The organism is Vibrio algarum (genome assembly GCF_028204155.1).
Taxonomy (GTDB): Bacteria; Pseudomonadota; Gammaproteobacteria; order Enterobacterales; family Vibrionaceae; genus Vibrio; species Vibrio algarum.
The window spans coordinates 1,153,430-1,614,802 of the sequence record NZ_JAQLOI010000003.1 but is presented as its reverse complement, the minus strand read 5'-3'; the positions used below and the strand labels follow the sequence as shown (position 1 = coordinate 1,614,802).

Here is a 461,373-nt window from a genome sequence, read left to right as displayed (position 1 = left end):
AAACTCTGTTTGAGAACCGTTTAGAAATTTCAATTAACATGAGGTGAAGAAGCCAATCCTTGAACCGTATCTAATAAGTGGGGAATCTTAACTATTGTTAATAGTATATCTTCATCAACATATATACAAAGAATGATAGTTATTTTCATAAAGACAAAAAAAAGACGCTTACTGATAAGCGTCTAATATACGGCAATAAAGTCAATTTAATGTATGTTGACAAGCAGTAGTATGAATTCTATTTAAAAGTGAAAGCGAGTATGTATCATCATTTGACTACCATACACACCATTATCAAGGATAGAGGCACCCAGTGCTAATTGTTGCGTCGAATGGAAACGAGCACCAGCTTCATAGATTAGATGGTTTTCATCGTCGTCAACTAACCAACCTAGTTTTCCATGTAGTTCAACATTGTCCAAAAACCAAATTCTCGTACCAACATTAAACTCTGGAAGCCACTCATTACCAATAAGATTTGATGTGTCATCTTTAATGTTGTGTATTAACATTTGACCTGTAATATCCACAAATTGATTCATTGGACCGTTAAAACCGACACCAGCAGCTACATCGTAGTCATTCGAAAATTCACTATCACCGCGTACAATAAAGTGGGCATTTTCCATAAATTGCATGCTGTAAGCTGCGCCAAAGGTGGCTGGGCTAGCTCCAATACGAAAGTCTAGCGCGTTATAGGGGAAGTTATTTGCAGAAACAGACCCTATTGAAAGTAATAAAAGGCTAATTATTGAAAATGCGCGAGCCGTGCTTAACATGGAAACTCCATTTACTGTTTAATTTAGTTATGTTTTTCAAAGCAAATAATATGCCAAATTACTATTTTGGGTTTGAAAGCCCGATTTTATAACGCTTCTCAATTTTATAGGAGGGAATCGAGAGACGTTATTTTAATGACGTATATTTTGCCATGACAACTATTTGACACATGAATGACTAAAAGTTGAACGCTTTGATGAAACGGTAACGAAAATTCCACCTAAATCTTTCTTTTATTGAAATATTTCGATAAGTGAGTGAGATTGATCGCATTCTAAATTATCATCTGCATGGTATTTTGACGCTTCTTTGCAAATTTCAATGTTAGCGTATCAATTAAAAAACTCAGCTTTGGTAAATTTGACGGAAAAGTAAAATAAATGAGTAGTATCAAAAAGGAAATGTCTATGGAACGGCTGGTTATTTTGTTCGCTTTATGCTTTTTATTGCCGCCTAGAGCGGCAATAGCTGCGGATAGCATTAAAGTGTATGCCGCTGCATCGATGACAAATGTTATCTCGGAATTGGCTGCACGCTATAGTGATAAAAGTGGCGTAAAAATTGTCACCATTTATGCTGGGTCATCTTCTTTAGCGCGGCAGATAGAAGTGGGTGCGCCTGCTGATCTGTATATTTCAGCAAATACAAGGTGGGTAGACTATTTGATTTCGAAACAAGTCATTCACGAAGAAGGTGTCACTGTAGTCGCTGAAAATGAACTTGTACTTATACAGCCCAAATCTAGGTCGATTGATAAATTTGATTTGACGGATAAAGCCGGTTGGAATCAGGTACTACTCAATGAAAGAATCGCATTAGGTCAGCCAGATTCTGTTCCTGCGGGAATTTACGCCAAACAATCACTCATTAATTTAACCGTTTGGGATACAGTTAAAAAGAAGATCGCGTCAACAAATTCTGTTCGCGTAGCGCTAGCATTAGTAGAAAGAGGTGAAGCAGGTCTGGGTATAGTGTATAAAACAGATGCCTTAACAAATGATAAGGTTTCTATTCTAGATACATTTTCAAACGAATTGCATGACCGTATCGAGTACCCTATGGCTATAGTAAAAGAATCAGAACAAGTAAGATCTTTTGCAGACTATTTAACCAGTGATGATGCAAAACAGGTGTTCACCGAGTACGGATTTAAATAGGGTCACGATGTTGGGTGCCACTAGTTTAACTGGGTGTCATGTGATTCAATTGGTAACACCTATTTCAACGGAGTGCGGAAAAGTTGTCAGAATTTGAGTTAGAAGCTCTATTTTTAAGCTTAAAAATTGCTTCAATTGCCGTTGCCGGATTGATACCGGTTGGAATAGCTCTAGCTTGGTTGCTGGCTAAGAAAGAATTTTATGGTAAGCAGATATTAGACAGCCTTATCCACCTACCTTTGGTTTTACCGCCGGTTGTTATTGGCTACTTGTTGCTGGTTGTGATGGGGAGGCAAGGCGTTATCGGCTCTTTTCTATTGGATACGTTTGGTCTCTCTTTTAGCTTTAGTTGGCGTGGAGCAGCATTAGCTTCTGCCATCGTAGCGCTCCCTTTGATGGTGAGAGCTATTCGGCTAAGTTTAGAAAATGTGGATCCCAGATTAGAACAAGCAGCTAGAACCCTTGGAGCAACGCCTTTCAAGGTTTTTTATACCATTACATTGCCACTTACTTTGCCAGGTATCGTGACAGGTACGATGCTCTCTTTTGCTCGAAGTTTAGGTGAGTTTGGTGCAACTATCACCTTTGTTTCAAATATTCCAGGTGAGACCCAAACCTTACCTTTGGCAATGTACAGCTTTATCGAAACACCTGGGGCAGAGGTGGCTGCGGCAAGGCTTTGTATTATTTCAATCGCCGTTGCTCTGGTTTCATTATTAGTTTCTGAGTGGCTTACACGTCGGACTCAAAAACGTTTAGGTTATTCAAAGTTACGATGATAGAAATTAAACTAAATCACAAGCTCGGTAATGTGTTGCTAAATGTAGAGCAGCGTATTCCATCATCTGGCATAACGGCAATTTTTGGTCGTTCAGGTTCAGGAAAAACCTCTCTGATTAATGCTATTGCGGGACTAATCACGCCTGAACAAGGAAAGATTAAGGTAAAAGAAAAAGTTATCTTTGACCACAAAAACAAAATCAATTTGGCCATTGAAAAGCGCAACATTGGTTACGTTTTTCAAGATGCGAGACTTTTTCCTCACTACAGTGTTAAAGCAAATTTGCTGTATGGTGTTAAATGCAGTGCAGAGCCTGAAGGGTTCGATCATATTGTCGACCTTCTTAATTTGTCTCATCTTCTGAATCGTTTCCCGATAGATCTCTCCGGCGGAGAGAAGCAACGTGTGGCTATAGCCAGAGCGCTGCTATCAAATCCAGATATGTTGCTGATGGATGAGCCGTTAGCGTCGTTAGATCTACCTCGTAAAAAAGAAGTCATGCCCTTTTTGGAAAAAATGGCTCAAGAAATCAACATCCCCATTTTGTACGTAACCCACAGCTTAAGTGAGATTTTAAGGCTAGCAGATCATATTCTACTCATGGATGAAGGGCACATTGTAACGAGTGGTAGCTTAGAAACGGTATGGGGTTCAGATGCTATGAAACCATGGCAATCATTTTCCGAACAAAGCTCACTTTTCGAAGCGACGATCTGTCAGCATCATGACAAGTACGCTCTGTCTAAAGTACGTTTAAATACAGAAACATCCATGTGGGTTCAACACATCGATGAACCAATACATTCGTCCATTCGATTGCAGATCCGAGCAAACGATGTTTCTATCACTTTGCAAAAAGCGGTTGGTACCTCTATTCGAAATATTTTACCCGCTACAATAAAACAGATAGATCTTATAGAGACCAAACAAGGCAACCAAAATGTATCTGTCACTTTAGATTTAGGTCAAATATGTATGTTAAAAGCGAATGTCACTAAGTGGGCATTTGATGATCTTAAGCTTCAACCAGGTCAGAAAGTATACGCGCAGATTAAGGGGGTCAGCGTGACTCAAAAAGATATGGCGATGAAACATGTCATCGCCAGTGAGTAATCCAAATCGTTAGGTAAAGATTATTGGTCTACTTATTCTATAGTGTGTTTATCTAGATCGGCGTAGCCTTTAGGTGGTGGAGTCCATCCTCGTTCTGTTCGAGAGTGCTTGTCTGCGCGATCGTCATTCATTGCCGAACTTATTGCCTCTTCCAGTTCTATAAATAGTTTCTGATAGGCAACATCATATCGATCCTCTTCGGAAGCTTCTTTCCAAGTGTCGAACATTTTATCAGCCCCTTTATTTTCAATGGCTATAAAGGCATTTTTCTGTTGTTCAACCTGAAAAGGATGAAAGCCAACGTCTTTAAGTGCTTGCTTTCCCGCCTCTAATGCTGAGAAGTAGGTTTCAGAAATAATAGTGTCGGCACCTGCTAGTCGGAGTGCATATGAGTGCCCTCGATCAAATGCTCGAGCAATAATTTTCACATTTGGATAGGTGTGTTTTACATATTCGACTAACTCTTTCACAGCCTCTTTATTGTCGATGCTAATCACAATAACGGACGCTTTTTCAATGCCGGCGGTATGAAGTAAATCGGGTTTTGTTGCGTCTCCGAAATAGCTCTTAATATTGATTTTTCTCAGGTTATCAATCTGAGTAGGTTCTACATCGAGAACGGTAGTTTTAACGTTATTTGCACTCAGTAAGCGAGTGACGATCTGACCAAAACGTCCTGCACCTGCAATAATAACATTACCCGTTTCTTCAATTGTATCGGGTTCGCGATCGTTTTCGGTTTTTTGATACTTAGGTAATATTACTTTGTCGAAAAGTATGAATAGACCCGGTGTAAGGAACATTGAAAGTGCTACAACCAAAGAAAGGGTTTGAGCTATTTCTTGAGGTAAAACGTGATTCTGTACGCTGAAACTAAGCAAAACGAAGCCAAACTCGCCCGCCTGAGCGAGGCTCAACGCAAACAACCAACGATTACTCTTCTTAATCCGAAAAATAAAAGCAAGAACAAAAAGGACCGTTCCTTTCAGTAGCATAAGACCTATCGTGAGAGAAATAACTAGTGCGAAACTGTTGAATAAAACATCAAAGTTTATCCCTGCGCCAACAGTGATAAAAAAGAGACCGAGTAATAGACCTTTAAAAGGTTCTATATTGGATTCAAGTTCATGCCTAAACTCACTGTTAGCCAATACAACACCGGCTAAAAAAGTACCCAGTGCTGGAGACAATCCTACTAGGCTCATAAGGGCGGCAATACCAATTACTAACATTAACGACGTCGCGGTGAAAATTTCACGTAAGCCAGATTTAGCGACGTATTTGAACAATGGACGGGAAAGAAAATGACCACCAACGACCACTATACCTATGGAGAGAATAATGACTAATCCGTAAGCCCAGCTCGGTAAACCAGCAACCAAGCTCAGTTCTTCGTGGTGTTCAGCGGCCTGCGATGCCATAGATTTTGCCGCTTCCACTAGGTCTGGTAATGCCAGTAAAGGAACAAAGGCTAACATAGGAATAACGGCAATATCTTGAAACAAAAGGACCGAGAATGCATTTCTTGCGCCTTCAGCTTTTTCTAAGTTCTTTTCACTGAACGTTTGTAAAACAATCGCTGTGGAAGACAAAGAAAACACCAAACCAATGGTTAAAGAGACAGTCCAAGTAATTCCGAAGGCCAGGGCTATACCGGTAACGCCTGCCGTTGTCAACCCAACTTGAAGCCCGCCAAGTCCTATAAGTTTGTTTCTCATTGCCCAGAGCATTTTAGGTTCTAATTCTAGGCCAACGAGAAAGAGCATCATCACTACACCAAATTCAGCGACGTGTTGGATTGATGTCGTCTCATCACCGACAAGGCCAATAACGGGCCCTATGACGACCCCCGCGACTAAATAACCAAGTACAGAGCCTAAACCGAACCGCTTAGCCAGTGGCACTGCTATCACGGCGGCACTAAGGTAAATAAATGCTTGTAGAAAATAGCCGGTCATAGGACCACCTCGTTATGATCTTTAACAGTAGAAGAATCAATATAAGAAAGAGCTACAAGTGATTTTAACTTGGCTTTCCAATCGGATAAGTGCTCCACTAACTTGCCTTCTTCCTTTGCCGTTCTTGAGCTGAACAAAGTGAAGGGGGTAGGTAGGTCATGTGTGTTAAATTGGCCATTTGTTCTAGCGGACGCAAAAGTTCGGCGATAGTGAAGTGGTTATAGCCATCTTTCCGATACGCCTCCTCTGGTCCACCAGCTGTTAATGCACACATGAATCGTTTATTTCTCAAAGCAGTAGCCCCTTCACCGTAAGCAAAACCATGTTCTAATACGAGATCTTGCCACTCTTTTAGTAAAGATGGCGTTGAATACCAATAAAGAGGGAACTGAAAAATGATGGTATCGTGTGACAGCAATAGCTGCTGTTCTGCGTCTATATCTATTTGAAAGGTTGGATACTTCGCATAAAGATCGATAGCAGTAACGCCCTCTGTTTCTACAGCAGCTTCAAACATCGGTTTATTGATTTCTGAACGGCGTAGTGAAGGGTGGGCAAAAAGCAGCAACACCTTATTGTTTATAGACGGTGCATCTTTCATTTTCAGTCCCTTTAAGCTAACTAATTGGATGATTTGTTGAGTGCGGCATCAAGCCATGAATTGAACTGGCCTTTCGCTAAGGCACCGCTGAGCATGTCGATTTTCTTGCCGTTCTTAAATATCATGATAGTCGGGATACTTCTTATCTGATATTGGGCAGCTAATGCTTGATTCGCTTCGGTATCAATTTTAACAAATCTCATTTGGCCTAATCTCTCTTGAGCTACATCTGAAAATACTGGAGCGAAGCCTACACAAGGGTTACACCAAGGCGCCCAGAAATCGATAACAACAGGTGTGTTGGCAGATAGCAGCGCATTAATGTTGTCAGAGGTACCTTCAATTGGTGCTCCGTCAAATAAATGAGATTTGCACTTACCACAGCTTGCCATTTCAGAAACGCGTTCAACGGGTACTCTATTTATGCCTTTGCAGGAAGGGCATCGAGTGTTAAATGTAGACATAATTTTCCCTATTTAAATTGTCGCTTATCAGTGAGCCTGTATAAGCGTATACTTGAATACAATATAACGTAACATATTAAAACAATAGAAATACAGAGGAACAGATGACGAAGTACTACGCTGAAATAACTGGGTGGGGAAAATGTCTGCCACCGGCCGTTTTATCTAATGATGATTTAAGCACATTTATGGAAACTTCTGATGAGTGGATTCGTTCTCGAACGGGAATTGAGAGCCGTCGTATAAGCCATGTAAATACATCAGAATTAGCCACTGTTGCTGCAAAGCATGCACTCGCATGTGCCGGTATTGAAGCGAATGATCTCGATGTTATTATTGTTGCTACCTGTTCAGCTGATTCTTTAATTCCTAATATTGCGTCGAAGGTCCAACAAAATCTTGGCGTCGTTGGTGCGGCTGCTTTCGATTTAAATGCCGCCTGTACTGGCTTTGTTTACGGTTTAGAGACAGCGACACGACTAATTCAAGCCGGTAACTATAAACACGCTCTTGTGATTGGTGCAGAACGCCTTTCATTTTTTATTGATTGGAGTAAACGAGATACAGCGGTTTTGTTTGGTGATGGTGCTGGCGCAGCGATTCTTAGTAGAACGGAAGAAAAAGTCGGCTTACAAGAGGCACTAATCGGCTGTGATTCCGCAGGACGCGATATACTCTCGGTGCCTAAATTTGGTACTAGTATGGATCGTTTTGCTGCTGATAATGGCTATTTCGATTTCAATTTTGTTGGCCGCGATATCTTTAAACGAGCAGTAAAAGGAATGGGTGTTGCAGCACAGACCGTTTTACAACGTGCAGGGATGAGTACTCAAGATATTGACGTTCTCATCCCCCATCAAGCCAATATTAGAATTATTCAGACATTAGCTGATTTGGCAGGGATTTCTCAAGATAAGGCCTTTGTAAATATACAAAAGTACGGTAATACATCTGCGGCGACTGTGCCTATTGCTTTGTGTGAAGCTCTAGAGCAAGGGCGCGTTAAACCTGGTGATAATATTCTCGTGGCTGCCTTTGGTGCTGGATTAACATGGGGTTCGGGTTTATTAAAATGGGGGAGTCGAGTTACGCCAATTGATAGCAGCGACTCTTCATTACCTGATTGTGATAAGACAGCTCTTGAATTGATTGCAGAGCACAAAAAGCATTGCCTAAAGCCTAAAGCCTAAAAATTATCAAAACCATTTTATTAAACAGGAGCCAAATAGCTCCTGTTTTTTTTCGTTGAGCCTACTTGCCCATTAATTTTCGCTTCCTCGCTCTTATTTAATTTGAAGCGTTGGTGAGTAGAGTTGGTATTAAACGTTTTTCCAATAGTGGTGAGTATTTATAACCACAGTTTTGATATAGGGGTGTCCGGGCTGAAATGGTAGTTAATTTGTGCCTGAAGTAATTCAGCTGTGGCAATGGCGTCGGTAAGTGCGTCGTGTGGAGGGTAGGTTGGGAGATTGTAACGAGTACGACTATTTGCAAGACGGATAGAAACAGGCCGACTCTTTTTAAACCAATCGATCATTTTTTTAGGTCGAGATTGTTGGATATACGCCTCTATTTGCATGGTATCGATCACGGGGAAAATAATTCCCTCATTGATTAAATTGCGCAATGCTGAATCAAAAAATCCCTTTCGATCCTTCGATAATGCACTACAACCACTTTACCTGCTAATTCATCTAATATCTTTTCTAAAATTCGCAATAAATTAGGTGCACCTTTCAAATCTGAATGGGTAATACCATGGATAACAATTGAGTCTTCTTTTAGTTTATCTTCGGGTGTGACAAACCAATGTTTTGCTTTTCGGCAAGATATTCTATTTAACGTAAAAGGTACGAGTCCAATACTTATAATGCTATTTTTATTGGCATCTAACCCAGTGGTTTCAAAATCCAATGCTACAAATTCGATGTCTTTGAGTTGGGCCTCATTAGAATAGGTGCTTGAATTATAGAAATTAGTTAGGCGACTATCTTTACACTCTAACGCTTTAATTTGGAAAAAGGCTTTCCAGTTTAAGATCTCTTGATCATTAAAATAGCGCATCATTTACCTTTTCATGCTGTTGGCAGTGTAGCGAAACTTGAGGAAGTTTTGTGCATTGCTTAAAACTAAAAAAGCATCTTTAAGGTTACGTCTTTCAAAATCGGACATGTTTTCGGGTTCAATATTATTGTCAGGTTCCTGTTCCGACTCGATGTCTAAAGCTTGGTGACGAATACGAACCAAGGAGATGAACTCCATGGCGTGTTGAAGATCTTTTCCCTTTGATGGGGGAGTATTCCTGCTTCGATAATGTCTTCTAACCGGTCAAATGAGCTGTGAGATTGTGACCCGATAGCAAGCGCATGAACACGGATTAGATCCGCTAACGGTGCAGTGCCACGTCTTTTTAGATTAATAGAGTTGTTATGACGTCCATCTTTTTCCATCACAAAATCTTTAAAAAAGCCAAGTGGTGGTGTTCGGTTTAATGCATTCCTTGCAAGGCAGGCTAAAAAGCGATTGTTCTTTTTGGCTTTTCTGAGGATAAATCCGTTTAAATGCTCAGCCCATTTTAGCCTACCATACACACCGTATAGGTCGAAAAATATAGAACAATTCAGAAGCGTTTTAGGGACTGGGTTGTCTATCCAATCTGAGAAACACGCTTCCCATTCAGATTGAGTTTTTCGGTATTCAGGATTAGTTGCCATTATTTCTCCTGTACAGTAGGAGTAACCACAGGCATCTAAACCATCACATACATAAGTAGCAAGATCTTTAAAGTAGGCGCCATGAAGTGCTTCTTGATATTGATTATCAAGTATTATGGCATTGTCTTGGTCTGTCACTATAAGCTGTTCATCTCGAGCCATAGACCCTAGTGCTAGGAAACAATAAGGTACAGGAGGTGGCCCTAATTTTTCTTCTGCAAGTTCGAGTAAGCGTTGTTTAAAGCTTCGTCCAATTTCCGACATTGCTCTGCCAATCATATGTGAGTTAGCGTCTTCATTGATCATTCGAACAAAACAATCTTTGAGTTGATGCGAAAGTATAATCAAATCTTCAATACTGTTTTGTTGAAAAATACTACTGACAATTAACAAGCTATTCTGCGACTCATAGCGAATGATGTCAGTAACTTCGACAATACCAATCGGTTGTTTATTTTTTAAAATGGGTAAATGATGGACGTTATAACGAAGCATTAAAAGCATTGCTTCGAAAATATAAGCGTTGTGGTCTAATGAGATAAGCTCTGTTGACATGACTTCTAGAACTTCAGTATCGACATCTAATCCATGTGCAATCACTTTAGCACATAGGTCACGCTCGGTTATTATTCCAACAAAGCTATTGCCTCCTTCGTCGGCGAGGTTTGGATCGTTAATCAGTGCTGCAGAGACATTTTCTTCAGTCATGATTTTTGCGACATTTTGAATTGTGGTGGTAGTTGGTACCATTACTGGCAAGCCACTAAGTAGCGTTTTTACTTTTGAAGTGGTGAGTGTATTCGAGTTATCACTATTATCTTCGACGGCTTGCTGTAATCGGATGGTGCTCTCGACTTGAACAAAGTCTGCAAAAACGTCATAGCGTTCGCATAAGGTGTCAAAAAGGCTCTCTGGAATGCAGTATAAAAGCGTATCTTTCAGAGATTTAGCTGGGAAACGAACTTTATTATTGGTGAGTAGCCCCATCTGACCAAATACTCCACCTTGGTCTAAACGATTATAAAGTTCACCGGTACGTCGATATATTTCGACCACTCCACTGCGGATCATGAAGAGGTCATGGATACGGTCGCCGAACTCTATGATTGTTGTATCAGCCCGGTAATACGATATTTCGATACTCTGTGACACTTCGATCAATGCTTCTTCGGGAAGTTGGTCAAAAGGAGGGTATTGGCTGATGAAGTTGCGAATTTCTAATAGTTCGACTTCCATTGTTCGCTCAGTATGAATAAATATATTGATAACAGTATATTGCATCTACTGCTTATGTGCAGCTAACTCTCTGCTCTCAAGCAAATTATTCATGATAAAAAATCTATTTTCGTACTAGCATAGTACTATGCACTTTAGGTATTTACTGTATTTAGTAATTGGTTGATTTTTTTGGTGAGGAGTGTAGACGAGATTTTGACGTGTAATTACAGCACTTCTCGTTATGATTAGTTTAGCGATAAGGGAGCCGAATGGCTCCCTTTAGATTATATTAAGCTTTTGAAAACATGAGTGTTCTGTAACCACCAATCAAATTACGAGCTTTATAACCATTGTTCACTAGTTGACGGTAAGCAACGTTACCACGTAACCCAACAGCGCAAAGAATGATGATTTCTTTATCTTTTGGAAGTTCGCTCATGCGAGGACGAAGTTCATCCACAGGAATATTGATAGCGCCGTCTAATGTACCGAAGTTTTGGATTTCCATTGGTGTACGAACATCCAAAATCAACTGGTCATCTGTCAAGGTATCAAGCTCGTCGAAATGAATGGCTCTTGAATCACCGTTTTCAATATTGTTGGCAACGAAAGCGGCTTGGTTTATGACGTCTTTTGCACTACCAAATGGTGGCGCGTACGTCAGTTCTAAATGTTGTAGTTGGTCGATAGTCATACCTGCGCGTTGTGCAACGGCCATAATATCGATACGCTTGTCTACACCATCTTTACCTGCGGCTTGTGCACCAAGAATTTTCTTAGTATCTGGGCAGTACAGCATTTTAAACGATACAATTTCTGCACCAGGGTAGTAGCTTGCATGGCTTGCGGTGTGAACATAAATTTTCTTGAATGGAATACCTTCACGCTTAAGTGTTTTCTCATTTTTACCCGTAGAAGCAACGGCTAAATCAAAGATTTTACAGATAGCGGTTCCTTGAGTTCCCTGATACGTTTGTTCACGACCGAACATGTTATCTGCCGCCATTCTACCTTGACGGTTTGCTGGGCCTGCGAGCGGAACGATAGTAGGGTTACCCGTTATAAAGTCGGCTTCTTCTATTGCATCACCTACTGCATAGATAGAAGGGTTGCTTGTTTGCATTGTTGGCGCAGTCCAAATACCACCAAGATCACCAATTTTTAAACCTGCTTGACGAGCGAGTTGAATTTCAGGGCGAACACCGATAGCCATAACTAATATTTCAGTCTTGATTGTGTCGCCGTTGCTTAGGCTAAGATTTAGATGGCCTTGTATATGAGGATGTTCGTCTGTTTCACCGCTTTCAATATTTGCTAGGTGCGGTTCTTCAACATATTCGACGGCTTCTAAGGCCACACCTAAACGAAGATCTACGCCTTTCTCTTTGATTTCAGCGTGAGCAAAGCCCGCCATTTCACGGTCGACAGGAGTCATAACCTGATCAGCTAGTTCAACAAGCGTTGTTTTAATGCCAAGTTGGTGGAACGCTTCCATCATTTCTAAGCCGATAAAACCGCCACCAACAACCGTTGCGTGTTCTGGGCGATTCATACGGATAGTATTCAGGATCTTGTCCATATCAGGGATATTGCGCAGCGAATGGGTAATTGGGTTTTGAATACCAGGGATAGGTGGGACTATTGGGCCAGCGCCAGGGCTTAATACTAAGAAATCGTAGCTTTCTGTATACTCTGAATTATCCAATACATTTTTAATGGTCACAGATTTATTGTCTTTATCAATGCTGATAACTTCACTCATGGTGCGCACATCAACATTGAATCTAGCGAGAAAGCTTTCTGGTGTCTGCAGAAGTAGGTTGCTTCTTTCAGTGATATCGCCACCAATGTGATATGGTAAACCGCAATTAGCAAAAGACACGAATTCACCGCGCTCGAACATGATAATTTCTGCTTCTTCGCTTAAACGTCTTGCTCGTGCTGCCGCAGATGCTCCACCTGCCACACCACCAATTATTACTATTTTAGTCATAGTGTTCTCCTAAAAATTAACCTGAATCCTAGCTTTATCGATGCTAAGTAAAATATAAAATGCTAAGAAACAACAATAACAATCCACTAACCGAAAAAGGTTAGTGGACTATGAATTGTGTTTTCTTAGCTTCTTACTACCGGATTTATTCTAAACCTATTCTGGAAGGCTATTTGAGTGACCCGTCCCAATGCTATTTACATCCTAATTTTTTTAGAAAGAACACTGCTGGGCAAAATCCAGTGAAGGCACTTTGTAATAGATTAAGGCCTGCGAATACCGTTAACCAAACAAATCCTGGATGAACAAAATAAGTTAAAGCCACCGATAATAGAACCATGCTACCAGCCAACACTTTAATACCATTATCTACTGTCATTTTTCTATCCTCTGAGTTGTTTACAATCAAACTATAATATTCTAATTTAGAAATGTCTAATGTTATTTTTATTTAATTCGGTTTTGCTAATAAAGAGTTGACTAACTTTACTATATTAGTAAAATCTAAATAAGAAAATTAACTTATAGGGGTTGTCATGGAATTATTAAAAATGCAAAGCAATGCTGCTGAAGTGTCTGAGTTGCTTAAAACAATGGCACACCCCGAAAGACTCATGGTTCTTTGTCAGCTTATGCAGGGTGAAGTGGGGGCGGGTAAACTTCAAGAGAACTCTACCTTAAGTCAATCTGCTTTTTCTCAACATTTGACTGTATTACGAAAGCATGGGCTGGTTAATGTGAGGAAAGAGTCACAACAAGTTTTTTATTCGTTGTCAGATGAGCGGGTTAGTTCATTGATAACGAATCTACATCAAATTTATTGTATTTAAATTTAGACTAAAAATTAGAGGTAAAAAAATGAGCTTCACCATTCCTTGGGATTCGTTGTTTGGTGGTGTGCTATTAGGGATATCGGCCACCTTGTTGTTACTAATGAATGGAAGGATCGCTGGGATAAGCGGTATTCTAACTGGGCTATTAACCCCAAAATCAAAAGATTATTTGTGGAGAATGCTGTTTTTTGTCGGCATGATTTCTGGTGGGATGTTAGGTGTTACGTTTTTTGGCGCAAGCATACCAACAGAATTTGCAGCGAGTACTGGAATGCTCGCTTTAGCAGGACTGTTAGTAGGATTAGGCACCAAACTTGGTAATGGCTGTACTAGTGGCCATGGTATTTGTGGAATGGGACGACTGTCAATTCGTTCTTTTGTAGCGACCGCTATTTTTATGTCGGTTGCCGCATTGACGGTATTTATCCGTCTTCACCTATTATAGTTTGGAGTGAGTATGTTTCGTTTAGTATCCCTTATCGCGGGTCTTTTGTTCGGTCTAGGAATGGCGATATCCGGCATGGTTGACCCTATCAATGTGGTCGGTTTTTTAGATGTGGCCGGAGAGTGGTCTCCGGATCTTATGTTTGTTATGGGTGGTGCGTTAGCTGTCTTCCTACCAGCTTATTTACTGATAATTAAACCTCGTAGCAAACCGGTTTTAGCTGAAGAGTTTTGCATGACTAAGAAAAGCGGAATAGATACGCGTTTAGTGGTTGGTGCAACGACATTTGGCATTGGCTGGGGATTAGTTGGATTGTGCCCAGGTCCGGTTGTTTCGTCACTCGCAGCAGGTAATGCTGGAGTCGTGATATTTTTCTCTACTATGATGGTCGGTCTTGGTTTAGCTAATATTTTGATTTGTATCAATAAAAAGAAGCATTCCGAACCACAAACGGTTTCAAGTAACTAGTATTAACAAAGACAGATGTTAGTTAACATCTAAATGAATGGATTGGTTTAGGAGGAAAGATGAAAAAGGATTTTAACGGTGGCTTTGTTCATAAAGTAATGAACAGCTTTTTTCCTCCGATATTAATTCTACTTGCGCTGGCAATTGGATTAGTGTCACTTGTTATGACACCAAAAGAAGAAGATCCTCAGATCATCGTTCCTATGGCGGATGTCATAATTCAGGCACCTGGTTTAAGTGCCAAACAAGTGGAAAAGCAGGTAACAGAACCTTTAGAAAAATTATTGAGCCAAATAGATGGTGTTGAATACGTTTATTCAACATCTATGCGAGGAGCCGCTCAAGTCATCGTGCGTTATTTCGTTGGTGAAGGACGGGAAGACGCACTTGTTAAGCTCTATAACAAGTTATACGCAAATCAAGATAAGGTTCCGTCTTCTGTTACTAACTGGATTGTAAAACCTGTCGAAATTGATGATGTGCCAATTGTTGTTGCCGCGCTCTATTCTACTAACCCCGAGCAAATAGGTAACTATGAATTACGCCGAATCGCACAGCAAGCGACTCAGCGGTTAAAAGCCTTAGACAGTACCAATGTTGTCGAAGTAATAGGTGGACAGTCGCGCATTGTCGAAGTCAAGCTCAATAGTGCAGCGATGGCTAGTCGAAAAACGACTATCGATGACTTAAAAAATGCATTTTCTATTAGTCACAACAAACAAGATTCTGGTCTTATTCATCAATCAGGGTTGGTCTATCAGCTCGAATCAGGGCAATTCTTCACTAAAGCAGAAGAACTGGGTGAACTGGTTGTTAATGTCGTAGATGGAAAACCTGTTTTTTTGCGCGACGTGGCGGCGATTTCTGACGGTCCTGAGGAAGCGACTGACGACACTTGGTTTCAATTTGGCTCTGCAAATGGAGAAATCAGTCAGACTTATCCAGCAGTATACATTTCGGTTGCTAAGCAAAAAGGGTCTAACGCCGTAACTGTTGCACAAAATGTACTAAAAGAACTCGATAGTTTATCGGTTGAACAGTTTCCTAAAGATGTTGAGTTAAGCATTATCAGAAACTATGGTCAAACGGCGGACGACAAAGTTTCAAACTTAGTATCGAGTTTAGGTATCTCTATCCTTACGGTGGTGGTTTTCGTCGGTTTATTTCTAAACTGGCGGAGTGCACTGGTAGTCGGTATAGCAATTCCAATCAGTTATGGCGCAGCATTAGGTATGGACTTGGCGTTTGGTTACTCCATTAACCGTGTCACTTTATTTGCTTTAATCTTGGCTCTTGGTCTTATCGTTGATGATCCAATTGCGAGTATTGACAACATCGAACGCTACCTAAAAAGAAAAGACCTTACCCGTACAAAAGCGATTGTTTTGGCTATGGCAGAGATTCGTAGTGCATTGCTGATGTCGACTGTCGCTATCGTGATCGTATTTACACCAATGTTCTTCATTACAGGTATGATGGGGCCTTACATGGCACCACTTGCTTTTAACGTACCAATAAGCGTAATTTTCAGTACGATTGTTGCCTTTATGATCACGCCTTGGCTTGCACGTAAAATATTACGAAGAGCAAGTGATGAAGGCACGTACGACGTTAAGACGACATTATTATACAACTGGTATAAGAAACTACTTCTTCCTATGCTTGATAATAATCGAAAGAGCTGGTTATTTTTAGGTGCAGTTGCCGTTCTATTTGTTGGTGCAGCATTATTACCAGCTTTAAGGTTGGTCCCATTGAAACTGCTACCGTACGACAACAAAAATGAGTTTCAACTTGTTGTTAATATGACGGAACAGTCGAGTTTTGCTCACACGTCAAATGTATTAAGAGATTTTTCAGAATACCTTGTAACTGTTCCTGAAGTTGTTTCTGTCTCGGCTTTCTCGGGTGTTGCGTCTCCAATGGACTTTAACGGTATGGTTCGGCATTACTTTATGCGTAGCCAACCGAATCAAGGTGAGTTACGAATAGTATTGGCGGAAAAGAACAGGCGATACCAACAGTCTCATGAAATTGTTACGCGGCTAAGAAGTGATTTAGAAACGATAGCTGCCAAGCACTTCGCGGATGTTCAATTGGTTGAGGTTCCGCCCGGTCCTCCAGTGATAGCAACAATAACTGCAGAAGTTTATGGCGAAGAAACGACGAGTTATGAATCATTGCAAAAACAAGCATTGAAGGTAGCCCAAAGACTGAAACGAGAAGAATTTGTTTCAGAGGTCGATACATCAATTCAAGGTAATTTCGATACTTGGCAGTTTGTTGTTGATCGAGAAAAAGCCGCTTTGTCGGGTATATCTGTTTATGACATAAATGAGGCGATTAGAACCGCTAATCAAGGTTTTGTTTTAGCCAATTTACAAGATGAACGAGAAATTAATCCGTTACAGGTAAAAGTTCGTCTCGCTAAAAGTAATCGAGATGATTTAAACAAACTGACGTCGCTTTATGTAAGAGGCAGAGCGGGTATCGCTAAGAATGAAATACATGGCGCTTTGGTGGATGCACCTCAACCTCTTGTACAAATTTCTGAACTTGGTCGATTTGTTAAAAAGCCAGTTGAACAACCCATAAATCATAAAAATTTAAAGCCCGTGGTGTACGTTTACGCAGAATCTGTAGGACGAGTACCCGGTGAAATTGTGGCTGATGTGATGTCGGATAGAGATGAAGAAACTCTAAGCGAACGCATACCTGTTAGCGATAGAAGTTACTTAAATAATGGTGCGGGAGATGGTTGGTCAGTTGACGACGGAACCACGATTGTTTGGAGTGGCGAAGGTGAATGGAAGATTACAATAGATGTATTCATTGATCTTGGTATCGCCTATGGAGCCGCCTTATTAGGTGTATTTGTAGTGATGTTAATACAAACAGGCCTACCAGCGGTTTCTGGCATCATTATGCTAGCGATCCCGCTTACTGTCATTGGTATCATGCCAGGATTTTGGATACTTAATGTATTTAGTCAAGATATTAATGGTTATCCTAACCCGGCACTGTTTACCGCAACAGCAATGATCGGAATGATCGCATTAGCTGGTATCGTTGTACGAAACTCTCTTGTTCTTATTGAGTTTATTCAACAATCCTTGGCAGAGGGTAAAGCGTTAAAAGATGCGCTTATAGAATCTGGTGCGGTTCGTATGAGGCCCATTTTACTTACGGCTGGTACTACTCTGCTAGGTAATATAGTTATAACCCTTGATCCTATTTTTAATGGTTTAGCGTGGGCGATTATATTCGGTATCACAGCCTCAACCGTATTCACTTTATTGGTCATCCCTGTGGTGTACAACCTCGCATATCGTAATGTGAAAGGACATGGTTTAGCCACTCAAGAAGAGGAAGAAGTATGAAACATTCAAAGGCCGTCTTAGGGCTAGCCCTATTTTCTATATTAGGACTAATGTTCCTGTATATGGCGGGTTACTTCACCGAGAAGTTACCAGAGCAGGGACTTAAACAAGCTACTGACTTTCCACAATTAGAAACTGTGTCGGTTTCTCAGCAAACAATCCCCGTTAGCTACGAATTTACAGGGACAGTAGCGGCTGAACAAAAAGCGATCATATCTGCAAGGCTGACAGCAAAAGTCGCTGAGGTGTTGGTTAATGTTGGTTCGGTCGTTAAGCAAGGTGATGTGCTGATGCGTCTAGAAAGCACAGATTTAGACGCAAGAGTTCAACAAACTGAGCAGGCTTTATCTTCCTCTCAAGCTCGACTGAACGCAGCACGTAAAGAATATCGCCGTATAAAAGAGTTGGTAACGAAAAAAGTGTTATCACAATCTCAATTTGACCAAGCTGAAAGTGAGTTGAAAACAGCGCAAGCCTCATTCAAACAGGCACAAGCTGCCGTAGTGGAAGCAGAAACCACGTTTGGATTTAGCTTAATTACCGCTCCATTCGATGGATTAATTACTCAAAAGAACGCAAATATGGGCGATACTGCCTCACCGGGTATGCAATTATTAAGTATGTACAACCCAGAAAAACTACAGTTACAAGTTAACATTTCAGAAGCACAAATTAGAGATGTAAAACTTGGTTCACACTTAGTTTATCAATTACCGACTTATGATATTGAAGGTTTAGGAGAAGTTGTTGAGATAACGCCAGCTGCGGACAATAGTTCACGAAGTTTCGTGGTTAAGTTAAACATGGATACTCAGTCTCTTGTTTTTCCGGGGGTATATGCCAAGGTTGTTGTGCAGAGCGATGAGCAACAGGTACTTATTTTACCAGAGAATACGGTTTACCATGTTGGACAGTTAGATTACGTTAAAGTAGTTAAAGATGGCGCGATTCATAATCGTCTCGTACAGCTAGCTGACAACTATCAAGTTAGAAAAGGAGTTTCGAGTGGTGACGAGTTAGTACTAAATCCGCTTGAATATAAATAAAACCTATTTAGTTTCGACAGACGTTAAGAAAGGTCCGATATCCGGGCCTTTCTTTTTTTAATATGTGTTCTGAACAATATGTAGACGGTTTTAGAAGCAAAGGTATAGAAGTTATTATCGCGTAATCTTCTGCTGTATCGGTTAGTTGCGAATTAGCAATGAAACAGGACAATGATCGCTAAGATGATAGTTTAACACGTCACTTTTCGAGTATACGTGCTGTGTCACTTGGTTATCCGTTAAATCTGAACTAATGATCATATGATCGATAAGGCTCTTAAACTGATGAGTTTTTTCTGGGTTTCTATTTGACTTCACTACACAGTTAGCGGTGGTTTTCCTGCTAGCTAAGGTAGTCTTGGTTTGTACGGCTTGCGTAATCTCACTGTAAAACCAGTCGTTAGGGTAGGAGAGGTTATGATTGAAATCACCAGCGACGATAAAACTTTCTTTGTTTTGCACTCTTTCTTTTATCCAAAGGTTTAATTCACGCCCTTGCTGTTTTAGTGTTACACACGATTTTGATGGCTTAAATTTGCCACTACATCCTGCTTTTAAATGTAGAGAAAGTAGATGAATTTTGTTGTAATCGTTAGACGTGTAAGGCGCTCTACGGTCAGTAGAGGTTTTCTCTTTATCAATTATCAAGTAAGTCGCAAATCTTAATTTACTGTTTGAGCTACGATCTAGTCGGATATCAGTGGGATCAAGAACTACAATGCCTTTCTTAACCGCGATACCAGTATATTGATTGATATCGTCGAACTGATGGCGTCGATGCTGTTCCTTAGCGCGATCAGAAAGATAAACGGTGTAACTGTTACCGATAATATTCTGAATAGCTTTACTAGAGTCAACTTCTTGGAAAAATAAAACGGAAGGTGATATGTGTTTGAAATGAGACGCTAACACATCAATATCTTTTTGTGTTCGAGGTGTAGACAGTCGACTGGTTTTATCTGCAGTCGATAACCACTCGATATTCCAACTTGTTACTAGAATTGAATTTGCAAAAGCAAACTCTGTGGATAAAGTGCACAATACAAAAAGTGATACACATAGCCGTTTTTTAATTAGCAAATTTATCATTGCTCCCCTCAATACTTCTGTAGCTCTTATTGTATCAGGGTATCAAAAATTTCAACCCCCAAAGGCTCATATTTGCATTAATATTTTGTTTCTTTAAGCAATGGGATCTTATGCAAAAAGATCGCTTCGATCTTAGCCTTCAGTTAGTTTTTATTGATCTAAATCAAGACTCTTGGGTGGTGGTTTTCGTTAAATACGTCCACAATATGTAGTGTGAATTTCTAATGTTAATACCCTATATGGTGTTTTGTTGATAATCTGTGGATATCTAGGGTAAGGAGAAAAAGTGAAAACAGTCGTCATTAAAAGAGATGGTTCTCGAGCCCCGTTTACAAGGGATCGCATCATTACAGCCGTCGAAAGTGCCTCAACCTTTATCGACAGTGATGTTACCGCTTATGCAGAGAAAGTCGCAGAGGCTGTTGAACATAAACTCCTTGACCATGACGAAGTTGATATCATAGAGATTCAGACGTTAGTTGAAAATGAAATGATGCAAGGCCCATACAAAGGTATGGCACGTTCTTACATTGAATATCGACATGATCGCGATATGTCCCGTGATAAAAAAAGTGCACTTACTAAAGAAATTCAAGGTCTGATTGAGCAGAGTAATGCTGATCTATTGAATGAAAACGCGAATAAGGACGGAAAAGTAATCCCTACTCAGCGTGATCTATTAGCTGGTATCGTCGCAAAACATTATGCTAAAACCCACATTTTACCGCGCGATATAGTGAAAGCTCACGATGATGGTGATATCCATTATCATGATCTCGATTATGCACCGTTTTTTCCTATGTTTAATTGCATGTTGATTGATCTTAAAGGCATGCTTACTCATGGTTTTAAAATGGGCAATGCAGAGATTGATACACCAAAGTCAATCTCCACAGCTACAGCAGTTACTGCACAAATTATCGCGCAAGTTGCGTCTCATATTTATGGTGGCACAACCATAAACGCAATAGATGAAATTTTAGAACCTTACGTTCTGACAAGCTATGATAAGCATATGGAGATCGCGAAAGAATGGGATATTCACAATCCTGAAGAATTTGCTATTTCACGTACAGAAAAAGAGTGTTACGACGCATTTCAATCTTTAGAATATGAAGTAAATACATTACATACAGCTAATGGACAGACACCATTCGTTACTTTTGGTTTCGGGCTCGGAACAAGTTGGGCAGCTAAGCTTATTCAAGCCTCAATCTTAAAAAATCGTATCGCTGGTTTAGGTAAGAACAGGAAAACAGCCGTCTTTCCAAAACTTGTTTTTGCAATTAAAGACGGTTTGAACCATACGTCTTCAGATCCGAATTATGATATCAAACAACTTGCGTTAGTGTGCGCGACTAAACGTATGTACCCAGATATTTTGAACTACGATAAAGTGGTCGAAATAACAGGTTCGTTCAAAACACCTATGGGATGTCGTAGCTTCCTTAACCCTTATGAGCAAAATGGTGAGTTAGTTCATGATGGTCGTAATAACCTCGGTGTAGTAAGCCTAAACTTGCCAAGAATTGCTATCCAAGCGGGTGGGGACGAATCAAAGTTTTACGCTCTTTTAGATGACAAACTCAAGTTAGCGCGTAGAGCACTAGAAACTCGTATTAACCGCTTAGAAAAAGTAAAAGCCAAGGTAGCCCCAATTCTTTATATGGAAGGTGCTTGTGGCGTTAGGCTTAACCCTGAGGATGCTGTTGCTGAAATCTTTAAGAACGGTCGCGCTTCGATTTCATTAGGCTACATCGGTATTCATGAAACTATCAATGCTTTGTATAAGAGCAAAGAACACGTCTACGATAATCCGACACTAAATGCTAAAGCTATTCAACTGGTGCGCAGAATGAAAGCGGCTGTTGATACCTGGAGAGAAGAAACAGGTTACGCGTTTAGTTTGTATGGCACACCAAGTGAAAACTTGTGTAATCGCTTCTGTGCGATAGACGCTAAAGAGTTTGGTGTCATCGAAGGCGTTACAGACAAAGGCTACTACACAAACAGCTTTCACCTAGATGTTGAAAAGAAGGTCAATCCGTACGACAAGATTGATTTTGAAATGCCTTATCCTGAACTCTCTACAGGTGGATTCATCTGTTACGGTGAATTCCCGAACATGCAGCAAAATGTTGAAGCGCTAGAAAACGTATGGGATTACAGTTATAGCCGCGTACCATATTATGGCACTAACACCCCTATCGATGAATGTTATGAATGCGGATACAACGGTGAGTTTGACTGTACTAGTAAAGGGTTTACTTGTCCTAAGTGTGGCAATCATGATTCAACAAAAGTGTCTGTAACACGACGCGTTTGTGGATACTTAGGTAGCCCAGATGCCCGTCCATTTAATTTAGGTAAGCAAGAAGAAGTTAAACGCCGAATTAAACACCTATAAAATAATGTAAATTACCTCCTCTTAACAGAGGAGGTATGTGGTCGCTATGAACTATTCTCAGTACTATCCTATTGATGTCGTTAACGGTCCGGGTACGCGCGCAACTTTGTTTGTGTCTGGCTGTTCACACCAGTGTAAAGGTTGCTATAACCAAGCAACATGGTCACCAAACTCCGGTCATCCATTTACCGACTTAATGGAAGACCAATTGATTAACGACCTGAATGATACGCGTATAAAAAAACGCGGTTTGTCATTAAGTGGCGGAGATCCTTTACACCCAGAAAACCTTGATGCGGTGCTTCATTTGGTAGAACGCGTTAAAGCGGAATGCGATGGTAAGGATATCTGGCTGTGGTCTGGGTATTTGCTATCAGAACTTAACGATAAACAGCGTCAGGTTGTGGATCTTGTGGACGTGCTTATTGACGGGAAGTATGAGCAGGACCAAGCCGATCCATCTCTAGAATGGCGCGGCAGTGCTAATCAAATAGTTCACTACCTTAAATAATCTTAACTAAGCCAAATAGTCCTTTCACTCACCTTCATCTATCTGTATTATTTTTTATACGGTTTCTCGATATAAATCAAAGCGATTCCGATGTGCGTTGCAATTACGTTAGTTTTAGTTTTTAACTGACGTAGATATGAGCTATCTCATATGGTTACTGAATTGTTCTTAACGTAATGCATTATTGCCAGGGAAGACGCGTTTGAATAAACAAAACATAGCAAAGGAATGTGATTTCATGTTTGCACATCTACCAACCCCGCAACAAGACCCGATACTGTCGTTATCTGTCGCTTATCGTAACGACCCTCGCACTGAAAAGGTCGATCTCGGTATTGGAGTGTATAAAAATAATTTAGGTGAAACTCCTATAATGCTAGCAATTCAGCAAGCACAACAGTTGCTGCTAGAAACCCAAACAACAAAATCTTATGTCGGGCTAGCAGGTTGTGAAGAATTTAATACCAGCATAACGAACCTTCTGTTATCTGGAACATCGGCAATGGGACGAGTTTCAGCTATTCAGACACCAGGAGCAAGCGGTGCGCTTCGTATGTTAGGTGACCTGATGAAAGTAGCCAAGCCAGACACTACAGTGTGGTTAAGTAATCCTAGCTACGTAAATCATCAACCAGTAATGGAAGCCGCTGGTCTCAAAGTAAAGCACTATCGTTATTTTAGTACTGAAACCAAGCAGGTTGATATAGGGGCAATGCTTGAAGATATAAGCACCGCTGGCCCTAATGACGTGGTGTTGTTACATGGTTGCTGTCACAATCCGACCGGCGCTGACATTGATTTTGAAGCCTGGAAAACCATAACAGCGCTGTCGCAAAAAAATGGATTCATCCCCTTTGTTGATATCGCATATCAAGGCTTTGGTGATGGATTAGATGAAGACGCCCAAGGTCTACGTTTTATGGCAGACAACCTTGAAGAAATGATGATCACGACTTCTTGTTCAAAGAATTTTGGCTTATATCGTGAACGTACTGGCGCCGCTATTGTTGTTGGAAAAAACCAAACCGATGTAAATAACGCGAAAGGTAAGTTATTACAGCTTGCGCGAGCGACTTACACCATGCCACCAGATCACGGTGCTGCTTTGGTTAAAACGGTATTAAATAGTGATCCTTTAACCGACATTTGGAAACAAGAACTCGTATCTATGCGGCTGAGATTAGTGAATTTAAGAAAGCAATTATGTAATGAGTTACGAACAGTTCACAATTCTCAACAGTTTGATTTTATTGAGTCTCACAAAGGTATGTTTACTGTGCTAGGCTTTTCTCAAACTCAGATGACTCAACTTCGCGAGCAGTACGGAATATATGGGGTAGGAGATGGCAGAATCAATATTGCGGGCCTAACAGAAAAAGATATTCCATATGTAGCAAATGCTATCGCGACCATTTCATAACTAACTGTATTTTTAAAAAGTTTTCGGCTAGGAGAAGTAAATTGAATAAATCACTGTTATCCACTCTGTTGTGTTTAGGCTTAGTCGCTTGTTCTTCTACAGGTGACAAATCCACGTCTATGGATAAGCCACAAATTGAAGAACCACCTAAAACAGTGGTTGATGAACCAAGTGTCGATACAGAAGAGCCAAAAGTTATCGTAGAGCAAGAAAAGCCGCAGATAGAAGTGATCCCAGAACCGGAAGTAAAACCAGAACCTAAACCTGTCCCTAAACCTGCACCAATCGAAACAGCAGAAGGTAAATTAATTTTAGGTTCGGAAGAGTGGGTATATATTCCCGGTTTAGATCAGAGCTTCAAATCAAAGATTGATTCTGGCGCGACAACATCGTCTATCAGTGCGGTAGATGTAGTTCCTTTTGAGAGAGAAGGTAAAGACTGGGTCAAGTTTAGAGTGCAACATACTAAGATTAGCTCTAAAGAGATTAGCCTTCCAATTTTACGCTGGGCAAAAATTAAGCAAGCAAATAGTGATGAGGCACAAAAACGTCCTGTGGTATCCGCATGGGTTCAGGTCGGAGAAGTGAAAGAGAAAGCCGATTTTACTCTGACCGATAGGACTCACTTAGAATATCCAGTCTTGTTAGGGCAGAGTTTTTTTCGTGATATTGCGGTTGTTGACGTAAGTAGAAAGCTCGTTCAACCGAAAGTTAAATAACACTTTTTCATTTAGCTATAACGTCAGAAATGAACGTTATAGCTAAATAGTTCGATCACTTTCTAATAACAAAATTTCTCAAAAAAAACAGCAAGAGATGCGGGCTCTCTTGCTGTTGTAAGAAATCGAGTTTAATTAAAGATAGTCGGCTGATAGGGACGCGTTATCTTGGTTGGAAGTTCGCCTTGCGTAACCTGTTGAGTGTCGCACTAATTTCTAAAGTTCTCGGTTTAGCAAGATCACCATAGTTAGGCATAGATTGATACCAATGGTCTTGAAGAACGTTTTCTATTTCTTGAATAGGCATATTTGTCCAACCTGGTTTTTGGGCAAGTTGAAACCAAACCCAGCCAATTGTATTTATTTGGCTTGCACTTTCGATCTGTTCTAGTGCCGAAATATCCACAAACTCCTTGCCGAATCGCAATGCGTCTTTACCTTTAGCTGATACCCTGAATTTACCATCGCTCAATATTTTTTGTAGCGTAGTTAAACTTAATGAACGAGAAGGGAACTGACCAAGTTTTTGATTTGTTTCTTGAATTCTTTGGCTTGGATGTAATTTAACCACTTGTTTTGCTTTTGCTGTCACGTCTACGGCTTGATAGTCGTGCATCTGAATGACCGTATCGGCATGGTCGAGATAATCGCCAGATCCGCCCATGACAATCATAGTAGAAATACCAAGCGTTTCTTTTAATTGGCGGATCCGGTCTACTAATGGCGTTATAGGCTCATCCCCTTTATTAACTAACGCTTGCATGCGTTCATCTCGAATCATGAAGTTGGTAGCAGAAGTATCTTCATCGATCAAAATAGATGTGGCACCTGCTTCAATGGATTCTTGTAACCATGCTGCTTGAGAAGTCGAACCCGAAGCGTCTTGTGTCGAAAAATCGGTGGTGTCTTTGCCCATTGGCAAATGGTTTATATAGTTAGAAAGGTTCAGAGAATGAACACAACGGCCATCTTCTGCTTTGATTTTCATTGAGTTGCTATCGCTAACAATACCTTCACGCCCATCACCTGGAATATGGTTATAAATAGAGCGTTCTATAGCATTAAGCAGTGTGGATTTTCCATGAAAGCCACCACCTACTATCAAGGTTATTCCCTTTGGAATCCCCATTCCATACACCGTACCTCTGTTTACCGTTTCTAACTGAACTTGAAGTGAGGATGGCGAAGTAAATTTGACCGCATCTTTCATCGGTAGATCACTATTACCAGCTTGTCGTGGCAATAAACTGTCGTTTTCAATAAAAGCAAGCAAGTTGTTAGCTTCGAGTTGGGCTCGAAGATGGTCTTGATCCTCATTGCATTGGCAATGTCTGATCAAAGCCTCTTTATCAAGCTCTCTTTCAATAGTCGATTTTCGTATGTACTTTGGCAGATGGAAGGTAATAATATTAAGCGCTTTTTTGGCCAGAATACTTCGTCCTTCCGCTGGAAGGTTGATTCTAAACCTTAACTCGATGCCTTCATCGGTAAAAAGAACCGCAGTACTATCGAGCACGGTTTGCCCTGTTAAGGATATAGCAATCGCGTTTTCTTGAGCTGCAAAATAAGAGAAGCTTCGAGCAATAAAATCTCGTGCTGCGGTTTGAAAAGAGACAGATTGCTCTTTTAACCAGAGTAATCCAGTCATAGACCATGGTCTCACCGCCCTAAAACGAGAAGATGAGGCATATGGATCACCCTGAACATGGTCAATATATAGGGTATAGTCATCGAAAGAATATTGGCCTTTAATTGACTGATAGGCACGGTAATTCTGTTTTTCGAGTTTTTTAAGTTTTGCTACTAGTTGATCCATAAAACCATATGCTTGATAAGTTAGCCTTGCCGTTGATTGGGTAGGCTAAAAATTGTAATGGCTGAGAATTATAGGTAACGAGACACGAGATAGCTAGTGTAAATATCACTTAGCGATGCATTGTTTGAATTCATCACCTGTCATTGCTTTGCCATATAAATAGCCTTGGGCATAATCACAGCCTTCATTTAGTACGAAGCGTTCTTGGTCAAGGTTTTCTATTCCTTCAATCGTCACATCAAGATTCAGTTTTTTCGCTATTTGAACTATAGACCGAACAATCTCTTTATCATTAGAATTTCTTGTCAGGTTTTGTACAAAACTCTTATCGATTTTTAGGCTATTGAAAGGGTAATTTTTAAGATAACTGAAAGAAGCACAGCCTGTTCCAAAATCATCTAGTGACAGCGTAACACCTAGTTTGCTTAGCTGATGAAGTGTCTTTCTAGCTAGGTATTCATCTGATATTAAAGAACTTTCAGTAATTTCCAATTCAAGCTTGTTGGCAGGTAGTTCATAAATTTTTAGCAAGTGAGCCACATGCTTAGCAAAATCTACATTCTTTAACTGTATAGCCGAAACGTTAACTGCGATTTTGAAGTTGTCATTATATTTTATCCAATCACTGGCACTTTCAATTGCAGAGCGCAACACGAAATTACCAACCTCAAAGATTAAGCCATTTTGCTCAGCAAGCTGAATCAGATTTTCGTTTGAAACATTCCCCAAAACGGGATGATTCCAACGAATAAGAGCTTCTGCCCCCATCCAGTTTCCTGATTTTAATTCAACTTTAGGTTGATAATAGAGCTTTAGGTCGTTGTTTCGAACCGCGTCTAACAAGTAGCTCTCGATTTCATTAATTTGTAGCTGTTTTTCGGTATGCGACTCAGAGTAATAACTGTATTTCTGGCCGGTTTCTTTGCTCGTAAACGCTGCTTCGTTTGCAAAATAGATTAAATCTTCTGCTTTCGATGAGTCAACGTTAGTTGAAACACCAATAAACCCTTGTAGATGAACACGATCATTATCGATTGAAAAGTCAGAATGACATATCTCAAGACATCGATAACAAAAATTGTCGATGAAGGGAGTTAACGATTTGGTTCGAATTGCAATGATAAAATTTGAAATGCTAGTTCTGGCTGTGACGGACTCGATACAATCTATTAAACCAATACGCTCTCGAAATGCGACCAATAAGCTGTTCAGAGCGTATTCGCCATAGCGTTCTTGTAACTTGCGACCATTTGAAAAGGCTATATGGACAACAGCAATACTTTCACGGTTTGATTTAGCTTGGATTAATAAGTTCTTAGTATGCTGTAGCAAAGAGTATTGATTGAGAAACCCGGTACCTCTGTCATGATTTTTATGGTACACCACTTCTTGTTCTGCTGCTTTTCGTTTGTCAATTTCTTGACTAAGTGTGTAATTTAAACTCGCGATATCTTTAGTTTTGCTATCACCTCTGCGTTTAAGACGTGTAGTTAACATTAACAATTTTTCATTTTGATATATTGTTTCAAGTCGAGCACTGATAGATTCTTTGAAACTTGATAATAGTTTAAGGCTGTTTGAATTAAGTTTTTCAATGGCGTGATCAACGATCACAATCGCACCAAACAATGAACCATCTGGCCAAGATAAAGAGTAGCCTGAATAAAATTGAACCCCATGGTTAGTATTGATTCTTCCCGATATCTTTTTATGGATATCATCAACGGGTTCTACTGAAATAGTGTCAAACACACTTGAGTGAAGAGAGGTGATTGTTTGTTCGGCTGTTTGATTTTGTACAGGTAAAGAACGATGGTAACAAAGTTCTTTTTTCGAGCCTTTGTACATGAGTACCCCTGCATATTCTACAGAGGTAAAATCACCAATAAGGTCCACGAAAATCTGAAATTTTTTTAATATGGCATTAGATAGCGTTAATGTTTCTGTTTTAATTTTAATCATACTGCACCTTTCCATGTGCTTTTTACTATGTAGACGACGTTTAAATCCTTTAAGCGTCAATGTTCAAAGTATATGCCAGATTTGAATTATTGATATAGGAAACCCTCCTTATAGGAGGGCTTGTGTTAAAAGTGAGGCAATTTGGTTAATTAATGTACAGGAATTTAAGGTTTCAATTTTTTAAGTTGCTCGATATCAAAAAACTCACTGTAATCTACCTCGTTAAATCCAAAACCATTAAGGTTTAAAAACTCTTCTTTATAACCCTGATAATCTCCAACTTGTTTAAAGTTTTGGCTATTCATCGTGCTCATGATAGCTTCTACTTGGTTTTGAACGTTCGTATCTAATTCAAATTCGTCTAATCGTAGTAATCTCTGACCATCAACAGGCACAGTGTCTGCGTAAAGTTTCTCACTAAAGAGTCGATGCATTTGATGTATGCAGGACTCGTGGGTACCATTTAGCTTCATTACTTTATACAGAGCAAGGATATAAGGCGTAAAAGCAGGTATAAAGACACTTGCTTTTGTAACTAGCGCTTTACATACCGTTGCGTACGCTCCGCCTCCAATTTTGGCCAGTTTAAGGTTTAACGCATGACTGGTTTGATGAAGATCGACTTTCGCTCTACCTAGTGTGCCTTCATGGTAAATCGGGTAAGTAAGTTCGGGGCCAATATAAGAAAACGCAATAGTTTTACCACCTTGCGCGATAGAATCGGAATTAATTAAGGTATCTATCCAAGACTCCCAATCTTCGCCACCCATCACTTTAATTGTAGAGTCGATTTCTTCTTCTGTTGCTGGTTCTACGGTTGTTTCTTGCCAACTATCGTTCTCTAGAACGATTGTCGCTCCTGTAACACTCTCTCCAATGGTTTTTATTGCTGAGCGCCACATCCCATCACCAGACGGTTTTGGTCTTACACCAGTAGCGAGGCTATATACGACAAGATCGACTTCACCTTCAAAATAGGTTTCAATGGCTTCAATAACTTGATCCCGTACTTCTTTTGAAAAAGCATCGCCTACGATGTTTATTGCGATTCGACCTTCTGCTTCAGCCTGCTGCGTGAAATAGATGTTGTTATACCAACCAGCCGTTCCTATGCCCTTTTCTGAAGGGCCTCGTTCAAACGAAACACCGATCGTATCTGCATTACTCCCTCCAAAGGTTGCAGCGATGCGAGCAGATAGTCCAAAACCAGACGAAGCGCCAAGAATAAGCACCCGTTTTGGGCCTTTAGTTGTTGATTTATTAGATTTAACGTAGTCAATTTGTTGCTGAACGGCATGTTGGCATCCAGTTGGATGTGATGATTTTGCAACAACGCCCTTAATTATTGGCTCTATTATCATTTGTTACGGTCTCAATTTGATAATTTAGTGTTTCAATATATAAGCACGCCATTCACTAAGTTTTGCGCTAGGGCAATTTTTGGTGACTAATCGAGATATAGTGCAAAGTTGTCTGCAACAAAATTAGAAATCCATGGCTGAGCGACTTCCTTAGGGTGAAGTCCATCCTCTTTCATCCATTCTTCTTTCATAATTATCTGTTCTAAAAAGAAAGGAAGCAGTGGTATTTGGTTCTCATCAGCTAAATTTGGATAGATATCAGCGAATGCTTGGCTATACCTTTGACCATAATTAGGTGGGACCTGGATTTGCATTAACGCGACATGCGCTGCAGCCTGCTGACTAAGGGAAATAATTTGTTGCAAATTTTTTGTGACAATTCTTGGATGGAATCCACGGAGTCCGTCGTTCGCTCCGAGCTCTATCAAGACCCAACTCGGTTTATGTTGTTCCAGCAGTGTTGGTAGCCTATCTAGGCCGTTACCAGTCGTGTCACCGGAGATACTTGCGTTGACTACGGTGTAATCGAAGCCTCTTTCTTTCAAGTCGGAAGAGAGTAGGGATGGCCAACTGCGCTCAATTGCCATTTGATACCCAGCACTTAAACTATCACCTAATACTAAAATTGTGGTACTACTTGCAGTACAGGAAAAAGAAGAAAAACAAAGGATATAAATCTAGTCATGCCAAATTCCATTATTAAAGCTGAATCGCTAACAAAATTAGTCTCTACTAAACGAGAACATTTAACAATCCTTGAAGACGTAAATTTAGAAATTAGTCAGGGTGAATGTGTCGCTATTGTCGGTACATCTGGAGCAGGAAAGTCTACGTTAATGACATTGCTCGCAGGTTTAGACGTGCCGACCAGCGGTGATGTACATTTAATGGGACAGGCTTTGTCAGGGCTAGATGAAGAAAAAGAGCAGCGATTCGAAGCGATTCCGTGGGATTTGTATTCCAAAGTTTTTTACTTATACCCAGTTTAACTGCCTTAGAAAACGTGACATTGCCTTGTTTACTTAGAGGTGAGAGTGAAGATCAAGTAAGAGCAAAAGCGCTTCTAGATTCAGTAGGGTTGGGTAATCGAATTGACCACCTTCCTTCACAACTTTCTGGTGGAGAGCAGCAGAGAGTCGCGATAGCGCGCGCATTTATGATTAAGCCAAAAGTTCTTTTTGCTGATGAACCAACAGGAAACTTAGACCAACATACCGCAGAAAAAGTAATTGAGCTGTTATTTGACCTCAATCAAAAACACGGCACAACACTTGTTTTAGTCACACACGACCCAATTTTAGCGGAGCGTTGTGATAGAACTTTCCATATGCAGGCTGGTAAACTGGAGAAATAGGCATGGATAACCAAGCAGTTTTCTCTCTAAATAGACGTTTATTTAAGTGGAGCTTAGAAGAGATACGCCATGGGCAATTGTGGCCGATTTCAATCGCACTTACGTTGATTATTGCCTGTGTTTTTGCTTTGTCTGCGCTAGCAGAACGAATGGAACAGGTTATTGTTAAGCAGGGTAAAGATGCATTAACCGCAGATTTGGTTTATTCATCTTCGAATCCTGTCCCACCTATGTTGTTGGACACGATTCAAGCTAAGCCAAGTGTTACTGAGTCCGAATTAACACGTTTTTCTACGATGGCGTTTAGCGAAGAACAGATGCAACTTGTCACCGTAAAGGCTGTTGATTCGAATTACCCTTTGCGCGGCGATTTACGCCTAGATGACGGTAAAACAACGTTTTCAAAAGTTGAATCAGGACAGTTATGGCTTGATGAGCGCGTATTTTCATTGTTAGAAGTAAGCTCTGGTGACACTGTCACCCTGGGCGACGCTGACTTCGTTATTAGTGGTAAAATAGTTCAAGAGCCTGGGTTGTCATTTAATCCGTTTCAACAAATGCCCACCGTATATATCCATGATTCGGATATAGAAAAAACAGGCGCACTTAGATTAGGCAGTCGAGTCCGATTTAACCTTTATCTCTTGGGCGATGATAAGGATCTTGAGGTAATAAAAAATTCGGTCACGTTGACACCGAGTGACCGATGGAGAGACCAAGATAGTAGTTCTAGAAACAATGAAATGTTCAGTCGTACAACTCAATATTTATCTCTGACTGTTGCTATTGTTATCATTATGGCTGCAACGACCTTAGTACTAACTTGCCAAAACTACGTAGCAGGTAGAAGAAAAACTGTTGCAATGCTAAAAAGTCTAGGGGCAAGCAAAGCCTGGTTGAGACGTTGGCTATTCACTCAAATTGTCATCCTGTTTGCAATTGGTGCGGTCTTCGGTATTTTTTCAGGTTACCTTTTAGAAATCTTCCTACGTATACCGTTGACCGATCTATTACCTAGTCCACTTCCGAGTTATGGCCTAACACCCATTTTTATCTCATTTGTTACCTGTATTCTTATAGGCATTCCAGCATTAGGTATACCTTTATTGGGATTAATAAATACGTCTGCAGTTAACGTGATGCAGGTAAGTCAGAATAAAACATCATGGCACACATATTTATTGGTGCTCGTTCCTATACTTCCTATGATCATTGCTTATCAAAGCAATACCTTAGTTTGGATTGTATTAGGAGGCATAGTGCTGTTGTTTGTCTTGCTTGGTGTTATAAGTATCGCGATCGTTAAAGTTATAAACAAATTGCCTATTTCGGCGTCTATGAAATTAGCAGTAAGTCGCATTAACCGCTCTTCAATCGCCAGTGCATTACAATTCGGAGCTTTGGGTCTATCCCTTATGTTATTGGCGGTAATTTGGCTAGTACGAACTGATCTTTTGCAAGACTGGCAACAAACTATTCCAGACAATGCGCCAAATGTCTTTTCAATTAACATTGCACCTTACGAAATAGAGGGATACTTAGAAACCCTTGATGGAAAAAGTATTGAACGTTCCATCGCTTACCCGATAATACGGGGCCGAGTAGATGGTATAAATGGCGTAGAAGCGAAAAATTATCAAAAGGTAAAGGAAGGGGCCGAATCGCTAAGTCGTGAACTGAACTTTACTTGGGTTGAAGCTTTAGCAGACGCTAACTCTATAATCGAAGGAGAATGGACATCTACAGCAGGAGTTTCTGTTGAATCTGAAGTTGCAGCTGATTTGAATCTAAAAATTGGTGATGAATTGAGCTTCACTATTAATAGTCAAAAAGTGAATGCGACAGTTAATAGTATTCGGAATGTTGAATGGCGAGAAATGAAGCCCAACTTTTATTTTATTTTTACCCCGGACGTACTTGAATCGTTGCCTGCCACTTGGATGGTTAGCTTTAGAATTGAAGAAAATCAAAGTCCAATCTTAAAGTCACTATCTCGCGAATTTCCCACGGTTAGTTTGCTGGATATACGAGTCATGGGGAACAAAATTAGAGGCCTGCTAACTCAGTTGGTCTGGTCAGTTACGGTGTTGGCGTCACTCGGCGTTGTAGCTGGCTTGTTACTGATATTCACTCTTCTAAGGCTGAGTCTTTCTCAGAGACAAGATGAAATTCGATTATATCGAACTTTAGGCGCATCAAAGAAGCGTGTGACCAATACGTTATGGAGCGAATATGGCTTGATGGCAGTTACCGCGGGGTTGGTTGCTAGTTTAGGTGCCGAAGCGAGTGTGGCAAGTATTATGCGTTTTGGGTTCGAGCTCGATGGTCAATTACACCCAACACTTTGGGTAGCATTGCCACTTATTTCATTTACCGTGCTTGCCATGGTGATTAACTCTCTGATCAAAAAATTATTGAAGCCAATAAAGGGTAATGAATGAGGAGTACTACGGATGTTATGAGTGGGGTTATCCACAAAACCGTTTTGTAAACGTAAAGTTTGTATTATTGCCACAATTCAAGACTATCCGTTGCGCAAGGTTAACATATTGTAAATATTGTCGTTTGCGCAACGGTATGTGTACAAATTAAAATAAAAAAGGGGCGGTATTTCCAGTTATCCACAGATTCGGTGGATAAAGTTTTGGATAACTTTAGCGGAAATAGAGCAAATGTTTCTGCATCCCCCAACAGGCTTCTTTTCGCGCAGAATGTTATGCACAAAATTGTGACGAAAATTTTTCAGCGAAATTAAGTCAAGCATTTTTTGGAAAATATTCTATTTTTATTACATAAAATAACAGTATGAAATGCCAGATTTTTTTCATTAGAATTATTGGTATAATCTCACAAGGTTTAACGAGCATAAGCGCGTAAATGAGTAAGTTAACGATAGATCCAAATAAGAAAAGAGTCGGTATAATAGGTGGTGGGATTGCGGGTGCTACGGTCGCGATAAAGCTTTCTGAACTGGGCATAGAGACTTGCCTGTTTGAACGAAAGCCAAGTTTAGTTTATGGTCCTCCGATATGCCACCTTCATGCTGGTGGTAACTTATATCGAGAAATAGATGAACAACAATGCATAGATTTACTAAGACAATCTATTCAATCGGTAAAACTTTTCCCTCACACCATTAATATACGTCCTACTGTGATAGCAATACCGAAAACGGACAAGGGTACACCTGAAGCATTGTTGCCTCGATTAGTCTCTATTCAAAACCATTATCAACAATTAATTGATGAAGATTCATCAAATAAGGTTTTAGGTGATGCGCAAGATTACTATAGAATTTATACCCGAGAAGCACTAGAACAGTTAAAAGGCAAAGCGCAGCAAGGGCAACCCTGTGAGCTTGACGATTGGATGCTGCCGTTTGTAAATAATGTTGATCTTGATGGCTTAAAATATCCTGTCGTGTTAGTACAGGAATATGGATGGAGTTTATTTAGACTTGCCTCTTCTGCGACGATGTTACTAGACAATTATGACAGTGCACATGTCTTTCTTTCCTCTGAAGTATCAGATATTAAAGAAAACCAAAATAACTGGTCAATTTGTTATCAACAAGGTGAAGAGAGCAATCAAATAGACGTTGATTACCTTATAAATGCTTGTGGGTACGAAACGGGGACTGTTGATGATTTTATTAAGGTCCAAAGAAGTCGACTAGTTGAGTTTAAAGCCGCTTACGTTACACAATGGAGCGCAAACACCGACGTATGGCCAGAAGTCATATTCCACGGTGAGCGAGGGACGGTAGATGGTATGGCTCAACTTACTCCCTATGCTGATGGTCTTTTCCAATTACATGGTATGACAGACGATATAACCTTGTTTAGAGATGGGCTTGTATACAGTAATGAAGATTGTGCGCAACCTCAATTGCCTGAGTATTTAGTAAACAAAATCAAAAAAGGCTGGAATGAAGTACAAAAAAGAGAAAGAACAGAGCTTGCGATTAAACATATGAGTCGATTTATACCCTCGTTTTCAAATGCTTCCGTGGCAGGTAAGCCACTTTATGGTGCTCAACAAATTCCTGGGTTAGACGCTTCTTTACGTGCATCTGACGTTTCATTTCACGGTTCAAACTATGCGAGAATTGAAATAGTTAAAGGGTCTTCTGCAATAGAAGCGGCATTAAAAATAATAGAAGACATTAAATACAATAGCAATATTATTGAAAATCAAACACTTAAGAAAAATAAAGATACAGTGTCACTTAATGGAGATGAAGTAGAGCACCTCGCAATAAAGTTGGCCCACGAACGAGGATATCCTGATGGATTGGCAAAGGTAAGCGGGTTGGACCCGCTAGATTAATAGCCAAACCTAAGGGCCCATGCACACCAAATATCTTGTAAGTGTCGACGATTGCCCCGGATGAATTTAACTTCTTGGCCGGGTTTTGCTTGTGCAATTCTTGCATGGTCGATTCTAGCAAGTACTCCTAATTTTGGGTAACCACCTAGTGTTTGCCTATCATTAAGTAGAATTATAGGTTTTCCATCTGGTGGTATTTGCACTGAACCAAGGGCTATACCTTCAGAAATAACGCCTGTTACAGGTGGTATAATTGGTACGCCTTCTAATCTATACCCCATACGATCACTGTTCGGACTTACTTTATACGTCTGGTTGTAAAAGGCTCGCTTAGCTTGCTTGGAAAATTGATTAGACTGATAGGATTCAATTAATCTTAAACGTAATGGTAGGTTATAATCCGGTGTAAATCGGAACGTGAGTTGCTTAGACTTTAATTTAGTGCTTGATTTAGTGTATTTGATTTTGTCGTTCTGGATCAGTGCCGTTCCATCTTGGTTTAAGCCACCAAGTTGTTCTCGTATAACAGTACTAGTACTGCCTAAATGCGTTTCAATGTCGAAGCCGCCTTCGACAGCCAGATAGGCTCTTAGCCCATTGATCGGTAATCCGAATTTTAGTACCTGGCCCCTACGAACATAAAATGACGTCCAATTTCTAATGGGTGTGTCGTCCAATTTTGCTTGAAGATCGCCTCCGCATATAGCTAGCATGCAATTTTGCGTAAACTGAAATTCGGCTTGACCTAAGGTGATCTCAATCGTTGAACAATTGGGGCGGTTTCCTAAAAGATGATTTGCCCAACAATAGGCATATTCATCCAAAGGTCCACCCTGTGTGACACCTAATGGTGCAATACCGTAACGACCAAAGTCCTGAATGAGGCTAAGTTGACCCGGTTTAATGACCTTTAAATAGCCCATAATTGGCCTCCGAGCTTTAAATATTCCTGTTTTGAAATTGATTCAAACTTTACTTTATCGCCGATCCTGAAAGGTGAAAGTTGTTCACTTGAAGGATCAAAAAGTCTAGTAGGGCAATTACCTATTATGTTCCATCCTCCCGGTGTAGCGGAGGGATATACGGCAGTCTGGTTATCTGCAATACCGACACTACCTGAAGCGACCTTTAATCTTGGCGTTGCATGCCTTGGCGTTGCGAGAGAACTATCTAAACCCGATAGAAATGCGAACCCTGGAGCAAAGCCTATGGCACAAATGCTGTAGAGAGGAGCGGTATGTTTGGCAACAAGTTGCTCTAGCTCTATAGATTTGTCTTGGATCAGACGTTGTAAATCTGGCGCGACATCAAAACCATAATAGACCGGTAGAATTACCGTATTGGTAACGGTGTTCGTATCGTTAGAATCGACCTGATGAACGATTTGAGCAAGGCTTTTAAGCATGACATGTTCAGGAGTACGATAGGGTAAGTAGTCGACTAAAAGTGTCGTATAAGAAGGTGTGATGTTCATTATACTGCCATTATGATTGGCATATACTAGCTCAGCCACTTGATTTATAAATAACGGTAGCTCTGGACTTATTTCTTCTGCGAAATTAATCAATATAGATGATTCACAAACCGCTTCGATCGAAATTTCTCTACTTAACATGACAGTCTCATAAATTGGCTATGGATTCTTTAATTTTTCGAATAGACACAATCGAGTGTGGATTGTCCCCGTGAATACAAATGGTATCAGCTTGGATTGGTAACTGTTGTCCTGAGACTGTAGTAACGCTACCATATTTAGCGATCTGCATTACCTGATAATAGATATCATCGCTATTGTGTAAAACGGCTTTCGGGTGATCTCTAGGTGTTAGTTGACCATTATCTAAATAGCTTCTGTCTGCAAATGCTTCGAATAATAACGGCACATTAAAGTCATCAGCCATTTCTAAATATTGTTCGTTTTCAGAGGTTGATAAAATCATTAATGGTAATGCGTATATCTGAGCCGCTCTAGCGATTGCTTTAAAAATAACGGGGGAGCGCATCATATCGTTGTAAAGAGCTCCGTGAGGCTTTACATATTCGACTGTCGCCTCATGAAGAGCGGCTATGGCTTTGATCGCGCCTATTTGATAAAGCATAAGGTGCGTTATCTCGCTTTCGGTATGAGCAATAGAGCGTCGCCCAAAACCTTGAGTATCATTATAACTAGGATGTGCGCCTATTTTTACGTTGTACTTTAACGCAAGTTGAATTGTTTGTGACATGATATTTGGATCGGATGCATGAAATCCACAAGCAATATTCGCCATGTCGACCCATGGCATTACTTCTTCATCTTCGCCCATTTTCCAGATACCAAAACTTTCACCCATGTCACAGTTAATGGATAACTGCTCTATACTCATCTGAACCTCTTTAATCTTCCTTGACCGTATCTCAGCTATATAGCCAAAAAATAGTATTTTTACTTATTTATCGCTCGATTTAATTATTTTATTTATTTATCAATAAAATACCTAGACAAACTTAACGGAACAGTAATGTTTTATTCGTAAAATTATATATTTATAGGACAAGCTTTTCTGATGTACATCGCTAATTAAACATAAAGTTCTAGTCTGCGTGTTATTTGCACCATGCAACTGCTATTATGACTGTAGTTCTTACCAACACTTTTATTTTACACACTTTTAGGGGGATTTATGGAACTAGCTTTAATTGTCACTTTTATTATAGCAGCGGCACTTATGGTATGCAGGGAAATGAAATCTAAATAGTTTTTCACCCACTTCAATTTAAAAAAGACCGATAACCGGTCTTTTTTATTGTTTAAAATAAATTTCAATTCAGAATCAATAACATATCAGCAGTACCGTCTTCAAATTGTACATCCAGTTCAAAACCAAGTTTTTGTGCCAAGGTTAACATGCCTCTATTGGTAGGCATTGTCATTCCTGACATCTGCTTCGTTCCCTTGTTTTTACAAAAATCAATAATACGGGTCATTAGTATTCGACCAAGTCCACAGCCTTTAAGATCAGAACGGATCAATATAGCGAACTCTGCATCTGTGTTGTCTGGGTTAATCAAGGCTCTTGAAACACCTAATATTTCACCAGCAGAAGTAACCGCAACAAAAGCAATTTCTCTGTTGAAATCTATCTGAGTTAGATTTGCCAACGCCTCGTGATTGAACTCACCTACATCTGTAAAGAAACGTTTGTATAAATCTTCTTTAGAAACATTATTTATAAAAGAGGCATGAGCGGATTCATCTTCTGGCAGGATGGGTCTAAGCTTAACTTCTTCTCCGCTTTTCAGTGTTATAAGTTCCTCTAATTCAACTGGATATGGCCGGATGGCTAATCTGCGGTGAGGGTCACCACTAAATGGCTTAAGAGTAAGGTCTGCATCTAGTATTGTTAGGGAATGGTAGCCGACTAACAGAGGATGAATATCAAGCTCATGGATTTGAGGGTTGTCGATAACCATCTGGGACAGGCGCACTAAAAAATCGCACAGAAGGTCGATATCTAGATTACTTGTTTTTTGGGGTCGTATCGTGTGACCTTTAATCGCTCGAATAATCAAATATCGTGCTAATGCCATATTTAGTGGCAGGATCCCTACAGCAGCGTCTATGCTTTCGTCCCATTCAGAACCACCTTCACCCAACATGATTACAGGGCCAAAAGTAGTGTCTGTTTTTACTTTGACTCTTAATTCATAAGCACCAATGCGACTTGCCATTGCTTGAACCAACAGGCCGTGAATATTTGCCGACGGGTAGTTTAATTGCACGCCGTCTAAAATAGATTGGGCAGCATTTTGGACTTCAGAAGGATTACGCAAATTAAGAACAACACCATGTACATCAGATTTATGGGCAATATCTGGAGATCGGAGTTTGACTGCGACAGGGTAGCCGATTTTATCGGCGATATGCACGGCTTCTGATGGCTCTTGAGCTATCCACGTGTCTAATACCGTAAACTTATAATTAGACAATAGCGGTGTTATTTCATGAGTGTCTAATAATAATGAATTGGGGCCGACGTCGACCGGGTCTAAATTGGTCTCCGGTTTTGGTACTAGGTTCTCTGACAGGGTTACTAATTTCGCTTCTATCCAGTCGTGAGCTTGTTGCTTATTTTTAATGTTTATTTGCTCGGAGTTAGTTGGTGTTTCTATCAATTGTTTTTGATTTCTGCGATATTCCACTAGATGCATGTAGGCAACGACTGCGCTTTCAGGGGTTCTGTAAGTGGGGATCCCTGCTTGGGTAAATAAAAGCCGCGCTTCTCTTGCGGTTTTCTCTCCGCTCCAATTGGTTAATATATTGAAACGCTTGTGACGTGGGTGTGCCTTAACGCAGTCAATAATCGCTTGCGCTGTTTCCACAGAGTGTGCGATAGCTGAAGGGCTATGCATAATGAGTAGGGCGTCTACATCATCACTGTCTAATAGTGCATTAACCGACCTAACATAACGATTTTTATCAGCATCACCAATCATATCTATTGGATTATGCTTTGACCATGCAGACGGTAATACTTTGTCCAACGTGGCGATAGTTTTATCACTGAGCTCTGCAAGTTTTCCTCCCTGTTCTAGAAGAGTATCTACGGCCATGATAGAAGGCCCGCCACCATTGGTTATAATTCCAAGTCGTTCGCCTCTGAGTGGCACTGCGTGGGTTAGTGTTTCTACAGCTGCAAATAATTCATGAGTATTTTTGACTCGTAACATGCCCGTACGTCGAATTGCAGAATCATAAATGATATCTAAAGTGTCACTTCCACCAGTGTGGTGTTTAGCAGCTCGCCTTCCTGCGTGAGTGCGACCACCTTTGAGTACTAATATACGTCTATTTCGGGAAGCAGCACGAGCCGCAGACATAAACTGCCGCGCATCTTTGATTGAATCAATATACAACAAAATTGCAGCTGTTTTGCTATCTGTGCATAGATGGTCTAATAACTCAGCGACGTCAATATCGCTTCCATTACCAATAGAAATAAAAGCTGAGAAGCCTATGTCTTTATCATTCGCCCAGTCTAGTATTGTCGTACAAACTGCAGCTGACTGTGATACAAATGCAATATTGCCCTTAGCCGCAGAAACTGGCGAGAAAGAGGCATTTAGATTTAACCAAGGAAGTATTATCCCCAAGCTGTTCGCTCCCAACACGCGAATACCGCTCTCTTTTGCAATTGCGAGGCATTGTTGTTCAATTGTCTCTTTGTTATCGTCGATAACGTGCATGTCGGATGAAAGAATGATCGCGGCGGACACTTTTTTCTGCGCTAATTGTTTGAAAATTTCGACATTTCTTGAAGCATTAGTACATAGAACGGCGATATCAGGAGTAATCGGGAGCTGCTCTATTGTTGGGTAGGCAAGTACTCCACAGACCGCTTTGTACTTAGGCGTGACAGGCATAATTGCACCTTGAAATCCTCCTTTTAGCAGGTTATTCATGACCACTTCGCCGGCCCTAAAAGGTTTGTTCGATGCACCAATAACCGCAATAGAAGTTGGTTTAAGTAATTTAGAAATCGTATTCATAGAAACCTCTCGTTCTAACCTGTACATGAATAATAATAGATTTCTTAATGAATGAATTGTCTATACTTTATCTATGTGACCGCGGATACCGTATTGTTCTACAAGAACGTGTTGTGGCTCACAACCTTATTGACTTTAGGCGCATTATCTACTTGATTATATTGCGTTCAGTAGGCATGATTTGGATAGTTTATTAAAGGATTTACTAATTGTTTATGAGAAATATTTCTATTATTGCTTTGTCTGTTTTACTTACTGCTTGTTCATCAGGTGAGTTGATAACTGATGTAACAACTGAAAGTTATAAAGAAGAGTACAAAACCGAGCCTATGGTCGAGCCAATGAAGGAAACGACTGTAATGGAAGCTGATGTCGCCGTTGCTGCAAGCACAACCTCTGTGGTGGAGCAGCAACAAGTGATTAAAACCCAAAATTCACAACCTCAGCGAACGTCTGCTACGCACTCTAGCAACAAAATGATTAAAATTTTGCCACCAACCCAAAAACAAGAAGCGGAACACATGCGTTTCGGCTATACAATTCAAGTAATGGCAGTTGGTAGCTCGCAGCAAGCCTATAGTTACGCTAAGCAGTTACCAGAAGGCCATTCTGTTTGGGAGCATCATAAACAAGTAAAAGGTACGGATTGGTATGCCGTGTTATATGGCGATTATGCAACTAAGTCTGACGCTAAAGCTGCGATTCAAACACTACCTAAATACTTTAGAGATTTGAAACCGTTTGTAAAAAGCCTTGATGAGATTAAGAAGTCTGCTTATCCAAAATTGGTTAAGTTAAAGTAACTGAAAATGGCACTTGTATAGAAAAGGAACCTTCGGGTTCCTTTTTTGATGGAATTCTGAACGAATAAATGACCAGATTGAGATGCATGTTATTTTTTACTGTACCTATTGTATCAATTGGTTATGATGAGAATTCAGTATTGTATTCGTCGTTTCACGGAATGATCTTAAAATGAATAAAACATCTATTCTGCTTCTATGTGGTGGTTGCTCATCAGAGCACGAAGTCTCTCTTGTTTCTGCTGCTTATTTATCGGATCAACTCCGTCAAAAACCAGAGTTTGAAGTACACTTAGTGGAGATTGGCAAGGATGGCTGGATGCTTAACGGTGTGCATGTCAATCTGGATATTAATAAAAAAGCGTTGATATCTGACACTGAAGAGATCAGCATAGATTACATCGTACCATGTGTTCATGGCTTTCCCGGCGAAACTGGCGATCTACAATCAATGTTTAAGCTAGCGGACATACCGTATTTTGGCTGTGGTGCAGAGGCAAGTACAAATAGTTTTAATAAAATCACTTCTAAATTATGGTATGACGCGATCGGAATACCAAATACGCCTTATCTTTTTTTAGTCGATAGTAATAAAGAATCATTAGACAATGCATTTCAAGCATTTGATAAATGGGGTAAAGTCTTTGTGAAAGCTGCGTGCCAAGGGTCATCAGTAGGCTGTTACAGTGTAACTAAAAAGAATGATCTAGTAGAAGCTATCTTATCAGCTTTTCAATATTCAGATCAGGTACTCATAGAAAAGTCAGTAAAACCCCGAGAACTAGAGGTGGCTGCGTATGAATATCAAGGAGAACTGTTTATTAGTAAGCCTGGCGAAGTTATTGCACCAGATAATGCTTTCTACACGTATGAAGAGAAATACAGTTCAGATAGCCATTCTATAACTGAAGTTGAAGCAAAAAACCTGACGGAAAATCAGCTATCAAATATAGAGCGATATAGCCGAGTTGTATTTAATCAAATGAAACTAAAAGATTTGTCTCGTATTGATTTCTTCCTTACAGAAGACAATGAGTTATACCTAAATGAAGTTAATACGTTTCCAGGAATGACACCAATATCAATGTTTCCTAAAATGGTTGAGCATAATGGCCATAAGTTTAGTGAATTTCTTGCTAGTGCGATAGAAAGCGCCCTTAAACCCAAGGTTTGATGACTTTAAACTTAGTCATTTCATCATCAGCAACTGTTTTCATTTGCAAATATTGTGCTGGCATCGCGGGGCTCAGCCAGCGTCCAAAATCTTGAATATCCTTGATGTTATAACCTTGCTTTTTTAATTCTTGTGTCGCGCCTACTCGAGCTGATTGACCAGTAAATCGATGAGCATTAGCTAATCCTAATAGGTCGCTTGCACGACGGAGAATACGATAGATAGAAGAGTCATCAAGTTGGTGCATTCCAATATTATTGTGCTTGTCTATTCTGCGAAAAAGATAACCTTGAGACCCGTTAAGATATTGAATCCAAAGGCTAAGCGCAGAACAAGCGTTAGGGCTAAGCTTATAGGTTCGTTCCTCAAGATTGACACACCATTGGTTATCAATGTTAACCACATCTTTCAATAATAGATTTTTGAGGTGGGACCTTTTTAATACGCACTCAAACATAATATAGTAAATCGCCATGTCTCTGTGACCACGTAACGTCGCGTCTTTGGTTAATATTTCGTCAAGTTTGATGAGGTGCTGTAACGTAAGCGCGTTTGCCTGCCTCGCATCCCCCTTTTTTCAATCTTCAATTGAGATAACGTGAACTGGATTTGACGGTGAGCTGTTGGGGAAGGGTAGCTATGCAATTTATGTATGGTACCGATTGTGATGCTGTAACGTCTAATAGAAGCGAACTTTCGTTTCCGAGCTTCATTTTCAAGAAACATACGTATAGCAGTTATCGATGCCGGCAATGGTGTCACATGTTTAGCTTCACAAAATGAAATAAATCTATTCCAGTCTGTGGTCATTGCGAGGATAGAACTGCGCGAATACGCACCATTAGTTAACTGAGACATTTCGTCAGTAGATACTTGATTTTTAAATCTTTTAATACTTTTAACTCGTATTAGAGTATCCGTGATAGGTTGTATATCTTTCTTAATCATAATGCATTATAACATCAATTCCAGGGATGACGAATGTACTTGAATATGTGCTAATTACAATTATTATATAAGAATCATAAAAACAAAAAGAAAATTCAATATGGCAACAACATTTCATAGAGGCTATTGCATTCAATCTGGTGCTGATAAGGATATTTGGCATGTCAGGATTAAAAAACAAGTGTTCTCTGGTAATCTTCCTGCAGTCAAAAAATCCATCGATTGGTGGTGCGACACCGCGACCATTATAGACCCTAAGGAATTTGCCTCCCTTGCTCCCAAACAAGAGGAAGAAGTAAATGAGCAGTCAGAAGAATACAACGGCCAATTATTGAAGAGTGATAGCGGTGCAAAAATTCTTGGTACTGTTTTTTTAACGGTAAGCTAATTAAAGGTTCTAAAAACGCTATAATGAAGCATATTGATAAACATGCTGCAGTGGCAGCAACGAGAAAAAATAACATGTCTTTAGTATACTCAACAGAGACTGGCAGAATTAAGCCAGAAGAAACAAAGGTTACGCGTCCAACTGGTGATGGTATCGTCCGCATACAGAAGCAAACCAAAGGCCGAAAAGGTAAAGGGGTCTGTATTATCACAGGTCTCGATTTAGACGATGCTCCGCTCAAGTTAGTTGCCGCTGAACTTAAAAAAGTCTGCGGATGCGGTGGTTCTGTCAAAGAAGGCACTATTGAGATACAGGGCGACAATCGTGAAAAGATCAAAGCTTACCTTGAGAAGAAAGGCCATAGGGTCAAATTAGCGGGTGGCTAGAAACAATTTAAAGAATTAAAAGAGCTAACATATGTTGGCTCTTTTAATTCTCGTACCAACAAGGCTGGAGATTCTTAGAGGGCACCTTTAAAAGTGTGTTTAAGCCCGAGTCGTTTTAAATTAGGAACTCAATACTGTTAAATCACACCAAGATAGGGTTAGTTTGTGTCTATGCAATCTTATATTTAACATAACATACATAATGCGTACTTTAATGTGATGTAAGTGGCGTGGTGCTACGTGAATTATGGATAACCTTCTATCAATTCATAAGCTACATCTTCGCCTATAAAATCTTTGATCGCAGGAATAACATCAAATTCTCCTTTACAGGTGTAATATTCTCCTAAGCTTGGGAATGCTAAATGAATCGATTCTTCATTTACTCTGTCGATATAAACCTTAATCATACATCTAGCTCCAATGGTTCAATTGTCATCCCAAAACGTTTTAACTCTAGACCACCGTAGTTATTCACAATAAAACTATTGCTATGGACGGTGTAAATACCAGCGGTATAAGCTGACTGTCCTTCATCGAGCGATAACTTCATCTGGACAGGAAACTTACCGCCTAAGTATGCGTAAGCTGTTTGCTCATAAATAGTTCTCGGTGCTTTTCCTTCTTTACCTTGAATGGTTCGTGTTTGGATAGTTGTATCTTCTGGAAAGATTTCAATTTTTAACATGGAATGATCCTTTTTTACGTAGCTTATGCGCAAGCTCTAAATGGTAAGATATTAGATTCAGCAACAACTGGAAGTTGATACCAATCAGGGATAGCTAAGGGTTTTACCTCAATAACTTCTGATCGCCTTAATGTTGGGCACATACGGCTAACATCGAAGCGACTAGAGATATCAATTCCTATTTGCCTTAAGCGTGCTTTATGCTGATAGAATTGACGTTCTTTTAATACGAGTCTTAAATCAGTGCCGTTTTGCCATATTGTGAAGTAATTCATGGTTGTATTTGCCTGTCTCAATGTTTCTACAGCGCCTGCTCTAAGTAGCTGATGCGCTATGCTTTCGTGTTCGTCATGGCTAGCTTGTAATGTGTTCATGGCGTTCTCAATACTCTTTAAGTGTGCGTAAAAATCTTGCTCCGAGACTAAACCGTAGAATTGCAAATTGTGACGTTTTAAAAGCGATTGTCGTAAGCTATGTTCTTCACGAACTACTCCATGCTCTTCGCAATAATCGATAAGTTTTTCTATGTAGATAAGTTGATGTTCTGTAACGTTATTTTTTCTTCGTTTGTCTTTTTTTAAATGTTCTTTAAGCTCGTATTGCTTGCAGTAGAGTTTTGTCATGTTCCAAGTTGAAGCTTCACCCCAGTTACAAGTCATTCCATTTGGATAAAGTTTAGGAGTCCGGCCTCGTCCAATATGCATTGAAGACATACCACGAATAAACGAAGGCTCTCTCCCCTTGCCTACTTTATGGTTTCGAGTCCAATCTATCGAAGTTATTTCAGCACCATCTCCGACTAAAGAAGATGATTTTCCGTCTGGTGTTTGTCTATGCGACAAGCGCGTATTTTTGGTGAATGGCGGTAAATCGTAATGTGCTAAAACATGGTTATAGATATCTACACATTCATCAATTGTCTTGAGGCCAAAAAGGTTGTCCATTCTCTGCCAACGAGAAGGATTACCTTCAATACGAACCCGATTACCATTACAACGAATTGTTAGTTTTGTACTGTATGAGCCCTCCAGGCGTTTTTGGTTTACTGATGGAGGAAGTTGTTCGCCTGTTTCCATATCTAGCCTTTCAATAACATGAGTACCCACAAGAGGAAGCCCCCTTCAGGATAATCTTGTTGAATGAAAAGTTGATCAATAAAGAACAAATGAAAACCCTGTCAAGAAAATTAAATGATACTAAAGTGTATTTCCACTTAACCTAAAGTATGTTCAAATAAAAATCAACACAAAAGTGGGTGTAAACTTAAACAAAGGTGGTTATTTAAGATGGAAAACACAAACATGAGTATTAGTGAAGTCCTAAAAGAGCGACGTATAGAGCTAAACATCAAACAGGATGATTTGGCTGAAAGATTAGGTGTAACCGTTCAGACAATTAGTAAATGGGAGCGAGGAATTAACGAACCCAAGGCTGGTAGAGTTCCTCAAATCGCAAAAATTCTTAAATTATCTGAAAGAGAAATTTGTTTAGGTGAAAAAGCAGCGATGTCGAAATTAGAAACAGGAGAGTTTCTAAGATTAGCGAGTTATTATATAAAACACCTTCCTGAAACAGAGTTGGTATTAACAATATTTAATCACGTTGATAATGCAGAACAATTTATTGAAGATCTTGCAAATTCCACAGGGCTTCCCTACCAAAATGGAAAAGAAAGAGAAATAGCACACGCTAAAGAAATGATGGAACTGTATGAAAATGGAAATATCAACTTTGAAGAAGAATCTCATAAAGACCTATTTCTTAAAAAATACCAAGAGCTAGCGAGAGCTTAGAAAGTAATGTGTTGTTGTGGATACTGCGGAATTCCGCAGTTAGTTGGGGTGTAACAGGAACCCCAACTGTAATTGATAACATCTGATTAACATAGGGGGGTAAATCGAAGACCACCCAAGGCGCTATCGCTTGCCTCTTTGGTCGCCCTTCTCTCTCGCTATTTATTGATGGTTCCTCCCCGACGAAACGGGGCCCCTCCATCAAAAATAGACTCGCAAAGAAAAGCCCAACGGTGAAGTTAGGCTTAGAGTCTGTGAACGTAGCTGACGCGCTACGCTTGTCTGCTCATTTTCTCTCTACATGCAGGCATATAGCAGATAAAATCAAGCTAATATTATGCAATTTAAGGCAATACAATGGATAACAAAAACAAAGCAGAGGCCATCGCTAAATCTGTAGAAAAAATATCTGATAGTAAAGGATTGGCTGCTATTGGAAACAGCCTGCCGCTTGTGGCCATGTTCATGTTCTTTCCGCTGGTATTTTTTGCTATGAAGTGGGACGGTAAGCTACATGAAGAGAAGCAGTGCTATGAATTTAGAGAAATCGAAAAAAAACTTTATAAACTTAATAATTGCACTGGTGAAATGAAACTTGTTAACCCAGAAGAACTATCGAAGTAACGCATTATGCACGTTATGTTACGGGCTCTCGCTTGAAAAGAGATTCTCTATCCTAGGCATCACAGACGGGCGTCTGGATTGTCCAAGTCGCTCGCCCACTCTTTTCGGCACTTAGGCTTTCAGCAAACCACTCAACATAACATCACACATAATGCGTACTTTAATGTGATGTAAGTGGCGTGGTGCTACGTGAATTATGGATAACCTTCTATCAATTCATAAGCTACATCTTCGCCTATAAAATCTTTGATCGCAGGAATAACATCAAATTCTCCTTTACAGGTGTAATATTCTCCTAAGCTTGGGAATGCTAAATGAATCGATTCTTCATTTACTCTGTCGATATAAACCTTAATCATACATCTAGCTCCAATGGTTCAATTGTCATCCCAAAACGTTTTAACTCTAGACCACCGTAGTTATTCACAATAAAACTATTGCTATGGACGGTGTAAATACCAGCGGTATAAGCTGACTGTCCTTCATCGAGCGATAACTTCATCTGGACAGGAAACTTACCGCCTAAGTATGCGTAAGCTGTTTGCTCATAAATAGTTCTCGGTGCTTTTCCTTCTTTACCTTGAATGGTTCGTGTTTGGATAGTTGTATCTTCTGGAAAGATTTCAATTTTTAACATGGAATGATCCTTTTTTACGTAGCTTATGCGCAAGCTCTAAATGGTAAGATATTAGATTCAGCAACAACTGGAAGTTGATACCAATCAGGGATAGCTAAGGGTTTTACCTCAATAACTTCTGATCGCCTTAATGTTGGGCACATACGGCTAACATCGAAGCGACTAGAGATATCAATTCCTATTTGCCTTAAGCGTGCTTTATGCTGATAGAATTGACGTTCTTTTAATACGAGTCTTAAATCAGTGCCGTTTTGCCATATTGTGAAGTAATTCATGGTTGTATTTGCCTGTCTCAATGTTTCTACAGCGCCTGCTCTAAGTAGCTGATGCGCTATGCTTTCGTGTTCGTCATGGCTAGCTTGTAATGTGTTCATGGCGTTCTCAATACTCTTTAAGTGTGCGTAAAAATCTTGCTCCGAGACTAAACCGTAGAATTGCAAATTGTGACGTTTTAAAAGCGATTGTCGTAAGCTATGTTCTTCACGAACTACTCCATGCTCTTCGCAATAATCGATAAGTTTTTCTATGTAGATAAGTTGATGTTCTGTAACGTTATTTTTTCTTCGTTTGTCTTTTTTTAAATGTTCTTTAAGCTCGTATTGCTTGCAGTAGAGTTTTGTCATGTTCCAAGTTGAAGCTTCACCCCAGTTACAAGTCATTCCATTTGGATAAAGTTTAGGAGTCCGGCCTCGTCCAATATGCATTGAAGACATACCACGAATAAACGAAGGCTCTCTCCCTTGCCTACTTTATGGTTTCGAGTCCAATCTATCGAAGTTATTTCAGCACCATCTCCGACTAAAGAAGATGATTTTCCGTCTGGTGTTTGTCTATGCGACAAGCGCGTATTTTTGGTGAATGGCGGTAAATCGTAATGTGCTAAAACATGGTTATAGATATCTACACATTCATCAATTGTCTTGAGGCCAAAAAGGTTGTCCATTCTCTGCCAACGAGAAGGATTACCTTCAATACGAACCCGATTACCATTACAACGAATTGTTAGTTTTGTACTGTATGAGCCCTCCAGGCGTTTTTGGTTTACTGATGGAGGAAGTTGTTCGCCTGTTTCCATATCTAGCCTTTCAATAACATGAGTACCCACAAGAGGAAGCCCCCTTCAGGATAATCTTGTTGAATGAAAAGTTGATCAATAAAGAACAAATGAAAACCCTGTCAAGAAAATTAAATGATACTAAAGTGTATTTCCACTTAACCTAAAGTATGTTCAAATAAAAATCAACACAAAAGTGGGTGTAAACTTAAACAAAGGTGGTTATTTAAGATGGAAAACACAAACATGAGTATTAGTGAAGTCCTAAAAGAGCGACGTATAGAGCTAAACATCAAACAGGATGATTTGGCTGAAAGATTAGGTGTAACCGTTCAGACAATTAGTAAATGGGAGCGAGGAATTAACGAACCCAAGGCTGGTAGAGTTCCTCAAATCGCAAAAATTCTTAAATTATCTGAAAGAGAAATTTGTTTAGGTGAAAAAGCAGCGATGTCGAAATTAGAAACAGGAGAGTTTCTAAGATTAGCGAGTTATTATATAAAACACCTTCCTGAAACAGAGTTGGTATTAACAATATTTAATCACGTTGATAATGCAGAACAATTTATTGAAGATCTTGCAAATTCCACAGGGCTTCCCTACCAAAATGGAAAAGAAAGAGAAATAGCACACGCTAAAGAAATGATGGAACTGTATGAAAATGGAAATATCAACTTTGAAGAAGAATCTCATAAAGACCTATTTCTTAAAAAATACCAAGAGCTAGCGAGAGCTTAGAAAGTAATGTGTTGTTGTGGATACTGCGGAATTCCGCAGTTAGTTGGGGTGTAACAGGAACCCCAACTCCAAATAGACTATATACCAAGATAACTATAAGCCTATTTTTAGAAATGGTTCCTCCCCGACGAAACGGGGCCCCTCCATGTTAAAAATAGGCTTTTGAGTATCCAACGGTAGACTACGAATAAAACCACGCTATAGATAATAGAAGTTATTACGAAACTGACGCGCTACGCTTATCTACTCATTTTCACTCTACATGCGAGCATATAGCAGTGAAAATCGAGTGTGCACAACCCTTCAGTAGGTACAAACTCACCATTCAATCCCCATATATCGGAAAAGTTGAGACTATCAAAATCCACCGTATACTAGCTAAGATGAAAGACGCTTCCTTCTTTTAAAGCCTAATTATTTAATTTCAGCCACTCCTTAGAGAAACATTAAAAATCAATACTTATTAAAATAATCTTTTTTGGGGATTACAAACAAAGTCAGGAAGGTAAACTAAGGGGGTGATACCTAAATAATTGAAAAACTTATGTGCTTAAGTGATGGGTAATAATCACATCGACATAAACAAAGAAGTGTTAAATGAGACAGAGGAGAGCACAATATTGAGACTAACAAACTTGTTAATATCATTAAAAACCCTCAGTAATCGAGACGGAAAACTGAGGGTGAATTTTCTAATCTTATCAAATAATAAGGAGGTAATATGGTTGAATTATTAACAGCATTTATAAACGTAATATCAGCAATCATAAACCTAATATCAACATGTAGTTGATAATTGTGGTCCCCTTTAAGCATGGTAGGACATGTTATAAGGGGGCTACAACAATCGTTAATATACCATACAGATTATATAATGAAATGTCATGACCATATCGAAGTGACGAATTATGCATGTTATGTTACGGGCTTTCACTTGAAAAGCGATTCTCTTTCCTAGCCATCACAGACAAAAGTCTGGATTGTCCAAGTCCCTCGCCCACTCTTTTCTACGCTTAGGCTTTCAGCAAACCACTCAACATAACATCACACATAATACGCACATCGTGAGCGTGTATAGAATAGAGACAAATACCGAACTACGTATTTACTAGCGCTGATAACCTTTCTCTGTAGATTCTACATGTATCGAAATCACCAACTGCTAACTTTTCCTTCCTTTTCACTTTTTTCATCGTCATCAAATCAAACAATTAAATATCTATAGCAAACACCAATTACGTCTTCAAGTTAGCTAAATAAACTCGCTGAGTTTTATACAAGAGTTATTCAATTTAAGCACACTAAAGGACTACCTGCAGTAATAAACATTTCGTCATATCTCATCACATCGTTCTCTACGTAAAATCTGAAGTATTGTTCGTGCAATTATGCGCGAATATTAACGTGATGATTGCACAATCTGCGCAATGGTATTCCCTACGCTCATAGCAAGTGCTTACACACTAAATCGCCCAAAACCCACCACAGTTATTTATCTTGGTCTTGATTTGCGCTGTGTAATGTTATTACACGTATTTGCAAGATCACTTTCCCACGGCGACATAGCAAGTAAACCTGAATAGATATTCAGCTCTAACTGATTGTTTTTATAGGTTATTATGTTTTTTATTTCTTAAACTTGCGTAAATAGCTCATGACGGCATTAGTTTATGTTTGAATTAGAGGTGTAGACAGTCAAGTTTTGTAGTCTATTTGTGGAGTTATACTTAGTTATAGTGCGTAATGTTGACTGAAGTTTAAAATGATTTAATCTTGTAATTAATATCCTACTCGGCTTTTTCTTTTCTGATTTGCTGTGCAACTATTTTGATTGCTTCAGCGGTACTGATGCCCTGTTGCATAAGTTCTTGTATTTTTTCAACTGCTTCTTGTTGCTCTTGGTGCGTTAGTGTTGGTATATCGTCAAACATAAAAAACCCCTTAATGCTAAGGGGCGTGACTATAGTTTTTTTTAGTAAGTCGCAAGGAAGTTCGCGTATGCACCCATAGAATCTTCGTTAGTATAGCTAACGGCTAAGTCGATTTCGAATAAACCTAAAGGTGACAATCCAATACCGCCAGTTATCGTCCCATCGTTATCTTCGTAAGCGAGATTTAATTTGTAACCCGCTCGTAATTGGAGTTGTCTCATTATATCAATTTCCATACCCACTCGTAGCCATTGGGTATTGTCATCAAATTGATCAAATCGCTTATCTTCAGTCACATCATAATCAGCACTTAATGAGAAATAGTCAGCAACAAAGCCTGCTCCAATCGTATACTGTGGGCGTAATTGATAAGTATATGTCGATGAAGAACCGGACGATGTTGTGATGACTTGTGTCTCAATATCACGTGAAATTAAATTCGTACCAGCGACGCCTACTCTAAATGGGCCGTAAAACCACAATGCGCCTATGTCAAAGTTAAACGTACTTTCGGATGTACTGTTTTCAAATACGTCTTTTATATCGTAGTTGTCCACTGAAGCAGAATAGATATAAGTATTAATTCTTTGGATTTTGGGCGTTACACCAAATGACATATGCTGACCAAATACTGTTTGATATTTAGCAAGTGATGCGCCGGCTTCTAAGAAAGCAATAGATACCGCATTGACTTTGCTTTCAGTCGCTTTATCCAATGTATCGTCTGATGCGGAGATATCTGCAGCAACAAACGATTCTGCATATGCTTTGCCAAAAATGGTCGTAGATATATATGGGTTAGGTATTCCAAATGCAGCAACTGCACCTAACTCTACTCGAGCATTATCCCCTTCCATATCGTTCATTACAGCGTCTAGTTCATCTATGTTTTCTTGCGTATAGCTTGAAGAGTCGTTTACATCTATCCCTTCTAAAAGGTCAGCCATTTTATCTATATTGTCCACTAACTTATTTTGATCGTTATACGCGATACCTATACCTGGTAAAAGCATGCCAGCGTCGTCATTTCTTCTATAGATGGCTCCCATAGCTGGGTTGTAAAACGGTGCAGTCAAATAACTTGCTGAAACCACACCTACTCCGCCCATAGCATCACCACGAGCATCAACAGAATAGCTTGCCGCAGTTGAATAAGAAGAAGTTAAGGTGAATACAATTGCTATAGATAATCGTAATTTTGTCATTTTCGTCGCCCAGAATTAATCCATTAATCCAATATCGGCCATTTGATTATGTACTTTAGTATTATTCGGAGGAAATATCGTAAGTTTTGCTAATAACCTGTTGATCTTCAATAATTACTGGCCCTTGCCAGCGATGGTGCGTCAAACCAACGGCAATGACATATCGATCTGGTTTTAATTCATTAATAGGAAGTTGTGTTGGGTAATTACCTTCATAATCTTGATTCCATACCCGAACATACTCATCTTTAACGTAATCGTATACAGAAACAGTCAACATTGGTAATGTGCAGTACGGATTTAGGGCAGCAACTCTATCAACCGCCCAGCTATCTGTCGCTTCCCACCTAACAACTTCTTTATTCGGAGACTCACCCATTACGACCCATTGTTGCCATGGTTGATTATTTGCGTTGTTTACTTCTAATCTATACAACCCACTCGGTAGGCGTTGGTTGAGTTCGTAACTTATTCGATAAGTATTTCGAGCATCACTCTCAACTATTTCAAAACTAGATTCTTTTGATATTACGCTGTCAGGCCAGCGCGTTAAACGGATGTTCTTTATCTCGCTTTTTGATGAAACCTCTACGATTGCTCTTGAAACAGTTCTTCCTGGACTCTGAACCGATTGGCGTTTCACTATAATACTATGTATCCAAGGTGCGACTGGTTCAGTAGCGATGCTTTTACCACAATCGTTTTCTAACGTTTTTCGTAATAGCTCGTTTAGATGAGTTTCCACATACTGTGTCGGCTCAGATTGCCACACTTGAATTATTGAATCAAAACTTCCTTTTAAATCATTATCTAGTAGCTTTTCGTGGGCTTGATTTAAAGGAGAGCTTTCTTCAAACCAAGTGCCAGCAAAACTACAAAAACTAGATAATAATAATGTGGTCGTTAAAATTCTCATTGTGTTTACACTTTCATCTTGTAACCGACACCACGAAGGGTTTCGATTTCTAACCCTGGTATTTTTTGACGAAGTTGCAGAACATGGGTATCGACTGTCCGTGTAGTTGGAAAATGATTATAGCCCCACACATGATCAAGTAATTCGTCTCTGGTAAAAACTCGTCCTAAGTTACTTGCCAAGAAAAGTAATAAATCAAACTCTGTTCGAGTCAATGTTATCGACTGTTCGTCACAGAATACTTCCCTCGTTGCTTTATCTATAACCAGATTAGCCGTGATTACTTTACTTTGGTCATCATCTTCATCACCTTCAGAACCAGGTTTACGTAGTTGAGCTCTAATACGTGCAAATAACTCGGCTTCAGCAAATGGCTTGGTAAGGTAATCGTTCGCACCAGCATCTAACCCAGAAACTTTATCTTTAATCGTGACTAATGCAGTAAGTAATATCACTGGCACTTTTTTTATGTTTATCCATGAAGCTAAATGATCAACAGTGTCACCATCGGGTAACTGCCTATCTAATATAACAAGATCGGCTTTTTCCCAAAGTGGTGTAACTTCCACTATAGTTTCAGCATGTAAACATTCGTAGCCTGCTTGCTCTAAACTTACCAATAATCCATCCGCCAAATTTTTATCATCTTCAACGAGTAGCAGTGTCTGTTTCACAGGGTATCTCCAATTTAAATGTGGTAGGTGGACCAACGAGTGTCATAGTTCCGCCCATTCTGCCAACCATCGATTCAACAATCGTTAAGCCAAGGCCTAATCCAGCCTTGCTAACAAAAGGTTTCTTAACGTTTTTCCAATCTTTTCTCGTCAAGCCGCCTTGGTCTATTACCAAAAATACAATCGAATTTAGGTTTACGTCGACTTTCAGTTGTATCGGCTCTGCGCCATATTTTATCGCATTGTTCACTAAATTATCTAAACATGTGCCAAGCCAGTATACATTAACCTTTGCTGCGGTATCTTTAGAAATAATGATGTTAACTGGTTTAGTACTTTCTTCATATCTATAGTGTAGCCATTCTTCAACCGAAGGAATCCATTCTGATGCCAGAGTTTGGTGTTCCGATTGAAGATAATCCTTACTTGCTTCTGCTAATTGCCTTAATCGTCTAGTGTCTTCGCAAAGTCTCCTGAACTCTTCATATACTGTTTCTGGTAGCTGCTCAAATTCTCGCCTAAATCCTTCAACGGTAAGCGACAAACTCGCGATTGGTGTCCTTAGTTCATGAGTTAATATTTGCAGCACTAACATACGACTCTTCATTTCCTCACGTCGCATGTTCCAACGATATACCGCCCAACCAATGACCAGTGCAATATTTACAATGACTAAAATTATCATGCTTTTAAGTAGAAGATCAGAATGATCCTCTAATTCCCAGCATAGGTTCCCTCGCCTTACGAAACAGTATACATCTTTAACTACGTACGAGAACTTTAACTCAGAGTCGAGCGCGTTTTGTTGCCAAACATCCCTAGGGAAAATATAGTAGCTGTTCCCTTTTTTTAGCCACATCTCTTCGTTTTCAACAAACATCCTTTCGCCAGAAATCAAGGCAGAAATCGCATCATTTTTCATTCGCTGCAAGCGGCCTAACAACTCCGTTTCGCCAGCTAACGGCCTTTCTTTAATATGCATATATGACTGCAATAATGCGAAATTTTCTGGTAATTCTGCAGCATATCTTTGCGCATATGTACCGCCACCTGGATGTATTAAACCTGAGCGAGCAAACCATTTCGTTGTTAGTGGTGTTCCACGACATAAAGCTCTCACAAAGACAAGGGGCTCGGTAACCAACGGGCTTAATGGAAGCTTTCCTGTGCAACTTTTCGACAGTTTATAAACTTGCTGTATGTCTTTTAAGGGGTAATTGGCTGTTTGAGGCAACATGTATTCGGGCGACAATAACTTAGTAGGGAAATCGGTTTGTAGCACCCTGACATCATAGCTATTGATAGCTTTTGAATAATCGAACATTTCTGTGAAATGAGAAATTCTTTCTGGCAACGTCGTCGCAACTACCTTAAATGGCATAAGTATTATCAAGATGAAATAGGTAATATTGCGAAAATACAATTCGTTTAGCCGTAATTAGTTAGGAAGGTAAATAATATATATTATTATTGGCTAAAATTACATTCTTCTCAAGAAGATAGCCAAGTTTAGTTAATTTTTGACTACAGACGTAAAAAAGCCAATCCGATTGGATTGGCTTTAGATCTACGCCTAGAATTAACAGGCTGTATTACAGTGCTTTTGAAATAGCATCGACACTTTCTTTTGCATCACCAAATAGCATCTGAGTATTTTCTTTAAAGAAAAGTGGGTTCTGTACGCCTGCGTACCCAGTATTCATCGAACGCTTAAATACAATAACATTTTGAGCATGCCAAACTTCTAAAACTGGCATTCCTGCGATAGGGCTGTTCGGATCTTCCAAAGCAGCAGGGTTAACTGTATCGTTCGCACCAATTACTAATACGGTGTCAGTTTGAGCAAAATCATCGTTTAGCTCATCCATCTCTAAAACAATATCGTAAGGAACTTTAGCTTCAGCCAGTAATACGTTCATGTGACCCGGTAACCTTCCAGCAACTGGGTGGATACCAAACCTAACTTCAACGCCTTGTGCACGTAATTTTTCTGTAATTTCGTGAACTGGATACTGTGCTTGAGCTACAGCCATACCATATCCCGGAGTGATAATGACAGACTTAGAGTTTTTAAGCATTTCGGCTACATCTTCAGCGTTTGTTTCTCTATGCTCGCCGTAATCAGTATCACTAGAAATAACCACTTCTTGACCGAAACCACCTGCTATTACCGATATAAACGAACGGTTCATCGCCTTACACATAATGTAAGAAAGAATAGCACCGGAAGAACCAACTAATGCACCCGTTACGATCAATAAGTCATTCGCTAACATGAATCCAGCCGCTGCTGCTGCCCAACCTGAATACGAGTTAAGCATTGATACAACCACTGGCATATCGGCACCACCAATTGAAGCAACTAGGTGATATCCAAATGCAAAAGCAATCAATGTCATAACCATCAAGGCAAACATGCTACCTTCAGCGTTTACAAAGATCATCATTAAGAACAAAGAAGCAATAATCGCGGCAAGGTTCCATTTATGCTTATGTGGAATGCTTAACGGTGAAGACGAAATAATCCCGCGAAGCTTACAAAACGCAACGATAGAGCCCGTAAATGTTACTCCCCCAATGAACACACCCAAGAAAACTTCCACTAAATGTATATTTAGCAGTGCTTGATCAAGAATAATCCCATGATCTAAATAGCTGTTATAACCAACCAAAACAGCGGCTAGACCAACAAAGCTGTGCAGTATCGCTACCAGCTCTGGCATCTCTGTCATTTCCACTTTTTTAGCGTAATGGATACCAATACCGCCACCAATAACCATGGCAACAATAATCCACGCTAAACCAGAGGAATCCGGTGAAAAAATAGTGGCGATCAGTGCGATCGTCATACCAGTAATGCCGTAATAGTTACCAGCGCGTGCGGTCTCTTGCTTAGAAAGACCCGCCAAACTCATAATAAAGAGAACCGCGGCAACAATGTAAGCGGCCTGTACTAATCCTGCAGACATTTGTTACTCCTTAGTCTTTACGAAACATTTCAAGCATGCGTCTGGTCACGGTAAAGCCACCAAATATATTTATGCTTGCTATCAATACGGCAATAAAGGAAAGCACAGATACGACCGTATTTCCTTGTCCAATTTGTAGTAGCGCTCCTACTACGATAATCCCTGAAATTGCATTCGTTACCGACATTAAAGGAGTATGTAGTGCATGGGATACATTCCAGACTACATAATAACCAACAACACAAGCCAAAACGAAAACGGTAAAATGAGCTAAAAATTCAGCAGGTGCAACGCTAGCTACCCATGCGAATGCACCAACAGCTACAGCAATACCAGCGATCTTCTTAACTGGCGACGCAGGTTCTTCGACTTTGGGTTCAGGTTTTGCAACTTCTTCCACTTTGGCCTGTGGTTGAGCAGAAACTTGAATTGGTGGTGCTGGCCACGTAACTTCACCTTCTTTAACAACAGTAACACCTCGAAGTACAACATCTTCAAAGTCAATATCGATGTTACCGTCTTTCTCTTTACATAAAAGCTTAATTAAGTTAACTAAGTTTGTGCCATAAAGCTGAGAAGATTGAGTTGGCAAACGTCCAACCATGTCGGTATAACCAACGATTTTTACGCCGTTAGCCGTAGTCACAACTTTATCCGCGACAGTGTATTCGCAGTTTCCGCCATTAGCCGCAGCAAGGTCAACAATAACACTGCCCGCTTTCATGCTATCCACCATCTCTTTGGTGATAAGCTTTGGAGCTGGGCGTCCAGGTATCAACGCGGTTGTAACAATGATATCGACATCTTTAGCTTGAGCGGCATAAAGTTCTTCCGCTTTCTTGTTAAACTCTTCCGACATCTCTTTAGCGTAGCCATCTCCAGCGCCTGTATCTTCCTCGAAATCGACTTCTAGGAATTCAGCACCCATAGACTGTACTTGCTCTTTTACTTCTGGGCGAACATCGAACGCTCTTACAATCGCGCCTAAGCTACCTGCTGCACCGATAGCTGCTAATCCAGCAACACCAGCACCAGCGACAAGAACTTTCGCTGGTGGTACTTTACCAGCAGCCGTAATTTGACCCGTGAAGAAACGGCCAAATTCATGAGCAGCTTCTACAACCGCTCTGTATCCCGCAATGTTCGCCATTGAGCTAAGTGCATCTAACGCTTGTGCACGAGAAATACGCGGTACCGCATCCATGGCCATAACGTTGATATTTTTACTTGATAGCTTTTCCATTAACTCAGCGTTCTGCGCTGGCCAAATAAAGCTAATAAGGCTTGCGCCTTCTTTGAGCATTTCAATTTCGTTATCTGAAGGAGCATTCACCTTTAGGATTAGATCTGCGTTCCAAATCTCTTCACTAGTAGTGACCGTCGCTCCTGCTAATTCAAATGCTGCATTATCAAAGCTAGCCAAAACGCCGGCTTCTGATTCAACTGAGACGTCAAACCCCAGTTTGATAAGCTGCTCTACCGTTTTAGGTGTTGCTGCAACGCGAGTTTCACCCGCGAGTATTTCTCTAGGTACACCAATTTGCATAGTTATTCCCTACTATTGGCACAATTAATAAAGTGTTTTTTTAACGATGTCTGAAACTTAATGTATTTTTTAACAAAAATACATTTCTTAATGACTACTCCGACCTCATTTGTAGAAAAAACACCCAAAACAGGGTGTATTGTCGGCTAAAAATGAACGATGGGTCATTTTATAAACTAAATTGAGCAATTAACAAAAAGAGCCATCAGCATATACGCTAACGACTCTTTCAAAAATGATAGAAATCAAGTTGTTTATCTATATCAATCAGGTAAAACCTGTATCGATTAAGTAAAACATTAAACCTATCACTAAATCGCGGATCAGAAAATTTCACCACGCATCTGATCTATAAACATCTTAGCCTTATTTAGCATTAGATCGTTTGCATCTTGCTCGGATCCAACGACATCTGAGCGTATAAAAGTATGCTCTTTAATCTCTCCGCCTGCCTCTTTAGTGATGCGCCCTGCGACTCTATATTGGCCCGATTCAGCTTTGGCCTCTTGGTAAATTAAAAAACCTTCATATTCTACTGGTTCAACTTGCTTGGTCACAGCACCTTTGCTATTCGAACCAAACAACTTAGAAAAAATCCCACACCTACTCCTACATAAATTTAGCTCTAGCGTTTTGTTTTTATTTTTTCGTTAAGATTGGTTTTTCAAACCATTCTAACTCTCGGTTATCGTTTTCTTCTTCAGTCATATCGAGAGAATATTCTGATATGTCTTCATCTTCTCGAACAGCACGACGATCATCTTTAATAAGACTTTCAGCAGCTTCAATAGCCACTTCTGTTTGTTGTCTAAATACGAGTAGTCGCTCTTCCGCAAGACGCGATAAAAAGTCGATATCATGGCGAATATAAACCGGCCTCAGTTGATTTAAAGCCAGGCAAGCCAAATCCGCTAACTGTTCGTTATCATACTTACTTGTATACTCGTCGCTTGCAAGGATTGCTCCTACTAACGTCTCCATATAGTTATGCACATCAACACTTATTTGCATGTTTTTACTCCAAGCCTCTAATTTAAGAGAATACTTATTTAAATTAGCACTATAGTTTACGAACCTCAAGGTAACGGCATAGAGGCTGGTACTAAAACGTCATTCCGTGCTGATATCATTCAGTATAGCTTGCAATATTTAGATAAAACACTTTGAATTTTTCAAATAAACAGTATGCTATCGCCTTTAAGAACACACTTTCTGATTGTAGCAACCTTAAATAGCATGTCGTTTATTCATTCCAACTTATTTAGACTCATACTCCCGCTGATTTTAACCGTTATTATCTTCATTGGGTTGAATAATATAACGTTATTGGTGCAGGCAAACATTACATTAGCCAGTCAAATGCCATACTTCTTATTTGCCATATGTATATTACTGTGCCAAAGCTTCAATCAAGGTCGCATGGGTATGGTTGCTGTCGCAATGGCTGTTGCCTATTGGGTTATTCAAACTCGACTTCAAAGTTCTTTGTCGACTGGTACAACAAAAATCGAGTTTCTGTTATTAGCCTTCACATTTCCTACTGCTTGCATTAGCGTTTACCTTTTCCCAGAAAAGCGTTTTTTTACAATGTCGAGTGTGCTTTACGTTAGTATTGTCGCCATATTGTTTGGTTGGGGAGCTATAACGGTTGAATATGTTAATAACAACGGAATCAATGACACTTGGCAAAATATCCTGTTTATCATTCCAGAGGTTTCACTACTACCCTTTATCATTATTCTTTATAGCCTCCTTTTAGTTTTTCTTTTTGCCATATTGATACTAAGAAATAATCGTCCTATTGATGTGGCGGTATATTCTAGCCTTTGTATATCAACGTTTACATTTGTCTTCTTTCAATACCCCTTTATATCAAGCATTTTGTTTTCTCTAGGTGGCATATTGCTAGCTGTTGGCGTAATTACTACTAGCCACGAACTGGCTTATGTTGATCAACTTACCAACATTCCAGGTCGTAGAGCCTTGGATACAGAGCTAAAACATCTTGGTAAAAAATATACGTTAGCCATGCTAGATGTAGACCATTTCAAGAAGTTTAATGACACTTATGGACACGATACTGGTGATGACGTACTTAAACTCGTAGCCTCATTGTTAAACGAAACGAATGGCAACGCTAAGGTATATAGGTACGGCGGGGAAGAATTCACCATTTTATTCAAGAATAAATATCAAGACCAAGCAATAGATTATCTAGAAGAACTTAGAGAAAAGATTGCCGAATACGACATTATTTTGCGTAACCGCAGTGATAGACCAAAAAATGATAAGACAGGCGAGAAAAAACGCGGTCACTCGGAGCGTTCTAATAGCGTTAGGGTTACTATCAGTATAGGTGTAGCAGATAGTTCTGAAAGTAGAAATACTCAGCATGTATTAAAAGCCGCCGACGAAGCCTTGTATCGGGCCAAGAAAAGTGGCCGAAATAAGGTGTCAGTTTAAGACTTTTAATCTTGGTTAAAGTACAAAACGATGCTACCGCCTTTAAGTGCACTACCGTAATTTAAGCTTAGACCTATACCTACGTTGTCAATAAGTGTTGTTGCAAATGGAGGTGTAATTAACCAACCTCCTGTTAGTTCATAGTAATAGCTTGTACCTAAAGGTTCTGTTGAGTCACCATGTAAATCAACACGTTTAAAACTAGCAAAAACCGATTGAATCATACCTTCCCATTCAATCACGTCGTAGTATGCCTCTACTTGATTTATCCAACGCGTATTTTCAGGCTCACCAATATCACCATTATTCGCTTGCCCCCAACCAGTGCCAGTAAAATAGTTTAATCGCGAGGTGATTTGCCAGTTTCCCCAATCGACGTCTTTTTTGTAGCCAACCTTAATAGAAGGTTCGACTAAAAACGCCCATGCACTCGTGTTATACGCAACACCGTCCAAGCTAGTTCTGTATGCTCTAGACAGCTCATCGTTATAATCAAATGAGTTTGTATAATAAAGTAGATGACTACCAATCCCGTATTTTACAAACCAGTTTTCAGTCAATTGTTCATGATATTTATAACCGACATAACCGCCATAGACATTTTCTTCGAATGTGTGTGAATTAGCGGTCGGTTCAATCACCGAGAAATCGATATCTTGCTCTACTTTCAGCATCGACACCTTAAAATCAACACTATGAAAAGTGTCTTCTTTATTCGACCAATCCTGACTAAACGGAACCGTCAAAACGCTAAGCCTTTGACGTAAATCTATAGACCGAGCATCTCCTAGATCATCATTCTCGAAATTAAAAACATTATTAGGATTAAAATCGCTGATACCGAACGTAAATGCATCGCTATCAGTCAATACTACAGAAGCTGCAAATGTATGTTCCAAATTACGCTGCAATGCATTTGACCAGCCGTTACTCACAAAGCCAAAGCATAGAAAGGATAAAAATATAATCGATTTTAATGCTTTCATCTGTTAAAACTAAACTCCTCAAGGCTCATATAAATCTGAGATTACCCATAATCTAAAGGTCCATTTAATGATATATAAAATAGCTCTCGTTTTGATCGTCGTTTTAGTCGCATTTATGTTTTATAAAAACAACGTAACGCCATCTTACATAGGTGTAGCAGATGGGCAACTATCCCCTATGCCATCTTCACCGAATGCCGTATCGAGCCAAACAGATGTTGAAGATAAAAAAGTGGCCCCATTTACATTTAACAGTATTGATGACGCGAAGAAAAATGTAAAACGCGTTTTTGCTCAGTTACCTAGTAACAGTGTTGAGTTGGAACGAGAAGATTATCTGCACGTTATTTTTACAACTGAAACGATGAAGTTTCATGATGACGTTGAACTTTATTTTGACGAAAAAAACAAACTTATCCACTATCGTTCACAATCTCGCGTAGGGTACAGCGATCGAGGACTAAACAAGGCGCGTTACGAACAATTTTCAGAACTGTATAATGGCTTGAAATAGTTACGTTTTACAACAGTCAAACGATTAAAAAGAATACAGATCACAACTTACATATATTCATCATACTTTAACTGGAACACTAAAAAGGGTTAATGTACGGTTAAATTTCTGATGTGCTTTTACATCAGACAGTTAACAACTAGTCGAATGGATAACTCACTAGTGTTAATCGCCAAAAACGGTTAACAGCAATCCCAAAGGATCGCATTTAACTGATTGTTTGCATCAAACCGATATCTACGTAGAGTTTAATTATGAGTGAAAAAGTCAACGGCATAGTAAAATGGTTCAACCAAGATAAGGGATTTGGATTCATCACACCAGAAAATGGTGGCAAAGATGTATTCGTTCATTTTTCAGCTATCAGTGGTACTGGTCGAAGAAACCTTGAAGATGGCCAACATGTGTCGTTTGTCGTAACAGATGGGCAGAAGGGCCCACAAGCAGAAGACGTAAGCGTTATTTAATTCGCTGCAACAACGTTCTATTTGTTTGTACAAAAATATGAGCCACCACTTAGGTGGCTTTTTTTGATTAATAAGCGAACAAATAAGGTGACAGTGTGACTAATTACCTTCCTATTCCCCACTTTATTGGTGTGTTTTGACGGTAATGGTTGACTTTCATGGTGTTCTTTTTAGCATGTGTTAATAATCCCTTAATACTGAATCCATTATGTCTACAGAAACTAATATTTCTACCGAAGAACAAAGCTCAGATGAAACTCTTATCGATCTTAGTACCGTATCCGCAGAACTTAGAAAAGTGATCGAGTTTGATCAGGTTCCTGAAGAAATGCTAAATATGGTCGTTTCCATACATGAAGTATCGGAAGAAGCCGTTAGAGAAGCTTGGAACAGCATGCCAGCAAGCGCACAAAATGTATTAGACAACTTTGAACAGTTTCATGCATTAATTTCGGTAAGCCAAGCATTTGCTGGTATTAACTTTATGGAAGAATTCAAAACGCTTGACTTACCAAAAGATATGAACGAGCAAGAACAAGAAGACTATCGGACTCAACTACTCGATCAGGTCCTTTATAACTGCGTTAAAGATATGGTTAAGCAGACAAAAAAGGCACGACGTGATCCGATACTAAAACGTGATTTTATCGAAGTATTTGAGAAATAGCCTAGTTCTAAGGTTCAAGAATATTGGTGCTTCAAAAAAGCACCAATATAAAAATAGTGTAACCGACTATTTTATTGCGGTTCCTAATGCTTAAAAAGTTGCTAGGTATTACTGCCCAAAATGCCTAGTTTGTAATCATTTATTCAATATAAATAGCATATATTAGCTAAAACCATTGACTAAAGTCGTTGTAAGCCAGTAAAGTCCTATGCGTTGTATATACAGATTTAAGGTAACATTGTGACTTCAAAAAATAAAAAAGAGTCCAATAAGAAAGATAGCCAATTAATTATACGAATTAACGGTGAGCAACGAGACAAATTCGTCTCAATGTGTGAGGATATGGATACTTCCGCCGCAAGAGAAATTAGACGATTTATTAAAGAGTTTCTTGCAGAAAACAAAGACAAAGACTGAATATATTTTTTAAGCCAGTAACGATTACTGGCTTTTTAACGCGTGTTTTTGGGCTTTACCCATACCCCGCTAAAATCGAACCAACCAAGCGCATTGCAAGTCGCGTTCTGAAGTGTTCCGCAGTGTTCTTTGTTTACGCCTAACCAACAATGAAATAGCGGGATTATCTGCTTAGACTCTACGAGGGCCTTACCAAGTTTTCTCGCAGGAAATTGAGTATTTTTATCGCGTCTCCATCCTTCGACAAGTCCACACCACTGAACAAAATCCGAACTATTACTCATCTCATTAACGTTGCTATAATTCATAAGCCAACCTGCTAACGCATCATCTCTATCTGTTCCTATTCCCATCGGTTTAAGCCAAATATCAACATCCGTTAAGTCTTCTAGATAATGTTGATATTTTTTAAATTCAACGATAAGTTTATCTTTTGCCAGTAATTTAGCTATTGTTTTGGCTAGCGCTGGAAAAACAGGATGCTGAGCATGATAAGCGACGGTCACTCGTTCTATCGATGGAGGTGTGCACTTATCCGTTCCCAATCTAGAATGCTGCCATCCCGGTTTTAAACCGTAGGCAGGTAGTAAGCCAAGGTCAATTATTGTCTCTTCAGGCAGCAATCGATACAAATTAAATGAGCTTAAGGTTGAACAAAAATAATTCGCCCAGTGCTCATCTTTCGCCAAACCATTTTTTCGATTCAAAAGCAAAAAAGTGCAACCAGGATCAAGCTTAACTCCGTCAACGTCCGATGATTTTCCTTTTATAGGGTTACTTAAGCTAGGAAAGACCATACTTGAATAGGCTTGATCTATAACCCATACTTCCACAACATCCACTAACGGTCGGTAACCAAAATAATTATCGAACGCTTCCAAGACCAAGCGCTTTTCATTGTTCAATTTCACTTTATAGGGACCAGTACCTATCGGGATTAAGTCAAATTTACTAGAGATCCACTCAGTTGGAGGCATTATTTTTGCGTTAGACTCTGCGAGTAGTAAGGGTAAATGCCAATCTGTAACAGATAAGGCTATATCGATAACCCAAGCTTCAGGTGAACTGACTGCAAATATATGGCCGAACAGTGTATGTGGGCCACTATTACTTGTTGAGAACTTCTTATCGAAGGAGCAATTGCCAGACAGAATGGTAATAGAGTCAACTATATGATTTACCTGCAACAAATCACCGTTGTGGAAACGTACTCCTGGCCTTAAATAGAACCGCCAATTCTTACCATCATTTGATTCCCAAGTATGAGCAAGATCCGGCTGAAGTTGATCATTTTCATCTAATTTAGTTAAGCCACTAAAAATTTGACGAATAATATTTTGCTCGGAGCGTCTGTGAGGCTTAGTCGGGTTAAGCATTGATAATTGACGGTAGTATGGCAGCCTTACGTACTGCAAACCTTCATCATGGGTTACCCCTAAATAATCTTCGATTACCTTTGTTAATTTTCCTGCATCTTTTTTTAAAACAGAAAATGCTTGTTCTATTCGCCCCTCATCCAGATATTTCTTAGCTAAACTTTCGCTGACATCTTGCTGATTTCTTTTGAAAATAATTGTAGATAAATTGCCACGTCCCGCTGCGGGGTGCCATTCTATCCATCCTTGGTCAGCCATTTTATTCAAAACAATTCGAGCATTTCGCCGAGTACAAAATAGAATAGAGATGATTTCATCTAGTTGAATGTCACTATCTTGACCTTTGAAATGTTCAAATAGAGATTCAAACTGTGTTCTTAGTCTTGGGCTACTCATAAAGAGGAAATCTCACTTACTGAAGATGCTGTTTGTTAACATAGTTAATTTCCTCATTTTATCATAGAGAACAAGTATCGTTAATCTATTCCACCGCAATACCAACAACTTGCGACAACGCTAACAGTTGTGATTCACTATCTAGTTTAATAGACCATTTGCACTCCCCCGCATTAGCAAGCACAACATTTGCCCCTTTCCCAATGAGCTGTATTGCATCAATCTGTGCCTGCATTGTAACCATCTGATCACCCACTAACCTGACCACAACCTCATGTTGGTTCGCGATTATTTTTCCGGCTGTGAACTCAATTAACATTGTTGGCTCGCTTATGTTTCATAACAGCTATAGTCAACCTGCTAGTACAAACCAAACGCTCTCTTTCATCAACGATATTGATTTGCCAAACCTGTGTTGTCGCTCCTATGTGTATAGGCTGAGCTTTACCGGTTACCACGCCATGACGCATCGCTCTTATATGATTTGCGTTTATATCTAGTCCAACACAATAATACTCATTGCTCACACTAAAATTAGCAGCAACAGAGCCGAGTGTTTCTGCAAGTACGACAGATGCACCGCCATGTAGCATACCCAGTGGTTGATGAGTAAAGTGGGCAACAGGCATTACTGCAGAGATAGAATCGCCCCCTATTTCTGAATATTCTATTTTTAGGTGTTCGATTAATGTGTTTTTTGAACTATCGTTAAGAATATCTAGTGAGATCGCTTTTTTCCAAATAGACATTTAAGATCCTTATAGGTAATTGAACAGCAGTAACTAGACCTGCTATTATTCCAATAAATTAGTCGTTGTATTAGGACGTTATACGTGAATGGACTACAAAAAGCATTACTTTCGACCCTAACATTATCGCTTATCGCCTGTAGCTCATCCCCTACTGGTCGACATCAAATTATCATGTTTTCAGACCAACAGATGAATAGTCTAGGGGCTGAGTCATTTGAATCTATGAAAAAAGAACAAAAAATCAGCACTGATCATAAAACGATAGATTACGTTCAGTGTGTGACCAATGCTCTATTGCCTTACGTAGAAAAACAAGAAGGATTTACCACTTGGGAGGTGGTTGTTTTTGATAGCGAGCAGGTCAATGCCTTTGCTTTACCCGGAGGAAAAATTGGCGTGTATACAGGTTTATTAAAGGTAGCAGAGAACCAGGATCAACTTGCTACGGTTATTGGCCATGAAATCGCGCATGTATTGGCCGACCATAGCAACGAAAGAATGTCTCAAGCCCAGCTAGCTAACGTCGGACTTCAAGTTACTAACGCCACATTAAATGATAGCGAATATCAGGGAGTGGCCATGGCAGCACTCGGATTAGGAGTACAGTATGGTGTCTTATTGCCATACGGACGAACACAAGAATCAGAAGCCGATATTGTAGGTTTAGAGATCATGGCGAAGGCAGGATTCAATCCATACCAAAGTATAGATTTATGGAAAAATATGGCAAAAGCATCCGGAGGTAATCAACCTCCAGAGTTACTTTCCACCCACCCGTCGCATAACACTAGAATTGCAGATTTAAGCCAAAAAGCGGATACACTGTCTAACAGTAATGCTAAAAAACCGATGTGTAGGCTATGACGTTGTCAATAGATCCCGAGATTTATATTTGATAATTATAAACCTAAAAATAATTACTTTTATAAAAATTGAGAACGTGGATAATACAGCTAAAATTTAACTATTACGGTAATTTAAAAATGTCTACAGAAGCTACAATGCTCGAACGTTGCGAATCTAAATGTGAACTTTGTGGAGCAGAGTCTGCACTTAGTCCATTCATCGTTTCTCCGCATTCTCAAGTCACAGTTGATCACGCAATCATGATTTGTGAAACCTGTAATGGACAGATAGAAAATCCTGAAACCGTTGATGTTAATCATTGGCGTTGTTTAAACGACAGCATGTGGAGTCCTGTGCCCCCCGTTCAAGTAACGGCCTGGCGTCAACTTAAAAAACTTTCTGAATCGGAAGCTTGGGCTACTGACCTGCTTGATATGATGTATCTAGAAGAAGATGTTGCTAAGTGGGCGGAAATCGGTATGGACGATGACGATGAAAAACCACGTGACATTAACGGTGTTGAACTAAAAAAAGGTGACGACGTAACGGTAACTAAAGACCTTCCTGTTAAAGGAACCAATCAAGTCATTAAACAAGGCACCGTTATACGTGGTATAAGCCTTGGCGATGACCCTAGACTGGTTTCAGGTAGAGCAAACGGCCAATCTATGTATGTTATTGCAGAGTTCTGTCGTAAGAAATAGCATTACCGTACATGAGCATATAAGGCGTATACACTGCGCTTTATATGCTTATTACCTTTAAACTTATTCCTGCCACTTTTTTCTCATTCGATTTATCGTTTCTAACGGTATGTTATGTATGCTTCCATAGTTTTTACGGCAAACCACCACGTCTAACGTAACCTCTAGTTGTTTGGCCATTTGTATGTATGGTTTCATTTCCCAGCGCTGCACAAACGTATTGGAGACAACAACTGAAGACCCAAGTAGCAGTGCCTCTTTTGTTTTAGATTGACACCACCGGTGAGCATTAGAAAGTTGTTTCGCTTCGAAGCGATAAACACCCTGTTTATCTAAAAAATACATGTCTGTTTCTAAATGTATTAAAGGGTTGATTTTATTATCAACATAATTTCTTGCTAATGTACTTTTTCCTGAACCTGGCAAACCACGTATCAAGATTAGTTTATTGTCCATGGCTATGTACCGAGTTCTCGGTGTTAGGTAACGTTTACCATAAGTTTAGCTGTTTAAACAACTAATAAAAAACCCCAAGCACATAACAAACGTACTTGAGGTTTTTAAGAACTATTGAGATATTAGGCTTAACGAATCATACCTACATCTTTTTGCATGTGACTTGAAAGGTCGCTTGAATAATACGTTTTATCCACTTCACTGCTAACAAAAAGAATATCTAAAATGTGTGCAATCAATCCTTTGATACTTACCGCGTAAGGTTTCTTTTCCGTAGAGGTTGGAACAATAACTGTGTCCGCATGCATTACTTGAGTCATAATAGCCTCTCTAAATTTATTGTGATTGCTGTTTCTATATAAAAGATTTTAGGCTGTTTTTAGGTTAAATATAAATGACATTATTTGCATTTTTGGATTAGAAAATCTAATGCAACAAACCACTAACATTGGAGTGGGATTATATTCACTATTATTGAATATCGTCTGCATAATGGCTTTAATTCGTGAATACAGCTACTCACATACTCGAAACGCCATCGCGCCGTAACATAATACTTACATAAATAAACTTTATAACTGACAACAAAAACGATTTATAATAAATTTAACTGATGCAAATCCCATTCGATTTTATCAATCGCACACATCAGTTCAACCCCAGGTTTGGTTTACCAGTAATTTTAAGCCGTCGGATAGAAATAGCGATCGTAAAAAAGGAGCTAAACGCTCCTTTTTTTACATTCCAGTAAGAGGGACAAAGTAGACGAGTGTTGACCACGCTCCTACCCACCCTAGAATGACTACGGTATCAATTAAGTCGGTATTCCACATATACGGCTCTCCACTTACTAATGATAAAACTGAACTATAACCTTCTGAAAGTTATAATTAACCATTAGAAATGCAAAACCAGTGCCACAGGTTATTAATTGATCAATTTTTCAGTTCGGGTGTAAGTTTCTCTAACGCATCTAGTTGAGAATTAAGTAATTCTATAAAGCAATCAGCCATAGATGCTTGGGTCACAACTCCTACACCTTCCATATTTAATATTGCGCTATACCCTTCTTTACCCTTCATCGTATAGGCAGATGAAGTACCACAATAGATTTGCTCGCATTCGATTTTCTTCCAAATTCCTTCGGAAGACTTGATCTGTAAATCAGTAATGCGATTTCCTTTATTATTTGAATATTCATATTTAAAATCAAGATTATAACAGTATGGGTAACTCCCACTTCCTGTTCCTGTTACACCGTTATTCAACGCGTTGTTTATCGCCCCTTCCAATATCTGGGTTAAGTATTTACCTTTGATATAGTAAACACCAATTGGAACGGCAAAAGGCAATAGTTTTCCGGCAATATCTGCCACAGAGATATCGCCTGGATTTAGGGATGTTCTTACCCCTCCTGCATTATGTATTGCAAATTGAACATCATGTCCCGCGTTACACATCGAGTAATAAAACGATTTTGCGACCAATGGAACAATATCGCTTCCACCGAACTCGTCCGGCACACGAATGTGCCGAAGTGGCATAGACACATTCCCTATGATGGTTTGTTGAAGTACCCTTACCTTAGGAATATATTTATCTTGCAATATACTTTGAACATAAGGATCTTTCTTGCAGATAACAACGTCAGAACGATCTTTTAAAAAAGCCTGTGCTTTTTCGTGCAGATAATCTGTATTTACTTCTGATAAACTTGCATCTATACATAACCTGCGTCCTAAAAGAAGCTCATTGCGACCGACGAAACGACTGACTGTTCCATCGGCATCAAAGTCTATTTCACAGTGACCTATCGCCTGTGCATGCAGTCCAGATTGAACGATTCTAGTTTGATTAATTACAACACCATAGTCTCCATTATCAGCCAAGCCTAACGAGGTAAAATCACCTTGAAGTGTATGTGAATGTCCACCAATAATTAATGCAAGCCCTTCGACTTCTCTCGCCAATTCTATATCTACATCGAAGCCAAGATGACTCAATAAAATTATTTTGTTAATACCTCGGCTTTTGATGGCTTTAATTGTATGTTTCACGGTTTCAAACGTGTTGACGAATCGTGTATCAGAGTCAGGATTTGCGATTTCTTCCATCTGATCCATTGATACTCCAAAAATAGCGATTTTTTCGCCTTGGACATCCTTAGTGATCCAACGTGCGGTTTTGGATTCTAGGTTATAATGATATAAATTTGATTTTGTACTTAGCCTATTTGACTTATCATTCGACTCATTCGATAGATCCCAATTACCAGCGAGAATCGGGAAATTTATTCTGTCTAAAAACTCCGCTACAGGTTGGTTTCCCATATCCAATTCATGGTTACCAAGAGCCATTGCATCTATCTGCAACGCGTTTAAGAGATCCGCATTTGCTTTTCCTTTAAACAAAGAAAAATAGAGCGTTCCTTGGAAGCAGTCTCCAGCATGAAAAAACATGAATTCTCGATTTAATACACTCGCTTCATTTCTTAACTGATTTACGCGCGTAGCTATTCTTGCAAAACCACCGTTACTCACGTATGGAGAAATCACCTGATTATCTATACTGAGATTGAGCTGAAGTGAATGTGGTTCGAAGTAAGAGTGCGTATCGTTAATATGCGCCAACATCATTCGAATTGGTTTGTTGTTTTTAGTCATAATTTTTTATTCTGTTTTTATTCTTGTACATGGTAAACCTTCTTTTATGACAATGTAATGAATTCTTAAAAAGTCACCTGTTAGACATTGGTACACAGCGAAATCAAAATCAACTAGGTTTAACCAATTTCTTTAAGATCAATTTCTTACGTACATAAATGTTTGTTACTATTATGCAAATATTACTAATCTCGTATAAGCTTATACTTAAAAGAGGGACAAGCTTATGCAAATTGAACGTATAGAGATCTCCGGTTTTAGAGGTATTCGACGGCTTTCACTCACTTTCGATGAGCTAACAACGCTTATCGGTGAAAACACGTGGGGAAAGTCTTCCCTACTCGATGCACTCTCAGTAGCTCTTCCACCTCGTTCAGAATTATATCAGTTTGAAATGCAAGACTTTCATGTTGACTACGCCATAGCGCACCCACAAACACAGCATTTACAAATCATCATCACCTTTGTCCCATCGTTCTCTGGAGAAGATCGTTCCGGGCGTTATAGAAAGCTTAAGCCTGTCTGGATAGAAGATGAATTTAGCAACAAAAAAATCATTTATCGAGTAAGCGCAACACGAGACATTTACAAAATCACAAGTAACTATTGCTTTCTTGACAACGAAGGCAATATTAAGCCTTTGCATCATTCAAAAAAACTGGCGGAAGAACTCACCAGCTTACATCCTGTCATCCGCATCCAAGATTCACGTTACTTTGACAACAACAAGGCTAATTCTTCCAATGATGATGCAACAAACTCACGTATAGAGAAGCGAATAGAAAACACCTGTCGAAGACTACTCGCCATGCCTGGTCACGTAAACAAGGGGGAAATGCGAAGCAGTTTAAAATCGATGGAAAATCTTGTTGAGCATTACTTTTCATTTACGAGTAAAAAAAACCAAAACCCTAGAAAACCCCGTGAAAGTCTTCTTTTCGCAACATCTTCAGTCGGTAGTAACAACCTAATGCAGGTAATAGAAGAAACAAACGACTCTCAAACCCGCCTGCTTATCCTTATTTTATTAAACACTTATTTACAAGCGAAAGGACCAAATAACTTACGGCGTTGTGCACGTCCTATACTCGTTATAGAGGATCCGGAAGGTAGACTTCATCCCACACACCTGAGCCGAGCATGGAATCTTTTACAACTGGTGCCAACTCAAAAAGTATTAACCACAAACAGTGCATCTCTGCTGGCAGCAATCCCTCTCCATTCGATTCGACGCCTAATTAGAAAGTCCGACAAAACTATCTCGAAATCTATGTCACCAAACTTGCTAAGTAAAGATGAGTTGAGACGAGTTGGGTTTCATATCAGGTTTCATCGTTCCAATGCGTTATTTGCACGGTGCTGGTTACTTGTGGAAGGAGAAACAGAAGTTTGGCTGTTCAATGAACTCGCAAAACTTTGTGGTTATAACTTAGCAGCAGAAGGTGTACAAATAATTGAGTTTGCTCAATCTGGATTAAAATCACTTATAAAAGTGGCAAAGGCGTACGAGATAGACTGGCATGTAGTAACGGACGGTGACGCTGCAGGGAAAAAATATGCGACTGCCGTACGTTCATTATTAGGCAATGATTTAGAAAAACATAGACTGACAGAGTTACCAGACAAGGATATTGAGCATTACTTATACGCTAACGGATTCGAACTTTTTTTAAGGACATGCTAAAAATACCACATGATCATCCTATCCCTGCCAAGAAGGTCATTTCACGTGTTCTTAAAAAACACGCCAAGCCTGATGTGGCTTTGGCTATTGTTTCTCAGTGTGAGCATAAGGGTTCAGAATGCATACCTCTTTTGATTAGGTGGACATTAAAACGCGTAATTATAATGGCTAACGGTAATACGTAAAAAGCATGCAAAGTTTTGCTGCATGCTTTAATCAAAATAACTGATAGCGCAATTATGAGCGACTAACGTGCGGATTCTGCACCCTCGATTGAATGGAACCCAGGCTCTTTTTTATCAAGCCTTTCTTTCAGCATAATACCTGATGCTTTCATTAGGTAACCAAAAATAGCGCCTACGATAATAGAAGGAATAACTAGTTTCCAATTTCCATCAGCGGCAAATGTTGCGCAAGACCCAATGAATGTACCAGGAATATAACTCAACCAGGCTTTTTTTGCTTGTATACACATCATGAAAGCAACGAGACCAGTGACAACGTAACCTATGATTTCCATTGCAACTAAATTGGACGCTTGTATAATGACCATCGCCCAAAATACACCCGTCATATTGGTTAAGAGGCTTGTTCCCAATCCACTGATTCCGTCTTTTGGTGATGCGAAGTAACTAGTACAACCTAAAAATCCAGCCCAAGTGATTAAACCTAAGCTAATTGATAACCACCCCCAAACGCCAGAAAGAATACCAGTTGTAATCGCTATCGCCAGTAATACACTCATTACCCAACTCCACTAAGATAGTTATTTATCAATGAGAGCTGGATAATAGTGAATTGCTACACTCATTATGTTGATGCGCATCACATAAAAACTCATGTAAATAATTACATTACATAAAAAATGTGACGCAAACGATTCTTCAACACAAGGAGTTACTTTGTTTGGTTGTTTTGACTCTATTAGAAAACGCTCGGTTTTCCTTTCATCATTCTTAGCCCTTCTCTTTTAATACAGGTTGCCAATGGATTATCGGCCATATCAGCTCTCCAGATAAAAGAGAGTGTTCTTTCCATTTTTAGTTCTGGAACGTTTAGGGCAACCAAACTTCCACTCTCAATATGTTTTTCAACATCCAAATAAGGTAAGCACGTTAGATAAGGGCCATTAGCGACCATACTCCGAAGAACCGGTACGTGCTCGTACTCACGCCAAACATCAAGATCAGCGATCAAACGATGAATCGAGCTATCAAAAATTTTGCGGGTACCTGAACCTAGTTCGCGCAAGACCCATTTCGCTTGCTCTAGCTGGGCTAGACTTACGGTATCTCTTCTAGCAAATGGATGATGTGCAGATACAACGACTGTCAAATGGTCTCTACACCAAGTTTCCTGATGAATTCTGGTGTCGTCGCAACGTCCTTCTATTATGCCTAAATCATTTTTGTAATTTAAAACACTTTCTATAACACCGTCAGTACTTTTGACTTCAAGATTAATTCTAATTTCAGGAAAGTCGTTATCAATAGTACTGATAAGCTCTGGGACAAGGTGCTCCGCTGGAGTTTGGCTTGCGCATAGACCGATCTCACCGCTAATTAAATGCTGCTCGACAAAACCAAGTTCTATCTGTTGAGCATCCTGCAATAGCTTTTTGGCTTTTGGACGAAGCCACATCCCCCAGTGTGTCAGTGCCATACGTTTCCCCTGCCTTTCGAACAAGGGCCTGCCAAGCATCTTTTCAAGCTGTGCTAATGACATGCTTGTAGCCGATTGAGTCAAGGAAAGTTTGTCTGCGGCCAGGCTGACACTACCGGTATGAGCAACGGCTTCAAATACAGCAAGTTGTTTTAAGGAGTAACGCATTAAATCGACCTCTTTTGGGGCTTTGTCGTAAGGGGCTTTTCGTTTGCAATTATTGTATATCAATTTGTTTGATTATCTTAATGAAAATTATCAATTTTACCTCTACATAAATTCAGCCTTATTCTAGACCCATCAGAACGTCATCCTGCAACCGACGTAACAAATTTTACAAACAAAATGGGAGCCACATGAAAAACTACTTAAGGAGGAATAAATGATTTCATCAAATGAATCATCCGAACTCAAACAACTTTTCTCACCAAAAGAGATGATGACTCAAGCAGAAAAATTCGCGGTAAGCAAAACCACGAAAACAACAAGCATGACAATAAGCTTAGCTATTATGGCTGGCATGTTTATCGGCTTAGCTTTTTTGTTTTATATCACTGTAACGACTGGTAGTCATTCTACAGGTTGGGGACTTAGTCGTTTCGCTGGTGGTCTTGCGTTTAGTATGGGGCTGATTCTTATCGTGTTGATGGGGGGCGAGCTATTTACTAGTTCGGTTTTGTCCAGTATTGCTTGGGCTAATCGCCAAATTAGTTTCAAACGTATGGTTCTTATCTGGGGCAAAGTTTATGTGGGTAACTTTATTGGCGCAATATTGCTATTAATGCTTGTTGTCGCAGCCGGTCTATACCAGATGGACAGCGGTCAATGGGGACTAAATGCGCTTAATATCGCACAGCATAAATTGCACCATTCACCAGTAGAAGCTTTTGCACTTGGTGTCTTGTGTAACCTATTAGTCTGTCTCGCTATTTGGCTTACTTTTAGTACTCAAAGCGCTGTAGGTAAAGCATTCATGGTCATGCTACCTGTTGCGATGTTTGTTAGTAGTGGCTTTGAACACTGTGTTGCCAATATGTTTATGGTACCTCTCGGTATTTTGATTCAAACGATCGCTCCACAGTCATTTTGGATACAAGTTGGAGCTGAAGCGAGTCAATATTCAGACCTCACTTTCGTTAACTTTATTACCGCAAACCTAATACCTGTCACCCTCGGAAACATTGTGGGAGGCGCAGTACTAGTTGGACTTTCAAACTGGTCTATCTATGTACGTCCAGAACTACAATCCGCACAATCTTTATCAATTAAAACAACAGAACTAACACCGTCACTTAAGGAACTTGCTATGAAAACTAATCTAACTGCTATCGATATCATGAATAAAGACTTTTATGCCGTACAAGCAGACATGCCAACTGAGCTAGCTATAGATGCACTTACAGACAGAAAACTTCAAGGTGCGCCTGTCGTCAATGTTCAAGGTAAATTAGTTGGGTTTTTCTCTGTTCATGACGCAATGGTAGACTTATGGTGTCAAGATTACTTACCTTCAAAGGGTCAGAAAGTCGTAGACCTAATGTCTAGAGATGTTGTAGCCGTAAACGAAGATGAATCTTTAGTTAACTTAGTTGAGTTCTTGTGTATCGACAAAGAGCAGCTTTATCCAACAACAGGAATGGGAATCGCTACTCAGTTTGCATCTCTTTCATTAGAAGAAAGAGCAAAAAGCATGAAGATAAATAAACCACAGACTCTACCAGTACTTCAAGATGGAGCACTTGTCGGTGTAGTATCTCGACTAGAAGTCATGACTGAATTGCGCACCATATACGGCGAGAAAATGAATATTGTTAATGATACTCAAGTATTAGAAACAGCATAATTGTAAAAGGCCAAGCGACTACCGCTTGGCCTAACTTTATCTATTTTTTAATACCTTCAACAATGAGCTCCATATCTACTGTCTGCGCCATACCCATCGCTTTTATCCCGAAGTCACTAAGCTGTAACGTTGTTGTTCCTACAAAACCTGCGCGATAGCCCCCCCAAGGGTCTGAACCCTCCCCGATAAACTCGGCAGAAATAACTATCGGACTTGTTTTTCCATGTAAGGTTAAGTCACCGTTCACTGACAACTTACCATTCCCTTCATCGGTCACTGAAGAGCTGACAAATTTAGCGTCCGAAAACTTACCAGCATTAATGAAATCGGCACTACGTAGGTGCTTATCTCGTTCTGCATGATTTGAATCCAGGCTTGTGGTATCTACATTAACCATTATTTTTGATGCCGTTACATTATTAGGATCATAAGAAAAGTCACCATCAAATGTATTAAATCGTCCCTTAATAAAGCTGTAACCTAAGTGACTAACTTTAAAGTTAATCGATGCGTGAGCACCTTTTGTGTCGATGGTGTAGTCGGCAGCGTTAGCTGTAAAAGGCATTGCTACTGCTAATGCTAGTCCCGTTTTAATCAGTATGTTCTTCATTTTGATGCTCCTATCATTTTTCGTAGCGTATTGTCTTTATCAACAATGTGATGTTTAATTGCGGCTGCCGCATGTAAAACGGCAAAACCAATAAGTATGATTGCACTGTAGTAATGTACTATTCCCGAGATATCAGATTGATTAGGAAACCATTCCCCCAAGCCGACAACCGTAAACCAATCAAATACTTCTACCCCTCTACCATCTGAAGTAGAAATTAAGTATCCCGATATAAACAAGACAAACATAAGTACATATAGCAACCGGTGAACAGCGTGTGCGCTCATTTTTTCAAGGGCAGACCCTTCTATTTTGGGAGCAGCAGAAACAAGCTTCCAAATGATGCGAATAATCGTTATCAACGCGAGTAAAACGCCAATTGATTTATGCCAATGAGGAGCAGTCTGATACCAACTGCTGTAGTAATTCAGATCAACCATCCATAACCCAACGGCAAACATACCAAATATAATCAAAGCTGAGCCCCAATGGAGCAATCTAGCTAACAGGTTATAGTTTTTAACTTCAGAAGACATGCCTTATTTCTCACCAGTAAATTGTAAATACGAATAATTCTCGTAAACACATTATTTACTGAAAAGGATCAAGAAAATAGCAACGAAATTTGATGAGTAAGTTCAGTTTATTTGAACAAATAGATTGCGATAAAAATTAAATAGAAATTAGATAGTTAACAATTAAACCATGTCATCTTTCTCAATTTGGTAAAGCTCGTCATTGATATCCGCGAGTTTTAGGTCTAAGACTTGTTGTGCATCCCTTATACCCTGATTATAAAAGGCAGGGCCTATTTTTTTTGTGATGAAATCAAGTAAAAAATCCGCATCAAACTGACCTAAATCGAATTCTAGTTCATCTTCAAAATAGCGCTGTAGTGCGTCGATGATCTCTTGTCTCTGTTTCTGGGTAAAGGATATTTCGCTCATAAGCTCACATTTTTATGTTAAAAATCAAGTTACTTTGATTAAGTTGTTCTGTTGAATAGTATTAGTCTACGTATTATATTGTAATGTGGTTCTAATTTATTACTCAATGTAAATCTAGGGGAAAACAATTGCAACGAGATCTCGTCATTCGGGCTATCCATGATTTTCAAAAAGACTGCCTGAAACTATGTGAAAGCCACTACCCAACGGTACACAACCGAGGTATGAGCGAGCACCATTTAGGCAGAGCATTTGCGAGACGGCTGGCAAGTACATTGGATTCATTTAACCTCGTCAATCAATTTGAACCAATGGATACAACAAGATCCCCTGATCATCCTCATCACTTCAGAATAGCCTCAAGCGAAGGTACGGTTTGGGTTATTACTCATCACTTAACAAGTGCTAGTACAACCTGCAAAGAGAAGTTGCTTACTGACATAACAGAATGGCAAGCAGAATATGGCTTTGCTATACAGCCAAGCGATCTGCTCGTATTGTTAGGTGATCATTGGATTTCTCGTAGTCAAAAAAGCCGAGAGCTACTTGATTGGTGGATGGGGGAATTGCCTGACGACTTTACTGCTTACGCCGAACAAGGGATATCTCTATATAAAAGTGATTCAAAGCTGATTCATGAGCTAGACACTCGATTCCATATTCGGCCGTGTTATCTTCGATTTGGGCACCCGTTATTGCGCTCAGTAGACCAACAACTAGTCAGAAAATATATTCAGCTCTATGCGATTTTAGAGTGGCAGCAGTAAATCATTGTTAGAGCTTTAATGTAGAGTACAAATCTCTAAATCCGAATACTTAGATGTTGTAATCAACATCTCACTCCGAAAAATATTAAACGCTTACAGAATTCATTGTTCTGTCTCTCAATACGCTGATAGGAACAGGTTTGGAAAAATAATAACCTTGTCCAAAATGGCAACCGTAACAAGCTAACAAATCTAATTGTTGTTTAGTCTCTATCCCTTCCGCGACAACTTTGATACCGAGTTCATTTGCCATATGTATAATAGCTTTACACAACGCCTGACTGTTCATGTCTTCTGTTAGGTTTTGTACAAATGAGCGATCGATTTTTATAATATCAATTTCAATCTGTTGCAGATACGAAAGTGATGAATACCCAACACCAAAGTCGTCTATTGCGATATCAATACCGACATTTTTAAGCTGCTTAAGTCTATTTTTTACTATGTCATCACTAGTCATTAGTAGGTTTTCAGTAATTTCAAACGAGATTAAACTTACTTGCAATTGATGCCGTTTACATTCTTGTAGCCAAGTATCCATCCATTTAAAGTCACCTTTAAACTGCGCCGGAGATACATTAACGCTTATTTGTATATCCTGCTCATAAATTGTTCTTAATATAGGTATATGAAAAGAGGCGTTTCTTAGCACCCACTCTCCTATCTCATTTATGATTCCAAACTCCTCTGCAATAGTTATAAAATCATTTGGAAATACAAGCCCTTTGGTTGGGTGATTCCATCGGATCAATACTTCTACCTTAGCAATGTTTCTTGTCGCGAGATCGATAATAGGTTGAAAATAGAGTTCGAACTGGTTTTCTCTCAATGCGACTTTAAGATCGCTCACTATTTTCCTTTTTTCAACAAGTCGATGCATCATCATATTGTTAAAGTATTGGTAGCAGTTGCGCCCTTCACTTTTCGCTTCATACATTGCTAAATCAGCACACTTAAGAATGGTTTCTACATTGCTGCCGTTATCGGGAAATATTGCAATACCGATACTAACCGTAACTAATACTTCTTCACCATTGATTAAGAATGGATCACTTAGTTCTTTGTGTATGTTTTTAGCAACACCCGTTGTTAAACCTTTATCAATGACATCACCAAGCAGAATAGTAAATTCATCGCCTCCTAAACGAGCAACGAGATCCGTAGCCCTAACCGCAGATCTTAGTCTTTTTGAGACCGCAATTAATAACTCGTCGCCATGATCGTGTCCCATCGTATCATTGACTTCTTTAAAGCCGTCTAAATCTAAAAATAGTATTGAGAAGCCTACTATTTGTCCTTCCTCATAGAATGAAACGTATCTTTTAAGCTCTTCATTTAAGAAACGTCTATTCGGCAAATCAGATAAACTATCTGTATAAGCATGTCGTTTAAGCTTATTGTTTACAACTTCTAATTCTACCGTGCGCTGCCTAACCTTTGACTCAAGGTTGCCATCTCTTAACTCTATGTTTTCTAACATTAAATTAAAGCAATCAGTCAATTGGCCAATTTCATCATGGGTAGTAGATTTAGCACGGAGAGCATAGTTATTCGTTTCCGTAACGCTTGTCGCAATTTGCCCTAGGTTTAAAATTGGTTTAGTGATATACCGGCTAAAAATAATCGCCAGTACTAAACTCGTGGCTAATGTGATAACTGCTATAAACGCGATAAAGAGTGAATAAACTTCTATATGTTTCTCTATTGATAGATCATTCACCCTAATAACGAGCTTGCCAAAATAAGTATTATCGTGAACGAGTATCTTATCGACAGTTAAAAAAGCACTGATAGGCTGAGTATAATCTAGATGAGATGACTCGATACTGACAAATAGCTCTCCTTTGCTGGTATATACGCTAGCATCGATGATCGTATTATCTGACATTAATGGTAACAGCAACTCGTTCGCGTTAACTTCATCTCGAAACACAACAGTAGCCGTAATTGTAGGGGCTAAAATTTGAGCTATAGAATCTATTCTATGTAATTCTTTTTCTTTAGCGTTATTTTTTTCATAGTTTATGATAGTAATTGCAGTACTAAGAACGGCGAATAATGCAACAAGCATAAACAATGCAACGACTTTAACTTGGATAGAACTAAATTGAGGGATTAACTTTTTCATTGTTCACTGCCCCCTCTACCACTCGACCAAGCCTAAGCACTTTAGAGCTCATTTTTATTCCCGAAGACGCCAATGCGTTTGCATCAACTTCAAAGCGCACTTTTCCGCCGGTTATAAATAGATTTATATGCCCACCTGATTGAATAAATTTCTTGTTTTCACCAATAAGCATGGTATTCGAGAGTTTAGGATTATCGACCACCTTGCCGATAAGACTGTCGTTTATACTGGTCAAATAGAAACTGTTACATATCTCATTTGGTATACCTTTGACTGATACCAAGTGCACTTCCACTGGACGGTTTTTGACCTTTTGATTCTTGAGTGTCTTAGATGCCGTTAAAACAAATTGAGGATTAAAACTACAAATGGTGTATCGGTCAGAGCGGTTTGGATTAAACCAACTGCCCTCACTGTAACGCGCAAAATTAAAGATAAAACCGGCTTTTACAGCAAATTCTCTTTCATTCGCATACGACAAACCTGGCGACATGATAGTCACGCAGAGAAGAGCTATATACAAACGCTTAAATGAGATAAAAATTCACCTTTATTAAAAATTTGCGGTCACACGTGCGACGATAGAAGATTCAATATATGTTGGTACGGTATATACCTCATCGGTATTCTTATATTCTATATGGTCATTTTCTAGCAAATTATTCCCAGTGAGCGTGAACGCAACTGAAGGGTGTATTATCCACGACCAACTTAAATCCAGCACGCCAAAATCATCTGTATTGTAAGCTTCTCCATCTTCTAACCGGTACAAAGCAAACAAAAAGTGGTCATCGTTAAGGGATACGCTAGATTTTAAAAACAGTTGTGATAAATCGGATGTTTGCCCTACGACTGTTCTCGTAGCGTCTTCGAGTTGATACTCATAAGAGGTAAAATTATAACCAATTTCTGCCTTGAAATCTTGATTTGGTTGCCAAGCAAGAACCAGTTCTGAACCGTAGCTCTCTAACTCTGCATTAGACACAAAAGTATAATCTATTCGCGTACTTTGTAACGTGGCTGCTATAGCTAAAGGATTGTTTAGCGCCGCTATTTCTTCAATACTTAGTGGGCTAACGTCGGTTTCTAACGCTAAAGCATTTTTTGACTGTGATTTGAAAACGGTAAAATCGAGATTCCATTTTCTTCTTAAATACCGGTATCCAAACTCTACAGAGATGGTTTTCTCTGCTTCAATATCACTGTTACCATTTAGATAAAGTGGGAGGTATAAATCGTCAATATAAGAATTACCAGTGGTAATTTCATCTCCAACCCTCTTTCCTGATAGAACGGTTTGACCATTTAACTCAATTAGCGAAGGAATTCTTATCCCTTGAGACAACGAAGACCAAAAAACGTGTTTTTGAGCCGGTTTCCACATCAACCGTGCAATAGGTTGATGTTCCCAACCGGTGAAGTCGTTGTGCTCAGAACGATTTCCAAGTGAAAAGTTCAATTCACTTGGAATCAAATCAAACTGAACTTGGGCAAAGGCGCCATACTGAGTTATAGAGTCGATATCTTCGGTCATCATTACGTAACCAGTATCATCACTATTTATTTGAGTATTACGGTAATTCAGGCCCCAGTCGACTTTTACATCGTTAAATATCGTATTCATCTGATAATCGACATCTAAAACAGCAAATTCTTCATTGTGGTAAGCAGTATCTGCAGATAAACGAAGATAAGAAGCTTGCAACATTTGCGTAGAATAATCACCCAATCGGTGCTCCAGACGAGTCATTACTTTAAGATCGTCTCTGGTGGATGCACTCTCTAATTTATATGTCTCGAACGTCGTTAAGTCGGATAATGATACCGTTTGGCCATTATCAACTTGAGTGTAGTCGGCTTGTAGAATAAGAGATAAGTCATTGTTAAAGATCAAATCGGACCGCATACCTAGTGATGTTGTTTCTCCACTGTCGCTCGGTAATCCCTTATATGAATTACTCGATTGATCCGAATCTCGGTTAGAGGCATATACTCGATAAGCACCATATTCTCCTAGATCAGAACCAAACCGACCGGTAACTTGATGGTTCAGTTGCGAACCTGCTGAAACTTCGAGTTTTGTTGTACGAGTGTCCTCTGAGTGTTTTGTAATGATATTAATAACACCGTTTGTCGCATTACTACCCCACAATAGTCCTGATTGACCACGTATTACTTCGATACGATCTATATCAAACAATGGGACATTGATCCCTTCCCAATCTACACCAGCAAAGCTTGGGTTATGGATACTTTGTCCGTCTATCATGACCAACAACTTACTAGAATATCTTCCAGCGGGCGCTCTTGCCGTTATAGCCCAAACATTATTGTCTATTTTTCTAACTTGAAGGCCTGGAACCAGTGTTAGAGCTTGAGGTATTGAATTTACTCCAGATTTAATGATCTCGTCATTAGACAAGACATAGATTGATGCGGCTGTTTCAGCTGTTGATTGTAATCGTTTCATAGCCGCGTTCGCTTGAACGTCTGCAGCCATCAACGATTCCAAGTCTAAACTCGGTAGTGAGGAAGTGTCTTCATTTGCAAAAACAGAGCAAGTCATAGCGAAAGACGCTAGGCAAAATATTCTCATAAGCGTTCCTGATATCTTGTTGGTTTTAATTCTCTAGCGTTGACAACATACCAGTTAGATTAAAACCTTATAGTAATCATTAAAGCTAATATATAAGTGCCATGAATAAAGTGATCGATACCACGTAAACAGGTGTTACCAGACAGATACATGCATTTATATTTTGTATGTTTGTGATTTTTATTTTGCATATTTGTTATGCTTTTGTTTTTAATTTACTCCAAATAAACTTTGTCTCAAAAATGAGCAATTGATTATATTGACAATATAATTTCTGTAGTTGAGAATCAATAATCACTAAATTTAGATTGTTATATTATTATGTGTTTTGAACGCAGAGAATTGGAATCACGTATAAAAATAGATAGAAACGGTCATTATTACGCCATATACAATGGAATGTTGTTGCATAGTGTATTTCAACCGATACTCAAAAATAATTCGGAAATTATTGGGTACGAAGCATTGCTCCGTATTAATTGTTCAGATGGACGACAACTTCGAGCCGATATGTTTTTTAAAAGCTCTCATTATAGTTTCGACTGTAAGATATTTGTAGAAAGATTAAGCAGGGCAATTCATATTAGAAATTTTGCTATTTCCTCTAAAAGGCACACTAATCTATTTTTGAACACTATCCCTCGCTCTAATGAATACTTTTTGAATAACGATCGTAACACCAAGTTGCTTATGCAACGCCTTGATGAATTGGATTTACACTCTAGCCAAATAGTTATAGAAATAGTTGAATTAAGTGGGTACAACGAATCCCGACTTTTACGGTCTATTGAGCATTTAAAACATCTTGGTTTTGCTATCGCTATAGACGACTACGGTGTAGATTCCTCAAACATTGATCGTGTTAACCTTGTAAAACCAAGCATACTAAAATTAGATAAAAGTTTACTTGTAGATTTCACGCAAGGAAAACAAAGAGGGTTATGCGAAGCATTGGATTTAGGTGCGAGGATCAATGCACAAACCTTGGTAGAAGGGATAGAAACTGAAGAGCAGTTTCGCAGCATAGCGGACTTAAATGTTGGTATGTACCAAGGCTTTCACTTCTCAACACCACGTCGATTGGATGTAGACGCTTGTAGCAAAGCAGCTTATACTCTCACACATTAAAACTCATTCATCGTTTTAATGTATATTAATTAAACGGGAGTTATTATGAATAGAAAAAAGAAAATTAATCAAACTTTTATAAAAAAGCAGAAAAAGAAAAATGCAAAACTGCATACGAGTAATAAAGAGAAATATATATCTAAAGCGGACAGAGCAGCTTTAGAAGCGAATAAGGATCAACAACAAGATCAAGAGGAAGATCATTAAATGATCTTCCTTTTTTATTAAATCAATAAATTAAAAGATTGTGATCGATTTCTATAAATCTATCTACAGATTCTATTAAAGATTGTGCCGTTAGATCTTTAACTCCGTATACTTCAATTTCTTTTTTGTACTTATTTCTAATACGCTGAGCAAGTAAATCAAAATCACCATCTCCCGAAAGAAGAATAATCACATCGGCCTGCATCGCAAGTTCGATTGCATCTAGCGTAATACCAACATCCCAATCTCCTTTCGCTGAACCGTCCATTCTTTGTATAAAGGGCTTAAGTTTCACATTAAAACCAATCCCTCTAAGTATGTGATGAAACTGGCGTTGTTTGGGATTATTACTGGCTATTGCATAGGCGTTAGCTTCCAAAACCTCCCTGTTTGCAGTTGCTTTTCTCCAGAACGCATTATAGTCAAAATGACTCTTGTACCGATCTCTTGTTGTGTAGTAGATATTTTGTACATCTACAAGTATTGCAACTGACTCCATTATGACTCTCTTTGTTGAATAATTGTCTTACGGTAATCTCTTGGGGAGCAACCATAAAATGCTTTGAATCGGTGGGTAAAATTATACGGGTCTTTATACCCAAGACGCTGCGCGATCATCGTAATTGACCATTCTTTATTATGCAGAAGATCCGCTGCTTTTTGCATCCTTAATGCTATAAGTTTTTTCTGAGGAGAGCTAGCGTAAAGTGTTTTGCATACTCGATTTAACTGCTCTTCACTTAAAAATGCCTTTTCAGCTATCTGTTTAACCGTCCATCGAAGGTGGAGTTGTGCTCCTACTTCGTTAAAAAGGGCTTGTACTCTTGCTGAAGATGTTAATGGTGTTGCCTCAACACCAGTTAGTAAGCTAGACATTTCGCTGCATAATAATTTACGGTAGGCAGGCCTTCCATCTATTTCACTATGTAGTAAGGTCATTAAAGCCCAAATTACCTCCGAGTCAGAAAAAGGAACAACCGATTGCCCCAAGGTTGCTATTTGCTTCCATTTAACCGTATCAGATAATAATACCCAAGCCATTTTCCAGTTACCATCAGGTCTATTGAGTTCAAACCTAAAAGGCGTTTTTGCAGGCAGCACACAAAGTGAGTTTTGTTTCAAAATAACCTCACTCGTTGCTGTGGTTAGTTTACCCTCCCCTTCTACTGTAAATAACAAAGTGTGAACATCAACGCTGTCTCTTTCAACCAAATAGCCACCTTGTAATTCTGCTAGTCCAGCCATAAAGAACTGTTGAGTTATCAACTCTGGAATATCCGAAACCGTTAGAAACCTTTCTCTGCACTCTGAAGAGAGGTACACAAAGTCTCGCCATACCGAAGGAGGTATAAAATCACTAATGACGGATTTGAACAGGTTTTTACTTTCTTTGTACATGTTATTTATCATCTTAGGTGGCTATATTTCCCTCAATTAATGAGGAGTAAAAATGACATACTTAATGCCTGCACAATCAGGTCAACCACACCTATTTAAAAGGATTATTAAGCTCGCTTTACCCGTTGCGATACAAAGTGCACTAGTGTCAATTCTTGCACTTGCCGATGTTCTCATGGTTAGTGATTTTGGTAAAGAAGCAACTGCATCTGTGGGAATTGCCTCAAAATGGCATTTTGTTGCCATTATGATAATGGTAGGTTTAAGCGTGTCTAATGGGGTCTTAGTTTCACAATACTGGGGAAAGGGAGATCGCAACTCAGCTAAGTCAGTTACCTTATATGCGATGCGTGTAGGTTCTGTGATTATTATTCCGGTTACTGTGCTTATTACCTTATTTTCTGGGTTAATAATGCAAGCTCAGACCGCTGATGTCGCTGTTATCGAGCTAGGTTCTCAATATCTTTGGTACAGTTTCCCCGTACTCATTCTGACCCATTTTGTGATCGTTCTCGAATCAAGTATGCGTTCCAGTGGAGACGCTGTCACCCCTTTGTATGTTGGCGCATTAACGGTGTTGATCAACATTGCGCTCAATTTTTGGCTTATCAAAGGCGGCTTCGGCATTTCACCTATGGGAGTTGCTGGTGCGGCATTGGCGACAACGATTTCGCGCCTACTTCAAGTAGTATTAATGTATTCATACATGAGAATTAAGCGTCACTGGTTGTTCACCGCTAAGCAAGTAGCGTGTCCAAAAAAGTTACATAAATCATATCGAAAACTCGCATTTCCAAACGCTTCGAATGGTTTACTTTGGGCTGTTGGTACTTTGACTTATCAGATGATATTTGGCCATATGGGAACAACAGAGCTCGCTGTGTTTAGTATGTTAGGTCCATTCGAATCCTTGTGTTACGCAACGTTCTTCGGTATTTCAGTTGCTTGTTCAGTTCTTATTGGTCAGTCGTTAGGTAAAGATCAGTTTGAAGAAGCGGTACAGCTAACCAGAATACTACTGAAATTTGTTTTGGTATTTGGTTTGTTTCTTGGCGCCGCTCTACTTATGAACCGAGAGTGGATATTAGTTTTACTCAATTTAGACGCGAGTCAATTTTATCATTTATCTTTGCCCGCTATATCCATACTGTGCTGCGGTATTTGGTTACGAATGCTAAACCTTATAATCATAAATGGAATACTACGGGCAGGTGGTGATAACTTGTTTTGTCTACGAATGGACTTTATCGCTATGTGGTTGGTAGGCATTCCATTAGCAACATATGGTGCTTTCATCGGAGAATGGGGGTTTGCATGGGTATATGCGATGTTAATATGCGAAGAAGTTGTAAAGTTCTCGCTCTGTTTCCATCGTTATCTAAAACTTAAATGGGTCAATAACCTCACGATTTCTCACGCATAGCTTTCATTCGATTGTGGCGGTTAGATGCTTGCTTCTTAGGTTGATTTGGCACCTCTCGTTTCTCGTGACGAAGGTGTCTAATAGCCAAAATCGGATGTTTAAAGAGCATTCTTGGCCCTGAATAGCGCATGATCAAACGCATATCTTCTTTTGGTTCGGGTTTATAACAATGAATAGGACAGTTATTGCAAGTTGGTTTTTCTTGGCCGTAGGGACAACGGTCTAATTTTGTTTCTGCATATATCAATAGCTCACTACAACTATCACACAAGCCCCCTTTTATACCATGATTTTTCTGGCAATAGATTTCCATCATTGCAGATACCGTTTTATATTCAGTTGCTAACTCACCTTGCAATATCTTACTTACTCGCATTTAATCTCCACTTTCGTTGCAATTGCCTATAATTATATCAATATCAGATTACAAGAGGTAACACTGAAAGCACTTCTTGCATAACCCTACTATAACAAGGTTTAAAAATGATTAATCTAATAGTATGTTATCCTTCTTCACAACCCATTCATAAGTTACTTGAACTGTTTAGTGACTAAACTGTAGTATCAACGTTTGCTTTTTATAGCATCATATTATCAATATAAATCAGCAATAATACTGGTTTCACTTCGAGAGTAAATTCATGCTATCCATTTTTGATATCTATAAAATCGGTGTCGGCCCTTCTAGTTCTCACACCAACGGCCCTATGATTGCAGGTTACGATTTTAGACAGCAGATTATGTCTCTATTTCACCAAGTCGAGTCAATTAAGATAGACCTATACGGATCACTTTCATTAACCGGCAAAGGTCACCATACCGATCGTGCATCACTTATTGGCTTAATGGGCAATAAGCCCGACAATATAAATATTGAACAGGCCAACCAACGCCTTCAATCAGACATAACAAACCATGAACTGTCACTTTCTAGTGACTGTGTCGTTGCATTCGATTTCGAAAGTGACATCGTGTTTCATTCTGAATACCTCCCACTTCATGAAAATGGAATGTCTATTTCTGCATTCAATGTGGACAACGAGTTGATTGCGAAAGAAACCTACTATTCTGTTGGCGGTGGCTTTATTGCAACCGAGTCTGAATTAACTAATGGCAAGTCTGCCGATCAAATAGAAATTGAGTTTCCGTTTCAGTCAGCTGAAGAGCTTTTGCAACAAGCCGAAAACACTGGCCATTGCCTTGGCGGATTGATGCTCAAAAACGAATTGGCCTATAGAAGCCAAAAGGAAATAGATAATAAAGCAGAGCAGATATGGCAAGTTATGACCAACTGTGTTGATCGTGGTTTAGAAACAGAAGGCATACTAGACGGAGGATTGAATGTAACTCGTAGAGCACCCGCTTTATTAAAGAATCTTGAAGCAAATTCTTCTTTACACAGTGATCCGATGGAAATAATGGACTGGATAAATGTTTATGCTTTTGCTGTTAGCGAGGAAAATGCAGCTGGTGGACAGGTTGTTACATCGCCAACCAATGGAGCTGCAGGCGTTATTCCAGCAGTTCTCATGTATTATCACACTTTTATTAAAGAATTAGATCTAAAACAGATCAAAGATTTTCTCGCGGTATCTGGCGCTATCGGTATGTTATATAAAATGAACGCTTCAATATCTGGTGCAGAAGTGGGATGTCAGGGAGAAATAGGTGTTTCCTCTTCTATGGCTGCTGCCGGTTTGACTGCCCTTCGTGGTGGAACCAACGAGCAAATCTGTATTGCCGCAGAAATTGCGATGGAACACTCTTTAGGCATGACATGTGACCCCATTGGTGGTTTAGTTCAGGTTCCTTGTATAGAAAGAAACGCAATGGGTGCAGTTAAGGCAATAAATGCGTCTAGAATGGCACTAAAAAGAAATAGTAAATGTTTAATTTCATTAGATAAAGTTATTGACACTATGTACCAAACTGGCAAGGACATGAATAAAAAGTATCGGGAAACTTCGCTTGGTGGCTTGGCAATCATACACATGGCACCACCATGTGAATGATATTGATACCAACATCAGTAAGTTTATTTGCAATGTGAAATTAACTGTACAGACGGATTAAGACTTGCCTGCGCACTAACAATAAAAAACCGAGCCATTGCTCGGTTTTTTATTAGGGAATGTCTAAAAATTGGGCGTTAAGTTTTTTAACATCAAGACAAGTTCGTCTTCGGTTTGGGGTTCTCTTTCTAACATAACTTCCGGAGATGCTCCCCCTCGCAATACATAAGCTTTCGTACCACAGTGATCATAGTGATACCAAAGTCCATTCACACATACATCGGTATAGCATCTTGGGTCTTTCTTTAATTCCATAATTCAACCCTCTTATAGTGTTTCACTATTAATCTTAGTAAATGTAGGGTTATTTGTAACCTAGAATTAACAAATAAAACATACCACTTTAGTCTAGTCAAACATGTATTAAGGTCACAATCCCATTATTAAGCTTAGATTAAAGTCAAAAATACTGAAGAATATGCGCGATAAACGACCAGTTAGAATGTTTGCACTATTGTTTAAAAAGCGAATAAGTTACCCTATAGAAGTAATTATCGTTAGAAGAAAAAAACAATGTGCGTAGAACAAAAAGTATGGCTTAACAGCTATCCCAATGACGTGCCAGCGTCTATTAATGCCGATAAATATCAGAATATTACAGAAATGTTCCAAGAAACTTTTTCAAAGTATGCGGATAAAGCCGCCTTTGTTAATATGGGGCATTCTCTTAGCTACAAAGAACTAGATGAGAAAGCAACGGCCTTTGCCGCTTATTTGCAAGTAACATTAAAAATGAAAAAAGGTGATCGCATTGCACTGATGATGCCAAACCTTTTACAGTACCCGATTGCTATCCTTGGTGCTCTTAAAGCAGGTTTAGTCGTAGTAAATGTAAATCCACTCTACACTCCTAGAGAGCTACAGCACCAATTACGAGACTCAGGCGCTAAAGCTATTGTTGCCGTTACGAACTTCGGCAACAACTTACAAAAAGTAATCAGTAAAACTAGCTTAGAGCACGTAATTTTAACTCGAATCGGTGACGAGCTTACACCCTACAAACGTACGTTGGTTAACTTTGCTGTTAAGTACGTTAAAAAAATGGTGCCTAAATATAATCTACCCGGAGCTATTTCATTTAAAAGAGCATTAACTCAAGGTAAAACTCTTACTCTAACCCCACCAGTGATAGAGAATAGTGACCTAGCTTATCTGCAATATACTGGCGGTACGACTGGCCTTGCTAAAGGAGCTATGCTTACTCATCGCAATATCATCGCCAATGTATTGCAGGTTAACGCTCATTTTTCACCGCGCACGCTGGTCGAAAATGAACACGCTGTTACCCCATTGCCTCTTTATCATATTTTCGCAAATTCCGTTAGTATGATGTTAATAATGTATTTCGGCGGTACGAACTTACTGATTACTAACCCCAGAGATATTGACGGATTTGTTAATGATCTGAAAAAGTATCCGTTTACCATGATGTTCGGTCTTAACACTCTTTTTAATGGGCTAAACAATCATGCTGGCTTTCGAGCATTAGATTTCAGTCACGCTAACTTTACGATAGCTGGAGGAATGGCGACCCAAAAGCATGTAGCTGATGAATGGCAACGAATAACAGGGATGCCAGTAGTTGAAGGCTATGGATTAACAGAATGTTCCCCTGTTGTTGCCGGCGGTATTCATACTCAACAGGCCTTTGTTCCGTCAATAGGCGTACCTTTACCAAGTACGGAGCTGAGAATTGTCGATGAACAAGGTCATTCACTCCCTGCTGGACAGATCGGTGAAATTGAAATTCGAGGCGATCAGGTTATGAAGGGTTATTGGCAACAAGAACTTGAATCTAAAGAAGCCCTTAGGGAAGGTGGATGGATAAAATCTGGCGATATCGGCCGTATGGATGATCAAGGGTTCTTTTATATAGAAGATAGAAAAAAAGATATGATTCTTGTTTCTGGCTTTAATGTTTTCCCAACTGAAATTGAAGAAGTTGCAACATTGCATCCTAAAATTATTGAAGCCGCCGCGATTGGCATAGCTGATGAGATCACAGGTGAAAGAGTCAAACTTGTTGTTGTCACCCATGGCTCTGTAACAACTGATGACATAAAGAAACATTGCCGCCAACACCTGACTGGTTACAAAATACCTAAGGTCATAGAGTATAGGGATGAATTGCCTAAAACAAACGTAGGAAAAATATTGAGGAGAGAATTAAGAGATTAATTTCACTCAATGACATATGTGATACTGAAAATGCACTCTAATGAGTGCATTTTTTATTCTAACAAGTTGGTAGCAACATTCGTTTGATGTGGAATGACCTCTGAGGGAGAAATACCAAATTTTTTTGAAGGCTTTACTTAGATGAAACGCATCGGTGAAAGCGAGCTCATAGGCAAGTTGAGTAATATTGTGCGTCCCTTTTTTTAGTAAGGTATGTGCAATCTCAAGCTTAATTGTCATGTAATACTCTTTTGGTGACTTGCCTGTTTGTTTAGTAAAAAGTTTGCGCATATGCTGTTCACTACAACCGACAAAAGTAGCCATTTCCTTCACAGTCCAGTTTTCAGAAATACGGTGATACATCTCATCCACCACAGTATCAATCACCTTTTGTTGTGGAGTCTTATCTTTGAAATTTGCATTAACTAACCACTCATAGAAAACCTTAGTGAATATCGCCGCAGCGTAAGCATTGTGGTAAGTTTCATTATAATTTAATTGTTTTTTTAATTCTTCTAACTGCAATTCGTAATGCACTCTATTTTCAATATTAATAATACTATTAAAAGGAATATGCTTTCTTGCTTCTTCTTCAATAAATATCTCAATCCAATATAACTTCCATGCTAAACCAGTACAGCCATAGCTTGATATTGACTGTGGGTCGAGAAAAATTAAGCTATTACCTCGTATGTGAATGCTGTCTGCGTTTTTTACATTTATGACACCTTGCCCACTTTCTGTGTAGACCACAACCAACGTATTGTCCGCATAGGGAAGTTTACGATCTCTTGGCCAAACATTCTGATAGGCTTTGTCAGCATTGACATCCCAATATGAACGTATCGTAATACCTGTACAGCTCACACTTTTTCGAATTACTAAAGGATTATTCTTCATAGTTTCGTTTTATACATGAATCAGTTCGTTAACTACATCTACATATTGATTGTTCTGGCCAATACTAGACGCACAGTGATTGAAAGCCATTATTAAAATGCCAATAACGTGATGTATCTCATTATTATCAATGAATAATGATAAGAGGTAACAAGTTTAAATTTAATCACTAGAACATCAACCCTACCTTAATTACCCTAACAAAAGCACCTATAACAGGATAAAAAAGTGCTTAATAAATGGAGAATAATATTATGATTGCCATCGGCTCATTTATTATATTTACACTGTTAGTAGCCTTGATATCATACAAAGTTACTAAAGAAGAAAATTTAAACGAAACAACTGGTTACTTTTTAGCGGGTCGAAGTCTACCTTGGTTTGTTATTGCAGGTTCGCTTTTTCTTACCAATATTTCTGCAGAACAATTAACAGGACTTAACGGTAACGCCTTTGCAAAAGGTGCGAGCGTTATGGCATGGGAAACCGTTGCTGCTGTAACGATGATTGTACTTGCTGTTGTTTTCCTTCCAAGGTTTTTGCGAGGTGGTATTGCTACCGTCCCACAATTTTTAGAAGCTAGATATGGCAAACGCATGAGAAGTGTCGCTTCGTTTATATTTATTTATGCCATAGTTATCGGTTTCCTACCTTTCGTGCTTTATGCTGGTGCTATAACACTCGGTAAGCTTTTCAATGTTTCTGAAGTACTTGGTGTTTCTGAGAATTCCGCTATGTGGATCATGGTGATTAGCCTTGGCATTATGGGTGGTCTATACGCCGTGTTTGGTGGACTTAAAGCGGTAGCGGTTTCTGATACTGTAAACGGCGTTGGCTTGTTGTTTGGTGGTTTCTTGGTTCCAATCCTTGCGCTTACTCAACTCGGTGATGGCAGCATGGTAGAAGGCTTCAATATCGTTGTTTCCGAAGCCCCAGAGAGAATGCAAGCAGCAGGTGTATCAGAAGGTGCCGCTATCCCATGGCATACATTATTCTCCGGTATCTTACTCATTAACCTTTTTTATTGGTGTACAAACCAAGCTATCGTTCAGCGCGCATTAGGTGCAAAAAACCTAGCAGAAGGTCAAAAAGGTGTCCTTGCTGCTGCGATAATGAAAGTATTTGGCGTCATGATGCTTGTATTGCCGGGCATAATTGCATGGCACATGCACCAACGTGGCATGATTTCTGTTCCAGTAAAAGGTATTTCACCAGAAGGGTTAGAAATATTAGCTAAAGACATGGCTTATCCTACTTTGGTTCGTGAGGTTCTTCCTACCTGGTTAACCGGATTCTTTGGTGCTGTTTTGTTTGGTGCTGTTATGAGTTCTTTTAATAGTGGTGTAAACAGCTTATCTACCCTTGTCAGTCTTGATATCTATAAAGGCATAATTAATAAAACTGCTTCGGACATGCAAACGGTTCGTGTCGGTAAGATATTTGGGGCAATTACCATCGCAATCTGTGTTTGTATCGCTCCACTTATCGCTCAAGCTGATGGTTTGTATACATTAATGCGTACTATCATGGCAGTTATTAATGTACCAATTCTTACCGTAATCCTTGTGGGTATCGTTTCCAAACGTACACCACCGCTGGCAGCGTATATAGCACTTCCTATTGGAATGGCGAGTTTCTACATCGCTCACTTCGTGCTTAAGGATGATCTAGGATTTGTTAAGCTTCATTGGCTTCACGTAGTCGGACTTAACTTCTTATGGATGGTTTCTATCATGATGGTTGTTCGTTATTTAAAACCAATGGAAAGTGCATTCGAACAGACATACACCGAGCAGGTAGAAGTAAAAGAATGGAAGTATGTACAGCACGCCAGCTGGACCGTGATTGGCTTATTGGCACTGCTTTATACCGTCTTTTCTAACATCGGTATTTTAGGTGACACTGGGAGCTTTACTAAAGTTCTCATGGTATTAGCTCTATTTGCTGTTTTCTGCTTCGCTGCACGCAAAATCTGGTTGACGAAAACAGCTCCACAGATTTCTTCTTTGGCAGAAAATCAATAAATAATACAAGCCTGTCTCTACTTTTTTAGCCGTACGATTTTCGGCTTAGATTCAGGCTTCAATTAGCAACTATCCAGTGAGGACACTCTTATGACTGGGGATAATAAATTCCTAAATAGGAAAACACGTCAAGGCGCTTATCAGACCTTTGATGTCGCGACTAAGCCCAACATCTTCTTAATCACTGTAGACATGATCTCCCCCGATTGTTATAGCGCAGCGCGAGAACTCTCAACGGTGATTCGTACACCAAATCTAGACCAGATAGCTAACGAAGGGACTAAATTTAACCGTGCATTCACTACAAGCCCTTTGTGTGGTCCAGCCCGAGCCGCATTATTTACCGGGCAGCACCCTCCTTATTTAACCAATGGAGAGCGTGCACCTTGTGGCTCACAAGTTGACCTTGAAACAAACGACATTATTTTCCAAGATTATCTTAAATCTGAAGGTTACCTTCTTAAACATGCAGGTAAATGCCATGTAGGCGTAGCAAAGTTCATCGAAACTTTTGGTGAAAATGTACATGCATGGGATCGTTGGGGGCCACCAGTTCTAGATGACGACAGATACCTCGACTATATAGATTCCATGGGGGTTTTACCGCCTGTTTATAAGCGGGAGTTGCACGGATTGCAATCGGATATGATAAATGTTGGTAATTCGTTTGGTGGATGGCTCGAACAAGAAGATGGTCAGCCATTCCCTGTAGAAGCCCATTATTCTACATTTTTAGCCGATCTGACTATTCGACAGTTAAAAGCTGCAAAACGACAAAATCCGACTAAACCAATTTTCAGTCAGCTGGATTTTTTCGACCCACATCAACCCTACTCGATCCCTGCGGGTTTTGAAAAACGTTATCAAGAGATTAAACAAGCGGTAACCATTCCTGACAGCTTTGAACGCTTGATGGAATGCGAAGATCTACCTAACAACCCTATATATAAACTATATAGAAAATATTGGGGCATATACGATCAAATTACATTAGTTGATTATATCGCAGGACACTTGCTACAAGTTGAAGTCGTTGATTATGGCATAGGAAAGCTTATCGATTACTTGAAATCATCTGGTCTTTGGCAAGAGAGTTTAATTATATTTTCAGCAGACCATGGAGACATGAATGGTCGAATGGGAATGGCCGATAAAGGCGTTTATTTTCAACCTGATATATTCTCAATCCCCTTATATGTAAAACCACCGCAGTCCCAGCAATCGTCCTTTAATCAAAGTGATGAGTTGGTATCGGCGTTAGACATTGCTCCTACCATACTAAATACTGCCGGGATAGCAACGCCAGCACAGATGGAAGGATGTAACCTGCTACCTATAACACAAGGCGAAGAGCGAAAACCACTTACACAAGTATACCAAATAGGCATGCATGTAGGTATGAACCTTGGTGCCGGTTTTCAGTTAGAAATTGAAGGACGTCGTTGGTTCTATGGGTATAATACTTCCACCGGATATCAAGAGCTTTATGATCTCGACATCGACAATCAAATCAACCTTTTCGACTGTGATGACTACCGCGATGTGCGACAAATTGTAATTGAAAAAGGCGCTGAAATTTTCAGTACTGACCCTCGTTGGGCAGGTTACTGGGCATCATATAGATTACACAATATGGAAAAATTGCCGCTGCAGCATAATCAAGATATGCAAATGCTAAAGCCCACAAATCTATAGTTCTTTAAGTCAGTTTGATTAAAGCTGGTTAAAAAATACTGGCTTTATCTTACTTAATTGAAGTATACATATACTGGCTCTTTTATTTATCCATCGACACTCTTCTCCTATCTATTCGTTTAAAGGATTCTAATAGAAAAAAATGAGCAATCAAAACCTACCGACTGGCTGTCACGTGATGGCAAAACCTTCTGGTTTTGTATGTAATCTAGATTGTAAATACTGTTTCTATTTAGAAAAGGAGAAACTCTACCCCGAAAGAAATGAAAACTGGAAGATGAACGATGAAACCTTAGAGCTATTCGTAAAACAGCAGATTGATGCACAGCAAGGTCCCGATGTTGATATCGCATGGCAAGGCGGCGAACCAACGTTACTGGGTATTTCATTTTACCAAAAAGCGGTTAAGTTCGCGCAAAAGCATAAAGGCAATAAGAATGTTCATCACGCCTTTCAAACCAATGGTATTCTTATCAATGACGAATGGTGTGAGTTTTTTAAACAGAATAACTTCTTAGTCGGCTTATCTATCGACGGGCCTGCGGATCTTCATGATGCCTATCGTGTTACTCGCTCCGGTAAGGCTACACATGATAAAGTGATGCTAGCTGTTAGGTTATTTATAAAACACGATGTGGCCTTTAACACACTCACGGTTGTGAACAACATAAATGCAAAACATCCATTAAAGGTCTATCATTTTCTAAAAGAAATCGGTTCTAAATATATACAGTTCATCCCTTTAGTTGAACAACAATCTAACCAATCAGAACCTGGTGAGTTGACCCTCGTTCATCCAGATTCTACCTTAACGTCTAGCGTGACAAATTGGTCTGTTCCTGCTTGGCAATATGGTGAGTTTCTCAACCAAATTTTTGACGAATGGGTAAGAAAAGACGTAAGCAATATATTTGTCCAAACATTCGACACAACGCTTGCGAACTGGTGTAAACAACCCGGTGGGGTTTGTATATTTTCTCCGACTTGCGGAAGTGCCTTAGCACTAGAAGCTAATGGAGATCTGTATAGTTGCGATCACTATGTTTACCCAGAATATAAACTTGGTAATATTCATGAAATTACTATCAAAGAGATGAATCAAAGTGAACAAGCGATCGCATTCGGCCAAGCTAAAATTACGCGTTTAACACCAGAATGTAAAACCTGTAAATTTCGATTTGCCTGCCATGGTGGTTGTCCAAAGCAGAGGTTTATTTCCTCAGAGAGTGGCGAACCTAACCATAATTATCTGTGCGATGGATACCTACATTTCTTTAAACATACCGCTCCTTATATGGCAACAATGCGTGATTTAATAGAAACGGGGCGACAAGCAAATGAAATTATGTGGCTAGTACATCAACATGTACTGAAAACCAACCAATCGGCTACCGCAAATATAAACGTAGGTCGGAATCAACCGTGCCCATGCGGTTCAAATAAAAAATTTAAACAATGTTGTGCTAAATAGAAAAATTCACCTATTCACCAGTTCGGTTCGAAATAGCGTTAAGTCGTGTAGATTTATTGGCGCTATTCCTCGGATTTTAGGGTCTAAAAGACCATTATCTTTTAGTAACCTACAAAAACGAATAACTGTTTGTGTTTCGGTACCTGAATGTTCAGCAATCTCTCTAGCGGTCCACGGATAATCGGCAAAGCGGCCAAATAGATCAACGATAGAATCTAATACACGTACCTTTGCTCCAAACCCCGCTATATTAGAAAGTCGACTTTCCGCCTCACCTAACTCCCTACAAACTGATTTAACTAAAAAATTTAGTAACTCAGGGGTATTCAAGTAAAGCTCTTCGATGCGACACACATGAAAATGGCTAACATTGCTTGGAGTCAAAGACCGCGTAGTAAGGTGGTACGGTTCTTGGCTGAATAAAGAGCGATACCCAAAAAATTCGCCTTTACCATACACTCTGATCAAGTGCTCTTTACCTGCTTCAGTATTTTTATACAGTCCAACCATACCACTACGCAATAAATAAAAACCGCTCGCACCTTCATTTGCACGATAAATAAGTTGGTTTTTTTCATAGCTGTCTTGGTGAACCTTAGTATTAATACTGAGCTGCTTAACAACTGTTTCTAATTCAATAGTCATGTGTCACTTTCACAGTTACTTAAAATTACTATTTGATTATGTCGCAGGACATAATCGATAAACTTACGCGTAGATAAAATAACGTTAGATTAACTATCTAACATAAGTACCTATTTATTATGGATCAATAAACAACCACTAAATAGCTTGTTCTTACTAATAATAGACGGAGATCAAATGGAACAGATATTAGTTTTACTTACCATCGAAAGTTTTATGAAGATAGCATTAGGAGCATTGATCGGATTATGCCTTGGATTAACTGGGGTCGGTGGTGGTGTATTAATTATTCCAATACTCCAGGTTATATTTGGTATGCAAACTATTATGGCCGTTGGGACTGCAAGCATTATATCTTCAATAGTAAAAGCGAATGCTGGCATTTCACATATTGCAGCAGGAAATGTAGATTGGAAGGCCCTTCGATGGATGTTAATAGGTGCAATACCAGCAACGCTTCTAACCACAGAATTCATCATCCATCTCTATAGTATTCCGTCTTTATCAACGGCTATCAATCAAACTGTTGAAGTCGTCATTGTTGGCATTATGCTTCTATCAATGTATTCCATTTATAACAAATACAGACGATGTACTCAGCAAAATGCTAGTCGTGACCATTCAAATAAAGTGGCATTGTCTGCAGGGGTAACTTGTGGCACCGTGATTGGTTCTACTGGTGTTGGGGGTGGCATTATGCTGTTACCTGCTTTTAACACACTACTTGGCGTTGGAATAAAAAAATCCATAGGCTCATCTTTAGTAATGGCACTGATTTTATCAACTTTAACCGCCTTAAATTATAGTCTCGGAGGTCAGAGTGATATAACAACAGCCATTTTAATGTCTGCCGGAGCGTTTATAGGTGTACCCATAGCGATGAAGTTAATAAAAGGTGCAAAAGATCAACATATATACATTTTAACTTTAGCGATATTATTTCTATCTCTAGGCATGCTTTTATTTCGATGAGGTCATATATTATTTTAAAAAATGAGTTTTTATTTTATTCATCTCACTCCTATCTAATAATAACCAAGCACAAGAACTACGAATTGGGGCTGGCCCAGCGAGGGAAATGCCTATTAACGTGATGACTACATAATTCTTTCTTAAATACTCTAAAGCACCTAAGTAGCCAAAATTTCACGCAAGCAATGTACGCCTCTTTCACGATTGCCGCACAAGGTTTTAAAAGTTTGAGATTTAAGCCATAAGTTTGCGTTTTAAACCACATTTCTTTCTGAAAATTACTTTTATACTAAAGGTGAATTTGACTGAAGAGAGATTGCCTATGCTAAACGAAAATCATGCCTTTATCTTAGATTTCCCTGATCTTAAATTGGACATTGTTCAACTAAACCACGATGACCCGACATTCAAAGCCGACCTTCAGAAATACCACGAACTGGATTACGATATCCGCCAACTCGAGATTTCAGGCAGCCCCATTGATGATGACAATATGCACGCTTTGAAGGTTCAACGAATGGAATTAAAAGACATTCTCTATGTTCAATTAACCAAACATCACACGCAGGAAAGCAATAACGCTGACTAAATAAATTAAGCTTTTGCTATTTAGTTAGTAAAAATCTGCAAAAAATGATTTTGATAGGTTGGATAGAACCATTAAATATATGAGTCGAACATCACGATCGACAAGTCCAATATCCCCAATTCATTGATCTGACGCTATTTCTACTTCTAAATTCGTCATTCATCACCCATTTGGGTGATGAATGACGAATTTTACTATTACATACTCATGATTCTATACCTTATGAAATGTCTAAACATGGAATCGAAACTTATGAAAACCTCATTTTTAGCGCTTACATTAGCGAGTATATTAATTGGTTGTGGCGGCAGTGATAGTAGCGGTGATAGTAGTGACAACAATGATTCAGAAAGCAGCGCAACTTTAACTGGGGTGTTTGTCGACAGCCCTGTAGGTGGAATTTCATATCGAACCGAAACAAAAGAAGGTACAACCAACGAGCTTGGTGAGTACGATTATGTTGATGGCGAAACGGTCACCTTCTTTATTAACGGTTTAGCGTTTCCGCCAGTCTTAGCTAGCGGAATAGTTACGCCTATGGATATGAGTGATGAATCAACTACGCAGACCAATATATTGCAAATATTACAAACATTAGATAGTGATGGTAACCCAGAAAATGGCATCACTATCGACGCAGAAACCACTGCTGCATTTGCTAACGTTAGTGGTTTAGATCTCACGTCTGATAGTTTTGATACAGATGTCGCCGGTACACTATCAAATTTAGGCTTAACCATTATTAGCGAAGCGGATGCACAAGCTCACTTCCAGAGTACTTTACTTGGTTCTTGGATATTATCTGAAGGAGAAAACAAGCGAAACATCCTGACCTTCATCGATGAAAGCCACTATATTATAATTCATGAACACAGTGATGATGGCGATCAAGAATCTGGCTCCGTAGAGTATGGTACCTATACGTGGGATCTCAATGATGGTAGCTTTCTTGTAAATATAATTGGTCAGTCTGATTCTACAGGCGGTCTATCTGATCTATCTGCCGATGCGAATATCTCAGTTAACCAAGACAATCTTACCTTTACGGTGCCGCAGGAAGGAGAATTCACTTTTACACGTGTTACTAATGATGATAATTCATTAATCGGTGGCTGGAGCATGTATGAACAAGGCGATGATAATTGGAATATTCTTTCGTTCATCTCAGGTACTGAATATGTAATAGCACATACCAATAACCAGGAGTACTACTCCGATGAATCACCACAAGCTTATTCTGGAGAATTTGGAACCTACAATCTAGACGACACAGGACAGTTTGCTGTGCTAAGTGCAAGTGTTGATTCTGATGGTCAAGGTGGGCTTTACAATGATGATGAGAGTTCTGATCAAGACGGGGAAACAATAACTGTTCACCCATGGGGAGACTTAAACTTTTTCGATCAAGACGAAGGTTCCTTTAGCTTCGCTCGGATTGGACGCTTCTCTACCACTACAGAAGTGAATGTGCTTGACGGTTCAGATTCCACCCTCTTACTGGGTGATTTAGCTAACATATCAGTCACGCGTTCCGATGACTTTTATAATTTCAGAGACGATTATGACAGTTGTGCGTTTGTGGTAACAACAACCAATGATGGTGAAAACATACCATACAATAATTTTTCTCTACAATTGGCATCTAATGGAGCAGGTACAGTCGTTTATACTAATCCAGAGAGTACGAGCAGCGTCACATGGAACATTGATTCATCAGGAACTTTAATATGGCAAGTGAGTGAATCAGTAAAAGAAAGCCATTTCGTAAGAATTAAAGGACAAGATAATGCTATTTTAGCTTCCATGGTAACGGATGCAGATGGGAATACAGAGGATACCTTAGTAGAGGCAACGTTCACCTGTATTGAATAAGATAGTTTACGGAAGGTAACATTAAGGTTCTCGCTACCCTATTCGACTTTAACTTTCGACATTGTTGAACACAAAAAGCCTCAATAATTCATTGTTTAATTATTGAGGCTTTTTGTCAGTAACGGCCAGACCAGTTACTAATCGGCCTTGTGTTAAATATGGTGATATATACTCAAATGAAAATACTGCCATAGCTTTGGTTAACTTGACAGTACCTTAATAGGACGAGGACTATTTTACAGCCTACATATGACATCAGGTCTGTGAAGATAAACTTATAAAGGGCTTAGTATGTCATTACTAAGCCCTATTTTGTATTCAGCAACATTCTTTACTATTTCAAGCTTAAGCCACTCTAAATATCTTCCTCTCGTTTGATCGTCGCATGATACGCATGCCATGTGCCGTATCCCAATATTGGCATGGTAACTAACATCCCCACCCCGTAGGTGGCAAAACCAATTAAGATACCGCCGCTTATAATCGCCGCCCAAACTATCATCGCGGGAATATTGGATTTAACCGCGTTAAAGCTGGTGAACACAGCGCTCATCATATCCACATTTTTTTCCATCATTAGCGGAATAGAAAAGGCAGAGATAGAGAATATAATCGCCGCGATAACGGCACCAACAATGGTGCCTATAACTAAGAATGGAAGAAAATCACCTAACGGGGCACCCTGAACAGAAGGGTAAAAAACGTGCAATAGCGCTGCGATACGCATCCAAAATATCATGGCAACAGTGAGTAACACCACAAACGCCCACTGCGATGTAGAGTTTCTACCTATGGCTTTCATTGAGTGCCATAGACTGGCATCTTTACCTTGTTCTCTCTCCCAACTTGCATCATATAGACCGAGCGCAAGAAACGGTCCAATAAGCATATAAACCACCAGTGCTGGCATCACCACCAAATGGGTGCCTTGCCACTGAATAAGCAGCACGATACTAATTGCCGCCGCCATAAAACAGAGACCATAAAACGCACTGATTATTGGCATTCGTATTAAGTCGTGTAAGCCTAAAGATAGCCAATGAAAAGGAGCAGAGACACTTAGTTGGTTACATGGAATGGTGCGAGCATATTGGCTGTTCGGCACCTCTTTCTTTTTGTCATGCATGTCCGAGGGATTCATTGTACGCGGCATACATCCTCCTTGATCGATTCTCGTTAATCGCACCCATTACCGATGCGCTTGAAATTCGATGCCTAGCCTAAACTACACTTTCATAAAGCGATGCATCACATTTAGTCAAACACATGTACACAGCCTACCCTATTGCTACTGTTTGTCTCACAGCTTAGCTTCTCGCGGCCACATATCAAGCTTTAACATATCGTTAACTATTGATCAGTTACATAACATTTGCAAACCCACTATTTCTTATGCAAAACGTCATTAAGCTTTTTTATTGGGTGTAATTCATACAAAACAATATCTTATACCAAAGTCTTATTTACAAAACTTATTCAACAAAAGCACTTTTTACTTAATAAAACTGTTAATTCTTGAACATCTATAGATCAGCGTCTAGCCTTTTGTTAACAAATGGATAACAATTAACTGTAATGTGTGACTACGTCAAAGTCACTAATCAGGCTAACTTGGTCAACGTAACTCAGTTTGCTTTATGTAGTAGAACTTAAGGATGCAAGAGAACTTAAAGTGGATACCTCACTTAAGGTAGAAACGCACTTAGGTTTATATTGCAACATATCAGGGAGAGATCGTGTGCATCGTTTTTCGATTCTACGAACACTGGTCAGCTGCGCTATATTTTTACAATTGAGCTCTGTTGCGAATGCGGCAACGGAGTACAACTTAACGCAGGGTGTCACTCGAATTAGTGAAGAGGTTTATGAGCTCCACATGCTCATTTTCTACATCTGCTGCGCCATCGCGGCAGTGGTCTTTGGCATTATGTTCTACTCCATCATTCATCACCGAAAATCCAAAGGGGCAGTCGCCGCCAAATTTCATGAAAGCACCAAGGTAGAAATAATTTGGACAGTCATCCCCGTCATCATTCTTATCGCAATGGCGATCCCCGCCACCAAAACCTTAGTGGCGATGGAAGACACAAGCAAATCCGATATCACGATAAAAGTGACCGGATCACAATGGAAATGGCACTACCACTATTTTGGTGAAGAGATAGAATTTTTAAGCTTGCTCAGCACCGCCGTTGAGCAGATAGAAGGAGACGAAGAGAAAGGTGAAAACTACCTGCTTGAAGTTGATAACCCTTTGGTACTCCCCATCAACAAAAAAATCCGATTTTTACTCACCTCTGATGATGTGATCCACTCTTGGTGGGTGCCTGATTTTGCTGTGAAGAAAGATACTATTCCCGGCTTTATTAACGAAGCGTGGACAAAAATCGACAAACCCGGAATTTACCGCGGCCAATGCGCTGAACTGTGCGGACGCGCCCACGGCTTTATGCCGATAGTGGTTCACGCCATGACAGAAGAGAACTACCAACAGTGGTTAGTGGACAAAAAACAACAGATAGCAGAAGAGAAAGCCAAGGCAGAACTGGCGCTCACCAGCAGCATGTCCCTGGATGAACTAATGACCATAGGTGAGCAAGCTTACCTAGATCGTTGTGCAGTATGTCACCAAGCTACCGGATTAGGGATTCCTAGCGTCTTCCCAGCGATTAAGGGAAACAAAGTGGCAACGGGAGAGGTCTCCCTTCATATGGACACAGTGGTCAATGGCCGACCGGGAACCGCCATGCAGGCGTTTGTTAACCAAATGACGCAACAAGAGCTTGCAGCAGTCATCACCTACCAGCGTAATGCTTGGGGCAACGATACCGGTGACGTGATTCAAGCATCAGACATAAACAACTTTATAAACGCATCCGTGGAGTCAGGTGAAGAAGCGGTAAGCAGCTCGGAGGACAAACTATGAGACCTTCAACCGAGGACCACAAGAAGATGTCACCTGTAGAGTCCCAATCCGCCGTGACAGGAAGCATCAACGACACCACAAACAGTACAGAAAACGAGTCTCATGATCATAATGCACCTACCGGTTGGGTGCGCTGGGTATACTCCACCAACCACAAAGATATAGGCACCCTTTACTTGCTGTTTAGTCTCGCCATGTTCTTTATTGGTGGCGCAATGGCGATGATCATTCGCGCAGAGCTGTTTCAACCGGGGTTGCAACTTGTTGATCCTGAGTTCTTTAACCAGATGACCACGGTGCATGGTTTAATCATGGTGTTTGGTGCCGTTATGCCAGCCTTTACTGGCCTAGCAAACTGGATGATTCCTATGATGATTGGCGCGCCAGATATGGCTCTCCCACGCATGAACAACTTAAGTTTCTGGATACTGCCTTTCGCCTTTCTTATTTTGCTTGCCTCTCTCTTCACCGAAGGTGGCGGACCAAATTTTGGTTGGACCTTTTACGCACCACTCTCGACAACTTACGGACCTGACAGTACCGCGCTGTTTGTTTTTTCCGTTCATATTATGGGCATTAGCTCCATCATGGGGGCGATCAACGTCATCGTCACCATATTTAATATGCGTGCACCAGGTATGACACTAATGAAAATGCCCATGTTTGTTTGGACATGGCTTATCACCGCATTTTTACTTATCGCCGTAATGCCCGTTTTAGCAGGCGCGGTCACCATGGTGCTGACAGATAAATACTTTGGCACCAGCTTTTTTGACGCTGCTGGCGGAGGCGACCCTGTTATGTTCCAGCATATATTCTGGTTCTTTGGTCACCCAGAAGTGTACATCATGATATTGCCCTCCTTTGGCATTATGTCGGCCATTATTCCGGCCTTCTCGGGCAAAAAATTGTTTGGTTATCACTCAATGGTGTACGCCACCGTCAGCATTGCGCTGCTCTCCTTTTTAGTATGGGCTCACCACATGTTTACCACCGGTATGCCCGTGTTTGCCGAACTGTTCTTTATGTACTGCACCATGCTTATATCCGTTCCTACCGGTGTAAAAGTGTTTAACTGGGTTGCGACCATGTGGCGAGGTGCTCTCACCTTCGAGACGCCCATGCTGTTTGCTATCGCCTTTATTGTACTGTTTACCATTGGTGGTTTATCTGGGTTAATGCTCGCCATTGTTCCCGCCGATTTTCAGTATCACGACACCTATTTTGTTGTTGCCCACTTCCATTATGTTCTGGTCTCTGGTGCAGTATTTTCCATTATGGCCGCCGCCTATTACTGGCTGCCGAAATGGACGGGTAACATGTACAGCCAAACCTTAAGTTTATGGCACTTCTGGACCTCGGTTATCTCGGTCAACATTCTATTTTTCCCAATGCACTTTCTTGGTCTGGCAGGGATGCCAAGGCGAATTCCTGACTACGCCATCCAATTTGCCGATGTAAATCAGGTGGTCTCTATTGGTGGTTTCGCCTTTGGTATTTCTCAACTGCTGTTTTTATGGGTAGTGATAAAGTGCATTCGAGGGGGTGAAAAAGCGCCAGCCAAACCGTGGGATAGAGCCGAAGGACTTGAGTGGACAGTGCCAAGCCCAGCGCCTCACCACACTTTTGAACAACCACCTAAAGTAGATTAGGTTGCAGCTATGACGACTTCAAATAATACGTCTCCAAATAGCAAGCCAAGCAGCAAGCAAAGCAAAGGCGAACAAAAGAACAGAACACTAACCATAAAATTGGTGATGGCAACCGTCGCAATGTTTGGTTTTGGCTACGCCCTTGTGCCTCTTTACGATGTGATGTGTGAAGCTCTGGGCATTAACGGTAAAACCAGCGATGTTGCAGCGGTGCAGCCCGTAGGGATGCAAGTAGATATATCTCGCACTATCAGCGTAGAACTGATGGCACACATTCCTCCCAACATGCCTTGGCAACTAAAGCCAGCCAACAGCGTGATGACTGTTCACCCCGGCGAGGTAATACAGACGGTTTATTACGCCACTAACCTTTCGCGACAAGACTTGGTGGGCCAAGCTGTACCTTCAGTCTCTCCCGGTATGGCGGCCAGTTACTTCAATAAAATGGAGTGTTTCTGCTTTAGTAAACAGCCACTAAAAGCGGGAGAAAGTACCGAGTTAGCATTGATGTTTTATATAGAGCCAAATATTCCCGACTCTATTCACACCTTAACGCTTTCTTACACCCTTTTTGATATTAGCGAAAAGCAAACATCAACATCGAGTTCCCCCATTACATTAACCAATGCGACGTTAAGGAGCATAGAATGAGCGTGAATACAGAGCATTCAAATCTCCCCTCTTATTACGTACCAGCCCAAAGCAACTGGCCTATTGTTGGTGCTGTTGCACTATTCTTAATTGCCGTAGGCGCAGGCGTTACAGTGCAGAATATGGGGAGCAGTGGCGCAAGTAGTGTTGTTGGCAAATGGATACTCTCTATCGGTGTGATCGTCTTGCTGTATATGTTGGTAGGCTGGTTTCGAAATGTGATTACTGAGTCTCTATCTGGCCTGTATTCAGAGCAGATAAATCGCTCATTTAAGCAGGGGATGAGTTGGTTTATCTTCTCTGAGATCATGTTCTTTGCCGCGTTTTTTGGCGCTCTATTCTACGCTCGTATGATAGCGGTGCCTTGGCTAGCTGGTGCAGACAACAACGCCATGACACACGAAGTATTGTGGCCCGCTTTTGAAGCAATTTGGCCGCTTACGTTGACGCCTTCAGGGGTAACTACGGAGGCGATGCCGTGGCAAGGTTTACCGTTAACCAATACCATTATTTTACTTACTTCCTCTATCACCTTGCACTTTGCCCACATCAGCTTAGAGAAGAACCACCGAACCGCATTAGTATTTTGGTTGGAGATCACCATCATCCTAGCGGGTCTGTTTCTCTTTTATCAGGTAGAAGAGTATGTACACGCCTACCAAGAGATGGGATTAACGTTGCAATCGGGTATTTACGGTAACACCTTCTTTATGTTAACCGGATTTCACGGTTTGCATGTACTGCTTGGCACTATATTCCTTACGGTTTTACTGGCGCGAATAGCCTACAACCACTTTACTCCAGATAACCACTTTGCTTTTCAGGCCGGCAGTTGGTACTGGCATTTTGTCGATGTAGTTTGGCTATGCCTATTTGTGTTTGTTTATGTTTTATAACGAGCGAGAGCCAAAAAAGAGAAGGAAAACCAAAACTGAGAGCGATGTTTTGGCATCTGATTTAGGGGGAACCGCTAGTACGGACGAGAGTTAGGCTCAATTAATCCAGACGATAAGGCGACAATTAGCAGTACCACCACTAAAGCCGAAAAGAGCAGTCGGCGTCCTAAATAATGACTCATCGGACGCTTGTTTTTACCCTCTGCCGAAGAGGGCTCTCTCACCATATTGAAAAGGGCGCGTGCAAGGTTAAATATGATGAAAAACAGCATCACCACTAGAGTAAGTTTAAGTAACAAAGTCATAAGCTCTCCTTTGCGCTCATCAGCGTCATTGCTATTTGGTGCTCTGTTAACTTTGGTTGTATTTGCGCTATTGGTCAACCTTGGTTTTTGGCAACTTGGGCGAGGCGAAGAGAAACAGAAAATAGAGAACGATTTAAAAGCTAGAGAGCAATTACCCCTAATCCCCTTGGTGGAACTGAGCCAGATAAACCACTTATCGGTTAGCGAAAATGTTGTCGGTATAAAAATTTCGGCTTCACTCTCCACCACCTCACTGCCACTAATCTATTTAGACAACCAAACTTTTGAGGGCAAAGCGGGATATTTGGTCTATCAAGCACTTAATCACGCCAACCGCGATACACTGTTACTGGTGGAGTTAGGGTTTGTTCCAACTGGCAACAACCGCGAGATATTGCCAGAAGTATCTAAACAACTACCAGCAGGCGTTCAACGAGGTCGCTTATACCACCGCTCACTAAATCCGCTGAGCTCTGACTTAATGCTCGAAACTCTAGATACCGTTCATTCAAAAATACGCATTCAAAACTTAAACCTTGACCAGCTTAGTCAATCTTTAGAACAGTTTTTTTATCCCTTTGCTTTGCAACCATTTCGTCCGGAACCCCCAACACTAGCCGCAAAGGCAACAGAGTTGCAACCTCAAAGTGGTGACCATTTTACCATTGGTTCACTTCCTCAACCGTGGAAACCTCTGCCTATGTCTTCTTCCAAACACTTCGGGTATGCCTTCCAGTGGTTTGTCATGGCTGGAGTTTGGTTACTGCTTATGCTCACCCTATTATTTAAAACGAACCGAGTACTTAAAACGGATCGACAGCTTAAAACGGATCGACAGCTTAAAACAAGAAAACGCCAAAAAAGGAGCACGTTATGAAACCGTCAGCCTCTCCACTTGGTGGTGATCTCTCTGCCGTAAAGGCAGATACTGAATCCCTAAAACAGCGACAGTCTAGAGGGCGATGGATGCTTATTGGTCTGTTTTTTATCTTCGCCCTACCCGCCATTGTGGCAAAAGCCATTCTGTCTCAGCACTGGTATCAATCGGGCGTGACCAATAAAGGGGTACTTATAGCGCCAAGACTTACCTATGCTGACCTAAATATACAACTTCCTGCGGACATCAATAACGCCGGTCCAAATTGGCACTTGGGTTATGTACTTCCCTCTCAATGTTTAACTCTGTGTCAGCAACAGCTTCATCTTCTTAAGCAGTCTCATACGGCGTTAGGAAAATACCAACCTAGAGTCACCGCGACAGTGTTTGTCTCCTCTAGCAGTGACGCAAGTGTTGCCCTTGATGGCTTTATCCAGATCCCAATCAACAACGCCTTTTTACAGCAAGCTTCGGCGGCGGAATACGTGATAACAGACCCACTAGGACAACTGGTCATGAAGTACCCCGTAGCGAATTCAGAAACGGATCTAGTGGTGCAAAACAAAGGGTTATTATCCGATCTACGTAAGCTGCTTAAGCTTTCTCGAGTCGGTTAGGAGAGTCACTAATGAATGCTAAGGAACAGCAAGAGACAGGTTCAGTTAAGCTAGATACTTTTAGATTTTGGCTAGTAAGAGGGGCCATTTTGCTCACCATCGGCGTCATTGCGCTAGGTGCATACACCCGACTCTCCGATGCTGGCCTAGGTTGCCCCGATTGGCCCGGATGTTACGGCCAATTGACTGTACCGGTAAGTAAACAAGAGTTACAAAAAGCAAACGAGTTATACCCAAATCAAGGAGTAGAAACCAGTAAAGCGTGGGCAGAGATGATTCACCGCTACTTTGCCGGTTCGCTAGGCTTAGTGGTATTTGCTATTACTGTGCTGTTTTTGAAAAAGAGCACAAGCAAAGAGCAAGATGACGCCGCGCAAGCGGTAGGAAAGCTGCTTCCCGTGGCACTCACCATCTTGGTGATTGCTCAAGCGCTACTGGGCATGTGGACGGTTACCTTAAAGTTAATGCCCGTGATCGTACTCGCTCATCTTTTGGGAGGCTTTACTTTGCTCAGTCTGTTAGTGCTGCTGCATACGCAGCTCTGCTCTATACCAAAGCACTCTCAACAACCTTGTTTACAAATTCAATTGCAGCATCAGTCACAGCAGCCGAATACTGGCTCCACCTTCTTTATAAAGTTCTTATCCCTGTTTGCGCTAATTGTTATCGTGTTACAAATTAGCTTAGGAGGCTGGACCTCATCTAACTACGCTGCCCTAATGTGTACAAGCTTGCCGGTATGTCAGGGAGAATGGATAAATCATCTCGATTTCAAAACCGCATTTTCCCTTTATCAGCCGGGATTCGACAATTACGAATTTGGTGTGCTCGACTTTGCCGGACGAACAACCATTCACGTTAGCCACCGAATAGGCGCGATAATTACCTCCCTTGTGGTGATGTTGTTCTGCTGGCAATTGGCAAAATCAACCACAAAATTTCACAAACAAGCAGCAAAGCAGCTGTTTGCGCTACTAGTGATTCAAGTAGGGTTAGGCATAAGCAATGTGGTGTTCACTTTGCCGCTCACTATCGCGGTTCTGCACAATGTATGCGGTGCGCTACTATTAGCCAATACCGTACGTATTAGCTATTCGCTGTGTTCCAATAAACCGTTCGCCTACAAGCGACGCACCAGCCAATTGGCACCGTCATCAATAAAACCTTCATTACAAAACACCTTTTTTGCCCCAAAAGAGACAGGAGATAGTCATGAGTAAAACCTTATTGGCCGCAGGCTCATCAGAGTTAACTCAATCCAGATTTAAAGTCTACTTAGCACTGACCAAGCCCAAGGTGGTTGCACTAATGCTCCTGACTGCCCTAGTGGGGATGTGCTTAGCGATTCCCGGCCGCTTACCATTACAGCAAAGCCTATTAGGAATGGTTGGTATCGCGCTTATGGCTGGCTCAGCTGCCGCCTTTAATCACCTAATTGATCGCAGAATAGACGCCATAATGGCTCGTACCCATAAGCGCCCTTTGCCCTCTGGCGCGGTGAAGTCTTCGGAAGTATTTTTGTTTGCCGCGTCCATTGGGGCTGTTGGCTTCGTTATTCTGTTCTGGGGAGTAAACGCTCTTACCGCTTGGCTTACATTTGCTAGCCTACTCGGTTATGCCGTGGTGTACACCATGTTCCTTAAACGCTCCACGCCACAAAACATTGTAATTGCAGGGATTGCAGGGGCAATGCCGCCTCTTTTGGGCTGGACAGCAGTGAGCGGAGAGTTGCACGGTAATGCGTGGCTATTGGTGATGATTATTTTTACTTGGACACCACCGCATTTTTGGGCCTTAGCCATCCATCGTAAAGACGATTACGCCAAAGCCGATATTCCAATGCTACCGGTTACCCATGGCGTTGATTACACCAAAACCAGTATTTTTCTGTACACCATTTTGCTGTTTATTGTCTGTATGTTGCCTGCACTGGTTGGCATGAGCGGCATGATCTACCTAAGCTCAGCGGTGATATTAAATGCTGGGTTTATTTACCACGCATGGAAACTGAAGCACCAAAGCAACGACAAAACCGCCATGGAGACATTTAAGTTCTCTATTTATCACTTAATGCTGCTGTTTGTTGCTCTGTTAGTTGATCATTATTGGGGCTGGTAACTTGCTTCTAAACCGTGCAACGGTTGAATCAGATCTTCAACTAACGTCGCAAAATAGAAAGCAACCGACGTGACGCTCTGTTGAAGTTAACCATTCAACTTACCATTACATATGTTGAATCAATTCAAATACAAATTGACCAATGCGTCACTACCCTTCTTTTTATACTCAAATCGGGCACTGGCAAAATCCAGTGTCGGGTTTGGTCCCCCGTTTGAGCTTCACTCATAGTCTTAGTGAATGTTTAAAGCGCAGCTCATTTATATCTAAATGATTATTAAAACTTCGTTAACTACCCCCGCCCCCCCATTTGAACACTGCATATCAAGTTGGATACAGTTGAGTCTCAAATATAAATAAGAAAAGGCGAGCTACTATGCTCGATTTTTAGGTTTTACAGTACGACAGAATCGCTCGGTGATCACAAACACTATTTGCTCCGTTCTGACTCATTTCTGGACAAAACCTTCTTAGAATAATTACTTAAATTAGAAAAATACGGATAACTGTTGGTATCACAAAATGCAATTAGACAAGACTGAGCATTGGATAGAAAAACTGAACTCAAGCGTCTTACCCATCTAACTCAATTTAGGTTTAATGAGACATTTTGAGAGCTTCATTGAGCTTTTTCGCCATGATGGGGCTTTTTAAAATACTAGTATGACTTTCATTTAAACCATAAACCGATATTGCGTCATCTTGCGCTTCAGTCATGAGCTGGCTCTCTATTGAAACGACACCATCTGTATTTTTAGACGAAATAAGGCTCGGGTTATCGCGATAGCTGAAAAATAAATGAAATGAAAGATGTTCTCTTAGAGGAACGGCTTTAAGATTACGCAGAAACTTACTATTCGGAGCCATGTTGAACCAGGATGGAACGGCAACAGGCATGTATTTAATTCCTATTTGCGCAGCATCATGCCCAGCCCATGGTGTAGATATAGTTATAAAGGAAGATATATTAGGTTGTTGCGGTTTCGAAGAAAATACATGATTTATAAAGCTCTTTGATACTAACCCACCCATACTGTGAGCTACCACTTTTATTTCACTTACATCGAAGCGAATCGCTAGCTCCGTGACAGATTGATGTAGCATTTGGGAAGACAACTCTAAATCTATACCTGATGGGTACTGCACTATCCATGGCTGGTAGATATTTCTATCCAGTTCATTTGCAAGATTCAACCAATCGTAACCTGACCCACTCATTCCATGAACAAAAAGCACAGGGATTTTATGAGGTTCGTATTCTTCCAGGAAAAAAATTCCACTATTTCCCATTTCATGAAACTTCACCGGTTCCCACATACCTAAACGACCAACTGTTGGTTGGAAGTACGATGGTATAACTACTTTGCCTAAAGAGTTACTTTGGTGACTTACTGGTTTATATGGGCTTTCGGGACTATATATGCGTGGTAAGACTCTTTTTGCACTGTCAGTAGATAGAAGTTGAAGGTTTAAGTTACCTACGTTCTCATGTGGCTCCAGCCTCAATAAACTGGGTGAGCCGTAGAATGCGATCCTTTCATTCTCATCTAAAGTGAAGTTCTTATTCGGATCTTCAAATGCAAATAGGTAATAGCTCCCTTCTTCAACTGTGAATCTGAATAAGTCATTTGGAAAAGTGGTAACGAATTCCTCTAGTTTTACATTTTCGCCAGTAACCTTATTCAGAGTAACGACAATGGGTGTATCGCTTTCTTCTGATCCAACAACACCAGAAATACTTGACGAATGGTTTAATAGCGCCACATTTTGAGTTAAACCAATATAGGAGCAACCTGACCCTAAAATTAACACCAGCCCCCAAGAAATGACATTAAGTATTTGTTCCATCTTACGCATCACCAATACCGAACCATACTCGCTGCAATTAATTAGCCGCACAAGAATCAACTCACTCTTATGCGGCTAATTATCATTTATTTACAATAATTACTTTGTGCTTTCTTTTAGTTTTATATTGAAGAAAATGGCATAAAGCACAGGTATGACTACCAGTGTTAATAGCGTCGCAAAAGCCAGACCAAAGACGAGCACTACTGACATTGATTTAAAGAAGGCATCAAAAAACAAAGGAATAACACCTAAAACCGTCGTCAGAGCTCCCATCATTACTGGTCGTAGTCTACTTGCCGCAGCATCAATCACCGCATCATGCCTTGCTTTGCCTTCACTTATTTCTAAGTCGGTTTGATCAACTAGCACAATTGCGTTCTTGATAAGTAAACCCGAAAGAGACAACAAACCGAGAATGGCCATAAACTCCATTGGTGTCCCGGTCGCTAGCAGACCAACAGAAACACCAATCAGAGCAAGGGGTACTACTAACCATATAACTACCGGCTGTCTTACTGTACCAAACAGCACAAACACAGTGATAACCATGGCTGCAAAACCTAGTGGAATCGTAGAAGCTAAGTTACTGTTAGATTCAGCCGAGTCACCATACTCACCCCCCATTCTAGCTCATAACCTTCAGGTAATGGTATAGCCTCTATTTTTGGTCTCACTCGGCTGAATAAATCAGTAGTTAGTTCTCCAGGCACCGGATCTGACTGAGCTCTGATTTCCCACTGGCGATCAACACGTCTAACTGCACCATCGCGCCAAACTGTTCTAAAACCATCCGTTACTTGCCCGATAGGTACAGCTTGCCCAGTAATAGAGCTGATCACCTGAACGCTGTTAATGTCCTCGACACCTGAACGTTCATTTATAGGAGCTATGGCAATGATTGGGATCAGTTCATCACGCTCCCGATAGGCGCCAATGTTCTTACCGGAATAGTTCGTTTCTAGTGCGGATGCTAAATCCTCACGAGAAATCCCTGCTCTTTGAGCTGCTTTCTCAACATATATCGGTTCGATAACGCTGATTGGTTGGCGCCAGTCATCTTTAATGGATAAAGCTCGACCATCTTCAGCCATAATTGCTTTCGCCTGAGTTGCCAAGTCACGCAAAACCTTGGTATCAGACCCGCTGAATTTGGCTTCTATCCTGGAACCACCGCCAGGTCCCAACACAAACTTCCACACTTTTCCTTGAGCATCAGAGAAAGACTCATCAATATAACCTTGAATCTGAGTTAAAAGACCATCAATAACTTTATCGTCGCTTGTGCGTATCAGGAGCTGAGCGTACGCTGAGTTCTGAGACTCAGGCGCATAAACTAGCATGAATCTTGGTACACCACCTCCAATTGAGGTCTGAACATCGTCAACACCGTCAAGTGACCGTACAAATCGTCCCAACTCTTCAGCGTCACGTTTTGTCGTGGTTATATCTGTGCCTTGAGGTAACCAATAGTCAACAACAAACATTGGGGTTGTCGATGCTGGGAAGAACCCCGGCTTGACGAACTGGAACCCCCATACCGAAGCAAAAAACATAGCAACAACACCGATCATCACAACATATCGCTGTTTCAACATCGTGTAGAGGAAGTTTTTATAGAGTCTGGTAAAGCTGCTTTCCTTTTCTTCAGATACCAAGTCTTGAGTCGCTTCTTTAAATAGCCAAAAACAAAATAATGGCGTTAGCGTTATTGCAAATAGCCAGCTGTACAACAATGAAATCAGGATTACCCAGAACAGATGTCCTGTATATTCTGCCGTTGAACCGGGTGCAAATCCAATCGGGGCGAACGCAATGATACCAACCAGAGTACCTCCTAAAAGAGGCCAAACTGAACGCTGGACAATTTGTTTTGCTATATCCAGCTTGCGGATTCCATTTTTAACACCAACGAGGATGCCTTCTGTTACAACAATGGCATTATCTACCATCATACCTAACGCAATAATCAGCGCCCCCAATGAAATACGATGCATTGGAATATCAACCATATTCATTGTTGCTAGTGTCGCGAAAATGGTTAATAGCAAAATGGAACCAATCACTAACGCTGATTTTAACCCCATAAAAATCAACAATGTCACGATAACAATGACAAGGGCAGCAATCACATTGACAACAAAGTTTTCTACCGAAGAATCGACGATTTTCCCCTGATGGTAAAACTCATGCAACTCAATTCCTAGAGGTCGCAAATCTTCAGTTTCTGTTATTTTTGCATCAATATCCTGGCCTATTTTTACAATATTGCTTCCGAGCTGCCCCGACACACCAATAGCGATAGCAGGTTCACCATTGTACAAATAGAGCTTTTCGTCCGGTTCTTTATAGCCTCGCCACACCTTCGCAATGTCTTTTAGATAAACTAATCTTCCATCTGAATCGGCGGAGATTAAGAGGTTTTTGATCGAGTCTACAGAATCAATAGCATTGGTGGGGTCAATAACAAGGCGCTTGTTTCCAACCTTGACGCTCCCTGATGAAACGACCGCATTTTGCTGTGACAGCATATTAACGATATTAGAAATAGACAAACCAAGACGTTTTGCATCGTGTTGAGATATCTCTACATAAATCGCTTCACTTTTCTCCCCAGCAATAGATATACGAGCTACTCCATCGACCTGAAGTAGAGAACTTTGCAATGATTTCGCATATTTTTTTAGTTCAACATTAGTGAAACCCTGCCCGGTAACAAAATAGAGCAAACCAAAAACATCACCGAAATCATCCGCAACATAAGGCGTTCCGGTGCCAGGTGGTAACGAACTTACTGTGTCATTAATCTTGTTTCTAAGTTTATTCCAAACAAGTTGCAAATCACCTCGTGTCTTTGAGAATTCATATCTTACTTCTACGTTGATTTCTGACTTCCCGTAGGTAGATACCGACTCAATAGTTTTGACTTCAGGAAGCTGTTGAATCGCTTTCTCCAAAGGCTCAGTTACCTCAAGAGCGACTTCGTGTGAGCTTGCTCCCGGATATCCGGTAACAATAACTGCTTGTCTGATAGTAAACTCAGGATCTTCAAAGCGCGCCATTCCCTGATACGCATGCCACCCACCCACTATCGTTAGCAAGATAACAATAACACTTAGCACCGTATTCTTTATTGTAAACTCAGCAATATTCATGTGTACCTGCCTCTTCACAATTCACTTTTATAAAGTAATTCAATAAGTTCATTTCCATTTCCTTACTTTCATTCCTTCATATAAGTACGAAGCACCAGCACTCACAACCCACTCTTTCAGCTCAAGTCCTTTTGTAATAACCTGTATGTCACCAACGCCTTTAGCAATCGTTACCTCGCGCTTAGCTACTGTCATATCTTGTTTGTTTACTACCCATACATAGTTCTTATCGCCATCACTCGTAATCGCACTTAAAGGTACGCCTATAGAATTTATAGTTGAATCATTGGTGGTGCGTATTTCAATCGTCGCGCTCATACCAGGTAACACAAGTACCCCTTCAGGTGCAGTAAATTCAAAAGTAACGTTGTAAGTTTGCGTGGTAGCATCAGCAAGAAGCAGAGCTTCTTTATATCTAATTTCCAACGGTAGCTCAGGAGCGACGTCTAGGGTGATATAAGACTCTATTTTTATGTTTTCATTGTCACTTTTATACAGGCTAGCTAAATACGATGCAGATATGTCGATGGAAGCTTCTAATATGTCGCCGCCAATAAGAACAATGACACCTTGACCACCGGAAAGTGACTGCCCATTTTCAACAAGAGTCTGAGCAACTACACCATCAAATGGCGCTCGTAAAATCGCGTCATTCACGGCTTTTTTCGCACTTTTCAGCTGCGACAGGCTAACGTCTCTTTCGGTCTTTCTCTGTAGAAGGGTGCTTTGAGATATTGCTTTGCTTTTTGATAACTTTACGGCCCGCTTGTATTCTTGTTCCGCGTTGTCGTACTGAACTCTAGCCTTACTCAGGTTGTTGTTCAGATCTTGTTGATCTAGACGGGCAATTATGTCGCCTGTTTTAACTTGTTGGGCACCTTTAACAGGAAACTCGACTAGCCTTCCCCTGATGAGAAACTCAGCTCAACTAGGCGATTGTCATCAACCACTGCCGGAAACTTAGTAATATCCTGTCGGGATTCGATGCCAGCAGAAATAATTTTGACGGGGCGAACCAGATCCTTCTGTATGACCGTTTCGTTTTCTGCGTTGCAAGCTGTTAGCCCTGTAGCAGATACAATTAAAAGAAGTAGACTCATCTTACTTTTGTGGAACATACTTTTTCTCCATAATGGAAAACAAAACTTAAATAATTTGATTAATACTCTGACATTTCATCAACTACGCCTTTGTCCTTATCCATTTAGAGGATGAAATCCTCTAAATATGCGCTAAAATCCATTTCCGCAAGGTCGTGTTGTTGAGTGACATTCTATAGATTTAAACGAAGATAGGCTGCTCTTAGCACTGAAATAACCGTAAATACAACCAATGCAAATGCTACATTAATTTAACAAATTATACACGTAGATTATACCTGGCTTCTACTGATTTTCACCATGAATATCACTCAATTAAGATTGACGACTGCATACCCTATACACATATATATAGTTTTAATCACTTCTGCTTCACTGCCTTTGATAAGCCGTTTTAAATTCCGGATCCCTTTATCCGTAGGAATAATCGGTCCTGCTGCCAATAACGCGCTACGAAACTCAGAGTTGCTAGCTAAACCATCTACCCAGGATTTATAAAACGCTGAAGGAGATGAAAAGTCCATCTGCGCTTTTAATAGCTTTTCCAGCTTTGGCTCCAGCACTTTTACGATGTCATTTTTCTTAGGAAAGTGCCTATTTATACCTGAACGGGATACACCACAATGGTTGGACAGTTTCGTAAAAGTTAATGCTTCAAAACCTTCATTCAACGTGAGAGCAAAAGCAGATTCTATAATTTTTTGCTTTGTAAGCTCTGCCTTTGCAGCACTAGATCGTCCCATTTAACACCCCAAAATTGGCAATTTGCTTAGTAATTTTTAGAATAACGAATTAATAGTTACGCTTAATAGACCTGTCAATTGAAATACTATTGCCAGGGTTTAGATTTTTGTAATTTCTCCAACTTTTCGTAACATGTAAAATGCACATAAAGCTCTTCAGCAGGCAATGAACTTAACCTCCTGGTCGCATCATTTTCAGCAGACTTGATACCCCACATTATTTTCTTAGGATCCGTCCACTGAGTGGATTTGGCAGGAGCGCCTCGTCTTGCATCAAAGTAACTTTGTTTCAAAGATTCCCACTTGGATAGCTCATTAGGCTCAAATTGACTAGCGACTATTCTACAAAACTCTATATTTCGAAGTGTCTCCACCTGTTCTTGCTTGTCCTTATCAGAGGCGTATATTAGGGTTGAGCTAAACATAAAAGCCAATGCAAAAATTCTTAACAACATATTTGTTACCTTATAACAGTCTGATGCCTAAGAAGGCTCTTATCCCTATTATTATAGTCCCTTCATAAAGATTACTGCAAAAGCCCGGGGGCTAATACCTACTTTAATACTCTGTAGTTACTATAGGTACACAGGACCACACTACTCGTAATTAACGAGTGTTTATAGAATAGGTCTACCAATATAAGTGTTTGCGGAAACGTTAAACCCAGAAAAAACCTTACTGAAACCGGGTAGTAAGGGGGTATTAGTTAACTTGGCGGAGCTAGAATATTTGGTTTCTATTCATCCGAATTATCCCAGCGCTTTAACAACAGTTGGGTTAGTGAGCTCTATAAGGTTAGGCTCGCCAAATACGGTCTATCTCTACCAACGAGTAGCCAAGGCACTTGTAGACCGTATTCCTCTTTTGTTGATGTTCTCCGTTTTCGATTTTTTTAACCAAACGTTCAAAACCAACGGAAGAAGGAATAACAGGCCCCATAGAGGCTATACAAGCTCTAAATTTAGGATTAGATTCAGTTGCACTCATCCAAGAGTCTTCAAAAGACTGGCATGAACTGAAGTCGATACTCGCATACAAAATAGCGCTTAATTCAGGTTCAATTGCCTCTGAAATATCTGTTTTATATCTAAAATGGCAAGTAATTCCAGAACGAGACATCCCTATATATTTAGCCAAATTACCAAGAGTAGCCTCTTCAAACCCTTGCTCTAAAGTTATTGATACTGCTGCATCAATAATTTTTTGTTTAGTAAGCGCTGCCTCTTCAGCAGTAGCTTTTGCCATAATCTACAACCTATTTTTCCGGAACCAGGGGCTCATATGTTATAACCAAGCACTTGTTTGTAAACGCATATCTGATTTTTCTCTTATTTAAACGCACAAATAGTCTACAAATTCAGGATTAGTTAAAGTGCGGCGCACTTTATTAATCCGCCACTATAACCAAATTCCACCATGGAGCAAAGTAAATATTTACGTGCATTATACAAATATTAACGACAAGCGTTCTCTAGGAGCCACTTCCGAAGTTAAGTTACACAACAACATAAACCCCTTGCTCATTTTATTGGCCACCATCGCGCCATTTATACGCTTCACTACTTGACCACCTTCATTCTTGACTAGCAGTTTAGGTATTCCACTTTGGCTATCCAGAGTAACTTTTAATCCTTGTCCGTACCGGCCTACCTTTGTATTCATATATCCTACAGCAGTTTTAAGTTTCTGCATGGCCAATGGGTTATGTTGATTTATTTTTCACTATTCACACTCTACCAGGCTTAGCTGGTAGAGCTCTCAAGCATTTTGCAGTTGTTTGTACTCTATATAGCATTCATTTTTTATCAAATTACCGGAGTTATCAAAGTTCTCATTTAATGAAAACATAGTGCTATCCTATCCAGTTCTCGCGATTATGTCTTCTTCTCTTAAGCGCATATCGCCTACACCAGATAGAAACTTCGACCATTGCCCTAGAAGATTATGTACAGGATAACCATGAACGAAGTAAGACAATTCGCACCAATCTTCGTAAAGCCTTTAGAACTCGCCATAAGTATCTTTCCCCTAAGTTCTATTATGTTGTTTAGATACACAGATATTGATTGCATGCTGCCCCGGTGAGCCTGCGAACCAAGTAACAAGCGGTTTTAAAAAACCACATAACGTTCAGTGTTCTTTATTTGGCTGCTTTTGAATTGGATTGCTTTCAAGTGGTACAAACAACATTTAAAGTTCATCGTACCTTAACAGTGCTTAAGCCTAAGTACAACCACAATAAACAAGCATGACCTTAGGAAATATTTATTGCATTTATAACAATAAGTTATAGGTAAATTTCAGATTTATAACCAAAAAACACTTGAAAAGTATCATTTAAAGCTATTATCATTCGCCCAAATAAAGTGCAATGCACTTTATGGTAGTGTTAATAATAATCACTAAATGAATCAACTAGTTTTTATAGAAATTGATGTGCTAAAACCAAATGAGTTTAAATTACGCCAGTATGAAATGGCTCGAGTAGTACTTACATCAGAACAACTCAGTCACGCAAGAGCTTTAGTTGAGCAAGGGTTTAGCAAAAAGGCGGTTATTCGAGTGTTCGGGTGTAGTTATAAAGATCTGAAGCTTAACTAACGATACTCAAAGTCTGGGGAAGATCATGATTTGGCAAACCTTCTGGTTTCTATGCATAAGAACTTACCAATGCAAATTATAGATGAAAGCCACACTTTAGCTCTCGTTCGTGGATTCAAACGAAAATACACCAATTGTTTATTGCGCAAACCAAAACCTCTGAAGAATAAACGCTCTGACTTTAAGTTAACCAGTAAAAAATCTTATAAGCGCATATTTGAATATATTGAATATATTGAATACTATCAACGTGTTCTGGGTAACAAAATAACAAATCCAGGTGTACGTGGCGGCTTACTATGCGCCCACAATGTGATAGTTGAAAACAATCGTATCAAAATAGCGCTTGTCAGTCTTAAAGGCTTTAGCCTTGCTTGCAGTCAAACAGGTATTGTTATAACAGATCATGCAGTTGCTCGATACCTTCAAAGAGAAGGGATAACCGACGTAGAGAACGCAGTAAGGACACTCGGACTCCAACTGCTGCTTATTTGCCAGGAAATGGATGATCACTCTAGAAAAGTCGGATTACCGCTTAAAGAGAATCAGGAAATTGAGGCCGTCACGATAAACAGAGGGTATCTATTTATTGAAGTAGGAAAGGTAGACCCTCAACAACCTTTAGCGATGGCTGAACTCTACCTTAAAACTTATATCAGTAACCGCTATATCGATGGGCGAAATGGTGTTCGTCCTGCGATATTTGAAGAAAGATATGCGGACTAATTGCACCAACAATAACAACACTGTTTCGAGGACTAAATAAAAAAACTACAACTTATTACGGCACTTTCTATTCCTTTTACCTCCCAAACAGGTGAACCAGATAAAGCAGGTAAACTGTTCGCACAAATCACTGCTTGTCATTTAGCGGGCAAAATTAATAAAGGTGAGAAAGCTGAGGCTAACTGCTCTGTTATCGGTAAGTACAAAGTCGCCCAAAAAGGTGACTGGTGGAAAGGCCAAATGAAAAAAGCACAGAAAAAAGAGTTTCGTCGACTAGACAACACAAATAATTTAGAGCTCAGCATTATGTTCGGCATCATCAAAGACAAGTACACCAGCTAGCAGTAGTAACCAAAGCCACTGATAAACATATAACCCGTTGGTGGATAACAGAACACTTATATAGCCGAGATGAGATAACTCATTATCGAATATATCAATATACCACCCAAATAAAGTACAACGCACTTTATTTGGGTTGCAAAAACTCAAAAAGGTAACAAGATGAAAAAATTTAATTTAGCTGTTCTAGCAGCGACAATTTCGACAGGTGTGGGCGCTGGAGAACTAGCAAAACCTGGGTTTAGTGGAGAGCTAATGGCAATGGCCGGTTTCTCCTCTACAGAATCCAACTTCAACACAGAAACTGAAAGCAAAGTTGGTCTACTTAATACTGAAGCGGAATCACAGACTGAAGCAATCCTAGCGCCACTTGGCCAGGTACGTTACACATTTGGTCGCAGCAGCCATCATCAGGTATTCCTTGGTACATCAAGAGAGGATATCGCCGTTGGTGATTTCGTATTAGAAGCTGGCTACAAATTTGGGCTAGGAACAAACTCCTCCATTGCGGCGTCTTACCTACCTAGCGTAGCTGGCGAAACCTGGAAAGACCCCTTTGTAACAGGAAAAAGAGAAGTAGCGGATATATCAAGCAGCGCAGTACGTTTAAAGTATGAAAATATTTTGGACTCGGCGTTCTCCGTTGACCTTGGTTATTACACATCAGAAGTTAATGGCGAGAATTCTGGCGCCAGCCTTAACAGTGGTTCAGCTATCAATCAGTTGGATAGAGATGGTAATGGCTTATACGCAAAATTTTCTTACACCCACTCCCTAAACCAGACTTCTATTATCGAGCCATCATTTACTTACAAGTCTTTCTCAGCAGATGGTGAGGCTATGTCTAATAACGTGTATGGAACAGAGCTATCGTACAAGAAGTTTACCAAACGCCACCTTTTTGCTTTATCTGCAAGCTACTCAAAAACAAATTATGACAGTGAGAACGTAGTTTTTGGTAAGACACAAAATAACAATACTTACGACGTATTCGCAGCCTATGAGTATGACAAGTTCATGGGATGGGAAAACTGGGCACTTAACGGTATTGCTGGGTACGAAGTTACGTCTTCTAACATCAATTTCTACAACGAAAAAGAACTAATGCTCGGTGTTGGCATGTCTTACAAATTCTAATTTATTGATAGCACAGCCAATTGGCTGTGCTTTATTATAGGGACTCATAACGATGAAAAAACGACTACTTACAAGTATTGTTGCTACTCTACTCACATCAAATGTATTGGCTAATACAGAGAATATGACAGCACATAGCGCATTCAAGGCAGAACTTGCATCTATGCAGGAGAACTACTACCGTTCTCTGAGATTAGACGACTGGATTGCTATGGGAATGACCGAAAAAGACATATCCACAACCATGGCAAGATTGAAAGCAAACAAAGAGGGGTTGCTTATCGACTTGAATAACCCAAACACCAGAGGTCATTGGACGTACGAGTTTACCAAAACGGCACAAAACCTTGAAGATCAGGCAAATACACTTAACACACCAACCGCATATGGACGCGCATCTACTGTCTACCTTGTTGCCTCATATCCAAACCTGCATCAGCCAAATGAAATAGCGGCCTTGGACAAAGCTGTCGATTTGTACTTGAAAGCAGCTAAGTTAAACGGCGAAAGTGTAGAAAAAGTTGATCTAAAGCGCTTTGATAACAGAAGTATACCCGGATTGTTGCACCTACCAACAAATACAAAGACGAACCTTCCTGCAATTATCTGGACAGGAGGTGTAGACAAGACATTAATAGAACATAAAACGGATTTTAAAAGCTTACTTGAAAGTGGGTATGCAGTTTTAACCATAGATATGCCAGGCGCGGGCCTGGATTATAGGAACCACTTAAAACTTGGTGAAGAGACAGCTTCACACGATGCAGCATTTGCGTTTTTACAAAACCACCCACAAATAGACAGGAACCGGATTGGTGTTCTAGGCTCTTCAGGCTCTGGCGTTGCGTTAATTCCTTTCGCAGTTCAACAAACAGACCTTAGAGCAGTTGTAGCACGTTGTGCGTTAGTCGATGGTCCTATAGGTAAACAAGCAACTCTCAAATTCATACCAGATATGTCAGCTCATTCCTTTATTGCTCGTATCGGTGGTGATGCTGGCGATATGAGGTATTTCAAGAATATGGCAACAAAATTCTCTATTGCAAATAAGGGGATGTTTAATGGCCAACTGCGAATAGACACCCCTATCCTTGTGATAAATACCAAGAAAGATCCAGTGGCGCCAATCGAAGATATGAAAAGAACAGCCGAGCTTTCTACGGAGGGGGAGATGTTTATTTCTGATGAAGTAGGTCATTGCCCTGACTCACTTGAAGCTCAAAATAAAATAATAGCGTTTATTAAGTCCAACGTTTAACGCTAAATCCATTGCCCTTCTTTAATGCCAGTTAGTTCAACTGACTGGCATTAAAGAAGGGCAATGGTGAGAGCCGAACAAATTATGCAGCCATAAGCCAACTATATAAGCCAGTGACGACTTTTAATAGTCCACTACCGATTAATATCTAAAAGTGATATATTTAATCGCACAGCTACGCATGAATATGGGAATTGAAATGCATTCTTTGCTTGTTCGCTCGTTATCTATTTTTACCTTTTGTTGGATTGTTTCAGGTTGTTCGACGCCCGAACGGCTAATTTCAAATGAAAAGCTAAATAGCGAGTTTGGCAACTACATAAATAGCTACGAGAATGATCTAACGAAAGCAGCTAGCAAAAGTACAGCTCGTATCTATGACGAATATGTATCAAACGACAAACAAACATACGACATTTTAGTTCTTTCAGGCGGAGGGGAGTTCGGTGCGTTCGGTGCTGGTTTTCTGCAAGGTTGGGGAAACGTAAACAGCGACGGTATGGAGCGACCTATTTTTGATAGCGTTAGTGGTGTAAGTACAGGAGCTCTGATTGCGCCTTTTGCATTTGTTGGAACTGAAGAATCCTACTCTGAGATTGTTAGCCTGTATAGTAACCCAGAAAAAGATTTTATAGTGCCCAATTCAGTGTTTAGTGTTCTTGGAGGTACTGAAGCATTTTATGATGCATCCGTGTTACATCGCCGCATAGCAAACAGCATAACGCCTACACTTGTATCCGGTCTAGCTACTGGAGATCAGGATAATAGAGTTCTTTTAGTTGGAGCAACAAATATTGATTATGGCTTGATGCGAGTTTGGGACTTAACAGATATAGCGAACAATAACTCGTTTGACACAGCCAAAGAAAGCATCGTAGATAAATTAACCGCATCTTCTGCGCTTCCTGGTGCATTTCCTCCCGTTGAAATTAATGATTTTTTATATGTTGATGGTGGAGTATCGATGCAGGTAGTAAGCGGTGTAAGTGACAGGCAGTGGCTGTATAACTCTGACGCTAGAGGGTTGGAGTTTGTTGAAGAGCACAAACCCATCACGCTAAGAATTTGGGTCATTATCAACAATAAGTTGATGCTTGAGCCTGAAGTAACCCAAAGAATTTGGTCAGATATAGCTTCCAGAAGCTTATTTGCTATTATGAGAAATTCAACCTTACAAACTATACTAGATATAGAAACATTCTCTCAAATGATTAATCAAAACAAGTTGTTTGACGTTGAAATGCGCTACGTAGCAATTCCACAGTCCTTTCAAATTCCAGAGACAGAAAACATGTTCGATAAAGAGAAAATGTTAGATCTGGTCGAGCTCGGCCGTAAGATGGGTGAAGCTCCTGGTAGTTGGAAAACTAGAGCGTTATTACCTGGTGCTCCCTTTGAAAACTAAATCATAGATTGATCTAACATCAAGAAGGTACTGTCAAATTAACTAAATTATGCCTCACTTTCTCGGCTGAATACTTATTAACTAGCGGAGACTCCAGACCATGTAGAAAAAGCATCCGATCTTCGACTTTTGTAAAATTCGGCACTACACAAGTGTCTTTGTAAATTGAAGATATTATACATTGAAGAGAAGTTACTAAGATAACGCTGCGCATGTGCCCTGCTTTTGAATTTTCTCATTTTCCGCTCTCTCACCCTTGTTGGTTCCTCAGAACTTTCACACCGATTATTATGATACTTGCTATTGTCGTGAATGGATTCTGGAACAAGCTCACTGTGAGCAACATTATAACTGCAAAGTTTATCTGTTACTATTTTCCAAAGGCTAACCCCTTGATTTATAGTTAATAAACGTTTAAAGAAACGCACTGCCGCTTTTCTATCTCTTCTTTGCTGTACAAGAATAGCGATAACATCACCATCCTGATCTACCGCTCGCCAAAGGTAGTGACGCTCACCACGAATGTTGATATACACCTCGTCCATGAACCACGTATCACCAAATCGACCGGCGTTTTTCTTGAGACGCTTGCTATAAATACGTCCGAATTTGTTGCACCAATACCGGATAGTTTCGTAACTTTCGCTAATGCCTCGCTCTGCTAGTAGGTCTTAACCATCCCTAAAACTCAAGCTAAAACGCTAGTACAACCAGACGGTGTGTCGGATAATTTCAGGAGAGAATCGATGTCTTTTATATATGCTCATACGGAAATACTGCTTTAGCATCGGTTAATTTGACAGTATCCGTTCGCTAGCTATTTTATGATGAACGGCGGTAACATTCTTGTGTTAAGAGACATTCTTGGTCACGCCGATATTAGTATGACAATGCGTTACGCCCACTTCGCTCCCGACCACCTAGCCGATGCTATTACCAAAAATCCACTCGCCACTTAATAACTGAAAGCAAATTTTTAAAGTTGTGTCGCCACTTTGTCGCCACTTGCCCTTTTTTAGACAAAAAAAGAGCCGCTAAAAGCGACCCTGTTTTGTGCAAAATTTTACGATTACCGTGAGTTTTATTCTTTACCGTAAACGTTGTTCTCTTGCTCTTGCACGCGGATAAATGTTGTACGTTTAGTTAGCTCTTTAAGCCTTGCTGCGCCTACATAGGTGCACGTTGAACGTACGCCGCCGAGGATGTCTGAAATGGTTTCATGAACGCTTCCACGAAACGGAATAAGTACGGTTTTACCTTCTGCTGCGCGATACTTCGCGACACCACCAGAATGCTTCGCCATCGCGCTCTCGGAACTCATGCCGTAGAATTTCATGAAGGTCTTACCTTCTTTTTCTACCGTCTCACCACCGGACTCTTCATGTCCTGCTAGCATTCCACCAAGCATAACAAAATCAGCACCGCCACCGAACGCCTTAGAGACATCCCCTGCACAGGCACAACCACCATCACCGATAATACGACCACCTAATCCGTGAGCAGCATCAGCACACTCAATAATAGCCGACAGCTGAGGATATCCAACACCTGTTTTAACTCGGGTTGTACATACAGAACCAGGGCCAATTCCGACCTTAACAATATCCGCACCGGCTAAGATAAGCTCCTCAACCATGTCTCCGGTTACTACGTTACCAGCCGATATTACTTTGTCCGGAAAAGCGGCTCGAACTTTAGTTACATACTCAACCAAATGCTCAGAGTAACCGTTCGCTATATCTACGCAAATGAAAATAATTTCATCTGTCATCGCCATAATATCTTGAGTTTTCTTAAAATCCGATTCTGAAGTACCTGTCGATACCATGACGTTATTCAGTGTCTTCGAGTCAGCACCGTCGATAAACGTTTTCCAATCATCAACACTGTAATGTTTATGAACGGCTGTCATAACATTGTGTTCCGCCAAGGCCGCAGCCATGTCGAAAGTGGCAACTGAATCCATATTCGCTGCAATTACTGGGACACCTGACCATTGACGACCGCTATGCTTAAATGTAAAGTCGCGGGTTAAGTTTACTTGAGAACGACTTTTTAACGTTGATCGCTTAGGGCGAAACAATACATCTTTGAAGCCGAGCTTAAGTTCTTGTTCGATACGCATTGTGCAATTCCTTGTTTCAGTGACTATGTGCCTTAAACCAAGCGTTAATACTTGTACGATTTTGGTTACCTTTGGCAGAAGGTTTCCAACTTTCAGGCACAAAAAAACCGGAGCGTTGGCAGACGCTCCGGTTTTCAGTATTATAGGCCTCGAAATCGGCCTGACAAGTCTGATAATTGAAAAATTTTTATGATATCCTTACAAAGATTCCAAATTCACAACTCTGTTTACTTCACGTTAGCCACGCAAATAATTCAAATTAAGTTATATTTTTCAATGAATTATATGCAAGGAAACACTTTTACCTGATCAAACCGACTCTATCAACATGGGCTGTTTTTACGTCGCGCAACTAGTCAACTTTAAGTGATAGTTTAAGTAATCAAACTGACCTTCATTGTTTTATATCAAAAATTAATTTTCAGTAAGTAAGACAATACGGTTTATCACGCATGTTTTTTGTCAAATAGGATGTTTGTTATGGCAGATCCACATATTAAATCGGAAATGGATTGGCTCGATCATTTAACCGTTATCATCTACCGATTAGGTTTTACGTTCTGTTTTCCTGTTATCGCATTATTGCCGTGGGCGATAGATTACCGCATAGAAAACCTAGTCTTTATATGTGCAATAATGTGTGCTTCGTCTCTCCATATATACATGAAACCATTCAGACTTCTTTTGCAAATGGCCACATGGATTGGATTGATCTTCGTATTGTTAGGCTTTCCCGAAATAGGAATGGGGGGCATTTATTACCCTTGGAGGCCTCTGCTTTAAAGAGTATTTCTGTTTCAAAGTCCCTGGCTTACCCTTCCAGCCTTTATTACTCGCAGCATTATGGTTTTGTTTACAGATCGACGCAGACTTAGCGAGTAAAATACTAGCCACCCTATCCTCACTACTATTCCTAGTTGTAAGTATTGCAAAATGGCGCATGCCGAGACACTTTGATATTGGTGACAAAACTAAATATGATGTCTGAAAACCAAAAAAGCGGTTATCTTTTGATCAACCGCTCTTTCTAAAAATTGACGTATCTTTAGGCTACAAACCGTTCGCCAAACACCTTAAAGGAACAAATAAGTCAGCCGCTAGCAATCCTCGCTCACCATCAGCTTCTGCACATATATCTGCAGCGGTCGCATGAATCCAAACGCCGACTCGGGCTGCTACAGCGAGAGATAAGCCTTGTGCTATTAAGCCCGCTATAATTCCGGTCAATACATCGCCCATACCACCTGTTGCCATTCCAGGATTACCATTTTTACATACCCAATATGCATCGCCATCGTAAACAACCGTCCCAGCCCCTTTTAAAACCACAACGCCACCATATTTCAGCTGTAATTTTTTAGCACTTGCAAAACGGTCTCGCTCTATCTCTAATGTGGTTGAGTTTAACAGCTTAGCGGCCTCTCCAGGATGTGGTGTTATCACTCTACGACTATTAAAGTCTGGTGTTTTAGCTAACAAATTAAGACCATCAGCATCAACAACAATCGGCTTTTCCACTGTTCTAGAATAACCAACAAGTGAACGCCCCCAACTTGAGTTACCAAGCCCGGGTCCTAATGCGATAACGTCCGTCCACCAGAGATGGTCGTTAATTTCATTGCTATTTCCACGCCAATCGAAGACCATTATTTCAGGCCGTGCGCTAACCAATGCCGATACATTTTCTGGTTGCGTGACAACTCTTGTGATACCCGCACCAACGCGAGCACAGGCTTCGGATGTTAGACGTATCGCACCAAACATGCCTCTGTCTCCACCTAAACAGAGTACACGTCCAAAGTTTCCTTTATGGGAGGCTTTAGGACGCTTAGTGAGATGTTGATTAACTTCAGCTTTAGAGATTAAACTGATGTTAGTCGGGTTTTCTTTATTAAATGCATCAGAAACTCCTAAGCCAGAAAACACAATTTCACCGGTATAGTTTGCTGATAACCCAGTAAAAAGACCTCTTTTCAGGCCAATAAGAGACACCGTATGTGTCGCCTCGACACATTCCCCAGAGACAAAACCAGTATCGGAACAAAGCCCAGATGGTACGTCGATAGAAACCGCATCAGCGTCGCTAAGATTAATATGGCTGATCACTTGAGCATACTCTATGCTCAGTTCACCTTCGAAACCGGTACCGAGTAAAGCGTCTACGATTAGATCGCATTGTTTAGATGTAACTTCTTCCAACGTTTCTATCTTGCCACCAGCACGAGACCATTTTTCTTGTGCTATTTTTGCATCGCCTTTTACACGATTAAGATCACCTATATGCACCAAGGTGACGTTGTAACCTGAAGCTTTGGCGAGTCGAGCGCTAATGTATCCATCACCACCGTTATTACCTGAACCGCAAAAAATATGGATATTGTGATTATTTGGATAGCAACGTTTAATATGTTCAAATACTGCCTTACCGGCTCTTTCCATCAATTCGAACATTTCGATACCAAGCTCAGTACTTAACTTTTGCTCGCCTTCTTTTACCTGCTGCGCGGTGTATAAAGCTTTTGCTTGCATTACCACAATGACTACTCCCTACTTCATCTTATTTGATGTCCATCATCGCTTCTGCTGTTGCGTCTTGAATCGACAGAAACAGTGATTTAATCTCTCCTGTTGGAGTTCTCATTGGATTTAAAGTCACATTCTGATACATATAATCAGCTTGTTGGGTTATGGGTCTTACGTTCCTACATTTAAACAAGTAGGGTCTTTGTCTCCAGGTAATAAAGCTACGGCAACCTAGGTCAAAAACTGGCTTTGCCTTGATTAAAAACCACTCTTGAGGAATTTCAGGGAATACATCGAATATAGACTGACCTATAACATCATGTGCCTGTTTTCCGCTGTGGTGTATCATAAAGCCATTCCACACTTGAATATTAAAATCTTTATCCAAAACAACAAGACCCAAGTCTACGTTTTGGACCATATCTACCATCCAATGAAATTGCTCAAATTCAGCGGGTAACCCTATCATTAAAAATCCTCCATAAGATAAGAAAGTTTGTTATCTAAAATTGGTAAGGATTCATCAACAAACATAAACAACAAGTCACACCTAATACTAGTATTATCGATGTTGTAACTCACTTCAAATGTCATGGTTTTTTGGAACGATCCAGATGTAGATTCTATTACTGATTGAATAGGTATGTGCTGACCAAGAAGTACAGGCTGTCCTTGGAAAAAGCGTACTTCAGCTTGCTGACCCAAACCATTTAAAAAGGAACCAACCAATATATTGGAGACATCCATAAGTAGTTCAAGTTCTTCAAGCTCTACGCTATCTGCTGGGACTTTCATCAAACGTTTCAAATCAGAAATGCTAGAGTCACTCAATAGAACCAATGCTTCACCCGCGATACCTTCTCCACTAAAGCCCTGACAGACACCGGAAACTTGGTCATTATCAGCGAGATCGATTAGTGCCATATGTAACTCTGTTACCTCGAAAATATTTACATTCGGCAAAGGTAGATGGACAAATACATCAAAGTGCCTAGCTAGCGCATCTGCTGCTCGACCTATAGATACGTTAGCCACTTCCATATAAACATCTCTCCTCTTCAAAATTGGGAGTTCAGTTGGTTTATTGGAAGCAACGAGAGGTATTTCCTCTGTCTTAACAAGAGCGCGCAATACAGCTTTTAAATGCTCTTTATCCATCGGTTTTTGAATAAAGTCTCTCGCGCCTAATTGTTCAACTTTTTGTTTTGCTTTTGGTTGTATATCGCCAGACACGACGACAACATCGATATCAATTTTACGCTTTTGTATCTGCTCTAACGTACCAAAACCATCCAACTCAGGCATGGTTAAGTCTAAAAACATAAGTTTAAATTCTTGCTGTTCAAGCTTTTCTAATGCGTCTAATCCATTAATGGCAAAAGTAATCTCGGCATTCAAGGAAGCAGGTAGCGAGCGAGCCATCTGTTTTCGGGCTAAAGCAGAATCATCACAGATAAGAACTGGATAGGACATATACCACCATTATTTTTGCACTGATTTATATAACAATATCTTACCAGATATATAACAAAGCATTGCAGTAATTAGCGATTAATGCAAAAAAGTCAGCCTCAATTTGGCTGACTTAATTAAAATATTTAGCTTGGTTATTCAGTTACGAGTTTATTGTGGCCAAAGGGTAAGGACCAGCACCCGAAGTATAACGGCGAAAACAACCAAAGATATGCCAAGGCGATACCATTTATACTCTGCAATTGATAAAGGAACACGCTTATAAAACATAGTTACAACCCCTTTCCAATCACTACTTCTTTTTCCGTATAAAAGGATACTTGTCATCACGAAAACAATACCAAATACCAGAAAACCTTTTTCAATCCAAAATAGACTGCCTTCCATGACTTATCCTTAACTTATCCGACTTACACATCACTATTTTATCTTTGAATGGTAAATAAAGCAGTTGGACCATAGTCTAATAATCATTCTCTTGTCGACATTTAGACACAAAAAAAGCCAGCATTTTGCTGACTTTTAGCTGTTAGGTAAACGCTAACGTTAGGCTGTAGTTACTTTCACTTTATTAGCGGGTACTTTCGTTATGCTGTCTCGGTAGCTGAACCACAAAAAGGTAACCACCAAAGAGAAAAACAGGTAAGACAATGCAAAAACTAATGGGGAAGTGATTATTGATGTGTGCACACCAATAGCAATACCAATGGTGGTGATTATCAGCTTTGAAAAAATGCCACACAACAACAGCAATAAGGCCAACTCAGGAAAACGTGTCGTCCTAAATGCAAACCAATAACAACTACCGACGGCTAACGATGCGACAGTCAAACCCAACATAAAAGAATGCAAGTGATCCGCTGATACTACACCGGCAGAAATTGAAGCCATCAAAACCAGAAAAAGTTTCATAATTTACCTCTCATACGACTACTTAGGGCATCCTTTCATAAATGGAATCTTATTTTCCAGAGCATTTTGCCTGTTTTCGTTCAAAAAACAACCCCTGTTATGCAAATATCTCTGAACCTTTTATTTACTCACGTTATTAATTACATTTAATTAACATAAATCATCTGTAACAATCTGTTATTACGACTTATTTATCCACCAATAGAAATAAGTTAAGTAATTGTAACAGCATATTTTTTACACTTAATTTGTAATTATTTATGTCATTCGTTACAAAACCCTTACACTTTTGGTTGTCTTAAGTATAAAAACAAAAAAACCAGCACAATGCTGGTTTTTGAAATAACGATGACTAAATACGACCGCGGAAACTAAGCGTAATTCGTGGTCGTTTTTTCATATCAAACGACAATGTCAGCCTCAACCCTTCTTTTAACTAATTAAATCGTCAAGCTCAGTCATACTTTCAATTTCTATGGTGTCACCGTCAATTAACGGGCTATATATACTCGATTTAAAGTGAATAGTTTGAATACCTGCGTTGAGACCGGCAATGACGCCTTTTTCTGTGTCATCAATGTACACACATTCGCTTGGGGAATACCCCATGCTCATTGCAGCATAAAGTAATAAATCAGGATCTGGCTTCCAACTGTTCGCTTCAAAAGCAGAATAAACCTTACCTTCAAACCGCTGGAGCAATCCGGTCATTTCAAGTGAAGACTCAATTTTATTCTTTGGACTGTTTGAAACAACGCAATATTGAATATCCTTCTCGGTTAAGCGATCAAGTAATGGGTTAATCCCACTGACTGGCTGTAATTCGTTACTAAATAGATGCCGTACTTGCTCTCGATATATAGGTTCTACAACATCTAAAGAGACATTAATGTTAAGACGCTCCATTGTTGCTGTTAAAATATCGGCTACTTTGCCACCTTCGAAGTGTTTCATGCAGTCTTCAAAATCAAACTTTTCTGCATAGGTGGAGAACACATTTACTAAGGCCTTACAGCATAACTTTTCGCTATCGACTAGAACGCCGTCACAGTCAAAAATAACACACTTAGTGTTGCTTATAATCTGCCCCATTGAGCCCCCTGCATGCGTTGTTTAACAAAGATTATGACGTATCTATGGCCACTATCGAAACAGCTTTTTATCTGTTTCGCAGTAGAATCGTCTGATTTACTATCTTCTAATAATGAGTTGAGAAAAAGAAAGAACAAGAAGTAACAAGGAAGAATGGCGGTCAGGCACGTTATTATCGTAGGAAGTTTAGGACCGATCACTTTAATAGAGAAATAACGACTAAAAAACAAACGAAAAAATTTAAGCGATAGGTACTATTACTTTGCTAATAGATTCTTGTTTAACGTACCTTTTTACAATCGAGTTGATAAAATGATCGATGGCAATAGGATTAGCATCTTCAGAAATTAAATCTGATATCAACAATTCTTGGTTAGACCGTGTTGCAATACCACAAATAATTGCATGAGTCGATTTGAACCCTACATATAAATCGTGGCTTTCTGAAAGAACAATCTGAGCAAAAAACTCCAACACATGATTTTGTTCTTTTGTCTCTAGCCAGAATTTGGATTGTAATTGAGCAAACATTATCGTTAATCTATGGAAATCTACTAAATAAACCTCATCTAACACTGACTCGATTTGATGCTCGGTGTTTAGTGATGCTAATTCTCTATATTGTGTTGATTTCTCTCGTTCAATATATAAATCCCTGCCCAAAATGCTCTCTGGGGTTGGAAAATCAACGTCAACTTGGGCTAATAACCAGCGGTGTTTTTTTTCAACTAATTCTATTTTTGAAATCATATTAATTTAATTCAAATCTAATGAGCGGTATTGTTCTCAAATCTCGTATAAATCGCGACTACACATTCTTGAGCCTGAGTTAGAAGAACACAGCATACAGAGCATGAATGTCATCAACAAGTACCCGACCGTTTATCTGTCTTAATTGGAGCTTCATTTTTATCTATTTACTCCAATTACGGTAAACACCAATCGAATCGCAAGTTAGCCTACACTTTTAGTGTTTGTCTACTCTTTGTTTTTTAGAGATTAATAATGAGGCTCTGTATGTTAGACTTATTCATTATGTTCAGATCTAGGATTGATGATGAAAAAACGAATTTTAGTCGCCAGTATGGTTGCATTGTTAGCTGTAGGCTGCTCAGACAACGAAGTAGGTGATGTAGGGCTTGGCTGGTTTACCTTGAAAGACATTAAAATATCCAACTTGGACGATGATAAAATTTCTGGTGTGACTTGCCATATCGCTTCTATCGAAGCAAATCTTAGCTTCTCTGACCCTAGCGATAGTTCTATTTCCTGTCGTCAAACTGGCGAAATTACGCCTGAGATGATCGCAACTATAGATAAAAGTAAATCCGGAGAGGTTGTCTTCAAACAATCTAAAAGTATCTTCTTCAAAACGATGAAAGTTAGACGCATCTACGATGCAGAAAACCAGACCCTACTCTACTTGTCTTATACAACCAAAGAGACCGAAGGAAGTTTCAAACATAGTCTTTCTACTGTGCCACTTTGGGGAACAAAAGCATATATTGAACCAACACAAACGACAGTGGCTCAATAAAGGCTTTACCTTTTTCTAAAAAAATAAGGGATTGGCCATAACCAATCCCTTAATAACATTCTATTGTCTAACCTAACTATTAACTGAAAAAATCCACTTGATGTTTTAAGTCGCTTGATTGGCGTTTTAGGGTCTCGGAGCTTTGCGATGTTTGTGACGAAACGTCTCGAGTTTGCTCATTCAATTCACTAATATCGGATACATTTTCGGCTATTTCCTGCGAAACTTGCGCTTGCTCTTCTGAGGTTGCAGCGATGGTTTCTGATTGAGACGATATAGAACCTACTTGCTCAACTATCGATTCCAATGCCATTCCTGCTTCACCCGCCTGTTCAATAACTAAGTTCGCGTTTTCCTGACTTGTCTTCATCAATTCAACAGCCCCTGATGTTGACGTTTTTAAATGGCCAATAATAGATACTACTTCTTGTACAGAATTTTGCGTTCTATGGGCAAGTGTTCTTACTTCATCAGCGACTACCGCAAAGCCCCTACCGTGTTCTCCGGCTCTAGCAGCTTCAATGGCTGCATTCAATGCTAAGAGATTAGTTTGGTCTGCAATTTCATCGATCATTTTCGTTACTGCTTGTATACTTTCGCTCTCTTTAGCAACGGATTCTATCGCTTCGGCGGAGCTATCTAACAAGTCATTAAGATCTGAAATATCAATACACATTTTTTCGACTAAAGACATACCCGACTGGCTAGACTCATCGGCCTCTTTTGCGTTAAGAGCAATACTTTCCACTTGCTCTGCAACCGACTGAGCTGATGTTGCCATTTCTTCAATCGCGGTGACGACTTGTTCAACGCGCATCTGTTGTGCTTCCGATTGTTGCAATGATTGATTCGCATCATTTGACACACTCTGTGCTTGGGAAGATACCAAATCACTTGTCTGTCTAATTTCAGAGACCAAGCTGTCCAACTGGGATGCCATCGTAGATACACCATTAGTTAAACGGAAAATTTCATTCTTTGTGTTACTGTCTTCGCTTTTGATTTTAAGACTTACTTCACCTTTCCCAAGCCTTTCTACACTTCCTGTCAATTGAACTAACGGTTTGACAATTCTTCGATTTAGAAAGTAAGTAACTATCAAGAAAGTAAATACGCCGACTAAAGCAGAAACGACTACGATGATTTTAAGTAACTCAGCGCTTTCTTTGGTTACTTCATCAACATAGGTACCACCAAGAATCTTCCAATTCCAACCCGCAACGTCCGTATACACAACGTATTTGTCACCGGTTTGCCCACTCACTGTATGCGGGTATATAGCGACGCCCGTTGATTCATTGAAAATGTCTTTTAAAGGTTGATTTCCATCTGCATCAACAAACCTTTGTATCACTGGATCCGATTTTTTCCATTTCGGGTGGAATAAAAACTCCCCTCGATGATCATCTTCGTTATCAACAATAAAGGTATAACCGGTATCGCCCCAAGTGATCCTGCCAAGTTTAGAAAAAGCCTCTTGAGTCACTTGATCAACTGGCAAGCCAATAAACGACAGGCCTAACAGAGTGCTGTCACTAGAAATAATTGGTGCATAGTAGGTTAGATAAAGATTACCAAATAACTCTACTTCAGAATAAAACGGTTTCCCATTTACAAGGTTATTATAACCAGGGTGGTTTTTGCCTAACAATGTCCCCGTCGCGCGCTCACCGGCCTGGTTTTTTAACGATGTAGATACTCTAATAAAGTCATCGCCAGAAGGGGCAAAAAGTGTTGCGATGGCACCAGTATCACGAGTAAACGCATCCACAAGCTTGGTGTCGCCTATCAATGACTCTCCAAAATGGGTTATGTCACGGAACATATGCCCTTTAAATTCTACTTCTGAAGTTTCTAGGTAGATGCCAGACAAATAGCCATTTCTAAACGCAGATTCAAGCTTTTCTGCACTGGACAAAAGTGTATTAAATTCACCTTCTAAAACTTGTGAAAGTGATTCAATACGATTTTGATGTTCGGTTAATGTTTTATCGAATAGTACTTTAGATGCATTCTTGTATGCCACGACACCAATTATCACGAATGCAATAATAAGACAAACAGATATGATCAACCTAAGTTGAAAGCCAACACCTGTATTTTTATAGTTCACCATCTGAGTTCTCTTTGAATATTGTATTTTGAATCGAAGGTTTTTCTTTGTTGTTGCATCCTATTATTATATTTGTAACCACCCAATGATGCATTTGGGATGCATATATATTACGACATAAACATTGAAACTATCAATAAGTCAGTAATCTAAAGTCGCATTTCTAGTAATCAGCCAAGATTAATGTCAATTCCGCTCTGCGATTACAAGCTTTGCCCGAGTTGGTCCCGTTTGTACACTCCGGCATATATTCACCATAACCTCGGGTAAAGACATTATTGGGATGGATCGAGTTGTTAAGTAACTGCAACTTAACTTCAGAAGCTCGTTTTTGGGATAAAAGCTCATTATTTGAAAGGTTGCCAGTATTATCAGTGTGCCCATCTATTACGATGTCCACATTAGAGTAACCTGACAAAAATAGGCCTAATTTTGATAACCAATCTTGAGAAGCAGGAGATACGGAGGCGGACCCAGTATTAAAGTTGATTTTTTGTCGCAGTTTTATCATCGTATGCCCACCAGAAAGTACTTCATAGGCAATACCTTGCTGAGATAGAAAGTTCACCAGTGAGTCCATATTGTCACTTCGTCTTTGACCATAAGGACCTTCAACTGCATTTTGATTTGCAGTGGAAGTGCTATTTTCTGCCCACTCAGGATGGCGTAATTGGTCGTCACTTAGAGGAGCAACATCGAGTGTTGAATACTCTTCCATTGCCCCACAGCCAACTAACGCTACGATAAACACACTGACTATCAATCTCATACCATCATCCAAGAAAAAACGTTCTTATCAAAAATATATCGGCTTAAATCTCTATTTCTTTATAGCATATACAATTATTTCTTAAAGTTAGTCCAATTTTATTATCGGGTTCTTTTCTAAGCTGCGTCCAGACTGTAGAATTGGCCGTATATTCCACTCATCGGCCTTTTGCATGTTAATTAATATTACTAAATCTTTTCTTTTGGTGGTTTTCACTTTGTTCACTGTAGCCTGTAGTGACAACAATACCCCTGAGCTTGGCAAACAATACAGTGTGTTACCAAACGACTTATCTTCACTAAAGCTAGCCCCTATTACTGAAGTTTTTTCTTTAACCTGTGGTCATTGTCGTAATATGGAGGCTTCGTTACCTGAAATTGAATCCCTTACCAATCAAAAAATCGGCAAAGTACACGTCACATTTAATCAAAGTGCACAAGTTAGTGCCATGCTTTATTATGCTGCCGTGATGCAATTAGATAAACAGCCAGACCACGACTTGATGGCAGCCTTATTTGAAGTTGTACAGCAGCAAGAAGGCACAATGGAGCAAAAACAAGCTCGAATTGAAGAGGTTTTTGTATCTCGAGGTCTGATCAGCCCGTATAATTTTGATAATTCACACGTAAGTGACATGGAGCAGCATTTGACATTTGCCGACGAAGTATCAAGAAAAGCAGATATCAACTCTGTACCTAGTTTTATTATCAACGGTAAATATTTACTTATCTCTGAAGGTCACAAAGATATACCAGATCTTGCGGCCACCATTAACTACCTACTATCTAAATCTGAATCATAAGGAACTCTTGTGTCTAAAATTATCTTTCCTATCGTTATTTTTGTACTTGCCGCGTTTTTTATCTATCGCACATGGAACAATCACAAGGCTGCCGACGAAAACTTTACTACCGGACAAACATTTTTAGAGAGTAACGCTAAAGAAGAAGGTGTAATAACGACAGAAAGCGGTCTTCAGTACAAAATATTGCAAGAAGGCACCGGAACCGAGCACCCGACAGCAACGAGCAAAGTCAAAGTCCATTACCATGGCACATTAATCGATGGTACCGTTTTTGATAGTTCAGTAGAACGAAATGAGCCTATATCTTTCGGCCTAAATCAGGTAATTAAAGGTTGGCAAGAAGGTGTCCAAACAATGGTTGTTGGGCAAAAAATACGTCTGTTTGTACCGAGCACTCTCGGCTATGGGAAAAACGGGACGGGACCTATTCCTCCTTCTTCTACTCTAATTTTTGATGTTGAATTGCTCGAAATACAATAACGATACAATATAAATTAGTATCTCAAAACAATAAGCCTTTAAAATGGCTTATTGTTTTTTGTATTGCTTTTTTCTTATCCAGTAAATGGACGTAGTTCAAATCCATCAGCAAGAACTAAAATGCAATCCATCTTCGCTGCATGTGCAGCTTGTTTTCCTAACTCTGTATCTTCAAATACAACACAAGATGCTGGTTCTAATCCCATGTTTTGCGCAGCTTGTACGAAGGTATCTGGGCACGGTTTAAAATTAACAACATCCGATGCAGTGACAATAGAGTCAAAATAAGCCATTAAATCACGCTCCTCTAACAGCCTTATCGCATTGTGTCTTTGACTTCCGGTACCAAGCGCCAGTTTTTTGTTTCCATGAACCTTCTTAAGTACATCAAACGTATGACGAATAACATTGCCCTGCTCTTCCAAAGACGAAAACGTAGTCATTTTAAAGTTTGCGACCGCCTGATAATCTAATTCGACACCGTAGCGAATACTAATTTCTCTTGCTATTGCAGGGCTTGGTTTGCCCCCTAAACCGTGAATCCAATCTCTGTCATACGGAAAGCCAAACTCCGTGGCAGTTGTCTCCCATGCATCAAGATGTGCTGGCATAGTGTCAATTAACGTACCGTCCATATCAAAAATCACACCTTCATATTGGGAAAGATCAATATTCATCCTACTTTTCCTGTAAAATTGTTAACTATCACAAAACTCTACCATATTTCAAACAACAGAGAATCTATTAAATCTACGGAAACATGAATGCTAAAAATCTCAAACACTGTCGAAATTTCCGACTGGGAAATTCAACTAACCGCTATACGCTCACAGGGTGCAGGTGGTCAAAACGTAAATAAAGTTGCAAGTGCGATACACCTGCGATTTGACGTTATACATTCGACACTTCCCGATTTCTATAAACAGCGTTTATTAAATATGAAAGACAGCCGAATTACCAAAGAAGGGGTGATCATCATTAAAGCCCAACAATTTCGGACTCAAGAGAAAAACCGAGAAGATGCTCTTAATAGACTGAAAGAACTTATCATATCCGTTTCTCATATAGATAAAGCACGCAGAGCTACTCGACCAACACGTTCATCTCAACGAAAAAGAGTAGACAAAAAAGTACTTAAAGGAAAAACCAAAGCGCTGCGTGGCAGACCATCAGCATATGATTAAACGCCGTTAACTTTTTAATTTTAACCATTGCTGTCTTTGCTGGTGAGTTTTAAACGTCCACGCAACAATTCGACTTACTTTTTGTCCTTGACTCATTTCTAGAATCTGTACATCGATAGCATTTACTTTTTCTAAGTTTTTCTTCATCCATCGGACATTTTCTTTTTTGGAAATAAGTGTAGAAAACCAAAGTACTTGGTCAGCGAACTCTCGACTTTCTAACACCATATTCTTAACAAACTCCGCCTCGCCACCAGTACACCATAACTCAGCTTTTTGCCCACCAAAATTAAGTGCTGGTTGCGTTTTTTCGGCTACTATATTTGCTGATTTCCCTCGCTTTTGACGGTTTAATGCTAAGTTTTTTATTTTCCTATCCGTACCTTGCTGAGCATCTGAAAGTGATTTATGAAAAGGTGGATTGCAAGTTGTGATGTCGTAATATTCACCTGGTAATATGATATTTTGGAAGAAATTCTTGCTGTCAGTTTGAAGTCGACATTCAATCTTGCCTTTAAGTGGTAAATTATTTGTCACTATCTCCTTTGCAGAGTGAATCGAAACAGGATCAATGTCGCTTGCAACCACACTCCACTTATAATCAACCACACCGATAATAGGATAAATACAATTAGCACCGACGCCGATATCCAAGACGCGAACAAGATGATGCTTCAGCCCTTTACTTTCATTACGAAGCAAATCCGCGACGCGATGAATATAGTCAGCACGACCCGGGATTGGAGGGCATAAATACCCTTCCGGAATATCCCAGGTTTTGACATCATAATATCGACAAAGCAACGCTTTATTGAGTAGTTTAACGGCCAAAGGGTTTGAAAAATCAATACTGTGCTCACCTCTAGGATTATTAGTTATAACCCTTTCCAATTCGGGCAGTGCCTTCACCAGATGTTCAAAATTGTAGCGCCCATGATGTTTGTTTTTTGGGTGTAGTCCAGCCGGACTGCTTACGATTTTAACCTGGATGGCGGTTTTCGTATCAATCGAGCGCTTTTTAAAAGAGGTGTTTTTTATTTTGTTCATGAAAGGCTACAAGGTTCGAATTCAGAAAGGAGAATAAAGAGCTTTACTACCTATTGTCAACTCTATCGATTCTGAAAAAATCTATACGCCTATACACTTAAACTACTTGCCTTTCTCGTATTGCCTTTATCGCGTCGTCAAAAGAGTCAAAGTAATAATAGTCACCGATGAGTTCAAGAACACCTGCCTTTTCCAGTTTTTTCTCAACTCTTGAGTTAGCTCCTGAAACCATAACGCGGATTCCTCGGCGCTGTAATTCTCTTATAACTTTGTCTAAAGCTTCTATCCCCGTTATGTCGATAAAAGGAACCCACTTTAATCGAATAACTAAATATTCTGGTTCAGTTTTGGTCTCTGACAATGTTCGCTCTAAACTATCAACCGCACCAAAAAAGAAAGGGCCATCAACGTTATAAACAATAGTGTCTTTAGGAAGTGATGAAATGCCTGTTAATACTCTTTCACTATTGATTAGTTCTGATGACTGCATAGACACTTCGACACTTGATGCCATACGACGTAAAAAATGAAGCGTCGCGAGAATGACACCGATATTAACGGCAACAACTAGATCGGCGAAAATAGTTAATGTGAATGTGATAAGCAGGACAACTATATCGGCTTGAGGTGCCGTTCGCATCATCTTAACAAAGTGTTTTGCTTCGCTCATATTCCATGCAACGACAAATAGAATTGCAGCTAAAGTTGCTAAAGGTATGTTGTCAGCTAAAGGAGCAAGAACCAAAACCACAATACCAAGAGTTATGGCATGTACAATCCCTGCAAGAGGGCTATTACCACCATTACGAATATTTGTCGCTGTGCGTGCTATTGCCCCCGTTGCAGCAAAGCCACCAAACAAAGGCGATACCATATTTGCGATTCCCTGCCCTACTAATTCTTGGTTGGAGTTATGTTTGGTTCCAACCATACCATCAGCTACAACAGCAGAGAGCAACGATTCTATTGCACCAAGCATCGCAATAGCAAATGCAGGACCAATAAGAGTAATCACCTGACTCCACTCAAAACTTAAAGGTTCAAATGAAGGCAAACCTAGTGGAATACCACCAAACGCTGTTCCTATTGTTTTAATACCATCAAATTGGAATATTGCTTGAGAAGCTGTTGCAAGGACTAAAGCAATCAAAGGAGCAGGGATTTTATTAACCCTGGGAAGCTTTGGGCACACTATTAGAAGCAATAACGATGTAACACCAAATAATGTTGTTGTTAAATGAAACTGCGGAAGCAACTGAATGAGCATAACTATCTTTTGGTGAAAATGTTCTCCTGTTACCGCTGGTAATCCAAAAAAATCACGCCATTGGCCTACCCATATAATGACCCCGATACCTGCAGTAAATCCGACAATAACAGGGGCAGGAATAAACTTTATAATAGAACCAAGTTTTGTCAGACCAAAGATGAACAATATTATTCCGGCCATAAAAGTGGCAATTTGCAACCCTATAATACCGTGTTCAGCCGTAATACCCGACAATATAACGATGAAGGCACCAGTAGGTCCTGCTATCTGTAGTCGACTACCACCAAATATAGACACACAAAAACCGGCTATAATAGCCGTGTAAATACCCTGCTCAGGTTTCGCGCCAGATGCGATAGCAAATGCCATTGCCAAAGGCAAAGCGACAACACCAACGATGACACCAGACAAAATATTATTCATCCAGTATTTTTTCTGTAGCAAGCCAGCTTTATACGCTTCTTTTAACGCTATCATTTTTCGACCTTACAGCTCTGTTTGCCTATTCGTATACTAAGTGAAAACTAACGGCAGAGACTATAACAATTAAAATGCTATAAAATGTTGATCAAAGATAACTAATTATATACAAAAACAGTGGTAATAAGACTCATGCAGGTGATCTAGGTCATATCTATGATTTAACCATTGAAATCGACTTTTCTAGGGTCAAAACTATCAAATCACGTTGCTCCAAATACTTATCAATAGGAGATTGGTCAGCTTCTACTTCAAGACATTGAATATGAAGTGCGTTCATTCCCATCGAACCCGCTGAACCCTTTAATTTATGCGCTAACTGCTTTACCAAGTCGGGTTTTAATTCCGTTACCGCTTCATCAATTTGGTTGATAATGGTGCTGCTACTGTTTTCAAATAGTGAAATTAACTCACTTACTTTTTCATTCCCCAATACTTCTCTATCTGCTTCTAATACTCGAGAATCAACCAATGTCTTCGAGTCTACTGGATTACATAATTGCTGTGGCAATTGCATTATTCTTCCTTCTAGAGTTGATTGGACGAGATTAAGCAATTTATTTTTGTCGATTGGTTTTGACAAATAAGCGTCAAAGCCCGCATTTAAGTAACCTTGAACTTCTTCATTAAATACATGCGCAGAAATTGCGACCATCGGTATACGTTGGCTTTCATCAATAAGTCCAGTCATTTCGATTGCCTTTAAGTCAGCTAATAGCTCGACACCATTACAATCTGGAAGGTTTATATCTAACAAAGCAATATCAAATTTTTGCTGTTTGAAAATAGACTTCGCTTGCTCTCCATTTTCAGCAATAACGACTTTGTGCCCATGATTTGTTAAAAAGCCTTCGGCTACAAGACGATTAACAGGATTGTCTTCTACCATGATTATATTGGCAATGAGGTTGTTTTCTGACCTTGCTGATGATTGCTCTGTCGTGATTTCCTTTGCAGGTTCTAAGGGGATAGAAAAGCTAAAAACACTTCCTTGGTTTAGTTGTGAACCTACCTCTAGATAACCATGTAATGCCGTCACTATCTTGTTACTAATCGCTAATCCTAACCCTGTGCCCCCCAATTTCGCTTTTGCACTACCAACTTGGGTAAAGGCATCAAACAGTTTATCCTTATCCTGTTCTGAAATACCGACACCGGTGTCTATTACTCGAAACAACACGTAACCTTCGTTGCGTTCATCCATTGAGACATTTACACTCACGCCACCGTATGACGTAAATTTAATAGCGTTACTAATTAAATTATTTAGAACCTGCGTTATTCGCGTCGCGTCGCCAAACCAGTAACCCCTAGCTTCCTTATCAACATGCATGGAAAAATCGAGTTTTTTTCCAAGGCATTACTTCTTTGAAGTTGATAAGCATCAGTAACAAGTTCAAAAAGGTTAAAGGCTTCTTTCCGTATTTCTAAGAAACCAGCTTCAATTTTTGAATAATCGAGCACATCATTTAATATGCCGAGCAATGCTGTCCCACTTCTATTAATAACATCGACATATTGCTCTTGTTTACTATTAAGTGGGGTTTCACCTAAAAGCGTTGCTGTACCAAGTACACCATTCATTGGTGTCCTAATTTCGTGGCTCATCGTTGAAAGAAAAGCCGTTTTAGCTCGGTTAGCTTGCTCGGCTTCCAATCTAGCTAGGTTATGTTTTGACACCTCTTGGTTTAACTTATCATTGGTTGTTCTAAGCTGCTTTGTCCGCTCAGTTATGGTTTGCTCAAGGTGCGCTTTATGATCTTCCAGCTCAGTTTTAGCTAATGCTTCACTTGCGGCTACAGTTTGAAGTTTCTCTGCCGTATCTCGTGCAGTAACGATAGCTTTGCCCATCTGGGCAAGCTCATCGCTACCTTTTACGTCAATATCAAAGTCGAGTTCTCCCTTCGCGACCGAACGAATAGCGTCAGAATAAATGTGTAGCTTTTTAACAACCGACAAATAAACCACATTCCAAAGTATAAAGCTCACCGCCACCAACCCAAATAGAGACAGAACAATCAACGACCATTTTGCGTAATTCAGTGTTTCACTTAAATCTTCTATCGCTAATGCAGTATCACTGTTTGATTCATCGACCAGTAGGCTGACTGTTTTATTCAATTCAGATAATTGAGTAAGGTTAAGAGCTTTTAAACTTTCCGCGTTTTCACTGTTGTCGTATCGTTGTTCTAAATAATCAAACACTTCTTTTTTTAATTCCAATTCATTGACAAGGGCTTGCATTTGTCGAGAACGAGTCGGGTCCTCTACAGACTGGATACGACGTTTGATAATTTCTACATTGTGATCAAACTCAACTCTGAGCTGCTGTATTCGAGTTGAATTTGTTAGTGTTTTTGCCTCTTCAATATGAGCAAGCATTTGAAAAGCTAGGAGATGTAATTCGTGTAAACGCTCAGATAGATCAAGGTCTACCTCTATCAAATTATCTAACGCTTGATAGACCGATTCTTTATCTTGTTCTTTTATTAAATTATAAATATTAGTCACGTTGGCGACGGCTATCGTACTTGTGTTTAATACTTGGGTTCGTGTTAGTGTTTCTAACTCTGCAGCAAGTTGACGCATCTCTTCAACTTGTAAAATAATTGCATGCTCTAAAAATATTTTTTCTTCTACAACAACACCAAGTTCAACAATGGTGTCTATCACATCCTGAACTCTATTTTCCAACCTTTCTAAAATAGCCACATCGAATGGCTTATCCCCAAGTTGTTTAATTTTTTCCAATAGCTTCTCTAACTGAGCAAAAAGCAGTAAACCAGCCTGTTGCCTTTCTTTTTCGGTTTTGGCGTTTGATAGAACCCCTAAAGAAGAGAGAATTCGGGAACTCTGTTCAGAAACTTCTCTTGCCTGAATCATTGCAGGTACAGACGAATCTATTACCTGTTTTTCTGTTTCTGCGACAAAAGAAAAACCAGAAGTTCCAATGACGACAGCCAAAATGAGCAAGCCCGCCATAGAGGCAAAGGACAAGAGTAGTTTTCTACCAATACTTGCTGACGCTAACAACATGTTTTGAGCCTTAAAAATGAATACTTCCTAACTTATACACAATAGGATATATTTTGTTAGGTGAATATCAATAACCTGTCTCTCTATCTATGACCTCGTGCTTTAGAAACTTAGCTGTAGGAAACGCCTGCGTAATTTTAGGGTTGCTGAGTACACCAATCGTTACTCAAGCTGCTGAAAAAATTTGCGCTATCTACCCCCACCTAAAAGACTCATATTGGCTATCTGTTAATTACGGTATGGTTAGCGAAAGTAAGCTTTATGGTATCGATTTAAAAGTATTCGAGTCCGGCGGTTACCCAAATCTAAACAAGCAACGCCAGCAACTCGCCAATTGTCGCGATTGGGGTGCAGATGCCATTATATTAGGGACGGTATCCCCTCAAGCCTATATGGATCAAATACCTAAATTGATAGGCGATATCCCACTGTTTTCGACGGTCAATAAACTTTATTTAGGCGAGCAAGACAAACCACAGTTCAAAGGTTCCGTTGGCGTTGACTGGTATTGGATGGGCTATAACGCCGGACAATACTTAGCGCAACAACACCCTAAAGGCTCGGGAAACGTTAAAATTGCTTGGTTACCCGGCCCTAAAATGAGTGGTGGAACTAAACCAAGTAATAACGGTTTCTATGACGCTATTCAAGATTCTGATGTCACTATTGTCAGTACACTTTGGGCAGACAACGACAAAGAGCTTCAACGTAACCTAGTACAGCAAGTACTAGAAGAAACGACCGTAGATTACATTGTAGGCAGTGCCGTTGCGATAGAAGCCGCTATAAGTGAAGTTAGGGCTGCTGGAAAAGAGAAAGACATTCGGCTTGTTTCATTTTACTTTAGCCACGGTATATATAGAGCGTTATTGCGTGACAAGGTTCTTTTCACATCAACAGATAAAATGGTCCTGCAAGGCCGACTTTCTATAAGACAAGCCCACGCCTTTTTGAACAAAATACCTTACAGTACAAATGAATCGCCGACCATTGAGACTTTAACGCCGAACTCATTGAAGAATACAATTACTCGAGATTCACTGTCTCCTTCTGAATTCAGGCCAACATTTTCAGTGACTCATGAGCAATAGCATATATAACAAACAACTCATTAGCCGTTACTAATTGCTAGTTAACCAAATAACTTATAAATCGATTGTAATAATATGGAATAACAAATGAAAACAACAACCAGAACCATTCCAGCACACAAACACATCGCGCTGGTCGCTCACGATCATTACAAACCCGAGCTACTTCGTTGGGTAGAAGAAAATAAAGATAAACTACAAAGTCACTTTTTATATGCAACTGGCACCACTGGCAACATGTTAAGCAAAGAAACCGGCTTGGCTATTAAAAGTATGATATCTGGCCCTATGGGAGGCGACCAACAAATTGGTGCGCTAATCTCTGAAGGCAAAATCGACATGCTGATTTTTTTCTGGGATCCACTAAACTCGGTTCCACATGACCCTGATGTAAAAGCACTACTGAGAATAGCCAGTGTTTGGAATATCCCGGTTGCAACTAACCGTGCATCGGCTAAATTTTTGTTTGAATCTAAGCTATTAGAACAAGAAGTCGTTATTGAGATCCCAGACTACCAATCTTATTTAGCCGACAGAACCTAACAAAGAGGGGCATATTAATGCCCCTCACTTCATTTCAATTTCTTGTTGATTTTGTGTCTATTTGTCACTCCAAACGGCCATTTCATTGCCACTTGGTTCTATAAAATGAAAACGCCTACCGCCAGGAAACTCAAATATATCTCTGTTAATTATGCCACCAGCCTCTTTAACCTCAGTAACACTTTTGCTTAGGTTATCACTGTAAAAAACAAGTAGAGCTCCACCTTTTTCTTGAACAGATACACCTTGAGAATAGTAGAAACCACCCGTTAAACCGATGCCAGTAAAGGCCATATACTCTTCACCATAATCTTCAAAGGTCCAGTCAAATACACGGCTAAAAAACGCTTTCGTTTTTACAAATTCAGTTGCTGCAAACTCGATATAGTTGATGGAATTGTGGCTAGGTTTAATATCATTTGACATAAAACTCTCCTAATTAACTACTCATTAAAATTGGATAATCATCGTTTAATAATTCACTTACAAAACAAGAAGGGTGTGAACCATGTGTAATCCATACGTGCTCTTTTGCTCTCGTCATAGCAACGTAAAATAGACGCCTTTCCTCGGCATGTGCATAATTATCATTACCTTCACATAACACCATATTTAAGTGTTTATGTCTCTGACTTGGCGGAAACTGACCATCATCCACAGAAAGTACAAACACATAATCAGCTTCTTTACCTTTACTAGCGTGGCAAGTCATAAAGTCTAATTTTAAGTTATAAAAACTTTTTTCCATTCACTTAGTAGCTCTGGTTTATGGTAATGGTTTCTACCTAACAAGAGGACTGTTTTATTCTTTTTGGCTTTCCGATGAAGTTGGTCTAATACTTTTTCTAAACGTTTGTTGCTACAGATAGTGATCGACTTTTGTTTTTGAATAAAATGGCTATTCAGTTCTTTTTCTAATTGATTCGGATTTTTTTGTATGAACTTATTTGCCACCTCTGCGATCATAGAATTAAAGCGATATGTGGTATCTAAATGGTGGACAGACGAGCTTTCAAAGCGTTCTGCAAAACCCGTAGTAAGATCAACGTCAGCACCTGCAAATTGGTAGATGGATTGCCAATCATCACCAACAGCAAAAAGGCTCGATTGCAACTCTCCCTTTTTGTTCGTGCATAGCGCGTCAATAAGCGCGATACGATCTGGGGATGTATCTTGGTATTCGTCAACCATAATATAGCGCCAAGGTGAAGAGAACTTCCCTTTTACTACGTATTCAGTCGCTCGAGTGATCATCGTATAAAAATCGAGTTTATCTTCTTCTTTTAGCATTTGTTGCCATGCTAGATAGCAAGGCCATACTAAAGCGAGTTCGCTATTTAACCTTGGGTACTCAACTTGGTCTATCAACCTTTGTTGCAATTGCTTCTTAGATTGATGTGTACTGCACAGTTGGTCTAACTGGCATTCTAACCAGCTAATCAGTTTTGGATTTTCTGATTGACCAGATAGTTCGTCATCACCCTTTAAATACGCTATCGGCCATACCGAAAGGTGTTTACGCCAACGTTTTAAATTTGTGTCTGTCTGCCAATGAACCTTTAACCAGTCACTACACCATTTAAGTTTACGTTTAGAATCCGTACAAAAAGGGCTTATTTCTACTGAACGTTGTTCTACGCTATTTATAATATTGAGCCCAAGTTGATGGAAAGTGTTCACGGTGACATCAAGAGCACCAGAACCAATCTTGATTTTTAAACGTTGCTCCATCTCTTTAACGGCATCTCGACCAAAAGCCAACATAAGAAGTTGATCTGGTTGAGCAAGATGGCTTTGAAGTAAATACGCTATACGAGCAGTGAGTACACTCGTTTTACCTGCACCCGCACCTGCGAGAACTAAGTTATTATCATTGTTAAGTAAAACGGCATGCTGTTGTGAAATATTAAGTGGCGAGGTTTCAATTTGTGAGAAAAGCACTTCCCAATTGAGTCTTTCTGTTTCTAACCAACGTTCGTTTCTATCGTCTACTAAATGCTCAACATCATTAACCCACGATAATATATCGCTCATGGTATTTGGCATTCTTTGAACAGCTTCGTCTAACGATATATTTATAGCCCTTAGCTGTTCAAACACTTCTTCTCGCCATGCATAAACATCTGAATCGCGTAAGTAAGCAGGCTGTTTCTGTAGCAATTTAAGCTCTTCTTGCCATTTGGGAATATAGATCTTTAGATTTCTGCACTGCTCTGCGTGCCATTCTTTATAGGCTTTTACAGCGTAGTTTGAGAAGCTCTTACATTCACTCCATGGTAACCCCTGCACTAACCAAGCCGTTGCACTCTCTTCAACAGGGTGTGCGTAAAACGTTAACGTCCCCCAAAAAAGGCCCCGTTCAATCGTTATTTCACCATTCCATATAGAAAAAGGAATTCTTTCTTCTTTGCTACCAGAAGATATTATTAGGTGTTCACCTTCAATCAATACATGGCTGTATTCTTTTTGGACAAAAAACTGAGCGTTGTCACTCGCCTTTAATTCCATATCCTATACACTCTTTGCAAAATCAAATACTTTCAGCTTGAAATAGTACAACTATTTTATGCTCAATAGTTAACTTATAAGAAAATAGATTAACCTAACCTTGAAAATAATATTCATTTTTCCGTTGATTTATTGCTCTAATCAAGCAAGATCTTAAATCTAATTAAGCAACTACTAAGAAGTCTTATTTCTGTGCAATTTCTAACTAATATTCGTCAGTTGTGGGTAAATCCAGCCATTAATCATGGCCTACTTATACTCATCACTTTACTCGGTGTCACTATACCTTGTTGGTACTTTGAGCTACAAGAAACTGCCACGCCTTTGATTTTAGGTGTTATTGCTGCAGCTTTAGCAGAATCAGATGACAATTTTAAAGGTAGAATAAAAGCGCAAGTCTTGACCGTACTTTGCTTCGTTATCGCTACATTTTCTATCGAGATTTTATTTGACCATCCTGTTTTATTTGCTATTGGACTTTTTTCATCTTCTATAGGCTTTATAATGGTAGGGGCTATAGGTCCTCGATACGCAAAAATTGCCTTTGGCTCTTTGCTTATCGCTATTTATACAATGTTAGGAGCACATAGCAGTACAAACCTTTGGCTACAACCATTACTTCTTCTCACTGGCGCTATATGGTATTTTTTTAGTTCTACAGTTTGGTATAGCATTGCCCCCTTAAGGCCCGTACAACAAAGTTTAGCTACCGTATTTGAACAGCTTTCCTATTATTTTGACGCTAAGAAAACCCTTTTCCACCCGATTTCTAACCTCACTCCACAACCCTATCGTATTCACGAAGCTAAATTAAACGTGGAAATAGTGGTCGCACTAAACAATTTTAAGCAAATTATACTCTCGCGATCTAACCGAGGAATCGTCGACGGTCCAAGTGATCGCTTCCTTAAGATTTATTTTTTAGCACAAGATATTCACGAAAGAATAAGCTCTAGCCATTATCGATACCAGGACTTAGGGAGCACTTTTATTCATTCAGATATTATGTTCCGATTCAAACATTTAATCGACCTTCAAGCTCGCGCTTGTTCAAAAATTGCGTTTTGTATTAACTCCGGTGTTGTCTACGAACATGGGGAAGATTCAAACCAAGCACTTGAAGAAATTCAGCGTTCAATTAAATACCTAGAAGATCAGAATAATACGAGTTGGAAACCTTTATTAGAACAACTTAACTATCTTTTTAGCAACCTATCCACTATCGAAAAGCTGCTATCTAATATAAGTAACCCTGATGCGATAAATAGAGAAAATGACGATATTCTAGATGATACTGATGCCCATAGCCTTAAGGAGATGTGGCTAAGAGTTAGATCCAACCTTAACCCTTCATCTCTGCTTTTCAGGCACGCTATTCGATTATCAATCGCATTAACACTTGGCTATGGCATCATACAAATGTTCGATATAGAAAGGGGTTATTGGATCTTACTAACCACTCTTTTTGTATGCCAACCAAACTATAGCGCTACGCGCCAAAAGTTAGTCTCCAGAGTGATAGGCACCCTTATTGGGTTATTTGTCGGCGTAATTCTATTGTCGCTCTTTCCTTCCATGCTAAGCCAATTAATTATTATTGTACTTTCTTGCGTTGCTTTTTTCGTCTTTCGTGTCAACAACTACAGCTACGCGACTGCTTTTATTACGATCTTAGTTTTATTCTGTTTTAACCAATTAGGTGAAGGATTCGCGGTCATCATGCCTAGATTAACGGACACTCTAATTGGCTGCCTATTAGCAGTAGGCGCTGTGACGTATATTCTACCCGATTGGCAATCTAGGCGATTACATAACGTGATGGCTGAATCTATTTCAGCTAACAAATTGTATTTAGCACAGATTATTGGGCAATACAGATTAGGCAAACAAAATGATTTAACTTATCGAATAGCGCGCCGACGTGCCCATAATCAGACATCCTTACTTAGTTCCGCAATAACAAATATGTTGGTCGAACCAGGCAAGCATCGCTCTTCTGTTGATGATAGTTTCAGATTTCTTACTTTGAACCACGCCCTTCTCAGCTATATATCCGCCTTAGGAGCTCATAGACAAAGAATTTCCGAACAATCAACACACTTACTCATTCTTGAAGCTCATCGAGAGATCCATGGCCTACTAGAGGCATTGTATGTGCAATTACACAATGATACTCAATCGCAAATCAACGAACAGATTTATAGTGATATAGAGACAAAACTGTCAGCATGGCGTCAAGATGAGGAAGGTTCCGCCAGAATGGTTTTACAACAGCTGCATTTAATCTATCGAATGTTGCCAGAGTTACAATCTTTGGCTAACAAACTTGCTAAGCGTAATCGTAAAGACGCGGTATTAACGTAATACGCGTTTAAGATTTAACATTGAGCTGATGTCTCCTGACATTATTCTTACAAATGGTTTAATTGTTCGTACTATATTATCAGAGGAGTCCTGTAGGGTATTCCGTACAAAAGTTAAATGAAATCTAAAGTGTGTTGAGAGAATAAAATGGGTCAGAAACAATTCGAAGAATTTCAGACAAATGTTGCATTACTGTCTCACGAGCAACTAAAAAAGTTGCACGATGAAATAGAAACCAAACTCGATAACAAACCTGAACCTTTGATCAATGAAGAGGAGCTTGAACTCATCTCTAGCTTGTTCTGCTAAAAATACACTATCCTGTTGCAAGTCTGACTCAATAAACTACCTATTTACATTCAAAAATTTGAAACTAACAACAAACACTATTATTCTTTATCTAGATGCTAAGGATATTGTGATGTCTGTTTCTTCGATCAATTCAGGTTACCAGTTAATACAGCGTTCTAAATTGCTTTCCGAAGAAGCGGCGAGCGAAATAGCTGACGCAAAAAAAATGAATAATCTAGAATTTAACAAAATTGATAACGATGACTTAAGTATCAACAAGGAGAAGCCATCGCCATCTACCCAAGAGTCTCTTAACAAACTCCAACAAGCTAAAACCTATAATCAAGCTGGAGCAAGCTTAATCCAGAGATCTAACGACATTATAGGTACGATTTTAGATACACACATTTAGCAAAACTTAACACTAACCGCACCCACAACACTAACCAATCATTCAGAATTTGAAAATAACCCTACAAAACTCAATCGAATACGTCTAATCTAGAATATGTAAGGACATATACTATTCAAGGAACGTATGAGTACAGCAAATCAAAAAAAGAACAACATTAAGCAATATTTAGAGTTTGGTATGCGTCTTACGGTTACCATAAAATTTGGCCCTAAAGATGAATATAACCTGCAATGTAATTTAATCGGTATAAAAGAAAACCAATTTATGTTGTTGGATATGAGCCAAAAGGCTGTCGAAGACTTAATCACACGTAAGACAAGTAATGTAAGTGCTGTTGTCAGGGGGATTACGGATACTGATCTCGGTCATATCATCGCTTTCAAAACTAAGATAATCACCGTAATATCGCGACCAACTTGGTTAATGTTTGTCCGTCTACCTTATAATTTTGAAAGTAAACCTATTAGAGAGCACAAACGATTTAAGCTTGATATACCAATCACACTTGAGCATAAAGAAACAAAATCTACTGGTACGCTGCGCGATCTTTCTGCTTCAGGTTGCGGTATCTATTTACAAGAAGCTCTCCCTTTGGAAAAAAATTCGATTGTAACCATTAGCCCTAAACTCGAACACTTTCCTAAAGATATCCCTCAGTGCAGCGTAGTTAACTGCCGACGCCAGAATGGTGGGTTATTGATTGGTATTAAGTTTGAAGAAGCTATAGAGATTCAAAATGACCTTAAGTACGAAATACTCGACCTCTCCTTCGAAAGTTGATTCATCGTCTAAAGATCATTAGACAAATCATTTTTTAGTATAATAAACGCCTCACGTAAAGGTTGTTCTTTTATAGGCTTTACTAATACACAGTTCGCACCAGCCTCTAAAAATGCATTTTTGGTGTCTTCATAACCGTCAGCTGTACATGCAATTATTGGTGTTTTCATGTGTAGTTCATTTCTAATAATTTGAGTGGCTTCAATACCATCCATATTAGGCATTTGATTGTCCATCATGATCAGGTCATATTCATTTGTCTTAAGGCATTCGATTGCCGTAACACCATCCTGTACCCATTCGACTATCATTCCATATTTTTTACAAAATGCTTGCGCAATATACGCGTTGGTTTTGTTGTCTTCGACCAAAAGCATAGATAATTGACGGTGGAAAAGCTCTAACGAATTAGTTTTGTCTATTTTAAGGCTTACACGAGGTAATTTACGTCGTTCTTCTACGGGTATATGCAGCGACAGTTTAGTCCCCACATGCTCTTCACTGGTGATTTTTATTGTGCCTTCAAGCATTTCTACTAACAATTTAACTATGGATAGCCCTAAACCACTTCCACCGTACTCTCTTATTGATGTTTTTTCCGATTGTGTAAATGGGTCAAAAATCGTTTCTAAATTTTCTGAGGATATCCCAATACCTGTATCTCTGACTTCAATACACAATACCATGTTACTTATTTTGTTTTGAACAACCGAAAAAGTAACGTCAATCTGTCCATAATGGGTAAATTTTACTGAATTACTCAATAGATTAAATAATATCTGATTAAGGCGAACCTGATCCGACAGTAACGTCGTATTGGTTGGAACTAAATTGTGCACATTAAACGTAATCTTTTTCTCCTCACATAAAGGAGCGTATATGTTTTTTATTGAATTAACTAAGCTAGCCAAAACAAAACTTTTTTCTCAATCTTAAGTTTTCCTTGTTCAATTTTAGAAAAATCAAGTATGTCATTTAATACCGCTAGTAAATGTTCACCACTTTGACGTAAAACGTCGATTTTTTCCGCTTGATCTTGACTGTGTTCACTCTTTTTCAATAACTGCGATATACCCAATATACCGTTCAACGGCGTTCTTATCTCATGACTAATTCGAGCCATAAACTCCGCCCTAGCCGTAGCCGACTTCTCTGCTTCAATTCTCGCTAGATTACTTTGCTCTTCTGCTTCAACAAGAGAAGTAATATCAAGCCCTTGCCCAATAATGGTATGGATTCCGTCATCTAAAGAGATTGGGGAAAGGTTCCAGAGATAAACTGTTTTACTGATCGGTATTTTTATTCCTGTTAACACCGCTCCAGTACTAACCATTTTTATATGAGATAACATGAGATGTTTAAACGTTCTGTAATCTCTTTCAATATGAACACCTTCCACTTGAAATGCTTTTTCTGCAGCTGGATTCATACGTAAAATTTTCCCTTCACCACTCCAAACAATAATTGGTGACAATGCAAAGTTAAATAAATCTTGGAATAGCTTCTCTTTTTCTAAAAGATCGGCAAATGTAAGCTCCAAGGTATGACCAATATGATCAAACTCAGACACTATTGAACCTTCAAACTTCGAGACTTTTCTTTCATCTCCTGCTAGTTGTGTATACGCCATTAACGAAGTCAGTTCACTAGTGATTCGCTTTTGAATTAAAAATCGAGCTAACCCAGCAGTTACCAAAATAGAAAACAATGAAAAAATAAGACTAATTTTAAAGTTATTTTCTAATGACAGAAAATTTTTATTATCTTGCAAGGAATAAACGCTTATTGGACTTTTAACCCCATTAATTTTTAAATCCACAATATTCGCCATCAATTCGCTATTATGAGTAAACGACGGTCGCTTAGAATCCTGAATTCGTATTAACAGTTCTCTATCAAGTTTGACGGTAGAGGCAACCGCCCTATCATTTACCAAGAGCACGATTTCAGTAGTATTACTTGCTATCTTAAGGTTCTCTACCAATGTGAAGTTGTTATTAAGTACTATTGCAATAAATAGTTTTCCTACTACTTCACCTCTTGTATTTTCTATCACTGGTACTCGTCTTATGAGCAGGTATTGGTTTCTAGAATCAGTATCTAAAGCTACGAAATGCCAACTATCGTTATACGCAACACCTTTTACTAGCACTTCTAGATGGCTTCGACCAATGCCAAAGAAAGGCGCATTGCCGTCGTCCCAAAAAAGACCTTCTGGCTTAGAGATAAAACGAAAATCGGGGGTACTTCTTAGGTTCGTCTGATCGATAGATGAAAAGTAATCTTCAATCTCTGACTTAGCTTCAGATTCAATAAAACCTGTCAACGTTACACTTCGAGTATGGCCATTTTGCGTTGACTGCATTGTCCCTAATCGGTAGTCAACTAAATTTTGCAATAGAGATGCGGTTTGGGTGACATTTCTTTCTATTTCTTGGGTGACTGCCGTGGAGCTAAACTGGTAACTGAAACCTAATAACAAAGCAATTAAAAGTGTAAAGACGATAAAAATAAGTCGAGCCGTTAGATTCGCCATTGATCTTGGTTTAGACGGATTCAGTTTGAAAATCATTTATCTGAATACCTAAATGCACGTTTTTTTAAACGATTGATTTTTTCAAGATCATCATGCTTAGTAACGAGTTCAAAACCGCCGGAATATACTGTAGGTACGTCTTTGCCTTCGACATCCCACTTTATCGCTTCAGCCATTGCGATACCTGTATCATCATTCATTCTCATCACTGTCACGTCCATCGCTCCGCTTGAAATAGCATCAAGTTCTGCCGAACCACCACCCCAACCATTAACCTTGATTTGAAGGTTTCCAGTTCTTTGAATAGCGTCAACAGCACCCAAAGCCACATCAGTAGAACAGGCATACAAAAAATCCAAATCTGGTGTCTTTTCTATTGCTGATATTGCGGCGTCATAGCTGCTTTCTTTGCTCGCTTTAGTGTAATACGATGATTGGAGTCTAAAATTTTTCTCAGATGCCATTGCATCAATAAAAGTGTCTCCTCTAGCATCACTAACATAACCTTGGGAGAAATACAGAACTGAATAGTTTGCACCGTTATGAAATGTCTTTTTAAAATAATCTGCCAACATTTGACTTCCTAGCAAGTGGTCGAACCCAGCATAGAGAAACGGTTGTTTTTCTCCCCAGTCTTTTACTGGAGTGGTAATGTTCTGCAAAATTATTTTAACGTCTGAGTTATAGAGAACGTGCTCTATAAACTTTTTATGTCGGCCTGTATCTAAAGTAAAGATTAAATAATCGGTATTTTTTTTAAGGGCGCTATTTAAAAATAGATTCTGATCTCTTGCCTCTGCATTCGGCTTCGTAAATATTTGCTCTAGTGAATACTTAATACCAAGTTCATTTAGACGTCTCTCGAAAGCCAGAATATTTCGTCGCCAATAATCTGATTCTTGTTCTCCCGGATAAAGCACGGATATACGAACAGGTTCTTGTTGTACAAGTTCAAGGGGGACAGGCGGCTTACCGACCGAAACCGTTAAATGCTTGGTCAGTATTTTCTGTTCTGGATAAGCATCAAGAAAATCTGAATAACTCCAATACGGGCTAAGTATTTCAACGGAAAAACCAAAAGAAGAGTAGAGGCATGCCAGTAACGCTAGCTGAGTAAAACTTAACTTCATTTAATCCCCTAGGTTATGATCAATACACAAATCATAATAGAGAATAAGCACTTATACCAATAGATTGAGTCCATATATAAAAAGAAACCACCAACTTTTTCTAGTGATTTCTTTTCATCTACTAAACTTAAGGAAAAATTAGAACGTTAGTGCTAGATTTGCCGATGCCCCAAATTCGTTATCGCCCGCATACGAACCAGCCAAATCTATGTTCACAATATCAAATGGAGATATACCCAGACCCGCTGTAACCATATTATCTAATGTACTTTCCATATCAACCTGATAGCCCGCTCGCAATTGTAACCAGTCCCATGCATTTCCCTCAATTCCGAACCTGATGAACTGTGTGTCATCATCTACATCTGTATAGCGAGTTTGAGTCGTAAGATCAGCGTCTAGAGCTGCAGTAAAAAATCTCGACGTATAAGCTAATCCCAACGTTGCTTGCGGGGTAAGTTCATATCTGTAGTTTAAGCTGGCAGTTTCTATATCCTGCTTAAACAAGTCTTTAACCGCTAGCGCTACTCTCCACTGATTCTGATACCAAACCGCACCTATATCAAGATTAAAGGCCTTTTTATTAATTTCACTTTGATCATAATCGTCTATATCAAAGTCATCGACATTTACAATATCAGAGTAAGTTCTTAGCTCCTGATATTTTGGTGATATACCGAAAGAAAATTGTTGTCCTCCAAGGAATAAGTTTTTAGCAAAAGATACACCATATTCGCTATACCCGAATGCTGCCATGTTTACATTTGAGTTCTGATACCTTGTTGTGGTGTCTTCTGCAGAATCTGATGTATAGGAAGCAACGTCTGTTTCAGCGATTATTTCTACATAACCTCGACCAAAAAAGTTCACAGCAACCACAGAGTTAGGAATTGCGACCGCGACACCAGCTGCTGCTGTAACGGTTAAAGGCTTATTACCTTCCAAATTATCTAAATGAGTATTTAGCTGTTCGATATTTGATTGATTCGGTGACGTTTCAAATTGGTTGATAGTCGCTTGAAGGTCATCTATCTCTTGCATTGTGTCATCACTATCCCTAGCTGTCATACCAATAGCCGGAATCAGCAGCCCAAAGCTATCACCTTCTCGATACATCGCCGTCAATGCAGGGTTATAAAATGGAGCAACTAGATAGTCTGCGCTAGCAACTCCAGTATTACCCATACCATTCCCTCGACTATCAGCAACATGAGTAGCGGCAGATACGGCTCCTGAAATAGTTGCAAAACCAATAGCCAACGCGATTCTGTTTAACTTAATCATAGACATCTCAACTGTATTATTAATTATATTAAAAGCTCATACCATAGGTATCTAATATATATTAACAGTACGAATAGATATTTAAGTGATATTGGTCTAAAAACTTAATTTCAAAAAACCTTCATTTGGGTACGAAGAGACGAGTATCAACAATCAAGGCTTCTTTATCAGCCTTTTTTAATCGTTTTATTTTATACTCTATCTGCATAGCTTCAATTTTATTATTAAGCTCTTGAGACCACTCTAACACCAGAGGTCCTTTTCCTCTTAGCGCTTTTGCACCCTTACCCGTTTGGTGCATTTTGAATCTGCGCTCAAGGTTATTGGTGACTCCGCAATAAAGAGCATTATTGTTATTGCGGATTAAATATACCCACCAACTCGTATTTTTAGGCTTGTCATCTTTATCAGACATTTTTATAAAAATTGCTCTATCATTTCGCGCAGTTCGGCAACTTCCTTTTTAAGCGAATCCAGTTCTTCTTCAAGAAGTTGTATTTTTTCACTATCGCGTTTATCTGTGCCAATGTGATGATTCGCCGTTACCGATGTAAACGCAGTAACATCAACTTTTCCACAAAACTGATGCATGTAGCGCGACTCTCGTTTACCTGGTTCTCTAGGTAATTTAACGACAATAGCCGATTCTGCTTCACCAGCAGACAGCGTATCTAATACTGATTCAGTCTCTTTGACATCTGTGAACTGGCACAATCTGTTAGTACGAGTTCGCAATTCACCGGGTGTTTGCGCTCCTCTTAAAAGAAAGCAACACACAACACCTTTTTCTTGTTGCGTAAATTGCAGGTCGCCAAACTCTGTATTACAAAAACGGTGTCGATATTTTGAAACTCTACTATTAAAAGCACTCTCATCACTTACCATGCGTTTTGATATTAAGTTATCAACAGCGTCTAGTACTTCGCTTTCACTAAGTGCCATCACTGGTTCACGATTACTTTTTTGGTTACATGCGTTTGTTAAACTATTAAGTGTAAGCGGGTATAGATCTGGCGTCGTTGCTTCTTTCTCCAATAGACATCCAATGACTCTCGCTTCGATAGCTGACAATTCGATTTTCATACTCTTTCCTTATTATTCTTTATTTTGAGTAAACTCTATGACAGATTAGCTTCATGTTCTAAAAAATACTGCCTTTAATGTTCGTTTTTAATTAGTTCTTTGATTAAGTTTCCCTTTTGATCGACTAAAATAATGCGAGCTCTATTCAGATCAACATCAATAAGATCCTGTTCTTGTCGTGCTTTCAAGTAAGCACTTTGCAACCGAATTACCTCGTTAGGTTCTGGTGCGCTGTTTGTTTTCTGCATATAGGTTACCGTAAATGTCACAAACTCTCAGTTGATACTTTATTCATTTTATAGTGCCATATTAACCAAATTCAATCCTTACCTCAGTTTACTTTCACCGTGCTAAAAAAACTCTATATTAATGATATGACTGATGTTGAATCCTCTGATATGCTTTAGCAAGTTAACATCATTACTTAAAGGTAGGAAGATACTGCTATGAACAACGTTTTTGAGATTGTGAACCAGGCTCGTCGTAAAAATAAGCTAAAGCGTGAACTTCAAGATAATGAAAAGAAGGTGCGCGACAACACGAAACGTGTAGAACTTCTAGACAACCTTCTAGATTATATCAAGCCTCAAATGTCACCCGATGAAATCGTTCTAATAATTAAAAATATGAAAGCAGATTATGAAGATCGCGTTGACGACCACATTATTAATAGTGCTGAGATTTCTAAAGCTAGACGTGATATTAGTCGACGTATAAGAACGCTGACTGAAGAAGACAAGCAATCTCAGGGTAAAAAATAGCATCGTTCAGATACCCAAAAACCTGCTTCGGCAGGTTTTTTTATTATATTTTTCAATAGATTTAGTAACAAGATCAAAATTTTTTATTGTTAAACGTTTGCGTAATCGCTAACTATCAACAAACCTCTTTTTACGGCTTTTCTCACAATACTCTTACTGATATATTCTGCGCCCAGTTACAAGTAAAACCATTCGAGGCACGGAGCTCCCTCACTTATCTCACGACGAGAAGAATTGGTACCGAATTATCGGCATTCAAATGAGGATTAATAATGGAATTTAATATGATTGAGATTATGGGTTACGTCGCATCCATCATGGTAGCAATATCACTAACAATGAAGGACATCGTTAAACTACGTATCTTAAACTTTGTCGGTTGTACATTTTTCGTAATTTATGGTGTGATGATTAGTGCAATGCCCGTTGTTGCAACCAATGCATTCATAGCTTGTGTAAACGTCTATTTCCTAATCAAGATGTACCAAGAAAAAAATCAAACGACATCGAAGCAATCAAAGCATAGTTCCCCAATAAATTTCACAATGAATCATCTCCAATAAGTTAATTACTGGGATGATTCATTGTGAGTTATTATGCTTTAAAGTTTATTTCAATCAATGACTTACCTATAAGCCACTCTAACTCTTTTTTACTTTCCACACCGTATTTGTTATTTAACGTCTGGTAGAGCTTATCTATACCTGTTGAAACCGGCTTCTCACTGTTTTCTATCGCAACAATATGATGGAAAAGGGTTCTTAAAATAGATATAAATTCAGGCTGGCGTAAAGAATCAATCCAACTTTCAGAAAAATTTTCTAACTTTCCATCTAGTTCTAGGTGCGATTCAAGCATATGATACATTCGGCCATCAAGCTCCGTCATAAAGTCAATTTTTTTGGAAAGTGGTGACTAATACCCGTTCTTGAAATACCTGTTTGTTTACTTAATGTTGTGTATGACATTTTATCGTATCCCAGTTTAAGTAACTGATCAGCGACTGCATCTGAAATTTTTTGAATCGTAATTTTGGTTTCTGCTTTTGTTTTCTTAGGCATATCTAACTCCTATCGCTACATTTTTTGCGCTCATTCATCGGATAAGCGAGACTTAAGGTGATATGGACACTCATACCATTAGATATACATTAAATGCTTTTAATCCGTAGGTGATTGGCATTACACAACTATTGCTATCCAACTTTGCTAACTCTAGCTAACTTGAAAACCATCAAATAAAGTCACTATATTTTTCTGGTTATCTATCAAGTAGCTAATGTAAACTAGAGCGACTTAAAGTAAGAGGAATCGTTATGACTGAATATACAAATGGTATTGATCCAGAAAATGAACTTTGTGAAGCCTGTGGTGTTACTGCTGAAGTAGGTTTTATAATCGGTGAAGGTGATGAAGTCGCTGATGTTTCTATCTTTGGTCAATCCAAACAGCTTTTACAATTAGAGCTCGACAAGTATGTGACACTAGCGAAAGAAATTTGCGCTAATGTACAATATGATACGACCCCAATTCCAGACGGAATCACAGAATTACACGTTAAATTTAAATTTGAAGTCAGCGCAGAAAAACTGATTTTTGAGCTAAAATCTCGCTCAATAAGTCGTTAATCATAAATTATTTACGAGCTAAATTGTTTTGCTTAGCGGGATGCATTAGCTCGTTGTACAACATATCTTCAGTTTTCTAACTTCATGCCGATATCAAGATACACACCTAAAGAACTAATTTATGCAGATTTTAAAAACAACGTTGCTTCTATGTGGCTTGATTTCAACATCCATCTCTTTCGCTCAACCGTTAGATGAATACGAAATACTTAACCATCTGGATAACTACGGTAATCTTTACCTCAGAAATAAGCCGTATACTTCCCTGCCAACTGGCCTCGTTGTTAAAGGTAATTTAAACATATCCAATACAAGCATCGAAAAATTACCACAAGGCTTATCTGTAAATGGTAATTTAGACGCTTCAAATAGTACATTAAAGCAAATTAGACGAGGGACTCAGATTAAGGGGTTCGTTAACCTTCTTGGCTCAGATCTAGAGCGGTGGCCTTCTGGTATCAAAGTCGGTGGCTATATTAATTTTACAGATACAAAACTAAACTCTTTACCACCAAGATTTACCGTCAAAGGGGATCTAAGTGTGATTCGTACGCCTTTGTCGAAATTACCCGATAACATTGTAGTAGAAGGTGACTTATACATAGGGGGTTCTAAAATAACCACGTTTCCTGAAGCAATGACGGTTGGCGGCAATATTTTTTTAGGTGGCAATGTCATTACTTCCTGGCCTAAGAGTCTTAATCTAGGTGGAGCGGTAGCTCGATAATAAAAGCCATTTAGACGCTCAGTGAAAAAGGGAAGTAAAAAGGAGCGTCACGCTCCTTTTTTTAGGCTTTATTACGAACCGGATTTGCATACATATCGATTAGTATTTCTTTAGCACCGTCGGATAACTGACTGAGCTTTTCATCGAAGTCACGTTTAACTTTGTCTGATACTGAATCATCTTCAATGCCTGCGGCATAAAGATTGACTGGATAAAGCTTGTACAACTCATGAATTTGCTTATCGATTTCTATTGCTAGTTCTTCCGGTTTATCAACGTTGTGATCAATGACACGGCCAAAACGAACCGATATTTTTCCTTTGTACCCTACTATTCCTTTAACGATACTTTCAATATCTTCGAATTCGGTTTTTTGATAACTACCATTGTTGAGTTTCTCATCGAGTTCGCGAGCTTTGTCCAAATCACAGGGATCATTTTCGTAAGAAATGGCTACAGGAACGATGTTCAGCGAGTGAATGTATTCATTAAACGCTACTTTTCTCTTTCGACCTTCGACATGAAACATTTTGAGAATGGCTGGTTCAGTCACATCATTACCATCCTTAGCTCGACCTTCTCGTTGTGCAATCCAGATTGAATTCCCTGTTTCTAATGAATGTTTAATATAAGATGAAAGTTGACCAAGTGCTTTCATCAATTCTCTAGGCGCTTTAATTGAACGTTTTACAATAAAGCTTTTATTAAGCTTCATTAATTCAGTTGCACAAGGTTTCTTAAGCAAGTTGTCGCCAATCGCAATCCGGACGGTTTTATGCTTACTATGATGTAAACCATAATTTATAACCGCAGGATCCATAGCTATGTCTCTATGGTTAGAGATGAATAAGTACGGTACATTAGAATCTAAGCTTTCAAGTCCTTCAAAACTAACCCCGTCCGTTGTCTTACGAAGTGTATTAGCTAGGTACTTCTCTATTTCTAGTTGAACATCCTTTACTGTTTTAAGCTTGCCCCATTTAGTTTTAAGCATCACCTTAATAAACGGAGAAAGAAGTGTTTTGAGCCACACAGGCTTAGAGGCAAAACGATGGTTGATAATGGCATTGACAAATTCTTGGTCACAAATCAAACGATCAATCGCGCCACTAATCTCCGAATCATTATATGGTCGGATTTCTTGATAAACATCTTGTTCGGAATTCATATTCTTCTTCATAAATTTAAAATCGCGTTAATTCTACGCACTCTTGGCTTCATATTCAGCAATAGTATTGTCAATTAATCAAGGTCAGACCAGAGTATGTATCTAACGACCTCCTATTTGTTGTGATAGAGCTAACTATATTGGCTTTATCTGAAATAACAGGTAACCTAGCGGCGAATTATTTGAGGTTGCCATGAATTACTCTATTCAATTTGAAAACACTAATCATCATCACATTGCCGTCACTCCAAGAAAGAAAGCATTGAAGCATTCTCTTTTGACCGTAACGCAAGGAGTGGTGCTAATAAAGATCGGTAAAAATGAATTCGCAGTAGAATCTGGTCAATATTTTTGGATACCCGCTGACTGCTTAGTGTCAATCACGTTTCTCGCTCAATCTATAGTTTCCACCGTAACGTTTTCACAAAGGTTATCCGACCCTTTCACTCACTCGGTTGGTTACGTTGAAACGAACGATATAGCGGTAAACGCATTTCATCTGTTAAGTGAAGTACCAAGTAATGACGAATACCATAAAGTATTGCTTGAAGTAGTACGCCACGAGGTTAGAAATATTAAGCCGAAATTAACAACGAACTCGTTAAGTCAGCAATTTAATAGTTGGTTACCCGATAATAACGCAGGATTAAATGCCGAGGTCCATTTATCACTAAAACTTCGCGAAGCAAGAAAGCGACTACTTTCTGGGCAAAAAACAGAACAGGTTGCATCGGAAGTGTTTAATCTATCGACTGAAGAATTTAGGACTTTATACGAATTTGGCTTCGGAGTAACACCACAATAGACAACTCGCTTATTCACTTTATTAGTAAAGTTATTCAGTATAGGTTTTGGGCAAGAAGGTACTTTTCGACGGAGTTTGTAGTCAGATCTTTTATCGGTTTATTGTCTTTGAGGTTTTCCCTTATATAAGTGCTTCTTATATTGACTTTTTCAGGGTAAACAGCAACAGACCAACGAGTCAATATCTTCTCATAATTGCTAAACTTGCTGAAATTAAGAAAATTGTCTGGCCCAACAATAAAAGTCAATTCCGTATCTGGGTACTGTTTTTCAAACTCAGAAAGAACATCAAATGTGGTCACACTTCGGCCGGGCTTGTGGAGTTTTTTTCAACCTTAGAAGATTCTACTTTGTTAGAACCTAGGTCTTTTATAAAAAGATCCACCATCTTACAGCGCAATTCAAAATCCAACATTTTTTTCCCCAAGCATGCGAAATACTTGGAACCAAAATGACTTTATCAAAATGATCGAGTGAGTCGATAATACTCTTATGCCCTAAGCTCGGGGGATTAAAAGCACTCCCAAATATAGCAAATTTAGTTTTGTTCTCTATTTTTAACGTCATAAGACAAATTTTCACTGTTTTTAATTGCACGTTATTAGGTATGATATTACCTGTTGATACATTTTGTAGGAAAAGGAACCCAAATGGAACATCAAATTCGTGAAGAGATGCGCGTATTACCCTCTATCGATCCACAATTCGAAATTAATCGCCGTGTAGAATTTATCAAAACTAAATTGACTGAATCCGGATGTAAGTCATTGGTATTGGGCATAAGTGGTGGAGTCGACTCAACTACCTGTGGGCGATTAGCCCAGCTAGCCGTTGACAGTTTAAACGAAGGTTCTACTCAAGCGGAGTACAAATTTATTGCCGTACGCCTACCTTATGGCGAGCAAAAAGATGAAGATGAAGCCCAACTAGCGCTTTCGTTCATCAAGCCAACACACTCAGTATCTGTGAATATTAAAGCGGGTGTTGATGGTATACATGCCGTTACCGGCGCTGCGCTTATCGACACAGGTATCCTCCCTGTTGATGATGCTAAACATGATTTTGTAAAGGGTAATGTTAAAGCACGTGCACGTATGGTCGTGCAATATGAAATTGCCGGGTATGCTTCAGGGCTCGTAATAGGGACTGACCATTCAGCAGAAAATATTACCGGTTTTTATACGAAATTTGGTGATGGCGCTTGTGATTTAGCACCGTTATTTGGTCTAAGCAAACGTCAAGTTAGAGAGCTGGCAGATACGCTTGGTGCTCCTCAATTGTTGGTTGGAAAAACACCTACAGCCGATTTAGAAGAGCTTTCCCCTCAGAAAGCCGATGAAGATGCCCTACATCTAACCTATGATGAAATTGATGACTTTTTAGAAGGTAAAGAAGTTTCTAAAGATGTAAAAGATAAGATTGTGGCGATATATACAGCCACACAGCATAAACGTGAGCCAATTCCAACAATTTACGATTAAGTTTTACTTAGCCAATTACAGAATATATCGCTCAACGGATTGTGCATTCAGATAGTAAAGCACCTAAATAAAAGTGTTTTTACTATCTGATGACCCTTAAGCAAAAAAATGCTTTAATATCCATCTTAATCAATTGACTCACCAGAATATTCGCCAATAAACATGCAAACTCAAACACCTCAACAACTTAATTCTTTATCTCAACTTAAACCAGGTACTCAAGTAGAGAGCATGGTCACTGGTGATAGGTTTGTCATACTCGCAAACTACGGTTCTCGAGTCATTGCAATAGAAAGCATAACGTTAGTAACAGTGAATGACCACGCCTACAAAGAATGGTTTTGTGCTTCTAGTGATAAACCACTAAACCAACTGAAAGTTGGGGATATCATAACAAATAAACAAACCTACGTTATTACTCACGTATCCGATTACATTCTCCACGCTAATCGTAGCGTAGAGATAACCCACCCCAAAGAATACTTGCTTCTAACCTAACTTGATAATTCAATATCTGATTTCGGGATACTACAACACGCGAGTATCTTACCATTAGCAAGGTCTTCTTTCGTTAGCACGGGTACATTTTCTTGATCAACTACGCCAGATTTAAGGTTCAACATACAAGCTCCACACAAGCCAGCGCGGCAACTATTCGCGATAAATAGACCTTTTTTTCAGCTTGTTGTAAGATTGAAGATTGATTATCGCCATCGAACTCCGTGCCATTTAATTTTAATGTCACCTTTTTAAACTCATTCGCTTCCATATCGAGATTCAATCCAAATGACTCTTCATGATAACTCGATTCAGGGAGTCCCATCTTTAATAGCAGGTTTTTTGCCTTTGTCATAAATGGTTTAGGCCCGCAAACGAACGTTTGCCGAGAGGAGATATTAGGTATGTTTTTAAGATGAGATAGGGTCAATCTCCCTTTCACACCTTCCCATTCTTCATGAGCCTGACTCAATGAAATGATCATTTGAAAACCAGGATATCGATTGTGGAATGCATCGAGTTCATCTCTAAAGGGAATGTCATCTAAAGTACTGCATTGATGGAAGAACACAGTATCGTTTAATTGATTGTTATCCGCTAAATATCTGAGCATAGATATCATTGGTGTCACTCCACTTCCTGCTGATAAGAGCAACAGAGGCTTATCCACTTCATCCTGTAAATGAAAACTACCCGTTGGACACTCTGCTGTAAGCACATCCCCTATCTGTACGTTATCAGATAAATAATTGGAAACCTTCCCACCATCAACACGCTTAACAGATATCGCATAGCGACCCAGCCGAGTTGGACTAGACGAAAGCGTATAATATCGAGCGTACGAAATACCGTTTAGCGTTACATCTATTGGCAAATATTGGCCTGGAAAATAATTCGGTAAAATTCCGTTTGTTGGTTCTAGCCAATAGGTTACAAAATCTTTAGCGACTTCCTCTATTTCAACACAGGTTAATTTCAAGTTTCCAGAAACTGGCACCTCGGACACCCCCTTGTCTTGATATTGATCTTTCTCTTTATATTCTAATACTTCGATAGGGTCGCCAACCTCAATTGTTCCTTCATTTAACGCCACTAAATTTTGCCCAAAATAGACTTCACCATTCTCACAAGACCTGAAGTTTATCAGCGTCTTTAACGGCTCTTTGTTTGCTTTATATTGGCCAGTTTCGGCATCGACAGTAGTAAGAATACAGCGCTGACATGGTTTACGTATTTCAAACACTACCTTACCAATTCTAATCCGCTTCCAACTATCTTCCACGAAGGCTTCATTCCCCGAAACAACGATATTAGGACGAAACTGAGCCATATCATGTTTTTCTGAGCTTCGCTTATTGAGCGCAGCTAGTGACGCCTCACTAATGATTAACAACGGGTAACCATCAGCGAAACTTACGTTATGACCTAATTTATCTCTTACTCGATTTGACTGTTCTCCGGTATATAGTAATTGTACAGGTTTTCCTAAAATCGAGCTAAACCAACGATTTGCAAAGTCAGTTGTAGAAAAAGAAGTAAACTCGTCATCCCAAACTTTAGTTGTTACTTTATCCATGCCAAATTCATTCATAGACAATTTAAACGGCAGTTGTTCATCAAAACTTAGCCACATACCATCTGGCGTTAGATTGGCCTTAACCCTGACAAGCTGTGGATGCGATCGGGCGGTAATCATGACACCATTGTGGTCTGCGATCATAAATCGGCGATCAAACATGATCCCCTGCTTTTCAACCCATGAAGACGATAAACTAATACCTCTAATTGACTTAATCGGATAGACATTAATTTGGGACAAAAGGGATAAAGACGAGTCAGACATCGGGTTTCCTTGCATATTATTTGTCTACATCATTAAAAAATGCGCAAACGTTTACTTTTAATCCATTTACTCATAAAAATTTAATGAAATACAATACTTTTTCTAATATTATCCTGACGCCTAAACTGTTCCTACCTATTATTTCAGGTCAGCATAGGCATTCATAATCACCTGTTATAAAAGTGGAGCAAATTAAGCATGACAAATCTAACCATTACTCGTCCAGACGACTGGCATGTCCACTTACGTGATGGGGTGGTATTAGCTGATACTGTCCGCGATATAAGCCGCTACAATGGCCGCGCAATCATAATGCCAAACACTATTCCACCTATAACAAATACAGATTTAGCATTAGCGTATTATGACCGAATTAAGCAACACACCACATGCGATCATTTCGAACCATTAATGACGTTATATTTAACGGATAAAACAACGCCGAGCGACATTAAAGAAGCAAAGAACTCTGGCAAAATTGTGGCGGCAAAGCTATATCCAGCAGGTGCGACAACAAATTCAGATTCAGGTGTAACTTCTATACCAAACCTTTATCCCGTGTTAGAAGCCATGGAAGAAGTAGGAATGCTATTACTTATTCACGGTGAGGTCACTACAAATGAAGTAGACATTTTTGATAGAGAAAAGGTCTTTTTAGACACCGTGCTTGCGCCTATTGTGGCCAGATTCAATAAACTTAAAATTGTGTGTGAACATATTACAACAGCTGACGCCGTTGAGTTTGTAAAAAACGCTGGCGACAATGTAGCCGCTACAATAACAGCACATCACCTACTGTATAATCGTAATCATATGTTGGTTGGTGGTATACGCCCACACTTATTTTGCTTACCTATCCTGAAACGCAACATCCACCAGCAAGCACTTATCGAAGCTGCGACAAGTGGTAATAAAAAATTCTTTATTGGGACGGATTCAGCACCTCATGCGCAAGACAAAAAAGAAAATAGTTGTGGTTGCGCGGGCTCTTACACCGCTCACGCGGCTTTAGAGCTGTACGCTGAAGTGTTTGAAAAAGAGAACCAATTAGAAAATTTAGCGTCATTTACCAGCCACAATGGACCAGATTTTTATGAATTGCCTCGAAATAGTGACAGCGTCACGCTAATCAAAGAGACTTGGAAAGTTGATAAGAGCATGCCATTTGGGCCTGATCATGTTGTTCCTATTCGCGCTGATGAAGAGATTTTCTGGAAAGTTAAATAGCAACGTTTAACCTATTTGTAATAAATGCCGTTTGTACAAAAAATATCGGTCGATTAAGTTACTTAAAACTTATCGGCCTAACGTTGCCTAAAAATGACATAAAATGCGTCATCTCCACGAAATTTAAGGTCTAAATCCAACTAGGTTTTCGTTTTAACTATAGTGATGGGGGAATTAAGTACGAAACCAACGCAACAGCTTAGGTGACATAGTCTAAAGATAACCATCACACACTAAATTAACCTATTTTTATACTGCTCAGGGGTTTCTCCTGCGTATTTTTTAAACATAGCAATAAATGGACTTGCCTGCTGATAACCAAGTGTCAGAGCAACCTCTTTGACTGACATACCAGATTTAAGCAACGTCATAGAGTGCAGATATTTTGATCTAATTCGCCATTCTGTAAAACTCATCCCCAACTCAATTTGGCAATATCGTGCTAGTGTCCGCTCTGTAGTATGTACCCTACTCGCCCATATTTTGAGTGATGCCGAATCCGTTGGATCTCGTTCCAAAGCGGCTAGTATAGGTTGCAACATCTTGTGGTGACTATTTGGCAAAAAATGGTTTTGTTCTTTACTGATATATAGCTGATCTAATAAAACGTTAACTAGTCGTTTGTCAGGCGTTGTTTTCGCTACGTTGACAGACCGCTTTCTAAAATCTTCAATGATCGCGGTAACTATGGGCGTCACGCTGACTAAACACGTATGTGCTGGCATAGAACTGGATTTATCCGAATCTATATTGATTGAGCAGTAAGTTAAAGGTCGGCGATTAAACGTATAATGCACAGCCCTTGCGGGAACCCAAACCGCTAGGTGGGGAGGTGCGATGAAGCGAGTCTCTTCGGCTATGATTTCTAATGACCCACCAGTAACAACCTGTAGCTGACCCCATTCGTGAGCATGCAATCTTGTCTCTGTGTTTTCTCTAAATGCATCGAAGTTCATGAAAACATCAGACGGGGCTTCGTTTATCGTCAAAGATGGGTGGATATAAGGAGAGTTTTTCAAAAGCAATTGCTGATTAAAGTAAACAGTTCTTCATCATCCACTGCCAATTGGTAGAAATCAAGCTTAGCTGAAAAAATAGCCCGACATAAGTTCCATCGAATAAAATACACCGCATAATAAAGTCAGGTATATTCTCGTTTCGTTTACAATTACATCATCATCACAATTTAACTGGACCTTTTGCGCATCTACTCTATCAACGAACTCTACTGCCACCATTTATATTGTGTTTCCACCAATGCCGACTATAGTGCCAGTCCACCTTAGTGAACTATCAGTAGCCATGAACTCTGCAACCACAGCAAAAAATCCATCTTGGAATAACGACCCTCTTTAGACATAATTCCACATGAAGAATTCCATTTAATAATTAAAAATCAGTTGCAAAATCTAGAGCTATAACTAGAGCGTGGTAATTGCCAGTAGGAATCAATCAGATAATTGGCAAATACCCAATATATTCAACATAGGACAGTCAAATGAAACAAATAACATTAATCGCTACCTCAATTACAGCGTTGGTTTCAGGTTCATCTTTTGCAGCAACGGTATATCAAAGTGATGATACTGAACTGATGATTGGCGGACGTGCCGAAGCACGCTTTAATATTTCAGATAATAATAAGTCTTCGTCGACAAGTTCATTTAATGATATTTCACGTGCCCGTGTGAACGTTGTAGGCAAAACAAAAATTACTGAATCGTTAGACGGTTTTGGTAAATATGAAGCTGAATTTAATACTAGCGATTCAAGCACGATCAATAATCGTTACGTTTTTGCGGGTGTTAGTTCAAAAGCTGGTGATTTTTCGTACGGCAAGCAAGACTCAGCTCAAGTAATGCTTACCGATATCACAGATACAATGGCGACCTTTGGAGCAGATGCGGCTGACCTAACAGACGGTAACAAAGACAAACGTGACGCTAACTTTTTATACGCCGGACAATTTGGAGACGTAGTTGTAAAGGCAAACTACCTTGCGGCTCAAAAATCCGATGACAGCGATCAGAGTATAGGTGTCGCTGCTCTTTATTCTTTTGACTCCTATGATGTTGGAGCAGGTTTCGTTTCTACCGATGATGACCGTCAGTTTAACCTAGCGGGTAACGTAAAGATTTCTGATTTTACATTCGGTGCTTTTTTAGCCTTTGGTAAAGCCTCTGACGATGATGCTACGGCATTTGAATTATCAGCCAAATACACATTCGGTAAGGCTGATTTTATCGCGGTTTATAATAAGAGTGATTACGATGCCTCCTCTAAAAAATCGGATGAAGCAGAGAACATCGCCATTGAGGGGGTATATAAATTCACTACGAATCTGCGCACTTACGCTGGGTACAAATTTGAACAAATCGACAGTCTAGACAACCAATTCCAAGCCGGTATTCGTTACGATTTCTAATACAAATTACATTGGTAAAAGACCAAAAGGCCAAAAGGCCAAAAGGCCAAAAGGCCAAACAACAGTTTGGCCTTTCTCTGTCTATCGAGATCTAAAATAAATCTTATCGAAATTTTTTCCCTATTTCTTCTTTCTTATCTAACAAGCACCTTAATTACGGAAATCTAGAATATGACGCAACCGATTAAAATAACTTTATATCGTTGGGGCGGAAAATGGGGGCCTTTTAGTGTCAAAATACCCTGCGGAGAATGTACCTTAACCAAAGATATACTTAGTGACACCTTTAAAAATGAACTAAAAGGCGTACCTATAGAACTGGAAGTAAAAGATTGGTTATCTCACTGGTGGGAACCACTTCAATTCGGCGCATGGCATGCACCTATAATTGTTGTAGAAAATAAAGTTATTAGTCAGGGGGAAGCACTAAACCGAGGTGTACTCGTTCAATCCGTCATTGACCAATGGAGTAAACGAGATGACCTAAAAGGAAATATCGTTTTTGGTAAGGACTCTTGCCCTTTTTGCGTTAAGGCCAAACAGATGCTCGACGATGCTAACATCGACTATGAATATTTCGATGTTGTAAAAGACAGTTCTGCACTATACCGAATGATCCCTGAAGTAAAAGCCGTCATTGGTAAGAAAACTCCAGTTACCGTACCTCAAATTTGGCTGCACAGTAAGTATGTCGGTGGTTCTGACAACTTAGAACCATTATTGAAAAATGACTAAACTTATTTCTCTAGATACATTTTTAATTTCTATAAATAAAGAACAAAAAAATGCCCCTGAGCATGAGGGGCAGTTTTTATTTAATAAGTTTTTTTACTAGCGCCTTTACGCGAGATTTTCTTTTTGGTGTTGTTGGCTTGCCGTAGATTGCCTCTTCTACCATTTGCTTAGCTATGATTTGGCTTAAGTATGCAGCACCTAGATCATGTCCCATATTGTTTTCCTACCTTGATTAAATGTAATTAACTTTCTTTATATTGTGATTATAATCACATAAATGGCCCAATACAAGATGCAAGTCACATTTACATGTAATTAAATTACAACTTTGGATGCTGATTTTTCGGTTTCCGTAAAGATAGGTGTATAGTTACGCCACTTGCACTAATAAAAAACGTATTCATGACAAAAACAGTATCATTGGTTTTAGGTAGCGGCGGCGCTCGGGGGTTAACTCATATTGGCGTTATTCATTGGCTTTTGGAAAATGACTTCGAAATACGTTCAATTTCAGGTTGTTCAGCTGGCGCATTAATTGGTGGCATATATGCCGCTGGAAAGCTCGATCCCTTTGTTGAATGGGTGACTGCCATAGATAAGGTCTCGATGGCCAAGTTATTAGATATCTCATGGCAATCAAGCGGATTATTTAAAGGTGACCGCATCATTAATACTCTAGTCGACCTTATTGGCGATACTCGAATTGAAGACCTTGCTATACCCTTTACTGCAGTTGCCGCCAATGTGAAAGAAGAAAAAGAAGTATGGTTGAACTCTGGTCCTTTATTTGATGCTATTAGAGCATCTATTTCTCTCCCTCTCTTTTTTACGCCATTCAATATTGACGGTGTAGAATTAATTGATGGAGGTGTGCTTAATCCTGTTCCAATAGCACCAACTTTCGGAGATAAAACAGACTTAACCTTAGCAGTAAATTTAGGGGGCGATATCATCACCCTTTCAGATAACGTAGAGATAACACCGAGTCACGCTAGAGGGTCTATTCAACAGAAGGTAAGTCATTACATAGACAAACTGCAAGACTCAGTAATCGGGTCTATCAATATTAATTTCGACGCTTTTGATATTGCAAACCAAGCATTCGATGCTATGCAAAGTACCATAGCCCGTCAAAAACTAGCGGCTTATCCACCTGATAAAATTATAGAAATCCCCCAAAACATCTGTGGTACGTTCGAATTTGATCGTGCAGAAGAGATGATTCAATATGGGTATGATGCGGCAAATAAAGCATTTAGAGAGAGCTAGAAGTAGAGGCGTTGTCTGTAGATTGACACGTTTTGTACCGTAGAATAAACCACGTTTCGATAACTAGAATAATACTAAGCAAGACTTGCAACTCTATGCGCTCTAACAAAAATACGATGGTTGTGACAATTGATAGCCAGCTGTAGATTAAAATTTTCTGTTTTTCTCGTACTGTTAAACCCTGGTTCAGTTTAATCCTAGTCACCGTCGACCCAAGATATTGATTGTTCTGCAACCAAATTTGAAAACGAGGCGAACTCTTGCTAAAGCAAAGCATCGCTAGCAGTATAAATGGCACAGTCGGTAAGATAGGGAGAAAAACCCCAAGAAACCCTAGCCCGGTCGCCAACCAACCCACAGTAATCAGAAGCCATTTTTTCAATTTAATAAACCACAAAAGTAACACCACTACAGTTTATTAGGAATGGTTCCCACTATCAATTTATTATCTCTAAGACTAACGTTACTTATCATAGAGTAGAGCGAACCATTTCCGTCATTTTTTCGATGATGAGCTGTTTACTGTGGCGGCGGCTTCTCGAACATATCTTCGCATCATTACTACACACGATGCATTGTCTCCTATCCATCGACATGCTATCCCTCGACAAGGCATGGCCATTAATATCAATTATATCTATATCAAATAGACGGCCTAGCGGATGGGTGTCTTCGATCGACACCATTAATGACTTTAGATGCAGACTCGTGGTGTTTTCAGCAGCCGCTAAAAATTCTAGACCTGTATTCTGTTCTGTTATTTTTGTCTCTTTTAAAGAGAAAGTAGATTGTTCGCAACATTCTAATATTGCGCTTATTCCTTGCTTGAAAGCCACCTTGGCCAGAGCATTGACTTTAACTTCACCTACCATATTTATGGTAAAGCTAATTAAAGGTAGAGCATGGTTTTCCAACCACACTCTTTGTCTAAAAGCTCGTTGCTCTCTAGAGCCTAGTAACTGCTCTAGAGTAATAGGAACGCCTGAATACATGGATTATTCTTTTATCTGCTTGATGGTATCGATAATCGAGCCATCACGATAGCGAATATACCCAACTACCTTGTCTAGATATTGAATTGATTTACCCTTACCAGTTAATAGCTCTGCACGTTGTTGGAGGTCTTCCATCGATACCACAGGAATACCCGCTCTTAATAAACGCGTTTTCACATCAGTACGTATCGGGTTTACCGCCACGCCATGATCCGTTACAACGACATCAATTTGCGATCCTGGCGTAATAGTATTCAATACTTTATTTACAACCGTAGGTATACGGCCACGTACCAATGGCGCAACAATAATAGTTAAGTTTGCAGCAGCAGCTGTATCACTGTGACCACCTGAAGCACCACGAATCACACCATCGGAACCGGTAATAACATTCACGTTGAAATTTGTGTCAATTTCTAGTGCACTCAAAATAACCACATCTAGGCGATCAACAACTGCACCTTTCGAAGAAGGGTTTGCATATTGGTTTGCCGATATTTCCATATGACGTGGATTTCTCGCTAATGAGTCTGCAGCACTAGAATCGAAAGATTGCACATCTAGCAGGGTTTTAATCAACCCTTTTTCGTGCATGTTAACCATAGTGGAAGTAATACCACCTAAGCCAAAGCTCGCTGTTACGTCTTTACGAACCATTTTGTCTTCTAGAAAGCGAGTGACTGCTAATGAAGCACCACCAGAACCGGTTTGCAACGAGAAACCATCAAAAAAGTAGCCCGAATGTTCGATAACATCAGCGGCTTTTCTTGCGATAAGTAGTTCACGTGGATTGGTTGTCAAACGCGTTGCGTCCCCACCAATTTTAGAAGGATCACCAACTTCTTCAACCTGAACAATGGCATCTACAGTATCTTGTCCTATGGAGGCTGGCAGATTAGGAAACGGTACAAGTTGTTCGGTCAGCATGATCACAGTTTTTGCGTGTTCTGCGTCAACTTTAGCGTAACCTAGAGAGCCACAACGAGATTTACCCATGGTTGCGTTTGCGTTACCAAACTCATCACAAGTAGATACACCTAAAAATGCGACATCTATTTTTAGTTCACCAGTTTTGATTAAATGTACTCGACCGCCATGTGAGTGAATATGCACTGGTTCAGCAAGCAGTCCTCTAGATATTTCTTCGGCCAAGTCGCCTCGAATCCCTGAAGTGTATATCTTGCTTACCACACCATTTTTAATGTGACCTACAACAGGGGAATGAATGCTAGAAAGCGAACTAGACGCTAAAGTTAGATTCTTAAAGCCCATTTGCGCGATGACATTCATCACCATATTAATTATTTTGTCACCACCACGGAACGAGTGATGAAACGATATCGTCATACCGTCTTCTAAACCTGACGCTTTTATTGCATCATGAAGTGTGGCATATAACTTACGGCTTTTTTTCGTTTCTTTGTTTAACAAATGCGGCGTGATTTCATGTGCGTCAATAAAAGGTCTCATCGCTAACTGATCCAGTTCTGTTTGTTGGTTATTCGCTGTCATTTCGTTTGATATTTCCATTGTCGTACCTTACTGTTTAATACCAGACTCGGCACGTTTCAAGGTTAAACGAGCGCGTTCAATAATTGGACTATCGACCATTTTACCGTTTAAAGACACCACCCCAGACCCCATTTCTTCGGCTTCTTCAGCAGCTTCAATAACGGCTTGTGCGTGATCTATTTCTTTTTGAGAAGGCGCGAACACATTGTGCAAAATTTCAATCTGACGTGGATTTATAAGGGATTTCCCATCAAACCCTAACGATTTAATATGTTCCGCTTCGTTTAAGAACCCTTCTTCGTTGTTCGCATCAGAATACACGGTATCGAACGCCATGATACCTGCGGCTCTAGCAGCTTGAAGTATCGAGCAACGTGCAAAAAGAAGCTCCGTACCTTCTGCTGTTCTTTCTGTTCTTAGATCACGTACATAATCTTCAGCACCTAAAGCAATACCAATCAGTCGCTTTGAACCAAAAGCTATTTCGACTGCATTATTGATCCCCATTGCAGACTCTATCGCCGCCAACATTCTTGTACTACCTACTTCTTTACCAAATTCTCTCTCTGCGGCTTCTATTTCAGCTTCCATATCCAGTACATCTTGTAGAGAATCTGTCTTGGCTAAACGAACAACATTAACACCAGCTTTTACTACCGCTTTTACATCATCACGTCCATATTGAGAATCCAGTCCATTAACACGAACAACAGTTTCAATATCTCTATAGAGCGGGTGTTGTAATGTGTTCATTACCAACATACGCGCCGTGTCTTTCTCACGAATAGAAACCGAATCCTCAAGGTCAAACATGATGGCATCGGGGGTATAAATAAAGGTATTACTTAACATCGCAGCGTTCGAGCCGGGAACGAACAACATACTTCTTCGTAACTTTGCTTCCATTACACTACACTCCAGTTGATTTCTTCACTACCCGATGCACGCATCACCGCGGCTTGAACTCGAGCTCTGATAACACAATCTAGTGCACCCTTATCATTCACTACGACCGTTGCGACTGTCACACCTAGCTCATTCAATGTATCCGTTATTACCTTGAGAATAAGTTCATCAAACTGCTTTTCTACTGAACTCGTCAGCTCAATGTCTAGCGTATCTGTTTCAGACGGTAAAACCTCTACCAGCAGGTCACTAGATTCTAAAGTTCCAGCGTAAGATCGCTGTTTAATATGCATGTTAACTCCTCATGAGTTAGAAAATACTTAGGTCGTTTAATATTTGGAATTTGGCGTACAACGGGGTGCGACCAATTCATTATCTGAATGGTATTTTCCTAAATAGGGAGGACTAGATGATGATGGGACTCTAGTTTCATTGAAAGGTAAAAATCGTTTATGTTTTTAATGGTTTTAATTGAATATTTAGGGGAATTGACAATCACTATTTTTAATCAAACCGTCTATTGTGCTTGATTAAAAACAGCCATCATTATGGTTACTATTGACTTAATAAAAGAGGTTAATCTGTCTTAAGGTATACCCGCTCTGGACGTCCTACTCGGCCATGTTCGTTTTCCGCGGTTAAGAATCCACTAGCTGAACAGAATTCAAGATAACGTCTTGCCGTCGTTTTACTTATACCTACTTCCGCACCCAAACTTTCAGCGGTATATCTAACACCAATATTCTGAGTAAAGACTTGTTTTATCTTATCCAAGGTTAATTCACCAATACCTTTTGGAAGCGATCCCGTCGTTTTGTCTCGAGCCTGGATGTTGAAAAGATCATCAACGTGGCGCTGGCTAATGTTGTCAAATGCATTTATAGCACTGTTAAATTTCAAGTACCTATTTAACGTTTCTTGCAACCTATCATAGGCGACAGGTTTTAATATATAGTCGAAGCACCCACAATGCATCGCCTCTTTTACTGTATCCATTTCACTCGAAGCCGTTACCAGTATTACATCAGCTTTATCACTGCTTTTATCTGAAACAATCTCTCTTAATAAGTCCGTACCTTTTCCATCGGGTAGGTAATTATCAAGAATAATCAGCTTTGGCTTCTGAACCTTTATCATGGTTCGTGCCATATTCAGATTTGAAGCAATCCCCACAGGGCGGTAGCGTAATGTCTGTCTTAAAAATTGCGCGTGTAACTCTGCAATTGCGGTGTCATCTTCGACAATTAATACATCAATAGTATTCATTATTTTTCACCATTATTTGGTATAAAAATTGAAAATATAGTGCCTTTAGGCTCTGCATTATCTACCAAGATAACGCCGCCGGCATTAGTAACGTAACGGTTTATAAGATAGAGTCCAATACCGTGACCATCACTATCTACTTTGCTAGTTATTCCTCGACTAAAGATATCCGCAGCAAGTTCAGGCGGTATACCGCAACCATTGTCAGCAATCTCTATCACTAATTCATGGCTTGCGTCGGTAATCAATAGCGATATTTCTTTGTTACTGTCTGGATTTTTAAGCGTTGCTTCAAATGCATTATCAATCAAATTACCGATAATTGCTGACAGCTCATCTGGCTCAATTTTTTCTGCCAAATTATACAACTGACAGGTGGGGTCAAATTTTAACTCCAGCCCTAACTCCCTTGCTCTAGAATATTTTCCAAGTAAGATTCCTGCGACTTGCCTGCATTGAAACCGCGAGCTAACAAAATCTATCAATTGTTGTTTCTTACTATTCTCGTGGTTAATTATTTTAAGAGCAGCAGCGTTATCACCAATTTCAATCAGTCCTCCAATCGTTGATAACTTATTTGCATGTTCATGTCGCATGACTCGCAAGTTTTCCGTATATTGCTTTATCTGACTAAGCTCTGCTGTCAGAGAGTTGATATCATTTTTATGCCTAAAACTGATCACCCAACCAATCAATACTTCACCATCGAAAATGGCGACTCTGTTAGCGATTAACGTCTGCTCATTTAAAGATACAATCTCATCTTTAATATTTTTTTCAAATGGTGTTTGAAAGAAAAACTGAGTCTGAGATACATACTCGATAATCTGGCGGGTTTTAAGATACTTAATACCCCTTTCAGTACCCAAAAGCTCTCGAGCCGTATTATTTACTGCGAGAATATAACCTTTCTTATCTATTGCTATAACGCCTTCATATACCGAACTTAAAATAGATTTTTGTAAATACAGAGCCAAGGCGATTTCTGATGGTTCCATACCATTCATTTTTTTCTTAATATGCGAAGAAAACGTCCAAGCACCGACTGCGGTGAGTAAAAGAATAATCAGAACTTCAAAAATCAATGGCTTAGTATAAAAAACAAACCATTGGTCAAATCTATTAAGTAAATACCCAACTGAGACTACGCCAATAATGTTCCCATCAAAGTCTATGACTGGTGCTTTACCTCTTACTCCATAACCAAGGCTTCCTTCACGAACGGAAATATAAGATTCACCTCTTTCTAATGCACCTGCATTATCGCCGCCTTGCATAGGCTTCCCAATTCGGTCTTTTACTGGATGCGAAAGCCTAATACCTTTTTCGTCACCTACAACGATAAAACTTGCGTCTGATATTCCATGCAACCTGTTGATCACATGCTCTACAGCGACGACATTCTTTATTCTAACTTCTTGGATCAGTTCTGGATCACTTGCTATCTCTTGTGCTTGAATTAGTGCTCTAGTACCTACTTGATGGTGTAACGTATCTGTTAATGTGTTATGAAAATTGAATGCCATAATGATGGCTTGTAGCATTAAAAGCGCTAAAATAAGCACAAAAACACGTCCTCGAAAGGACATTCCGATTTTCAATTTTTGTTTTAGACGTAGGGTTGGGTTATCCATACAACTCACAATTCAAGATAAAAACCTAACGATGCACGTTATTTGTTATGGCGCTTCAATTCAACAACTAAATGCAAAAACATAGTTGATAAATATAAAAACAACTGTTAATTAGCCATTGATCACATATTCACAATGTATATTACTTATTATTCAAAGAACGTTCGTTGTGTCCCAGCGCTTTTATTAAATCCTAAAAAACTTATTTTTTCATATTTAAGCGGCAATAATTAAAATCATTAAAACCATTTAAAGCTCTTTCACTATCGATATATGTATGTGCTAACAAAGCAATAACATTATATTTTGCTATTGTCGTATTTACGTTAAAATAGGAGAGCGCAACATGCATTCATCAATATCACTATATGACTCTTATCTGTGTAAAGAAACAAGAGCAAAAAAACAGCAACAGCTTGTTAAAAAATTTAAGACTCCAGTAATCACCATAAAAGCACATATGCCCAAGGAGTTGCGTAAGAATGGTTATGTAGCAGAGATTATTGAACAAGCCTTTCAATCAGTGAAACAGACGTTGTCACAACAAGGGTTTATTATTGTCGCTAGCGATGACCACAAAGGTTTTGCAGGCGAGGAACGTTACCTTGCCGTTCAGTGCCGCTCTGCAAGTGAATTAAAAAAATTCATGATGGAGATTGAAAACTCTCACTCGCTAGGCCAGTTAATGGATCTAAATGTCATGGATGGTGAAGGTAAAACAATTTCTAGAGGATCATGCAAAATGTCTGCTAGAAAGTGCATCATTTGCAATTGCCCGGCTCCTGAATGTGCGAAGAGGCATCAACATAATTTGGAAGAATTAAACGCCCGTATCGAGCAAATAATCGAAGAATCGATGGTAACTGCATAGTATGGCAAATATGGTCTAAAAGCTTCTTTTCTTATGACGTAATAACAGTGCTCAATACACTGTTAATTCACTAAAGTTGCTTCGTAATGAATCGGAGCAACTCTGGCCTCTTGGCAACGTAATTCATACACTTCACTCTCTCCACTAAACAAATTTTTCAAATAATTTAATGTTGTCGAAGGGACCAGTTTTTGCACATCATCCCACTGATTATTAAATAGCAAGTGTCTAACCAACGATGCCGAAACAGGTTGTTGTTCTTTTTCACAACGCGGAAACTCAACAAGGTTCACAGGATCGCACTCCAACGTCGGAGTCGTAAGCCATTGATGCATTTGCTGATTATAAAATCGAGTAACCGTGCAAATCGGCTCTGTACCTACAAAGCGATGCGTAATACCCAGCGCTGGTGCGATATATCCCCTAAATAATTGAAGATCGACGGCGGTATGGCAGTAATTGATGACACCATCATCTTTTAGAAAGTAACTCGGAAATGTTGCTCTAGAAATAATGTAATCAGAACCAGGATGGATAATAACATTAGGGAAGTCTTTTACGCCTTCCTTAATCATATTTAACCTGTCTTCATAAGTAAAAAAAGACCTATCTTCTTTCACTACAAAAAGGTGCAACCAGTCGCATTGTTTCGAGGCCTTTTCGACCAGATAGCGGTGACCAAATGTAAAAGGATTCGCATTCATTACTATGCTACCTATTTTGTCTCCCGTACGTTTATGTAAAGCGAGCTTGTGGCAGTAATTAACTAACCTCGATTTACTATTTTCAAGCAAAACCACGCGATCTTTCACTGAAGTCAGTTTATAAAATCCCGCTTTATGAAACATCTGATAGTTTTCAGGCTTTGTAAATATAAACAGATTGTAACGACCGATATCATAAGCGTAAGTAATTAATTTAGTGAGCAATTGTATAGATAGCCCATGCCCCTGATAGGCATCATCCACGGCGATAGACTTTAACGTGTTGCCAGCAAGTCCCCCTGCAGCGACGACAGTTTCATTTTGTAATGCCACTACAAATATTTCTACGTCTGCATCAACGCCCAGTCCCATTTGATTAAGAAAAGAGCTAACTCTTTCCATCTTGAGATTGTTTGTTGTGCGTATCCGTATAAAACTAAAAGCGGAGTCCACTGACATATCCTGCTGCTTATTAACGTTACAAGTATCGGTTGTATCACACAGTAATATCATGATTTAAATCATAACTGAATTTAATTAATAATCATTTAATGGTGTAAATGATTTTATTTAACGCGTGATAGATTTATATTTAAAATAAAACGCAATAAAGCACAAAGTTTTACCTTTGTGCTTTATTTGTTTTTTGCTTTGTTTATATATTATGCCGCAGCGACATTTTTACGCTTTCTTAACGTACCCAATAAAGGCAACGCTATTGACAATAATGTAATTAAGATCAATACCTGAGAAACCGTTGAGCCCACAAATATAGACATATCTTGGTTTGCTATTCTATATGCTTGGCGGAACGACTGTTCCATTGTACCGCCAACGATAACCGCTAGAATCATCGGTGCAGTTGGGATATTAGCTCGCTTCATAACAACGCCAGCGACACCCAGAATAGTCAATATATAGAAGTCAATTACAGAGCTACTGATTGCATAACAACCTACGAACGCTAAACCCAAAACAATTGGATACAAGATTTTTGGTGGAATGGCCAATACTCTCACCAGTACGCCTGCTAAAGGTATATTAACGAATGCCAAAATGAAGTTGGCTACAAACATCGAAGCTATTAGACCCCATGCTGTATCAGGATATTGAGTAAAGAGTAATGGACCAGGTTGAATACCTAGCATCAAAAGTGCACCCATCATGACGGCAGTTGTACCTGACCCCGGAACACCAAGAGATAGCATAGGAATCATCGCACCAATTGACGCTGCATTGTTTGCAGACTCTGGAGCTGCCAAACCTTCTATCGCACCATTACCGAATTCTTCACTGTTTTTAGATAGTTGCTTTTCGTTGTTGTAACACATTAGCGAAGCCATAGTACCACCAGCTCCCGGAAGAGACCCGATGATGAAACCAACAGGAGCACTTCTTAGAATTGGCCACTTTGAACGTTTCCAGTCATCACCACCAATCCAAATACGTTTGAATTTAGTCTGTGCTTTCTTAGTCCCTTCACTTAGAGAGCGGAAGCTTTTAAATACCTCTCCCATCGCGTAAATACCGATAATTACAACTAAGAAATCAACACCGGTTTGAAGCTCTAAGTTGCCAAAGGTAAAACGGTCAAGACCAGATTGTGCATCAATCCCAATTGTCGCTATGGCCAACCCTATCACCATTGAAAGGAAACCCTTTAACATATTGTTTTTCGACATTGATGCTGTCATCGATAAAGCCGCAACCATCAAAAGGAAATATTCTGCAGGTCCAAACTTCAAAGCAAAACCTGCAACAGGTTCGGCTAATAATGTCATTAAGACAGCAGCAATAGTACCGCCAATTAAGGAAGCAATAGCAGAAATAGCCAGTGCCGATTCGGCACGCCCTTGCATTGCCATCGGATAACCATCGAAGGTGGCCGCCAATGCAGCTCCATCTCCAGGAGTATTAATAAGAATGGAGCTACGAGACCCACCAAACATTGCGCCTATATACACACCCGTCATGGTAATAAGTGCAGCTGTTGGTCCCATTGCAAATGTCATTGGTAGCAGTACCGCAACACCTGTTGCAGGGCCTAAACCGGGTAGCATTCCGACTATCGTACCTAATATGCCACCGACGGTCACGAGTAATAAATGATATGGTTGTAGTGCAACGCCAAAACCATTGATTAAGTTAGCTAATACATCAGTCATGATTTTCGCCTTATTCCATAAATGGTAGAGGTGGGAGACTTACAGCCAGTAACGTGTTGAATATAAAGAAGACTGTCGCAGAGAAAACAACCGCAACCGCTATACTTTTTTCCAATCACTGCGTCCGCTAGTAATCGTCAACATTGCGGTCATAAATAAAAACGTACTAATGACATAACCAAGATGCTCAAACGACATTGCGTATGCAACCGAAATAATGCAGGTATAAAAGATTCTTCTTCGATCGTTTTTTCGACTTGCGTCTTCATTAATAATATTTGTAAATGCCGCGATAGTAGCTTTCAAGTTGCTTTTAACCAACAAAAGTACGCCAATTAAAATTGCTAAAGCTGCAATACTTAAAGGGAAGTAGATTGGGTCCATTGGGTTGCCAAACATCGCTCTCGGCATGGTATAGGCATGACCACCGTATATCAGGCCAAATGCTACGCTAAACAAACCCGTAAATCCGTCCCAGTTTGGGCGAACATTATTGCTATCCATGGAATAACCTTATGTTAGGAGTTTTTTGAGGAACATTGAATATAGAGAAAAGTAAGAGGGACCATTCCCTCCTACTCAAATTAAACTAACTAATTATTTAGCAAATATTTCAGCTAAGATTGCTTTATATTGGTCATTGGTTTTTGAAAGGAACTTAGTAAAGTCTTCTCCATTCTGATAAGCATCATCCCAGCCATTACGCTTACGAGCTTCTGCCCATTCTGGTGTTGCTACCATTTCTTTTAGCGTTTTATTCCAGAAAGTCACTGCATAATCAGGCATATCTTTAGGGCCAAACAATCCACGCCAGTTTTCAAACGTAGCATCGATACCTTGTTCTTTTACTGTAGGAATTTCAGCCACCAAACCTTCACCAACACGCTTGTCTGCTGTATGGGCTAAAGCGCGTAGGTCACCACTTTTAACTAAAGACGAAACATCGCCAAGACCAGTAGAAATAAGGTCAACGTGGCCACCAAGAACCTGTGCAACAGCGCCACCATCTTGGAAAGAAATGTAATCGATCTGACGAAGATTAGGAACACCTGCAGCTTGAGCAATAATTAAAAATTGAATATGGTCCATTGAACCAGCAGAAGATGTACCGCCAATCTTCACTGATTTAGGGTCTTTCTTAAGCGCTTCCATTATTTCATTGATAGACGTGTATTTGGAGTTTTTAGATACAACGAAAGCACCATAATCGGTAATTAAACGGGCTAAAGGTGTCGTATCTTGATAGCTATACTTACTTGCACCCGTCAGATTTGTGAGCAAAATAGGGGGAATAAACTGAGATCAGTTTGTCACTATCTTTTTGAGTTTGCATGTAAGCTAAGTTTACCGCACCACCGCCACCAGGACGGTTAGTTACTGGCATATTTGATTCTACTAAACCTGTATCCTTTAGCGTTTTAGCTACTGTACGTATCGTAAGATCCCAACCGCCGCCAGCACCTGATGGAGCAACCATGGAGATAGTTCTTGGTGGGTAATCTTTCGCTATGGCATTGCTTAGCGGCATAGTAGCGATCGATGCAATAGCAGCGCCCATCATTACACTTTTCAGTTTCATATTCATTGAATTACCTATATTCCTTATTAGTATGTTTTCAACTTTTAGCAGGACAGTATGGCCCTTACTGCAAGTTGATAACTGCATTATGAATTTTTAATGAAAATGGAATTGTGATTTAAAACTCTTAAAGACAGACCTTTAATGCTACAAATGGCGTAAATGACTTAAAAGGAATTTAACTCTATATTTCAATTAGTTATGTTTAAGTGGGGAATTAAGATTTAAAAAAGATAGTTAATAGAGCTATGCAACAGAAGATATTAGAACCATGTATGGGATATCGTTAAGCAGGTAGATTGTTGTTAGATTACAATGTGATAAACCAATTATTTGTTGTATTTCATTTGGCTATTTGTCATTCGAATAACATTATCATTACCGCAAAACGTCTTTATGTATTCTTCTAGCTCATAAAACATAATTGGCTTTGAGTAAAAATAACCTTGAAATGCGTCACATCCGCAGCGTTTCAACATTTCTTTTTGATCGATAGTTTCCACACCCTCAGCTAACACTGACATATTGTAATTTTTTCCTATCGCAATAATATTTTTTACCATAGTTAAAGACTGAGGGTCGATATGAATATTATCCACAAAGTTTTTATCTATCTTTAATTCATCTAATTTGATTTCGGTAAGCATACTCAAAGAAGAATAACCTGTTCCAAAATCATCTAGCGAAATTTTAATTGAATAGGCTCTCAATTCATCAAAGATTGGCTTCATTTTTTCTAGGTCTTCAATGAATACGTTTTCTGTTATCTCCAATGTGATATAGGCTGGATCGAGATTGTACATCACAATTCGTCTTTTTAATCCTTCTACGAAATTTTCACTCATGAATTGACGAATTGAAACATTTAGCGATATCTGAAACTTAGTGTCCTGACGTTTTTGAATTTGTTCTAGCTCTCTAAATGCTTTAGAAAGCACTAATTCGCCTAGCGCCACAATTAGCCCAGACGATTCAGCTATAGCAATAAAACTTGTCGGGCTAACTTCACCGAGTTCCTCGTCAGTCCAACGGACTAATACTTCAACACCATAGAGCTGCCCAGTTGAATCTAACTGAGGCTGATACACCACATAAGGTGACTTTTGTTTGATTGCTTGTCTTAATCTTTGCTCGACTCGCATCTTATATCGGTTGTTTATTTCCATTTCACTGGTAAAGACAAGCGCCATATTCATGCTCTTTTTAGCTTCTCTTAAAGCAAGCTCCGCTGAACTCAGGAGTTCATCCAACGTTTCACCGTGTTGAGGGTAACTTGCTATACCAATGCTTCCCCCGAGCAAAAATGTATTTTTTTCAACCATGAATGGGATAGAAAGCGCGTACAGGATATCTTGGGAATAGTTTTCAAGGACCATTTCATCGATACTATCCGAAAGAAATACGAAGCCATTTCCCGCTTGGCGAACCAAAAGACTATCATTTTGAATTAATCTATCTAGTCGTTGCGCAACCAAAACCAGGATACGGTCACCAAACTCTTGTCCATGACTGACATTAACTGTTTTGAAATTATCGATGTCTACATATAGCAAAGAGAAATTGCGTTTAGCTTTTTTATCGTCCATCCATTCGGAAATCACTTTACGTAGGAAAAGACCATTAGGTAAAGATGTCAGGGAGTCGTACATTGCTTGTTGTTGCAAAGAAGTATTTGCCTTCATTTGCCTTTTATAACTGACATACGTAAGAGTTCCAGTGACGATATTGAAAAATAAAAATGCGCCTGCTACAGGAAGTAAATCAAACAAAAAAACCTTAATAACTGACCTGCTGTTTATATCCACAATATATAGGCTTTTAGTTAACTCTTCGTACATCAGAGTCTTTTGTGAGCTAACTAACCGATCACCGAACAGTAATTGATAAAAAGTAGTTATTGCTGATTGAGCATCAAGGCTATAATTAGCATCTCTTAGTTTATCGAGCTCACTCTGACTTAAACGTTTCTCAAAATAATCTGGCACCACCTCATTACCCAATAGTACTTGCCAAAACCCATCACTTCTTAAAATACCTGTACGAGTTTCAGCATCTTTCCCTATTCCGTAAGACAAAATACTCTGGTTAGATAATTTCAGACCTGCAAGTACAACCCCTACGAGTCGCTCCTGACTATCATAAATAGATTTAGCTATCGGTATGACTATCGTTGTGTCATCAAAAACATGAGTTCTACCAATAACTAATTGATGTTGTTTAGACGCGATTGAATAGAGGTCTTGATAACTGTCTTTCAACCAATCTGAAAACTCACTGCTTTGATTGGATATATTGGTCGTTGTTAACTTAGTTCTGCCCTTATTATCCATTAGTAACAAATAGTTAACCACAGAATTTGAGCGTTGAACCTCATCTAAATGAGATATACCTAGCTTAGTACTAACCGTTCTTTTGTTAAGGATAAAGGCTTGAGTTCCTATTGCTTGAAGTAAAGATTGTTGCGATTCTAGTAAGGTTTGAGTGGAACGATGCACGAGGTTTAAGTGAGAACGTTGTTCTTTGCTAATATGAGCGAGTGTGTTTAGCCAAATCAAATTAGCTATACATGCAAACAATATGGTGCTTGCAATGAATATCACAATATTTACGCTTAGGGTTTCTCTAAGGTCTAATCTCATATGCAGCCTATCGTACGGGAAGCATCTAATTTACATCAAGCTACCACAAATATTATCCGGATCAATGCTAGGTTAAAATTGATCCTAATATTAGAACGAAACTTATCAATATAACTATTTGTATCTACAGCCTAAATCAATTCCAAATACTGTAAAGTACTAAAACGGAGTCTTTAGCTAAGTTAACAAACAAAAAACGTTCTGGTTTTCGAGACATTATTGCATAAATTGCACTATTTTGCGACACGAGGCCATCTATCGCTTACAGCATAAATATACTGAAATTAAGCCACCACTGAAAGACCAATAGCAGGCAATTGATTATTGCATCGAACCATTAATCTACTTCCAAAAATAACCTACCTAATGTCTACCCTAACTATGATCTAACGCATAAAAAAACCTATCCCAATAGGATAGGTAAGTAGAACTAAAAAAACACATCGCCAATTTAGGCCATAACATTATTAATGTTCTACATAACGAATCAAATAGCATTTACCGAAAATTTTTAAAAACCGTTAGATAGATTCTTATACGCTAAACTAGAAATCGTTATGAAATAATACGATTTTTATAACAACAAGCTAGATTAAAAAAAGTTTGGTTATACAAAACATCAGATAGAGACAAAATATTCATATATTTACCATCTTTTTTATCTAATATTTTAAACCCAATTGATTTTAAAAATTTATTCAATGGTGTCTTACTATTTTTAGAGCGATAAACCACACCATCAACTTTCTTTTTAATCACGAGGTGCATAAAGTAGCTGATAAAATCTAATAACAATGAAGGTATGGTGCAATAGATCGACTCAATTACCATATATGTTTTCTCGCTAGCAATTGATTTTTTTTCAAATTTGAATGTTACATGCGCAATAGGCATTTCGGTTGCGCTATCAACAAAGTTATAAGAGATGAGCTCTCCACTCACAAGCTTTTTTCTCAATATTATCTTTTTTGCACGGTGTAGACGTAAAATCCCAATATTTAGCATCGATGATTCTAGAGTTTAAAGCCATCTCCAAATCTTGCTGACAAACAGAGATTACATCCGGCTCTATCAATTCAGATAATTCATAGCCTAAACTATTAACGATCTCAACTTGCCTTCTATGTGATGGCGTTATTATGTTGTTTTCCCAGCGACTAACAGAAACCGTATCAACACCTGTTTCTCCACCTGTAGCTGCATCAATCAAAGAAACCAATTCACTTTGAGTGATACTCTCTAACGTTCTAAGCCTTTTTATCACTTTACCAAAATCTACAACTTTCATCTAAGTCTCACGTATTAATCACACCAGAATATGTGTACGTAAATTACTCATTTCAAAATCGATTCCGTATAGGAATTTTCTGTCATTGATGGCAGTAACTTCCGTAATTTTTCTATACGCATAAATATGAATTAATAACAAATCGCGTTTTATAACAATATCAGTATGCCAACGTAATGAGCCCATAACGAGAATATAATCACATGTCATACAAGTGCGAAAAGGGGGAGTATATGAATCACAAACCAGAAGTTGAACACGTAATAGAACAAATAACTGCATTAAATAATCATGAAATCAAACACATCCAACATTATATAGAAAAAAACTTCGAACTCTTCAGACATCAGAGAATTCGAAGCTCACAGAAAGCGAATTAGATTTTATAAATAGATTAATGAAATCCCATTGAACACACCACTTTTTTATGCAGCATTTGGTTGAAAAATAAAAGATATTTTCTCAGCCTATGAACGTACACCTTATCTCCCGTTTCGTTATATAAATCGATAAATTTAACCGCCTCGTTAAGTCCTGCCGTTTTAAGCGTTCCTTTCACCTGATGAACAAACTCGGTCCGAGTTGTATTCATATTATCGTTTGCGAGATATCTATCTATAGTTTCTGTTGTAGTCACATGAAAGAAATCATAAATCTCAAGAAAGCTTTCAGCATTCATATCGCCTAATAGCAATGAAACTCGACTAGTAAACAATTGCATGAAAATACTATCTATCTCATTGATTGGCTTTGGCATTGAATAGTAATATCCTTGCGCTTCAGGAAAACCAATCGATTGAAGTACGTCGTTAGTTGTTTGATTTTCTACTCCTTCCGCTACGACATTACAGCCCTCACCTAACATATACCGAAGTAATGATACGACCAGATCCTTCTCTTTATCGTTTCTTTCTATATTACTGATCAAATCTTGGTCTAATTTAATTTCATCAAATGGTATACGTTCCATTCTGTCCAAATTTGAATATCCCTTGCCAAAATCATCTAAGGCGAATTTGACTCCTAATAGCTTTAATTGGGCGATATTACAGTACATTTTGGTTGTATCAATTTGCGAAACTTCTATTATTTCGATTGTAATTAAATCCAAGTCAATACAATACGTCTTTGCGAGAGTGACAAACTTTTCTACAAAGCTCTCAGTTTCAAGTACTTCTGGATCAACATTAACCGACAAGTTTCTATATGCGCCAACACTGATATCTACACTCAAAAACTTAAATACGCTTTCTAATACCAACCAGTTGAAGTGGACTTTTTTATCTTTAGTATCAATAAGGTGAAAGAAATTAGACGGCTCGATTATGCCTAATCTATCATCATACAACCTGCTTAATACTTCATATCCCGAGATAAATGCTGTATCTTGAATATTTATCTTAGGCTGGACGTATAAAATAAGATCCGATTCCAGTTTATTTATAATGTCTTTAGTTTCGTATTTTCTATCACCTTTATCAGAGTTTTTCCTTCTATCAATAATATCTTCTGAAATATAGGATTTAATGTCATTTTCTATATCCGATATTCTTTCTATAACTGAATCGGGAGTATCTTTTGGAATAAAGCCAACGAGGCGTACATCCAGATCGCTAATTGATTGCATTACAAAACTAATGAAATTTTGATCTAATGAACTTACTATATATACAGGGATGTGATTAAGTGAATGCTTTTCTAGGTAATTGAGCACCGTGATACCATCACCATCATCCATTTTCATATCTAATAGCAATAGACCAATGGAATCAATATTACTTTTTATTATTTCAATTGCACGGTTTCCACTTGATGCCCTTTCAATTTTGGTTTGTTCTGGAACAACATTTTTTAATGCTATTTCTAAAATATCTTGAAAAAACAATTGGTCTTCAACAATTAGTACATCTTTATATTTCTTGGACATTTAAACCACCTTGACACCCAACTAAAACTGAACAATAAAATAGTTCCTTATTATACAATGCACCATAGTACGTCATAATAAGTGATACACAGGTCTGCGTTTCATTGTGCACCTGGAAACCAATTGATTTAAGAAATTTTCTTACATTAGATCTTTTATTTTCGCTAATAAATCCAATAGTATCAACTTTCTTTGACAACAATTTTTTAGTTACCAAGCCTAACATGTGAGGTAATATTTTATTTGAAAGACAAAACATAGATATAACTTGGAGACAGATACCGGTATTCACACCGTATATAGTTGACTTAGCTGGTTTATTAAGGCTAGTCCAAAAATCATTTTGGGATACATACTTATATGTTATATGCCCTAACGGAATACCTTTTTGATCAGTGTACAAAACACAATATAGTATATTACCTTGCTCATCTTTAGATTGAATCTCTTTATAAGCTACTTTATTTAATTGAACGCTTTCGTTATTCTCCCATACGTTACACTTTTCAATAATTTTAGGTTTAAATGGACTAATAATACAATCTTCATTTTTCGACACAATATCGAAATAGCATTGAGACGCAGCTTGAAAAACTTCAATTTGACGCCTATGCGTTGGAACTATTACATTATTCTCCCAGCGACTTATCGTTACTACATCTAATCCAACCAAGTTATTATCATTATTTGTCACGATATTAACGAACTCATTTTGACTTAAAGAGTTTGAGGTTCGGAAACCTTTTAGTAGCCTACCAAAATCTATCATTTATAACAGTCACTTTACAACGTCATTTTCAACAGTGTTCGTATTCTACTCTTGATAAACTCATAGTATATAGCAATAAGGCTCCACTTTTGGAAGGGCAATGCTAATAACTCCTGGGGCATAAATCAAACACATCTAGCCCAACAGATAGAGAGACACATATAACCACCTATATTATTGATTAACAAATAACAATACGGAATTAATAGGCCAATTTAAATTAGCGTCAAGAATAACAACTTTATTTTATAAAAGACAACCATCATAAGTTATCAATGACATTCAAATTAAATTAAATTTTTAATCCCTATTTATACCATTAGATAAGAATGAATATGATGGCAATTACTAACAACTACACCATCGCATGCTCACTACATAGGCTATATCTTGCGTACTTCGAGTACTTGATTTCATTTTGTTAACATATATATGTTTTTATAATGAATTAACAGAGCTTTTACACTAGATGACATTAATCGAACAATCCAAAAGACCAGTATCTTTAAGATAGGCCCATCAACAACTTATTGGGAACCGTTGCCATGCGTCTAAACTCAAAACTTAATATAAATAATGCTGGTATTCCCGTACTTTCTTTTAAATCTGGTAATCAACTTATCACTGAGGTAACCGCGCAAACTGCCATTGCTTCAACAGTAAATAGCCATAGCTACCGTGATTCCAACCTAAGATTCAGATCAAAGTCGAAAACCAAGGCGGATAAACTGTATCAATTTTGTGGGGAGCAGTTGGTACAATCCACAATGCATACTAAAGGTTTAATTTTGGATACCGTAGCATAAAATCTAATCGACTCTCATAACGAGTGCCGATTTCGGTCAGCTAGCTAGTCATCCAATTTTTAGCATGAAAACGTATGTGATCCTCAATGAATGTCGCGATGAAAAAATAACTATGGTCGTAGCCATGCTGCATACGAAACTCTAGTGGATATTTTTCATATTCAACCGCAGTTAATAAATTGTCCGGCTTAAGCTGTGTATGTAAAAAATCATCCTTATCCCCTTGTTCAACAAGCATTGGCACCGGTGAACCTGAGAAGTTTCTCATCAATTTACAAGTATCATACTGTTCCCAGTTATCGCGATTGTCACCGAGATAATTAGAAAAGGCTTTTTGTCCCCAAGGAACCTTAATAGGATTTGTAATTGGACTAAAAGCAGTCGCAGAGCTATAGCGGTCGGGATTTCTTAGGGCAATCATTAGTGCACCATGTCCCCCCATAGAATGCCCACTAATAGCACGCTTGCTAGATACTGGAAAATGACGTTCGATCATATTAGGTAGTTCATCAACCACAAAGTCATACATGTTGTAATGAGTATTCCAGGGAGGTTGAGTAGCATTGACGTAAAACCCAGCACCTAAGCCAAAATCGTATGAACCATCTACATCATCTGGCACGTTTGCGCCTCTTGGGCTAGTGTCCGGAGCAACAATAGCGATACCGAGCCTAGATGCAACTTGGAACGCCCCAAATTTCTGCATAAAATTTTCATCATTACACGTTAATCCCGATAACCAATACATAACAGGTACAGGTTTCTCTTCCGTTGCATTTGGCGGTAAAAATATAGCAAAGCGAGTTTTACTATTGAGTGTTTTTGAATCAAAACAATATTGTTTGTGCCAACCACCAGCAACCTTTGATGCACTTACATTTTCTAATTCCATTTACTAAGCCTCTATCCTAGCGCCCCCAAACACAACCGACGGCGAAATTTCCTATTAAACCACTTTTTATTAAACCTAAAGCATTTTTGTTGAACCATAGTTATACGTGCAACGAATGAGAGAGTGAGCTCTTCCTCTTATCGCGTGGTTAAAGGTAACCTTTGTCTTTTCACCCTATTCTATGCGTGATGCATACTTGCAGCCCATTTCAACTTCAGTATAACGTTCCACTATCTAACTCCGCTTATAACTAAATATTGCAGGTTTATTGTTGTGATACTACTATGAATTTGAATGCAATTTTGACGACTAAATAACAAAAACAGCCTAATCTCTCACAAAGAAACGAAGCCATTAAAAATCAGATGGTATTGTCGCTTTTCGCTTACTAAAATTATAACCATCAGCCACAATAGAACGGGCTATTTTTTACTAAAAATAAAGAACATATAATTTGTCCCCTTAGCTCGATTACAGCTATGTGATTTAACTCCTTAATTCCTCCATAATTGCTTGATATTTTGCATCTATCTTATCGCTACATAGATCAGAAACACTTAAGCAGTTTATTAATGATATATATAGCTAACAAAAAGTCATCACTATTCCTTTCGCTGATGCTCATCTCCACATCTCCACAGTCCGCTCTCTATAGAGTAATTGAAGTGACCTCCCCAACGGATGCCGTAGAGTCTTATGGGATATCGATCGAACACGATAGTTCCGATACAGACTGCTTTTCTACCTATTGTGCTGATGACGCTTACGCATTAGCAGGGGAAACATTCAACGGTACAGAAGGCTTTTCTTATAAAGAAGAAGTGCCTTTTGCTATTGATAACCGGTTTTATTATTTGGATTACGATGATCTAGAAGACTATTGTGACGACGAATTGGGATACTCAACATGTGATTACTGGGCTTATAACCATTGGTATGGCGATATAGATAGCGATATAGGCGGATTGAAAAATGAGCGGGAGGCTTTTTACGAAGCTGATTACCAAACCAACAACACCGCGTTTTACGATGACGAGACGTTCACTTTCGTGCCAGACCCTGGAGACAACGCTCCATCAGAAAGCGATTACTCATATTATTTTGTAGAAGATACCGATGACAAAGTGGTCAATAAAATGACTATCGACAGCGACAACGAAGAATACGTTATCGGTAATACGAGTAGCGGTTATTACGCTTATGGTGATAATTATATCCGGATGTATCGTCAACGCGGGTACTACTTAACCGGATCCGAAGAAGTTGTCCTTGAGCCAGAAGCCGATACTAGTCTTACGTTTGCAGATTCCAGTGGAGAACAAAACATTATTTCTCAAATGGGGCAAACTATGGCTTTTGACTCATTTTCCTACAATGATCAAACTTATATAGTGGGCAGTGCTTCTGTTGCTACGTTCTACTATGACGATGATTATAAAGATTATGATTCAGAAAACACGACAGATAGCGATGACGAAGACGTTACAAACTGCGTAGATTACAGTGAGCCAGCTTTTTATCCCGAGTGTCAAAACTTTGGTTTTGCAACACGGGCCTTTATTTGGAACATTAGCGATGCGAACGGCCCAAACTCGGATGAAAACAGGTTTTCAGCAGTCGATTGGGAAACAGATACTGACAGCACTTACTATGACTACAATGACGATGAGGCGTCAGCGCAAGCAAGTATAAGAGGGGCGACCATCGCCAACGGAGGAACCTATGATTCACTCCCGGTTCTTGTCGGTTATAACACCGATATCGACGACGATAACGACAATTTTGTTATGCAGGCAGCAATATTCAGACCTACATCAACAACCAGTTTCAGTGTTAGCGAGAATGCATGGACGACGGTTTTTATAGAAGATGCTACCGTAGAAGTTGATGATTACTATATCCACAGTAACTCAGTTGTTACCGATATAAATGAAAACCTAATCGTCATTGGACATGCAAAGCGAGATGGTGACTACCCATCAGGCAGCGTATCAGACAACAGAATGTTTATCGCCGATGCTAATGATGATGAGCCCTCAGCAAGTTTTTTTAACAGCCAAGGCGAAACTATTTTTTTAGCAGTGCCGGCGGAAATGCCAATGCCATCAATGATTACAATGAGATAGTAGGCCAGGTTGATGCGGAGACAGCTGGAGAAGTTGGTGGCGATCAACGGGATCACCGTGGCTTTATTTATCCATACGACGACTCCGAAACCAGCTCTGATACCAGAAGAGCGAGATTTTCTAATCAAGCATGGTGGTTAGACGACCTTACCAATGGTGGTGACTATAGTGATAGTAATAACCACTTTCGTATATTCGACGCAAGTGATATCAACAACGCTGGTGTCATTTCAGCTACAGCAACTCAATGCTTTTCTGACGAAGATAGCGTTACTTCAATAGAATATGATTCCACCGAACATTGGGCTTATTGTAACGAAGGTGATGGCGATGAACGTATCGTTGCTGTCATGCTAGTACCTATTTCAGGTGCTACAAGTGACGATATTTCTGAAAGAGAAGACGACTCAACAACCACGTCACGTAGTGGCGGAAGTATGCACTGGCTAGTTACTTTAATCCTAACCTTATTACTGCCTATCCGCAGATTAATTGTTACTCATAAGCCAATGTTTTTAGCAAAGACTAAGACGTCTAGAGCGGGTTTCTAATCGTATTCCATTTAATCGTACAATTAAGCTACATAGCATGATGACTTAACTCAGCCTATTACGTGTTAAGTCATCATTGTCAATTATCTATCTCTTCCGATCTTAATCACTGTTATAATACCGCCTCTATTTTCTACGAAGACATCTTACTAATGTATCAACTCTCTTTTTCATTGAACCAATTCCTTACTCAATATTGGCAAAAGCAGCCAACGATCATTAAAGGTGGGTTTACCGACTTTCAGGACCCTATTACCCCTGAAGAACTCGCGGGATTAACAATGGAAGAAGAGATCGATTCTAGATTTGTATCCAATCTTAATGGTGAATGGACCGCTGAACATGGCCCATTTAACGATGCAAAGTTCGATGGTTTAAACGATTCTCACTGGTCATTCATTGTACAAGCAGCCAACCATTGGCATTCCGGAGTTGCGGAACTGGTAGAGCCATTTAAAGCACTGCCTAACTGGTTATTTGATGACCTCATGATTAGTTACTCAGTACAACATGGTGGTGTAGGGCCCCACATTGATCAGTATGATGTATTTATCATTCAAGGAATGGGAAAACGCCACTGGCGCGTTGGTGCGAAAGATATAGGTCAGTATACTGACAATCATAGCGTTAATGGCCTTAAGCAAATAGAGTCATTCTCCGCCATCATAGATGACGTTCTCGAACCTGGTGATATCTTATACATCCCACCAGGCTTTCCACACGATGGTTATGCGTTAGAACCCTCGATGAGTTACTCCGCTGGATTTCGCTCACCCAAAGAGCAAGAACTCATCAGTAATTTTGCCGATTATATCTTAGCCCATGATATTGGTGATGTTCATATGCATAACCCTGCCCTGGCTACTCAAGATGGATTCGGTGAAATTTCAGACAGCGACTTGAACACATTAACTAACATGTTAATTAAATCGCTGGACAACAAATCAACTATTGATGACTTTATGGGGTGTTTGTTAAGTCAATCACGGCACCAACTAAACATTATTCCAGCAGAACCCACATGGGATATGGATGAAATTGCCAATCACTTACACTCTGGACTCAGGTTTGAAAAAGTAGCAGGTCTACGCTCTCTCTACCATCAAAATAGCGAGAATACTGTCTATATCAATGGAGAGGTATTTCAGATACCAGTCAACCAAACCAAGTTAACGCGTGCATTATGCAACCAAGAATTACTTTATATCGAACAATTAGAAAACGCTTTGGATAGCCAAGCAGTAAATCTAATCCAAGATCTGGTAAATAAAGGGTATTGGTACGCAAAAGAATAAGTCTAGTATCAGGTAGTCAACAATAACTATTCGTTTTCATTTGAGATGCTTGACGTTTATCAACCTCTATACAATGATGTTATAACGCCACTTTCAGCACGAAAATTTGCTCAATCATTTGTGTGAATAACAACACTCCATCGGCATGGACGCCGATTACAAATAAGAATATAAACTTACTGTAAATGGGACTTTACTATGCTTTCACGAATCGGAATCGCTATCCAAGCACTGCTCGCCACTTCCATTTTTTATCTTGGTTATACCATTTACTCTTTTACCAATACCGTATCAAACGTTGTTGACTCCTACCCACAATTACTCAACGAGATTAATAATACCGCCACACAATTAAAACTCGAACAGTGGTTAAAAGTAGCGGAAGACATCGATGCTAACATCCCTAAAGCTTTGCGGTTAGTTGAAAAAATCAATAATACTGTCGAAGGGTTAAACCAAACGGCTCGCTCTATCGACAAGAAAGTTCCGTTGGTTTTAGATGAAGTCACAGTTTTACGTACGCAAACACTGCCATTAGTCATCCAACGCATAGATACGGTAACCAACACGACAATTCCCAATAGCCTATCGGAGTTAGAAAACTATCGAACAGATGTCATACCTTTTGTTGTTGCAGAAAGTAAGGGATATCGCACAAATACCATACCGGCAATGTTAAGCGAATCGAAGCAACTGCGTGAGGAAATTCCTCCAGTAGTCGATAAGATAGATGGCATTGTCGACAAGAGTGAAGAACTCAGTCGAGAAGTCGCAGAAGGAGCCGTTAAAGGTGTCATTCTGTCGCCTATTCAGATTATTCGAGATGCAGGAACAGAGATTAGATCGAAAGTACAAATAGACTAATAGCACCATTACAGTATTAGATCTCTTTTGTGTCAGGTTTTTATCTCATCGACTTAGTGATTCAGAAGCTTTTTGTCTCGTAATTTAGACTTTTGAGTCTTTTTAAACCGGATAAGTGAAAGTAAAACTTTACATTGATGGAAAGTCCTATATTATGGCGTTCGCTCTGTTAGACAGGGTTATTGATGAATATGTTTAGTAAAAGTAAATCCTCAGAATATCGCCTTTACGTTATATCCTTTGTTTTTTCCTTGGCTTCATAGTTACATTGAATAATTTAAGCTCTCAGCGCAACAGCAATTTAAATGAATTTATTAAAAGGGTATCACCATGTCAAAGACAACTGGTTCAGTAAAATGGTTTAACGAATCTAAAGGTTTCGGTTTCATTTCTCAAGATAACGGCGGCGCAGACGTATTCGTACATTTCCGTTCAATCGTTTCTGACGGTTTCAAAACTCTTGCTGAAGGTCAAAAAGTTTCTTTTGACGTTGAACAAGGTCAAAAAGGTCCTCAAGCTGCTAACGTTACTGCGTTATAAGTTTTAGGATTCGTGCGAGTAGCCTTATCGTTACTCGCACAATTTTATCTCTCCTTACATTTCCTTTTCTATACTATCCTAGCTATTTCTTTCGTACCCCAAGTATTCAAAATTAACATTGTATGCTTAGACTCTGGCCCGCATTTGAATTATTCTATACTGCCTACACAACTTATTGATTTTTATGACCAAAAATATTGATATTGAATTCGTCGTTGACCCAACCATTAGTTGCTTAGATTGCAAGGCTTGCTGTTGTCGATTAGAAGTCATGATTCTTACTGACACGGGTGTTCCAGAAGAACATATAAAAGTCGACCGTTGGGGAGCAGAAACAATGCGCCAATTAGACGATGGCAAATGCTCTGCATTAAATAGAGAAACCATGATGTGTACAATATACGAAAATCGCCCTTGGGTATGTCGAGAATTCGAAATGGGTTCTTTTGAATGCCAAGACGAACGAACAGAAGGTGGTATTAGCTAGATTTAAGTGCACCCTATGTTGGTCGATTTTACCATTGACGTTTTATCTAGTTATTTTGGTGTGGCTATTTTCTTTTCTTACTTTTCCTCTACTGTTTTTCCGTAAAGCTGACTCGACATCGCAAACCTGCGGCCAATCTTTGTTTTGTGTTATCTAGTTCAACGGTCACTGCAAAGGTATTACTCGCTGCGTCAATTATCGGGTCAATTATCTTTATTTTGCCCGCAAAACCTTCATCACTATTTGTATACAAGGTTACGTCAGCCCCTCTTTGCAACGAACCGTAATACTCCGCTGGTAATACGACCTCTGCATGCATTGGGTTTAAACTTACTATCTTTAAGAATGGAGTTTCATCTACAAACTCACCGGTTTCCTTTAATCGCTCTACCACCACACCTGATATCGGAGTTTTAGTTTGACGTTGAGCCAACCGCACTTTTGCTTCTTTCATCTGAAATACGGCAAGTCTTTGCTCTGTTAATACTTCATCATGTTCGTTTTCAGAAATTAGTTTCTTTCTAATAAGATCAGAATTTCTTTTCACTTTTCTAGAAGCAAACTCTAAGCGAGCGGTTACTGTGTCTAATGCAGCTTGTTCTACTGAGGAGTCTAGCGTCATCACAACCTGACCTTTTTTAACTTGGTCACCACGTTGTGGTTTTATAGATTTGATCACCCCTTGAACTGAACTGCTCAGTTCTAAGGTCATGCTTGGTTCCAACAAACAACTTAATTGCGCCTCATTTAACAAATCTGTCTCTAACGCAAAACTTTGTCGACTTAATACTGATGTCGTAACAACGAGGCTGATTAAAGCCAATAAAACATTTTTAGATATACGAGATTGCGTCATAACTACTACGTCCTTTGATTAGTAAATGAGAGAAGATCTTTCTTACTTTCGTCACTTCGAAGTAACGCTTTACGAACCCTTTCATGATCTCGCTCTATCCTTCGCTGGCAAATCCTTATACCCAGCAACAACAAACGATTCTTAACTCCTTCGAACATTGGTAAGTACATTATTTTACTTAACACAGAAGCCCAACGAGCACTTAATACATTGTCTTCTAACGATAGCATAACTTCATAGCTACCTTTATCACCCTGCCTCGCGCACCGGCCTCTTAATTGTCTATCTACTCGAGATGAATCATGAAGACCAGTAATAATGACGTGTAACCCACCTTGAGCATCTACCTCTTCGGTTAATTTAATATCGGTCCCTCGTCCTGCCATACTGGTCGCAATAGTAATTCTCCCAGCTTCTCCAGCTTGCGCTACAATCTCTGCCTCTTGTTTATCCTGACGAGCGTTAAGCACTTGATGCTCTATACCTCTGTTTTTCAAAATATCGCTCAAATACTCCGATGCAGATAAAGACTGCGTTCCTACTAATACTGGCCGAAACTGCGCTTGTAACTCTTTTACTCTATTTGCAATCGCTACCCATTTTTCGTTGTCATCACGAAAAACCTTCTTTTGTATCAATTTTCTTTGATTAGTTTTATGTGTTGGGACATCGACGACTGGTAGTTCATATACTCTCCATAATTCGCTCTTTACTTCTTCTGCTGTACCCGTCATACCTGACAAATGGTGATAATAACGGAAGAAATTTTGAAAACTAATACTCGCTAGGGTTTCTCTTGGCGCACTTATTTCACAACCCTCTTTGATTTCTATTAACTGATGTAAGCCTCTTTCCCATGTCCTATCTGGCATCATTCGGCCAGTATGTTCATCGATAATTACAATTTTTTCTTCATGAATAAGATAGTGTTTATCTTTCTCAAATAGAAGCCACGCGGTTAATGCCTGACGTATTAGTTCTAAACGTCTTATTCTACCTTTCCATAATGGCCCTAAATTCTTAGTAAGTTCCAAGGTGAATTTTTCACCAACAGTCGTCATCTCAATCTGTCTTTGCTGCTTCAGTACTTTATAGTGTTCGTCCACTTTCAAGCGGGTTATCAGCTCCATAGCTTGAGCATAGACTCGTTGCTGAGCCTCTTGAGGAACTTCTTCACCAGAAATAATCAACGGCGTATTTGCTTTATCTAATAACACCCCATCAGCTTCATCAACAACAGCGAAATGGAGGCCTCGCAACATTAATTTGTTGAACGGTTGTTCCTTCCTATTTGGTTGAATCCGAACGGCATGTAAATGAAGCGCATCGGTTTTACCCTTGAGTTGAATACTGTCTTTAAGGTAATCGAATGCTAATTCATTGTTGGTACAATATACGACGTCGCAAGCGTATTGCTGTTTTCTTTGTTCTACGGTTAATCCCTGAATAATAACGCCAACGGTTAACCCTAACCTTTCGTAGACGGGCATCATAAGCTCGGCATCTCGCGCTGTTAAATAGTCGTTTACCGTCACCAAATGGGTTGGAATCCCAGCTAGAGCAGCGGTCGCTACCGGCAACGTTGCCGTAAGGGTTTTGCCTTCTCCAGTCTGCATTTGGCCTATATTGCCATGGAGAATCGCCAAGCCTCCGATAACTTGACTGTCAAAATGCCACATACCAAGCTCTCGACCTGCAACTTCTCGAATTAACGCAAAACTTTTAACGACTAAAGCATTCGTTAATCCTTGTTGATGTAACGCTTGTTTCGTTTTTAACAACTCACTGGTTAACTGTTCGTCTGAAAGCGTAAGAAGCCCGTTTTTTTTGCGGTTAATTCGCCACAGCAATGGGCGGTAGAGAAGCGCAGAAGATCTTATTGGTCGCGTGAAAAACGAGGTAAGTTTACGCCACCAGCGAACCATTAAAACTTGTTCTTCTAACCTTTTTTCCGGCCTTTCCAGTACTGTGGCCGGCATTCTTTGTGGGCGTTTATACATCGAACTGCCTTAGGAATACTCGACGAATATCCCGCACCCAACGCCATATAACCGGTTCTGGTTCATGTTCGAACAATACATGTACTCTTTCGTCAAATCGACTTTTTAACGCCGTTGAACTGTCGAGCTCTATACGAAAATAGCTTTGATAACTTTGTAGATCCGACTCTCGATTAGGATCAAGAGCAATAGCGCCTCCCCCTTCGGTAGTAAGGATTGCACTAGGCATCTGCTGCGTAGACGCTGGAACCTGACGCAATACTGAACCGGTATATTCAATATTTGGCTGGGAAGCGAACCGAAATGTCACGCCCTTAGTTTGATTCCTGACTTGGTCAATATCATCCTCAGATATCATCACCGTGAGCGGTAAATTTTTGTAATCAACGACATAACCAAGAACTTCTCCTCGATTATAAAATCGATCAATAATCCCATCACGATTTGGGATAACAAACTCACCAGATCCGGTTGCCTTGAGCGTCAACCCTGACAGTCTTTCATTCGCTCTTTGAAGCTCTTTCTCAATAAACCTTAATTCTTCTAATAAAATATCCGCTCCACTGCGGTCTCCAACACTTGCTTCATAACGCGTTCTTGCTTCATTCACCTGAGCAGACAATACTTTTACCTGAGAGAGCAAGTCTGGTGCACGCATTCTTATAACTGGCTGTTGTTCAAAGACTCTCATTCCATCTTCAACCAAAACCTCATCGATAAACCCGCTTACAGATACTCTAACAAACGCCTCTTGAGGAACATAAAGTACGCCTTGCGAATAGGTTTTATAGGGCAACGGAACCACAAACAGACACACTAAAATTAAACTGAGAAATAACCCAGACACAAGAAAAATCCGGGGCCGTTTTGTACGCATTTGAGGATCAGTCATAGGCTTAGAAACCATTTTAATAATAGGCAAAAACAAACTGGTCCAAACGGACCAAAAAGCGAGCAACACTCCAACTACAAAATATTGAGACGCTACGAATACAGAGATAGCCACCATAACAAAAAGCCGATAGATATAGGCTGCACATGAATAACCAACTAACCATGCCGATTCAGATCGACTTCGTGATGTGGTTTTTAATCCTTTTATGCCAAAACCAAATCGCTTTAATAAATACGCGACTTGCTGATTGCCTCTGTTACCCAAATTGGGGATTTCTAAATAGTCCGCTAATACATAGTAGGCATCAAATCTCAATAAGGGATTACCGTTAAATAATAGCGTCGATACACCACCAATTAACATTACGTTATAGGCCATTGCTCGAACTAGACCGGGTTCAACTGATACCCAGACAATCATTGCAATTGCCGCCATGAGCAGTTCTCCTAATACCCCTACAGCACCTACTAACATACGCTGATATTTATTACGAAAGGACGAAGCCGCAGAGGCATCTACATAAGGAACGGGTATAAAAATTAATAACATGACCCCCATTTCATGAACTTCTCCTCCCCAGCGTTTTACGGCATATCCATGTCCCATTTCATGTACCAATTTAACGATAGGATAAACGAAAGCCATAATTAGTAAGTTATCGATACCCAGTACTTTATCGCTTAGGTTTTCAGTGAGTCCCTGCCAGTTAATAACGGCTAATGCACCACCAAATAAAACAATGCTTAACCAAAGTATTGCTCCAAATTTACTGAAGATAACTTTGGCTAAGAATGACGTTGAGTTCAGTACAGATTCAGGGTCAACTAATGGGATTTTTATACTCAATGGAGACTTGAGTTGTTGAAGAATCTTACTTTTCTCAAACTTATCTCTGCGACGTTGTAGCTGTTCTATGTCTGGAAGCGCATTTGTTTGAATAACATTTGCTTTATTGAGCTGAGAAACTAACTGAATCACTTCATCTTGTGAAGGTAGGTCATCCCCTAATTTTTGACAGGCAGAATCCCAAATCTGTTGTAGGGTATTCTTGCCATCCATTAAGCCGATAAGCTGATAGGCTTGAGGTGTAAAGCGCTGGAACTGCCCTGTTGCATGATCTTGCAATACATAAAACACGTTGTCTCGATAGACATGTCTATGTATAGATGCATGCTTTCTTAAGCGAACCTTAAGATTGGCAACTTTATACCAAGAATGACTAAATAAAGTGGCAGACATCGCGTTGCATTACCCCCACCATGTCCAAATTCGTAAGCGCAGCCACTCGAGTGTTTCCCGTGTCCATATTTCAACTAACAATCGATCGTCGACAACAATTTTGCCTACACCTTCCATACCGGGTTGCAATAGCGCAACGACACTCGCGCCATCACCTTGGGTCTGGCTTTGTTCTAAAATACCTTCAACAACAAAATAGGTAGATCCGTCTAATGATTCTGTAAGCGGAGTAATCTTACTTAATTCGAATTTAAACGAAAATTCAGGAAGGGCGGAAAGGTAGAGGTTGCCCGTTTGGTTTAACTTTACATCTGCTATCCGATTCTCTTTTATCAACATACGAATACGATAGCTATCAACCGGAGCAACCTCCAAAAGGCTTTCTCCTTTTGAAACAACACTACCTAATCGTTGACTTAGATCTCCACTCACTACAAGCCCGTCAAAAGGTGCTGAAATTTCTCCCCTCGCCAGTTGGCTATTGACTAATTCCAACTGCGCTTGAACTTGATCTGTTTGGGCATTGATAATGTTGATCTTCGCTCTATCTCGTACTGCCAGCGCTTCTTGATACTGCCTATTTAGCTTACTTTTTTCACTTAACCATTTGAGCCTTTCTAAGCGTAAATCTTTATCGTCCATTGAGACTAAAAGCTGCCCAGCTTTAACGTGATCGCCTGCTCTTACATAAGCCTCTTTTATATAACCATCGTACGGTGTCACTATCGCTCGTTGAGTCGCACTCTCTATGCGAGCGTCCGCTGACAAACGATAGGTTCCCACTGCGGTATATAAAAACCAACCCAATCCAATCAAACATATAACAAACAACTTTCTACCAAGGTAACCCACACCTAATAAACGACCCAGTTGGCGAGCACCACTGTCTAGGATTTTTCTTAGTAGAAATCTATCATTTAGTCTTTTATCTTCAAGCGCTGGAAAGACCATACTTGCAATACTTTGACCTAATTCGGCTTGCTCGCTTGTCCATGGCACATCTGGATTACCTTCCAGAACTAACGCGCCTTTGGTTTGCCCACCTATATAAACAGGTATCGACATAACGCACGCGTCACCTTGATGTTCAGATAGTTTTCTGTGGGCTAATACTACCTCTTGGTGAGAACCCTCATCATGCGAACCATCGCTTTGAGGAAAGCGGATGCATTCGCCTTGGTCTATACATTCATCCATTGTCTGTTCAATTGTTCGAACAAGATTCATGCGCTTTCCAAATTGAGTACTGTGTGACAGGTGCTTCAACCGCGAGCGATGATTTTTGTATTCCCCTAAGCTCACTCTGTCGCAGTTAAACAATACTGCGAGTTCGGTAACAAGTCTTACCGCTGCACTTGAATAGTTTGGTTCTGCAAGCACCCGCGCTAGGATATCTACTCGCTCAGCAATACCTGATTGTTGATTCTTTTCTATTTCAAGCCGTCGTTGATATTCGACTACCTCTAGGCCCGCACTACTCCACTGTACTGCAGTAAGTACCTTCTGCAATTCTGCTTGGCTTTTGACTTCAATAGCCATTGCGATAAGCGCTATTAAGTCATTATCTTGGTCTCTAAGCGGATAGACTAAAGCAAACATTTCACCGTTTTGACCTGCTTCTAGCGTTGCTACTTGAGGTTGTTGGCTAGTGGCTTGCGTATCACTTAAGGAGACTAGAGGAGCAAAGTAAGGGGATTGATTATTTAGCGTTGCGGCAGTGACTAAAACGCCATCAATAGGAATATTTACCAGAGCCGTTTTAAGTCCGTCGATCACATGGTGATGGTCGGACAGCCATTGTTGATAGTATTCGTTTTCGACATTGCTGACTGGGTCATTCAGCAGCTCGGAAAATGCTGGCTGACGTTCAGCCATACCGACCTGTTCTCTCATATTTAGTTATTATCCTTAACATTGTAAATACGGATTGTATCGAGTATTAATAGGTCGAATTAAACTCAAGCGCCCTAACTTCCACTAATCGACTGTTTTATCTATTGTTATAACCTAACTTACAGCATAGTGCCTACCATTCATTCTTTCCAGTTTGAAGGGTAGGCACTTATTTAAAAACAGTAAGCTTAAGGACATTAAACTCAATAATGGCTACGCTACTTTGCGTTTGTTTCGCCCTTTTGTGTTACCCGAAGTATCTTTCATCACGGCCCAACCACCGACCGCTGCCAATGCCGCGTGAATATCGATATCACTTGATACCGCAAGCAGCCCTTCATCTTGCTCCGTGTCGGCTTGTGATGCATCTTCTGGTTGACTAGCTTCTTCAGCCATAGGAGCACAAGTGCCATCTTCCGCTTTTACTTCACACTCTTCTTGCTCAGCTTCAACGTCTTTAGGAACTACCTCGCTTGTCGCCTCACCGATTGCTTCTACAGGGACTTGTTCGCCTTCGACTTCACCTGTTACTTCTACAGGAGCTAGTTCACCTTCCGCTTGTTCTGTTACTTGCTCAGGTGATTGCGTTTCTGTACCTGCCGCTGTTGGCTCTGTCGGAATAACAAAGTCTGCACCTTGACCTCCACCGGAGCTGGTTGCTTGCATCACTGCATCTGCTCCTAAGCCTGCAACCGCTGTTTGCGCACTATCCGTAAAGACCGTCGTTAATGCTGTACGGCTTCTCGCTGCTTGTCCCAAGTTAGATTCTGCAAACACTTGTTTCGCATAACCACCAAATAGGCTCGTCTGAAGTTGACGTATCAAGTCAAGTTTGCCCTGCGCTAACGTGATAATAAAGGTCGCGGTTTGATCCGCATCTGTAGTGTCAAACGTGAATCGTCCATACTCACCAACCAACACATCTTCATTGAAGTTAGCAAAGAATAAGTCACTACCGAACTGTCCTTGCATACGGTCAAAGCCATCGCCACCCAGAATAGTGTCATTGCCCCCAACGAAGAGATCGATAGCTTCTAACACGATAGTGGTTGGGTTACGAGTCACCTTCGTTCCATCACCACCGATGAGGTCGTTTCCTGCCTGACCATCTAGCCTGTCAGCACCAAATCCACCAAAAATAATGTCACGGTCTGAACCACCAGTCACATTATCATCACCTCCTATCGACGTATTACCCGTTAAGGCTACCAAGTAACGCCCCGTCGAGTCATTTTCTATGCGACCATCATCACCAATAATAATCGTTTCACCAGAAAGGTTGTTCACCGTATCATTACCAACACCCGCGATAAGTTGATCGCTACCGTTGCCTAGTGAAATGATATCGTCACCACCGGTTGCATTACTTGTATCCGTACTGAACAGCACTGAACGTACGCCGTTAGCAAAGTCTATTTGACCATTGTCACCTATTACGCTGTCGTCACCATTACCAGTCGTGATGGTGTCATTGCCAAACCCGCCTAGGACAACATCATCGCCACTTCCTAAAGCAAGAATATCATTGCCTCCTATTGCTGAATCGATTGTCTGTGCGCGCACAATCACACCAGATGAAGTGTACGTTAGGGTGCCGTTGTCACCGATTACGTGATCATCTCCACTACCGGTTATCACCGTATCGTTACCTAATCCTGCAAGTACTCGGTTATCCCCTTCGCCACCGTTAACCACGTCATTACCTGTGTTGTGATTGTCTCCAGTTGTCGTAGTCAAAACTTGTGCATTATTGCGTAAATCAACCTGGCCGAAATCAGACAATATCCAATCATTCCCAGCGTTACCAAGGACGCTATCACCACCCGCACCTGCAAGAATAATGTCGTTATCTTGGTTGCCTTGAATCACATCACTTGCGCCCGTATTCGTATCCGTAGTAAAGATATGAACCGCTTCGCCATTAGTAATGGTTACCTGTCCTAGGTCACCAAGGATGATGTCTTTATCTGGCGTTGCAATGCTTTGCCCCGAAGTCGAATTTCCACCATACAAACTATCACTGGCTTCACCACCGAAGATGACATCATCACCGCTGTTGCCGCGAATGGTATCTGTACCACCCAATACACGACCACTGTTGGTAATACTTGTGACCAGCTGAATATTCGTATCCAAGATCCGATTGGTCCCAGCAAACTGAACGATTGACCCTTTGTCACCAAAGATAATGTCATTGTCAGTGCCACCATCTATCGTATCGTTTCCAACAAGAAGTGAGTCTGAAGTATCAAGATTATCGTTGGCGCTATCTGCGTCAAGTGCTACTTCCAGTACTTGAGTAGATAAATCTAAACGAGTACTTATATCAAGGTTAAACCCTGCGTCACCGTAGATATGGTCATCGCCTGCTAAACCGAATATATCATCGTTACCAGACCCACCCGCGATATGGTCTCCAAATTCACTACCGGTCAATGAGTCATTTCCTAATCCACCGTAGATCACAACAGAGCCACCTGCACCCGATGCATCTATGGTGTCATTGCCGGCCGCTTTGTATTCGCGTCCTTTATCGGTTTTCGCTAGTGATGTGGCATTGTATGTAGAGCCATCTTGTACTGAATCACCCAGTAGTATGAGCGCGCCATCGCTGTCGCTTCCAGTCACACTCATGGTATCGTCGCCGCCACCACCATGGATAACGGTGATAGCACCTTCCGCTGTGTTAGTAACGGTAATGTTGTCATTACCCGAGCCTAACAATAATTCCACCACTTCTATATCGTGGTACTCAATACCATTACCGGCTGTCATACCTAAGCCAGTGATAGTCTTATCAGACAATAGACCTGTTTCATTTTCTACACTGCCGTCATTAAAGACATTCAATGTATCCGTCACCACATTTTCATCAAGAGTAATATCAATCGTTGGTAAAGCACCATCCAGTTCTGTTGGTAAAATCACCGCGGCCGATAAGGTCCGCTCTTTACCGTCAGGAATACCCCCTTCGATGATCAGTTTACCTTTGATATTATTCAGCGTATGTGGCTGTAACGGCGCTTTCTGGACAGGCTGATTGCCCTCATCTTGATAGTTAGGATTAACCGATAGCTCGATAACAATCGCTTTATTCCAGTCACCATCTGCAATACCAAATGTAACGGTATTATCAGTTGCGTTATAGCGGGAGTCGCTGCTACTAAATAAGGTTTGCCCATCATTCAGTAAACTGACCGTGACTGGTGCCGTTGGTTGTCTGCTCAACACAAGTGAATAGTCATCTTGTGATGTTTCGCTTACAAGAGTCGCCCCATTACTTGGTGTAACAACGACTGAACCTGTGTCGTTATCCAGCACTAATAGTTCGAGTTCAACATCGTCCACATTAGCGTAGTCTGTACCTGTTTTATCACTCGTCGCACTTAACGTTACACCTGCTTGGTAGGCATTTTCCACATCACCGTCATCAGTTGCTAGCACAGTGAAGGCTATTGGATTATTCCAATTTAAATGCGTAAATTCGAGAGTTGGTCCTGTAATGGTTAATTGGCTGCTTCCACCGATTGGTATCAGCTCACCCAGATTAACGGTGACGGTTTCATTCGTATCAGGCTGGGTAGCTAAACGCACGTTAAACGTCTGCGCTATGCCACCTTCTGCTAAGACAGTCGACCCGTTATTGGTTAAAATAATATCCGCTTTATCATTATCATTCACCGTCAATTCAACGTTATTAATATCAAGATTATCAAACGCTGAATTTTCGCTTCTTACACTATGGTTAATGACATATTGGCGCTGACCTTCTGCTGCCGTGTCATCTATCGCCTTGACATAGATAGTTGTATTCGTGTCCCAATTGACGCCTTGGGTATAGGTAAGAACCAGTGATTCGTAGAAATTGATGTTATCAGTAGAAACCAAGATACTTGCTGCTTCGTTGGCGGTTTTTTCGTCGTCACTGCTCGATGCTCTTGCTGCCGAGACGGTTACGTAAGCGACGGTTCCTGCCAATACATCTGCACTAGGAATACCAATACCGATTTCATATTCATCGGTCAAACCATCTTCGTCCAATAACATCGCACCGCCCGTATCCACGGTGATGGCACCATTGCTTTGGCTCGCCACATTAAGCGAGACACCATTAACGAAGACACCATTGTAGGCATCATCTTCACTTTCGACACTGTGGTTAATGAAGCTGCTGCGACCTTCAACAGAGTAAGAGACAATTGGATTGACAACATCACTAGCAACGTTAAAAGTATCTGCCCCTAACCCACCAATAATGGTCGTCTCAACTTTGTCACTGGTACTCAATATATAGAAAGTATCGTCGCCTTCAAGGCCATCAATCTCGGCCTGTTCAACGCCTTCAAAACCAACATTGAGGCCGGCACCGTAGATACCGTCTTTCGTCACCATAAAGTTATCGTCGGCTTCAGTACCTATCACTGTAACGGAATCGCGTCCCGCACCACCGTCAATTTTCAGAGTTGAATTAATACTGTATTCAATCGTATCAGCACCGTCGCCCCCAAACAGCTCGACATCCACACTGTTATTGCTCAAACCACTGTCTTTAATCAAGAATGCTCGAACAATAAAGTTGTCATCACCATCTTCACCATACAATTTGGTGATAGCTTTATTTGAGTACACCTTAATGTTGTCGTGGCCATCACCACCATAAATCACCATTGGCAAACTATTACCCCGGCTTAAGAAGCCTAAGGTGGTTTCAACGGTTTCAATCTCATCGCCTGCCGCTACCGCGCCTAACGAAGACTGACGATCGATACCAAATAACTGACCTATCTGGAAGTTATCTGCACCTGCACCACCATCTAGTGTAGTAATAGTACTTGTGTCATCACTAAAGAAACTGTCTACGCCTTTGTGACCATTGATGGTTAGACGCGCGTTGATATTGCGGTCATAGTTAACACGTTCAACTGTATCACCATACCCTCCGTTACCATCGCTGTGCATCGCAGCAACAAAATTAGCACGAAGCAAGAAAGTATCATCAGCGGATGTGCCGTTAATGGTTAATGTATCGGCACCCGATGCTTCGCTACCCGTATCTTCTACATCGATTATGTAGCCTGCATCCGCACCAGTGCGATTGATGATATAGGCGTCAGTTCCACTCTCACCATCGAGAAGCAAGGAATCTGTCCGTGAATGGAGCTGATTGACCGTCAACATGTCGTTGTCGTTACCGCCTTTCACCGTAACATCACCGTCAATTTGAACGACATCTATCGTGATTTTATCTTCCCCGTCACCACCATTTATACCAATATTTTGTGCATTAAGGATTCCACTAAGCGTGATCACGTCGTCGTTGATGTCGCCATTAATGATAATATTATTTGCTGTAATAATAGTACCTTGGATATCAACCGTTGCACCTTCTGGGTCGAGATTACCAGTATCACCATTGTCTATCTGAATAGTGACATCAAGGGCCGCATCAAGTACCGCATCTTCGTTTAATGTAAAACCATCACCGGAATTAACGTTAATATAACTATCGGTAGAAGTCAGCGTTATTCCACTATTCACCACGATATTGTCATCAGACGAGTTATCGGTAGACGTCAGGTCGATAAACGTTTTACTTAGAATATTTTCTGTTACCGTTAGCGGACTATGTGTAATCAACGTAACGCTGCCACCGGCAAACAAGCCATTAGGCAAATTGGCCACAACACCGCCAACACTTAATGCGCCAGTATTGGTTACGTAGGTGCTACCTGCCGTGGACTGACCTTGAATATTACCCACTTTTGTCGCTAGTGCTTTATTCGCCGACCCAATATCCTGAGCAGCAAATAGGAATGTTTTTCCTGAAACGACATTATCGCCAGACAGACTATCGTTCAAAATGCGACCACTTGGTGCGGCGATAAAGGCAATGGCTGTATTACCTGTCGAAACTTGATTTAGATACAAGTCACCAACACTCTCAATAACATGACTATTTTTAGCACTTGAAATGGTGAGATTTTGACCCGACTGCGAGCCAGTATCTAATTCTAGATCAGCGGCCACCGCTCCAACGGTATCAAAGCGTGAGATAAGATTGATGCTAGCACCAATGATATCGGCTACTTCACCTGAAGCTGTGCTGTCTGCCACTGCGTCTAGGATAGCCATATGAGCTTGTAAATCGACATTACCTGAGGTCGATTCAATATGATCAACATTCATAGTAAGTTCGGTTTCATTTAAGCCAATATTGCCCCTAGCATTGGCCGTAATCGTACCGCCAGTCAGGTTAATATCGAGGTAGTTTCCTACTTCACCGATAGTTCCCGTCATTGCGGTAAGCACAATACTGTTCGCTCTTATATTTTCATAAGGGTGCTCAAAATGGTCGACGATTGAGCCGCTATTAGCGCGAAGGTCAACAACACCTTCTCTTGCATAAATAGTCCCAACATTAATGTCTGAGTTTATCTCTGTGACATAAATATCGTATCGAGCCCGAGCGGTAAACGAAGCATCGACACCAGTATCAATCATAAAGCGATCGGCACTTGTACCAATGGCCCCTTGACCCGCCTCGAGTATCAAACTAGATGAAGCTGTAACCGACGCTCCCGATACAGTTGAATCGACTAGATAAGCTTTACTCTTAATGCGAACGTTGTCACCTGAAGCATGCTCAACATTTAGCGTTTGGTTTGAACCTAGGTATAGATTACCCACAGCGGAAACGTCGATAGTTCCATAAGCTAGAACATCAACATCTTCACGCTGATCAATAATCACTTTCTCAAGCTTAGCAATACGATAATTTGAACTACTAATAACAGTGGCTCCAATGGCGACATCATTGGAGACCTTCTTAAGGTCAATTACTCGTCCTGCAATACGTTCTATTTGATAAAAATTACCATTAGCCGCAACATACCCTTTTTCTGCAAGGCCTAACGTCTGCCAGTCTTGATTGTTAGTATTGATAAGCGTCGTCAATAGTGGACTACCACTAATTGCTGCTATATCTAAATCAACCGCAACTTCAACGTTTAATTCCGTTGTGGTAAGGGTTAATTTGCTGGCGGTAACCTCTGTAATTTCATAGAAACCACCTTCATCATTTGATGCAGCACTATCCCCTGCAATTCGAATCTGCATTCCAGCCACAAAACCATCACTTATCCAACTACCACCGTCACTTCGGAAGAGTGCATCACCCGCTGCGTCATCTATCACGTCAACGACAACATTCACGCGCTCTTGGAAGGTAAAGTACACATCATTACGTTCAGCTGCGGCTAATTGTACTCTTTCGTTATCCGTATAATTACCATCGAGTTCGATCTCGACACTCCCGACTGCTGAGCCTACATTTTGAGAGGTAACAACCGTGATATTGCCTGCTGCGGAGATATTCTCATCTTCAATCGTTGCTTGTGTATCCGTAATTGGTTTAAGCAAGCTACCACTGATAAGGTTAAGTAACTCCTCTTCTGTCCATACGTGCACGCTACCAGTCAAGTCAGCTCTTTCTTGTGCGGTAAGTGTATAAGAGTAATTAGCGTCGTACGCCTCTAGACCATAGCTGGCATGCAAAGAATGGTATTCAGCGTTGCGCTTGTTGTTCAAGGTTTGAATCGCGTCTGAAACAAAGGTGTCTAACTCCGTGCCAGTTTTACCTTGTTCTTCACCTAGTTGACGATAGTAATCACTATAATAAGTTACCTCACCACCGTTAATCGTTATTGTTGCTACCGGGTCATAGAGTGAGTCTGTTTGAGCATTACGAATATTCCAGTAAGCAAAGTATTCGCGCTCACGTGAGGACGTATAAGCATCAATTACATCGTCTATCTTTTTCTGAGCAGAGTCACTGCCATCAATAAGGCCTAGGCTTTCCCATACGCCCGTGCTCAGTTCTTCATAGGTTCTTTCATCACGAATAGCGGTCGTATTCGCATCAATAAGTGAGCCGTTAGCAACCGTGACAGTGACATCACCTGCACTACTGCTTACTGATTTAATACGTAAATCACCATCCGTTTCATTAATAAACACATCACTAACGGCACTAATGGCTAGATAATCTTTATTCGCAATACCACCATCAATATTTAACGCTTGTGTTGCGCTACCGACATGGTCTTCTGAATTGATGTTGATAATACCACCGCGAACAACAGCACTGGTACCAACCGCGCCTTCTATACCACCAACGGCAGACAGGAACACTTTACCACCGGAATCGCGTAAATAATCACTATAAGATGCGGAAGTAATGTCTTTCACAACCAATGGGCCATCTATCTCAACAATGTTGATTCGACCACCCTGTGTCCGTGCCGATATACTTCCACCAGCGTCATTGGTTAGATTGGTCGTCAACGCATTTATCGCCGCATCATAACTTCCATCAACATTGGTCACAGGAGCCCCACCAATATAACCGGCTGTTAATATAATATTCTCTCCACCTACACTACCTGAAGCCGATGTTAAAATCGCACCAGTGGTGGTTATGGTTGTCGTACCCTTCTCGTTACTAATCTTTCCTTGCACAATAATATCGCCACCAAGCAAAGAATTAATATTAACTGCACCGGCTTCTTCGCCCTTAAAGACTATATTAATGCCGTAATCCGCCTTTAACGAATGGCTATATTCGTGTAGTGTTTTCGTCTCTTTTACAAACTTGGCGTAATAGGTTTTTTTGCCATACCAAGTACTGGTGGTCCACTTACGCACTAACGAACTACTTTCTCCAAGTATTGTTTTGGTAGGAACATAGATATAGTCATCATCCTTTAAGTCTGGGTCAAACTTAAAGTATGCCCCTTCACCACTAAGCTCTGGTCCTCCTATGACTTCAGCAGGTCCCCAAGAAGTAAGCGTGGCAGGGTCAGCCGCAAACGCATCAATACCTAACCATGCCGATTTTCCTGTTTGCGTATATTGCCGTGTAGCCTCTTCATAACCCATTGTCCAGTTATAACGCCAACCCTCTTTAGGCAGATATTCGTCAACGTCCTTTCCAACTGCAACAGTATTGGCGACTTCAACGACCTGTTCATTATATTCACCTTGATTGATAACATGAGAGGTAAAATTGGATTCGATTCGAACGCCATTTTCGTCTTTAATGTACTTGGTCACAGATGGGTTCGCAGATGTTCCTTTTGCTTTATCACGGATGATAAGCGTACCTTTACCTCGCTGAGAGGCATCTAAACCAAGAATTTTCAAGTCAAGGTCGGTTTCATTTGTAACATTAATCGTTGCGTAACCACCAAGTAACTCAATAGTGGAATTGTTATTTGTATTTAGGATATGACCATTTAGCTCAATGTAACCACCACTAACCCGCATGTCTCCAATGACTATTTGATCGTTGGTTGTATCATAGAATACAGAAAAGTCTTCGTTTCCAGTATCAAGTCTTTTTAATCCCGTTGCTTTGTCAGCTCTATAACTCGCTATTTGTTGTTTTATTGCTGCCGTAATAACTAAAGTAAACTCTTCTTTACCACTCTGAATCTTACCGTTGATATTGATATATTCTGCAGTGATTGAAATATTGTCGGCGGTCAGGTTTGGTAACGTCATATCTCTATTTAATTCGTAACTAATATTGCCGGTTGAAGCTATTTTTGTACCATTTGCGCCAATTGTTTCATTCCATTTAGCGTACTCAGAACCACCAACAGAATAGGTTGAGCCTGGAGGGAGACTCGCAATAAAGGTTCCATCCGTAACAATCTGCTGATCTTTTACATCCATGTCAGCATAGATATAAATATCACCCTTACCCTGTACACCGGTATTCCCCGTCAAACTCTTGATTTCGAGTTTACCGGAGCGATTCGTGATCGCATCAGCGACAGTAATCGAAGGCCACGTTAAAACAACAGTACTGTCTGGTTCACCAGCAGTATTACTTGTTAACTCACTTTCGAATCTAAGCTGGATTTCTGCTTTAGCTAGATCCAAATCCACGTCATTGATAATACGAATGAGAGGGTCATCATAGGTTGCCGTGTCTCCCCGCTCACCGTTTATATAAAGGCCACCATTTTCTTGAGGGATAGTAATTTTATTTACCACTAATGACGCGATAGTATGGTTAAGTATCTCGACAGAAGCATCGCCTGGCGCTATCACAACGCCTGTTCCTACCATAGAATCAGAACGAACATCGATACGCCCCGCTTCAGCGTGTATGTCATTCACCGAGATAACCGGAACCGAAACTTTATTCGGAAGAAATACAACACGAATAAGAGCATTCGTATTTTCATCTCGAACTTCTACTCGCTCCATCAATCCTTTCTCTAATAAAACATCTTGAATCCGTGCAATTTCATTTTTGTAGTAAGTTTCAATATCCGTGTCTGGCTCGTTACCACGATTAAATATTGCGAGTTGTTCTTCTGCGTTTTCCAAGCTATCAAATAAGTCTGAATTCACTTGTGAAACATTTTCAGTAAAGGTGACGCCTTCACTTCCACTGTAGTCGTTCACGCTACCGTCATCATTCAGGGAGTTAAATTCAATCCGTTGTACCCGTCGGATACCGGTTTCCAATGTACCGTAATTACTAACTATGCCACTGGCACCACTAGAAACATCACCACCCAAGTCGGCAGTTCCACCTAATTCAGACGCCCAGTTCACCGTCTTGGTTTGTGCATCCATATCAGCAAAGCCAAAGCGCTCTGCGTGTAGGTTCAATTGTCTAGCGGTTTTAAGGTGTGCGCCGCTATTCACCGTGATGCTATTGCTTTGCTGTAAATTTGCGCTTGCCGTTGCATCATCGACCGGGATTGCACTGTCCGCAAAGGCATCGATAAGGGCGTTAATTTTGTAAGCATCTCGATTAAAATCGGTATCTGTACCAACAGAGACATTAAGATTACCATAAGCGGTAACTTTAGCGCCCGTATCAAACAACACCTGATTATCTGGCGTGATGTTCGCGACTGACTTGGTTATCGTAACCGAAATCGCACCACTTGAATCCGCTTCTACCGAGGTGATAACGGTCCCTTTACCACGAGCAGAAACCTGAATATCACCGCTACTGGTTAGATTTGCGTTGTTTCCAATACGCACCTTAGCCAATAGTTGGTTATCCGTCACTACAACCGTTGCACCGGTTGCGGCCAACGCACCTGAAGCATTAAGAATCACTTTGTCAGTGATGTTGAGATCATTTAGTGCGTTTAAAGCGATACCGTGTGATTCATCATCGCTTGTCGCATTGATAACAGCGTTATTCGCTACATCAATGATGGTTGCTATATCTAACATTGTACGGCTATCCGCACCTGCGGCACTGGCCAAACCAACCGCTAACGCATTGATATAACCCCCTTGATCTTTTTGAATACGATTTATCGCATCAACATTAATATCTTTAGCGGTAATTGATAGGTTATCACTGTGACCGTTGTCGCCTAAGTTAACCATGACATTTGAAGTGATTACGTGGTCAATTTCTGCACCTGAGCCGGACAACAAACCACCGGATGCTGCGATAATCTTGGCATCAAATCTCGCAACGTGTTCCGCTTTAATATCCAGTACACCTGTACCACCGAGTGTTCCAAGAGTTATGCTTGATTCATCACTAATATTTACCAAAGTGTTACTGGTGCTTCGAGTTTTAGCACCCACACCTGCGCCAGCAAGAACACCACCGCTACCCGCTACCGCATTAGCATAATTATTCTCAGTTCCGTATGCCGAGAGTAGCAAGTCATAACCGGTATAAGTCACATCATTAAAATCAACCGAACTATTGATGTTCGCTTCGAGATCAGCAATTACGACACCTGCGGCAATAAAGCCAACAGCGATACCGTATGCATCGGTTCTTTGTGTGGAATTCGCGATAGATTTAATCGAACCGGAACCATAAACCGTAATCGACGAATCTGTAATTCCAGCGTTAACTCGGCCATCTACTTCGCTGTCTACAATAACTCCTGCACCAGCAAAACCAATACCTGCGGAAAAAGATGTTGCATAACCTTTAGCATAAATGTCATCGCTGGTTTGAGCGAGAACAGTAAAGTCACCCAGACTGGTTAGGGTCGAGTTGCGAACATCACTATCAATATTGATATCCACATTATTACTTATTTCTGAAGCCGCTATGGAGACAGCGATACCGATTGGTGCGAAGCTCGCAGCCACTGAAGCTGCAACAGCTAGGGCATCAATATCTGAAGCACTATATGATTTGACGGTAATTCCAGAAGCTAGGATAGTCGCACTATCTTCAATGTAACTATCTAAATCTGCATAGATATTATTCGATACTCCAACGCCTGCACCTGATCCGCTTATCCCAACAGCACCACCCGCTACCGCAACGCTCGCGGCAACAAGGCTTGCATTAATAGTCATTTGTGCACGTGAATCCACGGTCAATGCACCACTTGAATATAATTGGCTATTATCGATATAACTCGCTACGCGTAGACGATCACCGGAAGATCCAATGTCGTTTTGTGCAACAGATGCACCAATGGATACCGCGACACCACCACCGCCACCACCCGCTCCTGCCGCTGAGGCGGCAACAACCGTCGCATTGATATTAGAGATGTTTTTAGCTTTAACATCGACCAAACCGACTTTATTACTCGATGAACCTAATTGGCTATTTGCGATATAGGCTTTGGTATCGCCAAAGACTCTATTTGAAGACTCAGCCCCGGCACCACTAATAGCGACGCCACCTAGGCCACCACCCGCTGCCGCCAATGAAGCCGCAGAAGATGTCGCTCTTATCGTATTATTTGCATTGGCGCTAAGTTGTATAGCACCACTGTTTACTTGGCCGACACGATTAATATAACTGTTTGTATTACTATCAATCGTATTTCGAGCAAGAGATACCCCTACTGCGACTGATACACCACCAACGCCACCGAATGCCGCTGCAAGCGCTGCTCCCACCGCGTCCGCAGTGATTTTAGAGGTATTATTACTGGTTAGTGTCAAGCTACCTACATGAATAGCTCTACCACTGGCCGATGAATTATCTATGTAAGTGTTAATTTCGTTGTAGACCTTATTGGTCGTGTTAACACCTGCACCTGCACCCGAAATTCCACCAACCCCTCCACCCGTCACTGCAGCACTCGCCGCTACTACAACAGAGTCTATGGTCATGTTTCCAGTTGCAGTTAAGGTAAGTGCTCCCGTAGCGGTAATCCCGCTGTTTTTCACATAGGCACTCACCGATTGTCGTTTGCTACTGCTACCAATATTGTTGTAGGCAAAGGCTGCACCAAGCGCAACCCCAATACCACCAGCGCCTCCACCAGCACCAGCAAGAGATCCGGCTACAACTGTCGCGTCAATGTCTGATGTATCCGATGCCGTCACCGAGACTGAAGACGCACCGCTGACTTGTGTATTATCGATAAAGGCTTGAGTTGTGCCAAAAATATCGTTCGATGCGCTAGCACCAGCACCACTGATACTAATGCCTCCAACGCCTCCACCAGAAAGTGCTGAACTCGCTGCAACCGAAGTCGCACCAATAATGTTATTAGTCGTTGCGGTCAATGTTAGTGAGCCAGTGCTACCAATAGAGGAAATGCCCTTAAGGTAGGCGGTGTTATCCATATCAATAGTGTTGTTCGCTAACGAAATACCGACACTAATACTTAAACCACCTACACCACCTGCTGCTATACCCAACGATGCTGAAACCAGTGTCGCCGTAATCGTTGATGTGCTGTTACTAGTAACGTCAATACTACTTGCCGTTACTGTTTTACTGCTCGCGCCACTATTATCAATATAGCTGCTTGTAAGGCCGTAAATTTCATTGGTCGCGCTCACACCAGAACCCGCGCCAGCACCGCCACCGCCGCCGCCAATCGCTACCGCCAGGCTCGCTGCAGTAACCTCAGCTTTAATTTTCATATTCGCAGTCGCATTAAGGCTTAGTGCACCACTTGCATTAATAGCACTGTTTTGTACGTATGAAAGAACCTTTAATCTATCGCTGCTCGTTCCTATTTCATTATGAGAAACACCCGCCCCAATCGAGACCCCAATACCGCCACCAGCACCACCTGCAGCCGTTACCGCAACCGCTGCAACTGTTGCGGTAATCTCAGAATTATTCTGTGCATCTAATGCTACAGTACCTGCATTAGTCAAAGCGCTATTTTGTAAATAGGCGGTAGTTTCACCTTTGATAATATTATTAGAATCAGCACCTGCTCCTGCAACCGCAAGGCCACCACCTGCACCACCGGCAAAAGCTAACGACGCGGCAAAGGAGGTTGCTTTAATCGTATTTTTCGTAATCGCATCAATATCGACTAAGCCAGTACCCGTGCTAACCGAGTTTGAATTCGCAATGTAAGACTTAGTATCCACGTCGATCGTATTGCGTGCCAACGCCACGCCAATCGTCACCGTGCCACCACCACCAGCACCAAAACCACCACCAAGAGAAGCTGCACCTGCTAGCGCTGTAATCTTAGAAGTGTTTGATGAACTTAGCGTAAGGCTTGCAGCTGAAATAGATTTGTTACTATTTAAAGCGTTGTTGATATAACTTGCGACATCAGCATACACGGTGTTTGTCGTATTAACTCCACTACCCGCTCCGGCTAATCCACCACCGGCACCACCAGCAATCGCAACGCCCCCCGCTAGAACCGTTGCATTGACAGTTAGATTGCCAACCGTTGTTAGCCCAATAGCGCCAGTTGCATTTATAGCACTATTTTTTATGTAACTATTCACCAGCAGACGGTCGGTTGATGAGCCAATATCGTTGGCAGAAACGGCTGCACCGATAGCAAGTCCAACACCGCCACCTGCACCTCCTGCGCCAGAGGCAGCGACAGCCGCAACAGTAGCGGTTATTGTAGAGGTGTTACTCGCATCTGCATCGACATTACCTACATTGATAAGAGAAACACCGTCAAGGTATGCTGCTGTTTCCCCTTTGATTATATTATTTGAATCTGCACCCGCTCCTGAAATCGAAGCGCCACCACCAGCTCCACCAGCTAGCGCTAATGACGCTGCGACAGAAGTTGCTGTGATTGTATTCTTAGTAAGCGCATCAAGATCCACAATACCGGTACCGGTACTAATCGAATTTGCATTCGCGATATAAGATTTGGTATCCACATCAATAGTATTACGAGCAAGAGCGACACCGATAGTCACTGAAACTCCGCCACCTGCGCCAAAACTAGCACCAAGTGAAGCGGCTCCTGCATCCGCTGTAATCGTCGACGTGTTGGAAGAATTTAAAGTAATACTCGATGCCGTAATCGCTTTGTTAACGTTAGCTAGATTATCGATATAGCTTTCAACGTCTGCGTAAACTTTGTTCGTCGTATTAACACCACTACCAGCGCCTGCCAAACCGCCACCGCTTCCTCCTGCAATAGCGACACCGCCAGCACCAACACCTGCGGTAATAGTCAAATTACCGAGTGCGTTTAAATCGATAGCACCCGTAGCATTTATTGCGCTGTTTTCCACATAGCTTTTCACCATCAAGCGATCACTTGATGAACCAATATCATTAGCCGATACCGCAGCACCAATAGCGAGACCTGCGCCTCCACCAGAGCCTCCAGCCGCTGAACCTGCAATAGCAGCAACCGTTGCGGTTATTGTTGACGTATTCGAAGCATCGGCATCAATAATACCGACGTTAAGAACATCTACGCCGTCCAGGTACGCTAACGTATCACCAAATATTGCATTATTTGAATCCGCACCAGCTCCTGACACTGCGATACCACCACCGCTACCAACTGCAATACTGATTGACGCCGCTACTGATATTGCAGTAATTGTGTTGTTCGTTGTACTGTTGATATCAAGCGTTGAACTGCCCAATTCCAACGTTGCATTCTTAACGTATGCATTGTTATCGCTGTCAATTGTGTTACGTGCTAACGCCACACCAATTGACCCTGCTATCCCGCCACCAGAACCGAAACCTGCTGCAAGAGTTGCTGCGCCAGCATCCGCTGTAATCGTTGAACCACTGTTTGCTGTTATCGTTAATGAACTTGTCTCAATTTTTTTCGTTGCGTCGGTAGAATTATCGATAAAGCTACTTACCGATGCATAACTATCGTTGGTTGCACTAACACCCGAACCTGAACCAGCAAGACCACCCCCCGTACCACCCGCAATGGCTAGAGAGCCAGCCCCAACACCGGCATTGATCGTCATCACCGCATTGGCCAGAAGGGTAATAGTCGACGTAGTATCCACAGACGAATCTTCTATCGATGCATTAATCAATACACGCGCACCACTCGTGCCTATACTATTTTCTGCAACAGCAGCACCAATAGATAAACCCGCACCGCCGCCATTACCGCCCGCACCAGCAACCGCGATAGCCACAACCGTGGCATCGACTGTTGAAGTATTCGTTGCTGTCACGCCTACAGAAGAATCACTATGAACAGCGCTGTCTTTAATTTTTGCTGATGTTGAGCCTTTAACGGTATTGATAGAATTTGCGCCACCACCACTGATAGAAATGGAACCTGATGTGCTATAACTCGCCGCTATAGAAGCCGCAACGGAAGTTGCCGTAATCATTGCTTGTGAATCAGCAACAAGGTTAACCGCTCCGATACGGCGGTCTTGTAAGCCAACGCCTTGTGAACCGACAGATACGCCGCTAACGAGAGCGGAAACATTGGTAGTCACATTATTTTCAGCCAGAGAAACTGCAATACTTAATGTGCCAGAAGACGCTGATGGCGAATAAGCACCAGCCACAGACGCACCAACGACTGAAGTAGTAATAATTGATTTGTCTTTTGCTATGACACTTAATGAATCGGCTAAAATAGACTTATTTGCAACATCCGCTGTGATGCCTGAATTGACATCCACAACAATATTATTCGTTGTGGAAGCACCCACACCACTTAACCCGCCGGCGCTGCCTGATGTCGATTGAGCGATTGCCACAGAAGCAGCAACGACGGTTGATGAGATATCTTGCGCACTTTCTGCATTGGTATTGACCGCACCGCTAATATCAATATCTGAATTATTGATAAGAGCGCTCACTTTATTTGTCTTGTTGTTATTATCTGGGTCACCACCAATATTGTTCCCAGCTAACGCAACCCCAATCGAACCAGAAACACCCGAACCCGTTGTGGAGCTCGCATAAGCGACGCTTGCTGAAACCACCGTTGCGACAATATCACCGGTTGCATCAGCCTGAACAAAGGTCCCAATCGCCGCCGTAGATTTTTCTTCTGTTGTCGATGCTTGATTGATGGTAGATCCATCAATCAATGCTTGGGTATCTCCATAAACTTCATTGGTAATACTCGCCCCAGCACCAGTAAATGAAATCGTATTCGTTCCGCCAGTTTGTATACCCACGGATGCCGCAACAACTACGCCAACGATGTCTGTGTCATTGTTCGCTTTAACATCTAAACGCGACTCATCCAGATCATGTGTTGGTAAAGTAATGGTGCTGTTGTTTTCTATTTTAGCCCGCGTATTCATGCGAACCGTATTTAAACCAACCGCTGCTGCCACAGAGATACCAAGCTTGCTATCGAAGTCTGGTGAGGTTTCTTTTGTCACCGCTGCGCCTAATGCAATCGAAACAATGTCCGCATTACTATTGGCCTGATGACGGACCTTTCCCGTTGCACTGGTCAAGTCGGTATTGCTAATCAGCGCATCGATATTACTGTTTATATTGTTTTCCGCGTAAGTAACACCAACAGCACCGTTGCCAGCGTAGGCAACACCGAGTGCAACTGCGTAAATTTCAGACTCTTCTTTCGCTTCAATATCAACCGCAAAACCAGTTGAATCTTTTCCATTTACTTGAAGCGTATCAACAGCGATCAAGAATGCATCCACATCAGCTGTTACGTTGTTAATCGACACGTTACCTGCGAGCGCAATACTACTTGTTGTGCCTGCTGAAGTTTCAGCCAGCCCAGACATAGCAACAGCCGCAGACACCGTGACAACCGTGCTGCTATTTGTCGCTTTCACAACTAATTGATCGAGCGTCACCGTCTGTGTATTTGAAATACCAGCGCTAACAATGAAGGTCGCATCATTTCTTAAACCTATTCCTGCCGCTGCTAACGCAAATTTTTGTGCAGAAGAGCTAGCAAAAGCAATAGGGAACGCATAAACACCGCTTCGTTCATCGGCTAACAACGTCAGCTTATCCGCGTTAAAACTGACTAAGTTAAACAAACCTGATGAGGTTGTATTATTAACGGTATTGAAAATGAAGGCACCAGAAATACTAATACCATAACTGCTATTTTCCACGGGCGGTTCTGTTTGGCCTGAAGGTGTAACTTTACCTGTTGCTGAAGCAGCACTTACTGCCGCACCAATGATAAATCCGTCACTGTTAGCTTCAACGCGAGCATCACCATTTACGGCAACATTACCATTTCGAGTGACAGTGTCACCTTGAGTACCCACAAGCGCCTTGGTGACCTTGACCACATCTGTGACTATCGCAGATCCACCTACACCAATCGCTCCACCAGAAGCTACCGCGCCTGCAACCACAATCAGATCTACCTGATTATTCGCAACAACACTTAATCTCTCTTCCGACGTTGCATTCGTTAAACGAGTACCAACATTGACCGTCGCTCCTGATTCAATCTGTGCGATAGAGGTACTGTTGAGATTGTTGCCCATGTAAAGACCAGCCACACCCAAAGTACCATTTCCTGAACCACTGGCATAACCCAGACCTATTGAAAATAGTTCCGTGTCAGCGTTAACGTTAAGTTTATCTGCATAAACAAGAGCACCATCTTCGATAATAGCCTGGCTATTCATGGTGACATTATTGATATAAACACTTGCACCAACACCATTCAAAGCGTCGGTTGCGCCTTTGGCTTTATTTAGTTTGCTGATCAACGGTAAGCCAGAAGAGGTAGACGTCGCATTGCCCACATAATCAAACGATTTATTGATCGTTTTAGACGTCATACTAATATCACGAGCACTCAGTACCAAACCACTATCCAAAATTGATTGTGCGGCACTATTGGCTTCAGAGTCTGTATTAGAATCAAAGCTGTTGGCTAAGTCGGTGCGTTGATTAATTTGCACTTGCCCTTTGATTCTCGCATCTGATAATTGGGTAGAATCAAATTTAGCGAAGTTAAGAGAAAGAGAGACTTTTGCACCAGCGGCTGTAGACTTAATCGAATTGTCGACAAGGTATACATTCGAATCGCCACCAAACAGTTGGTTCGGAATGCTATTGTATTTATTGCCTAATTTTTCCCATGTTGTTACATCGCTAAAGTCTTCGGTATTAATACGAAGATTATTTAGATCACCACCTAAATATTTATAAACTGAGCCAAAATAGCCTGTACTGGCTTGCTCAGCGGTATCCGTTTGCTGCCAATCATAATCACCACCTTCAAGAATGCCTTCGAAACGGATTAAATCCCCTTTTTTAATCGCGTAATCCCTGTTAATCATATCGTTGGTGATTAACGTTGGTTCTACATATTTGAAAGTAGTATCTGAGCTAACCAGTCCGGTAAGGTTTTGTGCTTGAGCATCTAAGGAGATTTTATCTAGTACATCAACCTTTGTAGAACCTTGCATATAGGCTTTCGCATCGTTATCTACGCTTGCGATAGTAACGGAGACCGCTGCACCAAATGGCACTTGTTTAAACGCACCAGAGGTACCAGCAGAACCTAATGCCTGAGTTAATTGGGAAGGGGTGCTCGATACAGAGTTCACTTCCGTTTGTAAACGGTTATCTACTGTTGCTAGCTGTGTTAATGTCCCACCAACCTGAATATCACTGACTTGCCCTTCTAACCCAATCAAAGACTTAACTTTATTACTGTCGTCGGCATAAACCAGAGCTATACCCGCGGTGAATTTCGTCGGAGCAATGCTATTATCACTATTATCGGTGCCCAAAATTGTACTTGCGAAAGGGATTTTCTTTCCAATTTTTGAGTTGACTGCCTTACTTTTATACTTATCTACGTATTTATCTACGATAGTTACAGTTCGGTCAACAATCGCTTCCGCTTTTGTCCCTGAGTTACCTTTATAATTACCTTGTGAATGAGTCGCATCGACATTTACGTTACCCTTAGCTAAAACCGTCCCCGCTAACGTCGCTAGTGTTTCTCCACGTTCGATATGAACAGCAACACTTGCGGCTAACTTACCTTCACCACCCGCATCACTGAGAGCTTCAACATAAGTAAAATCAAACGTACTTGCTTTAAGCTCTAGATTACCTTCCGTGACAATCTTCGCAGTATGGTCTACCAATACGGTTGAGTTAGATTCCAATAGAGCAACGGCAACACTCGCGATTAACCCGCCTAAATCGGATAATGGTTCAGCGGACACATTCAGGTAATTCTCTGTTTGGCTTGCAAGGCTTACATCCCCTTTTGCCAAAATGGTCCCTTTAACGTCAACATCGGCGTTGGTTTCTAAACTGCCAATCGCGACAGCAAGACCGGCAGAAATTGGCGATGATACTACTCTGCCAATGGTGTGCGCTTTTAGTGTAACGTTATCACCATCAAGAACGGCGCTCTCAGAGATAGAGATTGTCGAGTCAATCTCCGCACGCGAATAACCAGCGAGAAGACTCTGACGTTCAAGGTTTGTTTGTAGCTTTTCTTCATCAACTGTAATTTCTCCACCGCTACGCCCAATAGGTATTCCGTCTCGAGTAGATTCTGCCCGAGCGGTTATATTAATGTCCTTACCTTGTATCGTGGCAGAATTTACCGTTACTGTAGCGCTGAGTTGATCAAAGTTATAAAAACCGAGTCCAACGATATCATTACGTTTATCTGCTGCAATCAATGTAATGTTACCGCTATCTGAAAGTGTAGAACCTTGAGCCGATAATATGGCTCCATCATCAATGATGATATGCCTTGCTTCAAAGGTTATGTCACCAGCAATGCCGTTCAGATCATCTGTGCTTAATGTGCCTGTTACGGTTATTGTTCCGCCTTTTGCTCGGAACACAACATCCTGCCCAACAATATCGGTATTGTTAGCGATGACCATATCACCACTACTTTCACTTACTAAAGAGAAGTCTCCACCGGTCACCGTGGCCCAACTAAAATCACTGTTAGTAAACGCAGTATCACCACCATAAAAAACGATATCGTTGGTCGTTGCCGTATTCGCTACCGTTATCGAGACCTTTTGAGTCGCTAAATCAGTACGATCACTAATATCAATGCGGTATTCGTTGTTTGCAGAACTGCCACTTAACGTTGCATTAGTCGACGCGGCATCCAAGATAACATCTAAATTACTTGCGCTCGCGTCTATAGAGGTTGCATCAATATCGGCAAATAACTCTGCCTTTTCCACACTATTTAAATTAACTGAGGATGACACAGTAGCGCCAGAATCAGCCGGATCGACACCAGTCCAAATCAATTTATCATCAACTAAATCAAATTGGATATAAAGGGCAGTCGTTGTGGCCGAAATCGTGTCACTTCCATCACCACCGGAAACCGAAACATCATCGCTATCAATATCAAAGAAATCATTACCAGCAGAACCAATAAAGGTATCAATACCGCCGTTACCTTTTTGACTGGTTAACTGCAATGAACCTAGCAAACTAAGACTCATGCTGGTAACAACAGAACCGGCAACGGTGCCTACAGGTAAGCCAAACACATCAAGCAGAGAAAGGTCACTTCCTGCAACACCGAGATAACTCAGTCCAGAAAACGATAAATTACCCGAAGCTTGGTCGAAACTAACACTTAGTGATCCGGTTTCTCTCTCGTCTGCTGCATTTATTAGGGCAATAAGTTCATCCAACGTTGTTGAACTACCCACGTCAATATCAAGAATGGTGTTATCAGTATCATCCAGAGTGACACGTAAAGTTGATTCTGTAAGTTCACTCCAGCCTTCTAACAGATTCAAGCTGGTTGTTTCAGATACACCATAGAAACCGCTAGCGTCCATGGTGTCATCAAGAGAGCCACCGGTAAGAGATGAGGACTCAAACCCTGTTAGGGAGATCAATGACAACTGCACAACCGCCGCTGTGTCAGTTACATCCGATATCTCTAACTGGTCATTGTCTAAATCGAAATCATAATCCAATGCTGCATTACTACTAAAATCAGCAATAATGATATCTTCGCCTCGACCACCAATCACCGTGTCATTCGTACTGCCACTAACATAAACCGTATCGCTGCCATCACCCGCATCGATAACATTACTGCCTTGCGCACCGCGAATGACATCGCTACCCCCGTATGTAGAAATAACCGAATGACCAGTAAAGGCGGTAAGATCCACAATATCAGCCGTTTCACTACCGGTAATCGAAATAATGTCACTGGCATCAAAACCAATGAGCGTATCAACAATGTTTGTACCTTGTTGATCAATAGAGGCGATCACTCCTAAGTTGCTACTGATACTATTAGCAATCGGCTGACCTGAATAAAGACCACTAAATTCTATCTGCCATACTGCACCGTCTTGGGTTACTGCTAATTGACCGTAGTTTAAACCCAGCGCCTTTTCGATGGATCGAGAAACATCTCTTGCATCCGCATCCCATGAAATCTCATCACTCAGTATGTCGTTTCCAACCAAATCAGTAATGGTTAACACATAACCAGTGTCTGTAGTGATAACTGGAATAGCTAATGTCCATATTTCGTTACTGCCTTGAGATAAGTCCAGTTCATAGTGACTGCTAGGTTTAGCTATGGTTGCCCGGCCCGTGAAACGGTCATTAACCGTATCAACACCAGCACCAGCGGTAATGGTATCTGCCCCAAGTCCACCAATTAATGTGTCTCCGTGAACAGACGCTATAATCGTATCATCGTAATCAGAACCGACTAAAGTAATATGGTAATTATCTGCATTTGCAGCATCTAGTGTTTTACCCGTCCCATCATCAGATGTTGCCCGGATGTACACACTCTCTACGCTGGTTAGGGTATCGTCATCTTCTGTCCCAATACGAAGTGTATTGGCATTCAATTCAAAGTCAGCAGCGCGCACCTCGATAACTTCATCATTACCACCACCACCGGTTAACTCATCGCCCCCTGTACCACCAATTAAAATATCATCTTTCAGGCCACCAATTAGGATATCCGCCCCATCTCCACCCACTAAATGGGCAGAAACATCAACGGTAGAGAAATCAAAGTAGTTGTCACCTACACCGCCTGTTGCGGCAAGAAGGTCCACATCCACCAAGGTGATCGCAAGGTCTACTTCAGTGGTGTCAGGCCGTGTTATTTTAGTATTGGTGAACGCACTATCGACGCTACTCCACTCGCCATGGGTGAGGGCGTAATCGGATTCTGTGGTAACAATCGATGCTTGAATATCGATTCCGGAAATTCCAGAGTCTCGATAAAGTACGCTATCAAAACCACCATTACCATCAACGCTGTCCGTTGAACCATCACTGTTTAAAATATCATCGGTAAAATCGACAACGAACAAGTTATCGTTACTGTCACCAACAAAGGTATCGGCATATTGAGTAGAGCCGATTAAAGTGCTAATACCACTGACACCGTCAAAACCGGTAGCTGTTTCATTCTCTAAGTCAACGGAAACGCCACTAGAATATTGACTATAATCTAGGTAGTCCGTACCGCTACCACTAATATTGTCAAAACCACTAAAGGCAACATCGACGTCTGTTGCCTCTTTTAAGATCGAGCCCGGCACATCGACCAATGTAGATAAAACACCTTCTCCTTGGTCGTTAATCTGCCAACTGAAGGTATCGTTGATTGCAGAAATTGAATGCTGTGAGTCATTGCTGTTTGTTGCTTCAAGGTCTTCAATATTTAAGAACTCAACGATGCCGTTGGTGCCCATTGAACCAGAATTATCTCCGCTTATTTGCCAATTGCTTTCAGTGACACTGGTGGAGGTAGAAACTTTATCTGTACCGCCAGCACCATCAAATTGAACAACGAACTGACGCTCACCGAGATCGAGAAAAGATTGGTCAACTGTTAATGATTCATCACCGCTCGTGCCCGTTACAGTAATTATGCTACCTGATGCAATGTCGGAGAGTTTTCGCTCTTCTAAAACAATACCACCGGAATTATCATCAATCAGCTGTATGTACTGTTCATTCGGTGCTTTCTCTGTGACTTGAAGCGTCACGCTTGCATCAGCAATCAACACCGCTAGTGGATCTGCAGAAAGTAACAACCTAGGCTCAAGCTGCTCTAGAGCAAACGTATTTAGATGAAGTTTTGCTGAATCATCCTGCATCGGTTTCACCGCTTTATTTATCCCTGCGAATAAACGGCTTAATTGAGGTAGACGGCGCTTAGCGAACTTATTTTTACTAGAACCACGATAAATTCGACTACTGTTCAGGTGTTGATTATCCATAATTGTAACCCTGTATGTGACCTTCTGGCACGTAGAAAGCCCCTTAAAACGTATAATTCCGCCTACCTGCAGAACGCAAACTGCACAGCATTATTGCTGTGCATTATTCGCGTTAAGCGTAAGTGCTGATTGTTGGACTTAAATTTTGACAGCCCAAGTGCGAATTAATGAACTTCCGCACTTTCTTCTATCTCGATAGAAGGTTGATCTGGCTCACTTTGTACTTTTGGTAACCGTTGCAAAACCTTATTTAAATTACGCATAGAATGTAGATGGAGATAAATAAGTTCTAGCCCGTCGTTTGCCATCAATGCCATGAGTTCTTCTTGAGGTAACGCTTTAAGCTTTTCTCTACTGATCACTTTGAAACCCGTCAAAGTGCGTTCTTCGCCACTTGGTAGGGTAAATTTAGCGCCCATTTCTTCAAACAGATCTAACTCGTTCAGTTTTTTACAAAAGGCTTGCGTACGTTGATAATGCGTTTGGTAATCCTGTAGAAAATCCAGTACTTTAGTCAGATAATGGGTTTGCTCGCCATCAGCATCAAACAGACGCTCTCCGCGCCCTTCTTGATTACACCCTGCATAATCTTCATCCAAACATAGGGTAAGTGTCTTTCCCGCATCGGTACTGGCGAAAACAAAAGGGTAACGACGAATAAATGCCGGAATATAGTTGGCCTTCCAGTCACCTTTTTCATCGATATAGAGGTTTTCATCTTGACGAACACCCATAATTACGACGGGTAATAAATCGTCACCTTCCCCTGCAAATACAATAGAGTAATCTTCTGCTGCACTGGGAAATTCAACCGCCATTAACGGCACTGAATTGACTTGTTTAGCGAACCCATAATGACTTTCAGCCTTAATTGACCAATCTAGGTGACGCTGTTTATTTACTGCTTCTACTTGTCCATAAATTAATAGTTGTGTAGCCACATCGAACTCCTGATCTCTTTGTTTTAATACGACTATTTTTTTATTTAGTCCCTGAATACCACTTTAACGTAATGCTAATGACTCACTTTCTAACTTGCTCTCCATTGCTTGTATATCAGTTGAGACATCTTCTCCGAGCAGCGCTGAATTTATCTGCTGCATATCTAACTCATTAAGGGTTCCAACCGCTCTTTTTAAACGCAGGTTGTTTAATAGATAATCGTAACGAGCGGCTGAATATTCCGTACGAGCAATAAACAGATCTCTTACTGCATCCAATACAGTTACACTTGAGGCGACGCCCGACTCAAAAGATTGTTGTTTAACGTCAACCGCCAGCTCGTACGCTTCGACCGATTTTTGCAGAGCATTTACTTTACTAATCGCACTGGTCACTCCGGTGAACGCCGCTCGAGTTTCTCTGTTAGTTTCACGCCATGAAAGTTCAAGTTCATCTTTTGATTTGTTGTATAGGCTCTCGGTTTCTCTTACCTTGGATGACACGGCACCACCTGCATAGAGAGGCAATGTCATCTGAACCATAAAGGTTTGCGTATCCACTTCGCTACCACCACCAAATAAAGAACCGTCTGTTTCACTATTGTTTTGGGTAAATACGAAATCGAATGTTGGGTAGTGTCCGCCTTGTTGGCGACGAATCTCTTCTCTTGCAGAGGCGAGTGCACCTCGCTTGGCGAGTATCATAGGATTGTTCTGTTGAGCATTTTCAAGCCATGCGTCAACTTGATAAGGCTCTGGTTCGGCCATAGGCATTTCTTCTCCTAGAGTCACTAATGACCTAGGTAAAGAGCCCGTTATCTCATGGATACCTTGCAATGCATCTTGGAGATTATTACTAATCTCGATTTCACGTGCTTGTGCTTGCAAGAATCTAGCTTCTGAATCGAGTAAATCAGTTGTACGAGCAAGCCCATTTTTTACTTGTAATTCAACTAATTCAAAATGTTTCTCAAGTGCCGTTACCTCTGCATGAATACCAAGATAATTGTCTCGCTTTTTGAGCACATTAAAATAAGCCTCTGCCACTCTCATTAATAGCTCTTGTTTGACATCTTCTAGTTCAGCCGCCACGCGTTTTACATCTTCTTTAGCTTGTTTAAAATAGGCCCAATTACTGTAGCTATATATCGATTGAGTAACGGAAAGACTGAGTTCATCGGTTGGGTAGGAAGTACTACCAGTGTTATAAACGCTGTTGTCTGAACTAACAATTTCTTGCTTGGTTTCTGTTCGACTTGCATCAAATTTGATGGTTGGCAGTAAAACCGCCATCGCTTGATCGTATATTTCAATATCCGCTTGGTGTTGATAGATACCTGCGCGGTAGACAGGGTCGTTTTCCAATGCTTGTTGGTAAACTTGTAGCAAGTTTTCCGCCTGTGCAAAGAATGGTGTAAGTCCGATCACGAGTACACTGCGTTTGATATGCGTTAGTTGTTTTTTCATCACGTCCATGTGTAACCTTGTAATAAATTGTTTTTAGGACTTACCTCAAATATCTAATCAAACCGCCACCTTAATAGCCTGATTGCATATCAATGTAAGAAATGGTTCCAAATCGCTATAAATATATTTAACAATAACAATAATAGAACACATACTTAACATTTACAGCTAATGAATATACCTGTTTTGTTCAAATACAGTCGCATAAATGCGAATAATTCCTATTTTGTCTCAATATAAAGACAGTAGTCTGTTTGATACTTTAGTTTAGGTGGCGATCGTGAAGTGTTAACAAGGAAGAATTAGACTGTTAGCTCTAGATTTCTATATCTAACACAAAATATATCAATAACTTATTTATTTTGTCAGAGGTAAAGTTTGAAGGACTTAATATCTATTTTAGGCCCTTCAAATATTTGCTTAACGGGATATTATCTATACAGATAAACTTAAAAATGAATGGTATTTTTAACTTCCCTATCCCCTCTATTGTGACTGAAACAATATCCTTATCTGCAAGTGCTTTTGTCCGACCTGGTGTCCCCATGAAAATAAGATCCCCCGGCTTTAACGTAAAATATTGGCTTAAATAACTGACAACCTTATCGACACTATGAATCATGTGACTCGTGTTTTCTTGTTGAACGATGTCACCATTTAAACGTGTCGTTAAAAGAACATTTTCATAATCAATACCACGAACTATGGTGCTAGATACGGGACCAAAGCCGTCTGCAGCTTTGGAGCGCATCCACTGTAAATCACGACCTTGCCAGCTGCGTTCTGTCAAATCATTTCCAGCCAACACACCAAACACCACAGTTTTAGCCTGATCTTCGCTGATATTTTTGGCTTCTTTACCTATCACTAATACTAACTCACCTTCAAAATGGACATTTTTTGCGTCTTTGGGAGCGTGAATATCGCTACCAGAAAGTATTAAAGAAGATGGAAGTTTCAAAAAAGAGGGGGTGGCTGATTAGACGGAGATGACATATGGCTGGCAAAATTCATTCCAACGGCAAAGACCTTTTCAGGTACAGTTGGGATGAGAAGATCGACACTATCTAGCGAAATAGACGATTTTGATACTGAATAATCAGCAAAAATATCACCTGAGATAGGATAAATACTGTCATTCACCAATTTGCCAAAAGCCTTCTGTCCCTGATGGTTATAGCGAACGAATTTCTCAATATCTGCCATGGCAACAAAAGAGCACATCAACGAAAAAACAATTAAAATCCATTTCATAAGGTTTCCTTTTTAACTCATAAATAATCCTATACGCGTTCCCTACAACTTAAGATCAATAGTGACGATATAAAAATTAGATTATCCATTTCATACTCAAATGGACAAATAACTTTAACCACTAACTAAACTTAGCGAACAATGGCAATTTAGCTAAGTATAGTCATTACGAGTCTATCCACAGTGTTACTTATGAAGTACTAGAGACAGTTACAAAAAAGCCTTGCTGAATAGCAAGGCTCATTGGTTTTGATTGTTTTAACCCATGTGGGTCTTATTGGTTAAGCACCAACTTGTAGAATGACGCTTGTGTATAGTCGCCAGCTTCCACACCATTATTTTCGCAACCAGAGGAACTTTGATTACACTGATTGTATGCCCCTGCTTTAAAGTACATCCAATCTTGACCATAACTTGTATCTAGTTTTTCTTCGCCCGGATATGGCTTACTTAAGTCAACCGCAAAAGTCACTTCTTTTTGATTCTCTTCCCCGATATTACGTGTGAATGTCAGATTCATTATGTTGTCTTTGATATTCACATCATATTCAAACAACTCACCTAACTTAATGCCATCATCAGGGTTTGCATCCGCTTTAGTTAAGTTATGCTGGCCAAATACATTATGAGAGATATCGAAACGGTCTTTCTTATCTTTTGGATTAATTTCATAGTTCCAAAATAAGCTACCATGGGTATGATTTGGCATTTTACGATAATAGATCTTTAGCGGCTCGTTGTTTGAACCGTGTATTTGGCCAATCACAACTGAGTGCGCACCCATTTTTTTGTCGTTGCCACTCAAGCTAACAGCATCAACCGTCAATGCCCCTGTCAACTGTCCACCTATTGCACCAAATTCAGACGCATTTTTATGAGATTTAACAGCGAAATTAGTTGCAGGTGCTTTATATTGATACGCTTCTGTTACATCTAGCATCGCTCGCAATTCACTACGGGTATTCTTGCTATTTGGTGTAGTTGGTCCCGAGTTTGGTGCAGCAAATACAACTGCTCCCGTTTTTGCATTCGTGTAAAACCATTCTGGATGAACATACGGGTAATTAACATAATTTAGATCAGCTGCGATGATCTCCATCTCCTTACCTTTGCGGGCTTCTGTTTTATCGCCGATAGGTAAATTTATTTTCCATTTTGACATTTCAAAGTTTTCGGATGGTGCCTTATTAGGGTCAAGTTTGTTCGCTAATTCCACTTGATATGGCGTCATTTCCGCCAGAACTGAATGGGAAAATAAAGATGCAATAATAGCGCTAAGTGCTACCTTTTTCATGTTAACTCTCTTGATATTTATGACTAAGATTACAAATATAATATAATCATACAAAAAGAAGTTAAATGATCAAATTCTCAAATTTGAACGCTCAACATCTTATAATCCATCCGCAATCCAAATATGTGATTTTTGTTCAAATATTAACAAGATAAAGCGTTCCAAAAGCATTCATCATGGAAATGTTACACAGTATCAATGTAACTAAGGCTCCATCAAAAGGAGCCTTAGTTACATGCTATCAGCGTTAATCATGATTATTAAGTTTTACTCAAGACCATCTATCACTGACCCAACCATCAATACTTCTATCGTAATGGTAACCGGCGAAGTTGTGGCCTGAATTGAGTTCTTCTTCTAAATTTGGTTGTTCGGTAAGTAAGTGTCCAATATGCCTAACCATAGGATCCGTGCTGTGAGATCGCTGATGTCTCTCGACCGTCTCTTTTATCAGCTGAAATCGATAGGTTTTACTGTTTCTTTTCATGCACGGTATCCTTATGAGTTGAAGTGATAATTAACCATAGAATCGGATGCATCAGCCGTCAAATCAGAATAAATGACTAGTTATAGGTTGTATTTTAGACTATTGAGTTATTGGTCAATTGTTTTTTTATTTTTGATCCCTGCTAAGCTGTTCATTATTTGAACATTTATTTATTTTTATCAAATATCCCTAATCGGAAAAATAAACATTATTGGGTGATCACACTAAATCTCATATTTTAGACATTGAAAATATTTCTTATATTTTACTTAAAAAAATAAGCGCACTCATTCTGTGCACTTATTTTTGTTTATCAAACTCTAACTATTCCTGAATGCTCTACTCAAATATCCCAGCGAATGTTCGCTATCACTGCGACAAGATCTCCTTCGGTAAACAGCATAAACGGGGTATCTATATATCGAAGATCAACGCCTAGCTCGGTAAAACTTTTACAAGGTATAGTAACCGTGGCGAAACCTTCTTTAGCATTAAGAAGTTGCTCAGAAATGTCGATACGTGAAAGTGACTCCATCTCTCGTTTATCCATAAAGGTTTGTAGAGCAAAATAAATCGGCATATTTGACGCACGCTCAACATGAATATCGAAACAGATATTTCCTTTAGCATTATCATAACCAGATAAATCTTCCGCACCCCCATCACTAGTTTGCAGATAAACGGATGCGAGTTGTTTATTGAATTCGACTCTAACGGCATCTTGTTGCTGCTGATAGTTAAATGGGTAGGTATTGATATCTGTAAGCGCCATACTATTGTTGCGTGAAACATCAATTCCAATTGGGTGCAATGAATCCGAAATTTTAAGTTGATAATCGCCAACTGTGGCCTCAACACCAAACATGTGTACAGCATGAGCAGCCACTTGTTCTTCTTCGTTAGACGCATTATCTAACGGTAGATTGTCAAGGTATCTTCCGTAGGATTGATGTTCATAGCTTAACCCATAGCCATATTCAAACAATGGAGCATGTTCACCACTAGGATCTTGTTCATAAGTTGGCACCTCATAATTTGGAATATGAGCAGGCTTTCTATGGACACGGGTGCTTCGCTTCTTATTTGGCCAACTGAACGACAACTTACCAACAAAGTCGAACTGCTTTTCACCTAATTCATTAGCAAGTAAAACATCCGTAATCCCTTTACCTTCACTCCCAGGTAAAAATGCGGCTACAAAGGCCTCCGATTTAGATATTTCTTCGTTGACATAGAGCGGTCTGCCACTGAAGAAAATAGAGATAACTTTTACACCCGCTTTATGTAATGTTCGAATTTTCTCCAAATCCGATTTGTAACTTCTTTTTAGGGCAGCGAATTCTAATGTTTGCCACGCTTTAATGTCACCCATCATTTCTGCATAAGGATCTTCACCAAATACCACAATAGCGGTGTCCCCTTTTGAATAATCTGTACTTAGTGTTGGGTCAAATACCACATTATTTGCTCCAAGCTCTTGCTCTAATGCCATTTTTACAGTTGTGGCTCCTGGGAAATCATCAAGTGTGTTTTCATCACCTTGCCAAGTTAAGTTCCAACCACCCGCTTGTTTTTGGAGATCATCAGCAGCACTGCCTGTTAATAACACTTTTTGATCTCTTTTTAACGGCAATATGGCACCGTTATTTTTAAGCAGCACTAAAGACTTACGGACAGCTTCTCTTGCGACTTCTCGGTGTTCATTTGCACCAACTAGATTTTGGTTTCCAGCATAGCCCCGTTTCGTCGGTTGCGGCTTATCCCAAAGCCCTGCTCTCATTTTCACTCTTAAAATGCGGGTGACTGCATCATCGATACGAGTCATGGAAATAACGCCAGATTGAACGTCTTCAATCGTTTTGTGATAAACATTTAACCAATGTTTATGCACCGGAATCATTAAAATATCGTTACCAGCGTTTATCGCATAGCTAGCGTCATCATCGGTGCATTTACTTACTTCTGAGTGCCCATGCCAATCGGTAACAACCAACCCATCAAATTTCATTTTTTCTTTTAAAACATCCATCAGTAAGTATTTGCTGCCGTGAATTTTAAAGTTGTATATTCCTTCAACTTCCGGGGCAAGGTCATAGTTATTCTGGTTGTCCCAGCTATTAAACGAAGACATCACTACCTGAGCACCAGCGTTTAATCCGCTAAAATACCCCATGGCATGAATGTTACGCAACAGATCTTCGCTATAGTTATTTACACCTCGGTCAACGCCCATAAGCGTCCCACCGTCTCCAACCCAATGCTTTACGTTTGAGATGACGTGCTTATCTCCTTTCAAATCGTCAGCGCTACCTTGTAGACCTTCAACCATTTTAGCCGCATAACTATACACAATTTCAGGATCCTCGGAATATCCTTCATACACTCGTCCCCAGCGCAGATCTCTCGGTGTCGCTACGGTAGGCGCGAATGTCCAATCTAGACCGGTTGCCGCAATTTCAATCGCCGTTATCCGGCCAATTTTTTTAATAAGCTCAGGAGAACGTGCACAACCTAGCCCAATGTTATGAGGAAAAACCGTCGCACCAAATACATTGTTATGTCCATGCACGGCATCTGTTGCCCACATAAATGGAATTCTAAAAGGGCGACCCTCGAAAGCTGATTCTACAGCAAACCAATATTCATCCGATTTACTCGCCCAGTCCATTGCAGTTGCGTGTTTGTCGTTATTGGGCCATGCACCACCGCCATTAAGTATTGAACCTATTTTGTAGGTAGCTGCTTCTTCAATCGAGATACCACGTATATCTGGTTGAATCATTTGGCCAACTTTCTCTTCGAGTGTCATTAATGTCACTATTCGTGAAATTTCGGACTCGATCGCTTCATCTTTGGCTATTTTGGATTGAATTTGTGGCCAATCTGAAAAATACGGCGTAATAAATTGAGATGTCATGGTACTTCCTAACAGTTAATAACAATAAGTTCGTCACTTTAATATCGCTATAATATGTCCATGAAGCGTATATTTCTGCTAATATAGCGACAAATATAAGGAAAAATACGACATGGGTTTAATTTACACGTTAGACACACATTTAAAACACCCTCACCTGAAGTTCGCCATCAGTTATGGTACACATTGTCATGATTTCCCATCGCACAGCCATGATTTTTCTGAACTATTTATTGTAGTAAAAGGAACGGCAACCCATACGGTCTCCAACTACCACTACCCATTAACGCAAGGCGATGTTTTTGTCATAAATGGCCAAGTGGAACATGGTTTTAGTGATGTTGATAAGTTGGTCTTAATGAACCTAATGTTTGAGTCTCAAACACCTATTTTTGAATCACCTGCACTTAAGTTACTGCCCGGTTATCAAGCATTATTTAATATTGAACCCGTAGCCAGACAAAAAGCAGACTACACAGCCAAACTTAACCTAAACAATGAACAGTATGCAGAAGTAGAAAAGTTAATAAGAGCAATTGATAATGAATATCAACGAGCACACACTGGTTTTGAAACCATGTTAAACGCTCAACTACAACAACTTATCATTACACTTTCACGATTTTATCAAGGCGACAATATACAGATGAACAGCTCAACTATGATCCTAAGTCGGGCCTTAGTGTATTTAGAAGAGCACTTTCGCCGTGACGATTTGAGAACAGATCAAGTTGCCTCCGCTTCATTTATTAGCGTTCGACAACTTGAAAGGTTGTTTCGGGTTTACTTACAAACTTCTCCTAACCAATATCTAAAAGACAAGAGATTGCAGTTTGCTTACGAAGCTTTGCTAGGTTATCCACAACTCTCTATCCAACAGATTGCGGATAAATCTGGTTATTCGGATAGCAATTATTTCTCCAAATGTTTTAAACAAAAGTATGGTCAAAATCCGAGGCAATATAGGAAAATGCCTAATAAATAACGCTAGGCGCTCATCTCCCACCGCTTATTGATCTCAATCGAACTAATAAATACAGGGTCATGGCTCACGAGTATAAACGCACCACAATATTGATTTAATGCTATCGAAAGCGCTTTTTTTGACTCTATATCTAAATGATTATCTGGCTCATCCAATAGCAGTAATGGTGAGTCTTTTATATGACTAACCATTAGCATTGACAGTTTCATTTTCTCGCCGCCACTCAAGTGCCTAACTTTTCGAAAGACAGTATCACGTCTAAACCCTATTCCTGCGAGGAGTGTACGCGCTGTACTCTCTAACATGAGATCGCTATGCTTCAACACACTTTCTAGTACTGTGTCGGAGAGGTCAAGAACCCCAAAATGCTGATCCAGATAAACAGTATCTACAAACCGGTCGATTTCCCCACTATAATCTCTATTAGTTCCATGTATAGCTTGGAGAAAAGTGGATTTACCGCAACCATTGTAGCCATCTAGGTGGACTCTTTCTGTTTGGGCAATCACAACCGTCAGTTCTTGAACGCTACCATAATTCAATTTGCAGTTATTCACTCTAAGTAAGGTACGCTTTTTCTGTTCCTGCGCTTGTTGAAGGTAAAATGCCTGCACTTTAAATAGCTCGTGTTTAGCTTGTAATTCAGCCAGCTTATTTTTGTTTCTATCTAATTGATTTTTATTCTTATTAAGTACAGAAGATTTGCTCTGTTCTGCTTTGTTTTTCTTTCCATCCAACAAGACCTTTGGCTGACTACCGGACTTTCGAAGCCGATTCCCTTGAGCTTCACGTTGTTCCATTTTTTCCTTGTTTCTCTGAGCTTGTCTTTCTATTTTTTTCTGTTCAGCTTTAAGGCCAACGATTCTTCGGTTTAACGCGTTCTCCTGAATTTGATACTGTTGCAGGTAGAAATCATAATTCCCCGAATAGTGTTCCATTCCCAACGTAGAAAGGTGGTAGATAGCTTCAACATGATTAAGAAGCTCTCTATCATGACTAACCAATAGAATCGAACCTGCAAAGCTCGCCATGCGATTAATAAGCCATTCTCTCCCTATAGAATCTAAATGATTGGTCGGCTCATCAAGCAGGAGGACATCACTCTCGGAGTTAAACAAGCGATATAGTTGCAACATCGCTAATTGTCCACCACTCAAACTTGTACAGCGTGTTTCTAGATCATTAGTGATACGCAGTGATAATAGTGCCTTGCGAGTTCGACTCTCTACTTCCCAATCATCTTGAATGGCATCAAAATCTCGTTGTACGCTACTGCCTTGTTGAACAGCCTTTAAGGCGATAATTTTTTCTGAAATCCCTAAAAACTGAGCAATAGTATCTGGAGCATTCAATATTTTCGAAGGGACTTGACTGTAATACCCAACCTTTCCCTTAATATAAACGCTGCCTTTTGTGGGTAATAGTCGGCCGCACAAAAGAGACAATAGCACTGATTTCCCTACTCCGTTACGTCCTACTAGCCCTGTAATCCTCTCACTAATATTGACATTGAGATCACGGATCAACCACTCTCCGGTGTCTAGTTGAAAAGACAATTGTTGAGTCTGAATTACAGACATTGACGTTAAATTATTTGCAGGCATAAATAACCTCCCTTTACGAAATGAGTAAACGGGGGTTACCGACCTGCGAATGCAGACAGGCAAGGCGTTAACTTTATTAATCACCACGGCATCAGATATTGTCTAATGACGTCGAAAATTTTTTCGTTTTTTAAGAGAAGATAGGATGAAAAGCAACGCCCACTAACCCCGAGTGTCCAAAATAAATAATGGTAAATTGGATATCAGGTATCAGTTGTTCATTATGGCGTTAGCTCCGATAGAAATGTTGTCGCAATTATAACGGCTAATAAATAACAATTTCAATACCGTTCTGTCTTAACTCTGAACACTGATTCGAAAATAATGTAAACGTTTCGCTTATTAACCTTAAAATTAAAGTTGTAACTATGGCGAAATCTATTCAAACTACACCGGTAGAAACACAAGTACATTTCAATTTTTCAAACCGCATTGAAGGCAACCTAATGTTAGAAGAACAGCAAAACAACCCACTTCATGGCCTAAAATTAGAAGAGATGGTTAAAGAACTCGTTGATTTTTATGGATGGGACATATTAGATACAGCAATGCGGTTTAACTGTTTTCACACCAATCCGTCTATTGCGAGCAGTGTGAAATACCTGCGCAAGTCAGAATGGGCGAGAGAAAAGTTAGAGGCGTTTTATCTAAATCGATATAAAAGAATGCCGAGACCAACTGAAGCAGAAAGAGAAATACCGCCGCGCATGAGAACTTATGCCGTTGGAATTACTCCAAGAGAGCCGATGAAACTCACCGTTGAATCTATTTTGGACTCTCAAGCTAAAGCGGCATCGTCCTATAAAGCAGCCAAAGCAGCAGGAAGAAAGTCTCGTCGATAAATGAGTATTACCTCATTCGCTACGCTCGAATAGTCGACACAACTCAGTTAATTCACAAATTTGAGTTATCGAAGCCTCGCATTGATGAGGCTTCGCTTCTTTATTAAACCAAATTACCTCTATCCCAAGTTTTTGTGCGGGTAATATATCTTTATCTAAAGTGTCACCAACCATAATAATCTGCCCGCTGCCTAACTTTAGTTTTTCCAATATCGCGATAAAATAATCTGACGACTCTTTACCCACCCCTAAATTAGCTTTGCAAAAATATCCGGTAATATATTGTGCTAGTCCTACTCGTTCGAATGCCAATTGGATCTCCCTTTCACTCGAATCAACAGCGTTAGTAGCGATATAAATAGGTGTTTTTTGTGAGAGAAATGCCAAGGTCTCTTTTGCTCCTTCAACCGCTTCAACAATCTGCCAGTCACACATTTTCCCTAGAGCCTGGGGGAAGTCGACCATCAATGTATCCCCCCAATCAAACAGATAGGTTTTCATCATTTTTAGCCTCACTTTATATTTTATTAAGACAGATTAATTTCCATGAATTTGCTATTTGGATCGTACTCATAATCTCCAAAAGGCTTACAATAACTAAATCCAAACTTCTTATAAAGCGACCTTGCGGGCCTAAAGAAATCCATCGATCCGGTCTCTAAACTAATTTTTTTATAACCTCGATGCTTTGCAACTGTAAGGACGTGTTCTAACAGTTTAGAACCCACGCCACTGTTTCGAGATCTAGACACCGTTCGCATCGATTTTAACTCAGCATGATTAGCTGAAAGCTCTTTTATCGCAACGCAGCCAAGTAACTGATTATCTTCCCTACTGCTAAAAAACGTAATTTCAGGGTTTTTAAGCGCCTCTACATTTAGAGCATGCACGCTTTCAGGAGGAGATGTAGCGAGCATATCTTGCATGTGCTCTTGTAAGAGCTCGATAACATCACCGCTTTCTAGATTATCGATAGCAATGTCCATATTGAAAGTATCCTTTTTGTAATTTCAGGTCATCCTTAGAAACTAATAATGACACGCAAATGAAGCCTAAAACCAGTCCTTATAATAGCCTACCTTTATTACAAGCAATCCTTATAACAAGCAGCGAAAACAACTGAGCAGTAATGTGAATATGTGAAGCCGACATCAATGCTACAATATTGTATTAAACATCCTTTTTATTGGCGAACAATGAAAGATTGTAATTCATGTGGTAAATGTTGCATCAAGTATGGTGATGGTGATATCTCAGCAACAAAAGATGAAATAGATTTATGGGAGTTGTTCAACCCAGACATCTTCGAGTACGTCAAAGGCAACCAGATATGGTTCGATCCTGAAAGTGGAGAAAGGCTTAATAAATGCCCATTTCTTGAACGGGTGCCCAGCGATAACCCTGACGTTAAAAGTAAATACACATGCCGTATTTACTTAGATAGACCGGAAGATTGTCGTCATTATCCTAGCCTCATTTCTGAAATGGTGAGAGACGAATGTGAAATGATTGAAGCAATAGACTTGGAGAAACCCAAACAGGCTCAAAAGAAATTGGATTTCTTGATGAGAGACAGTCGTCCTCCAAGCTACTCATAATTCACACGTGGCACAACAGATCAGTGCCACTTAGTTAACGGTAATCTATCTCTTTTTCAATGTAATCCGAATCACTGAACCATTCCACTTTACCAACGTAATCGCTTTCAGTGAGTTTTGAATCTATCTGTGCTGCTAATCTAGCGGTCATCTTATACCATCCATCAGCCGCTTCTAGGCCCTCGAGCAAGTCATTGACGATAACTTGTGCCTTTTTGTCTAGCTTCAAACTAAGATAATTCATTATTGATCATCCGGTCGACCACATAATCTAATCCACCGATTATCGCCGCTACTTGAGCCTTATTACAATCATCATCTGTCACTTTTACACTATCAGGGTATACCTCTGTGGTTGTTGAATACTGGCTATTCGTAATACCACCGCACAAACCTAGTTTTTTCATTGGGTAGTTAATCACACCCTTTTGTTCCAATGGTGAACCAATTATTTCGCCTTTACTATCCGCCTCAGCAATATGAGTCACTCGACCAACCGATTGGATAACCGCTTTTTGAAACTCCGATTGCGGGTTGTCTGTATCACCCACAGTATAAAAACCATCCGGAATCTCTCCAGGGATATACTCTTCGCCTTCTCGCGCAGCTAACGCTCGTCGAAATTCAGATTCGTCACTATCTGTGGTTTCATGGAGGTCAAAATGTACCAATATCGATTGGTTGTATTTATCTACAAGCTTTAGCAAATTTGCCGACTCTGGCGCAGGGCTATCGGGATAGAACGAGCGATTAGGATCAAGCGCTAAGGCGTTCCAGCGATTGATTACTTCATAACCCCATGGACTCACACATGGAATAGCCAGAAGATTAAAGCTATTTTGATAACGATGAGCCTCAGTTTCTAGGAACAATAGCGCCCCTTGAACACCACTCGTCTCATATCCATGAACACCGCCTGTAATTAAAACCGTAGGTTTACTCGGATCCCACTCCATAGTTTTTAAAACATAGAGAGGGAATGATTTATCACCGTATTGCAGCAAGCCATATTGGTCGACTAAGAAGCGATCCGCCAAAGCAATTATTTTACTCACCACTTCTTCTTGGTAACTGCGCTGAACGCTCACTTGTGCAAGCCATTCCGCCTTCTCTTTTTGGCCCCATTTCTGGCCTTTCATTCCAATAGGATAAAAATCGTTCATTAATCTCGTCTCTTATAGTGACACTTTAGGTACCACAAAATGTTTGATAACTTATATCGTTGTCTTTTGGTAAGTCTTGAAATTCCATTGTCTGTTCAATTTCAATGTATGGTGATGACAAGACTTTTAAGTAATTGAGTGCGCTAGTGTTTAGTAAGCTCTCTTTACACTGTTCTAAAATGCTTTCTACATGATGGTTTCTTGGAATAACAATGGGATTATTTTTTTGCATTAATACTAATGATTCTTGAACATCGCCTTCCTTTATGACGGATAGCCATTTAGAGACCCACTCTCTATTTACGGACGTTACTGTTACATCACTTTGACTTAAAACATGGCTTAACTCAATAAACGACTGGGTATAATCCAGCTTATCCTTTTGCAATAATGTAAGAAACTGATCCACCAGCCTATTATCTTTTGAATCCAACAAACCAAGTTTATCATTCATCATTTGATTAAAAGCAGCGAGATACTTCTCCGTAATTCCAAGTATCCTGTCTTCTAGCGATTTTATCACCCCATCTTTTTCACCCTTAATTAACGGTATTAAGCTCTCTGCAAGCCTTGCCATATTCCATTGCATTATTGAAGGCTGATTGCCAAAGCAGTAGCGACCATTCTCATCAATCGAACTGAACACCGTCTCAGGATGATAGTTCCCTAACATTGCACACGGACCATAATCAATGGTTTCTCCTGATATGGTCATATTGTCTGTATTCATCACTCCGTGAATAAAGCCCACACGCATCCAGTGCACAATAGTTTTAATTTGGCTATCAATAACAGCATCTAAAAAAGTAAATGCACGATCATCATTAAGTAAATCTATAGAGGGATAATGTCTTTCTATCGCGTAATCGAGAAGCTTCGTTAATGATTCGATGTCACCCTTAGCTGAAAAATATTGAAATGTACCGACTCTGATATGGCTTTTCGCCACGCGAGTTACGACCGCACCAGGCTCCGATAACCCTCGATACAACTCTTCTCCAGTGGTTACAACGGCCAGTGTACGAGTTGTAGGCACCCCTAACGCAAACATCGCTTCACTCATGATATATTCTCGAATGGCCGGTTTAATCGCGCAGCGACCATCCCCACGTCGAGAAAACTTAGTTTGACCTGAGCCTTTGAGTTGAATATCAACCCAATCGCCACCTTGCAGCTGTACTTCACCAAGTAAATGAGCGCGTCCGTCACCCAATTGAGGGTTAAATCCACCGAATTGATGCCCAGCGTAAGCTAACGCGATAGGAATTGAACCGTTTAATTTCTCATTGCCTGAAAAAAACAAAGCAGCATTAGACTCTATCTCACTGCCCATGGTTAACTCACGTGCCAGCGAGTCATTCCATAAGAAAAGTTCTGGTTGCAAAACGGGGGTAGGCTCGATTTCTTGAAGAAATGCTTCGCCTAACTGATAGTAAGTATTTTCTAGTTTCACAATAGTTATTTCCGTAAATGAGAATCATTTTATCCCTATAATGAATCACATTAACCGTCTGTTTACAATCAAAGAGCCCTGCCTAACGAAATATCCAGATAAAATACGCCTTAACTGTGCGCTATAAAATGCAGTGAAGCTCAGGCAATAGAGTGATTTCAACCCAATGTAGACCTATAATCAATGAGGTTTACGCTATTAAAAGGAATAAACCGAATTACGTCCATTTAATTTATGGATAATCGATTACCTTTTATCCATATATGTAATAAAATGTCGCCGCTTTGTAACAACTGTTACTTCCATCAATAAAGTCTGCCAATAAGAGTTATAAATGAATAACAAAAGCCAACGCCCTCTCTACATCCCTTATGCTGGTCGTGCTCTACTAGAAGCACCTTTGCTCAATAAAGGTAACGCATTTAATAAAGACGAACGTGCTCTGTTTAATCTTGATGGTTTACTCCCTGAAGCGATTGAATCGATCGAAGAACAAGTAGAACGTGCTTACTTACAATATCAGAGCTTCGAATCTGATATGGACAAGCATATCTATTTACGAAATATTCAAGACACAAACGAGACTCTTTTTTACCGTCTCGTAGAGAACCACATTACCGAGATGATGCCTATTATCTACACACCTACGGTTGGTGCGGCATGCGAAAACTTCTCTAATATTTATCGCCGTGCTCGTGGACTCATCATCTCGTACCCGAACCGCGAACATATTGAAGACATGCTTAACAATGCTTCCCGTAACAACGTCAAAGTCATTGTGGTTACCGATGGTGAACGTATTCTCGGTTTAGGGGATCAAGGTATTGGTGGCATGGGTATCCCAATCGGTAAGTTATCTCTCTACACGGCATGTGGTGGGATCAGTCCAGCCTATTGCTTGCCCGTTGTGCTTGATGTTGGCACAAACAACCCGCAACGACTTTCAGATCCAATGTATATGGGCTGGCGTCACCCGCGAGTAAGTAAACAAGACTATAACGCGTTTGTTGACAATTTTATTCAGGCAGTAAAAAGCAGATGGCCAGAAGCGTTAATTCAGTTTGAAGATTTTGCTCAAAAAAATGCTATGCCTCTGCTTGAACGGTACAAAGATGAAGTCTGTTGCTTCAATGATGATATTCAAGGTACTGCGGCTGTTTCTGTGGGCTCACTTTTGGCGGCATGTAAAGCGGCTAAATCTAAGTTAAGTGAACAACGTATCGCCTTTTTGGGCGCTGGGTCTGCTGGTTGCGGTATCGCCGAAGCTATCATTGCTCAAATGGTATCTGAAGGGATCAGCGATGAGCAAGCTCGCTCGCAAGTATTTATGGTCGACCGTTGGGGTATTTTAACGGACGATATGCCAAACCTTTTAGATTTCCAGAAAAAACTCGTTCAGAAACGTGAAATCCTCAATGACTGGGAAACAGAAGGTAATGACGTTTCACTCTTTGAAGTGATGAAGAACGGAAAACCAACCGTGCTTATTGGTGTATCTGGTGCTCCTGGCCTATTTAGCGAAGACATCATTACTGAGATGCATAAGCACTGTAAACGTCCTATTGTTTTCCCATTATCAAACCCGACAAGCCGAGTTGAAGCCTTACCAGAAGATATTTTGCGATGGACAAACGGAGAAGCACTTGTCGCAACGGGCAGCCCATTTGACCCTGTTGTTATCGATAATAAAACCTACCCAATTGCGCAGTGTAACAATAGCTATATATTCCCGGGAATTGGATTAGGTGTATTATCAGCACGTGCTCGACGCGTAACTGACGAAATGCTTATGGAATCAAGCCGCGCTTTAGCAGAATGTTCGCCACTTGCGATCCATGGAAGTGGCGCTCTGTTACCGCCTCTAGAAGAGATTAGGGACGTTTCAGTTAAGATAGCCTTTGCTGTTGCTAAAAAAGCTATGGAGCAAGGTGTCGCTTCTCAGCGCACTGATGAAAGAATAATGCAAAAAATTAAAGAAAACTTCTGGACACCAGATTACCGCCCATATAAACGTTCTTCGTTCTAATCTGAGACAAAATGTCACTATAAGGCCGCCTCCTAAGAAGCGGCCTTTTCAATTTAATAGCTAGACAACATTCACTAAAACAGGTCTCTTCCGGCTTTATAGAGTCTTGAAATTCAATTTGTTCTCACAAGTCAAGACAACCATTCCAATTTCAAAAATCAACTATTGAAACGTATATCATACTGCTTTGAAGTACATAGAATTCTTTAAATCTAAGACCAAAAGGTTTGTCTTTTCTATGTTTTCAAAAAAATTCGTTTCATTTTATTTCTTACAATCGGGGTAGTTATTGGTTGGATAACTCTAGGGGGAACAGCTTCTATTCTACACTCCACATCTAACACTACTTTCTGTTTATCTTGTCACTCTATGCAAATCCCTTATGAAGAATATCAAGGATCCAAGCATTTCAACAATGCAAAAGGGATTCGGGCTGAATGTTCTGATTGTCATATACCAACTGATCCTATCGATTATATGATCACAAAAATTAAAGCATCGAAAGATATTTACCATGAATTTATTACCGGAAAAATAGACTCAGAAGAGAAGTACGAGCAACATCGATTAGCTATGGCGGAAGCTGTATGGGATCAAATGCGAGATAACGACTCTGCTACCTGTCGTTCCTGCCATGATTTTACTGCCATGGATCCGTATGAACAATCTGACAGTGCTGTAACCATGCACAAGTTCGGTAGCGAAAACAACCAAACGTGCATCGACTGTCATAAAGGTGTAGCACATTTCGCACCAGAAGCAGAAATGGACAATGAAGCCTACAGCCAACTAATTGACTTAACCGCTAAAACGTTAGCTAACGATACGTCCGTATACCCCATTGATTTCATTTCGATTGGTGACCTTGGCAACATAAACCCTACAGTAGAACTTAGTCTTATTTCAAACGATTCGGGTTTAAGAACGGTACAAATATCGGGTTATCAAATGCAAGGTGCAGAGCGAGTGCTTTATATGGACAAGGGCCAACGAGCAGTTATTGCGACCCTTTCATCAAAAGGGCAATCAGAACTCAATGTTGGTCAATATCAAGAAGATGATTATGGCAACTTCTGGCGAAGCGCAACGTTAACCGCAAAAACGGACGCACCTTTACTGAACACTATTCAGCCGATATGGGACTACGCAAAAGAGCTCGATAATGTCTATTGCGCTACCTGCCACGCCATTATTCAACCTCACCATTTTACAGTCAATGCATGGGGCCCTGTTGCAAAAGGCATGGGAGAAAGAACCGATATATCTGAACTTAACCTAGAAATACTCACTAAATATTTTCAAAGCCACGCCAAAGATGTGGTTGGACATTAAACAAAGGACAATGATATGAATGATTTTTCTCGCCGAGGATTTTTAAAAGGTTCCAGCATGGTGGCTGGTTCACTGGCTTTCAGCAGTTTTGTTCCGATGCACCTTATGGCTAAACCCAAAGGTTCAGGCATACTCACAGCCGGTCGAATGGGTGCAATGCTAGCGGAAGTTAAAGATGGTAAATTGCTTTCTACAGTGGGGGCATTGGCCAAAACCGTACCGAACAGCTTGCAATCTACAGGGCCTGACCAAGTTCACACCAAGGCTCGTATAAAATATCCAATGGTCCGTAAAAACTATTTAGATAATCCAACAGCACCAGCGGGTCAACGGGGTGATGATGAGTACATCCAAGTCACTTGGGATAAAGCATACAGCCTGATACACGAGCAGCATATGAGAATCCGTGAAAACTACGGCCCAGAATCTATTTTTGCTGGGTCATATGGTTGGCGTTCAAGTGGCGTACTACATAAAGCCCAAACCCTGCTTCAACGCTATATGGGAATGGCCGGTGGCTACTCGGGTCATCTTGGCGATTATTCGACTGGTGCGTCTCAAGTGATTATGCCTCATGTAATGGGCTCCATTGAAGTTTATGAGCAACAAACTACCCACCCCGTCATACTTGAAAGTAGCGACGTAGTCGTTTTGTGGGGAATGAATCCTATCAATACGCTTAAAATTGCCTGGTCTTCCACAGATGAATCCGGACTAGAATTCTTTCATCAACTTAAAAAATCAAACAAAACCGTCATCTGTATCGACCCGATGCGTTCAGAAACCATCGAGTTTTTCGGAGATAACGCCCAATGGATTGCCCCTAATCCAATGACTGACGTTGCGCTAATGCTCGGTATCGCCCATTCGTTAGTTGATACTAAGAAACACGACAAAGTATTTCTTAATAAATATACTCAAGGTTACGACAAATTCGAATCATATCTCCTTGGTAAAAAAGATGGTATCGCCAAAGATGCAGCGTGGGCCTCAAACATTACGGGTGTACCTAAAAAGCAGATCGAATTATTAGCCGATATCTTTAGTAAAAACCGAACCATGTTAATGAGTGGCTGGGGAATACAACGCCAGCAATATGGTGAACAGCGACACTGGATGCTAGCAACACTTGCTTCAATGTTAGGTCAAATCGGGCTACCTGGTGGCGGTTTTGGACTGTCTTACCACTATTCAAATGGTGGAAACCCAACACGTGATGCTGGTGTTCTTCCGGCTATTTCGTCATCTATTGGTGGTGGTTCTTCAGCAGGAAACGATTGGGCGGTATCTGGTGCAGTGAACGCATTCCCAGTTGCACGCATCGTAGAAGCGCTAGAAAACCCGGGGAAAAAATACACCACAATGGCCACGACATTACCTTTCCTGACATCAAGATGATCTGGTGGGCGGGTGGCGCACCATTTACTCACCACCAAGATACAAACCGCCTAATTAAAGCATGGCAAAAACCCGAACTTGTCGTGGTATCTGAAATCTATTGGACTGCTGCCGCCAAACACGCTGATATCGTCTTGCCGATTACAAGCTCATTTGAGCGCAATGATTTGACAATGACGGGAGACTATAGCAATCAACACCTTATACCAATGAAGCAAGTCGTGCCACCTCAGTTTGAAGCGCGCAATGACTTTGACGTTTTTGCTGATATGGCTGAGAGGCTTAAACCCGGTGGTCATGCTGCATTTACAGAAGGTAAGTCAGAAATGGAATGGCTAAAATCATTCTATGAAACCGCACAGAAAGGTGGTCGTTCAGCAAGAGTCCGTATGCCTAACTTTGGTCAGTTCTGGGATGCTAATCAGCTCATTGAAATGAAAATAAATAAAAAAGCTGCCCAGTTTGTTCGCCACGCTGATTTTCGTAAGGATCCTGTAATGAACCCTTTAGGTACCCCTTCTGGTAAAATTGAAATTTACTCTAAAACAATTGAAGGTTATGGCTTAGATGATTGTCCGCCTCACCCTACTTGGTTGGAACCTACGGAGTGGCTTGGAAAGGCTAAAGATGAAGAGTTACAACTCATGACAGCACACGCAGCCCATCGCCTGCATAGTCAATTTAACTACGCTTCAATCCGAGAAGAGTACGCAATTGCAAACCGTGAACCAATAAGCATTAACACAGAAGATGCAAAAAAACGTGGTATTGTAAACGGTGATCTTGTTCGTGCTTATAATGAACGTGGACAAGTTCTGGTGGGGGCGTTGGTTACTGACGGAATTAAAAGTGGTTCTGTTTGTATCCACGAAGGTGCCTGGCCCGATTTAGATAGAGACTCTAAGTTGTGCAAAAACGGTGGAGCGAATGTCCTTACTAATGATATTCCGACATCACGGCTGGCAAACGGATGTGCTGCAAACTCTTCGTTAGTAAAAATAGAAAAATACACGGGTAAAACACCAAACTTAACCGCATTTACACCGGTTAAAAACGGCTAAAAAACAATGCGTACTTATCCTCTAATGGTAAGTACGCATTATGTTGCGTAACATGCCATCACATTATTACGTTCAAGTTTTTGTTTTATAATATATATCTTGTTAACCCATTGACTCCTTTGCTCGAATTAGACTAGTGTAAAAACAATAAGTGCCACAAATACATTAAGTTAGTACTCATTGATGCCAGATATTAGAGCTTTAAAGTTAATCGCTTCTCGAACCATAACTAGCAAAGAAGATAGTGCTAGTTTAAAAATATTACAGATATATCTTGTTTGTATCGTCGTTTATTTAATGTTTGTGGTACCGCTTTCAAATAAAATTGTTGAAGTAAAAACACAAACATTATTGCAAGAAATAGAAAGCCAGTTTGATCACTACATTGAACAGTTTTCTTATTTATTAACCCCAAGTAGCTCAGGAAGATCATGCAAAGAGAATTTGCCCGACTTAAGAAAAAGCATCTTCAATTCAGATCGAGTAAAAGAAATCGGTATTTTCGACCAAAATGGTCAAATTTATTGCACTAGCAATAATGGAGACACCTCTTTTTATTTATACCAAACAATAATGAACAGGCTCGAAACAAGTTCAACGCATGCCACTCTCTCCTATACCAGAACAAAATTTAGCCGTACTAAAAGTATTGCGCTAATTTTCAGAAATGAAACGGGCCAAGGGTTAAGCATTCTCATTCCGCCGCGATATCTTATTCGACATATTAACCAAGCGCTGTCAGATAGCTCCGTAAATTACAGAATAGAGGTAATATCAAGAAATTTAAGCGAGCAGTTATTCGACGAAGGGATGACTCAATTCAAAGTTAAGTCTGACAAGTATCCACTGGCGTTAGACGTTAGTACCACTCTAAACTATTATATAATTCAGTTTTTTCACTATTGTTGGGTTCCCCTACTATTAGCGAGCTTAATCTCTATTTACTATATTTTAAGCCTCCATAACAAAAGAAATAACAACAGTTTAGAAAACTCATTACGATTCGCCATTTCTAACGACTACTTTGAGCTGCACTATCAACCTATCGTGAACCTCCAATCCGGTAATACTGTTGGTTGCGAATCACTTTTACGCTGGAAAGATCCTTCTCAGGGTTATATTTCTCCAGATATATTCATCCCATTAGCTGAAAAAGTAAATCTAATTGAAGACATCACTAAACTGGTATTAGGTAAAGTATCTCTCTTCCTAGTTGAAAATGCGTCACTCTTATCTTCTGTTTATATCAGTGTAAACATCAGTCGTAGTGTGATACTTAAGCCTTCATTTGTTACCTTTATAGATGAGTTAGTTAATACTCAACCGACCCTAGCAAGTAAAATCGTTCTTGAAATAACAGAAGACAACAACTTCTCTCAAAACGAATTAGGCACTCTCAAGATTCACCTAGATAAGTTATCTAAACACGGCTTTAGATTTGCAGTAGATGACTTTGGAACTGGTTATTCAGGATTAGATTTCATACGGCAGTTTCCCTTCGATTTTGTAAAAATTGACCGTGTTTTTGTTAAAAGTCTGTACGATGATTCGACCATAATTCCACTATTGAATTCAATGATGTCACTAGCGACCCAATTAAATATGAAAACAATCGTTGAAGGTGTAGAAGAAGCATCTCAACTTGAAATTCTAAATCGATTAGGTTTTGTTTACATACAAGGTTACTACTATTCAAAACCACTACCTCAAGAAGAATTGATAGCATTCCTCACATAACTTGTATACGAATTAACATAATGGCTTTAGCACATAAAAAAATAGAGAAGACAGAAACTATCTTCTCTACAAGTGGTACAGTTGAATAATTCAGAGGTGTTTTTAACGCCATCCATGGTTCTAACGTAACCAGCCACTACATCCTTAATAGCGACCTTTACACTCGATTTAAAGCCTCCTCCATGTTGAAGATACACAATCAGTATTTCTATAAATAGTTAGGGGTTCACCCAAGAAACTACAAAAGTAGTAACTAGTACTATTTGATAGAGTTACAAGATGGTATCATTTTTGGTCTTTGTATTATATGTGGTTGACTGAGTTGCAGCTCGACATCAACCAAAGAACTAACGAGATATTACATCTCAAATGAATTTACAACAAGAAACAAATCAATACAAACGAGATATATAAATTCCATTTGAGATCTTTATCCAAGAAAATAAGTTAAACAGTATGGGCGAGAGTAATAAAATTCCAGAACAAGCGTTCTTAAAGGGCCATGACTTTACAAACAACCTTAAAATGCTACTTGGTTGCAAAAACCTTCAGGAGCTTTCAAGCTTAACAGGTGTGCCAACATCAACGTTCAGTACATGGAATATGAAAAACAGAACGTCATTTGAGCTTATGATTAGAGTTCATTTGGCGTTTAACATACCGATGAAAGACATCTCTTTGGGCTATCAAATCCCAAATGGCGACAATGAGAGATTAAAAGTAGAAGAAAATTCGACTAGTTATCGTTTAGGCAACGAACTATCTACCTTGGCCCATAATAAAACTCCCGCAATATTAGAAAGTTATGAACTTAAAAATGGGCAATTAGTGGACCGACACGTAACATTATTTGATCCAGAGCTACTTCTCGATTTTAATGATGATAAATTAATGGTGGTCAAAGATCGCAATCAGCTGTTTATTATCGATACCTCATGTAATCAGGCCGTAAGCGGATTATATCTGATAAATATCGACGGTTTTCTATCATTAAACCAAATTCAACGTATACCAGGAAACAATATTGCTATCGCTTTTAATAATTCCACATTAAACGTAAGTGAGAATGATATTGCAGTCATTGGAAAGGTCGCTACTGAAGTTAAGCGTGTTCTGAATTAATTCGAGTTAACAATAATTGCTCGCTATTAGTTGAACGTTATCTTTTGTAGTCTAGTATAAGATTATGATTTTATTTTAATTAATGAGGAAGACATGCGAGTTGCAATACTGTTATTGATGTCGATTGCATTTCACTCTTTCTCTACTGAGGTAGTCCCAATACCGCTATCAAACCAAGAGAAATCCGAGTTGAGCTTATGGAGTGAACTTGCCCGTACATCCGTTAAGAAAAGGCTCTATTTATGTGAAGAGTGTTTTGGTCACTTAGTTACATTTAACGTATCACTAAGCAATAACGGGGAGGTTTTAGATATTCAATTGATAGAAAGCTCCGGAGAACCAGAACTAGAGCATTACGGAAGAGTAGCTATTGAACAAGCTCAACCATTTAGAGTCGATTTTTTGTCCGAAAGAACGCGTAAAAAAGTCCAGAACGTTCATATGACGATTGTTCCTGATGACTAATTTTCCTGATGGCAAATGCTCGTAACAACCAAACCAAATTTACTCATGTTAGTAACCATTAGAATTATTTGCTTGAAATATCCTTGTATTCCCCTTCGATAACCCTTTCTTGCCCTGCGTTAAAACTTGATTTATTGAAGTCTTTCTGCAGTTTTTTACCAGTTATAAATGCCATAATCATCAATGGGATCGCCATCAACAAGCTAAATACTAATGCGAATAAACCAAGGGTAACAGCAGAAACAGCAACTAAAAATCTCTTCATATAAAACCTCATCATGGTGTGTTACAAAATATAGAGTATTAGATTATAAATTAGCCTATATCGAAAGATGCCAATTCCATGTCAATTTTATTTTATTAATGTCATAAACATTGAAGAGCCACTGAGTAACAGTGAAACAACCTGATAGGCACGATAGTAAATACATTAACGATATTTATCGTAAATCGCTTCAATAGAGCCTTCTTCTTTAAGTTTACCAATCGCCTTATTGAATCGACTAACCGCCTCTTCCTTTGTTGGATGAAAACGTATCATCATATCTAATGAATCATAAGGCTTACTTAAAACTATTTTACCTTGTAAATTCTGATGCTTAATCTGATATAAGGCGAAGTCTTTGTTGATGAGAGCCTGAGAAAGGCGACCCGCAACTAATAGTTGGATTAACTTATTTTCATTTTTTACAGGATAAGCACCAATACGTCCATCTTCAACGTAAGGTGAATATTTCGGATAATAGTATCCTTTTACAACACCTATTGTTTGCCCAAATAAATCTTCCTGAGAATTTACTTGTTTGTAAGCTTCTTTATTAAACAGAAGAACTTCGTCAGCAACAACAAAAGGGACACTATATATGCCGGGTACACTAGAATCTCCTCGGTAGGCTGGATTAGTCATTGGTTCTATATGAATTTCGCCAGTTTCAAATAGATAAAGGGCACGATTAAAGGGAACCCGCACATACTCTATAGTATCTCCTGTTTCCTGAGATAAGGCTTTGAATATGTCTTTTATTGTCCCAGTTCGATCGTCTCCTTCATCAAAAAAGTATGGCGGAAAAGAACCTGTATGGAGCATTACGCGTAACGTATCGGCTACGCTAATGTTAGATAAAGTAGAAGCCAATATTATGAGGGCCAATTTAAAATTAATTCGCATAATTTTTATTGCATTCCTTTGGCATAAATAGATGAGTATTGATGAAACTATAGTTTATACAACCCTCCAAGTAGATCAAATGACTTTGGTCATTAAGATGCGCTTTATCAATACCTTCGCTCGAATTTTAGGAAATCGTTCAATCTATATAGTCATAAACACAGAAACGTTTTACTTTAATCCTTTTTATGCCTTGAATAACTGAAATAATGGTGTTGTTAACATGAAAATAGAATCATTGCTTCGCCGGGATTATTAATTCAATGATCAGGTTGTACCCTGTAATATTAAAAAAGGCCTAGAACGTTTCTAGACCTTTAGAATTAACTGATTTCAATATGTTTGGGTTCTGATTTGGTTGGTTCGACCTTAGGAACCACCACAACAAGAACTCCGTCTGTGAATTCAGCATAGATATCCTGAGGCTGAACGTTGTCACTCAATGTAAAGCTACGAACTATTTTACCTTCATAGCGTTCTTTGTGAATGACTTTGTCATTGTCAGTATCTTCGTCACTTTGAATTGTTGATGCTGACAGTGTTAGCATCCCATCTTCATAAGTAATAGAAATGTCTTTCTTATCCACTCCTGGAAGGTCAGCAATGATCTCAAATGCTGTTTCTTTATCCAAGATATCAACTTTGGGTGAAAATACACCAGCTTCCCATTTTGGTCTCATCGCTGGAAATGTATGATCGAACATTTGGCTGAAATCCCTCCAAGAGTCACCAGGAATTACGCTCATAATAACCTCCATGTCGACTATTCCCACTAATAAGCTTAGCTCAATTGGTAGCAACTAGAATCTAATTGTCACTGTGCTTGATTTCGATCAAATTAGAAATAAAAGTGGAAAGTAACTCAAAAAAGCAGCCGTCTACCTACGGCTTCACATGTTGAATAACATTGCCAACGGTACCAGCATTAATCACGTTGTATCCCTGTTTTTTAAGCCAAACACATGCGCTGCTTGAACGCATACCAGATGCACAGAAAACAAGTAAAGTTTTATTTTTGTTTAACCCTTTAGTATTGCCCGTAATCAACGATTGCACTGGTATATTTAAACTATCTGGAACATTGAATCCAGCAAACTCAGCCTCTGTTCTCACGTCAAGCAATTGCGTTTCTTCTATATTCAACATTGCTAGCTGTTCTTTCACCTTATTCGCTTTAAATCTTCGGTAAAAGAAAAACAGAGCGAATAGTCCGATAATCAGTAGCCATTGTTCATTCATCGTCTGTACCTCTAAATAGTTCAAGTAATGGTCTAGTTAGCATTGTACACATGTAAATTAGCAACCGCTAATATTTATTTAAACGAGAGTTATGTGATAGCTAGAGCGAAATATTGAATTACCGTCGCCCCTGATCGAGTCTACTTTTGGAATTTCTTCGCGAGCACTTGGTCTAATTCAAGCCCGGTTAAATCATGAATAGTACGCCATAAATAGTAGAATACACCTAGCAGCATTGCTGTTGATGGTAGAGCAATCATTGGGTAGCTATACAAAGTCAATTGACCGAGCTCGGCATTGAACGCTGCGGTACCAGCAGGGCTCGTAACAATCCATTTAGCCAGTATGTAATTCATCGTCGCTGAAAAAGCAAAAGAGCAAGCAATAAGATACGTAGCGGTCATCAAACGGCTCTCAAAAGCAACAATACTTTTACGTTGCTGCAAGCGCTGTATGATGGTTTCCACATCCATAATGCTTGGGTTGAAAAGCAACGTTTTTACCAAAGGAGATGAAGTAAAAGTGGAGACTAAAACGGCAACACCTATCACCGCAGGAACAGCGGCTTCTTTAATCGCTAACCATTTGTTATCAAGCTCAAGCAGACCTATACCGCCAGTCAGTAAAACATTAACCAATCCCAATAAAGCAATAAAATTAAATTTTCTATATTTTATTAATTCAAAGAGTCCCCATCCTATGGGAAAGGCAAGAGCCACTATCAATCCACCACTCGGGCCCAGTTCATTTTCACCACTTAATTTCATTAGGATAAACGCAGGTAAAGCAATGCTGACCAAAAGGTCGACCATCGGGCGAGATTTATATGTCGGTGAACTATTCATTATTCTGTTGTACCAGCTAAAGTTAAAATGCTTATGATTAATTGTATCGAATGATAAAATAGTTAGATAGGTTTCTACTTACCCTTTATGTAAGAATTGATGTTTGAATTGTTTTAGGCTTCTGGACATGAGCCGTTAAATTGAATCATGTCCGGACGACTTCAACCCATTCACTATAGAGTCTTATTGCTATTTTATAATGTTCCCGCTCACCTAATAAAATGTTAAGATCCTCACATCAAAACTTGTTGTGGTAACGGGTCTGCACATACTTCAGGGCGCTTTCCCCTATTAATTAAACGTATTTATATGTTCCCCATTTTATAACCCACAAAAACAGAACCCAATATTAAGGTATATTAATCAAATGGTTAACAACGCAATTCAATGGTTTCCGGGCCATATGCACAAAGCTCGTAAAGAAATTGAAGAAGTCATTCCTCAAATCGATGTCATTATTGAAGTTCTTGATGCTCGTATTCCATTTAGTAGTGAAAACCCATTGATCTCGACACTACGAGGAGATAAGCCTTGTGTTAAAGTTTTGAATAAAAGAGACTTGTCTGATCCAGAACTCACTCAACTTTGGATTGATCACTTCGAAAAGGAGCAAGGTGTTAAGGCGATGGCTATTACTACGTCTAACCCTCAGGAAGTACTCAAGATCATGGAATTGTGCCGCAAATTGGCTCCTCACCGCGAAGATATGGGTAAGAATATCCGAACCATGATCATGGGGATTCCCAATGTAGGAAAATCCACCATTATAAATACCTTGGCTGGCAGAACTATTGCCCAAACAGGCAACCAACCCGCTGTAACTCGCCGCCAACAAAGAATTAACTTACAAAATGGTATCGTCCTATCGGACACTCCTGGAATTTTGTGGCCAAAAGTAGAGAACCCACACAGTGGATTTCGTCTTGCCGCAACCGGAGCAGTCAAAGACACGGCAATGGAATATGAAGAAGTCGCGTTTTATACCGTCGAATATCTAGCGAAGCAATACCCGAACCTTCTGAAAGAGCGTTACCAATTAGACGAGCTGTCAGATAGTGAAATAGAGTTGATGGAAGCCATTGGGTCAAAACGCGGTTGCTTACGTTCAGGCGGTCGAGTAGACCTTCACAAAGCGTCCGAGATATTATTGCATGAACTGCGTAATGGTACTTTAGGCCAGATCACCCTAGAGTTACCAGAAATGATCACCCAAGAGCTCATTGATGTGGAAATAGAAACCGCAAGAAAACAAGAAGCGCAAATAAAGAAAAAAGAAGAACGTCGTAAACGCTATTTACGTAACAAACGATAAGCAATTCTTGAAAAGTTGATCACATTCATCATGTGATCAACTTTTTCCAGTTAGTCGTCAATATCTGAAAGACCAAACAGCACCTTTTCTAATTCGTCCCAAGGTAGCAAAGCGCTATCAATCACTTCAATACGGCTTTCAAAACCACTCAATGTAAGCTCATTTACTGAAACTACGCCATTTGAGACATTATAAGCAAAACAACCTTTGTCAGTATTCACCACACCCTTCACTCGCTCTGCAGTCAATGCTGTTAGCATAGAAAACATTCCATCGAAATTGAACGTTATTTCAGCACCAAAAAGCCAACCACAGCTATGGTATCCCTGCCCCGTATTTTCTTTGCGTATATATTGGGCTCCTGGAGGGATTTCAAATTGAGGCTCTAAGCTCGCATGCTCATGATGATGAGCTTCAATCTGAGCTGACGCTGTCGCACCGTTTCGTTCGAGATCGAGTAACGAGAGTTCAAACTCACCATGATGAGTCAATGTATCTGCGATTTTTCTTGGTACTTGTTGAGCAAGCCAGTGATTAAATGCCGCTATATCGTCTTCAGAAATTTGGTCTACTTTATTTCCAACGACAATATCTGCGCTAGCCAGTTGATCATTAAAATTCTGGTTAGTCGTATAACGGTCGTCTGAAAAATAGCGAGGATCAACAAGCGCAATAGTTGCTTTTAGATCGACATAATTTTGATATTGTGCAGACGTCAATGTCGCAACGACCTGTTTAGGGTGACCAAGACCGGTAGGTTCGATTAGTAACCTATCCGGCCTCATTCGTAGTAACGCATTTATACCAACAGACATAGGGACGCCTGCGGTACAACACATACAACCACCGGGAACCTCTTTGATAAGTGCCCCACTGTCACTTAAAATCGCACCATCTATGCCTATTTCACCAAATTCATTCACTAATACAGCCCAAGATTCATTACTAGGCTTTCGTTTGAGCAAATTTAAAATAGCGGTTGTTTTTCCTGTACCTAAAAAACCAGTGATTATATTTGTTGGGACGCGTTTAGACATGGGCTACTCCTATATGAGAGAAAGGAGTATAGGGGATATGACAAGATTATAAAATGCAAAAAGGCGTACAACCTTTCGTACGCCTTCAACACCTCGTGACTCACTCGTGAGTATGCGTAATGGATATACTAACTTAAGTATTCCAATTGATTACGAGGACTAAATATTGTTCTATTGTTTCACTCAAATTGTATGCAAGACTTCAATTGCCTCCATGTGATTGGGTAACTCTTGTCTTACAACTTAAGTTTGGTCGATTTCACAAAAAACGCAAGAAAGCGTAGGTGAAAACTACAAAAATGTGATGTCAGTGTGCATTTTTATGGTCTACTAGTTCATAAGTTAGCTTTCGAGATATGGTACTATTGCGCACCTTGCATGCTGTTACAGTATACTAATCAATAGCTAACAAAAGAGATAAACCTTTAATTATGGCAAAACTGTCGCGGCCACTGCTTATTCCAAATTTTTTTCAAACCAAAGTGACTATTTTTCCGTAGTACTGCTTTCTGGAATTGTCGGAACGTTAGCAGGTATCATCGTTTCCTACTTCAACATTTTTATAAATTGGATCCTTGAATTTCGTATCTCTCTCATTGATATAGAAGCGCCTGATGAGTTTCTCATGCAGGCCTCTATCATTGTGTTTAGTGGAGCCGTTATGGCCGCGCTTGGCTTCTGGTTAACCTATCGATTCGCTCCTGAAGCAGAAGGCAGTGGCATTCCTCATATCGAAGGTGCCCTTGTGGGTGAACACGATATTCGTTGGCATCGCGTTTTACCGGTAAAATTCGTTGCAGCAACGTTAACTATAGGGTCTGGTATGATTTTAGGCCGTGGGGGCCCTTCCATTCAGCTCGGTGGGGCTGTCGGTAGAATGATCGCTAGCAAAGCGAGTAAATTTGAACATGCTCAACACATCCTTATTGCAGCTGGGTCTGCAGCCGGAATTGCAGCTGCATTCAACACACCATTAGCAGCCATACTGTTTGTAAATGAAGAAATGCGTAGACAGTTCACCTACAATTTCACTTCAATTAAATGTGTCACATTATCCGTCATTGCCGCAACTATCGTTATGGAATACCTTAACGGCCAGAATGCCATACTACTGATACCAAGTTTTGGTACGCCTGCTTTAAGTTCATTACCAACATTTGCAATACTAGGTATGATCTTCGGTATCGTGGGTGTCTATTTTAATAAATGGATACTACTAGCCACGAGTTGGTTTAAAAACTACCACGGAACCAACCTCACACGTTTAGTTTTGACGGGTGCGTTGTTCGGGGCAATATTTTCTGTACTCCATGTTACTTACCCAATTTTATCAGGTGGCAGCTTACCTGCTATCGCACAGTTGTTTTCGACACCAACACCATGGTTGGTCATGACGCTGTTTTTTGTTTTACGTATGTTGGGTACGATCGCTTGTTTTGGTACTGGCGCACCTGGTGGGATATTCGCGCCAATTCTAACGTTGGGTACTTTTTTAGGGTTAACCTATGGAGTACTGATACTCGATATTATCCCAAATTATTCAACTGATGCCGCTATCTATGCCGTTGCAGGAATGGGGGCACTAATAGCAGCTAGCCTACGAACTCCGCTAACAGGCGTTGTCTTAGTTGTTGAAATTTCCAATAATTACCAACTAATACTGCCTATAATGGTGACCTGTTTTGGTGCGACATTCATCGCTCAAGCTATAGGCGGTCAACCTTTATATGCATCTCTATTAGAACTAAAACATAAAAACTGGAAGATCTGATATCTTAAATGCTAAAAAGACTATAGTGGCGCGAACATATCTTGTTCTAGCATGAGCAGCTTCTTTTTAGCCTCTAGTCCACCAGCATACCCAACAAGCTGTCCGTTACTGCCGATAATACGGTGGCAAGGTATGATAATGGACAGTGCATTAGCTCCATTTGCATTTGCAACCGCTCTAACTGCATTTTCATGACCAATCCCTTGGGCAAGCTCTAAATAGGTTGAAGTATTACCAAACGGAACCAAGGCAAGTTGCTGCCAAACCTTTTGTTGAAAATCGGTGCCAACAAATAGTAACGGTAAGTCAAAATCACGCCTTTCTGAATTAAAAAACTGCTCTAATTGATTTCGTACCGTCTGCAAAACAACATTGTCTTTTTCCAAATATTGAGCTTGAAGCTTACTGGTAATTCTTTTATCGATGGCACTTCGCATTTTCCGGTAACGCCAATCACAGATACAAAGTTGCTCGTCGTAACTACCTAAAATGAGTTCTCCAAACGGAGATTTATAATATTGAATTTCGATAAACTTCATACAAAACCTTTTTTCTTTCGCAGAATCGGATACTCACACACGAGTAACTCAGCAAATCATAGTACTGTATGTTTATACATGCCAACATAATGAGTGAGTATATAATCAATAAGGAGACTAAATTAATGAAGTGTAAAATCGATAAGGTAAAGGGGAAGAGAATAGTAAAAAATTGTTTGATGTCCTTTCTAGTCGTACTGGCGTTAGATTAGAAAGGACTATCCTTATTTAATTCATGACATATTTCAACAATAGCAAGCGCAAGACTAGATTTGATAACTTGTTGTTGTCTCATTTGTTGTAACTGATAAAACTCAAGACCTACATCACCATCTGGCTCCATTATTTCGAACTGTACCGTTCCCATTTTTTGGATAAGCCTTAGCTTTTGAATCGACTCTAAAACATCAGGAGTAGTAAATTCAAGATCAGATAAATCGGCGTTAAGCTTGTTCTGAAGCTTAATGATGTCTTCAATGTCATGATATATCGCATCGGGTATAACTCCTAAGCCAAATAACAGCTTAAGCCTTACACTAACGTCACCCAACGGCCCTGTATCTTGAAGAAGTGGTCCCACAACAGATTGCACTGCAAAGTTATCTTTTCTAAAGATACGTTGCATGAGCCCTTCAACCGCTTCATTGAACACACTTACTGCAACGACAATAAAAGCCCTTACCGATGTGGTACTGTTTAGTTTTTCAATTACTTCTGTTTCATCTACTGTGTCTGACATATTTTATCTTAACTACGTGTAACGCAAGGAAGAGCAACCGCTCTCCCTTGCATTATTACTTAAAGCTGAGCATACATCGTTTCGATTTGGGCTATTTCACTTCCCGCGATATCGAGGCCAGTATACTTAGCAAGAGTTGCCTTCACACCCTCATCACTTAGTGATGCTTGCAGCTCTTCAGCTTGGGGGTCTGAATTATTAGTGTATTTAAGCGCTGCTGCAACCCCTTTAAGCAAAGTTTTGTTTTCAATGCCGTATTCAATGGTACCTAGGAGTGGTTTTATTAAACGATCACCCGCCCCAAGCTTACGAATCGGCTGACGACCTACACGGTCAACTTCATCTATAAGATAAGGATTAGCAAAACGTCCTAAGATTTTTTCGATATATGCAGCATGAGCAGCAGGATCAAATTGGTAGCGACGAATAAGAACTTCACCGCTCTCTTCCATAGCTTGCTTCACTTCTGCTCTAATTGCCGGATCTTCAATCGCTTCACGAATAGTGTTCAAACCAGCAAGACAACCTAAGTAAGCGGTAACACAGTGACCCGTATTCAGAGTGAACAATTTACGTTCAACAAATGCCATCAAATTGTCTGTGCGTTCCATTCCTGGGATATCAGGAATTTCACCTTTGAACTGAGTTTCATCAACAATCCATTCGCTGAATGTTTCTACTGTCACTGCTAAAAGATCGGTTTCACCTTCTTCAGCAGGTGGAACTATACGGTCAACGGCAGAATCAACAAAACCAACCAATTCTTCAACTTGAGGTTTTAATTCATCGCTAAGTTTTTCAAATACCGCTTCTTTTAACTGTGAAGTACCACGAACCATGTTTTCACATGCAATGATGTTAAGCGGTGAGGTTATACCCATATCGATACGTTTTTCTAAAGCTTGTGCAACCGTACCCGCTATGATTTTTAAAACAGTTGGACCAACTGCTGTGGTTACGATATCAGAGCTTACGATTGCATCGATAATTTCAGGGCTAGTTGAGTTAAGCGCGGTAACTCCAGAAACAGTTTCTACTTTACAGTCGGCCCCTACAACCTTAACCGGATACTCTTTTCTTTCGATTAAAGCGTTTACGACTTCTTCATTAACATCGGCAAATGTAACTTCAACGCCTGCATCTGCTAATAACTTACCAATAAAACCACGACCTATATTACCTGCGCCAAAATGTAGTGCTTTCATAATGTGTATTCCAAAAAAATAAAAGTTAGTAAAATCAAAATTGAGGTCGACCTAGGGGGGCCAAGGCCGACCTCATTCACTTCGCTTAGGAGCTATAACTCCGAAGGATTATTTCCCGTTTAGGATTCGAAGAACATCATCCGGATTTGATGTTGTCTTCAAACATTCAATCGCTTCTTCGTCATCAAGTGAATTCGTAATGGCCGTGATAACCTGTATATGTTCGTCACCCTGAGCCGCAATACCAATTACCATTATTGCTACATCATCTTCATCTTCACCCCACTGAATACCCTGTGGGAATTGACAAAACACGATGCCTGTCTTTTTAACATATTGCTTCGCTTCAATCGTACCGTGTGGAACAGCGATTGATTCACCTAAGTAAGTCGACACTAATTCTTCACGAGCTAGCATGCCAGCAACATATTCAGGTGCTACATTTCCTAATTTTACAAGTTGTTCACCAGCAAACTTGATTACTTCTTCTTTAGTTGATGCTTCCATTCCTAAAAAGATGTTCTCAGTTGTTAACTTTAGCGTTCCATCTTCACTAGAGTCTGCGTTTACTGGTGCATCAGGCTTTTTTACAGCGCCCTCTTGAGCCGCTACTAGCTCAGCAACCAAGTTGTCATATAGTGCATTATCTAAGAAGTTAGATAGTGAGATGTGCTTAGCAGAGCCTGCATGGTTACGAGCTCTATCAGTCAAATCTTTGTGTGTAACAACAATATCTACATCTTGTGGCAAGTTATTAATTGCTAGGTTTGTTACGTCGATATTAAGGTTTGCTGCTTCAACTTTTTTACGAAGAAGACTCGCACCCATCGCACTTGAACCCATACCTGCATCACATGCAACGATGATTTTAGTTACTGCAGCCATGTCGATTGCTGCACCTGCTGCGCCTTTAGAAGAAGACTTCATGTCTTTCATTTGGTTTGTTGCTTCTTCAAGTGACTCGTCATCATCAGTTTGCTTTTGAGTTTTCATCAGTAAAGATGCAACGAAGAAAGAAACAGCAGCTGAAGAGATTACAGAAAGAATCACACCAACAAACGCGGCTTTCGGCGTCATTAACAATACTGCGAAGATTGAGCCAGGAGATGCTGGAGATACAAGACCAGAATCAAACAATACGTTTACGAATACACCCGTTGCGCCACCAGCGATAACTGCAAGGATTAGACGAGGGTTCATCAGTACGTATGGGAAATAAATTTCGTGAATACCACCTAAGAAGTGGATGATAGAAGCACCAGCTGCTGATTGCTTCGCTGCACCTTTACCAAATGCCATATAAGCCAATAGAAGACCTAAACCAGGACCTGGGTTAGCTTCGATTAGGAAGAAGATAGAACGACCAGCTTCTTCTGCTTGTTGGATTCCAAGTGGTGAGAAGATACCGTGGTTAATAGCATTGTTTAAGAAAAGGATTTTCGCTGGTTCAACAAAAATAGAAGTAAGAGGTAGTATACCTGTTTCAACCAGCACGTTTACGCCTGAAGCCATACCTGTAGATAGAGCTTTAACAGCAGGACCAACAACTACGTAAGCAAGAATCGCACAAATCATACCAATGATGCCGGCAGAGAAGTTATTAACTAACATCTCAAAACCACTTTTCACTTTACCGTGAACAGCTGCATCGAATTTCTTAATTGCAACAGCACCTAATGGACCAACAATCATTGCACCCATGAACATTGGAATGTCTGTACCAACGATAACACCCATTGTTGTCACAGCACCAACGACAGCACCACGCTCACCCGCAACCATTTTACCACCGGTATAACCGATTAGTAGAGGTAGCAAGTAAGTAATCATTGGACCAACCATTGAAGACAATGTCTCGTTTGGAATCCAACCTGTTGGAATAAATAGAGCAGTAATAAAACCCCAAGCGATAAATGCACCAATGTTCGGCATTACCATGTTGGAGAGAAAACGGCCAAAATTTTGTACCTTGACCTTCGCTTCTGGTGATAACATAAGAGTTCCCCGTTCGATGTTCTAAAAGTTTGTGGTTTCGGTTCGCTAAAACCGACTATTGTTTCGACACAATAAATTTACCACATAATTTAACTTTAGGATGTGGAACGGGTTTTTCGTGACATTAAACACAAAAAATAACAACAAACCGCGACTTGATGGGATGGAAATCACGAAAACGATATGTAATTTTACTACATTTAAGTTATTTTATTAATGTCAATAAAAATTACATGCTTCAGATCTCATTCTTGGAAACTTAGCTACAATTTTTTATGTGACCAATATCTCATAGTATACATAATAAATCTAATCCAGGAATATAAAGGTGAGCAAAATCACACTCTTACTTATGTAATGTGACCTATGTCAAGTTAAATCTATGTTAAATAATTGCACTTGTTTTTTAATTACAACTAAATGTGCTATTTTGTAAATTAACAATACCGCCACGAGCAATAGATATTATGTATATTTTTGGCTACGGAAGCTTACTTAACTCATCATCCAGAAGATTAACCGGACAAACCGGCCCTGCCATTCCTGTCATTATTCATGGATTAATAAGACATTGGACCTTAATAAATGACAGCTATCTTTTATCACCTCTCGCAGTAAGTATTGGTTCTGGTCAAGTTAACGGTGTTTTATTAAAAGTGGATGAGCATACATTAAACGAGTTTGATAAAAGGGAAGCAGGCTACCAACGGATCGAAGTAAAAACTCACAAAGTAGAAACCGTAGAAGAAGAAATAGATAGAACATTAACTATTTGGGTATATGTAACTGAAAATATAATAGCTCCAACGATAGAAATCCCGATAGTTCAAAGCTATGTGGACACCGTTATTGCTGGTTGCTTGGAGGTTTCTGAAAACTTTGCGCAACACTTCGTAGAAAATACTAAAGGTTGGCACCATCCATTAGAAAATGATAGAAACCAACCTAAATATACTCGCCTAGCTGGTGTTACAAGCGCGCATCATGAGCTTATAGACGATTTACTGCTCAAGAGCTCTGCTTATTCTAATTAGTGCTTGCTCCAAAGTTTTACGAGTACAGGCGATATTTATACGTTGGAATCCATTTCCTTCATTACCAAACATAGATCCGCCTTCAAGCAGTACATTCGCTTTTTTTATCATGAGATCATCTAATTGCAATGATGTTAAGCCATACTCACGCAGATCCAACCATATGAAATACGTACCCTGAGGAATAACAAACCTCGCCTTTGGCATATGTTCGTCTATGAAGGTTTTCGCAAAGGCGTAGTTCGCATCAATATACGTTTTTAACTCATCAAGCCATGATTCGCAGAAATTATAAGCCGCTTTTACCGCAACGATACCTAAAGGAGAAGGCATAGAAAAACCAACTTTAGCTTCCCACATCTCTTTAAGATCTTTGTTTTCGATAATTACATTCGACATGTGTAAGCCCGCTAAATTAAAGGTCTTACTCGGTGCTGTACAAGTGATAATTTTGTCAGCATTTGGAAACAATGTCGCCATTGGATAGTGTTTTACTCCTGTACGTACTAGGTCAAAGTGAATCTCATCGCTAATGAGTAACACATTGTTATCTAAACAAATTTGTCCAATTCGTAACAAGTCCTCTTGGCTCCATACATTACCTGTTGGATTATGGGGGCTACAAAAGAACATAATTGTATTATTCGGATTCGTTGCTTTTTTTCTAAATCAACAAAATCAATACTATAAACACCATCGTCTTCTACAAGCGGATTATTGACAATTTGCCTACCAGCTCGCTCAATAACCTTAGCAAACATGTGATAAACAGGGGCTGAATAATAATCCCCTCTTGTTGCTTTGAATAAACTTGAATAATGGTTTCCAGAGCTGGAATAACACCACTAGTAAGAAATATATCTTCACTGCGAACAGACCAGTCAAATTTTTTAAAAACCAATTCTGAACGCTTTCATAATAACTTGGTTCAGCCATACTATAACCGAAGATTTTTTCATCAACACGCTGTGCTATCGCTTCGATAATTTCTGGAGCGCAGGCAAAATCCATATCAGCAACCCAAAGCGGTATCGTGTTTTCATTTGCATAAGGAGAAATCTTCTTCATAAATTCCCACTTAGCAGAATTAGTCCCTTCTCTATCTATACAACTATCAAAATTGTACTTTGCCATCCTAGCGCCCTTAATTTAATAACATGTTGAATTATTTATACTACTTATGATTAAACAATGCAGTTATTTTATTGGGCGGTTGGGGAATTTCTAAGATTTCATAGGAAGTGATTGAAATTATGCTGCGTATACAGTTTGGTCTTTACCATTTGACTTAGCTTGATAAAGCGCCTTATCTACCTCTTCTAGAATGTCTACCACTGAATGCTTTATCTGTGGAATAATCGTTACAACACCGATGCTAATGGTAAGAGTCGACTTAATTAAAGAACCATCATGGCGAAACTGCAATGCTTCTATTTGCTTGTGAATCCGCCTCGCAACAAGATCAGCCTTATCGTTGTCCGTGTCTGACAATATAAAAGCAAACTCTTCTCCACCGATCCTAAACACCCTATCCTCTGTATCAGAAACTGACCGCTCCAATGCACTCGCCACCAAGACCAGAGCCTTGTCACCCTCACTATGACCATATATATCGTTAAGTTTTTTGAATTCATCAATATCGCAAAACATAATAGTTAACGGTTGTTGCTTTTCAATATGCAGTTGCCAAAGGCCTTCTAAGTTTTCATCAAAATATCGTCGATTTCCAACCCCTGTAAGTCCGTCAATTAAGCTTAATCGTCTAAATTCATTTTTTGCTTGTTTGAGTTTTTCTTTAGCCAGTTCACTTTCTGTAATATCTCTCGCAATTATAAATAGGCCTTTTCTATTCGTAATTTGGTCGGTATACGCAAACTTACGCGCTTCCATCCACTGCTTATCACCTTTCTCATCCGTAACTTCATCAATAATATGAAACTCTCTTCCCGTTTCTAAGACATTTCTATCAGAATAAGCAAATTTTTCAGCTATATTTTTCGGTGCTACTTGATCTAATGTCCGTCCTAGTAAATCTTCTGGTAACTCTATTCCCAATGCTTTCACAAAAGCAGGATTACACGCTTCATATACTAAGTTTTCGTCCATCATCCCAATGGCATCGGGGATGTTTTGAATAATATTATGTAATAACGCTTTATTGCCAAGTGAGCGATTACGGTTAGATTCATCGACAAGATTTAAATTTACCGAGACCTGCCAACACCTCTGCCCTTTAAACCACATTCTCTTGCCGATAAACGTATAGGAATGTTTTAAGTGATTGAATTCATGTGCGTAAACGAAAGAGTTTAGACCTGTTTGTTTTTGTATAAACAAAATAAATTGAGGTGGGAGTGTTGAAATATCTTTGCTAGAAATGCCAAGTAATGCATCATCTTTTAGTAAAGGATTAATAAAAATAATTTGGCCTTCATCAGTCACCATAAAAAATGGAGATGAACTTGCCATGATCGCTTTCGATGCACCTGCATGATATGTCACCAAAAGAATACTAACTAAAACAGTGAAACCGAAAACAGCGTTGAAAACATCCATATACCCAACCAGTTTAATGCAACGACACACTTATATTTCGGCGTATTATAACTGACTAAATTTCCAACATGTAAGGGTTTTAGTAGAAAACTGTTATATCCGGCAGTTTTGCAGAAAAAAACAGCGCCTAATTGGCGCTGTTTTTATCTATATTAAATAATGTTTTAGATTAACGACACCGCATCTTGAGCGATAACCAACTCTTCGTTGGTTGGAATTACCATAGCGATAGGTCCACCGTCTTCTGTAATGATGCCACTTGCGCCAAATCTCGCAGCTTCATTAGCCGCTTTATCTTCCTTATAACCAAGAAGTTTAAGGTAACCAAGAATTTTACTACGGATAGGTAAAGAGTTTTCACCAATACCACCTGTGAAAATTATTCCGTCTAACGAGTCTAAACAGACCATGTATGAGGAAATAAATTTGGCAACACGATAAGTAAATACTTCAAATGCTAATGTTGCCCCTTCGTGGCCCTCTTCCATCGCATCAAGTATGCCTCTAGCATCACTTGTTAAACCAGATACACCCAAGAAACCTGATTTTTTGTTCAACGTGTCGAAGACTTCGTCTTGCGTCCAACCCTTTTTCAAAAGAAATTCAATAACTCCTGGGTCTAGATCACCACTTCGCGTACCCATCATTAGCCCAGCTAATGGAGTAAAGCCCATTGAGGTATCTACGCTTTGACCATCTTTAATTACGCAAACGGATGCGCCGTTTCCAAGGTGAACAGAAATAAAGCTAGCCTTATCTATTGGCTTGTCTAACATTTTTGCCGCTTCTCTACTAACGTAAAAGTGGCTAGTTCCGTGGAAACCATATCTACGAATTGCATACTTCTCATACAACTCGTGCGCAATACCACCTGTAAACGCTTTAGCAGGCATAGTTTGGTGAAATGCGGTATCAAACACGGCAACTTGAGGTAACGATGGAAAGGCTTCTAAAGCGGCACGAATACCAAGCAAGTTAGCAGGGTTGTGTAATGGCGCTAAATCCTGAACTGCTTCAATATCTTTTATTGTTTGTTCAGTAATAAGAACTGACTTAGTGAACGTTTCCCCACCATGCACAACGCGGTGCCCAACAGAAACAATGTTTTCTGTTAAACCTAATTCATTGACTAAATCAACGAGCATACTGATAGCAGCTTGGTGATGATTACCTTCGTCTGTGATTGCAACTTCTTTCTTCTCACCTTGATATTTCCAACTCATTCTAGAGTCTTCTAAACCAAAGCATTCGCCTAAACCACTCAATACAGCTTCACCCGAAATAGTGTCGATTACCGCGAATTTCAAAGATGAACTACCAGAGTTGATTACAAGCACAAACTTATTTGCCATGAGACAGATTTCCTTTATAGACTATTTTAGCACCGACGTGCCCCCTTTCCACGAACCATTATTCAATAATTTTTTAATCTTTCAACTTTTATTGATGGAGAATTTGAAGGGGCGACGATTTTATTGACGCAGATCAAATATTAAATTTATACGAGCATCAAATTTAATGCAATTAAACTGATATTTTATGCCTAATTATTCACGTAGTTTCTTAATGACGAAGCCCACATGTTAAGTAATTGTTGTCAGATAAAATCAAAACGGCAATACTCCCACTTATTAATGCAAAACTTAGGGACAAGATATGCAATTAATCATAGGAAACAAAAACTACTCTAGTTGGTCACTACGTGCATGGTTAATGGTAAATAAAGCCGAATTAACATTTGAAGAAATATTGTTACCACTGGATACACCCGAATTTTATAGAGAGATCACCAAGTTTAATCCGGCGGCGAAAGTACCCACGTTAGTTGATAACAAAGTGACTGTTTGGGATTCATTGGCGATTTGTGAGTATATCAACGAAACCTATATGAATGGACGAGCCTTACCTAAGGACCCTGTTGAAAGGGCCTATGCTCGGTCCATTTCAGCTGAAATGCACTCCGGATTTAATGCGCTCCGAAACGAAATGCCAATGAATATAAGGGCGACACGATTTATAGAACTGAGTGAACAAGCGCTCAAGGATATACAGCGTATCGATCAAATCTGGTCAAATCAAATGAACATGGTAGATGGTGGGTGTGGGTGGCTCTTCGAGAAATGGTCTATAGCCGACATGATGTTCGCTCCTGTTGTGATGCGATTTAAAACTTATCAGGTTAAGCTATCACCTTTAGCGCAGCAATATCTGGATTTTGTACTTACAGATCCAGACCTTAACCGGTGGATAGATGAGGCGTTAAAGGAAACTCTTATCGTTGAAATCGATGAGGCGGGTATCGATGTATGATTTAAATTAGGACAAACAAACAGGCACAAAAAAGCCGAGCTCATCGCTCGGCTTTTCATTCAATTATGCTTCGCTGCGAGCGCCACCACGGTTGGCTTTCTCTCCACGGTAACTACCGCGATTATCACCACCACGATTGCGGTCAAAACGACGTTCACCATCTTTTCCACCACGATTGTTTCCACGAGCACCATCACGGTTTCCACGGTAACCACCACCATCACGACGACCACCTTCACTTCCGCGGCCTCCACGTGATTCACGGAAATCAGTGAAGTCACAAACAACTGCACCCACTTCTTTTTGGCGAATACGTAACTTACGTAGCTTTCCTGTGGTGTCAGAATTCATTGCTTTTGGTAGCTGAACAAAGGTATGACCTTGAGCAAGTTTAATTGCACCAATAGAACCTTTTGTTAGGCCAAGTTCGTTAGCTAGTGCGCCAACGATATCTTTAACCTGAACGCCTTGATCACGACCAACTTGTAATTGGTATGTTTCCCAATCTTTGTTTTCGCCACCAAAATTACGGCCTTCGCTACGGCGTCCATCACGATCCCCACCATCACGGCGATCTTTACGACGTTGTTTTTCACGCTCAATCGCAGCCGTCATAGGGTCTGGACCTTTGTAGAATAAAGGCGTTTTACCTTGAGCACGTTTTAGTAGCATCGCCGCTAATGTAGTCGCATCGATTTCAAGAGACTCTTGAAGTTTAGCTACCAACTCTGCAAAATTTTCTAGAGATGCATTTTCTTTTTCACTATTTAATTCAGCACCTAGCTTAGCTAAACGTGACTCAGCAACTTGATCACGTAATGGAAGTTGAATCTCTTCCATGCTTGATCTTGTTACGCGTTCAATAGTGCGCAACATACGAATTTGGTTCGTACGAACGAGTAGAATTGCTTTACCCTTACGACCAGCACGACCAGTACGGCCGATACGGTGGATATATGACTCAACATCGAATGGAATATCGTAGTTAAATACATGTGTAATACGAGGTACATCAAGTCCACGAGCAACAACATCTGTTGCTACTAAAATATCGATAACACCTTTTTTGATATTATCAACAGTACGCTCACGCAAAGACTGCGGAATGTCACCGTGTAGTGCAGAAACTTTAAAGCCACGATCAGACAGGTAATCAGCTAAACGTTCAGTATCTTGACGAGTACGAACGAACACAATCGAGGCATCAGTTTCTTCAGTTTCGAGAAGACGAGTCATTGCTTCGTCTTTTTCTACACCTTTCACTACCCAAAATTGCTGCTCTACTTTTTCAACTGTATGGTTGCTACCCGCTACGTCAACACGCGCTGGATCACGAAGGAATCGATCAACGATTCTCTTAAGCATTGGAGGCATAGTTGCAGAAAATAAAACACGCTGAGCTGTTTCAGGAGCATGCTCCATAATAGCAGTAACGTCATCCACAAAACCCATGTTAAGCATTTCATCGGCTTCATCGAGTACGAATGTTTTCACTTCACCTAGGTGTAAGCGATCACGATTGATCAAGTCTTGTACACGCCCAGGCGTACCGACAACTATATGAGTACCGGATTTAAGAGCGCGCATTTGATCAACAATAGAAGCACCACCATAAATCTCAAGAACTTTAAGGCCCTTAATATTACGACCAAGGTTCTTAACTTCTGCGGCAACTTGTATAGCCAACTCACGTGTTGGAGCAAGTACAATCGCTTGTGGTTTGTATTGCTTTAAGTCAATCTTGTTGAGAACAGGAAGTGAAAACGCGGCAGTTTTACCTGTACCGGTTTGTGCTTTACCTAAAGCATCACGACCTTCTAAAAGGAATGGTATAGATGCAGCTTGAATTGGCGTTGGATTAACGAAACCCATTTCGTTAAGCGCAGACAATAGGGTGTCATTCAGCTCTAAGTCACTGAATTGAATATTGGAATCTTGCATTAGGATCCTACTTTATCAAATAAATCATCGGTCCCATGTGCTCTTCCAATTCCAATACTTCAATGGTTGTACGAACCATCCGCACTAAATCCATTCAGATGCACTGAGTATATAAAAACGCATCAAGCCGCTAGGGACATATCTAAGGGGGCGCATAATGCCTCAATTCTGGACAAAAATCCAGAAAAAATTGAAATCCATCACACTTTTATTTAATTTCAGTGAAATTGTTTATCAAATCGTCATTTTCTTGACATAAGTCTCTTTATTGATGAAAAAACACCAAAAAGTTTAAGGTCAATTCAATGCAACTAGTAGTAAATATAGGTGGTTGTGATTATAGTTAGCACAGAATACCCAGGCAGAATGAAAATAAATGTTTCAAGATAACCCCCTATTAGCTCAGCTAAAGCAACAGATAAAAGAAAACATCCCTAAGAAAGAAGGCACGATCAAGGCTACAGAACGAGGATTTGGCTTTCTCGAAGTCGATAGTAAAAACAGCGTTTTTATCCCTCCACCTCAAATGAAAAAGTGCCTACATGGGGACAAAGTCGTTGCACTGATCCGTAACGAAAACGAAAAAGAGTTCGCCGAACCAGATCAGCTTATTGAGCAGGGGCTCACTCGATTCATTGGCCGGGTAAAGTTTTTAAAGGACGACTCAATGTAGTGCCCGATAAACAACAATACAAAAAGCTCTCTCTAAAAGCGAAAGCAAGAAAAGGACTTAACCCGGAAACCTTAAAAGAAGGAGACTGGGTCGTGGCTCACCTTACCGGCCATCCACTTAAAGGTGACAATGGTTTTTTTGTGGAAATTAGTGAAAAAATCACAGATGCCGATGACCAGATTGCACCATGGTGGGTAACCTTAGCAGAAAATGACCTTCCAAATACAGAACCAGAAAGCACACAAGACTGGCAGGCATTAGATGAGCCAAATCTTACGCGTATAGATATGACTGAAGTGCCATTTGTGACAATAGATGGCGAATCCACCAAAGATATGGATGACGCGTTATATGCTGAAAAACTAGAATCTGGTGGGTACAAACTCACTATCGCTATTGCGGACCCAACAGCCTATATTAGCGCTGACGATGACATGGATAAGGTAGCAAGAGCTCGGGGGTTTACCATCTATTTACCCGGTAAAAACATACCAATGCTACCAAGAGATCTCGCTGACGAACTCTGCTCTCTTTTAGAAGGTGCAATACGTCCTGTCTTATGTTGTAGCGTCAGTATTTCTACAGATGGCTCTATTGGCGATGACATAGAATTTTTCGCGGCCAATATAAAATCACATGCTAGGCTCAGTTATAACAATGTCTCTAACTGGTTAGAAAATACGGCCTCAGAGCGGTGGCAACCAGATAGTATAATTTCGGAAGTGCTTCTTACCTTAGCAGAATTCGCTAATGCTCGTACTGCATGGCGAGAAAACAACGCAGTAGTATTCAAAGATCGACCAGATTATCGTTTTGAACTGAGCGAAACGAACGAAGTTATTGCGATACATGCTGAAGAACGTAGAAGTGCAAATAGGCTCGTGGAAGAAGCGATGATTACAGCCAACATATGTGCTGGTACCGTTCTGAAAAAGCAATTTAACACGGGTATTTTCAATACTCACGCAGGGTTTAAGCCTGAAAGAATTAAAGAGATTGTTAAACTGGTTAACGCTGAAGGAGAAAATGACTTCAGCACGGAAGAACTCACATCATTGGAAGGCTTTAGTGCTCTTCGACGCTGGTTGTCTAACCTAGAGACAAACTATCTCGATAATAGGTTAAGAAAACACCAAACATTTAGTGAATTTAGCCATAAGCCGTCTGAACATTTCGCCATGGGCCTCGATACCTATGCCACTTGGACTTCACCCATTCGAAAATATGGCGACATGATTAATCACCGCCTATTGAAAGACTATATCTTAAACCGCGAACCGACCCAATTACCCGATGATAAAATTAGTGACGAGCTTGCTATCCACCGAAAACACCACAAAATCGCAGAACGAAATATAGCTAACTGGTTATACGCTCTAACGCTGCTAAATGAGCCGAAAGAAGAAACCGTCTTCAAAGGTGAAATATTTGATATAAATAGAGCTGGTATGCGTGTTCGTATTTTAGAAAATGGAGCCACTGGTTTTGTACCAGCATCACTTATTATGCCGAATAAAGAAAGAATTGAGTGTAATAGTGACACAGGTACGGTATCTATCGACAACGATCACGTTTACAAGCTTGGCGATGTGCTAGAAATAGTACTTACGGAAGTAAATTTAGAAAACCGTAATATTGTTGCTAAACCTTATCAACCTATTAGCGAACTAGAAAAATCTGAGCCGAATACGAAATCGTAATAATATTTACTCTCTAATAAGGTGCTCAATAGCACCTTATTACTATTATTCAATGTGAGTCTATGTCGAGAATAAAAGTCTATAAACATGATATTTTTGTTGCCCGCAAAGCAACACGTTATCCAACCACTCAATGTGGGCTGATTTTCGTTAAAGAGGGTCAGGTAACCTACAAAACCAAAGAAAACCTTCCCAGAACGCTTTCTGCTGGTGATTTCACTATTTACCACTCTGATCGAATAAGAGCTCTGGAGTCGCATGCGGATAATGGTAAGTTCAATGCGGATATCATTACCTTTGAACCTAGTTTATTTAGGCAGTTTTGCGACAATCTTCATCTTTCTATCGCTCAAACAACAGACAGTGAAGTGCATAGCTATGCGTTAAATGAATCACACGAAATCGCAAATGATATTCTAACTATTCTGCTTAAAGCCAAAGATAGTGGTGCAAGCACAGAGTCCATGTTGGAGTCTTTAGCTCAAGCGCTAATATACGAAATTCTTTCTATCGAACCTAACTTTCAAACTATGGTTCGCAGCGCATGTGACCAAGGTACTGCAGAGAAAGTCATCGGTTTTATAGAAATTAATATAGAAGGTGATGTTTCGTTAGAATCGACCGCAAGCTTCTTAGGTATGTCCATCGCTACGCTAAAAAGGCGTTTAGCCGCCGAGGGCTTAAGTTTTTCTCAGATTTTAAAAATTAAACGTGTAAACCATGCGGCTACGAAACTGAGATTAAGTAACAAGTCCATCGCACAAATAGCCATAGAATCAGGGTTTAAAAGTGCTGCTCACTTCAGTACAGCTTTTAAAGGTGTGCAGGGTATGACACCAAAAGAGTTTAGACAACATGTTAAAAAGGGCTAAAAAGAGAACCAGTCAGGTTCTCTTTTAAGTATCCACTTAACGATATTCACCAAATAATTTGGTATGGATCCAACTCTATTTCATTAAGTAAATGAGTAAACTCTGCATTCGGTTGCAACTTTGGATAGGGTATCCACGCTAACAACTCCGTGCTACCTTCTTCTCTTTCAGCTAGGTACAAATTCCACAAATTTTTGTCGTGATCATATTCTAGTTTTGCGATTGGGAACTCAGCGTTTATGTGAGATGAATCTAACAAAAAGCAGAGTTTAGAAAATATAACACCTTCACTGTATATTTCATATTGTACCTTTCCCATCTCAGCTAAGATGCTCTGATTACGGCTTGAACACATGGCTCTAACCGCTTTTTCTAGACGAAATTGTTCTATCTCAGATATATGCATGCATTACACCAAATAAAAACTACTGCCTACTTAACTATAAACCCTATCTCATGAAACACACTTAAAGTTACAAATAAAAGTATAAACTACATCCCATTCATAAAAATGTAATACCTCTTAAATACAATTTGCGCTGGAATTATTTATATTTAGGAGTTTTTATGTTTCGTGTTGTTTTAGCGACTCTGCTGTCAGCGACCGTTTTACTTCCAGTTGCTAATGCTAAACAAGTTACTATTTCAGGTTCGACTTCTGTATCACGCATCATGGAGGTGATTGCTGATGAGTTTAATGCCACACATGACTCATCATACATTGCTGTCCAAGGCATAGGCTCGACCGCCGGCATCACCCTAGTTGATAAAGGTGTTTCAGAAATTGGTATGAGTTCGCGTTACCTTAATGAAGGTGAATACTCAGAGCAACTAACCGTATTAACCATCGCTTATGATGGGTTGGGTGTCGTAGTCAACCACGCAAACAAAGTTGAAGACATTAGCCGCAAACAACTTTTCGATATATATAAAGGCAATATCACTAATTGGAAACAGCTAGGTGGCGACGATCTCCCTATTGCGGTTGTCACTCGAGAGTTATCTTCTGGATCGCGCTCAAGTTTTGAATCACTGCTTGGATTAACTCGTGTAATAAATAAACACCAAGTATCAGATATAAACCCGACTAACCTCGTCGTTAGCAGCAATAGTATGGTCAAGACTATCGTCAATCATAACCCTCAAGCGATAGGTTTTATTTCTGATGGTTCTGTTGATAACACAGTAAAAGAACTTATGTTCGAAGGCATAACCGCTAGCCAGGAAAACATTCGTGATAAAAAATACCAGCTTTCTAGACCTTTCATTATTTTCTATAAAACTGATACCATTAGCAAAGATGGAAAAGAGTTCATACAGTTTTTAAAATCAGAACGCGCCAATGAACTTATTTTGCAATATGGATACATTCCAGCGAAGAACTAGTACCAGTAAATAAGAAAAGTATCTAATCAGTACATGAATGTGATGGACACAATAGGCTGGAAGCTCTATATCGATGTCTTAATGCCTAAAGAACCACATTCATATAGTTCAAAAACTTAATTAGAACGAGACACTGAAACAAAAAAGAGCTGTTAATAAACAGCTCTTTTTTTGAAATCTAGTTACTCTTAAAAATAAAGTCTAACCACTGAAATAACAACACATCCGGGACGACGAACTCCGTCTATTTCTACTTTCAGTTCACGTTCGACTTCAATACCTTTCTTGATAGGCGTTACTTTTAACAACTTACTTCGAGTGCGAATCTTATTTCCGGCTTTTACTGGGTATGGAAAGCGTACTTGATTCAGTCCCACATTTACCACTAATCGAGCCGCAGGAAATAGAGGGTTATCCGCATCAACACTATCCGTCATTTTTGAAAGCATCGATAAAGTCAAAAAACCGTGAGCAATTGTGGTTTTAAAAGGGGACTCTTCTGCTGCACGTTCTGGATCAGTGTGAATCCATTGCATGTCTTCAGTCACTTGACCAAAAGAATTAATACGTTCTTGTTCGATATGTACCCAATCACCTACATGAATTTCTTGATCTAGTTTTTCATGAAGTTCATTGAAAGTCGCTAAAGCTTCATCACTTAAATTGAAACTTTCTTGATCGGTTGGTTTAACCCCTTCATTAACTGCAGGAACCATTGAGTGATCTCGAAACCAATGCAGTATAGGGCTTTCATTTGCTTTATTAACAAGATCACTCCAGTAATCTCTAATCGCAGGCGACATGAGTTCTTTGATCTCCAAGTGATGCTTGGTCAAAGATTCTCCTCTGTGCTTGAGAATATCAACAACTTTCATATAAACCTCTGAAAATAGAAGCTCGTTCACCGAGCAGTAACGCTTAATTTTGACCTTGTTCACACTTTCATGCAAACACTTTCGAGCGCACAGGTGTATTCTGACTTAGTTAATCTTATTTAATAACAATTGGATACCTAATAAAACATTATTTTATTAATATTTTTGAAAACACAAAAAACATACACATTGTTTACAATATTAATACAAAAAATGATAGTAAACGAAGAATACAGTGATAGAAGCTACCTTATTTCACTACCACTTATTAAATAATCGACCAACGATATTTGGATGATAGTTCCAACAATGGTCGAACATAGCCATTAGCTGTGGGTTCCCATATTTAGAAAGACTGATAGCATGAAAACGATTTTTCTTAGATTGCAATGAAGAGACCATTTCTAAGATAACTTCTGGCTGTTTAGGCGCGATAAAATCAGAGATAACCACCATATCAGCGTTGCGGTACCGCCCTTCCGTCATTAACTCTACCGATTTAATAATAACTGGGTCCAAATCAGTACCACCATGAAACTGGTACGAAAGAAAATCACTGGCTTCTCTTAAACCATCTGCTTTAGTTAGCTCATAGGTGATCTGCTCAGTGGAAAAAAGTATAACGAAACAGTCCCTATTTTCAGCAAGTGCAATTTGCATCAGAGCATAAGCCATCGCTTTAGCGCACTGCTCAGGAAATCCACTCATTGAGCCCGAGGCATCAACACAGATAATAAATGGTCCTTTCTCGATGTCGATTTTCCTATTTTCCGGTTTTTGCGATTTGATTTTTCTAAGTTTGCGGGCTTTTCCTTTCACTTTATAATTCATCAAGCGCTTGTCGACTAGATGCTTATAAAAGATTACTTCTAGTTCAGGATACGCTAAAAACATCGTTTCATTAGGTAGCATCCGACTCAGATCATCACTTTCATGAATTCCAACAATATCATCCACGGCCTCGTCGCTTTTTTCTTCGACCATTTTTAACTCTTCTGCTGGGTTCTTCTCTAAATCAGGATCACTCACATCACTTGCCATTCGCCCAAGTTTCTCTGCAATCGCTTGTAGGTCACCATTTTTTTTCAGAAACTCTGCGTACCGTTTCATCGACGCAACATCACCTTTTGAAAGCTTAGCTGCCGCCATATCCCACAAGCGACCAACCTTAACGGCATCCCCTTCTTCAGTAACATTTTGTAGAGTTTGCATCGTCTCAATACGTTGATAAAGATCCGCTAAAAATTTTTCTTTATCCGATTCAAGTTCGGCTATCTCAGCCTGTTTAATCGCTTTGGAAAGGCTTTTATACCATTGTTCGCAAAAGTAGTGTGGAAACATAGGGTTATATACACCTTTGTTTCGCTCTAACAATTTTTTTGCTTTCGAGTAGAAAGGAGAATGCCATTGCAGTTGATTTACAATTTCAGGGGCTTTTTCAAAAAAGGTTTCTTCATCATAGTAAATAACCTCTTGATAAAGATTAAGCTCAGTAAGCAAACGTTCAGTTTCACATGCTTTTGTGATTTTCCTTTTTACCCCATTACGCCACTTGGTGACCTGATTATTGACCGACGCTTTTAAGGCCCTATTTTGTGGGATCATTAAAACCTGAGAACGTCCAATGAGATCATTCACTGCCGTATCAATGATGCCAGACTCCGCCACCATCATAATAAGATTTAATCCATCAGCCCCTAACATCGTTTATCCCTAAGCAAAATACTGGTCCAAACTTTTGATTCTTTGCGTCACCTTGTCACTATCTAATTTGATATTGTCCAGATCTTCCATCAACGATTGTAAACTGCTTTCCATTTTGGCGGGCAATCGGTCATCAATAAAGCTATGCGGTAGAGCACCATGAAAATCAGAACGTACTTTGCGTAAATGATGTTCAGCTTCTGTCAGCTGTTTTATTGCTGACTCTGCCTTTTCGCACCATTCGCCATAAAGAGTAGAATCAAGCCCTTGATTAGTCACAAGGCCCGCTAAAACAGAACGATTCGCGATATCTTTGACTACCAAGCTATCTGAGACATTCATATCAAATCGGATACGGCAAAGGTTACTGTTTTGATTAACATAACCGTAAGCATCTCCGCCCCCTTCCTTAATCACTTTTTCTAGTTCATCTTTCGCGACATAGATCCAGCGACTGTCTCCTTTTTCGGACTCATTAACGGACATATTGCTTTGTAAAAGTACGAGCTTTAATAACCCCTTAGCATTTCCAACGCTATACATTTTTGCGTTAGAAATATCGGTGCTATAACCACCTTTGCGCAAAATACCCGTTGCCACTTCATTAACCAAAGTGATACTGAATTGGGATTCAAGTTCATCTTGTATCGCAGCTAAACCTTCTCGGCATACAGTTATTTGCTGTCCAATCACATGCTGATCAAAGGCATAATTTATAGCAAACTCCTCAATTACCTCTTGAACGAGTTGTCGCGACTCAGGGCTATGCCATAGACAGTCTTTTAGCAGTAATAGAATCGAGAGGATTAATCGAATCACGTCCGTTAAAATAAGCACTCGCTTTTAATAATTTAACGGCTTTTTTCCACCGCCTATCGGATACATATAACTCCGAACCAAATGTGTTTACACTGGTCTCTTCGCCTCTTTTTTCAAGTAGGTTTTTAAGCTCATATATTTTTTCAAAACATTCATCATTGAGTTCGAGAGTGTCTAATTCACGTTTCCAGAGATGATATTCTTCATCGGTGATGGCAAGACCTTCAGGTATTGTTGCTTCTTGTTCAGTCCCCGTCACCAGCATCGCTTTAAAATTTTGTTTATTTTGAATTCGATTAACAAAGATACGCACTAGCATTCTATCGTAGAGTGCTTCTAAACCACTGTCTTCATCAGGTAGTTCGTTCGAAGCCGAGACAAGCAATCGCATTGGTACTTGTTGAATTTCATTACCATTCTTAAAGGTTTTTTCATTTACTACGGTAAGTAACGTATTAAGTATGGCAGGCCCTGCCTTCCAGATTTCATCTAAAAAAACCACTTGGGCTTGAGGCAAATACCCTTCTGTCAAACGAACATACCGACCATTGTCCTTAAGTTCTTGAATACTCAATGGACCAAAAACCTCTTCAGGCGTTGAGAACCGAGTCATGAGATATTCGAAATAGCTACTATTATCAAAAGCTTGAATTAGACGCTTTGCAATGAGGCTTTTGGCTATTCCCGGAGGGCCTAATAAGAAAACACTCTCTCCAGATAATGCTGCTAACAAGCACAGTTTTATCGTATCTTCTCTTTCATATACACCATAAGAAAGGGCCTTGACCAATTTATTGATTCGTTCTGATAGCAGTGCTTTTTGAGCATGAGATGCTCTTAAGGATGTTGTCATAGATAAGCCGTAAATAATTACTCAGAAAAAACTGAATGTATTTGTTATTAAACTGTTACGTTACAGAACACAGTATCGTTAAAAAATATGTATTGTCTATAATTCGTTAAGACAACTGGCAACCTTACACATGTTATAGTTGCTAAATGTGCCATTGGTCACTTCTGTATTGCGACAGAATTTCTGGTGACGTAGGATGATAGCAGCTATCTATCCCAATTATTTTCGAGATTATTGTTTTCACTTATCACTATGCAAAAGCACCTATATGGCCCAAAGAACATAAATATGTCTAAATTGATTCATAAATGGAAGCAACTTTCACTCATAGAGAGTGACATCGAACTTCCCAATCAAAAGAAAGTTACTCACACAACGATTACGCATCCCGGCGCTACCGTGATATTGCCCTTATTTTCAAACGGTAACCTCCTTTTGCTTAAACAATTTCGCCCATCTATAAATGATTGGTTATACGAACTCCCTGCCGGGACATTAGAATCCGGAGAATTGCCGTTGGATTGTGCTATGCGTGAATTAGAAGAAGAAACCCATTACAGTGCCAATCATTTCCAATACATCGGCGAGCTAATTCCTCTTGCAGGTTTTTGCGATGAAGTACAACACCTTTATATCGCTAAAGAACTTAACAAAACATCCAGATTAACGTGTGATGATGACGAAATAATCGAGGTTCTCTCTCTTACTATTTCAGAAGTAGAACAGATGATTATTGACGGAAAAATTAATGATTCTAAAACTATAGCTTGCTTGTCTAAAGCAAGGCTTTGTGGCTACATTTAATAACAACTATCAGTTGGAAAGGATATATATGGATTTTCGCTCAGATACGGTAACAAGACCTACACAAGCAATGCGCACAGCAATGGCTCACGCAGAAGTTGGAGACGATGTGTATGGTGATGATCCTACTGTTAATGATTTGGAACAATGGGCAGCTGAAAGGCATGGATTTGAAGCGGCTCTTTTTACAACGTCGGGCACTCAAGCAAATTTACTGGGTTTGATGGCACACTGCCAGCGAGGAGATGAATACCTGTGTGGCCAACAGGCACACAATTTTAAATATGAGGCAGGTGGAGCTGCGGTTTTAGGGTCAATTCAACCACAACCAGTGGAAAATAACCCAGATGGCACACTGTGTTTCGATAAGCTCCGTATGGCTATCAAACCCGACGATTTTCACTTTGCCCAAACTAAATTACTCAGCCTAGAAAACACCATCAATGGTAAAGTTTTACCCCTAGCCTATCTACAAAAAGCGCGCAATTTTGTTGACGAACATGGGTTACAATTGCACTTAGATGGCGCTCGCGTTTATAACGCTGCCGTTGCTCTAAATGTCGATATTAAAGAGATCACACAGTATTTTGATTCTATTACTGTGTGTATGTCTAAAGGCCTTTCCGCTCCAGTTGGCTCCTTACTCCTTGGTACAGAAGAATATATTGCTAGAGCAAGAAGAGTGAGAAAAATGCTGGGTGGAGGTATGCGTCAAGCCGGTATTTTAGCAGCCGCCGCAAAACTAGCGTTAACAGAGCAAGTAACGCAATTGGCTACTGATCATGCAAACGCAAAAAGGTTAGCCGTTGGTTTGCAAGGAATTGAATTGTTTAACATCAACCCTGATTACGTTCAAACTAACTTAGTATTCGCAAAAATTGACGACAGCGTGGATATAAACCTACTAGCTGACAAGTTAGCAAAAGAAAACATAATCATTACAGCGACGAACCCCGTTAGGTTTGCCACGCATAAAGATATTTCAACAGAAGATGTCGACACATTAATAGCGAAGTTGTCGGAACTGTGTAACTAGCAGAAGATAAGTAGCATTGCGAACGTTAGTGCGTATTTAGATATTCAAAAAAAAAGCCCTGTTTAAGGCAGTGAAAATAACAGGGCTGTAGGGTTATTCCTTTCCTAATAGTCGTTCCTAATTCATTAAGTAGCCCAGTAGAAGCAATTCTGCTGGGCTCTATTTTTTCGTTTGCCTCGTTAAGTTAGTTTAGGGCTTCTAATCTTAAATAGAATCGCAAACATCACAGGTACTACGATAAGCGTCAGTACAGTAGCAAAACCTAATCCTGCCATAATGGTTACTGCCATCGAACCGAAAAAAGCATCGAACACGAGTGGTATCATGCCAAGAATGGTTGTGATTGCGGCCATACTTACTGGTCTAACCCGGCTAATTGCACTGTGTACAATGGCTTCGTATGGATCGCGCCCTTCTTCTAGCTCAATATTAATTTGATCTAAAAGTACAATACCGTTTTTTAGAATCATCCCACTTAAACTTAGAAGACCAAGGAAGGCAGTAAAACTGAACGGCATATTTGTTCCTAATAACCCCACCGAAACCCCGATTATAGATAGTGGGACAGTAACCCATATCACTAATGATTTCTTAACTGAACCAAATAGGAAAATAGTAATGATGAACATCAATAAATATCCCATAGGTAACGAGCTAAATAGAGACTCTTGAGCATCTTTAGATGACTCATATTCACCACCCCAAGTTAACTCATAGCCTTCTGGCAATATCAACGCTTCCACTTTAGGTTGAATACGGGCAAACAGACTTGCAGGCGTTTCGTTACCAAGAACATCGTGATCGGCTAACACAGTCAACGTTCGCTTTCTGTCTCTTCTCATGATTAATGGTTCAGACCAATCTAGATCAATTCCATCAATCACTTGTTCGATAGGTACATAAGCCTGCTGACTAGGGCTCCATATACCAAGGTTTTGCACCGTATCAAAATTAACTCGTTCGTCTTCAGGTAAACGAACCATGATAGGTATCATTTGCGTACCATCTCTAAATAAACCGATGGTTGAACCGCCAAAAGCAGTTTGCAATGTATTGGAGAGATCTTCCTTGGACACGCCCATACGACGAGCTTTTGATTCGTTGAATAAAGGCACTAGATCTTTGGTTCTTTCGCGCCAGTCATTCCGAATATTCCGAGAACCGGGATCTTCAGAAAGAATATCTTCTACCTGAGCGGCAATATTTCTTAAGACTTGTGGGTCCGGCCCGGTAATTCTAGCTTCAATTTTGGATGCTGGAGACGGTCCAAATTCAATGATCTTAAATTGAAAAGTCGGCGAGTTAAATGAAACCGCTAGTTGGTCATCTAACTTATGCAGCAAAGTAAACATCTGTTCACGATCTTTTGCTCTCACTTGAAATTGTGCATAAGCCTCGTAACTTTTCTCTGGTGCATAAGTTAATGCAAAACGCGGTAAACCTTGTCCAACAGAGGATGAAACAAACTCCACTTCGTCATAACTACGCAGAAAACTATCTATTTCAGTCGCTTGCACAGCTGTTTCTCTAATATCTGTACCTTCAGGCATCCACATGTCTACATAAAACATAGGCGTGTTAGAGGCAGGGAAAAATTGCTGCTTAACGTTACCAAAACCAATAACAGCGGTAACAAGCAATGTCACCATACCCGCTACTGTTAGCCATCTAAAACGCAGGGCAAACTTTAAACACGACCCAAAAATCAGGTACCACGCACCCTTGTACGGGTCTGTATTTTCACCTTCTTTACTCTCTCCATCTTTCAAGAAAAGATCGGCAAGGAAAGGCGTAAGTGTGAGCGCTGTAATCCAACTTAAGAATAGCGAATAACACAGTACCCAGAAAAGAGAGCCTAAGAATTCACCCGTAGCATCATCTGACAAGCCGATAGGAGCGAAAGCTGTAATTGCTATGACTGTCGCGCCTAATAGTGGCCATTGCGTCTGTTTAACAATATCTTTTGAAGCTTGAAGTTTCGTTCGACCTTTTTTAAGACCTACTAATATTCCTTCTACGATGACAATTGCATTATCCACCAACATACCAAGTGCAATAATCAGAGCACCAAGTGATATTCGATGAAGTTCGATGTCATTCATCTTCATTAAGATGAATGTCCCCATCACGGTAAGCAACAAGACAATACCAATAATCAAGCCACTACGCAGACCCATGGTAAATAGCAGTACAATAATGACAATACCGACTGCTTCAGCAAGGCTGACGATAAAATCTTTAACTGATTTATCGACTTCTAAGGATTGGTTGTAAAAGTAGCTCAGTTCTAATCCTGCAGGCTTGATATTCTCTAGCTCGGCTAACTTAACGTCAAGAGACTTGCCAACATCAACAACATTCACACCAGATCCAAAAGAAACACCTAGTGTAATCGCTGTTTTTCCATTAAAGGTAACAATATTTTCAGGTTTTTCCTGAATTCCTCTTCGAACAGACGCAACATCTCTCAATCTGATTAGGTTGCCCGTATCACGGCCGTGAATAATTAAGTTTTCTAACGACTCAACAGAGTTAAGGTCACCACTAGGGCGAATAGTGAGGTTTTGCCCATTGATCATTAATTCGCCAGCTTTCACTACGCTATTTTGCTGTGAAAGAAGCGAAATAACGGTAGAAAAATCCAAATTAAGTGAAGCCAAACGGTCTATAGACATTTCCACGTACAGGTATTCTTGTTGATCACCGGCAATACTTACTTTGCCAACACCTTCCACTAATTCTAATTCCCGACTTAATAAATCAGCGTAACGTTTCAGCTCGACATAATCATAACCGTCACCCGATAACATCATCATGACACCGTATACGTCACCAAAATCATCAATGATCTGAAGCGAATTTACACCAGAAGGCAGCATAGGTTGTAAATCATTAACCTTACGACGCATCTCATCCCAAATTTGTGGAAGCTCATCAGGACCGTAATTCATTTTCATGCTGACAGTAATCTGCGACATACCAGCGGATGAAATCGACTTTATATTATCTACGTAAGGTAACTGACGAATCGCCTTTTCAATCGGATACGTGAGCTCCTCTTCTACTTCTGTAGATGTTGCACCAGGATAAGTTGCAATAACCAACGCATCTTTGATCGTAAACGCAGGGTCTTCAAGCCGTCCCAAACCAAAGAAACTTTGAATACCACCAATCGCCAGAATGACAAAGAACAACCAGCTGATAACCTTATTTTTTATTGAATATTCTGCAATGCTCACTGGACTTCTTCCTTGTTAGCTATAGCGACGACAGCGTCCTCACGCATTTTTCTGAGATTAGAGTTAACTATGACATCACCCGCTGTAACTCCAGTAGCCACAACCGCTCCAACGCTATTAATTTGGATAATGTTTACCGGCTGTTTGTATACGGTGTTGTTTTCAAGTTTCCAAATATAGAACTCATTCTTTCTGACACCTGCATCTAACGCTGTCATCGGAATTTGATAACCAGGTAGGACTCTAAGGCCTGCTTGCACAAGGTCCACGTCTAAACTCGCACTCGAGCCTGGTAATATCGCTGGCTCAACCTGATCCATTTCTAGCCAAAATTCAAACGAGTTACTACCTTGTGCTGGCTCGTTAGAATGCTCGTAATATGTGGATATAAATTCACGATCATCACCAAAAAAGCGAGTTTTAATCTGGTAATTATTTGTATCATTATCCGGGTTTATCATCGAAAGAACGGCGTCAGAAACAGCCACTCGGATTCGCACAACATCGCCTCGGTAAACGCTCAAAATTTCTTCACCAGGGCTTGCGTTTTCGAACGATTTTTTCGGAACCTCAGAAATATAACCATCGAAAGGTGCAATCAAACGTGTGTATTCAAGGTTATTTTTAGCTATCTGAAAATTCACATAAGCCATTTGCTTGCTTGCCGTTAACTCGTCAAATTCAGATTGTGAGACCATTTTTCTAGAAAGCAGATCTTTACCACGGCTATGCTGTTTAACCGTGAGCTCATATTGGGCTTGAGCATCAGCTAACTGTTGACGAAGTTTACTTGTATCAAGCTTTGCCAATAATTCTCCTTTTTTTACTTGTTGACCTTTACGAACCAAAATAGCTTCGAGTTTACCTTCCACTCTAAAAGATAAAGGGGTTAAATCTGCGGGTGAAACGGTACCTTTAAAATTTCTAAACTGGTTAATAAGAGGCGCGCTGATTTCAAATGTAGAGACAGTAAGCGCTTTACGTTCTTTTGTGACTGTATCTTCTCCACACCCTTGCAATACAACCAATGCAAACAGTAGCACTGCGGCCTTATATAAATGTTGAATGTGCATTAAATACCACCCTCGCGAGTCCAAGGTCTAACCATCTGACCCTCTTTTAAATTCTGTGCACCTGCAACAACTATCTGATCTCCTGCTTTTAAACCAGCAACCACAGCGCCAAATTCATCTAATTCAACCTCAACACTTTCGACAATATGTGTGGTTTGATTAAACTTCCAGACCTTACTTTTAGCCGTTTCTTTCACAATCCATGCATCATTAGGGATAGAAAACCTATTTTCTTTTTTATTGTTGCTAAGCAACACTTGCCCTGTCATCCCTGTAAGAATATTAAAAGACTCTGGGCGGACAATAGTGACCGTTGCACTATAACTGTTCGTATCCACATTGGGCTGTGTCGACATTTCTTTAAACTGAGCAGGTATGACAATAGTGTTGTTAATATCAAAGATAACGGCATATTCACGATTGGGTAAGCTATGTATCCCCGCTTTATCAATATAAGGAACAGGAATAACGATGTTTACATCTAAGTTTTCATTGTTAATGATATTTAGTACAGGTTGTTTAGATGAAACATATTGAAAAGGTTGAACAAACTTGAGAGACACAACACCACTAAAAGGGGCCGTAATTTGAGTATATTGAAGATCGGTTTTTGCTTCCTCTAGATTGGCATCTGCTGCTTTAAAGGCCGTCTCTGATTGATCAAATGCATCGGCACTAATCAATTTTTTATTAAACAGTTGCTTGTTGCGTTCTAAGCGTGTTTTTTCCAAATCAAATTGCGCCTGTGATGCATCAACAGCGAGTTGGTAATCTGTGTCATCGAGTACCGCAAGCACTTCGCCCTGAGAAACCTTTTGCCCCTCTTTAACATTCAAAAGTTCGATCACTCCAGGTACTTGGAAAGACAATTGAGAACGATCACCTGCATCAACCTCTCCTAAAAAGACGTCATAGCCACTGCTCGATATACTCGGGACTTGATAGAGTTTAACCGGTTTAATCACATCATTTTGCGTTTCTGAATTGGCTTGCTCACAGCCTGTTAAAAGCAACCCCATACTTGCAATCGTCGAGAGCTTTAGCATTGTTATAAAGGCTTTTATAGTCACCTTTTTTCTCCATCATAATAATTTTATACTACACACTCGTGCAGTATATGTTTATTTATCGTAAAATCAATATATATTTTACATGCGTATAATAAATTTAGGTGACTGAAAAACCAATATTGATTAGAATGCACTATCGCAATGTGGGAAGACGTTATGAATGATAGAAAACAAGGTAGGAGATGTGCGCAAACTGCTGAAGAAACCAAGCAGTTGATCCTGATGACGGCTGGAAGAATGTTCTGTGAACAAGGGTATGAAAAGGTATCACTTAGAAATATTAGTGAGGCCGCTGGCGTATCTCACAGCCTGATCCGGCATCACTTTGGTAGCAAAGAAACAATCTGGTATACCGTGAGTGATATCCTGAGTAGTTATATGCAAACCTATATCAGAGGTCTTATTGGAGAATTCCCCGAAGATAAACCCGCCAATATTATACTTTACCATTTCACAATGAAATTGATGGCACATATGCTAGTGAACCCTCAACCGTTGCAATTTATTGCCGATGCAATTAGGCAAGAGGGTAAGTTTTTCGACTATTTTATGGATACTTCGGGCGATTTTGAACAGATAATCCAAGATAGTGTAGAGCAGCACAACAAACAAAACCCTGGACACCAAGTCGATCTTTGGGAAATCAAATGGCAGGTAATCTACAATTCTCATGCCGCTATTAGCTTAAAACCATTACTGAATATCGTATGGGAAAAAGAGAACTGTAGCGGGGACGACGCCCTGCTAAAACATTGGAAGCTTTTCAATAAAAAGATGATCAATGACCTTAATATAAAACCGCAAGACTATATTGAGCCTTCAAACCTAAAAGATCTGCTATTACCCATTGCTTGCGATTTTTCTAACCCAGAATCATGCAGAGACGAGCTTCATAAGTTTTCTTAGCTTCGTTTTCCACGATTTCTGTGGATGTTGAGCTTCGATTTCATTTTCTGTTTTTCTGCAGAGCGTTTTTGTCTTTTTCTTGGGCGCTCTGATTCAGATTCTTCAATTAAACTAGGTTCAAACCCTTGAAGCCATTCTTGAGGTAAGCGTTCATCTAGAAGGCTTTCAATGGCCTTTAATAGATACTCCTCGTCACGCATCAGTAATGAGACAGCCAAACCTGTGTTGCCAGCACGACCAGTACGACCAATTCGGTGTACATAGTCTTCAGCTTTGTATGGCATGTCGAAATTCACCACACATTCAAGCTCTTGAATATCAATTCCTCGCGCCGCTACGTCGGTTGCAATCAGAGCCCTAATTTTACCGGATTTAAAATCGTCTAACGCTTTTTGTCGCGCTCCTTGGCTCTTATCACCATTTATTGATGCCGCTTTTATACCATCTAACTTGAGTTCTTTAACAAGAGCATCACTACCCTGTTTGGTTTTAGTGAAAACCAATACCTGTTGCCAATTACGAGAACCAATCAGGTAAGCAAGCAATTCACTTTTTCTTTTACGATCTACCGGATAAACAATCTGAGTGACGGTACTTGCTGTACTATTAGACGGCGTCGCTTGCTCTTCTTCTGGATCGGTCAATATTTGATAAGCGAGTTTTTTCACTCTGTCATGAAAGGTCGCAGAGAAAAACAGAGTTTGTCTTTTAGCAGGTAACTTTTTCAGTATTCTCTGAATATCAGGTAAGAAGCCCATGTCGAGCATTCGATCAGCTTCATCAAGAACTAACGTTTCTGTGCGTCTTAAATCGATTGTTTTCGTATAGGCATGGTCAAGCAGGCGTCCTGGGGTAGCAACCAAAATATCTGCACCGTTTCTAAGATTACTCCGCTGAACATTTAAGCTTGTGCCACCATAGGCCACCACCACGTGTAAATTACAGTCTTCACTGTAACTTACAAGACTATCAAACACCTGTTGTGCTAATTCTCGGGTTGGAACCAGAATCAAACTTCTGATCCACTTTCCAGAAGCTTCTCTATCTTCAGCTGACGCATCCATCATTAAGTTATGAATAATAGGCAAACCAAAAGCCGCCGTTTTACCCGTGCCTGTTTGTGCTCCAGCCAACACATCCTTTCCTTCAAGAATGTGAGGGATCGCTTTTTCTTGAATCGTAGTAGGCTGTTCAAAACCAAGCCTTGCTAGAGTTTCAACAAGTTGTTGATTAAGATTCAATTTAGAAAAAGAGATAGGGGATTCAGACATAACAATAGGCTCTTAGAAATTTGGGTCAGGATTGTAACAGATAACGATTGTATCTATCATGCTAGTTGGCGTGTTTTTTCCTTACTCGCTTTCAGCACATCGTGATACAGCTCCGAAAATAACGCCCTCAGTGGTTGATAGTGTGCGTTGATATCTTGAAAACACTCTGCAAGCGGTGCCATCCTATCACTGCGATGAGACATTCGTTCTAAAGCAAATTCAATATTCTCTATATTACGATAAGAGGCTAACCAATGGTTTCTCCACATCATTTCCGTTACGTGCAAATACCTTTCAGGTAGTACGACATTGGGTTTTACGGCGTTTTGTTCTGCAATCTGACAAAATTCATGCAAATCATCCTCGCAGTATTGTGACCAGTCATTCGCCAAACAGTGATCCCAGAACAGATCCATCGCTATTGGAGAAAAACGTCGTAAATGGGGAGAAAAGAAAACTCGAGCCTGCTTAGAAATTTCATGCTGATCGGTAAATTTATCAACAAAACGGTGTAATAAGATGCCATCAACAATCTCTTTAGGGTAACGGCCAATAGGGTTACCTTTGACAAAATCACCCAGTAAATTGCCTGCAATGTCGCTATTGCATACTGTTGCTATGTGAATGTGTGCTAAAAAATTCATTCAAAACTCTATTTGCAAAAGGACAAAAATAAAGTATCTCACTAACAGAAATAAAAATACAAAGTATAAGTCTGTTACCCACAAACACAAAAGCCAGCAACGATAGCCGTCACTGGCCTCAAATTAGGGGGCTAATTTACCCAACGCTAAAACAATTATTTACTATTTATGACCAGCGCTTCGTCAACGAGGTTTTCTTCCAACTCATAGTCGGATAGGTCAAAGCCTATTTCTAGGGCATCCAGCCATTCCAAATTATCAATTTCTAAATCTTTATCTTCCATAACATTTGCCTCTTTATCTTCTATAAATAGAGATACCACGTTTATATGACAGATTTTTTATAACACCTAACAATAAACAACCACTCATTCTAAAAACTTGCTCCCCGTCAAATGCAACCGTTTGCCTAGAGTTATTGTTCTAAATTTAAACATTACGAAAGGAAGCCATATAGTGATTCAGGTCACACATTCACAACATAATCGACATCTTCTTGCATAAAAGTGTCGGGTGTTTATCTTTTTATCATCTAGAATCTAATTCGAAAGATACTATTTTTAAATTACAGTAACGAGGCCAACATGAAAGAGATACCGTTTCGTTTGATAGACAGACTATTTATCAAGATGTCCATCAACGATAAGTTTTGGGTTATTTTTATTCTATTCTTTATAGCTCTAACTACTACTGGCTTGGGTAGATATAATCAAACGTTAGCTTCTATCGAAAATAATGCAATCAACGTGGTTCAGGCACAAGTAAGTGGCATGGCAAAAGTGATGTCACCAGATAGCCAAATGAACCTCTCAAATGTATCGATTTCAAGCGCACCGACCGAAGCTACTTTCAAAAATGGCTCAATTACAGCTTCTGCTCGGTTGGCTAATGGCCAATATGCAACACTGACTCAAACGGTACCGCCATCGGTTCAAGCAGAAAAAGAGGATGCATTTCGTTCATTCCTATTCAGTTTTATCTGGTTATTGCCTATCGCTCTGGTTTTGTATTGGACTGCGACGTTTTTGACTGGTGCACTTTGGGTGCTTTGGCAGACTACCGCTAAAATTGCTGAAGGAGATCTTACTTCTCGCTTAGGCTTCCACCCAGGCCGAGATGAGTTTGGAACAATTGGATGTGCTTTAGATGAGGCAATGGACACATTATCCAACCTAGTTAAAGTCGTCAAAGAAAGCTCCAACACCTTAGGGGTAACCGCAGCTTCCTTTGCATCGGAAACGACCCAAAGCCAAGAACAAATTAACTATCAACACTCGTCACTCGACTCTGTAGCAACCGCGATGGAACAAATGACGGCTTCTGCATTAGAAGTTTCGAATATCGCTAAGCAAGCAGCAGAGCATTCAGAAAATGATGAAAAATACGTTCAGGCTAGCCAACAGCGTGTTCAGGAAGCCATATCCGAAATTGAGCAGCTAAGCCAATTTATTTCAGAATCTTCTACATCAGTAGCAACACTTGCAGATAGCACAACCCAAATTAACGACGTGATCACCACTATAAATGCGATATCTGAACAGACCAACTTATTGGCTTTAAATGCGGCAATTGAAGCCGCTCGTGCAGGCGAATATGGTCGTGGTTTCGCAGTTGTTGCTGACGAGGTACGAACGCTAGCCAGTCGCACGCAACAAGCAACAGTAGAAATCCAATCAACCATCGAGAAGCTACAAACCGAGACCAGCCTCATCACATCTAAAACAGAAAATACTGTTGCACAAGCAAATACCAGCAACAAGATTATCTCTAGTATTGGAGAAGATGTCGTAGCTATCGCAGAATCAGCTCGCGCGGTCATGGAGATGAGCGTACATATCTCAACCTCTGCAGACGAACAGAGCACTGTAGCAAATGATATTGCCAGTGAGTTAAGTGACATTAGAACTCAATCAGACGTAATACGAGATGTTGCAAAAACATCAGCTCAAGGTATATCAGAATTAACTGAAGCATCTAATAATCTTAATCAGGTCTTAAAGGGTTATAAAACTGCCTAACAACGCTACTGCAATCGGTTATTACCTAAGTAATTTTGATTAAAGGGCTTACCATATATCGATAAGCCCTTTTGTTTATGTAAACTATTCCATTAATTGCTTTATTCATCTTATAATTTGTTAAACAAATAATGATACGGATAATCAATGAAAGCTCGCCACCTAATCGCTCTTATTAGCGTTATCATTTTTTCTGGTTGTGCTACTTACGCAGGCATTAATTTTGACCAACTATTTGGCAAAGAATCTGTTAGGGAACGTGAAGTGCCCTACGGTACAGCACTAGCCGAACACTATATTCAAGATGTAAAACCAGTCATCGATGGCCGTTGCGTAGTTTGCCACGCCTGTTATGACGCCCCGTGCCAATTGAAAATGTCTTCTACACAAGGTATCGACCGTGGTGGTAGCAAAAACAAAATTTATAATGGCACTAGGCTCACTGCAACCACACCAACCCGCTTATTTGAAGATGCAGAAACAACCCAAGAATGGCGAGACTTTAATTTTCATCCGGTGTTAAACGAACGAAACCAGACGTCTCAGGCTAATGTTGAAGCAAGTCTAATAGCAAAGATGCTCCTTCAGAAAGAAGAATTTCCGTTACCACAACAAGAACAACTAGAAGGTTTTGATTTTTCTATATATCGAACGGAGCAATGCACTACTGTCGAAGAGCACGCTAGTTACCAAAAAGACTATCCAAATTGGGGAATGCCGTTTGGGATGCCTAACCTCTCTAGCAGTGAGTTTAAAACACTAATGAACTGGTTAGAAACTGGCGCATTGATGTCAGCAAACAAACCTATCACGCATCAAGAACAGCAACAGATTGCTAAGTGGGAAACATTTTTCAATCAAAGTGACTTAAAGACTCAATTGAGTAGCCGTTATTTATACGAGCATTTATATCTTTTCCATCTCTACTTTTCCGATATAAACAATGAACCTAGATTCTTCAACCTAGTTCGTTCATCAACGCCACCAGGTAAACCGGTTGAACGTATATCAACTCGTCGACCCTACGATGACCCCTCGGTAGAGCGCGTTTACTATCGATTAATACCTGAGTTAGGAACGACTGTTGATAAAACTCACATGCCATACGCTCTTAATAGCTCACGCTATGACAATTGGGTAAAATGGTTCGTAGAATCCGAATACACTGTCAGTAACCTACCTAGTTACGAGGTTGAGGTTTCTGCTAACCCGATGACGGCGTTCGTTCAACTTCCAGTTAAGAGTCGTTTCAATTTTCTGGTTGATAACGCTCAAAATACGATTATGGCCTTCATCAAGGGGCCGGTATGTCGTGGACAGCTTGCTCTTAATGTTATAAATGACCGATTCTGGGTGTTTTTCGTAGACCCAGTAAAAGCAAATGTACCTGAAATCAATGCATTTTATACTTCGCAGAAACAAAACCTTAAGTTGCCAGGAGAAAAAGAAACAATTATAGCCCCTGTTACAAACTGGATATCGTACTCAAAGCAACAAGCTCGTTATCTAAAAGCAAAATCTGATTTTACTAACGAATGGTTTGTTAATGGGGAACATCTCACCACTGGTGTTATCTGGAATGGCGCCGAAGTAAACCCTAATGCCGCACTCACGGTATTTAGGCATTTTGACAGTGCCTCTGTAGTTCAAGGCCTCGTTGGTCAAAAGCCTAAAACAGCTTGGATTATCGATTATGCATTATTAGAACGTATTCATTACCTTCTTGTCGCTGGTTTTGATGTTTATGGAAACTTTGGTCATCAACTCGTTACACGCCTCTACATGGATTTTTTACGATTAGAAGGTGAAAGTAACTTTTTAAGCCTACTACCAAAAGATGTCCGACATACAGAGCTCAATTCGTGGTATCAAGACCAAAGTGAGCATATGAGTAACTTCCTCACTCGTAACATTAAACCTTTTGATCAGCCATCAGGTGTCATATATAAAACGGATAATTACAAGTCAGAGCTTTTTGATAGGATAAAAGTTGAATTAAACCCCGTACTCAACGACCGGTTTAATATCGTTAATACAGGCTTTAAACCAGAAACTGAAGCTATATTAAATAAATTTGATCACATTGTCGGCTTTTCTGAAGATAGCTTACCTCAAATCAGTATGATTATGATTGAGGCAGAAGATGGTAATAAGCAACTCTTCACCTTACTAAGAAACAACGCACACAAAAATATTAGTAGCCTATTCAATGAAGAGAAAAACCGGACACCTGAACAAGATGATTTAACACTTGTTCGTGGAGTTATCGGAAGTTATCCAGCCGCTTTTTGGCGCTTGAAAGAAGACGAGGTGCCGAAACTCTATCAAATGCTCAGTTCTATGCAGAATGAAGAAGATTACGTCAAGTTATTGGATCGTTTCGCTATTCGACGGAGTTCACCTGAATTTTGGCCTTTCAGCGATTTAGTTCATCAATGGTATAAACAGGAACAGCCTGTCGAATTCGGATTGTTAGACTATAATCGATTTGAGAATCGTTAAGTTCTCCATTGAGATAAGTTGCTTGTTGCCCACTATCAGCAAGCAACTCTCGTAATGTGGTCATGAAATCCAAATAAGGAGGTAAACATGAACATGCGAGAAAAAATTGAAGATCTAGAGCAACAAATTTATGTTGCTTGCTCAGAAGGTGATGTTGATATGATGAACATGCTCGAATATCAATTAGAGCAACTACGGGGACGGATGGAACACGTTCTGGACGATGATCCCTATGCACTGGAAGATTATTACTACGATGAATAGATTATGAAGATACAAATAAAGAGTCCCAGCAGAAACAACACTGATGGGACTTCTTTTTATTCTCACGTTACGTTATCTTAAACCCGATAAAAACTCGTGTCTTGTGGCCGAATTTGATTTAAATATCCCACCCAATGCCGTCGTTGTGGTTTCGCTAGTTGCGTCCATCACTCCACGAGATTTCACACAATAGTGCGTGGCATCCATGGTAACTGCAACATCATCCGATTCTAGTAACGTTTGCAAAGCCACTAATATCTGTTGGGTCATTCGCTCTTGAACCTGAGGACGTTGTGCAAAAAATCGCACAATACGATTAATTTTAGATAGACCTATTATCTTACCCCGGGGAATATATGCCACAGCGGCTTTTCCATCGATAGTAACAAGGTGATGTTCGCAAGTGCTAGTGACGGTAATATCTTTTACCCTTACCATTTCACTTACATTCATTTTATTTTCTATCACCGTGATCTTAGGGAAATTCTTATAGTCCAAACCAGAAAAGACTTCATCTACATACATTTTCGCTATGCGAGCTGGAGTTTCTTCTAAACTATCATCATTAAGGTCAAGCGCGAGCAACTTAAGTACTTCGCTCATATGATATTCGATACGCTCTTTCTTCTCTTCTCGGCTTACCTGATCAGGCAGCATTGGAGTTTCGAGTCCTCTCTGCTCTAGCGCATCTTTTACTAATTGTGCTGATTCGCTAATCCCCGACATATACTCTCCTACTTTCTACAACGTCCAATAACCCCGATTTACGGCACGTAAGCATACTCGGAATCATAAAAAATTACAGCAACATTTATCTATATGGGTTCAGGTAGATAGTCATCTATTCGATAAAACCTATTCCGCTTTCTCTTAGATCGCATTAAGGGCTCACACCGCCATATTCGCAATGGAAATTTGCTGTTTTGTGGAGGTGGTCGTCTATAGCCCAGATAAGATATATGTTATTGTTCCCGCCATAATTTAATAATGATAAATAAGGATTCATTATGGGATGTTGTGATGCTCCTGGCCTAATGCCAATCAATGATGCTATAGAACAGATGCTTTCAAGTATTACTGCTGTCAAGTCTACTCAATCCCTTTCATTAGAAAAAACCGTCGGGTTTGTTTTAGCGCAAGATGTTCTATCCCCTATTAATGTTCCTCCATTTGATAATTCAGCAATGGACGGCTACGCAATCAAGCGCAACGACCTTAAAGCAACCAACATTTTGCCACTATCAGGAAAATCATTCGCAGGGCAACCCTTTGAAGGAGAGTGGCCCAACGGAACATGCATTCGAATAATGACGGGTGCAAAAATCCCTCAAGGGTGTGACGCTGTTGTAATGCAAGAAGACACAACAGTGACCGATAGCGGTATTCAGTTTAATGGTATGGACATCAAAGAAGGTAATAATATTCGCCCTATAGGTGACGATATACATACCAATGATATCGTACTGAAAAAAGGTACTCGCCTGACACCTAGAGACATTCCAATGATTGCCTCGCTAGGGATCAGTCATTTAACCGTATTTAACAAACCCAAAGTTGCCTTCTTTTCCACAGGTGATGAGCTTCGACCATTGGGTGAAACACTAGCAGAAGGGCAAATATACGATAGTAATCGCTATGGGCTAAAAATCCTTCTGGACAAGTTTGGTTGCGAGGCTATCGATCTCGGCATCATTCCCGACGTCCCAGCGCAACTCCGAGAAACGTTTAACCTTGCTCAAGAACAGGCCGATGTGGTGATAACCTCCGGTGGTGTCAGTGTTGGTGAGGCCGATTATACGAAAGACATTCTAGACGAACTGGGCTCTGTTAGTTTTTGGAAAATAGCCATCAAGCCAGGCAAGCCTTTTGCTTTTGGTCAGCTAGAAAAAGCATGGTTCTGTGGACTACCAGGAAACCCAGTATCAGCAGCACTAACAACTTATGTTTTAGTGCAACCTCTGTTAGCAAAATTAGCAGGAGAGTCTGATTGGCAGCCACCGCAATCTATACCTGCGACAACACAATCAAGCTTTAAGAAAAAACCTGGAAGAACAGACTATCAGCGTGGGGTTTACACTGTAAAGAATGGAAAATTCGAGGTCGAAAGTGCAGGAAACCAAAGCTCTGGAGCATTTACTTCAATGAGTGTCGCTAACTGCTTTGTGATTTTGGAGCATGAAAGAGGCCGTGTTGAAGTTGGTGAAACCGTGCAAATTCAGCCTTTTAATCACACTCAATACTAATACTTCTAATTTGGCCGCTACCGAGTAAAAACGGTGGTGGCTTACCTATCGAACATATTGCCGTAAACAGCTAGGAAAATGCTATGGAAATTCTTTCAGACAAAGAGATGCTTCGTTATAACCGACAGATAATTCTACGAAATTTCGATTTTGAAGGACAAGAAGCTCTTAAACAGAGCTCTGTATTAGTGATTGGTGCTGGTGGGCTCGGCTGTGCGTCTTCTCAATATCTTGCTACAGCAGGTATTGGGCATATCACTCTGGTAGATTTTGATTCCGTTGAGCTTTCAAATTTACAAAGACAAGTACTCCATTCAGACTCAGATATAGGGAAACTTAAAGTCGATTCCGCGTCAGAAAGTTTACAAGGGCTAAATCCGCACCTAACTGTGGATACATGTTCTGAGAAACTTGACGACCAAGCTCTTCTAACGCTAATTAAAAAGCATCAGGTTGTCTTGGATGCTACCGATAACAAAGAGACCAGAAATCAGCTTAATCGCCTTTGTTACCAAACTAAAACGCCTTTGGTCTCTGGTGCTGCTATTCGTATGGAAGGACAATTAAGTGTTTTTACCTATCAAGATGACGAACCTTGTTATGAATGTTTAAGTTCTCTATTTGGAGAGAATGCACTTACCTGCGTAGAGGCGGGTGTAATGTCTCCAGTGGTTGGAATTATAGGTGGTATGCAAGCTTTGGAAAGTATTAAGATCATTTCTCAATACGGAAGACCTTACAGAGGCAAGCTGATGATCTTTGATGCACTCCATTTGAGCTGGAGAGAAATGAAATTATCTAAAAATACCAAATGCTTAGTTTGTGGTTAATTCTTTATGAGCTTTTAATAAAATTATAGTAAATATATTAAACCACCAAATATAATGTGATCTGTGCCACTAGTTTTAAACAAAGTATTGCATGATCGTTTGTGAATGGCATCCTGTTAAATATCAGTTTTGTATGAATAAATTAACGAGTGTCGTCGAAATGGAATCCAGAATTTCTCAGTTAAAAAAAGATTTTAAAAACCAAATTTTTGCAATAGATCCAAACAATAACGAAAGATCAACCACATCTATTCTAACTGAAGAAGAAATGCTCGAGTTACAAAATGCTTGGATACAGCTAACCATCTGGAAGCAAAACAAAATAAGCAATTAGATGAGGCAAGAGCCTCGAAATCAATATTGATGCAATCTGTTTTATTTCATTTTTTCATCCAAATTCAAAACGGTCAGCGCATTGCTCACACTGGTTGCAATAACGTCAACCACGCCTGTACGTAAGGCGCCTAATAATGCGAGAGGCTTACTATTTTCCGCGGCAATAGCTATTACCTCTGAAATAGGTTTAAATTCCTTCATACTTAATCCAATCACGCGATCACTCATCACTGTGTTCGCTGTTTCCCCATGAATATCAAAAAAATCATACCCAGCAAAATCGCCTACTACACCCTGCTGTAATCTTGACTGGACAACTTCATCGGCGGTAAACCAGCCCAAATCGACCATATAACTGTTTTCACTCATGTCACCAATACCCACAAGAGAGACATCCGCCTTTCGTGCTAAATCGAGTGTTTGTTTAACGGTCGTGTTTTCCATGAAAGCGGTTTTTTGTTCTCTATTTTCAGCGTATGCCGGCGCATACAATGTTTCAGAGGAGCCTCCATATTTTTTTGCTAGTTGTCGACAAATATGGTCTGCGTTATACATACCACCTCTCGGGTGAATGCCACCAATACCACAAACAAACTTACAATCTCTTGGAGTAATAACACCAACGTGATGGGCAACAGCAGAGACGTTGCGCCCCTGCCCAACCGTTACCACCATCCCGTCTTTCAATGTCGATGATAGATAGTTCGATACCAAACCAGCAACTTGCAGGCGCTGTTGCTCTTCACTAGGTTGATCTAAAGCAACCAGAGCCCTTTTTACACCAAACCTTTCTATAAGGCGCTGTTCAATTTTCGCGCTAAAGACAGGGTGATATTTAACCGTAATCTCTACAATCCCTTCATCTCTAGCTTGCTTTAACATCCGCCCTACTTTGGCTCTAGAGATGGAGAATTTTTTCGAAATTTCTTCTTGTGTTGCACCATCTTGGTAATAAGCAACCGACATTTCTGTTAAAAGATCTGTGCTCTGGTCCAATACATCTTGATTTTTATTACTCATATCTCCACCTACTGATACTATTCATTGTGAAATTCAACCATGCGCATTTGTTCAAGTACGAAGCGAATGTATGACCCACACTATACCATTACTTATGCTCGCTAACATTACATTTGATCTACCGAAAAATTAATTATTTTTTGTCTGTAAATCGATAACAAAAACTGACGAAAACGTTTATATCATATAAATCCGTGCAAACATTGATTAAAGTCACTTTTACCTAATGTCATCGATTGACTTTCCACTCAGATCCGCTAATTTGAACGCATCAATTCCTCAACAATGTGCCATATGTTCACGATACATTGTTTACGGTTGAATTATAAAATGCCGATTATTGATCACTTATGCTCGGCTGAATGACAATTGACTATTAAGCCTTACAAGATAGGACGACGGATATGAGCAATAAATTAGAGCAACTTCGCAAAGTAACCACAGTAGTAGCCGATACAGGTGACATCGAGGCGATTCGTAAATATAAGCCCGAAGACGCAACGACAAACCCTTCTCTTATTCTTAAAGCAGCACAAATTCCTGAATATGCACCTTTAATCGATAATGCAATTGCGTATGCTAAAACTCAAAGCAACGACAAAGCGCAGCAGGTTCAAGACACGTGTGACATGCTTGCTGTTAATATTGGTAAAGAAATTCTTACTACTATTCCTGGTCGTATCTCTACTGAAGTCGATGCTCGTTTGTCTTACGACAAAGAAGGAAGCCTAGCGAAGGCGCGTCAGCTTGTAAAAATGTACAACGATGCAGGCATCTCAAATGACCGCATCCTTATTAAATTGGCTTCTACTTGGGAAGGTATCTGTGCGGCAGAGATTCTTGAAAAAGAAGGCATCAACTGTAATCTAACACTTCTTTTCTCATTCGCTCAGGCTCGTGCATGTGCCGAAGCTGGCGCATTCCTAATTTCACCTTTCGTTGGTCGCATCATGGACTGGTATAAAGCGAAAGAAGGTCGTGATTTTGAAGCACAGGAAGATCCAGGCGTCTTGTCTGTAACTAAAATCTACAACTATTACAAAGAACACGGCTATGACACTGTTGTTATGGGCGCAAGCTTTCGTAACATTGGTGAAATCCTTGAAATCGCAGGTTGTGACCGTCTAACTATCGCACCTCAACTGCTCCAAGAGCTAGAAGATGCGCAAGGTGAGCTAGTAGAAAAACTTGTTGCAACAACTGACATAAAAGAACGTCCAGCGCCAATGACACACGCCGAGTTCTTATGGGAACATAACCAAGATGCAATGGCCGTTGAAAAACTCGCTGAAGGCATCCGCAACTTTGCTATCGACCAAGGTAAATTGGAAGATATGATCGCCGCTAAGTTTTAATTTCCTCGCATAGTTTAGTTAAAGCGCTCCACAATCGTCGGAGCGCTTTAAAATGAGAATTCATAAATGGTACTGACCATTTTCAAATATTTAAAATCATTCGGAATTAAAAAATGGAACAAAAACAACTAGCAAATGCAATCCGTGCCCTTAGCATGGACGGTGTTCAACAAGCCAACTCAGGTCACCCAGGCGCACCTATGGGTATGGCTGACATTGCCGAAGTACTTTGGCGTGGCCACCTAAACCATAACCCACAAAACCCAGAGTGGGCTGACCGCGACCGTTTTATTCTTTCTAACGGCCACGGCTCAATGCTGATTTACTCCCTGCTTCACCTCTCTGGTTACGATCTTTCAATTGAGGATCTGAAAAATTTCCGTCAATTGCACTCTAAAACACCAGGTCACCCAGAATATGGTTATGCTCCGGGTGTTGAAACGACCACTGGCCCTCTAGGCCAAGGTATTACTAACGCGGTTGGTATGGCGCTGGCGGAAAAATCATTAGCGGCTCAGTTTAACCAAGAAGGCCATGACGTTGTTGACCATAACACTTATGTGTTTATGGGTGATGGCTGTCTAATGGAAGGTATTTCTCACGAAGCATGTTCTCTTGCGGGTACTTTAGGCCTTGGTAAACTTATCGCGTTTTGGGATGACAATGGCATCTCAATTGATGGTGAAGTTGAAGGTTGGTTCTCTGACGACACACCTAAGCGTTTCGAAGCCTACGGCTGGCATGTTATTCCAGCGGTTGACGGTCATGATGCCGCCGCTATCAATGCGGCTATTGAAGCAGCAAAAGCAGAAACGGGCAAACCAACGCTTATCTGTACTAAAACCGTTATCGGTTTTGGTTCTCCTAACAAATCAGGCTCTCACGATTGCCACGGTGCACCACTAGGCGCAGACGAAATCGCCGCAACACGTAAAGCACTGGGTTGGGAGTATGGTCCTTTTGAAATTCCGTCAGAAATCTATGCGCAATGGTCTGCAAAAGAAGCAGGCGCAACTAAGGAAGCGACGTGGAACGAGAAATTTGCAGCTTATGAAGCAGCATATCCAGAGCTTGCAGCCGAATTCAAACGTCGCATAAATGGCGAACTACCAGCAGAATGGGAAGCGAAAACGTCTCAAATCATTGCTGACCTTCAAGCAAACCCTGCCAATATCGCGTCGCGTAAAGCGTCTCAAAATGCACTTGAAGCGTTTGGCACTATGCTTCCTGAGTTTATGGGTGGCTCTGCGGACCTTGCACCGTCTAACCTAACCATGTGGTCTGGCTCTAAGTCCATCACACCAGAAGACGCTTCAGGTAACTACATTCACTACGGTGTACGTGAGTTTGGTATGACCGCTATCATGAACGGTTTAGCCCTTCATGGCGGTTTTGTTCCTTACGGTGCCACCTTCCTAATGTTTATGGAATACGCTCGTAACGCACTTCGCATGGCGGCACTGATGAAAGTGCAAAACATCCAGGTGTATACGCACGATTCCATTGGTTTAGGTGAAGATGGTCCAACGCACCAACCTGTAGAGCAAGTATCATCACTGCGTTTAACGCCAAACATGAGCACATGGCGTCCATGTGACCAAGTGGAATCGGCTGTAGCGTGGAAATTTGCAATCGAGCGTAAAGATGGCCCTACGTCACTTATTTTCTCTCGTCAAAACCTAGCACAGCAAGAGCGTGATGCAGCTCAAGTGGCTGACATTGCGAAAGGCGGATACGTGCTGAAAGATTGTGATGGCACGCCAGAGCTTATTCTTATTGCCACTGGCTCTGAAGTTGAATTAGTCGTTGCAGCGGCGGCGCAACTGACGGCTGACGGCAAGAAAGTACGTGTTGTTTCTATGCCTGCTACGGATGTATTTGATAAGCAAGATGCGGCTTACCGTGAAGCAGTACTTCCTGCTGACGTGAGAGCACGTGTTGCTGTTGAAGCAGGTATTGCTGACTTCTGGTACAAGTACGTTGGTTTTGACGGACGTGTTATCGGTATGAGCACCTTTGGTGAATCAGCGCCAGCAGACGAACTATTTAAGATGTTCGGCTTTACAGTTGAGAACGTAGTTAAAGCCGCGAACGAAGTACTTGCGTAATAACTCGTTTATAAGCCACTCTTGTAACGAGTGGCAGTGAATACTAAACCGAGCTTTTTAGCTCGGTTTTTTTATATAACGAACTAGAACTAAGTTTACGCTTTAAGATAAAGCAAATCTCACCGCTGCCTTCGCATGTATCTCCGTTGTATCATATAACGGAACATTCGTGTCGGCTTGCTTCACAAGTAAAGCGATTTCAGTACAACCCAGGATCACCGCTTGAGAACCATGCATTTGCAAATCATCGATTATTTTTAGATAGGCCATTCTAGAGCTGTTTTGAATTTTCCCTAGGCATAACTCATTGTATATAACTTCATGGACTTTAGTTGCCTGTTCAGGCTTCGGTATATCAACACTAATTGAAAACGAGTCTATTAAGCGTGATTTATAAAAGTCCTGTTCCATCGTGAATTTGGTCCCTAATAGACCAACTCGACTAATGCCGTCTTCTACAAGTTGTTCGGCTGTTGCGTCGGCGATATGCAGAAGTGGAATTGAAACAGAAGATTGAACCTTATGCGCAATCTTGTGCATAGTGTTAGTGCAAATTAAGAAGAAATCAGCCCCTGCTGCTTGTAAAGACTGTGCAGCCGAAGACAATATATCGGCAGTTTTATCCCATTCCCCTTGGTGTTGAAGCGTTTCAATTTCGGCAAAATCAACGCTGTACAGCACAAGTTTTGCGGAATGGAGTCCGCCTAGCTGTTCTTTAATACCACGATTAATAGCAGAATAATAACTAGCCGTCGATTCCCAGCTCATGCCGCCTATTAAGCCTATCGTTTTCATACATTCTTCTCCTGCCAAACAAAGGATATTTCGAATCCAAACTAACCAATGAACTCACACTATACTAATAATTAGTCGCTATCAGTTGATTTTTTCATACTAAAAAGTACAGATGGAAACAATATGAAGTAGAGTTTTGAGCGAGATTTGGCAGAGAGGATGTGTAATCTTAATAGATATTTCATCGGCAGACATAGATCTTACCGATAAATTTTTATTCACTTCAAAAACAGTAAAAGCGAGTCACATTGACTCGCTTTTACTTTTAGTGATCAGAATACGATTAGTTTTCTGACGCTAACTCGTCTTTATTTTCTACTTTGTCATCGACGGCTTTAACTAGTAACAAGCCTACACCCATAACAATCGAACCACAAAGAACAAATATGAATCGTCCCCACAATGGATTCGGTAGCAAGAACATACACATAACACCTACACCGGCTACCGCGATTAATGTACCAAGCATACGACGCTGTTTGTTATCTAATGCTTTTTGAGCATCTGATTCAGAGATTAATGGTGTTTCCAAGTTGTTGAAGAACTTATCTACATCCTTTTGACGCTCTTCTGAAAGAGGCTTGTAGAACAGAGTAGACATAACAAAGAAACCAGCTGTAAAGACAACGTGAGACAACAAGCCAAGAGCGACTTTAACATCAGACCACTCTCTGCCAGTTAGTTCATTCAGGCCAAACCAACCTTCAACCATATCCGCTGTAACAACAAAACCAACAACATAAGAAACGATACCACCAACAACTAGTGTACCCCAACCAGCCCAGTCTGGTGTTTTCTTAATAAAGAAGCCACAGAATGCAGGGATAGTCATAGGGAAGCCAATTAGTGCACCGACATACATCATTGTATCGAAAAGACTAAGACCTTTAAGCGAGTTAATAAACAATGCTACAAGAATAATCGCAATACCAAAGCACGTTGACGTGATCTTAGATACCGCTACTAACTCTTTTTCTGTCGCATTTGGACGAAGTATTGGCTCATAGAAGTTCTTAACAAAGATGCCTGAGTTTCGGTTCAGACCCGAATCCATTGAAGACATCGTTGCAGCAAACATAGCGGCAATAAGTAATCCAACCATACCCGCTGGCATGTACTGCTCTACAAAGTATAAGTACGCAAAGTCAGCAGCTTTACTGCCTTGCTCCGGATATATAGCAGCTAAATCAACGCCTTGACCAGCAATGAACCAGCTAGGCATAAACCAAATCATTGGACCAATCGTCATTAGAACACATGCTAAAAGCGCTGCTTTCTTTGCATTATTTGAGTCTTTCGCAGCCAAATAACGGTAAGAGTTCAGCATGTTGTTTGTAATACTGAATTGTTTTAGGAAGATGAATATTGCCCAGATGCCAAAGATACTTACATAGTTCAGGTTATTACCTGATACAAATGACGCGCCTTCGTCAACAGGGAAATTGCTAACAATCTCGCCGACACCGCCACCGTGAATAATAGCAACAACAGCACATGTAACTGTAACGGCCATGATGATAACCATCTGCATAAAGTCTGATGCGATAACAGCCCATGAACCACCAGTTACTGACATAATCAGAACTACAGCACCAGTTGCAATGATAGTTGTTGTCATATCAAAGCCAAAAATACCAGATGCGATAATTGCTAATGCATTAAGCCATACACCTGCAGAAACAACGCTGTTTGGCATACCAGACCAAGTAAATACTTGCTCATTACCTTTACCAAAACGCATACGAATTGCTTCAATTACCGTCACTACGCGCAGTTGGCGAAACTTCGGAGCAAAGTATAGATAGTTCATCAAATAACCAAACGCATTGGCTAAGAAAATGACTGCTACCGCAAATCCATCATTATAAGCTTTACCGGCTGCACCGGTGAATGTCCACGCACTGAACTGGGTCATAAATGCGGTTGCACCAACCATCCACCAGAGCATGTTGCCGCCACCACGAAAATAATCACTAGTGGTACTAGTAAATGTACGGAACATCCAGCCTATCGCAATAAGAAATAGAAAGTAGATGCCCACAATTAGAATATTCAAATCCATCATGTAAACCTTCAAAAATAAATTCAGGGTGCAATATACTCTTTCGCCCTAAAGATTTGTACTACAATATGCCAATTGCGTGATTTAGATCTGCAATTTCATACCAACTATAGTCATACAATATACAGTCTTACATTCGATAAACAAATTGATAACCTATAAACCAAAACATCACATAGCCCCCGCCAATGAAAGCTTTACGACAAATCAACCCAAAAAATGAATCATCCTATGGAGCGGAATATTATCATTTATGCCCCATAAACAGTTAAATACCGGAAATAAACATCGTCTATAAATCGTACATAAAGACAATATAAGTCATAATTATTCCAGTTAAATATGAACACAACTTATTGATCATGCGCGATAAAATGAGCGATGGTTGAAGCAAATTGTAGGCACGCTCTCAAGACGATACCAACTAACGGGATGAGATGAACATTTAAAGGGGGTTTTATAGACAAAAAGACGCCCATATTGCCTGTATTCAATATGGGCGTAAAAGAGGAGGTAACTCCTCAACCAAATACTAACAACGAGAGTGGTGATAGTATCGATATCCGCTAATAAAAATAGCTGTATTAGTGTTATTAAAGTGCAAGCTTGTAAAGTTCGATAATCTCTTCTTTAGCAATACGATTGATACTTGCGGTGATTCTTGCCTTTCAGGCATCGGAAATACAGAAATACACGAATACACGAATAACGTCATCAGCTCTATTTTCATAACGTTAAAAGGAACGACTTCCTATGCTATCGACTTTCTAATGTCACGAAATTAATCATTTAACGACCACAAATACATAAAACTAATATTAATGTATTACAAATATAAAGTGTGCGATCCAAGTCAAAGTTTCACGAATGGATGGCATTATAAGGAATCCCCTTTAACTTATTTCACAATTACCCAACTGTAAGAATATGTTTCAAATAAAGTAAATATACATATATAACAACAAGATAGATAACCCAACTATTAATAAGACTACTTTTCGTTCAATTATAATCAGATCGCCATCACAGAAGAATCTACAATTTTAATTCAAACTATTTGTATTATATAACTACACAAACCACTAACTAGTTCATGGGACGAAGGAAAACAATCCCTACGGATGCCCATAACAACAAAATTAATTCCGTGCTCAACAAATGAGCATGTAGATCAAGTATTTAACTAAAACATGGTAATTAGAATGCTATCAATGAAAAAACTATCCATCCTCACAATCGCGTCAGTAGCAACATGCTCGGTATCAGCGGCTACTTTAGATTTTCGCCAAGAATACAAACACGACCAAGAAGCTTACGCGAGTCGAATAAAAATCGGCACGAGCATCGATGATCATTTCTTTGGCTTAGAAGCAAAGCAACAAGGTAAACCGTTCTCTGAATGGGAAAGAGCAGACAATGAATTCGAATACGGCTATCACTTTTTCAAACAAGATGGTTGGAGAGCGACAGCAAGTATGCCGATCACATTTGGCAATGAATCGATTACTTACAAGCCTCAAGTTCGTGTGCAGTACAAATTTGATAATGGTTTAACCGCTAAGCTTCGCTATAGACACGAAATCCGAGATTTCTCAAATGAAGAAAATAGCCGTGACCGCTCTAAAGTGACCGCTAACCTTGACTACAACTGGGAAGCTTTTCAGTTTGGTTTTGAAGCAAACTACGCCGATGACATTACCGATTTTGCAGGTGATTGGCCAATGAGTCAAAGCGATAAAGAGTGGGATTACAATGTAAAAATCGGCTATAAAGAGCAAGACTGGAGCTGGAGACCATACGTAGAGTTTGGTAACGTACAGTGCACTTCCGATCTTGATTGTGATAGTGGCAGACAATTGCGTAGCCGTGTTGGTATTACGTATAGTTTCTAATGACTTAAGTTCAATTGCTAACTAGATTTCAAGCCATTATTCTATAATGGCTTTTTTATTTTATGCGAAAAGGATTTTGACACATTTAGGTTTAGTGATTACGGTTGAAATATTTCCCCCGTTTCAACGTTAACGTAAATCTTGTTTTCCCTCTGAGTACCACCACAATAAACAAAGTAAACTGGTTCAATATTAAACGTTCGTGATAATACCCAACCGTCCATTAATTCAAAATCTTCGTAACTGCAGGTTTCATCCTCAAGAAGCTTTCGAGTCGCTATGACAAATTGATCAGAATAGGTAATAAAATCATCCGATTTATTAAGCAGTTTCTGCATGTTTTTTCTTATCTCTCTATCTGTTATCACAGGTTTATCATGTGAAATAAAATCAGAATGGATCCAGTCCGCCACATCATTTCCACTTTGATGAACCTCATATTCAGATATACGTACCCAGTCGCCTTTTATCTCAAGTGCTTTTAGAGGTTTGCCTTTTCGTAGTACCGAGCGTATTGGTGCACTCTTTTGAGGGTAGGAACGTACATTAAGCTTATTGGTATCAACAAAATAATTCATATTCACTTCCACCGCTATTTTTTGTTCAATAGCAATTTCTTCTGCAACACTGCTGTCGCCTTCTGGTTCGATGAGCTCTGAATTATCATTCATCATAAAAAAATAGTAATAAGCACCCCCTCCTGCTCCAACTAAAAGCAATAGTACGATAATTATAATCACCAGTTTTTTCATAAAGTATGCCTAATTAAACCAATGCATTAGCTCAAAAATACCTGTTGGCTAATGTAAAGTATACTGATATATCATTACCCTATGTCGGCCGCAAAGGAACAAACTTTAACCATTTTATATTTCAGTGCCAAAGCTACACGAATCCAGGTGTGTGTAACCTTGATTTCTTAGACTCATCTAATAGCCAGAACCGTAATAGAAGCACAAAAAAACCTCAACTCTAATTGAGTTGAGGTTTTTAACCATTAAATCGAGATAACTTTATTCGTTAGACTCGGTGATTGCGCGAGCATCATCTGCTTTGTCATCTACCGCTTTAACAAGCAGTAACCCAACAAGAAGAACAATCACACCACAAAACACAAATATCATTCTATCCCAAAACGGATTCGGTATTACAAACAATGCCATAATAAACACGCCCGCTACCGCAATTAAGCTACCTAACATACGGCGTTGCTTATTATCCAACACTTTTTGTTCCGCAGTTTCATTAACCAGTGGTGTTGATAGGTTCTCAAAGAATTTATCAACATCTTTAGCACGATGAGCAGGAAGTGGTTTGTAGAACATCATTGAAGCGATGAAGAAGCCACCAGTAATAAATACGTGACCAATCAATGCAACCGCTACTTTTAAATCTTTCCATTCACGACCAGTTAGATCTTGATCTAAGTTGAAAATGTCTTTGATATGCTCAGGACCAATAACAAACCCAGCGACATAAGAAACACCCGCACCAACTAACAATGTAGCCCAACCAGCCCAATCTGGCGTTTTCTTAATAAAGAACCCTAAAAACGCAGGAATAGTCATAGGGAAACCAAGCATCGCACCGGCAAACATCATCGCATCGAAAAGGCTCAATCCTTTTAGCGAGTTAATGAACATAGCGGTAAGGATAATCAAGATACCAAACACCGTAGAAGTGATTTTTGAAACAAATACCAACTCTTTCTCTGTCGCATCTGGACGTAAAACAGGTTCGTAAAAGTTTTTAACAAAAATACCAGAGTTACGGTTCAAGCCTGAATCCATTGAAGACATTGTCGCTGCAAACATCGCGGCGATTAATAGTCCAACCATACCTGCTGGCATATATAATTCAACGAAAGCGAGATAAGCGGCATCAGCGGCCTTTTTTCCCATTCCAGGGAACATAGCGGCTAAATCAACACCTTGTCCTGCTAGGAACCATGGTGGTACAAACCAGATGATTGGACCCATGGTCATCAAAATACACGCTAAAAGCGCAGCTTTACGAGCATTTTTAGAATCTTTAGCCGCTAAATAACGGTATGAGTTAAGCATGTTATTGGTAATGCTAAACTGTTTAATAAAGATAAAGAATCCCCAAATACCTAGGATACTAAAGAAATTTAGGTTATCGGAAAATATGAAGTCACGAGGATATGCATCAACGATGTTTACGATGCCGCCTGACTTGACCATTGCCACAATAAAGCAGGTCACTGTCACGGCCATAATCACAACCATTTGCATGAAGTCCGATGCAATTACAGCCCAAGAGCCACCAGTTACAGACATAAAAAGAACAACTAAGCCAGTAAGGAGGATCGTCCAAGTCATATCGAAGCCGAAGATACCAGAGGCAATAATTGCAAGGCCATTTAGCCAAATACCTGCTGACACAACACTGTTTGGCATACCCGCCCAAGTAAACACTTGTTCGTTCCCACTACCAAATCGCATACGAATCGCTTGAATCGTGGTTACTACTCGTAACTGTCTGAATTTTGGTGCAAAATACAGGTAATTCATTAAATAACCAAATGCATTGGCAACAAATATAATGGCGACTGCTAGGCCATCATTATAAGCCTTACCTGCAGCGCCTGTGAAAGTCCAAGCACTAAATTGAGTCATAAATGCGGTGGCACCAACCATCCACCACAACATCTTACCGCCCCCTCTAAAGTAGTCACTTGTACTACTAGTAAACGTACGAAACATCCAACCTATTACAATCAAAAACACAAAGTAGATGAGTACGATAAGAACATTCAAATCCATCGTCTATTTTTCCTTATATATAAATACTGAAATTATTTTCCCTTTACATCTACAATAATAATGTATGACAAATGAAATGTATGAGATAGATGTCAAAATTATAAAAATACCATAAATACGACAAAACCATCTCAAAGTGACATCATGAATACTAATGACACATCTAGTAAGTGGCTGTAATAAAAGAATAATCAATCTTAGGCGCACAAATCATAAGTATGATTAATAGTACAAATAAGCTTATCGCTTGTATGACTTATATCACACAGTGCAAATTTAATAGCCTTGGCAGTGTTGCCAGTGTGGTGAGTTTTGTAGTAATTCAACAATTATTGATACTACCTTCTACTATGTTCGATGAGAAGCATCGTGGATTTGAGGCTATGACACGAGAACAAAAAGGTTAGGTGATACATCGACCCTTCTAATTATGCTGACTAATTCGATACAACCGTCCAAAACAGCTTTTCTGATCTCGATATATTCTTTTTAACTGCGCTAACAGCAATTCAGCCGTAGCAATAGAGTCAATTAACGCCCCGTGGGCGTTATATTCGGGCAAGCCATAACGATGTCTGGTTGGAGATAATCTTAGATCTAAATCACTCGATCTATCACAGAGCTTACCAAGATATTTCTCTAAGCCTAATGTGTCTAACCATAATAGAGGAACAGGCTTTAGATCGTATCTATTTGATAAATAATGATTAATGAAACTTTCTTCTACAATACATCCGTGCGCAACAATCACTTTACCGACCGATTGAGAAAAAAACGCCAACATCGCTTCATCTAATGTTATGCCTTTTTCTAGCATTTCTGGGGTTATGTGGTTAATGACTGCTGTTTTAGCGCATATATCGGCACCGTCATTTATCATGAGTTCAACACAACTGGACATATCTATCTTTTGATCTCGAGTTGTCACCCACCCGATACTCAATATCTTATCCACCTCAGGATCTAAGCCCGTTGTTTCTAGGTCGATACAGATAAATTCCTGTCGACAAGCTTCATCATCGAGATCAGGGTAGCCCTTCAACAAGTTGTTTTTAATGAACGTCGGTAGACGTCGACTTTTGATAGTATTAGCCCTTTCTCGTTCTAGTTTTTTTAGTGGGTGAAAATAATTCAAAAGTGCCATATCAGAGGTTCCCAAATCGAAGCTTTGCTGAATCTTGCAGTTCAGTGATTATTCGAAATGCATCCTTCAAGTGCTTACGTTCGAAACTACCAAAAAGGTCTGGATTGATATGGTTATCTGGTTCAACCCCATTTTTCAATGCTTCTAGTTGATGGCTAAATCTGTATTGAGAAATAAATTGGTAAGCGCCAATAATATTCTTATAGGCGTTGTCAGAAAGCACTCCTTGTTGATTCGCATATAAAAATCGCTCTTCAGTACCCGTGGATTCACATTTAACCGAAAGGCCATATATCCGAGCTAAATCTATGATCAAATTGAGCGCATATTTCTTTATATTCAGTGTTTTTTTGTTATTCCCACCTTTATCAAGCACTAGATTATTAAAGATACCTAACGGTGGATGAACATTCGTTGCGTCTCGAACCAACATGCCTAAAAACTCTCGATTCGATGATATCTTATTGTGCATGCATGATTTTAATTGATCGATATACTCGGCGTTACCATACACAGCGCGAACTTCCAAAAAAACACTAATATTAAGTAACTTTTCATATTCTGGATTATCAACCCATTTTTTATAATATTCTCGCCATACTGATATAGGTTGGCACCACTGTCTTGTCGCTGCCATAAATTTACCCGGACACAGCGGATAAGCGCACGCCGCTAAGCCATTGCACACATACATAGCCAAATGGTGAAAGTAGATCCGGTCAGATTCAGTCGCATTTTCTGCCAAAACGAGTGCGCTATCTTGATCTGACAGCATATGCACTTCATTTCTTGCGTGCGAGCCAGCGACTAACCAAGCAAAATCACATGGAGGAGCTCCGAACTGAGCGATAGCAATCTGTATTAACCGTCGCGTATAGGCATCCATGATCATAGTCATCACTTTTCCGATAATCTCAACGGAAACTTTACCCTCAACTAAGGCTTCAAAAATGGCTTGTCGTTCCGAGTTCAATTCCGATAATGCGGCCACACTGTCTGAATATTTAATTTTTTCTATCAAAAAGATAGCTTGAACGCGATGATTTTGAACGAGGTGAGATGTTGTAAGAAGCCCGACGACTTTTTCCTCGTCAACAACAGGAAGATTACGGATGCTATATTGCATCATTACCGATGCAGCATGCAGTACCAAATCAGTAGGTTTAACGATATACGGTGACAACGTCATCACTTCCGATATTGGCCGATCAATCGGAACACCATGTGCAATGACCCTTTTCGTCATGTCTCTATCGGTAATAATACCGACAATTTTCCCATGTTCGACAACAACAGCAGAAGAAGAGCGCTTAGCAATTCGCATCTCAGAGGCAACATCTTGGATGGTCATTTTGGCATCGACGACAGCCACTTTATCACTAGCCACCTCCGACACTCGTTTAATAAAGAGCCCTTTTTCCTTATTAGACCATACAACGTCAAGCGCTGACTTTAAGCGTATTTGTGCTTGTGATGCAAAATGTTCCGCATAGCTAGGATGCTGCTTAAATAACGTAAGCAAGGCATTGTGAGGGATGAGATACAGCAACGTGTTTTCGATAGCGTTAGCACTATACGCCCCCTGTTCTTCAGCCCTCTCATCGAGAAAGGTAAACCCGAACAGATCTTCAGCACCTAATCTTGCTCGTAGTACGCCATTTTTTAGCCTTTGTTCTACAGACCCTGTCCTAATAATATAGAGATATTTGTTATCTTTATCTTCCATATTAATTGCCTCTCCCTGCCCTAGATACGTTATTTGAATCTGCAAGGAAAGTTCACGAACTATAGCGATTGGGAGCTTATCAAATGGATCGATTTGAGCGATAAACTGAACGATATTTGGAAGCAAAGTTTCGGGCATATTGAATCACCAAGCCAATGAGTTTATTTGTATTATTATATACTATGGATATTAATTAGGCACTACACTTACATTTAAAAAGTGACGATACTAACATTGCAAATAATGTCGAAGGCTGACATCAATTATGTAGACTAAGCATATCCATCCTAAAATTAATATTAGAGCAAAAAAAACCAGCGCCTATGCACTGGTTTTCCAATTTAGACGCTTAGTTATTAACTAGCCGCTGGCAAACGGTGTTTATCTGACTGCAAATGGTCTAATGAGACTTTTTTTGCTTTTTCAGAATTACCTGCCATTATCGCTTCATAAATTTCTCGATGTTCTCGCAGACAAACATCCCCTTCTTTGGAAGAGTGGGCAAAAAAGTTGATAAACATCGATTGTAAAATATTACCAAATGGCAAATAAAAATTATTGCCTGTTGAATTGAATATTAGATTGTGAAATTTCATATCTATTTCAATCCAAGCTTCCTGATCAAATTCCGGAGCATTTGCTATTTCACACATTGATTGAAATGTTTCAGATAGCTCAATGCGTTGTTCAGCACTTGCATGCAGTGCCGCTAGCGCGCACGCTTCAGGTTCAATCGCTTTACGTAACCCAAGGAACTGTTGGCAAAACACATCTATATCAATCAATCCGTCCATCCACTCAATTAACTGTGGATCTAAGAAGTTCCAGTAAGCCCTCGCCATAACTTTGGTGCCAATTTTAGGACGAGATTCTAATAGTCCTTTAGAAGTGAGTAGTTTTACTGCTTCTCTTAACGCCGTTCTACTGATACCAAATTCTTCACAAAGGACCATTTCGCCAGGTATAACCGAACCTTCCGCCAAATCTCCCGACAAAATTCCACGAGCAATTTCTCTAGCAACTTGAACGTGCAGACTACGTTTTGAACCCGAGATTGAATTAAATGTGCTGACCATGTGACTCATCGCAATTAGTGTTTATGTATTATTTATGGAATGTATCATTTTTTGTCTTACATACCAGTCTTTGACTAATTAAACGTGATGGCTAGCATATTAAAACTATTTTTATAAGAGTACCCACCTTTTTTTGTTAACGATATGTGACAGAAAATTCGACTATTTACGTAAATAACGTGCTCTTGATCTTGTTTATGATATGAAGCTCAATTAGTGCTTGCTGCAACACTTTTATATTGTATGATAATAAAACAAATGCATTGATAACAGTGATAAGTTTGCTCCATGTTCAATGAGTTACAAGGAATACAAACTAAATCTCAGGCTAAGTTCTAGATATTAATCACGGACGAATGGCTCCTAGCTATATTGTGCTAACTAATTCACGCTGACTAGTTTCCTACATAGCAACATACGCTTAGGTAGATCACGCTTAAGAACGCGCAATGACTTTATTGCGAAAAACAATATAACGGAATAAGTAGTTCAAACCGACTTCTTATTTCGAGGAGTAAATGATGGTTACTTTTACACTTGTGGCTGAATCGAGCAAAAGAATCCATGTACAAGTCGCAAGGCAAATCGCTAGAAAAATACTTTCAGGCGAACTCGGGCAAGGCACGAAGCTACCTAGCGAACTAGAACTTTGTGAATTATTTGGGATTAGCCGTACGGCACTACGCGAATCTATGAAGTTGCTTTCTGCAAAAGGCTTGATTGCTTCCCGGCCGAAGGTGGGCACCAAAGTACTCACAAGAGAAAATTGGCACTTTCTAGACCCTCAATTATTAGAATGGTTGCAAGATTTAGCTGGGACAGAGGTTTTTTTACACCAGTTTCTTGGCTTACGCAAAGCGATAGAACCAGAAGCATGTGCTCTTGCTTCTATGAATGCAACAATGGAACAGAGAAAAGAAATCTCTATTCTCTTTCAGAATATGACCAAAGCAGCTTTAGAAGATGACGAAATGGCTTGGGCAGAGAATGATTTAGAGTTTCACTGTAAAATATTCCAATCCACCGGTAATAATTTTTTCGTCCCTTTCGGCAATATTCTCTCTACCATCTTTAAACGTTTCATCGATCATTCTGCTGAAGGTGGCCGATATTGTTTAGACGAGCATCGTGCTATTTACGAAGCTATTATGACTGGCAACTCAATTCAGGCAAAACATGCATCGGCCTCACTGCTAAAAGACGATAATCAAAGATTAGCTGCTGTCTCGAACGGCTAATTACTACTAATAACAGCCCTGATAATCTCTTCCTATTATTGGGGCTAGTTATTAACTACGGATTAAAAAAGACCCTCTCAATACAAACTCTCCTAATTTTCTCCATATTCACTCCTTTATTTAAACTTATCTTAGTTAGCAAGTAGAGCGAACAACTACTCTACTTAGATAGACACTCATTTGCGTTTTTCCGCCTAAAGGCAACCTTACCCTTTAAATCAAGGAACTTTAGGCGGGTTTTTTTGAGTTTTTAATTTTTTATATTTAGTGAGTTGCATATGAAAAAAATCATTCCAGTTAGAACAGCAATTACCGCCTTAGCAGGATGTGTTATTGGTTTAACCACTCTTTTTGCCTTCGCTAATTCGGATGCACCCGAAGGACAGATGCCCCCAAGCTTTGAACAGATGGATGCGAATGGTGACAAACAACTTAGCCTTGATGAAGTGAAAGGCCCACTTGCGGATGATTTCGACAGATTTGACAAAAACGGTGACGGTTATCTTTCTCAGGATGAATTGCCACCACCTCCAGGACAAGGTGAAAGACCTCAGTAGGCCGCATATAGATTCTTAAGAGCAGCATCAACGCTGCTCTATTCAAATTAGATAGTGAAATTAATGAGGTTTTGTTTGAATAAACTTCATGTATGCATTTGGTTTACCATTTATATACTCTGCAGCCGAGTGAATATTACTGTCAGAATTGCCGATAATTCGATACTCAATAACATCGGTATTCGAATCAAAAACAACAAATAGAAAACCTTCCATTATTTTCCAAGACCCTTTACGTTGCTGAGAACCAAACATATCTTGTTCATAAGCTTTTCCGTTAGGCCTTAACGTTACTTCCGTAGATTCTCCATCACTCGTAATTTTTACCCAGGGTTGTAAATTGACTTCAAAATTAAGAATTTTTCTACGTTTTTTACACCATGATTCCAACTCCCCTTTCTGCCTTTCAGACAGATTAGGTAAGTTATCAAGCGATAAAAGCTTGTACTGATTTTCAACCCAAAAAAGTTGCAAGTGCAGAAGAGTCATTTAAGTGCTCAAAAACAACCACGAAATTGTGATTTTCGTCTAAATAATTGAGGCTACTTTGATACAATTAGTTATAAAAGTCAATTGAACACTATGAAATCACGACAACAGATTACTTAAAAAAGCATTTGAATTTATTCAGCTTTAAGAGACATTGAACCCGGCAATACATTAGCCGATTGCAGACAATTTTCAAATAGGCTGTTTAAAGGGGAATATGCGCCTATAGGGTGTCTATAAGCGCATATTAAGTTAGAAAAGGGACGGTAAATCTGCTACTTCACACGCTTTATTTAACCTTTTTTGGGCTGTTTTAATATTATCTTCCCATTTTTCATCTTGTGCCCACATTTCAATAACCAAAGGCACTACAATGTTACACTTCTTAATGGTCTTAAATATCGCGTCAAAGTCAACTTCACCTTCGCCAATGACAAGGTCACGGAACTGTCCCTTGTACCCTTCTTTCACTTTATAAGTATCCTTCAAGTGAATCTGAGTGATATGTGGGGCACTCAATGCAAGCTCGGTGCAAGTATCGTAGTTCCAACCATTGATGTTACCGACATCAGGATAAGCGGTAAAAAATGGCGAGTTAATCTCTCGATTAAGGACTTCAAACTTACTCAACGAGTTAAGGTAATCCGTATCCATTATCTCTACCGAAAGCATCACACCGGCTTTCTCTGCCAATTTTGAACAGTAACGCATGCCTTCAATAAATCGTTCGTGGGTCTGGTCATTCGCTGGCTCGTAATAAACATCATATCCTGCTAGCTGGATATTGCGCACGCCTAATTTATAAGCAAGCGTTATCGCTTTTTGCATATGAAGCGCTGCTTGCTCCCTTGTTTCAGCGCAAGCAGAACCAAAAGGGAACTTCCTGTGTGCACTTAAACACATTGACTGCAACGGTATACCGTATTGTTCACATAAATGACGAAGCCCGTAGATCTCTTCATCATTCCAATCTAATCGACTACGACGCTCATCAGACTCATCTATCGATATCTCAAGAAAATCAAACCCTAACGCTTTAGATGTTTTTATTTTTTCTTCCCAAGAAAAGCCACTCGGTAATGCTTTCTCATAGAGCCCAATACGGTGACGTTCTAAGTTATTAAACATACGCTTTCCCACTTACCAGTAACGATTAATTTGCTCACGCAATGCTTCTGCTGTTTCTTTACCCTTTTCTCCCGCAAGCGCTCGACCAGCGATAAATGTTTTGGCTTTAATTCCTTCAAAAAGATACAGCTCTTCAGGGACGATACCGCCTGTTATGGAAAGCTCGATACCTAAATTCGATAGCGCACGCATTTTATCTAAATCAGCGTCGGTCCAACCCACACCCGCAAGTTCCGCATCACGAGAGCGATGATATATAGCCTGTTTAATGCCAAGATCAACCCACTCCTGCGCGTTTTCCATGGTCCAGTTTCCGTAAATTTCTATTTGAATCTCACCGTTAAATTCATCGGCCACTTTTTTACAAGCCGCAATAGTCGCGATATGGGCAGCTGCTGATACAGTAATCCAATCAGCCCCGGCTTCAAATGCCATGCGTGCTAGTATCGCGCCACCGTCGGTAGTTTTCATATCGCAAACCAAGATATGATCAGGATGATTTTTTCGTAACGTTGCGACAGAATTCATCCCTTCGGCAAAGGCCAGAATTGTCCCGACTTCTATTACATCAACAAAGCTTTCAACGTTATTAGCGACGGTAATTGCACTGGCTAAATCAGTTTGATCTAGCGCGATTTGAATCATTGGTTTAGTCATAATTTTTATCCTTTAATTTTCTCACGAATAAGATGGGCTAGCCCACCTTGGTTGTTATCTGATTGACATACGAGATCGGCGGCCGCTTTTACTTTTTCATCAGCATTACTCATCGCCACACCTAGTCCCGCTAACTTGATCATGGAAATATCGTTGTGGTTATCGCCTACTGCCATAACGTCTTCAGGCAAGTAACCCTGCTGTTCAAGATATTGTGCTAATCGATGACCTTTTGAATTGCCTATAGCAGCGAAGTCAACGCGATTTGACCAGGAGCGTTCACCTGAAAAGTTTTCGCGCACAAAATCTAAAGATTCTAGCTTGGCAATATTTTCCGGATCTCCTTCTATTACAAATTTCCAAATATATTCAGCTTCATTTATCTCTTCTACAAAGGAGTCAACGCGCTTGATACTTGGTCTCAGCATCGTGTCAAAGCCGGCAGCCCAAGACTCTAATGCCTTCATATAGTCGATAGGTTGACTGCTCGAATAGACCATTGAGTGCGTGGTATAAAGTACGACTTTCATGCCGTACCCTTGCGCTAGCTTTAAAAAATATTGAGCATTTTGTTTGGATATGGCGTTTTCTATGAGTACTTCATGATTGTGGTAGTCATAAATATAAGTGCCATTACAACAAAGTGCAGGCGTGTCTAGTTCGAGTTGTTGGTAATAAGGTTTTGCCGCCGTATGATGACGACCGGTTACCATTAGGACATGACAATTCTCTTTTGCTTTACGAATCGCTTGTACAACGTCTGGATGGATACCGTTTTCACTATTGAGAACCGTTCCATCCATATCAAGCGCAAGAACCTTATACATATAATACCCCTATCATTGCTGAGTACTTTTATCTCTGCCCGTAATAAGCATTTGCACCGTGTTTTCGGTTGTAATGCTTATCTGAAAGCTCTGATTGAATTTTAATACCGCTATTAAGAGTGCGTGTTGCAAGGGCCATTGCGGAAACTTCTTCTAGTACAACCGCATTATGAACCGCATCCTTCGCATTTTTACCCCACGAAAACGGCGCGTGCCCAGCGACAATGACACTCGGTACAGCTTGCGGATCAATATCGCGTTTATGAAACTCCTCAATAATTACGACACCAGTATTCTTTTCATAATCAACTTCAATCTCGACAGGCGTCAAATTGCGAGTGCAAGGGACATCCCCGTAAAAATAGTCGGCGTGAGTGGTTCCAAGAGCTGGCACATCTAAGCTCGCTTGAGCCCAAATAGTTGCACTTCGAGAGTGGGTATGAACAACGCCGCCAATATTTGGAAATGCTTTATAGAGTTCTATATGGGTATCTGTATCACTTGAAGGATTTAAGTTTCCTTCAACGCGTCGCCCCTCAAGATCGACAACGACAATATCATCGACGCCCATATCAACGTATTCAACACCTGAGGGTTTTATTGCGATAACACCTAATTTACGATCTATTTCTGAAACATTTCCCCAGGTAAATGTGACTAAACCGTATTTAGGTAGCTGCAGATTTGCATCTAATACGCGTTGTTTAAGTGCTTGATACATACCTTTTGGCCTTATTTAAGATGTAAGAAACCCGCCAGCTTCTATTGAGAGAAGCGGGTCATTACATATAGTAAATGGTGGTAAAGAAACGCTTAAACTATAAGCGTTCTCAATGAATGGAGCTTATTCCGCTAAAGCGGTATCTATTACCTGATAAACGTCATCAACCGATTGGCAAGCCAATAATTTTTCCACATCAACGCCAGATTCGCTCTCTTCATCATCGAGCACCTGAGTGACTTCCATTAACCCTTCCATATGCTCATCAGATGAACCACCTGCAAGCGTGACCATTACTTTGACTTGTTCACCTTCAATATCGAGTGGTTTTGCCAATGTAACTAATGCAAAAGCCGTTTTCTTTACGCCATCTTCAGGTCGTGCGTGTGGCATGGCAAAGTCTGGAGCAATGCAGATATATGGGCCTAAATTTTCAATACTACTAACAATTGCTTTGTAGTAACTCGGTTCAACAGCTCCAGAAGCTTCAAGCATATCTGTGCCTACTTTAATCGCTTCTCGCCAATCCGTTGTTTCTACATTTAACTTTATTGAATTGTTGTCGATTAATGATTGTTTAAAACCCATGATTGATCTCCAGTAAAAAGGGTTGCAGGAAAGGGCTCCTTGCAACCTTTGCTTCTTATTATTTATTGATTTGTCGTTATTTTTAGCATTGCTTAGTTAGCTCTTTGAGCCGCAAAGTTTTTGTCGATTAAATCGACTAGCTCATCGCCAAACGTATTTGGGTTCAGCATATTCTGTACACCCAGAATATATTTTCCTTCTCCCACTTCCATTTCACTTGAAAGGTGTTTTGACGAGACAATGATATCGGTTGAAGCTAACTTAGATTTATAATCAGATACCGCACATGAATCCATTACATGTGGAATACCTTTTTTCTCTAGATATTTACCGATTTTCATTTTCATCATCATTGATGAACCTTGACCGTTACCACACACAGCTAGGATGCTTATAGGGCGAACGCCATCAGATTGAGCGACAGCTTGCTGTACTGCAGCAATCACTTCTGGTGCTTCTTGTTGCAAATCGTTACCACCATCTTGAACTTGAGCATCTTCTTCTGCACGTAATTGCTTAGATGCGAAATAGAAGTATACAAATGCAAGGGCAACCAAGAACCAGATGAACCACTTAGATGCAGCAATACCAGCAAAGATAGGAGGGAAGACGAGAGCCCAATCAGCCATACCCATCCAGCCACTAAATTCAACACCTTGACCGCTTATTAATTGTATCGCCCAAGCAGACCCAACAACTTCAATAATACCCATCACAAAACAGATCTTCATCACTGCTTTCCAGCCACCGAAGTGGTTAGCAAACACACCAATAGTGGCGTTAGAGAAGAACATTGGAATAAAACCAGGGATAATCATAATTGGTGAATCAAACGCCAACATAGCAAGTACTGCTGTAAATTGACCGATAGCACCCCACATGAAACCAAAGACCATTGCGTTTGGTGAGAATGCGTAGATAGCAGCACAGTCAATCGCAAGAACCGCATTCGGAATAACGCGCTCAGATATACCTTTAAACGCTTCCGATAACTCGGCAACGAACATACGTACACCAGCAACGATAACCTGTATAGCAACTGCAAACTTTAGGCCTGTTTCCAATATGTAGATAGTCCAATGGGTTTTACCTGCCATTGATTGTAGATTATCAAGACCAAACGAAAGAAGGATGATGCCAAAGAAGACGGTCATAACAATAGCGGTTGCAGCAATACTATCGTGGAAAATGTGAAGCCATTTAGGTAATTCAATATGATCAACGCTGTCGTTTTTATCACCAAGTTTCGGTGCAACTTTTGTCGCTATCCAAGAAGCGACCTGCTGCTGGTGACCAATGGAGAAACCAGCACCACCGGTTACGGCTTCTGTTGGTTTAAACATAATATTAGCTGATATACCCCAATATAGAGCCATCAAAATTGCAGAGTAGATGATGGTTTCCCACATTGTATAATCGAGAATATAGTAGAAAACAGCGACCAGACCCGCTTGCTGGAACATAATGTGCCCAGTAAGCATAATCGTACGTACCCCTGTATAGCGGCGAAACAGTACCATTACAATATTAAGACCAAGAGCTAAAAGAACGGCGTAACCAACCCACGAGTAGTTATCCCCCATGTTTTCCATGGTTGCCATCATAGTAGTGTATGGGTCGATGACCGAACCCGTTAGGCCATGGAATTCAGAAAGTTTTTCTATAACAGGTTTGAATCCCTTAACTAGCGTTCCCGCACCTACTTGCACCAGCATAAAGCCGACAATAGTTTTTATTGTACCTTTGATGATCGTCGTTGTATCACGTTTTAGCAACCAGTAACCGATGCATGTTACCAAGCCAAGTAGTAACGGTGCTTTCGTCATTACTTGACTGTAAAAAATATAGAATACGTCGTATAGGAACTCCATATTTTTACCCCTTTTCAATTTTTAATAGTTTTGTGTAGGACAGAGCTAATTGATTCATTATCTGATAAATTAGCTCACGATTGTTTTGCTCACGTCACTAAACATAACAATCATCAATAATCATTCAATGCTCATCAATGATTATTTTGATTTAAATCAATAGTACTCATCATTGGCTACAAAAAGTGCTATTTTGATCTACAAAATTGAAGAAAAACAATCATGCCTATATAAAACAATGGCTTATAGTATTTTCGTGACCAAATTCAAACTTTATAACTAGTATGATTTGACATGATCACTCATGATAATTAGACTCATAAAGAGTCAATAGTAATCACATGGTAATCATTTTGTGATTTGCACTGATAAAATAGTTGGTACCATAATATGAACGAAGTACAGCGACACAATGGCATTCTTTCCTTACTTGATGATAATCATGCGATCAAAGTAAGCACTATTATTGAAACTTTTAATGTTTCTCCAGCCACCGCAAGAAGAGATCTCTCTAAGCTTGACGAGTTGGGAAAGCTTAGAAAAGTCCGTAATGGTGCCGAGCGCATTGAGACACGCAAGAAGGTCTGGTCACCATTAGGTCCTGACAATACCGAACATTATGGTGAAAAAACCAAAATTGCAGCTGCCGCTGCTGGTTTATGTGATAGAGGTGATAGCGTTGTTATTAACTGTGGCTCAACCGCTTTTATGTTGGGTCAAGAGTTATGCGGTGAAGACATCAAAATTATTACCAACTACTTTCCATTAGCAAGCTACTTGATTGAACAAGACCACGAGTGCGTCATTATTACCGGTGGTCAATACAATAAATCTAAAAATATCTTCTTAAATCCGACACCTGAATTAACAGGAACGTACGCTGGAAACTGGATGTTTACCAGCGGTAAAGGCCTGACCGAACAAGGCCTTTACAAAACAGATATGCTCACAGCGGTCGCTGAACAGCAGATGTTGGAACAAGTTGGTAAATTGGTTGTGGTCGTAGACAGTTCCAAAATAGGACAGCGTTCGGGCATGTTATTCTGCACCTCATCCAAGATAGATATCCTAATCACAGGCAAAAATGCCGATCAATCAGTCATCGCATCACTGCGAGACAAAGGCATTGAAGTCATTCTAGTTTGATAAATCAACACGATTTTTATAAATCAATAGGGTTATACGATGAGCAAAGTAAATGAAATCACTCGCGAATCTTGGATTTTAGACACATTTCCAGAATGGGGTACTTGGTTAAACGAAGAAATCGAAAACACAGAAGTACAACCAAATACATTTTCCATGTGGTGGCTAGGTTGTACTGGTGTATGGCTTAAAACTGAAGGTAACACAAATATTTCCATGGATTTTTGGTGCGGTGTTGGTAAAAAAACACAAAAAAATAAATTCATGAAAAATCAACACCAAATGATGCGTATGGGCGGTGTTCGCGAATTACAGCCTAACCTTCGTACTGCAATTTTCCCACTAGACCCTTTTGGTATCAAAGATATTGACGCAGTATTAGCCTCGCACGATCACGGAGATCACATTGACGTCAACGTTGCTGCTGCTGTTCTTCAAAACTGTGGTGACCACGTTAAATTTATCGGCCCAAAAGCCTGTGTCGACCTTTGGCAAAGTTGGGGCGTACCAGAAGACCGTTGTTTAGTTGCTAAGGTTGGTGATGAAATTCAAATTGGCGATGCGTTAATTAAAGTACTCGATTCTTTTGACCGCACAGCGTTAGTCACTCTACCTGAAGGGACATCCTCTTTTGATAAAGACATTCTAGACGGAATGGATGATCGAGCGGTCAACTACTTAATTGAAACTACTGGTGGTTCTTTGTACCACTCTGGCGATTCTCACTACTCAAACTACTACGCCAAGCACGGTAATGATTATAAAATCGATGTTGCTTTACTTTCTTATGGCGAAAACCCACGTGGTGTAACAGACAAAATGACTTCTTCTGATATTCTTCGCGCTGGTGAGTCACTAGATTGTGAAGTCGTTATTCCTTTCCATCACGATATTTGGGCAAACTTCCAAAATGATCCTAAAGAAATTGAAGTCTTGTGGAACATGAAAAAAGATAGACTTCAATACGGTTTTGCTCCGTTCTTCTGGCAAGTCGGTGGTAAGTATACGTACCCTACAGATAAAGGCCGTATGCACTACCAACACTTCCGCGGATTCCGCGATATCTATACCGATGAACCAGAACTACCTTATAAAGCCTTTTTGTAAAATCAGCTTATAGCAATCACTAATAATAAAGCCCTCACCAGCTAATAACTAATGAGGGCTTTTCATTCTAGATGTATCTCATCGAAAAACTTGTCTAATACCAATCTAAGTAAATTTATGAGCCGTTAGTTATCCCAATTGCTATAACCGATCTTTTTAACGGGTTTAGCATTACTAAGATTTTGAACTTCTCATAGTGCCTCTATGAGATTGAAATTCATCTTCATCAATAAACTCATTATCATCCGTGTCGATACGCTCAAACATATCATCACTGTATGCAGAATTTTTTAACATACGACCTTCAGATTTACGCTCGTCTTGCCTTGTTTTTTGAAAGTATTCAAACTCTTCTTCTGATATTAATCCGTCTTTATTAGTGTCAAACTCAGCAAAAACAGGTATCTGAGACATATTCATCCCTCCTTGCCCTTGCCCTTGCCCTTTCCCAATAGCATCAACAGACAGAGAAACAGTAGTACAACCTAGTAATATTGATAACAAATAGCGATTCATGGTGTTCTCCTTGTCCTACTTCTCAGACAAATTATAAACCCCATTAACCACATAAAGAATAAGGTTAAATTAATTCTCGTTGTTATCTCATGCCTAAGACAGTATTAGGGTCAAAATCGACATCGACCTCGACCTCGACCTAATGATGATTTCCTGCCAATCTTATTTTTAGTCTCATCACTATTTATCTTTTCCTTTACCCTTGCCATTATTACCTTTTCCCTTGCTTCGTTTGTCTTTTTTCTCTTTATTTTTATTACTCTTATCGTTACTTAATTCACCCGTGCCATTGCCTGGATTAGAATATTTTGCATGTGCAGCCAACTCTTCTTCTGTAACAAAACCATCTTTATCTTTGTCAAATGATGCAAATGCACTGACACTTCGTTGAGTTTCTTCAACTGAATTACTGTCGAGTTGTGCATTTCTATACTGATCAAATTCTTGTTTTGAAACTTTTCCATCACCATCTACATCAATAACATGCAGCTTAGGCGCTATTTTACTACCGCTCATACCATCATTTTCGCTATCGTCATCGCTAGCTACGGCAATAAATGAAACTGCAGTAATAGATAAAATTAAAATTTTAAGTTGCTTATACATATCCCCCTCACTAAAGTATAATTAACACCAATTCAATTCACGATAATTATAGAACAATATAAAACACTTACTTAACTAGCCAATCAATAAGATCCAATCACAACAAAATCTAACCAGATCAAGGAACTGAGAATGTCCATCACTCACCAACTCTCATTATTCGTTGACGTTGTTCAACAAGGCTCTTTTACCAAAGCAGCAGCTTTGCATGATATGGATAACTCTTCTCTGTCAAAACAAATTAAAAAGTTAGAGTCTACACTGGGTGTTCAACTTCTTAATCGTTCCACACGTTCATTCTCTTTGACTTCTGCGGGTGAAGAGATACTCGAGCAGTCTCACATTCTGACCCACTCCTTGAATACTATCCGTAATATCGCTGACTCTTATCAATCAGAGCCTAAGGGATCGATACGAGTCATTTCCGCTATTTTCTTTGGACAAGAATACCTGCAACCCGCGATAACAAAATTTATGCGTAAGTATCCAAAGGTGAAAATCACACTGGAAGTAGAAGATAAAAAAACCGATATCATTTCCAACCAATTTGATCTCGCATTTCGAGTGGGAAAATTAACGGACTCAAACCTTATCGCTAAAAAGATAGCAAAAACAAATTTCGCCATTATTGCGTCTAAAGATTTCATCAAACAACATGGGCAACCTAAAACACCGGAAGAGTTAATCGCTTTACCGGCGGTGGTTTATAGCAATGGCGAGACAACATTAGATCAAATTAAACTAAGTGAAACACCGCACAGCAACATTCTCACAAGCTACAAGATGCAAGGTAACTATAAGGTAAGCGATGTCCGTATTATGATAAACGCGGTGAAAGACGGTTTGGGATATAGCATGATCGACCTTTTTAACTTGGATCGCCCATTGGTTGAGTCAAACCTCGTTCCACTACTTACAGACCATACATTATCCACATTGGACACAGGCATATATGCCGTCTATCCTCATAAGAAGCAGACGATGTTGGTGGCTGAATTTATACAAACAGTTCAAGAGCATATAGGTACACCCGCTTATTGGGAAAGCTATATCCCTGGCTATAACGATCTTTATAAATAGTGTGAGCATTAAGCCTACACACCCAAACCACTCGCATCCATCGAGACCGCAAATGTTATGAGCTCTAATAATACAATTGGCGCTTTATTTAAATGAGGTAAATATCAATAATCGCCTTTTTACAAACATGCTTGATTCGACATAAAGTCTAGAAAAAAGCCCCAATAATATGACGTTCGTCAAGGATTCACACAGCGCATGTGATCAACCTATCATCCGAACACTTTCTTTTTTGATGGCTATATAATAATACAATATACTTTTTTCATCACTTAGACACACACGGATTTGAAGTATGAAAAGTCATTTAGAAATCGCGAAAGACGCAATTTCACTTGTTACACCCTCCATAGAAAAACTTTTCGAGCGAACAAATCGACAAGAGCTCCACATCATTATAATGGATCCAAGATTGAAACCTTGGGATTCAAAATTTGAAGATGCTATTTTGTATCAAACATCATTAGGGCAACCAGAAACATGGACAATCCCGTTTGATGATCTTGCTCGAAATAAGACAAAACAGGCGTGGAGCAACCATAGATCAAACATACAAACTCAACTATTACACCCCTCTTCACTCAAAGATGACGACGTCCTGTTTTACGGTACTTTTGTATATGGAGACATCGTTGTTGGTTGTAGTGGAGTTCAACAATGGTATGACATGCTGATCAGTAGTTGGATTGCTGTCGCATTCGAACAACTAACTATGCACGAGTACCAAACAACTAAAACAGATACTCCTACACAAACCTATAGAAACTAAGAACAAAAGGTATAAACATGAGCAAACTATTAAAAACCTTGATGATCGCTGCGGGTATTCTCGCTTCAGCTTCTACAATCGCAGCAGACTATCCGAGTAAAAACATTCGACTTATCGTTCCATTCGGTGCCGGTGGCGGTACAGATGCAGTAGGTCGTACAATAGCAAACAGCGCAAAAGACATTTTAGGTAAAAACATTGCTGTAATGAATCGTACTGGTGGTGCTGGTGCTGTAGGTATGAGCTTTGGTGCTCAACAAAAAGCAGATGGTTATACACTAACGGTTGTTACTCGCGAAATAGCCTCTCTACCTCAAATGGGATTAATGCGCCACACAGCAGACGACTTTAAACTTATTCGTTTAGTAAACTTAGACCCTGCTGTTGTTCTTGTCGCTGCGGATAGCCCTTACAACACGATTAATGATTTGATCGCCGAAGCTAAAAAAGCACCAGGAAAAGTGAAGTTTGCATCAACAGCTAAACCTAACTTCTACCTTATGGCGCTAGAGAAGCATGAAGGTATCACAATGAACGCTATCCCTTACAATGGTTCTTCAGAAGCGATTCCTGCATTACTAGGTAACCACACCGATGTAACTATGGTTACTCCAGGTGAAGCAATTTCTCAACTTCGTTCAGGTCAGTTGAAAGCACTAGGTGTAATGTCTAACGAAAGAATCTCGTACATTCCTGACGTACCGACTCTTAAAGAGCAAGGTGTTGACGTAACAACAGGTACATGGCGTGGTATTGGCGCACCTAAAGACACGCCAGATGAAATTATCGAAATTCTTGGTAATGCATTTGACGAAGCTATGGCATCAGCTGAATTCAAAGAGTTTATGGAAAAAGGCGCTATGACTATCCATAATATGGATGCAGCAGAGTTTACTCAATTTGTTAAAGACGATACCAAAGCACTTGGTTCACTGATTAAGTAAATACTATCATTAAGGGCTAATATAAGCGTATTAGCCCTTTTTTATTCCTAGCGTTATTATTTTAAGGATGGATTCTATGTTAGATAGAAACGTCGTATTCCCGTCCATTGTGATCCTTTTAAGCGCCATTGCGTTTTTCTTTATTGGTCAGTTTGACGAGCCTATGTACCAAGAAGCGAGCGTAGACGCTAAGTTCTTCCCCCGCGCTATCGTAATAGGCCAAATAATTCTTTGTATTGCCCTAATACTCCAACACAAAGCGAAATCTAAGCTAAACAGCTCCCAAGATACAACTCCGATCTTTTCAAAACTATCCATTTTTGGTCTTGGGTTTTTAGTCGGATACGCAGTACTTATGAGCTTCGTTGGATATTTAATTGCCAGCGTGATCGCGTTCATCAGCTATCTCGCTTATTTCAAGGTTAAAAAGCCCCTTTATTATTTTGTAGCCGTGAGCTTTGTATTCGGTATTTATTATCTTTTCGGCACTGTGTTCGTCATTGTATTGCCGGAAGGTTCTTTGTTCTAGGAGTGTCTCATGATTGAGCATCTATTAAATGGTTTACTCACCGCATTCAGTCCTGGTGTCCTTCCCGTTCTTATTTTTGGCGTACTAGGTGGCGTAATCTTAGGAGCACTGCCGGGCTTAACCGCAACAATGGGTGTGGCCATCTTGTTGCCGTTTACCTTTGGTATGGAACCAACGGCAGCACTTGTAATGCTAATTGGTGTTTATATCGGTGGTATATATGGTGGCTCTATTGCCGCAATACTATTAAAAACACCCGGCACCCCTGCCTCTGCAGCTACCGTGTTAGACGGTCATACATTAGCGGCACGAGGTGAAGCAGCCAGAGCTCTAAGTATATCGGCCGTTGCTTCTTTTGTTGGTGGCTTAATTAGTACCATCGTGCTTATCGCTATCGCACCCATGCTGGCTAAGTTTGCACTTAGATTTAATGCGCCTGAATATTTTGCTCTCGCTCTTTTTGGCTTAACAATTATTGCTAGTGTTTCTGGTCAAAACATTTTGAAAGGATTATTAGCAGGTAGTATCGGTCTATTGATTTCAACCGTTGGTCTTGACCCTATAAGCAGTGTACCAAGGTTCACTTTTGATGTTATGGACCTATACAGTGGTATAAACGTTATTCCAGTTTTAATTGGTCTATTCGCTATCTCTGAAGCGCTAAGCCAACTGGAAAAACTCCTCAGCGATAAAAATGTTGCACCACCTAAATTCAGCCGGAAATTGCTCAGTAAAAAAGACTTAAAAGAAATGATGCCGACCGCCATCAAAAGTGGCTTACTAGGAACCAGCATTGGCTCTGTTCCTGGTGCAGGTGCGGATATCTCAGCGTTTGTTTGTTATAACGAGGCAAAGCGTTCTTCTAAAAACCCTTCTGAATTTGGTAAAGGTTCGGTACGCGGTTTAGCCGCTGCAGAAGCAGGTAACAACGGCGTTACTGGTGGTTCTCTCGTGCCTTTGCTTACTCTAGGTGTACCTGGTGATGCAGTCGCCGCGGTTCTACTTGGTGCTCTGATTGTTCAAGGCTTAACCCCTGGTCCACTGTTGTTTAGCCAAAACCCAGAAATTGTGTATGGTATTTTTAGCTCTATGCTCGTTGCTAACATTGTTATGTTGTTGGTTGGCTTATTGGGCATTCGGTTCTTCTGCCGTATTATCGAAGTACCAAAGATGCTAATGATCCCAATCATTATTTTCTTATCTATCGTTGGCGCTTACGCGATAAATAATTCAATGTTTGATATTGGTATTGCGATTAGTTTTGGTTTGTTAGGTTTTGTGTTAGGAAAATTAGAGATTCCTTCCTCCCCTATTTTGTTGGCTATTATTCTTGGTCCAATGGCGGAAACTAACTTAAGGAAGGCCTTGCTTATGTATGAAGGCAGTTGGTCATTCTTATACGACAGACCTATTGCGCTTGCGTTCATTCTGCTGGCCATATTCTCTGTTTATTCAACAATGCGCTTGAAAAAGAAACAAGCCAAGCTCTCCCAATAAACTTTACAGAAAAGCTAAAACGGCTCATCCAAATTTTTGGGTGAGCCGTTTTTCGTTGTAAGTTCGTTTTAAACGGTTGCTGTATATTAAAAATGGTTATTTATTCACAATAACCATAGTATTGAATTACGGGCAAAACCGCTTATTAACAAGTTGTCGCTTTCTTAATCCACGACTTTTCAAATGGAATCAATGATGATATCTCCTATTGCGATCAGATTAACCCAAGGATCTGATTTAAAAAAGTCCATTGCACAACTAATGGTTCAACATGGTATTCAAGCAGGTACAATCGCTTCATGTGTGGGCAGTTTGTCTTCTGTTAACCTTCGTTTAGCGGGAGCACAAAATAATTTGCAACTAAAAGAGTCACTAGAAATTGTATCGGTGATGGGAACGTTAACGCCTGAACATCAACATATCCATGTCTCAGTTTCAGATAGCGCAGGACGTGTCATCGGTGGGCACTTATTAGAAGGAAGTATTATCGACACGACAGGAGAGCTAATACTTCATCACTACTTACCCCTTAAGTTCTCACGAGAATTCGATAGTGCCACAGGTTTTACTGAACTGATTATAAATGCTGATATCAAGTCAAATTAAAGAGGAACCAGATCCAAATAGACGATGAAACGCGGATACTTTCTACTGTTCAATATCTAGTAGACATTTTTGACAAAGGAAGTCGCGAATGCGGGGAGTATCTATACAAGGAGGCTATTTAGCAAACCGAATGTTACTAATTCTCGGTGGCTAATATAAGGAACATTCAGGCAAAAAAAAGCCGAGCTAGCATAGCTCGGCTTAACGTACTTAATGACAATTAAACGAGTGCGAATGCACCATTCCATTCAAATGTCTCACCAGCAAACGAAACGCTTTGCTTCGCTGCTTGATGTTCTTCTGCTAGATTTGAAATCGCATAGCGATAAACGTTTCCAGTTGTGGTTTTTATACTCACTACTGTTGCCGCTTCGTTGTGACCAAGCACTTCAACCGATTCAACTAGTCCACGTGCACCAATAGATGCTTCAATAGATTCATTAAAGTAACCATGCGTTTCTAGTACCGATGCAAACACGTGGTTTTGACCACTCTGACGATGAATCAAAGCTGGCTCACTACGCAGGTTAAAGTCATGATCTTTTGCGCCAGTGCGGGCAAATATCAGTTCAGCTTTGTCACAACCAGACGTGACAAGTGAATAATAACTGTCGCCCTGTAGCCATGTGATAAGAGATCCCGCCTCTACATTTCCTTTACCCACATTCCACAAATGCTCGTAGCCATTGTCTTGACCAAGTGCTTTTAGTTTAGGTTCAACTTGGTATTCAAAATCGGTACGGATAATTTGACCATTGTAATGAACCGGTAAGTCATACTGATGTTCTTTATCTGCAACTATTCGATAAACGTCAATTACCAACGGTTTTTCAAACTCTGGTAATTCAGCTAGCAAAACACTGCGCTGCATATCAATGCCTTCGTAGTATTCTGAGATAGAACCACTCATACCTTGAAGAGATTGATTGTCAGTGACAAAGAAATGCTTCTGACCAAAACGCGATTCAGCCGTTGCCGTATCAAAATTATTTTGTGTTTTCTGGTCTACTGTAACGGTGTTGTGAGCGACCGTTTGCTTACAGTAAGATTTATTTTCCGGAATATAACGACCACCGAATTTTGGTTCTACATTTACCCAGCGACCAAAACCGTAATCATTTAAAACTTCCTGACCGCGATTAAATACGCTTAGATGCAAACCATCGTAGTGACCATGGTCAAGCGCTGAGTGATATTGGTGATCACTACCGTGCTGACCAAACCAAAGTAACGCCATGGTGTCATCATCTTTTTCATCACGATGACGAAGGATAGTCACACCACCCTTTTCACCTTCAGGCCCATCTGTTAGGAACAAGCTGCCCCAGCTAAATGGCTTAATCTCGGTTGCGTTAGCAACTGAGTTAGATAACGTTTGACCACATGCATGTACCCATACGTCTTGCTGATGATTCGCCATGCTTTGTAGCGTGTCACTCTGCTCGTAACGTTGGAAACAAACACTTGTAGCAATAATCACACCTTCATCATTGATACTGATAGTCTTAGATGAATCATTTAGCGCTGGTAATGTACCATCAGGGAACGCTGTCGCCATAACAGAATAAGTTGTCGTTTTGATAACCGAGTCATTGTAATGATAGATATCAAGATCTGGTTGACGGCGTTCAATTGCTTCTGCAAATAAGAATATAGGACGTAAAGAAAAACGATGGTAATACGGTCCTTCCATGTAATAGCCATCTGGCGAGAATAATTGGTCTAGTTGAGCTAAGAAGCCACCACTAACTTTATCCATTTTCAAGCCATATAATGCTTTGTCGACAGCAGATTGATCATTAATGGCATAGCCACAAATACCTACCGCAGCAACAGCCCACAAACCATGATTATGTACAATGTCGAAATCGTGCGCATAAGTCACAACGAACATATCAATCATCTGCTTGAAAAGATCATCTTCAATCTGACGTTTATTCGCTTCGCTTAATGTGTGGTAAACACAGCTATAGGCACAAGACGCATAAAGCATCCACATGTTTTCATTTAACGTTTGATGGAATAAGCGACCCGGAGGGTTACTATCTCGGCTAACATTACTTTCTAACGTTGGATACACAGTCGCATAGGCCGTAAGCATATCTACGATATAGTCACGATACTTCTCGTCTTTTGTAATTAGAAATAAACGACCTGCTAAATCCATATGGATATAGTTTTGTTTATGGCGATTGTGTTCGTAACCACCAGCTTCACCATGCCCAGGAACCTCAATGCCCACTTCTTCAATGTAAGATTTAACAAGCGCAATATCGCGAGTTAGTGCTTTGCCAAGTAGTGTCTCTTTTCCGAGATCTTTACTTAGTTCAGCCGCTTCGTCAAAGCTCATTAATAAAGGTTGGTAGCTCATTATAGTGTCTCCTGCTCAACAGCAAAGTAGCCAGACCAGCTGTAAGTCTTATCTTTTATTGTAACGTTATGGGTAGCGTTTTCATCAGCACCTTGTTCATTGCTTACAAGTACGATGATTCGTGTCTTTTCAGTCAGGACTTCAACAACTGAGCCTTCGTCATTAAATCCAATGACATTGATACTTTGTACCTTGCCTCTAGCGTCAACAGACTGTTCGAACTCTTCATTGAAGTAACCGTGCGTTTCTAAAACAGAAGCAAACAACGTCGACTCCCCTTTTGAACGTAGAATAAAGCTTGGTTCACTTCTTAAGTTGAAGCTAGGGTCATTAGCACCGCTACGCGTAAATATCACTTCATCGCTGTCATTTGAACTAGCACCAAGCCATGTGTAGTAGTTGTTGCCTTGCAACCAACTTACCAAAGCCGTGTTTTCGACAGTACCACGAGCAACATCCCACAAGTGATCATAGCCATGCTTATCGCCTAATGTCTCAAGTTCTTCAGCGCTAGTGTATTCGAAGTTAGTACGGACAATTTGACCTTCATATTGCTGCGCTAGATCATATTGGTGTTCGCCTTCAGCGTTAATACGGTATAGGTCGATAAGTAGTGGCGCTTCTAACTCATCAGTTTGTAGCATGAATACGCTACGTTGCATTTCAGTATTATCATAGTGGTCATTTGCGAATGCACTCATTCCCTTAAGAACAGCATTATCCGCACTAAAGAAATGAGGCTTACCATGTACATTGTCGGCGCGCTCAACATCAAAATAATTTTGACACGTCTCATCCATGGTTACGGCATTGTGAGCAATAGTTTGACGAGCATACGATTTGTTTTCATCTAGATAACGACCACCAAATTTAGGCTCAACATTTACCCAACGACCGAAGCCATACTCACGCAGAACTTCTTGACCACGGTTAAAATAGGTAATACCTAGAGTATCAAAATGCCCGTGTCCCATACCATGCTGGCCATAATTCATAACCAGTTGGAACACATCTTTATTTTTATCCTGCATGCGGACAAAACCTTGTGCACCTTTGTCACCATTAGGACCTTCGTTTAGCTCTACGCTTGGCCAGAAAGGCATGCCTACATTTTCAGCTTTTTCAAAAGCTCGTGACAGTTCTAAGCCACAAGAGTGCATCCATACTCGGTTTTGGATCTTCGCCATACCGATAAGGTTGTCATCTAGACCGTAATGTTTTGCATATTGGCTCACTGCAACTTGAACACCCATATCGGTAATGCCCATTGTACGTGATGCATCGTTAAGTGCAGGGAAATCGCCATTTGGATATGCTGTTGAAAGCAACGCTTGTACAGTATTACCAATAACACCATCTTTGTAGTTAAAGATGTCTAATTCTGGCATATGACGGTTTAGCACTTCTGCAAATACACAGGTAGGACGTATCGCATAGCGATGATAATACGGCCCTTCCATATAGTATCCAGAAGGAGCAAACAGTTGTGAAATTTGCGCTAAAAAGCCACCCGTTCCATCGTTATCTAACCCAAATACCGACTTCTCTAAGTACTCTTTCCTACCAACGGCTAAACCACATATACCTACTGCAGCAACAGCCCAAATACCATGATTATGGATACGGTCAAAATCGTGTGCATATTTAACAGTGAACATTTCTAACATTGGATCAAAAATGCGATCAATGAAACGTTGACGCTGTTCTTCACTAAGTGTTGACGCAACACAAGAATAAGCGAGACTCGTATACATTAACCATACATGTTCGTTCAATATCTGATGAAATAAACGCCCAGTCGGGTTTGTGTTTTTCTGCACGTGATAATCAAACGTTAGGTATTTATCAGCGTATTGCTCTAATAATTCAGTAACAAAATCTGCGTATTTCTTCTCTTCTGTGATTAAGAAAAGGCGTCCCGCTAGGTTCATATAAGTGTAGTTTTGCTTATGGCGGTTATGTTCGTAACCTCCGGCTTCCCCATGGCCCGGAACATCATAGCCAAGCTGCATAAACGCTTCGAGATCATCGACATGCGCAGATATGGTTCTACCCATTAAGCTATCGCGGCCTACTTCTTTACGTAATTCAACTATTTCTGCTTCATCAAGCAATATGGGTTGGGTAATGGCGTTCATTATTATCCTCTATTGGTTCCGGCCGGCACTCAGTAACAGAACATACTTTTTTGTATGAGTACTTAAACCTACAATTTCTATCAATCTTTGGGCATAAAGTAATACAATAACGCTTAAATGTCTCAATATTCTTGCAAAAAAATGAGGTTAATCACACTAATATCACGCATTTAGCGGATGAATAATGACTTATTTACACATAATTGAATTTTTAAGTGATTGATAAATAGATATATTAATACATTTTCGAGACAAAGTTCACAAATATGGCAGTTATTTGTATGACAATATGCCTTTTGCGAAGTATGATATTGGCTATAGATATTGAACATAGTTTACGTATTTCTTAGGAGTGTTAAGTATGAACCCTTTTTTTAAAATTGCAGAAAATGAGTGGGAAGAACTGGGCGGCGGGATCAAGAGAAAAATAATTGGTTACACTGATGATTTGATGGCTGTTCACCTAAACTTTGATAAAGGTGCAATTGGCGCTCCCCATGCTCATGACATTCATGATCAAATTGGTTATGTTGTTGCTGGTAGCTTCGAAGCAGAAGTTGATGGCAAAAAATGTGTTTTGACAGCAGGTGATGCGTATATCGCTCCAAAACATTTTGTTCATGGTGCAGTTGCGCTTGAAGACAACAGTATTCTTCTTGACGTGTTTTCTCCTTTACGCGAAGATTTTCTTAATATCAAATAGGGTTTTTTATGGCATCTCTTAACATTGCAGTTTTGGGTGAGTGCATGGTTGAGCTGCAACAACAACCAGAAAACATGCTCAAAAGGGCTTTCGGTGGTGATACTCTCAATACTGCTGTTTATTTATCTCGCTTAACCAAAAATCACGCTATTAATGTTAGCTACGTTACTGCATTAGGCAACGACCCTTTCAGCCAAGATATGGTTGATCAATGGAGTAGTGAAGGCATTGATACCAGTCTGATTTTGCGATTAGAAGACAAACAGCCAGGGCTCTATTACATCGAAACAGACGATACCGGTGAAAGATATTTCCATTATTGGAGAAATGACGCGGCGGCTAAATACCTTTTCGACCAAGACGAATCGAAAGCGCTACTCGATAAGTTACATAACTACAATGCCATTTACTTAAGTGGTATTACATTAGCTATACTTACCGATAACGGGCGTGAAGTGATGTTTCAGTTTTTGGACAGCTTCAGAGAGAGTGGCGGTAAAGTGATTTTTGATAATAATTATCGTCCTAAGCTGTGGAAAGACAAAGCAACGGCAGTAGAAAACTACATGGCAATGCTTCATAAAACAGATATAGCGCTTCTTACCTTTGATGATGACCAAGACCTTTATGGCGACACTGATCTCGATGAGTGTATCTTTAGAACGACCAATGCCGGCGTTAAAGAAATTGTCATTAAACGAGGTAGCAAAGAGTGTTTAGTAATAACTGACGATATAGCAGAATATGTTTCAGCCACAAAGGTATCCAATGTAGTTGATACAACCGCAGCTGGCGATTCTTTCAGCGGTGGATACCTAGCCCAACGATTTACCGGTGGCACTGCAATTAAATCTGCAGAAGTAGCGCATAAAATGGCAGGAACTGTCATTCAATATCCTGGCGCGATAATCCCAGCAGAGGCCATGCCCTCTATAGAATTAGACTAATTAGGTGAAAAAATGACAACGCTAAATGACCAACTTGCTGCACTAAAAGTAATCCCAGTAATTGCAATCAACAAAGCAGAAGACGCAATACCACTAGGCCGCGTACTAGTAGAAAACGGAATGCCATGTGCTGAAATTACATTCAGAACAGAATGTGCAGCTGAAGCAATCGCGTTAATGCGTAAAGAATTTCCTGAGATGTTGATTGGTGCAGGAACTATCTTAACTAACAAGCAAGTGGACGAAGCAGTAGAAGCAGGTGTTGATTTTATTGTTAGCCCAGGTTTCAACCCTAGTACTGTTCAGTACTGTTTAGATAAAGATATTGTTATCGTTCCTGGTGTAAATAACCCTAGTTTAGTTGAACAAGCTATGGAAATGGGATTACGAACTCTTAAGTTCTTCCCTGCTGAACCTTCTGGCGGTACGGGTATGCTTAAAGCATTAACTGCTGTTTATCCGGTTAAATTCATGCCTACTGGTGGCGTTAGCGTTGCCAATATCGATGAGTATCTGTCTATTCCATCTGTACTGGCTTGCGGTGGCACTTGGATGGTACCAACTAAACTCATTGACGAAGGTAAATGGGAAGAATTGGGTAAACTCATCGCTGACGCGGTAGAAAAAGTTAAATAAGTAATCAACTTGTAAAGATTAGCGTTTAATCTTTCGCATTTAGACATAAAGGTGCCTCTTTAGGCACCTTTTTCTGTTTCTACTGTAAATAACTGTAAAGCAACATAAAGATAAGTAAAGAACCTTTCATCGAACCGCCGGGCTATTATTATGCACGTATACAACATACCGTCCTGATGATTTACTAACTTTTGGTTGACACATTATGCTTAGATTCACGGCTTTACTTACACTACTATGGTTACCTTCCTTATTTATTGGCTACGAAAATTTCGGCAATTTCTTTTTTGGCGCTCTCAACTCACAACATATACTGGAGTACTTAGCATAGGCTACATGTGCCTTGCCGTAGTGCTTGCCGCTCGTTTTAGTTGGGTCGAATCTAAAGTAAAAGGTTTAGATAAAGGCTACGCTTTGCATAAGAATTTAGGTATAGCGGCAACGGTTACGCTGATCATGCATTGGCTCATCGTAAAGAGTGGCCCTTGGCTTGTAGAAGCACAATTAATTGCAAGACCCGATCGTGGAGCACGACCTGCATTGGAAGGTATTAATTGGCATGCAGTTGCAGAGCAAGTTGGTGACATCTCATTTAAAGTCTTTTTAATATTTAGCATAATCAGCCTCGTACAAGCCATCAGCTACAAAAAATTCAAATTCACACATAAACTCGGCGGCATACTTGTTCTGGCTGGCGTATTCCACTCGGTAATGTTGCTCAACTGGAACGTGGCTTCAATTCCTATGAATGTTGTCATTGTTGCTTTATCCATTATTGGCGTTTGCTGCTCAGTCATGTCACTAACTGGCAAAATCGGGAAAAGTAATAAAGTCGATGGCAAGGTTTCCGACGTTACTAAATTTAAAACTGCCGATAACAACAATTCTGTTGTTCGTTTCACTGTGCAACTTAACAAAGAAATTGACTATAAAGAGGGACAGTTTGCCTATCTTGATTTTCATGATGGAGAAGCTCCACATCCATTCTCGATTTTAGATTATGACAGAAATAACCAACTCATTTCATTCGGTGTTAAAGACCTGGGCGATTACACTCATCAGTTGGTAAACAGTTTAGACGAGAATCAAAAAGTAACCGTTGAAGGTAGTTATGGCCGTTTCCAAATGTCTGTTCAAGAGCATCAAGTTTGGGTCGGTGCAGGTATTGGTATTGTCCCTTTTATATCCCGAATCTACTGGTTAAAACGCCGAGCTGATAAAGCGCACCAAGCATTTCAGAAAATCGAGCTTTTCTACTGTGTAAATAGTAAGAAAGAAGCTTTTTTCGAAAATGAAATAATTAAGGTACTAGACCATCTCGATTTTATAGAACTTCACATTGTTGACGCAGAAAAAGGTGAGCTATTAAATGGAGAGCAGATCATCACTAAAATGGCAGGTAAGACTTATGATGTTAGCTTTTGTGGACCAAGCGAATTTGGCAAGAGCCTACAGAATCATTTGGCGTTAACTGGCCTACCTGAAGACAAGTTTCACAAGGAAATTTTCAAAATGCGGTAACTTTTTTAGTTCGGTATTTGTTCCATTATCACTCAACGTTTAGAGTGTACTTATTAACATGCATCCACTGCTTTTGGCGCGCTAGTTTAGCGCGCCTTTTTTTAGCTTCGCTTAGGTTGCTTATAAGTTTTACCCGCAGTTTGATATGTATCTTTGTGTTTAACATCAAACATAGCGAAAAAGAACCAAGCAACAAATCCGATAATATCCTCACCTTCATTCATCACATGCTCTACAAACTCTTCTTCTTCGCCAGATTCATTTTCCTGCACTGTCACATGATAAATGCGCTTTTCACCATCAATTTCTGCCAACGCAAACTGTCCAGACAATGATTGAGCTGCTTGTGCTATCTCTTCGTCTTCACTGTTTTTTAAGTATTCTAACGCTTGGGGTAAATTTTCTAGTTCACAAAGGTTGTTAACTAGGATCTCAAATTCATTTTGGAGCATATTCTGATCTCTATTTATCAATTTGCGATGATTGTAGGGGACAATGAAAAAAGAACCAACCTAGAGTCAGTTCTTTTTTAGAATTTGTTTCTGTTAAACAATGTTATTAATTGGTATTTAGCGCCAGTAATTGCTCACCTAATAACTCGTTGTACTTTGCAATTCTAGCTTTGAACTCACCCATCTCTTTCTTTGGGACTGAACTCGCCATCGGTATCTTGGCCGTCATGGCATTAACGGCTTTATTTCGAATCATAAATTCATAGTGTAGATGCGGCCCTGTTGAACGACCAGTGTTACCCGACAGGGCAATTTTTTGTCCTCTAGAAACAGACTGCCCTTTCTTCACTAATATTCTACTCAAATGCAAATAACGCGTTTTGTAGGTGTTGCCATGCTGAATCACTATATACTTGCCTGCATATGGATGATTCGTTGTTAAAACAACTTTACCATCGCCGGTTGAATAAATAGGCGTGCCAATAGGTGTTGCGAAATCAGTACCGTTATGTGGCGATACTCGACCGGTAACAGGGTGTTTTCGATTAGGGTTAAAGGATGACGATATTCGATAACGCTTACCCGTTGGGTACCTTTGGAATGCTCTTTGTAAGCTCTTGCCATCTTTATCATAGTACTGACCATCGGTATGTAAAAACGCAGTGACAGTCCGACCTCGATTATGAATTCGAATAGCTTGGACCTCTTTCTTTCCTGTTGCTTGATTATCTACATACTGTCTATTTTGAATTATTTCAAACTGATCTCCAGCTCGAAGGTCTCTTGCAAAATTAAGTTTATCTTTAAGTAACGTGTTTATCTGTTCAATTTCATTGTTCCCCACTCCCGCCTTATTCGCAGATTGTGAAAAACTCCCATGAATTTCACCAACGAAGGGTTCTAATTTCCACTCTCCTGGTAGAGAAATATCTTGAAACTGATAGCTATCATCGTCGTGTCTGGTATACAAAACCTTGTCTGCGCTATTAAATTGCAGAATCATTTTACTCAGGTGTTTTTCACCTTCTTCGGCCCAAAATAAAAGCTGATTGCCAGGTTGCAACGTGTCGAGCATCAGATAGTTAAGGTCAGCTTCCATCACTTTGAGTAAATCACTGTACGGAAAGCCTAATTGTTCGAAAATAGAGCTAAGGTTATCGCCTTTTTGAATGATGTAACTATATTCCGGTGCAGATTCAATTTGTTGAGGATCTGTTTTGCTCGACGCATTTTCGTATGTTGGCATTTCTTTCAATTGAATAGGGACAAATTGTCTATCTTCTTTCTTCGAGTCAACACTTAAACTTAATAACGTAATAAATGCAACCAATGGCAATGCAGTTGCTAGAAGCCTATTTTTTAAAGGCACTTCCGATGACACAATATAGCTTACAGGGGAGAATATTTTTCTAAACACAATAAATCCAATCGTTCTTTAGTGAGTACACTTAATCGATATTTCACTGATAGTGCAATACGAATGAGCTGCCATTCTTGGCAAACATTATAATACAGTAGCTGTGTAGTGAGCACCATTGAGCTAAAGTCATTTTTATGACAATTGATATAATATAACAATTGCCTCTATACACGCTAGTAACTTTACAATCGTCATGTATTGAATGAACATATAGAAAGACACAAAATACTGTTTTTATTTGAGATTTAATCACTATCGACTAAATTTTAACTATATACGTTAAAGGGATGAGTTATGACTGTTATTCGCACTGCATCTTGTTCATGTAACCTAGTCACTATTCGATGCAAAGGTGACCCCATAAGAACCTCGATTTGTCATTGTTTCGAATGCCAAAAAAGAACAGGCAGTGTCTTTGGCGTTCAAGCGCGTTACCTGGCTGAAAATACCATTATCGATGGTGATGTTATTTCCTATTCTCGAATTGCAGATTCTGGTAACCAAGTAACATACGATTTTTGCCCTCGTTGTGGTACTACCATGAGATTGAGGCTTACCAGTGCGCCTGAAGCGATAATCATTCCCTTAGGTCTGTTCAAAGAACAAGATTTTTCAACGCCTACCTTTTCGGTTTATGAAGAAAGGAAACGCGGCTGGATTAAATTCGATTGCGAAATGGATCATTTTATCTGAGATACATTCAAGTGCACACGTCGGCACCATCCACCTATACGATACAATTATCTATGTCAGGTTATCTATACAACCGTGTTCTCTGAATATAACCCACATTTAAGTGAATACTATTGCAATTAAAAGCAACAACCGTTAATCTTGCGCCACTCTGACTAAATAGGGATGTTTAGTGAATAACTATGCCAAGGACACAGGCAAATCACACTAAGATATTTAGAGACCTCAGATGCAAAACGATACCCAAGTTACCCAGCTTGAAAACAAAAAAAGCACCTTTTGGATTTTTTTAATTCCTTCTCTATTGGGTTTATTTTTATTCATGGCCCCTATCAGCTATCAGGGTGATATTACTATCCCTGTAGCCGTACTTGCTAAGAGCTTAATTTCAATCCTTGGGGACCACGTGGTTCCTCTTGTTACGACCATTATTTCCTTCATGGCCATTGCTTCACTCTTATACCGCATATTTAAGCCATCGTTTATTAAAAATAATACCTTTTTAGACCGCCTCTTTTCACCGTCCCTACTTTGGCTTACTGTCCGTGTAATTGGTGGACTAGCGGTTGTCATGACTTATTACCATTTCGGGCCAAAAGCCATATGGGAGGAAAATACGGGAGGTTTAGTGTTAGAAGGCCTACTTCCAACCCTTTTCTCTGTGTTTATCTTCGCTGGTTTACTGCTCCCTCTTTTGCTGAACTTTGGCTTACTTGAATTGGTTGGCACACTATTAAGTAAAGTGATGCGCCCAATATTTAATTTACCCGGTCGAAGCGCCATCGATTGTATGGCCTCTTGGTTAGGTGATGGCAGTGTAGGTATATTGTTGACAAGTAAACAATATGACAATAAGTTTTATACCCAAAGAGAAGCGGCTGTCGTAGGAACAACTTTTTCGGCGGTTTCTATTACGTTTAGTTTAGTTGTGTTAGCTCAAGTAAGATTAGAAGCCTACTTTTTACCGTTTTACGGTTCCATCTGTCTTGCGGGTATTGTCGCTGCGATAATCATTCCTCGTTTGCCACCATTAAGCCGCAAAAAAGACATCTATGTCGATGGTAGTTCACCAGAAAAAGACGTTGACCTTATCCCCGACAATCACAACGCCTTCTCTTGGGGTTTTAACCTCGCGTTGAATAAAGCATCCCAAGTTAAAAGCTTTAAAAAAATAGCCAATGACGGCATTGAAAACGCGATTGATATGGTCTTTGGCGTACTACCTGTGGTTATGGGCCTAGGAACGCTTGCATTGATTGTTGCTGAATACACATCTTTGTTCGCAATATTAGGCACACCATTTGTACCTTATTTAGAGTTACTTGGTATCCCGGAAGCGGTAGCGGCATCAGAGACTATGATGGTTGGCTTTGCGGATATGTTTCTTCCTGCCATTATAATCTCTTCTGTAGATAGCGAAATTACCCGCTTCGTAATTGCAGCAATGTCAGTGACTCAACTTATCTATATGTCAGAGGTTGGCGCCTTACTGTTAGGCAGCCGCATACCGGTTAATTTTATAGAGCTTTTCACTATATTTATTCTACGTACCCTCATTACGTTACCAGTTATCGCTGGTGTCGCACATTTAGTGTTTTAAATCGTTATATGCATTGAGTCTTAAACACCGCTAGCCCCGCATTTCAAGTGGCTAGCGGTTGCTCGAACTCCCAGTTCAATTTATATTTACGTTGAGTATATTTTTAATGAATGCATATGAAAAAGAATGGTTTTACTCTCATCGAACTGGTCGTTGTTATTGTTATCTTAGGGATATTAGCAGTGACTGCTGCACCTCGCTTTCTCAATCTACAGCAAGAATCGCGAATCAGTGTATTACGTGGTGTTAAAGCGAGCATGCAATCGGTTAACGATATTGTTTTCGCCAAGTCTCAGTTAGGTTATGTCAAAGTCCGTGACGGTAGTAATTCCAACCGCCTTACTTACCTCGACCTTAACAAAAACAATATACAGGATGATGACGAATGGGATCTTATTTGGAACTATATTGATAACACCGATATTAAGTACGCAATATTGATAGACGGTGATTTAGTGACTGAAGAAGAAGGTGCCTATTATCTCTATATCGGATTTGATACCGACAACTCTGGAACTCCGAAGTCAGGAAACTGTTGGGTTAAGTATACCCAAGCCATTAACGAAGACGACGATCCTGTGTACGAATTAGAAACTTCAGGCTGCTAATTATTTACGCATAGAACACCTAAAATAAAAAAGGAAGCTAAATGCTTCCTTTTAATTTCACTCTTATTAAATCTATTTCTTCCTAAAGATTGCCATTCCAAGCATAACTAATAGTGGCCATAAAGGAACACTACCACCACCATCGCCAGACCCCAAAATGTCGGTTACAGCATTAGGTAAACTACCATTTTCTCGATAATATTCGCGGTCACTCTCACTGGTTGTATAGGTTGCCGTTACTAATCCATTTTTTACATTCGTTATCCAACCAGCATAGTCGACAACTTCAGTAAATACAGAAGTAGCTGTTATGTTTGGGTCTCCACATCCTGTATCTGTACCCGGACCATAACTCGTAATGCCTACTTGTTTACCCGAACCCTCAGTCCAGTATAGAGGTCCACCAGAATCGCCGTTGCATGTCGCATTAAGTAAACCAGTTCCTGAATCAAGCATACCCGTCATACATAACTGACTGTCTGGCACGCCGCTAGAAGAGTAATCAGTACAAGCAGAATTCTCCACATAATCGACCTCTGTCTCTAATAACTCAGTCGAGTTATCTACCCCTGTTGAGGTGTCTCCGTGGCCAACAGCAATAAATGTTTGGTTCGTCCCCCTCCCCCGTCAATTCTATATTCATTCTCAGAACTAACAAACTCGGCATAAGAGCTTAAGTTAGCCGCTTCTTCTAGTACCAAAATTGCAATATCGTTGGTTAATTGCGACGAGTCATAATCTTCATGGACATAAAACTTAGAAATATAGTATTTAGACGCATTTGAGATATCATCTTCATCATCGAGATTAGGAACCGCCACTGTAAAAAGTAGTCTTATTTCTGTGGCGTCGGTATCATCCAAATCGACACAATGGGCGGCAGTTAAAACATGAGTCGCATCAATAAATGTCCCACCGCAGTAACCATAATTTCCGTACTCGTTGTAATAAAGACGAGCATACGAAGGATACGCTGAAGTTGAAGTAACCGTACCATTAACTATATAGGTTTCAATTTCTGACGCACTAATTGAGACTGAGAGCACGACTGTGAAAACCCCTAAAGCCAGCCTTTTTAGCATATTACTTACCTATATTGTTTTCATTAGTTAAATAATAGTCTTTTTAGCTGATTTTAGGAATCTTAAATTAAGCCCAAAGTTGTGCGCGCTATTGGTAAATGGATGAACAGCATACAACCTCATTAGAATCGGAAGACAATAAATTGAATAAGAAAAATACGAGGAGATTAATTGTACCGAGCTTACTAACTGAGCAAGCTCGATAACCTATATTGGTAGATGTTCTAGCCTCGGTAATACCTTTGCGCCACGAACGGCATTTTTTCCACTGTCATCGCCAGTTTTTTACCGCGAACTTCAGCAAAAACTTCTGTTCCAATAACTGAAAATTCTGTTGCAACATATCCCATAGAAACGGGCTTACCTGCATTAGGTCCAGCGGTACCACTGGTCACAACACCAATTTCATTGTTTAGTGCGTCAAATAGCTTACAACCTTCACGCACCGGTGCTTTGGTTTGTCCAACTAAGCCAACACGTTTACGCAGAATGTCTTTTGTTATGATCTGATTTAGGATTATGTCTGCGCCTGGAAAACCACCGGCTCGCTCACCTTCGCTGCGGCGATTTTTACTAATCCCCCAAAGTAAACTCGCCTCGACAGGTGTTGTTGATGCGTCTAAATCATGGCCATATAAACACAACCCACACTCTAAACGTAACGAATCTCGAGCACCTAAACCTATCCATTCAACGGCATCGATAGCGGTAAGTTTACGGGCAAATGAATCTGCTTTATCAGCGGGAACAGATAGTTCGAAACCATCTTCACCGGTATACCCAGACCGACTTACATAACATTCAATCCCATCTATATCGATGATCTGCGCATCCATAAAGACCATATCAGCGACAGAAGGTTGAAATGACGCTAATACATCCGCGGCCTTTGGTCCCTGAAGAGCAAGTAAAGCTCTATCTTCTATTTGCTCTAACTCAACACCATCTAAAAGGTTTGCTTTCAAATGCGCGATATCTTGCTCTTTACATGCCGCATTCACAACAACAAAAATATGATCACCAAAATTGGTCACCATTAAATCGTCTAAGATACCGCCTTGTTCATTCGTGAAAAATGCATAGCGCTGTTTACCTGCAGGAAGATCGATAATATCGACAGGCACGAGAGCTTCCAACGTTTTTGCGGCATTAGCGCCTTTTAAACGTAATTGCCCCATGTGAGAAACATCAAATAACCCAGCAGCATCTCTCGTATGTAGATGCTCTTTCTTTACTCCGAGTGGATATTGAACTGGCATATCGTACCCAGCAAACGGAACCATCTTTGCACCAGCTTCAATGTGCAGTGCGTGTAAAGGGGTCTTAAGTAAATCTGTCATCACTTTCTCCATAAAGATTCAAACTATTGGCATAGCAGTGTTTCCAATAGTAAACATTTTCCACTATGAAAATCATTAATAACAGATTGTTTTAAATTTATCACGCGTTAATTTAACGTTTGCTGTACATAAATAGAACAACATAACCTCGTTATTCCAGATCATTTCGCTGTCACCCAAAGGATTAATGCATCTTGTTCACTCACGGATGTCAGCATGTGCCCCATGTTTGCATCGTAATAAGCACTGTCACCCTCTTTAAGGTTAATCGGCTCGTAATACTCCGTATAGAGTGTCACCTCCCCTTCTAAAATCAACAGAAACTCCTCACCATCGTGTTTTACCCAATCAACAAAATCTTCTATACGACGTGTACGAATACGACTCTTAAAGGGCATCATTTTTTTATGTGTAAGCTGAGTAGCGAGTAATTCATGTTCATAGGTTGGTGTTGGATGAGGCTTGCCTTGCCCTTGCATGGTAAGGTCTCTGCGGCCGCTCGCCATTATTGACTTTGGCGGTTCAAATAATTGGGGCATGTCTATCTGTAAACCTGAGGCAAGTTTTTGCATCGCCTGAAATGTTGGCGATATCTGCTCATTTTCGATTTTCGAAAGTGTCGAACGCGCAAGTCCCGTCCGTTGACTTGCCTCCTCTAACGTTATTCCCAAGTTAGAGCGTATATCTTTTATTTTTTGCCCTAGCTTTAGAGGCTCTATCGTTTCACTGCTTCCCTGCTTCTCTAGTTTAATCGACGGGTATTCATCTAAGTTTTCAATAGGCATTGTTCATCCATTTGATCTTGTTATGCATGTCCTTATTGTTACATGAAGCTCAAAAATAAGGAAACGGCAACATTTTCTCTTCAATTTTTAAAACCATACGAAATTATGTTTCCTATTGGAAATTTTTAATTGATTATTGAAAAAACAATGGTTATGTTACCAATATGTCAATGCTACTAACTCTATAATGCAATCGGTTGCGCGAAAGGCAGTAAGCACATAACAATGACAACATTATTCAGTCGAGCTCAACCAAAATTAATGCGGTTAAATAGTACATACTTCATTTTTTTATAGTGCTTCTATGCTTTTATTGCACGCACACTTAGGTTAACTCGTCAAAGTGGTTTCACTTTGAACACACAGTTTTACAATTATTGATATTAACAGTTTGGAGACAATGAAATGGACAACACCCTGAAGTTTACAGAGAGCCATGAATGGGTAAAAGACAACGGTGATGGTACTGTAACTATCGGTATTTCAGAGCACGCTCAAGAGATGTTAGGTGACGTGGTTTTCGTAGAACTACCTGAAATTGAAAGCGAAATTGAAGCAGGCGAAAGCTTTTCTTTGGTTGAATCTGTAAAAGCGGCCTCCGACATTTACACACCTATCACAGGCGAAATTGTAGAAGTCAACGAAGAACTAGGTGACAGCCCTGAACTCATCAATGAAGAACCTTATGAAGGTGGCTGGATTGCAAAAATTAAGATGTCTGACCCTTCAGAGCTAGACGACTTAACGGATGCTGAAGAATACCTAAGCAGTATTGAAGAAGAATAATTTAGGAAACTAATAGGAAGCTGCCTCATTTGGGCAGCTTTTTAATAAGGTACAAAGGAAATGACAGAACTACTTCAACACCTAAGCACACAAAACGAATTTGTTTCTCGCCACAACGGTCCAAACAAAACCGATCAGCAAGAAATGCTGAAAACAGTTAGGGCTGATAGCCTAGAACAGTTGATCGACCAAACCGTACCCAGCACAATTCGATTAGAGAAACCACTCTCTCTAGATGCGCCTATGAGCGAATCTGATATGTTAGTCGAACTGAAAAAAATCGCCGAACTCAATCAGATCAAGCGTACTTTTATAGGCCAAGGTTACTACAACACCTTTGTACCAAACGTTATCTTACGAAATGTATTTGAAAATCCGGGTTGGTATACCGCATATACTCCTTATCAGCCTGAAATTTCTCAAGGTCGTTTAGAAGCTCTGTTAAATTACCAACAGATGGTCATGGACCTCACTAGTATGGAAATCGCTAACGCGTCATTGTTAGATGAAGCAACAGCAGCAGGGGAAGCAATGACCCTGTGTAAACGTGCAGGTAAAAGCAAAAGCAAGACGTTTTTTGTGGCCGACGATGTCCATCCTCAAACTATCGAAGTAGTTAAAACTCGTGCGACCTTTATCGGCTTTGAAGTTGTTATTGGCCCTATAGAGTCATTACCAGAACAAGACGCATTTGGTGCCCTACTCCAGTATCCGTCAACCACTGGTGAAGTAACGGACCTAACCGACGTTATCTCATCAGCCCAAGCGAACAAAACATTAGTCACCGTAGCAACTGATCTTCTTGCTTCAACGCTGATAAAACCGGCTGGAGAGATGGGTGCAGATGTAGTTATCGGCAGTGCACAGCGCTTCGGTGTACCTATGGGGTACGGTGGTCCGCATGCCGCATTTATGGCAACGAAAGACAAGCATAAACGCACAATGCCAGGGCGCGTTATTGGTGTCTCTATCGACTCAAAAGGCAACCAAGCACTTCGTATGGCGATGCAAACTCGCGAACAACATATTCGCCGCGAAAAAGCGACATCGAATATTTGTACTGCTCAAGCATTGCTTGCCAATATGGCCTCGTTCTATGCTGTATTCCACGGAAGTGAAGGGCTTAAAACTATTGCTCGTCGAACCCATCACATGACGGCTATTTTAGCGGCTGGTTTAACTAAATCAGGTTATGAGTTAAGCAACAACAGCTACTTCGATACCATTACCATCGAAACAGCTAGTAATACTGACGCACTGTATGCCAAAGCGCTTCAATCAGACATCAATTTGCGTAAGTTTGACGAAAAGCTCGGTGTCAGCTTTGATGAAACCACCACCACGCAAGACATTGCCAAATTGTTCTCGGTTTTTGATATTAATGAAGATATCAATTCGTTATCAGCGGCTATCGCCAATAATGAATTTGCCGTTATACCAGAGTGTTGCCGTCGTGAGTCGAGTTTCTTAACACACCCTGTTTTCAATACGCACCACAGCGAAACACAGATGATGCGTTATCTTAAGCAGCTAGAAAATAAAGATTTTTCATTAACTCACGGTATGATCCCGCTTGGCAGTTGTACCATGAAGTTAAATGCGGTTGCAGAAATGATTCCTGTCACTTGGCCTGAGTTTGGAGCATTGCATCCATTTGCTCCTAAAGAACAAACGCTGGGGTATAGCAAACTGGCTGAGTCTCTCAAAACCATGCTGTGTGAAATCACCGGGTATGATGAGTTCTCATTACAACCTAATTCCGGTGCATCAGGGGAGTACTCTGGCCTCATAGCTATCCAACGCTATCATCAAAGTCGAGATGAAGGGCACCGTAATGTCTGTTTGATTCCTAGTTCTGCTCACGGTACTAACCCTGCAACGGCATCTATGGTCTCGATGAAAGTGGTTGTAGTTAAATGTGACGACGCAGGCAACATCGACATCCTAGATTTAGCAGACAAAATAGAAAAACACCGAGACAATCTTTCCAGCATCATGATCACCTATCCTTCTACACACGGAGTGTACGAAGAACAGGTACAGCAAGTCTGCGATATGGTTCATGAAGCGGGTGGTCAGGTTTATCTTGATGGAGCCAACATGAACGCTCAAGTGGGCTTAACCACTCCAGGTTTCATTGGCTCAGACGTTTCTCACTTAAATCTGCATAAAACATTCTGTATTCCACATGGTGGCGGTGGTCCGGGTATGGGGCCAATCGGTGTCAAATCACATTTAGCCCCCTTCCTCCCTGGCCACATTGAAGGTGGATTAGAAGGTGAAGATTTCGCAGTATCAGCAGCAGATATGGGCAGTGCCTCTATTCTTCCTATATCGTGGGCATATATCGCAATGATGGGCGAACAAGGGTTAACTGAAGCGACCAAAGTAGCGATTTTAAATGCTAACTATGTAATGGAACGTTTACTCCCTCACTACCCTGTTCTTTATCGCGGTACGAAAGGACGTGTTGCGCACGAGTGCATTATTGATATTCGCCCGTTGAAAGAAGAGACAGGTATTAGCGAAGAAGATATCGCTAAACGATTAATGGATTACGGCTTCCATGCGCCAACAATGTCTTTCCCTGTTGCGGGAACATTAATGATTGAACCAACTGAATCAGAAGATTTGGAAGAGTTAAATCGTTTCTGTGAAGCGATGATTGCCATTCGCCATGAGATGAATAGCGTGAAGGATGGTGAGTGGCCGCTAGACAATAACCCTCTGGTTAACGCGCCACATACGCAAGTGGACCTTTCTTCTTCTGAGTGGAATCGACCTTATTCACGTGAACTGGCTTGTTTTCCGTCTACACAGACTAAAATATCTAAATACTGGCCGACCGTGAACCGAGTCGACAACGTGTACGGCGATAGGAACTTAATCTGTTCATGCCCGACTATTTCTGAGTATGAAGAGTAACGACATGTTTTGATCACAGATAACTAAGTTGGAAACTGTGATAACTAAGTTGAGAACTGATAACTAAGTTGGAAACTAATTTGATACTTTAAAGGCGAGCCTGATGGTTCGCCTTTATATTTTATTTTTATGTAACAAAGTACCAATTGTTTTGGTTTATAAAATATTACCTAAAGCCACAGTTTACCGAAATCGCCTTCAGCACATCTCTGGACAGAATGTATGGTACGCCCCGTTTTTGCAAATGATAAATCAAAAATAACGGAGCTGGTTTGCGCTAATGTATTCGGAGTCTAATTGAGACTTTTTCTTTAGCCCCAGCTCCACGATGAGATCCGCGCCAGATTGTCCTCAAAAGCGTGAAAGCATTCTATGTTGCTGTTCTGTCCATCAGGTCTTCAATCTGGTGGTCTAACCGTTTTGTCATCTTTATATATCATCTGCAAATCTGATTTAAACTCTTACTTCAAAAGCTTTATGGGTAACCATTACTGACCATGCTATCCGAGCTAATTTGTTTGCTAAAGCTACAAGTGCAACATTGAATGGCTTGCGTTGCTTCAGATCAATGAGCCAAGAGCCAAAGTTACGTTCCGCCGTCCCATCCCTCCAGATAACAGCTCTAGCTGCATGGACAAATAATTCTCTGAGCTCTTTGTTTCCTCGTTTGGATATCCCAAGCATTCTTGATTTACCACCAGTAGAATATTGATGCGGGGTTAAACCAATCCAAGCGGCAAAATTACGACCATTAGCAAAATCGTGAGGGTTCACAACCGCTGACAAACAACAAGATGCGGTCATTGGCCCAACTCCTGGAACACTTTGTAAAAGAGATAACAATTCATCATCTTTCAGCAAGTTTTCTAATTTCTTTTCCTGCTCTTTAATCCATGTATTCAACTGATTGTAATGATCTAACTGATCTCTAAGCTCCAAAACTAACATTGGTGGAACGGGTTCTTTATTGTCGGCTAGATACTGAAATAGGTTCTTCATGTTGTGATGCCCTCTCGGAAAACTTATTCCAAACTCCAGAAGAATTGAACCTATCCTATTCATGCATGCTGTTCTTTCCTTGATATAACCTGCTCTGATTTTACGAACAACAGTACACACTTGTGCTAATTCGCTTTTTGGAGAAACAAAACGCATATTTGGACGCATTGACGCTTCTGCAATTGCGTCAGCATCAATGAAATCATTTTTGTTTATTTTTACGTAAGGTTTAACATACTGAGCAGGAACCAACTTAACTTGATGCCCATAAGACTCGCACCGTCTCGCCAACCAATGAGCACCACCACAAGCTTCCATCGCAACAATAACGGGCTCATGAACGGATAATAATTGAAGTAATTTTTGTCTGTTAAGCTTCTTCCTGAAGACTTCTCTGCCTGAATAATCATGGCCGATAAGGTGAAATGTATTTTTTCCTAAATCGATGCCGATAACGCGAATAGTAGTCATGATGGTCACCTTTATTTAACTGAACCTAACAATGTTAAGTTTAGCGTGTGGGTGGGGCGTACCATCTTATTAGTGAGTTACGCGCTTTAGCTAAAACCTACCCTTCGCATAATTTTAAGTATCTCAAAACGACAACGACCATAGTTTCTAGTGGTGGTCGATGTAACAGGAAATGGACAATAGTTCTCATCAACCTTACGAGTATTGAGCTCTATTTTATGCATATTTGTTAATAATTATACAAAACATCTACATCTGATAGTGTATTTTAGTTGTGATATGCTCAAAAATTGAGTTGTATCAAATATATAAAAGATTGAAGCCTCTAACTAACGCATTGAGTCAAAAAATACGTGATACTTATCTAAGAAAGTTTTGAGTTTCTTACAATTGAGGAGGGCTATGGATACCTATACCCTAGCCGTATACAGCTCTTTGTTAGCAATCACAGTGGCTAGTGCTTTACTACTTACTCACAAATACATGTTTGCTGGAACTGCTGTTGGCGTAAATTATATTGGCTATGCTGCTCTATTTTTAGGTATTAGCATAGCGCCACTTTTGCTTGGTTTTACACAAGCTTCAACTTATATAGTACTTTTTTCAAACTGTACATATACAATAGCATTTTGCTTGCTTCTGGCAGGTATTACTATAATGCGAGGAGCTAGTACATCTTTCCTATTAGTGTCCGTCGTCATTACAGCTTTTACAATTGTTTTTTTTGTTCATAACACGATTATTGTTCCTTCTGTTGCTTCTAGAATAGAGACACGTTCTATTTTAGTCGTAACTGTTTGTCTCTTGGCCGCATATGCGAACTATTCAGGAGTCAAACACGATAATAAAAGAGCGGGATTTCTATTAAATCTGACATTGTTTATAAACGCTGCGTATATGGCATTTAGAACCATGTTTGCTCTCACAGAAGGAACTATAGCGGATTATTATCTTGCTTCAGATGTTCATAAGTTGTCTTTTGTTGTCACTACGATCACAGTTATTAGCCTCTCGTTTTCAGTGTTTTGGATGCTAACAGACCGAATGATAAATAAAAACTATCGCTCATCCATTACTGATGGACTAACAGGTCTTTACAATCGCAGAGGCCTAACAGAACTTATACCCAAATTCGTGCAAGCAGGACGAGAGAATGACATCTCTATACTTTTAGCTGATTTAGACCATTTCAAAAAAATCAATGATACCTATGGCCATGAACAAGGGGACAAGGTGATTAAGCACTTTGGAAGAGTTCTTCAAAAAGCATGTCGTGAAAATGATGCTTGTTTTCGTTATGGGGGAGAAGAGTTTTTGGTCATCCTTCCCAAAGTTAAGCAAGATCAAGCAATGCTTATAGCCGATAGAATCCGATCTCACGTAAAAAACACTTCAATTACAGAGCAAATCTGTTGCAGCTATACAGTTAGCATTGGTTTTACGCGCGCCCTATTTGACGATGATTGGAGTTCGTTAGTAAATAGAGCTGACAGTGCTTTATATGAAGCAAAGTCTAGAGGACGTGACTGTATCGTTCAGCGTTAGATATGCATAAGACCATGTGAATTAGTATTCAACTCTATAATTGGAGTCCATAACTACTCACCTGAACGAAACTGGGAGTTTTCTGTCTCGAACTCTCAGGGGATAACCATGGACAAAAGTACGGTGATTCCAGTGGCACGATTCGCCACTGAGTAATTACGTTAACACCGAATGGGGCATTTTCGAGCTAGCCTACTTGCCACAGGCGAATAAGAACCGAAGTAGAAAACCTGCCCGAAAGTCATGTCATCTTCGAATTTGTTTGAACAGCAACATTTCTTGCCCTTTATATTTGCCTTCCTCAAGGATCAAAGACTCAGTGACTTGAAAACCGTTCTTTATTAGAACTTTTTTGAACCCATATTTCGAGCAAGGCAACCGCTATTGAAATGAGTGATGCCAAGCTCCACGGCCAAGTTAATTACTTTTTCGACTGCGCTTGTTCCAATCCCCTTACCTTGAAGATCAGCTCGAATCCAATAATCAATATTGGTACGTCTTTCTTCTTTAGAAAAACCATTTAGAGTAACGATGCCAGCAAATTCATTTAAAAATTCCACCACATAGACTATTACTTGGTTTGCGTTTATTTTGGGTCTAATAAATTTGTACCACTCTTCAGCACCGTTTTCAGGATAAGGCGATGGAATGTAACTCATTTTGCTAAGTTCAGGGTTGGATGCATAGCGTTGTACATCCGATAAATCACCTACAGACAACGTTCTAATGTTTATCATTTTGATACTCAAGTGAATAAGGTTGTGACTAAAGCACTTCTAAATCTTTTAGTGTAAAATAGAGCGAGCCAATGAAGTTATAGTTATAGGCCGATCAGCGACTCTTTCAACTGTTCTATCGTTTGAATACCCAATTCACTACTTTTCCATCCAAACTGGTCATCATCATAGCGTGGGAAAATATGAAGATGGTCTAACTCATTACACTTCCCATTATTTTGAATAAAAGACATGCCAACTGGTTGAAACTTTTCCATAATCCTAGAGTACAAATCTCTGGCAACCTCTTGGATCTCATCATGAATTGGTTTTGGTAGCTCGATAAACGATTCATAGGGAAACGTTGGACAAATAAGAATATGCCCAAAGTTAATCGGGTCATAATCAGCAAATGCAATAACGTTTTCTGATTCAAATACAATAACAGCATCAATTTCTCGATTTACTATTTGTTCTACAACTGTCGCCATAACATTCTCAAGCCCCATATTCCAAAACCCTAACAGCAGGTTATTCGGATTAGATGAATTTAGTCAAACTGCATTCTCAAGAAACGAGATCCTAACTTGACGAAACACGACATGGGGCAATAATGCGGTAGCTCAACTGATTAGTTTAAGCTGCATTTCTGTTAGTGAGCTGAAAAGTCAAAACTGTTTCCAACTCTATTAGATTTAAACCTCTCCCAAGTACAAAACAATACCATAGAGTATCCAACTACATTTGCTTCACGCTACTACATAACTAATTGATTTTGGCTACCCTACTATATCCAACTTGATATGCTGTGATCATCTGTCTCTGAGTATTTAAAATTTAAACAAAGTAATAAAAAATAGACAAACTCCAGTTTGTCTATTTTTTTGTAGGTTAAGAAAAATACAATCAGAATTGTCAGATTTTCATCTAACTAAGGGACAAGAGCGCCTTAGTGTCATTAAATCGTGGCACTCCCTAACTTGAAAGTATCCCTTTATGATTTAGTGAGATTATTGACCGATAAATTTCTGTATCACCCTATATAACATACTTGCTTGAAGTTAAGCCAAAGGACAATGAATGGTTTCTCCCTAAACCGAGCAAAACTAGACTACTTAACTTCAAACTTAAAAATGAATGATTATGCAGGGTGGATTTCATAGCTCCGGCTTACATCGTTAGCCAAAAAGTGACGATACATAAATCATCAGACAGAAGCTCACTCCCAGTTAGATATCCTCTACAGGAATCTCCAAAAGGGAGTCAACTAAATAACTGTAGCTACTAAGCGTTTGCTTCGGCAAAGCGCACCATAAAATCAACCAGAACTGACACGTCCTCCCCGGTGATGCCGTTGTACAGACTTGCTCTAAGATAATCTCCGACTCCAAAAGGGGTCAGTGTACGCAAGCCCACCACTCCCATCTCCCAGCACTGAATCAGAAACTTGTTCGTCAGCTCTTCATCTCCCCCATTAACATTAAAAGGTATATTCATTCTACTTCGAAGTGATTTATCTTCGATTGGAGTACCATAAAAACCTAAAGAGCTATCGATTACTTCATATAAAGCCTGTGCCTTTGCTACTGATCGCACCTCATTCGCCTCCACACCACCTTGCTGTTCTAACCAGTTCATAAGAATGCCAACAACTTCGATATTAAAGGTTGCTGGTGTATTCCACAGGTTACCTGCGTCACTATTAACAGTGTAATTAAAAACTCCTGGGCATAGAGAAGATGCTTTATCCTTACCAATGAGATCCTTTCGAATAACGGTCATGGTTAGTCCCGGATGGCCGATGTTCTTAGATGCACACGCAAAGAGCACACCTACACCGTCTCTAAGCCAATCAATAGGTTTACTGGTAAAATCTGAGCTTGCATCAACAATTAGGGGAATATGACTGCGAGATTTTGGTAGTTTCGGCAGTCGGTGCAGTTCGATACCGTTTACCGTTTCGTTGGAACAAAGGTAGATATACTTACTCTCGGGATTTATATCCTCTTCATTCAGCGAAGGGAAAGTAGTAAATGCGCCTGTCTCGGGGTCACTACCATCGATCGTTTCAACCTGACAATATTTTTTTGCTTCGTCTCTTCCTCTAGCTGACCACGTACCGTTTACAATGTAGGTAGCAACATCAGTCTCTTCACGACAGAGGTTAAGAGGAACGGCTGCGAACTGACCATGACCTCCCCCGTGTGTAAACAGTACCTCGTAGTCATCAGGTATGTTCATAACCCTTCTAGTAGTCGCCACAACATTTTCTAATATCACCTGAAATTCTGGAGCCCTATGGGACAAAGCAAGAGATGTGAGCTCCGGTTTGTTAAAACTATCTGCAATCTTTTGTTCAACTCCTTTAGGTAAGGATGTTGGACCGGGTCCGAAGTTAATTATCCGTTCCGCCGATGGGGATTTACTCAGCGAACCAACTAACGCAGGATGAATATCAGTTTTACATTCCGTTGCCATATTAAAAATTCCTTTTTGCCAGATGCTTTAAGCGATAAGTTGTTTAATAGAGGCGCTGATCCCTAGAATAGAAACCATCACCATAATAGGTAGAGCAAAATGTTTAAGGGATTTAGGCGGGTATCGGTTAAACAGCCATTGCCCCATGCGAACGATCACCAGTGTGGGTATCAGTAAGCTGGCTAACATCGTTAAAATATGCACGTCTACCAGACCTCCAGCAAACAATGCCACCAGTGCTAATAGTTCGCTGACGATAAAAAACAGAATCATGGTGGCGCGTTGCGCACTTGGCGTAAGAGGGCTCGACAGCATATAACAAACTATCATTGGACCTCCAACCGAGGCACCAGCTGTCCCCACACCACTTGCCATCCCAAAGCTTAGTTTTGTAGCCATTCCCTCTGCGCTTCGAAGGCGAAAATCAAAGATAAGCACCATAGAGAAAAGCAAAATAGCAATACAGATAAGTAGCTTTAGAACCTCTTCAGGGATCAGTACTAATAGGCTTAGTCCAAATGGAATACCCAAAATCGACCCCAAAGTGAGAACTTTAAAAGTGCTCATATCGGCCTGACGGATCGCCTGACGCAACAAACCGACACTGCAAAGGACATCTAACCCTAGTACTACAGGAATACTCTGCTGAGGAGAAAGAAAGAAGTTCATACCAACCACAGCGATGGCAGTAAAACCGAAGCCTGCATATCCACGAACTAATGCCGCCAACATGACTACAGGCAAAATAATCAGAAAAGACTCAAACAAAATCGTTTACCTTATCTTTTTTCTGGGGACTGAAATCAGTATATGAGCTCGCACATACCGTCATTAGCACCAAATATGGATATCTTTGGTACCAGTATCGAGTGTTAATACTGAAGGTTTATTTAGGATTAAAAAACGGGAGAGACTCTCCCGTTAATTTAAGTAACTTTAAGCAGACCTATCGCACTAATATCCTTTCCACGGAACCAGTTTCTGCTCCAGATAGCGCATGAATAAGTCAAACGAGTAGGCTATCAGACCGATAATTACGATACCCGCGATAACCACATCGGTAACCAGAAATTCAGCAGCATTCAGAACCATGTAACCAATACCAGCCTCGGCAGCCACCATTTCACTGGCAACCAGAGTCGTCCACCCAAATCCGATACCGATTCTCAGACCTGTCAGTATCTCCGGCATCGCGCTTTTAATAATCACGTGATAAAGCACCTGCGCCTTACTGGCTCCCATGGAATATGCTGCCTGAATTTGCTCGCTCTTAGCCGATGAGACACCAGCCCTCGCGCTAAGAGCAATAGGAGCAAACATCGCCAAATAAATCAGTGTAATCTTGCTTGTCTCATCGATGCCAAGCCAAATAATAACTAACGGAAGATAGGCTAGCGGTGGTAACGGACGATAAAACTCAATCAAGGGGTCAAAGATGCCACGTACCCAGACATTACTACCAATCAAGATACCTACCGGAATGGCAGTAAGAACGGCGAATAAGAAGGCTCCAAATACACGAGTTAAACTTGAGGTCAGGTGGTCTACTAATGAAACACCAGCGAAACCATCGACCCAGAGGTCAACAAAACGTTCTGCAACAGAAATTGGCGAAGGCAAGAACAGGGGTTTAACCCAACCAGCTTCGGTAACCAGTGCCCAGAGCAATACAAAGCAAATTGAAGAGAGAATAGAGATCAGTCGTGAGTTACCCTGACCTGGTTCACCATAGTATTCACCTGGTGTTAGCGTATAGGCTTTTATTTTACCAAATAGCTTGATCAGATGAGGTTCCGGAGCATAAGTTTCCTGTTCGCTATAACTTTTCACTGGCTTGTACTCTACTTCTTTCAACTCAGCAGACGAACTTGACTCTTTTGAGAGAATGACTGACTGTTGGCTAATGCTCATGCTGCTACCTCCGGCTGTTCATCCTGATGAATAATCGAAAGGATCTTTTCCCGCATTTCAATAAAGTCCGGCATTGACTTGACCTTGCGTGCGTCGCGGCACTCTAGAAAACGCTTATTGAAATCCAGTTCAAAACTGTGCGTAATTCTGCCCGGTCGAGGAGACATTACAATCAGGCGGGAAGCCATGAACAGCGCTTCTTCTACACTGTGGGTAATAAAAAACATCATCTTGTTAGTTGCCTGCCAGGCATCTAATAGAAGTTCCTGTAATACTTCACGAGTTAGGGCATCAAGCGCCCCCAAGGGCTCATCAAGCAGTAGAATACTTGGGTCATTCGTTAATGCACGTGCAATACCGACCCTCTGCTGCATACCGCCAGATAACTGATAAATCTTATGGTCATGGAAGTCTTCCAACCCAACTAGCTTCAGATATTTAGCCGCTCGCTCGTTACGCTCTTCTTTACTAAAGCCCTGCAGCTTTAGGCCAAACGCTGTGTTTTCCAGCACATTCAACCATGGAAATAGCGCATGCTTTTGGAACACAACTCCACGTTCAGCACCAGGCCCAAGAATTTGGTCACCAATGTCCTTACCCATCTGAACCCTTGGCAAACCTTCTACCTGCGAGTTTCCTAAAGTTAGGTAGCCATCCGTTGGCTGGATAAAACCAGCCATGAGGTTTAAAAGTGTTGTTTTTCCGCAGCCAGAGGCGCCAAGTGCGACAACAAGATCTCCCTGTTCGATTTCCAGATTGACTCCTGACAGTGCAGTCACCGGATCACCACCTTGGCGATCTTCATATATCACTGATACATCCTGTATCTTTAGAACTTTATCTGTTGTCATACTGACGCTCTCCATGTGTCGATGTTAACTATGATTACAGTGAGGCTTTCGCTTTTTCTGCAAATGTCGGATTCACGTACATGCTGTAGTCAGGTTGTAGCTCCGTGATCTTTTTCTCTTTCAGCAGAAACTCTGATGTAGATTTCAGTGCTTTAGTCGCACCACCTTCTGCACCACAGCCCAGCCACTGACAAGAAAGCTGACCATCGAAATCCAGGAATTCATACAATTTCATTGCTGCAACCACACCTTCTGGGTCACCACCAACTACTTTGGCTACTGACTTCGCCATCGGGCTTTCAGCTGTCATAGACTCGCGACCAGCAACGTATTCACTATCAACTGATGCCAGTGTGGAAAGGAATTTGACGACAAATTCTTCATTTTCAGCGGTAAACGCTTTGCTGGCAATCATGCCGTCAAACGTTGGTTTACCCCAGGATCCGAGTTGTTTTGAAGTAATAAGCACGGAACCATCTTGCTTGATTTTGCCTAGAGCAGGATCCCAAATGAATGCGCCATCGATGTCACCTCGCAGCCATGCGGCCATGATAGCATTTGGCTGCATGTTGATTAGCTTCAGGTCTTTTTCCGATAGACCAAACTGTTCTAGTGCAAATAGCATATGGAAGTGGGTTGTCGAAACAAAAGGTACCGCGATTTTCTTGCCCTTCAGATCAGATGGTGACGAGATACCGCTACCGTCTTTAACGACCAACGCTTCTGCATCAGCGATGTTTTCCATTATCCATATCAACTCCATCTCAATGCCTTTACTTGCAGCACTGGCAATTGGGCTAGATCCTGCTACGGTCATGTCAACTGCACCTGCTGCCATCGCGGTAATCGCTTTTGCACCAGAGTCGAACTTGCGCCATTTGATCTCATAACCAGTTTTTTCTTCAAATAACTTGGTATCAATGGCGTACTTCATTGGGTTGTACATCCCTTGATAACCAATTGTTACCTGCTCAGCAGCTTGAGTTGCTACAGAACAAAGCAGAGTTGATGCCAGAGCAATTGATTTAACTAGTGTTGATTTCTTGAGTTTGTTGGTAATCATTGTCACGTCCTCTTTGAGCTTGATTTGCATTGATGTCCAATTGGTTTCATGGCGCCAGTTCACACTATCCTTAATGCTCTGTACCAATCCTCGCTTGGGTATCTACACAATAACCCTGGCTATAGGGCCAGAAATAGAGCCAAACTAAATCATTATTAGGCCAGATTTGCCCCAAAACAGCGCACCAGTTCGGTGCAAGCTCTATGTATTCCCCAGGGAAGTTTGTGATCTTCATCAAATAAACTATTTACACATACCAGAGACAAAAAAACCCGCTTCAAAAGCGGGCAAAACAGAAGGAATGTCTGTAACTAAACTTGATTGGCTAAATCTCACCCAAACTTTCAAAAGCTTCTGTCAGTTTTTCGACAATAGAATCAGCTTGCTGTTGGGTAATAGTCAGCGCAGGGCTAAAACACAAAGTATTGTTATACTCTTTGAATGAACGGTTAGTTCTGCCAATGATCAATCCTCGCTGCATACAAAGGCCGGCTATCTTCGCCGTGACCGACTCGTGGACGGGTTCTCGGCTCTCCCTATCCTTTACCAGTTCAATACCCAGGAAAAGCCCTTTTCCACGCACGTCACCTATGAGCGGAAAACATTCTTTCAGGTCTATCAGCTTTGCATACAAGTATTCCCCCATATGGGCGCAATTTTCTACAAGGTGCTCTTGTTCGATAATACGCATATTTTCCAGCGCTGCTGCTGGCCCTGCTGTACAACCTCCAAAGGTGCTAATGTCTCGGAAATAACCTTCTGTATCAGCGGGGTCGTCATTTAGCAGCTTAAATACCTCTTCAGTCGTCACCGTACAGGAAATAGCCGCATAGCTGGATGCCACTCCTTTCGCCATTGTGACGATATCTGGCTTAATATCGTAATGCTGGTAGCCGAACCACTTACCCGTCCGGCCCAAACCACAAACCACTTCATCAATATGAATAAGAATGTCGTACTTACGACAGATACGCTCCACTTCTTTCAGATACCCCTCGGGTGGAGTAATAACGCCACCACCAGCAGTGATAGGCTCAATAACTACTGCACCTACTGTGTCCGGCCCTTCTTGCAGAATAACCTCTTCGAAAGCCTGAGCTGCCTTGATACCATAGTTTTCTACTTCACCAAACTGGTTGCGGTATTCGCAACAATGAGGAAACTCTACAAAACCTGGTACAAATGGGCCGTACTGATCTCTTCTTTGTTCCTGTCCGGTTGAACTCAGACAAGCGATTGTCGTACCGTGATAATCCCTTTCTCGGTAGAGTATTTTGTGTTTTTTCCCACCATATTTTTTGTGGGCGATCTGGCGCACCATCTTGTACGCTTTCTCATTTGCCTCAGAGCCCGAACTTGAATAGTAGACGCGGCTCATCCCCGGCATTTTTTCTATAAGCTTTGCCGCAAATTGCGCAGCGACAGGTGTACCGGCAGAACCAGCAAAGTAGTTCAACTTAACTAATTGCTCCCGTACGGCATCAGCGATGCTTGTGCGGCCATACCCTACGTTCACGCACCATACACCACCCGACGTAGCATCCAGATACTGGTTGCCCTTTATATCCCAGATATCCAGTCCTTCTCCACGATCTACAATGAGTGGATCCTGAGATTCAAATATTGCGTGCTGGGTTAAATGGTGCCAGACGGAACCCTTGTCTAGCTCTACGACTTGTTCAGTAGTCAGATTGTTCATAACAGCCTCCCTGCTTTTTCTTTTCACCATAGGGGGAGAGATATTTATCCGATAGAACCAGTAATAAATATTTATGGGGACAGTCAGCAAAATTAGCTGGCACAAATTATGCTGTAGCGCTGGTATCACCAACCTGATGTGAGCCAGACGATGAAAACAGACCACCTAATGCATATTCAGTTCACCGCTGAACGAAGTCTGCAGGAACAGATCCGCGAACATGTTATTGATAGTATTCAGCGTGGGATGTTTGGTACAAACGCACTCCCTTCATGCCGCAAAATGGCGGCAATGCTAAGGGTTTCACGCAATACTGTTGTTCTTGTCTATGAGCGTCTGGTCGATGAAGGTTACCTCTATTCTCAGGAAAGAAGTGGCTACTATCCCACCAATGAAGCACGTAAAAACCGTGATATATCAGTAGATGCACCTGATTTAGCCGATCATCCTGCTAATATTAAACCTGCACAATTCTGGCGCAAACGTGTCAAAACGGATCTTGATTGTCAGCGAAATGTAGTAAAAGAAACCAACTGGCAGCAATACCCTTACCCATTCTTGTTTGCTCAGCCCGAACATTCGCTTTTCCCTCTCGCCCATTGGCGAGAATGCGGCCGATTAGCGCAACGTAGTAGTGTTATCAAGGACTGGATTTCTGATTCCGTTGATTGCGACGACCCAATGCTGGTGAAGCAGCTACAGATTAATGTGCTGAGTAAAAGAGGGATAACAGCAAAACCTGAAGATATTCTGATTACTGTGGGTACTCAAAACTCACTCTACCTGCTTGCCGACCTGCTCGTTGAGAATGGTACCAAAGTCGGTCTGGAAGACCCAGGTTATCCAGACGCAAGAAATATTTTCAGTTATCACGGCGCAGAAATAGAACCGCTAGACGTTGATCATCAAGGAGTAAAGGTGACACAAAAGATGGCAAGCTGCGAGTATGTTTACACAACACCAAGCCACCAGGTACCAACCAACGTCACTATGTCTATGGACAGGCGCAATGAACTGCTTGAATCAGCAGAGAGAAACGACTTTATCATCATTGAAGATGACTTTGAGAGTGAAGTAAATGTACTTAGCCAGCCCTCACCTGCACTAAAGAGTTTGGATAACAACGGGCGAGTCATTTATGTTGGCAGCCTATCGAAATCTCTATCCCCTGGACTGAGAATAGGCTTTATAGTCGCAGATGCTAACCTGATACGCGAAGTCCGGAAACTGCGTCGTCTAATGTATCGTCACCCACCTTCGAACAACCAACGTACTTGCGCACTATTTATTTCTCTCGGCCATTACGATTCATACGTACGTAAACTCAAGAACAGTTACAAAGATAAATGGACTCTCATACGTAAAATGCTAGAACAGCACATGCCACAATGTATAACTGATGAAACTCTCGGTGGAAGCTCATTTTGGCTAAGGCTACCAAAGGGCGTAAAGGCAGAAATTTTTGCTCTCAAAGCCAGAGAGATGGGTGTACTGGTGGAACCTGGTGATGTTCATTTTATGCATCCGGAAAGAGAAAGCTACGCCTATATACGTATGGGCTTTTCGGCTATCGATATCGCAATGATTCCAGCCGGCATAGAGAAACTGGCGTCAATATTAGAGCCAGAACATGTTTAATTTAATCATAACTGGCTCTAACCGCACATGTATCCCTTACGGTAGGCTTTGCTTCAACAAGGAATAAAAATGTGCAAGGAGCAAAGAATGCCCGATTTTTCTCTACCCACCGTTCTCATAACTGGTGCTACCTCCGGATTTGGCCTGGCTACGGCCAGAAAATTTGCTGACAATGGATATCCGTTAATTTTAACAGGCCGTCGCGCTGAGCGCCTGAGCGCCTTAGCTGATGAGCTTGCTCAGCTTACCCCTGTGTATACATATCAGCTGGACGTTCGTGACTCGGAACAGGTATGCAAGTTAATCGACGCGCTTCCACCAGAATTTAAACGAATTGAAGTCTTGGTAAATAATGCTGGTCTGGCGTTAGGCGCATCGCCTGCGGACCAGGCCGACCTTAAAGACTGGCATACCATGATCGACACCAACGTCACTGGTTTGGTCAATGTTACTCATACACTACTCCCTATTTTGAAGGCACAACCGAAAGCAAGCATTATTAATCTTGCGAGTATCGCTTCCAACTGGTCATATCCCGGAGCACACGTTTATGGTGCCAGTAAGGCTTTTGTCCAGCAATTTTCCCGTAATCTAAGGAGTGATTTTGCTGGTACCGGAATAAGAGTCACCAGCCTTGAACCTGGTTTGTCAGAAAGTGAATTTAGCCTAGTACGTTTTAATGGCGATCAAGAAAAATACAACGCCATCTACGAAGACACGAATGCGCTCCAGCCTGAAGATATCGCCGACATTATTTTCTGGGTAGCAGAACAGCCGTCCCACATCAACATCAATAGCCTTGAAGTCATGCCTACTAGTCAAGCATGGGATAGCTTTAAAGTTGTAAAGGATACCGTTCGATAATGCCTCTAATTTAACCATAACCAAAGCTCCTTAACGGGAGCTTTTTCTATTATCTTTGCATGAGAAACCGAAGAACCATGAACATACAAGCTATTACTGAATGTCTCCGCCATATTGAGTTATTTCAGGAAATACCTGAACACGCTCTACAACTATTTGCTAAGTGTGCAGAGCAACAACAATTAAGTGCAGGACAGGCCCTTTTTCACAAAGGAGACAGAGCCGAGACACTATTTATTATTGCTGCCGGTAGCGTACAGCTTTTTGATGATAAAAATGGTTCTGAACAAAGCGTCACCGTATTTTCCCGCTATGAATTCATAGGGGAAAACATACTGATTGCCCCGGAATATAAGCAAGATTTAAGTGCCAGAGCACTCATGAACACGACCGTTTTCCGGTTTGATAAAGAGCAGTTACTTACGCTTTTTAACTCACACGGTGAACTTGCGACAAAAGTGTATGCGACGATCTCACAAATAATCATCCGTCGTATGGAACACGCCAACAACCGCTATGAAAACATTGCTCAACTCTACCGTACGAATGGTCAACGAACAGAGCATGATCTTCTTGGAGACAAAGCGATTCCAGATACTGCTTACTATGGAATTCAGACTCTGAGGGCACTAGAAAACTTTGATATTAGCGGTATCAGCCTTAACTTCTACCCAAGTTTTATTCGAGGCTTGGCCGGAGTAAAAAAAGCAGCCGCGCTAGCAAACCACGAGCTGGATAACCTTTCCGACAGTACCACCCATGCTATTTGTCAGGCTTGCGATGAGATATCTATGGGTATGCTCCATAACCACTTTATCGTCGATATGATTCAAGGTGGTGCGGGTACCTCGACCAACATGAATGCAAATGAAGTGATAGCCAACCGTGCGCTTGAAATATTGGGCCACCAGCGCGGTGAATATCAATTCTGTAGCCCCAATAACCATGTTAACTGCTCACAATCCACCAACGATGCTTATCCCACAGCGATAAAAATCGCCCTTTTGGAAGCAAACGATGAGCTGCTACAAGAGGTAGATAATCTCATTGAGTACATCGATGAAAAAGCAGATGAGTTCTCAGATGTGCTTAAGATGGGCCGAACTCAGCTACAGGATGCGGTACCTATGACACTTGGTCAGAGCTTCCAGGCGTTCGCCACAAGTTTGCGTAATGAAGCTGAGCGTCTGAAAACCTGTAGTGTCCCATTTCTGACAGTAAACCTGGGGGGTACCGCCATCGGCACAGGGCTGAATGCCGAACCCGCTTATCGGGAAAAGGTCATTCCTCATCTTTGTAACATTACTGGCCGTAATATCGTTCTGGCGGACGATCTGATAGAAGCAACCCATGATACAGGCTCTTTGGTCATGTACTCATCAGCATTGAAACAATTGGCTGTGAAGCTTTCGAAGATCTGCAATGACCTCCGCTTACTATCTTCTGGCCCAAGGGCCGGACTCAATGAGATTAACCTACCCGCTATGCAACCTGGCTCTTCTATTATGCCCGGTAAAGTTAACCCGGTAATTCCGGAAGTCGTAAATCAGATCGCTTATAAAGTTATAGGTAATGATTTGACTATTACGATGGCAGCAGAGGCCGGACAGCTAGAGTTAAACGTGATGGAGCCAGTGATGGTTGAAAGCCTCTTCGAATCCATTGAGATCCTTAAAAATGGTATGAATACGCTTGGAGTACGCTGCATACAAGGTATAACAGCAAACAGGGAGGTATGCTCAGCAAACATCAGAAACTCCATTGGTGTTGTTACCGCCCTCAACCCTTACCTCGGTTATGAGGTTTGCACTCGAATTGCAAAAGAAGCTCTTGAGAGTGCAAGCAGCGTTTATGACCTGGTTCTGGAGAAGCGACTCCTAACAAAAGAGCAGTTGGATAGTGCGTTAGCACCTGAAAATATGGTCGGATGAGATAGCTAGTTATAGAGTTTTGGCCCCAAACATATTCTGTTCTGGGGCTAACTTTAGGCGAACGAGGATGGATAATGGATACAGGAGTAGATTTTCGATAAAACAGCAAGGAATACCAATGAAAAGTTTTACAAAAGACTTTACCCAGCAAGAGCCTATCTGCGAAGAAGGCATTGAAAAAGCGGTAGAGATCATGAGAAGTGGTAAGCTTCATCGGTATAACCTTGCCCCGGAAGAGAAAGGAGAAACCGGGCTTCTTGAAGAAGAATTTGCAGCATATATGGGCAAAAAATATTGCCTCGCTTGTGCTTCCTGTGGCAGCGCAATGTATCTTGCAATGAAAAGTGCTGGTGTAAAAGCTGGTGATAAAGTTCTTTGCAATGCTTACACGCTCGCACCCGTCCCTGGAGCGATTGAAAATACTGGAGCAACCATAGAGCTCGTAGAAATAACCGACGAATATACTATCGATTTGGAAGACCTTGAGAAAAAGGCTGCTTCAGGTGTAAGTAAATGGTTCTTGCTCTCTCACATGCGTGGGCACATTGCCGATATGGATCGAATCACAGCTATCTGCAATAAATACGACCTTACTCTAATTGAAGATTGTGCTCACACAATGGGAGCAACATGGGGTAACAAAAAATCAGGGTCTTTTGGAATGTCTGCCTGCTTTAGCACCCAGACATATAAACACATGAACTCTGGAGAAGGTGGATTGTTGGTAACTGACGATGCTGACCTTATCGCTCGAGCCATTATTCATTCTGGATCTTATATGCTCTATGAACGGCACCCTTCGCGTCCTAACCTGGAAACTTTTGAAGACATCAATACGTTGATACCAAACTATTCTAGCCGCATGGACCATCTTAGAGCGGCTATCTTGCGCCCACAATTACGCAATATTGATGAACAGTGCCGACGCTGGAATGAGCGATATAAAATACTGGAACAGGCCATTAACCAGATTGATGGCCTTACTTGCCCTGAGCGTGACCCAAAAGAAGGTTATGTTGGAAGTTCAATACAATTTTCACTCAATGGGCAAAGTGAAGAAACTCTCAAACAGTTTTTAGCTACCTGCTTTGAGCAAGGGGTTGAGTTGAAATGGTTTGGCAATAGCCAACCCGTTGGCTTTACAAGCTCTTATGACAGTTGGGAGTATTTTGAAAATTTACCAGACCTTCCTAATACAAAATGTATTCTTTCAGCAATGTGTGACATGAGAATCCCACTGACTTTTACCTTAGATGACTGCCATCTTCTAGGGGAAATTATAAAAAATGTATCTCAAAGAGTTTTAGTGCCAAGATAGAAAATATGCAGCCAAACCGCATTAATATGCATTTTCATAATTGCCAAATAATGTTGTCTTATGAAAACTTTTGTCCAGAACCTTCCATACCCATCAATACCACTAGATTTGTTTTTATGCAAAAATTACCAGAGAGTATTCAATACGCAATTTACCCTAGTGGCTATCTGAGTTGAAATACACCCTTTAACGCCTTGATCTTTCCATATCCAACAAAGTTCGTTTGCGTTCTAAACCCCAACGGTAGCCACCTAAAGAGCCGTCGCTTCGCAATACTCTGTGGCAAGGGATAAGAATACCAACTGGGTTTTTTCCACAAGCGGTTCCTACAGCGCGAACCGCTTTCGGATTATCAATATGTTCTGCAACCTCGCCATAACTCATCACGTCGCCTTCTTTGATGCTTAAGAGAAATTGCCATATTTTAATTTGGAATGCCGTACCCCTGATATCAAGTGGCACATCGGGTCTGGGAGCACCCTGACTAATATGGCTATCTAAAGCCACCATCCAGTTATCCAACTCTGGTGTGTCTTGTGCCACAGAAAGCTCAAATTGAGCATTAGGAAATTCATCAGACAACAGGCTTAGCAGAGAATCTTTGTCGTCACCGAACTGTACTGAGCATACCCCTTTATCTGTCGCAGCCATTATCATGTACCCAAGCACGGTCTCTCGACACGCATAATGAATAATTTCACCTTTTCCTCCAGCCCTATACACTTTCGGTGTCATGCCTATATTTCGGGTTGCCTCACCATATACTCGACTTATTGAACCATAGCCTGATGAATAAATAGCATCGGTCACACCTTCTCCTTCTTTTAACGAACGTTTAAACTTTCGCATGCGTACTGCATCTTGATAATGCTTGGGTGAAACACCAAACATTTCTTTAAAAATACGTTGTAATCGGGAAGGTGAAAGACCTGCAATATCACCTAATTGAGTAAGTGTTATTTTATCTTCGGCATAACGCTCTATATAACGAGCGACTTCAATGAGCTTAAGAATTCGAGCGCCCTGTCCCGCTGGATTGCAACGCTTGCAAGGACGAAACCCTGCTTGCATTGCTGATTCGGTATCAAAGAAGAATCTCAGATTTTCTGGATTTGCGGCTTTGGTTGAACAGGAAGGCGTACATAATACGCCAGTGGTAATAACGCCGTAGTAAAACTTTCCGTCGAAAGAGCTATCTCTCTGCGCTACCGCATTTTTCATTTCATTTTCAGATAACTTTGGCATAGCTGCGCTCACTGTCTAACAGGTTTCATTACCATCTCATCACATCAAGCTAGATGATTCCATCTGATTCTTGCTGATTAATTAGCGATTGTAGATCCATCCTCTGTTTTTAATGTGGCGCAATTTTCGGATGTTTTAAGGTTAACCCAGTAGCTAGTATGCAGTTAACGATGAATAACACTGATTATCTCAACTATGAAATCGACCATTAAGCACTCTATGAACTCAAAAGTATGGGCTATGCTCATTTTGCTCTCCATCTTATGGGGTGGATCTTTCTTCTTTGTAGGCGTAGCGGTCAATGACCTTCCTCCATTAACCATAGTGACACTTAGAGTAGGAATTGCAGCATTTACACTATGGGGGATAGCTATGATGATTAGCTTGCGCCCTCCAAAAAGCTTGAAAGTCTGGGCTTCATTCTTAGGGATGGGTTTACTGAATAATGTTATCCCCTTTGCTTTAATTGTATGGGGGCAAACACAGATTGCATCAGGCTTGGCCTCAATTCTAAATTCTGCCACACCGATATTTACCGTAGTGGTGGCAGGTATTCTTCTGCCTGATGAACGCCCAACACCGTTAAAACTAATCGGCGTTGTCCTCGGTTTTGTGGGTGTGGCGGTAATGATAGGTGTGCCTGCGTTAGGTAACGAAAGTAATTTGTTGGCGCAATTCGCCATTGTTGGTGCAGCCATATCTTACGCATTTGCTGGGGTATATGGACGCAGATTCAAATCACTGGGAGTTAACCCTGTAATTACTGCAGCGGGGCAGGTAACGGCTTCAACACTCATATTATTACCTATTGCATTATTTGTAGATGGTAGTATCGATGCGGACAATACAAGCATGAACACATGGATGGCTATAGTCGGATTGGCAGTTGCGTCCACGGCGATAGCGTATGTTCTATATTTCAGGATTCTTGAGCTGGCAGGCGCAACAAATGTATTGCTGGTAACACTACTTGTGCCAATCTCTGCTGTTCTGCTCGGCTCATTATTCCTGAATGAATCTCTGGAAATGATTCATATATTGGGCATAGTGTTAATAGCGTTCGGGTTATCCGCTATCGATGGCCGCTTATGGCATCGAACGAAATCAGCCCTTGCCAAATCAATGACAAATTAGGATACATATGGATCATCAGACCGTGCTTCAAGGCATGCAGCAACTTAGTCATTTAGACCGAGATGTAAAAGAAGCGTTTACCGAACTAGGAATGCCAGAAGTACGTGTACGCCCGAGTGGTTTTGAGACTTTTTTATTTACAATAATCAGTCAACAATTATCCACCAAAGCTGCTACGACAATAATGGGGCGGGCTCTTGGCTTAATGGAAGAAACCACCCCCGATCAGTTTATGAAAATACCCGCTCAAAGTCTCCGCGATGCGGGCTTATCTTTCCGCAAGATAGAGTATACTCAAGGATTAGCGGAAGCCGTTCTCGATGGAACCTTTAATATTGATGGCTTGGAGAACTTCAGCGATGAAGATGCCATAAAGGAAATCATCAAGCTCAGAGGGCTTGGTCGTTGGAGTGCTGAAATATACCTGATGTTTTCATTAGGTCGAATGGATGTATTTCCTGCCGATGACTTAGGGCTACTTGTCGGATTACAGCTAATGAAAGGGCTTGATAGCAGGCCAACACCAAAGCAGGCACGTGAAATGGTCAAACATTGGACTCCTTGGAGAAGTATCGGTGCATTATTCTTATGGCACTATTATCACCATCATATCTCCACTCTAAACTAAATCATGAAGAGTCGCGAACTTGCATAAATATGCATCTTAAAACACAGAGGTGAAAGCGAAATTTGCAAACTTCTGGGAGAAACCTTGCACCGCACCTTAGCTTACGTTCGTACAGATAGTACCGATAAATCAGGGACAGAAGTTATCGGTAAAAAATAAAGTAAACACGTAAAGGAGCATTTTCGTGTTTCATGCCCCTCAACAAACCTCTGGACAAGAACGATTTAGACCTATAGATCTAAACCGTTTATACAAGATTAGAAATAGTATATTGAAACCTTAAATGCTTGTATGGGAAATGCCTTGTGTAACTCTGAAATTACTGTAGCTTAAAAGCTCATTTGTTTCGTCATTTATAGCTATAAAGATGACTTAGCTCTGCTAATTTATCTAGGACATACATGACTACTTCATTACGCATACGCTATCAAACCATCGAAATTGGTAACAACGATATACATTTATGTACTCTACGTGATAAACAACAATTCTCAGACCCAAAAAACACAGCGCTTAATTTAGGTATTTCATCTGCTACATGGCCAATTTTTGGTGTTATTTGGCCCTCAAGTATTGTTCTAGCCCACCACATGCTAGATTTTGATACAAAAGAAAAACGTATTTTAGAAATCGGCTGCGGAATGGCTCTTACAAGCCTTTTGTTAAATGAAAGACAGGCTGATATTACAGCCACCGATTACCACCCAGAAGTTAAAATATTTCTAGACCGAAACATACAACTCAACAGTGGGAGAAATATTGCGTTTGAACGTGTTGATTGGGCCGATGATACAAGCGAACTGGGCTTATTTGATTTGATCATTGGCAGTGATTTGTTATATGAAGACTTGCATGTTCCATTGCTAGCTAAATTCATACAGAAGCACACCCAGCCCAAAAGTGAAATTATTATCGTTGATCCTGGGAGAGGTAGAAAAAACAAACTTAGCTCAAAAATGACTGAACTAGGTTTTAGAAGTGATCATATTAAACCAGAGAATACCTATTATTTAGAAAAAAGTTTCAAGGGACATATTTTAAGATATTATCGTGACCCAAAAAGCATTTAATGCTTTATAGACAGATTTATTCTGTATTTGCATTCCGTCTATATTGCTTTCATTCATTATGGAACTCAATTGGTATCAACCTGTTATGTGAATCGAAAAAGGGTTTTGGGGTGGGACTATGGAAAGTTTCCGTCTAAGTGCCCAAAGTACGAATTAAATTAATTGGGCCTACTGTAATGCTCGCCAGACGGTAAATTCGTCGGTGCTAATAAAGTTTGGGGCAAAGATGAGTTTGCTACCAATCATGGTTCAACTTATTTTTGGACAAAAATGCGTTTGTTATCGATGCCATTTAGCTAACCTTTGGACAAAAACAAAAGCTTGTTCGCTGCTTCGGTGAGGGCGTTCATATTTATCATTCTGATAACTTTTTTGAGCTTAAAAGACGATAGTTGGTAACTCTATGTGCAGCTTGTTAAAGCTCATGCACAACAAATTTTGGTGTTTATAAATTAATTGCTCTCGATATCAACCAATTATAATTTGCTTAAGAGGTCATCTTGATAGATTTAGAAACCTCTCTGATGTACCCCAATATAACTTGAACAGCTTCGTTTGACGTACTTGTCTCTGGAGACATCATTCTTAATGAGCAACCTAAGAAAGGTGTCATTGGTTGTCGCATCACCTGCTTATTCCAATCATTAGGAAAAGCTAGCCCAGGGACAAGCGATACTCCGTAGCCTGAAGAGACAATAGAAAACAAGGCGCCGATATCAGACACCGTTGCTTTGACGTTGAGTTCTTGATTTGACTGCTCAAATATTTGTTGTATAAAAGGCTCACAGCCAGATGAAGACATGACAAAGCCTTTGTCGCATAGATCAGATAATGCTAGGTTTGTGCTTGAAGATTGCCCTCGTTCTTGAATAAGATAAAACTGATCTTCAATTAGTAACTCACTACTTTTGGCTTGCAGATTGTAGGCTATGCCAATATCAGCAATCCCACTTTTAACCCACTGCTCAACTTCCTGATCTGTCCCTATTAAGAGCTTAACTTCAATATTTGGATAATTTCGACGTGTGTGAAGCAAAACTTCTGGAAGAATAACTCGAGAGACACTATTCACTGTTGCTACTTGAATCGTGCCCGAAACAACGGTCGTCGCTAACTGTAAAATATCATTGATGGCCGCAAGAGCCACATTCGCCGATTCACTCGCACTCTTGCCTGCCGCTGTTAAGGTAACACCCCGAGCTTCCCTTATCAGAATCTGTGTATCTAGAGTACTTTCTAAAGTCTTTACAGTATGACTGATGGCAGATTGAGTAACATGCAGTTGCTCGGCAGTGCGACTAACGCTTCCTGTATCTCTAAGTGACACCAGAACTTTAAGCATTTTTATATTGATATTATATTTTTTCATATGTACATATATTATTAATCATTTTACTCATGTCAAGCCAATCCCGTATTCTCTAAGTTAAAACGTATTGACTTAATTTGAGGCTTATTATTATGACGTCGGCTATTCACTCTATGAACACAAAAGTATGGGGTATGCTCATTTTACTCTCCATATTATGGGGCGGCTCTTTCTTCTTTGTTGGCGTAGCGGTCTATGACCTTCCTCCATTAACCATAGTGACACTTAGAGTAGGAATTGCGGCGTTTACACTATGGGGGATAGCTTTGATGCTTGGCTTACGCCCGCCAAAAAGTATAAAAGTTTGGGGGCATTCTTAGGGATGGGATTGCTGAACAACGTTATCCCTTTTGTTCTGATTGTATGGGGGCAAACGCTGATTGCATCAGGCCTGGCCTCGATTCTGAATGCCGCAACACCGATATTCACCATAGTCGTAGCAGGAATTCTACTGCCTGATGAGCGGCCAACCCCGTTAAAACTAATCGGTGTTGCTCTCGGCTTCGTGGGTGTAGCGGTAATGATAGGCGTACCCACGTTAGGTAGTGATAGTAATTTGTTGGCACAACTTGCCATTGTTGGCGCAGCCATATCTTATGCATTTGCGGGAGTATATGGACGTAGATTCAAATCATTGGGGGTAAACCCTGTAATTACGGCGGCAGGACAGGTAACAGCTTCAACGCTTATTTTGTTACCGATTTCGTTATTTGTTGACGGTACTATCGATGTGAGCGAGGTACACATGAGCACATGGATAGCTATACTAGGACTTGCAGTTGCGTCCACTGCGATAGCGTATGTTCTTTATTTCAAAATTCTTGAACTTGCAGGCGCAACAAACGTATTGCTGGTCACATTACTCGTACCAGTGTCTGCTGTTCTTCTTGGCTGGCTATTTCTTAACGAATCTCTCGAACTCATTCATGTTTTGGGAATCGCATTAATCGCATTAGGATTGTCTGCAATTGACGGCCGCCTGTGGCATCGTTTGAAATATACCTTGTCCTAATAAGTGACATACTATGAACAGAAGTCTTAATAGTAACCAAATCAGTCACAGCAGACATAGTTTAATCTGGCAATTAATCAACTAAGCACATATCGACTCATTATAAATGACATGTTCAAAGACAGATTGATGAAACCAGGATGAATATTCACTCTATACACAATGGGGCATTTTTGATTTTCAATATGTCACTGTACCAGAGTATTAAACGCCTAACTTTTCAGTTAGTTCTATAAATGATGTTTCGATATTCTTACCTGACGTGTCGATTTTAATAACTTCAGTTTTCCATTCCTCATAGTGACGGTTCTCTACTTGTTGCCAATCAGGTAGCTTTAGGTTTTCTACTTCACTTTGTCGAGCGTTGACCCTTCTTTCATGCTCATCACTATCAGAGCAACTAACTTCAATATTGACGAACCTAGTACCAACACTTTCCGCGACCTCTTGCCACTCGTTTCTCGTTAGCTCAATAGGGTTACAAGAGTCAGAAATGCAGCTAATACCAAGCTCTAAATTATCTTTAATAATTCGGTAACTTAAACGATAACCTTCCCCATCAACTTTGAAGCAACAAAGATCTCTAAGCCCCTGCTCTACAGTATCAATGCGAACGTACATCGCCCCCGTTTTCTCTGCTAACAACTTCGCCAGTGTCGATTTTCCTGTAGCTGGAAGACCCGAAAATATGTATAAAATAGATTGATTCAATTGATTTTTGCCTTTTGCATAAATTTCTTTCTGTACCGCTATTCTCTGCATTTTACGTCCAGATAATTTTAGATTCTATACAACACCCCAATTAATAACCAACAAGTAGCATTCCAGTCTAGATATCGGACTATTCAGTAAACCATAATTTCTAGGGATGCTAAAATCGGATAACATTTGATATGGGGAATGTACATTAACAGAATGTGAATGAGTAGAAGAGCTAACTGGAAAAGGGGCACTTTCGAGCTAGAAAGTGCTACGAGTAAAAAATAAACCTGAGAAGCTTTGGGACAAAAACTTATTAGCAAATTCGTTCATACCGCTCACCACAGGAGATTTGGACACCAACAAAAGCACGTTAGAGCAATCAATTTAAAGCGATCCATTCAGATGAAAAAATTCCTTAGTTGTATGTTACCTGCGTAGTTCGACTATGAATACCTTTGCCTTTTTCGGGCTTGTTAACCGCACAAACTCTATATGCCTATACTTAGGATCATTCAGCAATTCTGTGTAGCGAACACGATTTTTTTTATACGTTTTCAATGTCCAGAGTATAATCGAGTCTTTGCTAAGAAACGACTTTTTGAACGATTCAATATTACCTGTTTTACCCCATAATTCTTGCTTAGTCACTATACGGATTAACGCCCTCTTCACAGCTTGGAATATAGTTCTTGAAAAAGAATAATCCATCCAAATAATGGTATCGACTCTGGCCCATTTGATTTCGGCTGTTCGGTTATAGTTGCCATCAAGTACCCAATGTTCACCATTTAGTTTATCAGTTAGGTTTGCAAAGAACTCTTCATCTGAAGATTCCCGCCAATTAGGGTTCCAGAATATGGCATCCATTTCCAAATAGGGATAGTTGAGCTTATTTGCAAGCATAGAACTGAAAGTGCTTTTGCCACTTCCGCTAGTGCCTATTACATTGATTCTTTTCATCGCAAAACCTGATTTTTAGTCCTACTACATAGATCCTAATTATGAGTATTACTCAAATGGTGTGATATTTATGCCTTCAATTTCGCAAACCGCTTTCACCACTGGATTTTCGGGCATTCGCTTTAGGTAACTTGTCAAATTTGTTAACTTTCAATAGCGATTTCTGTATTGTCCTCGACCGCTAAGCCTCAAAATGACAGACAGAGTATCAAATGATTGTTAGAAGTTATCTCCGCTATGTAAATACAGCATTATAGCTTCTCGTTTTGGTCATGTTCTATCTAGTCTGTCACTCGGAAATCGCTGTTGGTTATTTCTGTTTAGGACGAAAAGGCTTTATAACCTCTTCGTTACATTCCAAGTAAGGCCCTTCCATCAGGTCGATACAATAGGGGATCGCAGGGAATACCGCATCCAAACATTCTCGGATGGACTTCGGCTTTCCTGGCAGGTTTACAATTAGAGTATCATTACGAAGACCAGCAGTCTGGCGTGACAAAATAGCGGTTGGAACAAATTTCAGCGATTCAGCACGCATGAGTTCACCAAAACCAGGCATCATACGATCACAAATGGCTTCTGTTGCTTCAGGGGTCACATCGCGCTTTGCTGGCCCAGTTCCACCCGTTGTAACAATCAGGCTACAATCTTGTTTATCCGCCATTTTTATCAATGTGGCTTCGATAATATCCTGTTCGTCAGGGATCACTTCGTAGACAGGTTCCCACTCAGAAATCAAATATTCATTCAGAGTTTCAATAATTGACTTACCAGAAATGTCTTCATATACACCAGCGCTTGCTCGGTCGCTTACCGTAACAATACCGATTTTAGCCTTTGTCATTTGTTACCCTTTGCCTAATTTCATATTGAAGGGCAAGTGTAAAGAATTAAGTAGAGAGGATAAACCTTATAAGAAAAAAATCAGGCCACCATGAGAGGTGAGTACCAACCGTTGGACCGAAGATGAGTAACCGAGGATTCGATCATACATAAACGATTAATACTTAGACAACAGCGAGGCTACTATAGCGGCAACTTAAGCAAGTTCATCGCTTATTCAACAGTTTAATAAGACGCAAACACTATAGGAATCGAATTATGACCAATAACACAGCCCCTCAGCTACCAGAATTTGAAATCAAAGATTATTCCAATATTCCACAGCGTAAAAAGTTTTATCCAGCGTCAGAAAAAGCCGTCAGTATTGTCTGCTATTGTAAGAGTTAACTCTGAGTTTTAGTGACTTTCTGGGTTAGTAACTAGTAGTTGAATCCACATTGTTTGACAGTTCTCTTTGGCATTGAGCCTGACGATGCGCACACGACCTACCCATTTTTCTTCCTATTTAGCCGCACATACATCTGAACCAGCTTCTAACGCTTTTTTATAAATCCAATTCTTAAAACAACTGTGTAAACCAACGATCTAAAGCCTCGGTATTACTATCTGTTCCGTTAACCTTAACCAACCCTTGCGCCTTCGCTTGTTGCCAAGACAGAGTGTTGGTAGCCAATGCATCCAGTACATCTAATTCAGTTATCACCAAAATATCATTGATGGTCAATAATGATTCACGACCTGAAACCGTAACTGTTTTACGTGTTTCAACCTCACTATAGTGACCTTTAATTGGCTCGAAAATACTGAAATTGACCTTAGCCGGGTAAGGTTTACTGACCGCTCCCTTAAAGGCAAAGAGTTGAAAGTGTTGAGGCTTTTTAATGTTACCTAAAGCATTGGATTGCCGTACTTCAATAATATTAGCAAAAACATCTAAAGAGCCCGGCTCAGTAACAAAATTAAACCCTGTAGCTTGGTGTAAACCACATGCATAGATTGTTGAAGAAGCGAACATAAATAAAAGCATCAAACATTTTAGTTTCACCACTATCACCTCAATTAATAGTCTAAATAGACGAAATAAAAATTTGATCAACTTAGAAGAAAGAAACTCGACATTAAAGGCCTCTCTGGCCCTCAATATCGAGTTAGATTAAGAACTAGCGAACGATGAGCATAATCTGTTCAGGTGTCATTGGTTTATCGAAGTAGCTCATAAACTGACCGAACGTTTTGATGTCACCATTAGAAAATTTGAAACTACCCTCTACTAAGCTTTTACCAATCACTTGTTGAGCATTTTCTCCTGACATTAAGATTTGGTTCAGCACTGCACGATTTGTATTGATTTGAATGTCAGCGCCTGCTAGCGCGGTTTCGTGCAACTGTGCAATCCCGTTACGGATTTCGATCGTGAACGATTCATTTGTATCTACAAAGTTGTACGTTAAGGCCATGTTCACATCTATTGTGTTCTCTGCGATTAGCGTCGAAGTCATCATGTCGAATATTTGTTTACTTGGTAAAGCGGTTAAAACGTCAACAGAAGCGAAACTGATCATATTAGAAAAATCTCGGGTATCCTCTAACTCTGCCGCTGCATTTAATGCCCAGTTACGCCAGTTAATGTTTACTTGATCTGCTGCCCATTCTTTGTAGGCTAATGCTTTAAGCTTACGGGCTTCCATGTCATCTTTATTTTCCGTAATAGGATAGGAAAGAATCTCAGCTGCAAACGTAAAGTTTTTTGCATTGATTGCGGCTTGAGCAGTTTTAATGATGTTGTCTCGTCCCCCCATTATTTCAATAAACGCTTTAGCGCGTTGCTCATACGCCATTGGTTCTAATTGCCACGGATCAGCTTCGAAGAAGCCATTGTAGCCCACGTATATTTGACGAACTGCGTGTGCAACCGTACCGTAGTGTTCGCCTAACCAAGGGTGCGCGGCAAGGTGTTTCGGAAGCTTAACTACTTCAACTAACTCGTCTGGTGTCATACCTTTATTCATATAACGTATAGTTTGATCATGTGTGTATTGGATCGCATCACGGTAAGCAGTTAGTACATCTGAAACAGCTTCTTTGCCTTCAACTGGGCGACCATGAGAGTTAATCATAACTTCAGTGTCGAATTGACGCATAATATCGATGCCCTTGAACCACATGCTTGGGTCGCGAAATTTTGTGCCACGGATGGTGTGAAGGTTTGGAAAATTCTCACCTTGAAGCACTTCTGCCGCATGCAGGATTTTCTGGTCTGGAAGATAAACCACTACTTCATCTTTCGTTTCAGATGGCACGTTTACAATTTCTAGTTTTACACCAGCAATAGTAATATCTAAACGATCTTTTAAAATGACATTTGGCTCAATGAAAGATATATCCCCTTGCATAAAGCGTGGGCCTAGACCGTCGTTAACTGTGCCGTGCTCACCCTCTTCAACGTGTTTAGCGCCGGTGTAAGAAGTGCGTTGACCAAACAGAGTACCTAGGTTAGAAGACCAGTTTGCGACCGCTTCTGTTAAGCCTTCTTGAGCAATGATCTTCACCTTACCAGATGCAACTTCTGCATCGGTTGTCCAAGCCCGTACCCCTGAGATGTGGTCGATATGGTTGTGAGAGTAGATAATCGCTTTCACTGGTTTATCAGTGATTTTACGAAATTGTTCTTTAGCTACTTCAGCCATTTGAACAGACTCACCAGGATCGACAATGATGATACCATCATCACCTTCAATCATTACTGGAGTATCAAGTCCAAAACCGTAGGCAAGGTAAATGTTATGATCTACTTTGATTACCGCTTGGTCCATTTTTCGTCCATGCTTGGTTAAGGCTGGGTGTACGTGATCAGACTCTTTTGTATACGCTAATGTATCACCTGTTCTCGAAAGAATTTTGATACGTTCCCCTTTACCCCAGAATAGATTTGATTCATTTTCAAAAAGTACCTTGCCTTGGTAGCGAGCATCGATATCAATATTCTGGTATTGAGAAGCAGATGCTGTTTGGAGTTCTTGACCTACTTTGGATGTTGCTTCGGTGATGGGAGTAGCTAGTGCAGAAAAACCAGAGGTAATTAAGGTACTAACCATTACAACCGGCAGAACCATTTTATTAAACATATGTGTCATGGTAACGACCCTATATTATGTATCAAACAATCATTCATTAGCGTCAATATTAGGCGTCTGATTCATTGTGATCTATAAACTAAAACGGTTTCAATATATCGTTATTACGATAGGTTATGGATTTCTAAGATATCACTGCTACTATGTCACCACAGTTTCAATACCTAAATTGAACACCAATTTGACTATTGAAATAGGCCTAAATAAAGAGCAATAACTGATATGAGTAATGAGATACCCAACTTGAATCTTTTAGCTGTATTTGCAGCCGTTATGGAGCATGGCAGTCTGAGCAAAGCCGCTGAACATTTATCTACAAACCAATCCACCATCAGTACAGCGATAGCACGTTTGAAAAAAGAGATTGGCAAAGAATTGTTTGTTAGAAGTGGTAGAGGTGTAGTACCTACCGCATACGCATCAAGCCTTTATGCTCAAATTCAATCTCCAATTCGTCAGCTTAATCAGGTTTTTCATGAGCTGAAAATTTTTGACCCCGAGGTATCCACAAGACAATTTGTTTTGACCGCACCAGAACATCTTCAATGGTTATTACTTAATCGATTTGAAAATAGAGGTAATAAAAACATTGAGTTAGAAATTTTTGACCAACCTGATGATGACGAAAAGTTATACGATGGATTGCTCACGCAAAAGTTCGATGTGATGATTGATATTTTTCCACCCAACCATCCTAATATCGAATTAATCCACCTGTTTGAAAGTGACTTTGTCGTGGCTTGTCGTCAGGGTCATCCAAGAATAAAGGGAGAGTTAACTGTGACTCAGTTTATGGATGAGACTCACGCGGTACTAGAGAGAACCAGAGACAAGATGCGCAGCCTTGCTCATTACACAGACATTGATATTAGTAAGCGGAAAATTGCCTATCATGGGAAATCTCTGTTCAATAATTTGGTTATGTGCAGTCAATCTGATTTTATAACGGTTGTACCATTGTCGATGGCTTTGCAGTTTGAAGAGCATTTACAACTCCAAATCTTTAAACCCCTTTTGAATACAAAAAGGTATCTAATTACCTTATATGGCTAAAACAGCTCAATCATGATCCAAGCCATAAGTGGTTTAGAAAAGAGTTGGTTGAAGTCTCTAAGAATATCACGACTCAGATGAGCAAAAAAGCAAATATCAAGAGGAGGCTAAATTGGATTACATGATGTCTATAGTATTATTTGCTATCTCTGCTTCTGTTACACCTGGCCCCAATAACATAATGGTTATGACCTCGGGTCTGAACTTTGGTGTGCGAAAGAGCATTCCCTTACTGACAGGTATTTGCGTCGGATTTACGATTATGCTTTTGCTTGTTGGGCTAGGATTTGGTCATCTTTTTAACCTATTTCCTCATCTAAGCTTACTCATAAAAATAACAGGAATAACCTACTTACTTTACTTAGCCTGGCTAATCGCTAAAAGCAGTTCAGTTGACAGCGGGAATCAACAGACCAAGCCTTTGGGGTTTTTAAAAGGAGCTCTCTTTCAGTGGGTGAATGCAAAAGCCTGGGTGGTTGCTATTGGGGCTATTTCTGCGTTCACAACCACGGGAGAGCAGCACACAATCCAAAACCTAACAATTGCTACCACCTTTTTCTTGGTTTCGTTTCCATGCGTAGGTGTTTGGTTGATGTTTGGCTCGTTACTTCGTCAGAAGTTGGATAATGAAACCTATTTACGTTGGTTTAATAGGTCGATGTCCTTTTTACTATTGCTTTCCGTTTTTCCGGTTATTGGAGACGTTTGGCATCAGTTAATTGGTAGATAATTGAAAGTCTCTAAACCTAGGAAAATTAGGATTGATTGAACTTCGCCTTACCCGCTATATCATGCAGATCGTAAAACAGGGCATTATGTTCAAGAAAGTCATCAGGCTTAGATGGGATACCGTATTTCGACCTAAATGAGACGTAATTGGTATAAGTTTTATGTCACATTCATTCTTCGAAATTCAGGTCAACGGTAAACGTCACCAGTCACTGGGTATTGCTCGTAGTAATGAAGCTCATAACCTCTAACCGTGAATATTTTTCTGAATCCAAATTAATATTGATCTAAGTCAAATAATGCGTTAAATTGTGACGATAGTCACCTTTTGATCTGCCGTACATTGTGCCGTTCTCGTAGTATTTGACTAAACATTTATTAGATATTTTATTACTTTGAGGATTAGTTATGGCAGAGTTGGGCTTGTCACTTTCAGACATTTTATGGGTAGCAGTTGTAATCATCGTAGGGTTGGTTTCATGTGCCGCTATCTTTATTTCAGGGCTTCCAAGTAGACGAACAACCCATGCTAATTTTTCGTGTTTTTCCGTCGATAATAGAAATTATCTAAATAAGGATGCAAAGTTTCGTTCTGATTTTATCGCATAGAAGATAAAATTAAACACGACTATAATTTCTTTGTGTTACAAACAACTACAGTGTGTATAAAAAGAAGTAGCGAAATTGAGTCAATGCAATAGCTTAGAATAAGCAGTGATGAAACCGCATCTTGGTCGCGTTGGAAAAAGTCATTTTTCTGCTCTCAAATAAAAGAAACTATTTGTATGAGCTAACATCAATTAGCCATTGCAACCCGTAATGGTAATGACTGGTCGTTCACCCTTAAAGCCTCGTTATAAGTGAGTTTACAAATGTCGTCATTAGAGGTGATCTCACTGACCGACATATCTACTGTGTCTCTCGAAAGAGTAAATATTACTGGGTTTGACTTTGACAACATCCAGTCGTTTTCTTCATTAAATTCAAGAGCCAATCTTAGGTTTGTTTGTGTCGCGTAGGGATAACCCCAATGAAGCCTTATTCCTGATGAAAAATATTCATCGTCAGAATCAGCTATTCTTCAAGTCTTGCTGTCATAGGTCATTTTTTCATTGCTTCCAATACAATAAACCCACGATTAAAAGTTTAGAAAACACGTCAGATCGAGAGCTATGTATCAATTTTCTTACAAATATAATTTTAGTAATTGCTAATTAAGTAAATGCTTATTAATCTTCTATTAGTGACATAAAAACATCACGACAGGAGACTTATATGTTGATCAAGAATCTAAAAAATGCCTACTCGCCTCTTTATTTTCTATCAGCCCTTGGACCTGGGGGAATGGCTGTCTCATTTTTTATGTACCTCATGTTTTTGGTACCTCATAAAGGATCGCCAATGACGGCCATGGAGCATTGGTTACCTATAGTAGAAAAAGGGGGCTTTAATGCGATCCTAATTATTACTGTACTAAGTATCGTTGTGATACTCGCATCAATACACTTTCTACTTCTAGCGTGGAATTTAAAGGAGTGGAAGATATACAAACAAACAGATGCTTATCAAAATTTAAAACAGGGTAATGGTGAGGTCACTGTTATGGCGATACCACTGACCGTTGCAATGTCGATCAATATGATGTTTATTCTAGGCTCATTATTCGTTCCAGGTTTATGGTCGTTTATACAACCAGTATTTCCTATTGCCACTTTTGCTTTCTTCTCTGTTGGCGTATGGGCACTGGTTATTTACGGTAAGTATTTACTTCGTTTATTCATTGAAGGGAACTTCAATCAAGAAAAAAACAATAGTTTGAGTCAACTACTTGCACCTTTTACTTTCGCGATGATAGCTGTAGGTCTCGCAGCCCCTGGAGCAATGAGTCACAGTCTAGCTGTCAGCGGTGTATCGTTAGCTCTCTCTGCTATGTTTTCCATATTAACGGTATTGCTTTCTATTTTTTGGCTAATCTCTGGTGTGAAACAGATTCTGCAAAGTGGTTTAGACTTAGGCGGTTCGCCGACGCTTTGGATTCTTATCCCAATTCTAACTTTGCTTGGAATTACATTCGTACGTTATACCATGGGGTTACACCATAACTTTGGATCGTCGTTAGAAAATAGCCTGTTTCTTGCTGTAATGAGCATCATCTTAGGATTGCAGCTACTCATCGGATCTTTTGGTTATTTCGTAATGAAAGCAAACCGCTACTTCGAGCAGTTTGTGCAAGGCGATAAAAACAGCCCAGCTTCATTTGGCTTAATATGTCCTGGCGTAGCGTTGGTTGTATTCAGTTTCTTCTATATAAATTACGCACTAATTGGCAATGGCATCATCGATAAATACAGCATCGCTCATATGTTGTTATTAATTCCAGTACTTGTACTTCAACTAAAAACAACTTGGGTTATGCTAACAATGATACGTAAGCAGATAATGGTAAAAACTCAAGCCATAGTGAAACAGAACTAATTGCAACATAGACAATGGCTCGTACTCACTTCGAGCCATTAGTATCTATAAACTACTGGAGAAACTATCGTTAATTTTACTTAAAGTACAAAGCGAACCGTCGTCGCAACAAACGCGTGGTCGCTTGCTTGCTTGTCTCTTTCAAAGATCGGATTTGTTAGGTGCTCACCTAGTACTTTATAAGCCGTAATATCCGCTAACGAATACTGAGAATCAGGTTGAAATTCTTGTGAAAGCAATATGTAGTCTAAAACATTTCCTTTTGAAAAATGGTAATGAGTTGGTGAGCGGTCAATATTCGGCTGGTGCTCATTAAAAATGCTCCAGCTATCTTTAAGTGTTAATCCTTTTAATTCTATGTTTGGCTCACTAGTAAGCAACCCTGTTATATTGCTCGTTAGAGGTTGGTTCATATCGCCCATTAATACTGTCGGTATAGGATGAAACGCGTACTGGTGTTCCATAAATAGCCGTAACATCACGGCTTCCCACCCTCTTTGTTGACTGGATAACCAACGTCCAATGAGATCACTATTAATTACCGATGTTGGACAAATATCTTGACTATTACTTTCGATGGCTCTTTGTGATTTTAGATGACAGACATAAATTGCAATTTCACCGATGTTAGGCACATCAATTACAGCATAAATAGGTTTTCGACTAAACTCAGGTAACTGAGTTCGGTAGCTTTCCTCTATCGTTTTTATCGGTGTCACGGCTTCTACACGAATTATCGGATATCTCGACGCCACGGCAACAACAGGTTGAGAGTAAATATAGTCTTGTTCGATATGTGGTGTATCGATGGTTGCGAAGTATGGGTAACCTATTTCTTCAACAAGAGTCCGTGCAGCTTCAATACTAAACACTTCTTGAACACCGACAATATCAGCATCGAGTATCTTAAGTTGATCTTGAGTCCATCGGCACTTTGCTCGCCAAGCTTCAAGTTCATAGATATTCTCAAAATCATAGAACGCCCCTGGCGGTTCGATGAAGTTGAATAGATTTGCGGTAGCGAAAGAAAGTGTCTTATCTGTAATCAATAGTATTGCTCTACTGGCAGCGGTTAAGTACCTAGTGTAAACAAATTAGAATCAACTTGCTTGTTAGAGTATTTGATTACATACGGTTTGCTCAAACAAACGAAAATAATTTTTATAATACTAATTACTGAAACTTTGCTAAACGAGCCCCTAACTGCAAAACACCATTTAATTGCTTTGTGCTCTGCTCGGTGAGTTTCTGTATGGTGCTATCAATATCAGTTAATGTTTTGTTAATCGTAACTACATTAACATTGATTTCTTCAGATACACTCGTCTGTTGCTCTGCTGCTGTGGCGATCTGAATGACCATATCACTAGCTTCAACGATGTCTGAGTAGATGGTCTTTATTTCAATTTCTTGGCCATTAATGGCACTAACAGCATGCTCAACATTGCTACCAATTATACGCATCGCATTTTGAGAATTTTTAGCATTTGTATTTAGGGTTTGTATTGTCGCTTGAATACGATGAGTGGAGTCTTGCGTGCGACTAGCAAGGCTGCGTACTTCATCTGCCACCACAGAAAAACCTCTCCCATGTTCTCCTGCTCTTGCCGCTTCGATTGCCGCATTTAGTGCTAACAAATTAGTTTGTTCTGAAATCTCTTCGATAATATTCGTCATCTCATTAATCTTTACAACACCGGTGTTGAGCTGTTCAACATGTTGGCTAGAAGAATGGATATGCTTAGCGTCGCCTTTTGTTCCCTCCGCCATTTTCTCCATAATGAGACTGCCGTTCTGAGCGCTTTTACTTACGTTTTGAGTCTTATTAGCTGCCACTTCCGCATTTGATGCAATCTGTACTATGGTTGCTGACATCTGGGTCATCGCGGAGGCTAATAGCTCCATTTGCTCTTGTTGAGACTGAATTTGTACACTACAACTTTGTCCAAGTGTTTGAAGCGTCTCACCATCATTTTTCGCTTGTTCTAATAATGAATATGAATCGGACAAGATACTCTGAACAGTACCTCCGAGTAACTCTATATTTTGAACAATTTTCGCAAATTCTCCCTTACCGACTAGATAGCTACATTTAGAAAAATCCCCTTGAATCATCGCAACTAATTGCTGATTCACCTGCTTAAATTGAGCTTCCAAAGTTAAACTAAACCAAATGAAGGACATGACGATTGTAATAGCACAAAGAATAATCGAAACGATAATATAGTGACTTTGAGTCACTGAAAAATAATAAACTAGCTGACTTATGAAAAGGACTGATAAAGATACGGATAAAAGTAGGAATAGACGCTGCTTGATGGAGAAAATCGCATTCGGCATAAAAATTCAACCAGTAAAGAATCGAAGTATATGATCTCATTTTAAAGTGCTTTTTGCCAAATCATACAAAGGAAATTCTTTTTCATCAATGAAACAACGATGTGACGAGTATCATAGTTAACGTATTATAAGTTTCAACTCTCTCCCGAATCATCAGTTGGCCAAGTAATCCATTTCTGGCAGAAATATCAAGCAAGCACCAGAATAGGCGAACACAGCCTATTGCTTGATAAATATCATTTCTCATAAAATTTAGATCAGTACAATCATTTGTCAGATCAATACTGCCTGGCTTGCTATAATTACGCACAGGGATACCTATTTTCCGAGGCTGTTTCTGCAGATCGGTTTGAGACGATTTTGCAAAAAGGTTACCTACATCCCAAAAGATACCCCCACTGTTTACTGACCATAATCATCTTTCAAGAAACTGAATATTTATAAATGTGGCATTATTCTAGGTTAAATTTTTAATGCTAAAAAATAGCCACGGATAGACCCACATCTCTCGTTAAAAAGGAAAAACCAATTCAAAAGACATAGGCTACACTCTATGTATATGTACTTCTATTTGGTTCTTTGTAACATTTGGATCGGTAATGCGTCGCTACAGTTTAAAAATTCTACTTTTTTCCTTTTTCCTACTACGCGGTACGTCACTCTACGCTCAAGATATCCTCGTTATTTCCACTATGGCCAAAACTGGAGCCACTGAACCCGTTTCTATGATACTACGTCAAGCTTATCAACAAATTGGTATTGAAATTCAAATACGACAAGCACCAGGAAAGAGAAGTCTATTTAATGCCAACTCAGGTAAAGCAGATGGTGAAGCCTATAGAATCATAGGGCTTGAATCCAATTTCTCGAATCTTGTCCGTGTAGATGTGCCCGTTCGGGAAGAAAACATGTATTTCTATGTAAAAAAAGGAGGTGAGTTTGATGTTACAGGATGGGAAAATTTTCCGGGCAATCTGACGCTTGGCTATATTCGTGGTACCTATTTTGTCGAGAGAGCGGCTATTGTGCACCATATAAAAGTGCAACCATCATCTCACTACGAACACCTTCTCAAACAACTCAATGCAAACAGGAATGATGTTATCATTATGAGTAATCAGGGCGAACCGCTAATCCGCAAACTAAATCTGAACGAAAACATCATACGGCTTGAGCCTCCAGCGCATTCCTTTGCTCTCTATCACTACTTACACAAGCGAAATATTAACGTTATTCCAAAAATCACAGAATCGTTAAAACAAATGCAGACAAGTGGCCAGATACAGAAAATTAATGACGAGAATTGATAGCCAACAGCTGTAATTTTAGTATCGATACAAAGTGCTAGACCATAATAAGTAGATTAGTATGGATTAGTGAGTAGGCAAGCGTACCGTCTTTTATTGATTTATAACAGTGATGCGAGCCTTGATTCCTTGAAGTTCACGACGAGTCTTTGTGAAAGCGATGTCTAATTCTTTTCAACTTTCAAAACAAATTGCCTGAATGCTTTAATCCCGATTACGAGTGCAGGAGAACCGTGCATCAACAAGTCAAATATATCCTGTGGCTTTACAAGCTCCCCCTGTGAAAGCATATGGAGCTTCTCGACGAGGTGTGGTTCGGGAGTAAACGGTGCTAGTAACAGTAAGCCACCTAAAATAAGCACTATTGACCATTGTAAGTTGTCTATCCACGACATGTTAAAACCTAACTTTTAATTATTGGTTAACAGGTATATTAGATACTACTAATTTAAAGTAAAGTATTTTTGTAAAAACCTTATTTGGTTTTAAATAATATAGTGGCCAGCCCCGTAACTTTAATTCGATACGCTTTACAACTCACATAGCAGGTAGGCAGTTAAATATAATTACAAACGAGGCTCCCTAGGGAGCCTTCAGTATTCATTAACTCTTAACCACGAAGTATCATTCGTGACAAAACCAATCAAAAATGGACATTTTTAAACACTAATGCACAACCCATGAAAAGTAGGAAACAATGCACAATATGGTGGTAGTTAATTTTATATTTTTGCAAGAAGTGATAACCAACCATGCCCCCTGCTAAACCAACAGCAAAGGCTGGCAAAGCTGAAATCACATGAGACAGAACTTCATCAGTAATCAGCCCTTCATTCCAAAAACTAATGTTTGCACCAATCATCTGCAACATGAAAAAGAACGCCAAAGTTGATTTAATTTGATCTGCAGACCACGGTTGCATCGAAGTGTAGGCAATCACCGGAGGTCCGGATTCACCGACACTTGCGCCTAACATCCCAGAGGTAAAACCGGCACCTAGAGTCACTGGTATTGAGGTTTTCTTAAATAACGGTTTAGTTGATCTCAATGAGTGCACACTAGAGACTATTAATACTGCCCCCATGGTCAGTAGGATGTATTGCGACGGCAAACTAGCGAGCAGTTTAGCACCCACAAATGAGGCCGGTATCGAGCCTACAAATAATATCAATCCCGTTCTATGTTGGATAGAGGGGCGCATTTTCCAAACGATAGGTAACGTCACTAACCAGCCAAAAATACCAGCAATTGGTACAGCTGTTTGAGCACCTACGATAAGAGAAAGTAGCGGTACCGACACTAATGCAGAGCCAAAACCGGTCAGGCCTTGGGTGAATCCGGCCAATGCAATGATCATCGAAACTAATATAATAGTGGTGTCCATGTTCCTTCCTAAAAAGAGCGATACTTCGCCCTATGGTTTAAATTCGCGAGTGTTTATTTCACTGAAAAACGATGAATGGTTTTCTCTGCAACGTTGACGTTAAGTGTCCAGCTATTGAACGATGTAATTTTACCGACACTATAAGCTTAAGAAATATAATAACCATTAACTCTGTCACATTGTGTTGTTTTTTGTCAATTTAGTTTCGATTTGTGACATTTATCTCAGATGAAGGTGAAGTGTGTCGTATAATGAACCCATTCATTCTGGGGCCGTAATGATTCCGATCATTTATATAAAACTCCATCGATTTGACAAAAAATTCAGTTTTAAAATTTATGAGGTAAACAATGGATAACTTCCAGATGGATAAGCAGAGCTTGCTTGAAATGAAAGCAAACAAGCATACGCTCGCTCGAGGTGCAGAAGACTTCGATAAAGTTTATGGACTGGGGTATGAGGTTGGTCATGCAGACTGGTCACCCTACCCAAGAGTCAATAAATTACGACAAACCTTCCTTGATAGGCCTTATGAAATTGACGTAGAAAGGCTAAGACTTGTCACGCAAGCTTATAAGGCTCATGAAACGACTCCACGTATCCTCCAATGTGCATACGCTTTTGAAAATATTCTTCTCAATTCCACGATACATATATACGACGAAGACTTAATCTTAGGTGAAATTGCTGCCCCCGCCAAAGCTTCACCTATCTATCCAGAATTTTCTGTCGATTGGATTATTGATGAAATACTAAACTCCCCTTTTGAAGAGCGTTCAAACGATCAGTTCTATATCCGCAATGATGAAGACAGAGCAGAAATTCTTGAGCTTTGTGAGTACTGGAAAGGGAAAAGTGCAAACGAAATTATCACAGCCCATCTAGATGACGACCAAAAGAAAGGGTCTCATATGGGTGAAAAAGTATTCCAAACAAACAACTACCATTTTGCTGGAATTGGTCATTTCGCAATGGATTTCAAAAAATTAATGACCCTTGGCTACGATGGTGTTTTAGAACAAACAAAAGCAGCCTTTGCCAAGCTATCTAAGCAAGATCCCGATTTCTGTGAAAAAAGAGATTATTACAAGTCCACCATTATCTCTTTGAAAGCCGCTAAAAAATACATCGCTCGTTATGCAAAGCTGGCTGAAGATATGGCTAAAAACGAGATTGAAAGTAAAAGAAAGCAAGAACTGCAAGAAATGTCGACAAACTGCTATCAAATAGCCGGTGGCGCACCTCAAACCTTTTGGCAAGCCGCTCAGCTATTTAATTTTGCAGTGACACTTACTCAGATCGAAGGTAACGGTCACTCAATTTCGTATGGGCGCATGGACCAATGGCTATACCCTTTCTATGAAAAAGACATGAAACAACAAAACGTAACAAAAGCGTTTATTCTTGAAGTTATTGAAGTGTTGTATGTGAAAATGAATAACCCAACAAAACTGAAAGACAAAGGCACCGTCAAAGTGCGCAATGGTCGCGGTTTTGGTGGTGAAAGCTTAACGATTGGCGGGATAGACACAAATGGTCAGGATGCGACCAATGATTTGACCATGCTGATACTAGAGGCGTCTGTACATACTCGAATGATGAACCCATGGGTATGTTTACGTCTACATGAAAATACACCCTATGAATTAAAAATAAAAACAATCGAGTGTATTAGAGCCGGATACGGCCATCCAAAACTCTTTAATGACGGACCTGCTATTAAAGCAATGTTAAGTAAAGGCGTCACGTTAGAAGAAGCAAGAGATTATGCCGTTGTCGGGTGCGTAGAGCCAACTGTTCCCGGCAAAGAACATGGTTGGTTAGACGCCGGTTATGTCAATACCGCCAAAATGATGGAAATGGTCATTAATGGTGGGCGCATCTTAGCTGGACCTAATGCGGGAAAACAGCTAGGCCCCGATACTGGTAGTTTAGAAACGTATAAAACCTTTGAAGAAGTGTTAGAAAGCGTCGACAAGCAATTTGCTTACTGGTGCGATCAATTATGTAGCTGTTTGAATGTTACAGATAAAATCCACCGCATGATTAAGCCTACTCCTTATATCTCAGCCTTTTTTGACGGCTGTATTGAATCGGGTAAGGACATGACAAATGGCGGCGTAAAATACAACGGAACCGCTCCTCAAGCCGCAGGAATTGCAACTTGTGCAGATTCACTGTCTACCATTAAGAAACTCGTATTCAAAGATAAAAAGTATACTGGTAAGGAATTACTAGATGCCGTAAAAGACAACTGGGATGGGCATGAAAAGCTTTATGCCCTAGTAAATAGCTCGAAAATCCCTCATTTCGGTAACGATATCGACGAGGCAGATGAACTATTTACCTTTATGTTTGAGTGTTATTGTCGTCATATTAAAGGTCGTAAAAACCCTCGAGGCGGTAAATTTAGCCCAGGTGTTTATACAGTAAACGCAAACGTTGGTATGGGGTTATACACAAACGCAACCTTAGATGGTCGTAAGAATGAAGAGCCCATTTCTGACAACATGGGCCCGGTTCATACCGCCGGAGGTTCACACGATATTCATGGGCCAACAGCCATCGTTAATTCCGTCACAAAAGTCGATCACAGTCTCGCGACTAACGGAACATTGTTAAACCTTAGATTCCCAGAAGATGCGGTGTCAGGTGTAGAAGGTCGAGATATCTTAGTGAGTTTTATTGATGAATACGTAGCCAAGCAAGGTATGCACGTTCAATTCAATATCATGAGTTCTGAAAAAATGAGAGCGGCTCAGAAAAACCCTGAAATGTATGCAGACATGCTTGTGCGCGTCGCTGGATACAGCGCTTATTTTGTTGAACTTGGCAAACCATTACAAGACGACTTAATTCATCGAACTGAGCTTAGGTTTTAATTAATAAACCATTAATAACAATATGTTACATAGCAAAGTGGACACTAAGCTGTCCACTCATAAATCAAATTATTGAGGTTAACATTGTCAAACCTAGGAACGGTGCTTAACGTACAGAGATTCACCTTGCATGATGGTCCAGGCATTCGTACTGAGTTTTTTTAAAAGGGTGCCCGCTAAGGTGCGAATGGTGCGGAAATCCTGAAAGCTTTAATAAACATACTGAAGTGGGTGTCTACCAGAACAAATGTATCTCCAGTCAAAACTGCGGATCTTGTCTAGAAGTTTGTCACGAACCAAATATGTTGATTTTCTCTGGTTTAAAACTTGAAGAAATAGACCGTAATAAATGTACTAACTGCCTTGGTTGTGCAGATGAATGCCCTTCTGAAGCTATCAAGCAATGGGGTAAATCCATGTCTGTGGATGAGTGCATGAACGTCATTATTAAGGACAAAGGCTTTTATGAACGTTCAGGAGGAGGCATCACCGTATCTGGAGGTGAACCTTTACTACAGAGTGATTTTGTTTTGGCGCTTTTTAAAGCCTGTCAACGAGAAGGCATTCATACCTGCCTTGAATCGAGCCTCTATTCCAACTGGAACAAAATAGACAAACTACTTCCTTACACAGATCTTTTTATTGCAGATATAAAGCTTATGGATAGCAATTTACACAAAAAGCACACAGGAGTAGATAACCAAAAAATCTTAGATAACCTAAAACGACTATCAAAAACCGATAAAGAAATTATTTTACGAATTCCTGTCATTCCAACGGTAAATGATGGTGACGAGAACATCGAAGCAACAGCAAATTTTATAGTAGATGACATGCTCGGAAGGGTGCGAACATTGCAACTCCTGAGCTTTATGCGCCTCGGTGAAGAGAAATACGAATCACTGGGACTTCCTTATAAAATGAACGGCCTCAACTTTGATAGAATTGAATTTCAAAATCGAGTGAGCAGCATTGCAGAATATTTTAATGACCAAGGGATACACTGCTTAGTGGGTACAAAAGAAAGTACTAACTCAAATCCTTTGCAGCTATAGTATGCCTAATAAAAGGTGTATAACTTGGTGAGTTTAGTTTCAATTGCCCTTCTTCATCAAAATCAGTGTCAGCATTAAACCTGACATTAGGTATTTCACTCCATCCATCTATCGCTTGTTTTTGCCCTGCTAACATCGCTTTACAGCGCTGTTCCAGTTTCTTTTCTGAATCTCCTTCAAAATAGCCGTGGATACCATGAAGCAAAAGTGGCTGTTTTATAGTAAATCCGCAGTATCGTAGAGTGTAGGCTAGCGCCCAAAGGTGCATATTGGTATCACCTTCTTTTCCCGCTGGCCCACTCTCTATCGCAGAGGCCCCTGTCGTGACACAAAATAACACCTCTTTACCTTTGCAAAGGCCAGAGTCAAAACGAGCATCGCTTCTGTGCATTTCACCATGAGCTAAACAGCGTTCAGTCCATCCTTTTAAAATGGCAGGGGGACCAAACCACCAGAGAGGAAAGTGAAAAATTACGCGATCAGCTTCTCGAAGTTTATTTATTTCATTAGTTACATCATTTGGTAAGGCGTTACTTTCAGCGGCTTCGAATTGAGATTTTAAAGGGTCGAAACTGTCACTTGATCTACCATAATGCGCAGCACATTCGATAGGGTCAAAACCCATAGCATAAAGATCAGACCACAATACCTCACCGGAACATGCCTCAGCAGAAGCATGAGCCCACTGAGCGTTGAATGACGTTGCACTTGGGTGAGCCAGAATAATCAATGTTTTCATAGTTTCAATACACAGTGTTTAAAAAATCAGGAAGGTACACAGAATAAACGTCATATTTATATAATAGAAAATATACGTTATGACCGCTCACCTAAGGGAATACGGAAGCATAAGATCAAACCAATTTTTGTATACTCAGATTATGCTCTCTTGTGAGCTTTGCCCAATTTCATCCAAACCCAGTAAGTGGGCGTGGCAATAATCATGAGCAGAACGAATATCTCGTGTTTTGAAGAAGTATCAGCCCACTCCTTAACCGTTTTAGACGTCGAAAAGAACCCAATATAGATAAAAACAGCACCTATAGACGCAAAAATTAAGGGGAATACCATAGATGCAAAATCGTTTACACCAGCACTCGCTACAACTAACAGCATTACGAGTAGCATAAAAGCACCAAAAGTAACTAAATAACTTCTATTGAAAATAGTTTCATCATACTCAGATTCATCTATCCATCTTCTTCTTTTCATAATACGTACCTTGATAACCGAGTCACAACAATAGAACTTTAAAAATAAGAGCAAAGACACTCATCACCAAAAGCTATACAAAGTGTATCACGTAACTCACCTCTTCAAATTTTTGGTAACAACCTTTACACAGCTGAAGTAAACCTAAGTGCCCATCATACAATGTTAGACTGTTCAAAGATTGCTAGATCCCATAAAAATTATGTCCTCAACTTCCAATGCCCTCTGAACAACGTTCTAATTTGATCGTAATTTTCGCTACCCAATTCAGCGTCTAATTCCGCTTCTAATTCAGATTTTATATCATTGATTTTTATGCTTAGTTCCTGACCAGCCTGCGTAAGTTTGATGACTTTGTCCCTACGGTTTGCTTCCGAAGTAACGAGCTGTATAAAACCAAGCGCTGTTAAATGTTTTGCATGTTTGTGAACCGCTTGGCGGCTGATATTCATAAATCGAGCAGATTCACTCAAACTCATCGGGTTATCTTGATTCAGGCTGATCAAATAGATATCCATTTCAGAAAATCTCACCTCAAAACGTTGACCTATTCTCTCCATCGTAATTTGCCTGAGTTGTTTATGTTTTTCACTAATAAGGTCAACAACACCTAGTGTTTCTATAAACTTAGCCTGACTCATATCTTATCCTGTCTGTCGATACAACTGAGTAGGGAGTATAGCAATAGAAACAATACCGTCAATTTAGTTGACAAAGTCATTCTCACAACTATAATGTTCGTCAACTAAGTTGACAATCAGTTTATGAGGAATATATGGGTAAGAACAGATTTGAGAACTTTATCTTCTCGCTAGTCATTTGCTTTTTAATGGTATTAGGAATGACCTTGTATAATGGTTTTCTGCATACAACGAACAAGATAGGTGTTTTTGGTTCCCTAATTTCGCTGCAATTTTTAACTATTTTTATAGTTGCATTCATAATTGATTGGTTTGCTGTGGCACCAATAGTAAAAAAACTAGTCGCCAATATAACTACCGATAAAACACCTTTCATAAAAAAAATCATGCTCATCTCAACTCTAATGGTTCTTTTTATGTGCACTGCGATGTCGTTAGTTGCCACCTTTGTTCAAGGTTATGAGGGTTCACTATTGAATGCTTATGCTCATTCGTTCGCACTAAATTTAATATTTGCCTTACCACTACAGTTTTTTGTGGTGGGACCAATAGCACGTAGCTTATTTTTCAAGGTATTTCCTCAACCGACACTACAGACAGCTAACTAATCTTTGATTAATTGGGGTGAATACTGTCATAGATAAAGACCATTCAAATAAGGCTGTACGCTTCAAAGTTCAATTCTATTTTTACAATAAACCTCATTCCATGAAGAACAATTTCATCAACAATCCTTACCCATTCCAATAAAAAAATCACATGTATATGAAATAAGTAAAAACCTTATCTATGAATACTATTTGAGCAATGAGTCTATATTTGGCTAGTAATTAAGTGTAGTATTATTAAATAGATTCAAAACTATAATTATTCATAACGTCATGATAAGAGCGGCTTTCCTTACAATAAGTTTTTTATGGCTGGTAGTCATTAACAATACTGCCCATGCTAATTACGACTCCTTGTCTCGAACTTATAACGTGGCAATTGAAGCTGATGACATCACGACGCGTATATTATTTGATTCAGCAGCAGATCATTTGGATCTCAATTTAAAATACATTACCTACCCTAGTTTCGATGCCATATTGAAAGCTATTGAAGCTGGTAAAGCCGACTTTGCTGCAAATGTTACCTTTACGGAAGAGAGGTCAATTCGTTTTGAAATATCACATCCGACAAATATTGAATACACCTATCTCTTTAGTAAGAAAGGCACTCACCTAAATAAAATTAAAGTCGTAGGCGTCCCAGAAGGCACCATTTATGGTGATTTAATTCGTGAATACTACCCTGAGATTAAGCAAATTTCTTATCTGGGACACGATGCCGCTGTTGACCTTTTAAAGACTAACGCTGTTGGAGGTGTTGTTGATGCAATTAATCAACTAAAACCTATGCTCATGAAAGGCTTTGAAGCAGAAATTTTGAATGATCAAATCCCTATAAAACCCGTGTCCATCGTCGCTCCCACCGGAAAACACACTGAATTACTCAGAAAAATTCAAGAACATACAAACAGTGAAACCGTACAACGAGAGCTGAGCGAAGCCATAAAAAAGTATCAATTTACTATTCGCCAACAATCTCTGCGCGCAGCAGTCAGTCAAAGCAAACTAGATCTACAAAAAACTTACACCGTTAAATCAGAAAATCTAGATGAGTATACTGTCTATCATGAAAACGGCACTATCGAAGGTATTAGTGTCGATGTGGTATATCAAGCTTGTGGGATCTTGGGTATAAAGTGTGAAATTATCAGTACAGCAGACGAAACATGGGAAAGCATGTATTCTGATTTACTGCGTAAGGATATTGATATCATATCGGCAGCTATTATTGCTCAAAGTCGAAAAAATTATATGTATTTTAGCGAACCATACTACTCTCCAGAGGTGCTTCTAATAAAGAGGCAAGGCTATAAGAATAATGTTTATAGTAATATTTCAGAACTGATTACAGAACGAATTGGAGTAATAAAAGAAGATTTTTACGATAGTTTATTAAGCCGCATGCTGCCAAATAAAGCATTGTATAAGTATAGCAACCAAGAGAGCCAGGTTCAGGCTTTACTAAACAATGAAGTCGACTACATTGTGTTAAGTCGAACTAATTACAACCACTTGTTACTTAAATCAGAGATGGTACTTCCCTTTGAAGAAGACACGTTAATAGGGAGCTTCTACTCATCTAAAGTAGCGGTTGCATTCGCTAAAAATGAAATGGGACAGCAACTGTCACCTCTCTTTTCTCGAGCAATCCAAATGCTCAATTTACCTCAAATTATAAATAAATATAACGTTGTTCCCGATTGGCGTGCAAACTTACTTAGTGAAAAAGAATTTAATAGTTACCGATTATGGCTTTTGTTTTTCCTTCTCGCTCTGGTTGTTGCTATCGCTTACTATCTCCATGTTCAATCAATAACTGACAACTTAACAAAATTAAAAAATCGTCGGGCGTTGTATCGAAAATACTCGCGAGGGATATCTGCTCAACATACCGTTATCTATTTAGACGTGAATAAGTTTAAGTCGATTAACGACACATATGGGCATGAAGTTGGAGACAAAGTATTAGAACTATTAGCGGAAAAAATTAATACGAATTGGAAAGGCAATGCCTATCGTATCGGAGGCGATGAGTTTATATTAATCTGTAACGAAAAATTAAGTGAAAAAAGAGAATGCTTATTTAATTCTATCTCTAATTTCGAAAGCTTTTCTTATATAGATTCACAAAATGATCTCAGCTTAATTGTCAGTTCCGCTGTTGGTATTTCATGGCGAAGAAAACACCATATGCCATTAGAAAATGTGTTACGCGATACAGAAGCTGAAATGTATAAAGCGAAATATAGTGCACTAGATTCTAGAACGTCACTCGATATCCAATCAAACTGAACAATTTTAGCATGTTCTGAAAACTAACTTTGTGTCGATATTACTCTCAAATATAAGATTAATAAGGTAAGTGTATACTCACTGGGTTAACATGGATTCCTGCATATTTTGGCGATGGGAAGGTAAATGGCCAGTTCATTAAACGAATGTATTATCCCGATGTACCCAACAATTCAAGCTCTAAACGTTGATGCCCTATCTGCTGGTGAGCATAAATTTTGGTTTGCAGTGGCTACCGATGCGATTGGCCACCCACAAACTCTAGCTGTTAGGGTATTTAAAGGGAAAAAACCAGGGAAACGCATCATGATCACGGCAGGTGTTCATGGTGATGAGCAAAATGGCATCTTAACCGCACAGCAGTTAGCAAGGACTTTAGTAGGGTTGGATGTATTCGGTACGGTGACCATTGTACCAACGGTCAACCTATCAGGCATTGCTCGCCATAGTCGTGATTTCCACTCTGCAGCTCCAGATAGTTCGTCTGCCAATTTAAACCGCGTATTTCCCGGTAGCCCCACCGGAGATGATGCAAGTCGCTACGCTCACAGCCTGTGGGAAAATCTACTTAAACCCAATGCAGATTTAGCTATTGATCTCCATTCTCAAACAAGCGGCTCCGCCTACCCACTTTACGCCTTTGCAGACTATCGACTAGAAGACTCCATTCGTATGGCTCGACTTATCAACCCAGATGTCATTCTAAATGACCCTGGCGATCCGGGTATTCTTGAAACAGTCTACAATCGAGCTGGTATTCCTTCTATTACCATAGAAGTTGGAATTGGTCGGTACACTGATCTTGAGATGGTAGGTCGTGCGACCCATGGCATATTAAATATTCTTAAGTTTTATAAGATCATACAAGGTAGTCTCGACACCAAAGAAACGCGGTGTATTGAGGGTAACGACGTTATCAGTGTACGTGCTAAACAGGGGGGATTCGTCATTTGTCATGTTGAACTGATGGATACGGTGACAGAAGGCCAAGTCTTAGCGACACAATACAACAGCTTTGGTGATGAAGTAGAAACTTATAAAGCACCAATATGTGCAACCGTTATAAGCCATAATGTCGAGTCCGTAAGAGCTCCTGGTTCATTGATAGTCAGATTAATCCGCTGAAGTACGTTGATATTGTATTAAATGGATTTTAAAGTCTGTTCAGAACACCAAACCTTATACAAAGCAATCAAATAGATAAACCAAGTCGAAGCAAAGTCATTGCAATTTGAGTTTCAAGACAGAGAAGATTTATTCAAGGTTGTAGACATTATAAAAGAAGGTAGTGGTCTAGAGGAGTCACTTGCAACAAGAGTAAGTGTCGCGTTACGTCTATTAGGCCCCGTGATGATGAAAAATCACAGGCATCCACTGTTTGTCGATTTTATGCCCCACTTTAAATCGTTTATGCACAATTTAAAAAGCACAGTTAAAAATACAGCTAGAAATAAATAGTTTCATGCTGCTAGTGAACTTTCATACCGCAAAGATTTCACAGACAATCATACCAATCGAGTACTTATGTGCTCGATAATATTTTCAGTTAAAGTCTTGCGCTAACATTCTACCCTTCCATATTAGAACAACTACCGAATAAACCTCTTCGATCCGCTATCATGTTTCGTGCCGTAAACAGTAATTTAATTAGCATCACCAATCAGAGAATAACCTGATTTGCTATTCTATTTTTTCAACACCACATTACAATTCTTGCCGCATTAGCGATTAATTTTACACAACTAAATTAATTTCCAACAAGAAGGTAAACATGAAGACTCCACATATTTTGGCTCTATCAATGCTATTCACATCTCAAATAAGCCTTGCAGAAACCTACTTAATGAATGGTAATATTTATTCCAACAAAGGCGATTTTTTTGTTGAACTAGGCGCGTTAACTTCAAGTGACTATTATAAGGAACAAAAAGATTCAACGTCTATCCTATATAACGGTGGATATCGAGGCGATAATTTCAATATTGATCTTAGTGGACTAAATTATCGATTCTTCATGGATGATACCGGTATTTTTAATGCTAACATTTATGCTGCGATCTCTGGATCTCCCTATGAATCTAGCGACGCAAAAGTGCTTGCTGGCATGTCTCAACGTAGGGTCGGTGCAGATCTTGGTTTGAATGGTGACATAAATTTTGGTGACGGAATATTCTCCCTATTCTTCCAACATGACGTAACTGGAGCTTCAGGTGGTTATAACACTGGGCTAAAATACGCACATATTTTCGATTTTGGCGCTATTGACCTTGTTCCTTTTGCTGGTGTCACTTATTACAGTGATGACTACGTAGATTATTACTACGGTGTGAAAAAATCTGAAGCTAAAGGTAAAAGAACTGCTTATAAACCTGAAGGAGAATTTGTTTATACCGCAGGTTATAAGCTTATCGCTGAATTAGGTGAAAATTTAAACTTTAACCACAGTGCCGCTTACGTGGGACTTGGAGACGAAATGTCTAAATCTCCTATTATGGAGAATGACTACCAATGGCTTCTAACGGCTAGTATTTCTTATCATTTCTGATTTTAATAAGTAACAGAAAATATAATACTATTTAATAGGGCCGAGTATTACTCGGCCCTATTTCAATCTCTATTGAAATCTATATTAAAATAATTATCTCGTTTTTATATCGATATTTCACTCTCTGATTCCGATATTTTATCCGCCAAACACCACAGGTAAATATGTTCATCAGCAACGCCATCAAATAATAAGACAGCATTATGCGCCATTAAAATTTATTACAGCCCAAAACCAATCTTAGGTTGTTTTCGAACGGATCTTACGCCATAGGGCGATAAGTCTGGCTTTGGCTCACCGACAAAATCACCTAAACACATATACCCTTTAGACAGATATCGATACAAGAAGTCGCCACCATCTAGTGAACCTGTCCTATCATCTCCGACAGGTATACGGATACGTTCAACACGGAGGTCCTTTGCGGCTTTGAAGGCAGGGTACACAGAAGAGTTAACTTGGTATGAATCTAAGTTTTGTAATAATACTTTGTCCGATGATTTCGCCAACGTTCGGCTAAACAGCATGATGATACGTCTTTGTTGTTCTGACGAAACGATGATCATTTCCATTGTGTAAATTTCCTTAAAACAGCCAGTATATAGTAACCATGCGTTTATAGTGAGTTATCTTGCTGAATCGTCGTTCATATTCTAAATAGTGCTCGCTACCGTTCACTATGAACAGGATCAGCGACAATATGACCTTTTTTCGCTAGTATTCAGCATCATCAGAATAACAGGTTGAAGTAATATGAGAATTTCCGTTGATAGTGGCTCTTTTAAAGTCGCTATAGAAACCGAATACGAAGGGTTAGTCGCTGAAGCTACCGATATCTTTCAAACAACCTTAAAACAAGCAAAATCTAATGATAAAGCGGTTTTGAGGTTTTTACAGATTATCCTTGAACATCGAGAGAGCGATGATGCAATAGGTTACGCAGTACTAGGCTTAGCCGGTTGGTACAATGACGTAATAGGTCCGATAGCAGATAAAGATATTGAGCTTAATTTACCAAAAATACTCCCTCATATCATTAACCCTGCAGGTGACCTTACTGCAACTAGCACAAACGAAGTTAACACCTTCAAACATTAGTTTGGTCTGTTTTTACATCGCTACTCGGGGTTAATACTTGATGCTTGTTCATCCAATTAAGGGCACTATCCGCTATTAATCCCAGTACTAATTATTTCATCTATAAGTCATTTAAAACCCAGAGTTAGGCTCCTTTAAGAAGTTTAGCTCTTCTTGCGTCGATTCTCTTCCCAAAATGTCATTTCGGTGAGGGTAGCGACCAAACCTATCAATAATGACCTTATGTTTAATCTCAAAGTCCAAATTGTCTTGTTGGCCAAGACGAGTAAATAACCTTAACGCCTCTTCATGAATTAATTGTGATTCACTGTGCATATAAGGCATATATATAAACGTTTTCTCTCTCTGATCTAGCTTATGATCAGCACCAATAGCAACCGCTTCTTGAGCTAACACCAATGCTAAGGCATCGTTAGCAAATGCAGCGGGAGTATCCCTAAAAATATTCCTTGAAAACTGATCTAATATTATTATTTCAGCTAAACGCCCCTGTGCTGTCATTCTCCATTGGAATAACTCACCTTGACTCGCTTGTTGATGCAAATTTAGAAATCGATTTTTAAGGGTCTGATCGAAATTGAGATCTTTCTTGAACCACATTTCCGGTGTGCATTCTACAAACCAAAATTTCAATACCGCATGATAACCCTGTTCTGTTTTCATTCTAATCTCACTTATTAAGTTGATAGCTTACAGAATAGACCAATATCGAGTCGAATTTGACATACAGTAAATTTGGCATCGTCACAATTCGTTCAAGTTGCAACAATATTAATCTACCTGTGTTAGGGTGCAGCTCTCCCTACCGCTTAGTAGGGACCTCTTGTACTTTTCCGATTTTATATCTCGGCACTCTATAGTCGCCCTCTAAGCCTAAAATTATTAGGCGTTACTATGTCAAATTTAGCACCAGTACTAACAGAACTCTCTCCTCTAGCTACATCATCAGATTCAATACCTACTGCCATTGTTTATTGCGAAGGTCAATTTGGAAAAATTGATGGAAAAACTGCGAATGGGCTTGTGAGACACTCACAAAAATATCGCATTTTGTCTGTTATCGATAGCGAAACGGCCGGATTAAATTCTGGTGAAGTACTAGGTGAAGAAAAAAATAATATACCTATCGTATCTAACGTTGAACAAGCCATGGCATTATCCGAACAAAGTCCAGACTATTTTATATTTGGTATCGCACCTTCTAGCGGAACATTATCTAATTCGGAAAAATCTATCATTCTCAATGCGATGTCATTAAAAATGAATATTGTAAATGGACTACATGAATTTTTAACCGATAACCCAACATTTGTAGAAGCTAGCAAACTCAACAATGTCAAAATACTGGATATTCGAAAACCTAAACGAAAAGAAGATTTAAAGACATTCAGTGGGAAAATCCACAGCGTAAAATGCCCACGTATCGCCATCATGGGTACAGATTGTGCGCTTGGCAAGCGCACGACCGCAACAATATTGACCAACACACTACGTAAAAAAGGTCTCAATGTTGTCATGATAGCAACGGGTCAAACCGGTATCATTCAAGGTGCTGCATACTGTGTAGCATTAGATGCCGTGCCTTCACAATTTTGTGCTGGCGAACTAGAGTCTGTCATCGTAGAGGCTTATGAAAAAGAAAAACCTGACTTAATTATCATCGAAGGACAAGGGGCATTAAGCCACCCTGCATTTTCTACAAGTTCATTTATACTTCGCGGTAGCTGCCCAACTGGCGTGATATTACAGCATTCACCTGGACGGATTAATCGTATTGACTTCACAGGAATGCCAATGCCAACCGTTGCTTCAGAGATACGTCTCATTGAAACCTTTTCTGACACCTCTGTTATTGGCGTAACACTCAACCATGAAGGTGTACCGGTAAATGAAATAGATTCATCAATATATTGCCATGCAGCTAAACTAGGTATCCCTACAACTGATGCACTAACTCAACCTACTACCCATCTTATAGAAATGGTCTTCTCTGCGTTTCCCTATTTGGAAAGCAAAATGACATCAAAAGCTTGAAGTATCCTCGATTAGAAATCGACTGCGCAAAAATCTCTCACAATGCAAAAGCGCTCATATATCAGCTTGGATTAAGAAATATAACCGTAACACCGGTAACAAAAGTCTGTTTAGGCCATCCTACCATTGCTCAAGCGTTGATCAGTTCTGGGGCCGAAATGTTGGCTGACTCTAGGGTCGAAAATATAAAAAAATGCGGTTAGCGGGTATTACGCTACCCACGATGTTGATCCGATCACCAATGTTAAGCCAGGTTTCAGAGGTCATAAAATATTGCGATATCAGCCTTAATTCAGAGCTAGTGGTAATACGGAAACTTTCTAAGGTAGCTCAACAAACCGATGTGTTACATAACGTTATTGTGATGGTGGAATTAGGTGACCTACGAGAGGGGGTGATGCCGAGCGATCTTATGTCTTTTGTAGAACAAGTTCTCGATTTGCCCAACATTATCTTAAAAGGTATAGGGGCAAACTTGGCTTGCCGATACGGCGTAGCACCTGACGATTCTAATATGAAGGTACTGTCCGATCTCGCTGATGAAATTGAAACAGCATTCAAGATCGAATTGGACATTATTTCAGGGGAAATTCAGCATCCCTTACTTGGGCCTTTAGCAACACAGCTAACTCAAGAATCAACAATCTTCGGCTAGGGGAAGCCATTTATTTAGGCTGTGAACCATTATACCAAGAAAATATTGCTGGGTTATTTCGCGATGTTATCACGCTCACTGCTGAAGTGATTGAATCTAAAGAAAAGCCTTCTATGCCTTGGGGAAAGCAAACTGTAAATGCCTTTGGCGAGAAACAGACATCAAAGAATAGAGGAATAGTCTCGCAGGCGATTCTCGCTATAGGCCGCCAAGATATTTGTATTTCTGGGATAACGCCACCGATGGGTGTGACTATCGTTTCATCAACCAGCGATCACTTACTTGTTGAAACTTTGGGAGACCAACTAATTGTGGGACAAACAATTGAATTTCAGTTAGATTACAGCTCTCTTTTATCCGCAATGACCTCACCATTTGTAGGTAAGCACTTTATTGAGACAATAAACTAGGCACAATCAAAGGATTAAAATGAATGACCATGAATTTTTCACCAAATTGAATGACGCTATTCTGCTTAATTTTGATTCCTTTTCTTTATGGGAAAAAACATTTCTTTCTGAAATGCTACATAAAATCGTCAACAAGCAGCCCGTATCCGAAAAACAAAAATTGTTGGTAGAAAAAAGTATAAACAAACGCCTAAAGAAAAAAACGCCCTACAAACGCAGAAAATAGGCTTGAACAGGAACGTTTCCGCTCCTATCTTGGGACATGTTCTTAGGCCAACTGTCGATTAATCTAGATTAGAACTATTCTCAACATGAACCAGATCAAACTCTTTAAATAAAGAAGTCACTCAGCTCATACTTTCAACGGTTATTCATCACCTTATCAACAATTGACCGCTAAAATTATGTTCTGTAAAGCAACAAAATGTGAAGGCGATTAAATGAAGGAACAGGCACATATCTTGGTGGTTGATGATGATCATGAGATACGCGATTTACTCGATAAATACCTAACCAAATCCGGATATCAAGTCTCTGTAGCAGAAGATGGCGAAGCAATGCATGCTCATTTGCAAGTACACGGCTACCCGACGTTAATTCTTCTTGATGTCATGTTACCCGGTGATGACGGTTTTGCTTTGTGCCAGCAAGTTAGAAAAAATTCTAACGTTCCTATTATTATGCTTACCGCCGTGTCTGATGAAACTGACCAAATTATCGGCTTAGAAATCGGTGCGGATGATTACATAGCAAAACCATTTAACCCAAGGCAGCTTATCGCACGCATCAAAGCCGTACTTCGCCGGAGTCACTTTGAAGAGGAAGCTCATGGCGACAAACTACCAAAAGCGATTAATTTTGGAGTATGGCATTTGGATACCTTGGCGCATGGATTAATTAATCAAGAGACTAACGAACAGTTCGAGCTCTCTGGCAGTGATTTTGCTCTGCTGATGTTGTTCCTTTCTCGGCCAAACGAAATATTAGATCGCGATACTATCTCATGCGCTACACGCGGCCGTGAAGCGCTTCCTTTTGAACGAGGTATTGACGTACAACTTAGCCGCCTTCGCTCTCGCCTGGGGGATAACGGAAAGCAACACCAATATATTAAAACCATGCGCGGCAATGGTTATATATTTACAGCCCCTGTAACCTACGAGCACTAATTAGTGAAGCGTATTTTTTCTCCACGTTCTTTAGTTGCAAGAACACTCTGGTTGACGCTTATTGCCGTTGTATTTGCTCAAGGTATTGCAACCTCTATTTGGTATTCACAATCTAAACAAAGAGAAATAGACGGTATTAATTCTACATCCGCTAGTATGGCGACCATGTTTGCTTCTACTATCAACTTCTTCCAATCACTACCGGTAGAATACCGACACATCATACTTGACCAAATAAGGGATATGGGGGGACTCGATTCTTCGTTTCATTTAATAAAGAACGACTTCAAGTGGATAAAATCCCAGATAATTTCCTAGAGAAAGTTGCGGTAGACTCTGTCGCCAAGGTACTCAATACTAAGTTAAATAATGTAAAACAGACCGTTGTAGAATTTTCTAAACCAGAACACCTTAGAATATTAAAAAACGATATTTTCTTAGACGATTTACCCAAGTCTTGGGCCCATTACACTCTCACTTTAGAACCGATTAACCCCCCTATTCTTGTCGTACAAATTCAGTTAGATACAGAAGAGTGGATCTATATCGCTGCGTTGCTACCCGCCCCGTATGTCAGTTTAGATGACACCATAATCGGGTCTCAACAAATACTGTTTTTATTACTTTCTACTACAACATTAATGCTGTTGGTTTATCCTCTTATTCGTAGGCAAGTTAGGCCACTTAATAACTTGGCCAAAGCTGCAAATGAAATGAGTATGGATGTAGATCAACCGGAATTGTTAGAAGAAGGTGCCAACGAGTTGGTCACGGCAACGCGCGCCTTTAACCGAATGCAACAACGAATTCGTCGATATGTCACCGATAGAGAAAATCTTTTTTCTGCTATTTCTCATGACCTCAAAACGCCCATCACTAGATTGAGACTACGAACCGCATTATTGGATCAAGAAGAAGAACGAGACAAATTTAATACCGATTTAGATGAACTAGAAATGATGGTTAAAGGGGCGTTACAAACAGTAAAAGACACAGATATCCATGAAAATAATGCCGTAATCGACATAAAAGAGATGCTTCTTTCAATAGCGGAATCATATAATCAACAGTCAAACCGCGTTTATATCCCTTCTACTCCAATAAAGCCAATCGTCAGTAAACCACTTGCTATTAAACGTATGTTAAGCAATATCATCGATAACGGTGTTAAGTATGGTCACCGTGTCGTAATTATTCCTAAAGACAGTAGAACAAAACTATCTCTTACTATCCAAGACGAAGGAAAAGGCATCCCAGAAGATAAATTGGAGGCGGTATTCGAACCCTATTTCAGAATCGCAAAAGACAGCGAAGGTCATGGTCTTGGGCTTGGAATAAGCCGTAACATTTTGCATGCACATGGTGGAGATCTCATTCTGAGAAACTTACCGGATGGTGGTTTATCTGTACAAATCCTTATACCACGCAACCTCTCCCACTAGTGTAACGAGTTTGTTACATTCGAGTTACGCTTTGTTTCAATCCCATTTGAATTTTAAGATTAGTCTAGTTATTGAACGGATATTATTTATCCAATCAGCAAATAATAATCATAATTCAAACCATGGATGAGAACGATGAACATTAAAAAAACCCTACTTACTCTATCCCTACTCTCTGCTACACAATTTGCAACAGCTGGCGAAGTTGAAGTACTTCACTGGTGGACATCAGGCGGCGAGGCTAAATCTGTATCAGCACTAAAAGACATGCTAGAAAGCCAAGGTCACACTTGGAAAGATTTTGCTGTCGCAGGTGGCTCTGGTACCAGTGCAATGACCGTTCTTAAAACTCGTGCAGTATCTGGTAACCCACCAGCAGCGGCACAAATCAAAGGACACGATATTCAAGAATGGGGTGGCTTAGGTTTCCTAGCTAGCCTTGATGACGTAGCGACAGCAAACAAGTGGGATTCTCTCGTTCCACCTATGGTATCGGACATCATGAAATTTGATGGCGAGTATGTTGCGGTTCCTGTCAACGTTCACCGTGTAAACTGGTTGTGGGCAAATAAAGAAGTCTTTCAAAAAGCAGGGGTCAAAGTGCCAGCGACTATGGACGAGTTCTTTATGGTGGGTGACAAGCTAAAAGAAGCAGGAATTATCCCGTTAGCTCATGGTGGACAAGCTTGGCAGGACGCAACGGTATTTGAAGCTGTGGCACTTAGCGTATTAGGCAGCGACGGCTACAACAAGGCCTTCGTTGATCTAGATATGGATACCTTAAGTGGTGACCAAATGGTCGAAACTTTCCGTCTATTCCAAAAAATGCACAATTACATCGACAAAAACTCTCCAGGACGTGATTGGAATGTCGCCACGTCTATGGTTATCAATGGTGAAGCAGCCATGCAAATCATGGGTGACTGGGCGAAAGGTGAGTTTACTGCTGCAGGAAAAATGCCAGGAAAAGACTACGTTTGTGTTCCAGCTCCGGGCACATCAGGTCAATTTACTCATAACGTAGATAGTTTTGCTTTCTTCCAATTATCTGACCCTGAGAAACAAAAAGCACAACAAGCGTTGGCAGCAACTATCTTAACGCCTGAGTTCCAAGAAGTATTTAACCTTAACAAAGGTTCAATACCAGTGCGTCTAGATGCGGATATGTCTAAGTTTGATTCTTGTGCAGTTGATTCTATGAAGGACTTTAAAGCCACAGCGAAGAGTGGTGATCTTGTTCCAAGTATGGCACACGGCATGTCTACAACAAGCTATGCTCAAGGCGCAATTTATGACGTAGTGACTAACTTCTTTAACGATCCAAATGCTGATCCAAAAGAAGCTGCTGGCAAACTAGCGAAAGCAGTTAAAGCAGCAATGTAATTTAAGTGGCAGGCCTAAAAACCTGCCTTTCTTAAATATTCTCTGCAAAGAGAACTCCGATGGTGCTCAACTCCCAGAACACCATCTTTCCATTCAAATTTCATACTCAAATTGTTTATAAAATTATGTAATTTGAACCAGTAAGGATTAGCTATGGAGCGTGTTTTGAATTCGCCTAACACACCACCTGTGCCTAAACGAAGTTTTGGTGACAGACTACAAAATTGGCTTCCTAAAATAGTACTAGCCCCTAGCGTATTAGTTGTTGTGGTATGCATATACGGGTACATATTTTGGACAGCCTTCCTTTCGATGACCAACTCTCGATTTTTACCGAGTTACAAATTTGTCGGCCTTTCTCAATATGAGAAATTGTTAGACAATGACCGTTGGACAACGTCAATTATGAACCTTGGAATATTCGGTGTGATGTTTATCCTCATCGCCATCCTCCTTGGAGTCGCCTTAGCCATTTTTCTAGATCAAAACATTCGACAAGAAGGCGCAATCAGAACCATCTACCTTTACCCAATGGCGCTATCTTTTATCGTTACAGGTACAGCTTGGAAATGGATCCTTAACCCTGGATTAGGCATTGAAAAACTCGTACACGATTGGGGGTACACTGACTTTACCTTTGACTGGATCGTTGATTCAGAAATGGTGGTCTATACGCTTGTTATAGCGGCGGTTTGGCAATCATCTGGCTTTGTGATGGCGATGTTCTTAGCCGGTTTGAGAGGTATCGATAGTTCTATTATAAAAGCCGCACAAATAGATGGTGCGAGCTTACCGACTATCTACTTCAAGATAATCATGCCCTGCTTAAGGCCCGTTTTTTTCAGCGCCGTTATCATTACTTCGCATATTGCGATTAAGAGCTTTGACCTCGTTACCGCATTAACAGCCGGTGGCCCAGGTTACTCGTCTGATCTACCAGCTCTCTTTATGTATGCACACTCGTTCACACGTGGTCAGATCGGTTTAGGTGCTGCCAGTGCCATGATGATGCTGGGTGGGATTTTAGCGATATTGGTTCCTTATCTCTATTCAGAACTTAGGGAGAAGAAATCATGAGTACAAAATTCAATTTCGGTAGAGTATTTATCTACACCGTACTTATCTTTTTTTGTATCGTCTATTTGATGCCACTGTTTGTTATGGTAACAACATCTCTTAAAACACTACCCGATATTAAGGCCGGTAATTTACTTTCACTTCCAACTGAATGGGTATTTGATGCATGGACAAAAGCTTGGAGCACCGCTTGTACTGGTGTGAAATGTGAAGGTGTTCAAGGCTATTTCTGGAATTCATTTCAGATGGTCATTCCTGCTGTAGCACTGTCAACTCTATTAGGTGCATTTAACGGCTACATTATCAGTAAATGGCAGTTCAGAGGTTCTAATTTCTTTTTTAGTGCCATGTTATTTGGTTGCTTTATCCCGTTTCAGGTGGTTTTACTGCCAATGGCAACCACACTGGGTAAACTTGGTTTAGCCAATACAACTACTGGCCTTGTCATCGTTCATGTCATCTACGGTTTAGCGTTTACCACGTTGTTCTTCAGAAACTTCTACGTCGGTATTCCTGATGAACTTGTTAAAGCGGCAAAGCTAGACGGTGCTGGTTTCTTCACCATCTTCTTTAAAATCATGCTTCCGCTTTCAACTCCAATCATCATGGTAACCGTTATCTGGCAATTCACCTCTATTTGGAATGATTTCTTATTTGGAGTCGTGTATTCCGGCTCAGATACGCAGCCAATTACTGTTGCACTTAACAACTTAGTCAACACCAGTACCGGGATTAAGGAATATAACGTCGATATGGCGGGTGCTATTATCGCGGCCTTGCCAACTTTAGTAGTGTACGTATTAGCTGGTAAATATTTCGTTCGTGGTTTAACCGCCGGATCAGTAAAAGGATAATAATAATGGCAACACTAGATTTAAAACAGATCCGTAAGACATACAGAAACGCGGAAGTAGAAACCTTAAAAGGTATCGATATTAGTATCGAATCCGGCGAATTCCTTATTCTAGTAGGTCCGTCTGGATGTGGTAAATCCACTTTGATGAATACTATAGCAGGCCTAGAAGATATTAATTCTGGCGAGATACTCATTGATGGCGTTGACGTTTCTAACGTTGAGCCTAAAGATAGGGATATCGCCATGGTATTCCAATCTTATGCCCTTTACCCCAACATGACGGTAAAAGGCAATATCGCATTTGGTTTGAAGATCAGAAAAATGCCGCAAGACGAAATTGATGCCGAAGTAAAACGCGTCGCTGAAATGCTGCAAATGGACCAATTATTGGATCGCAAACCTTCACAACTCTCAGGTGGACAAAGACAACGTGTCGCCATGGGACGCGCTTTGGCTCGTAGACCAAAACTCTATTTGTTTGACGAACCTCTTTCGAACCTTGATGCAAAATTAAGAGTAGAAATGCGACACCAGATAAAACGCTTACATCAGCAACTGAATACGACCATTGTTTATGTAACTCATGATCAAATCGAAGCAATGACGCTCGCTGATAGAATCGCGGTAATGAAAGACGGAGAACTTCAGCAACTTGGAACTCCGAAAGAGATCTATAATAAACCGAACAATATGTTCGTTGCCGGGTTTATGGGATCTCCTTCAATGAACTTTATTACCACCGTGGTTGACCTAGATGATGACCAAAATCCAATCATCAAAGTCATTGGCAGCGCAAACAGCGAACATCATATTAAGCTACCTCAGTCAATGAGAGATCAGGACGGGCACAAGGTTGTCATTGGCCTGCGTCCTGAGCATATTACGGATACTGATAGTGAAGATACAAGCGCTTCAACCCGTTTGGGATTGCAAATAGAGGTATTAGAACCAACAGGGCCAGACACCATTGCAATGGTTAAAGTAAATGACCAAGAAGTCGCATGTCGCCTTTCTCCTGAGTTTGAAGGTAATATTGGTGAGATAGCCTCACTCAACTTTGACCTTTCGAAGGCAGTCTACTTTGATGGTGAAACACAACAAAGGATCGATTTCTAGATTGTATAAAACGGTACAGAAAGTATGGTGGTTTCTGTTCTAACAGGATTCACTATACTATTCTTACCAATTACTCAGGTTAGACACCAGTCCTAGCTATATTCTGGCTATGGCAACTTTCCAACCATTAAAAACGTGGCATGTGGGGATGAGCACACCCAGATAGCACTAAAAAACAACCAATCGCGAATAATAGAGCAACTAAACGACGACTTTTCATATACTTCTCCAAATATCACTTCTGCCAAAAAAGATGAATTCACTCGCGTACTGTGATGGGTAAATGTGAGGCAATTATGAATTAGCGACTCATAGACGTGTTTCTAATAAAAACTAATTGGTAGATAAAAATCCAATTCAAACTTTTCATCCGCCGACAAAAAATGGTTTTTAATATAGTTTACATAAGCTGGTGTAGAACCCAGTTTAAATCCTGAATCTGGTAGCCACTGCTCCAACACATAACTAATTTGTGGAAGCAATTCGCCATATATACCATTTAATCTAAACACCGCATGTAAACCACCGGGGATAGTGAGTTGATTAACAATACCTCGGTAATTAAGCGGTTTATCGATCTCGACACAAGCAACATAGCGACACTTTTCTAACGCCACCAAAGCGGGGTTAGAATGATGTAATCCATATTGGATAGAAAAGTCTCTGCCCTCCGATTCCGCCCAAGCCTTTAAAATTAGCCAGGACCGCTTTATAGATCGGTTGTAGCCTTGATGACGCACATAAGCAGCAAGCTTTGTGGGGACTTCAATAATATTCGGTTCTGGTATCCCTTTTTTCGAGACTCTAGCGTAACCAGCCGCAATTTCCGGATCCGCGAGATAAGGCTTATCAGCACCATGATAGTCATGTTTTCGCCACTCACCGGGAGAGAGTTTAAAAACAGATTTAAATGCACGGCTAAATGACGAAACAGAGTTAAAACCACACTTATTACCGATAATGAGTACCGAAGATTCAGAATCGAACATGAGTAAGTTAGCAGCGTACTCCATACGTGTACGTCGAATATACTGGTGAATAGATTCACCTACGACCTGTTTAAACAAGCGATGAAAGTGCTGCTCTGAATAGGCCGCCACATCTGCTAATTCCTTCGCAGGTAAATTTCTAGATATATCCTGATGAATGTAAAACAGCACATCATTGATTCTTGAAAGGTGTTGAGTATTCATAATGGAAAATAGCATAAATGGACATACTGATAAGCATAAACGGACAAGATATAAATAACAACTCCCTGTATGCTCTTGTTCTACACTTTGTAAACACCAGACAGGTAATAAAATGGAAATCGCTCAATCACTTCAACAAATTCAATCCTCCTACATTCGAGAAATATTAAGTGCTGCGAGCGACAAGAACGTGATTTCCTTAGCTGGTGGATTACCGGATGCAAAAACCTTCCCAATTGAACTCATGAAGCCAACGCTAGAGTCGCTTGCTGATATGCCAGAGGTTTTTCAATACGGAAGTACCGCAGGTTATGGACCACTGTTAACACATCTAACGAAGCGATTCCAACTGCCTGATAACCATTCCGTTATGGTTTGTACTGGTTCACAACAAGGATTAGATCTCATCGCGAGAGCTTATGTAAACCCGGGTGATACAGTTGTTATGGAAGCACCGAGCTACTTGGGCGCAATGCAAGTCTTTGGTTTAGTACAAGCGAACATGGTTACCGTTTCACAAACAGAGTTAGGCCCAGATTTAAAACAATTAGAACAGTGTTTTAAAGAGCAGTCGCCAAAAATGTTTTATGCCGTTCCCGATTTTCACAACCCTACTGGCGTATGTTGGGCTATAGAAACACGTAAAAAAGTGGCTCAGCTATGTATCGACTATGGTGTCGCGTTAATTGAAGATGCTCCGTATCGTGAATTACGATTCAGTGGTGAGGCTATTGATCTCGTCTCAGACTTCTGTCCAGATAACTCTATTGTATTACGCTCTTTCTCTAAAATTGCGTCTCCGGGACTTCGTTTAGGTGCGGTGTCTGGTAAATTAAGTTATTTAGAACCCATGATCAAAGTGAAACAAGGGGCCGACTTGCATTCAAGCGTACCTATGCAAGCGCTGTTATTAGGCTTACTTGAAAACGATAATTTTGACCAACACATCGATAATATCCGAGCACTCTACAAACAAAGATACCAAAAGCTATATTCTGAACTAGAGAGCAAGTTACCGAAAAACTGCGAACTAAAATCAGTCGATGGTGGCATGTTTGTCTGGTTAACTTTGCCAACCTGCGACACATTTGACCTAGCTAAGGTATTGCTGTCAAAAGGGGTTGCCGTTGTACCTAGCCCAGTATTTTATCCAAATGCAGACTCGGCCGAAGCGGCATTAAGACTAAATTTTACTAACTCAACATTAGAAGAATTAGAAAAAGCCGTTGATTGCTTAGCGGCAGAACTAAAAGAATTTCTAGGCAAGTAGTACTCAATTAAGGAGTGGCGGTTAAGACAACACCATCGCTCCTTTGTCTCTTTTCTCTTTTTTGTCTCTTTTCTCTTTTTTGCCTCTTCTTTGCATCAACCACCACATTAATATGGCCGCGCTCATCATCACTCCCGCTATAATTGTAAAGCCGTAAGACGTCATCTGATTGGCTGTTAACCACGCAATAAGCAAATAACTCAAACTCTGGGAAAGCGTTGAAAACAGTTTAAAACCACCATCTACCCTTCCCCGTTCAGAAACAGCAACGACACGGTGCAACTTGTTGATTCTGGAAATACGATTAAATGCATTAAAAAAGCCAATCACCACCGTTAAAATTACCATCATCATAGGCGAAAGGAATATACCAATGGCGAGCAGCAACAGCGACAACACAAAGATCGAGAACAGCATTGATTTATCCGCATCGAAACGGATAAGAAGCTTGGCAACAACTAGGCCACAAATCAGTGCCCCTACTCCATAGCTCATCTTCCATGTAGCAAACCAACCACCATCAATCCCTTGTTCTGAGAAATAGATAGGGACCAATTTAACCAAAAAAGTTAATACTGGATAAGAAAGACACGATAGGGCAATAAACGCATACAAAGCAGGATCACGGCTGAAAATATTTTTACTTTCAAAAAGTTGTGACAAAAACGAATCTTTAATTTCCTCGGTAATTTGACGTCGATAAGGGGTAATTAGATAACTTACCGCCGCGAACGACGAGGCCAGAGTGGCTAAAAACGCAAATTCAACCATTGACCATACTTCTAGCACGACAATGCCCAACGATCCCGCCCCCAATACACTGGTCTGCATAACAATTTCATCGTAACTGGAGATTTTTGAGTATTCGCTTGGTTCAAAATTCTCGTGTACAAATGCGTTATTGGTACTCCATGCCATATCACCACTCAACCAAAATACGAGTTGAGCCAGAGCTAGCATCCAAACAGATTCTAAACCATACCAATAGGCAATAAACACACATAACGCCGTAGTTGCTTGTACCATCTGCATGGCAACCAACACCGCTTTTCGAGAATAGCGGTCAATCAGTGTCGCAACAAACAGCGTCGAAAAAAACGACGCCCCTGTGCACACCAACGCAAGTATTGCGACAAACGTTCCCATATTGGGCTGATTCAACATGACCCAAGGCAGTGCCATCATGAACATACCAGAAGAAATCCCATCAAATAATCGTCCAGATAAGTAAGGTAGTACCCGTTTTTTCATCACTCTTTCCTTAGTTTGTCACTTCCATTTCAATACATATATTGCATCTTAATAGTTAAAGTTAACTTTAAGTAAAGTGTTTTTTCGCCACGGAATACCTATTGTCTATTGATAGCCGTTTGTTTATCTCAACGAACAAATAGTATGCATATATTGTTATAATGACAGTTATTTACTTTTGTCTTAATAACACTACACTTGTCAAATAAACAGGAATCGTAGCGAGTAACTCGGTGAGTAAGCTAAATAAAGAATGGATAAAAATAGCGTTAGATCTAACGTCAGTCATTTCCGATCAAGATAGGTTTGATCGGCTACTCTCTTCCATTAGAGAAGTATTAAAATGCGATGCTTCTGCTTTACTCTATTTTCAAGACCAACAATTTATCCCTTTGGCGATCAATGGCCTATACGACGATGTACTAGGCAGAAGGTTCGACATACAGCAACACCCAAGGTTAGAAGCGATTGCTCGAGCGGGTGATGTGGTTCGTTTTCCACCAGACAGTGACCTACCCGACCCGTATGACGGACTCATCCCAGAACACGAACATGACCTTAGAGTACATTCATGTATCGGCTTACCACTTCTCATCAATGACCGTTTGATTGGTGCAGTGACCATAGATGCTTTCGACCCAAAACAATTTGACTCATTTCGAAATCAAGATTTACGAGTGATCAGTGCACTGGCGGCAACAAGCCTAAACACCGCACTTTTAATGGAGCAGTTAGAAAACCAAGTGGGGATTGAAGCATCACCTGCCGCTAGCCGCAATAAAAGTATTGTACCGAGTGAGATAATCGGTAATTCAGAGGTCATGCAAGAACTAAAATCGCACATCTCTGCCGTCGCAAATACGGACCTCTCGGTTCTTATTATGGGTGAGACCGGTGTTGGTAAAGAGCTTGTTGCTGCCGCTCTTCATGAAAATTCAGACAGGGTTAAACAAAACTTAGTCTATTTGAATTGTGCCGCACTACCCGAATCGGTTGCTGAAAGTGAGCTATTCGGACACGTGAAAGGGGCCTTTACCGGCGCGATCAGTAATCGAAAAGGTAAATTTGAACTTGCCGATAACGGTACGCTGTTTCTTGATGAAATTGGCGAGCTATCACTCGCTCTACAGGCCAAACTGCTTAGAGCACTTCAATATGGAGACATACAACGCGTCGGCGATGACAGAAACATCAAGGTCAATGCACGTATTGTTGCCGCAACCAATCGCGTGATGCATGAAGAAGTAAAAGCCGGTCGGTTCCGTTCGGACCTTTATCATCGCTTAAGTGTGTTCCCTATCTTTGTACCCCCTTTGCGTGAACGTGCAAAAGATATCACGCTTTTGTCTGGCTTCTTTGCCGAACGTTGTCAGCACAAATTAGGGGTTAAAAATATAAAAATTGATCCACAAACACACTTAATACTTAAAAACCACAGTTGGCAAGGTAACGTCAGAGAACTAGAACACGCCATAAATCGCGCTGCGGTTTTAGCTCGATCAGAGTCACGGTCGGATGTAATTGTATTGCTACCAAAACACTTCAGCCTTGAAGAGCAAGATAACCCAGTAATAGAGCCCAGTATAAATAGACCAATGTCGGCACCATCGAATAACGTTACCTTCACCCCTACCGATTTAAAGAGTGCCACGGATGAATTTCAATTTAATTTGATTAATCAAGCCTACATAGAGTCTGGTAACAATTGGGCGGCAGCGGCTAGATTATTAAAGGTGGACGCTGGTAATCTGCATAGGTTGATGAAACGACTTAAGATGAAATAGCTTTTGATGTTGATTCCATTTATATCTGTATCTTGCCTTTACAGGTGATCGACTAAACTTAGCAAATGTGTGCAACTCAAAAGGAATCAAACCAATGCTAAATATGGACTTTACTCAGAGACTCGTCATTAAATCTGAACAAATGGATTGGTTGGCCAGTCCGGCAATCGGTGTGTGGCGGAAGCCTTTTGAACGGCAGGAACAAGAAGCCGGGCATACCACGAGTATTGTAAGATATGAGGCTGACTCCAAATTTAAGACCCACCCACACCCAATGGGCGAAGAAATTTTTGTATTGGAAGGGACTTTTTCTGATGAAACCGGTGACTTCCCAGCAGGAACTTATCTGAGAAACCCACCGAACAGTACTCATGCACCTTTTAGCAATAATGGTTGCGTTATTTTTGTGAAGCTTAATCAGTTTGACGAGCAAGACACTAAGCAGACCCGTATTAATACCAATGAACAAGATTGGCTAGCGGGAATGGGCGGCCTACAAGTTATGCCTTTGCATGAGTTTAAACATGAGCATGTGGCACTGGTTAAATGGCCACAAGGAGAACAATTTCAACCCCATCGTCATTTTGGTGGAGAGGAGATCTTGGTACTATCGGGAACCTTCAAAGACGAGTATGGTGAATATCCAAAGGGGACATGGATTCGAAGCCCTCATATGAGCAACCATAGCCCTTATGTTGAAGAAGAAACCGTCATTTTAGTAAAAACTGGCCACCTTCCCATCGAAGAAGCATGATGACAACCAATAAGACATCATTTAAGGACAAGAAATGAAGCAAAATATAGTACATATTGCATTAGTGATAAAAGACTACGATGAGGCAATAGATTTCTATGTCAATAAGCTCCAATTTGAGCTTATTGAAGATACTTATCAAGCTGAACAAGACAAACGTTGGGTAGTGGTTGCGCCACCAAATTCACATGGTGTGACGTTATTATTAGCGAAAGCTTCAAAAACTGAACAACATGATTTCATAGGCAATCAAACTGGTGGTCGCGTGTTTCTCTTCTTAAACACCGATGACTTCTGGCGTGACTATGAGCGAATGAAGTCTATCGGTATTCACTTTGTTCGGGACCCTAAACAGCAGGATTACGGTACGGTTGCAGTTTTTGAAGACCTGTATGGCAACCTTTGGGATCTTCTTCAATTGAATCCAGAACACCCGATGGCGAAAAGATAAGCATCCTAACGCTTGAGGTTTATAATTTCATTTCCTTGTAAGGTTCTATGGCATCAAATAAAGAGATCAAAAAAACCTAAGTAGAAATATAAGTTAACAGCAACGTAATTCACTGAAACTCATAAACCATGGCAGTGTATTTTAGAATGACACTCGCCCACCGACCGTCCAGCTATAGTCTGTATCGTTCATTCCATAGTAAGTATCATTAGGGCTGAAAATCGATACTTTCGCATATGGATAAACGTGCCACACAGGACGCATTGTACCTATCGATAACTCCCATTCACTTGCTTGACCTTGGTTAAAATCAACCATGTCGGATTTGTCTTCAGCATAATGATATTCGAATCGACTAGTTATATAAGCGTGCTGAAAGTATTTGGCTGCTGAAAAATAGGTCGAGTATTTGTTCGCATCATCAGCAGTAATCCAGGTAAAACCATTGCGTACAAATTCGCTCGTCACCCCAAACTTGGCAGAATAACCATCAAAAAATCGGGCTGCAGAGAGCTCTACAAAGTGCGTGTTGGTTTTAACACCGTCAATGCCCGCTAGCTCGTCCAGCAGCCAGTCGTCCTTCAGACCATATTCATAATAAGAGGCTAACTTCCAGTTCCGATTAATAAACTTATGGTAGCCAACGCCAATCCCGACCCAATTGTCGCTGTCACCACCAATATACAAATAAGTATTGTCCGTTACTGCAGCAGTAACTCCGATCTCTACGACATCCTTTTCAATTGATAAATCCATTCCAGCAAACGCTGAAGTGCAGAGCATCAATGCGCTGCAAGTAATTGAAATGGTTTTCATGTTTTAACCTAGAGGCAAGAGGAAAGCTCCTAGCAAAACGCTAGGAGCGATAGAGGATTAGTTTAAGCGAGTGCGAATAGAGTTACGGATAGTATTACGGTCAATAGAGCGTTCGGTATTTTCCATCATTGGTCTTAGTCCACCTTGAACGGTATCGCGACCAATGACTATCGACTCTCCATTAACAAAGAGGCGAAAATCACCGTCATATTTTCCTTGGCGAATGACGTCCACAAGGTATTCATTGCCATCTTTGTCTTCAACGGTCATTGCCTGATTAACCCAATTAACATCTGTGATAGTGAAGATATTGCCACTTGCATCAGTGATGGTGCTGCCTGATACGGTGTAACTTGCCTCTGGGCCATTATCAACTTCTGACATTTCTGGTCCGCCCCATACTGGTGGTAATCTGTCAGGGATCGACGGTGGTGCAAGACCAAAATCTGGGTCAGTAAGCCCCCAATCAGGTGTATTCCCCATGTCTAAATCTAAACCCCACTCGGGAGAATTATCAATATCTGGAATTGACGGATTTACTGGGTTAGCGTTGCTTGAATCACCAGAAGAAGAACAACCAGCCAATGCAAAAGCCGAAGACATTATTATCACCAAAAAAGATTTGTTCATTGTGTATTACCTAAAGTTTTATCAAAGTTCACTGGCCTCTATCGTGAGTCAGTGGCGAAATTCTAGCCCTCTCCTTCGGCGTAATGACGTAGACTTCGTTAGTACAGTTAAAACTAAATACCAATAAACAAAATCAGAATCTTCACTGTCTGCAAGTCCATGCAAACTTGTTGTTGGTGGGCATTATGAGAATGTTACGTGAAGAGATCTAATGACTATTACTTCTCGAACTAATAAGCTATGCTTATTAGCTAATGTTACTCTTCAAATGAAGGAAGCCAAGCATGGCCAAAGACTTATTTTTTAGCATGGACCTAAATTTGTTAAGGACGTTCCTGGTCTTATCTCAAGAGCTTAATACGCGAAAAGCGGCTGAACGCCTTTTTGTTTCACAACCGGCCATCAGTCAGGCTCTACAAAAACTCAGAAACCAACTCGACGACCCATTATTTGTTAAAGCACCAAGTGGCTTGAAAGCCACCCAATTTGCAGAAGAGCTTGCTAGGGACATTACCCCCTACTTAAACGGATTATCTACTGTATTAAACAAAGGACGTGAATTTGACCCGTTATCCTTTCAATCATCAGTGAAAATAGCTGTCGCCCCCGTGGTATTAAGCTGCCTTTCTGGTTCACTTTATCGTCATTTTTCTAAAGTAGCACCACATTGCACCCTCGAGTTAGTGGCATGGAAAAGCAGTTCTATGAATCATATACAAAATGACGAACTCACTATAGGTGTGAGTTTAAAACAAGCTCCTGTCCAAAGTGTTCACGTCGATTTATTAGCAGAACTAGAAGGTAAAATTATCGTTCGTAGTGGACATCCATTAACAAATGAAACAGTTACAGCTCAAGAACTAGAACCTTACCCTATTGCCTCCGTGATAACTCCTGGTTATAACGATAATTTTACGGAAGCAGCGGTGCTGATGGAGAAAGAAGGATTAATTCCAACCATCGGCTTTCGCACTGAATTTGTGATGGCAGTAGTCGATGTTATTGAGCATACTGACTTTTTCATGCCACACTCCGACTTATTTCCTATCCAACGTTACCCTTCGCTAAAAGCTATCACACCATTGGTAAATGGTGTGCCCTACAGAAATAGCATATACGCTTATTACCATACAAAACACAAAAACACTGCACTCATGTTGTGGTTAGTTGAACAAATTCAGCAAGTCATTAAACAGGAAACCAAGCATTAAGAAAATCTCAAAAAAGCAAACATGGTTATATCGCTTAGCCAATAAGTATTAATTATTGCACTCAAAAGAAAATCTAATTGGATTGAATTAAGGTCATTACTTAAGATGCTTTCATTCACAAGGACAATGAATTAAATGGAGGTTCTAATCTATACTTTGAGATCAATATGAAAACTCTATTCACAACGTTAATTTCCTGTTCACTTCTTGCTGCGCCAACATTTGCTAACAACTTTGACAGCCAGCATCGTGTGGGGCTCGGTTTTAGCAAAACAAAAATTAATGAATATTTTACCGATTCTACTGTTGATTGGGGTAAAGGAATTAAGCTTGAGTATGGATACGAATTTAATCGACTTGTAGGGCTCAATGTTGCGTACACTAAAAACAAAGATTCAGAAAGCAATTACGGAGTGTCCAGTGATATCGATGGTTTTAACATCAAAATTGATGCCGATATTGGTTATAAATTTTATTTAGAGAATTTAAACATTAAGCCATACGGCCTAATTGGCTTAGCTCACCATAACGAAGAAAATTCACTGTCCTGGGATGGGGGTAAGCTTAACGAAACCTACAAAGATACGAGCATTGTAATTGGGCTTGGAGCTCGTGCTGAATTTGGTGCGCACATCTACACCGACATGCGTGTAGATTACGCTATATACGATGATGCAGATTACGACACGTTTTCATGGACTATCGGTTACCGATTCTAAAACCCCCAAATAACAACTTTAATGCCCTCTATTAAGAAAAAGGGCATTACGTTCGTATTGATTTATCTTTGGACATCTTAATGAAAATAAAATATCTCGTTGTAGGCTTATCATCTATGTTGGCCGTTTCGTCGCTAAACGTCGCAGCTCAAACCATCCATTTTTCACCAGAAATAAAAACAGGCCCTTATGTAGGATCCGGCTTGTCAGGTTATGGGTTTCAACTGGGAGTTAAAGATATCTTCGGTCTTGAATCATTATACCTTTCATATTCCGATACAAACGCTGAATTCATCAATATTGATCAAGACCAAATAACGACCTACCGAGTCGGTGGGCAATTTCAAATAATAGAGTATCCTCAAATGTCTCTCCAAGTTGAGGCTGGTTACGCCACTTATGAAGGAGAAAGGGACTATATTTTTTATGGCAAACGGTCACTTAAACAAGAAGGAGTGAGCACTTCGGTATCTTGGGCTATAGGGTTTAATAAGTATGTTGCCTTCAGAGCAGGTATAGATATCAGTTACCTTGATAAATCGTCGACATTTCTTAGCAGTTCATTCGTACCAACTTTTTCGACTGGTATCATTCTTACCTTTTAGCCAGTTTATCTCTCCATTTTTTGTATCATTACACAATCTAACGTCAGCAATGTCATCCATGGTTTTCAAAGTCAGCACTCTCTAAAACAGTGCTGACTCATCATTTAAGAGACTAGAAAATATTTACTTAAAAAGCACACAAGAAAATAAGGTGAGTATTTAGAATTCACTGTCGACTTGAAATACCATTCGCTCACTACTGTATGGGTGATCGATTTCTAAACGTTCTGCGTGCAAGAGCAAACGGTCGGCTTTCTCACCGTATAACGCGTCACCCACTATCGGTATGTTTAGACCTAAGTGATGCGCACTATGAACCCGAAGTTGATGGGTGCGACCGGTTTTTGGGTACATGTACACTTTGCTGCGGCCGTCTTTTACTTCGATCAGTTGCCAGTGAGTTTCTGCATGTTTGCCATGATCGCCACACACTAGTTGACGTGGTCTATCATCAGGGTCTCCGCGCATAGGCAAAGAAATATCCCCTTCTGTTTGAGTAAGTGCACCTTCCAATAAAGCGACATAGCGTTTTTGTACACCGCGTGTAATAAACTGTTTTTGTAGGCTTTTGTTTGCTCGTTTGGTCAATGCAAACACCAACAAACCGGATGTCACCATATCTAAACGGTGAATCACAAACGGACCTTCGACATCTGGGAATAAAGTTTGCAGACGCGTATAAGCGGAATCTTTAATGGTTTTTCCGGGCACTGATAATAAGCCTGACGGCTTATTAATAACTACCATGGCTTCATCTTGGAATACAATTTTTAGTTCTTTGTCTGCGGCCCAATTTTTTTCTAAAGGATTGGACTCCACATTCAAACCTTGCAACATGTGCCCCAAAATAGGCTGACATTTGTTATTGCACGATGGGTAGAATTTCTTGTGTTGGCGTACTTCTGATTTTGGCGGCAGCCCCCACCAAAACTCAGCAAATGCAAGAGGCTTAAAGCCATGTTTATAAGCGTAGTGTAACAGTTTCGGTGCTGCACATTCGCCCGCGCCCGCTGGCGGGACAGGGTTGCTTGTCGTGGCAAAGATATCAACCAAATCGCGCAGCTCGCCACGATTATTGAGAAAACGATATTGTCTATGCAGTTTATGTTGCAAAGCGTTAGATAGCGCTTTATGGTGATCTTTAAGTCCTGCCAGATGCGCCTGAAGTTTTACCAAGCGTTGCTCTTTAGTGGCTAATTTTTCATCCCATTGACGTTTTAAGTGCTTAAGTCTGTTTTTCTCTGCCACGCTTTGTTGACTTAAATCATCCATTAGCGTTTTTAGTAAACGTGAGTCAAGCGTCTGTTCACCCTTTTTGCGTTGCTGTTTTCGTGTTGCGCGACTTACAATCATCACCTGCCGATAGGCTTGTTCTTCTTTTTGGTAAGCGGTGCGGTCGGCTTCTATTCCTGCATTAAGCGCTGCTAATTCTGGGTTTTCAGAAAACGCTTTATAAGCTGCGTGGGCTTTATTGATCGCCTCGTTTTCACTTAAAAAAAGCCTTCTTCCTTTAACATATCGAAAACAGGTGGAACAAAACCGGGTAATAGGTTTTGGTCAGCAAGTTTGCCAGAAAACGCACTCAAAAACCCGATTTCTCCTTGCGGTGTTTGCACGAGCAGTACACCGAACATTTTTCCACGACCGCTGTCTTCATTTTCAAAACCAAAGTCATGTTCAAAATCTGTCTGTGTTTCTAGGTGCTGTTGCAGTTGCTCGGCTGCCAATATGCATAAAGGATGCGGTATATAGTAGAACGGAAACGTAAATTGTTCTGGTAAATCATAGCCTTCAATAGCAATGTTGAATCGAGTAAAGCAATGTTGAGGCAAGTGCATATTAAAGGCCGCATGATAGAAGAAATTTGAGCATGGATTGTACCTTTTTTTAGAGAATGCTATTGGAGGCTCGTACTTGCCAGCCTCCATCGCGTCACGAGCTTTAATTTACTTAATCTGGGTGCGCCTTATAAACCGTCTTGACCATAAATACACTGATGGTATGCGGTCTAACTTTCAAGGAAGCGAACCTATTTGAGATTCGCACCTATTTCTAACACCCTAACCCAAGTTAACTAATTCAGAGTTTCTCTGCCAATACCTCTTTAAATGCGAACATTCCGTTTAGCGCCGCAGGAAAACCCGCATAGACAGCCATCTGAATGATCACCTCTTTTAACTCTTCTTCGCTACAGCCAACATTGAGTGCCGCGTGTAAGTGCACCTTTAGTTGAGGCTGACAGTTACCCAGTGCTGTTAATGCAGCAACAGTGGCGATTTCACGTGACTTTATATCCAAACCTTCTCGCGCATAAACGTCACCAAAAGGAAACTCGATTGTTAAACGGGCTAAATCTGGAGAGATATCTTGAAGGCTATCTATCACTTTTTGTCCGGCTTCACCGTCTATTTCGGCCAACTTATCTAGGCCCAATTCATATCTTGAATTACTCATAACTTATTCCTTTTCATTGATACTAAGCTTAGGATACAAGTTAGAGTTCACTCTAAGTCAAGTGTGTTTTTTGTAGAATTCGATTTTACTGTCTAATGCAGAAAGGTGTTTCATTTGAGATTTTAACTTATTCTTAAGTGCCTTACGATGAACCTCAAGCATCCTCTGCCTAGCGAGTATCGTTTCTTCACCCTGCTCTCTCAGTTCACTGTAATGCAATATCTGCTCTAATGGCATTCCTGTCTCTTTAAGCCGGATAATAAACTCTACCCATTTAACCTCTTTAGTCGAAAATACTCGATGCCCGCTATCATTACGCTGGACACCTTTTAGCAAGCCAATTTTTTCATAGTATCTTAGTGTGTATGGCGTTAAGCCAGTCAACTCAGCAAAGGTTCTCATGTTCATTTAAATTATCCAATTAGGCGTTTTACTTTGGGCTGTTATTAAGGCCCAATCAGCATACTACAAAATTAAGTTGATCAAACCTTAACGAGGCCCTTGAATTAGTCTTCAGCAAATTGCACGATGACTTGAATTGAAAATAAAAAAAGTAAATTAAGAAAAATACTCATGAACAAGAAAAACCCGCACAACACTTCAAACAATCATTTAATTAACGCCGTTTTTTACAAACTAAGCGAATATTATGGTGACTTCGACTGGTGGCACAAAGACAAGCCGTATGAAGTAATGCTTGGTGCCATTCTTGTTCAGAATACCAATTGGAATAACGCAGAAAAAGCCCTAAAAAACCTCGGAAATGCATTAGACCCTCGATGTATTTCTGAAATGAAAGAAGAAGAACTTGCGCGGATAATAAAGCCAAGTGGGTACTACAATCAGAAAGCGAAAAAGGTAAAAGCATTGACAGCGTGGTTTGAAAAATACCACTTTGATATCAATAAGGTTCGACGCCGGGATAAACCAACATTACGCGCAGAACTTCTAGAAATAAAAGGTGTAGGCAATGAAACCGCCGATGCTATTTTGGTGTACGCTATTCGTAAAGCTTCATTTGTCATTGACGCTTATACGCGACGCATTTTTTCTCGAAATGGGCTTTCTGTTCCTAAAAACTACGATCAGTTTAGAAGAATGATAGAAATCGCAATTCCAGAAGATAACGACCTTTACGCCTATTATCACGGCCTGATGGTGGATCATGCACAACAGTTTTGTACTAAAACCCCCAAATGCAATGGATGCCCACTCGAAGAGACCTGCTTAGGCCTCACCGAGTAGATCAATATTAATTTCAAATTCCATTAGCCCGGTAAGACTATTACACCAAGTTTTTCAAGTAACTGCTGTTGCTGCCAATCGCAAATTTTTACACCAGTAAGGTTTACTTTTCGCGGATCTAAACCATCCAATTCTGAATGACTTAAATTACACCCCTCCATTTGAAACTGTCCCCAACAATCTTCGGAAAAAGTCCCTCGGCTAAGGTCCGACTCTTTAAAAGACGCGCCTTGTAAATTCGTCCCTATCCAACGATTTTCAAAAAGATCACACTTCTCTATATTTTGACGTTCAAAATTAGCGTAAGACAAATTGCAGCCAGTAATGTATGCCGAACAAAAAAACATTTTGTGGTTTACTTGATTTAAAAAGCTGGCCCTAAAAAAGTTAGCGCCTTTAAGGTCGCAGTTTCTAAATTCAATACCAAAGCAGTTGGCACCACTGAAATTGGACATAGACAACTGGCAATCTTTGAAAGAGGCTTCACGCAAATCGCAATAACCGAATTGGCAACCTTCTATTTCACCTTGTTCGATAAAGGTGCAGTTTACAAATACGCTATCTCGTAATTTTGCATGACTAAAATCGCAACGAATGAACGTACAGCGGTCAAAATTAGCCTCGCTCAGTTCCTGTCGAGAAAAATCTACCTGTTCAAACACTTCATTATTTCTGTTCATAATTATCCTTGCCTTAATTAGGGCAAAGATTAACACTCAAAAATAAAAATAAACACAAAAACAAATGACAATAAATCAACAACTTAAAACCGACCAAATTAGCCATTTACAGCCACTCAGCGGCACCTTGCTGCGTCCAATCGAAATTATAGATAACACACCTATGAAAAAATAATTATGCCTCTCATTTTGACGCCTGCTCTTCCGCTAACATGACATTTTGTATCTCTTTAATCTCTTGCCACTGTTTACCACTTTCAATACCAGAGACCCGTTGGTCATATTTACGACACGCCCGTTTCAGCACGGATTCAACACTGACCCCTTTCTCTTCTTCTAAGGCAATTAAGGTGTTTACGTAATCCCACAGCAAATCGCCAAGCTCATCTTCAAGATAGCAAATTCTGCCTTTAGGCAATTCTTCTAGTACCTCATCTACTTCGTTTTTAATTTCATTGATATAGGTTTCCGCACCATTTGACCAATTGCTAGTTTTATCAAACCTAGCTTTACGCTGTGCAATACTAAGCAGTGTTTCGAACGCTTCCATTAAATCTCTCTTTTGGGGAATTAGGTGCCAATTTCTAATTTAAGTATTTTTGCCAATGCATCAGACCTTTTAGTACCACTTCATGATCTTCAAAGCCACATGAAGCATACAGTTTTTTTGCTACATCATTGTTATCGTCTACTTCTAAAGTGATTTTAACCACATCCTGCTTACGGCCATATTTTTCAATGGCATTCAGCAGTACTTTCCCCAGCTTTTTTCCTTGAAAATCTTTTGCAATCATAAAGTCATGGATATTAAGTACTGGTTGAGAGCGATAGGTAGAAAAAGAGTCAAAACAGACAGCAAAACCTGCAGGTTGGTTATCAATGTAAAGAATAAACCCTGTAAAGTAGGCAAGAGTTGAAAGCTTATCTACAATATCTGGCGCAACTTGATCACTATATTCAACAAACAGGCGTTCAAGATCCTGCTTATGAAGTCGATTATCGCTATTAAACAAAACTACTTTCGCATTTTTCATTCCATCTTCCACTCTCAAATGAGATGTTTAACCCATTGCGAACGCCATTTGGGCGCTTCGTAGTCATCAGGCCAAAATTCTACTTGCTTACAGATTAGACCACTTTGCACGGTAGAGAACGTAATCGCGCGAGCTTTAATGTCACCATCAGTAATAGAAACATCCGTTACGACTTCTTCGCCTTCACATACAATAGAATTTATTACAAACGACCAACGTCCTTTGGCAGGATAAGCCGTATTAACCGCTGCAAAATTTTCGCGGCCCATAATCACTTCGGATGATTGTGGCCAATGCCCTTGAAAATCTTCTGTTAACCATTTGCTCGCGGCAACAAAATCGTTACTTTGCATCGCTTCCCAAAAAGCTAACACCACTTGTTTTGAGTTCATGACTCATCCTTGATAATAGATCGACCATAATTGCCCATTATTCTACTACTCGTAGTAAATAATTAGGGATAAACCAATTCAATGAGAGAAAAAAGAATGATATTGAATAAAGGTAACGCTTCGACGCTATCGAAGCATTACTTTCTGATGATATGACGAAAAAAGTTAAATTGGGTAATCATGGAATCCAAGTTGCTCTGATATGTTTCTACCCGCTTCTTGCAAAAGGTTTACATAAAACGACTTACGTTTGTTATCAAAACGCATCGTTGGAAAAGAGATAGAAACCCCGTAGACAATATTACCGAAGCGATCATAGATTGGCGCTGCTACGCAATATAAACCAGGTTCTTGCTCTTCGTTATCTTCCGCGTAATGTTGCTGTTTGACCGTTTCTAGCTCAGCCAATAGTTGCTCCACATTTTCTAACGTTTTATCTGTGCTCTTTTTAAATTCGACATCATGCAATGCATCACGTACAAACTCTTCCGTATGGCCAGATAGTAATACCTTACCAATCGCAGTTGTATAAAGAGGATTGCGACGACCGACTCTAGAATGCATACGCAAACTGTAACTGGAATCAATCTTATGGATGTAGATTATAGAGCCTTCATCTAAGGCACCAAGGTGTATCGTTTCGTTGGTTTGCTCAGAGATATACCTCATTTGCTTTTCAGCTAACGCGATAATATCGACATATTCTAACGACTTCGCACCTAGCTCGAACATTTTAAGCGTGAGAGAATATTTATCCGCTTCACCTTCCTGGGAAACATACCCTTGAGACTTCATGGTTTGCAAAAAACGATACGTGGTTGCTTTAGAGGTCATCAAACGTTGTGAAAGTTCTGAAACGCCAATTTCTTTTTGCTGCCCTAACGCCTCAAGTATGCTGAAAACTTTTAAAACCGAAGAGACAGCTTCCGGTTGTGTCGATTTTGCCATTAATCAAACCTTCTTTTTTATTGTGTTTTCATTATACCGAGCCCATCTAAATGTACCACAATTTTCAAAATAGCTTTTTAAAAAATATGAACACATCACATTTGTATGATGAAACCACGATCTGAGTCATTTTTTTGAAACGTCATTTCATTTTTAATTTGCATTTGCATATATTTTATTGGTAAGCTTTCTACATCAAAGGAAATATTCTTCTGACACTAACATAAATAAGATGCACATACGGCATCGAGGAAAATCTCATGATTCTTGATTCATTTAATTTGAAAGGCAAAGTAGCAATAGTAACTGGATGTGACACAGGTTTAGGCCAAGGCATGGCATTGGGTCTTGCTCAAGCTGGGTGCAAAATTGTAGGTGTTAACTATATTGAACCATCAGATACCATTGAAAAGATGGAGTCGGCTGGTCACACATTTCTCGATGTTCGCGCCAATCTTCTAAAACAAGAAGACATTCCCGCTATTATTGACCAAGCTTTAACTGAATTTGGTCAAATAGATATTCTGGTTAACAACGCTGGAATTATTCGTAGAGAAGACGCTATTGAATTCTCCGAACAAAACTGGGATGACGTGATGAACATCAACTCAAAAACTGTCTTCTTTATGTCTCAGGCTGTGGCTAAACAGTTTATTTCTCAAGGCAATGGCGGAAAAATTATTAATATCGCGTCTATGCTTTCTTATCAAGGTGGGATCCGTGTTCCTTCTTATACGGCTTCAAAAAGTGCTGTTATGGGCATCACTCGTGCGATGGCTAACGAGTGGGCAAGCAACAATATCAATGTTAATGCAATTGCTCCTGGCTACATGGCAACCAACAATACTGAAGCATTACGCGCAGACAAAGAACGAAACAACGCTATTTTAGAGCGAATTCCAGCCGATCGTTGGGGAACGCCTGAAGATGTTGCTGGCCCATGCGTATTCTTAGCGTCAAGTGCCGCTGATTATATTAATGGCTATACCATTGCTGTTGACGGCGGTTGGTTAGCTCGTTAAGGAGAAAAATGAATCTAGACTTATCGTTAGGCCAACTACTTGGTTTTGTCAGCTTCGCGTTAGGAGTTTCAACCTTCTACCAAAAAGATGACCGGAAATTAAAAGTGTTGATGTTGATATTTAACATTAATCACCTTGTACATTACATACTTTTGGGATCGATAATGTCTGCGCTTGCCGCCTTATTATCGGCAATACGAACTGGGACGTCCATTTACACATCGTCAAAAAAGGTAGCTGCATTTTTTGTCGTTTTAGGTTTAGGTTTAGGGCTTTATCTTGCGGAAGAGTGGTGGACGTTGTTTCCAATCGTTGGGACGATGATAGGCACCTTGGCAGTGTTTGCATTTCAAGGCATCCAAATGAGGCTTTGTTTTATTGTTGGCGCGTGCTGTTGGCTTATTAACAATATTATCATTGGTTCTTATGGCGGGGTCATGCTTGAAGTCAGCGTATTAACAATGAACATCATTACAATATATCGGCTCGTTAAAATTAAGAATAAAAACGTAGCTGTGTACTGATTCGACTAAATTAACTTAGGAAGATAAATGTTTATTTTCAATAAAGAAATACCTCTAGAAGACCTGGGTGAAGGCGTTTCTCGTAAAATTCTTGCTTACAGCGAGAGCATAATGACCGTCGAAGTTTACTTTGAAAATGGGGCGATAGGTGCTATGCACAACCACCCTCATGAACAGATCACTTATGTTCTTTCTGGTGAATTTGAATTCACCATCGGCGAAGAGACAAAAATTGTTTCAGCCGGAGATACTCTCTATAAAGAACCAAACGTTATGCATGGATGCCGCTGCCTAAAGGCCGGTGTACTGCTAGATAATTTCACTCCCATGCGTAAAGATTTTGTTTAGAAAACGATTATTCTACTAATTGAAACTCGCGGATTATCCGTAAGGAATTAAAAATGAAAATTGCATTAATGATGGAAAACAGCCAAGCCGGTAAAAATGCGGCGGTGTTGAGCGAACTTAATCATGTTGTCTCAGCACAAGGTGATTCGGTTTATAACGTTGGGATGTCTGACGAGAATGACCATCACCTAACCTATATCCACCTGGGAATTATGGCAAGCATTCTAATTAACTCAAAAGCAGTTGATTTTGTTGTCACGGGTTGCGGTACTGGCCAAGGTGCAATGATGTCGCTAAATATTCATCCAAATATTGTTTGTGGATACTGCCTAGACCCATCCGATGCGTTCTTGTTTAACCAAATTAACAATGGTAACGCTTTATCTTTAGCATTTGCTAAAGGCTTCGGTTGGGGCGCAGAATTGAACGTACGCTATATATTCGAAAAAGCCTTTACAACAGGAGAGCGTGGTCAAGGATATCCGCTAGAAAGAGCTGAGCCTCAGCAACGTAACGCAGCCATTCTTAATGATGTTAAAGGTGCTGTTGTAAAAGACAGTTACTTAGACACACTTCGTGCAATGGATCAAGAACTTGTTAAGACCGCAGTATCAGGTGAGCGCTTTAAATCTTGTTTCGCTGAGAACTGTCAAGTTCCAGAGATCGCTGACTATATTAAAGAACTTTTAGCTTAGTTCTTGTTGTGGCTGCCTTTGTCGGGGAAGCAGTCTAACATTTTGCCAGCCTAGAAATAGGCTGGCATTTTTTAAAATTTGACTGACTTACTGTACTTATTATCTCAAGGTCGTCTTATCAAGATTCTATCTAACAAAACTAGAGTACCTTTCTATGAATATCAACCGTGTAGCCATCATTGGCGAATGTATGGTGGAGCTTCGTAAAACAGCTCAAGGCTTAGAACAAGGCTTTGGTGGTGATACGCTTAATACCGCTGTCTATTTATCTCGTTTAACCTATCCTTCAAACATTACTACGTCCTATGTAACCGGGCTTGGTAGTGACCCTTTTAGTTCAGATATGCTTGCTCAGTGGCGTGATGAAAATCTGGATACGCAATTAGTTCATCAAGTAGAAAACCGAGTTCCTGGTATCTATGCGATAGAGACTGCACCTGATGGTGAACGCAACTTTTACTACTGGCGTAACGAGTCAGCGGCGAAATTTTGGCTAAGAGACCAGAGTATTGACGAACTGGTAGAAAACTTATCAAGCCACCAGCTTATCTATCTTAGTGGAATAAGCCTTGCAATTTTACCAGATGACTGCCGACAAACGCTTATCAAAACGCTTAAGCTTTGCAAAGCACAAGGCACTATGATTGCGTTTGATAATAATTATAGACCTGCGTTATGGGGCTCGATTCAAGAAGCGCAAGAATGGTATAGAGAAATTTTAGCACTTACTGATATTGCTTTTCTAACCTACGACGACGAAGTCATGCTTTGGGGTGACAAAAACGAGCAAGATTCAATTTCTAGAACGCAGTCGTTCGGTGTTGAGGAAATTGTTATCAAACGTGGTGCAGAAGCATGTTTTGTTATTTCAGACAATCAATTAACCGAAGTACCTGCGAGTCAAATCACTAACATTATTGATACCACGGCCGCGGGTGATTCATTCAGCGCCGGATACCTAGCGAAACGAATCCTTGGCGGTTCAAAAAAAGAGTCTGCTCTTGCTGGACATAAAGTTGCAGGGACCGTCATTCAACATCGTGGTGCTGTCATTCCTAAAAATATGACGCCTACTTTATAAGGAGCAAATTTGTGAACACATTAAATAAACAATTACAGGCTATTAAAGTCGTTCCCGTTATCGCCATCAATGATGCAGAAAAAGCAGCGAAACTTGCGCAAGTATTAGTAGAAAACGGTTTACCTTGTGCGGAAGTTACCTTCAGAACGGAGCAGGCCGCACAAGCAATAAAAAATATGCGCGCGGCTTTCCCGGATATGCTTATCGGGGCAGGAACAGTATTAACAAGCACTCAAGTCGACCAAGCGATTGATGCCGGAGTTGATTTTATTGTTAGCCCTGGTTTTAACCCTACTACCGTCAAATACTGTCAACAACGCGGCATGCCAATTATTCCAGGTATTAACAACCCGAGCCTAGTCGAACAAGCGATGGAGATGGGATTAGACACATTAAAGTTTTTCCCAGCCGAGCCTTCAGGTGGTGTCGCAATGTTAAAAGCACTATCAGCTGTTTACCCAATTAAATTCATGCCGACAGGTGGTGTTAACCCTAAAAATGTTAATGACTACCTTTCTATTCCGACGGTACTTGCTTGCGGTGGTACATGGATGATTCCTAACGATTTAATTGAAAATGACAAATGGGAAGAGTTAGGACAATTGGTCGCTGAAGTGGCTGGAATCCTTCAATAAATACAAAGGCTGATTATGTTATTTGGAAACGTAAACAAATTATCACTAGCTCCGTTCGTCTATACTGTTGTGCGCAAATGGATCAACGAGGCAGTGATAATAGCGGCGAATAATGATGAAGGTAGATTTACCCTTTCCGATGACAGAGTGTTTGTCATTCTAGCAACTGGTGACACGGAAAAAACGGATCAAAGAAAGGCTGAAATTCATAAGAAATACATTGATATTCAAATTCTTTTAGAAGGCGAAGAACGCATCGGATATTCTAATGACCTTGATGATAATTTTGCCTCGCTAAGTAAACTAAAGGACGACGTTCTTTTCATTGAAGATGTGAAAAACGAAAACTTTGTTGACTTAAGACCTGGTGACTTTGCACTTTTCTACCCTAACCAAATTCATAGACCAATGTGTGCGATTAGCACCCCCACCAGAATCAAAAAGGCCGTCATCAAAGCACCAGTAAGTATTTTTAGTTGAGTAACCGCGCAATTTTTTCTGAAGATAAAACAACTTTCGAGCTGTTTCATCTTCAGATCTCTTCTAAAAACCTCTTGACACAAACCCTATTATTTAAAATAAATCACACCAACAAGAAACGACGTTTTATTTTTAATTAGGTACCACCATATTATTAAAAATAAAAATGTAAGTAATTTTAACCATATGTAACCAAAGTGTTAAATGCAATAACGGAGACCCACATGTTTATTAACTATAACAATAATCCTGTAGATACCAAGCTATATGATACGACAAGGCTAAGACAAGAGTTCTTAACTGAGGCACTTTTTAAACCTGATGACATTTGCGTCGTATATAGCCATATCGATCGCGTCGTAGCTCTGGGCGTCAGTGCTTCCACAGAAGTATTAGCACTAAACGATCACATCAATGACAAAGCGTTTGGTACTGATTCCTTCCTCGAAAGAAGAGAACTCGGTATTATTAATTTAGGTGAAAAAGCAGAGGTTCGCTGTAAACAACAAACATATATCCTCGAACCTCTTGATGCGCTGTATTTAGGAAAAGGCGAACAGGATATTGAATTTGTCTCTTTAACCGATAAGCATACATCTCTATATTGTTTGAGTGCTCCCGCGCATAAGACTTATCCTTCGCGCCTTATTCGCCGCTCCGAAGCCAAAGTGGTAGAACTAGGCTCTTCTGAAAATTCTAATGCTCGTGTTATCAATCAATATCTTCATCCTGATGTATTACCAACTTGTCAGTTATGCATGGGAGCAACGCATTTAGAGCCTGGGAGTGTATGGAATACGATGCCAGCTCACACTCATGAAAGAAGGATGGAAGCCTACCTTTATTTTAATGTGAAACCGGATCAAGTCGTTTTTCATTTCATGGGTGAGCCGAGCGAAACACGACATATTATTGTCCGAAATAAGCAGTTGGTCCTTTCACCAAGTTGGTCTATTCATTCTGGTTGCGGTACGGCAAACTATAGCTTTGTATGGGGCATGCTCGGTGAAAACCAAACATTTGATGACATGGATTTTGTCGATATGAATGAGATTAAATAGCTTTCCCAGCCTGTTATAAAGCAAGCTTTTAATGTACTGAACTTCATCAATACATTAAAAGCTGATTCTAGTGATTTCTTAAACTATCTGGTTGTATACCACTTCATAGTCGTATACAACCTTCTCTTTACCATCGATACTTTGATCTCCATGCAAGTACCCTCCCGTAGATATCGCAATCGGAATTTTCTGATACTGTCCTTGATTAGCGGCCTCTATCGCGATAAGTGCATAAGGAATGGGATCATCAAGCCGTGCGTATTTATGCTTCTCGCTGGGAATAAAAAAGCCGAAGTGATAATGAGTTCTTAATAGGTTTTCCCCAACGACTTGCGTTAGTGCTAAGAACTCACGAGTTCCTGTTAGTTCTATCAATTCTAATAGCGCAAACACGAGATATGGTGATGCGATCTCAGTCTCTGAAGACAACGTATTTGGCTTTAACGTTTCTGGATGAAGATCACCTAAACCAAAACGTTTAAACATTTTTACGGTAAGCTCACGCAACGCCTTATCTGTTGAATTTGCACAAGCGCGAACAAGGGTAAGAAGATAAGCCGGATCGTTTTTCTGAGGCGAAAGTTGCGTTCCTTTACTCCCATAATAACCGTCACGTTTAAATGTCAAACCACTCAAATCAACACCATCATTCCACATAGGCAGAATTTGATTCTTTTGTTCGTCCCATGCGTATTTGAAGTAAGCTTTTATCCCTTCGACAGCCCAAAGTGCCATGTCAGTGTCTTGAGTAAGTTCGGCACACTCTAAAATAGCCATCGGATTATCAACGACAACAGGCCAACAGTCTCTAAATAACGCATTAGCCTCTTTCGCTATTTCTCCAAATTCTTTGCCAAATTGTCGTTTTGCACGATCACCAAACCAAGAAAAAGTGATTTTATCATCCGTTGGGACAGGTTCTCTTTGTAATGGAGAAGAGAACTGATAAACCGGCATACCAGTATGTGGGTTTCTAGCAAGAACAAATTGTCTGTATAAATGCTTAGCCCATTTTTTAGCATCTACATCAGAGGTATATTTATAGTAATAACACGCAGCGTAAATCAAGTCAGTCGATGCATTTACAAAAGTGAGGCCAACGGTCTGCGGTAATTCAGGCCACTTTTCTGGGTCAACAACGGGTTTGGGTTCAAACTGCTGGAATACATTCTCTGGACACTCTTTTCCATATTCACCATGTCGACTTAAATCCAATGTTTCCCAATTACTGATGTGCGATTGCCAAAAACCACGTAAAAACCTCTCGGTCTTCGTCGGTTCTACTTCATGCAACAAATCGTAAAATGGAAAATGATGTTTAAGTTCATGTACACACTCTTTACTCGCGGGGCCTTCTATCTGGCCCGATAATAAATTAACAAACCGGTGGCCACCCCAGTGAAATAGACCGCTTTCACTGTCAACGTAATGATTTAAAAAATATTGAACAGTTTCGATTGCTTGATGTTTAAACTTCGCCTCCCCCGTAACAACCTCTAATGCAATCAATCCGCGAATAAAATTTTGTTGGCTAGCAAAATTGCTCATCGGCGCTGTATGGCCATCGGGATAACACCAATGTGCTGGCGATGATGTTCTTACTTCGATGCCATCAGCTAATAAAGGACTACCCGGCCCTTTTGCTAATTCGTAAGCATGTTGGTAATACTGTTTCAAAATGGGAATAAAGGATAAACGAGAGTCTGACATGGAAAACTCCAAAACATAGTCAATACTTAAAAAGAAAAAAACGAAATTAAATTAGGTTTAACTAGAATAAGCATACCGTTGTGAGTACAACTTGAACTTACACTTTTTAGCGAGGAAAAAGGTGCCTGTACAACGAAGAAAGCCCCCAACTATGGGGGCTAATCGTTTTTACTTATTACTTAGCAATACGCTTGAGAACACGATTACCTTTGCGCAAAAAGTTAGCAGCGGACTCTTTTGCTGTCGATTTTCCGTAATCCAAATGCTGCATCTCTTCAGAGAACAACTCCATTAATTGTGCATTATCTGTATATGCAGTTGGAGCAATCACTTTTGGTAATTGCTGCGCTTGAGAATAACCTTGGAACTGTAAGCTTTGAGGATCAACAACACCTGCATTTTGTAGCGTTTCTAGACCTGTTTGACTTAGTGGGATACCACGAACCAAGCCAAGTGCAGCCACACCATCAGGATCATTTAACAAGAAGTTAACCAGTTTAGCAGCTTCTTCAGGGTGCTCTGTATTACGACCAATAGAGAACATCATTGAAGGTCTAGCCAGTAAACCACTGTCCGTTGCACCTGGTAACATTGGATAGTCACCAAGTTCTAGTGCCATTGGTGGTTGCAAGTTAGCTGTGTATTTGGCAATAGCCGTATCCCACATGTATAAGCCACCAAAGCGACCATCAATCCAAGGACGCATTTCATACAGGTTACCTTTACCGTACGAAGAGAACTCTTTGGTTGAAGGGAACAAGTGATTATTAACTTGATCCACGTAAAGTTGGAAAAACTCCTCCATCTCAGTGCTATTAAAGTTCAGCAAATTCGTATCGTGATTAATGATATCTTTGCCGTTCTTTTGAATCATGTAAGAACGGTTCATCGCAAAGACATCACGAGCTTCAATAACTAATGGATAATGGTCTGCACCTAGGTTTTCTTTAAATGCATTACCCGCGGCCATTAACTGATCCCAGTTTTTCGGGTAGCTAACACCTGCTTTTTCCCACATGGTTTTATTAAAGTAAAACACACGCGAAGTCATACTCACTGGTAAACCATTGACGTTTCCACCCGTTGTCGTCATCTTGATAGACTGCTCTGGGAAACTAGCAATGTTAAGTTCTTTGCTCTTCTGGTTCAGGTCATAGAACCCACTTCCATCACGCGAGAAGATTGGCAACCAGTTCCAGTTTGTTTGCATTACGTCTGGCTCAGTGTTACCCGCAATTTGAGTTGTTAGACGAGATAAATGTCCATCCCAACCGGTATACTCAGCTTTTACAACAATGTCAGGGTATTTCTCTTCAAATTTTTCAAGCGCTTTCAGAGTCGCTTGGTGACGAGAGTTACCTCCCCACCATGACATACGAAGTTCTGTTTCTGCATAAGCGTTCGCAGATGTAGCTGCAATTGCTAGTGCGGTGAGGGTTGTAGTAAGTACCTTTTTGTTCATAGCTATTTCTCCAAGCTAATTATTGTTTTAATGAGATATTTCGTTCAGTTTCTTTATCGAAGATGTGGGCTTTATTCATTTCGACAATAAACTTAACGCCCTTCCTCAATTCCATGTTTAGTTTCGATTTCGCGTCGTCAATTGGCACTCGAGCCGTGAACTCGTTTTTGCCAACTAAGAAATAGACAAACACTTCATGTCCCATATTTTCCATACGAATGACATCACCTATCAAAGTTTGAGCGCTTTCATCTTCAGATAGCTCTAACGAAATATTGTCTGGACGGAGGCCAAGAACCGTATTTTTATATCCATTTGAGATGACATTGTTAGCTTTGTGTTCTGGGAGAATCAATTTCTGTCCATCGATAATGACGCTAAGTTCATGCTCACCTTCTTGCCCAAGTACTACATCATGTAGGTTCATTTCTGGAGCACCTATAAATCCAGCTACAAACATATTTACAGGGTTGTTATACAACTCTTCCGGAGTGTCGACTTGCATTATCTCGCCTAACTTCATAACACAAATGCGATCACCCATAGTCATTGCTTCAGTCTGATCGTGGGTTACATATACAGCGGTTGCTGGTTTGTTTTCCGCTTTTAAATGCTTATGCAAATCGGAGATTCGTACTCGCATAGATGCACGCAGTTTTGCATCCAGATTAGACAACGGTTCATCAAACAAGAATACTTCTGGTTTCTTAACGATGGCCCTTCCTACTGCAACACGCTGAGCCTGACCACCAGATAATTGACGAGGAAGACGATCCAGCAAGTCTTCTATTTCGAGAATGACTGCCGCTTCATTGACGCGCTTATCAATTTCTGTTTTTGGTAATTTCTGTAGCTTCAAACCAAAACCAAGGTTGTCTTTAACCGTCATGTGTGGATACAACGCATAGTTTTGGAATACCATTGCTATACCGCGGTCTTTCGGAGCTAGATTATTTACAACCTTCCCTCCAATTACGACTTCTCCTCCAGTTATGTTTTCCAACCCAGCGAGCATTCTCAGTGTGGTAGATTTAGCGCAACCAGACGGCCCTACAATAACGAGGAACTCACCATCATTGATTTTTAAATCTATACCGTGAACTGCTTGAAAACCGTTTGAATATGTTTTTTCTAATTTGTTAAAATGTACTTCAGCCATTGTTTTTACTCCGAAAATTAACCTTTAATACCGCTACTCGTTACGCCTTCAACAAAATATTTTTGAGACATGAAGAACACGATGATAGATGGGATGATTGCGATTGATGCCATAGCAAGAATTTCGTTCCACTTAGCGCCTTCTGTAACGTCAATAGACATTTTCAGTGCTAACGCAATTGGGAATTTCTCAACACTTGAGACATAGATTAGTGGGCCTAAGAAATCGTTAACTGACCACATAAACTGGAACAGAGCGACTGAAATAATTGCTGGGCGAATAACTGGAATCACCACGTGCCATAGCACCTGGAAAGAGTTACAGCCATCAATCATTGCTGCTTCTTCCATATCTGTTGGTACACCTCTTAAAAACTGAACCAACATGAATACGAAAAAGCCTTGAGTCGCGAATGCCAGAGGAAGATACAGTGGTAAGTAACTATCCAGTAAACCCATCTCTCGGAACATTAAATATTGCGGAATAAGCAATACAGACTGAGGAAGAAGAACAGTCGCTATCAACGTAGCGAACCAAAACTTCTTCCATGGAATATCAAATCTAGCGAAGCCATAAGCGACGATAGTAGATGAAACAACAGTGAAAAATACTTTCGGCAATACATAAGCAAAAGTATTTAAAATGTAGTGACCAAAAGTAAATTCAGTACCCGTTTTCCAACCGTTAATGAATCCCTCTAAACTCCACTCACTTGGTATGAGACTCATCGAAGAAAAAATCTCATGGTTTGGTTTCATTGCCGCGGTAAACATCCACAGCAATGGATAAAGCATCAACGAACCAACAGCAATCAGTACTGTATATCGGATGGCAGCATTAATTTTCTCACGACGAATTGTTCGTTCATTTGCAAGATTGTTTGCATCAGGCACTTTAGATTCGATAGTAGTTGTAGTCATGGTTACTTTCCTCCCTTATCACCAGAATAAAACACCCAGTATTTAGACGAACGGAATGTAATGGCGGTGAAAATGGCAACAACAATAAATAGAGCCCACGCAAGCGCACTTGAATAACCCATATCAAAGAATTTAAACGCGGTTTCGTAAATATAAAGAGAGATTAAATACGTCGATTTCATTGGCCCGCCACCTGTTATGACATAAGGGGCCGTAAACTCTTGGAACGCTTGAGTTGTTTGCATAATAAAGTTGAAAAAGATAACAGGCGTAATCAAAGGAATAGTGACCTTCAAGAACATTTGCCACTTACTCGCGCCGTCAATCAGTGCAGCTTCATACTGAGATTGAGGCACGTTCTGTAATGCTGCGAGGAAGATAACCATTGCGGAACCAAACTGCCACGCTCGCAACAAAGTAATTGAAAATAGTGCAAAAGAAGGCTCACCTAACCAATTGATAGGGTCCATACCAATGAAACCTAGCGCACCATTCAACACTCCATCGATAGCAAACAAAGCTCTCCATAGTACCGCGATGGCAATACTACTCCCTAAAATAGAGGGGATGTAATAAGCGGTCCTAAAGAAACCGATGCCTTTTAATTTAAAGTTAAGAATAAAGGCGATTAGCAACGCAAAAGCGAGCTTTACGGGGATGGTCAAGAAAACGTACATAAATGTAACGCTCATTGACTTCCAAAACAGATCATCCTCGGTGAGCATGTAGCGATAATTCTCAATGCCGACAAATTCCGGTGTCGTCATTAAGTCATAGTTGCTAAAGCTCATTAAAAATGATGCAACAAATGGAAAAGCGGTAAACACTAACAACCCTATTATATAGGGTGATAGGTACGCTAATCCAAGCTTACGATTTTCATACATTTTCTTGTCCTCGTACTTTAGGTTTATATCAAGGGAATGAATGCATCCACCTAATCGTCCCTTGATTTCTTTATTAATTAAACACGTCAAACTAAAGCACTGCCAGCTTACAAATTAATATATGTGATCATTGATCTGTTTTTTGTAACTAATTAATGTTTTTTATGAAACATCGTTCCGTTTTTAGGTGAATATATACAGGTGTTTTTATTTACTTAATATTTATCAAAAAGTTACGATTTAACTCTAACGATAAAAATCACAACCAATTGATAATTATATACTTAGGATGCCGATTTAATACATAGATTTTTGTTATCCCATACATGAATCACAAGGTCAAATAAACTGCATAACTTAGCATAAAAATAAAATACGTCACATTTTTAAAATTATGTTTCATTTTTATAATGGCAACTAATGATAAACTGTTCGTAATGGTTTATCATTCAAAAAACTTAGATTAAAAACGAGCGTTGGCACGACACCCTAAAATTAAGTCATCGAATCGGGAGCTCTACATTTGGATTGTCTTACGCCAATAAAGCCCCGTAACGGCTCGTTCGTTAAATACACTAAATTCACAGATTCAGGTTTAACCCTGTTTCGCTTGAAAGGAGAAATAAAATGGCAAAAGGCGATACGGTCAACCTGACCTTCGACTCTTTCATTGATGAAGATACAAAAGTTAAGGTGACTCGGTTAACCCCCAAAGGAACCACATGTCATCGAAATTATTTTTACCAAAAGTGTTTTACTAATGATGGAACCAAACTTCTATTTGCTGGTGATTTTGATATAAACCGAAACTACTATCTCTTAGATATAGCTAAACAGACAGCGGTTCAGTTGACCGATGGAATCGGTGACAATACTTTTGGTGGTTTTATATCGGCCGACGACAGCGCGTTTTTCTATGTTAAAAATGAACAGCACCTTAACCGTGTTGACCTTGCAACGCAGGAAGAAAAAACAATCTATACCGTTGAAAAAGGGTGGAAAGGTTATGGTACTTGGGTAGCAAATAGTGACTGTACAAAAGTCGTAGGTATTGAAATAAAAGAAAGTGATTGGAAACCATTAACAGATTGGAAAAAGTTTGCAGATTTTTATCATACCCACCCAACATGCAGATTAATTAAAGTCGATATTGAAACCGGTCAACTTGACGTTGTACATCAAGAGAGTGCTTGGCTAGGGCACCCTATTTACAGACCTTTTGACGACTCTACTGTCGGGTTTTGCCACGAAGGTCCTCACGATCTTGTTGACGCTCGTATGTGGTTGGTCAATGAGAACGGAGAAAACGTACGTAAAATAAAAGAACATGCTTCAGGTGAATCTTGTACACACGAATTCTGGATCCCTGATGGTTCCGCGATGGCTTATGTTTCTTACTTCAAAGGACAATCTGATCGCGTTATCTACAAAGTAAATCCAGATACTCTAGAGAACGAAAAAGTCATGATTATGCCTCCATGCTCTCATTTAATGAGTAATTATAATGGTTCGTTAATGGTGGGTGACGGTTGCGATTCTCCTGTTGATGTAGCAGATAACGCAGGCTACGATATAGAGAATGACCCGTTCTTATATATTCTAAACACTCAAACGAAAACGGCGCGAAAATTAGCCAAACACAATTCGTCTTGGGAAGTATTGGGAGGTGACCGCCAAATCACTCACCCGCATCCTTCTTTTATGCCAAACGATACCGGAGTCCTATTTACTAGTGATTTCGAAGGTGACCCTGCTATTTATATCGCCGATATCCCGCAAGATTTTAAGTCTTAATAATTCTATAGCAGCTCTATTGATTAACCCTTAACAGCACATGGTTGAGGGTTTTGAGATAGCTCAAAATTTTGTCTCATCCAATAATTTAAACATAACTATAGGATTGATCACTATGAATGGTAATTTTCGTTCGTTATTCAGAAACAAAAGTGTTGGTTATCAGATTAAATCAGCCACGATTGTCAGCTTACTTTTGGTTTTCGTTGGGCTTGCCTATTTTGTGTACACCAACGCTTCGAAGCTTTTTTAGAATCCGTTTATAATGAACAACAGTCCAAACTTGAAGCTATATCAAGCACGCTAAGTGGTCAGTTCAACGCCTATGTTGACACGACTCAAGTTTTAGCTTCCACACTAAGAAACGGGTATTTTTCTGGATTTGAAATAGAAGAATCAGATGTCGAGTTTTTAAATCAATCGATACGGAACATCAGTTTATATGGGCTTCCACTAGTCAACGATACTGAAATTGTCGATACCTTCACGCGCGACACAAATGCAAAAGCAACGCTATACACCTCTACAAGTGCTGGTTGGTTTGCTATTTCAAGTTCTCTTCTAAAGACAAATGGAGACCGTTATGTAGGCCATATTCTGGACGCATCTTTTGAAGGATACAACAGTCTAATAACTGGATCTGCTCACGTTAGTTACACTGAATATTCTGATAAAAAATATATTGCTTTTTTCGATCCAGTCAAGAACCAAAATGGAGAGGTGAACGCTATTTTTGCGGTGTTTCTGCCAGTCAATGAGACCACACAAGAGATGTTTGCTTCATTGAAACATATATATTGGGGGGAGACAGGTGGAACGATGATTGCGGACGCGAGCAAAAAACAATTTGGCTCTTTACTGCTTCACGACAACTCTATTAGCTCGGTTAAGAACATTAAGGCCTTAACAGATCATCAAGGTAACCAACCATTTGATATCCTAAATAAATCAGAACACGGGATCGTTCATTATTCCATTACCGACAACGGCACGATCAAAGACAAATATTCCTTATATACCCGAGTTCCTGGCTGGAACTGGATCCTGGTAGGGGGTACTTATAAGGATGAAATCACTCAAGATACTAATACGTTACTTAAATTGATTTGCATAATTTCGCTAATAGGCGCTTCTATTACTTATTTCAGTTTGAGCCTTATCCTAAACCCTGTCATTCGATCGATTAAAACTCTTTCTAACACTGTTAAAAGGCTGGGTAACGGCGAGTTGAGCATGAAACTTGCCGTCACTGCTCAATCAACACAAAGTGAAATTGTGCACTTAAACAACGGTGTGGCAAAAATGGCTAATCAATTACACACCCTAGTTAACAGAGTGCAACACTCAAGCCACGAGGTGAACTCGATTTCAGAACAAGTAACGGTTAATGCAAAGAAAAATTACGAACAATCAGAACAACAGCAAAACAAGCTGTTAGCGATTGCAACCGCAATAGAAGAACTCGCGACCTCTTCTCGTTCCGTCGCTGAACAAGTTGAATATATTGCCGAAAACACCACTCTAGCGGAAAGAAACACACAAGGAGGTCAACAAATTGTGATTAATCTCGTTGAGGAAATTCAATTACTTGACCAACATTTAATAGAGTTGTCGGATGCAAATAGGGCCGTGAATGTAAGTGCCAAAGCGATTCAATCTGTTATTGAGATTATTAGCGACATTGCCGGACAAACAAATTTACTTGCATTAAATGCGGCCATTGAAGCTGCCCGAGCTGGCGAGCAAGGAAGAGGTTTTGCAGTGGTTGCAGATGAAGTTCGTGCGCTGGCGCTAAAGACCCAGACTTCTGTAGGAAACATTGTTGAAAGTATCCAAGAGCTTGATAAATCGACTGAAGTAGCAAACAACCTCATGTTGTCCACTATAGAAAAGTCGAGTCAAGCGTTGGAAATTTCTCAATCGGCCAATCAAGCCCTTGAGTCGATTTCACAACAAGTCAGTACTATTTCATCGCATTCCGAATCTATCGCTAGTACCGCAGAAGAACAAGCACTCACCTCACAAGAGATATCTAAAAACTCCACGCAAATAAATGAGATCGGAAAATCAGGTCAAGCAGTCATTAGCAAGACACTTGAAAACACTCAATTACTTGAGAAAGAAGCCCACGAACTACAACGGCAAATTAATCAATTTCACTAGATAACACAGTATGAATATCACGCCTTTTAATAGCCCATTTGATGATACAGATACGGCAACAAGAATAGACCAGATCGTCGATATAAATGGTAGGGGCGACTTTACGTCCATACAACAATGTATTGATGCAGCTCCTAAAGGCAATAAAGGTACTGTAATTTATATACGTAAAGGGACATACCGAGAAAAACTTCATATTACACGCGATAATATTACTCTGATAGGCGAGCATGCTGATGAAACTATTATTACGTCTAGTACTGCAAACGGGATGTTGGATCAAAATGGAAGAATCTGGGCGACAAGAGATAGCAGAACCGTATCTATTGACGCAGAATACTTCCATGCCTGTAATCTGACGATTAAAAACGGGTTCGACTTTCTAAAAAACCAAAAAAAGTCCCCTTCCGATCCAACAAGAATACTTAATACACAAGCAGTTGCTCTCTTGTTAAGTCCTGCCTGCCATCATGCTGAACTGCACAACATCAATCTAATTAGCTACCATGATACGTTGTACATTTTAGGCAATGACAATTTGTTTAAGAATGTCATGATTTGCGGAACTGTTGATTTTATTTTTGGTTCGGGAAGTGCTTTCTTTCATCGATGTGACATTGTGTGTCGGTTTAGGGACGACATAAAACACGATGAACCAATGGGTTTCGTATGTGCACCAAGCACAGATATTAACCAGAAGTTAGGGTTTGTTTTTTATCACTGCTCATTGAAAAAGGAGAACCCACTAGTATCCAAAGGAAGCTATGGGCTTGGGCGACCGTGGCACCCAACTACCTCTTTTCCTGATGGTACATATGCCGACCCTAACGCGATAGGCAGCGCTATATTTATAACTTGTTTTATGGACGATCATATATATGGTTGGGATATAATGCATGGTCGTAATCATCAAGGCAGACTAATTAGTTTCTACCCAGAACACGCACGTTTCTTTGAATACGGAAATTATGGTAAAGGGACTCTCTCTAATAAGAAAACAAGACGCCAGTTAAGCAAGAGACAATCAGATAGCATCATACAGTTAATTTTTAGCCAGCATCCATCTTTTGTCCAAAATTAAATATCAATTTAGTAAAATATATAATTTTTCGTATTAAGAATGTAGATAGATCAATTTTAATTTAATTTTAATTCCATCTTGTTTAATTTGATTTTAATTTACCCTATCTTGCCAATACATTAATGCATAATTATATTGGCAAGGTATTGGGAATTATTATTATAAGGTCACACCATTTTTCCAGATAGCCAGTTCCCTTATTCCATTCTCCTCATTTTTGGCTAATTCACCACTCGCTATTGACGCAATTTTGTCTACAAAACTATCTAATAACATTGTCATGTTTTTATCTTGCGAAACGAGCAATCCAGCGTCAAAATCTATCCAATGCGGCTTGCGCGTCGCTAACTCGGTATTGGTTGCGATTTTTACCGTTGGAACAAATCCTCCATAGGGGGTTCCTCGGCCAGTTGAAAACAAAACCATATGACATCCGGCGGCACCAAGAGCACTGGTCGCGATAGCATCATTACCGGGTGCATTAAGTAAATTCAGCCCCGTTTTAGTCAGTTTTTTGGTGTAGTCGATTACATCTACGACTTCACTTGAACCCGCCTTTTGGGTACAACCAAGCGATTTATCTTCGAGCGTGGTAATCCCACCAGCTTTATTCCCAGGAGAAGGATTTTCGTAAATAGGCAAATCATGACTTAAGTAATACTGTTTGAATCCATTTACCATCTCTACAATTTTTTCAAATACCACTTTGTTTGAAGCCCTATTCATTAAAATGGTTTCTGCTCCAAACATCTCAGGCACTTCCGTTAGTACTGTTGTCCCCCCATTTACGATCATATTGTCAGAAAAAACACCCAGTAGTGGATTCGCTGTAATGCCAGAAAGCCCATCACTGCCTCCACACTCTAACCCAAACTTTAGCTCCGACAATTTACCCGCTTCTCGCTGGTCATTTTCCATCACTTTTAGTAGCGACTTTAAATGTTCTACCCCTTCGGTTCGTTCATTTTCGCTGTTCTGCGCCACCATAAAATGTACTCGGTCCGCATCATAACCAGGAATTCCTTCCATAAATGGCTTAATCTGGTTGTTTTCACAACCAAGTCCGATCACTAATACACCACCAGCATTGGGATGAGTCACCATACTTTGTAACAGCTGCTTTGTGGTTTCATGGTCATCACCCAGTTGAGAGCAACCAAATTGATGTGTGAATACATGCACGCCATCTATTGCTGAGGTATCGCACTCTGATTCAAACTGTTTTGCTATCTGCTGAGCAATACCATTCACACACCCTACCGTAGGGATTAGCCAAATTTCATTTCGTATCGATACATCTCCGTTCTTCCTACGGTACAACTTCACATCTCGATCTCGCCCCTCGCCAAGGGGATCTATCGTCACAGGTTCATATTGATATTTAGCAGCGTCACTGAGATTAGTTTTGGCATTGTGGCTATGTATCCATTCACCAGCGTCAATATCGCTCGTCGCGTGCCCAAAAGGTTCACCATACTTAATCAGTTTTTGACCTTTCAAAATCTTTTCCAAAGCAATCTTATGACCTTTGCCAATATCTTGCTTTAACACAATCGCGTTTTCTTCACCAATTAGAGAGCCATTAGCCATAGGCTCTATCGCCACGGCGACGTTGTCTTTTTTGTTGATTTGAATCCAAGATTTCATATTAGGCGCCCACTTGTTGGCTTAATACTTCAGCCATCCCCTTATCCCGCATGAGTTCCAAGTAGACAGAAACTTGATCATGTAAAGCTGGTACGGTATTGAGATCTAGTCCCCAATGAACCTCGTCCGCCAAAATTACCTGCACCAACTCAGCAATAGAGAGCTGACCACTATCGACCTTTGCCCACGACTCACTGAAAAACGATAACCATTTAGCATCATCGATTAACTCAATAGATTCAACACCTCTAGTGCCCTTATAAAACAGAAATTGTGCCGCAAGTGCTAGCGACATTAGATTTGGAGCCTGCCCCTCTCTTTGAGCATGATTCAATAGCTGAGGAAGCAAACGCGTAGTCCACTTAGTCATGCTATTAAGAGCAATAGAGGTCAACTGGTGCTTTATGTAAGGATTACTAAATCGCTTCAACACATCCTTCGAAAACGCGTCCAACTCTTGTCGTGATAGTGATAATGCTGGTATTACTTCACTTTCAATCAACGTTTCGATAAATCGACGAATCACTTTGTCATTCATCGCTTCACCAACGGTATTGAGCCCATATAAATACGCTACAGGTACCATTGCGGTGTGTGCGCCATTAAGAATGGCGACTTTTCTCTCTTTGTATGGTTTTATATCATCGACAATTTTGATATTAAGATTCAGGCCATCTAGCTTTAGCGCATCACCTAAAGATTTTGGTCCCTGTATAACGAAAAGGTAAAAATACTCCGCTGTCACCATAAACTGGTCGTGATAGCCGACTTTCTTCTCTAATTCTGGTAATTCTTCTCTTGGATGCCCTGTAACGATCCTATCCACCAGGGTTGAACAAAACGTATTTGCTTTTTTTACCCAGTGCACGAATGATTCGTCGAGAGACCACAATGCACAATACTGTTCGATAACCTCTTTTAACTTCTCGCCGTTATAATCAATCAACTCACAAGGAATAATAAATAGCCCTTTATCCATATCCCCATCAAATGCCTTGAACCGCGAATATAGCCATTGGGTTAGTTTCGCTGGGTAGCTACTCGGCGGGATGTCACCAAGGTGATCGTCGGCACAAAATGCGATACCAGCTTCAGTGGTATTAGAAAAAATAAATTTGATGTTAGGATCTTTCGCTAGACTCAGATAGGCATCATAGTTTTGGTAAAGGGGGATTTCTTTATTTACCGAAGATATTATTCTCGTCTCTTCTACGGGCTGATTTTGTTCATTGATACCGCGGATCACACTAGTATACAGGCCATCTTGTTCATTCATCAACGCAGGAAAATTGGTGTCTATTGGACGGACTATAACAATACCAGCATCCAAATCAGTGCTCTCGTTAAGTTGATCAATTTGCCAATCAACAAACCCTCTCAAAAAATTGCCTTCACCAAACTGAAGAATACGCGTGGTGTATTCAGGTTGATTAAATTGCTGACGATTTAACGTATTCATCATTTCTCCAGATTCAGGTTAAAGTACTTGTTGGCGTTATTAAAGCTGATGTCTTCTACTATTTTTGACAACAATTGCCTGTCATTTGGTGCTTCACCATCCGCTACCCATTGACCAAGTATGCGACAAACTAATCGACGGAAATATTCATGACGCGTATAAGATAAGAAGCTGCGACTATCCGTTAGCATCCCAACAAAGCGACTCAGTAACCCGAGTTGAGAAAGCTGTTCGAGTTGACGTAACATCCCATCTTTCTGATCGTTAAACCACCAACCAGAACCAAATTGAATCTTCCCTTCAATTCCTCCGCCTTGGAAATTACCGCACATGGTTGCGAGGACTTCATTATCCCGCGGATTCAAGCAATATAAGATTGTTTTAGGTAATGCATTCTCTTTGTCGAGGGCATTCAATAAGTTCGATAAAGGCACCGCAACCAAACCATCGTTTATTGAATCAAAACCGGTATCAGGCCCAAGAAGAGAGAGCATTCGGCTATTGTTATTTCGCAGTGCGCCTATGTGATATTGTTGAACCCAACTTCTGCGTGCATATTCTTTTCCCAGATAAATAAGCACCGCTGTTTTCAATTGAGCTGCCTGCTTCGCAGAGACAAATTTACCTTGTAGGCGGCATTCTATTATGTCGTCCAACTCTTTCTCTGACGCTTCTTCATATTCAACGGTATCTAACGCATGATCTGCTATCTTACAACCATGCATTTCAAAATGGTCAAGTCGATTTGTCAACGCTCGACATAATTGGCTATAACTCTCAATATTTATGTCCGCAAGTTCACCCAACTTAGCAATGTATTCCGCATAATCGAACGCATTGACATTAAATGACTTATCAGGTCTCCAACTCGGTAATACTTGTACATTGAAAGAGTCGTCTGCGGCCATTATCTTATGGGCCGAAAGATCATCAATAGGGTCATCAGTTGTTCCAACCATACGAACATTCATCGCCTTCATAATTTGCTGGGATGAAAATTCCGGCGTGGTCAACATCGCGTTACAGTCCTCCCAAATACTTTCTGCCGTCGTTGAGTTAAGTACTCTGTCTGTAATGCCAAATGGACGGCGTAACTCTAAGTGCGTCCAATGATAAAGTGGATTTCCCAATGTTTGTGGGACCGTTTTCGCCCAAGCAAAAAACTTCTCTTTATCCGTCGCATCACCGGTACAAAAGCGTTCTTCGATCCCATTTGTTCGCATCCCTCTCCATTTATAGTGATCACCACGTAGCCAAATATGAGTGAGGTTATCAAAATTGATATTGTCTGCGATCTGCGACGGTGGTAAATGACAATGGTAATCAATAATGGGCTGATGCGAAGCAACATTGTGGTAGAGCTCTTTCGCTAGCTCAGTCGTTAGTAAAAAATCTTCGGATAAAAAAGTAGACATAGGCTCTCTCAAAAAATTTGTTCGTTTTCGACGGTATGAATATACTCTTGCAATATTGGTATAACAACTTATATAAATGGTCGATAGATAAAGTTTTGTATTAGATCTCATTTTTCACATTTCTCTTTAATCCATCAAGAATAATTTTTTACAATATCTTTTCTGTATTGAAATTATCTAAAAAGAAAAATATAATGTATAAATATCAATAACTAAAATAATTTCAGTTGGTTGAGTTTGGTAACCTATGCTCAATTTAATTACCTAAAACCGTCAAACCACACCACCATAGTTGTCATACAACTTTTAAGAAATGTGATGCTGTTATCGAAATAAATTTAACAACTGCTTCAGAATCGGCACGTAACGTTGCTTAGATTTCTTTCTTTGTATTTCGTATCGAATCTTAATTGATTCTTTAGCACGCTTTGTTCAGATATAAATTATTAGAATTGTCAATATGAGATGAGTATTTATTTCAAAATTATGCGCTGTGCTCTGTTTTTATTGAAATGGCGGTTCATAAATATTGATGTGTGATTTTAATCTCGTTATTTGAGTTGGAAGTGTTGTACATTGATTGGCGTTATATAAGTCAACAGAACCATTTTACTTTGAATTTTTTACTGAGATTATAATGAGTATTTCAACTTTAAATCAGATAGTTAATAAAGCGTTAATTTCTATACTGATTTGTTTTATGGCGGCAATGGTACTAACTGTAGTATGGCAAGTTTTTACTCGGTTCGTTATCAACGACCCTTCAGTGTTTACTGATGAGTTATCTCGCTACCTTTTAATTTGGATTGGTATATTAGGTGGTGCGTACACTTTTGCAGTCAAGCGACACTTAGCGCTTGAGTTGCTTGCACCGCATTTAAGTTATACCAAGCAACAACTTTTAAGTATTTTTATTAACCTGTTAATCATCCTCTTTTGTTCCATTACGTTTGTATATGGTGGAGGTTCTTATGTACTTACCACTTTACAACATCAACAAGTTTCACCGGGCTTATCCATTGGGGGACATCAACTTTTAATCGGCTATGTGTATATTGTTGTGCCTCTAGCGGGAATGCTTATCAATTATTATGGACTTTTAGATATCGCAGCGTCAGTAAGCAATATCGTCTCACCTAAAGAAGGGGATAAGTAATGACTTTACTTGACCTGATTTTTTCTCCTGAATACTTAGAAGTCATGCCTGACTTTGTGTACGACATCCTGCCTATCGTCATATTGTTCGGTACTTTAGCTGTTTTACTTTTAATTGGTATGCCAATCGCTTTTGCAATTGGTGGTGCTGCATTAATGACGATTTTTATCGATTTCTCAATTGATAAAGCGGCAATCCTTGTTTCTCAACAAATGATAAATGGGCTTAACAGTTTTGGTTTACTTGCTTTACCATTTTTTATTGTTGCCGGGAATTTAATGAATCGAGGTGGCTTAGCCGGAAGACTCATTAACTTTGCTATGTTGCTGGGTGGACGTTTACCAGGTTCCCTTTCACACGTTAATGTGATCGCAAATATGATGTTTGGGTCGCTTTCGGGCTCAGCAGTTGCGGCGGCAGCGGCGGTCGGCGGTATCATGTCGCCATTGCAAGATAAACACAAATACCCTAAAGCTTTTTCATCAGCGGTTAATGTTGCGTCGTGCCCAACGGGTCTATTGATTCCACCATCTAATATTCTGATCCTATACGCTCTCGTCAGCAGTACATCAGTGCAATACCTATTTATTGCTGGCTATATCCCAGGGTTATTAATGGGATTGGGTATCATGATAGGTATATTTTTACTCGGAAAACGCAACAAATTACCACAACAAAAAATAGTGCTTGAACAAAGCGCATTGAGAGTCCTTTTTGATGCATTTCCTAGCTTGTT

At 40.2% G+C, this 461,373-nt stretch carries 388 protein-coding genes and 29 pseudogenes (2 of these 417 only partly in view); 191 read left to right on the top strand and 226 right to left on the bottom strand.

The window, feature by feature from the left end; translation table 11 throughout:
- Positions 1–40: the beginning of a diguanylate cyclase gene (locus tag PGX00_RS22685; protein ID WP_272140839.1), read on the bottom strand. The gene continues 1,940 nt to the left of window position 1, outside the view; 40 of the gene's 1,980 nt are visible here — the first part of the coding sequence; its start codon is at positions 38–40; its stop codon lies beyond the left edge, outside the window.
- Positions 41–242: 202 nt separating this feature from the next.
- Positions 243–779, bottom strand: a complete 537-nt coding sequence (locus PGX00_RS22680) for a hypothetical protein (RefSeq protein WP_272140837.1) — start codon at positions 777–779, stop codon at positions 243–245.
- A 381-nt stretch (positions 780–1,160) separates the two neighbouring features.
- On the opposite strand from PGX00_RS22680, the gene modA reads away from it, so the two are divergent.
- The 3 genes from modA to modC all read left to right on the top strand — a co-directional run bounded on the left by modA (position 1,161) and on the right by modC (position 3,831).
- A complete protein-coding gene (modA, locus tag PGX00_RS22675; protein ID WP_272140835.1) occupies positions 1,161–1,937 on the top strand; it encodes a molybdate ABC transporter substrate-binding protein in 777 nt (258 codons plus the stop codon).
- Between the two features lie 83 nt (positions 1,938–2,020).
- Positions 2,021–2,716, top strand: a complete 696-nt coding sequence (gene modB, locus PGX00_RS22670; RefSeq protein ID WP_272140833.1) for a molybdate ABC transporter permease subunit — start codon at positions 2,021–2,023, stop codon at positions 2,714–2,716.
- Positions 2,713–3,831 (top strand): molybdenum ABC transporter ATP-binding protein ModC, encoded by a 1,119-nt coding sequence (modC, locus tag PGX00_RS22665; RefSeq protein WP_272140831.1) that lies wholly within the window; start codon positions 2,713–2,715, stop codon positions 3,829–3,831. Before modB ends, modC begins: the two co-directional genes overlap by 4 nt.
- Before the next feature lie 32 nt (positions 3,832–3,863).
- On the opposite strand, the gene PGX00_RS22660 is transcribed toward modC, so the two are convergent.
- The 3 genes and pseudogenes from PGX00_RS22660 to trxC form a co-directional block, all read right to left on the bottom strand.
- Complete coding sequence (locus PGX00_RS22660) at positions 3,864–5,789, bottom strand: monovalent cation:proton antiporter-2 (CPA2) family protein (protein ID WP_272140829.1); 1,926 nt, start codon at positions 5,787–5,789, stop codon at positions 3,864–3,866.
- Positions 5,790–5,842: 53 nt separating this feature from the next.
- Positions 5,843–6,390: pseudogene (locus PGX00_RS22655) on the bottom strand (NAD(P)H-dependent oxidoreductase); the annotation flags it as partial.
- A 20-nt stretch (positions 6,391–6,410) separates the two neighbouring features.
- Complete coding sequence (trxC, locus tag PGX00_RS22650) at positions 6,411–6,854, bottom strand: thioredoxin TrxC (protein WP_272140827.1); 444 nt, start codon at positions 6,852–6,854, stop codon at positions 6,411–6,413.
- A 104-nt stretch (positions 6,855–6,958) separates the two neighbouring features.
- Here trxC and PGX00_RS22645 point away from each other — a divergent pair, with 104 nt between their 5' ends.
- Complete coding sequence (locus tag PGX00_RS22645; RefSeq protein ID WP_272140825.1) at positions 6,959–8,044, top strand: ketoacyl-ACP synthase III; 1,086 nt, start codon at positions 6,959–6,961, stop codon at positions 8,042–8,044.
- 158 nt (positions 8,045–8,202) lie between these two features.
- On the opposite strand, the pseudogene PGX00_RS22640 reads toward PGX00_RS22645, so the two are convergent.
- The 4 genes and pseudogenes from PGX00_RS22640 to PGX00_RS22625 all read right to left on the bottom strand — a co-directional run bounded on the left by PGX00_RS22640 (position 8,203) and on the right by PGX00_RS22625 (position 13,158).
- Positions 8,203–8,921: pseudogene (locus tag PGX00_RS22640) on the bottom strand (3'-5' exonuclease).
- Positions 8,922–10,804, bottom strand: a pseudogene (locus PGX00_RS22635) (DUF294 nucleotidyltransferase-like domain-containing protein).
- Positions 10,805–11,075: 271 nt separating this feature from the next.
- The gene (locus tag PGX00_RS22630) at positions 11,076–12,779 is read right to left on the bottom strand and encodes an FAD-dependent oxidoreductase (protein ID WP_272140823.1); all 1,704 of its coding nucleotides are present in this window, start codon (positions 12,777–12,779) and stop codon (positions 11,076–11,078) included.
- Between the two features lie 193 nt (positions 12,780–12,972).
- The gene (locus PGX00_RS22625; RefSeq protein WP_272140821.1) at positions 12,973–13,158 is read right to left on the bottom strand and encodes a YgaP family membrane protein; all 186 of its coding nucleotides are present in this window, start codon (positions 13,156–13,158) and stop codon (positions 12,973–12,975) included.
- A gap of 157 nt (positions 13,159–13,315) precedes the next feature.
- Here PGX00_RS22625 and PGX00_RS22620 point away from each other — a divergent pair, with 157 nt between their 5' ends.
- The 5 genes from PGX00_RS22620 to PGX00_RS22600 are packed head-to-tail and all read left to right on the top strand — an operon-like array spanning position 13,316 to position 18,951.
- Complete coding sequence (locus PGX00_RS22620; protein ID WP_272140820.1) at positions 13,316–13,609, top strand: ArsR/SmtB family transcription factor; 294 nt, start codon at positions 13,316–13,318, stop codon at positions 13,607–13,609.
- Positions 13,610–13,637: 28 nt separating this feature from the next.
- Complete coding sequence (locus PGX00_RS22615) at positions 13,638–14,057, top strand: YeeE/YedE family protein (RefSeq protein ID WP_272140818.1); 420 nt, start codon at positions 13,638–13,640, stop codon at positions 14,055–14,057.
- Between the two features lie 12 nt (positions 14,058–14,069).
- Positions 14,070–14,525 (top strand): YeeE/YedE family protein, encoded by a 456-nt coding sequence (locus PGX00_RS22610; RefSeq protein ID WP_272140816.1) that lies wholly within the window; start codon positions 14,070–14,072, stop codon positions 14,523–14,525.
- Between the two features lie 59 nt (positions 14,526–14,584).
- The gene (locus tag PGX00_RS22605) at positions 14,585–17,905 is read left to right on the top strand and encodes an efflux RND transporter permease subunit (RefSeq protein WP_272140814.1); all 3,321 of its coding nucleotides are present in this window, start codon (positions 14,585–14,587) and stop codon (positions 17,903–17,905) included.
- Complete coding sequence (locus PGX00_RS22600; RefSeq protein ID WP_272140812.1) at positions 17,902–18,951, top strand: efflux RND transporter periplasmic adaptor subunit; 1,050 nt, start codon at positions 17,902–17,904, stop codon at positions 18,949–18,951. Before PGX00_RS22605 ends, PGX00_RS22600 begins: the two co-directional genes overlap by 4 nt.
- A 141-nt stretch (positions 18,952–19,092) precedes the next feature.
- Here the strand turns inward: PGX00_RS22600 and PGX00_RS22595 are convergent, their stop codons facing one another.
- The gene (locus PGX00_RS22595) at positions 19,093–20,040 is read right to left on the bottom strand and encodes an endonuclease/exonuclease/phosphatase family protein (protein WP_272140810.1); all 948 of its coding nucleotides are present in this window, start codon (positions 20,038–20,040) and stop codon (positions 19,093–19,095) included.
- 286 nt (positions 20,041–20,326) lie between these two features.
- Here PGX00_RS22595 and nrdD point away from each other — a divergent pair, with 286 nt between their 5' ends.
- The 4 genes from nrdD to PGX00_RS22575 all read left to right on the top strand — a co-directional run bounded on the left by nrdD (position 20,327) and on the right by PGX00_RS22575 (position 25,097).
- Positions 20,327–22,447, top strand: a complete 2,121-nt coding sequence (gene nrdD / locus PGX00_RS22590; protein ID WP_272140808.1) for an anaerobic ribonucleoside-triphosphate reductase — start codon at positions 20,327–20,329, stop codon at positions 22,445–22,447.
- A 46-nt stretch (positions 22,448–22,493) separates the two neighbouring features.
- A complete protein-coding gene (gene nrdG, locus PGX00_RS22585) occupies positions 22,494–22,958 on the top strand; it encodes an anaerobic ribonucleoside-triphosphate reductase-activating protein (protein WP_272140806.1) in 465 nt (154 codons plus the stop codon).
- A gap of 238 nt (positions 22,959–23,196) precedes the next feature.
- The gene (locus tag PGX00_RS22580; RefSeq protein ID WP_272140804.1) at positions 23,197–24,378 is read left to right on the top strand and encodes an amino acid aminotransferase; all 1,182 of its coding nucleotides are present in this window, start codon (positions 23,197–23,199) and stop codon (positions 24,376–24,378) included.
- A 41-nt stretch (positions 24,379–24,419) separates the two neighbouring features.
- A complete protein-coding gene (locus tag PGX00_RS22575) occupies positions 24,420–25,097 on the top strand; it encodes an ATP-dependent zinc protease family protein (RefSeq protein WP_272140802.1) in 678 nt (225 codons plus the stop codon).
- Between the two features lie 163 nt (positions 25,098–25,260).
- On the opposite strand, the gene PGX00_RS22570 is transcribed toward PGX00_RS22575, so the two are convergent.
- The 4 genes and pseudogenes from PGX00_RS22570 to PGX00_RS22555 form a co-directional block, all read right to left on the bottom strand.
- Positions 25,261–26,913, bottom strand: coding sequence for an ABC-ATPase domain-containing protein (locus tag PGX00_RS22570; RefSeq protein WP_272140799.1), 1,653 nt, complete (start codon positions 26,911–26,913; stop codon positions 25,261–25,263).
- A gap of 105 nt (positions 26,914–27,018) precedes the next feature.
- The gene (locus tag PGX00_RS22565; protein WP_272140797.1) at positions 27,019–28,875 is read right to left on the bottom strand and encodes a putative bifunctional diguanylate cyclase/phosphodiesterase; all 1,857 of its coding nucleotides are present in this window, start codon (positions 28,873–28,875) and stop codon (positions 27,019–27,021) included.
- 164 nt (positions 28,876–29,039) lie between these two features.
- The gene (gene fabV, locus PGX00_RS22560; protein ID WP_272140795.1) at positions 29,040–30,236 is read right to left on the bottom strand and encodes an enoyl-ACP reductase FabV; all 1,197 of its coding nucleotides are present in this window, start codon (positions 30,234–30,236) and stop codon (positions 29,040–29,042) included.
- Positions 30,237–30,322: 86 nt separating this feature from the next.
- Positions 30,323–30,921, bottom strand: a pseudogene (locus PGX00_RS22555) (arylesterase).
- Here PGX00_RS22555 and PGX00_RS22550 point away from each other — a divergent pair.
- The 3 genes and pseudogenes from PGX00_RS22550 (at position 30,920) to PGX00_RS22540 (ending at position 35,919) form a co-directional block, all read left to right on the top strand.
- Positions 30,920–31,590 (top strand): annotated as a pseudogene (locus PGX00_RS22550) (ABC transporter ATP-binding protein). The pseudogenes PGX00_RS22555 and PGX00_RS22550 overlap by 2 nt on opposite strands.
- Positions 31,591–31,592: 2 nt before the next feature.
- On the top strand, positions 31,593–34,031 hold the full coding sequence (locus PGX00_RS22545) for an ABC transporter permease (protein ID WP_272140791.1): 2,439 nt from the start codon (positions 31,593–31,595) through the stop codon (positions 34,029–34,031).
- 436 nt (positions 34,032–34,467) lie between these two features.
- Entirely contained in the window at positions 34,468–35,919 is a 1,452-nt protein-coding gene (locus tag PGX00_RS22540) for an FAD-dependent oxidoreductase (RefSeq protein ID WP_272140789.1), read from the top strand.
- Here PGX00_RS22540 and PGX00_RS22535 read toward each other — a convergent pair.
- The 4 genes from PGX00_RS22535 to PGX00_RS22520 form a co-directional block, all read right to left on the bottom strand.
- Positions 35,916–36,842, bottom strand: coding sequence for a 5-oxoprolinase subunit C family protein (locus PGX00_RS22535; protein WP_272140787.1), 927 nt, complete (start codon positions 36,840–36,842; stop codon positions 35,916–35,918). The two genes, PGX00_RS22540 and PGX00_RS22535, sit on opposite strands and share 4 nt — an antisense overlap.
- Positions 36,830–37,534: a 5-oxoprolinase subunit B family protein gene (locus PGX00_RS22530; RefSeq protein ID WP_272140785.1), complete on the bottom strand. Its 705-nt coding sequence runs from the start codon at positions 37,532–37,534 to the stop codon at positions 36,830–36,832. Before PGX00_RS22530 ends, PGX00_RS22535 begins: the two co-directional genes overlap by 13 nt.
- Before the next feature lie 7 nt (positions 37,535–37,541).
- Entirely contained in the window at positions 37,542–38,285 is a 744-nt protein-coding gene (locus PGX00_RS22525; protein WP_272140783.1) for a 5-oxoprolinase subunit PxpA, read from the bottom strand.
- Between the two features lie 436 nt (positions 38,286–38,721).
- Complete coding sequence (locus PGX00_RS22520) at positions 38,722–41,448, bottom strand: bifunctional acetate--CoA ligase family protein/GNAT family N-acetyltransferase (RefSeq protein WP_272140781.1); 2,727 nt, start codon at positions 41,446–41,448, stop codon at positions 38,722–38,724.
- 215 nt (positions 41,449–41,663) lie between these two features.
- On the opposite strand from PGX00_RS22520, the gene PGX00_RS22515 reads away from it, so the two are divergent.
- Positions 41,664–42,251, top strand: a complete 588-nt coding sequence (locus PGX00_RS22515; protein WP_272140779.1) for an SPOR domain-containing protein — start codon at positions 41,664–41,666, stop codon at positions 42,249–42,251.
- A 172-nt stretch (positions 42,252–42,423) separates the two neighbouring features.
- A complete protein-coding gene (locus PGX00_RS22510) occupies positions 42,424–43,425 on the top strand; it encodes a D-alanine--D-alanine ligase (RefSeq protein ID WP_272140777.1) in 1,002 nt (333 codons plus the stop codon).
- On the opposite strand, the gene PGX00_RS22505 is transcribed toward PGX00_RS22510, so the two are convergent.
- Positions 43,409–43,882 carry a tyrosine-type recombinase/integrase gene (locus PGX00_RS22505; RefSeq protein ID WP_272141003.1) on the bottom strand — a complete coding sequence of 158 codons (474 nt, stop codon included), beginning with the start codon at positions 43,880–43,882 and terminating at the stop codon, positions 43,409–43,411. The genes PGX00_RS22510 and PGX00_RS22505 overlap by 17 nt on opposite strands.
- Positions 43,883–44,473: 591 nt before the next feature.
- Here PGX00_RS22505 and PGX00_RS22500 point away from each other — a divergent pair.
- Together PGX00_RS22500 and yciH are read left to right on the top strand one after the other, a co-directional pair.
- A pseudogene (locus tag PGX00_RS22500) lies at positions 44,474–44,805 on the top strand (DUF3319 domain-containing protein); the annotation flags it as partial.
- A gap of 30 nt (positions 44,806–44,835) precedes the next feature.
- Positions 44,836–45,147: a stress response translation initiation inhibitor YciH gene (gene yciH, locus PGX00_RS22495; RefSeq protein WP_272141001.1), complete on the top strand. Its 312-nt coding sequence runs from the start codon at positions 44,836–44,838 to the stop codon at positions 45,145–45,147.
- 245 nt (positions 45,148–45,392) lie between these two features.
- Here the strand turns inward: yciH and PGX00_RS22490 are convergent, their stop codons facing one another.
- The 3 genes and pseudogenes from PGX00_RS22490 to PGX00_RS22480 form a co-directional block, all read right to left on the bottom strand.
- The gene (locus PGX00_RS22490; protein WP_272140773.1) at positions 45,393–45,557 is read right to left on the bottom strand and encodes a hypothetical protein; all 165 of its coding nucleotides are present in this window, start codon (positions 45,555–45,557) and stop codon (positions 45,393–45,395) included.
- Positions 45,554–45,835, bottom strand: coding sequence for a single-stranded DNA-binding protein (locus PGX00_RS22485; RefSeq protein WP_272140770.1), 282 nt, complete (start codon positions 45,833–45,835; stop codon positions 45,554–45,556). Before PGX00_RS22485 ends, PGX00_RS22490 begins: the two co-directional genes overlap by 4 nt.
- 23 nt (positions 45,836–45,858) lie before the next feature.
- Positions 45,859–47,000 (bottom strand): annotated as a pseudogene (locus tag PGX00_RS22480) (phage/plasmid replication protein, II/X family).
- A gap of 136 nt (positions 47,001–47,136) precedes the next feature.
- Here PGX00_RS22480 and PGX00_RS22475 point away from each other — a divergent pair.
- Both PGX00_RS22475 and PGX00_RS22470 read left to right on the top strand, forming a co-directional pair.
- Positions 47,137–47,628: a helix-turn-helix domain-containing protein gene (locus PGX00_RS22475; protein ID WP_272140767.1), complete on the top strand. Its 492-nt coding sequence runs from the start codon at positions 47,137–47,139 to the stop codon at positions 47,626–47,628.
- 357 nt (positions 47,629–47,985) lie between these two features.
- Entirely contained in the window at positions 47,986–48,252 is a 267-nt protein-coding gene (locus PGX00_RS22470) for a hypothetical protein (protein ID WP_272140775.1), read from the top strand.
- Positions 48,253–48,446: 194 nt separating this feature from the next.
- Here PGX00_RS22470 and PGX00_RS22465 read toward each other — a convergent pair whose 3' ends face one another.
- The 3 genes and pseudogenes from PGX00_RS22465 to PGX00_RS22455 all read right to left on the bottom strand — a co-directional run bounded on the left by PGX00_RS22465 (position 48,447) and on the right by PGX00_RS22455 (position 50,053).
- Positions 48,447–48,611 carry a hypothetical protein gene (locus PGX00_RS22465; RefSeq protein ID WP_272140773.1) on the bottom strand — a complete coding sequence of 55 codons (165 nt, stop codon included), beginning with the start codon at positions 48,609–48,611 and terminating at the stop codon, positions 48,447–48,449.
- Positions 48,608–48,889, bottom strand: coding sequence for a single-stranded DNA-binding protein (locus PGX00_RS22460; RefSeq protein WP_272140770.1), 282 nt, complete (start codon positions 48,887–48,889; stop codon positions 48,608–48,610). Before PGX00_RS22460 ends, PGX00_RS22465 begins: the two co-directional genes overlap by 4 nt.
- 23 nt (positions 48,890–48,912) lie before the next feature.
- A pseudogene (locus PGX00_RS22455) lies at positions 48,913–50,053 on the bottom strand (phage/plasmid replication protein, II/X family).
- Positions 50,054–50,189: 136 nt separating this feature from the next.
- On the opposite strand from PGX00_RS22455, the gene PGX00_RS22450 reads away from it, so the two are divergent.
- Complete coding sequence (locus PGX00_RS22450) at positions 50,190–50,681, top strand: helix-turn-helix domain-containing protein (RefSeq protein WP_272140767.1); 492 nt, start codon at positions 50,190–50,192, stop codon at positions 50,679–50,681.
- Between the two features lie 1,787 nt (positions 50,682–52,468).
- On the opposite strand, the gene PGX00_RS22445 is transcribed toward PGX00_RS22450, so the two are convergent.
- The 9 genes from PGX00_RS22445 to PGX00_RS22405 all read right to left on the bottom strand — a co-directional run bounded on the left by PGX00_RS22445 (position 52,469) and on the right by PGX00_RS22405 (position 60,933).
- A complete protein-coding gene (locus PGX00_RS22445; protein ID WP_272140765.1) occupies positions 52,469–52,612 on the bottom strand; it encodes a YoaH family protein in 144 nt (47 codons plus the stop codon).
- A gap of 41 nt (positions 52,613–52,653) precedes the next feature.
- The gene (locus PGX00_RS22440) at positions 52,654–53,817 is read right to left on the bottom strand and encodes a conjugal transfer protein TraF (RefSeq protein ID WP_272140763.1); all 1,164 of its coding nucleotides are present in this window, start codon (positions 53,815–53,817) and stop codon (positions 52,654–52,656) included.
- A gap of 61 nt (positions 53,818–53,878) precedes the next feature.
- The gene (locus PGX00_RS22435) at positions 53,879–54,733 is read right to left on the bottom strand and encodes a DUF2861 family protein (RefSeq protein ID WP_272140761.1); all 855 of its coding nucleotides are present in this window, start codon (positions 54,731–54,733) and stop codon (positions 53,879–53,881) included.
- Positions 54,734–54,738: 5 nt separating this feature from the next.
- Complete coding sequence (vxrB, locus tag PGX00_RS22430; protein ID WP_272140759.1) at positions 54,739–55,407, bottom strand: response regulator transcription factor VxrB; 669 nt, start codon at positions 55,405–55,407, stop codon at positions 54,739–54,741.
- Positions 55,382–56,788 (bottom strand): sensor histidine kinase VxrA, encoded by a 1,407-nt coding sequence (vxrA, locus tag PGX00_RS22425; RefSeq protein WP_272140757.1) that lies wholly within the window; start codon positions 56,786–56,788, stop codon positions 55,382–55,384. The genes vxrB and vxrA overlap by 26 nt, the downstream gene beginning before the upstream one ends.
- A gap of 211 nt (positions 56,789–56,999) precedes the next feature.
- Positions 57,000–58,376 carry a Re/Si-specific NAD(P)(+) transhydrogenase subunit beta gene (gene pntB / locus PGX00_RS22420; protein WP_272140755.1) on the bottom strand — a complete coding sequence of 459 codons (1,377 nt, stop codon included), beginning with the start codon at positions 58,374–58,376 and terminating at the stop codon, positions 57,000–57,002.
- A 10-nt stretch (positions 58,377–58,386) separates the two neighbouring features.
- Complete coding sequence (gene pntA / locus PGX00_RS22415) at positions 58,387–59,922, bottom strand: Re/Si-specific NAD(P)(+) transhydrogenase subunit alpha (RefSeq protein ID WP_272140752.1); 1,536 nt, start codon at positions 59,920–59,922, stop codon at positions 58,387–58,389.
- A 323-nt stretch (positions 59,923–60,245) separates the two neighbouring features.
- Positions 60,246–60,518, bottom strand: coding sequence for an HlyU family transcriptional regulator (locus PGX00_RS22410; protein WP_272140999.1), 273 nt, complete (start codon positions 60,516–60,518; stop codon positions 60,246–60,248).
- 43 nt (positions 60,519–60,561) lie between these two features.
- Positions 60,562–60,933 (bottom strand): late competence development ComFB family protein, encoded by a 372-nt coding sequence (locus PGX00_RS22405; protein WP_272140749.1) that lies wholly within the window; start codon positions 60,931–60,933, stop codon positions 60,562–60,564.
- A 225-nt stretch (positions 60,934–61,158) separates the two neighbouring features.
- On the opposite strand from PGX00_RS22405, the gene PGX00_RS22400 reads away from it, so the two are divergent.
- The gene (locus tag PGX00_RS22400) at positions 61,159–62,385 is read left to right on the top strand and encodes a GGDEF domain-containing protein (RefSeq protein ID WP_272140747.1); all 1,227 of its coding nucleotides are present in this window, start codon (positions 61,159–61,161) and stop codon (positions 62,383–62,385) included.
- A 5-nt stretch (positions 62,386–62,390) separates the two neighbouring features.
- Here the strand turns inward: PGX00_RS22400 and PGX00_RS22395 are convergent, their stop codons facing one another.
- Positions 62,391–63,371, bottom strand: a complete 981-nt coding sequence (locus tag PGX00_RS22395) for a Solitary outer membrane autotransporter beta-barrel domain (protein WP_272140745.1) — start codon at positions 63,369–63,371, stop codon at positions 62,391–62,393.
- Positions 63,372–63,438: 67 nt separating this feature from the next.
- Between PGX00_RS22395 and PGX00_RS22390 the strand changes: the two genes are divergently transcribed.
- The 4 genes from PGX00_RS22390 to PGX00_RS22375 all read left to right on the top strand — a co-directional run bounded on the left by PGX00_RS22390 (position 63,439) and on the right by PGX00_RS22375 (position 65,436).
- A complete protein-coding gene (locus PGX00_RS22390; protein ID WP_272140743.1) occupies positions 63,439–63,885 on the top strand; it encodes a DUF1499 domain-containing protein in 447 nt (148 codons plus the stop codon).
- Positions 63,886–64,139: 254 nt separating this feature from the next.
- Entirely contained in the window at positions 64,140–64,352 is a 213-nt protein-coding gene (locus tag PGX00_RS22385) for a cold-shock protein (protein ID WP_272140741.1), read from the top strand.
- Positions 64,353–64,560: 208 nt separating this feature from the next.
- Positions 64,561–65,019, top strand: a complete 459-nt coding sequence (locus PGX00_RS22380) for a DUF3069 domain-containing protein (RefSeq protein ID WP_272140739.1) — start codon at positions 64,561–64,563, stop codon at positions 65,017–65,019.
- A 240-nt stretch (positions 65,020–65,259) separates the two neighbouring features.
- Positions 65,260–65,436 (top strand): hypothetical protein, encoded by a 177-nt coding sequence (locus tag PGX00_RS22375; protein ID WP_272140737.1) that lies wholly within the window; start codon positions 65,260–65,262, stop codon positions 65,434–65,436.
- Positions 65,437–65,471: 35 nt separating this feature from the next.
- On the opposite strand, the gene PGX00_RS22370 is transcribed toward PGX00_RS22375, so the two are convergent.
- From PGX00_RS22370 to PGX00_RS22360, 3 genes are all read right to left on the bottom strand, one after another.
- Complete coding sequence (locus tag PGX00_RS22370; RefSeq protein ID WP_272140735.1) at positions 65,472–67,208, bottom strand: SgrR family transcriptional regulator; 1,737 nt, start codon at positions 67,206–67,208, stop codon at positions 65,472–65,474.
- An 85-nt stretch (positions 67,209–67,293) separates the two neighbouring features.
- Complete coding sequence (locus tag PGX00_RS22365; RefSeq protein WP_272140733.1) at positions 67,294–67,527, bottom strand: DUF3389 domain-containing protein; 234 nt, start codon at positions 67,525–67,527, stop codon at positions 67,294–67,296.
- On the bottom strand, positions 67,517–67,957 hold the full coding sequence (locus tag PGX00_RS22360; protein WP_272140731.1) for a hotdog fold thioesterase: 441 nt from the start codon (positions 67,955–67,957) through the stop codon (positions 67,517–67,519). The genes PGX00_RS22365 and PGX00_RS22360 overlap by 11 nt, the downstream gene beginning before the upstream one ends.
- 84 nt (positions 67,958–68,041) lie before the next feature.
- Between PGX00_RS22360 and PGX00_RS22355 the strand changes: the two genes are divergently transcribed.
- Together PGX00_RS22355 and PGX00_RS22350 are read left to right on the top strand one after the other, a co-directional pair.
- Positions 68,042–68,824 (top strand): M48 family metallopeptidase, encoded by a 783-nt coding sequence (locus PGX00_RS22355; RefSeq protein WP_272140729.1) that lies wholly within the window; start codon positions 68,042–68,044, stop codon positions 68,822–68,824.
- Between the two features lie 119 nt (positions 68,825–68,943).
- Positions 68,944–69,510 carry a PhnA domain-containing protein gene (locus tag PGX00_RS22350; protein WP_272140727.1) on the top strand — a complete coding sequence of 189 codons (567 nt, stop codon included), beginning with the start codon at positions 68,944–68,946 and terminating at the stop codon, positions 69,508–69,510.
- Positions 69,511–69,573: 63 nt separating this feature from the next.
- Here the strand turns inward: PGX00_RS22350 and PGX00_RS22345 are convergent, their stop codons facing one another.
- From PGX00_RS22345 to PGX00_RS22335, 3 genes are all read right to left on the bottom strand, one after another.
- The gene (locus tag PGX00_RS22345; protein WP_272140725.1) at positions 69,574–69,966 is read right to left on the bottom strand and encodes an ATP-binding protein; all 393 of its coding nucleotides are present in this window, start codon (positions 69,964–69,966) and stop codon (positions 69,574–69,576) included.
- A 128-nt stretch (positions 69,967–70,094) separates the two neighbouring features.
- On the bottom strand, positions 70,095–70,286 hold the full coding sequence (locus tag PGX00_RS22340; RefSeq protein ID WP_272140723.1) for a hypothetical protein: 192 nt from the start codon (positions 70,284–70,286) through the stop codon (positions 70,095–70,097).
- A 615-nt stretch (positions 70,287–70,901) separates the two neighbouring features.
- Complete coding sequence (locus PGX00_RS22335; protein ID WP_272140721.1) at positions 70,902–72,629, bottom strand: bifunctional metallophosphatase/5'-nucleotidase; 1,728 nt, start codon at positions 72,627–72,629, stop codon at positions 70,902–70,904.
- 226 nt (positions 72,630–72,855) lie between these two features.
- Between PGX00_RS22335 and PGX00_RS22330 the strand changes: the two are divergent.
- Positions 72,856–74,498: pseudogene (locus PGX00_RS22330) on the top strand (ATP-dependent endonuclease).
- A 62-nt stretch (positions 74,499–74,560) separates the two neighbouring features.
- Here the strand turns inward: PGX00_RS22330 and PGX00_RS22325 are convergent.
- Together PGX00_RS22325 and PGX00_RS22320 are read right to left on the bottom strand one after the other, a co-directional pair.
- The gene (locus tag PGX00_RS22325; protein WP_272140719.1) at positions 74,561–75,058 is read right to left on the bottom strand and encodes a DUF1097 domain-containing protein; all 498 of its coding nucleotides are present in this window, start codon (positions 75,056–75,058) and stop codon (positions 74,561–74,563) included.
- A gap of 179 nt (positions 75,059–75,237) precedes the next feature.
- Positions 75,238–76,143, bottom strand: coding sequence for a LysR substrate-binding domain-containing protein (locus PGX00_RS22320; protein WP_272140717.1), 906 nt, complete (start codon positions 76,141–76,143; stop codon positions 75,238–75,240).
- Between the two features lie 214 nt (positions 76,144–76,357).
- Between PGX00_RS22320 and focA the strand changes: the two genes are divergently transcribed.
- Positions 76,358–77,818 carry a formate transporter FocA gene (gene focA, locus PGX00_RS22315; protein ID WP_272140714.1) on the top strand — a complete coding sequence of 487 codons (1,461 nt, stop codon included), beginning with the start codon at positions 76,358–76,360 and terminating at the stop codon, positions 77,816–77,818.
- A gap of 40 nt (positions 77,819–77,858) precedes the next feature.
- Here the strand turns inward: focA and PGX00_RS22310 are convergent, their stop codons facing one another.
- The 3 genes from PGX00_RS22310 to PGX00_RS22300 all read right to left on the bottom strand — a co-directional run bounded on the left by PGX00_RS22310 (position 77,859) and on the right by PGX00_RS22300 (position 79,375).
- A complete protein-coding gene (locus PGX00_RS22310; RefSeq protein WP_272140712.1) occupies positions 77,859–78,428 on the bottom strand; it encodes a YceI family protein in 570 nt (189 codons plus the stop codon).
- Positions 78,425–78,964: a cytochrome b gene (locus PGX00_RS22305; protein ID WP_272140710.1), complete on the bottom strand. Its 540-nt coding sequence runs from the start codon at positions 78,962–78,964 to the stop codon at positions 78,425–78,427. Before PGX00_RS22305 ends, PGX00_RS22310 begins: the two co-directional genes overlap by 4 nt.
- Before the next feature lie 162 nt (positions 78,965–79,126).
- Positions 79,127–79,375, bottom strand: coding sequence for a DUF2164 domain-containing protein (locus PGX00_RS22300; RefSeq protein WP_272140708.1), 249 nt, complete (start codon positions 79,373–79,375; stop codon positions 79,127–79,129).
- A 128-nt stretch (positions 79,376–79,503) separates the two neighbouring features.
- On the opposite strand from PGX00_RS22300, the gene PGX00_RS22295 reads away from it, so the two are divergent.
- Positions 79,504–80,142: a hypothetical protein gene (locus tag PGX00_RS22295; RefSeq protein WP_272140706.1), complete on the top strand. Its 639-nt coding sequence runs from the start codon at positions 79,504–79,506 to the stop codon at positions 80,140–80,142.
- Between the two features lie 85 nt (positions 80,143–80,227).
- Here PGX00_RS22295 and PGX00_RS22290 read toward each other — a convergent pair whose 3' ends face one another.
- Genes PGX00_RS22290 through PGX00_RS22280 form a run of 3 tightly spaced genes read right to left on the bottom strand, consistent with a single transcriptional unit; the run spans position 80,228 to position 84,866 of the window.
- Positions 80,228–82,270: an EAL domain-containing protein gene (locus tag PGX00_RS22290; protein ID WP_272140704.1), complete on the bottom strand. Its 2,043-nt coding sequence runs from the start codon at positions 82,268–82,270 to the stop codon at positions 80,228–80,230.
- A complete protein-coding gene (locus PGX00_RS22285) occupies positions 82,245–82,763 on the bottom strand; it encodes a YfiR family protein (protein WP_272140702.1) in 519 nt (172 codons plus the stop codon). Before PGX00_RS22285 ends, PGX00_RS22290 begins: the two co-directional genes overlap by 26 nt.
- A 60-nt stretch (positions 82,764–82,823) precedes the next feature.
- Complete coding sequence (locus PGX00_RS22280) at positions 82,824–84,866, bottom strand: TonB-dependent receptor plug domain-containing protein (protein WP_272140700.1); 2,043 nt, start codon at positions 84,864–84,866, stop codon at positions 82,824–82,826.
- Between the two features lie 321 nt (positions 84,867–85,187).
- On the opposite strand from PGX00_RS22280, the gene PGX00_RS22275 reads away from it, so the two are divergent.
- The gene (locus PGX00_RS22275) at positions 85,188–85,994 is read left to right on the top strand and encodes an EAL domain-containing protein (RefSeq protein ID WP_322107891.1); all 807 of its coding nucleotides are present in this window, start codon (positions 85,188–85,190) and stop codon (positions 85,992–85,994) included.
- Positions 85,995–86,039: 45 nt separating this feature from the next.
- Positions 86,040–86,201: a DUF2986 domain-containing protein gene (locus tag PGX00_RS22270; RefSeq protein ID WP_272140697.1), complete on the top strand. Its 162-nt coding sequence runs from the start codon at positions 86,040–86,042 to the stop codon at positions 86,199–86,201.
- Positions 86,202–86,223: 22 nt separating this feature from the next.
- Here PGX00_RS22270 and PGX00_RS22265 read toward each other — a convergent pair whose 3' ends face one another.
- Together PGX00_RS22265 and PGX00_RS22260 are read right to left on the bottom strand one after the other, a co-directional pair.
- Complete coding sequence (locus tag PGX00_RS22265; RefSeq protein ID WP_272140695.1) at positions 86,224–86,700, bottom strand: LabA-like NYN domain-containing protein; 477 nt, start codon at positions 86,698–86,700, stop codon at positions 86,224–86,226.
- Positions 86,700–87,599, bottom strand: a complete 900-nt coding sequence (locus PGX00_RS22260; RefSeq protein ID WP_272140693.1) for an AraC family transcriptional regulator — start codon at positions 87,597–87,599, stop codon at positions 86,700–86,702. Before PGX00_RS22260 ends, PGX00_RS22265 begins: the two co-directional genes overlap by 1 nt.
- Positions 87,600–87,651: 52 nt before the next feature.
- Here PGX00_RS22260 and PGX00_RS22255 point away from each other — a divergent pair, with 52 nt between their 5' ends.
- Positions 87,652–89,022 (top strand): MATE family efflux transporter, encoded by a 1,371-nt coding sequence (locus PGX00_RS22255; RefSeq protein ID WP_407702409.1) that lies wholly within the window; start codon positions 87,652–87,654, stop codon positions 89,020–89,022.
- Here the strand turns inward: PGX00_RS22255 and PGX00_RS22250 are convergent.
- Complete coding sequence (locus tag PGX00_RS22250) at positions 89,003–89,398, bottom strand: nitrous oxide-stimulated promoter family protein (protein WP_272140691.1); 396 nt, start codon at positions 89,396–89,398, stop codon at positions 89,003–89,005. The genes PGX00_RS22255 and PGX00_RS22250 overlap by 20 nt on opposite strands.
- Positions 89,399–89,663: 265 nt before the next feature.
- Between PGX00_RS22250 and PGX00_RS22245 the strand changes: the two genes are divergently transcribed.
- Complete coding sequence (locus tag PGX00_RS22245; protein ID WP_272140689.1) at positions 89,664–91,034, top strand: L-serine ammonia-lyase; 1,371 nt, start codon at positions 89,664–89,666, stop codon at positions 91,032–91,034.
- A gap of 123 nt (positions 91,035–91,157) precedes the next feature.
- Here PGX00_RS22245 and PGX00_RS22240 read toward each other — a convergent pair whose 3' ends face one another.
- Positions 91,158–91,349: a hypothetical protein gene (locus tag PGX00_RS22240; protein WP_272140687.1), complete on the bottom strand. Its 192-nt coding sequence runs from the start codon at positions 91,347–91,349 to the stop codon at positions 91,158–91,160.
- A 258-nt stretch (positions 91,350–91,607) separates the two neighbouring features.
- On the opposite strand from PGX00_RS22240, the gene PGX00_RS22235 reads away from it, so the two are divergent.
- Positions 91,608–93,272, top strand: a complete 1,665-nt coding sequence (locus PGX00_RS22235; protein WP_272140684.1) for an AMP-binding protein — start codon at positions 91,608–91,610, stop codon at positions 93,270–93,272.
- A 6-nt stretch (positions 93,273–93,278) separates the two neighbouring features.
- On the opposite strand, the gene PGX00_RS22230 is transcribed toward PGX00_RS22235, so the two are convergent.
- Positions 93,279–94,172, bottom strand: coding sequence for a helix-turn-helix transcriptional regulator (locus PGX00_RS22230; protein WP_272140681.1), 894 nt, complete (start codon positions 94,170–94,172; stop codon positions 93,279–93,281).
- Positions 94,173–94,411: 239 nt separating this feature from the next.
- Between PGX00_RS22230 and PGX00_RS22225 the strand changes: the two genes are divergently transcribed.
- The 3 genes from PGX00_RS22225 to PGX00_RS22215 all read left to right on the top strand — a co-directional run bounded on the left by PGX00_RS22225 (position 94,412) and on the right by PGX00_RS22215 (position 99,362).
- Positions 94,412–96,196 carry a solute:sodium symporter family transporter gene (locus PGX00_RS22225; protein WP_272140679.1) on the top strand — a complete coding sequence of 595 codons (1,785 nt, stop codon included), beginning with the start codon at positions 94,412–94,414 and terminating at the stop codon, positions 96,194–96,196.
- Between the two features lie 90 nt (positions 96,197–96,286).
- Positions 96,287–97,891 (top strand): sulfatase-like hydrolase/transferase, encoded by a 1,605-nt coding sequence (locus PGX00_RS22220; RefSeq protein ID WP_272140677.1) that lies wholly within the window; start codon positions 96,287–96,289, stop codon positions 97,889–97,891.
- Between the two features lie 142 nt (positions 97,892–98,033).
- Entirely contained in the window at positions 98,034–99,362 is a 1,329-nt protein-coding gene (locus PGX00_RS22215; RefSeq protein ID WP_272140675.1) for an anaerobic sulfatase maturase, read from the top strand.
- A gap of 6 nt (positions 99,363–99,368) precedes the next feature.
- Here PGX00_RS22215 and PGX00_RS22210 read toward each other — a convergent pair whose 3' ends face one another.
- Positions 99,369–100,007 carry a Crp/Fnr family transcriptional regulator gene (locus PGX00_RS22210; protein WP_272140673.1) on the bottom strand — a complete coding sequence of 213 codons (639 nt, stop codon included), beginning with the start codon at positions 100,005–100,007 and terminating at the stop codon, positions 99,369–99,371.
- Between the two features lie 177 nt (positions 100,008–100,184).
- On the opposite strand from PGX00_RS22210, the gene PGX00_RS22205 reads away from it, so the two are divergent.
- The 3 genes from PGX00_RS22205 to PGX00_RS22195 all read left to right on the top strand — a co-directional run bounded on the left by PGX00_RS22205 (position 100,185) and on the right by PGX00_RS22195 (position 103,440).
- A complete protein-coding gene (locus PGX00_RS22205; RefSeq protein WP_272140671.1) occupies positions 100,185–100,979 on the top strand; it encodes a sulfite exporter TauE/SafE family protein in 795 nt (264 codons plus the stop codon).
- Positions 100,980–101,301: 322 nt separating this feature from the next.
- Positions 101,302–101,568, top strand: coding sequence for a YdcH family protein (locus PGX00_RS22200; RefSeq protein WP_272140669.1), 267 nt, complete (start codon positions 101,302–101,304; stop codon positions 101,566–101,568).
- Between the two features lie 252 nt (positions 101,569–101,820).
- A complete protein-coding gene (locus tag PGX00_RS22195) occupies positions 101,821–103,440 on the top strand; it encodes an adhesin (protein ID WP_272140667.1) in 1,620 nt (539 codons plus the stop codon).
- 355 nt (positions 103,441–103,795) lie between these two features.
- On the opposite strand, the gene PGX00_RS22190 is transcribed toward PGX00_RS22195, so the two are convergent.
- A complete protein-coding gene (locus tag PGX00_RS22190; RefSeq protein ID WP_272140665.1) occupies positions 103,796–104,593 on the bottom strand; it encodes a DUF2189 domain-containing protein in 798 nt (265 codons plus the stop codon).
- A gap of 612 nt (positions 104,594–105,205) precedes the next feature.
- Here PGX00_RS22190 and coxB point away from each other — a divergent pair.
- The 4 genes from coxB to PGX00_RS22170 are packed head-to-tail and all read left to right on the top strand — an operon-like array spanning position 105,206 to position 109,565.
- On the top strand, positions 105,206–106,366 hold the full coding sequence (coxB, locus tag PGX00_RS22185) for a cytochrome c oxidase subunit II (RefSeq protein WP_272140992.1): 1,161 nt from the start codon (positions 105,206–105,208) through the stop codon (positions 106,364–106,366).
- A complete protein-coding gene (gene ctaD / locus PGX00_RS22180) occupies positions 106,363–108,018 on the top strand; it encodes a cytochrome c oxidase subunit I (protein WP_272140663.1) in 1,656 nt (551 codons plus the stop codon). The genes coxB and ctaD overlap by 4 nt, the downstream gene beginning before the upstream one ends.
- Positions 108,019–108,027: 9 nt before the next feature.
- Entirely contained in the window at positions 108,028–108,669 is a 642-nt protein-coding gene (locus tag PGX00_RS22175) for a cytochrome c oxidase assembly protein (protein WP_272140661.1), read from the top strand.
- Complete coding sequence (locus PGX00_RS22170; RefSeq protein ID WP_272140659.1) at positions 108,666–109,565, top strand: cytochrome c oxidase subunit 3; 900 nt, start codon at positions 108,666–108,668, stop codon at positions 109,563–109,565. Before PGX00_RS22175 ends, PGX00_RS22170 begins: the two co-directional genes overlap by 4 nt.
- A 74-nt stretch (positions 109,566–109,639) precedes the next feature.
- Here the strand turns inward: PGX00_RS22170 and PGX00_RS22165 are convergent, their stop codons facing one another.
- A complete protein-coding gene (locus PGX00_RS22165; protein ID WP_272140657.1) occupies positions 109,640–109,870 on the bottom strand; it encodes a DUF2909 domain-containing protein in 231 nt (76 codons plus the stop codon).
- Positions 109,871–109,880: 10 nt separating this feature from the next.
- On the opposite strand from PGX00_RS22165, the gene PGX00_RS22160 reads away from it, so the two are divergent.
- The 4 genes from PGX00_RS22160 (at position 109,881) to cyoE (ending at position 113,482) form a co-directional block, all read left to right on the top strand.
- Positions 109,881–110,747, top strand: coding sequence for an SURF1 family protein (locus tag PGX00_RS22160; protein ID WP_272140655.1), 867 nt, complete (start codon positions 109,881–109,883; stop codon positions 110,745–110,747).
- An 89-nt stretch (positions 110,748–110,836) separates the two neighbouring features.
- A complete protein-coding gene (locus tag PGX00_RS22155; RefSeq protein WP_272140990.1) occupies positions 110,837–111,364 on the top strand; it encodes a hypothetical protein in 528 nt (175 codons plus the stop codon).
- 11 nt (positions 111,365–111,375) lie between these two features.
- Positions 111,376–112,584, top strand: a complete 1,209-nt coding sequence (locus PGX00_RS22150; RefSeq protein WP_272140653.1) for a COX15/CtaA family protein — start codon at positions 111,376–111,378, stop codon at positions 112,582–112,584.
- Complete coding sequence (gene cyoE / locus PGX00_RS22145; RefSeq protein ID WP_272140651.1) at positions 112,577–113,482, top strand: heme o synthase; 906 nt, start codon at positions 112,577–112,579, stop codon at positions 113,480–113,482. Before PGX00_RS22150 ends, cyoE begins: the two co-directional genes overlap by 8 nt.
- Positions 113,483–114,079: 597 nt before the next feature.
- On the opposite strand, the gene PGX00_RS22140 is transcribed toward cyoE, so the two are convergent.
- The 8 genes and pseudogenes from PGX00_RS22140 to PGX00_RS22105 form a co-directional block, all read right to left on the bottom strand.
- On the bottom strand, positions 114,080–115,339 hold the full coding sequence (locus tag PGX00_RS22140) for an esterase/lipase family protein (RefSeq protein WP_272140649.1): 1,260 nt from the start codon (positions 115,337–115,339) through the stop codon (positions 114,080–114,082).
- A gap of 90 nt (positions 115,340–115,429) precedes the next feature.
- Positions 115,430–118,485: pseudogene (locus PGX00_RS22135) on the bottom strand (efflux RND transporter permease subunit).
- A gap of 48 nt (positions 118,486–118,533) precedes the next feature.
- Entirely contained in the window at positions 118,534–119,334 is an 801-nt protein-coding gene (locus tag PGX00_RS22130; protein WP_272140988.1) for an efflux RND transporter periplasmic adaptor subunit, read from the bottom strand.
- A gap of 47 nt (positions 119,335–119,381) precedes the next feature.
- The gene (locus PGX00_RS22125) at positions 119,382–119,603 is read right to left on the bottom strand and encodes a hypothetical protein (RefSeq protein WP_272140647.1); all 222 of its coding nucleotides are present in this window, start codon (positions 119,601–119,603) and stop codon (positions 119,382–119,384) included.
- Between the two features lie 293 nt (positions 119,604–119,896).
- The gene (locus PGX00_RS22120) at positions 119,897–120,328 is read right to left on the bottom strand and encodes a TetR/AcrR family transcriptional regulator (RefSeq protein ID WP_272140644.1); all 432 of its coding nucleotides are present in this window, start codon (positions 120,326–120,328) and stop codon (positions 119,897–119,899) included.
- An 86-nt stretch (positions 120,329–120,414) separates the two neighbouring features.
- A complete protein-coding gene (locus tag PGX00_RS22115) occupies positions 120,415–120,783 on the bottom strand; it encodes a hypothetical protein (RefSeq protein WP_272140642.1) in 369 nt (122 codons plus the stop codon).
- A gap of 340 nt (positions 120,784–121,123) precedes the next feature.
- Positions 121,124–121,573 carry a TetR family transcriptional regulator gene (locus PGX00_RS22110; RefSeq protein ID WP_272140640.1) on the bottom strand — a complete coding sequence of 150 codons (450 nt, stop codon included), beginning with the start codon at positions 121,571–121,573 and terminating at the stop codon, positions 121,124–121,126.
- Positions 121,574–121,771: 198 nt separating this feature from the next.
- Complete coding sequence (locus PGX00_RS22105; RefSeq protein ID WP_272140638.1) at positions 121,772–121,990, bottom strand: hypothetical protein; 219 nt, start codon at positions 121,988–121,990, stop codon at positions 121,772–121,774.
- Between the two features lie 744 nt (positions 121,991–122,734).
- Between PGX00_RS22105 and PGX00_RS22100 the strand changes: the two genes are divergently transcribed.
- The 5 genes from PGX00_RS22100 (at position 122,735) to PGX00_RS22080 (ending at position 127,797) form a co-directional block, all read left to right on the top strand.
- The gene (locus PGX00_RS22100) at positions 122,735–122,929 is read left to right on the top strand and encodes a helix-turn-helix domain-containing protein (protein ID WP_272140636.1); all 195 of its coding nucleotides are present in this window, start codon (positions 122,735–122,737) and stop codon (positions 122,927–122,929) included.
- 69 nt (positions 122,930–122,998) lie between these two features.
- Complete coding sequence (locus tag PGX00_RS22095; RefSeq protein WP_272140634.1) at positions 122,999–123,655, top strand: hypothetical protein; 657 nt, start codon at positions 122,999–123,001, stop codon at positions 123,653–123,655.
- A 504-nt stretch (positions 123,656–124,159) separates the two neighbouring features.
- Positions 124,160–125,134 (top strand): DUF2860 family protein, encoded by a 975-nt coding sequence (locus PGX00_RS22090; protein WP_272140632.1) that lies wholly within the window; start codon positions 124,160–124,162, stop codon positions 125,132–125,134.
- Between the two features lie 52 nt (positions 125,135–125,186).
- A complete protein-coding gene (locus tag PGX00_RS22085) occupies positions 125,187–126,392 on the top strand; it encodes an alpha/beta hydrolase (RefSeq protein ID WP_272140630.1) in 1,206 nt (401 codons plus the stop codon).
- 199 nt (positions 126,393–126,591) lie between these two features.
- Entirely contained in the window at positions 126,592–127,797 is a 1,206-nt protein-coding gene (locus tag PGX00_RS22080) for a patatin-like phospholipase family protein (protein WP_272140628.1), read from the top strand.
- A gap of 77 nt (positions 127,798–127,874) precedes the next feature.
- On the opposite strand, the pseudogene PGX00_RS22075 reads toward PGX00_RS22080, so the two are convergent.
- A pseudogene (locus tag PGX00_RS22075) lies at positions 127,875–128,453 on the bottom strand (IS6 family transposase); the annotation flags it as partial.
- Positions 128,454–128,597: 144 nt separating this feature from the next.
- On the opposite strand from PGX00_RS22075, the pseudogene PGX00_RS22070 reads away from it, so the two are divergent.
- Positions 128,598–128,756: pseudogene (locus tag PGX00_RS22070) on the top strand (site-specific integrase); the annotation flags it as partial.
- Positions 128,757–128,878: 122 nt separating this feature from the next.
- Here PGX00_RS22070 and PGX00_RS22065 read toward each other — a convergent pair.
- Positions 128,879–129,922 (bottom strand): GMP reductase, encoded by a 1,044-nt coding sequence (locus PGX00_RS22065; RefSeq protein ID WP_272140626.1) that lies wholly within the window; start codon positions 129,920–129,922, stop codon positions 128,879–128,881.
- 480 nt (positions 129,923–130,402) lie between these two features.
- Between PGX00_RS22065 and PGX00_RS22060 the strand changes: the two genes are divergently transcribed.
- Both PGX00_RS22060 and PGX00_RS22055 read left to right on the top strand, forming a co-directional pair.
- Positions 130,403–130,705, top strand: coding sequence for a hypothetical protein (locus PGX00_RS22060; RefSeq protein WP_272140623.1), 303 nt, complete (start codon positions 130,403–130,405; stop codon positions 130,703–130,705).
- Positions 130,680–130,910, top strand: a complete 231-nt coding sequence (locus PGX00_RS22055; RefSeq protein ID WP_272140986.1) for a DUF2301 domain-containing membrane protein — start codon at positions 130,680–130,682, stop codon at positions 130,908–130,910. The genes PGX00_RS22060 and PGX00_RS22055 overlap by 26 nt, the downstream gene beginning before the upstream one ends.
- Before the next feature lie 62 nt (positions 130,911–130,972).
- On the opposite strand, the gene PGX00_RS22050 is transcribed toward PGX00_RS22055, so the two are convergent.
- The 7 genes from PGX00_RS22050 to PGX00_RS22020 all read right to left on the bottom strand — a co-directional run bounded on the left by PGX00_RS22050 (position 130,973) and on the right by PGX00_RS22020 (position 136,672).
- Entirely contained in the window at positions 130,973–132,451 is a 1,479-nt protein-coding gene (locus tag PGX00_RS22050) for an NAD(P)H-hydrate dehydratase (RefSeq protein ID WP_272140984.1), read from the bottom strand.
- Positions 132,452–132,479: 28 nt separating this feature from the next.
- The gene (locus tag PGX00_RS22045; RefSeq protein ID WP_272140621.1) at positions 132,480–132,914 is read right to left on the bottom strand and encodes a PAS domain-containing protein; all 435 of its coding nucleotides are present in this window, start codon (positions 132,912–132,914) and stop codon (positions 132,480–132,482) included.
- The gene (locus tag PGX00_RS22040; protein ID WP_272140619.1) at positions 132,914–133,918 is read right to left on the bottom strand and encodes a response regulator; all 1,005 of its coding nucleotides are present in this window, start codon (positions 133,916–133,918) and stop codon (positions 132,914–132,916) included. The genes PGX00_RS22045 and PGX00_RS22040 overlap by 1 nt, the downstream gene beginning before the upstream one ends.
- A gap of 150 nt (positions 133,919–134,068) precedes the next feature.
- On the bottom strand, positions 134,069–134,305 hold the full coding sequence (locus tag PGX00_RS22035) for a hypothetical protein (protein WP_272140617.1): 237 nt from the start codon (positions 134,303–134,305) through the stop codon (positions 134,069–134,071).
- 159 nt (positions 134,306–134,464) lie between these two features.
- Positions 134,465–134,830 carry an NADH:ubiquinone oxidoreductase gene (locus tag PGX00_RS22030; protein ID WP_272140615.1) on the bottom strand — a complete coding sequence of 122 codons (366 nt, stop codon included), beginning with the start codon at positions 134,828–134,830 and terminating at the stop codon, positions 134,465–134,467.
- 432 nt (positions 134,831–135,262) lie between these two features.
- Entirely contained in the window at positions 135,263–135,922 is a 660-nt protein-coding gene (locus PGX00_RS22025; protein ID WP_272140613.1) for an HAD-IA family hydrolase, read from the bottom strand.
- Positions 135,923–136,162: 240 nt separating this feature from the next.
- Positions 136,163–136,672, bottom strand: a complete 510-nt coding sequence (locus PGX00_RS22020; RefSeq protein ID WP_272140611.1) for a flavodoxin — start codon at positions 136,670–136,672, stop codon at positions 136,163–136,165.
- A 307-nt stretch (positions 136,673–136,979) separates the two neighbouring features.
- Here PGX00_RS22020 and PGX00_RS22015 point away from each other — a divergent pair, with 307 nt between their 5' ends.
- On the top strand, positions 136,980–137,459 hold the full coding sequence (locus PGX00_RS22015; RefSeq protein WP_272140610.1) for a CreA family protein: 480 nt from the start codon (positions 136,980–136,982) through the stop codon (positions 137,457–137,459).
- A gap of 79 nt (positions 137,460–137,538) precedes the next feature.
- Here the strand turns inward: PGX00_RS22015 and PGX00_RS22010 are convergent, their stop codons facing one another.
- Together PGX00_RS22010 and PGX00_RS22005 are read right to left on the bottom strand one after the other, a co-directional pair.
- Entirely contained in the window at positions 137,539–139,575 is a 2,037-nt protein-coding gene (locus tag PGX00_RS22010; protein ID WP_272140606.1) for a methyl-accepting chemotaxis protein, read from the bottom strand.
- Positions 139,576–139,735: 160 nt separating this feature from the next.
- Positions 139,736–140,341, bottom strand: a complete 606-nt coding sequence (locus PGX00_RS22005; protein WP_272140604.1) for an OmpA family protein — start codon at positions 140,339–140,341, stop codon at positions 139,736–139,738.
- Between the two features lie 172 nt (positions 140,342–140,513).
- On the opposite strand from PGX00_RS22005, the gene PGX00_RS22000 reads away from it, so the two are divergent.
- A complete protein-coding gene (locus tag PGX00_RS22000; protein WP_272140601.1) occupies positions 140,514–141,143 on the top strand; it encodes a thiol:disulfide interchange protein DsbA/DsbL in 630 nt (209 codons plus the stop codon).
- A 9-nt stretch (positions 141,144–141,152) separates the two neighbouring features.
- Complete coding sequence (locus PGX00_RS21995; RefSeq protein ID WP_272140599.1) at positions 141,153–141,626, top strand: FKBP-type peptidyl-prolyl cis-trans isomerase; 474 nt, start codon at positions 141,153–141,155, stop codon at positions 141,624–141,626.
- Positions 141,627–141,700: 74 nt separating this feature from the next.
- Here the strand turns inward: PGX00_RS21995 and PGX00_RS21990 are convergent, their stop codons facing one another.
- On the bottom strand, positions 141,701–142,303 hold the full coding sequence (locus PGX00_RS21990) for a beta-phosphoglucomutase family hydrolase (protein WP_272140597.1): 603 nt from the start codon (positions 142,301–142,303) through the stop codon (positions 141,701–141,703).
- Positions 142,304–142,390: 87 nt separating this feature from the next.
- On the opposite strand from PGX00_RS21990, the gene arfB reads away from it, so the two are divergent.
- On the top strand, positions 142,391–142,810 hold the full coding sequence (gene arfB / locus PGX00_RS21985) for an alternative ribosome rescue aminoacyl-tRNA hydrolase ArfB (RefSeq protein WP_272140595.1): 420 nt from the start codon (positions 142,391–142,393) through the stop codon (positions 142,808–142,810).
- Between the two features lie 6 nt (positions 142,811–142,816).
- Here arfB and rlmF read toward each other — a convergent pair whose 3' ends face one another.
- The 3 genes and pseudogenes from rlmF to torS all read right to left on the bottom strand — a co-directional run bounded on the left by rlmF (position 142,817) and on the right by torS (position 148,643).
- A complete protein-coding gene (rlmF, locus tag PGX00_RS21980; protein ID WP_272140593.1) occupies positions 142,817–143,857 on the bottom strand; it encodes a 23S rRNA (adenine(1618)-N(6))-methyltransferase RlmF in 1,041 nt (346 codons plus the stop codon).
- A gap of 97 nt (positions 143,858–143,954) precedes the next feature.
- Entirely contained in the window at positions 143,955–145,604 is a 1,650-nt protein-coding gene (locus PGX00_RS21975; protein ID WP_272140591.1) for a SulP family inorganic anion transporter, read from the bottom strand.
- A gap of 157 nt (positions 145,605–145,761) precedes the next feature.
- A pseudogene (torS, locus tag PGX00_RS23085) lies at positions 145,762–148,643 on the bottom strand (TMAO reductase system sensor histidine kinase/response regulator TorS).
- 89 nt (positions 148,644–148,732) lie between these two features.
- Here torS and torT point away from each other — a divergent pair.
- Positions 148,733–149,734, top strand: a complete 1,002-nt coding sequence (gene torT, locus PGX00_RS21960) for a TMAO reductase system periplasmic protein TorT (protein WP_407702408.1) — start codon at positions 148,733–148,735, stop codon at positions 149,732–149,734.
- A gap of 87 nt (positions 149,735–149,821) precedes the next feature.
- A complete protein-coding gene (locus tag PGX00_RS21955; RefSeq protein ID WP_272140582.1) occupies positions 149,822–150,277 on the top strand; it encodes a methylglyoxal synthase in 456 nt (151 codons plus the stop codon).
- A 57-nt stretch (positions 150,278–150,334) separates the two neighbouring features.
- Here PGX00_RS21955 and PGX00_RS21950 read toward each other — a convergent pair whose 3' ends face one another.
- Together PGX00_RS21950 and helD are read right to left on the bottom strand one after the other, a co-directional pair.
- Positions 150,335–150,703, bottom strand: a complete 369-nt coding sequence (locus PGX00_RS21950) for a VOC family protein (RefSeq protein WP_272140580.1) — start codon at positions 150,701–150,703, stop codon at positions 150,335–150,337.
- 13 nt (positions 150,704–150,716) lie between these two features.
- A pseudogene (gene helD, locus PGX00_RS21945) lies at positions 150,717–152,785 on the bottom strand (DNA helicase IV).
- A 192-nt stretch (positions 152,786–152,977) separates the two neighbouring features.
- Here helD and yccS point away from each other — a divergent pair.
- The 4 genes from yccS to PGX00_RS21925 all read left to right on the top strand — a co-directional run bounded on the left by yccS (position 152,978) and on the right by PGX00_RS21925 (position 156,635).
- Positions 152,978–155,149 carry a YccS family putative transporter gene (gene yccS, locus PGX00_RS21940; RefSeq protein WP_407702407.1) on the top strand — a complete coding sequence of 724 codons (2,172 nt, stop codon included), beginning with the start codon at positions 152,978–152,980 and terminating at the stop codon, positions 155,147–155,149.
- A 147-nt stretch (positions 155,150–155,296) separates the two neighbouring features.
- A complete protein-coding gene (locus tag PGX00_RS21935) occupies positions 155,297–155,458 on the top strand; it encodes a hypothetical protein (RefSeq protein ID WP_272140578.1) in 162 nt (53 codons plus the stop codon).
- Positions 155,459–155,570: 112 nt separating this feature from the next.
- Positions 155,571–155,852 carry a hypothetical protein gene (locus PGX00_RS21930; protein WP_272140576.1) on the top strand — a complete coding sequence of 94 codons (282 nt, stop codon included), beginning with the start codon at positions 155,571–155,573 and terminating at the stop codon, positions 155,850–155,852.
- Positions 155,853–155,978: 126 nt separating this feature from the next.
- Positions 155,979–156,635: a PilZ domain-containing protein gene (locus tag PGX00_RS21925; protein WP_272140574.1), complete on the top strand. Its 657-nt coding sequence runs from the start codon at positions 155,979–155,981 to the stop codon at positions 156,633–156,635.
- Positions 156,636–156,643: 8 nt separating this feature from the next.
- Here the strand turns inward: PGX00_RS21925 and PGX00_RS21920 are convergent, their stop codons facing one another.
- The 7 genes and pseudogenes from PGX00_RS21920 to PGX00_RS21890 all read right to left on the bottom strand — a co-directional run bounded on the left by PGX00_RS21920 (position 156,644) and on the right by PGX00_RS21890 (position 162,916).
- Entirely contained in the window at positions 156,644–157,474 is an 831-nt protein-coding gene (locus PGX00_RS21920; protein ID WP_272140572.1) for an ATP-binding protein, read from the bottom strand.
- Between the two features lie 59 nt (positions 157,475–157,533).
- Positions 157,534–159,207 (bottom strand): LuxQ periplasmic sensor domain-containing protein, encoded by a 1,674-nt coding sequence (locus PGX00_RS21915; RefSeq protein ID WP_272140570.1) that lies wholly within the window; start codon positions 159,205–159,207, stop codon positions 157,534–157,536.
- Positions 159,204–160,301 carry an autoinducer 2-binding periplasmic protein LuxP gene (locus PGX00_RS21910; RefSeq protein ID WP_272140568.1) on the bottom strand — a complete coding sequence of 366 codons (1,098 nt, stop codon included), beginning with the start codon at positions 160,299–160,301 and terminating at the stop codon, positions 159,204–159,206. The genes PGX00_RS21915 and PGX00_RS21910 overlap by 4 nt, the downstream gene beginning before the upstream one ends.
- Positions 160,302–160,439: 138 nt before the next feature.
- The gene (locus PGX00_RS21905) at positions 160,440–161,585 is read right to left on the bottom strand and encodes a conjugal transfer protein TraF (protein WP_407702406.1); all 1,146 of its coding nucleotides are present in this window, start codon (positions 161,583–161,585) and stop codon (positions 160,440–160,442) included.
- 121 nt (positions 161,586–161,706) lie between these two features.
- The gene (locus tag PGX00_RS21900) at positions 161,707–162,000 is read right to left on the bottom strand and encodes a GIY-YIG nuclease family protein (protein WP_272140564.1); all 294 of its coding nucleotides are present in this window, start codon (positions 161,998–162,000) and stop codon (positions 161,707–161,709) included.
- A gap of 133 nt (positions 162,001–162,133) precedes the next feature.
- Positions 162,134–162,668: pseudogene (locus PGX00_RS21895) on the bottom strand (YceH family protein); the annotation flags it as partial.
- A gap of 74 nt (positions 162,669–162,742) precedes the next feature.
- Positions 162,743–162,916: a hypothetical protein gene (locus tag PGX00_RS21890; RefSeq protein ID WP_272140560.1), complete on the bottom strand. Its 174-nt coding sequence runs from the start codon at positions 162,914–162,916 to the stop codon at positions 162,743–162,745.
- A 198-nt stretch (positions 162,917–163,114) separates the two neighbouring features.
- Between PGX00_RS21890 and PGX00_RS21885 the strand changes: the two genes are divergently transcribed.
- Together PGX00_RS21885 and PGX00_RS21880 are read left to right on the top strand one after the other, a co-directional pair.
- The gene (locus PGX00_RS21885) at positions 163,115–163,429 is read left to right on the top strand and encodes a DUF496 family protein (RefSeq protein ID WP_272140558.1); all 315 of its coding nucleotides are present in this window, start codon (positions 163,115–163,117) and stop codon (positions 163,427–163,429) included.
- Between the two features lie 272 nt (positions 163,430–163,701).
- The gene (locus PGX00_RS21880) at positions 163,702–163,992 is read left to right on the top strand and encodes a YgjV family protein (protein ID WP_272140557.1); all 291 of its coding nucleotides are present in this window, start codon (positions 163,702–163,704) and stop codon (positions 163,990–163,992) included.
- Between the two features lie 31 nt (positions 163,993–164,023).
- On the opposite strand, the pseudogene PGX00_RS21875 reads toward PGX00_RS21880, so the two are convergent.
- A pseudogene (locus PGX00_RS21875) lies at positions 164,024–164,490 on the bottom strand (TetR/AcrR family transcriptional regulator).
- Positions 164,491–164,744: 254 nt separating this feature from the next.
- On the opposite strand from PGX00_RS21875, the gene PGX00_RS21870 reads away from it, so the two are divergent.
- The gene (locus tag PGX00_RS21870; protein ID WP_272140555.1) at positions 164,745–165,056 is read left to right on the top strand and encodes a DUF406 family protein; all 312 of its coding nucleotides are present in this window, start codon (positions 164,745–164,747) and stop codon (positions 165,054–165,056) included.
- 121 nt (positions 165,057–165,177) lie between these two features.
- On the top strand, positions 165,178–165,783 hold the full coding sequence (locus tag PGX00_RS21865) for a hypothetical protein (protein WP_272140553.1): 606 nt from the start codon (positions 165,178–165,180) through the stop codon (positions 165,781–165,783).
- 61 nt (positions 165,784–165,844) lie between these two features.
- Here PGX00_RS21865 and PGX00_RS21860 read toward each other — a convergent pair whose 3' ends face one another.
- Positions 165,845–166,951: a 1-acyl-sn-glycerol-3-phosphate acyltransferase gene (locus PGX00_RS21860; protein ID WP_272140550.1), complete on the bottom strand. Its 1,107-nt coding sequence runs from the start codon at positions 166,949–166,951 to the stop codon at positions 165,845–165,847.
- Positions 166,952–167,144: 193 nt separating this feature from the next.
- On the opposite strand from PGX00_RS21860, the gene PGX00_RS21855 reads away from it, so the two are divergent.
- A complete protein-coding gene (locus tag PGX00_RS21855; protein WP_272140548.1) occupies positions 167,145–167,756 on the top strand; it encodes an AraC family transcriptional regulator in 612 nt (203 codons plus the stop codon).
- Between the two features lie 34 nt (positions 167,757–167,790).
- On the opposite strand, the pseudogene PGX00_RS21850 reads toward PGX00_RS21855, so the two are convergent.
- Positions 167,791–168,322, bottom strand: a pseudogene (locus PGX00_RS21850) (nicotinate-nicotinamide nucleotide adenylyltransferase).
- Positions 168,323–168,405: 83 nt separating this feature from the next.
- On the opposite strand from PGX00_RS21850, the gene nadE reads away from it, so the two are divergent.
- Complete coding sequence (gene nadE, locus PGX00_RS21845; RefSeq protein ID WP_272140546.1) at positions 168,406–169,236, top strand: ammonia-dependent NAD(+) synthetase; 831 nt, start codon at positions 168,406–168,408, stop codon at positions 169,234–169,236.
- 162 nt (positions 169,237–169,398) lie between these two features.
- Complete coding sequence (locus PGX00_RS21840) at positions 169,399–169,734, top strand: hypothetical protein (RefSeq protein WP_272140544.1); 336 nt, start codon at positions 169,399–169,401, stop codon at positions 169,732–169,734.
- Here PGX00_RS21840 and PGX00_RS21835 read toward each other — a convergent pair.
- A pseudogene (locus tag PGX00_RS21835) lies at positions 169,731–171,577 on the bottom strand (MOSC N-terminal beta barrel domain-containing protein). The gene PGX00_RS21840 and the pseudogene PGX00_RS21835 sit on opposite strands and share 4 nt — an antisense overlap.
- Before the next feature lie 198 nt (positions 171,578–171,775).
- Here PGX00_RS21835 and pyrC point away from each other — a divergent pair.
- On the top strand, positions 171,776–172,804 hold the full coding sequence (pyrC, locus tag PGX00_RS21830) for a dihydroorotase (RefSeq protein WP_272140542.1): 1,029 nt from the start codon (positions 171,776–171,778) through the stop codon (positions 172,802–172,804).
- Positions 172,805–173,037: 233 nt separating this feature from the next.
- On the opposite strand, the gene PGX00_RS21825 is transcribed toward pyrC, so the two are convergent.
- Positions 173,038–173,823, bottom strand: coding sequence for an AraC family transcriptional regulator (locus tag PGX00_RS21825; protein WP_272140540.1), 786 nt, complete (start codon positions 173,821–173,823; stop codon positions 173,038–173,040).
- Positions 173,824–174,302: 479 nt separating this feature from the next.
- Between PGX00_RS21825 and PGX00_RS21820 the strand changes: the two genes are divergently transcribed.
- Together PGX00_RS21820 and PGX00_RS21815 are read left to right on the top strand one after the other, a co-directional pair.
- Positions 174,303–175,229, top strand: a complete 927-nt coding sequence (locus PGX00_RS21820; RefSeq protein ID WP_272140538.1) for a porin — start codon at positions 174,303–174,305, stop codon at positions 175,227–175,229.
- A 171-nt stretch (positions 175,230–175,400) separates the two neighbouring features.
- Positions 175,401–175,964: a glutaredoxin family protein gene (locus PGX00_RS21815; protein WP_272140536.1), complete on the top strand. Its 564-nt coding sequence runs from the start codon at positions 175,401–175,403 to the stop codon at positions 175,962–175,964.
- Positions 175,965–176,040: 76 nt separating this feature from the next.
- Here the strand turns inward: PGX00_RS21815 and PGX00_RS21810 are convergent, their stop codons facing one another.
- Positions 176,041–176,178, bottom strand: a complete 138-nt coding sequence (locus PGX00_RS21810; protein ID WP_272140534.1) for a hypothetical protein — start codon at positions 176,176–176,178, stop codon at positions 176,041–176,043.
- A 188-nt stretch (positions 176,179–176,366) separates the two neighbouring features.
- Between PGX00_RS21810 and PGX00_RS21805 the strand changes: the two genes are divergently transcribed.
- A complete protein-coding gene (locus tag PGX00_RS21805; RefSeq protein ID WP_272140532.1) occupies positions 176,367–177,233 on the top strand; it encodes a patatin-like phospholipase family protein in 867 nt (288 codons plus the stop codon).
- Here PGX00_RS21805 and PGX00_RS21800 read toward each other — a convergent pair.
- From PGX00_RS21800 to PGX00_RS21770, 7 genes are all read right to left on the bottom strand, one after another.
- Positions 177,220–177,639, bottom strand: a complete 420-nt coding sequence (locus PGX00_RS21800) for a YbaN family protein (protein ID WP_272140980.1) — start codon at positions 177,637–177,639, stop codon at positions 177,220–177,222. The two genes, PGX00_RS21805 and PGX00_RS21800, sit on opposite strands and share 14 nt — an antisense overlap.
- Before the next feature lie 64 nt (positions 177,640–177,703).
- Positions 177,704–178,225 carry a citrate lyase holo-[acyl-carrier protein] synthase gene (gene citX, locus PGX00_RS21795; protein WP_272140530.1) on the bottom strand — a complete coding sequence of 174 codons (522 nt, stop codon included), beginning with the start codon at positions 178,223–178,225 and terminating at the stop codon, positions 177,704–177,706.
- 3 nt (positions 178,226–178,228) lie between these two features.
- A complete protein-coding gene (citF, locus tag PGX00_RS21790; RefSeq protein WP_272140978.1) occupies positions 178,229–179,698 on the bottom strand; it encodes a citrate lyase subunit alpha in 1,470 nt (489 codons plus the stop codon).
- Between the two features lie 69 nt (positions 179,699–179,767).
- The gene (citE, locus tag PGX00_RS21785) at positions 179,768–180,646 is read right to left on the bottom strand and encodes a citrate (pro-3S)-lyase subunit beta (protein WP_272140528.1); all 879 of its coding nucleotides are present in this window, start codon (positions 180,644–180,646) and stop codon (positions 179,768–179,770) included.
- A complete protein-coding gene (gene citD, locus PGX00_RS21780; protein ID WP_272140526.1) occupies positions 180,646–180,939 on the bottom strand; it encodes a citrate lyase acyl carrier protein in 294 nt (97 codons plus the stop codon). Before citD ends, citE begins: the two co-directional genes overlap by 1 nt.
- 283 nt (positions 180,940–181,222) lie before the next feature.
- On the bottom strand, positions 181,223–181,915 hold the full coding sequence (locus PGX00_RS21775; RefSeq protein WP_272140976.1) for a response regulator: 693 nt from the start codon (positions 181,913–181,915) through the stop codon (positions 181,223–181,225).
- Positions 181,912–183,546: an ATP-binding protein gene (locus PGX00_RS21770; RefSeq protein ID WP_272140524.1), complete on the bottom strand. Its 1,635-nt coding sequence runs from the start codon at positions 183,544–183,546 to the stop codon at positions 181,912–181,914. Before PGX00_RS21770 ends, PGX00_RS21775 begins: the two co-directional genes overlap by 4 nt.
- A 346-nt stretch (positions 183,547–183,892) precedes the next feature.
- Between PGX00_RS21770 and citX (PGX00_RS21765) the strand changes: the two genes are divergently transcribed.
- A complete protein-coding gene (gene citX / locus PGX00_RS21765; RefSeq protein WP_272140522.1) occupies positions 183,893–184,417 on the top strand; it encodes a citrate lyase holo-[acyl-carrier protein] synthase in 525 nt (174 codons plus the stop codon).
- Positions 184,418–184,479: 62 nt separating this feature from the next.
- Here citX (PGX00_RS21765) and citC read toward each other — a convergent pair whose 3' ends face one another.
- The 10 genes from citC to PGX00_RS21715 all read right to left on the bottom strand — a co-directional run bounded on the left by citC (position 184,480) and on the right by PGX00_RS21715 (position 195,488).
- Entirely contained in the window at positions 184,480–185,574 is a 1,095-nt protein-coding gene (gene citC / locus PGX00_RS21760; RefSeq protein ID WP_407702423.1) for a [citrate (pro-3S)-lyase] ligase, read from the bottom strand.
- Positions 185,575–185,783: 209 nt separating this feature from the next.
- Positions 185,784–187,286 (bottom strand): tripartite tricarboxylate transporter permease, encoded by a 1,503-nt coding sequence (locus PGX00_RS21755; RefSeq protein WP_272140517.1) that lies wholly within the window; start codon positions 187,284–187,286, stop codon positions 185,784–185,786.
- A 99-nt stretch (positions 187,287–187,385) separates the two neighbouring features.
- Complete coding sequence (locus PGX00_RS21750) at positions 187,386–187,790, bottom strand: tripartite tricarboxylate transporter TctB family protein (protein WP_272140515.1); 405 nt, start codon at positions 187,788–187,790, stop codon at positions 187,386–187,388.
- Between the two features lie 93 nt (positions 187,791–187,883).
- Entirely contained in the window at positions 187,884–188,567 is a 684-nt protein-coding gene (locus tag PGX00_RS21745; protein ID WP_272140513.1) for a tripartite tricarboxylate transporter substrate binding protein, read from the bottom strand.
- A complete protein-coding gene (locus PGX00_RS21740) occupies positions 188,539–188,871 on the bottom strand; it encodes a hypothetical protein (RefSeq protein ID WP_272140510.1) in 333 nt (110 codons plus the stop codon). Before PGX00_RS21740 ends, PGX00_RS21745 begins: the two co-directional genes overlap by 29 nt.
- Before the next feature lie 323 nt (positions 188,872–189,194).
- A complete protein-coding gene (locus tag PGX00_RS21735; protein WP_272140508.1) occupies positions 189,195–191,504 on the bottom strand; it encodes a bifunctional diguanylate cyclase/phosphodiesterase in 2,310 nt (769 codons plus the stop codon).
- Between the two features lie 555 nt (positions 191,505–192,059).
- Complete coding sequence (locus PGX00_RS21730) at positions 192,060–192,446, bottom strand: hypothetical protein (RefSeq protein ID WP_272140507.1); 387 nt, start codon at positions 192,444–192,446, stop codon at positions 192,060–192,062.
- Positions 192,421–192,792, bottom strand: a complete 372-nt coding sequence (locus PGX00_RS21725) for a helix-turn-helix domain-containing protein (RefSeq protein ID WP_272140505.1) — start codon at positions 192,790–192,792, stop codon at positions 192,421–192,423. The genes PGX00_RS21730 and PGX00_RS21725 overlap by 26 nt, the downstream gene beginning before the upstream one ends.
- A gap of 394 nt (positions 192,793–193,186) precedes the next feature.
- Positions 193,187–194,719 (bottom strand): EAL domain-containing response regulator, encoded by a 1,533-nt coding sequence (locus PGX00_RS21720; RefSeq protein WP_272140503.1) that lies wholly within the window; start codon positions 194,717–194,719, stop codon positions 193,187–193,189.
- A complete protein-coding gene (locus PGX00_RS21715) occupies positions 194,703–195,488 on the bottom strand; it encodes a hypothetical protein (RefSeq protein ID WP_272140501.1) in 786 nt (261 codons plus the stop codon). The genes PGX00_RS21720 and PGX00_RS21715 overlap by 17 nt, the downstream gene beginning before the upstream one ends.
- Before the next feature lie 545 nt (positions 195,489–196,033).
- Between PGX00_RS21715 and PGX00_RS21710 the strand changes: the two genes are divergently transcribed.
- Positions 196,034–196,294, top strand: coding sequence for a hypothetical protein (locus PGX00_RS21710; RefSeq protein ID WP_272140499.1), 261 nt, complete (start codon positions 196,034–196,036; stop codon positions 196,292–196,294).
- 40 nt (positions 196,295–196,334) lie between these two features.
- On the opposite strand, the gene fghA is transcribed toward PGX00_RS21710, so the two are convergent.
- Positions 196,335–197,186: an S-formylglutathione hydrolase gene (fghA, locus tag PGX00_RS21705; RefSeq protein WP_272140496.1), complete on the bottom strand. Its 852-nt coding sequence runs from the start codon at positions 197,184–197,186 to the stop codon at positions 196,335–196,337.
- Positions 197,187–197,758: 572 nt separating this feature from the next.
- Here fghA and PGX00_RS21700 point away from each other — a divergent pair.
- The 6 genes from PGX00_RS21700 to PGX00_RS21675 all read left to right on the top strand — a co-directional run bounded on the left by PGX00_RS21700 (position 197,759) and on the right by PGX00_RS21675 (position 203,049).
- Entirely contained in the window at positions 197,759–199,312 is a 1,554-nt protein-coding gene (locus PGX00_RS21700; RefSeq protein ID WP_272140494.1) for a DUF3466 family protein, read from the top strand.
- Positions 199,291–199,863 carry a DUF3466 family protein gene (locus PGX00_RS21695; RefSeq protein ID WP_322107899.1) on the top strand — a complete coding sequence of 191 codons (573 nt, stop codon included), beginning with the start codon at positions 199,291–199,293 and terminating at the stop codon, positions 199,861–199,863. The genes PGX00_RS21700 and PGX00_RS21695 overlap by 22 nt, the downstream gene beginning before the upstream one ends.
- Before the next feature lie 152 nt (positions 199,864–200,015).
- Positions 200,016–201,158 carry a ribosomal protein uL16 3-hydroxylase gene (locus tag PGX00_RS21690; protein WP_272140493.1) on the top strand — a complete coding sequence of 381 codons (1,143 nt, stop codon included), beginning with the start codon at positions 200,016–200,018 and terminating at the stop codon, positions 201,156–201,158.
- A 198-nt stretch (positions 201,159–201,356) separates the two neighbouring features.
- Positions 201,357–202,022 carry a hypothetical protein gene (locus PGX00_RS21685; protein ID WP_272140491.1) on the top strand — a complete coding sequence of 222 codons (666 nt, stop codon included), beginning with the start codon at positions 201,357–201,359 and terminating at the stop codon, positions 202,020–202,022.
- A 330-nt stretch (positions 202,023–202,352) separates the two neighbouring features.
- The gene (cspE, locus tag PGX00_RS21680; RefSeq protein ID WP_272140489.1) at positions 202,353–202,562 is read left to right on the top strand and encodes a transcription antiterminator/RNA stability regulator CspE; all 210 of its coding nucleotides are present in this window, start codon (positions 202,353–202,355) and stop codon (positions 202,560–202,562) included.
- A gap of 184 nt (positions 202,563–202,746) precedes the next feature.
- On the top strand, positions 202,747–203,049 hold the full coding sequence (locus PGX00_RS21675; protein WP_272140487.1) for a YkgJ family cysteine cluster protein: 303 nt from the start codon (positions 202,747–202,749) through the stop codon (positions 203,047–203,049).
- Positions 203,050–203,137: 88 nt separating this feature from the next.
- Here PGX00_RS21675 and PGX00_RS21670 read toward each other — a convergent pair whose 3' ends face one another.
- The 11 genes and pseudogenes from PGX00_RS21670 to PGX00_RS21620 all read right to left on the bottom strand — a co-directional run bounded on the left by PGX00_RS21670 (position 203,138) and on the right by PGX00_RS21620 (position 242,712).
- Positions 203,138–203,905 (bottom strand): efflux RND transporter periplasmic adaptor subunit, encoded by a 768-nt coding sequence (locus PGX00_RS21670; protein WP_272140484.1) that lies wholly within the window; start codon positions 203,903–203,905, stop codon positions 203,138–203,140.
- A gap of 5 nt (positions 203,906–203,910) precedes the next feature.
- Positions 203,911–205,905 (bottom strand): preprotein translocase subunit SecA, encoded by a 1,995-nt coding sequence (locus PGX00_RS21665; protein WP_272140482.1) that lies wholly within the window; start codon positions 205,903–205,905, stop codon positions 203,911–203,913.
- A complete protein-coding gene (locus tag PGX00_RS21660) occupies positions 205,898–208,039 on the bottom strand; it encodes a peptidase M50 (RefSeq protein WP_272140480.1) in 2,142 nt (713 codons plus the stop codon). The genes PGX00_RS21665 and PGX00_RS21660 overlap by 8 nt, the downstream gene beginning before the upstream one ends.
- 9 nt (positions 208,040–208,048) lie before the next feature.
- Positions 208,049–209,932, bottom strand: coding sequence for an efflux RND transporter periplasmic adaptor subunit (locus tag PGX00_RS21655; protein ID WP_272140478.1), 1,884 nt, complete (start codon positions 209,930–209,932; stop codon positions 208,049–208,051).
- A gap of 213 nt (positions 209,933–210,145) precedes the next feature.
- Positions 210,146–234,352 (bottom strand): calcium-binding protein, encoded by a 24,207-nt coding sequence (locus tag PGX00_RS21650; RefSeq protein ID WP_272140476.1) that lies wholly within the window; start codon positions 234,350–234,352, stop codon positions 210,146–210,148.
- Between the two features lie 164 nt (positions 234,353–234,516).
- Positions 234,517–235,293: a SapC family protein gene (locus PGX00_RS21645; protein WP_272140474.1), complete on the bottom strand. Its 777-nt coding sequence runs from the start codon at positions 235,291–235,293 to the stop codon at positions 234,517–234,519.
- Between the two features lie 63 nt (positions 235,294–235,356).
- Entirely contained in the window at positions 235,357–236,760 is a 1,404-nt protein-coding gene (locus PGX00_RS21640; RefSeq protein WP_272140472.1) for a TolC family outer membrane protein, read from the bottom strand.
- Positions 236,761–237,154: 394 nt separating this feature from the next.
- Positions 237,155–238,014 (bottom strand): annotated as a pseudogene (locus PGX00_RS21635) (fumarylacetoacetate hydrolase family protein).
- A 274-nt stretch (positions 238,015–238,288) separates the two neighbouring features.
- On the bottom strand, positions 238,289–239,308 hold the full coding sequence (locus tag PGX00_RS21630; protein WP_272140470.1) for a polysaccharide lyase family 7 protein: 1,020 nt from the start codon (positions 239,306–239,308) through the stop codon (positions 238,289–238,291).
- A gap of 271 nt (positions 239,309–239,579) precedes the next feature.
- On the bottom strand, positions 239,580–239,795 hold the full coding sequence (locus PGX00_RS21625) for a hypothetical protein (RefSeq protein ID WP_272140468.1): 216 nt from the start codon (positions 239,793–239,795) through the stop codon (positions 239,580–239,582).
- A gap of 343 nt (positions 239,796–240,138) precedes the next feature.
- Positions 240,139–242,712, bottom strand: a complete 2,574-nt coding sequence (locus tag PGX00_RS21620; RefSeq protein WP_272140466.1) for a glycoside hydrolase family 3 protein — start codon at positions 242,710–242,712, stop codon at positions 240,139–240,141.
- A gap of 112 nt (positions 242,713–242,824) precedes the next feature.
- Here PGX00_RS21620 and PGX00_RS21615 point away from each other — a divergent pair, with 112 nt between their 5' ends.
- Complete coding sequence (locus PGX00_RS21615; protein ID WP_272140464.1) at positions 242,825–243,697, top strand: AraC family transcriptional regulator; 873 nt, start codon at positions 242,825–242,827, stop codon at positions 243,695–243,697.
- Positions 243,698–243,699: 2 nt separating this feature from the next.
- Here PGX00_RS21615 and PGX00_RS21610 read toward each other — a convergent pair whose 3' ends face one another.
- Positions 243,700–245,277, bottom strand: coding sequence for an ATP-binding cassette domain-containing protein (locus PGX00_RS21610; RefSeq protein ID WP_407702422.1), 1,578 nt, complete (start codon positions 245,275–245,277; stop codon positions 243,700–243,702).
- Positions 245,278–245,747: 470 nt separating this feature from the next.
- Here PGX00_RS21610 and PGX00_RS21605 point away from each other — a divergent pair, with 470 nt between their 5' ends.
- Positions 245,748–246,143 (top strand): VF530 family protein, encoded by a 396-nt coding sequence (locus PGX00_RS21605; protein ID WP_272140972.1) that lies wholly within the window; start codon positions 245,748–245,750, stop codon positions 246,141–246,143.
- A gap of 12 nt (positions 246,144–246,155) precedes the next feature.
- On the opposite strand, the gene PGX00_RS21600 is transcribed toward PGX00_RS21605, so the two are convergent.
- Together PGX00_RS21600 and PGX00_RS21595 are read right to left on the bottom strand one after the other, a co-directional pair.
- Positions 246,156–246,647, bottom strand: a complete 492-nt coding sequence (locus PGX00_RS21600) for an HAD family hydrolase (RefSeq protein WP_272140459.1) — start codon at positions 246,645–246,647, stop codon at positions 246,156–246,158.
- 23 nt (positions 246,648–246,670) lie between these two features.
- A complete protein-coding gene (locus tag PGX00_RS21595) occupies positions 246,671–247,129 on the bottom strand; it encodes a GNAT family N-acetyltransferase (RefSeq protein ID WP_272140457.1) in 459 nt (152 codons plus the stop codon).
- Positions 247,130–247,339: 210 nt separating this feature from the next.
- Between PGX00_RS21595 and PGX00_RS21590 the strand changes: the two genes are divergently transcribed.
- The gene (locus PGX00_RS21590; protein WP_272140455.1) at positions 247,340–247,741 is read left to right on the top strand and encodes a YkgJ family cysteine cluster protein; all 402 of its coding nucleotides are present in this window, start codon (positions 247,340–247,342) and stop codon (positions 247,739–247,741) included.
- A 34-nt stretch (positions 247,742–247,775) separates the two neighbouring features.
- On the opposite strand, the gene PGX00_RS21585 is transcribed toward PGX00_RS21590, so the two are convergent.
- Genes PGX00_RS21585 through PGX00_RS21575 form a run of 3 tightly spaced genes read right to left on the bottom strand, consistent with a single transcriptional unit; the run spans position 247,776 to position 250,357 of the window.
- On the bottom strand, positions 247,776–247,985 hold the full coding sequence (locus PGX00_RS21585) for a hypothetical protein (protein ID WP_272140453.1): 210 nt from the start codon (positions 247,983–247,985) through the stop codon (positions 247,776–247,778).
- Positions 247,972–248,904, bottom strand: coding sequence for a M14 family metallopeptidase (locus PGX00_RS21580; RefSeq protein WP_272140451.1), 933 nt, complete (start codon positions 248,902–248,904; stop codon positions 247,972–247,974). The genes PGX00_RS21585 and PGX00_RS21580 overlap by 14 nt, the downstream gene beginning before the upstream one ends.
- Positions 248,905–248,929: 25 nt before the next feature.
- A complete protein-coding gene (locus PGX00_RS21575) occupies positions 248,930–250,357 on the bottom strand; it encodes a protein adenylyltransferase SelO (protein WP_272140449.1) in 1,428 nt (475 codons plus the stop codon).
- Between the two features lie 334 nt (positions 250,358–250,691).
- Between PGX00_RS21575 and PGX00_RS21570 the strand changes: the two genes are divergently transcribed.
- The 6 genes and pseudogenes from PGX00_RS21570 (at position 250,692) to PGX00_RS21545 (ending at position 259,498) form a co-directional block, all read left to right on the top strand.
- On the top strand, positions 250,692–252,383 hold the full coding sequence (locus tag PGX00_RS21570; protein WP_272140447.1) for an NAD-dependent malic enzyme: 1,692 nt from the start codon (positions 250,692–250,694) through the stop codon (positions 252,381–252,383).
- Between the two features lie 252 nt (positions 252,384–252,635).
- Positions 252,636–253,715: a NapC/NirT family cytochrome c gene (locus PGX00_RS21565; protein ID WP_272140970.1), complete on the top strand. Its 1,080-nt coding sequence runs from the start codon at positions 252,636–252,638 to the stop codon at positions 253,713–253,715.
- A 15-nt stretch (positions 253,716–253,730) separates the two neighbouring features.
- Positions 253,731–256,174: pseudogene (locus PGX00_RS21560) on the top strand (molybdopterin guanine dinucleotide-containing S/N-oxide reductase).
- A 183-nt stretch (positions 256,175–256,357) separates the two neighbouring features.
- On the top strand, positions 256,358–257,911 hold the full coding sequence (locus tag PGX00_RS21555) for an EAL domain-containing protein (RefSeq protein ID WP_272140445.1): 1,554 nt from the start codon (positions 256,358–256,360) through the stop codon (positions 257,909–257,911).
- A gap of 456 nt (positions 257,912–258,367) precedes the next feature.
- On the top strand, positions 258,368–259,033 hold the full coding sequence (locus tag PGX00_RS21550) for a helix-turn-helix domain-containing protein (protein WP_272140443.1): 666 nt from the start codon (positions 258,368–258,370) through the stop codon (positions 259,031–259,033).
- 93 nt (positions 259,034–259,126) lie between these two features.
- On the top strand, positions 259,127–259,498 hold the full coding sequence (locus PGX00_RS21545) for an energy transducer TonB (RefSeq protein WP_272140441.1): 372 nt from the start codon (positions 259,127–259,129) through the stop codon (positions 259,496–259,498).
- 64 nt (positions 259,499–259,562) lie between these two features.
- Here the strand turns inward: PGX00_RS21545 and PGX00_RS21540 are convergent, their stop codons facing one another.
- The 5 genes from PGX00_RS21540 to PGX00_RS21520 all read right to left on the bottom strand — a co-directional run bounded on the left by PGX00_RS21540 (position 259,563) and on the right by PGX00_RS21520 (position 262,750).
- Positions 259,563–259,763: a hypothetical protein gene (locus PGX00_RS21540; RefSeq protein ID WP_272140439.1), complete on the bottom strand. Its 201-nt coding sequence runs from the start codon at positions 259,761–259,763 to the stop codon at positions 259,563–259,565.
- 165 nt (positions 259,764–259,928) lie between these two features.
- Complete coding sequence (locus tag PGX00_RS21535) at positions 259,929–260,666, bottom strand: substrate-binding periplasmic protein (RefSeq protein WP_272140437.1); 738 nt, start codon at positions 260,664–260,666, stop codon at positions 259,929–259,931.
- Between the two features lie 323 nt (positions 260,667–260,989).
- Positions 260,990–261,412, bottom strand: coding sequence for an Hsp20/alpha crystallin family protein (locus PGX00_RS21530; RefSeq protein ID WP_272140435.1), 423 nt, complete (start codon positions 261,410–261,412; stop codon positions 260,990–260,992).
- 136 nt (positions 261,413–261,548) lie between these two features.
- Positions 261,549–261,905 carry a rhodanese-like domain-containing protein gene (locus PGX00_RS21525; RefSeq protein WP_272140433.1) on the bottom strand — a complete coding sequence of 119 codons (357 nt, stop codon included), beginning with the start codon at positions 261,903–261,905 and terminating at the stop codon, positions 261,549–261,551.
- A gap of 140 nt (positions 261,906–262,045) precedes the next feature.
- Positions 262,046–262,750, bottom strand: a complete 705-nt coding sequence (locus PGX00_RS21520) for a VC0807 family protein (RefSeq protein WP_272140431.1) — start codon at positions 262,748–262,750, stop codon at positions 262,046–262,048.
- Between the two features lie 367 nt (positions 262,751–263,117).
- Between PGX00_RS21520 and ylqF the strand changes: the two genes are divergently transcribed.
- Positions 263,118–264,062: a ribosome biogenesis GTPase YlqF gene (gene ylqF, locus PGX00_RS21515; RefSeq protein WP_272140429.1), complete on the top strand. Its 945-nt coding sequence runs from the start codon at positions 263,118–263,120 to the stop codon at positions 264,060–264,062.
- A gap of 50 nt (positions 264,063–264,112) precedes the next feature.
- On the opposite strand, the gene PGX00_RS21510 is transcribed toward ylqF, so the two are convergent.
- Positions 264,113–265,099 (bottom strand): CobW family GTP-binding protein, encoded by a 987-nt coding sequence (locus PGX00_RS21510; protein WP_272140427.1) that lies wholly within the window; start codon positions 265,097–265,099, stop codon positions 264,113–264,115.
- A gap of 460 nt (positions 265,100–265,559) precedes the next feature.
- On the opposite strand from PGX00_RS21510, the pseudogene clcA reads away from it, so the two are divergent.
- A pseudogene (gene clcA / locus PGX00_RS21505) lies at positions 265,560–266,870 on the top strand (H(+)/Cl(-) exchange transporter ClcA); the annotation flags it as partial.
- A 20-nt stretch (positions 266,871–266,890) separates the two neighbouring features.
- Here the strand turns inward: clcA and PGX00_RS21500 are convergent.
- From PGX00_RS21500 to PGX00_RS21485, 4 genes are all read right to left on the bottom strand, one after another.
- Entirely contained in the window at positions 266,891–267,409 is a 519-nt protein-coding gene (locus PGX00_RS21500; RefSeq protein WP_272140425.1) for a methylated-DNA--[protein]-cysteine S-methyltransferase, read from the bottom strand.
- A 208-nt stretch (positions 267,410–267,617) separates the two neighbouring features.
- Positions 267,618–268,148: an MltR family transcriptional regulator gene (locus PGX00_RS21495; protein ID WP_272140423.1), complete on the bottom strand. Its 531-nt coding sequence runs from the start codon at positions 268,146–268,148 to the stop codon at positions 267,618–267,620.
- 59 nt (positions 268,149–268,207) lie between these two features.
- On the bottom strand, positions 268,208–269,353 hold the full coding sequence (locus PGX00_RS21490) for a mannitol-1-phosphate 5-dehydrogenase (protein ID WP_272140421.1): 1,146 nt from the start codon (positions 269,351–269,353) through the stop codon (positions 268,208–268,210).
- A gap of 108 nt (positions 269,354–269,461) precedes the next feature.
- On the bottom strand, positions 269,462–271,348 hold the full coding sequence (locus PGX00_RS21485; protein ID WP_272140419.1) for a PTS mannitol transporter subunit IICBA: 1,887 nt from the start codon (positions 271,346–271,348) through the stop codon (positions 269,462–269,464).
- Between the two features lie 467 nt (positions 271,349–271,815).
- Between PGX00_RS21485 and PGX00_RS21480 the strand changes: the two genes are divergently transcribed.
- Entirely contained in the window at positions 271,816–272,382 is a 567-nt protein-coding gene (locus PGX00_RS21480) for a gamma-glutamylcyclotransferase family protein (RefSeq protein WP_272140417.1), read from the top strand.
- Here PGX00_RS21480 and PGX00_RS21475 read toward each other — a convergent pair.
- The 4 genes from PGX00_RS21475 to PGX00_RS21460 form a co-directional block, all read right to left on the bottom strand.
- Entirely contained in the window at positions 272,350–273,015 is a 666-nt protein-coding gene (locus PGX00_RS21475) for a MalY/PatB family protein (protein WP_272140415.1), read from the bottom strand. The genes PGX00_RS21480 and PGX00_RS21475 overlap by 33 nt on opposite strands.
- A 117-nt stretch (positions 273,016–273,132) precedes the next feature.
- Positions 273,133–273,516: a beta C-S lyase family protein gene (locus PGX00_RS21470; RefSeq protein WP_272140413.1), complete on the bottom strand. Its 384-nt coding sequence runs from the start codon at positions 273,514–273,516 to the stop codon at positions 273,133–273,135.
- Between the two features lie 117 nt (positions 273,517–273,633).
- The gene (locus PGX00_RS21465) at positions 273,634–274,938 is read right to left on the bottom strand and encodes a sensor domain-containing diguanylate cyclase (protein WP_272140411.1); all 1,305 of its coding nucleotides are present in this window, start codon (positions 274,936–274,938) and stop codon (positions 273,634–273,636) included.
- 164 nt (positions 274,939–275,102) lie between these two features.
- Positions 275,103–276,290: an acetate/propionate family kinase gene (locus tag PGX00_RS21460; protein WP_272140409.1), complete on the bottom strand. Its 1,188-nt coding sequence runs from the start codon at positions 276,288–276,290 to the stop codon at positions 275,103–275,105.
- A gap of 304 nt (positions 276,291–276,594) precedes the next feature.
- Here PGX00_RS21460 and PGX00_RS21455 point away from each other — a divergent pair, with 304 nt between their 5' ends.
- Positions 276,595–277,248, top strand: coding sequence for a glutathione S-transferase family protein (locus PGX00_RS21455; RefSeq protein ID WP_272140407.1), 654 nt, complete (start codon positions 276,595–276,597; stop codon positions 277,246–277,248).
- 63 nt (positions 277,249–277,311) lie between these two features.
- Here the strand turns inward: PGX00_RS21455 and PGX00_RS21450 are convergent, their stop codons facing one another.
- A complete protein-coding gene (locus tag PGX00_RS21450; RefSeq protein ID WP_272140405.1) occupies positions 277,312–279,189 on the bottom strand; it encodes a DEAD/DEAH box helicase in 1,878 nt (625 codons plus the stop codon).
- Between the two features lie 376 nt (positions 279,190–279,565).
- Between PGX00_RS21450 and rnb the strand changes: the two are divergent.
- A pseudogene (gene rnb / locus PGX00_RS21445) lies at positions 279,566–281,562 on the top strand (exoribonuclease II).
- A 62-nt stretch (positions 281,563–281,624) separates the two neighbouring features.
- Complete coding sequence (locus PGX00_RS21440) at positions 281,625–282,434, top strand: helix-turn-helix domain-containing protein (RefSeq protein ID WP_272140403.1); 810 nt, start codon at positions 281,625–281,627, stop codon at positions 282,432–282,434.
- A gap of 46 nt (positions 282,435–282,480) precedes the next feature.
- Here the strand turns inward: PGX00_RS21440 and PGX00_RS21435 are convergent, their stop codons facing one another.
- On the bottom strand, positions 282,481–282,840 hold the full coding sequence (locus PGX00_RS21435) for a DUF3024 domain-containing protein (protein ID WP_272140401.1): 360 nt from the start codon (positions 282,838–282,840) through the stop codon (positions 282,481–282,483).
- 161 nt (positions 282,841–283,001) lie between these two features.
- Between PGX00_RS21435 and PGX00_RS21430 the strand changes: the two genes are divergently transcribed.
- On the top strand, positions 283,002–283,820 hold the full coding sequence (locus tag PGX00_RS21430) for a phosphate ABC transporter substrate-binding protein (RefSeq protein ID WP_272140399.1): 819 nt from the start codon (positions 283,002–283,004) through the stop codon (positions 283,818–283,820).
- A 188-nt stretch (positions 283,821–284,008) separates the two neighbouring features.
- Here the strand turns inward: PGX00_RS21430 and PGX00_RS21425 are convergent, their stop codons facing one another.
- From PGX00_RS21425 to PGX00_RS21415, 3 genes and pseudogenes are all read right to left on the bottom strand, one after another.
- The gene (locus PGX00_RS21425; protein ID WP_272140397.1) at positions 284,009–284,695 is read right to left on the bottom strand and encodes a MaoC family dehydratase; all 687 of its coding nucleotides are present in this window, start codon (positions 284,693–284,695) and stop codon (positions 284,009–284,011) included.
- Positions 284,696–284,953: 258 nt separating this feature from the next.
- Positions 284,954–286,399: an ATPase RavA stimulator ViaA gene (gene viaA / locus PGX00_RS21420; protein WP_272140395.1), complete on the bottom strand. Its 1,446-nt coding sequence runs from the start codon at positions 286,397–286,399 to the stop codon at positions 284,954–284,956.
- A 9-nt stretch (positions 286,400–286,408) separates the two neighbouring features.
- Positions 286,409–288,071, bottom strand: a pseudogene (locus PGX00_RS21415) (ATPase RavA domain-containing protein).
- Positions 288,072–288,359: 288 nt separating this feature from the next.
- Here PGX00_RS21415 and PGX00_RS21410 point away from each other — a divergent pair.
- Positions 288,360–288,875 (top strand): NUDIX hydrolase, encoded by a 516-nt coding sequence (locus PGX00_RS21410; protein ID WP_272140393.1) that lies wholly within the window; start codon positions 288,360–288,362, stop codon positions 288,873–288,875.
- A gap of 28 nt (positions 288,876–288,903) precedes the next feature.
- A complete protein-coding gene (ltaE, locus tag PGX00_RS21405; protein WP_272140391.1) occupies positions 288,904–289,911 on the top strand; it encodes a low-specificity L-threonine aldolase in 1,008 nt (335 codons plus the stop codon).
- 179 nt (positions 289,912–290,090) lie between these two features.
- Here ltaE and PGX00_RS21400 read toward each other — a convergent pair whose 3' ends face one another.
- Genes PGX00_RS21400 through PGX00_RS21390 form a run of 3 tightly spaced genes read right to left on the bottom strand, consistent with a single transcriptional unit; the run spans position 290,091 to position 295,293 of the window.
- Entirely contained in the window at positions 290,091–293,150 is a 3,060-nt protein-coding gene (locus tag PGX00_RS21400) for an efflux RND transporter permease subunit (RefSeq protein WP_272140389.1), read from the bottom strand.
- Positions 293,147–294,223 (bottom strand): efflux RND transporter periplasmic adaptor subunit, encoded by a 1,077-nt coding sequence (locus PGX00_RS21395; protein WP_272140387.1) that lies wholly within the window; start codon positions 294,221–294,223, stop codon positions 293,147–293,149. Before PGX00_RS21395 ends, PGX00_RS21400 begins: the two co-directional genes overlap by 4 nt.
- Positions 294,223–295,293, bottom strand: coding sequence for an efflux RND transporter periplasmic adaptor subunit (locus tag PGX00_RS21390; protein ID WP_407702405.1), 1,071 nt, complete (start codon positions 295,291–295,293; stop codon positions 294,223–294,225). The genes PGX00_RS21395 and PGX00_RS21390 overlap by 1 nt, the downstream gene beginning before the upstream one ends.
- A 156-nt stretch (positions 295,294–295,449) precedes the next feature.
- On the opposite strand from PGX00_RS21390, the gene PGX00_RS21385 reads away from it, so the two are divergent.
- Entirely contained in the window at positions 295,450–296,199 is a 750-nt protein-coding gene (locus PGX00_RS21385; RefSeq protein ID WP_272140385.1) for a TetR/AcrR family transcriptional regulator, read from the top strand.
- Here PGX00_RS21385 and PGX00_RS21380 read toward each other — a convergent pair.
- The 3 genes from PGX00_RS21380 to PGX00_RS21370 all read right to left on the bottom strand — a co-directional run bounded on the left by PGX00_RS21380 (position 296,196) and on the right by PGX00_RS21370 (position 298,398).
- Positions 296,196–297,470, bottom strand: a complete 1,275-nt coding sequence (locus tag PGX00_RS21380; RefSeq protein WP_272140383.1) for a DEAD/DEAH box helicase — start codon at positions 297,468–297,470, stop codon at positions 296,196–296,198. The two genes, PGX00_RS21385 and PGX00_RS21380, sit on opposite strands and share 4 nt — an antisense overlap.
- Positions 297,471–297,526: 56 nt before the next feature.
- Positions 297,527–298,114, bottom strand: coding sequence for an acyl carrier protein phosphodiesterase (locus PGX00_RS21375; protein ID WP_272140381.1), 588 nt, complete (start codon positions 298,112–298,114; stop codon positions 297,527–297,529).
- A gap of 155 nt (positions 298,115–298,269) precedes the next feature.
- Positions 298,270–298,398 (bottom strand): hypothetical protein, encoded by a 129-nt coding sequence (locus PGX00_RS21370; RefSeq protein ID WP_272140378.1) that lies wholly within the window; start codon positions 298,396–298,398, stop codon positions 298,270–298,272.
- Between the two features lie 300 nt (positions 298,399–298,698).
- On the opposite strand from PGX00_RS21370, the gene PGX00_RS21365 reads away from it, so the two are divergent.
- From PGX00_RS21365 to PGX00_RS21355, 3 genes are all read left to right on the top strand, one after another.
- Positions 298,699–300,132, top strand: coding sequence for a methyl-accepting chemotaxis protein (locus PGX00_RS21365; protein ID WP_272140376.1), 1,434 nt, complete (start codon positions 298,699–298,701; stop codon positions 300,130–300,132).
- Between the two features lie 147 nt (positions 300,133–300,279).
- Positions 300,280–302,634, top strand: coding sequence for a fatty acid cis/trans isomerase (locus PGX00_RS21360; RefSeq protein WP_272140374.1), 2,355 nt, complete (start codon positions 300,280–300,282; stop codon positions 302,632–302,634).
- 87 nt (positions 302,635–302,721) lie between these two features.
- On the top strand, positions 302,722–302,898 hold the full coding sequence (locus PGX00_RS21355; RefSeq protein ID WP_272140372.1) for a hypothetical protein: 177 nt from the start codon (positions 302,722–302,724) through the stop codon (positions 302,896–302,898).
- A gap of 72 nt (positions 302,899–302,970) precedes the next feature.
- Here the strand turns inward: PGX00_RS21355 and folE are convergent, their stop codons facing one another.
- Positions 302,971–303,624 (bottom strand): GTP cyclohydrolase I FolE, encoded by a 654-nt coding sequence (gene folE / locus PGX00_RS21350; protein WP_272140369.1) that lies wholly within the window; start codon positions 303,622–303,624, stop codon positions 302,971–302,973.
- 281 nt (positions 303,625–303,905) lie between these two features.
- On the opposite strand from folE, the gene moeA reads away from it, so the two are divergent.
- The 3 genes from moeA to PGX00_RS21335 all read left to right on the top strand — a co-directional run bounded on the left by moeA (position 303,906) and on the right by PGX00_RS21335 (position 306,305).
- Positions 303,906–305,141: a molybdopterin molybdotransferase MoeA gene (gene moeA / locus PGX00_RS21345; protein ID WP_272140367.1), complete on the top strand. Its 1,236-nt coding sequence runs from the start codon at positions 303,906–303,908 to the stop codon at positions 305,139–305,141.
- Between the two features lie 83 nt (positions 305,142–305,224).
- A complete protein-coding gene (moeB, locus tag PGX00_RS21340; protein WP_272140365.1) occupies positions 305,225–305,971 on the top strand; it encodes a molybdopterin-synthase adenylyltransferase MoeB in 747 nt (248 codons plus the stop codon).
- 133 nt (positions 305,972–306,104) lie between these two features.
- On the top strand, positions 306,105–306,305 hold the full coding sequence (locus PGX00_RS21335; protein WP_272140363.1) for a hypothetical protein: 201 nt from the start codon (positions 306,105–306,107) through the stop codon (positions 306,303–306,305).
- 41 nt (positions 306,306–306,346) lie between these two features.
- Here the strand turns inward: PGX00_RS21335 and PGX00_RS21330 are convergent, their stop codons facing one another.
- Complete coding sequence (locus PGX00_RS21330; protein WP_272140361.1) at positions 306,347–307,327, bottom strand: sugar-binding transcriptional regulator; 981 nt, start codon at positions 307,325–307,327, stop codon at positions 306,347–306,349.
- A gap of 404 nt (positions 307,328–307,731) precedes the next feature.
- Between PGX00_RS21330 and tal the strand changes: the two genes are divergently transcribed.
- Together tal and tkt are read left to right on the top strand one after the other, a co-directional pair.
- Positions 307,732–308,682: a transaldolase gene (tal, locus tag PGX00_RS21325; RefSeq protein ID WP_272140359.1), complete on the top strand. Its 951-nt coding sequence runs from the start codon at positions 307,732–307,734 to the stop codon at positions 308,680–308,682.
- A gap of 113 nt (positions 308,683–308,795) precedes the next feature.
- Complete coding sequence (gene tkt / locus PGX00_RS21320) at positions 308,796–310,790, top strand: transketolase (RefSeq protein ID WP_272140357.1); 1,995 nt, start codon at positions 308,796–308,798, stop codon at positions 310,788–310,790.
- Between the two features lie 102 nt (positions 310,791–310,892).
- Here the strand turns inward: tkt and PGX00_RS21315 are convergent, their stop codons facing one another.
- Both PGX00_RS21315 and PGX00_RS21310 read right to left on the bottom strand, forming a co-directional pair.
- Positions 310,893–311,585, bottom strand: a complete 693-nt coding sequence (locus PGX00_RS21315) for an aspartate/glutamate racemase family protein (RefSeq protein WP_272140355.1) — start codon at positions 311,583–311,585, stop codon at positions 310,893–310,895.
- A 283-nt stretch (positions 311,586–311,868) separates the two neighbouring features.
- Positions 311,869–313,647 carry a sodium:solute symporter family protein gene (locus PGX00_RS21310; protein ID WP_272140353.1) on the bottom strand — a complete coding sequence of 593 codons (1,779 nt, stop codon included), beginning with the start codon at positions 313,645–313,647 and terminating at the stop codon, positions 311,869–311,871.
- Positions 313,648–314,849: 1,202 nt separating this feature from the next.
- On the opposite strand from PGX00_RS21310, the gene PGX00_RS21305 reads away from it, so the two are divergent.
- Complete coding sequence (locus tag PGX00_RS21305) at positions 314,850–315,539, top strand: oligogalacturonate-specific porin KdgM family protein (protein ID WP_272140351.1); 690 nt, start codon at positions 314,850–314,852, stop codon at positions 315,537–315,539.
- A 98-nt stretch (positions 315,540–315,637) separates the two neighbouring features.
- Here the strand turns inward: PGX00_RS21305 and PGX00_RS21300 are convergent, their stop codons facing one another.
- Both PGX00_RS21300 and PGX00_RS21295 read right to left on the bottom strand, forming a co-directional pair.
- The gene (locus tag PGX00_RS21300; RefSeq protein ID WP_272140349.1) at positions 315,638–316,291 is read right to left on the bottom strand and encodes an SH3 domain-containing protein; all 654 of its coding nucleotides are present in this window, start codon (positions 316,289–316,291) and stop codon (positions 315,638–315,640) included.
- Between the two features lie 261 nt (positions 316,292–316,552).
- A complete protein-coding gene (locus tag PGX00_RS21295) occupies positions 316,553–318,325 on the bottom strand; it encodes a sodium:solute symporter family protein (protein WP_272140347.1) in 1,773 nt (590 codons plus the stop codon).
- Positions 318,326–318,543: 218 nt separating this feature from the next.
- Here PGX00_RS21295 and PGX00_RS21290 point away from each other — a divergent pair, with 218 nt between their 5' ends.
- Entirely contained in the window at positions 318,544–318,732 is a 189-nt protein-coding gene (locus PGX00_RS21290; RefSeq protein WP_272140345.1) for a hypothetical protein, read from the top strand.
- Between the two features lie 17 nt (positions 318,733–318,749).
- Here the strand turns inward: PGX00_RS21290 and PGX00_RS21285 are convergent, their stop codons facing one another.
- The 3 genes from PGX00_RS21285 to PGX00_RS21275 form a co-directional block, all read right to left on the bottom strand.
- A complete protein-coding gene (locus PGX00_RS21285) occupies positions 318,750–319,469 on the bottom strand; it encodes a 3'-5' exonuclease (protein WP_272140343.1) in 720 nt (239 codons plus the stop codon).
- 1 nt (position 319,470) lies between these two features.
- Positions 319,471–321,333, bottom strand: a complete 1,863-nt coding sequence (locus PGX00_RS21280; RefSeq protein ID WP_272140339.1) for a DUF294 nucleotidyltransferase-like domain-containing protein — start codon at positions 321,331–321,333, stop codon at positions 319,471–319,473.
- Positions 321,334–321,551: 218 nt separating this feature from the next.
- Entirely contained in the window at positions 321,552–322,271 is a 720-nt protein-coding gene (locus PGX00_RS21275; RefSeq protein ID WP_272140337.1) for a FadR/GntR family transcriptional regulator, read from the bottom strand.
- Between the two features lie 521 nt (positions 322,272–322,792).
- Here PGX00_RS21275 and PGX00_RS21270 point away from each other — a divergent pair.
- Both PGX00_RS21270 and PGX00_RS21265 read left to right on the top strand, forming a co-directional pair.
- Positions 322,793–323,509, top strand: a complete 717-nt coding sequence (locus PGX00_RS21270; RefSeq protein ID WP_272140335.1) for a FadR/GntR family transcriptional regulator — start codon at positions 322,793–322,795, stop codon at positions 323,507–323,509.
- Positions 323,510–323,787: 278 nt separating this feature from the next.
- Positions 323,788–324,066 (top strand): EF-hand domain-containing protein, encoded by a 279-nt coding sequence (locus PGX00_RS21265; protein WP_272140333.1) that lies wholly within the window; start codon positions 323,788–323,790, stop codon positions 324,064–324,066.
- Between the two features lie 60 nt (positions 324,067–324,126).
- Here the strand turns inward: PGX00_RS21265 and PGX00_RS21260 are convergent, their stop codons facing one another.
- From PGX00_RS21260 to PGX00_RS21230, 7 genes are all read right to left on the bottom strand, one after another.
- A complete protein-coding gene (locus PGX00_RS21260) occupies positions 324,127–324,555 on the bottom strand; it encodes a hypothetical protein (protein WP_272140331.1) in 429 nt (142 codons plus the stop codon).
- A 252-nt stretch (positions 324,556–324,807) separates the two neighbouring features.
- Positions 324,808–325,683: an L-ribulose-5-phosphate 3-epimerase gene (locus PGX00_RS21255; protein WP_272140329.1), complete on the bottom strand. Its 876-nt coding sequence runs from the start codon at positions 325,681–325,683 to the stop codon at positions 324,808–324,810.
- A gap of 12 nt (positions 325,684–325,695) precedes the next feature.
- Positions 325,696–326,340, bottom strand: a complete 645-nt coding sequence (locus tag PGX00_RS21250) for a 3-keto-L-gulonate-6-phosphate decarboxylase UlaD (RefSeq protein ID WP_272140327.1) — start codon at positions 326,338–326,340, stop codon at positions 325,696–325,698.
- A 5-nt stretch (positions 326,341–326,345) separates the two neighbouring features.
- Positions 326,346–327,167 (bottom strand): Cof-type HAD-IIB family hydrolase, encoded by an 822-nt coding sequence (locus PGX00_RS21245; RefSeq protein WP_272140325.1) that lies wholly within the window; start codon positions 327,165–327,167, stop codon positions 326,346–326,348.
- A gap of 28 nt (positions 327,168–327,195) precedes the next feature.
- Positions 327,196–327,888: an L-ribulose-5-phosphate 4-epimerase gene (locus tag PGX00_RS21240; RefSeq protein WP_272140323.1), complete on the bottom strand. Its 693-nt coding sequence runs from the start codon at positions 327,886–327,888 to the stop codon at positions 327,196–327,198.
- 123 nt (positions 327,889–328,011) lie between these two features.
- A complete protein-coding gene (locus PGX00_RS21235; protein WP_272140320.1) occupies positions 328,012–328,476 on the bottom strand; it encodes a PTS sugar transporter subunit IIA in 465 nt (154 codons plus the stop codon).
- 92 nt (positions 328,477–328,568) lie between these two features.
- Positions 328,569–330,347 carry a PTS ascorbate-specific subunit IIBC gene (locus tag PGX00_RS21230; protein ID WP_272140319.1) on the bottom strand — a complete coding sequence of 593 codons (1,779 nt, stop codon included), beginning with the start codon at positions 330,345–330,347 and terminating at the stop codon, positions 328,569–328,571.
- Positions 330,348–330,737: 390 nt separating this feature from the next.
- Here PGX00_RS21230 and ulaR point away from each other — a divergent pair, with 390 nt between their 5' ends.
- Complete coding sequence (gene ulaR / locus PGX00_RS21225; RefSeq protein ID WP_272140316.1) at positions 330,738–331,493, top strand: HTH-type transcriptional regulator UlaR; 756 nt, start codon at positions 330,738–330,740, stop codon at positions 331,491–331,493.
- A 39-nt stretch (positions 331,494–331,532) separates the two neighbouring features.
- Complete coding sequence (ulaG, locus tag PGX00_RS21220; protein WP_272140314.1) at positions 331,533–332,600, top strand: L-ascorbate 6-phosphate lactonase; 1,068 nt, start codon at positions 331,533–331,535, stop codon at positions 332,598–332,600.
- Between the two features lie 174 nt (positions 332,601–332,774).
- Here the strand turns inward: ulaG and PGX00_RS21215 are convergent, their stop codons facing one another.
- Entirely contained in the window at positions 332,775–333,116 is a 342-nt protein-coding gene (locus PGX00_RS21215; protein WP_272140312.1) for an EF-hand domain-containing protein, read from the bottom strand.
- A 180-nt stretch (positions 333,117–333,296) separates the two neighbouring features.
- The gene (locus PGX00_RS21210; RefSeq protein WP_272140310.1) at positions 333,297–333,722 is read right to left on the bottom strand and encodes an EF-hand domain-containing protein; all 426 of its coding nucleotides are present in this window, start codon (positions 333,720–333,722) and stop codon (positions 333,297–333,299) included.
- 132 nt (positions 333,723–333,854) lie between these two features.
- Between PGX00_RS21210 and PGX00_RS21205 the strand changes: the two genes are divergently transcribed.
- From PGX00_RS21205 to PGX00_RS21180, 6 genes are all read left to right on the top strand, one after another.
- Positions 333,855–334,802: a LysR family transcriptional regulator gene (locus PGX00_RS21205; protein WP_272140308.1), complete on the top strand. Its 948-nt coding sequence runs from the start codon at positions 333,855–333,857 to the stop codon at positions 334,800–334,802.
- A 295-nt stretch (positions 334,803–335,097) separates the two neighbouring features.
- Complete coding sequence (locus PGX00_RS21200) at positions 335,098–335,571, top strand: hypothetical protein (protein ID WP_272140306.1); 474 nt, start codon at positions 335,098–335,100, stop codon at positions 335,569–335,571.
- A 17-nt stretch (positions 335,572–335,588) separates the two neighbouring features.
- Positions 335,589–336,515, top strand: a complete 927-nt coding sequence (locus PGX00_RS21195; RefSeq protein WP_272140304.1) for a tripartite tricarboxylate transporter substrate binding protein — start codon at positions 335,589–335,591, stop codon at positions 336,513–336,515.
- A gap of 76 nt (positions 336,516–336,591) precedes the next feature.
- Positions 336,592–337,044 carry a tripartite tricarboxylate transporter TctB family protein gene (locus PGX00_RS21190; RefSeq protein WP_272140302.1) on the top strand — a complete coding sequence of 151 codons (453 nt, stop codon included), beginning with the start codon at positions 336,592–336,594 and terminating at the stop codon, positions 337,042–337,044.
- 9 nt (positions 337,045–337,053) lie between these two features.
- Entirely contained in the window at positions 337,054–338,541 is a 1,488-nt protein-coding gene (locus tag PGX00_RS21185) for a tripartite tricarboxylate transporter permease (RefSeq protein ID WP_272140300.1), read from the top strand.
- Between the two features lie 192 nt (positions 338,542–338,733).
- The gene (locus PGX00_RS21180) at positions 338,734–339,147 is read left to right on the top strand and encodes a PPC domain-containing DNA-binding protein (protein ID WP_272140298.1); all 414 of its coding nucleotides are present in this window, start codon (positions 338,734–338,736) and stop codon (positions 339,145–339,147) included.
- A 220-nt stretch (positions 339,148–339,367) separates the two neighbouring features.
- Here the strand turns inward: PGX00_RS21180 and PGX00_RS21175 are convergent, their stop codons facing one another.
- Together PGX00_RS21175 and PGX00_RS21170 are read right to left on the bottom strand one after the other, a co-directional pair.
- A complete protein-coding gene (locus PGX00_RS21175) occupies positions 339,368–341,518 on the bottom strand; it encodes a heparinase II/III domain-containing protein (protein ID WP_272140297.1) in 2,151 nt (716 codons plus the stop codon).
- A complete protein-coding gene (locus PGX00_RS21170) occupies positions 341,518–343,656 on the bottom strand; it encodes a heparinase II/III domain-containing protein (RefSeq protein WP_272140295.1) in 2,139 nt (712 codons plus the stop codon). The genes PGX00_RS21175 and PGX00_RS21170 overlap by 1 nt, the downstream gene beginning before the upstream one ends.
- 361 nt (positions 343,657–344,017) lie before the next feature.
- On the opposite strand from PGX00_RS21170, the gene PGX00_RS21165 reads away from it, so the two are divergent.
- From PGX00_RS21165 to PGX00_RS21150, 4 genes are all read left to right on the top strand, one after another.
- Entirely contained in the window at positions 344,018–344,359 is a 342-nt protein-coding gene (locus tag PGX00_RS21165; RefSeq protein ID WP_272140293.1) for a cupin domain-containing protein, read from the top strand.
- A gap of 8 nt (positions 344,360–344,367) precedes the next feature.
- Positions 344,368–345,306: a 2-dehydro-3-deoxygluconokinase gene (gene kdgK, locus PGX00_RS21160; protein ID WP_272140291.1), complete on the top strand. Its 939-nt coding sequence runs from the start codon at positions 344,368–344,370 to the stop codon at positions 345,304–345,306.
- A gap of 12 nt (positions 345,307–345,318) precedes the next feature.
- Positions 345,319–345,942, top strand: coding sequence for a bifunctional 4-hydroxy-2-oxoglutarate aldolase/2-dehydro-3-deoxy-phosphogluconate aldolase (locus PGX00_RS21155; protein WP_272140289.1), 624 nt, complete (start codon positions 345,319–345,321; stop codon positions 345,940–345,942).
- A gap of 336 nt (positions 345,943–346,278) precedes the next feature.
- The gene (locus PGX00_RS21150) at positions 346,279–347,463 is read left to right on the top strand and encodes a ferredoxin reductase family protein (RefSeq protein ID WP_272140287.1); all 1,185 of its coding nucleotides are present in this window, start codon (positions 346,279–346,281) and stop codon (positions 347,461–347,463) included.
- A gap of 101 nt (positions 347,464–347,564) precedes the next feature.
- On the opposite strand, the gene PGX00_RS21145 is transcribed toward PGX00_RS21150, so the two are convergent.
- Positions 347,565–347,915, bottom strand: a complete 351-nt coding sequence (locus PGX00_RS21145; RefSeq protein ID WP_272140285.1) for a hypothetical protein — start codon at positions 347,913–347,915, stop codon at positions 347,565–347,567.
- 106 nt (positions 347,916–348,021) lie between these two features.
- Entirely contained in the window at positions 348,022–349,332 is a 1,311-nt protein-coding gene (gene mepM / locus PGX00_RS21140) for a murein DD-endopeptidase MepM (protein ID WP_407702404.1), read from the bottom strand.
- A 297-nt stretch (positions 349,333–349,629) separates the two neighbouring features.
- Here mepM and PGX00_RS21135 point away from each other — a divergent pair, with 297 nt between their 5' ends.
- The 3 genes from PGX00_RS21135 (at position 349,630) to PGX00_RS21125 (ending at position 352,236) form a co-directional block, all read left to right on the top strand.
- On the top strand, positions 349,630–350,028 hold the full coding sequence (locus PGX00_RS21135) for a GFA family protein (protein WP_272140283.1): 399 nt from the start codon (positions 349,630–349,632) through the stop codon (positions 350,026–350,028).
- 229 nt (positions 350,029–350,257) lie between these two features.
- Positions 350,258–351,628 carry a YjiH family protein gene (locus tag PGX00_RS21130; RefSeq protein ID WP_272140281.1) on the top strand — a complete coding sequence of 457 codons (1,371 nt, stop codon included), beginning with the start codon at positions 350,258–350,260 and terminating at the stop codon, positions 351,626–351,628.
- Between the two features lie 116 nt (positions 351,629–351,744).
- Positions 351,745–352,236 carry a type II secretion system protein gene (locus tag PGX00_RS21125; RefSeq protein WP_272140279.1) on the top strand — a complete coding sequence of 164 codons (492 nt, stop codon included), beginning with the start codon at positions 351,745–351,747 and terminating at the stop codon, positions 352,234–352,236.
- Positions 352,237–352,308: 72 nt separating this feature from the next.
- Here PGX00_RS21125 and PGX00_RS21120 read toward each other — a convergent pair whose 3' ends face one another.
- The 4 genes from PGX00_RS21120 to PGX00_RS21105 all read right to left on the bottom strand — a co-directional run bounded on the left by PGX00_RS21120 (position 352,309) and on the right by PGX00_RS21105 (position 355,443).
- Positions 352,309–352,836 carry a trypsin-like serine protease gene (locus tag PGX00_RS21120; protein ID WP_272140963.1) on the bottom strand — a complete coding sequence of 176 codons (528 nt, stop codon included), beginning with the start codon at positions 352,834–352,836 and terminating at the stop codon, positions 352,309–352,311.
- Positions 352,800–353,318, bottom strand: a complete 519-nt coding sequence (locus PGX00_RS21115; protein ID WP_272140278.1) for a S1 family peptidase — start codon at positions 353,316–353,318, stop codon at positions 352,800–352,802. Before PGX00_RS21115 ends, PGX00_RS21120 begins: the two co-directional genes overlap by 37 nt.
- A gap of 224 nt (positions 353,319–353,542) precedes the next feature.
- Positions 353,543–354,670 carry a glycine cleavage system aminomethyltransferase GcvT gene (gcvT, locus tag PGX00_RS21110; RefSeq protein ID WP_407702403.1) on the bottom strand — a complete coding sequence of 376 codons (1,128 nt, stop codon included), beginning with the start codon at positions 354,668–354,670 and terminating at the stop codon, positions 353,543–353,545.
- Between the two features lie 149 nt (positions 354,671–354,819).
- Positions 354,820–355,443: a helix-turn-helix domain-containing protein gene (locus tag PGX00_RS21105; protein WP_272140271.1), complete on the bottom strand. Its 624-nt coding sequence runs from the start codon at positions 355,441–355,443 to the stop codon at positions 354,820–354,822.
- A gap of 405 nt (positions 355,444–355,848) precedes the next feature.
- On the opposite strand from PGX00_RS21105, the gene gcvH reads away from it, so the two are divergent.
- Both gcvH and gcvP read left to right on the top strand, forming a co-directional pair.
- Positions 355,849–356,229, top strand: a complete 381-nt coding sequence (gcvH, locus tag PGX00_RS21100) for a glycine cleavage system protein GcvH (RefSeq protein WP_272140269.1) — start codon at positions 355,849–355,851, stop codon at positions 356,227–356,229.
- 60 nt (positions 356,230–356,289) lie between these two features.
- Positions 356,290–359,154: an aminomethyl-transferring glycine dehydrogenase gene (gene gcvP, locus PGX00_RS21095; RefSeq protein ID WP_272140268.1), complete on the top strand. Its 2,865-nt coding sequence runs from the start codon at positions 356,290–356,292 to the stop codon at positions 359,152–359,154.
- A 453-nt stretch (positions 359,155–359,607) separates the two neighbouring features.
- Here gcvP and PGX00_RS21090 read toward each other — a convergent pair whose 3' ends face one another.
- A complete protein-coding gene (locus PGX00_RS21090; protein ID WP_272140266.1) occupies positions 359,608–360,624 on the bottom strand; it encodes an IS110 family RNA-guided transposase in 1,017 nt (338 codons plus the stop codon).
- Positions 360,625–361,026: 402 nt separating this feature from the next.
- On the opposite strand from PGX00_RS21090, the gene PGX00_RS21085 reads away from it, so the two are divergent.
- Positions 361,027–362,169 (top strand): GGDEF domain-containing protein, encoded by a 1,143-nt coding sequence (locus tag PGX00_RS21085; protein ID WP_272140264.1) that lies wholly within the window; start codon positions 361,027–361,029, stop codon positions 362,167–362,169.
- Between the two features lie 341 nt (positions 362,170–362,510).
- Here the strand turns inward: PGX00_RS21085 and PGX00_RS21080 are convergent, their stop codons facing one another.
- The 8 genes from PGX00_RS21080 to PGX00_RS21045 all read right to left on the bottom strand — a co-directional run bounded on the left by PGX00_RS21080 (position 362,511) and on the right by PGX00_RS21045 (position 370,887).
- Positions 362,511–362,906, bottom strand: coding sequence for a GNAT family N-acetyltransferase (locus PGX00_RS21080; protein WP_272140262.1), 396 nt, complete (start codon positions 362,904–362,906; stop codon positions 362,511–362,513).
- A gap of 83 nt (positions 362,907–362,989) precedes the next feature.
- Positions 362,990–363,376: an HIT family protein gene (locus PGX00_RS21075; RefSeq protein ID WP_272140961.1), complete on the bottom strand. Its 387-nt coding sequence runs from the start codon at positions 363,374–363,376 to the stop codon at positions 362,990–362,992.
- A gap of 793 nt (positions 363,377–364,169) precedes the next feature.
- Positions 364,170–365,363 carry a 3-phosphoserine/phosphohydroxythreonine transaminase gene (gene serC / locus PGX00_RS21070; RefSeq protein ID WP_272140260.1) on the bottom strand — a complete coding sequence of 398 codons (1,194 nt, stop codon included), beginning with the start codon at positions 365,361–365,363 and terminating at the stop codon, positions 364,170–364,172.
- Between the two features lie 27 nt (positions 365,364–365,390).
- On the bottom strand, positions 365,391–366,131 hold the full coding sequence (locus tag PGX00_RS21065) for a sulfite exporter TauE/SafE family protein (RefSeq protein ID WP_272140258.1): 741 nt from the start codon (positions 366,129–366,131) through the stop codon (positions 365,391–365,393).
- A 186-nt stretch (positions 366,132–366,317) separates the two neighbouring features.
- A complete protein-coding gene (locus PGX00_RS21060; protein ID WP_272140256.1) occupies positions 366,318–367,274 on the bottom strand; it encodes an ABC transporter permease subunit in 957 nt (318 codons plus the stop codon).
- Positions 367,271–368,125 carry a taurine ABC transporter ATP-binding protein gene (locus PGX00_RS21055; protein ID WP_272140254.1) on the bottom strand — a complete coding sequence of 285 codons (855 nt, stop codon included), beginning with the start codon at positions 368,123–368,125 and terminating at the stop codon, positions 367,271–367,273. The genes PGX00_RS21060 and PGX00_RS21055 overlap by 4 nt, the downstream gene beginning before the upstream one ends.
- Before the next feature lie 34 nt (positions 368,126–368,159).
- Positions 368,160–369,188, bottom strand: a complete 1,029-nt coding sequence (gene tauA, locus PGX00_RS21050) for a taurine ABC transporter substrate-binding protein (protein WP_272140252.1) — start codon at positions 369,186–369,188, stop codon at positions 368,160–368,162.
- A 325-nt stretch (positions 369,189–369,513) separates the two neighbouring features.
- Complete coding sequence (locus tag PGX00_RS21045; RefSeq protein ID WP_272140250.1) at positions 369,514–370,887, bottom strand: aminotransferase family protein; 1,374 nt, start codon at positions 370,885–370,887, stop codon at positions 369,514–369,516.
- Between the two features lie 150 nt (positions 370,888–371,037).
- Here PGX00_RS21045 and pdxR point away from each other — a divergent pair, with 150 nt between their 5' ends.
- From pdxR to PGX00_RS21020, 5 genes and pseudogenes are all read left to right on the top strand, one after another.
- Positions 371,038–372,525 carry a MocR-like pyridoxine biosynthesis transcription factor PdxR gene (gene pdxR / locus PGX00_RS21040; RefSeq protein ID WP_272140248.1) on the top strand — a complete coding sequence of 496 codons (1,488 nt, stop codon included), beginning with the start codon at positions 371,038–371,040 and terminating at the stop codon, positions 372,523–372,525.
- 87 nt (positions 372,526–372,612) lie between these two features.
- Entirely contained in the window at positions 372,613–373,389 is a 777-nt protein-coding gene (locus tag PGX00_RS21035; protein WP_272140246.1) for an SDR family oxidoreductase, read from the top strand.
- A gap of 59 nt (positions 373,390–373,448) precedes the next feature.
- Positions 373,449–373,817, top strand: a pseudogene (locus PGX00_RS21030) (cyclic nucleotide-binding domain-containing protein); the annotation flags it as partial.
- A 66-nt stretch (positions 373,818–373,883) separates the two neighbouring features.
- Positions 373,884–375,320: an aspartate ammonia-lyase gene (gene aspA, locus PGX00_RS21025; RefSeq protein WP_272140959.1), complete on the top strand. Its 1,437-nt coding sequence runs from the start codon at positions 373,884–373,886 to the stop codon at positions 375,318–375,320.
- Between the two features lie 118 nt (positions 375,321–375,438).
- Positions 375,439–376,638, top strand: coding sequence for a DegT/DnrJ/EryC1/StrS family aminotransferase (locus tag PGX00_RS21020; protein ID WP_272140242.1), 1,200 nt, complete (start codon positions 375,439–375,441; stop codon positions 376,636–376,638).
- Positions 376,639–376,824: 186 nt separating this feature from the next.
- Here PGX00_RS21020 and PGX00_RS21015 read toward each other — a convergent pair whose 3' ends face one another.
- Complete coding sequence (locus PGX00_RS21015) at positions 376,825–377,883, bottom strand: bifunctional transcriptional activator/DNA repair enzyme AdaA (protein ID WP_272140240.1); 1,059 nt, start codon at positions 377,881–377,883, stop codon at positions 376,825–376,827.
- 195 nt (positions 377,884–378,078) lie between these two features.
- Here PGX00_RS21015 and PGX00_RS21010 point away from each other — a divergent pair, with 195 nt between their 5' ends.
- From PGX00_RS21010 to PGX00_RS21000, 3 genes are all read left to right on the top strand, one after another.
- Positions 378,079–379,017 (top strand): DMT family transporter, encoded by a 939-nt coding sequence (locus PGX00_RS21010; RefSeq protein WP_272140238.1) that lies wholly within the window; start codon positions 378,079–378,081, stop codon positions 379,015–379,017.
- Positions 379,018–379,024: 7 nt separating this feature from the next.
- The gene (locus PGX00_RS21005) at positions 379,025–379,645 is read left to right on the top strand and encodes a DNA-3-methyladenine glycosylase family protein (protein ID WP_272140236.1); all 621 of its coding nucleotides are present in this window, start codon (positions 379,025–379,027) and stop codon (positions 379,643–379,645) included.
- Between the two features lie 401 nt (positions 379,646–380,046).
- The gene (locus tag PGX00_RS21000) at positions 380,047–380,715 is read left to right on the top strand and encodes a class I SAM-dependent methyltransferase (protein ID WP_272140233.1); all 669 of its coding nucleotides are present in this window, start codon (positions 380,047–380,049) and stop codon (positions 380,713–380,715) included.
- A 487-nt stretch (positions 380,716–381,202) separates the two neighbouring features.
- On the opposite strand, the gene PGX00_RS20995 is transcribed toward PGX00_RS21000, so the two are convergent.
- A complete protein-coding gene (locus PGX00_RS20995) occupies positions 381,203–382,084 on the bottom strand; it encodes a LysR family transcriptional regulator (RefSeq protein WP_272140231.1) in 882 nt (293 codons plus the stop codon).
- A gap of 92 nt (positions 382,085–382,176) precedes the next feature.
- On the opposite strand from PGX00_RS20995, the gene PGX00_RS20990 reads away from it, so the two are divergent.
- Complete coding sequence (locus PGX00_RS20990) at positions 382,177–382,404, top strand: hypothetical protein (protein ID WP_272140229.1); 228 nt, start codon at positions 382,177–382,179, stop codon at positions 382,402–382,404.
- A gap of 8 nt (positions 382,405–382,412) precedes the next feature.
- Positions 382,413–383,096 carry a DMT family transporter gene (locus tag PGX00_RS20985; RefSeq protein ID WP_272140227.1) on the top strand — a complete coding sequence of 228 codons (684 nt, stop codon included), beginning with the start codon at positions 382,413–382,415 and terminating at the stop codon, positions 383,094–383,096.
- Between the two features lie 204 nt (positions 383,097–383,300).
- On the opposite strand, the gene PGX00_RS20980 is transcribed toward PGX00_RS20985, so the two are convergent.
- The 3 genes from PGX00_RS20980 to mog all read right to left on the bottom strand — a co-directional run bounded on the left by PGX00_RS20980 (position 383,301) and on the right by mog (position 385,602).
- On the bottom strand, positions 383,301–383,807 hold the full coding sequence (locus PGX00_RS20980; RefSeq protein ID WP_272140956.1) for an AAA family ATPase: 507 nt from the start codon (positions 383,805–383,807) through the stop codon (positions 383,301–383,303).
- Positions 383,808–384,224: 417 nt separating this feature from the next.
- Positions 384,225–384,758: a P-loop NTPase family protein gene (locus tag PGX00_RS20975; RefSeq protein WP_272140225.1), complete on the bottom strand. Its 534-nt coding sequence runs from the start codon at positions 384,756–384,758 to the stop codon at positions 384,225–384,227.
- A 310-nt stretch (positions 384,759–385,068) separates the two neighbouring features.
- Positions 385,069–385,602, bottom strand: coding sequence for a molybdopterin adenylyltransferase (mog, locus tag PGX00_RS20970; protein WP_272140223.1), 534 nt, complete (start codon positions 385,600–385,602; stop codon positions 385,069–385,071).
- 257 nt (positions 385,603–385,859) lie between these two features.
- On the opposite strand from mog, the gene PGX00_RS20965 reads away from it, so the two are divergent.
- A complete protein-coding gene (locus tag PGX00_RS20965) occupies positions 385,860–385,988 on the top strand; it encodes a hypothetical protein (protein ID WP_272140221.1) in 129 nt (42 codons plus the stop codon).
- A gap of 172 nt (positions 385,989–386,160) precedes the next feature.
- Here PGX00_RS20965 and PGX00_RS20960 read toward each other — a convergent pair whose 3' ends face one another.
- Both PGX00_RS20960 and PGX00_RS20955 read right to left on the bottom strand, forming a co-directional pair.
- Positions 386,161–386,628: a hypothetical protein gene (locus PGX00_RS20960; protein WP_272140954.1), complete on the bottom strand. Its 468-nt coding sequence runs from the start codon at positions 386,626–386,628 to the stop codon at positions 386,161–386,163.
- A gap of 133 nt (positions 386,629–386,761) precedes the next feature.
- Positions 386,762–388,735, bottom strand: coding sequence for an alkyl sulfatase dimerization domain-containing protein (locus tag PGX00_RS20955; protein ID WP_272140218.1), 1,974 nt, complete (start codon positions 388,733–388,735; stop codon positions 386,762–386,764).
- A gap of 222 nt (positions 388,736–388,957) precedes the next feature.
- Between PGX00_RS20955 and PGX00_RS20950 the strand changes: the two are divergent.
- From PGX00_RS20950 to PGX00_RS20935, 4 genes and pseudogenes are all read left to right on the top strand, one after another.
- Positions 388,958–389,913, top strand: a pseudogene (locus PGX00_RS20950) (LysR family transcriptional regulator).
- Positions 389,901–390,518: a LysE family translocator gene (locus tag PGX00_RS20945; protein WP_272140216.1), complete on the top strand. Its 618-nt coding sequence runs from the start codon at positions 389,901–389,903 to the stop codon at positions 390,516–390,518. Before PGX00_RS20950 ends, PGX00_RS20945 begins: the two are co-directional and overlap by 13 nt.
- 407 nt (positions 390,519–390,925) lie before the next feature.
- Positions 390,926–391,126, top strand: a complete 201-nt coding sequence (locus tag PGX00_RS20940) for a hypothetical protein (protein ID WP_272140214.1) — start codon at positions 390,926–390,928, stop codon at positions 391,124–391,126.
- Positions 391,127–391,792: 666 nt separating this feature from the next.
- Complete coding sequence (locus tag PGX00_RS20935; RefSeq protein WP_272140212.1) at positions 391,793–392,992, top strand: TsoY family (seleno)protein; 1,200 nt, start codon at positions 391,793–391,795, stop codon at positions 392,990–392,992.
- An 80-nt stretch (positions 392,993–393,072) separates the two neighbouring features.
- On the opposite strand, the gene PGX00_RS20930 is transcribed toward PGX00_RS20935, so the two are convergent.
- Positions 393,073–394,041, bottom strand: coding sequence for an endonuclease/exonuclease/phosphatase family protein (locus PGX00_RS20930; RefSeq protein WP_272140210.1), 969 nt, complete (start codon positions 394,039–394,041; stop codon positions 393,073–393,075).
- 124 nt (positions 394,042–394,165) lie between these two features.
- Complete coding sequence (locus PGX00_RS20925; protein WP_272140208.1) at positions 394,166–395,332, bottom strand: methyl-accepting chemotaxis protein; 1,167 nt, start codon at positions 395,330–395,332, stop codon at positions 394,166–394,168.
- A gap of 599 nt (positions 395,333–395,931) precedes the next feature.
- Between PGX00_RS20925 and PGX00_RS20920 the strand changes: the two genes are divergently transcribed.
- On the top strand, positions 395,932–396,639 hold the full coding sequence (locus PGX00_RS20920) for a substrate-binding periplasmic protein (protein WP_272140206.1): 708 nt from the start codon (positions 395,932–395,934) through the stop codon (positions 396,637–396,639).
- 164 nt (positions 396,640–396,803) lie between these two features.
- Here the strand turns inward: PGX00_RS20920 and PGX00_RS20915 are convergent, their stop codons facing one another.
- Both PGX00_RS20915 and PGX00_RS20910 read right to left on the bottom strand, forming a co-directional pair.
- On the bottom strand, positions 396,804–397,034 hold the full coding sequence (locus PGX00_RS20915) for a hypothetical protein (RefSeq protein WP_272140204.1): 231 nt from the start codon (positions 397,032–397,034) through the stop codon (positions 396,804–396,806).
- A 248-nt stretch (positions 397,035–397,282) separates the two neighbouring features.
- On the bottom strand, positions 397,283–398,023 hold the full coding sequence (locus PGX00_RS20910; protein ID WP_272140202.1) for a sulfite exporter TauE/SafE family protein: 741 nt from the start codon (positions 398,021–398,023) through the stop codon (positions 397,283–397,285).
- A gap of 350 nt (positions 398,024–398,373) precedes the next feature.
- Between PGX00_RS20910 and hpfG the strand changes: the two genes are divergently transcribed.
- On the top strand, positions 398,374–400,905 hold the full coding sequence (gene hpfG / locus PGX00_RS20905; RefSeq protein ID WP_272140200.1) for a (2S)-3-sulfopropanediol dehydratase: 2,532 nt from the start codon (positions 398,374–398,376) through the stop codon (positions 400,903–400,905).
- A 215-nt stretch (positions 400,906–401,120) separates the two neighbouring features.
- Positions 401,121–401,960, top strand: a pseudogene (locus PGX00_RS20900) (glycyl-radical enzyme activating protein); the annotation flags it as partial.
- Here PGX00_RS20900 and PGX00_RS20895 read toward each other — a convergent pair.
- The 3 genes from PGX00_RS20895 to PGX00_RS20885 all read right to left on the bottom strand — a co-directional run bounded on the left by PGX00_RS20895 (position 401,935) and on the right by PGX00_RS20885 (position 403,813).
- Entirely contained in the window at positions 401,935–402,699 is a 765-nt protein-coding gene (locus tag PGX00_RS20895) for an NAD(P)H-dependent oxidoreductase (protein ID WP_272140197.1), read from the bottom strand. The pseudogene PGX00_RS20900 and the gene PGX00_RS20895 overlap by 26 nt on opposite strands.
- A 140-nt stretch (positions 402,700–402,839) precedes the next feature.
- Positions 402,840–403,172 (bottom strand): hypothetical protein, encoded by a 333-nt coding sequence (locus PGX00_RS20890; RefSeq protein WP_272140195.1) that lies wholly within the window; start codon positions 403,170–403,172, stop codon positions 402,840–402,842.
- Positions 403,173–403,372: 200 nt separating this feature from the next.
- Entirely contained in the window at positions 403,373–403,813 is a 441-nt protein-coding gene (locus PGX00_RS20885; RefSeq protein WP_272140193.1) for a MarR family winged helix-turn-helix transcriptional regulator, read from the bottom strand.
- Positions 403,814–403,947: 134 nt separating this feature from the next.
- Between PGX00_RS20885 and PGX00_RS20880 the strand changes: the two genes are divergently transcribed.
- The 5 genes from PGX00_RS20880 to PGX00_RS20860 all read left to right on the top strand — a co-directional run bounded on the left by PGX00_RS20880 (position 403,948) and on the right by PGX00_RS20860 (position 409,261).
- Positions 403,948–404,421: a DUF2798 domain-containing protein gene (locus tag PGX00_RS20880; RefSeq protein WP_272140191.1), complete on the top strand. Its 474-nt coding sequence runs from the start codon at positions 403,948–403,950 to the stop codon at positions 404,419–404,421.
- A 273-nt stretch (positions 404,422–404,694) separates the two neighbouring features.
- A complete protein-coding gene (locus PGX00_RS20875) occupies positions 404,695–406,716 on the top strand; it encodes a GGDEF domain-containing protein (protein ID WP_407702402.1) in 2,022 nt (673 codons plus the stop codon).
- A 126-nt stretch (positions 406,717–406,842) separates the two neighbouring features.
- Entirely contained in the window at positions 406,843–407,841 is a 999-nt protein-coding gene (locus PGX00_RS20870; RefSeq protein ID WP_272140187.1) for a succinylglutamate desuccinylase/aspartoacylase family protein, read from the top strand.
- 75 nt (positions 407,842–407,916) lie between these two features.
- Positions 407,917–408,174, top strand: coding sequence for a DUF3861 domain-containing protein (locus PGX00_RS20865; RefSeq protein ID WP_272140952.1), 258 nt, complete (start codon positions 407,917–407,919; stop codon positions 408,172–408,174).
- 313 nt (positions 408,175–408,487) lie between these two features.
- Complete coding sequence (locus tag PGX00_RS20860) at positions 408,488–409,261, top strand: MipA/OmpV family protein (RefSeq protein WP_272140185.1); 774 nt, start codon at positions 408,488–408,490, stop codon at positions 409,259–409,261.
- Positions 409,262–409,482: 221 nt separating this feature from the next.
- Here the strand turns inward: PGX00_RS20860 and PGX00_RS20855 are convergent, their stop codons facing one another.
- The gene (locus PGX00_RS20855; protein ID WP_272140183.1) at positions 409,483–409,833 is read right to left on the bottom strand and encodes a hypothetical protein; all 351 of its coding nucleotides are present in this window, start codon (positions 409,831–409,833) and stop codon (positions 409,483–409,485) included.
- A 181-nt stretch (positions 409,834–410,014) separates the two neighbouring features.
- Here PGX00_RS20855 and PGX00_RS20850 point away from each other — a divergent pair, with 181 nt between their 5' ends.
- Positions 410,015–410,359, top strand: coding sequence for a hypothetical protein (locus PGX00_RS20850; RefSeq protein ID WP_272140181.1), 345 nt, complete (start codon positions 410,015–410,017; stop codon positions 410,357–410,359).
- A 111-nt stretch (positions 410,360–410,470) separates the two neighbouring features.
- Here PGX00_RS20850 and PGX00_RS20845 read toward each other — a convergent pair whose 3' ends face one another.
- Positions 410,471–411,022, bottom strand: a complete 552-nt coding sequence (locus tag PGX00_RS20845) for a DUF924 family protein (protein WP_272140179.1) — start codon at positions 411,020–411,022, stop codon at positions 410,471–410,473.
- Between the two features lie 231 nt (positions 411,023–411,253).
- Between PGX00_RS20845 and PGX00_RS20840 the strand changes: the two genes are divergently transcribed.
- From PGX00_RS20840 to PGX00_RS20805, 8 genes and pseudogenes are all read left to right on the top strand, one after another.
- Complete coding sequence (locus PGX00_RS20840) at positions 411,254–412,393, top strand: DUF1611 domain-containing protein (protein WP_322107888.1); 1,140 nt, start codon at positions 411,254–411,256, stop codon at positions 412,391–412,393.
- Positions 412,390–413,458: pseudogene (locus PGX00_RS20835) on the top strand (alanine/ornithine racemase family PLP-dependent enzyme). Before PGX00_RS20840 ends, PGX00_RS20835 begins: the two are co-directional and overlap by 4 nt.
- A gap of 440 nt (positions 413,459–413,898) precedes the next feature.
- Entirely contained in the window at positions 413,899–414,627 is a 729-nt protein-coding gene (locus PGX00_RS20830; RefSeq protein WP_272140177.1) for a response regulator, read from the top strand.
- 3 nt (positions 414,628–414,630) lie between these two features.
- Positions 414,631–416,069: pseudogene (locus PGX00_RS20825) on the top strand (ATP-binding protein).
- Between the two features lie 135 nt (positions 416,070–416,204).
- Positions 416,205–417,452, top strand: coding sequence for an ABC transporter substrate-binding protein (locus tag PGX00_RS20820; protein WP_272140175.1), 1,248 nt, complete (start codon positions 416,205–416,207; stop codon positions 417,450–417,452).
- Between the two features lie 165 nt (positions 417,453–417,617).
- Positions 417,618–418,529: a carbohydrate ABC transporter permease gene (locus PGX00_RS20815; protein ID WP_407702401.1), complete on the top strand. Its 912-nt coding sequence runs from the start codon at positions 417,618–417,620 to the stop codon at positions 418,527–418,529.
- Positions 418,526–419,383, top strand: a complete 858-nt coding sequence (locus PGX00_RS20810; RefSeq protein ID WP_272140171.1) for a carbohydrate ABC transporter permease — start codon at positions 418,526–418,528, stop codon at positions 419,381–419,383. Before PGX00_RS20815 ends, PGX00_RS20810 begins: the two co-directional genes overlap by 4 nt.
- Positions 419,384–419,388: 5 nt before the next feature.
- Complete coding sequence (locus tag PGX00_RS20805) at positions 419,389–420,501, top strand: ABC transporter ATP-binding protein (protein ID WP_272140169.1); 1,113 nt, start codon at positions 419,389–419,391, stop codon at positions 420,499–420,501.
- Positions 420,502–420,824: 323 nt separating this feature from the next.
- Here the strand turns inward: PGX00_RS20805 and PGX00_RS20800 are convergent, their stop codons facing one another.
- Positions 420,825–421,694, bottom strand: coding sequence for an AraC family transcriptional regulator (locus tag PGX00_RS20800; RefSeq protein WP_272140950.1), 870 nt, complete (start codon positions 421,692–421,694; stop codon positions 420,825–420,827).
- A 112-nt stretch (positions 421,695–421,806) separates the two neighbouring features.
- Between PGX00_RS20800 and PGX00_RS20795 the strand changes: the two genes are divergently transcribed.
- Positions 421,807–422,964, top strand: coding sequence for an aminotransferase-like domain-containing protein (locus PGX00_RS20795; protein WP_272140167.1), 1,158 nt, complete (start codon positions 421,807–421,809; stop codon positions 422,962–422,964).
- A 21-nt stretch (positions 422,965–422,985) separates the two neighbouring features.
- On the opposite strand, the gene PGX00_RS20790 is transcribed toward PGX00_RS20795, so the two are convergent.
- Positions 422,986–424,215, bottom strand: a complete 1,230-nt coding sequence (locus PGX00_RS20790; protein ID WP_272140165.1) for an MFS transporter — start codon at positions 424,213–424,215, stop codon at positions 422,986–422,988.
- A gap of 233 nt (positions 424,216–424,448) precedes the next feature.
- Between PGX00_RS20790 and norR the strand changes: the two genes are divergently transcribed.
- The 3 genes from norR to PGX00_RS20775 all read left to right on the top strand — a co-directional run bounded on the left by norR (position 424,449) and on the right by PGX00_RS20775 (position 427,204).
- Positions 424,449–425,999: a nitric oxide reductase transcriptional regulator NorR gene (norR, locus tag PGX00_RS20785; RefSeq protein WP_272140163.1), complete on the top strand. Its 1,551-nt coding sequence runs from the start codon at positions 424,449–424,451 to the stop codon at positions 425,997–425,999.
- Positions 426,000–426,093: 94 nt separating this feature from the next.
- The gene (locus PGX00_RS20780) at positions 426,094–426,753 is read left to right on the top strand and encodes a cupin domain-containing protein (protein ID WP_272140161.1); all 660 of its coding nucleotides are present in this window, start codon (positions 426,094–426,096) and stop codon (positions 426,751–426,753) included.
- 34 nt (positions 426,754–426,787) lie between these two features.
- Positions 426,788–427,204 (top strand): VOC family protein, encoded by a 417-nt coding sequence (locus PGX00_RS20775; protein ID WP_272140159.1) that lies wholly within the window; start codon positions 426,788–426,790, stop codon positions 427,202–427,204.
- A gap of 141 nt (positions 427,205–427,345) precedes the next feature.
- On the opposite strand, the gene PGX00_RS20770 is transcribed toward PGX00_RS20775, so the two are convergent.
- Positions 427,346–428,020, bottom strand: a complete 675-nt coding sequence (locus PGX00_RS20770; protein ID WP_272140157.1) for a hypothetical protein — start codon at positions 428,018–428,020, stop codon at positions 427,346–427,348.
- A 57-nt stretch (positions 428,021–428,077) separates the two neighbouring features.
- Positions 428,078–428,623: a hypothetical protein gene (locus tag PGX00_RS20765; protein ID WP_272140155.1), complete on the bottom strand. Its 546-nt coding sequence runs from the start codon at positions 428,621–428,623 to the stop codon at positions 428,078–428,080.
- 311 nt (positions 428,624–428,934) lie between these two features.
- Between PGX00_RS20765 and PGX00_RS20760 the strand changes: the two genes are divergently transcribed.
- The 3 genes from PGX00_RS20760 to PGX00_RS20750 all read left to right on the top strand — a co-directional run bounded on the left by PGX00_RS20760 (position 428,935) and on the right by PGX00_RS20750 (position 431,185).
- On the top strand, positions 428,935–429,861 hold the full coding sequence (locus PGX00_RS20760) for a LysR family transcriptional regulator (protein ID WP_272140153.1): 927 nt from the start codon (positions 428,935–428,937) through the stop codon (positions 429,859–429,861).
- Between the two features lie 167 nt (positions 429,862–430,028).
- Positions 430,029–430,580 (top strand): porin family protein, encoded by a 552-nt coding sequence (locus PGX00_RS20755; RefSeq protein WP_272140151.1) that lies wholly within the window; start codon positions 430,029–430,031, stop codon positions 430,578–430,580.
- Between the two features lie 80 nt (positions 430,581–430,660).
- Positions 430,661–431,185, top strand: a complete 525-nt coding sequence (locus PGX00_RS20750) for a hypothetical protein (RefSeq protein WP_272140149.1) — start codon at positions 430,661–430,663, stop codon at positions 431,183–431,185.
- A gap of 159 nt (positions 431,186–431,344) precedes the next feature.
- Here PGX00_RS20750 and PGX00_RS20745 read toward each other — a convergent pair.
- From PGX00_RS20745 to PGX00_RS20735, 3 genes and pseudogenes are all read right to left on the bottom strand, one after another.
- Positions 431,345–433,023, bottom strand: a pseudogene (locus tag PGX00_RS20745) (RluA family pseudouridine synthase).
- A 241-nt stretch (positions 433,024–433,264) separates the two neighbouring features.
- Entirely contained in the window at positions 433,265–433,639 is a 375-nt protein-coding gene (locus PGX00_RS20740) for a carboxymuconolactone decarboxylase family protein (RefSeq protein WP_272140147.1), read from the bottom strand.
- Between the two features lie 57 nt (positions 433,640–433,696).
- Complete coding sequence (locus PGX00_RS20735) at positions 433,697–434,047, bottom strand: MerR family transcriptional regulator (RefSeq protein WP_272140145.1); 351 nt, start codon at positions 434,045–434,047, stop codon at positions 433,697–433,699.
- Between the two features lie 165 nt (positions 434,048–434,212).
- Here PGX00_RS20735 and PGX00_RS20730 point away from each other — a divergent pair, with 165 nt between their 5' ends.
- The gene (locus PGX00_RS20730; protein ID WP_272140143.1) at positions 434,213–434,884 is read left to right on the top strand and encodes an endonuclease III domain-containing protein; all 672 of its coding nucleotides are present in this window, start codon (positions 434,213–434,215) and stop codon (positions 434,882–434,884) included.
- Positions 434,885–434,907: 23 nt separating this feature from the next.
- Here the strand turns inward: PGX00_RS20730 and PGX00_RS20725 are convergent, their stop codons facing one another.
- The 5 genes from PGX00_RS20725 to kdgR form a co-directional block, all read right to left on the bottom strand.
- The gene (locus PGX00_RS20725) at positions 434,908–435,564 is read right to left on the bottom strand and encodes a Qnr family pentapeptide repeat protein (RefSeq protein WP_272140141.1); all 657 of its coding nucleotides are present in this window, start codon (positions 435,562–435,564) and stop codon (positions 434,908–434,910) included.
- Between the two features lie 184 nt (positions 435,565–435,748).
- Positions 435,749–436,114 carry a MazG nucleotide pyrophosphohydrolase domain-containing protein gene (locus PGX00_RS20720; RefSeq protein WP_272140139.1) on the bottom strand — a complete coding sequence of 122 codons (366 nt, stop codon included), beginning with the start codon at positions 436,112–436,114 and terminating at the stop codon, positions 435,749–435,751.
- 34 nt (positions 436,115–436,148) lie between these two features.
- On the bottom strand, positions 436,149–436,598 hold the full coding sequence (locus PGX00_RS20715; RefSeq protein WP_272140137.1) for a GNAT family N-acetyltransferase: 450 nt from the start codon (positions 436,596–436,598) through the stop codon (positions 436,149–436,151).
- Positions 436,599–436,612: 14 nt separating this feature from the next.
- Complete coding sequence (locus PGX00_RS20710) at positions 436,613–436,990, bottom strand: nuclear transport factor 2 family protein (RefSeq protein ID WP_272140134.1); 378 nt, start codon at positions 436,988–436,990, stop codon at positions 436,613–436,615.
- Between the two features lie 165 nt (positions 436,991–437,155).
- Positions 437,156–437,938 carry a DNA-binding transcriptional regulator KdgR gene (gene kdgR / locus PGX00_RS20705; RefSeq protein ID WP_272140132.1) on the bottom strand — a complete coding sequence of 261 codons (783 nt, stop codon included), beginning with the start codon at positions 437,936–437,938 and terminating at the stop codon, positions 437,156–437,158.
- Positions 437,939–438,198: 260 nt separating this feature from the next.
- Here kdgR and kduD point away from each other — a divergent pair, with 260 nt between their 5' ends.
- The 8 genes from kduD (at position 438,199) to kduI (ending at position 443,784) form a co-directional block, all read left to right on the top strand.
- Complete coding sequence (kduD, locus tag PGX00_RS20700; RefSeq protein ID WP_272140130.1) at positions 438,199–438,960, top strand: 2-dehydro-3-deoxy-D-gluconate 5-dehydrogenase KduD; 762 nt, start codon at positions 438,199–438,201, stop codon at positions 438,958–438,960.
- 8 nt (positions 438,961–438,968) lie between these two features.
- Positions 438,969–439,484: a YgjV family protein gene (locus tag PGX00_RS20695; protein WP_272140128.1), complete on the top strand. Its 516-nt coding sequence runs from the start codon at positions 438,969–438,971 to the stop codon at positions 439,482–439,484.
- A gap of 27 nt (positions 439,485–439,511) precedes the next feature.
- Positions 439,512–439,832, top strand: coding sequence for a cupin domain-containing protein (locus PGX00_RS20690; RefSeq protein ID WP_272140126.1), 321 nt, complete (start codon positions 439,512–439,514; stop codon positions 439,830–439,832).
- A gap of 53 nt (positions 439,833–439,885) precedes the next feature.
- Positions 439,886–440,527 carry an RpiB/LacA/LacB family sugar-phosphate isomerase gene (locus tag PGX00_RS20685; RefSeq protein WP_272140124.1) on the top strand — a complete coding sequence of 214 codons (642 nt, stop codon included), beginning with the start codon at positions 439,886–439,888 and terminating at the stop codon, positions 440,525–440,527.
- Positions 440,528–440,681: 154 nt separating this feature from the next.
- A complete protein-coding gene (kdgK, locus tag PGX00_RS20680) occupies positions 440,682–441,608 on the top strand; it encodes a 2-dehydro-3-deoxygluconokinase (protein ID WP_272140121.1) in 927 nt (308 codons plus the stop codon).
- An 11-nt stretch (positions 441,609–441,619) separates the two neighbouring features.
- Positions 441,620–442,243, top strand: a complete 624-nt coding sequence (locus PGX00_RS20675) for a bifunctional 4-hydroxy-2-oxoglutarate aldolase/2-dehydro-3-deoxy-phosphogluconate aldolase (protein ID WP_272140119.1) — start codon at positions 441,620–441,622, stop codon at positions 442,241–442,243.
- Positions 442,244–442,258: 15 nt separating this feature from the next.
- Positions 442,259–442,723 carry a YhcH/YjgK/YiaL family protein gene (locus PGX00_RS20670; RefSeq protein ID WP_272140117.1) on the top strand — a complete coding sequence of 155 codons (465 nt, stop codon included), beginning with the start codon at positions 442,259–442,261 and terminating at the stop codon, positions 442,721–442,723.
- 224 nt (positions 442,724–442,947) lie between these two features.
- Entirely contained in the window at positions 442,948–443,784 is an 837-nt protein-coding gene (kduI, locus tag PGX00_RS20665; protein WP_272140115.1) for a 5-dehydro-4-deoxy-D-glucuronate isomerase, read from the top strand.
- Positions 443,785–443,862: 78 nt separating this feature from the next.
- On the opposite strand, the gene PGX00_RS20660 is transcribed toward kduI, so the two are convergent.
- The 5 genes from PGX00_RS20660 to PGX00_RS20640 form a co-directional block, all read right to left on the bottom strand.
- Positions 443,863–445,494 (bottom strand): pectate lyase, encoded by a 1,632-nt coding sequence (locus PGX00_RS20660; protein ID WP_272140113.1) that lies wholly within the window; start codon positions 445,492–445,494, stop codon positions 443,863–443,865.
- 175 nt (positions 445,495–445,669) lie between these two features.
- Positions 445,670–446,956: an ABC transporter substrate-binding protein gene (locus PGX00_RS20655; RefSeq protein ID WP_272140110.1), complete on the bottom strand. Its 1,287-nt coding sequence runs from the start codon at positions 446,954–446,956 to the stop codon at positions 445,670–445,672.
- 19 nt (positions 446,957–446,975) lie between these two features.
- On the bottom strand, positions 446,976–448,115 hold the full coding sequence (locus PGX00_RS20650; protein ID WP_272140108.1) for an ABC transporter ATP-binding protein: 1,140 nt from the start codon (positions 448,113–448,115) through the stop codon (positions 446,976–446,978).
- A 17-nt stretch (positions 448,116–448,132) separates the two neighbouring features.
- On the bottom strand, positions 448,133–449,035 hold the full coding sequence (locus tag PGX00_RS20645) for a carbohydrate ABC transporter permease (RefSeq protein WP_272140105.1): 903 nt from the start codon (positions 449,033–449,035) through the stop codon (positions 448,133–448,135).
- A gap of 2 nt (positions 449,036–449,037) precedes the next feature.
- The gene (locus PGX00_RS20640) at positions 449,038–449,922 is read right to left on the bottom strand and encodes a carbohydrate ABC transporter permease (protein WP_272140104.1); all 885 of its coding nucleotides are present in this window, start codon (positions 449,920–449,922) and stop codon (positions 449,038–449,040) included.
- Between the two features lie 627 nt (positions 449,923–450,549).
- On the opposite strand from PGX00_RS20640, the gene PGX00_RS20635 reads away from it, so the two are divergent.
- From PGX00_RS20635 to PGX00_RS20625, 3 genes are all read left to right on the top strand, one after another.
- Positions 450,550–451,716 carry an oligogalacturonate lyase family protein gene (locus tag PGX00_RS20635; RefSeq protein WP_272140102.1) on the top strand — a complete coding sequence of 389 codons (1,167 nt, stop codon included), beginning with the start codon at positions 450,550–450,552 and terminating at the stop codon, positions 451,714–451,716.
- Between the two features lie 171 nt (positions 451,717–451,887).
- Positions 451,888–453,879, top strand: coding sequence for a methyl-accepting chemotaxis protein (locus PGX00_RS20630; protein WP_322107898.1), 1,992 nt, complete (start codon positions 451,888–451,890; stop codon positions 453,877–453,879).
- A gap of 10 nt (positions 453,880–453,889) precedes the next feature.
- Positions 453,890–454,960 (top strand): pectinesterase family protein, encoded by a 1,071-nt coding sequence (locus PGX00_RS20625; RefSeq protein ID WP_272140100.1) that lies wholly within the window; start codon positions 453,890–453,892, stop codon positions 454,958–454,960.
- Positions 454,961–455,119: 159 nt separating this feature from the next.
- Here PGX00_RS20625 and PGX00_RS20620 read toward each other — a convergent pair whose 3' ends face one another.
- From PGX00_RS20620 to uxaC, 3 genes are read right to left on the bottom strand one after another with little or no spacing between them, the layout of a single operon-like run.
- Positions 455,120–456,607, bottom strand: a complete 1,488-nt coding sequence (locus tag PGX00_RS20620) for a UxaA family hydrolase (RefSeq protein WP_272140098.1) — start codon at positions 456,605–456,607, stop codon at positions 455,120–455,122.
- A gap of 1 nt (position 456,608) precedes the next feature.
- The gene (locus PGX00_RS20615) at positions 456,609–458,066 is read right to left on the bottom strand and encodes a tagaturonate reductase (RefSeq protein WP_272140095.1); all 1,458 of its coding nucleotides are present in this window, start codon (positions 458,064–458,066) and stop codon (positions 456,609–456,611) included.
- Complete coding sequence (gene uxaC, locus PGX00_RS20610; protein WP_272140093.1) at positions 458,066–459,481, bottom strand: glucuronate isomerase; 1,416 nt, start codon at positions 459,479–459,481, stop codon at positions 458,066–458,068. Before uxaC ends, PGX00_RS20615 begins: the two co-directional genes overlap by 1 nt.
- Before the next feature lie 637 nt (positions 459,482–460,118).
- Between uxaC and PGX00_RS20605 the strand changes: the two genes are divergently transcribed.
- Together PGX00_RS20605 and PGX00_RS20600 are read left to right on the top strand one after the other, a co-directional pair.
- Positions 460,119–460,637 (top strand): TRAP transporter small permease, encoded by a 519-nt coding sequence (locus PGX00_RS20605; protein WP_272140091.1) that lies wholly within the window; start codon positions 460,119–460,121, stop codon positions 460,635–460,637.
- Between the two features lie 44 nt (positions 460,638–460,681).
- Positions 460,682–461,373, top strand: partial view of a TRAP transporter large permease gene (locus tag PGX00_RS20600; protein WP_272140946.1) — the 5' portion only. Its footprint extends 622 nt past the window's final position; the window shows 692 of its 1,314 coding nt (coding positions 1–692); it begins with the start codon at positions 460,682–460,684; its stop codon lies off the right edge, out of view.

What these genes read in the sequence shown, in the direction of transcription:
- PGX00_RS21195 (WP_272140304.1), top strand. Translation starts at nt 335,589, where the DNA reads ATGAGCAAACTATTAAAAACCTTGATGATCGCTGCGGGTATTCTCGCT.
- PGX00_RS22400 (WP_272140747.1), top strand. Translation starts at nt 61,159, where the DNA reads ATGTCGTTTATTCATTCCAACTTATTTAGACTCATACTCCCGCTGATT.
- PGX00_RS22405 (WP_272140749.1), bottom strand. Translation starts at nt 60,933, where the DNA reads ATGCAAATAAGTGTTGATGTGCATAACTATATGGAGACGTTAGTAGGA.
- tal (WP_272140359.1), top strand. Translation starts at nt 307,732, where the DNA reads ATGAGCAATAAATTAGAGCAACTTCGCAAAGTAACCACAGTAGTAGCC.
- PGX00_RS21255 (WP_272140329.1), bottom strand. Translation starts at nt 325,683, where the DNA reads ATGTTTAATAACTTAGAACGTCACCGTATTGGGCTCTATGAGAAAGCA.
- PGX00_RS21710 (WP_272140499.1), top strand. Translation starts at nt 196,034, where the DNA reads ATGCGTCTAAACTCAAAACTTAATATAAATAATGCTGGTATTCCCGTA.
- PGX00_RS20925 (WP_272140208.1), bottom strand. Translation starts at nt 395,332, where the DNA reads ATGCCGAATGCGATTTTCTCCATCAAGCAGCGTCTATTCCTACTTTTA.
- PGX00_RS21910 (WP_272140568.1), bottom strand. Translation starts at nt 160,301, where the DNA reads ATGAAGTTAAGTTTTACTCAGCTAGCGTTACTGGCATGCCTCTACTCT.
- kdgK (WP_272140121.1), top strand. Translation starts at nt 440,682, where the DNA reads ATGAATATCAACCGTGTAGCCATCATTGGCGAATGTATGGTGGAGCTT.
- PGX00_RS20615 (WP_272140095.1), bottom strand. Translation starts at nt 458,066, where the DNA reads ATGAATACGTTAAATCGTCAGCAATTTAATCAACCTGAATACACCACG.
- PGX00_RS22460 (WP_272140770.1), bottom strand. Translation starts at nt 48,889, where the DNA reads ATGTTAAAAATTGAAATCTTTCCAGAAGATACAACTATCCAAACACGA.
- PGX00_RS22610 (WP_272140816.1), top strand. Translation starts at nt 14,070, where the DNA reads ATGTTTCGTTTAGTATCCCTTATCGCGGGTCTTTTGTTCGGTCTAGGA.
- PGX00_RS22605 (WP_272140814.1), top strand. Translation starts at nt 14,585, where the DNA reads ATGAAAAAGGATTTTAACGGTGGCTTTGTTCATAAAGTAATGAACAGC.
- PGX00_RS22045 (WP_272140621.1), bottom strand. Translation starts at nt 132,914, where the DNA reads ATGATAGGGTTACCCGCTGAATTTGAGCAATTTCATTGGATGGTAGAT.
- PGX00_RS21915 (WP_272140570.1), bottom strand. Translation starts at nt 159,207, where the DNA reads ATGATTTTCAAACTGAATCCGTCTAAACCAAGATCAATGGCGAATCTA.
- PGX00_RS20660 (WP_272140113.1), bottom strand. Translation starts at nt 445,494, where the DNA reads ATGTCAGACTCTCGTTTATCCTTTATTCCCATTTTGAAACAGTATTAC.
- PGX00_RS21270 (WP_272140335.1), top strand. Translation starts at nt 322,793, where the DNA reads ATGGTTACTTTTACACTTGTGGCTGAATCGAGCAAAAGAATCCATGTA.
- PGX00_RS22450 (WP_272140767.1), top strand. Translation starts at nt 50,190, where the DNA reads ATGAGTATTAGTGAAGTCCTAAAAGAGCGACGTATAGAGCTAAACATC.
- PGX00_RS22175 (WP_272140661.1), top strand. Translation starts at nt 108,028, where the DNA reads ATGACGACTTCAAATAATACGTCTCCAAATAGCAAGCCAAGCAGCAAG.
- PGX00_RS20895 (WP_272140197.1), bottom strand. Translation starts at nt 402,699, where the DNA reads ATGAAAACATTGATTATTCTGGCTCACCCAAGTGCAACGTCATTCAAC.
- PGX00_RS20975 (WP_272140225.1), bottom strand. Translation starts at nt 384,758, where the DNA reads ATGAAAAGAATCAATGTAATAGGCACTAGCGGAAGTGGCAAAAGCACT.
- PGX00_RS21930 (WP_272140576.1), top strand. Translation starts at nt 155,571, where the DNA reads ATGTCTGTTTCTTCGATCAATTCAGGTTACCAGTTAATACAGCGTTCT.
- PGX00_RS21300 (WP_272140349.1), bottom strand. Translation starts at nt 316,291, where the DNA reads ATGAAAAAACTGGTGATTATAATTATCGTACTATTGCTTTTAGTTGGA.
- PGX00_RS22125 (WP_272140647.1), bottom strand. Translation starts at nt 119,603, where the DNA reads ATGTTCCACAAAAGTAAGATGAGTCTACTTCTTTTAATTGTATCTGCT.
- PGX00_RS20810 (WP_272140171.1), top strand. Translation starts at nt 418,526, where the DNA reads ATGAGTACAAAATTCAATTTCGGTAGAGTATTTATCTACACCGTACTT.
- PGX00_RS22235 (WP_272140684.1), top strand. Translation starts at nt 91,608, where the DNA reads ATGTGCGTAGAACAAAAAGTATGGCTTAACAGCTATCCCAATGACGTG.
- PGX00_RS21005 (WP_272140236.1), top strand. Translation starts at nt 379,025, where the DNA reads ATGGATCATCAGACCGTGCTTCAAGGCATGCAGCAACTTAGTCATTTA.
- PGX00_RS21385 (WP_272140385.1), top strand. Translation starts at nt 295,450, where the DNA reads ATGAATGATAGAAAACAAGGTAGGAGATGTGCGCAAACTGCTGAAGAA.
- PGX00_RS21180 (WP_272140298.1), top strand. Translation starts at nt 338,734, where the DNA reads ATGATGATATCTCCTATTGCGATCAGATTAACCCAAGGATCTGATTTA.
- PGX00_RS21080 (WP_272140262.1), bottom strand. Translation starts at nt 362,906, where the DNA reads ATGATAAACATTAGAACGTTGTCTGTAGGTGATTTATCGGATGTACAA.
- PGX00_RS21055 (WP_272140254.1), bottom strand. Translation starts at nt 368,125, where the DNA reads ATGACAACAGATAAAGTTCTAAAGATACAGGATGTATCAGTGATATAT.
- fghA (WP_272140496.1), bottom strand. Translation starts at nt 197,186, where the DNA reads ATGGAATTAGAAAATGTAAGTGCATCAAAGGTTGCTGGTGGTTGGCAC.
- PGX00_RS22120 (WP_272140644.1), bottom strand. Translation starts at nt 120,328, where the DNA reads ATGGGACGATCTAGTGCTGCAAAGGCAGAGCTTACAAAGCAAAAAATT.
- PGX00_RS21145 (WP_272140285.1), bottom strand. Translation starts at nt 347,915, where the DNA reads ATGCTCCAAAATGAATTTGAGATCCTAGTTAACAACCTTTGTGAACTA.
- torT (WP_407702408.1), top strand. Translation starts at nt 148,733, where the DNA reads ATGACCTCGTGCTTTAGAAACTTAGCTGTAGGAAACGCCTGCGTAATT.
- PGX00_RS22620 (WP_272140820.1), top strand. Translation starts at nt 13,316, where the DNA reads ATGGAATTATTAAAAATGCAAAGCAATGCTGCTGAAGTGTCTGAGTTG.
- PGX00_RS21440 (WP_272140403.1), top strand. Translation starts at nt 281,625, where the DNA reads ATGTCGAGAATAAAAGTCTATAAACATGATATTTTTGTTGCCCGCAAA.
- PGX00_RS22525 (WP_272140783.1), bottom strand. Translation starts at nt 38,285, where the DNA reads ATGAGTATAGAGCAGTTATCCATTAACTGTGACATGGGTGAAAGTTTT.
- PGX00_RS21235 (WP_272140320.1), bottom strand. Translation starts at nt 328,476, where the DNA reads ATGGGTTTTAAACAATCATTAATCGACAACAATTCAATAAAGTTAAAT.
- PGX00_RS22290 (WP_272140704.1), bottom strand. Translation starts at nt 82,270, where the DNA reads ATGAAAAAGTTAATCCCTCAATTTAGTTCTATCCAAGTTAAAGTCGTT.
- PGX00_RS21205 (WP_272140308.1), top strand. Translation starts at nt 333,855, where the DNA reads ATGTCCATCACTCACCAACTCTCATTATTCGTTGACGTTGTTCAACAA.
- PGX00_RS22385 (WP_272140741.1), top strand. Translation starts at nt 64,140, where the DNA reads ATGAGTGAAAAAGTCAACGGCATAGTAAAATGGTTCAACCAAGATAAG.
- PGX00_RS21315 (WP_272140355.1), bottom strand. Translation starts at nt 311,585, where the DNA reads ATGAAAACGATAGGCTTAATAGGCGGCATGAGCTGGGAATCGACGGCT.
- PGX00_RS22465 (WP_272140773.1), bottom strand. Translation starts at nt 48,611, where the DNA reads ATGATTAAGGTTTATATCGACAGAGTAAATGAAGAATCGATTCATTTA.
- PGX00_RS22015 (WP_272140610.1), top strand. Translation starts at nt 136,980, where the DNA reads ATGAAAAAACGAATTTTAGTCGCCAGTATGGTTGCATTGTTAGCTGTA.
- PGX00_RS21155 (WP_272140289.1), top strand. Translation starts at nt 345,319, where the DNA reads ATGACAACGCTAAATGACCAACTTGCTGCACTAAAAGTAATCCCAGTA.
- modA (WP_272140835.1), top strand. Translation starts at nt 1,161, where the DNA reads ATGAGTAGTATCAAAAAGGAAATGTCTATGGAACGGCTGGTTATTTTG.
- PGX00_RS22580 (WP_272140804.1), top strand. Translation starts at nt 23,197, where the DNA reads ATGTTTGCACATCTACCAACCCCGCAACAAGACCCGATACTGTCGTTA.
- PGX00_RS20960 (WP_272140954.1), bottom strand. Translation starts at nt 386,628, where the DNA reads ATGCTTTTATTTATGTTCGCTTCTTCAACAATCTATGCATGTGGTTTA.
- PGX00_RS22100 (WP_272140636.1), top strand. Translation starts at nt 122,735, where the DNA reads ATGAATCAACTAGTTTTTATAGAAATTGATGTGCTAAAACCAAATGAG.
- PGX00_RS20635 (WP_272140102.1), top strand. Translation starts at nt 450,550, where the DNA reads ATGGCAAAAGGCGATACGGTCAACCTGACCTTCGACTCTTTCATTGAT.
- PGX00_RS21925 (WP_272140574.1), top strand. Translation starts at nt 155,979, where the DNA reads ATGAGTACAGCAAATCAAAAAAAGAACAACATTAAGCAATATTTAGAG.
- PGX00_RS21370 (WP_272140378.1), bottom strand. Translation starts at nt 298,398, where the DNA reads ATGGAAGATAAAGATTTAGAAATTGATAATTTGGAATGGCTGGATGCC.
- PGX00_RS22445 (WP_272140765.1), bottom strand. Translation starts at nt 52,612, where the DNA reads ATGTTTGACGATATACCAACACTAACGCACCAAGAGCAACAAGAAGCA.
- PGX00_RS22040 (WP_272140619.1), bottom strand. Translation starts at nt 133,918, where the DNA reads ATGTCCTATCCAGTTCTTATCTGTGATGATTCTGCTTTAGCCCGAAAA.
- ctaD (WP_272140663.1), top strand. Translation starts at nt 106,363, where the DNA reads ATGAGACCTTCAACCGAGGACCACAAGAAGATGTCACCTGTAGAGTCC.
- PGX00_RS21625 (WP_272140468.1), bottom strand. Translation starts at nt 239,795, where the DNA reads ATGAAAAGAAACAGTAAAACCTATCGATTTCAGCTGATAAAAGAGACG.
- PGX00_RS21675 (WP_272140487.1), top strand. Translation starts at nt 202,747, where the DNA reads ATGACCAAAAATATTGATATTGAATTCGTCGTTGACCCAACCATTAGT.
- PGX00_RS22000 (WP_272140601.1), top strand. Translation starts at nt 140,514, where the DNA reads ATGTTAATTAATATTACTAAATCTTTTCTTTTGGTGGTTTTCACTTTG.
- PGX00_RS21455 (WP_272140407.1), top strand. Translation starts at nt 276,595, where the DNA reads ATGCAATTAATCATAGGAAACAAAAACTACTCTAGTTGGTCACTACGT.
- PGX00_RS22080 (WP_272140628.1), top strand. Translation starts at nt 126,592, where the DNA reads ATGCATTCTTTGCTTGTTCGCTCGTTATCTATTTTTACCTTTTGTTGG.
- gcvT (WP_407702403.1), bottom strand. Translation starts at nt 354,670, where the DNA reads ATGGAGAAAGTGATGACAGATTTACTTAAGACCCCTTTACACGCACTG.
- PGX00_RS22250 (WP_272140691.1), bottom strand. Translation starts at nt 89,398, where the DNA reads ATGCGAGTAAGTAAGATATTGCAAGGTGAGTTAGCAACTGAATATAAA.
- PGX00_RS21435 (WP_272140401.1), bottom strand. Translation starts at nt 282,840, where the DNA reads ATGCATATATCTGAGATAGAACAATTTCGTCTAGAAAAAGCGGTTAGA.
- PGX00_RS22510 (WP_272140777.1), top strand. Translation starts at nt 42,424, where the DNA reads ATGAATAAAACATCTATTCTGCTTCTATGTGGTGGTTGCTCATCAGAG.
- focA (WP_272140714.1), top strand. Translation starts at nt 76,358, where the DNA reads ATGATTTCATCAAATGAATCATCCGAACTCAAACAACTTTTCTCACCA.
- PGX00_RS22390 (WP_272140743.1), top strand. Translation starts at nt 63,439, where the DNA reads ATGATATATAAAATAGCTCTCGTTTTGATCGTCGTTTTAGTCGCATTT.
- PGX00_RS21000 (WP_272140233.1), top strand. Translation starts at nt 380,047, where the DNA reads ATGACTACTTCATTACGCATACGCTATCAAACCATCGAAATTGGTAAC.
- PGX00_RS21465 (WP_272140411.1), bottom strand. Translation starts at nt 274,938, where the DNA reads ATGGATGTTTTCAACGCTGTTTTCGGTTTCACTGTTTTAGTTAGTATT.
- PGX00_RS22475 (WP_272140767.1), top strand. Translation starts at nt 47,137, where the DNA reads ATGAGTATTAGTGAAGTCCTAAAAGAGCGACGTATAGAGCTAAACATC.
- PGX00_RS21650 (WP_272140476.1), bottom strand. Translation starts at nt 234,352, where the DNA reads ATGGATAATCAACACCTGAACAGTAGTCGAATTTATCGTGGTTCTAGT.
- PGX00_RS22170 (WP_272140659.1), top strand. Translation starts at nt 108,666, where the DNA reads ATGAGCGTGAATACAGAGCATTCAAATCTCCCCTCTTATTACGTACCA.
- PGX00_RS21660 (WP_272140480.1), bottom strand. Translation starts at nt 208,039, where the DNA reads ATGTCTGCCACTTTATTTAGTCATTCTTGGTATAAAGTTGCCAATCTT.
- PGX00_RS22060 (WP_272140623.1), top strand. Translation starts at nt 130,403, where the DNA reads ATGGCAGATCCACATATTAAATCGGAAATGGATTGGCTCGATCATTTA.
- PGX00_RS22440 (WP_272140763.1), bottom strand. Translation starts at nt 53,817, where the DNA reads ATGACAAAATTACGATTATCTATAGCAATTGTATTCACCTTAACTTCT.
- moeA (WP_272140367.1), top strand. Translation starts at nt 303,906, where the DNA reads ATGGGATGTTGTGATGCTCCTGGCCTAATGCCAATCAATGATGCTATA.
- PGX00_RS22240 (WP_272140687.1), bottom strand. Translation starts at nt 91,349, where the DNA reads ATGGAATTAAAGAAAGACCCAAGATGCTATACCGATGTATGTGTGAAT.
- modC (WP_272140831.1), top strand. Translation starts at nt 2,713, where the DNA reads ATGATAGAAATTAAACTAAATCACAAGCTCGGTAATGTGTTGCTAAAT.
- PGX00_RS21230 (WP_272140319.1), bottom strand. Translation starts at nt 330,347, where the DNA reads ATGGAGTTCCTATACGACGTATTCTATATTTTTTACAGTCAAGTAATG.
- PGX00_RS22595 (WP_272140810.1), bottom strand. Translation starts at nt 20,040, where the DNA reads ATGATAAATTTGCTAATTAAAAAACGGCTATGTGTATCACTTTTTGTA.
- PGX00_RS21950 (WP_272140580.1), bottom strand. Translation starts at nt 150,703, where the DNA reads ATGTCAAATGATATTAAACCTAGCCACAATTCCATCAACTATATCGAG.
- pntB (WP_272140755.1), bottom strand. Translation starts at nt 58,376, where the DNA reads ATGTCTGCAGGATTAGTACAGGCCGCTTACATTGTTGCCGCGGTTCTC.
- PGX00_RS20840 (WP_322107888.1), top strand. Translation starts at nt 411,254, where the DNA reads ATGTCAAATTTAGCACCAGTACTAACAGAACTCTCTCCTCTAGCTACA.
- PGX00_RS22255 (WP_407702409.1), top strand. Translation starts at nt 87,652, where the DNA reads ATGACATACTTAATGCCTGCACAATCAGGTCAACCACACCTATTTAAA.
- PGX00_RS21510 (WP_272140427.1), bottom strand. Translation starts at nt 265,099, where the DNA reads ATGTCTAAACGCGTCCCAACAAATATAATCACTGGTTTTTTAGGTACA.
- PGX00_RS21295 (WP_272140347.1), bottom strand. Translation starts at nt 318,325, where the DNA reads ATGGATTTGAATGTTCTTATCGTACTCATCTACTTTGTGTTTTTGATT.
- PGX00_RS22380 (WP_272140739.1), top strand. Translation starts at nt 64,561, where the DNA reads ATGTCTACAGAAACTAATATTTCTACCGAAGAACAAAGCTCAGATGAA.
- PGX00_RS22520 (WP_272140781.1), bottom strand. Translation starts at nt 41,448, where the DNA reads ATGAATACGATTTCTAAATTACTTAAACCAACTTCTATTGCGGTTATT.
- PGX00_RS21855 (WP_272140548.1), top strand. Translation starts at nt 167,145, where the DNA reads ATGAATTACTCTATTCAATTTGAAAACACTAATCATCATCACATTGCC.
- PGX00_RS22005 (WP_272140604.1), bottom strand. Translation starts at nt 140,341, where the DNA reads ATGAGATTGATAGTCAGTGTGTTTATCGTAGCGTTAGTTGGCTGTGGG.
- kdgK (WP_272140291.1), top strand. Translation starts at nt 344,368, where the DNA reads ATGGCATCTCTTAACATTGCAGTTTTGGGTGAGTGCATGGTTGAGCTG.
- PGX00_RS21045 (WP_272140250.1), bottom strand. Translation starts at nt 370,887, where the DNA reads ATGAACAATCTGACTACTGAACAAGTCGTAGAGCTAGACAAGGGTTCC.
- PGX00_RS21605 (WP_272140972.1), top strand. Translation starts at nt 245,748, where the DNA reads ATGTTAGAAGAACAGCAAAACAACCCACTTCATGGCCTAAAATTAGAA.
- PGX00_RS21355 (WP_272140372.1), top strand. Translation starts at nt 302,722, where the DNA reads ATGAACATGCGAGAAAAAATTGAAGATCTAGAGCAACAAATTTATGTT.
- PGX00_RS21885 (WP_272140558.1), top strand. Translation starts at nt 163,115, where the DNA reads ATGAACAACGTTTTTGAGATTGTGAACCAGGCTCGTCGTAAAAATAAG.
- PGX00_RS21035 (WP_272140246.1), top strand. Translation starts at nt 372,613, where the DNA reads ATGCCCGATTTTTCTCTACCCACCGTTCTCATAACTGGTGCTACCTCC.
- nadE (WP_272140546.1), top strand. Translation starts at nt 168,406, where the DNA reads ATGGAACATCAAATTCGTGAAGAGATGCGCGTATTACCCTCTATCGAT.
- gcvH (WP_272140269.1), top strand. Translation starts at nt 355,849, where the DNA reads ATGGACAACACCCTGAAGTTTACAGAGAGCCATGAATGGGTAAAAGAC.
- PGX00_RS21600 (WP_272140459.1), bottom strand. Translation starts at nt 246,647, where the DNA reads ATGATGAAAACCTATCTGTTTGATTGGGGGGATACATTGATGGTCGAC.
- PGX00_RS21105 (WP_272140271.1), bottom strand. Translation starts at nt 355,443, where the DNA reads ATGCCTATTGAAAACTTAGATGAATACCCGTCGATTAAACTAGAGAAG.
- PGX00_RS22200 (WP_272140669.1), top strand. Translation starts at nt 101,302, where the DNA reads ATGCTAAACGAAAATCATGCCTTTATCTTAGATTTCCCTGATCTTAAA.
- PGX00_RS21150 (WP_272140287.1), top strand. Translation starts at nt 346,279, where the DNA reads ATGTGCCTTGCCGTAGTGCTTGCCGCTCGTTTTAGTTGGGTCGAATCT.
- PGX00_RS20655 (WP_272140110.1), bottom strand. Translation starts at nt 446,956, where the DNA reads ATGAACAAAAAGGTACTTACTACAACCCTCACCGCACTAGCAATTGCA.
- PGX00_RS21665 (WP_272140482.1), bottom strand. Translation starts at nt 205,905, where the DNA reads ATGTATAAACGCCCACAAAGAATGCCGGCCACAGTACTGGAAAGGCCG.
- rlmF (WP_272140593.1), bottom strand. Translation starts at nt 143,857, where the DNA reads ATGAACAAAATAAAAAACACCTCTTTTAAAAAGCGCTCGATTGATACG.
- PGX00_RS21955 (WP_272140582.1), top strand. Translation starts at nt 149,822, where the DNA reads ATGAAAACAACAACCAGAACCATTCCAGCACACAAACACATCGCGCTG.
- PGX00_RS21075 (WP_272140961.1), bottom strand. Translation starts at nt 363,376, where the DNA reads ATGGCGACAGTTGTAGAACAAATAGTAAATCGAGAAATTGATGCTGTT.
- PGX00_RS21810 (WP_272140534.1), bottom strand. Translation starts at nt 176,178, where the DNA reads ATGGGACATGATCTAGGTGCTGCATACTTAAGCCAAATCATAGCTAAG.
- PGX00_RS20915 (WP_272140204.1), bottom strand. Translation starts at nt 397,034, where the DNA reads ATGTCGTGGATAGACAACTTACAATGGTCAATAGTGCTTATTTTAGGT.
- PGX00_RS21820 (WP_272140538.1), top strand. Translation starts at nt 174,303, where the DNA reads ATGAAACAAATAACATTAATCGCTACCTCAATTACAGCGTTGGTTTCA.
- PGX00_RS21530 (WP_272140435.1), bottom strand. Translation starts at nt 261,412, where the DNA reads ATGAGCGTAATTCCTGGTGACTCTTGGAGGGATTTCAGCCAAATGTTC.
- PGX00_RS21280 (WP_272140339.1), bottom strand. Translation starts at nt 321,333, where the DNA reads ATGCCCGAAACTTTGCTTCCAAATATCGTTCAGTTTATCGCTCAAATC.
- PGX00_RS21755 (WP_272140517.1), bottom strand. Translation starts at nt 187,286, where the DNA reads ATGACTGATGTATTAGCTAACTTAATCAATGGTTTTGGCGTTGCACTA.
- PGX00_RS20910 (WP_272140202.1), bottom strand. Translation starts at nt 398,023, where the DNA reads ATGGACACCACTATTATATTAGTTTCGATGATCATTGCATTGGCCGGA.
- PGX00_RS22275 (WP_322107891.1), top strand. Translation starts at nt 85,188, where the DNA reads ATGTGTTTTGAACGCAGAGAATTGGAATCACGTATAAAAATAGATAGA.
- PGX00_RS22395 (WP_272140745.1), bottom strand. Translation starts at nt 63,371, where the DNA reads ATGAAAGCATTAAAATCGATTATATTTTTATCCTTTCTATGCTTTGGC.
- PGX00_RS21570 (WP_272140447.1), top strand. Translation starts at nt 250,692, where the DNA reads ATGAATAACAAAAGCCAACGCCCTCTCTACATCCCTTATGCTGGTCGT.
- PGX00_RS20820 (WP_272140175.1), top strand. Translation starts at nt 416,205, where the DNA reads ATGAACATTAAAAAAACCCTACTTACTCTATCCCTACTCTCTGCTACA.
- PGX00_RS20685 (WP_272140124.1), top strand. Translation starts at nt 439,886, where the DNA reads ATGAAAATTGCATTAATGATGGAAAACAGCCAAGCCGGTAAAAATGCG.
- viaA (WP_272140395.1), bottom strand. Translation starts at nt 286,399, where the DNA reads ATGTTAGGGGCTGATGGATTAAATCTTATTATGATGGTGGCGGAGTCT.
- ulaG (WP_272140314.1), top strand. Translation starts at nt 331,533, where the DNA reads ATGAGCAAAGTAAATGAAATCACTCGCGAATCTTGGATTTTAGACACA.
- PGX00_RS22190 (WP_272140665.1), bottom strand. Translation starts at nt 104,593, where the DNA reads ATGCCGCGTACAATGAATCCCTCGGACATGCATGACAAAAAGAAAGAG.
- PGX00_RS21250 (WP_272140327.1), bottom strand. Translation starts at nt 326,340, where the DNA reads ATGACTAAACCAATGATTCAAATCGCGCTAGATCAAACTGATTTAGCC.
- PGX00_RS22645 (WP_272140825.1), top strand. Translation starts at nt 6,959, where the DNA reads ATGACGAAGTACTACGCTGAAATAACTGGGTGGGGAAAATGTCTGCCA.
- PGX00_RS22050 (WP_272140984.1), bottom strand. Translation starts at nt 132,451, where the DNA reads ATGCAAGCAAAAGCTTTATACACCGCGCAGCAGGTAAAAGAAGGCGAG.
- folE (WP_272140369.1), bottom strand. Translation starts at nt 303,624, where the DNA reads ATGTCGGGGATTAGCGAATCAGCACAATTAGTAAAAGATGCGCTAGAG.
- PGX00_RS21610 (WP_407702422.1), bottom strand. Translation starts at nt 245,277, where the DNA reads ATGTCTGTAATTCAGACTCAACAATTGTCTTTTCAACTAGACACCGGA.
- pdxR (WP_272140248.1), top strand. Translation starts at nt 371,038, where the DNA reads ATGAAAACAGACCACCTAATGCATATTCAGTTCACCGCTGAACGAAGT.
- PGX00_RS22320 (WP_272140717.1), bottom strand. Translation starts at nt 76,143, where the DNA reads ATGCGTTACTCCTTAAAACAACTTGCTGTATTTGAAGCCGTTGCTCAT.
- PGX00_RS22065 (WP_272140626.1), bottom strand. Translation starts at nt 129,922, where the DNA reads ATGCGTATCGAACAAGAACTTAAGCTCGGCTTCAAAGATGTATTGTTT.
- PGX00_RS21535 (WP_272140437.1), bottom strand. Translation starts at nt 260,666, where the DNA reads ATGCGAATTAATTTTAAATTGGCCCTCATAATATTGGCTTCTACTTTA.
- PGX00_RS22565 (WP_272140797.1), bottom strand. Translation starts at nt 28,875, where the DNA reads ATGATTAAAATTAAAACAGAAACATTAACGCTATCTAATGCCATATTA.
- PGX00_RS20920 (WP_272140206.1), top strand. Translation starts at nt 395,932, where the DNA reads ATGCGTCGCTACAGTTTAAAAATTCTACTTTTTTCCTTTTTCCTACTA.
- PGX00_RS21525 (WP_272140433.1), bottom strand. Translation starts at nt 261,905, where the DNA reads ATGAATGAACAATGGCTACTGATTATCGGACTATTCGCTCTGTTTTTC.
- PGX00_RS22305 (WP_272140710.1), bottom strand. Translation starts at nt 78,964, where the DNA reads ATGTCTTCTGAAGTTAAAAACTATAACCTGTTAGCTAGATTGCTCCAT.
- PGX00_RS22110 (WP_272140640.1), bottom strand. Translation starts at nt 121,573, where the DNA reads ATGGCAAAAGCTACTGCTGAAGAGGCAGCGCTTACTAAACAAAAAATT.
- PGX00_RS22155 (WP_272140990.1), top strand. Translation starts at nt 110,837, where the DNA reads ATGCTTATTGGTCTGTTTTTTATCTTCGCCCTACCCGCCATTGTGGCA.
- PGX00_RS20795 (WP_272140167.1), top strand. Translation starts at nt 421,807, where the DNA reads ATGGAAATCGCTCAATCACTTCAACAAATTCAATCCTCCTACATTCGA.
- PGX00_RS22545 (WP_272140791.1), top strand. Translation starts at nt 31,593, where the DNA reads ATGGATAACCAAGCAGTTTTCTCTCTAAATAGACGTTTATTTAAGTGG.
- PGX00_RS21500 (WP_272140425.1), bottom strand. Translation starts at nt 267,409, where the DNA reads ATGAAGTTTATCGAAATTCAATATTATAAATCTCCGTTTGGAGAACTC.
- PGX00_RS20995 (WP_272140231.1), bottom strand. Translation starts at nt 382,084, where the DNA reads ATGAAAAAATATAATATCAATATAAAAATGCTTAAAGTTCTGGTGTCA.
- PGX00_RS20650 (WP_272140108.1), bottom strand. Translation starts at nt 448,115, where the DNA reads ATGGCTGAAGTACATTTTAACAAATTAGAAAAAACATATTCAAACGGT.
- PGX00_RS21175 (WP_272140297.1), bottom strand. Translation starts at nt 341,518, where the DNA reads ATGAGCTACCAACCTTTATTAATGAGCTTTGACGAAGCGGCTGAACTA.
- PGX00_RS22225 (WP_272140679.1), top strand. Translation starts at nt 94,412, where the DNA reads ATGGAGAATAATATTATGATTGCCATCGGCTCATTTATTATATTTACA.
- PGX00_RS22265 (WP_272140695.1), bottom strand. Translation starts at nt 86,700, where the DNA reads ATGGAGTCAGTTGCAATACTTGTAGATGTACAAAATATCTACTACACA.
- cyoE (WP_272140651.1), top strand. Translation starts at nt 112,577, where the DNA reads ATGAGTAAAACCTTATTGGCCGCAGGCTCATCAGAGTTAACTCAATCC.
- PGX00_RS21305 (WP_272140351.1), top strand. Translation starts at nt 314,850, where the DNA reads ATGCTATCAATGAAAAAACTATCCATCCTCACAATCGCGTCAGTAGCA.
- PGX00_RS22310 (WP_272140712.1), bottom strand. Translation starts at nt 78,428, where the DNA reads ATGAAGAACATACTGATTAAAACGGGACTAGCATTAGCAGTAGCAATG.
- PGX00_RS20935 (WP_272140212.1), top strand. Translation starts at nt 391,793, where the DNA reads ATGTTGATCAAGAATCTAAAAAATGCCTACTCGCCTCTTTATTTTCTA.
- PGX00_RS20715 (WP_272140137.1), bottom strand. Translation starts at nt 436,598, where the DNA reads ATGAAAAATGCGAAAGTAGTTTTGTTTAATAGCGATAATCGACTTCAT.
- PGX00_RS22220 (WP_272140677.1), top strand. Translation starts at nt 96,287, where the DNA reads ATGACTGGGGATAATAAATTCCTAAATAGGAAAACACGTCAAGGCGCT.
- PGX00_RS21620 (WP_272140466.1), bottom strand. Translation starts at nt 242,712, where the DNA reads ATGACATCTCAATTTATTACGCCGTATTTTTCAGATTGGCCACAAATT.
- PGX00_RS21060 (WP_272140256.1), bottom strand. Translation starts at nt 367,274, where the DNA reads ATGAGCATTAGCCAACAGTCAGTCATTCTCTCAAAAGAGTCAAGTTCG.
- ulaR (WP_272140316.1), top strand. Translation starts at nt 330,738, where the DNA reads ATGAACGAAGTACAGCGACACAATGGCATTCTTTCCTTACTTGATGAT.
- PGX00_RS20720 (WP_272140139.1), bottom strand. Translation starts at nt 436,114, where the DNA reads ATGGAAGCGTTCGAAACACTGCTTAGTATTGCACAGCGTAAAGCTAGG.
- PGX00_RS21310 (WP_272140353.1), bottom strand. Translation starts at nt 313,647, where the DNA reads ATGGATTTGAATATTCTAATTGTGGGCATCTACTTTCTATTTCTTATT.
- PGX00_RS21395 (WP_272140387.1), bottom strand. Translation starts at nt 294,223, where the DNA reads ATGCACATTCAACATTTATATAAGGCCGCAGTGCTACTGTTTGCATTG.
- PGX00_RS22205 (WP_272140671.1), top strand. Translation starts at nt 100,185, where the DNA reads ATGGAACAGATATTAGTTTTACTTACCATCGAAAGTTTTATGAAGATA.
- PGX00_RS21740 (WP_272140510.1), bottom strand. Translation starts at nt 188,871, where the DNA reads ATGAATATGAAACTGAAAAGTGTAATGATGGGCGCTGCTATTGCATCG.
- PGX00_RS21480 (WP_272140417.1), top strand. Translation starts at nt 271,816, where the DNA reads ATGTATATTTTTGGCTACGGAAGCTTACTTAACTCATCATCCAGAAGA.
- PGX00_RS21240 (WP_272140323.1), bottom strand. Translation starts at nt 327,888, where the DNA reads ATGTATCAAGCACTTAAACAACGCGTATTAGATGCAAATCTGCAGCTA.
- PGX00_RS22115 (WP_272140642.1), bottom strand. Translation starts at nt 120,783, where the DNA reads ATGTTGTTAAGAATTTTTGCATTGGCTTTTATGTTTAGCTCAACCCTA.
- tkt (WP_272140357.1), top strand. Translation starts at nt 308,796, where the DNA reads ATGGAACAAAAACAACTAGCAAATGCAATCCGTGCCCTTAGCATGGAC.
- citF (WP_272140978.1), bottom strand. Translation starts at nt 179,698, where the DNA reads ATGAGACCTTTTATTGACGCACATGAAATCACGCCGCATTTGTTAAAC.
- PGX00_RS21375 (WP_272140381.1), bottom strand. Translation starts at nt 298,114, where the DNA reads ATGAATTTTTTAGCACACATTCACATAGCAACAGTATGCAATAGCGAC.
- PGX00_RS21185 (WP_272140300.1), top strand. Translation starts at nt 337,054, where the DNA reads ATGATTGAGCATCTATTAAATGGTTTACTCACCGCATTCAGTCCTGGT.
- PGX00_RS22150 (WP_272140653.1), top strand. Translation starts at nt 111,376, where the DNA reads ATGAATGCTAAGGAACAGCAAGAGACAGGTTCAGTTAAGCTAGATACT.
- tauA (WP_272140252.1), bottom strand. Translation starts at nt 369,188, where the DNA reads ATGATTACCAACAAACTCAAGAAATCAACACTAGTTAAATCAATTGCT.
- PGX00_RS21010 (WP_272140238.1), top strand. Translation starts at nt 378,079, where the DNA reads ATGAAATCGACCATTAAGCACTCTATGAACTCAAAAGTATGGGCTATG.
- PGX00_RS21115 (WP_272140278.1), bottom strand. Translation starts at nt 353,318, where the DNA reads ATGCTAAAAAGGCTGGCTTTAGGGGTTTTCACAGTCGTGCTCTCAGTC.
- PGX00_RS22470 (WP_272140775.1), top strand. Translation starts at nt 47,986, where the DNA reads ATGGATAACAAAAACAAAGCAGAGGCCATCGCTAAATCTGTAGAAAAA.
- PGX00_RS20860 (WP_272140185.1), top strand. Translation starts at nt 408,488, where the DNA reads ATGAAGACTCCACATATTTTGGCTCTATCAATGCTATTCACATCTCAA.
- PGX00_RS21900 (WP_272140564.1), bottom strand. Translation starts at nt 162,000, where the DNA reads ATGTCTGATAAAGATGACAAGCCTAAAAATACGAGTTGGTGGGTATAT.
- PGX00_RS21135 (WP_272140283.1), top strand. Translation starts at nt 349,630, where the DNA reads ATGACTGTTATTCGCACTGCATCTTGTTCATGTAACCTAGTCACTATT.
- PGX00_RS21015 (WP_272140240.1), bottom strand. Translation starts at nt 377,883, where the DNA reads ATGCCAAAGTTATCTGAAAATGAAATGAAAAATGCGGTAGCGCAGAGA.
- PGX00_RS22515 (WP_272140779.1), top strand. Translation starts at nt 41,664, where the DNA reads ATGAGAAATATTTCTATTATTGCTTTGTCTGTTTTACTTACTGCTTGT.
- PGX00_RS22105 (WP_272140638.1), bottom strand. Translation starts at nt 121,990, where the DNA reads ATGAATACAAAGGTAGGCCGGTACGGACAAGGATTAAAAGTTACTCTG.
- PGX00_RS21215 (WP_272140312.1), bottom strand. Translation starts at nt 333,116, where the DNA reads ATGAATCGCTATTTGTTATCAATATTACTAGGTTGTACTACTGTTTCT.
- PGX00_RS21485 (WP_272140419.1), bottom strand. Translation starts at nt 271,348, where the DNA reads ATGTTATCACCAGAAGCGAAGGTCAAGGTACAAAATTTTGGCCGTTTT.
- PGX00_RS21330 (WP_272140361.1), bottom strand. Translation starts at nt 307,327, where the DNA reads ATGAGTAATAAAAATCAAGATGTATTGGACCAGAGCACAGATCTTTTA.
- PGX00_RS22035 (WP_272140617.1), bottom strand. Translation starts at nt 134,305, where the DNA reads ATGGAAGGCAGTCTATTTTGGATTGAAAAAGGTTTTCTGGTATTTGGT.
- PGX00_RS21750 (WP_272140515.1), bottom strand. Translation starts at nt 187,790, where the DNA reads ATGGATAGCAATAATGTTCGCCCAAACTGGGACGGATTTACGGGTTTG.
- PGX00_RS22335 (WP_272140721.1), bottom strand. Translation starts at nt 72,629, where the DNA reads ATGACTAAAAACAACAAACCAATTCGAATGATGTTGGCGCATATTAAC.
- PGX00_RS21460 (WP_272140409.1), bottom strand. Translation starts at nt 276,290, where the DNA reads ATGGCAAATAAGTTTGTGCTTGTAATCAACTCTGGTAGTTCATCTTTG.
- PGX00_RS20670 (WP_272140117.1), top strand. Translation starts at nt 442,259, where the DNA reads ATGTTATTTGGAAACGTAAACAAATTATCACTAGCTCCGTTCGTCTAT.
- PGX00_RS22340 (WP_272140723.1), bottom strand. Translation starts at nt 70,286, where the DNA reads ATGACTCAAGTAATGCATGCGGACACAGTTATTGTTCCAACCTCTACG.
- moeB (WP_272140365.1), top strand. Translation starts at nt 305,225, where the DNA reads ATGGAAATTCTTTCAGACAAAGAGATGCTTCGTTATAACCGACAGATA.
- hpfG (WP_272140200.1), top strand. Translation starts at nt 398,374, where the DNA reads ATGGATAACTTCCAGATGGATAAGCAGAGCTTGCTTGAAATGAAAGCA.
- PGX00_RS20710 (WP_272140134.1), bottom strand. Translation starts at nt 436,990, where the DNA reads ATGAACTCAAAACAAGTGGTGTTAGCTTTTTGGGAAGCGATGCAAAGT.
- PGX00_RS21555 (WP_272140445.1), top strand. Translation starts at nt 256,358, where the DNA reads ATGCCAGATATTAGAGCTTTAAAGTTAATCGCTTCTCGAACCATAACT.
- PGX00_RS21690 (WP_272140493.1), top strand. Translation starts at nt 200,016, where the DNA reads ATGTATCAACTCTCTTTTTCATTGAACCAATTCCTTACTCAATATTGG.
- PGX00_RS21290 (WP_272140345.1), top strand. Translation starts at nt 318,544, where the DNA reads ATGATTAATAGTACAAATAAGCTTATCGCTTGTATGACTTATATCACA.
- PGX00_RS20855 (WP_272140183.1), bottom strand. Translation starts at nt 409,833, where the DNA reads ATGGAAATGATCATCGTTTCGTCAGAACAACAAAGACGTATCATCATG.
- PGX00_RS21085 (WP_272140264.1), top strand. Translation starts at nt 361,027, where the DNA reads ATGGATACCTATACCCTAGCCGTATACAGCTCTTTGTTAGCAATCACA.
- PGX00_RS21410 (WP_272140393.1), top strand. Translation starts at nt 288,360, where the DNA reads ATGTCTAAATTGATTCATAAATGGAAGCAACTTTCACTCATAGAGAGT.
- PGX00_RS22530 (WP_272140785.1), bottom strand. Translation starts at nt 37,534, where the DNA reads ATGTTAAGTAGAGAAATTTCGATCGAAGCGGTTTGTGAATCATCTATA.
- PGX00_RS21975 (WP_272140591.1), bottom strand. Translation starts at nt 145,604, where the DNA reads ATGATAGCGTTAAAAGAAGCGTATAAAGCTGGCTTGCTACAGAAAAAA.
- PGX00_RS21715 (WP_272140501.1), bottom strand. Translation starts at nt 195,488, where the DNA reads ATGATAGATTTTGGTAGGCTACTAAAAGGTTTCCGAACCTCAAACTCT.
- pyrC (WP_272140542.1), top strand. Translation starts at nt 171,776, where the DNA reads ATGACAAATCTAACCATTACTCGTCCAGACGACTGGCATGTCCACTTA.
- kduD (WP_272140130.1), top strand. Translation starts at nt 438,199, where the DNA reads ATGATTCTTGATTCATTTAATTTGAAAGGCAAAGTAGCAATAGTAACT.
- PGX00_RS22435 (WP_272140761.1), bottom strand. Translation starts at nt 54,733, where the DNA reads ATGAGAATTTTAACGACCACATTATTATTATCTAGTTTTTGTAGTTTT.
- PGX00_RS22660 (WP_272140829.1), bottom strand. Translation starts at nt 5,789, where the DNA reads ATGACCGGCTATTTTCTACAAGCATTTATTTACCTTAGTGCCGCCGTG.
- PGX00_RS20990 (WP_272140229.1), top strand. Translation starts at nt 382,177, where the DNA reads ATGACGTCGGCTATTCACTCTATGAACACAAAAGTATGGGGTATGCTC.
- PGX00_RS21475 (WP_272140415.1), bottom strand. Translation starts at nt 273,015, where the DNA reads ATGTTCTTTTGTAGCCCCCATAATCCAACAGGTAATGTATGGAGCCAA.
- cspE (WP_272140489.1), top strand. Translation starts at nt 202,353, where the DNA reads ATGTCAAAGACAACTGGTTCAGTAAAATGGTTTAACGAATCTAAAGGT.
- PGX00_RS21365 (WP_272140376.1), top strand. Translation starts at nt 298,699, where the DNA reads ATGAAAGAGATACCGTTTCGTTTGATAGACAGACTATTTATCAAGATG.
- PGX00_RS21210 (WP_272140310.1), bottom strand. Translation starts at nt 333,722, where the DNA reads ATGTATAAGCAACTTAAAATTTTAATTTTATCTATTACTGCAGTTTCA.
- PGX00_RS20695 (WP_272140128.1), top strand. Translation starts at nt 438,969, where the DNA reads ATGAATCTAGACTTATCGTTAGGCCAACTACTTGGTTTTGTCAGCTTC.
- PGX00_RS22095 (WP_272140634.1), top strand. Translation starts at nt 122,999, where the DNA reads ATGCAAATTATAGATGAAAGCCACACTTTAGCTCTCGTTCGTGGATTC.
- PGX00_RS21990 (WP_272140597.1), bottom strand. Translation starts at nt 142,303, where the DNA reads ATGAATATTGATCTTTCCCAATATGAAGGTGTGATTTTTGATATGGAC.
- PGX00_RS22245 (WP_272140689.1), top strand. Translation starts at nt 89,664, where the DNA reads ATGCTATCCATTTTTGATATCTATAAAATCGGTGTCGGCCCTTCTAGT.
- citD (WP_272140526.1), bottom strand. Translation starts at nt 180,939, where the DNA reads ATGCATATTAAACAGCGATCTTACGCTGGAACTTTAGAATCTAGTGAC.
- PGX00_RS22505 (WP_272141003.1), bottom strand. Translation starts at nt 43,882, where the DNA reads ATGTTTGAGTGCGTATTAAAAAGGTCCCACCTCAAAAATCTATTATTG.
- pntA (WP_272140752.1), bottom strand. Translation starts at nt 59,922, where the DNA reads ATGCAAATTGGTGTACCTAGAGAAATACTCGCGGGTGAAACTCGCGTT.
- PGX00_RS22270 (WP_272140697.1), top strand. Translation starts at nt 86,040, where the DNA reads ATGAATAGAAAAAAGAAAATTAATCAAACTTTTATAAAAAAGCAGAAA.
- PGX00_RS20725 (WP_272140141.1), bottom strand. Translation starts at nt 435,564, where the DNA reads ATGAACAGAAATAATGAAGTGTTTGAACAGGTAGATTTTTCTCGACAG.
- PGX00_RS21275 (WP_272140337.1), bottom strand. Translation starts at nt 322,271, where the DNA reads ATGGTCAGCACATTTAATTCAATCTCGGGTTCAAAACGTAGTCTGCAC.
- PGX00_RS20940 (WP_272140214.1), top strand. Translation starts at nt 390,926, where the DNA reads ATGGCAGAGTTGGGCTTGTCACTTTCAGACATTTTATGGGTAGCAGTT.
- PGX00_RS22615 (WP_272140818.1), top strand. Translation starts at nt 13,638, where the DNA reads ATGAGCTTCACCATTCCTTGGGATTCGTTGTTTGGTGGTGTGCTATTA.
- trxC (WP_272140827.1), bottom strand. Translation starts at nt 6,854, where the DNA reads ATGTCTACATTTAACACTCGATGCCCTTCCTGCAAAGGCATAAATAGA.
- PGX00_RS20955 (WP_272140218.1), bottom strand. Translation starts at nt 388,735, where the DNA reads ATGACACATATGTTTAATAAAATGGTTCTGCCGGTTGTAATGGTTAGT.
- PGX00_RS21935 (WP_272140578.1), top strand. Translation starts at nt 155,297, where the DNA reads ATGGGTCAGAAACAATTCGAAGAATTTCAGACAAATGTTGCATTACTG.
- PGX00_RS20845 (WP_272140179.1), bottom strand. Translation starts at nt 411,022, where the DNA reads ATGAAAACAGAACAGGGTTATCATGCGGTATTGAAATTTTGGTTTGTA.
- PGX00_RS22490 (WP_272140773.1), bottom strand. Translation starts at nt 45,557, where the DNA reads ATGATTAAGGTTTATATCGACAGAGTAAATGAAGAATCGATTCATTTA.
- PGX00_RS21805 (WP_272140532.1), top strand. Translation starts at nt 176,367, where the DNA reads ATGACAAAAACAGTATCATTGGTTTTAGGTAGCGGCGGCGCTCGGGGG.
- PGX00_RS22630 (WP_272140823.1), bottom strand. Translation starts at nt 12,779, where the DNA reads ATGACTAAAATAGTAATAATTGGTGGTGTGGCAGGTGGAGCATCTGCG.
- PGX00_RS22485 (WP_272140770.1), bottom strand. Translation starts at nt 45,835, where the DNA reads ATGTTAAAAATTGAAATCTTTCCAGAAGATACAACTATCCAAACACGA.
- fabV (WP_272140795.1), bottom strand. Translation starts at nt 30,236, where the DNA reads ATGATAATAGAGCCAATAATTAAGGGCGTTGTTGCAAAATCATCACAT.
- PGX00_RS21890 (WP_272140560.1), bottom strand. Translation starts at nt 162,916, where the DNA reads ATGCAGAAAACAAACAGCGCACCAGAACCTAACGAGGTAATTCGGTTG.
- PGX00_RS21495 (WP_272140423.1), bottom strand. Translation starts at nt 268,148, where the DNA reads ATGTCAGACACAGTAGATGAAACAGAAGTAATTGAAAAACTAAACAGT.
- PGX00_RS20790 (WP_272140165.1), bottom strand. Translation starts at nt 424,215, where the DNA reads ATGAAAAAACGGGTACTACCTTACTTATCTGGACGATTATTTGATGGG.
- PGX00_RS20780 (WP_272140161.1), top strand. Translation starts at nt 426,094, where the DNA reads ATGCTAAATATGGACTTTACTCAGAGACTCGTCATTAAATCTGAACAA.
- PGX00_RS22300 (WP_272140708.1), bottom strand. Translation starts at nt 79,375, where the DNA reads ATGAGCGAAATATCCTTTACCCAGAAACAGAGACAAGAGATCATCGAC.
- PGX00_RS21685 (WP_272140491.1), top strand. Translation starts at nt 201,357, where the DNA reads ATGCTTTCACGAATCGGAATCGCTATCCAAGCACTGCTCGCCACTTCC.
- PGX00_RS22260 (WP_272140693.1), bottom strand. Translation starts at nt 87,599, where the DNA reads ATGTACAAAGAAAGTAAAAACCTGTTCAAATCCGTCATTAGTGATTTT.
- PGX00_RS22280 (WP_272140700.1), bottom strand. Translation starts at nt 84,866, where the DNA reads ATGAGAATATTTTGCCTAGCGTCTTTCGCTATGACTTGCTCTGTTTTT.
- PGX00_RS22215 (WP_272140675.1), top strand. Translation starts at nt 98,034, where the DNA reads ATGAGCAATCAAAACCTACCGACTGGCTGTCACGTGATGGCAAAACCT.
- PGX00_RS20770 (WP_272140157.1), bottom strand. Translation starts at nt 428,020, where the DNA reads ATGAAAACCATTTCAATTACTTGCAGCGCATTGATGCTCTGCACTTCA.
- PGX00_RS22625 (WP_272140821.1), bottom strand. Translation starts at nt 13,158, where the DNA reads ATGACAGTAGATAATGGTATTAAAGTGTTGGCTGGTAGCATGGTTCTA.
- PGX00_RS20730 (WP_272140143.1), top strand. Translation starts at nt 434,213, where the DNA reads ATGAACAAGAAAAACCCGCACAACACTTCAAACAATCATTTAATTAAC.
- PGX00_RS21815 (WP_272140536.1), top strand. Translation starts at nt 175,401, where the DNA reads ATGACGCAACCGATTAAAATAACTTTATATCGTTGGGGCGGAAAATGG.
- PGX00_RS21655 (WP_272140478.1), bottom strand. Translation starts at nt 209,932, where the DNA reads ATGAGAGAACAGGTCGGTATGGCTGAACGTCAGCCAGCATTTTCCGAG.
- arfB (WP_272140595.1), top strand. Translation starts at nt 142,391, where the DNA reads ATGCTAAAAATCTCAAACACTGTCGAAATTTCCGACTGGGAAATTCAA.
- PGX00_RS22230 (WP_272140681.1), bottom strand. Translation starts at nt 94,172, where the DNA reads ATGAAGAATAATCCTTTAGTAATTCGAAAAAGTGTGAGCTGTACAGGT.
- mog (WP_272140223.1), bottom strand. Translation starts at nt 385,602, where the DNA reads ATGACAAAGGCTAAAATCGGTATTGTTACGGTAAGCGACCGAGCAAGC.
- ltaE (WP_272140391.1), top strand. Translation starts at nt 288,904, where the DNA reads ATGGATTTTCGCTCAGATACGGTAACAAGACCTACACAAGCAATGCGC.
- citX (WP_272140530.1), bottom strand. Translation starts at nt 178,225, where the DNA reads ATGTATTCAGGCGTTCCTATTACTCTAGAGCAGTTACTAGGCTCTAGA.
- gcvP (WP_272140268.1), top strand. Translation starts at nt 356,290, where the DNA reads ATGACAGAACTACTTCAACACCTAAGCACACAAAACGAATTTGTTTCT.
- PGX00_RS22025 (WP_272140613.1), bottom strand. Translation starts at nt 135,922, where the DNA reads ATGGGGCAGATTATAAGCAACACTAAGTGTGTTATTTTTGACTGTGAC.
- PGX00_RS20875 (WP_407702402.1), top strand. Translation starts at nt 404,695, where the DNA reads ATGATAAGAGCGGCTTTCCTTACAATAAGTTTTTTATGGCTGGTAGTC.
- PGX00_RS21615 (WP_272140464.1), top strand. Translation starts at nt 242,825, where the DNA reads ATGGGTTTAATTTACACGTTAGACACACATTTAAAACACCCTCACCTG.
- PGX00_RS20640 (WP_272140104.1), bottom strand. Translation starts at nt 449,922, where the DNA reads ATGTATGAAAATCGTAAGCTTGGATTAGCGTACCTATCACCCTATATA.
- ylqF (WP_272140429.1), top strand. Translation starts at nt 263,118, where the DNA reads ATGGTTAACAACGCAATTCAATGGTTTCCGGGCCATATGCACAAAGCT.
- PGX00_RS21170 (WP_272140295.1), bottom strand. Translation starts at nt 343,656, where the DNA reads ATGAACGCCATTACCCAACCCATATTGCTTGATGAAGCAGAAATAGTT.
- PGX00_RS22600 (WP_272140812.1), top strand. Translation starts at nt 17,902, where the DNA reads ATGAAACATTCAAAGGCCGTCTTAGGGCTAGCCCTATTTTCTATATTA.
- PGX00_RS22350 (WP_272140727.1), top strand. Translation starts at nt 68,944, where the DNA reads ATGTCTACAGAAGCTACAATGCTCGAACGTTGCGAATCTAAATGTGAA.
- PGX00_RS21380 (WP_272140383.1), bottom strand. Translation starts at nt 297,470, where the DNA reads ATGTCTGAATCCCCTATCTCTTTTTCTAAATTGAATCTTAATCAACAA.
- kduI (WP_272140115.1), top strand. Translation starts at nt 442,948, where the DNA reads ATGTTTATTAACTATAACAATAATCCTGTAGATACCAAGCTATATGAT.
- PGX00_RS21865 (WP_272140553.1), top strand. Translation starts at nt 165,178, where the DNA reads ATGCAGATTTTAAAAACAACGTTGCTTCTATGTGGCTTGATTTCAACA.
- PGX00_RS20830 (WP_272140177.1), top strand. Translation starts at nt 413,899, where the DNA reads ATGAAGGAACAGGCACATATCTTGGTGGTTGATGATGATCATGAGATA.
- PGX00_RS22325 (WP_272140719.1), bottom strand. Translation starts at nt 75,058, where the DNA reads ATGAGTGTATTACTGGCGATAGCGATTACAACTGGTATTCTTTCTGGC.
- PGX00_RS22365 (WP_272140733.1), bottom strand. Translation starts at nt 67,527, where the DNA reads ATGTTAATTGAGTTCACAGCCGGAAAAATAATCGCGAACCAACATGAG.
- PGX00_RS20800 (WP_272140950.1), bottom strand. Translation starts at nt 421,694, where the DNA reads ATGAATACTCAACACCTTTCAAGAATCAATGATGTGCTGTTTTACATT.
- PGX00_RS21770 (WP_272140524.1), bottom strand. Translation starts at nt 183,546, where the DNA reads ATGGATAACCCAACCCTACGTCTAAAACAAAAATTGAAAATCGGAATG.
- PGX00_RS22680 (WP_272140837.1), bottom strand. Translation starts at nt 779, where the DNA reads ATGTTAAGCACGGCTCGCGCATTTTCAATAATTAGCCTTTTATTACTT.
- PGX00_RS20890 (WP_272140195.1), bottom strand. Translation starts at nt 403,172, where the DNA reads ATGAAAAGAAGAAGATGGATAGATGAATCTGAGTATGATGAAACTATT.
- PGX00_RS21260 (WP_272140331.1), bottom strand. Translation starts at nt 324,555, where the DNA reads ATGACTCTTCTGCACTTGCAACTTTTTTGGGTTGAAAATCAGTACAAG.
- PGX00_RS21725 (WP_272140505.1), bottom strand. Translation starts at nt 192,792, where the DNA reads ATGAAAGTTGTAGATTTTGGTAAAGTGATAAAAAGGCTTAGAACGTTA.
- PGX00_RS20765 (WP_272140155.1), bottom strand. Translation starts at nt 428,623, where the DNA reads ATGTCTTCGGCTTTTGCATTGGCTGGTTGTTCTTCTTCTGGTGATTCA.
- PGX00_RS21640 (WP_272140472.1), bottom strand. Translation starts at nt 236,760, where the DNA reads ATGAAAAAACAACTAACGCATATCAAACGCAGTGTACTCGTGATCGGA.
- PGX00_RS20740 (WP_272140147.1), bottom strand. Translation starts at nt 433,639, where the DNA reads ATGAGTAATTCAAGATATGAATTGGGCCTAGATAAGTTGGCCGAAATA.
- PGX00_RS22210 (WP_272140673.1), bottom strand. Translation starts at nt 100,007, where the DNA reads ATGACTATTGAATTAGAAACAGTTGTTAAGCAGCTCAGTATTAATACT.
- serC (WP_272140260.1), bottom strand. Translation starts at nt 365,363, where the DNA reads ATGGCAACGGAATGTAAAACTGATATTCATCCTGCGTTAGTTGGTTCG.
- PGX00_RS21190 (WP_272140302.1), top strand. Translation starts at nt 336,592, where the DNA reads ATGTTAGATAGAAACGTCGTATTCCCGTCCATTGTGATCCTTTTAAGC.
- PGX00_RS22085 (WP_272140630.1), top strand. Translation starts at nt 125,187, where the DNA reads ATGAAAAAACGACTACTTACAAGTATTGTTGCTACTCTACTCACATCA.
- PGX00_RS22360 (WP_272140731.1), bottom strand. Translation starts at nt 67,957, where the DNA reads ATGTCTATTTGGAAAAAAGCGATCTCACTAGATATTCTTAACGATAGT.
- PGX00_RS20620 (WP_272140098.1), bottom strand. Translation starts at nt 456,607, where the DNA reads ATGAAATCTTGGATTCAAATCAACAAAAAAGACAACGTCGCCGTGGCG.
- PGX00_RS20965 (WP_272140221.1), top strand. Translation starts at nt 385,860, where the DNA reads ATGACCAATAACACAGCCCCTCAGCTACCAGAATTTGAAATCAAAGAT.
- kdgR (WP_272140132.1), bottom strand. Translation starts at nt 437,938, where the DNA reads ATGGCAAAATCGACACAACCGGAAGCTGTCTCTTCGGTTTTAAAAGTT.
- PGX00_RS21020 (WP_272140242.1), top strand. Translation starts at nt 375,439, where the DNA reads ATGAAAAGTTTTACAAAAGACTTTACCCAGCAAGAGCCTATCTGCGAA.
- PGX00_RS21165 (WP_272140293.1), top strand. Translation starts at nt 344,018, where the DNA reads ATGAACCCTTTTTTTAAAATTGCAGAAAATGAGTGGGAAGAACTGGGC.
- PGX00_RS21735 (WP_272140508.1), bottom strand. Translation starts at nt 191,504, where the DNA reads ATGAGATTAGACCTTAGAGAAACCCTAAGCGTAAATATTGTGATATTC.
- PGX00_RS20735 (WP_272140145.1), bottom strand. Translation starts at nt 434,047, where the DNA reads ATGAACATGAGAACCTTTGCTGAGTTGACTGGCTTAACGCCATACACA.
- PGX00_RS21580 (WP_272140451.1), bottom strand. Translation starts at nt 248,904, where the DNA reads ATGAACGATTTTTATCCTATTGGAATGAAAGGCCAGAAATGGGGCCAA.
- uxaC (WP_272140093.1), bottom strand. Translation starts at nt 459,481, where the DNA reads ATGTCTACTTTTTTATCCGAAGATTTTTTACTAACGACTGAGCTAGCG.
- PGX00_RS21905 (WP_407702406.1), bottom strand. Translation starts at nt 161,585, where the DNA reads ATGATTAAGTTAAACAGAATCGCGTTGGCTATTGGTTTTGCAACTATT.
- PGX00_RS22370 (WP_272140735.1), bottom strand. Translation starts at nt 67,208, where the DNA reads ATGAGTAGCCCAAGACTAAGAACACAGTTTGAATCTCTATTTGAACAT.
- PGX00_RS22195 (WP_272140667.1), top strand. Translation starts at nt 101,821, where the DNA reads ATGAAAACCTCATTTTTAGCGCTTACATTAGCGAGTATATTAATTGGT.
- citX (WP_272140522.1), top strand. Translation starts at nt 183,893, where the DNA reads ATGCATTCATCAATATCACTATATGACTCTTATCTGTGTAAAGAAACA.
- PGX00_RS22030 (WP_272140615.1), bottom strand. Translation starts at nt 134,830, where the DNA reads ATGAAACTTTTTCTGGTTTTGATGGCTTCAATTTCTGCCGGTGTAGTA.
- PGX00_RS21130 (WP_272140281.1), top strand. Translation starts at nt 350,258, where the DNA reads ATGCAAAACGATACCCAAGTTACCCAGCTTGAAAACAAAAAAAGCACC.
- PGX00_RS20755 (WP_272140151.1), top strand. Translation starts at nt 430,029, where the DNA reads ATGAAAACTCTATTCACAACGTTAATTTCCTGTTCACTTCTTGCTGCG.
- PGX00_RS21595 (WP_272140457.1), bottom strand. Translation starts at nt 247,129, where the DNA reads ATGGACATTGCTATCGATAATCTAGAAAGCGGTGATGTTATCGAGCTC.
- PGX00_RS21335 (WP_272140363.1), top strand. Translation starts at nt 306,105, where the DNA reads ATGAATAAATTAACGAGTGTCGTCGAAATGGAATCCAGAATTTCTCAG.
- PGX00_RS22010 (WP_272140606.1), bottom strand. Translation starts at nt 139,575, where the DNA reads ATGGTGAACTATAAAAATACAGGTGTTGGCTTTCAACTTAGGTTGATC.
- yciH (WP_272141001.1), top strand. Translation starts at nt 44,836, where the DNA reads ATGTCTTTAGTATACTCAACAGAGACTGGCAGAATTAAGCCAGAAGAA.
- PGX00_RS21585 (WP_272140453.1), bottom strand. Translation starts at nt 247,985, where the DNA reads ATGAATTATCTTAGTTTGAAGCTAGACAAAAAGGCACAAGTTATCGTC.
- PGX00_RS21670 (WP_272140484.1), bottom strand. Translation starts at nt 203,905, where the DNA reads ATGACGCAATCTCGTATATCTAAAAATGTTTTATTGGCTTTAATCAGC.
- PGX00_RS22090 (WP_272140632.1), top strand. Translation starts at nt 124,160, where the DNA reads ATGAAAAAATTTAATTTAGCTGTTCTAGCAGCGACAATTTCGACAGGT.
- PGX00_RS22570 (WP_272140799.1), bottom strand. Translation starts at nt 26,913, where the DNA reads ATGGATCAACTAGTAGCAAAACTTAAAAAACTCGAAAAACAGAATTAC.
- PGX00_RS21520 (WP_272140431.1), bottom strand. Translation starts at nt 262,750, where the DNA reads ATGAATAGTTCACCGACATATAAATCTCGCCCGATGGTCGACCTTTTG.
- PGX00_RS20870 (WP_272140187.1), top strand. Translation starts at nt 406,843, where the DNA reads ATGGCCAGTTCATTAAACGAATGTATTATCCCGATGTACCCAACAATT.
- PGX00_RS22020 (WP_272140611.1), bottom strand. Translation starts at nt 136,672, where the DNA reads ATGATTTCAAAAATAGAATTAGTTGAAAAAAAACACCGCTGGTTATTA.
- PGX00_RS21245 (WP_272140325.1), bottom strand. Translation starts at nt 327,167, where the DNA reads ATGTATAAGGTTCTTGCGCTTGATATGGATGGAACGGTTCTCAATAGT.
- PGX00_RS21870 (WP_272140555.1), top strand. Translation starts at nt 164,745, where the DNA reads ATGACTGAATATACAAATGGTATTGATCCAGAAAATGAACTTTGTGAA.
- PGX00_RS20885 (WP_272140193.1), bottom strand. Translation starts at nt 403,813, where the DNA reads ATGAGTCAGGCTAAGTTTATAGAAACACTAGGTGTTGTTGACCTTATT.
- PGX00_RS21700 (WP_272140494.1), top strand. Translation starts at nt 197,759, where the DNA reads ATGATATATATAGCTAACAAAAAGTCATCACTATTCCTTTCGCTGATG.
- PGX00_RS20760 (WP_272140153.1), top strand. Translation starts at nt 428,935, where the DNA reads ATGGCCAAAGACTTATTTTTTAGCATGGACCTAAATTTGTTAAGGACG.
- PGX00_RS22345 (WP_272140725.1), bottom strand. Translation starts at nt 69,966, where the DNA reads ATGGACAATAAACTAATCTTGATACGTGGTTTGCCAGGTTCAGGAAAA.
- PGX00_RS20645 (WP_272140105.1), bottom strand. Translation starts at nt 449,035, where the DNA reads ATGACTACAACTACTATCGAATCTAAAGTGCCTGATGCAAACAATCTT.
- PGX00_RS20775 (WP_272140159.1), top strand. Translation starts at nt 426,788, where the DNA reads ATGAAGCAAAATATAGTACATATTGCATTAGTGATAAAAGACTACGAT.
- PGX00_RS22540 (WP_272140789.1), top strand. Translation starts at nt 34,468, where the DNA reads ATGAGTAAGTTAACGATAGATCCAAATAAGAAAAGAGTCGGTATAATA.
- PGX00_RS21200 (WP_272140306.1), top strand. Translation starts at nt 335,098, where the DNA reads ATGAAAAGTCATTTAGAAATCGCGAAAGACGCAATTTCACTTGTTACA.
- PGX00_RS21430 (WP_272140399.1), top strand. Translation starts at nt 283,002, where the DNA reads ATGTTTCGTGTTGTTTTAGCGACTCTGCTGTCAGCGACCGTTTTACTT.
- citE (WP_272140528.1), bottom strand. Translation starts at nt 180,646, where the DNA reads ATGGAAGCAAAGTTACGAAGAAGTATGTTGTTCGTTCCCGGCTCGAAC.
- PGX00_RS21860 (WP_272140550.1), bottom strand. Translation starts at nt 166,951, where the DNA reads ATGAATTCCGAACAAGATGTTTATCAAGAAATCCGACCATATAATGAT.
- PGX00_RS22285 (WP_272140702.1), bottom strand. Translation starts at nt 82,763, where the DNA reads ATGTCGCCAGGTTTGTCGTATGCGAATGAAAGAGAATTTGCTGTAAAA.
- PGX00_RS21425 (WP_272140397.1), bottom strand. Translation starts at nt 284,695, where the DNA reads ATGAAAGTTGTTGATATTCTCAAGCACAGAGGAGAATCTTTGACCAAG.
- PGX00_RS21840 (WP_272140544.1), top strand. Translation starts at nt 169,399, where the DNA reads ATGCAAACTCAAACACCTCAACAACTTAATTCTTTATCTCAACTTAAA.
- PGX00_RS20805 (WP_272140169.1), top strand. Translation starts at nt 419,389, where the DNA reads ATGGCAACACTAGATTTAAAACAGATCCGTAAGACATACAGAAACGCG.
- PGX00_RS22140 (WP_272140649.1), bottom strand. Translation starts at nt 115,339, where the DNA reads ATGCGTAAGATGGAACAAATACTTAATGTCATTTCTTGGGGGCTGGTG.
- PGX00_RS22165 (WP_272140657.1), bottom strand. Translation starts at nt 109,870, where the DNA reads ATGACTTTGTTACTTAAACTTACTCTAGTGGTGATGCTGTTTTTCATC.
- PGX00_RS21450 (WP_272140405.1), bottom strand. Translation starts at nt 279,189, where the DNA reads ATGCAAGATTCCAATATTCAATTCAGTGACTTAGAGCTGAATGACACC.
- PGX00_RS21470 (WP_272140413.1), bottom strand. Translation starts at nt 273,516, where the DNA reads ATGGCAAAGTACAATTTTGATAGTTGTATAGATAGAGAAGGGACTAAT.
- PGX00_RS21550 (WP_272140443.1), top strand. Translation starts at nt 258,368, where the DNA reads ATGGGCGAGAGTAATAAAATTCCAGAACAAGCGTTCTTAAAGGGCCAT.
- PGX00_RS21265 (WP_272140333.1), top strand. Translation starts at nt 323,788, where the DNA reads ATGAAAAAAATCATTCCAGTTAGAACAGCAATTACCGCCTTAGCAGGA.
- PGX00_RS20880 (WP_272140191.1), top strand. Translation starts at nt 403,948, where the DNA reads ATGGGTAAGAACAGATTTGAGAACTTTATCTTCTCGCTAGTCATTTGC.
- PGX00_RS22535 (WP_272140787.1), bottom strand. Translation starts at nt 36,842, where the DNA reads ATGGGCTATTTAAAGGTCATTAAACCGGGTCAACTTAGCCTCATTCAG.
- PGX00_RS21490 (WP_272140421.1), bottom strand. Translation starts at nt 269,353, where the DNA reads ATGAAAGCACTACATTTTGGCGCAGGTAATATAGGTCGTGGTTTTATT.
- PGX00_RS21545 (WP_272140441.1), top strand. Translation starts at nt 259,127, where the DNA reads ATGCGAGTTGCAATACTGTTATTGATGTCGATTGCATTTCACTCTTTC.
- PGX00_RS21540 (WP_272140439.1), bottom strand. Translation starts at nt 259,763, where the DNA reads ATGAAGAGATTTTTAGTTGCTGTTTCTGCTGTTACCCTTGGTTTATTC.
- PGX00_RS21590 (WP_272140455.1), top strand. Translation starts at nt 247,340, where the DNA reads ATGAAAGATTGTAATTCATGTGGTAAATGTTGCATCAAGTATGGTGAT.
- PGX00_RS21880 (WP_272140557.1), top strand. Translation starts at nt 163,702, where the DNA reads ATGGAATTTAATATGATTGAGATTATGGGTTACGTCGCATCCATCATG.
- vxrA (WP_272140757.1), bottom strand. Translation starts at nt 56,788, where the DNA reads ATGCCATTTAAGGTAGTTGCGACGACGTTGCCAGAAAGAATTTCTCAT.
- PGX00_RS20850 (WP_272140181.1), top strand. Translation starts at nt 410,015, where the DNA reads ATGAGAATTTCCGTTGATAGTGGCTCTTTTAAAGTCGCTATAGAAACC.
- aspA (WP_272140959.1), top strand. Translation starts at nt 373,884, where the DNA reads ATGGAACACGCCAACAACCGCTATGAAAACATTGCTCAACTCTACCGT.
- PGX00_RS21630 (WP_272140470.1), bottom strand. Translation starts at nt 239,308, where the DNA reads ATGAAAAAGGTAGCACTTAGCGCTATTATTGCATCTTTATTTTCCCAT.
- PGX00_RS21720 (WP_272140503.1), bottom strand. Translation starts at nt 194,719, where the DNA reads ATGTCCAAGAAATATAAAGATGTACTAATTGTTGAAGACCAATTGTTT.
- PGX00_RS21360 (WP_272140374.1), top strand. Translation starts at nt 300,280, where the DNA reads ATGAAAGCTCGCCACCTAATCGCTCTTATTAGCGTTATCATTTTTTCT.
- PGX00_RS20750 (WP_272140149.1), top strand. Translation starts at nt 430,661, where the DNA reads ATGAAAATAAAATATCTCGTTGTAGGCTTATCATCTATGTTGGCCGTT.
- PGX00_RS21125 (WP_272140279.1), top strand. Translation starts at nt 351,745, where the DNA reads ATGAAAAAGAATGGTTTTACTCTCATCGAACTGGTCGTTGTTATTGTT.
- PGX00_RS20690 (WP_272140126.1), top strand. Translation starts at nt 439,512, where the DNA reads ATGTTTATTTTCAATAAAGAAATACCTCTAGAAGACCTGGGTGAAGGC.
- PGX00_RS21285 (WP_272140343.1), bottom strand. Translation starts at nt 319,469, where the DNA reads ATGGCACTTTTGAATTATTTTCACCCACTAAAAAAACTAGAACGAGAA.
- PGX00_RS20625 (WP_272140100.1), top strand. Translation starts at nt 453,890, where the DNA reads ATGAATATCACGCCTTTTAATAGCCCATTTGATGATACAGATACGGCA.
- PGX00_RS21090 (WP_272140266.1), bottom strand. Translation starts at nt 360,624, where the DNA reads ATGACTACTATTCGCGTTATCGGCATCGATTTAGGAAAAAATACATTT.
- PGX00_RS20605 (WP_272140091.1), top strand. Translation starts at nt 460,119, where the DNA reads ATGAGTATTTCAACTTTAAATCAGATAGTTAATAAAGCGTTAATTTCT.
- nrdG (WP_272140806.1), top strand. Translation starts at nt 22,494, where the DNA reads ATGAACTATTCTCAGTACTATCCTATTGATGTCGTTAACGGTCCGGGT.